The organism is Brevundimonas diminuta (assembly GCF_022654015.1).
Taxonomy (GTDB): Bacteria; Pseudomonadota; Alphaproteobacteria; order Caulobacterales; family Caulobacteraceae; genus Brevundimonas; species Brevundimonas diminuta_C.
The window spans coordinates 1567208-2013409 of record NZ_CP073063.1 but is presented as its reverse complement, the minus strand read 5'-3'; the positions used below and the strand labels follow the sequence as shown (position 1 = coordinate 2013409).

Sequence of the window (446202 nt, the reverse complement as noted above, 5' to 3'; positions counted from 1 at the left end):
GATGGCGCGATCGCCAATGTCGCCTTGCCGTCGATCGCACGGGATCTGCAGGCGTCCTCGGCCGCCTCCATCTGGATCGTCAACGCCTATCAGATCGCCATCGTGGTCGCCCTTTTGCCACTGGCGTCGCTGGGCGAGATGGTCGGTTATCGCCGTGTGTCGCAGGCCGGTCTGGCCGTCTTCACCCTGGCCTCCATCGCCTGTGTGTTCGCCAACTCTATCGAGACGCTCAGCCTCGCGCGCGTTGTTCAGGGCTTCGGAGCGGCAGGCATCATGAGCGTCAACGGAGCCTTGGTCCGGTACACCTATCCGCAGCGACTGCTGGGTCGTGCGGTCGGGATCAACGCGGTGATCGTTTCGTTGGCGGCAGCCGCGGGGCCGACCATCGCCAGCGCCATCTTGGCTGTCGGACACTGGCGCTGGCTGTTCGCGCTGAATGTGCCGATCGGCCTGCTGGCGGTGTCGCTGGCGGGTTTCACCCTGCCACACAACCAACTTCAGCCGCGAAAGCTGAACTGGGTCGGAGCCGCGCTGAACGCTGCGGCGTTCGGCCTGCTGATCACCGGCCTTCAATCGCTGGCGCACGGTGAGGCGGCCGTTCTTGGCTTCGGTCTGACAGGGGCAGGGCTCGCAGCCGGGATTTTGCTGATTCGGCACGAGCGCTCGCGGACCTCGCCGTTGATCCCGCTGGACCTGCTGGCGCGACCGATGTTCAGCCTGTCGGTCGCCACATCGATCATATCCTTCACCGCTCAGATGATGGCGTTCGTGGCCTTGCCCTTCTTTCTCCAGGGATCATTGGGACTTACAGCGGTCGAGACCGGCCTGCTGATGACGCCTTGGCCACTGGCGACCATGATTGCTGCGCCGTTGGCTGGCTATCTTTCCGATCGCTATTCGGCGGGCGTGCTGGGGGCCATCGGCCTGAGCCTGTTCGCCTGCGGCCTGATGGCGCTGAGTTTCCTCAAGGCCGATTCGACCCATTTCGACATCGTGTGGCGCATGGCGCTTTGCGGCGCGGGCTTCGGATTTTTCCAGTCGCCCAACAATCGCGCCATGTTGTCGGAGGCTCCGAAAGATCGCGCCGGCGCAGCGGGTGGAACCCTGGGCATGGCGCGTGTCGTGGGGCAATCCCTGGGCGCCGTGGTGGTAGCCTTTTTGCTGTCGGCCGCGCCGATCAACGGGGTCGGTCATGGGTTCCAGATCGCGGCCGTTACAGCCCTGTTTGGCGCGGTGATGAGCGGATCGCGCGTCCGCCGACGTCCAGCCGAGCCGGATAAGGAGGTCGAGGCGGTCTAGCGCCGGGGTAGTTCCGCGACACCGCGATTCGCCAGTTGGTCGGCGCGTTCGTTCAGTTCGTGGCCGGCATGACCCTTTACCCATCGCCATTTCACGTCGTGACGCAGGCGCGCCGCGTCCAGCCGCTGCCATAGATCGGCGTTCTTGACCGGCTTCTTGTCGGCCGTCAGCCAGCCGCGCGCCTTCCAGCCGCGCATCCATTCAGTGATTCCCTGCATGACGTATTTGCTGTCGGTATGCAGTTCGACCTTACACGGCCGTTTCAGGGCTTCCAGCGCCATGATCGCGGCCATCAGCTCCATGCGGTTGTTGGTCGTGTTGGGCTCGCCGCCCCACAACTCCTTCTCGTGACCGCCGCCGGCCTGAAGCACGGCGCCCCAGCCGCCGGGGCCGGGATTGCCCTTGCAGGCGCCGTCGGTGTGGATGATGACGTGATCGGAGGGACTCATGGTCGCGCAGACCTACAGCCTCCCTTGGCGCGGGGCCATCACTGCGCCTATATGCAGGTCGAATAAGAGTGGATGGGACTGGATGACCGGTCCCCGCGAGGAGATTAGCCATGGGCTCCATGAGCATCTGGCACTGGGCCATCGTCATCGTCGTCATCGCGCTGCTGTTCGGCGGCCGGGGCAAGCTGTCGGGCATCATGGGTGACGCCGCCAAGGGCATCCGCGCCTTCAAGGATGGCCTGAAGGACGAGGACAAGAAGGACGGTCCGCACGACGGCGTCAGCTCGCTGCCGCGCACCGAGGCGGAAAAGGAAGAGCTGAAGCGCTAGTCGTCGTCTGTAAGGGCTGACGCATGGGCGGGCTCGGCCCCGGTATCGGGGGTTTCGAATTGGTTGTGATCGGTCTGGTGGCCCTGCTTGTCGTGGGGCCAAAGGATTTGCCTGTCCTGATGCGGCGCGTCGGTCAGATGGTGGCCAAGGCGCGCGCCATGGCCAACGAGTTCCGATCCAGTTTCGACGAGATGGCGCGTCAGTCCGAATTGGACGACCTGCGCAAGGAGGTCGAGGCGCTGCGGACGGGGCAGGGGGCCATGTATCCCTTGGGGGCCGAGGCGGACGCCGCGTTCAAGGACATCAACGCCGGATTGACCGGGCCGACTGCTGCGGCTGCCCTGCCTGCCCCCGAGCCGGAGGCTCCGGTCATGACGCCTGCGGCCAACGAATGGCCGGACACGCCGTCGCCTGTTGAGCCTGTCACGGCGACGAAACCCAAACGAACGGCCCCCAAGGCAAAGACGGGGGCGGGTGCTTCCGGATCGGCGACGGCCAAACCTCGCTCAGCCACCATACCGAAAACCGCCGCGCCTGCCGCCAAGACCAAGCCTGTAGCCGCCAAGCCCAAGACCTCGCGCAAGAAAGCCGTTGACCTGTGACGCCTTCCGATCGTGACGAGGCCGAGATCGAGGCGTCGCGCGCGCCCCTGATGGATCACTTGATCGAGCTGCGCGGGCGGCTGCTGATCTGCGTCGTGGCCTTCTTCTTGGCCTTCATCCTCTGCTTCGCCTTCGCCAATCAGATCCAGATTGCGCTGATCAAGCCGTATCAGGCCGCCGTCGCTATTCATGCCGCCGCTCTGGCGACAGGCGGTCACGCCAATCCCATCGAACTGATCGCGGTGATGACGGGGATCAAACCCTATCCGCCAGGCAGCGCCGCCGTTGTGCAGCTGATCGCCACGGCCCCGCTGGAACAGTTATTCACCAAGATGAAGATCGCCGCCTTCGGCGCGGCGGTCCTGACCTTCCCGGTCATGGCGTGGCAGATGTACCGGTTCGTCGCGCCGGGCCTCTATCGCAACGAACGCGGAGCGTTTCTGCCGTTCCTGATCGCCGCGCCTGTGATGTTCTGCCTAGGCGGGGCGCTGGTCTATTACGTCATGCTGCCGTTCGTGATGCTGTTCTCGCTGAGCCAGCAGGTCGCCACCGACGGCATATCCGTGGCGCAGACGACGAAGATTTCCGACTATCTCAGCCTTGTCACCTCGCTACTGCTCGCCTTCGGCCTTTGCTTCCAACTGCCTGTCGTGACCACGCTGCTGGGCCTCGCCGGTCTGATCAGTTCCAAGGTCATGGCCGCCGGTCGTCGCTACGCCATCGTGGCTGTGGTCGTAGTCGCGGCGGTCGTCACGCCGCCCGATCCGATCAGCCAACTGATGTTGGCCGTGCCGTTGGTCATTCTCTACGAGATTTCAATCTGGTGCGTGCGACTGATCGAGCTGCGCCGTAAGAAGGCGGACGATATGGAAGCCGAGATCGCTTAGCCCGCGTCGGTGTGTCGATCGCTGCTCGAAGCAGTCAAGCCACGCAAAAAAGGGCCGGGGAGCGATCCCCGGCCCTTTGTCTTGGCTGCGATCAGATGATCAGCAGCTGTAGTACATGTCGAACTCGACCGGGTGTGGATGCAGTTGCAGACGCATCACCTCTTCCATCTTCAGCTCGATATAGCTGTCGATGAAGTCGTCATCCATGACGCCGCCCTTCTTGAGGAAGGCGCGGTCCTTATCTAGGTTCTCCAGCGCTTCACGCAGCGAGCCGCAGACCTCGGGGATCGAGCCGCGCTCTTCCGGCGGCAGATCGTACAGGTTCTTGTCGGCGGGCGCGCCCGGATCGATACGGTTCTCGATGCCGTCCAGACCGGCCATGAGCAGGGCGACGAAGGTCAGATAGGGGTTGCCCATCGGATCGGGGAAGCGAGCTTCCAGACGCTTCGCCTTGGGCGAGGAGACGTGCGGGATACGGATCGAGGCCGAGCGGTTGCGGGCCGAATAGGCCAGCTTCACCGGGGCTTCATATCCGGGAACCAGACGCTTGTAACTGTTGGTGGTCGAGTTGGCGAAGGCGTTGATGGCCTTGGCGTGTTTGATGATGCCGCCGATGTACCACAGACATTCCTGCGACAGACCGGCGTACTGGTCGCCGGCGAACTGAGGCTTGCCGTCCTTCCAGATCGACATGTGGACGTGCATGCCCGAGCCATTGTCGGCGAACATGGGCTTGGCCATGAAGGTCGCCGACTTGCCGTAGGCGTGGGCCACATTGTGGATCACGTACTTATAAAGCTGCAGGCGGTCGGCCATGGTCAGCAGGTCCGAGAACTTCAGGCCCAGCTCGTGCTGAGCCGGAGCCACCTCATGGTGGTGCTTCTCGGGCTGAAGGCCCAGATCGCGCATGACGCCCAGCATTTCGCCGCGTAGATCCTGGCCGGAATCGACTGGATTGACGGGGAAATAGCCGCCCTTGGGCCCAGGGCGATGGCCCATATTGCCCTCGGAATATTCGGCGCCGGTGTTGGCGGGCAGCTCGGTCGAATCGTAGCTGTAGCCGGTGTCGTGCGGTTGGGTAGACCAGCGCACGTCGTCGAAGATGAAGAACTCGGCTTCCGGTCCGAAGAAGACTTGGTCGCCCACGCCCGACGACTGGACATAGGACAGCGCCTTCTTGGCCATCGAGCGGCTGTCGCGGTTGTAGGGCTCGCCGGTGTCCGGGTTCAGCACGTCGCAGAACAGGAACATCGTCTTCTGCTGATAGAAGGGATCGATATAGGCCGTGGTCAGGTCCGGCTTCAGCAGCATGTCGGACTCGTTGATGGCCTTCCAGCCGGCGATGGACGAGCCGTCGAACATCGTGCCTTCGTTCAGGAAGTCCTCGTCGACCAGATCGACGTCGAAGGTGACGTGCTGCAGACGGCCGCGCGTGTCGGTGAAGCGGACGTCCACATATTGGACCTCCTCATCCTTGATCTCTTTGAGGATCTTGCTGGCGCTCATTCTCGAAAAGTCCTGTTCTTGTCGTTTGGGGAGGAGACCGGACAGCGACCCGAGGGCCGAGGGCCGGGGAGGGTAGTCAGGTCAGACGGCTTGGGCTCCGGTTTCGCCGGTGCGGATGCGGATCACCTCGGCGACGTCGGACACGAAGATCTTGCCGTCGCCGATCTTGCCTGTGCGGGCCGAGCTCTGAATGGCCTCGACAACTGCGGGTGCGAGGTCGTCGGCGACGACCACCTCGATCTTGATCTTGGGCAGGAAGTCGATGACGTATTCCGCGCCGCGATACAGTTCGGAATGACCCTTCTGGCGACCATATCCCTTGGCCTCCAGCACAGTCATGCCTTGCACGCCCACGTCCTGGAGCGCCTCTTTGACGTCATCCAGCTTGAAGGGCTTGATGATGGCTTCGATTTTCTTCATGGCGACCCCGGAGCGGCGCACGGAATGCAGCGGCGCTCGGGCGCGAATGGGACACAGCAGGGCTGCTCAAAGCAAGCGATTTTCGCAGGCTGGCGAAGGATAATCGGAACGCGGATGATAGAAACCAACGACCCGGCGATCTGGCGCAATTTTCTGCCTTGGCCGAGCGCGGAAACGCACAAGCATGCGCGTGGTCGTTTGGCGGTCGTTTCCGGAAAGGCGCATCACACCGGCGCCGCGCGGCTTGCAGCCCATGCGGGTCTCAGGATGGGCGCTGGGGTCGTGCGAATCCTTTGTCCGCCCGACGCGGCGTCGGTGATCGCGCCGGCTGTGCAGGCGGTTATGCTGACGCCTTTTTCTTCACCCGAAAACTTAAGTCGGGAAGCCGCCGGCAGCGACGCCGTCGTGATCGGGCCGGCCGCAGGCCTGGACGATGCGACGATCGCAAATATTCAGGCGCTGGGTTCCACCGGCGCCGTTCTGGTGATCGACGCCGATGGTCTGTCGGTCTTCAAAGGTCGAACGGCCGAACTGTTCGCCGTATTGGATCGCGACGATATCCTGACGCCCCACGAAGGCGAGTTTGAACGACTGTTCCCAGGCCTCCTTGCGCAAGGCCGCGAAACGGCTGTTCAAGATGCGGCGCGAGCGGCCCAGGCGACGATCGTTTTGAAGGGCGCCCAGACGCTGATCGCATCGCCTGACGGCCGTATCCGCCGAAACGAGAACGGCTCGCCTTGGCTGGCGACGGCCGGAACCGGCGACGTCCTGGCCGGCATGATCGGCGGATTGGCCGCCCAGCGCATGGACAGCTTCGATGCCGCTTGCGCCGCGGTCTGGCTCCATTCCGACGCCGCAGAACGCTTTGGTCCCGGACTGACCTCGGACGACCTCTATGACGTTTTGCCAAAGGCCTTGTTCGAGCAATGGAAGGCCTTGGCGACCTAGCTCGTCCTACCTCAGCCTAACCATCATATTTCGCAGATGGGACAAGTTCGGCGACTGTTGCGCCCCTAAAACACTGTATATAGTGAATTTATTTTCGATCAGCGACCAGAAGGCTGTTGCAGGTTCTGATCCAAGCAATGTTGCAACGGCATACGTTGCCAGAGCTGTGGCATCGTCAAATTTTCCTTCCGCCGCGTTCCTGTGGATAAGATTCGGGGGCGGCAGTTTGTCCGTTACTGACTCATGGCGGAAGTTCGCATGTCCGCTCTAAGAATGGACACTGCACAATCGCTTCAGCCTGAGTTCGGCTGAGTCTTCTCTCGGTCAGCCACACCGCACGGAGCATATCGGCACCCGCGTGCACACACCATGATCGTGAGGGCGAGGGTCGGGCGGATTTCTGGGACAGGAGTACAACTGGGCGGCCAGCGCCGCACGCCGCACCGGCATGCCGTGCGTGGCTTTGGTTTCGCCGTAGTTGCTCAATGCTGTCAGCGCCATCCACACAACGCTGGGCACTGCGCATCGGCACCTCTTTACATGCCCCAGCTTCCGAATGTTGTATTTTGACGGAAACGCCACTGCCGCGCATCGTGACCAATGGGGGAAGTGGATTTGGCTCAAGACGGTGGGAAATCAGAACAAGAACGGGTTCGCTGGTTGGGGCGTGAAATCCTGCCCCACGAGCAGGACGTTCGCGCTTGGCTTCGACGATCGCTTGTGACCTCCAACGATGTCGATGATGTAATTCAGGAATCGTATTGCCGATTGGCCAACCTGAAGGCGGTCGAGCAGATCGAGAGTCCTCGCGCCTATTTCTTCCAGACCGCGCGGTCCGTCGTGCTTGAGCAGATGCGCCGCGCCCGGATTGTCCGGATCGACGCCGTGACGGAAATCGACGCCCTGCGCATCGAGTGGGACGAACCGTCGCCCGAGCGTATCGCCGGGGGACGCAAGGAACTCGAACGCGTAATGAAGATCGTCGCCACATTGCCCGAACGCAGCCGACGCATCTTCGAGATGCGCCGCGTGATGGGGCTGTCGCAAAAGGAGATCGCGCGCCAGTTGGGCGTAACGGAGAACGTGGTCGAGAACGAAGCGGCGCGCGGGCTGAAAGCCGTGCTGGCAGGCTTGGCCAAGGCTGACGCCACTGTCGCCCCATCATCGACCGGGGAGCGGCGGGCATGAGCCGTGAAGCCTCCACAGAGATCGACGCGGTGGCGGCCGATTGGGCCGCTCGACTGGACGCAAACGTGATGAGCGCGTCCGACCAGGCGGCTTTGGACGACTGGCTCGCTGGCGACAGCCGTCGTGAGGGCGCTTTATGGCGGGCGCGAGCGGTCATGGCCTTGATGGTCGAGCCTATGCCTCAGACCCAAACGCACCGCGCGCCGGCGAAGCCCAACCGCCGCGTGCTTCTCGGGGGAATGGGATTGGCGGCGGCCGTCGCGGCCGGGGTCGTCCTGACGCCGATCTTGTCGCGCCAGCGCTATCGCACCCTGGTGGGAGAAATCCGCCGCGTACCTCTGGCCGACGGGTCTATGGCGGCGATTAACACCGACACGACTTTGGACATCCGCTTTCAGAAGGCCGAACGCGCCGTGACCCTTGACCAGGGAGAGGCCTGGTTTCAGGTCGCAAAAGATCGAGCGCGGCCTTTCGTTGTGGCGGCGGGCGATGTCCGCGTCCAAGCGGTCGGCACTGCCTTCTCCGTTCGCCGCAAGTCCGGCGGGGCCGAAGTTCGCGTAACGGAAGGCGTCGTGGAGGTCTGGAGCGACAAGGGCGCTGGAAAAATGCGCCGCCGCGTCGCCGCCGGTGAACAGGTGTTCGTCAGCGACCAGGCCGGCGCGTCCAGTCCGGTGAAGCGTCCGCTGGAAATGGACCGGGCTCTGTCTTGGCGAGAGGGGCAGATTGTTCTGGATGGCGACACGATTGGCGCGGCGGCAGCTGAGTTCAACCGCTACAACAACCGCAAGATCGTGATCGTCGATCCGGATCTGGAAGGCCGCACCGTGGTCGGATGGTTCCGCACCAACGAACCGGAAAGCTTCGCCCAGGCGGTGGGCGTTGCCCATGACGCGAGCGTGAAGGTGGGCGCAGATGTCATCATGTTGGGTGGCGCGGGATAAATCTTTTTTCGTCCGGCGACGGAAAGTCGATCGTCGAACATCGAGACTCTCGGAACCCTCGAAGAAGGGTCCGGGAACCAGGAAACAGAAAAAGGGAGGGCCGACGCATGGCCATGTCGCGAAACCAAGGCGCGAAGGCGTCGCTGATGATTGCCGTCAGCACGATGGCGCTGGCCGGCGCCGGGTCAGTTCAGGCCCAGGCCAGACAATTCAATGTCCCCGCGCAGCCTGCCTCGACCGGCGTGCCGGCCTTCGCACGCCAAGCGGATCTGCAAATCCTGGCGTCGACCGACGCGGTCGCAGGACAGCGAACCGCCGCTGTGCAAGGCGTCTATTCGGTTGATCAGGGCCTGGGTCGGCTCCTGCAGGGCAGCAACTTGGTGGTGGCCTCCAACAACGGCCGAACGGCAGTGCTCGCCGGCGCGAGCGTCGCGCCCCAGACCGTGGCCCAGGGGAGCGAGGTCGAAGACCAGGCGGACGAAGTTGAAACTATCGTGGTAACCGGTTTCCGTGCGTCATTAGGCAGCGCGCTGACGGCCAAGCGACGAGCCAATGGCGTCGTGGATGTGATCAAGGCCGAGGACATGGCCGATTTTCCGGACGCCAACCTTGCGGAGTCCATTCAGCGGGTGCCTGGCGTCTCTATCGCACGCGACGCCGGCGAAGGCCGTCAGATCACGGTGCGCGGCCTTGGTCCGCAGTTCACGCGCGTCCGCATCAACGGCGTGGAGGGACAGAGCACTGCGTCGGGCACCGACAGCTCAGGCGGCGCCAACCGCAACCGAGCCTTCGACTTCAACGTCTTCGCATCCGAGCTTTTCAACAGCATTACGGTCCGCAAGACCGCTTCGGCCGAAACGGAAGAGGGGTCGTTGGGCGCTACGGTCGATCTGCAGACCGGTCGTCCGTTCGATTACGCCGGGGCCAACCTCGTCGTGTCGGGCCAATACGGCTACAATGATCTGTCCCAGGAATGGGACCCGCGGTTCGCGGCACTCGCCAGCAATACCTGGATGGATGGGCGTCTCGGAGCCCTCGTCTCAATGGCCTACACCAAGCGTCGCCTACTTGAGGAGGGGCATGGCTCCGGCGGCTGGCTGAACGGAACCGAGGCCGGCGGCTATAATCCCGCATCGCCCTTTGCCGATGCGAGGCGGGCCGACGTCTATACGCCCCGGTTTCCGCGTTACGGCCGACTGACGCACGATCAGGAGCGGCTGGGCCTGACGGGATCGCTACAGTTCCGCCCGCAGGAACAGACGCTGATCAATCTTGACCTGCTCTACTCCGACTTCAAAGCCACGCGTCAGGAAAACTGGCTGGAAGCCCTGTCCTTCGCGCGCAACGCGTCGCAGGGCGGCCGACCAGAAATCATCGTGCGCGACGGCGTCATCGATGCCAACGGCGACATGGTCTACGGCCTGTTCGACGACGTCGATGTGGAGACGGAAACCCGCTACGACGAGCTCGACACCGAATACACACAAGGCACGCTGAGCCTGGAGCACGCGTTCAGCGACCGGTTCAGGATCAAGGGCTTGGTGGGCTATTCCAAGTCTGATTTTGACAATCCGATCCAGACGACCGTCATTCTGAACCGAGAAAATTCGGACAACTACTCATACGACTATCGCGAAAACCGCAACGCGCCATTGATCCGGTTCGGCTATGACGTGACCGACCCGCTGGCCTACAACTTCGGGGCGGCGCGCTCGGAAATCCGCCTGCGACCGCAGGGCGTCACTAACACGATAAAGACCGCGCAACTTGACGGCGGCTACGATCTGACGCCGTCACTGACGTTGAAGGCCGGGGTGAACTACAAGGAATATGAGTTCGACTCCTGGGCGCTGGCGCGGGTCAACGAGGGCGTGGTGCCGCAACTGCCCGCCGGCGTGACCCTGGCCAGCCTGACCGAGTTGGTCAGTGGTTTTGGTCGCAATCTCGGTGCGCCAAACGGCACGGTCACGAACTGGATCGCGCCGAACCTCAACGCCTTTGCCGACCTGTTCAACATCTACAGCGGCACGGGACTGTTCGAACTCAGCGGCGCCTCCAACGCCAATGCCCGCGGCAACATCCGCAATGTTACCGAGAAAGACTCGGCGGTCTACCTGCAGCTCGACTTCGACACCGAACTCGGCGCCGTGCCGGTACGCGGCGACATTGGTGTGCGCTACGTCAAGACGAAGCAGAGCTCGACCGGCTATCAACTGGTTGCCGGCGCCGCGCAGCAGACGACCGTCGATCGCGACTATGACGACGTTTTGCCGGCACTGAATCTGACGGCGGAGGTTACGCCGGACTTCCTGGTGCGGTTCGGCGCCGCCAAGGTCATGACCCGTCCAAACCTGGGCAGTGTAACGCCGGGCGGCAGCCTCAGCACGGTCGGCGTGTTCAGCGTCAGTTCGGGCAATCCGTATCTGGATCCCATTCGCGCCACGACCTACGACTTGTCGGCGGAATGGTATTTCGCGCCTGACGCCCTGCTGTCCGTCGGCCTGTTCTACAAGGACATCGAAAGCTACATTCAAACCTCTCGGACGTCTCAGCCCTTCAACCAATCCGGCTTGCCGCTGGAGTTGCTGAACGGCTTGGGAGTTTCGCCCAGCGACGTCTTCCTGTTCAGCCAGCCAGTGAACACCGAGGGCGGTCCGCTGAAGGGGATCGAGGTCAGCTACCAACAGCCCTTCACCTTCCTGCCCGGACCGTTCGACAATCTCGGCGCCATCTTCAACGTCACGCTGGTGGACTCCAAGATCAGCTATATTTCCTCGCGATCACCGACGGGCTTCGTTGAAAACGATCTGCTCGGCCTTTCGAAGACCGCCTACAACGCCACCCTCTATTACGAAGACGATCGGTTCAGCGCCCGCGTCTCGGCTGCCTATCGCGATCGATATCTGACCGCGGTCCCTAGCGGCACCAGCACCAATGACATCGATGGCGTGCGCGACATCGTGACGGTGGACGCCTCGGCCTCCTATGCTTTGACGGACCGCATCAAGGTGACGTTCGAAGGCCTGAACCTGACCGACGCCTTTAACGAGCAGTACACCGATAGCCGTCGCGACAGCATCTACGTCTATTCGCACACCGGAAGGCAGTACAACTTCGGCGTCCGCTACACCTTCTAAGACACTCCCAACTCCTCCGGGAGACTGGGCGCTGGCCGACCTGTCGGCCGGCGCCCTCTTTTTCATCAGGGGCTCTCATGCGTTTGTCATTCTCGCGCCGTCAGGCGCTTGTCGCCGCCGCAGCTTTGCCGATGATGGCGCCGGCGTCTTCTTGGGCCGCTGTGGCGCCCTACGATGCTGTGCTAGGGACCAGCGACGCCGGTCGCCGTATCGGCGCGCCTTCCTATTCCACGCTTTCCGCGGCCATCGCCGCCGCACCGGCGGACGGGCGAAAGCCTTTTCGCATCCTCATCACGCGCGGCATCTGGACCGAGCAGGTCATCGTCGACAAACCCTTCATTCATCTGATTGGCGAAGATCGCTCGGCCTCGGTCATCAATCATTTGGCGGCGTCGGGACTTGCGGCGCCGGATGGCCGGATGTGGGGCACGTTCCGCACCCCGACCCTGTTCGTGCGGGCGCCCGACTTTCACGCCGAGCGCCTGACGATCAACAACGCCTTCGACGGTCTGGCGGAAATGACCAAGCCCAACGGCCTGCACTCGCACAATGGCGCGGGTCCCCAGGCCGTGGCCCTGATGATGGACAAAGGGTCGGATCGCGCCGTGGTCCGCGACTGCGACATCCTCAGCTACCAGGACACCCTGTTCCCCGACGCGGGCGCGACGTTGTTCGAAAACTGCCTGATCACCGGCAGCTATGACTTCATCTTCGGCGCGGGGCGTGCCTGGTTCGAACGTTGCGAAATCCGATCGCGACTGCGTCCCGCTGATCCGGTCGAAGGCTATATCGTCGCTCCAAGCACGCCGATTGAGCAAGACTACGGCTTTGTCTTCCACGATTGCCGTCTCACCAGGGACGCCGGTGTTCCGCGCCATTCCGTGTTTCTGGGACGCCCCTGGCGACCGTCCAGCACCTTCCCTGATGGTCGGTACGGCGATCCGAAGTTTGTCGGCGCAGCGACCTTCCTCGACTGCTGGATGGACGACCATATCGCGTCGGCGGGCTGGACCGAGATGTGGTACACCGGCCGCGACGGCAATCCCCGCACAATGCTTCAGCCCGAAGACGCCCGTTTCGCCACCTTCGGCTCGCGCGGTCCTGGTCGCGCCGACTTTTCGCGGGGCAAACGTCTGACGCTTCAGCAGGCGAGGCGGCTCGATAGAGCCGCCGTCATAGGACGACGTTAGCCGCTATGCACCGTGCTCAATTTTCCGAACCGGCATCCAGACGAACTGGACGTTACCATTCCAATCAAACCGACCGAAGAACCGGCGCCGGGCGACGCGACAGGGCGTGCAGGGCCGCCACACCCCCGCCCAGAGCCGCGACGCCCGTGGCGCTGGTGAGAACCGGCAGCAACGGCAATCCCCGCACCATGCTTCAGCCGAAAGAAGCCCGTTTCGCCACCTTCGGCTCGCGGGGGCCTGGCCGCGCAGAGTTCTCGCGTGGCAAGCGTTTGACGCTCCAGCAGGCGAGGCGGATCGATAGAGCCGCCGTCATAGGACGACGTTAGCCGCTATGCACCGTGCTCAATTTTCCGAACCGGCATCCAGACGAACTGGACGTTACCATTCCAATCAAACCGACCGAAGAACCGGCGCCGGGCGACGCGACAGGGCGTGTAGAGCCGCCACACCCCCGCCAAGAGCCGCGACGCCCGTGGCGCTGGTGAGAAGAAGAACGACGCCGGTCCAGTCCACGCTCCAGGTCGCCTTGAACGCGAGCGTCACGACCGGCCAGGCGCCGGCGGCGCCGAGAAGAAGGCCGGCGAGACCGGCGATGGCGCCGACCAGGCTGTATTCAACGAGGTAGGCGGTCAGGATCTGGGCGTGAGAACCGCCCAGCACCTTGAGGACGGCGGCCTCACGCGCCCGCTCGCGCACGCCCGCCGCAATGGCCCCGATGAGGACGAGCAGGCCCGCAAGGCCGGCGACGGCCGCGGCCCCGCGAATGGCCAGGGCGAGACGGTCGAACAGGGTGGCGGCGGCCTCGAGCTGCTCGCGCACGCTGATGATGTTCACCTCTCGGAAGTCTGCGCCCAGCGCCTGTGTCAGGGCGCGTTCTTCGGCGGGTGAGGCGCGGGCGATGGCGACGCTGCGCGGATTGGCGCCTTCGATGGCGGCGGCGTTGAGGACTAGCAGGAAGTTGGTCCCGAACCCGCCCGGCTCGGTCCGACGAAGGGCGGCGATGCGCACCTCCATCTCGCGGCCCAGCAGCTGCAGGGTCAGGCTGTCGCCCACCTTGAGATCGGCGGCCTTGGCCAGATCCTGCGAGAGCGCGATCTGAGGCGGACCGGCATAGTCGGCGGCCCACCATTTGCCGGACACGACATTCGCATCGTCCGGCGAGCCGGCCAGGGCGGTCAGGAGAATATCCTGATCGAAGGCCCAGCGTTCGCCTTGAGGCAGGGCATCTACGTTGACCGGCGCGCCCTTCAACCGCACGATACGCCCGGTCAGCAGGGGCAGGCGCCGATAGCGATCCGGTCCGGGCGTCGCCATCACCTTCGCCACCGCCGCATCGAACGCCGCGCCGCGATCAGCGGGGATTTCGGTGAAGACGACGGATGGGGCTGATCGTGGCGCGACCTCGGTGATCTGGCCCAGCAGGCTGGACTGGATCAGGACCACCATGGCCAAAAGCGCAACACCCAGGCCGATGGCGGGGGAGGCGGTGCGCGCCGCCGAGCGCGGGCCGGCGAGATTGGCCAACCCCAGCCGCACCGCTCCGCCGGCGTGTCGTCTCAAACGCCCGGCCAGGAAGGCCGCCGCACGGCCGAGCGCCCACAGAAGGGCGAAGGCGACGACCGTGCCGCCGATCAGGGCGGCCGCTGCAAGTTTGGACGGCGCTGTCCAAAAGGCCAGACCCGCCAGGCCGATGGCGGCCAGGACAGCGAAGGCCAGTTCGACGCCGAGAATAGGTCGGTCGGTAAGCTGGCGACGGAACAAGGCGGAAGGCGGCGTGGCGCGGGCGCGGGCCAAGGGCGCGAGCGCGAAGGCTGCGGCCGCCAGAAGGCCGAACGCTCCGGCCTTGACCAGTGGCGCCGGATAGACCGCGAAGAGGGCGGGGATGGGCAGGCTGTCCTTCGCCAGCACGCCGATGACGAGCGGCGCGACGGCCCCGATCACGAGCCCGATGGCGACCCCGACGGCGGCCAGCACGCCGATCTGGATCAGATAGATGTCGCGGATCAGCCCGCCCTCGGCGCCGAGCGCCTTCAGCGTCGCGATCGATGGTTTGCGCCCCTCCAGATAGGCCGAGACGGCGCCCCCGACGCCGAGTCCGCCGGCCACCAGGGAGGCCAGACCGATGAAGCCCAGGAAATACTCCAGCTGATCGATCAGCCGTCCGGCGCCGGCGGCGGCCTCCGATCGGTCTCGCGCCTCGAGCCGGCTTTGCGGAAACCGTTTTTCGATACCCGCGATGGCGGCCTTGGGGTCGACGTCGGCAGGAAGGGCGATACGCACCGCCTCGCCGAACAGGCCGCCGGGGGCGAGCAGGCCGGCCTGTTCGACGGCGGGGACGGTCGTCACCACGCGCGGCCCGAGCGCAAAGCCCCGACCCAGGCGGTCGGGTTCGGCCAGAAGGACGGCGCGGGCGACGAACCGCGCGCCGCCGACGGTGAAGGTGTCGCCGAGCTTGAGATTCAATCGGTCCAGCAGGGCCTGCTCCACGACGGCACCCGCTAAGCCGTTCTCGACGCGCAAGGCCGTAGCCAGATCAGGGGCGCCCGACAGTTCTACCGCGCCGACCAAGGGGTAGGCGGCGTCGACCCCGCGCATATCGACCAGACGACGCTGACCGGTTCCGGTCTCGGCCATGCCGTTGGCTCGCACCGAATAGGCGGCGGGCCCCAGGGCGGCGAAGGCTGCGCGTTGGTCAGGGCTGAACCGGCCCTGGTCGAGGCTGAAGACGACATCGCCGCCGAGAATCTCCCGCGCCTGACTGGCCAGCCCCTGGCGGAAGGCCTCCGCAGTCGATCCGGAGGCGGCGATCGCCGCCACGCCCAGCGCCAGACAGGCCAGAAAGATTCTAAACCCCGCAATTCCGGAACGGAGTTCGCGGCGGGCAAAGCGGACGGCGAGTCTCATGCAGAGGCTAAGTCCGGGGCGACGACCCGGCCGTCGCGCATCGTCACAATCCGGTCCGCGCGCGCGGCGAGACGGTCGTCATGGGTCACCATGACCAGGGCGGCGCCGCTGTCGCGCACGAGGTCGAACAGCAAGTCGGCGACCAGGGCGCCGTTGGTCCCGTCCAGATTTCCGGTCGGTTCGTCAGCGAACAGCAGTTCGGGCCCGACCGCCAAGGCGCGGGCCAGGGCGACACGCTGCTGCTCACCGCCGGACATCTGGTGCGAATAGTGCGACCGCCGGGCGCCCAAGCCGACCCGCTCCAGCCAACTGCGCGCCAAGGCCACAGCCCCCGGCCTGTGGGCCAACTCCAGCGGCGCGGACACATTCTCCTCGGCCGTCATATTGGGCAGGAGGTGAAAGCTTTGAAAAACCAGAGCGGCGCGCCCCCGACGCAGGCGGGCGCGGCCGTCCTCGCCCAGCGCGGCCATATCCTGACCGAACAGCATGGCTTGGCCCCGGGTCGGGGTTTCCAGCCCTGCGGCGATGGAAATCAGCGAGGATTTGCCCGATCCGGAGGGGCCGACGATGGCGACCGTCTCGCCCGGCGCTACGGCCAGGTCCACGCCGCGAAGGATTTCCACGGGTCCTGCCGCCGAGGGCAGGGTGAGGACGACGCCGTCGAGGACGAGCGGAGCGGCTGAAGCCATCGATATGTCGCCTGCTGGATTGGGAGGAGGAAAGCTGGTCCCTATATGGGGGTGCAGATCATGACTCCAAAGCCCCCTTCGCCCATGCCGTCCATGCGCCGCCGCTCGCTCCTGACCGGAGGGGTGGGGCTCATTCTTGCCGGATGCAGCGCCTCGAAAGAGGACACGTCAAAAGAGCCGACTAAGCCCTCGGTGTCGCCTTCCCCCACGGCTGCACCTTCGGACGGGCCGGAAAAGATCGTGACGCTGCTGGGCGATTCCATCACCGCCGGCTTAGGCCTGCCTTCGGCCGAGGCTCTGCCCGTGCGCCTGGAAGAGGCGTTGAGGGCAAAGGGGCTCAGGGTGAGGGTTCGCGGCGCCGGGGTTTCGGGCGACACGACCGGCGGCGGACTGGCCCGGGTCGGCTACAGCGTCCAGGACGACACCGACCTGTGCATCGTGGCCCTGGGCGGCAATGACATGCTTCAGGGCGTGGATCCCAAAACGGTCCGATCCAATCTGAAGGCCATCATCACCTCGCTGAAGGCGCGCGATATTCCCGTCCTGCTGGCGGGGATGAAGGCGCCGCCCCAATACGGCGCCTATGCCGCCGAGTTCGATCGCATCTTCGCGGACCTGGCGCGCAAGGAAGATGTTCCAACCTATCCCTTCATGCTGGAAGGCGTGGCCCTGGATCGCCGCTACAATCAGCCAGACGGCATCCACCCCAACGCTGAAGGGGTGCGCATCATCGCCGACGGCTTGGCGCCGGTCGTCGCAAAAGCGCTGTCTGTGTAGTCAAGGACGGGGCGACGTTATGAGATCGCACTAAGGCCCCGATTGCTCGTCGCTTTGTGCGACGGAGCTGACTGTTGTTTGAAAAAAAATCTCTGTCTGAGCGTCCTATGCCGAAATCCAACGACACCGTGCATCTGCGCTTCACGCTAAAGGGCGAAACCGGTCCATTCTGGCAGACCAACGCAACAGTGGCCTCGGTCGCCAATGGAACCGCCCTGCTCGACGGCTTGGATCGCCAGATCGCCGCCCGGCTCGCTGATTTTCGCCGAGCCGGTTGGCATCGCGCCTCAAAGCGCACGCCCAACTCACGCCGGGAATGTCGTGTTTCCGGCACGTTCGTCATGACCGTTCATGGCGCATCTGCGTTGTTTGGGGCGTATCGTGCGGAAGGGGCGTTGATCGTGGGAGGTGGCCATGAGCCAGCCCGATCTATTTCGTTTACCCCGCAAACCCTGGAACGCTGGTCGAATGACCGGAGCGAAGGCCCCGCTCAAGCCAAAGCACATCTGGGCGATCCGTCAGCACCTGAAGTCCGTTGGATCGATACGGGATCTCGCGATGTTCAACATCGCATTGGATGCGAAGCTGCGGGGCTGTGATCTAGTAAAACTCCGCCTCGGCGATGTTGCTCAAGGCGGCGTCATTCGGCAGCGGTCGACGATCATCCAGCAGAAGACCGGTCGGCCCGTGCCGTTCGAGATCACGGAGGCCGCTAGAGAAGCTCTAGCTCACTGGTTGGAGCGCCGAGGACTACGGCGTGACGACTGGCTGTTCCCCAGCCGCAGCCGGGATGGAGAGCACATAGGCACCAGGCAGTACGCTCGGCTGGTCGATACCTGGGTGAGAATGATCGACCTGAACCCCAGCGCCTATGGCACCCACAGCCTGAGACGGACCAAGGTGGCCTTGATCTATAAGAAGACCGGAAACCTACGCGCCTGCCAGCTCCTTCTCGGGCACGGAAAGCTCGAGAGCACCGTCAGGTATCTCGGCATCGAAGTGGACGACGCGCTGGAGATTTCAGAGCAGATCGACCTCTGAGCAGGCTTGGGGCGGCCCGCCGGAAAGCGGACTGCCCCTATGTCTCAGAGGGGTGGGGTGCAGACTTATTGATCGCGAGTTGAAGGGTCAGATTCGCCCCATGCGCTCGGTCGCGACGTCGTCCAGCAGGGCTCAAGCGTCGACCTCAACCGATTTGCCCATGCCGCGAGCGGCGTGCCGATATTGGTCGCGTATTCCATTTCGTAAGCGAAGCCGTCCCGCCACGTCGGGTATCTCGCGAACAGTCGATAACCTATGCCGTCAAGGGTCGGCCCCTGTCGATCGTCACGCCCTATCGTCGGCAGATCAACCATTGGAGGGGGCAAGCTTTCCAACTCGAGCAGCACTGCTTCTGCACCAGGGCATTCGGATGCAACTACCCATTCTTCGTTCAATGGAGCGTCTCGACCGCTGATCCCCCGTCTTACCGCGAGAACGCGCTCGTGTCGGTCGCGCGGTCCGGTAAACGGCGCATAGATGCTGAAGACTTCTCCGGTCAGTCTCAGGCTGGGACTGATTTCCAGCACGACCATCGGCACGAACTGCCCCAGCCGTTCCTCGCGATAGTCTCGAGGCTGAGCCTGTAAAGCCAGGCTCGCCAGCATCATAATCACCATACCAGAACCTCACAGAACTCCCTCGAAGGTGCCGCTCAAAAGCGATGTCTGCAATGGGTCGATTCCGGTACTAGGCCTTGTTGCTAGAAGCGGACGCTGGTCTCGAGACCGGTTTCGTAATCAAGCCGAAGCACTAAGGACGCGATTGATTTTCGCGACGACATCGCTGCCCCTGTCCGCCATGAATCCAGTCTGAAAGACTATGGCCTGCCGACCATTTACCGACAGGTGAACGCTATCGCGCATTGGCCCAGAGCGGCCCAGATCGACAGCCTTTTCGATGTCTTTAATCGCAACCGATTGGAAGTATGCCCAGTAGATAAAAAGACGTCCTCCCGAGACATAAAGAGCTGCTGGACTGCGAACGTAATTCCAGACATGCCAAGCACATAGCGGAAGGAAAGCCGTTATGCCGATGGTGGAAATCGTCAGCAGAACCTTGGCGACTTCCGGCGGATATCGACGTCCTTGGTACTCTCCGAAGTTGAGGAGCCAAAACCACATTAGCGCGGCGGCTCCCGCTATAAGCCCGCTAATGCCAAGAACTTTCCAAGTCGAGAATTTTGACAGGACACCGACATCAGCAGGCGTTGTCGTGTTCATCATCTACAATCCAATCTGCTGGCCTCAGTATGCTGGCGCATCCAGACCCAACACTGTGGTGTGTCGAGCACACCATCCGCTAGGCCAGCATATCTTTGACCCGAACGTCTGCAATGGGTCGGAAAGCGAACATCGGCCCCTCAGCCCAAGCGCGAGCGCGCCGAACTGCAGCTAGGGCAATCAGCTGAACCTAGCGCCAGACAGCCCGCCCTTTCCCATAGTTGGGGAAGCGTCGCTCGAACTCATCGAGGAAACTTAGGCGCACCGTATTGAGTTCGAAGATTAGTTCGTGAGGGAAGTTAGCTTGTCCGGCTTCATCCATGAGATCGTACAGGCCCAACATCACCTGCTGCATGCGCTCGGCAGGATCGATTGGCATACCGTAAGGGTCACGTTCAATGTCCATATGGACAAGCTACTCCCAAGCAGTACTTCCGCAATGGGTCGGCCCACGACATCGACACCAGCGCGGAAAGCGGACATCGGCGCCACAGCCAAAAGAGGACCCGCCGAACTGCGGCTAGGGGTGGTTAGCGGACACTAGTTTGGGCTGAACTTAGCGGTTACGTTCAGGCGTCGCCCTCAGGCTTAAGGCGCTAGCATCCACCTCCAACATCGAAGCGAGCCTTTTGATGCTTTCAGTCTCGATCTTGTCTGCCCTGCTGTTGGCCACGCCGCTCCAGTCGGCTCCGGCAACAGAGCCGCAATCGGCCACATTGCCGGATGTTGAAGTCACCGGCGTGCCCGAGCGGGATGCGGTGCATGGTTTCGTCGGACGTGTGGCGGCTCCGGCGACTGGTCGCGGTCTAGCGCGTTGGCGAGGGCCCCTATGTCCAGCGACGGTCAACCTGCGTGCGGAGGCGGCACAGCCGATTCTCGACCGGGTCAGCGACATTTCGGCCGAGTTGCATCTCCGTCCGGGACAGCCCGGTTGCGACCCGAACCTTGTGATCATCTTCACAAACGACGGGTCTGCGCTGGCGCAGAAAATGGTCGAAAACGACGCCAGACTGTTTCGCGTTGGTGTAGGCGGCCTTGATCGAGGGCAGGCACCACTGCAGGCATTCCAGACCTCGGAAAAGCCAGTGCGCTGGTGGTCACTGAGTATGCCGGTCGATAAGTTCGGCTCGAGGGCAGTGCGCGTACCAGGCGACCAACCCGGTTCATCTCTCCGGACATCGCAGAGGCAGCGGGTTGTGGCGGATACGATTGCCCGATTGCCTTCGCGCCCATAGTCGAGGCCACCACGGGTTCTCGTCTGACCGATCAGACGGTAGACGCGCTGTATAAAGTCATCGTCATCGTCGATTTCTCGAAGACCGGGTCGGTCAGCGCTGGGCAACTCGGTGATTACATTGCCATGATCTCCTTGGCCCAGATCGACATGGCGGCCGAAACCAGTTCTTACGAAACCGTGCTCAATCTGTTTGATGATGCCGGCCCCGGGATGACGGACTGGGATAGAGCGTATCTTCACAGCCTCTATTCACAATACGCATCTCCCCGCTCAGCGAATGCGCAAGCTGGCCTGATTGTGAACAACATGCGGCGGAGAGTGCATTCGGTGCCTTGACCTTGGCCCTGTCCGTCTACCGCTGAACTGTCTCCACTGAAGGAGGCAGGAAGGTCATTGGGAACAGCGAGATATGGTTGTCGTCCAAGCGTCATCGGCATAGGCCGGAGTCATTCGACAGGCCATCCGGCTCTATTTCCGCTTCAATCTAAGCATTCGCGATGTCGATTAGATTCTAGGCAAAGAGAAAATAACGTCCGCTACGGGTCGGCCCACGACATCGACACCAGCGCGGAAAGCGGACATCGGCGCCACAGCCAAAAGAGGACCCGCCGAACTGCGGCTAGGGGTGGGAAGCGGCCATTGCTCAGAGGAGCTACACGGCTTTCACTTGAACTGCGCGGATGCCCGCTTCGATAAGCCTCACGCCAATAAGCGACGCAGCCAAGGCTAAGCCCGCCAACGTCACATTAAAAGCAGCATCGCGCAGACCAAAAAGCGCGGCTTCCATAATCGTATAGCGACGCGGTCCATCTGCCTCGACCACATTGAAGAAAGCGCCGTAGCCCAGCGTCGCCCACACCAAAATTCCGGTAGCCATTGCGCCAAGAGCCCCTGCCGCCTCGACAAAATCTCTTCGCTTGCCCCGACCCAACCGGACGACGAGCACTAATCCGGGCAATGCAAAAATCAGATAGTAGAAGACCGAAGCTAGCCAGTGGATGCCAGCTGTTCGTATCCCGGCAGCCTGAGCCCACTGCGCCAAGCCAAAGCCCAGAACTAAAGGGCAAATGAGGAAGATCAAAACTCTGCGGACCATAGTCGCAGTTTAACTGCGGATCGCCCTGCGTCCGCAATGGGTCGATAGCTGACATTGCCTTATTGATTGCGACGGGCCTCGGTACGGAAGCAGCAAACTAGAACTGTGATGTTTGCGTACGCCATTCCCACCAACGGGATCGCCAAGCCAGCGAGAAGGATCCATCTCAGGATGGAGGAGTCCGCATAGCTAAGTGGAGTTGTTTTTCCTGTGTCGAGCAGGAAAGCGCAAGCCACGCCGGGAAGAAGTGCGACCGACCATGGGATCGAAACAGCCGGTGCGATGTAGGCTAGGCGAGCAGGCTCTGTACCAGAGCCAAGTTGGCACAGCCTCTTGTGATATCGACCAGCAAGCGTGATGAGCAAACCAGATCTCCGACCCTGTTACGGACGTTATTATCGATGGACATGACAATGTCCGCAATCGGTGGGAAGGCGACGTTGGCTCAGCGGCAGCAGCAGTGCACAATGACCATATGAACAGCGCCTCTGGTCACAGCGGTTTTCGAACTAACGCAACTGCCTTGGCTGTTGCGATCCTTGCGTTGGCCTTTGTGATCGAGGCGACAGCGGGCTTTCGGCTAGGAGAAGTGCAGGGCAGCATCGCAGAACTGGGCGTTGCCATAGCGATGATCGCGGCCAGCGTGTTGATTTTCGCCCAGTTTGGACGATCCCGACGGCTTATATCCGCCTTGGCCGCTTTCGGCTCTGTGGTGATACTTTGGGCTGTGAATGCTGCATTCAGCACTTCGCTCGACGTGGCACATGGCGGAGCCTACCGGTGGAGTGGAACTCGCGTCATGGTGCTTACGCTGTTCGTCGGCCCCATCATTGGCTTTGTAGCCGCGATATTGACGTTCGGGTTCTCTCACCTGTCTGCGTTTAACTCAGCAGCCCCAAAGCGGTAGCGGAAGAAGTCCGCTTTGGGTCGATTTCAGTCATGGGCTTCACGGCCAATAGCGGACGTTGGCCTTCAGGCCGGGAAACGGTCGCAGTCGATGTCAGCTAAGGGTGGAAAGCGGACCTGAGCTTCGGCTCGCGATCAGCGTTCTGAGGCCGACTCAGGCCAGCATTCACGTGATACTGAGTTCACAAAGTTAAATGGGATTGGGACGGATATCCTCAAGCGGAGACAGGGGAATTCCCTGGGCCAAAAATAAGATTTCAGAACTCGATTACAGGGTTTGAAATCAGAATCGATTTAGAATTGGTTTTGTAAAACGGCGCATGAGGTGGATAACCGGGTGGATAAACGGGAGTCCAGACCATGACCGCAGTGTCGCTTTATGTGGAACTTAAAGCAAAGCCCGGGAAGGAAGAGGCGGTCGCCGCATTCCTAGCCAGCGCGCAGAGCTTGGTTGAAGGCGAACCAGGCACGATCGCTTGGTTCGCGGTCCGCTTCGATCACAGCACGTTCGCGATCTTCGACGCCTTTGATAACGAAGCTGGCCGAGAGGCCCATCTCGGCGGCAAGGTGGCCGAGGCGTTGATGGCGAATGCGGACGAACTCCTCGCCGCTGCGCCACAAATCCGCAAGGCGGATGTCCTGGCCGACAAGTTGCCGGGGTAATAAACTTGCGCGGTTTGCAAGGTGCGGACTCTTGCACCTTCGACCGCCAGCAACTCTACCACGCGCTAGACCATCCGCTGGTCAGTCAGGCCAACCCCGAGCAGGGACAGCGGCCGGCGGTCTAAGTTCCGTCGCTTCGCGCCTTCTAGTCAACCTTCGGACGCATGCGGGGCCGCTCGCCGCTCGACGGCCCCTCCCGCCGGGCTGAAACCAGGCACTTACAGCCCCACATCGGTCTTGTTTGTCGAGACGTCAAAAAGGGACCTTCCGAAGGTCGCAGATGGGTCGATTTAGGTCCTAGATCCAAGCGCTGAAAACTGACCTAGCCTTCGAGCAGAGAGCGGTCCACGCCATGGGCCGCTAGTTGACTCGTCATAGTAAGGAAACTCAAATCGGTGAAAGATGCCCCGCGCTCCTAAATCCGATCGCAGTTTCAAAGAACGCCAGACGCTTTTTGTCGGCGCCTTGCTTCTCGCCTTCACCGTCCTGCTGCCGCTGTGGACATCGCTGATGGCGGCGGTGTTAGCTGCCAACCGGATGTGGTGGCCCTGCACTGTTATGGTCGGCCTGTCTGTTCTCTTTGGCTTGCTGACGCGACTTGCGTTTAAAGCGTATCGGAAGCTCAAAGGGAGATCGCTCTGATTGCCGCCGGACCAAGGCGTTTTGTGCCAAGGACTGTCCGCAATGGGTCGGACCACGACATTGGCATTAGGCCGGAAAGCGGACCTTTGAAGCCCACCTGAATGTCGTGTTTCCGGCGTGCCGCCAATGTCTGTTCCTGGCGCATTGTAGGCTAGCGGTTGGACCGCCGGCGAATCCGTTACTTGTCCACCGGCTGCTCAGGATCCGGGATGTACCGAATGATCAGATCGCCCACGTAGACAAGACCGGCACCCACCAAGAAGCCTATCGCGATCTGATGCTCCATGAAGCGGGCGCCCAAGAGGGCCAGGACCCCGATCATCATGAACGCCACGCCCGCATGGCTGAAGTTGCGCGCCCACATAGTGAGCCAAATCGCTTGTTGATGAGGGGCCAAGGGCATGTGCGACCTTTTAACTTCGAGGTGAAGATTGGGAGTTCCCTGGAGCGCCAAGAGATACCTTTGCCGCCATAGACAGTGCTTCCCTAGAAAGGGGCAAACCAGGCGGCGGATCCCCTCGGCCTAGGCGCTCTGCCAAGGACCTAACGGCCAATTGGAAAATCTCACGCGTAGTGAGGCTCTGACCGGCGAGTGTCTTCAGGAAGGCGTACTGGAAGCCCGTGACTTCGAACTGAATGCCATAAATTCGGCCGTGGCCACGCTCGGTTCTAAGATATCCGGACAGTGGCTCGTCCCGATCTATCATCGCTAACGGGGATGCAAATAGGTTGTCGGCCAGCACGCCAGAGAGCAAGATCTGCTCAGCAACATCTAGCCTGTCTGCTTGCGATCTCAGTTCGTCCAAAGCCGCCCGCGAGATCGTCGCATTCACGGTCCGCCTCGACCGTCGTGGCGGAGGCCAAGTGAGATCTCTCCGCTCTAAGTGCGCCAGAAGGCGGCCCGCGCTTTCCAGTCGTCGCCTGACCGTCGACTGGAGGTCAGGGTCATGCAAGCTCGAACGTTCCTGTTCAAGCCGGGCAACGACGTCCGCGTCAGCGACGATCGCAACGGGGACGTCTGACGATGAGAATGGTGGGGCGATCCCCGGTGCACCGGTCATGAATGCTACTTAACGTCTGTCGACGTAAAGTCATCACCTCTCGACCAGTGGTGGGATGGCAGCGGGTGAAGCGAGACATTTAAGGGACGTCCTGGCGCGAAACGTCCGCATGCTTCGTCAGGAAAGAAAGCTGAGTCAGGAGCAGCTCGCAGATGCTTCGGGGCTCCATCGGACCTATGTGGGATCGATCGAACGTAGCGAACGGAACGTTTCGCTGGACAGCTTGAACGCCTTGGCCACCGGTCTTTCGACCGAGGTCTGGAGCCTGCTTCAGCCAAAGCGAGACTAAAAGTCGCTACCGATTGGGATCCGGCTCTTCGACAGGTGCAATCCGGACGACCTCGGCTTCTGGAAGCGCGCCTAGTTCCTTCAAGTCTTGAAGGGCCTCGCTGTAATCAACGAAGTACTCTCTCCAAGCCTTCATCTCGCCAATCCTCCCTATGGCAAGAATCGCGGCTCGATGGCCTGCTACGAGAAGATCCCTTTGACGCTTTAACGTTTGCACTTCAGCCTGGGCCGCTGCGAGACGTTCGGCGAGAAGGGCAGGGGAACTTTTTGAAAATTTGGCAGCGACCTGTCTTACTGCCTTTTGACGACCTTGAGCCGCCTCGACGGCTGCACGCAGGTCGAGCCTTCGGGTGAAGGTGCTGGCATGAGCAAACCGACCTTCCGAGCGCTCCGCGACACCTCGGAAGGTGAGGTCGATGTCCTGTTCGACCATCGTCTGGAGCAAGTGTTCCAGAAACTCCTGCTCAGACCTAGCGGGCACGACCGACCTCCGCATGGAGACTTGACCCGTCGGGGAACACGGGCCGCCCCGGCGCCTGCGCAAGGGCGGCCTGCACGCCCTCCAGCCTCTCTTCGGCATGGGCAAGTTGAGTGATGTAGTTCGGAGCCCTGCTCGGCTTTGTCCTGAGCCGCTCGATGTGGACCTTGTATCTACGGCTGAGGTCGGTCAGGTTTTTTTGTTCTTCTGGGGCGTCCGTTCGAACGAGATGGTTGCACCGGTTGAAGCACTCAAGGTGTTTCACGCAGGGGCTAGCCGCGAAGCTGTTCAAACAAAACCCATAAGGTGTGAAATGGAGAGCGCCCGCCTCCGCGTTAAGAAACTCAAATGCCGCTTCATCACCTTCTTCTCGTTGAAGGCGCTGAAAGGCACTCACGACCGGGCCGGTAATCTTGCCTCCTCGGATCAAGTCAAAAGCCTGGCGGGCCTTCGGACCAAGCATCGATTTCGCCAACCGCGCCGTGTCGGGCTCCATCTCATCGAGATGCTCGGCCAGCGTCCTGTGATCGTAGACGTAGCTCTGGTCTACGCCCTTGCGATTGTACCTGCGCGAAATGACGGTGTCGGCAACGCCGCGACTGAACAGTTCCGTATTCTGCAAATGTCGGAGTGAGTGGGGATTGATCGTGTGGCAACGTTCCATTTCGGAAGCGCCGTAGCGCTGGAACAAGCGTCCGCCCTCAGTCCCGCCAAGTTGGAGTTCCAGGTCTTGCGCTGAAGCCGACTGGACCGAGAAATAGCGCTCGGTATCTATGATCGCGTCGTGCTTAGCCTCTGCCCGCGCGCGACCGGGAATAAGGAACAGTCGATCCTCAAGCCCAACGTCTCCGCGATCGGAACGGCTCAATCGCTGTTCAGGCAATTTGGTCTTGAGGTGCTCACGGATGTACTCCTCCAGCTCGCCAACGCGTACGAAGGGAGCCCGCCCCGCCAGCCGCTCTTGGTTCGAAAGAACGAGTTCGGAGCCCTCGCTGTCTTTCAGTATGCTCCGACCTCCGCGGTTGTTCTCAACCCTGCGGAAATAATCACGCACCCTTGGGCTCACCGACGACGACATCAGCGCCTGCGCTTGGTGCTGGCGGATCGCATTCAAAGACACAACGTCATAGGCCTCGCGGTATGCGTTCTTCAGCGACTGGGGGATCTCACTGACTGTTACCTGCATCACCCCGGACGCCCGCGTGTAGGCCTCAGTCCAGGAGATCAGCGCCTCAGGTCGGAGATCGGGGAACAATGAACCAGTCTCCCGCTGCGCTTTGGCTTGTCGTCGGAGCGGCTCTGTCGCTCTCAGAACCGTTCCGACGCTCGACATGACGGTCGGCACGAGGAGGGGAGGCACGTGTTGTATCGCGTCGATCAGCTCGAAGCCGCGGCCGGCCGGCATTTGTTTCTCGGCGAAGTTCCTGAACATGACTATCGGCGTCAGAGGGCCGAACAGGCGCGGATTAGTGGGAGCCGGCTGCTCAACGATGAGGCAGTTGCTCGGAAGAGAAACGAGCTCTCCGACACGGAACCCGGTGGCGAGGAGAATTCGTGCCTGATGAAAGCGGATTAGGTCGCTGAACGTGTCAGGCCTGGCGCTGAACACGATGCGGATAAGCTCTGCCAACGCTGCTTCGTTCGGGAGCTTTTCGGCATAATGAACCTGGCTCAGGTCGCTTCGAAGGGCGTCAGGTCGCTTGTTATCGACCTGTCGACGACGAGTGATTTGGATCCTTTCCTCTCGCTCTAGCGAAAAGGCATTGTTCTTGTCCGGGATGCAGTACTGGGCGAGCGGCCGCTGATCGGCGTTTCCAGTTCCATCTAGCCAGTTCGCGATCAGCGCCTTCAGCGTACTGGCGCGCTTCGCGGACGGAGTGGCAATTAAAGCGGCATTGTAAGCGGCTGAGACAATGCTGGCGGAGAGTAGGGGAGGTGGGGTGTCTCCAGCGCATATTGCGAGGATGCGCAGAGAGTCGGAGATATTGGTCGCGAAGTTGCCGGGAGTCCGCCCCTTCACGAACAGGTCATGGACCGCCGTGGCTTTTAAAAAGCTGATCCAGGCCGGCGTCATGACGTCCGCATGATCGCGGCCTGTAAGAGAGCGCACCGCTGCCACTGCCGAAGAGTTTGCAGCAAACGTCGAGATCAGCTTTCGGGATCGCTCGACCTTTCCGGCAGCGGCGCCGAGATCCCACCAATGTGCCTTGGGAATGGCTCCAGTGTGAAGATCGTACGGCACGTCCCACGACAAGCCATGGCGTCCCGCGAGAACCTTGCCGTCTTCAATGAACTGGTCGAAGGAGGACGTCATTCGCTCGATCCGTCGATTTCGGAAAGGACGCTGCCAACAGCTTCTAGGGTGCCGCGCAGCTGCATCATCGCGGGCGAGACGCGGTCGATGCGGGATGGCTGGTCAAAAGAGCGCACCACATGCCGCAGATCCGTGAGAACCTGCTGGTGGATCGAACTGTCGGAGACCGGAAGGAACTTGTGACATGTATAACAACTGAGAACCGGGTTCCGCGTGCAGAGCGACTGGCCCGCAGTGCACGCCCCTATGCCGGAGACCGGAATGCCATGAGGCATTCCACCGATCTGCTGATCGGCAGGTCTTCCCAAGAGGTCAGCGACGGTTATGAGGTCGCCGCGCATGGCTGCAGCGATGGATTGGTAGGTGGGGGACTCACCCAGCGCCGCGTTCACCAGCATGTTCTGGGCAGGCGAGCTCTCGATGTAATGATCTGCGGCGGTCGTGTCCGTATGACTGAGGTAAGCGGAAACCTCTTCGCGAGACGCCCCACTGTCTGCGAGACGCTGCGCTCCTGTGTGCCGGAACATGCCCGTGGCATAACGGCTACCGGTGACACGCTCCGACACGTCACCAACTATCCCAGCAATCTCAATAGGGACCATCCGGAAGAACTTGCCGTTGGACTTGAACTCCAACACGTCCGCCCAGCAACGAAATAACGGCGTCCACTCCGCCTGAATCCTGCGATTGACGCGATTTCCGACCTTTTGTGACCGCTGCTTGATAACAGTTGGACGGATATGGACGATCTGCGCGTCCAAGATGCGGACGTCACTCACGTCCAGCATCGCAATCTGCCTTGATCGTAATCCGTGCTGATAGGCCACAGCGAGAATGGCACCGTCCCGCGCAGCTATTGGAGTACACTGCCCCGACGCTGCAAGTCCGCTGAGCTCATCGAGATAAGCGACGATCTTCGACCTCGCGTCATAAGGGAGGATCGACGACCGATCTCTGACGCCTGCGTATTTCCGATAGGCGTGGCCGGGCAAAGCGCGAACGAGGGCGGCGTCTGCACTTCTCCACTGGCCCACCTCCCAGCGGCAGAGCCAATGGAGTAGGTGCCGGAAGGCGAGTGCTTGATGACGGCTCAGTTGTTCAACAGCCTGCATGGTCCACCAGGACCGAAACTCCACAGGGCTCTGCTGTATCGCATAGACAACTCCCTCATAAAGGCAGTCCGTGGGCGACGCGACCCAGCAGCGCCAATAGTTCGCCGCTGTCGTGGTGGCGTTACCCACGAGCGTCTCAGAAAGCACGCGTTTAACGACGCTTCGGACCGGCTCCGGAATGCCACCAAACGCAAAGCAATCTACCTCACCATTTCGGTGAATATTCCACGTATCTTCATGAAGACTATCCAGCCGCCGATCGATCCGATCGAAATCATCATAGTAGCGGATGATGCTAGGAAGGGGCGGCAACTGCGGAAGAGCGGGCACCGCCTCGAACAGTGGCAGCTGCTCAGTCATTGGCCGGATCCAGCGCGAAGAGCGATCAGGCTCCTCTCAAAGGTCTCATCCCAGACCTTGCTGTGGCGAGGGGCGAAGTACGCGCCAGCGTAGTGGAAAGGCATGTCCGATGACCGCTTCCAGCCGAAGAATGGTCGAAGCCGGTGGAGCGCCTCTTCCAACTCCATGCCGGCGTCCATGAAGCGCTGAATCCGGATGACCGCCGAAGTGTGCCGGAAATCATGCGGCGAAACTTTCGAGATGCCTTCATCCCTGAGCGCCGCAAACGCCTGCGGAGACATTTGCTTCGAAGCGACATCTATGACGCTGCCCAACGAGCTCAGGGCAAGCGGATGGCCCTCGGCCGAGGAGAACAGAAAGGCGTGGCCCACATCAGGTCGGTATTGGCTCACGTAAGTGTCGATCGCGACAGCCAAGACCTGTGGGATGGGCAACTGGCGGACAGCATGACGGTTTTTCAGCGCCGGCTTTCGGGACCGGCTGTCGGCGTTGTGGTCGGGAGGACAGACATCAAGCCAATGGCGCACTTCGCCTAGGCTGGGGTCGAATTGCTGCTTAAGTGAATCCACCGTCAGGCTCAAAGCCTCACCGCGGCGCAGACCAAGTTGCACAAGAACCAGAAAAATTACGAAATTTCGCCACCGGCTGGACGGCGTTCTGAAGGGGTTGCGAGGCGAAGCTGGGTCGAAGATTTCGTAGAGATCTTCGACTGCTAGCCAAGGCAACGCACGGCCCGGGTTGGAGGGCCGCCTGGGGCGAACGCGAAGCTGGGCAAAGCGCTGCCGCATGACCCGCAGACGCTGCTTCATCGCAGGATCATCGATACCAACTAAGTTCTCGAGGATGGAAAACGTGAAGCGGCAAGCGAGCTGCCAGTGCCGGAGATCTTGATCGGCCTGTCGGGCCAGCAGGCTGCTCGAGAGGACGCGTTCGATCTCCGAGAAATCCGGCGCTAGCAACACGGCGTCCAGGTCGACGCTGGGTACCATCGAGGCCGCTTGCAGGTACAGATGATTGGCAGCGCTGGCGTATCGGTTACGAGTCGGTTGAGCGAGATGGCCGTTCAGCACGTCGATCCATATCGTCGAGCAGTATCGAGGTAATCCGCGATAGTCGGCACAGAATGGACCCGTAAGGGTCGCGGGAAGATCGAGATGCATCAACGAAAAGACATGCTGGGAGATAGCCGGCATGTCCCGTAAGGCAGAGTTTGAATCAAGCGAAAAGCGGTGGATGCGGACCGCTTAAAGCCCCGCTGCTGCGCGGTTTTGATAGCTGCGCCGCGGGGCTTTGCGCTCCAGGGCAAGATAGCTCTGCAACACTTTCGAACTTAGGCGGCCTTCACATAATATATCTTAGGCGAAAAGTTGTTTAGCCTGCTCAAGGCTGCAAACGGCTCTCTTGAGCTTGGTGTTGAATGGTCACTGGCGTGTCTGCCGATTCGGGCTGCTGGGTCAGACCGACGCCCTTAAGCCAGAGCTTCAGCGCCTCCCAGTGGATCGCCGCGACAACCTTGAACGTCATCAACGGTATCCCTCCTGTCGCGGCGGCGATATTGCGATCATCCAGGCGTTCCCGCTTCGCCGCCATAGCGGCCGTGATCAGCACGCCTTCGGCATCTAGCCCATCGATAGTCATGTCCAGGCGATCGCCCGGCGTATGGCCACGAAACTGGTAGTCCATTTCCATGCCCATGAAGGGCGACACATAGAGCGCCTTGGCCGCGCCCTGACGAATGACGCCTGTGGCCTGATCTTCGATCGGGATTGGAATGACATAGGCGTGGCGGATGCCGAAGGTGCTGGTCACCTCGTACACCATGGCGGCCAACCGTCCGTCCGGCCAATGGCAATAGTAGATGCTGATCGGGTTGAAGACGTATCCGAGGACGCGCGGCATGGTTAACAGGCGGACAGGTCCACCTGCGAGATCGATGCCGGCTTGAGCCATCCACGCATCCACCTGGGGACGCAGCGCGCCAGAACCGTCTCCGTAATCCTTGTCGTGGAAGGACAAGATATTGAACTTATTGCGTGAAAACAGACGCAGGCGCGCAGCCAAATCATCGATTTCCAACAGGTCGAGCAGAAGCCAGAAGACGCGATAGTTCAGCGCATGAATCTTGGGGCGAAGGCGTCGGTGCATGACCCGGCCGCGATAAAGGGCCGAGCTGAGCGTCATGCGGCGCGTTCCAGCGCAACGCCCATCGGCGTCGTCAAATGAATGCGACCGCTTTCGTTGGGGACCGACCAAGGGCGACGCACGCCGCCAAGTTGCTCGGCCACGGCAAGGCCGGACTGCAAGCCATCCTCGTGGAAGCCCGCGCCGAAATGAGCCCCGCAGAACCAGACGCTCGCCTGCCCTTGTAGGCTCCACAACTGCTTTTGAGCCTGTATGGCTGCGGGATCGAAGATGGGATGCTCGTACAGTTCGCTGCGTAAAATCGTGTCGGCGCGCGGTGGACGCGGTGGATTGAGCGTCACGAACAGGTCGTCGCCCGGCAGACCTTGCAGTCGGTTCATCCAATAGGTGACGCAGAGACCGTCATCTGCTCCGATATAGTTCCAGCTGGCCCACGCGCGACGGCGATGCGGCATCAGGCCGGCGTCGGTATGCAGGACGGTCAGATTTCGGCTGTACCGGAAGGCGCCGAGCAGCGCCTTCTCGCGCGCCGTCGGTTCAGCCAACATCGCCAGAGCCTGGTCGGCATGGGACCCGATCACGACCTGGTCGTAGCGCTCGACGCCCCCGTGGCTGTCGTGAACGAAGACGCCCTGGTCGCTACGCCGCACGGCAGTGACGCCGTGGTCCAACCGGATGTCCTGAATCACGCGGGCGAGATGTTCGACATAGACGCGGCTGCCGCCCTCGACGGTGCGCCACAGCGGGCGTCCCACCAGTTTCAGCAGGCCGTGATTGCCGCAGAAACGGATGAACGACTCGGCCGGATAGTCCATCAGCGTGTGCGCCGGCGATGACCAGATCGCGGCGGCCATGGGCAGCAGGTGGTCGTCGCGGAACGCCTCGCTGAACCCTTCGCGCTTTAGATAGTCGCCGAGCGTCAGCGAAGAATCGGACATCGCCGCCAAATCCTTCGGCGCGTCGCGATAGAAACGCAGGATTTCGCTCAGCATCGACCAGAAACGAGGACGCAGGGCGTTGCGACGCTGAGCAAACAGGCCGGGCGCGGCATATTCGAACCGCCCGTCATCCAGCGAGACGGCGAACGACATATCCGTCGCCCGCGTCGCAATCCCCAAATGCTCAAACAGCGCGATCAGATTGGGATAGGTCGCGTCATTAAAGCAGATGAAGCCGGTGTCGACGGCGATCTCGCCGGAAGGCACGCTGGCCATCACCGTATTAGAATGCCCGCCCAAACGGTCGCCCTTTTCGTAAAGCGTCACGTCATGGCGTTTCGACAGAAGCCAGGCCGAAGACAGGGCGGCGACGCCAGATCCGACTACGGCGATCTTTTGACGTTCGGCAGAAGGCGTCGCGGACGACAGGGGCATGAAAACTCCGAAAGATACACCGCAGCGCAATCGCTAGGGCATGAAACGATTACGGGTCGCCGTCATGTTCGGATCGCGATTGATCCAGACATTTCCGCTGAGCGTATTAGTGTTCATGCATGCCGAGCCATTATCCTTCGCATCAACGCCATGTCGGTCAAACCGCGTGAAGGCGCTCGACAGCTTGCCTGATCCGTTGCTCCACGATCGTCTGATCGAACAGATCGCCCTGAGGCGCGATCGCGACGCCTTCGCTGCGCTCTTCGCCTACTTTGCTCCGCGGCTGAAGGCCTGGCTGATCAAGTCGGGCGCGACGCCCGGCGCGGCCGAGGACTTCGCGCAGGACGCCATGTTGACCGTGTGGCGCAAGGCGGACCTGTTTGATGCGTCCAAGGCGCGCGCCGCCACGTGGATTTTCACCATCGCTCGCAACCGTCGCCTGGACATGCTGCGCCGTGATGCGCGTCCCCTGCCGACGCCCGAAATCGAGCTGGCGGGGGACGATGTCCGCCGACCTGATGAACTGCTGTCGATATCGCAAGACGCGGATCGCGTGCGTGATGCCCTAGCGCGGCTCAGCGCTGATCATGTGGAGGTCCTGCGTTTGGCCTTCTTCATGGACAACTCTCATTCCGAGATCGCCAAACATCTCGGCCTGCCGCTCGGCACCGTCAAATCCCGTATTCGTAACGCCATGACCAAGCTTCGTTTGATCCTCGCGCCGTCTGAGGAGGCTGCGCGATGACATCTCAGCGCAATCCCTCCGAAGAACGTTTGCTGGCCTATGCGGCCGGCACGCTCAGCCCGCCCGAGGCTGTGGTGATGGCGGCGCATCTGGCGATGCGGCCGGCCAATGACGCCTGGGTGCGAGACCTGCAGACCGTGGGCGGGGAGTTTCTGGACGAGACCTCCCCCTCCCCCTTGTCCAATGATGCCCTCGCCTTGGCGATGGCGCGGATCGAGACGGATGCCGGCAAAGCCAGTCACAGCGCGCCCCTGAACGACATGCCCGAGCTGCCCGAGCCGCTGCGCCGCTATGCGCTGGGTCCATGGCGCTGGGTCGGACCCGGCATGCGTGTGCGCGATGTCCATGCGCCGCGGGATGGTGATTGCCGCGTCATTCTTCTGAAGATCGAGTCGGGTCGTGAGACGCCAAAACACACGCATGGCGGCGTCGAGCTGACCTGTGTCATCTCCGGCGCCTATGCGACCGAAACCGAGCGGTTCGATGTGGGGGACTTCGAAGAGGCGGATCCGGAGGTGCTGCACCAACCTCGTGTAGTGTCGGACGAGCCGTGCCTGTGCGTTGTCGCGCTTGACGGTCAGATCCAGCTGGATGGATGGATCGGCAAGCTGATCCAGCCCTTCGTTCGCCTGTGACGGCTCTTGCGACCATTTGGGGTGTCGCCGCCCTGTTTCTCGTTGTTGTCATGTCTATGGCCTGGCTGGTTCAGAAACGAACCGGTCAGGGCGGCTGGGCGGACGCCTTCTGGTCGCTCGGACTGGGAGCAGCCGGCGTCGGCGTCGCGCTGTTTCCGATCGACGGCGCCACTCCGTCGTTGCGCCAGTATCTGGCAGCGCTGCTGATCGGCCTTTGGGGCTTGCGGCTAGGATCTCACATCGCTGTTCGCGCCGCCCACGAGGAGCGCGAAGACGCTCGCTACGCGCGTCTGCGAGAGGACTGGGGCGCCGGTTATCAGATCAAGATGTTCGGCTTCCTTATGTTGCAAGCCGGAGCCGCCGCCTTCCTGGCGCTCAGCGTGATGGCGGCGGCGCGTAATCCGGCGCCGGGCCTGACGCTCCAGGATGCGATAGCGACGCTGATCTTTGTCGGAGCCCTGGTTGGAGAAGCCGTTTCCGATCGCCAGTTGGCGGCCTTCAAACGCAACCCGGCCAACAAGGGTGGTGTCTGCGATGTCGGTCTGTGGGCCTGGTCACGCCACCCGAACTATTTCTTCGAGTGGGTGAGTTGGTGCGCCTGGCCCGTATTCGCCATCAATCTGAGCGGTGAATGGCCTTGGGGTTGGCTGGCGCTGACCGGCCCAGCCTACATGTATTGGCTTCTGACCAAGGTGTCCGGCGTGCCCTTGCTGGAAGAGCATATGCGACAATCAAGACCAAAGGTGTTCGAGGTCTATGCCGCCCGCACCAGCGCCTTCTTCCCTCGCCCGCCCCATCGTTGAGGCGATCTTAGTCTTTCTGAGCTGATCCCAGATGCGTCTCGCCGCGTTCGCGGGCCATTTCCATCTGCCTGTGACGCTCGGCATAGCGCTGCCGCTGGACCGCGTCGCGGGCGTCGTGACAGCGCTCGCAGCACACGCCTTCGACATAGCGCGGCGAAGCGCGACCGGCCTCGTCCACTGGCAGACGACATCCCCGGCACAGGGTGTGGGGACCTTGGCTCAGGCCGTGCCCGACCGAGACGCGTTCGTCGAAAACGAAACAGGACCCACGCCATAGGCTCTGATCCTCATCGACTGTCTCAAGATAGCGGAGGATGCCGCCTTCCAGATGGTGGACGTTCTCCACACCCTCAGCCTTCAGGAAGGCGGTCGATTTTTCGCAGCGAATGCCGCCGGTGCAGTACATGGCCACGCGCTTGGCGCCGGTCTGCTCAATCAGCGCGCGACCTTCGCTGCGGAACCAGTCTGGGAAATCGCGAAAGCTGCGAGTATTGGGTTGAACGGCCCGTTCGAACGCGCCGATCTCGCCCTCATAGTCGTTGCGCGTATCGATCACCAAGGTCTCGGGATCGGTGATCAGCGCGTTCCAGTCCGTAGGTGAAACGTACACACCCGCCTGATTGGCAGGGTCCAGATCTGGCTGTCCCATGGTGACGATCTCGCGTTTGACGCGCACCTTCATCCGGTGGAAAGGCAGGGCGTCTGTCCAGGCGTATTTGAGTTCTAGCGTCTCGAAGCCTGGCATGGCATGGATCGCGGACAGCACCGCTGCGATGGCCGCCTCTGATCCGGCGATGGTGCCGTTCAGACCCTCCGGCGCGACGAGAAGGGTTCCCCTCACCTGCCCATCGTCGCAGACTGCCTGAAGCGTCATGCGTACGGCTTCGGGGTTGGCCACCGGCGCGAACCGGTAGAGTGCAGCGACACGGACGGCTTGATCGGACGAGGTCTGATGGTCGGTCATGGATCAGCCCCTCGAAGGCGCCGGAGATGGCGCGCCCAGCAGGACTCGAACCTGCAACATCCCGCTTAGAAGGCGGGTGCTCTATCCGGTTGAGCTATGGGCGCTCTGGCAAGACGTCAGGCGTCAGTGCGTCCAGGACTGCTTGCGGTTGGTGGCGAAGTTGTCGGCATAGGCCTTGATGATCACCGGCGGATCGTTCGGCTCGTGCAAGCGGAAGGCGATGCCGTGACGCTCGGCGTATTCGATCGCCTCTTCCTTCGATTCGAAGCTAAGACGAACCTGGCCGTTCATGTCGGTGGAGCTGGTCCAGCCCATCAGCGGATCGATGGTCCGCGCCGACGCCGGTTCGAATTCCAGCCGCCAGTCGCGGCTCTTGGCCTTGCCCGACTGCATCGCAGTTTTGGCCGGGCGGTAGATGCGAGCCAACATGGCGAAATCCTCAGTGACGGCGGGGTCTGTGACCCTGCCATAACGCGCGCTGGACATATGATCCAGCGGCCTTCCGTTGGTCGGGGCGAGAGGATTCGAACCTCCGACCCTCTGGTCCCAAACCAGATGCGCTACCAGGCTGCGCTACACCCCGGACCGAACGGAGCGCTCTATTGGCACTTCGCGACGCGATCCGCAATCAAGGCTTGAAATAAGGATGTAAAACTTTGTCGCCCGGCTTCGCGTTGATTTCGGCCGCCCGCCCTGCCCGCAGTTCCAGGACGCCGTTGGCGGCGCCATTGGAAGGGATCGGCGCCTCGGAGAAGGGCGTGGCGTGCGAAGCGATGGAGACGATCCGGCCCTGCGGATCGATATACAGAATGTCCAGCGAACTGGGCGTATTGCGCATCCAGAAGCTTTGCTCGCGCGGCGATTCGCCCGGCCACTGGAACAGCATGCCACGGTCCGCCTCAAGCGGCGGACGGAACATCAGCCCCCGTTGACGTTCGGGCTCTTCGTCGGCGATTTCGACCCAGAACTGATGCTCGCCCGACGTGGTCACCACGGCCAGCTTCTGCAGCGGCTCGCCATTGGGACCGACCGGCGCCTTGGCCGCGCATCCGGCGAGCGCGAGCATAATAAGCCCCGCCATCGCAAAACGTCTCGTCGCCTTGATCATACGCCTCTCCTGGGCGCTGGATCAGTCGCCCGTTCTGATGTCCGCCACAACCAGACCTTTGGGCCCGTTGGCGAATCGCACCCGCACCGCATCGCCAGGAATCAGATCATCCAGGCCGCAGCGACGCAGGGTTTCGATGTGGACGAAGATATCGCCCGGCTCGCGATCACGCACGACGAATCCGTAGCCCTTGGTGCGATTGAACCATTTGACCAGAGCGGTCTCCAGCTGTTCGTCACTTTCGGCGACCGGCCGCGGCGGCGGCGAAGTCACGGGGCGACGCACGGCCGGCGTCGCTTCGCCCTCGCCCAGGTCATGGATCTCGATCGTCTGCCAACCCTTGGCGCGCTTGACGCAATCGCACGTTATGGTCGCGCCTTCGTCAGCCGCGTCGCGGCCGAGATCGCGCAGGCTGCTGATATGCAGCAGAACATCTCTCGTTTCGGTCAGGGTCGGATCGTCAGGGACGATGAACCCATAGCCCTTGACGGCGTCGAACCACTTCACGCGCCCAGTGACGCGAACGGTCTGCGCCGTTTCCGTCTCTCTAAAGTCAGACACTTAAAAACCCCCGTCCGCGCCTCCAGCGGACTCGTTTTATATTTAACACCGTTCCGCGAAATTTTGAAAAGCGGAAAATGCGCGTCTATGCAGAAGCTTGCGTTTGGGGGAGTGCAGACGCGCATCGCAGGCGCTGGCGAAGACCGCCAGTCTCTCGTGCTATCTGAGCTAGGCTGCTTGCCGGGAGCCTCAAAGGCTCAACCATAGTCCTGCCCGCGTGGCAGTCCCTAGGGGAGTCGAACCCCTCTTTTCAGGTTGAAAACCTGACGTCCTAACCGATAGACGAAGGGACCGCTGCGCGGGAGAGCCGGCGATATAGCCGCGCCCTCGGGGCGGTGCAAGCGTGGATTTTCAGTTTTTTGAAGCCGTCGTCAGATCATTCGAGGATCGGCGACATCCTCAATCTCGAACTGCACGCCCTTGCGGCCATTCCAGTCGTCAGCCTTCAGCCGGCCCACGACGCTCAGTCCGCCCTGCCCCGACAGCAAGGCCTGGCCCGTCGGCAGATCGGCGCAGCGCCAAGCGATGGCCTTGACCGAAGCGCCATCCGGACCGACCAGACGGCACCGCACATGACCGCCATTCATGGCGACGGGTTCGCGAGCTTGAACGCCGCTCAGGGCGAAGCTGGGTTCGGGGTTGGCGGGGCCGAATGGGGCCAAACGCTCGAACGATTCGAACAGATCGCGCGTCGCTGCCGCCGGGTCGATCAAGGCGTCGATCTCCAGCACGTCCTGAGCGACAGCTTCGACCCTTTCGGTGGCTAGTTTTTCGTTCAGGAAGGCGATCAGCTCGGACACGCGCGCACTGTCCATCGTCAGGCCTGCCGCCATGGCATGACCGCCGCCAGCGAGCAGGATCCCGCTCTCCCAGGCCGCCTGGATCGCGCGTCCCAAGTTCATGCCTGGCTGTGACCGGCCCGAGCCCTTCCCGAGACCAGTGACGGGATCGACGCCAATGACGATCACCGGCTTGCGCCAGCGCTCGCGCAAACGGCCGGCGACGATCCCGACGACGCCGGGGTGCCAGTCCTCGCCCGCGACCACGACGACGGCGCTTTCGTCGGCATGGGCGCCGGTCGCCTCGACCCGACGAACGGCGGCGTCGGTGACGGCCCGCTCGACATCGCGGCGCGACAGGTTCAGTGCATCGAGTTCGATCGCCAGGGCCTCCGCCTCGGCCGCGTCGTCCGTCGACAGCAGCCGTGCGCCGAGGTCGGAGCGACCGATGCGTCCTCCCGCATTGATGCGCGGCCCCAAGATGAAGCCAGCATGATTGCTCTTGGCCGGTCCCGGTTCGGCGCCGGCCGCCGCCAACAGCGCGCGCAGACCCGGATTGCGCCAGTCGCTCATGACCTTCAGACCAAGGCCGGTCAGCGCGCGATTGAAGCCGGTTAGCCCGGTCACGTCGCAGATGGCGCCCAGGGCCGCCAGATCCAGCCACTGACGAATGTCCGGCTCGATCCTCTCGGCGAACAGGCCCCGACGCCGCCCCTCCCGGTTCAGCGCCGCCAGAAGCACGAACACGACGCCTGCCGCCGCCAGATTCCCCTGACCCGAGTTGCAGCCCGGCCGGTTCGGATTGACGACCGCCAACGCCGTCGGCGGCTCGCTGCGCATCAGGTGGTGATCGATAACGACGACGTTCAGGGCGATGGCGGCCGCATGGGCCAGGGCTTCGTTCGCCGCCGCCCCGCAATCGACCGTAATGACCAGGTCCGCGCCCGAGGCCTTCAGCGTGTCGAAGGCCTTGGCGCTGGGGCCGTAACCTTCGGTCATGCGGTCCGGAACATAGATCGAAAGCGGATGGCCCATCGCCCGAAACCAACGCACCAGCAGCGCCGCGCTGGAGGCGCCGTCCACGTCGTAGTCGGCGAACACATGAATGTTCGCCTTGGCCTGAAGCGCGTTCAGGATCGCATCAGCCGCTGCGTCCATATCCATAAAGCTGGACGGATCGGGAAACAGGGCGCGCAGGGTCGGGGTAAGGAAATCCTGGCCCTGGTCTGGACGTACGCCCCGAGAGGCCAAGGCCCGGGCCAACGGTTCTTCCAGATTCAGGGTCTGCATGTGTGCGCGCGTCGTTGCGGCGTCGGCCGGACGTTGACGCCAGGCGCGCCCGGACAGGGATCGAGACACGCCGAGGAATGCGTTCAGTGTCTTTGCGCCGCCGTCGTCTGCCATCAGCACATTATCGCGGGATTCTGCCTCCCGCGCGACCGGTCATCGCGTCGGGCGGCGGTCGAGCGGCGGAGGAGCCTTGGCCTTGTCACGCAGGCTTTGGGCGAAGGCCTCGATATCCGCCTGGGTTCGGACGGCGTCAGGCGACACCGGAACGGCGTTCACGGCCGCGCGTGTTTCGGCGGCGAGCGCCTCGGCGTCGCCGAGCGTCCAGTCGATCCGTGCGATCTCACTGGTCAGCGTCGCGCTGTCGCCTTGGAGACGCTGCACATTCGATGCGACCTGAGTGACCGGCGGCAGATCGGTCGGCGCTGCCGGAAAATCTTCCCAGCGCGGATAGCGCCGATTGGCGTCGACCAGTTCCTGAATACGCGGCGCCAGCGGCGAGACAGCCTCCGTCCTGGAGGCGGATGCGCCGACACAGCCGCTCAATGGCGTCGTGATCGCGGCTGCGGCGATCAGGATCATCTTTTTCGAGTGCGACGCGTTCATTTCCTTGATGGTCTTATGCCATCATCGCGGTGCGCGGAAGGGCGGATGAACCGCCCTCTGGCGCAGGACGCGCGAAGGACGATCATGGCCAAGACTCCCAGAACGCCGACAGACGCCCCCGACCGCCCTGTGCGCAAGGCCGGACGTCCAACGTCCGCCAAGCCCCGCCCGCCTCGCCAGCCCAAGTCGAAACCTGCCGACACGCGGGAAGCCAACTCTGAAACCCATGCACACCCGACCCCTGAACCGACTGCTGCGACGCCCAACCAAGCCGAGTTGATCGAAACCCTGTCGATGAACCTGGCCAAGGCGGCCATGATGGCCCAGAGCGCGATCGCCGAGGCGGCGCTGACCCAGGCCGATCGCCCGGCCGCTCTTTCGGCCGATCCCTTCAACGTCGCGCCGGCCATGACGTCGGTCATGACCAGCCTCGCGGCCCAGCCCGACAAGATGATTCAGGCCCAGGCCGACCTGTTTGGCCGCTATATGCAGCTCTGGTCGTCGACGGCGCGCCAAGCGGCTGGCGAGGCGCCCGATCCCGCACCGGTCGACAAGCGCTTCAAGGACCCGGCCTGGTCCGCAAACCCGATGTTCGACATGATGCGGCGATCCTATCTGCTGACGTCGGACTGGATGAACGGCCTTATCGCCGGGGTCGAAGACGTCGATCCGACGCTGAAACGTCGTGCCCAGTTCTTCACTCGCCTGCTGACCGACGCCTTCTCGCCGTCCAACTTCTTGGCTTCCAATCCCGTCGCGCTGAAAGCCTTGGCGGAGACCAGCGGCGAATCGCTGGTGAAGGGCATGCAGAACTTCGCCGCCGATCTGGAACGTGGCGGCGGATCGCTGCGTATCAGCCAGGCCGACTATGGCAAGTTCGTCGTGGGCGAGAACGTCGCCACAGCGCCGGGCCAGGTCGTGTGGCGCGATGAGCTGTTAGAACTGATCCAGTACGCGCCGACGACCGAGACCCAGCACGACATCCCGTTGCTGATTTTCCCGCCCTGGATCAACAAATTCTACATCATGGACCTGCAGCCGGCGAACTCGCTGATCCGCTGGCTGTCGGCGCAGGGCTTCACGGTCTTCGTCTGTTCCTGGGTCAATCCGGACAAGGACAAGGCCGGCATCGGCTTCGACGACTATCTGGACAAGGGCATCTATCGCGCGGTCGAGAAGACGCTGGAGCAGACGGGAACCAAGCATCTGAACGCCGTGGGCTATTGCATCGGCGGCACCCTGCTTGGCGCTGGTCTGGCGCACATGGCGGCCAAGGGCGACAAGCGCATCGCCGCCGCCACCTTCTTCGCCGCTCAACATGATTTCGCCGAGGCCGGCGATCTGCTGCTGTTCACCGACGAACACTGGATCGCCGAGATCGAGCGTCAGATGGATGCGGCGGGCGGCGTCCTGCCGGGCGCGGCTATGGCGGAAACGTTCAACGCCCTGCGGTCCAACGACCTGATCTGGTCCTTCTTCATCAGCAACTATCTGCTGGGCAAGGATCCGCCCGCCTTCGACCTGCTGTTCTGGAACGCCGACCAGACCCGCATGCCCAAGACGCTGCATCTCGACTATCTGCGTCAGATGTATGGAGCCAACGCCCTGGCCAAGGGGCAGTTCGAGATCGGCGGCTTGACGGCGGACCTGTCGAAAGTCGAGATCCCGCTCTATTTCCAGGCTAGTCGCGAGGATCACATCGCGCCGATGAACTCGGTTTATCGGTCCGCCAAATTGTTTGGCGGCAAGGACGTGACCTTCACCCTGGCCGGGTCAGGTCACATCGCCGGCGTCATCAACGCCCCGGCCGCAAAGAAGTATCAGCACTGGACCAACCCTGCCCTGCCCGCGACCTTGGCCGAATGGCAGGCTGACGCCGTCGAACATCCCGGCAGCTGGTGGGAGCATTGGTCGGCCTGGCTCGGCGCGCGATCCGGTAAGCAAATCCCCGCCCGCCACCCGGCCATGGGCCCGCTCAAGCCCATCGAGCCGGCGCCGGGCAGCTATGTGAAAGTGAAGTCTTGAACCGTCTCGAACCCAACGCCCTGCTCGCCGTCAGCACAGGCGTCGCCTTGATCCTGCTGATCATGACAGCCAGCCTGTTCGGAGAACCGGGCAACACGGTCAAATATGTGATCTCAGCCGTCATCTGCGCGGCCGCCTTCGTCCTGCTCAACGAACGGATGGCGCGCGCGATGAAACGACCGGTCGCTCAGCCGCTGATCCACATCAGCACGCCGGGTACGGCGGTCTGGGCCGGGCTGTTTCCATTGATCGTCATCGCCATGGCCTGCGCGCCCGTTGTCTTCGCCGGTCACGACTATGGGCTGCTGGTGATCATCGCCTCGGTCATCTTCGGCCTGACCGTCGATTCAGCCGTGCGCGCCCTTCGCGCCTAGGCCGATATGAACTTCAGCGCCACGCCGTTGTTGCAGTAGCGCAGCCCCGTCGGACGCGGACCGTCGTCGAACACATGCCCTTGGTGTCCCAGGCAGCGGGCGCAATGGTATTCGGTGCGTGGAATGCCGATGGCCAGGTCACGCTTCTTGCCGATATTGGCGGCGATCACGTCATAGAAGCTGGGCCAGCCGGTGTGGGAATCGAACTTCCACTGCGATCGAAACAGCGGCAGATCGCAGCCCTTGCAGACGAACGTCCCGCGCGCGTGCTGATCGTTCAACGGGCTGAAATAGGGACGCTCCGTCCCCTCGTGCCGCATCACGCGCCAGGAGGCGTCGCCTAAGCGTCGTCGCCAATCCGCATCGGACACCCGACGATAGGGCGAGGCTGCGTACTGCCCCTCCCCGGCTTCGGACGTCTCTGGCGAACAGGCGGACAGGGCGAGCGCGCCGGCGCCCAACAAGAGGCCCCGGCGATGCAGGATCAGGGACTGGGTCATGTCCCTGATACGACGGATGCCGCCGAATGGTTTCAGACCTCAGATCAGGCCGGTCGCCTCATCCAGGCCTAGCATGATGTTCAGGTTCTGCACGGCCGCGCCCGAAGCGCCCTTGCCCAGATTGTCGAGCAAGGCGACCAGCCGCGCCTGCTCGCCATTGCGGTCGCCGAAGACGTGCAAACGCAGGCGGTTGGTGCCGTTCAGGCCTTCGGGCTCGATGCCTGTCATGGCCTCGGTCTCCTCCAGGTCGGCGACCTCGACGAACCGCTGGCCGTCATAGGCCTCGACCAGCGCGCCGTGCAGCCGCTCGACCGAGGGGGTTTCCGGCAGAGCCGTCAGATGCAGCGGAACCTCGACCAGCATGCCCTGGCGGTAGTTGCCAACCGCCGGCGTGAACAGCACGTCTCGGTTCAGACCTGTGTGTTTGGTCATTTCAGGCACATGCTTATGCCTCAGCGTCAGACCATAGGCCCGGTAGGCGGTCGTGGCGCCCCCGCTGTCTTTTGGGGCCGTCTCAAACTCGGCGATCATGGCCTTGCCGCCGCCGGAATAGCCCGAGACCGCATTGACCGTGACCGGATAGTTGGCGGGCAACAGACCCGCCTTCACCAGCGGCCGCATCAGGCCGATGAAGCCCGTGGGATAGCAGCCGGGGTTCGACACGAACTGAGCGCGCGCGATCAGCGCACGCTGCCCGGCATCCATTTCAGGAAAGCCATAGGCCCAGCCCGGCGCGACCCGATAGGCGGTTGAGGCGTCGATCACCTTGACCGACGGGTTTTCGATCATGGACACGGCTTCCCGCGCCGCATCGTCGGGCAGACACAGGATCACCGCGTCGGCGCCGTTCAGGGCCTCACGCCGCGCATCCGCATCCCGACGACGCTCGCCCAGCAACAGCAGTTCCAGATCCGGGCGCGCTTCCAGCCGCTCGCGGATTTCCAGCCCCGTGGTGCCGGCCTCGCCGTCGATGAAGATGGTGTGGGTCATGGGGCGTTCAACAACTCGTTTTCCCAAGCAGTAAAATTTTCGGGTCCGTGCAGATAGGAAGTTGGAGTGTCCCGAAGATCTGCTCCTGAGAGCGTGATTAGCATTTCCCAGACGGGCCAATCGGTTATGCGAGGTTCAAGACCCCTCTGCCAATCAGCGCTCACAAAATCTCCGGCCCACTTTGCAATCTGTTCATTTGAAAGTGAACCATCTCGAAGCTCACGGATCCGGCACAGAACTTCTTCCCGAGACGGGAGATCAATCTCTCCGGTTGTCTCCATCGCCAATCTCCAAGGAAAAAGGGCGCTCCGGGTCTCCCCGAAGCGCCCCAAATCCAAACCGCGTGAACGCGATTAGCGCTTCGAGAACTGGAAGCTGCGGCGAGCCTTGGCGCGGCCGTACTTCTTGCGCTCGACGACGCGGCTGTCGCGGGTCAGGAAGCCGTGCGGCTTCAGGACCTTGCGCAGTTCCGGTTCGAAGTGCGTCAGGGCGTGCGACAGGCCGTGGCGAATGGCGCCGGCCTGACCCGACAGACCCGAACCTTCGACGGTGCAGATCACGTCATACTGCGTGGCGCGGTCCGAGACGGTCAGCGGCTGAGCGATCATCATGCGCAGCACGGGACGAGCGAAATACTGCTCTTGGTCCTTGCCGTTGATGGTGATCTTGCCGGTGCCGGGCTTCACCCAGACGCGAGCGATGGCGTTCTTGCGCTTGCCGGTCGAATAGGCGCGGCCTTGGGCGTCCAGCTTCTGGACATAGACGGGCGCGTCGTTCTCGACCGAAGAGCTCAGGCCCTTCAGGGCGTCGAAGCCGGTGGCGGTTTCGGTGTTGGTCACGTCGGTCATGCTCAGACGCTCCGGGTGTTCTTGGGCGACGCCGACTTGAAGTCGATCGTTTCCGGTTGCTGGGCTTCGTGGTCGTGCGCGGCGCCGGCGAACAGGCGCAGGTGCGTCATCTGCTTGCGGGCCAAGGGGCTTTCCTTGGGCAGCATGCGCTCGACGGCCTTTTCAAGCACGCGCTCGGGGAAGCGGCCGCCCAGAACCTTCTCAGGCGTGGTTGACTTGACGCCGCCCGGGTGACCGGTGTGGCGATAGTAGATCTTGTCGGTGTTCTTCTTGCCGGTGAACACCACCTTGTCGACGTTGGTGACCACGACATAGTCGCCGCAATCGACGTGCGGGGTGTAGTCGCCGCGGTGCTTGCCGCGCAGACGGTTGGCGATGAAGGTCGCGAGGCGGCCCACCACGACGCCTTCGGCGTCGATGTGGATCCACTTCTTCTCGACCTCGGCCGGCTTCAACGAAGCCGTAGTGCTCTTCAGCATGAGGGGGTTCCTGGAGACGAAAATCGGGTCCGGCCCCCGAGGGAACCGAATGAAGGCGCGCTGATACAGGAGACGATTGGTCGCGTCAACGCACACGACAACACCACATTTGCCACAACGCCTTGTTTAAAGGCGGTTTTTCAAATGCGGTATTAAAATACCTGATGCGAAAAGGTCATGCAGCGTTACGGCGTAACATAAAACGTCGTCAAACCATGATTATAGGCGGGCATCGCAACGGCGACAGCTCTGGAGCCCCTTCATGATCTTTCATCGTCGCGGCCTGATCGCCACGGGCGCCGCCGCCGCCTTCTCGGGACTGGCGCGTCACGCCGCCGCTCAGACGGCGGGTGAAGAGACCTACGTCAACGATGTCCATGGCTACGGCCCGCTGCTGCGCGATCCCAATCGCTTGCTCGATCTGCCCGAAGGCTTTTCCTATCAGGTCGTGGCCCAGAGCGGCGACACGATGGACGACGGCCTGTTCGCTCCCGGACAGCCCGACGGAATGGCCTGTTTCCCGCTGGAAGGGTCTCGCGTGGCCCTGGTCGTCAATCACGAGCTGAAAGGCTCCAGCGGCCTGCATCGCAACCTCGGTCCCGGCGGATTTCGTGAGGAACGGCTTCACCTGCTGGACGCCACCAAAGGCTACGACACCTACAAAAATGGCCGCCCCCTGCCCGGCGGCTGTTCCACCATCATCTATGATCTGGCGACCTGCCGGATGGTCAGCCGACATCTGACGCTGGCCGGAACCTCCACCAACTGCTGCGGCGGCCCGACGCCGTGGGGCAGTTGGCTGACCTGCGAGGAAACGCTGGAGATGCCGGCCGACGCCGATGTGACCAAGGCCCACGGGTGGGTCTTCGAAGTGCCGGCGACCGCGACCGGCCTGGTCGATCCCGTGCCGCTCAAGGCCATGGGTCGCTTCGATCACGAGGCCGTCTGCGTCGACCCCCGCACCGGCATCGTCTATCTGACCGAAGACGACAACGCCGGCCTGTTCTATCGCTTCATTCCCAATGCGCCCGGCAAGCTGACCGAGGGCGGCCGGCTTCAGGCGATGGCCTGGAAGGGCGCGCCGTCGGCCGACACCCGCAATCAGGATGGGCGCACCTGGGCTGTCGGAGACTGGAAGGAGATCGAATGGATCGATCTGGACGACGTCGAATCTCCCAATGGCGACCTGGCTAAGCGCGGTCATGCGGCCGGCGCGGCCTGGGTGGCGCGGGGCGAAGGCGTCTGGTGGGGCGACGACGAACTGTATTTCACCGCAACCTCGGGCGGACCGATCCGCCGCGGCCAGGTCATGCGACTGGTTCCCGGCCTGAACGGCGCGCCGGACCGGCTTCAGTTGTTCGTGGAAAGCACGGACCCGAAGACGATGAACATGGCCGACAACATCACCGTCGCGCCTTGGGGACACCTGATCCTGTGCGAGGACAACTATTCCTCGGACGTCCGCAACCACCTGAAAGGCGTCACGCCAGAGGGCAAGGTCTATACGATCGGCCGCAACGTCTTCACCGGCAATTCCGAGTTCGCCGGCGCCTGCTTCTCGCCGGATGGCGAAGTGCTGTTCGTCAACATCATGTACCCCGGCATGACCCTGGCGATCAGAGGCCCATGGTCCTCGGTCCGGACATGAATATGCGCGGCTGAGCCCGCAGCACCAACCACAGGTTCACGGTGGCCGTCGCCAGCACGATCGCGGCGCCTGCCTGGTGCAGCACACCCAGCCACACCGGAACCGCGTGCACCAGCGTCACGATCCCAAGCAGAGCCTGGAACCAGACCACACCCGCAAGCGTGAAGGCGCCGAAGCCCATCCCCTCCGCCACGCGCCAGCGCCAGGCCTGGAAGGCATAGATGCTGACGGCGATCAGCAGACCATAGGCGACCAGACGGTGATTGAACTGCGTCAGCGCCTGATCGTGCAGGAAGGCGGCCGCGCCCAGGCTCCAGTCGGCCGGCGGCAAAACGGCGCCGTTCATCAGTGGCCAGTCGGTATAGACCAGCCCCGCATGACCGCCCGCAACCAGGGCGCCCAGCAGACATTGCAGGAAGACCGCGCCCAGCAGCAGGCCGGCGCCCCTCGCCCAGCCCGACGGCGGGCGGCCGTGATCTTCACCGTTCCAGGCCTCCAGCCCCGTCCAGATCAGGGCCGCGAAAAGGACGAACGCCAGGCCCAGGTGCGTCGCCAGACGCTCCGGCGCCACGCTGACACGCTCGGATAGGCCGCTGGACACCATCCACCATCCGATCAGACCCTGAAGGCCGCCCAGGGCCAGAAGCAGGACACAACGCCAGATCAGGCGATCAGGCATCGCCCACTGGTGGAAGACCGACCGGGCCGGCGCCAGACGGCATAGCAGGAAGACGATCAGCGGCAGGGCGAACACCATACCCACCAGACGCCCGATCAGCCGGTGCAGCCATTCCCACCAGAAGATGCCCTGAAACTCGCCCAGGCTCATGCCGGCGTTGACCTGCGCATACTGCGGGATCTGCTTGTACTTCTCGAATGCCTCGGCCCACTGCGCGTCGTTCAGAGGCGGAATCGCGCCCATGATGGGCTTCCACTCCGTGATCGACAGGCCCGAGCCCGTCAGCCGCGTGATGCCGCCGATCACCACCATCAGGAAGACGACGGCGGCCGTGGCGAACAGCCATACGGCGACGGCGCGGTTACGATCTGGATTTCCGAAACGGTTCATTCGACGCCTGACACTGACCCGGATATGGTGTCGCGTCGAACGAAGACCAGACGCGACCGGTGCGGTATGCCCGCCCCAAGCGACAAGATCGAGTCGGATTGAGTTAACGGCGCTGTCGCCGCAGGAGATCAGGGTTGCAATACGCCGATATCGCCGCCGCCGTCGCAGGCGGCCTGCTGCTGGCCTGGATCGCGGACCTTCTGACGGGCCGGCGCGGCTTCGGCGGCACAAGCCTTGTGTCCGGGATCGGCCTGGCCTGCGGGTGGTTTCTGGCGGTGCGGGTCTTCGCGGTCAGCACGATGAACAGCTGGGTCTGGGTGCCGTGGGCGTTCGTGGGATCGGGCATCTGTCTCGTGGCCTTCTTCCTGTTCCGGAACAAGCGCTGATGCCGCCGCGTCTGCGTCGCTTCGTCGCCGCGATCGGCGTGCTGCTCTTTCTCGTTTTCTGGGTCTGGGGCCTGATCGCCCTGCGCGGAATGCTGCCGCCGTCTCAGGGGATCGACTTCCTGTTCTTCGGCATCGGCGGCACCGCCTGGGGCCTGCCGCTCATCCCGTTGCTGCGATGGGCCGAGCGCGGCTGAGCGCCGAACCTGCCCCCAGATACGGCGATGGGGCCGCCCGCAAGGACGACCCCACCATCATCATTCTTTTTCAAGAATGGTCGGAGCGACAGGATTCGAACCTGCGACCCCTTGACCCCCAGTCAAGTGCGCTACCAGGCTGCGCCACGCTCCGAAGGCGCTCCCTATAGACGGGGGGACCGCTGTCCGCAAACGCTAAAACGACTTTTCCACCTACCGTGAAAGAACGGCGTCCAGACGCGCTTTGGCCTGCTCCAGATCGGCCAGAACCTGATGCAATTTCGAGGTTTCCGCGCGCGTGGCATCTGACGTCGGCGCAGACATCGTGACATCGCCGTCGTCGATCAGTGCGGCGGCCTCCGCCCCGATCAGCTTTTTCAGCCCCTGTTCCTTGTGCAGACGCTGGACGCCGCGAATCGTCAGCCCGTCATCGTGCAGCAGGCGTTTGACCGCCTTCAGCACCGCGATGTCCTGAGGCCGATAAAAGCGCCGACCGCCGGCCCGCTTCACAGGCGTGACGAAATCGAACTTCGTTTCCCAGAACCGCAAAACATGCTGCGGTGCACCGACCTCTTCGGCCGCTTCAGAAATGGTTCGGAAGGCGTCGGCGCTCTTGGCCACCGCGATCAGGCCTCGACGACGGCGTCGTGAACCCGGCTTTTCATGATTTGCGAGGCGCGGAAGCTGATGACCCGGCGCGGATTGATCGCCGCCGGTTCGCCCGTCTTGGGATTGCGGCCCATGCGCGCGCGCTTCTCGCGAACCTGGAAGACGCCGAACCCGGACAGTTTCACCGTCTCGCCGCGCTCGAGCGATTCGACGATCAGTTCCAGGGTGCGTTCGACCAGGCTGGAGCATTCCTGACGCGACAGGCCGACCTCTTCATGCACGGCTTCGCACAAGTCGGCGCGCGTCACGGTCTGTTGGCCTGCCATCATATCCCCGCTGTCATGCGATCCGCTCGCATCCATAGGGGCGCAAAGCCCCCGAAAAATCAATGCCTCGATGTCGATTAGAGCCGAAGCGCGCAGGCGCCCCAGGTCAGGCCGCCGCCCATCGCTTCAAGCAGCACCATATCGCCCTTCTTGATTCGGCCATCCTGGATCGCGGCGTCCAGCGCCAGCGGGATGGAGGCGGCCGAGGTGTTGGCGTGGGTGGCGACGGTGGAGATCACCTTGTTCTCGTCCAAACCCAACCGGTCGCCGACGCCCTTGATGATTCTCTGGTTGGCCTGGTGCGGCACGAACCAATCGACATCCGCGATCTGAATGTCAGCGGCGGCGCAGGCGGCCGTGATGCCTTCTGCGATGTTCACGACGGCATGACGGAAGACCTGGTTTCCGGCCATGCGCAGGTGGCCAACGGTGCCGGTCGTCGCCGGGCCGCCATCGACGTAGAGCAGATCGGTCTTGGACCCGTCGGCCCGTAAGGCGAATCCCAGCATGCCCTGGTCGTCCGATGTCCCCTGCCCTTCGCGCGGTTCCAGCACCACAGCGCCGGCCCCGTCGCCGAACAGGACGCAGGTGGTCCGGTCGGTCCAGTCCATCAGCCGCGTCATCTCCTCGGCCCCGATCACCAGGGCGCATTTCGACAGGCCGCGCGCCACGAATCCGTCGGCGACGCTCAGCGCATAGACGAAACCGGAGCAGACGGCTTGCACGTCAAAAGCGATGCCGACGCCCGCGCCCAGCTTGGCCTGGACGATCGACGCGACCGCCGGGAAGGTCATGTCGGGCGTGGTGGTGGCCACGATAATCAGGTCGACATCGGCCGCCGCCTTGCCCGCGTCGGCGAGCGCCTTCTTGGCGGCCTCGACCGCGAGATCGCTGGTCGGCTGGTCATCGCGCGCCTTATGACGCTGCTTGATGCCGGTCCGCTCCTGAATCCATTCGTCGGACGTGTCGACGAACTTGGCCAGGTCGGCGTTGGTGACGATCTCGTCCGGCAGATAAGAGCCGACGCCGGTCACGGCGCTGCGGGTAACGGTCACTGCAGGGATTCTCCCACGGCTGCGGCGGGCTTGGCGGCATGGTCGAACACCGCGTCCAGCTTGCCCAGGTTGTCCCCCACCTTGCTCATATAGTCGCTGCGGGCCAGATCGACAGCGATGCGGATGGCGTTGCCGAAGCCCTTGGCGTCGGCGCCGCCATGGCTCTTCACCACAATACCGTTCAGGCCCAACAGGGGTCCGCCGTTGATGGCGCTGGGGTCGATCTTCTGGCGCATCTTCTTCAGCGCGGGCATGGCGATGACGGCGCCCAGCTTGGATTGCAGGTTCGAGGTCAGGGCCTCTTTCAGCAGAGCGGAAATGTAGCGCGCTGTGCCTTCGGCGGTTTTCAGCGCGATGTTCCCGGTGAAGCCGTCGGTCACCACCACGTCCACCGTGCCCTTGGCGATATCGTCGCCCTCGACGAAGCCGTGATAGTTCAGGTCGAACGGTCCATCGCGCAGGATGGCGTGCGCCTCCTTGACCTGTTCGTTGCCCTTCATGTCTTCCGAGCCGACGTTCAACAGGCCGATGGTCGGGCGCGCGATGCCGCGCACGGCCGACTGGAAGGCTTCGCCCATGATGGCGAACTCGATTAGCTGCTCCGCATCGCTGCCGATGTTGGCGCCGACGTCCAGAACCGCCGTGTGGCCCTTGAAGGTGGGCCAACTGGCGACGATGGCCGGACGCTCAAGCCCGGGCGCAGACATCCGAAGAATCAGTTTCGAGATCGCCATCAGGGCGCCGGTGTTGCCGGCCGAGACGACGCCGCCCGCCTGACCCGTCTTCACCGCCTCGATGGCGTTCCACAGGCTGGAGCCCTTGCCGCGGCGCATGGCCTGGGCCGGCTTTTCATCCATGGCCACGACCTTGTCGGTGTGACGGATTTCGCAGATGTCCGCCGCCAGCCCGCAACGCGCCAGCTCCGGCGCGATCTTGGCCTCGTCGCCATGAAGCAGGAAGCGAGCCCCCTCGCCGTCATGGGTGCGGATATAGCTGCGGATGCCGGGAACGACGACGGAGGGCCCGTGATCGCCGCCCATGGCGTCAAGCGAGATCGTAACTGGGGCTGGCAAATGGACCTCTCGTGGCCGCGTCGTCTTGTCGCGCGACGCTTGGCAGGATGCGCTGAACGATAGCGCCGAAGCCGGGGGATGCAACCACCCGGCCCTTACGTCAACCTCAGCCTTGGTCGTCTTTGGTTTTGAGCGCCTTCAGGGCCGCGAACGGAGAAATTTCCGTCGGCTCCTCCGGTTGCACGAACTCCGCGCCCGGCTTGCGCGGGAACGGATCAAGCGACAGCACCAACTGCTCGACCGCATACTGGCCCAAGTCGATCTTGCCGTCCTCGATCACGTCGGCGTCTTCTTCATCCAGCGTGACTTCGATCTCATCGGTTTCCTCGGGCTTGGCCTCGACAAGCTGAATGGAAAACCGGCGATCCACATCGACCGGCAATGGCTCCAGCGTCAGGCCGCAGGTCTGCACCGCATGCGCGGTCACTCTGCCCTTCATCGTCCATTCGCTGGTCGACGGCGTCGGCTTGATCTCCAGATCGACGGCGAAATCGTCCAGCCCCTGAAGATCCAGGCTGCGGGCGATTCGCTTGCGGGTGTCCACATCCGGTTCCAGCCGGCGGCTCAGGCCCGCGCCGATCTGATTGACCCGCACCGTTTCGCTGTAGGGAAGCGTCGCGCTCATCTCTTTCAAACTTCCGCCCAGGCCGGCGTCGCCAGCACCTTGTTGAAATCCTGCGCCGCCAGGGCTGCGCGTGTCGTCAGCGCATAGCGCGCCAATGTGTTCGCATGGGGCGCTTGCGGGTTCGCATAGACATTCTTCGCCATCGCCTCGGCCAGAGCCGCCGCATCGCCGGCGCGCAGCGGCTGCTCGTAGGCGTTCATCCGGCCGTAGAGAGCCTCGCCCAACTTACGCATCTTCTTGCCGACGGCGACGTCGCCTACGCCTTCCTCTCGCAAGACGTGATCTAACGCCGAGACATAGACGTCGAACACCGCCTGAGCCGCATCCTGGCCTTGAGCCGTGTTCTCATCGCGCAGCCGCAGCACCAGCAACAGCACATGCAGCGTGTAGAGTTCGAATCGCGCGTCAATGCGGTCATCGACCGCCAGGCGCGTGTAGAAGGCCGGATTGCGGGCCTGGCTGACGGCCTTGGCGTAGAGATCGTCGCCGAGACGGACGCCGGATCGGGGTTTGAACAGGTTTTTCAGCATGGGTTCCAACGGCCCCTTTTCCGCCGCGCCGTTGAACTAGGACGCAGGTCCGTCTAGGTCAAAGACCTTGTTCTCTCGCAGGCGCCCGACCATGTCCCGTTTCGTCCCGCTTTTCGTCGCTGTTTCGCTGGCCGGCCTGTCCGCCGCCTGCGCTCCGACCATCGGCTCCAACGGCTTCCAGGCCATCGACGCCAAGCCGCAGGACGTGGTCGCCGGCACGGATACCAAGGAGACCGTCCTCGCCAAGCTGGGTTCGCCTTCGACCACTTCGACGTTCGAGCCGGATCACGTCTGGTACTACATCAGCCAGACGACCGAGAAATACACCTACAACCTACCCAAGGTTTCGACGCGCACGGTGACCGAGATCACCTTCGTCCCGCAGGGCGATCAGGTGGCGTCGGTGCGGACTCTCGGCCTGACGGACGGCGAGCAGATCGCCATGAACCGCAACGAGACGCCGACGCGCGGTCGTGAGCTGACCGTTCTGGAACAACTGCTGGGCAACGTCGGCCGTGGCCAACTGCCGCGCACCGAGGACGACACCCCTGGCCAACGTCGCCCCGACTAAGGCGGCTCATCTCCCCAAACAAAGGCGCCCCGGAGATCGCTCTCCGGGGCGTTTTCGTAAGGGCTGTATAATTCGCCTAGCCGATGGTCCCGCTCGCCAGGACCGCCAGCAGCAGCAGGGCGACAATGTTGGTGATCTTGATCATCGGGTTCACCGCCGGACCGGACGTGTCCTTGTAAGGATCGCCGACGGTATCGCCGGTCACGGCCGCCTTGTGGGCTTCCGAGCCCTTGCCGTGGACGACGCCGTTCTTGTCGGTGAAGCCTTCCTCGATCACCTTCTTGGCGTTGTCCCAGGCGCCGCCGCCCGAGGTCATCGAAATGGCGACGAACAGGCCGGTGACGATCACCCCCATCAGCATGGCGCCGAGAGCAGCGAAGGCGTTTGCCTTGTCCGAAATACCCAGCACCGCGACGAACAGGACGATCGGCGACAGCACCGGCAACAGCGACGGCACGATCATCTCGCGGATCGCCGCCTTGGTCAGGATATCGACGGCCCGGCCGTATTCCGGCTTCACTTGATAGGTCATGATGCCGGGGTTCTCGCGGAACTGGCGCCGCACTTCCGCGACGACCGATTCGGCCGCCCGTCCTACCGCCATCATCGACATGCCGCCGAACAGGAAGGGCAGCAATCCCCCGAACAGCAGACCGACGACGACGTAGGGATTGGTCAGATCGAAGGCGATCTCTCCCATACCTGCAAAGAAGGGGTAGTCCGCCGGGTTGGCCGAGAAATACTGCAGGTCCGACGTGTAGGCGGCGAACAGCACCAGCGCGCCGAGGCCTGCCGAACCGATGGCGTAGCCCTTGGTCACGGCCTTGGTCGTGTTGCCCACGGCGTCCAGGGCGTCCGTCGAATGCCGCACATCGCTGGGCAGACCCGCCATCTCGGCGATTCCGCCGGCGTTGTCGGTCACAGGTCCGAAGGCGTCGAGCGCCACGATCATTCCCGCCACGCCCAGCATTGTGGTGGTGGCGATGGCGATGCCAAACAGGCCCGCCAACTGGAAGCTGGCCACGATGCCGACGATGATCGTCAGCGCCGGCAGCGCCGTCGCCTCCAGCGAGACGGCCAGGCCTTGAATGACGTTGGTGCCGTGCCCGGACACCGACGCGTTGGCCACCGATCGCACCGGACGGAAGCCGGATCCGGTATAGTATTCGGTCACGACCACGATCGCCGCTGTGACAGCCAAGCCAACCATGCCGGACCAGAACAGCGCCATCGGCTGGATCTCCAGACCGCTGGCCGTCACGATCGGGCCTGTCACCATCTCCTCGATCACCCACCAGACCGCGCCGATTGACAGGACGCCGGTGACGATCAGTCCCTGATAGAGGGCACCCATGATGTTGTTGGACTTGCCCAACCGCACGAAGAAGCTGCCGACGATGGAGGTGACGATGCACACCGCGCAGATCGCCAGCGGCAGCACCATCATCAGATCCACATAGGGCTGCCCCCTGAAGAAGATCGCGGCCAGCACCATGGTCGCGACGGTCGTCACGGCATAGGTCTCGAACAGGTCGGCCGCCATGCCGGCGCAGTCGCCGACGTTGTCGCCCACGTTGTCGGCGATGGTGGCGGCGTTGCGAGGATCGTCCTCGGGAATGCCCGCCTCCACCTTGCCCACCATGTCGCCGCCGACATCGGCGCCCTTGGTGAAGATGCCACCGCCCAGGCGCGCGAAGATCGAGATCAGCGAGGCGCCGAAGCCCAGCGCCACGAGCCCGTCGATCACCTCGCGGCCCGTCGAAGCCAATCCCAGATGCTGGGTCAGCACGATGTAGTAGCCTGACACCCCGATCAGAGCACCGCCCGCTACGAACATGCCCGTGATGGCGCCCGAGCGGAACGCCAGGTTCAACCCCTTGGACAGGCTTTCGGACGCCGCCTGAGCCGTGCGCACATTGGCCCGCACTGAGATCAGCATCCCGGCATAACCGGCCGCACCGGACAGGACAGCGCCGATCAGGAAGCCGATGGCGGCGTAAGCGCCGATCAAGAAGTAGGCGGCGATCAGGATCACGATCCCGACGATGCCGATGGTCAGATATTGCCGCTTTAGATAGGCCGAGGCCCCTTCCTGAATCGCGGCGGCGATCTCTCGCATCTTGTCGTTGCCGGTGCTCGCCTTCATCAGCACGGCGGTCTGAGCGGCGCCATACAGCACCGCCAGCACACCGGCCGCGAAGACCAGCGTAAGTGAGTTCGTCATTGGCGTTTCCATGCCCTTGCAAACAGGCGCGCAGGCCTTGGCGCGGTCGGGCGTTATCGCCTCTGTCCGCCTTCCGGTCCCCCCGCACGCGGCGAACGCGTCAGTGCGTTCTTTGGGATTTGCAAAGGGAGCCTGTCATGGCAGGCGGAGTGACGCAACAGCGGTCGGTCAGGCCGTTCAGCGGGCGGTTTGCATGCCCGTGCGGCGGCGCGGCGACTGGCTGACCACCTCGACGCGCCGGACGGAGCCACGACCCGAGATCGCCGAAGACGCGGCCACCAGCGAGGCGGACAGGGCCCGCTCGTCCAGCCGCGTAAAGTCGCCGGGCACGGTGAAGGGCGTCTTGTGCGCCGCGCGGACGACGGCGTCGCGGAAGAAGGCCTCCTTGGGCTTCATCTGCTCGACGGTCTTGCCGGCGCCCAGTTCGAGCCGGAGGGCGACGAACACATAGTTCCGCAAACGCCCGCCCTCGATGACGGGCAGGCCGAGGCCCGCGATGCTCAGGGCTGCAGGCGCAGACTCCGTTTCGCTGCCGGAGGCGTGAGCGCGACTCGCCACGGCGCCGGTCAGGGCGGCGGTTCCGGCGGCGATCAGTGTTCTACGGTCCATGACGACATCCTGCCGGACGGGCGTTAGGATTCCCTTGCCGTCTCAGCCGTGAGTCCAGCCGCTTCTTGCCATCGGCACGGGCTGACCGTCGTAAAGAACCGTCAGGCCCTGAGCTGCGGTGACTTCGCCGATGCGGGTCAGGCGAATCAGCCGGCGCTCGGCCTCGCGACGCAGGGCGTCCTCGTGGCGCGGATGAGCGGTGAAGGCGATCTCATAGTCGTCGCCGCCGCTGGCCAGATCTTCTAGCGATAGCTGCGGATCGACCCGGTCGTCGAACCATGCTTGGGCCGCTGCGGACAGGGGCAGGACGTTCAGATTGAGCGCCACACCGACCCTGCTGGCTTGCGCAACGTGGGCGAGGTCGGCGGCCAGGCCGTCCGACACATCGACGGATGCGGTGGCGTACTCGCGCACCACGTCGGCGAAGTCGGTCCGGGGCGTGGGCATCCGGTAGTGGCTGACCAAGGCTTGCATCCGCTCGGGCGCCAGAGCCAGTTGTCCTTGCGCCGCCTTCAGGCCCAGAAGGCCGTCCCCGATGACGCCGGTGACGAAGACGAGGTCGCCGACCTGCGCGCCTTCGCGAGAAACGGTCTTGCCTGTCGGCGTCCAACCCAGGGCCGTCAGAGAGAAGGACAGCGGGCCGGGCGTCCTGACCGTGTCGCCGCCGAGCAAATGAACGCCGAACCGCGCCTGATCTTCAGCCAGTCCGGCGGCGAAGGCTTCGCGCTCGGGCCAGCCGCAGCGCTCGGACCAGAAGCAGGACAGCAGATAGCCGAACGGCTCTGAGCCCTTGGCGGCCAGGTCCGACAGATTGACCCGCAGCAGCTTCCTGGCGACCGTGTCCAGCGGATCGTCAGGCAGGAAATGCACGCCCTCGACGATGGCGTCCTTGGTCAGGACGAGGTCATAGCCGGGACGTGACGGCAGCGCCGCCACATCGTCGGCCAGCCCCCTGCCCCACTCGGGATGGGCCAGGGGCTTGAACAGCCGCTCGATCGTCTCGAACTCGCCCGCGACGTCGAGCGCCGGCATTACTTGCGGGTGTCTTTGGCCACGCCGTCCAGCGCCGCGTTGACGAAGCGCGCCTCGGCGTCGTCGAAGAAGGCCTTGGCCAGTTCGACATATTCGTCGATCACGACCTCGCGCGGCGTCTCGGGATGCTTGATCAGCTCCCAGGCGCCCGAACGCAGCAGGGCGCGCAGGGTGGCGTCGATCCGCTCCAGCTTCCAGTTGGAGGCCAGGCGGGCCTTGATGGCCGTGTCGATGTCGCGCTGGCTTTCGATCACGCCGCGCACGATGTCGGCGAAATAGGCCTCGTCGGCCTCGGCCAGGGCTTCGCCCTCGATGTCGGCGTCGAAGCGGAAGTTGGAGAATTCGGTGATCACCGTCTCCACGCCCTCGCCGGCCAGTTCCATCTGATACAGGGCCTGGACGGCGGCGAGACGCGAGACGGTGCGGGCACGACGCTGTTTGGAGCTCAGATTGGGCTCGGCGCGCTGCTTTTCGGCTTCGGCGAGTTGTTCGAGGACGGCTTTGACGCTGTTCGGTTCAGTCATGCGCCGACGCCATGACGCAACCGCTTCTTCAATGCAATGAGGTCCAGGCATGCCTTGGCCGCGCCGCCGCCCTTATCCCCTTCCGAAAGACGGGCCCGATACCAGGCCTGGTCCTCGTCCTCGGTCGTCAGGATGCCGTTGCCGATGATGACGCCCTTGACGCCGAGAGCCATGATGCCGGCCGCCGACTGATCGGAGACGATCTCGAAATGATAGGTCTCGCCACGGATGACCGTGCCCAGGGCGACATAGCCGTCATAGCGGGGGGCGGTCGGAAAGCGGCCCGCCTCCTCGGCCAGGGCGATGGCTGGCGGCACCTCCAGCGCGCCGGGCACGGTGATGACGTCGAAGTCGGCGCCGCGCGCCTTCAGCGTCTCCTTGGCCCCTTCCAGCAGGGCGTCGGCCAGGTCGTCGTAGAAGCGCGCCTCAACGATCAGAATACGGGGGGCTTCGGTCACGCCTTGGTTTCTCCATCCATGTCGCGCCAGCCGACGATGCGCAGGCCGTAGCCTTCCAGCGCCGTCGGCTCGGGTCGCGTCGAACTCATCACGATCATATCCCTGACACCCAGATCCAGCAGGATCTGAGCTCCCACGCCATAGGCGCGCAGCGAGCGATCCATCGCCGCGGGCTTGTCCGCGCCCGCCAGCCGTTCGGCCAGCGAGTTCAGCGACGGATCGCGCAGGAAGACGACGACGCCGGGGCCGTCATGCTCAGTGATCTGTTTCAGGGCGCTGGGCACATAGTCCTGGCGCGCCTCGACATGGCCCAACAGGTCGCAGGCGAAGTCCACCTGATGCATCCGCACCAGTGTCGGTTTGGCCGGATCGATGCGCCCTTTGACCAGGGCCACATGCTCGGCGCCCTCGATGGTGTTCTTGTACAGCATCAGGCGGAACGGGCCGCCGTGAACGCTCTCGAACGGCGTATCCATGATCCGCTCGACGAAGCGTTCGGTGCGGCGGCGATAGGCGATCAGGTCGGCGATGGTGCCGATCTTCAGCCCGTGCAACTGGGCGAAGGCGACCAGATCGGGCATCCGCGCCATCTCGCCGTCGTCCTTGATGATCTCGCAGATCACGCCGGCGGGCGTCAGGCCGGCCATGCGACTGATATCCACAGCCGCTTCGGTGTGGCCGGCGCGGACCAGAACGCCGCCGTCGCGGGCCACCAGGGGGAAGATGTGGCCGGGCGAGACGATGTCATCCATCCCCTTGGACGCATCGGTCGCCACATGAATGGTGCGCGAGCGGTCGGCGGCCGAGATTCCCGTCGTGACGCCGTCCTTGGCCTCAATCGAGACGGTGAAGGCGGTCTTCATGCTCTCGCGGTTGTCGGCGGCCATCGGCGGCAAACGCAGTTGCTGGGCGCGCTCGGCGGTCAGGGCCAGGCACACCAGCCCGCGCGCCTGGCGGATCATGAAGTTGATCTGGTCCGGCGTCGCAAACTGGGCGGGGATGATGATGTCCCCTTCGTTCTCGCGATCCTCGGCGTCCACCAGGATGTAGGGACGGCCGTTGCGGGCGTCCTCAAGGATGTCCTCGATAGGACTGATGGGGCTGTCGTTCATGTTGGCGGCCTGGGCTTGCATCACGCGGTCTCCTGCCACCGCGCGAGGTATCGCGCCAGCATGTCGATCTCCAGATTGACCGGATCGCCCACTTCCAAGCGGCCCAGGGTCGTTACGTCCCAGGTGTGCGGGATGATGTTCAGCGAGAAGACCTGACCCTCGACGGCGTTTACGGTCAGCGACACGCCGTCGACCGTGATCGACCCCTTGGCGGCGATATAACGATGCAGAGGCGCGGGGGCCTCGACCTCGATCCGGTGCGATCCGCCCTCGGGCGTGATCGAAACCACCCGCCCCAGACCGTCGATGTGGCCGGACACTACATGGCCGCCCATCTCGTCGCCCAGCTTGGCGGCCCGCTCCAGATTGACGCCGTCGCCGGTCTTCCAGGCGCCTAGGGTGGTCTTGGACAGGGTCTCGTTCGACACCTCGACGGCGAACCAATCGGCGCCCTTTTCGGTCACCGTCAAGCAGCAGCCCGCGTGGCTGATGGAGGCGCCCAAGTCGATGCCGTCAGTGTTCCATGCGGTCTCGATCTCGTAACGGCGGTCGCGATCGGTCTCGCGGACCTCGCGGACGCGGCCGATGTCGGTGACGATGCCGGTGAACATTTGGACTCTGGACCCCTTGGGAGAAAAAATACCGTCTAATTCGTCTAATCGTCTAAATTGGACGGCGTCAGAGACGGGCGTAGCGTTCCCACAGATCGTCCCCGACGGGCTCGACGCCCAGGCGACGGAACTTGGGGGCGTCAGCCAGCTTTGCAAGAGCCAGGGCCGCGACGCAGGGCCGCCCCTCCCCGCCCAGCAGGACCGGGGCGCGAAACCACTCCAGCGCATCGACGGCGTTTGCGCGCAGGAAGGACGCCGCGACCTGACCGCCGCCTTCGATCAGAACCGATGTGGCGCCGGCGGCTTCCAAGGCTTTCAGCACGGCGGTGATGGTTGGACGACCGTCCTCGGCGGCGACCTGCACGACCTTGGCGGCGCCGATCGTGCGCGGTGCTGTGGCGGTCAGGATCAGGGTGTTTTCGCCCGCGACCTTCGCCGCCTGCGGCGTGCGAAGCCGGCTGTCCAGCACGACGCGCAAGGGTTGATCGACGCTGCGTCCCGGCAGGCGGGCGGTCAATTCGGGATCGTCGTGCAGAACCGTCTCGATGCCGACCAGGATGGCGTCGTGGGCGGCGCGCAGGCGGTGACCCTCAAGCCGCGCCGCCTCGCCGGTGATCCACTGGCTCTCGCCCGAGGCCGTGGCGATCCGCCCGTCCAGGGACGTCGCCAGTTTCAGCGTGACCCGCATCAGGCCTTGCCGGACGGTTCGTCGAACCCTTCGTCGCCCAGGAACTTGGCAAAGTCGCCGGTGTGGCGGAAATCCTTATAGACCGAGGCGTAGCGGACATAGGCCACCTCATCGACGCCCTTCAGCGCCTTCATGATGAAGTCGCCGACTGTGCTGGACGGGATTTCGGTCTCGCCCAGGCTTTCCAGCTGGCGGACGATCCGGTTGACCATCTGCTCGACCTGATCGGCCTGAACCGGGCGTTTGCGCAGGGCCACGCCCAGCGAGCGTTCCAGCTTGTCGCGGTCGAAGGGCGTGCGTCGCCCGTTGCGCTTCAGGATGACCAGTTCACGCAGTTGTACGCGTTCGAACGTCGTGAAGCGCCCGTTGCAGTTCGGGCAGGACCGGCGGCGTCGGATGGCCGAGCCGTCGTCCGACGGCCGGCTGTCCTTCACCTGGGTGTCCTGATGACCGCAAAAAGGGCACTTCATCAGGCGGTTATCCGTAGATCGGGAAGCGGTGCGTCAACTCTCGCACCTGGGCCGCTACGCCTGCGACTACGGCCGGATCGGCTTCGTCGCCGCCGTTCATCGACGAGACGACATCGGCGATCCAGTGCCCGATCTGCTTGAACTCTTCCTCGCCGAAGCCGCGCGTGGTGCCGGCCGGAGTGCCCAGGCGGACGCCCGAGGTGACGGTGAAGGGGGCGGTGTCGAACGGCACGCCGTTCTTGTTGCAGGTCATCAGCGCCTTTTCGAGCTCATGCTCGGTGGCCTTGCCGGTCACGCCCTTGGGCCGAAGGTCGACCAAGGCCAGGTGGCTGTCGGTGCCGCCCGAGACGATAGCCAGGCCGCGCTCGATCAGGACGCCGGACAGGGCCTGGGCGTTCTTGACCACCTGTTGCGCATAGCCCTTGAACTCGGGCTTCAGCGCCTCGCCGAAGGCCACGGCCTTGGCGGCGATGACGTGTTCCAGCGGGCCGCCTTGCAGGCCGGGGAAGACGGCGGAGTTGATCTTCTTGCCCAGATCGACGTCGTTGGAAAGGATCATGCCGCCGCGCGGACCGCGCAGGGTCTTGTGGGTCGTCGTGGTGACGACGTGGGCGTGCGGGATCGGATCCGGATAGGCGCCGCCGGCGATCAGGCCGGCGTAGTGGGCCATATCCACCATGAGATAGGCGCCGACGCTGTCGGCGATCTCGCGGAAGCGCTTGAAGTCGATGTGGCGGCTGTAGGCCGAGGCGCCGGCCAGGATCAGCTTGGGCTTCTCACGCTCGGCCATTTCGGCGACGTGGTCGTAGTCGATCAGATGGGTATCTTCGCGCACCTTGTAGGTCACGGGGCGGAACCACTTGCCCGACTGGTTCGCCGGCGAACCGTGCGTCAGGTGTCCGCCACAGGCCAGATCCATGCCCAGGAAGGTGTCGCCGGGCTGCAGCAGGGTGAAGAAGACCGCCTGGTTCGCCTGGGCGCCCGAGTGCGGCTGGACGTTGGCGAAGGCCGCGCCGAACAGTTGCTTGGCCCGCTCGCGCGCCAGATCCTCGGTCACGTCGACAAACTCGCAGCCGCCGTAGTAGCGACGACCGGGATAGCCTTCGGCATATTTGTTGGTCAGGACCGACCCCTGCGCATCCAGAACCGCCTGGGAGACGATATTCTCGGACGCGATCAGCTCGATCTGCTCGCGTTGACGGCCCAGTTCGCCTTGAATGCCCTTGAAGACATCCGGATCGGCGTCAGCGAGCGTCTTGGTGAAATAGGCGTCGTGGGTGAAGGCCGTCACGCTGGAATCCCCGGAAATCAGAAGCTGGCCTATCTATCCCCAGCCGGGCCCGACCACAACATCTTGTGGTCAGCCTTTGCCTAGAGCCCGCCTCAGCTTGGCGATCGCCACCCGTTCGACGGACTTGGGTTCATTCACCGGCCCCATGGCGCTGACCTCCCGGCCCGTCGCAACGTGGATGGCCGAGCATTTGAGGTAGGGGCCGTTGCGGGTGAACTCGACGATGACCTCTCCGAGGTCGTCGCCCATGGTCATGCGGCGACGGGTCGGCGCGCCACGTTGCAGTGGGCGAACAGCTTGTCCATCGCCTGGACCAGATGGTCCATCATGGCGTCGGTGTGGTTCGGCGAGGGCGTGAAGCGCAGGCGCTCGGTTCCCTTGGGCACGGTCGGATAGTTGATCGGCTGAACATAGACGCCGTACTCGTCCAGCAGCATGTCCGAGATCATCTTGCAGTGGATCGGATCGCCGACGTGCACCGGCACGATATGGCTCTCGCTTTCCATCACCGGGATGCCGGCGGCGGCGAAGCGGGCCTTCAGGGTCGCGGCGCGCTCCTGATGCTGGACGCGCAGTTCGGGATGGGCCTTCAGATGACGCACCGAGGCCAGGGCGCCGGCGGTCAGGGCCGGCGGCAGCGAGGTGGTGAAGATGAAGCCCGAGGCCCAGCTGCGCACCGCATCGATGATCCTGGCGTCGGCGGCGATATAGCCCCCCATCACGCCGATCGCCTTGCCCAGGGTGCATTCGATGATGTCGATCTGGTCCAGCACGCCGTCGCGCTCGGCGACGCCCGCGCCGGTTTCGCCATACAGGCCGACCGCGTGGACCTCGTCCAGATAGGTCAGGGCGCCGTATTTCTTGGCGAGCGCAATCGTGCCGGTCAGATCGGCGATGTCGCCGTCCATCGAGTAGACGCTCTCGAACGCGATCAGCTTGGGCGCATCGGCCGGCGCCGCCGCCAGCAGGGCCTCCAGATGCGCCAGGTCGTTGTGCATGAACACATGACGCTCGCCGCCGCCGTGGCGAATGCCGGCGATCATCGAGGCATGGTTCAGCGAATCGGAGAAGGTGATCAGGCCCGGCAGGATCTTCTGCAGGGTCGACAGCGTCGCCTCGTTGCCGACATAGCCCGAGGTGAACAGCAGGGCTGCTTCCTTCTGGTGCCAGTGGGCCAGTTCGGCTTCCAAATCGACGGCGGAGCGGGTCGTGCCGGAGATGTTGCGCGTGCCGCCGGCGCCGGCGCCTACCGCGTCGATCTCATTATGCATGGCGTCCAGCACGACGGGGTGCTGGCCCATGCCGAGGTAGTCGTTGGAGCACCAGATGACGACGTCCTGTTTGGAGCCATCCTCGCGGCGACGCACAGCCTGCGGAAACTGACCGCGCACGCGCTTCAGATCGGCGAAGACGCGATAGCGCCCTTCGCTGCGAACCTGCTCCACGGAGCTATTAAAGGCGGCCTTATAGTCGAACAAACTACGCGTTCTTTCGCTTATGGCGATGTCTTTGCGTTGTTTGCTCTCCCGAAGCGGGCTTGTCCATGTCCGCCGCATGGACAAAACGCCCCAAACCCTTAATTGATAACGGTTCTCAGTATCGAGATCGATCAGCTCGGCTTGCGGAAGCGATAGACGAACTGGTCCGTCTTGCCGCGGATCTTCTCGTCGAAGACGTTCAGGCTGTGGTCGTCTGCGGGATTGGCGACGGCCTGGCTCGCGCCCTCGAAGACGAAGCCCGCCGCCTCGACCTCGCGCTTCAGATAGTCGCCTTCGATGCGGTGCAGGGTCTGAACCGCCGAGATGCCTGTGCCGGGCGCCGCCTCATGGTCGATCAGGATGTAGCGGCCGCCGGGCTTCAGCGCCGCGAACACCGCCGCGTTCATCCTGGCCACGTCGGTGTTGAAGCCGGGGATGTGGAAGTCGTGGTATTCCTGGCTCATGAAGATCATGTCCAGCGGCTCGGCGAAGGTCATGGAGTCCAGCAGGCCGTTGACGCGCGTCACGTTCGAATAGGCCGCGACAAGCGCATCGGCCCCGGCGTTCTCGCGCGCCATCGTCCGCTCGGGCACGAAGGCGTAGACGCGGCCGGTCGGGCCGACCACGTCGGAAAACAGGCGCGTGAAATAGCCGGCGCCGGGGCGAATGTCGGCGACCTTGTCGCCCGGCTCGAGTTGGGCGAAGGCGAGAATGTCGGCCGGATGACGCAGCGGATCGCGCGCGACCTCTTCGGCTGGACGCTTGGGATCGGCGACCGCATCGGCATAGAGACTGGAATAGCCCGCCGGTTGCGCATCGGCCGCTGCTTGATCGACCATCACGGCATAATCCGAAGCCGGGCTGACCACGGTCCGCTCGCCGCCGTCCGAGTCGATGATGATGCAGCCGGACAGACCTGCCGCCAGAACCAGTGCCGTTGCACCCGCCGCCAATTTCTCGATCATCACCGTCTCCATCGATTTGTCGCGATAGGCTCGCATTTCGCCGATCCGCGCAAGCCGTCATCACGCACGAAACGATCCGACGCATCACGCGATTTGCGCACCGGTCGTTGCGGCGCTAGTCCGACGCTGGATTTTCCAAGGTCTCGCCATGCTTCCCTATCAGCCCGCCCCCTTCCCGCTCGCCCGTCCGCGCCGCCTGCGGTCCAGTCCGTGGGTGCGCAGGCTGGTGGCGGAAACGACCCTGACGCCGGCCGATCTGATCTGGCCGTTGATCGTCCATGACGGCGCCGAGGATCGCGTCCCGGTCGCCTCCATGCCCGGCGTGTTTCGGCTTTCTCCCAAGGCCGCGGCGGCGGCGGCGGTCGAGGCGCGCGACCTCGGCATTCCGATGGTGGCCCTGTTTCCCAATGTCGACGGCGCGATCAAGGATGCGGTCGGCACCGGCGCGACCGACCCCGACGGCCTGATCCCCGACTGCATCAAGGCAATCAAGGACGCCGCGCCCGAGATCGGCGTCATGACCGACGTCGCCTTGGATTGCTATACCGACCATGGCCATGACGGAGTGATGGAGGGCGACCGGATCGCCAACGACGCCTCGCTGGATCGTCTGGCCGAACAGGCCTTCATCCACGCCCACGCCGGCGCCGATGTCGTGGCCCCGTCGGACATGATGGATGGCCGTATCCAGGCGGTGCGAGAGGCGCTGGAGGCCAACGGGTTTCAAGACACGCTGATCCTGTCCTACGCCGCCAAGTTCGCCTCGGCCTTCTACGGTCCCTATCGCGACGCCGTGGGCTCCTCAGCGATGCTTAAGGGCGACAAGAAGACCTATCAGATGGATTACGCCAACTCCGACGAGGCGCTGAAGGAGGTGGCGATGGACCTGTCGGAAGGCGCCGATGCGGTGATGGTCAAGCCGGGCATGCCGTATCTGGATATCGTCCGGCGCGTGTCCGAGACCTTCCGCGTGCCGACCTTCGCCTATCAGGTGTCGGGCGAATATTCGATGATGCAGGCCTCCATCGCCAATGGCTGTCTGGACCAGGACCGAGCGATCCTTGAGACCCTGCACGGGTTCAAGCGCGCGGGTTGCGCGGGGGTGCTGACCTATTTCGCACCGCAGGCCGCACGGCTGCTGGGCTGATGGGCGTTGAGATCCGGCCGATCACGGAGGCCGACTGGCCGGGTCTTTGGCCGATCATCGAGACCGTCACGCGCGCAGGCGAGACCTATACCTATCCGTTGGACATGACCGAGGATCAGGCGCGCCTCCTGTGGACGCCGCCCGCGCCGGGCGCAACTTTGGTGGCTGTCGAGGACGGTCAGGTGCTGGGCGCCGCCAAGATCATTGCAAACCAGCAGGGCAACGGCGCCCACGTCGCGAACGGCAGCTTCATGGTCGCGCCCGAGGCGCGCGGGCGCGGCGTGGCCCGCACTTTGGGCGAGGCTGCGCTGGCTTTCGCGCGGGATGCCGGCTTCCGGTCCATGCAGTTCAACGCCGTGGTCGAGACCAATACCGTCGCCGTGGCGTTGTGGAAGAAGCTGGGCTTCGAGATCGTGGGCACGGTTCCCGAGGCCTTCGATCACCCGACGCACGGGTTGGTCGGCCTGCACATCATGCACCGCCGGCTTTAGGCGTCAGTCGCGGGGTTGCAGTCGCGCCGCCAGGCTGGACGTGTCCCAGCGGTTTCCGCCCAGGCCTTGAACCTCGGCGTAGAACTGATCGACCAGGGCTGTCAGGGACAGGCGCGCGCCGTTCGTGCGCGCCTCGTCCAGCACCAGGCCCAGGTCCTTGCGCATCCAGTCCACGGCGAAGCCGAAGTCGAACTCGCCCTTGGCCGCCGTCTTCCAGCGATTGTCCATCTGCCAGCTTTGCGCGGCGCCCTTGGACACGGCCTCATAGGCGGCGTCGGTGTCCAGTCCCGCGACCTGGGCGAAGTGAACCGCTTCGGCCAGGCCCTGAACGACGCCGGCGATGGCGATCTGGTTGACCATCTTGGTCAGTTGGCCCGAGCCGGCCGGTCCCATATGTTTGATGGCCTTGGAATAGGCCTTCAACACAGGCTCGACCTTCGCAAGGGCGGCAACATCCCCGCCGGCCATGACGCTGAGCTGTCCGTTCTCGGCGCCTGCCTGGCCGCCCGACACGGGCGCGTCGATGAACGCCCGACCCTGCCCATTCGCCAGTTCGGCCATCTCGCGCGCCACCTTGGCCGATGTCGTGGTGTGATCGACGATCACGGCGGCCTCTGACAGATGCGGCAAGGCCTCGGTCACCACGGCCCGCACGTCGTCGTCGTTGCCGACGCACAGGATGAACAGATCGACGCCCCGTGCTGCCTCAGCCACCGTCGCCGCCGCCTTGCCGCCCGTCGCCGCCGCCCAGGCCTCGGCTTTTGAGACAGTGCGATTGAAACCGGTCACGTCGTGGCCCGCCTCGATCAGATGACGGGCCATCGGGGCGCCCATGACGCCCAAGCCGGCGAATGCGATCTTCATGACAGGCTCCTTGATCCTGCCATCGGACTAGGCCGCGCCGCGCCGGGGTTCAAGGTCAACGCCCGGTTAACCTTGGCCAGCCCACAATGGGACACCATTCGTCGGGGTGCGCGTCCATGTCCGTGAGCGATCGTCCGATCCTCATCAAGAAGGTCAAGAAGGTCTCCGGCGGAGGCCACCACGGCGGTGCGTGGAAGGTGGCCTATGCGGACTTCGTGACCGCCATGATGGCCTTCTTCCTGCTGATGTGGCTGATCAACACGACCGACCCGGAGCAGAAGCGCGGCATCGCCGAATATTTCGCACCGGCCAGCGTGTCTGAGACGACGTCGGGTTCAGGCGGCATTCTGGGCGGCACATCGCTGGGCGACGATGGCGTCAAGAGCGCCGGCTCGCAGTCCGTGCTGGAAGAACTGGCGCCCGAGGCGCCTGCAACCGATCAGACAGGCTCCAGCCTGTCGTCCGCCAGCGACGCCGCCCTCCAGGCCGAAATCCAGAAGCGCGAGGCCGCCGAGTTCGCCAGCGCCGCCGAATCGCTGCGTCAGGCCATGCAGTCGATGCCGGAGCTGGCCGAACTGTCGAAACAGCTGATCGTGGACCAGACGCCCGAGGGGCTGCGCATCCAGCTGGTCGATCAGGAAGGCCGGTCGATGTTCGACAACAACTCTGCGCGGCCCAACGCCCGCGCCCAGGTGCTGCTGCGCGCCGTGGCCAAGGTGATCAATCAGTTGCCGAACCGTATCTCCATCACCGGACATACCAGCGCCGCGCCCGGCTCCAGCCGCGCCAGCGCCCCTGCGGACTGGAGCCTGTCGTCCGAGCGCGCCAACGGCTCGCGTCTGGTGCTGCAAGGTTCGGGCGTCGATCCCGACCGGGTCTATTCGGTGGCGGGCAAGGCGGGGTCCGACCCGCTCTATCCGGACGATCCGACCCTGGCCGGCAACCGCCGCATCGCCATCGTGCTGTTGCGCGAGGCGCCGGTCCTGCCATCGGACACCTCGCTGTGACCCGGCTCGGCTGCAACGCGAACAGGCTTGCAGCCGGAACGCGGATGACGCCAAATCGCGCGATGAGCGTTGTATCGTCGCAATATTGGCAAGATCGGATGCGGACCTGAGGCCGTGACCCAGCACGTACCGACCCGACAACTGCGCTTCTTCATGACTTCGGTCGCGCCCTGCCCGTATCTTCCGGGCAAGACGGAGCGGAAAGTCTTCGCCAATCTGCCCTTCTCGGACGGCGCGCACGTCAATGACGAACTGACGCTGGCCGGCTTTCGCCGCAGCCAGAACATCGCCTATCGCCCGGCGTGCGAGGCGTGTGACGCCTGTGTCTCGGTGCGGCTGCCAGTGCCAGAGTTCGCCTTCAGCCGTTCGCAGCGCAAGGTTCTGGCCCGCAACGCCGACCTTTCGCGCGACCTGGTCGAAGCGGAGGCGACGACCGAACAGTTTCAGCTTCTGCGCCGCTATCTGACCACACGCCATCCGACCGGCGGCATGAGCGACATGGGTTGGCTGGATTACGTCGCCATGGTCGAGGATACGGCCGTGCGAACCCATCTGATCGAATACCGCCTACCCTCGACCGACGGCGGGCCGGGCGATCTGGTCGCCGTGACCCTGACGGACCTGCTGAAAGACGGCCTGTCGATGGTCTACAGCTTTTATGATCCGACGATGGAGCGACGCAGCCTGGGCCGGTTCGCTATCCTGGATCACGTGCGCCAGGCCGCCATCGTCGGTCTGCCGTTCGTCTACCTCGGCTATTGGGTCCAGGGCTCGGCCAAGATGGACTACAAGGCCGACTTCCGACCGATGGAAACCCTCGGCAAGCTCGGCTGGTCACGGCGCGACGCCTGAGGCGCCCTTCGTCGCAGCCGGTTCAAATCGTCATCGAAGCATCCTATGTGGGCGGCGACATTACGGAGCCGCGTCTTGCTGATTGTTCTTTCCCCGGCCAAGCGCCTCGATTTCACCGAAGCCGATGCGGCCATTCCGGGTACAAACCGGCGGTTCTTCGAAGATACAGCCAGCCTGTCCAAGACCGCCAAGCGTCAGACCAAGGCGGACCTGCGTCGGCTGATGGGGATTTCCGACGATCTGGCGACCCTGAACGCCGCGCGCTTTAAGGCTTTCGATCCGGAATCGACCGAGGGCGTTCAGGCCGCCTTCGCCTTTGCCGGCGATGTGTATGAGGGCTTGCGAGCGCGCGAACTTGACGCCGAGGCCCTGGCGTTCGCGCAGGATCATTTGCGCATCCTGTCTGGCTTTTACGGCCTGCTGCGTCCGTTGGACCGGATCCAGCCCTATCGCCTGGAGATGGGCACGCGGCTGAAGACGCGTCGTGGGGCCAGCCTGTACGACTTCTGGGGCGACCGGATTTCCAAACAACTGAACGAGGACGCCGAGGGCCAGTCGGATCCGACGCTGGTGAACCTGGCCAGCCAGGAATATTTCGGCGCCGTCGATGCAAAGGCTCTGAAACTGCCTGTCGTCACGCCCCAGTTCCGGGAAGAGAAGAACGGCGAGAGCCGCATCGTCTCTTTCTTCGCCAAGAAGGCGCGCGGGGCCATGTCGCGTTTCGCGATCGACGAGCGCGTGGAACGGGTCGCAGACCTGAAGGCTTTCGACCGGGACGGTTATGCGTTCGACAAGGCCGCCTCGACCGACACCGAGTGGATATTCATCAGATCGGGAAATTCTTGATCCCGGCATCGACCTCCCGCTAATCTCGCCAAAACAATCGAAGGGGCGGATTCATGTCGCAAGAGCCTAACTCTACGGGCGCTGACAGTCGGGCGGCACGCGGTATCGGCGATCTGAAAGGGCAGGTCGCGGCCATCACGGGCTCGACCTCCGGCATCGGACTGGCTCTTGCGCGCGCCGTGGCGGCAGGCGGCGGCGACGTCGTGCTGAACGGTTTGGGCGACAGGGTGGAGATCGAGCATACTCGCGCCGATCTGGAGGCCTCATCCGGCGTTCGCGTCCTCTATCATCCAGCCGATATGACGCGCGGCGAAGAGATCGCCGACATGATCGCCTTCGCTGAACGCGAACTGGGACGCCTGGATATTCTGGTCAACAACGCCGGCATCCAGCACGTCGAATCCGTCGAGAACTTCCCCACCGACCAGTGGGAGAAGATCATCGCGATCAACCTGTCATCGGCCTTTTACGCCACGCGCGCGGCGATCCCGGTCATGAAAGCGCAGGGGCGCGGCCGGATCGTCAACATGGCCTCGGCGCACGGTCTGGTAGCCAGCCCGTTCAAGTCCGCCTATGTCGCGGCGAAGCATGGCGTCATCGGCTTCACCAAGACCACAGCGCTGGAACTGGCGCGCGACAACATCACCTGCAACGCCATCTGCCCCGGCTTCGTCGAGACGCCGATCGTGACCAAACAGATCGCGGATCAGGCGCGCACGCGAAACATGACCGAGGAGCAGGTGCTGACGGACGTGATCCTGGCGGCCCAGCCGACAAAGCGGTTCGTCACGACGGAGGAGCTGACCGGCCTCTTCCTCTACCTGGTCAGCGACCTCGGCGCCTCGGCCAATGGGGCCAGCTTCTCCATCGACGGCGGTTGGACCGCTCAGTAGCAAAGGAAGGCGGCGGTCATGGCGATTTTCAAGCGCAAGACCGCCGAGGCGGCGGACAGCGTTCCCGCCCCTCCCGCCCGACGTCCCATCTGCCTTGCGCTTCAGGGCGGCGGCGCACACGGGGCGTTCCAATGGGGCGTGCTGGATCGCCTGTTGGAAGACGATCGTCTGGATATTCGCGCGGTGTCCGGCGTTTCAGCAGGCGCAATGAACGGCACCGCGTTGGTGTCAGGTCTCGCGTCAGGGGATGGCCGCGCTGCCTTGGATAAGCTCTGGCGAGAGGTGAACCAGTCCGGCGGTCGCAACGTCTTCGGCGACAGCGCGATCTGGAATGCGGCGCGGACGCCTGACTGGATCAAGGACAATCCATTCTGGCGCGCGGGCGAGACGCTGGCGATGTCGATGAGCCCGTATGAATTCAACCCTTTGAACCATAATCCTCTGAAACGGGTTTTGCAGGCCTCGGTCGATTTCGGCGCGGTCCAGGCCTCGGACATCCGGCTTTTCGTCGCCGCCACCGCCGTGCGCCAAGCGAAAGCGCGCATCTTCGAGACGAATGAGATCAACGCCGATGTCCTAATGGCGTCGGCGTGCCTGCCCCATCTGTTTCAAGCCGTGGAGATCGACGGCGAGCCCTATTGGGACGGCGGCTATCTGACCAATCCGCCGCTGTGGCCTTTGACCGGATACGACACGCCGGACGACGTCCTGCTGATCACACTCAATCCGATGGTGCGCGACGAGACGCCGAAAAGCGCAGGCGATATCGTCGATCGGCTGAACGAGATCGTCTTCAACGCCCCGCTGGTCGCCGAACTGCGCGCCATCGCCCTGGCGGGTGACCTGATCGAACACGGGCAGTTGAAAGGCGGCGGCGCGGGACCTTATCGGCACGTCCGGTTGCACGCGATCGAGGCGGATGGCTGGCTCTCGGACCTGTCGCTGCGGTCCAAGTTCAACACCGAATGGAGCTTCCTCAACGACCTGAAGGCGCGGGGCCGTGCGGCCGCCGACGATTGGTTGAACGCGTGCCTGGGCAGCGTCGGACGCCAATCCAGCGTCGATCTTCAGGCCCGTTTCGGCTAGCCGATGAAGCCTGCGGCGCGGCGCAGACGGTCGTTGATGGCTTCACCCAATCCCGTCGTCGGAATCGGCGACACGGCGATACCTGTCGGCCGTGTGCGGTCGGCTTCGCGCAGCAGTCGGAACAAATTGGCGGCGGCTTCGCGCAGGTCGCCCGACGGGCTCAGGCTCCAGCGCGGCTCGCCAGCTTCTGGGCCAAAGCCGAGCAGGATCTCGCCATCACGCGCCTGCTTCGCCTCGATCCGAACCGGCGCATCCGGCGCATAGTGCAGGGTCAGTCGCCCGGGCGAACGATGCCCCTCCCCGCTCTCATGAATGGGACCGACGACCGCCTCGATCTCGGATCGAGTGATGGCGCCGGGACGCAGCAGGGCGACCCCGCCGCCCAACACCGACACGACCGTGCTTTCCAGACCGACCTCACAAGGCCCGCCATCGACCGCCGCTGCGACTGCAAAGCCCGTTTCCTCGACAGCATCCGTGAAGGTCGTCGGGCTCGGGCGGCCGGAACGATTGGCCGAGGGGGCCACGACCGGGCCGCCGAACGCCGCCAACACTTCCCTAGCCACGGAATGCGCCGGAACGCGGATCGCGACGCTGTCCAGCCCCGCGCGCGCCAAGTCGCAAACCCGACGGGCATCCAGGATTGGCGTGATCAGGGTGAAGGGCCCGGGCCAGAAGGCGTCCGCCAAGGCCCGTCCGAGCGGGCCCAACTCGCCGATTTCGGCGGCCGCATCGACATCCACGACATGCGAAATCAGCGGATTAAATTTCGGCCGTCCTTTTGCGGCGAAGATGGCGGCGACCGCTTCGGCATTGCTGGCGTCGGCGCCCAGTCCATAGACAGTCTCGGTCGGCAGCAGGATCAGATCGCCGTTCGCCAGCGCCTGTCCGGCTTGCAGCGGCGTTTGGCTCACGGTCGGCGCGGGATGATCGGGATCATTCGGTGCAGCACATTGTCCCGATCGATGAACTGGTGCTTCAGCGCCGCGATCACATGCAGGGCGATCAAGACGTAGAGACCCTTCACCGCCAGTTCGTGCAGACCCATCAGGCTTCGCGCCGTTTCGCGCCCGCCGCCGACGGGCAGCAAGGGCCAGGAGAAAAGACCGAACCACTCGATCGCGCGCCCGCCCGCAGATGATGCGAGCCAACCAGTCATCGGAATAACGATCAGGGCCAGGTAGAACAGAACGTGCGTCGCGCGCGCCGCCACCTTCTGCCAGCGCGGCAAGGCCGACGGCAAGGGAATCGCCGGATGCGCCAGGCGCCATCCGATCCGCGCAAGGGTCAGCACCAGGATCGTCAGACCCAGCGACTTGTGCAGCATGACGAACTGGCCCGAAATCGGCCCTTCCGTATTCTCATGCGCGGTGATCAGCAGCACCTGCGCCAGGACTGCAGCGGCGATACCCCAGTGCATCAGCAGGGAAACGACCGAATATCGATTGCGGGGCTCGCCCATGTCTTCCCTTCCGCGACGGCACGGCGTCACCATGCATTCAGCCACTTTGCACTGAGACGGGGCGCGTCGCCAAGACGCTTGCAGCGACAGACCCCGACGCGGCACTTAGGCCGCAAAGACGATTGAGGAAACCCATGACCTATCGCGCGCCCGTTCGAGACCTGGCCTTCACTCTGGAATCCGTCGCCGGCATGGCCGACGTGGCTGCAACCGGCGCCTTTCCCGACTATGACGCCGACGTCGCCGGGGCCGTTCTGGAGGCGGCAGGACAATTCTCCGAAGAGGTGCTGGCGCCGCTGAACAGGATTGGGGATCAGAAGGGCTCGACCTACGCTAATGGCGCCGTCACCGCCGCTCCCGGCTTCGCCGACGCCTATCGCCAGTTCGCGGCCGGCGGCTGGACCGGGCTGTCGGCCTCGACCGAAGCGGGCGGACAGGCCCTGCCCAAGGCGCTGGAACTTGCGGCCTACGAGACCGTCCATGCCGCAAACATGGCGTTCGGCCTGTGCCCTATGCTGTCACTGGCCTCGATCGAGGCGCTGGAGCAGGTCGGGACGGAAGAGCAAAAGGCCAAATATCTGACCAAGCTGGTCAGCGGCGAATGGACCGGCGCCATGGTGCTGACCGAGCCGGGCGCCGGATCGGACCTGGGTTCGCTGATCACCACGGCGACGCCCAACGGCGACGGGACCTATGCGCTGAACGGGCAGAAGATCTACATCACTTGGGGCGACCACGACGCGACCGACAACATCGTCCATCTGGTGCTGGCCCGCCTGCCGGACGCCCCCAAGGGGCCCAAGGGCATCAGTCTATTCCTGGCGTCGAAGTTTGCGGTGAAGGAAGACGGCACGCTGGGCGATCGCAACGCCTTCCGCCCCGTCGGCGTCGAGCACAAGCTGGGCATCCACGCCTCGCCGACCTGCGTCATGAGCTATGAGGGGGCGACCGCCGAACTGGTCGGTCAGCCGAACCAGGGCCTGGCCCATATGTTCGTGATGATGAACGCGGCGCGTCTGGCCGTCGGCGTCGAGGGCGTCGGCATCGCCGAACGCGCCTATCAGCACGCCCTCGCCTATGCCCTGGACCGTCGTCAGGGGCGCTCGGTCTGGACTGGCGAGGCCAACGCCCCGATCTTCGACCACCCCGACGTGCGCCGTATGCTCAGCGTCATGAAGGCCAAGATTTCGGCGGCGCGCGCCGTGTGCCTGTCGACCGGCGTCGCCGCCGATCTGGCCCGCCACGCCGGGACCGAAGAGGAACGCCGCCGCTGGAAGGGACGCGAAGACCTGTTCACCCCGATCGCCAAGGCCTGGTCCACCGATGTCGGCTGTGAGGTCGCCTCGATGGGCGTCCAGATCCACGGCGGCATGGGCTTCATCGAGGAGACCGGCGCGGCGCAATACTATCGCGACGCCCGCATCGCCCCGATCTACGAAGGCACCAACGGCATTCAGGCCATGGACCTGGTGGGTCGCAAACTGTCGATGGACGGCGGCGATGCAGCCAAGGCGCTGATCGCGGACATAAAGGCGACGCTGGTCGATCTTGGAAAGCTCTACAGCGGCAAGCCCGTCGAACGGTTAGCCACCGCCATCGAGGCGGTCGAGGACGCGACCCTGTGGCTGCTGGATCAGAAGACCGATCCGAATGCGGCGGCCGACGTGCTGGCGGCGGCCGACGCCTATCTGAAACTGCTGGGCGATGTGGCCGGCGGATGGATGCTGGCCAAGGGCGCGCTGGCGGCCAAGGCGAAGCTGGACGCCAATCACGGTGATCCGGTTTGGCTGCAGGGCAAGCTGGACCTCTACGAAGTCTATGCTGCCAATGTGCTGGGCCACGTCTCCAGCCGTTTGGCGGCCGTGGGTCAGGGCGGCGACCTGCTGCGACGCATGACGGTGGACGCGCTGGCCGGATGATCGGCTCGGCGTTTTTCTTCGTTTGACGTCGATGGGGCCGGACCTTCAAGGTCCGCCCTTCAAACAAGCAGGGAGCGTCCGATGAATCGTCGGCAACTGATCATGTCCACGGCGGCGACCGCCCTCGCCGTTTCGGCCTCCCCCGCGCTCGCCCGTCAGTCCCCCGGATCCCCCATGCCTCAACCGCCCGTCGCCAAGAAAATCCCCGTCGTCATCGAACAGCTGGGCCGCACCCGCACCGACGACTATCAGTGGATGAAGGACGACAATTGGCAGGCGGTCCTGCGCGATCCGACCCTGATCAAGGCCGAGGTCAAGGAACACCTGACCGCCGAGAACGCCTACCGCGAGGCCATGATGGCCTCCACCCTGCCCTTGCAGGAGACGATGTTCGCCGAGATGCGCGGCCGCATCAAGGAAGACGACAGCTCGGTTCCGGCGCCGGACGGCGGCTGGAACTACTATGTCGAATACCAGACCGGAGATCAGCACCCCCGCTACATGCGCGTCGAGCGTCAGGGCACGTGGATGGTCGAGGGTCAGCCGGTGACGAAAAACTTTGTCATGGCCCCGACGCCCCAGCTGCTGCTGGACGCCAATGAACTGGCCAAGGGCAAGGCCTATTCGGAAGTTTCGGCCGCAAGCCACAGCCCGGATCACAGCCTGTTCGCCTATGCCGAGGACGCCCAGGGTTCCGAGGTGCACAAAATCTACGTCAAGGATCTGGCGACCGGCGAGGTGCTGCCCGAGGTGATCGACAGCGCCACCGGAGACTTCGTCTTCTCGCCGGACAGCCAGTGGATCTTCTGGACCAATCGCGACGACAACGGCCGTCCGGATAAGATCTTCCGTCGTCCCGCCCGCGGCGGCGAGACCAGCCTAGTCTATGAGGAAACCGACGACGGCATGTTCATTGGCGTGGGCCGCACGGCCGACGACCAGTTCATCGTCATCGGCATCCAGAACCAGGAAACTTCCGAGGCGCGCTATATCCCCGCTGCGACTCCAACAGCCGAACCCGTTGTGCTGGAGCCGCGCGTGGTGGCGACCCGCTATGACGTCGATCACTGGGGCGACCGCTGGGTGATCCGCACCAATGCGGACGACGCCATCGACTTCAAGATCGTCCAGACCCCGACCGCGACGCCGGCCAAGGCGAACTGGACCGATCTGGTGCCGCACACGCCGGGCCGCTTCATTGAAGGCTTGGACCTGACCAACGCCCATCTGGCGCGTCAGGAACGCGCAGACGCCAACACCCGCATCATCATCCGCGACCGGGCCGGCGCCGAGCATGAGATCGCGGTGGACGAACCGGCCTTCGCCCTGTCGCTGGCCGGCGCCTCCGAATACGAAACGACGACCACACGCTACACCTACAACTCGCCGTCCACGCCGACGCAGACGTTCAACTACGACATGGCGTCGCGCGAGCGGACCCTGCGCAAGACGCAGCAGATTCCGTCCGGTCACAATATCGAAGACTATGTGGTCGAGCGGCTGAACGCCCCGGCAGCCGATGGTCAGCTGGTGCCGGTAACGGTGCTGCGTCGCAAATCGACGCCGGTCGATGGTTCGGCGCCCCTGCTGCTCTACGGATACGGCTCCTACGGCATTCCCATGCCGGCCAGCTTCTCGACCAATCGGCTGTCGCTGGTGGACCGTGGCTGGATCTACGCGATCGCCCACATTCGCGGCGGTTCGGACAAGGGCTGGGGCTGGTTCCTCGACGCCCGGAAGATGACGAAGAAGAACACCTTCACCGACTTCATCGCCTCCGCCGAACACTTGATCGACAAGAAATACGCAAAGGCCGGAAACATCGTGGCCCAAGGCGGATCGGCGGGCGGTCTATTGATGGGCGCGGTCAACAATATGCGGCCCGATCTTTGGGCCGGGATCATCGGTCAGGTGCCGTTCGTGGACGTGATCAACACCATGTCGGACACCTCCCTGCCGCTGACGCCGCCCGAATGGCCCGAGTGGGGCAATCCGATCGAGGACCCGGCCGCCTACGACTATATGATGAGCTATAGCCCCTACGATCAGGTCGAGCCCAAAGACTATCCGGCGGTGTTGGCGACGGGCGGTCTGTCCGATCCGCGCGTCACCTACTGGGAGCCGGAGAAGTGGGTCGCCAAGCTGCGACCCGCGACCACCTCGGGCAAGCCGGTGCTGCTGAAGATCAATATGGAGGCCGGTCACGGCGGCGCGGCCGGGCGGTTCGACTACCTGAAAGAAGTCGCCCACGATTACGCCTTCGCCGTCTGGGCCATCGACAAGGGCTGGGAGCAGGCGTGAGCGGACTGACGGTTCGCGACGCCCGTCCCGACGACATCGCCGCGATCACGGCCATCTATGCCGAGAGCGTCGCCAATGGGCGCGGCACCTTCGAGCTGGAGGCGCCTGACGAGACCGAGATGGCGTCGCGTCTTGCCGCCGTCGCGGCCCTGGGCCTGCCGCGCCTTGTGGTCGAGATCGACGGCGCGGTCGCCGGATACGCCTATGCCGGGCCGTTTCGCACGCGTCAGGCCTATCGCTACATGGTCGAGGACTCCATCTACGTCGCGCCCTGGGCCAGGGCGCGCGGCGTCGCCGGCGCCCTGCTCGATGTGCTGATCGTCCGGTGCGAAGCGCTGGGTCTTCGTAAGATGGTCGCGGTCATCGGTGATGCGGAGAACGTCGGCTCGATCGCCCTGCACCGCACGCGCGGCTTCACCGACGCCGGCGTGTTCAAGGCGGCCGGCTGGAAGCACGACGACTGGCGCGACGTGGTGTTCATGCAGAGGGCGCTTGGCGACGGCGGCGCCACAGCGCCCGACGCGCCGGGTCTGCCCCTTGTCGACAAGAAGCCGCTGCGCTGACGCATTGCGACGCCATGACCCGACGCCTATCCTGACGCCGTGAAGATGGTTCAATCCCTGTTGTTGCTGATCGGCGCCCTGTCGGTGCTGGCGCTTGGCGCGGTCGGCGCCTCGGCGTCGCCGGCGACCGCCGCGCCTTGCCATCAGACGGGCCATGAGACAGGCCAGTCTTCGCCCGACCAGACCCCGAACCATGCGCCCAAGGCCATGAAGGCGATGATCTGCTGCGTCGCCTGCGTGGCGACGCCCACGCTGGACCCCGCGCCGGTTTCCCGTCCGACCCTGTCGCCGTCGCGCGTCGTCGCCGTTTCGGCCGCTCTGCCGGCCGGTCGCCTGCTGTCGCCCGAACCCGGACCGCCCCGCCTCCTGATCGTCTGACACAGCTCGCGCCTCTCGCCGAGGCGCACTCCGTCACGATCATCAGAGGAGGTCTTGAATGGCTATCCGTACTCTCGTCGGCGCCTGCGCCGGCGCTTCCCTGCTCGCCCTGGCTCAGGTCGCCGCGGCGCAGGATCACGCTCACCACGCGCCGCCGACCACGCCCGCCGCCGATCCGCACGCGGGCCACGACATGCCCATGTCATCGGCTGAGCCGATGACCGATCACGCCAGCATGGGTCACACGATGACCAGCCCCTACGGACCCTGGCCCATGAGTCGTGACGCCTCCGGCACAGGCTGGCAACCCGACGCCGGCGAACACGGCGGCATCCACACTATCCGTGGCGACTGGATGGTGATGACCCACGCCCTGCTGAACCTGGTCTATGACAGCCAGTCCGGTCCGCGTGGCGGCGACAAGACCTTCGTCGCCGGCATGCTGATGACCTCGGCGCGGCGCGACTTCGACGACGGTTCTGCGCTGAACCTGCGCGGCATGCTCAGCCCCGATCCGCTGATGGGCAAATCCGGCTATCCGCTGCTTCTGGCGGCGGGCGAGACGGCGGACGGGGTCAATCCTCTGGTCGATCGCCAGCATCCGCACGATCTCTTCATGGAGCTGTCGGCCAGCTATTCGAAACGCCTGTCCGACAAGGACAGCGTCTATGGCTACATTGGCCTGCCCGGCGAGCCCGCCTTCGGCCCGCCCGCCTTCATGCACCGGATGAGCGCGATGGACAGCCCGGAGGCGCCGATCACCCACCACTGGCTGGATTCGACCCATATCGTCTTCGGCGTGACGACGCTGGGTTGGGCGCACGACCGGTTCAAGATCGAGACCTCGGCCTTTAAGGGTCGTGAGCCGGACGAGGAACGCTGGGGCATCGATCCGCCACGGCTGGACAGCTGGTCCGTTCGCGCAGTCTGAAATCCGAGCGACGAATGGTCGCTGCAGGCCTCCTACGCCGATGTTTCCGCTCCGGAACAGCTGGAACCCGACGAGGACGAGACGAAATGGTCGGCCAGCGCCATACATACGCGGCTACTGGGCGATGACGGCTGGTGGTCCTCGACCATGGCCTGGGGTCGAAAGACTAACGACCACGGCGAATCGAAGGACGGCTGGTTGCTGGAATCCGCCGTCCACCCCAACGACCGCTGGACCGTCTTCGCCCGCGCCGAGCGGATCGAGACGGATGAACTGGTTCCCGGCGTCGGCGGCGGCCACGGCCCGCTCTATACGGTCGGAAAGGCCTCGGTCGGCGTGGTCCGCGACTGGCGGATCGCCGAGCACGTCCGGTTCGGCTTCGGCGGTCTCTATGCCATCAATCGCGTACCGACGGCGTTGGAGCCGCTGTACGGCGGCGATCCCGACGGGGCGATGCTCTTCGTACGGCTGAAGATCGACTAACCTAGCTCAAGGCCTGCCCGGCTTCAGCCGGGCGGGCCGGCGGCTGGTCCAGAAGCCGTAGCGCTTCATAGCCGACCAAAACCACGCCGAGCACGAGCATCAGCGCTCCGGCGATCAGCACCAGGCGTACGTGCCGGTGCAGGTGATAAAGCAACTCGCCGATCATCGACGGTCCCGCCGCATTCGGATCGTGCCAATTCGATCCGTTCCGGACAGTTTACTGCAAAACGCGGACCCGATGGAGTCTGTGAGAACCGCGTTCCGTCAGACCAAGCGGCTTTGCACCACGGCCGCGCCGATGAAGCTGGCGAACAGCGGGTGCGGCGCGAACGGACGGCTCTTCAGCTCGGGGTGATACTGAACGCCGATGAACCAGGGATGGTCCGGGCGTTCGACGGTTTCGGGCAGAACGCCGTCAGGCGACAGGCCGGCGAAGACCAGGCCACCCTTCTGCTCAATCGCCTCGCGATAGTTGATGTTGACCTCGTAGCGATGGCGGTGACGCTCACTGATCGCGGTCGAACCGTAAATCTCGGCGATCTTGGATCCGGCCGTCAGGGTCGAATCATAGGCGCCGAGCCGCATGGTGCCGCCCAAGTCGCCGCCCTGCTGACGCAGGACGCGTTGGTTGCCCTGGGTCCATTCGGTCATCAGGCCGACGACCGGTTCGGCGGTCGGGCCGAACTCGGTGGACGAGGCCTTGGGATAGCCGGCCAGGTTCCGCGCCGCCTCGATCACCGCCATCTGCATGCCGAAGCAGATCCCGAAATAGGGGATGTTTCGCTCACGGGCGAAGCGGGCCGCCTCGATCTTGCCTTCCGAGCCGCGCTCGCCGAAGCCGCCCGGCACCAGGACGGCGTGCGCGCCCTGAAGACGCTCCTCACAGGCCTCCGGATCGCCTTCGAAGGTGTCGGCCTCGACCCAGTCGATGTTGACCTTGACGTTGTTGGCCACGCCGCCGTGATGCAGGGCCTCGATCAGCGACTTATAGGCGTCCTTGAGGACGGTGTATTTCCCGACCACGGCGATGGTGACCTCGCCGTCGGGCTGCAGGCGGCGGCGTGCGATCTCTTGCCAGCCGGTCAGATCCGGCTCGGGCGCATCGTTGATGCCGAAATGCGCCAGCACTTCGCGGTCCAGACCCTCGCGGTGATAGTCCAGCGGCACGGCATAGATGTCAGCGGAGTCCATTGCTTGAATGACGCCGCTTTCGCGCACGTTGCAGAACTGGCCGATCTTGCGCTTTTCCTCGGCCGGGATCGGCTGCTCGCAGCGGCACAGCAGGATGTCCGGCTGGATGCCGATGGAGCGTAGTTCCTTGACCGAGTGCTGGGTCGGCTTGGTCTTCATCTCCCCAGCCGTCTTGATGAACGGCAGCAGCGTCAGGTGAACGAAGCAGCTTTGGCCGCGCGGCAGGTCCTGCCCCAACTGGCGGATCGCCTCGAAGAACGGCAGCCCCTCAATGTCGCCGACCGTGCCGCCGATCTCGACCAGAACGAAGTCGACGTCTTCGCCCGCGTCGGTCAGGGCGGGCGTCAGGCAAAAGGATTTGATCTGGTCGGTCACGTGCGGAATGACCTGCACCGTCGCGCCCAGATAGTCCCCGCGACGCTCCTTCTCCAGAATGGTCGAATAAATCCGGCCGGTCGTGATGTTGTCGGACTTGGCCGCCGAAACGCCGGTGAACCGCTCGTAGTGGCCCAGGTCCAGGTCGGTCTCGGCGCCATCGTCGGTCACGAAGACCTCGCCGTGCTGATACGGGCTCATCGTGCCCGGATCGACGTTCAGATAGGGATCGAGTTTGCGCAGGCGGACCTTGTAGCCGCGCGCCTGCAAAAGAGCGCCGAGAGCGGCGGAGGCGAGGCCTTTTCCTAGCGAGGAAACCACGCCGCCGGTGATGAACACATAGCGAGCCATGGGGGGACACCTTACTCCATGATTCGCGGCTCGGTCATGCCGCCGTCGAATCGAACTGTTGATCAAAAGAAGAAAGCGCGCCCTGCGGCGCGCTTTCGGAAACTCGGGTCTCTGTCGGAGCCTTACTGGGCGGGCTGTTGGGCCGGCGCCGGAGCGGTGGAGGCCGACGGCAGGCTGGCTTCCAGATCATCCAGCGAAGGCGTCGCCGGCTTGGCCGGCGCAGCGGGTTGTTGCTGGGCGGGCTGTTGCGTCTGGGTCTGCGGCGTCGTGGCCAGCGAACCCACAGCGTCGGCGTCGATGCCGGACACCGACGCGCGGTCCATGTTGCCGACGACCGTGAGAATGATCGTCAGGGCGAACAGCGCGGCCGCCAGCCACCAGGTGGTGACGGTCAGAAGATTGCCGGCGCCGCGTGCGGTCATGAAGCCCGACGGACCGCCGCCCATGCCCAGGGCGCCGCCCTCGGACTTCTGAAGCAGGACGATGCCCGTCAGCGCAATGGCGACGATGATGATGGCGACGAGCAGGATGGTCTGGAGCATGGCGTCATTCATGTGGGCGCGGATCTGCGCCGATCAAGCGGCGGCCTCTATCATCGAAGCGCGCCAGGGGCAAACGTCACGCGGCGGCGTTGACGATCGGCATGAAGTCCTCGGCCTTCAAGGACGCGCCGCCGACCAGGGCGCCGCCGACTTCCGGCGTAGCCAGAATGTCGCGCGCATTCTCCGGTTTGACCGAACCGCCATACAGAATGGGCGCGGTGCGAGCGCCGTCTCCCAGCTTTGCGACGATGGCGGCGCGCACGGCCGCATGGACCTCGGCGATCTGATCCAGCGTGGGGGTCAGGCCCGTCCCGATAGCCCAGACGGGTTCATAGGCCACCGCGAAGTCGCGCTCGGCCAGGCTTAAAGGCAGCGAGCCCGCGACCTGACCCGACACGACGGCGATGGCATCGCCCGCTTCCCGCTGCTTCAGGGTTTCACCAACGCACACGATGGGCTCCAGACCAGCGGCGACGGCGGCCTCGACCTTGGCGGCGACGTCCGCATCGGTCTCGCCGAAAGCGGAGCGGCGTTCGGAATGTCCGAGAATCACGACGGTCGCGCCAGCGTCGACCAACATTTCGGCCGACACCGAGCCGGTGAAGGCGCCGGCGGGCTTCTCATGGCAATCCTGACCGCCCACGGCCACGCCGCTGCCCGCCAGGGCGGACTGCATGCGGTCGATCAGCGTCGCCGGCGGGCACAACACCACGCGGCAGCCCTGCCTCGTCGTGCCGACGGCGTCGCTGATGGCTTCAGCCTGCGCCAGGGCGGCCGAGACGCCGTTCATCTTCCAATTGCCGACGATCATCTTCACGGATTGTTTCATGGCCGCCTGTCTAGAAGGCGAAAACCGCCAAGCCAAGAGGCGCCGCCGCAATCCGAACACGAAGCCATCCTTGCAGCGGCGGCCCCGCCCCGACTATACGCGACGATTGACGCCAACATCGGCCAGTCCCGGGTTTTCGAATGCTCACCGCCTTCCGCGCCTTCTCTCGATCCAAATGGGCGGCCGCCCTGCTTGTCCTGATCGCGATCAGCTTCGTGATCGTCGGCGCGCGGATGGATGTCTTCTCCAACCTGGGACCGAAGCACGTCATCGACGCAGGCGACCGCTCGATGAACGAGGCCGAGTTCCGCACCGCCTTCGATCAGGTGCGTGAACGGCTGCAGCAGCAGGTCGGCCGTCCCCTGACGAACCAGGAGCTGGTCGCGGAAAACATCCACGTCCGCTTCCTGACCGAGCAGACGCAGCAGTTGGGCTTCCTGAACTGGGCCTACAAGGCGGGCATCCGCCCGGGCAAGGAACTGATCGTCAAGCAGATCCGCCAGATCCCGGCCTTCTTCAACTCGGTCACCGGACAGTTCGACCAGCAGGCCTATGAGGCGGCTCTTGCGCAGCAGAACCTGACGCCCGCCATGCTGGAGCAGGACCTGCGCGACCAATACGCCACGGAGCATTTCGGCGCCGCCGTCTTCGCCGGCGCCCGCGTGCCGCGCATCTATGGCGCGCTGCTGGCCGGTTCCGCCTTCGAAAGCCGCGACGGTCGTTGGTTCGAGGTCACCCCGGCGATGGCCGGTCAGATCCCCGCCCCGACCGACGCCCAGTTGAACGCCTTCATCCAGGAAAACGCCGACCGCTTGCGCGCGCCCGAGTTCCGCATGGTGTCGGTGGTTCTGTTCACGCCTGAGTCTTCGGCCAATGCGCCGATCTCGGAAGACCGCATCCGCGAGCGCTTCGAGTTCAAGAAAGACACGCTGAGCAAGCCCGAGACGCGCTCCTTCGTCACCCTGACCGCGCCGAACCACGAGACGGCCCAGAAGATCGCCGCCGCCCTGCGTGCGGGCCAATCGCCCGCCGACGTCGGTCGCGCCAACAACATCACGCCGGCCGCCTTCAACGAGACCCCTCGCTCGGCCATCGGCGACGCTGCGACCGCAGCCGCCGTCTTCGGCCTGCAAGCCAATCAGGTGTCCAACCCGGTCCAGGCCGGTGTCGGCTTCGCCGTCGCCAAGGTTACGGCCGTTCAGCCGGCCGCGCCCGCCACGCTCGACAGCGCTCGCGAGGAACTAATCCAGGAACTGCGCGCCGAGGACGTGAAGACCCAGACCTACGCCAAGGTCGAGAAGTACGAAGCCGCCCGCACGGCCGGCAAGAACCTGGCTGACGCCGCGCGCGAAGCCGGCGGTCGCATCGTCGATCTGCCGCCCTTCACCAAGGACGGCAAGCTGCCGAACGGTCAGGCCCTGAACGCTCCGCCGCAAATCTTCGAGACGGCCTGGAGCCTGACCAAGGGCGGCGAGAGCGACGTCATCGACGCCGGTCAGGGCCAGTATTTCGCCGTGCGCGTCAACGACATCCGCCCGTCGGCCCTCCCGACCCTGGCCGAGGTTCGCGAGCCCCTGGCCGCCCAATGGATCCAGCGGGAGACCATGCGTCGCCTGTCGGCCAAGGCTGAAGAGCTGACGACCCGCGTGCGCAATGGCGAGGACATCGCCGCGGTCGCCCGCTCGGTCAATGCGCCGCTGACCGTGCGCACCGGCGTCATCCGCAATCAACAGACCCAGGAAGCCCTGGGTCAGGGTGTGCTTCAAGGTCTGTTCGGCCAGTCGAAGGGCCAGGCCTTCTCGCAGCCGGCGTCGCAGACCGCCTATGTGGTCGGTCGCGTCGACAATGTCCGCGCCGCCAATCCGGCCGTAGCCGGACCGCTGGCCGAGCAGGTCCGCCCGCGCCTGACTCAGGAGTTGGTGCAGGCCATGGTCGAATCGTCGGTCTCGGCGGGCGCCCAGCGCTCCAAGGCCAAGAACGACCCGGCCCAAGCGCTATCGGCCCTGGGTCTGTCGGGTGGCGCAACGCCCGCCGCACCGGCGCAATGACCGACGACGTTTCGCGCGACGTCACGTTCGACGCCTTCGCCGCCGGCCTTTCGGCCGGTCGGCCGCAGGTCCTGGTTCGCCGGGTCATCGACGACCTGGAAACCCCGGTCTCGGCCTATCTGAAGCTGGGGCGCGATCGGCCGTACGCCTGCCTGCTGGAATCGGTCGAGGGCGGCGCGGTCAAGGGACGCTATTCCATCCTGACGCTCGATCCCGATGTGGTCTGGCGTTGTCGATCCAACGCGGCGGAACTGTCGCGCGGCTCGGCCCTAGCGGAGGGTCGCTTTACGGCCGAAGCCCTGCCGGCGCTGCAATCCCTGCGCGCGCTGATCGCGGCGTCGAAGTTCGATCTCCCGGAGGGATTGCCGCCGATGGCCGCCGGCCTGTTCGGCGTCTTCGGCTACGACATGGTGCGCCTGCTGGAACCGCTGGGTGCGCCAAACCCCGATCCGCTAGATCTGCCCGACGCCGTGCTGACGCGGCCGTCGCTGGTGGCCATCTTCGATTCGGTCCGCCACGAGATTGTTCTGGTGTCGGCCGCCTATCCCGACGCCGGCATCGCCGCGCAAGAGGCGTTCGACGCCGCGACGGCGCGCCTGGACGCGTTCGAGACGGCCTTGCGCGAACCCCTGCCCGTCCGCGCCGCTCCGCAGCACACGCCGCCTCCCGTCTTCACTTCGCCGGTTGACGAGCCGGCCTTCGGCGAGATGGTCGCCAGGGCCAAGGACTACATCGGCGCCGGCGACATCTTCCAGGTCGTTCTCAGCCACCGCTTTTCAGCCCCGTGGACGGACGATCCCTTCGCCTTCTATCGCTCGCTGCGTCGCCAGAACCCGTCGCCCTATCTGTTCTATCTGAACTTCGAAGGCTTCCAGCTCGCCGGCTCCAGCCCCGAGATCCTGGTTCGGCTGAAGGACGGCGAAGTGACGATCCGTCCGCTCGCCGGCACCCGCATGCGCGGCGCGACGCCTGAGGTGGACAAGGCGCTGGAAGCCGAACTGCTGGCCGATCCGAAAGAGCTGGCCGAGCACCTGATGCTGCTGGACCTGGGCCGCAACGATGTGGGCCGCGTCGCGGCGCCCGGCACGGTCGAGGTCACCGAGAGCTTCGTCGTCGAACGCTACAGCCAGGTCATGCACATCGTCTCCAACGTGCGCGGCAAGGCCGACCCAAGGCTGGACGCCGTGGACACGCTGCTGGCCGCCCTGCCCGCCGGCACCCTGTCGGGCGCGCCCAAGGTGCGCGCGATGGAGATTATCGACGAACTGGAAAGCGAAAAGCGCGGCGTCGGTTACGGCGGCGGCGTCGGATATATTTCGGCCGGCGGCGAGGCGGACATCTGCATCACCCTGCGCACCGCCCTGTTCGCAGACGACCGGATTTTTGTTCAGGCCGGGGCCGGCGTCGTCGCCGACAGCGACCCCGCGGCCGAATATGCCGAAACCCAGCACAAGGCGCGCGCGCCGATGCGGGCGGCGGAAGACGCCTGGCGCTTTAGGACCGGCAATCGCTAGCGCGAAATCGTCATCGTCGGGTCGTTGAATTGCACGCCCGGCCCGATGATGACGACGCCCGCCATCAAAACCGCCGCAGTCGCCGCGAGCGCAGCTGCGCCAAGCGCGGCGACGGGATTGGGCTTGGTTTCGACCACGACCAGCTTCGCCTTGGCGGCGGCGATCTTGGCGGCGATGTCTTTTTCAGCGGCGAGTTTCACCCGCCCAGTCCTAGTGCCGTCGAGTTAAAATGCGCTTTAAGGCCGCGCCCGCTTGGCGCGGACGCGCGTCACGCTTAGAAGCCAAGCCATGATCCTCGTCGTCGATAACTACGACAGCTTCACCTACAATCTCGTCCACTACCTCGCGGAGTTGGGCGCGCCGACGCATGTGGTGCGCAACGACGACCTGACGGTGGACGAGGCGTGGGCGCTGAACCCCGCCGCCGTTCTGCTGTCGCCCGGCCCGTGCGCGCCCGATCAGGCGGGCATCTGCCTGCCGTTGATCACGACCGCGCCAGAATCGATGCCGATCCTGGGCGTGTGCCTGGGTCATCAGGCCATCGGCCAGGCCTTCGGCGGCGACGTCATTCGCGCCAAGACCCTGATGCACGGCAAGACCTCGCCGATCCTGCACGAGGGCCAGAGCGTCTTCGCCGGCCTGCCCTCGCCCTTCACCGCCACACGCTATCACTCGCTGGCGGTCAAGCGCGAAACCCTGCCCGATTGCCTGGAGGTCACCGCCTGGACCGCCGACGGCGAGATCATGGGTCTGCAGCATCTCAGCCGCCCAATCCACGGCGTGCAGTTCCACCCGGAATCCATCGCCACGGAACACGGTCACGACATGCTGGCCAACTTCCTCGAGATCGCCGGCGTAAAGCGCCTCGCGGCCGCCTGACCATGGGCGACGGGTTCAAGCCGATCCTCGCCCGACTGGTCGAGGGCCATCCCCTGACGTCCCAGCAGGCGCACGACTTCTTTGCCGCCTGCCTGCGCGGCGAGCCGACCCCATCACAGGTCGCCGCCGCAGTCACCGCCATGCGGATGCGCGGCGAGACCGTGGATGAGATCGCCGCCTTCGCGAGCGCTATGCGCGAGGCCGCCCTGACGCTGGATCACCCCTATGAGGTGATCGACACCTGCGGCACCGGGGGCGACGGTCAGCACACCTACAATATCTCGACCGCCGCGGCCCTGGTTCTGGCCGGCGCCGGTCTGAAGGTCGCCAAGCATGGGAATCGGGCGATGTCATCGAAATCAGGCTCTTCCGACGTCCTGTCGATCCTGGGCGTGAACCTGATGGCGTCGCAGGCGCAGCAGAAGAAGGCGCTGGACGAGGCCGGGATCTGCTTCCTGTTTGCGCCTGCCTATCACGGGGCGATGCGTCATGTCGGGCCGGTGCGAGCGGAAATCGGTTTTCGCACCGTCTTCAACCTGTTGGGACCGCTTTCGAACCCGGCGTCTGCACGACGACAGGTCATGGGCGTCTATGATCCGCGCCTGCTGGAGCCGCTGGCCGAGGTGCTGGGCCGGCTGGGCGCCACCCGGGCCTGGACCGTTCACGGCCAAGGCTTGGACGAATTGGCGACTTCCGGTCCTACGGACGTCGCCGAATGGAAGGATGGCGCGGTTCGCCGCTTCCAGGTCACGCCCGAGGACGCCGGCCTGCCGCGCGCCTCCATCGCAGACATCCGTGGCGGTGACGCCGAGGAGAACGCCGTGGCCTTGCGCGCGCTTCTGGCCGGCGCGGCCGGACCCTACCGCGACATCGTCCTGCTAAACGCCGCCGCCGCCCTCGTGGTGTCGGATCGCGCGGCCGATCTGGCCGAGGGCGCCGCGCTCGCCGCTGCCGCGATCGATGACGGTCGAGCCGCCGAGGCGCTGGATCGCCTGGCCCGCATCACCTCCACGCCGCTGGAAAGCGAAGAGCCCGCATGACCGACGTTCTGGACCGTATCGCCGCCTACAAGCGCGAGGACGTCGCCGCCCGCAAAACGGCGACCTCACAGGACGCGATTGAAGCCCTGGCCCGCGCCGCATCGGCCCCGCGCGGCTTTCGCGCCGCCTTGGAACGTGTAGGCGAGGAAACCGGTCGTCCCGCCCTGATCGCCGAGATCAAGAAGGCCAGCCCCTCCAAGGGCCTGATCCGGCCCGATTTCGATCCGCCGGCCCTGGCCCGCGCCTATGAGGCCGGCGGCGCGGCCTGTCTGTCGGTCCTGACCGATGGCCCCAGCTTCCAGGGCGACGACGCCTATCTGGCCCAGGCCCACGAGGCCGTCGCCCTGCCCTGCCTGCGCAAGGATTTCCTGGTGGATCCCTGGCAGGTCGCCGAAAGCCGCGCCCTTGGCGCCGACTGCATCCTGATCATCCTCGCCATGATCGATGACAGCCTGGCCGCTGAACTGCTGTCGGAAGCCGAACGCTTTGGCATGGACGCGCTCATCGAGACCCACGACGAGGAAGAAATGGCGCGCGCCTGTGCGCTCGGCGGCGATCTGGTGGGGGTCAATAATCGCTCGCTGCGCACGTTCGAGGTCGATCTGGAAACCACGGAGCGGCTGTCCATGCTCAGCCCCGTGCGCGCTCTGCTGGTCGCAGAGAGCGGCATCTTTACGCCCGACGACGTGGCGCGCGTCTCGGCTGCCCATGCCCAGGCGATTCTGGTCGGCGAGAGCCTGATGCGTCAGGCCGATGTCGAGGCCGCCACCCGTCAGCTGCTGGCGGTCTGAGCCGCGGCGCGGCGGCAAGCCTCGCCCTTAAGTTGACATTAGCAAGGAACACTTACAGAACATCGACAAATGTTCACGGCCCGTTCCGATTCGTCGGCGGGCGCATGAGGGCCTGGCGATGCTCACGCGCAAACAGCACGAACTGCTGATGTTCATCCACGAACGCATCCAGGAGACCGGCGTCTCCCCGTCGTTCGACGAGATGAAGGAGGCGCTCGATCTGGCCTCCAAGTCCGGCATTCACCGGCTGATCACGGCGCTGGAGGAACGCGGCTTCATCCGACGTCTCGCTCACCGCGCACGCGCCCTGGAAGTCACGAAACTGCCCGAACAGGCGACGGCCGGCGCGCCGCGCGGTCGCGCCGGGTTCAAGCCCGACGTCATCGAGGGCGGCGGCGGTGTCAGACCTGCGGCTCCGATGGCGGCCAACGACACCCGCGAACTGCCGCTGATGGGCAAGATCGCCGCCGGCACGCCGATCGACGCGATCGAGCATGAAACCGCCCGCTATCCGGTTCCGGAATCGATGCTGGGTTCTGGCGAGCACTACCTGCTGGAGATCGAAGGCGACTCCATGATCGAAGCCGGTATCCTGAACGGCGACATGGTGGTGATCAAATCGACCGACAACGCCGCCTCCGGCGAGATCGTGGTGGCTCTGGTCGAGGGCGAGCAGGCGACGCTGAAGCGCCTTCGCAAGAAGGGGGCGTCGATCGCGCTGGAACCCGCCAACCGCAACTACGAGACCAAGATCTACGGCTCCGATCAAGTCGCCGTTCAGGGCAAGCTGGTCGGCCTCATGCGCCGTTATCACTGACGTCCGGATCGGACTGACGCGTCCAGGGGCGGTCGCCGCGAACGTCGGCCGTCCACACCGCGCGCCATCGATCCGGCTCACCCGAACTGACGCGCCACAACTCCACCGCCCCGCCTCGCGCAAAGTCGACGCCGTCCAAAACAAGGCGATCCTGACAGGCGCTTGGAATTGAGGTGACGACGGCGCGGACGCTGACGACGGGCGCTGCGCGGCATAACATCTCCATCTGATCGGAGCTCGGCGACTTTCGCCCCCACCAGATCGCCACGGGCCCCGCCTCATGGGTGTCCGGTCGACAGGAGAAGCGGTCGCAGACCCAGCCCGTCTCAGACCGATCCATCATGGTCAGCCCCCGTCGTCGCGACCAGAGATCGACCGCAAATTCGCGGACGCCAGGCCGGACGACGACGGCCGCCTGATCACGGTCAAAGGCGGCGTTCGTCCCGCCATCGCCAATCCAGAGGGCCGGCGTGGGCGCACGCGGCCAGATCAGGACCGCCGCTGCGAACGGCAATCCCAACCAGCGCAGGCGGCCCTGCCACAGACAGACGAACAGCACGCCCAGAAAGGCGATAGGCAGGACATAGTTCGGAGCGCTGGCGACGGTTCTGACCGCGCCGGGCAACCCCGCTGTCCACGCGCCGATCGCCAGCATCAGATCCACACCCCATCCCGCGACCGCCAGAAACGGTCCCCCCAGCCCCAAGGGCTCGAGCGCTGCGCCCAGAGCCAGCGCCGGCATCAGGATGAAGTCCGCCACGGGCGACGTGCCGAGATTGGCTAGTAGTCCGTACATGGCGGTGCGGTTAAAATGCTGCATCGCGAACGGTCCCGTCGCCAATCCTGCGACGACGCTGGCTGCCACAGCCGCCGTCAACCAACCGCCCAGCCGTTGGACTGCCAGGATCGGCCGGGGCGCGGATATTTCGCGCGGGCGCTTCGGCCAGGCCTCGACCAGGGCGACCAAGGCCGCCGTCGCCGCGAACGACATCTGAAAGCCCGGCGTGACGATGGCTTCAGGCTGAATAGCCAAAACGATGAAGGCCGCGACCGCCAGGCCGTGCATCGTCACAGCTTGCCGATCCAGCAGGATGGCCAGAAACGCGATGGAGGCGGTGATGGCGGCCCGCTCGGCCGGAGGCGGTGCGCCCGACACCACCAGATAGACCCCGACCGCCGTCAGGCCCGCCAGTGCCGCGACCTTCTTGCCGTGAACCCGCAGGGCCAACCAGGGCCAGGACGCGACGCCCAGCCGCACGGCGAAGAAGACGAAACCGCCGACGATGGCCATATGCAGCCCTGACACCGACAGAATGTGCGCCAGGCCGGAATCGCGCATCACATCCATGTCCTCCCGACTGATCCAGGTTTCGTGACTGGTGGTCATGGCGGCTGCGATCCCGCCGGTTCGTTCGCCAAGCCGCGCCACGATCCTCTCGGCCAATGCGAAGCGGGCGCCGTTGATCGCCACATCAAGTCGAAGCCGCCACGGCGGCGGGGCCAGATCGGCCGTCCGCGTGTCGCCCAAGGCGAACGCCACGCCGCCCATCCCCTGAAAGAAGGCGTTGCGCCCGAAATCGTAGGCGCCGGGGCTGGCCGGCGCCGGCGGCGGATTCAGAATGCCGAACAGGCGGATCGCTTCGCCGGGCCGCGGCGGCTCGCCCCGCACCGTCGCCCGCAAGCGGACCGGCGTCTGATCCGGCGTCAGTCCGCGGATCCAGACCGGCGCGATCACGACGCGCGCGCCTCGCTCACCCGGGCTGTCGACATCGACGACCCAGGCTTCGATCACGGTCGGTTCGCTGAGGGCAGGCGCGATCGGTGCGGCGACGGCTTCGGTGCGCACCTTGGCTGCCGCCAGCCCGCCTGAAACGCAGGCCAACATCAAGAGCAGCCAGGTCAGGCGCCGCGACCCGCCACGCCGGCGCGCCACGACCCACAGCCCAAAGGCCAAGGCGGCGCCCAGCAGCAAGGGCCACAAGACCGGCTCGACGCGCAGGGCGAAGTAAACGCCGCCGCCCGCGCCGAATGCGACCGGCGCCCATAGGCGCCATCTCAGGGTCTGGGCGGCGACCTCGGCGTCCAGCCAGGCGTGCAATCGCGCAGCGGGGGTAGGTTTTGCCGCATCGGGGCGTATAAGGGCCTCGCTTACGGACCCCTCCCCCATGACCTCACCTTCCTCGACTGTCGTCACCCGCTTCGCCCCCTCGCCGACAGGCTATCTGCATATCGGCGGAGCGAGAACCGCTTTATTCAACTGGCTGTACGCCAAGAGACACGCAGGGCGTTTCCTGATCCGGATCGAGGATACCGACCGCGAACGTTCGACCGACGAGGCGGTGAAAGCCATTTTCGACGGTCTGAGCTGGCTGGAACTGTTCGCCGACGAAGAGCCGGTGTTCCAGTACAGCCGCGCCGACCGCCACCGCGAGGTGGTCGATCAACTGCTCGAAACTGGCCACGCCTACCGCGACTTCACCTCGGCCGAGGAGACCGGTCGTCTGCGTGACGAGGCCAAGGCTGAAAAGCGCACCTTCGAATCGCCTTGGCGCGACCGTGAGCCGACCGTGGACGACCTGGCGCTGCCGCACGTCGTGCGCTTCCGTCGGCCAAAGGCGACGATGGTCACTGTGGCCGATGAGGTCCAAGGCGACGTGAACTGGTCGACCGACGACCTGGACGATCTGGTGCTGCTGCGTTCGGACGGCGCGCCGACCTATAATCTCGCCGTCGTCGTGGACGACCACGACATGGGAGTGACCCACGTCATTCGCGGCGACGATCATCTGAACAACGCCGCGCGCCAGAGCCTGATCTACGATGCGCTGGGCTGGACGCGCCCGACCTTCGCCCACATCCCCCTGATCCACGGACCGGACGGCGCCAAACTGTCGAAGCGTCACGGCGCCCAGGCGGTGCATGAATACGCCGAGATGGGCTACTTGCCCGAGGGCATGCGCAACTATTTGGCCCGCCTGGGCTGGGCGCACGGCGACGACGAACTGTTCAGCGACGCCCAGGCCATCGAATGGTTCGATCTCGCCGGCATCGGCAAGGCGCCGGCCCGTCTGGACTTCGACAAACTGGCCCACGTCAATTCCCACTGGCTGCGTCTCGCCGACGATGAACGGCTCGCCAAGCTGACGCTGGATGCGCATCTGCAGAAGGGCCACGCCCTGGCGGAGGCGGACGAAGCCCGCCTCCATCGCGCCATGCCGTTCGTCAAGGACCGCGCCAAGACGATCCTCGATCTGGCCGACCAAACCGCCTTCGTACTGAAATCGCGGCCGCTGACCTTGGACGACAAGGCGAAGGCGCTGCTGTCGGGGGAAACCTTGGATCGCCTCGCCCGCCTGCGCGAGCGGCTATCCCTGTTTCAGTCCTGGGATGTCTTCGCGCTGGAAGCCGAGCTCAAGGCCTTTGCGGAATCCGAGGGCGTCGGGTTCGGAAAAATCGGCCCGCCGATGCGCGCAGCGCTTACCGCAGGGTCAACATCACCTGATATTGCACGAACTTTGTCGGCTCTTGGGCGCGACGAAAGTCTCGGGCGCTTGGATGATGCGCTGCAACAGACTAAGTGATCACCCACAAACCAAAAAGCGGCCGACGCCTCCCCGCGCCTGGACGTGTGATGCAAAGGGGCATTCATGACTGAACAAGCCAAACCCGCCGGCTCGGCGACCCTGTCCTTCGAGGACAAGACGATCGAGTTGCCGGTCCTTTCGGGCTCCACCGGCCCGGACGTCATCGACATCCGCAAACTCTATGCGGGAACGGGCGCCTTCACCTTCGATCCCGGCTTCACCTCGACGGCGGCCTGTGAATCGGCCCTGACCTATATCGACGGCGACGCCGGCGTGCTGCTGCACCGCGGCTATCCGATCGACCAGCTGGCGTCGAAGTCGAACTTCGTGGAGGTCTGCCACCTGCTGCTGCACGGCGAACTGCCGACCGCCGCTCAGTTCGAGAAGTTCGAAAACAGCATCACCACCCACACGATGCTGCACAGCCAGTTCGATCGCTTCTTCGAAGGCTTCCGCCGCGACGCCCACCCGATGGCGATCATGGTCGGCACCGTCGGTGCCCTGTCGGCCTTCTATCACGACAGCCTGGACATCCACGATCCGATCCAGCGCGACATCTCGGCCATTCGCCTGATCGCCAAGATGCCCACGATCGCGGCCCGCGCCTACAAATACCATATCGGCCAGCCGTTCGTTTCGCCGCGCAACGACCTGTCCTACGCCGAAAACTTCCTGCGCATGTGCTTCGCCGTGCCGGCCGAGGACTATCACGTCGATCCGGCCCTGGTTCGCGCCATGGACCGCATCTTCACCCTGCACGCCGACCACGAACAAAACGCCTCGACCTCGACCGTGCGTCTGGCCGGTTCGTCGGGCGCCAATCCGTTCGCCTGTATCGCCGCCGGCATCGCCTGCCTGTGGGGCCCGTCGCACGGCGGCGCCAACGAAGAAGCGCTCACGATGCTCAAGGAAATCGGCACCCCGGACAAGATCCCGGAGTTCATTCAGGGCGTGAAGGATCGCAAGTACAAGCTGATGGGCTTCGGCCACCGCGTGTACAAGAACTACGACCCGCGTGCGAAGGTCATGCAGCAGTCGGCCTATGAAGTGCTGGCCGCCACGGGCCGCGAAAACGATCCGCTGTTCCTGGTCGCCAAGGAGTTGGAGAAGGTAGCCCTGTCGGACGAATACTTCACCTCGCGCAAGCTGTTCCCGAACGTCGACTTCTATTCGGGCATCACCCTGTCGGCGATGGGCTTCCCGACCACCATGTTCACCGTCCTGTTCGCCCTGGCCCGCACCGTGGGCTGGATCTCGCAGTGGCAGGAAATGATGGCCGATCCGTCGCAGAAGATCGGTCGCCCGCGTCAGCTCTACACGGGCCCGACCCAGCGCGATTATGTGCCGATCGAACAGCGCGGCTGAGACGAAGGCGAGAATGCAGAACGCCGGGGAGACATCCCCGGCGTTTTTCTTTGTCGTCAGACCAGCTTCAAATCCGCGAAACGCGCGGCCAGGTCATCCAGATCACGGTGCATATGGGCCACGCCGATTGCAGCAGCGCCCAGAGCCACATCGTCCCCTTCGACGGCCATGGACAAGGCCAGGCTTTGGTCGATCGCGCCCATGGGCTGGGCGACCCTGCCCTGAGACAGAGCCTCGAGTTGCTCCACCGCTCGCTCCGCATCCTGCGACCAGGGATCCAGCCGTGCGCCGGCACCCTCGGCCTGGAAGCCACGCCCCAGGATGACGATGTCGCTGCGCACGCGCCAGAAGGCGCGCACGAGCGCAGCCCGGTCGGCGGTCTCACGTTGCGGACCGGGCAGATCGATGACGTTCTTGGCGGCCTGACCCAACGCATCCAGCCGCCGCTTCAGATCGGCATGACGGCGCGAAATCTCGGACGCATCCTCCGGGTCGGCCTTAGACACCAGAGCCAGCAGCGCCGCCGCCTCGCCCGCCGCCTCGCGCGCCTGAAGTTTGAAGGATTGCCTGGCATGGCGAGGGAACAGGGCCAGGATCGCCAGCACGCCCACGCCGCTGCCGACCAGGATTTCCATCACCCGATCCAGCGCGAGGGACGCCGGTCCTTCCGCGCCCGTCCCACCGGCGATGACGATGGTCGCCGTCACGGGCGCGACCTTCAGCCAAGGCCGCCCGGCTGCCAAGAAGGCCAGCAGGCCCGCCGAGACGGCGATGCTCAGGGCCATGCTTTCCAGGCCCGGCGGACGAAGGAAGGCGAAGACCGCCCCCGCCAGCGCTCCGGTCGCCGTACCGATGGCCCGGTCGCGCGCAACGGTCAGGACGCCGCCGCCGACGCTCGCCTGAATGACGACGATGGCGGAAATCACGCTCCAATACGGGTGCGGCAGGTTCAGCCAGGTCGCGAGATAGAGCGCGGCCATCGCGCCCACCGCCATCTGCAGCGCGGCGCGGACCTCGGCCGCACGTCGCGGACTGAGCGCCCGCGCCATCGTCAGCGCGCCGACTTGTTGGCGATGACCCTGAGCACGGCGTCGGCAGCCAGTGCGGAGGGGTCTGCACCTCCGCGCCCCATCAGGTCCAATGCCGCCGTCTGGCGACGCGCCTGTTCGGCCGCCAGCACTGGGTCGGCCAGCAGCCGCCCGACCCCCGCCGTCAGGATGGCCGGGGTCGCCTCGTGCTGGATAAACTCGGGTGCGATCCGGTCGTCGGCCGCGACATTGAACAGGGTGATGTGTTTGGCGGTCACGAACCGCTTCATCAGCTGATAGCTGAGCCCGTCGATCTTGTAGGCGATGACCATCGGCGCGCCCGCAAGCGCCAGTTCGGTCGACACGGTGCCGCTGGTGGCCAGGGCGACGGTCGCGGCGCGCATGGCGTCATATTTTTCGGCTTCATCCACCAGGTGAACGCGGAAGGGCCAGGCGGCGACGCGGCCCGCAACATCGTGAGCGACGGTTCCCGCGGCGACTACGGCGACTTCCAGCCCGGGATTCGTGGTCTTCAGTTTTCTGACCGTCGCCTCATAGACGGGGGCCATTCGGGTGATCTCGCTGGGCCGGCTGCCGGGCAGCACCAAGAGAAGCTGCGCATCGGCCGCGATCCCACGGCGCGCGCGAAACGCTGCGCCGTCCGCAGCGTCGACATTCACATGGAGCGCCGACGATCCGACCACGGTTGTCGGCAGGCCCTCGCGCTCGAACCAGGGCGCATCAAAGCCATAGAGGGCCAGCAGGTGATCGACGGCGCCTGCCAAGGTCTTGGCCCGGCCCGGCCGTGAGGCCCAGACCTGAGGCCCGACGTATTTGATCAGCGGCAGGTCCGGTCGCGCGGCCCGGATCGCCTTGGCCACACGGATGGTGAAGCCCCAACTGTCGATCAGCACAACGGCGTCGGGCTTTTCCCGCTCGGCCAGCGCCGCCGTCTGCTCGACGCGCCGCTTGACCTTGCCATAGGCGCGCAAGCCCTCGATCCAGCCCAGGATCGACAGTTCGGCGATGTCGAACGGGCTGACCACGCCCTCGGCCGCCATCTTGGGCCCGCCGACGCCGACAAAGGCCACATCGTCCCCCAACCGCACCTTCAACGCCTTGGCTAGACCCGCGCCCAGCGCATCGCCCGAAGCCTCAGCCGCCACCAGCATGATCTTCAGCGGGCGGCTCACCGATCCTCGCCCCAGACGAACAGGCCCAGACGGTTCGCCGTCTCGACGATGGCCGCGCGATCGATCAGGATCAAACGTCCCGCCAAGCCGCCGATGCCCGCCAGACCCGCCGCCGCCGCGATTTCGACCGTGCGCGGCCCGATCACGGGCATATCGACGCGGAGATCCTGAATAGGCTTGGGCGCCTTGCCGAGCACACCCCTGGGGCTATCGACCGCTCCACGCAAGTCGGCGGGCAGGCCAGCGACGCGGGTCAGCATGGCGTCCGTCCCTTCCTGCGCCTCGACCGCAAGAACCAAGCCGTCACAGACCACGGCGCCCTGACCGATATCGAGTTCGCCTGACTTTTCGGCGACATGCAGCGCCTTTTTCAGATCGCCTAACTGCTGCTCGGTCGGCGATACGACGCCCAGCGCGCCTGCGCCAAGCGTGTCGCCGCCCAGTATGTCGTCGGCGCCCTCGACGGCGAAGCCTTCGGCCTCGAACACTGACAGGATTTTGCGCAGCAGGGCGTCATCGCCCTTGGAGGCGGCGGCGACGATGCCCGGCAAGAGGGTCGCCCCTTTGAAGTCAGGCTTGAGCGTCTTGAAATCCGGCCGATTGACAATGCCTGCCAGACACACGGTCGTGCAGCCCTCGGCCTTCAACGCCTTCAGGATCGCGCCGATCTGCGCCATCCCGAACTCGGCGCCGGGCCAACGCGCCAGATGCTCATCGGCAAACCCCGCCAGACGGATCACGAAAAGCGGCCGCCCAAGCGCGTCGCAACGCGTCGCGACGGCCGCCGGCAGATCACCGCCGCCTGCGATCAGCCCCAGTTTTCCAGATGCGCTCATTCCGCGTTGGGCAGGCACAGCGGACGCCGCCCGCCGTCGCGGATGAAGGCGATGATCTCCATGATCTCGGGCAGGTCGGCATAGCGTTCCGCCACGCCATCGATCCGACCGGCGAACTCGCCCTCGCCCTCGAACAGATCGCGGTAGGCCGTGAGCAGACGCCGCACCTGATCCTTGCCGTAGCCCTTGCGCTTCAGCCCGATCAAGTTCAGCCCACGCAGCCGCGCATGATTGCCCCAGGCCGAGCCATAGGGGATGACGTCGCGCGTCACCGCCGCCAGACCGCCGATGATCGCGCCCTGCCCCACTCGGCCGTTCTGGTGCACCGCGCACAGTCCGCCCAGGAACACCTTGTCCCCGACTTGAGCATGACCGCCGAGAGTCGCGTTGTTGGCCATGACCACATTGTCGCCGACGACGCAGTCGTGACCGACATGGGCGCCGGTCATGAACAGGTTGTTCGAACCCACGATCGTCACGCCCGTCCCCTGCGGCGTGCCCCGATTGAAGGTGCAGTGCTCGCGGATCAGGTTGTTCTCGCCGATCTCCAGCCGAACCGTTTCGCCCTTGTAGCCATTGTGCTGCGGGTCGCCGCCAATGACGGCGAAGGGGTGGATGACCGTCCCGGCCCCGACTGTCGTGTCCTGCTGGACCACGACATGGCTGACCAGACGCACATTGTCGCCCAGCACCACATTCGGCCCGACCGTGCACCAGGGGCCGACCTCGACACCCTCGCCCAGGGTCGCCGTCGCGTCGATCAGAGCCGTGGGGTGAACGGTCATCAGGCCGCCGGCCCAGGCGCCGGAGCAGGTACAGTCACGACCATCGCCATGAACTCAGCTTCGGCCGCCAGCTTGCCGTCAATGAAGGTCTCGCCCCGGAACTTGTAGGCGTCGCCTCGGGCGCGGATCACCTTGACCTCCATACGGAGCTGGTCGCCGGGCCGCGCGGGCTTTCTGAAGCGAACTCCGTCGATCGACATGAACATGATGACCTTGTCGGCCACGGCGACATCCAGCGTCTTGGACATCAGCAGGGCGCCGGTCTGGGCCATGGCCTCGACGATCAGCACGCCGGGCATGACGGGATCGATCGGGAAGTGACCGGGGAAGAAGGGCTCGTTGTGGGTGACGTTCTTGATGCCGACGATCGACGTCGCGGGCACGAAGTCTTCGGCCTTGTCCACCAGCAGGAAGGGATAACGGTGCGGCAGCCGCCGCATCACCTCGGCGTAATCGATCTTGCCTTCGACGGCAGTCGTGTCGCTCATCCCTATGATTCCTTCGGAGCCTTCTTCGATGAGGCCTGTTTGGCGAGCCAGACCGTCTCGCGCAAGAACTGTCGGATCGGACGCGCCGGATAACCCGACCAGGTTTCGCCGGCAGGAACATCAGCCAGCACGCCGGCGCCGGCCGCGACACGCGCGCCCTCTCCGATCGTGATGTGGTCGCCGATCCCCGCCTTGCCGCCGAAGATGACATTGTCGCCCACGGTCACCGAGCCCGAGATACCGGTATTGGCGACCAGCAGACAGTTACGGCCGATGACGCAGTTGTGGCCGACCATGACCAGATTATCGATCTTGGTGTTCTCGCCGATGACGGTGTCGTCATAGGCGCCGCGGTCGATGCAGGAGTTGGCGCCCACCGTCACGCCGTCCTGAAGGATGACGCGGCCCAGTTGCGGAATATCCATGACCCCCGCCGCTGTCCCCGTGGCGCCGAAGCCCGCTTCGCCGATCCGGGCGCCGGCATACAGCTTCACCCGGTCGCCGATCAGCGCAAAGGCCACGCTGACGTTGGCGCCGATCACGCAATCCCGGCCGATCTGCACGCCCGGCGCGATGACGCTGTTGGCGCCGATGCGAGACCCGCGACCGATACGGACGCCCTGCCCCAGGATCGCGCCGGGTTCGACCACGACGCTGTCGTCCTCGGCCGCCTCGTCGCGGCTGATCGCTTTGTCTAGGAGTATAGGCCGATGCAGCGCCAGCGACGCCTTGGCCCAGGCGGCTTGCGGCGTGCGCGAGACGATGACAGCGGCGGACGACGGCGCGGCGTCCTTGGCCTCAGCCGGCACGATGACACAGCCGGCCTGTGTCGTCGCCAGCGCAGCGGCGAACTTGCGGTCACCCAAAAACGCGATCGCGCCCCCGTCCGCAGAGGACAAGGGCGCGACGGAGGCGATCATGCGATCCCCGCCCCGCTCGACCTCGCCGCCGATCTGCGCCGCCAGATCGGAGACGCTAAGGGGCGACAGGGTTTCGAAAAAGCGGGAATCGGGCATCGACGACTTAGTTGGCGGCGGCCGGTTGAGCCTGCGTCTGAGCCGGCACGGCCATACGGTTGAAGCTCAGCGTCGGCAGGGCCGTGTTCAGGCGCTGGATCGCCAGGTCCGTGACGTCCATGGCCGGGTTCATCATGAAGACGCTCTCGCGGTCCAGCAGCAAGCCGCAGCCTTTTTCTTGATACAGGGCGGTCAGGATCGGCGAAACGGCCTCGGTGATGGCCTGACGCTGCATGCCCAGGGTGTAGCGCAGCTCGTTTTCACGGGTGGCTTCCAGCTGCTGGGCTTCTTGAGCGCGCTGCTGCAGGGCCTGACGGCGCTGTTGCAGTTGGTCGGCCGGCAGGCTGGAGCCCGCCGATTGCAACTGCTGGGCTTCGGTTTGGATCTGGGTTGCATAAGGTTGCAGCTCGCCCTGAACTTCTTGGGCCAGCTGCTGCATGCGGGCTTCGACGGCCTGGCCGGCCGACGACTGGGCCAGAAGACGCGCATTGTAATAGACGCAGACGCCGGGAATGACCGGGCCGGGGTTGGCGGGCGCGCCGGCCTGTTGCGCCGAGGCGGCGGTGGCGATGAGCGAAGCAGCGGCGGTCGCCGCGATGATCAGAGCTTTCATGGTGTTTCCTCGTGCGGTCGAAAAAGCCGCGATTAGAACTGAGTGGAGGTCGAGAAGCGGAAGGATTCCGTCTTGTCGTAATCTTCCTTGGAAAGGACCTTGGAGATGTCGAAGCGGATCGGACCCATCGGCGACTTCCAGTGAATGCTGACGCCAGCCGACGCGCGCAGCGACAGCTCATCGGCGATGTTGGTGTTCACCGTTCCGGTGGACGTCAGCTTGTAGCGGTCATCCAGAACGCCCAACGTACCGACATCGGCGAACAGCGAGGTCTTGATGCCATATTGCTCCGGCAGATAGTTCGGCACGGTGAGCTCGACCGTGCCGATGGCGTAGAAGTTGCCGCCCAGGGCGTCGGTCGTATTCAGATCTCGCGGTCCCATACCGGCCGTCTCGAAGCCGCGGAAGCTGTTGCCGCCCTTGAAGAAGCGATCGTTGATGCGGATCGGGTCGCCGTTCCAGCCGCTGACGTAGCCGGTCGAGCCCTGAACACTGACGACCCAGGCTGGGGTGATGCCATAGTACCAGCTCGCATCAGCCTCGGTCTTCACATAGTTCACGTCGCCGCCCAGACCCGCGAGGTCCTGACGCAGCGACCCGGCCCAGCCGCGCGTCGGACGGATCGGATCGTTGGTGTAGTTAACCTGCAGCGTATAGCCGGCCGACGAGTTGATGAAGCTGCCGATCTGGTCGCACAGTGCCGAAGACCCTTGGCCCACGCCCGAGCAGAAGCCGGTCGGCACGATGATCTCGTCGGACTTCAGGAAATAGCGCGTGCTGAGCAGCATATTGCCGTTCAGCGGATAGGACAGACGCAGGCCCGCGCCGGTCGAACGATAGTCGTACGACGAGTACTGGCTCAGGTCGTAGCGCGAGTGGAACAGGTCGAAGCCGGCGCGCAGATCACGTCCCAGGAACTTCGGCTCGGTGAAACGGAAGTCGACCTGCTGGCGCAGCGAGCCCCACTCCAGACGGGCGACCACGTTCTGCCCGCGTCCACGGAAGTTCCGCTCCGAGATGCCCAGGTTGACCGTGAAGGAATCGACGGAGCTGAAGCCCGCGCCGACGGACAGTTCGCCGGTCGGCTGTTCCTGGACGTTGACGTTGATGACCGAGCGGTCCGGCGCGCTGCCGCGCGTTTCCTCGACCGTCACGTCCTTGAAGAAGCCCAAGGCGCGCAGATTGTTGCGCGAGCGCTCCATCAGGGCGCGGTTGAAGGCGTCGCCCTCGGTCAGCAGCAGTTCGCGGCGAATGACCGGGTCGATCGTGCGGGTGTTGCCGACCACATTGATGCGATCGATATAGACCCGCTGGCCCTCGGACACGTTGAAGGTCACATCGACCGTGTCCGTCTCGGGATTGGCCTTGTAGGTCGGATTGATCTCGACGAAGGCGTAACCGGCCGAACCGGCCGCGAACGTCAGGGCGTCGACCGCCTGTTCGATCTTGTCGCTCTCGTACAGCTGGCCTTCCCGGATCGGCACCAGAGCCTTCAGGAAGTCGGCGTTCAGCCGGTCGTTCTGGGTGACGACCTTGATCTCACCGAAGTTATACTTGTCGCCTTCGTTCAGCGTCAAAGTCAGCTGGAACGCCTGATCGTCGGGCTGCAGCTCGGCGACCGAGGACACCACGCGGAAGTCGTAATAGCCGCGGTTGGTGTAGAACTTCCGCAGCTGCTCCTGATCGTATTCCAGGCGGTTAGGATCGTAGTTGTCGTTGTTTGAGAAAAACTTCCACCAGGTCGATTTCTCGGTGACCATCACGCCGCGCACGTCGCGATCCGAAAACGCCTCGTTGCCCAAGACGTTGATGGCGCTGATGCCGGTCTGCGGGCCTTCGTTGATTTCGAAGATCACATCGACGCGGTTCTGTTCCAGCTGGACCAGTTTGGGCGTCACGGTCGCAGAGATGCGGCCCTGCAAGCGATACAGTTCGACGATGGCGCCGACGTCCTCCTGAACCTTGGCGCGGGTATAGATGCCGCGCGGCGCCAGCGTCACTTCCTTGGTCAGCTTGTCCTTCGACAGCGCCTTGTTTCCCTCGAACACCACCTGGTTGATGATGGGGTTCTCGACGATCTGGACGATCAGATCTCCGTTCTGGATGCCCAGTTGCACATCGGCGAACAGGCCCGTGCGCGACAGAGTGCGCACCGCGACGTCCAGCACTGAGGCGTCGACAGCGTCACCGGGGCGGATCGGCAGATAGGACAGTACCGTCGTCTGGTCGATCCGCTGCGCGCCCTGCACGATGATGCGATTGATCGTGATCGTCTGCGGCGCAGCGATCTCGACACGCGGTTCGGCAGCGCTCGCCGGGGCCGTCTGGGCTGGCGTTTGAGCCGGCGCAGCAGGCGTCGTCGTCGCCGGCGCGGTCTGGGCCGACGCAGTCTGCGCCAGCGCAGGCGCGCCCAGCCCAGCAGCGACCGCCAGAGCCAGCAGGCTGGAGCGGGCGCTCAGTCGAACGGCGGCGCGAGAGGTCATGTCATTCATTCGGGAAACCGTCGGGGGCTGGCGTCGGCTCACGAGACGAGCCCGCCGAGGAATTGGAAGATATTGAGCTTCTGTAGGTCGTTCCACGTTGCGAACAACATAAATCCCGCCAAAAGCGCAAGGCCTGCACGATAGCCCATCTCCTGGAACCGCGCCGACACAGGCTGTTTCGCCACAGCCTCATAGCCGTAGAAAAGCAGGTGCCCGCCGTCGAGGACCGGAATGGGAAGCAGATTTAGAAAGCCGATTCCGATCGAAAGTATGGCGGCCAAGGTTGTCAGCGTCAGGATCAGGTTGATCGCCATGGCGCCAGGCGCTGGATTGGCTTCGACCGCAGCCGTGGTCAGTGAGCCCGTCGCCTTGGCCATGCCTAGCGGGCCGCTGAACTGATCGCCCGACTCGCGACCCGTCGCCAGGCGTCCGAGGTAGGTCAGAGTCGAGCCGATAATGTCGGCCGTCTGGCGCGCACCCTCCACCACGGCGTCGACAGGGCCGTAACGCACGTGGCGGACATCCCCGGCCGACGAGCCCAGCCCCAGGCCGATACGGCCGACCTTGACCCGTCCGGCGATGGGGTCGTTTTCCTCGCGGCGTTCCGGCGTCGCGACCAGTTCGACCGGACGCCCGGCGCGCTCGACCGTGAAACGCACGGGATCGCCGGTCGAGAGCATGACGGTGCGGGTGACCGCGCTGCCGTCCTTGATGGCCTTGCCATTCACCTCGGTGACCAGGTCGCCGACCTGGAATCCGGCGGCGGCGGCGGGCGATCCCGCCTGGACCTGCGCGACGCGCGCGGGGCGCAAGGACACGCCGACTGCCATGAAGACGACGGCGAAGATAGTGATGGCCAGGATGAAGTTGGCCATGGGCCCGGCCGCGACGATCAGGGCCCGCTGCCAGACCGGCTTGAAGTGGAAATAATCGCGCTCGGCGCCCGGTCCACACTCGGCGACCACGCGGCGACGCAGTTCGTCCAGCCCGGCCCGATCAGGCACGCTGGACGCATCCAGATCTCCCGAGAACTTCACATAGCCGCCCAGGGGCAGCCAGCCGAGACGCCATTCGATGCCGTGACGGTCCGTGCGGCTGGCCACGGCCTTGCCGAAGCCGACCGCGAACCGGTCCACCTTCACGCCAAAGGCGCGCGCAACAAGGAAGTGACCCAGTTCGTGGATGGTGACGATGAAGGTCAGCACCAGCAGGAACGAGGCGATGGAGATCAGGACCTGACCCAGGACGCCCAGCATTCGAAAATCGTCTCCCCTGGCCTGCTGTCAGGCCGCATTCGCAAGGCCGGCGATGACGGTCTCGGCCATTCGACGCGTCTCGGCGTCGACCGAGAGGGCCGCGCCGCAGGCATCTCCAGAACCGAAAGCCATCCCCGCTTTCGTCGCACGCTCAAGGGTTTCGGCGACGACTGCGGCAATATTGAGAAACGCCAGCTTGCGGTCAAGGAAGGCGAAGGCGGCGACCTCGTTGGCGGCGTTGAACACAGCCGGCGTCGCGCCCCCCGCCTTCAGGGCCTGACGCGCCAGATCGAGGGCGGGAAAGCGCGTCAGATCGGGCGCTTCGAACGTCAGCCGACCTAGCTCAGCCAGATCCAGCTTGGGCGCCGGCCACGCGATCCGGTCCGGCCAGGCCAGCGCGCAGGCGATCGGCGTGCGCATATCCGGCGGTCCCATCTGAGCCAGGGTCGAACCGTCCACATATTCCACAAGGCTGTGGATGATCGATTCGGGGTGCACCACGACGTCGATCCGATCCTGCGGCATATCGAACAGATAGGCCGCCTCAATCATCTCTAGGCCCTTGTTGGCCATGGTGGCGCTATCGACCGAAATCTTGGCCCCCATGCTCCAGTTGGGGTGGGCGACGGCCTGTTCGGGCGTGATGCCGACCATCTGCTCGCGCGAAGTCTGGCGGAACGGTCCGCCCGATGCCGTCAGGATCAGCTTGGCCACGCGCTCAGGCGCTTCGGCCGGAAACACCTGGAAGATGGCGGAGTGTTCGGAATCGACGGGGATCAAGCGCCCCCCTGCCCGCTTGACCCGTTCGATCAACGCTGGGCCGCAGCAGACCAGGCTTTCCTTATTGGCCAAGGCCAGGGTCGCGCCCGTTCCCGCCGCCGCCCAGGCGGACTTCAGACCCGCCGCTCCGACGATGGACGCCATGATCCAATCGACAGGTCGCGTCGCCGCCTCGACGATGGCCGCGTCGCCGGCGGCGACAGCGACATCCGTGCCGGACAAGGCGTCGCGGAGCTCTTCCAACCGAGCCGGATCGGCGGTCACGGCCAGCTTGGGCCGCCAGCGCCTGGCTTGCTCGGCCAGTTTAGCGATATTGGCGCCGCCCGTCAGGGCCTCGACCTCGAACGCGCCCGTGCCCGTCGCCTCGGCTTGAGCCATCAGGTCCAGTGTGGAGGCGCCGACCGATCCGGTCGCGCCAAGCACAGTGATGCGACGCCGGATCACGCCCCACGCTCCAGCATCAGGACGATCAATCGGCCAGCCGCGACGACCACGACCGCGAACATCAGGCCATCGACGCGGTCCAGCAGGCCGCCGTGGCCCGGAATGGTGTTGCCCGCATCCTTGACCCCGAACCGTCGCTTCAGCGCCGATTCCCACAGGTCCCCCGCCATGGTCGCCAAGGCCGCGGCCAAGCCCAGCACCGCCCCCCAGACGACGCTCAGGGCGCCCATATTGACCCAGGCCGTCATGACGGCGCCCGCAACCGCGCCGGCCGCAACGCCGCCGATGAACCCGGACCAGGTCTTGTTCGGCGAGAAGCGCGGCCACAGCTTGGGTCCGCCAAAAGTGGATCCCGCCAGATAGGCCACGATGTCGGCCGACCAGGCGACGGCGAAGACCAGCACGGTCCAGTGCAGCCCGATCAAACTGTCGACGTCGCGCAGCCAGATCAGCAGAACTGAAGGCCAGCCGAGATAGAGCACGCCATAGGCGGCATCCAGCGCCTCCTGCCCTCGGCTGCGGGCATAGACCCCGGCCGCGACCGCGCCGAACACCAGCATGATGAAGGCCACGGACATGGCGCCGAAATGGGCGCTGATCACCGCCGCCACGACGCCGAAGCTGACCGCGCCGCCCATGACGCGGCGCGCATGGGGCGCACTCATCGCTGCCCATTCGAACGCCAGGACGACGCTGGCGACGATCATCAGCGCCAGGAACCACACGCCGCCGCCCCACGTCGCAGCGACGGCGGCGGGCGCCAGCACGACGGCGGACGCAGCCCTGAGGGCGATATCCCGACCCTTGACCGCCATCAGGCCGTCGCGCGCTCAGGCGCGATCACGCGTCCGCCGAAACGGCGGTCGCGCTGACCAAAGGCCGAAATCGCTTCAGCCAAGGCCTTTGGGCCGTAGTCGGGCCACAGAATGTCCTGGAAGACCAGCTCGGCGTAGGCGGCCTCCCACAACAGGAAGTTCGACAGCCGCTGCTCGCCCGATGTGCGCACGATCAGATCAAGCGGCGGCGAGCCCGCCGTGGCCAGCCCGGCCGTCAGGATCGCCTCGTTGAAAGGCTCGACCGTCTCGCCCGCCAGCACCCGCTCCATATGGCGACGCGCCGCGTCCACCAGATCCGCGCGACCGCCGTAGTTGAAGGCGACCTGCAGCAGGAACCGGTCGTTATGTGCGGTCTGGGCCTCGGCCCTTTCGATGATGGCGGCGATGTCGGCCGGCAGTCCCTGGCGTCGCCCCAGGATCTTCAGCCGCACGCCGGCCTTGGTCAGCCGGGCCAGATCGCTGGCGACGTAGGACCGCACCAGCCCCATCAGGTCCGACACCTCGTCTTCGGGACGGCTCCAGTTTTCGGTCGAGAAGCCAAACACCGTCAGACAATCGATGCCCAGATCCGGCGCCGCCTGGATCGTGCGCTTCAGCGCCTGGACGCCTTCGCGATGGCCAAGGGCGCGCGGCAGACCGCGCGCCTTCGCCCAGCGTCCATTGCCGTCCATGATGATGGCGACGTGGCGCGGGCCGTCCTGACCCTGCTTTTCTGGGCTTTGGCCTGAAGGCGCGGCGCGGTCTGCCGTCATCTGTCTTGCGATCCCTTCCGGACCCAGCCGTTTCGCCTCAGACCTGCATGATCTCTTGTTCCTTGGTCTTCAAGGTCTCGTCGATGCGCTTGATGGCCGCGTCGGTGTCCTTCTGGACTTCGGTCTCCATCTTCTTTTGCTCGTCCTGGCTGATCTCGCCGGCTTTCTCGGCCTTCTTCAGGTCGTCGTTGGCGTCGCGGCGGACGTTGCGAACCGAGATCTTCTGCTGCTCGGCGTATTTGCCGGCCAGCTTGACCAGATCCTTGCGGCGTTCCTCGGTCAGGGGCGGCACCGGAATGCGCAGGGTCTGGCCGTCCACGATCGGGTTCAGCCCCAGGTTGGCGTTGCGGATCGCCTTTTCGACGGCGACCACCATGCCCTTGTCCCAGACGTTGACGCTCAGCATCCGGGGCTCGGGCACGCTGATGGCGGCGACGGCCGTCAAGGGCGAGGCCGAGCCGTAGGCTTCGACCCGCACGGGCTCCAGCAGGCCGGCGTTGGCGCGGCCGGTGCGCAGACCGCTGAACTCTTCCTTCAGAGCGGCGACGGAGCGATCCATGCGGTCGCGATAGGTCTTGAGGTCAGGCTTTGCCATGGTCTTGGTCTCTCTTGTCTTTCCTGGTCAGGCGAACGTTCAGGCGACGTCCTGAATGACCGTGAACGTGCCTTCGCCGGTCAGGGTCCGGCGCAGCGAATTGTCTTCCCGAATGGAGAAGACCACGATCGGTATGCCCGTGTCGCGCATCATGGCGATGGCCGAGGCGTCCATGACCCGCAGATCCTTGGCCAGCACGTCCTGATAGGACAGGGTCTCGTAACGCGTCGCGTCGGGATCCTTCTTCGGGTCGGCGGTGTACACCCCATCCACGCTGGTGCCCTTCAGCAGGGCGTCGCAGCCCATTTCGGCCGCACGCAACGCCGCGCCCGAGTCCGTGGTGAAGAACGGTGCGCCCACGCCGGCGGCGAAGATCACGACCCGGCCCTTTTCCAGATGCCGCAGAGCGCGACGGCGGATGTAGGGTTCGGCGATGGCCGCCATCGGAATGGCGCTCTGCACGCGGGTCGAGACGCCGATCTTTTCCAGCGCGGACTGCATGGCCAGGGCGTTCATGATTGTCGCCAGCATGCCCATATAGTCGGCCTGGGCGCGCTCCATGCCGGCCGCCGCCTTGGACAGGCCGCGGAAGATGTTGCCGCCGCCGATGACCAGGCAGATTTCGACGCCCTCGGCCGCGACATCCGCGACGGCCTTGGCCACCGCATCGACGGTCTTCATGTCGACGCCGAACGACTGGTCGCCCATCAGCACCTCGCCCGACACCTTCAGCAGGACGCGTTTGTAGCGGAAGGTCGAGGGGGCGTCGGGCATGCGGGAAGGTCCGTTTGACTGCGGCGCCATTGAATCAGGCGGCTTCTTATAGACGAAAGGCGCGCCGGCCATCAAAGCCGAACGCGCCCTTCTGATACAAAACCCTCACGAATGAGGGGAATGTTTTTTAGTTGCCGCCCATCATGGAGGCGACTTCCGACGCGAAGTCGGGGCCTTCGACCTTCTCGACGCCTTCACCCAGCGCCAGGCGGACGAAGCCGGCCAGGTGCAGGTTGGAGGAGCCCAGTTCCTTGGCCGAGTTGGCGACCAGTTGCTCGATGGTCACGTCCGGATCCATGACGAACGGCTGCTTGGACAGCACCACGTCCTTCTGGAACTTGTTGATCTGACCTTCCACAATCTTTTCGATCATGGCTTCCGGGCGGCCTTCTTCCTTGGCCTTTTCGATCAGAACGGCGCGTTCCTTCTCGATGGCGGCGGGGTCCAGGTCGTCGGTGTTCAGCGACAGCGGCGCGGTGGCGGCGACGTGCATGGCGATCTTGCGGCCCAGTTCGCGAAGCGCGGTCTTGTCGCCCTCGCCTTCCAGGGCCACCAGCACGCCGATACGGCCGACACCCGGCGAAACCGCGTTGTGGACGTAGGTCGAGACGACGCCTTCCGACACCGACAGGCGGGCGGCGCGGCGCAGTTGCATGTTCTCGCCGATCGTGGCGATCATGTTGGTCACTTCGTCCTGGACCGTCTTGCCGGCTTCCAGTTCGGCGCCGTGCAGGGCCTCGACCGAGTGGTGCTCCAGACCCAGTTGGGCGAACGACTTGGCGGCGTTCTGGAACAGCTCGTTACGGGCGACGAAGTCGGTTTCGGCGTTGAACTCGATGGCGGCGGCGACTTCGCCCTTGCCGTCTTCCTTCGACGCGACGGCGACCAGACCTTCGGCGGCGACGCGGTCGGCCTTCTTGGCGGCCTTGGACAGGCCCTTGGCGCGCAGCCAGTCGATTGCTGCTTCGATGTTGCCGTCGTTTTCGACCAGCGCCTTCTTGCAGTCCATCATGCCGACGCCCGAACGCTCGCGAAGCTCCTTCACGAGGGCGGCAGTGATCTCGGCCATGTTCTTCTCCTTGGGGGATTTCGTATGTGGGAACGGCCGGACTGATTTAGCCCGGCCGTGTGTCAGTTCGTCAGGCGGCGCTCAAGAACGCGAACGCCGCCCGGCGGGCGATCAGCCCTCGGCCTTCTCGGTTTCGGCAGCCGGCTCAGCAGCGGCTTCCAGTTCGGCGGCGGCACCTTCCGTGCCGGCCGGCGCGGCTTCGGCTTCAGCCTTGGGGGCCGAGGCTTCACGCAGCATCGGCTCGACCGGAGCTTCCGAAGCGCCCAGGTCGATGCCCGAGGCCGAAGCGCCGGCGGCCAGGCCGTCCAAGACGGCGTCGGCGATCAGGTCGCAGTAGGTCTGGATGGCGCGAGCGGCGTCGTCGTTGCCGGGGACCGGATAGGTAATGCCGTCCGGGTCCGAGTTGGTGTCCAGGATGGCGATGATCGGGATGTTCAGCTTGCGGGCTTCCTGGATCGCGATCGCTTCCTTGTTGGTGTCGATCACGAACATGATGTCCGGGATCGAACCCATGTCCTTGATGCCGCCCAGCGACAGCTCAAGCTTGTCCTTCTCGCGCTGCAGGTTCAGCAGCTCTTTCTTGACGCGGCCTTCGCCCCCGTTTTCCAGAATGCCTTCCAGCTCACGCAGACGAGCGATCGAGCCCGAAACGGTGCGCCAGTTGGTCAGCGTGCCGCCAAGCCAACGGTTGTTCATGTAGTACTGGGCGCAGCGCTTCGCGGCCTCGGCGACCGGCTCTGCGGCCTGGCGCTTGGTGCCGACGAACAGAACGCGACCGCCCTTGGCGGCGACTTCGCGCACGGCCACCAGAGCCTGGTGGAACAGCGGCATCGTCTGCGACAGATCGATGATGTGGATGTTCGAGCGCGAGCCGAAGATGTAGCGGTCCATCTTCGGGTTCCAGCGGTGCGTCTGGTGGCCGAAGTGGGCGCCGGCTTCAAGCAGGGTGCGCATCGAGAATTCAGGCAGAGCCATGATCGTTCAGTCCTTTTTCCGATCAAACGTGGCGCGGGGGATTAAAGGTCTAAAAGACCCTCGGAATGGTGCGGATCGGGATGTCTCCCCGAAGCGCGCCTCTCCCGCGTTGCGAAATGCGGGGGCCATGTAGGCCGGATGGGCCGCAATAGCAAGCGCAGCCCTGCAAATGCGAAAAGGCGGCCCCTTTCGGGACCGCCTTTGGTCAGCAACGCGACGACTGCCTTTACTTCATCGCGTCCAGCAGGGTCCGCGCGCGGTCGCGATGCGCGGTGACGGGCGTCACCAACTCGCGCGCGAGAGTGGCCAGAGCGGGCGCCTCGGTGTTGTCGGCAAAGCCGTTCAGCAGCGTCAGCGTCTCGTTGTGGGCGGCGACCTGCTGGTCCAGATAGACCTTGTCGAAGTCGTCCGGCGTCGCAGCGTTCAGATTGTCGATGAGGCCCTTGCGGCGTTCGTCCAGCGTCGTGGGGATGGCGACGTTCGGCGCGGCGGTCGCTTGGGCGGCGGCCAGCTTCTCGCCAGCGGCGGTGTGATCCTTGGTGATCATGGCGGCCAGGGCCTTCACGTCGGCATTCTTGGACTTGGCGGCGGCGATCTTGGCGGCTTCCAGCTCATACATGTTGCCGGTGCCCAGACCCGTGACGAAACCGTCGACGGTGTTGGCGCCCATGGTCATGGCCGAGGTCTGGCCCACGACGCCGGACGTGGCGTCCTGGGTGGCGTTGACCGCTTCGCTGGTGTTCTGGGCGGCGCTGTCGCCACCTTGGTTGCAGGCGGCGAGGAGGGCCAGCGAGGCGACACTGGCGATGGCGAGATATTTCATTGGAACAGTCTCCCTATGGACTGACCAAACCCATCACGCGTCCGTGAGGTTCCGGAAAATCAAAAGCTTGACCATATCCGCGAAGGCTTAGGCGTCCTCCAGCATGACGACGCCCGGCGCTGACTTCAACGCGCCACGCAAGGCGCCGTCCAGACGGTAGCGGCCGGGAATCTTGACCTCGACCTCGCGCCCCTGATCGAGGCCCGCGATCATCAACGACACCTCTCCCCCCTTGCCGATCGCGCCTGATCGCGCGCGTTCAAGCCGCGCCTTCAGGGCCTCAGCGTCCGCGCTGCGGGCCGAGACATGGATGCGCAGGCCGATGTTGGCGTCGTCCAGCAGATTGTCCATTTGCGAAGCGTCGTCGCCGAAGAAGCGCACCTCCCCTTCCGACGACTTGGCGCGCACCCGCACCATGACCGAGGCGCCGGGCTCCAGCACCTCACGGCATTTGCGCAGTTGTTCGGGCGGAAACAGGCATTCGAACTCGCCAGTCGGATCCGAGAAGGTCACGAAGGCGAACTTCTCGCCCGTCCGCGCGCTGGCCCGCTCCTGTTTGCGACGCACGACGCCCGCCATCTGGAACGCCTCGTGGCCGGACTCCGCCAGCGGGATCGCTTCGGCGACGAAGGTGACGCGCTTGCGCTTCAGGGCTGAGGTCATCTCATCCAGCGGGTGGCCCGACAGATAGAAGCCGACCGCCGACAGTTCATGATCCAGCCGCTCTGGCCCAACCCAGGGCTCGACGCTCTTCAGACGCGGGCGCGCGGCATGGGCTTGGTCGCCGCCGAACAGCGATACCTGCGACGAGGCGCGCTCGGCCGCCACGCTCTGACAATAGGCCATCAGAACGTCGGCCTGTTCCAGCAACTGACGCCGGTTGGGGTGAATGCTGTCGAAGGCGCCGGCCTTGGCCAGGCCTTCCAGCGCGCGCTTGTTGACGCTGCGCGGATCGACGCGCTCAAGGAAGTCGAAGATGTCGGCGAACCGCCCGCCCGTCTCGCGTACCTCGATGACGTGTTTCATCGCCTCAAGACCCACGTTTCGGATCGCCCCCAGGGCGTAGAGCACCGCCCCCTTGTCATCGTCCCAGGCCACGTCGAAGTCGGCGGACGAGCGATTGATGTCGGGCGCCAGCACCGGCACGTCGAACCGTTTGGCGTCCTGATAGAAGACCGCCAGCTTGTCGGTGTTCGACAAGTCCAGGCTCATGGAGGCCGCGAAGAACTCGACCGGCTGATTGGCCTTCAGCCAACCCGTCTGGAACGAGATCAGCGCATAGGCGGCGGCGTGGGACTTGTTGAAGCCGTATCCGGCGAATTTGGCGACTAGGTCGAAAATGGAGCCGGACTGCGCCTCCGGCACGGCCTTTTCGGCCGCGCCCTTGACGAAGCGAAGGCGCTGGAAATCCATCTCCTCCTTCTTCTTCTTGCCCATGGCCCGGCGCAGCAGGTCGGCCTCGCCCAGGCTGTAGCCCGCCAGGATCTGGGCGATCTTCATCACCTGCTCCTGGTAGATGATGACGCCGTAGGTCTCGGTCAGCACCTCTTTCAGGCTGGGGTGTAGGTAATCGACCTCGGCGCGCCCGAACTTACGGTCGATATAGGTGTCGATCATCTCCATCGGCCCCGGCCGATAAAGCGAGATCAGGGCGGTGATCTCTTCGATGGAGCCGCAGCGCATCTTGCGCAGGGTGTCGCGCATGCCTTGGGATTCCAGCTGGAACACCCCGACCGTCTGGCCAGAAGCCATCAGCTCATAGGTGCGCGCATCGTCCAGCGGCAGGCTGTTCCAGTCCTTGGCTGCGCCGCGCCGTTCCAGATAGCCCCGCGCCCGATCCAGCACCGTCAGCGTCTTCAGGCCCAGGAAGTCGAACTTCACCAGCCCCGCCGGCTCGACCCATTTCATGTTGAACTGGGACGCCGGAATGGTTGAGCGCGGATCCTGATACAGCGGCACCAGTTCGGTCAGCGGCCGGTCGCCGATGACGATGCCGGCGGCGTGGGTCGAGGCGTTACGGTATAGCCCCTCCAGCTCCAGCGCGGTTTCCAGCAGGGTCTTCACCGCCGGCTCGGCATCGCGCGCCTCCTTCAGACGCGGCTCGATGTCGATGGCCTGCGCCAGGGTGACGGGCGCGGCCGGGTTGTTCGGCACCATCTTGCAAAGCCGGTCCACCTGGCCCAGCGGCATCTGCAGCACCCGGCCCACGTCGCGCAGCACGGCCCGCGCCTGCAAGGTGCCGAAGGTGATGATCTGAGCCACCCGGTCCTTGCCGTAGCGGTCCTGCACATAGTCGATCACCTCTTCGCGCCGCTCCTGGCAGAAGTCGATGTCGAAGTCGGGCATGGAGACCCGTTCGGGGTTCAGGAACCGCTCGAACAGCAGGCCGAACCGCAAGGGATCCAGATCGGTGATGGTCAGGGACCAGGCGACCAGCGAGCCGGCGCCGGAGCCGCGCCCCGGTCCCACGGGAATGCCGTGGGTCTTGGCCCATTTGATGAAGTCCGACACGATGAGGAAGTAGCCGGGGAATCCCATCTGCTGGATGATCCCGACCTCCCATTCCAGGCGGGTCCAATATTCCTCTTCCGGCACGGCCGGCGTGACCTCGGCCAGGCGGACCTTCAGCCCCTCTCGCGCCTGGTGGGCCAGTTCATCGGCCTCGGAGCGACCTGCCCCGGTATCGAAACGCGGCAGAATGGGCGCGTGCGTATTGACCAGGAAGGCGCAGCGCCGCGCGATGTCGATGGTGTTGTCGCAGGCCTCGGGCAGGTCGGCGAACAACTCGCGCATGACGGCGGCGGGCTTGAACCAGTGTTCGCCGGTGATGCGGCGGCGATCCTCCTGGCCGGTGAATGCGCCGTCGGCGATGCACAGCAGGGCGTCGTGAGACTTCGCCTGCGCCGCCTTGGCGTAATAGACGTCGTTGGTGGCGACCAGCGGCACGTCGTTGGCGTAGGCCCATTCGACCAGTCCCGGCTCGGCGCGCTTTTCGTCCTCAAGCCCGTGGCGTTGCAGTTCGACGTAGAAGCGGTCGCCGAACGCCGCCTTCATCGCCGACAGGGCGGCGGCGCCTTCGGTCTTCTTGCCTTGGGCGAACAGCGGATCGATCGGTCCGTCCGGGCCGCCGGACAGCAGGATCAGGCCTTCGCAGCGGGCGATCACCTGCTCCCAGGCCACGCCCGGCTCGGCCATTTCTCCGGCGTCCAGATAGGCCGATGACGACAGGGCGCACAGGTTCAGCCACCCGGCCGTATCCTGGGCCAGCAGCACCACGGTCGGAACCTTGGCCCAGCGGGCGTTGATCTGGCCGCCGATGCCGAAGACCGGCAGGGCGCAGGCCACGAGCGGCTGAACACCTGCATCCTTCGCCGTCTGGCTGAACTCCAGCGCGCCGAACAGATTGGCCCGGTCCGCCACCCCAACCGCCGGCATTCCGCCGTCGGCCGCCAGCTTACCGACCTTGGCCGCCTTGATCGCGCCTTCCAGCAGCGAATAGGCCGAACGGACCCGCAGATGGACAAAACCCTGACTGTTCACCGGCTCGTTCACGCCTTCTTCGACCCTGACCCGCTGCCGAGCCCTACCCTATCCTGAGTCTCATATCGGGCGTCGCGCGGCCATTGCAAACCGGTCGCCCCACGGATCGGCTGTGGATCGCTGGCTTCGGACGGTCCTCGAAAAAACACCGTCTAAAGTGTCTAATTCGTCTGATCTCAGGCGGTGACGCTGATCGCCACGGTCCAGACCATCCAGACGAAACCGCCGCACGACGCCAGCGACAGCATATCTCTCATCAAACGCGGCATGACCTTGGCTCCGAGACATCCGATATGTTCTGCTAATGTTCTATGTTGGCGTTTTGTTCCGGTCAAGTCGTTCTCAGTGAAACCGTTTGCGCGTCGCCGTCGTAGTCACTGCAACAGGAGATGAGACCATGTCCCTTCGCACGACCGCCCTCGCCGCCGTTGCATCCTTGACCGTCGCTGCGCTGGCGATCGGCGCGCCCTCGGCCCGTCGGGCCGAGGCGCAGACGGCGTTTCAGACCGCGATCTTCGCCGGCGGCTGCTTCTGGTCGGAGGAGAAGGCCTTCGACGACGTGCAGGGGGTGCGCTCGGCCGTGTCCGGCTTTGTCGGCGGCCATACCGCCAACCCGACCTATGAGCAGGTGGTGCGCGGCGGCACCGGCCATATGGAGGCGGTGCAGGTGACCTTCGATCCGCGCGTCGTCAGCTATCGCACCTTGGTCGATCGCTACTGGCGCACCATCGACCCGACCGATCCTAATGGTCAATTCTGCGACCAGGGCCCGTCCTATCGATCCGCCGTCTTTGCAACAGCGGCCCAACGCGCGGACGCCGTCGCCTCGCGCGATGCGGCCATGCGGGTGCTGAGAAAGAGCTTCACGACGCCAGTCGTCGGCGCCCAGCGGTTCTGGCCAGCCGGCGAGGAGCATCAGAACTACGCCAAGCGCCACGCCGCCAGCTATCAGGCTTACCGGATCGGATGCCGCCGCCCCGAACGTCTGCGAGCGATCTGGGGCGACGCCGCCGTCAGCTGAGCGATACGCATGACTCAGTAGGCGTGGCTCTGGGCCTCGCGCTGCTCCAAATGACCGTCCTTCAGGGCGAAGACGCGGTCCATATGGCCGGCCAACTCCATATTGTGGGTGGCGATCAGGGCGGCGACGCCCGTCGTCTTGGCCAGGTTGCGCAGGGATTCGAACACCGACTGGCTGGTGGTCGGATCCAGATTGCCGGTCGGCTCGTCGGCCAGCAGCAGGCGAGGGCCGTTGGCCAGCGCGCGGCCGATGGCGACGCGCTGCTGTTCACCGCCGGACAGCTGGGCCGGCTGGTGCGTCAGGCGTTCGCCCAGCCCCAGGGCCGTCAGCGTGACCTCGGCGCGTTTGCGCGCCTCGTCCTGGGCCACCCCGGCGATCCGCATCGGCAGGGCGACATTGTCGCGCGCGTCGAACTCGGGCAGCAGGTGGTGAAATTGATAGACGAAGCCGATCCGGCCTAGGCGCAGACGCGTGCGGGCGCGCTCGTCCAGATCACCGACCTGTTCGCCGTCGATGGCGACCGTGCCGCTGGTGGGTTTCTCCAACAGGCCGGCGGCGTGCAGCAGGGACGACTTGCCCGAGCCCGACGGCCCGATCAGCCCGACCAGTTCGCCGGGATAGACATCCAAATCGACGCCCCTCAGCACAGTCAGACCGCCTTGGGCGGTGTCGTAGGTGCGGGTCAGGCCGCGCACCGAAAGGATGGGAGCCTTACTCATAGCGCAGCGCCTCCACGGGATCGATGCGAGACGCGTTCCAAGACGGCGGCAGGCTGGCGATACAGCTCATCAACAGGGACCAGAAGGCCACCCACGTCACGTCCACCGGATCGACCAGGGCCGGGATGGCGTCCAGCATATAGACGTCGGAATCGAAGAGCTTGGTCTGCAGCACGAACTCCAGGAAATGCTGGATCGAGCCGATGTTCCAGCAGAACAGCAGACCCAGGATCAACCCCGCGATGGTGCCCGCGACCCCGATCATGGCGCCGGCCATGAAGAAGACGCGCAGGATCGCCGAGGGGCTGGCGCCGATGGTGCGCAGGATGGCGATGTCGCGGCCCTTGTTTTTCACCAGCATGACGATGCCGGAGATGATGTTCATGGCGGCGATGGCGACGACTAGGCCCAGGATGATGCTCATGGCCACGCGTTCGACCTTCAGCGCGCCGTAGAAGGCGGCGAGCCGCTCGCGCCAGTCGCTGACGACCGAGCCGGGACCGGCCGCGTCGCGGATGGCGGCGGTCAGGGCGCCGACCTGATCGGGATCGTTGACCTTGATCTCGATCGCATCCCAGACCCCTTCCTTGCCGAAGAAGAGCTGCTGCTGCTCCAGCGGCATGAAGATGAAGGCGCGGTCGTAGTCGGCGGCGCCCGAACGGAACAGGCCGCCGACGAAATAGGTCTTCTCAAGTCCGCCGAGGTTGCCGAAGGCGCTGTCGGCCCCGGTCGGCGAATACAGGGTCACCGGATCGCCGACGCGCAGGCCCATGGAATTGGCCAGGGCCGCGCCGACCAGAATGCGGTCGCCGCCATAGGGTCCCTTGCCGAAGCTGGCGCGTTCCTGCGGGCTTAAGCTGTCGAAGACATACTGGGTCTTGGCCAGATCCTCAGGGCGGATGCCCTTGGCGATGGCGCCGGTCGTATAGCTGCCGACGCGGATCAGGCTTTGCGCCTCGTTCAGCGGACTGGCGCTGGCGACGCCGGGCACGGCCTGGATGCGTTTCAGCGCGGCTTCGCGATCCGGCGAGGTCAGGACCTGACCCTGCACATACATGTGGCCGTTGAACGCAAGCATGCGGCCCAGCAGTTCGCTGCGGAAGCCTGACATGATGCTCATCACGCTAATCAGGACGGCCACGGCCAGCATGATGCCGATGAAGCTGATGACCGCGATGGTGGCGACGCCGCCTTCCTTGCGCTTGGCGCGCAGGTAGCGCAGGGCCAGGCCGATCTCCCACGAGGAGAAGGCGCCGGACGGACGAGACGGCAGGCTCAAGCGGTCAGCCTTTCGATAGCTTCGGCGAGCGTTACGGAGACCTTCTCGCCAGTGGCGCGACGTTTCAGTTCGACCACGCCGTCCGCCAATCCCTTCGGACCGATGGTCAGCTGCCACGGCACGCCGATCAGGTCGGCGGTTGCGAACTTGCCGCCGGGACGTTCGTCGGTGTCGTCGTAGAGGACGTCCTTGCCGAGCTTTTCAAGCTGGGCCACCGCGTCTTCGCAGGCGGCCGAGACAGCCTCATCATTGGCGCGCAGATTGATCACGACCACGTCGAACGGCGCGACCGCGTCGGGCCAGATGATGCCGCCGGAGTCGTGGCTTGCTTCGATGATGGCCCCCAGCAGGCGCGACACGCCGACGCCATAGCTGCCCATGTGCACCTCGGTGTCCTGACCGTCGGGCCCGGCGACCTTGGCCTTCATCGGGGCGGAGTATTTGGTGCCGAAATAGAAGATGTGGCCGATCTCGATGCCGCGCGCCGACAGGCGGTCGCCCTCGGCGGTCTTGGCCTCGAACTGCGACGGATCGTGCATCTCTTCGGTGGCGGCGTAGAGGGCGGTGCGTTCGTCGAAGACGGCCTGGACGGCTTCCGGGCTGAAGTCGTCGCCGGGCGCGGGCATCTCGACCAGTTTGCGGTCGCAGAAGACCTCGCTCTCGCCGGTTTCAGCCAGGACGATGAACTCGTGGCTCAGATCGCCGCCGATGGGGCCGGTGTCGGCGCGCATCGGCACGGCCTTCAAGCCCATGCGGGCGAAGGTGTTCAGATAGGCGACGAACATGCGGTTGTAGGCGACGCGGGCCGCGGCCTCGTCCACGTCGAAGGAATAGGCGTCCTTCATCAGGAACTCGCGGCCGCGCATCACGCCAAAGCGCGGACGGCGCTCGTCGCGGAACTTCCACTGGATGTGAAACAGGTTCAGCGGCAGCGACTTGTAGGACTTCACATAGGCCCGGAAGATGTCGGTGATCATCTCCTCGTTGGTCGGTCCGTACAGCAGCTCGCGCTCATGCCGGTCGGTGATGCGGAGCATCTCGGGGCCGTAGGCGTCATAGCGGCCGCTCTCGCGCCACAGGTCGGCCAGTTGCAGCGTCGGCATCAGCAATTCGACGGCCCCTGCCCGCATCTGCTCCTCGCGCACGATCTGCTCGATCTTGCGCAGCACCTTCAGACCCAGCGGCAGCCAGGCGTAGATACCGGCGGCCTCCTGCTTGATCATGCCGGCGCGCAGCATCAGCTGGTGCGAGACGATCTGGGCGTCCGAAGGAGCTTCCTTCAGCGTGGGCAGGAAAAAGCGCGACAGGCGCATGGTCGGGAATCCTAGGCGTAGAGACGGAACAAGGCTTTAGCCGCTCGGACGGGGCGAAAGCTAGGCCGATGCGTCGTTTAGACAGCCGGGCCGCTGGCGAAGTTCGGCAGGGGCAGCCAGCCCGTGAAGATCAGCACCATCACGAACACCCAGACCAAGGCCGAGACCCAGGTGGTCGTCAGGAACTTCTTCTTCAGATTGGGCGTCTTGGGCGCGCCCCATTGTGAGCCGTCGGTCGGCGGCTCGTGCGTCTCGCTGGCCGTGCCCAGCGGCAGCACGGCGAACAGCACCGTCCACCAGGCGATGATGTAGATGCCGACCATGGTGAAGACGCCGATGGGCATGACGGACCTCTAGGGATGGGGCCGGCCGACGCCGTAGCGGGCCGCCAGATAGGGAGCGATGGCGTGATCCTGAAGAAATGGCCGGCCGGTCGTTTCGCTGACCTCGGCCTCGGGCCAATCCAGTTCGCCGTCCAGGATCAGGATGGGGCAGCTCTGATGGGCCTCGCCGACCTGGTCGATGACCGGCTGACGTGGGCGCGGATGGTCCAGATAGACGACGTCCAGCGCGTCGCGAAGCTTCGGATAGAAGGCCAGGACACCCTCGATATAGGCCCCGGGCGGGCAGAACCACGGACCGCCCTGGTCGTCGTGCCAGTCGGGGTTCAGCAGGAAGAGTCGCTCGGTCATGGGCGTGGATATATCCGAGTTGAGGCCGTCGGCGCGACCGCTATTCGCATGATGCGCCAAACCCCGGCGCCCGTAGCGCCAGAAGGATCGAAGAGCGCGCCTGCTGCGTGATCGCCCCGGCGCCTTGCAGCACGCAGCCGACCGCCGTGTTCGAGTTGGGCGCCAGAAGGCCGTAGGTCAGACCTTCCTGCGCAAGCCGCGCCTGGGCGCCCTTCAACGTTTCGACGGCCGTCGCCACTTGCGCCGGGTCATTGGTGATGCGCGTCATCTCGTGCAGCGCCTCGCCCGAGCTTGGAAAGTCATAGGCGTTCGGATCGAACGGCGCGATCTCCGCCGATAGGCGTTTGGGATGAATGTCGATGCCGAACTTGGCGTTCTGACTGGCGGAGAAGGCGATGGCCGGCCCGCTCTCAGGCACGACGAGAATATAGGCATGGCGCGGAAACAGCAGATATTGCGCCATGAACTTGGTCACTGGCACCAAAGGCATCCCGTCCGGTCCCAAAGCGTGGGCGCCGACATAGACGCCCGACGGCACGCTGCGCGCATCGATCCGGCCATTCAGCTTCAGGATGCGATCGACAATGACGTGGTCGAGCAGAAAGACGCCGTCCTCTGCCTCGCGCTCCAGATAGGCATGGATGGCGGCGGTGTCGGGCGCCGGGCCGAGATCGCGACCATAGACGGTCGGAAAGGCGGTCGGCGACATCGGCTGACCGTCAGGCGGGCTGAACCACAGCACGCGCAGTTCGTGAACCGTCCGCGCCAGGGGATCTTCGCCCCGGAAGGTCGACAGGCTGAGCACCAGATTGACCACGGCGAACAGGGCGACGAAGCCAACCAGCCCCTGCCCCGCAATCACCGCCCATCGCCGCCACCCACGCAAAGGATGGCGCGCGTGCCGAATCCGCTCCAGCAGGCGGCGCGCACGGGCAGGCTTTTTCGACATGCGTTTCCCCGACCGTTCAGGCGCACGACCAATGCGCCCGAACGGTCAAGGTTGCATCAGACGCGCAGGACGACCGTCTCGACGATGGGACGACGATCCCAGATCTGCTGGCTGGCCTTTTTCAGCACGCGGGCCACGGCCTGTTCGATGACCATTTCGTCATCCAGCGCATCGCCTTTCAGGCCCTTGACCACCTGTTCGACGCGCTCGGCCAGCTTGTCCAGCGCATCACCGAGCGGCGTGGCGGTGTCGCCGGGCAGGCCGACGCTGCGGATGTCGATGTCGCTGGCGATGCGACCGCGCTTGTCCAGGGCGAAGCTGACGATCAGCACGCCGTTGGTCGAGGCGTGACGACGTTCCTTCAGAGCCTCACCCTGCTCGGTCACCAGCATGCCGCCGTCGACGTACAGGCGACCGTTCGGCACCTCGTCAATGATCTTGGCCGGGCCAGGGGCCAGGCGGACCATGTCGCCGTTGCGCGGCGTCACCGTTTCGGGAACGCCCATGTCCTTGGCCAGGTTGGCGTGTTCCAGCAGGAAGCGACGCACGCCATGGGTCGGCACCGCGATCTGCGGCCGTGCCCATTCGTACATCTGCTTCAGCTCGTCACGGCAGGGGTGGCCGGAGACGTGGATGCCGGGGTGATCCTTCTCGGTGTAGAGGCGCACGCCGCGGTCCGCGAGCCGGTCCTGCAGATTGCCGATCGCCAGTTCGTTGCCGGGGATCTGGCGCGACGAGAAGATGCAGTGGTCGCCCAGACCCAGTTTCACGACGGGATGCGTGCCGTCGGCGACGCGCGACAGGGCCGCCCTCGCCTCACCCTGGCTGCCGGTGCACAGATACAGGATTTCATCGGCGGGCCAGACGCGGGCCTCTTCGTCCGACAGGAAGGGCTTCACGTCCTTCAGCATGCCGACGTGTTTGGCCGCCGCCGTGATCCGGTGCATCGACCGGCCGGCCAAAGCCACGCGACGCCCGCAAGCCTCGGCCGCGCGGATCACACTGTCCATCCGGGCGACGTTGGAGGCGAAACAGCCAACCGCGACGCGCCCCTTCAGGCTAGCGATCAGCTTGGAGATGGCGACGGCGACATCGCCCTCGGACCCGGCGACGCCCGGCACGAAGACATTGGTCGAATCGCAGACCATGGCCAGCACGCCTTCGTCGCCCAGGGCGCGGATGACGGGGGCGTCGGTCTTGGTTCCGATCACCGGCTGGTCGTCGATCTTCCAGTCGCCGGTGTGGAACACCATGCCCAGCGGCGTATCGATGGCCAGGCCGCTGGGCTCGGCGATCGAGTGGGTCATGTTGACGAAGGTCACGCCGAACGTGCCGATATCGACGGTCCCGCCTAGCGGCACCTCGATCAGTTCAACCTCGTCCAAAATGCCGCGCTCGCGCAGCTTGTCGCGGATCAAATAGGCGGTGAAGGGCGTGGCGTAGATCGGCGCCTTGATGCGCGGCCACAGCCAGCCCAGGGCCCCGATGTGATCTTCGTGCGCGTGGGTCAGCACGATGCCCTTGATGGTCTCACCCTCCAGGAAGGTGGGATCGGGCACGATCACGTCCACGCCGGGCGTGGACAGGTCGCCGAAGGTGACGCCGACATCGACGATCAGCCATTCACGGTTCGCCTCTGGGCCGAAGCCATAGGCGTTCAGGTTCATACCGACCTCGTCCGAGCCGCCCAGCGGCAGGAAAACGAGTTCGTCTTGGGTTTGCTTTTTCATTCAATCAGTCAAATGGGCGTTACGACGCCAGATTTCGAGGAGGCCGCGAATAGTCAGGTCGGGATCGAAGTGATCGATGCTGTCGGTCGCGCCTTCGAACAGGCTGGCGACCCCGCCGGTGCCGACGACGGTCATGGGCTTGCCCCACTCCGCCTTGATGCGTCCGATCAGGCCTTCGATCAACGAGATATAGCCCCAGAAGACGCCGGACTGCATGGCCTCGACCGTGCCCTTGCCGATGACGTTCTCGGGTTTCTGGATGGCGATGCGCGGCAGTTTGGCCGCCGCTTCGTGCAGGGCCTGAAGCGACAGATTGATGCCGGGCGCGATAAGACCGCCCTCGAAGGCGCCGTCGCCCGACACGATGTCAAAGGTCGTAGCCGTGCCGCTGTCGATCAACAGAAGGTCGCCGGGATACGTCAGCGAGGCGCCCACAGCGTTCACAAGCCGATCGGCGCCAGCCTCGCTGGGCTTGGCGATCCGCACCTCGATGCCCAGTTCGGCGTTCTCGCCGATGACCAGGGGTTCGATGTTCAGATAGCGCCGCGCCAGGTTGCGCAGGTTGAAGATCGACTGCGGCACGACGCTGGAGATGATGCAGCCGCCGAGGGCGTCGAACTTGAGTCCCTTCATCACCATCAGCTGGTTCAGCCAGACGGCGTATTCGTCGGCCGTGCGACTGGCCTCGGTCGCGGCGCGCCATTGGGCGATCCAATCCGTGCCGTCGTGGACCGCGAACAGCGTATTGGTGTTGCCCTGCTCGATGGCGAGAAGCATCAGGCGGCTTTCCCGAAAAAGACATCGCCGGCGGAGATCAACCGCACCGAGCCGTCGGCAAGGCGCAGGCGCAGGGCGCCGTCCGCCTCCACGCCCTCGGCCAAACCTTCCAGCGTCTCATTGTCCAGACGCGCGACGCACGGTCCGTTCAGCCCGATCAGGCGGCTGGTCCAGGCGTCGAGCACGGGCTCGAAGCCCATCGTCTGCCAGCGCCCCCACCAGACGGCGAAAGTCTCGGCCAGGATTTCGGCGGCAGCTTCGATCGGCGGGACATAGGCCAGGTCGGCGCGCAGACGTTCGGCAACCGAGGTCGCCCCCCGCTCGGTGCCCTCGGGCGCATGGGCCAGATTCACGCCGATCCCGACCGCAAGCCAGAGGTCGCCGTTCGCGTGCCGGCCGGATTCGACCAGTATGCCCGACACCTTGACCCCGTCCAGCAGGACGTCGTTGGGCCATTTGATCGAAACGAGCGCAGGCGAGACGAAGACGTCCAGCAGATCCGCGACCGCCAGGGCGGCGATGAAGGTGGCCTGAGCCGCCTCCGCCGCTGACTTGGGCGTGGTGATCAGAAGGGTGGCGGCCAGATTGCCCTGATCGGTGTCCCACTTGCGACCCCGCCGACCGCGGCCGGCAGTCTGGCGGCGCGCCACGATCCAGCGCGGCCCCGCCTCTCCGGCCTCGGCGAGGCGGCGCGCCTCGGCGTTGGTCGAGTCGATCTCATCGAGGATGACCAGTGGGACGGGCGCCAACGCCCTACCCGTTCCCGAAGCCGGCGCTCGCAGCCTTGGTCAGCGGCTCCAGCCAGGTCAGACCGACGATCACCAAGGGGAAGGCGAAGGCGGCGCACGCCCAGCCGATCCACTTGGCCTCGACCGGCGCGGCGTCGGTGGCGATGTCGTCCACCGGCGCATCGAACCACATCAACTTCAAGATGCGCAGATAGTAGAAGGCGGCGACGACCGACGCGACCAGACCGGCGGCCGCGACGGGCCAAAGCCCTGCATCGGCGGCGGCGCCGAACACATAGTATTTGCCCCAGAAACCCGAGAACGGCGGCATGCCTAGGACCGACAACGACAGGATGGTCAGGGCCACGGCGGTCAGCGGACGATCCTTCTTCAATCCGGCCAGATCGGCGATGCGGCGGATCGGACGGCCCGACTTGGACAGGCTGAGCAGGATGGCGAAGAAGCCCAACTGGTCGATGACATACAGCGTCATGAACATCAGCATGGCCTGCAGGCCCTCGGCCGTGCCCGCCGCAATGCCCAGCAGGGCGTAACCGATGTTGGCGATCGAGGAATAGGCCAGCAGGCGCTGGATGTCCTTCTGCGCCAGGCCGCCAAAGGCGCCGACGACGAAGCTGATCAGCGAGATGGCGATCAGGACCTGCGACCACTGGGCGTGGGCGTCGCCGAAACCGTTTTCCAGCGCGCGGGCGATCAGCACCATGGCCGCGACCTTGGGCGCCGTGGCGAACAGGGCCACGACCGGCGTCGGCGCGCCCTCATAGACGTCGGGCGTCCACATGTGGAATGGCGCGGCCGAAACCTTGAACGCCAGGCCGCAGATCAGGAAGACCAGGCCGAAGACCAGGCCCGGGCCGGGATTGTCGGAGGCGACGGCGGCGATGTCCTCGAACCGCATCGAACCGGCGAAGCCGTAGATCAGGCTGGCGCCATACAGCAGCAGACCCGACGACAGGGCGCCCAGGACGAAATACTTCAGACCCGCTTCCGACGCCTTGACGTCATTGCGGTGGAAGGCGGCCAGCACATACAGGGCCAGCGAGTGCAGCTCAATCCCGACATACATGGAGATCAGGTCGCCCGAGGACGCCATCATCCCCATGCCGGCCGAGGCCAGCACGATCAGGACCGGATATTCGAACTTGGCGATGCGCGTACGCTTCATCCAGCCGTCGCCCAGCACGACCGCAACGGCGGCCGACAGATAGATCAGGCTCTTGGCGTAGATGGCCAGCGGATCGGCGACATAAGCGCCGTTGAAGGCGACGCCCCACGGTCCGACGATCGAGATGACCGATGCGGCGATCAGCAGCAGGACCGACAGAATCGAGACCAGACGGGCGCTTTTGTCGCCGATGAAGGCGCCGACCATCAGCAGGACCAGGGCGCCGACCGCGAGGGTGACTTCCGAGGCGGAGAGATGCAGGGCGGAGGATAGATCAGGCATCTGTAAGTCTCACCCGCCGATCGCGGCGCGATACGCGCTGGTTAGGGCCTCGACGGCAGGCCCGGTGTAATCGAGGACGGAGGCCGGATGGACCCCCAGCCAGATGGTGCCGACGATCAGGGGCACGAACAGCAGAAGTTCGCGCTTGTCGATGTCGGTGATGGTCTCAAGCTTCGGATTGGTGATCTCGCCGAACATGACCGCGCGGTACAGGGTCAAGGCATAGACCGCCGAGAAGATGACGCCCGAGGCCGCGACCAGCGCCGCCCAGGTCGAGGCGTTGTAGGCGCCGGTCATGGTCAGCACTTCGCCGATGAAACCCGAGGTGCCCGGCAGGCCGACGTTGGCCATCGTGAACATGAGGAAGATCGCGGCGTACCACGGCATCTTGGAGGTCAGGCCGCCGTAGAAGGCGATCTCGCGGGTGTGCATCCGGTCGTAGACGACGCCGACGCACAGGAACAAGGCGCCCGAGATTAGGCCGTGGCTGATCATCTGGAAGATGGCGCCCTGCATGCCGATGTCGTTGCCGGCGAAGATGCCCAGGGTCACAAAGCCCATGTGGGCCACCGACGAATAGGCGATCAGCTTCTTGATGTCCGTCTGACGCCAGGCGACCAGCGACGTATAGACGATGGCGATCACCGACAGGGTGAAGACCAGCGGCCGGAACATCTCCGACGCCATCGGGAACATCGGCACGTTGAACAGGATGAAGCCGTAGCCGCCCAGCTTCAGCAGAATGCCTGCCAGGATGACCGAACCAGCCGTCGGCGCCTGGACGTGGGCGTCGGGCAGCCAGGTGTGGACCGGCCACATCGGCATCTTGACCGCGAATGAGGCGAAGAAGGCCAGCCACAGGATCGGCTGGACGGCCGGATCGAAGGCGAAACGCTTCAGCTCGGGAATGCTGGTGGTGCCCGCCTCATGCGCCATCCACAGCATGGCCAGCAGCATCAGAACGGACCCCAGCAGGGTGTAGAGGAAGAACTTGTAGGCCGCATAGATGCGGTTCTGACCGCCCCAGATGCCGATGATCAGGAACATCGGAACCAGGGTGCCTTCGAAGAAGATGTAGAAGAGGAACAGGTCCAGCGAGGTGAACACCCCGATGACCAGCGTCTCCAGCACCAGGAAGGCGATCATATATTCGACGACGCGCGTCTCGACCGACTTCCAGCTGGCCAGGATGCAGATCGGCATCAGGAAGGCCGTCAGCAGCACGAACAGGATCGAGATCCCGTCGACACCCAGGTGATAGCTGGCGCCCGCGAACCACGGGACCATCTCCACGAACTGATAGTTGGTGTTGGCCGGATCGAAGCCGGCGACCAGCACGACCGACACCGCCAGGGTCACCAGGGTGGTGATCAAGGCGATCCAGCGCGCGGCCGGCGCGGTCGCATCGGCCGACTTTGACGTCAGCCGGGCGGCGACGATCGCCAGTGCCCCGACCAGGGGCAGGAATGTAACGAGGCTCAGGATGTAGGGCACGAGATCAGGCTCCCCACGCGAGGATGGCGAAGGTGAGCAGACCAGCCACCCCGAGCAGCATCACGAAGGCGTAGTGATAGACATAGCCGGACTGGATCTTGCCCAGTCGAGCGGCGGATTTCAGCGACACCCAGGCGGCGCCGTTCGGGCCCAGACCGTCGATGATCTTCACGTCGCAGATCTTCCAGAAGAAGTTCCCGATGGCGCGGAAGCCGCGCACGAAGACGAAGTCATACAGCTCGTCGAAATACCACTTGTTGTAGAGGAAGCGGTAGATGACGCCGTTCCGCTCGGCCATGCGACGGCCCATGCCCTCGCGAGCGACGTAGATCCAATAGGCGAAGGCGGTGCCGATCAGCGTCAGGATCAGCGGCGACCATTTCACCCAGGTCGGGACGTCGTGGCTTTCGTGCAGGACGTGGTTGTTCGCGCCGGTGAAGATCGCGCCGCGCCAGAACTCGCCCTCGTGGTGGCCGATGAAGTGCGGCGCGAAGACGAAGCCGGCCGCAACGGCGCCGACCGACAGCAGGATCAGCGGAACCAGCATGACCAGCGGGCTCTCATGCGGCTTCAGCGGGCCATGATGACCGTGATCGTCATGCGCATGATCGTCCTGATGATCGCCGACAGGCTCGGAGTGGGTTTCCAGCTGGGCGTGGGAAGCGTGGTCGTCAGCATGATGCGCGTCGCCCTCTTCCTTCCATACCGGCTTGTTGTGGAAGGTCATGAAGACCAGGCGCCACGAATAGTAGGCCGTCAGACCGGCGGCGATGATGCCGACGAAGAAGGCGAACAGGCCGATAGCCGAATGACCCGAGGCCGCCGAGGCATAGGCGCTCTCGATGATCGAATCCTTGGAGTAGAAGCCGGCGAAGCCGCCGACGCCGGGGATGCCCAGGCCGGTGATGGCGATGGTGCCGATGGTCATCACGGCATAGGTGACCGGCAGCAGCTTCCACAGGCCGCCCATCTTCCGCATGTCCTGCTCGTGGTGCATGCCGTGGATCACCGAGCCGGCGCCCAGGAACAGCAGGGCCTTGAAGAAGGCGTGCGTGAACAGGTGGAACATGGCCGCCTGATAGGCGCCGACGCCCGCCGCGAAGAACATATAGCCCAGCTGCGAACAGGTCGAATAGGCGATGACCCGCTTGATGTCGTTCTGGGTCAGGCCGACCGTGGCGGCGAACAGGGCCGTGATCGCGCCGATGATGGCGATGATCTGCGACGCGCCCGGCGCATACTCATAGATCGGGCTCAGCAGGCAGACCATATAGACGCCGGCGGTGACCATGGTCGCGGCGTGGATCAGCGCCGACACCGGGGTCGGGCCTTCCATCGCGTCCGGCAACCAGGTGTGCAGGAAGAACTGGGCCGACTTGCCCATGGCGCCGATGAACAGCAGGAAGCCGGCCAGATCCAGCGCGGACCACTGGACGCCCAGGAACTCCCACGTCGTGCCGGCCTTTGTGGCGATCAGCGGGAACAGCTCTGCGAAGTTGATGGTGCCGTACATCCAGAAGATCGTCATGATCCCCAGCACGAAACCGAAGTCGCCGACGCGGTTGACGACGAAGGCCTTGATGGCGGCGGCGCTGGCCGTCGGCTTCTTGAACCAGAAGCCGATCAGCAGATAGGACGCCAGGCCGACGCCTTCCCAGCCGAAGAAGATCTGCATGAAGTCGGCCGCCGTCACCAGCGCCAGCATCATGAAGGTGAACAGCGACAGATAGGCGAAGAAGCGCGGCCGGCTGTCGTCCTCGGCCATGTAGCCCCAGGAATACAGATGAACCAGCGAGGACACGCTGGTGACCACGATCAGCATGGTCGCCGACAGGGCGTCGATGCGGATCGACCAGGCCGACTGGAAGTCGCCGACGTTAATGAAGGGCGCCAGGCGGATGGTGAAGGGCTCCAGATGGCCCCAGGTCCACTGGCCGAACACCGTCCAGGCCACGGCGCACGAGAAGAACAGCAGGCCGGTCGTAACGGCCTGCGACGGGATGTTGCCGATCCGGCGTCCGAAGAAGCCGGCGATGGCCGCGCCCAGCAGCGGGGCGAAGATCCCGAGAATGACGAGGGTATGGAAGGTCACGCTCAGCCCTTCATCACGGAGGCGTCGTCCACGGCGATGTCGCCGCGGTTACGGAAGAAGGTCACCAGGATCGCCAGGCCGACGGCGGCCTCGGCCGCGGCGACGGTCAGGACGAACATCGCCATGATCTGCCCGCTGATCTCGTTCAGATAGGCCGAGAAGGCGACGAAGTTGATGTTCACGGCCAGCAGGATCAGCTCGATCGACATCAGGATGATGATGACGTTCTTGCGGTTCACGAAGATGCCGAACACCCCGATGGTGAACAGGATTGCAGCGACCGTCAGATAGTGGGTCAGACCGATCATCAGAGAAGCTCCTCGGCGCTGACGCCTTCGCCCGTGGCGGCGGACTTGATCTCGACCGACTTGCGACGGTCGCGGTTCACCTGGTCGCCGGGGTTCTGGCGTTTGATGTGCGGCTTGTGGCGCAGGGTCAGGGTGATGGCGCCGATCATCGCGATCAGCAGCACGATCCCGGCCGCTTGGAAGAAGTAGACATAGTCTGTGTAGAGCACGCGGCCGATGGCCTCGACATTGGTGACGCTAGCGTCCGGCGCGCCCGGCGCCGGCAGGCCCGCAGCGGCGCCGCCCTGAACCACGGCGACCGAGACGATGATCATCTCGACCAGCAGCACGGCGGCGATGATGGCGCCCAGCGGCAGATAGCGCGCGTAGCCTTCGCGCAGCTTCAGGAAGTCCACGTCCAGCATCATGACGACGAACAGGAACAGCACCGCGACCGCGCCCACATAGACGACGACCAGCAGCATCGCCAGGAACTCGGCGCCCAGCAGGACGAACAGACCCGCCGACGAGAAGAAGGCCAGGATCAACCACAGCACGCTGTGCACCGGGTTGCGCGCGGTCACGACCAGAAGGCCGGAAACCGTGGCGACCGCCGCCAGCAGATAGAAGGCTATGCCTTGCAGCATGTCGGGACGAAGCCCCTTTCGTATCGGCCGCGACCCCCTTTCAGGAATCGCCGACCCGTTTAGCGAGATGCGCCTTAGCGGTAAGGCGCGTCGAGTTCCAGATTCTTGGCGATCTGCCGTTCCCAGCGGTCGCCGTTATCGAGCAGGCGTTGCTTGTCGTAGAGCAGCTCTTCGCGCGTCTCGACGGCGAACTCCGAGTTCGGGCCTTCCACGATGGCGTCCACCGGGCAGGCCTCCTGGCACAGGCCGCAGTAGATGCATTTGACCATGTCGATGTCGTATCGGGTCGTGCGGCGGCTGCCGTCCGCGCGCGGCTCGGCCTCGATGGTGATGGCCTGGGCCGGGCAGATGGCCTCGCACAGCTTGCAGGCGATGCAGCGTTCCTCGCCATTGGCATAGCGGCGCAGGGCATGCTCGCCCCGGAAACGCGGCGACTGCGGATTGCGCTCGAACGGATAGTTCACCGTCATCTTGGGACGGGCCATATATTTCAGCGACAGACCGATGGCGCCGATGACGTCCAGCATCATCGCGCCCTTGGTCGCCTGGACGATACGGGTGAACATCAGGGCTTATCCTTGGGGGCGGGCGTCGTCTGGGGTGCGGTCTGGCTGGCGCGCCAGTCCTGTTCGATGCGGTCTTGGCGTTGCTGCCATTGATAGCTCGACTCGGGCATGCGCGACGGGTCGGGCGCGCAGGCGGCGGTCATCGCCACAAGACCGAGGCCGATGATAGGGCCGCGCATCACGACCCCACCACGAAGACACGCCAAGCGGAAACGATCACGACCGCGACCAGCGACGTCGGCAGGAAGATCTTCCAGCCCAGACGCATCAGTTGGTCGTAGCGATAGCGCGGCACGAAGGCCTTCACCATCGAGATCATGATGAACCAGAAGACCGTCTTGGCCATGAAGGTCAGCAGATAGATCGTGTAGGCGATCCAGGCCGGCAGCCCATCCATCCAGGCCTGCGGCACGCCGGGGTTCCAGCCGCCGAAGAACAGCAGGCTGATCATCGCCGACATGAAGACGATGTTGACGTACTCGCCCATCATGAACAGCAGATACGGCGTCGAGCTGTATTCGACCTGATAACCGGCGACCAGTTCAGACTCGGCCTCGGGCAGGTCGAACGGCGGGCGGTTGGTTTCGGCCAGGGCCGAGATGAAGAAGATGATCGACATCGGGAACAGGATCACCACCAGCGGCCAGGTGTCGGCGCCGCCGCCGAAGCCGTACCAGTTCCAGAACATGCCCTTCTGGCTGTCGACGATCGCCGACAGGTTCATGGTGCCGGCCAGCAGGATCACATTGATGATGATCAGGCCCAGCGAGACTTCATAGGACACCATCTGCGCCGCCGAACGCAGCGAGCCCAGGAACGGATACTTCGAGTTGGAAGCCCAACCGCCCATGATGATGCCGTAAACGCCCAGCGACGACACGGCGAAGATATACAGGATGCCGACGTTCAGGTCCGAAACCACCCAGCCGGGGGCGAACGGAATGACCGCCCAGGCCATGAAGGCCAGGATGACGGTGATGATCGGGGCGATGATGAAGACCGCCTTGTCCGCGCCGGCCGGGATCACGACCTCCTTCAGCACGAACTTGATCATGTCGGCGAAGGATTGAAGCAGGCCGAAGGGACCGACGACGTTCGGGCCCTTGCGCATCTGCACCCCAGCCCAGACCTTGCGGTCGGCCAGCAGCAGGAAAGCGACGGCGATCAGCACGCCGACCGTGATCAGCAGGACCTGGCCGACCGTGATCAGCGTCCAGCCCAGAGGCGTGGCCCAGAAGGAAACGGGGTCCATGGCTTACTCCGCCGCCATTGCGACCGGCCGGGTCCGCAGGGCGGACAGCTCGGCCATCGTCGCGCTGGCGCGCGCTATCGGATTGGAAAGATACGGGTCGGTCACGACCGAGACGAAGGCGCGGTCGCCCAGATCACCCTTGGCGCCCAGGGCCGCCACGTCGAACGTCGCCGGCGCGGGCAGATAATCGATCCGGCCGAAGGTCGGATGATCGCCCATCAGCTTGGCGCGCAGTTGCTCCAGCGTGTCGTAAGGCAGGGTCTGATCGACGCGCGCCGACAGGGCGCGGATGATGGCCCAGTCTTCCTTGGCCTCGCCCTTGGGGAAGACGGCGCGTTCGGCCATCTGCACCCGGCCCTCGGTGTTGACGTACAGGCCGGACTTCTCGGTATAGGCCGCGCCCGGCAGGATGACGTCGGCGCCGTGCGCGCCGCGGTCGCCATGGCTGCCCAGATAGACGCGGAAGGCGTTCGAACCGGTCGGATCGACCTCGTCGGCGCCCAGCAGGAACAGCACGTCCAGCGCATCCGGCTTCAGCATTTCGGCGACGGTCAGGCCGCCCTCAGCCGGCACGAAGCCCATGTCCAGACCAGCGACGCGCGACGCGGCGTGGTGCAGCACGTTGAAGCCGTTCCAGCCTTCAGCGACGACGCCGACCTTCTTGGCCAGGGCGCCGAGCGCGTTCAGGACGGCCGGACCGCCCTCCCCGCCCAGCGCGCCGGAGCCGACGATGATCGCCGGACGCTCGGCCTTGGTCAGGAAGTCCAGCGCCGACTTCGGCAGCTTGGCCAGGGTCTGCGTGCCTGCGCCCAGATAGGCGTAGTCGAACGTCAGGTCCGCCTGTTCGCCGATCAGACCGATCTCCATGTCGCCCTTCAGCCAGGCCTTGCGCAGGCGGGCGTTGAGCAGCGGCGCCTCGGTGCGCGGATTGGCGCCGACGATCAGAACGGCGTCAGCCTTTTCAATGCCTTCCAGGCCGGAGTTGAACAGCCATCCCTCACGTGGACCATACCCAACGGCGGCGCCGTCCTGGCGGCAGTCGGTGTTGTTGGAGCCGAGCGCGCGGAACAGATCCAGCGTCGCCTTCATCGACTCGGCGTCCTGCAGATCGCCGGCGATCACGCCGATACGGTCGGCCGGCGCGGCCTTCAGCTTGGCGGCGACGGCGTCCAGCGCCTCGTTCCACGAGGCGGCGCGCAGCTTGCCGTTCTCACGGATCCACGGACGGTCCAGACGACGCGCGGTCAGGCCGTCGACGACGTAGCGGCTCTTGTCCGACAGCCACTCCTCGTTGATGCCCTCATTGACGCGCGGCAGCACGCGCATGACTTCAGATCCGCGATAGTCGGCGCGGATGTTCGAGCCCAGGGCGTCCATGACGTCGATGGTCTCGGTCTTCTTCAGTTCCCACGGACGATAGTGGTACTGCCACGGACGGTGCGTCAGGGCGCCGACCGGGCACAGGTCGTTGACGTTGCCCGACAGTTCCGAGGCGACCGACTTCTCCAGATAGGTCGTGATCTCGGCGTCCTCGCCGCGCGAGATCATGCCGATGTCCGGCACGCCGGCGACTTCGGTGATGAAGCGGACGCAACGCGTGCACTGGATGCAGCGCGTCATGAAGGTCTTGATGGTCGGACCCATCGCCTTTTCTTCGACCGCGCGCTTGTTCTCCGAGTAGCGCGAGCCGTCGCGGCCATAGCCGACCGACTGGTCCTGCAGGTCGCACTCACCGCCCTGGTCGCAGATCGGGCAATCCAGCGGGTGGTTGATGAGCAGGAACTCCATCACCCCTTCGCGAGCCTTCTTGACCATCGGCGTGTCAGTGAAGATTTCCTGACCGTCGGCGGCCGGAAGCGCGCACGAAGCCTGCGGCTTCGGCGGTCCAGGCTTCACTTCAACCAGGCACATGCGGCAGTTGCCGGCGATGGACAGGCGCTCGTGATAGCAGAAGCGCGGAATCTCTTGTCCGGCGCGTTCGGCGACCTGGAGCACGGTCATGCCGGGCTCGAACTCGGTTTCGACGCCGTTGACCTTGGCGATAGGCATCAGCGGGCCTCTTGCTTGGCGGCGGGAGCCGCCATTTGTACATCCACGGACATCGGCTGACCGTCGCGGAACAGGCCCGCGCCGTCGGCTTCCGCCCGGCATTCGAATTCCAGCCTGCCGCCATCGACCGGCGCGCGCCACGACACCTGGGCCGTGCGTTCGCCGGTGGCGGTGAAGGCGACGGCGTCGCCTTCCTGGCCATACATGCGGTTCACCACGTCGCGGCAGGCCGCTTCGAGGTTCGCCGGAGCTGCCGCCATCGCGACAGGCGCCACCTCAGCAGGAGCCGCCGTCGCGGGCGCGGTCGACGCTTCAGGCGCAGCCTTTTCCCCCTCGCCGCAAGCGGCGAGGCTCGGAAGCGTCAGCAACAGGGCGACGGCGAGGCGCATCTCTACTCCGCCGCGATCGCGTGGCCGGCGAAGTTCGCGCGGCGGCTGCGATAGTTGGCGATCCGCTCTTCGATCTCGTGACGGAAGTGACGGATCAGGCCCTGAACCGGCCAGGCGGCGGCGTCGCCCAGGGCGCAGATGGTGTGGCCCTCGACCTGTCCGGCGACGTCCAGCAGCAGATCGATTTCCGACGGATCGGCCTCGCCCACGGCCATCCGCTCAAGCACGCGCCACATCCAGCCGGTGCCTTCGCGGCACGGCGTGCACTGGCCGCAGCTCTCGTGTTTGAAGAAGTAGCTGATGCGGGCGATCGCCCTCACGATGTCGGTCGACTCGTCCATCACGGTCACGCCGGCGGTGCCCAGCGACGAGCGAACCTCGCGCATGGAATCGAAGTCCATCAAGACCGTCTCGGCCTGCTCGCGCGTGATGACCGGGCAGGACGCGCCGCCGGGGATGATGGCCTTCAGATTGCTCCAGCCGCCACGCACGCCGCCGCCGTGATCCTCGATCAGCTGACGCAGCGGGATCGACATGGCCTCCTCGACCACGCAGGGCGTGTTCACATGGCCGGACAGGGACATCAGCTTTGTGCCGGTGTTGTTCGGACGGCCGAAGCTGGCGAACCAGTCGGCGCCGCGACGCAGGATCGTGCCGACGACGGCGATCGACTCGACGTTGTTCACCGTGGTCGGGCAGCCGTACAGGCCCGCGCCGGCCGGGAACGGCGGCTTAAGACGGGGCTGACCCTTTTTGCCCTCCAGCGATTCCAGCAGGGCCGTCTCTTCGCCGCAGATGTAGGCGCCGGCGCCGTGGTGGATATAGACGTGGAAGTCCCAGCCGTGGACGTTGCCGTCGCCGATCAGCTTGGCCTCATAGGCCTGCTTGACGGCGGCTTCCATCCGCTCGCGCTCCAGCACGTATTCGCCGCGCAGATAGATGTAGCAGGCATGGGCCTGCATCGCGAAGCTGGCGATCAGCGCGCCTTCGATCAGCAGGTGCGGATCATGGCGCATGATCTCGCGGTCCTTGCAGGTCGCGGGCTCGGATTCGTCGGCGTTGATGACCAGGTAGTGAGGACGATCCTTCACTTCCTTGGGCATGAACGACCACTTCAGACCGGTCGAGAAGCCCGCGCCGCCCCGGCCGCGCAGACCCGAGGCCTTGACGTTGTTGATGATCCAGTCGCGGCCAAGGTCCAGCATGTCCTTGGTGGCGTTCCAGGCGCCGCGGTTCTTCGCCCCGTCCAGCGTCCAGTCGTGGAAGCCGTACAGGTTGGTGAAGATGCGATCCTTATCTTCGAGAATGCCCACCATCTTCAGTTCCGATCTCCGCGCGTGTCCGCGCGCTTCATCATGCTACGGCCCCACAGCGCGATCCCGACGCCCATGACGGCTATCAGCGCGCCAACGGGTATCATGACCTCCAGATCGACCGGGATGACACCCATCAGCGTCAGTACGATTAGCCCCAACCCCATGACCACATCGGCGAGGCCGAGGAGATAAAAGGTTTTGAAATCAACAGGCTTGGCTTGCTTCGCCATCACAGCCCCTCCGCCAGACGGCGCTTGTGGTGGCGCGTGCGTATCCAGATGGCCGCGATGACCATCATCCAGCCCGCCGCCAGCATGAAGTAGGAGAGATTGACTGCCCACGGTCCGACTGCGCCCTGACGCGAGATCAGAATCAGAACGGCCGCGCCGACGACCATGGCCAGGCCGCCCGCGCGCAGCGGACGCCCGACGTTGCGTAGTTCCTTGCGGTAGGCTGCGCGGCCCTCCTCGGTGTTCAGATCCGGCGGCGACATCAGGCCGGCGCCTTCTCGACCGGCGCGGGGTCGCTGTTCGGCAGCTTCTTGATCGGCTTGGCGGCCGAACCGTCATACAGCGTCGCGTCGAGCAGGGTCTTGGGCCCGCCCTCAGGCGCCGCATTGGTGCGACCGATGTAGGAGCCCGGCTCGGGCGTCTTGCCGGCGGCGAAGTCGTCGATGATCCGGCCGATCGTCTCGGGCGTCAGATCCTCGAAATAGTAGTCGTTGATCTGGGCCATCGGCGCGTTGGAGCAGGCGCCCAGGCACTCGACTTCCTGCCAGGTGAAGCGGCCGTCGGCGGACAGATGATCCTTGGGACCAATCTTCTCCTTGCAGACGCGCATCAGCTCATTGGCGCCGCGCAGCATGCACGGCGTGGTGCCGCACACCTGGATCAGCGCCGTCTTGCCGACCGGCTCCAGCATGAACATGGTGTAGAAGGTCGCGACCTCCAGCACCCGGATGTAGGCCATATCCAGCAGCTCGGCGATCGCGCGGATGGCGGGTTCGGACACCCAGCCTTCCTGCTTCTGCACCAACCACAGGATCGGGATCACCGCCGACTGACGACGCCCTTCCGGATACTTCTTGATCCACCATTCGGCCTTGGCCGTCGTATCGGCCGAGAAGGCGAACGAGGCCGGCTGTTCCTTGGCGAGACGACGAACGCTCATCGGTCCACTTCTCCGAAAACGATGTCGAGCGAGCCCAGGATGGCGGACACGTCGGCCAGTTGGTGGCCGCGGTTCATCCAGTCCATCGCCTGCAGTGAGCGGAAGCCCGGCGCCGAGATCTTCACGCGATAGGGTTTGTTGGTGCCGTCCGACACCAGATAGATGCCGAACTCGCCCTTGGGCGCCTCGACAGAGGCATAGACCTCGCCCTCGGGCGTCTTGAAGCCTTCGGTGTAGAGCTTGAAGTGGTGGATCAGCGACTCCATCGAGCGCTTCATCTCGCCACGGCGCGGCGGGACGATCTTGTTGTCCTCGACCATCACCGGCTCGCCGGGGCAGTTGCGCAACTTGTGGATGCACTGCTCCATGATCCGCACCGACTGCTTCATCTCCTCGATGCGCACCAGATAGCGATCCCAGCAGTCGCCGTTCTTGCCGACGACCACGTCGAAGTCGAGCTCGGCATAGCACTCATAGGGCTGCGACTTGCGCAGGTCCCAAGCGATGTTCGAGCCGCGCAGCATCACGCCGGTGAAGCCCCATTCCAGGGCTTCCTGCTTGGACACCACGCCGATGTCCACGTTGCGCTGCTTGAAGATGCGGTTCTCGGTGACCAGGCTTTCGATGTCCTTCAGCGCTGGCGGGAACTCGTGGCACCAGCGGCCGATGTCGTCGATCAGGTCCATCGGCAGGTCCTGGTGGACGCCGCCGGGCCGGAAATAGTTGGCGTGCAGACGGGCGCCGCAGGCGCGCTCGTAGAACACCATCAGCTTTTCGCGTTCCTCAAAGCCCCAGAGCGGCGGCGTCAGGGCGCCGACGTCCATGGCCTGGGTCGTCACGTTCAGCATGTGCGACAGGATGCGGCCGATCTCCGAGTACAGGACACGGATCAGCTGCGCCCGGTACGGAACTTCGATGCCCAGCAGCTTCTCGATGGCCAGGCAGAAGGCGTGCTCCTGGTTCATCGGCGAGACGTAGTCCAACCGGTCCAGATACGGCACGTTCTGAAGGTAGGTGCGCGCCTCCATCAGCTTTTCGGTGCCGCGGTGCAGCAGGCCGATGTGCGGATCGACGCGCTCGACGATCTCGCCGTCCAGCTCCAGCACCAGGCGCAGCACGCCGTGCGCGGCCGGGTGTTGCGGACCGAAGTTGATGGTGAACTTGCGGTCTTCCATCTCGCGCGCGTGCGCGGTGCGGGTGTCGAGGTCGTCCTCGAACACATCGACGCCCAGCGGCGGCAGAGTGGGGTTTCCGTCAGCCATTACGCCTGGCCTCCCGCCTTCTCGTCGCCGGGCAGGACCGGCGCGGGGTATTCGGCGCCCTCCCAGGGCGACAGGAAATCGAAGGTGCGGAACTCTTGGGTCAGCTTGACCGGCTCATAGACCACGCGGCGCTGTTCCTCGTCGTAGCGGACCTCGACATAGCCCGTCATCGGGAAGTCCTTGCGCAGCGGATGGCCTTCGAAGCCATAGTCCGTCAGCAGGCGACGCATGTCCGGGTGGCCCGAGAACAGCATGCCGTACATGTCGTAGGCTTCACGCTCGAACCAGTTGGCGGCCGGATAGGCCGAGATGACCGAAGGCACCGGCTGGGTCTCGTCGGTCGAGACCTTGACGCGCAAGCGCGCGTTCCGCGTCATCGACAGCAGGTGATAGACCACCTCGAACCGCTCCTTGCGATCCGGATAGTCCACGCCGCACAGATCGAGCAGCTGCTGGAAGCCGAACTGATCGCGCAGCGTCGTCAGCACCTCGACGATCCGCTCGCGCGGCGCGACCAGCGTCAACTCGCCGAACGCCACCTGGGCCTCGACACCCAACGCCCCGACCATCTCGGCGCCCAGCGGCGTCAGGGCGGCTTCGTGTTGCGCTTGAACAGCCAGAGAGGTCATCGGTCGATGGTCCCCGTGCGACGGATCTTCTTCTGCAGTTGCAGCAGGCCGTAGAGTAGCGCCTCGGCCGTCGGCGGGCAGCCGGGCACATAGACGTCCACCGGCACCACGCGGTCGCAACCGCGCACGACGCTGTAACTATAGTGGTAGTAGCCGCCGCCGTTGGCGCAGCTGCCCATCGACACGACGTAACGCGGATCGGGCATCTGGTCGTAGACCTTGCGGATGGCCGGGGCCATCTTGTTGGTCAGGGTGCCGGCGACGATCATCAGGTCCGACTGGCGCGGGCTGGCGCGCGGCGCCATGCCGAAGCGCTCGACATCGAAGCGCGGCATCGACATCTGGATCATCTCGACCGCGCAGCAGGCCAGGCCGAACGTCATCCACATCAGCGAGCCCGTGCGGGCCCAGTTGATGACGTCGTCGGCAGCGGCGACCAGATAGCCGCGCTCGCCGAGCTCCATGTTCACGGCCTCGAAGAACTTGTCGTGGACCTTGGGATCATAACCCTCGACGGTCGAACGCGCGCCGGCGCCGGCCGGAACCAGCGGCGCGCCCGATGCGGATACCAGGCCCGCGGGCTTGGAAGCGGCGACTACTCCCATTCCAGGGCTCCCTTCTTCCATTCGTAGATGAAGCCGATGGTCAGCACGCCCAGGAAGACCATCATCGACCAGAAGGCGAAGACCATGCCGGCGTGCGACAGATCGAACATCGACACCGCCCACGGGAACAGGAAGGCGACTTCCAGGTCGAAGATGATGAAGAGGATCGACACCAGATAGAAGCGGATGTCGAACTTCATCCGGGCATCGTCGAAGGCGTTGAAGCCGCACTCATAGGCCGACAGCTTCTCGCTATCGGGGCTTTTCGGTGCCAGCAGCAGCGGCAGCACGATGAAAAGAATGCCGATGAAGGCGGCTACGCCGGCGAAGATCAGGACCGGAAGATATTCGAGAAGGAATGCGTTCATTCGAAGAACCTCGTCCGCCGGGGAGAGGCGGGATTCGGCGCTTCTTAGACCCAAGACCGCCGCCGTTCAAACCCCTGCGGCCATTGGATTTTCATTGAGAATGGCTCGCAACTTTGCGCGCCATATGTCGCAGGGCCGACGCTTGCGCGTCGCAGGGCTGCAAAGGCCTATTGGCGAGCCGATCGCGTAACCGAAAGTCATCCGAATGAGCCTAGCCAGCCGCGCCCTGAACGCTGTCGAACGGATCGGCAATCGGCTGCCCGATCCCGTCTTCCTATTCCTGTGGCTGATCGGCGGTCTGATCGTCCTCAGCATGGTCGGCGCCGGCCTGGGCTGGTCCGCCGTCAATCCGGTCACCGGCGATCAACTGGTCGCCAAGAGCCTGCTGTCGGCCGAGAATCTGGAACAGTTGATCATCGGCATGCCGCGCACCCTGGCGGACTTTCCGCCCCTCGGCATCGTCATCACCATCATCTATGGCGCTTCGGTCGCCGAACGCACCGGGATGTTCGCGACCGCCATTCGCGGCGCTTTGCTGAACGCCCCGCGTTCCATACTGACACCCGTCGTCGTGATCACCGGCATGGTGTCCCATCACGCGTCGGACGCCTCCTATGTCGTGGTCATCCCGCTAGCGGCCGTCATCTTCGCCGCAGCGGGCCGACATCCGTTGGCGGGTCTGGCCGCGGGCTTCGCCGCCGTGTCGGGCGGATACGCCGGCAACCTGTTTCCCGGCGCTAGTGACGCCCTGATCCTGGGCATCACCGAGCCGGCCGCCCGCCTGATCGATCCGTCCTATTCCGTGAACATCGCGGGCAACTGGTTCTTTATCGTCGGCGTCGTCTTCGTCTTCACCCCCATCGTCTGGTTCCTGACCGACCGGGTGATCGAGCCGCGCCTCGGCGTCTGGAAGCCGTCAGAGGGGGTCGCCGCCCCGAACGCTTCGGAAAAACAGCCCCTGACCGCCTCCGAAAAGCGCGGCCTGAAGTTCGCCGGCCTGGCGCTTCTGGGCATGATCGCGCTCTGGGCCCTGCTGACCTTCATACCGGGCTCGCCGTTCGTCGATCCCGAGGTGGACCCGGAGCAGAAGTTCAATCCGCTCTACAAGTCCCTGGTCGCCTTCTTCGCCATCACCTTCTTCGTCACCGGCGGGGCATACGGTGCCGGAGCCGGCACGATCCAGTCGCACCGCGACATGGTCACGATGATGCGCGACGGCATCGCCCAGTTGGCGCCCTATATCGTGCTGGCCTTCTTCGCCGCGCACTTCGTGGCCATGTTCAACTGGTCGGGGCTGGGGCCGATCCTGGCGGTCAATGCGGCGGCGGGTCTGAAGACCCTGGCCCTGCCCGCCCCTCTGCTGCTGATCTGCGTCGTCTTCGTCTCGTGCTTCTTCGATCTGTTCATCGGTTCGGCCTCGGCCAAGTGGTCGGCCCTGGCGCCCATCGTGGTGCCGATGTTCATGCTGCTGGGCATTTCACCAGAGATGACGACCGCCGCCTATCGCATGGGTGATTCCGTCACGAACATCGCCACGCCGTTGATGAGCTACTTCCCCCTGATCCTGACCTTCGCCCAGCGCTGGGATCCGCGATTCGGCCTCGGTTCCTTGATGGCGACCATGCTGCCCTACGCCGGGGCCTTCCTGGTCGCTGGTCTGGTCATGGTGGCGGCCTGGGTCGCCTTCGACCTGCCGCTGGGGCCGGGCGTCGGCGTCCACTATGAGCCGCCGCCTCCCGCCGTGGCGGCCCATGAGCCTGCGGACGGCGGCGTAGCGGGCCCGCACAGCCCGCCCCAGGCGGCGATCGTCACGCCGTCCACAGCCCCTTCGCGTTGAGGGGCGCGTTTCTCCGAAAAGGTCGCTTGACGCGATGTGTCAGCCCGCCTAAACGACGCCCCTCGCCGGGGCGCACAGCCGCTTCGGCCGGGAAACGCGGGTGTAGCTCAGTTGGTTAGAGTGCCGGCCTGTCACGCCGGAGGTCGCGGGTTCGAGCCCCGTCACTCGCGCCACTCTTTCTAGAAATAGAAGAGTGGCGCACACCGCCTTCCCAAAAAGCTTTCGAAACAGCTCAAAAGTTTCGACCTGATACGCGGGTGTAGCTCAGTTGGTTAGAGTGCCGGCCTGTCACGCCGGAGGTCGCGGGTTCGAGCCCCGTCACTCGCGCCACTTCTTTTCAAGACATCGATAAAAGAAGTGGCGCGCTCCCGTTTTTGGAAACGCGCCATTCGAACGAGTCACAGCCCTGGCCGCTTCAGTGCAGCGGCAGTGCAACATCCGGGTTCACGAACGCCGCTTCCCCCGTCAGCTCGCCATAGACCATGCACAAATCCTCGAAGACGCGGTTCCAGGCGAACTGGCTGACAGCCTTCTCACGCGCTGCCCGGCCGATCGCTTCGATGTCGCGCGCGAACAGGGCCTCGACCGCCTGGGCGTAATCGTCGGCGTCCGCGCTGGCGGCCAGTTGCCCCACGCTCTCGTCGACCGTCTCGGCGACGCCGCCCGCATTGACCCCGACCACGGGGCGACCGCAGGCCATGGCCTCCAGCACGATCAGCCCAAACGGTTCTTTATCATTGGCGTGCACGAACGCGTCGCAGCTGGCGATGATCTTGGCGACCGCCTTGGGATCGCTTTCGTAAGGCATGGAGATGACACGGTCCTCTTCCGGCATCCCCGCGCCTGCGCCGACCAGCACCAGATGATAGGGCGCGCCCAGCTTCTGGACCGCCTCGATCAGCACGTCCACGTTCTTCTCCTTGGCCGGACGACCTGCGAAGCACAGCAGCCGCGCGTCCTCGCCCAGACCCAGCTGTTTCAGCAGCCACTGCCGGTCACGACGGTCCGGACGGAAGGTGTCGATCTCCACGCCCAGGGGCCGGATGACGATGTTGTTCACACCGGCCTCTTCCAGGCGCCGCGCGATAAAGCGACTGGGCGACACAACCCGGTCGAACTGCGAAAACAGCTTCGCCCAACGCTTCTCCACCGGCTTCTTGGCCCACTCGCCGAAATGCAGCGCCGCCAGCCCGGCCGGATCGGAATGGCAAAAACCGACGACCGGGCAGCCGACCCGCTGCCCGGCCTCCAACGCCCCCTGCCCCGGCGTGTAAGGGTCTCCGGCCTCGATGATCGACGGCTTCATCGCCGCCACCCAGGCGCTCCAGCGCTTCACCGAACTGGGCCAGCGATAGCCGTCGCCGAACGGCAGCTTGGTCGCCCGAAGTTGCACGATGCCGTCGGCTCTCGCCTTGTGACGCGCGCCGGGCACGATCAGCGAGTGACTGACCCCTGGCCGATTGGCCTCGATCCACGCCTTCTTGGACAGGATATAGCGCTTCACCCCGCCCGAGCGCGGCGCATAAAGCATCGTGGTGTCCACCAGGCGGGGCCGTTCGTCCATCGCCGCCGCCTTTAAGGCCCGCAGCGTATCGGCGACTTCCACGTCCAGCCCTGGAATCAGTCGGAGTTCGCTTTCCTGGACGTCGAGGTCTGTCATGCTCATGGAGTGTTCTCGCCTGGTCTGGGCTGTCGAACGCCGGAGGGGTTCGATGGATGCGTCCACGGGACGCGGCCTTTAGGACCGTTCGACGCCCGTAGACCCGGGCGCGGCAAAGCTCAAGTGCGCGCCGTCGCGATTCCCTCCGCATTCGGCCTATCGGGCATCGACGAACGAACGCGGGTCGCCTTACGGTATCGCCCCAGGACCATCACGGCCTTGCATTCGCCTCAAATTCGATAAACTTGGAACGCTGGCGCGGACCCTGCTATGGGGTCTCCCGTAACGTGACGCGTGACCACCAGGGGTTTCTACCGAATGCGTATTTTGCTCGCGACCGCCGTGGCGATCGCCCCCTTGATGGTCGCCACCGGATCCCAGGCCGAGATCGTCATCTCGAACGCCCGGACCACGCCGATCCAGACGTCCAATGCGACGGGCACCGCCGCCGACAACATCCGCATCGCCAGCGGCGGCAGCGTCGCCGTCGCCTCGGGCGCGGCGGTGACCCTGAACAGCAACAACACGGTCGATCTGGACAGCGGCGGCTCGATCACGATGGACAAGTCGGCTGACGGCTCGACGGGTCTTCTGGTCAACGGCGGCAACACCGGTTCGGTGATCGTCGGCGGCTCCATCACTGTCAACGACACGCTGGAAACAGCGGACATAAAAGACACGGACGGCGACGGCGATCTGGACGGGCCGTTCGCCACCGGAACCGGCCGCTACGGCGTGCGAGTCACCGGCGCCTCGCCCTTCACCGGCAACATCCTGGTCGAGAGCACGGGCGCCATCGCCGTCGAAGGCAACAACTCCTACGGCCTGTCCGTCGAATCCGCGCTGAATGGCAAACTCCAAAGCCTGGGCGCCGTCCGTGTAACCGGCAACGACAGCGCCGCCATTCGCAGCACGGGACCGATTTCCGGCAATGTCGATCTCGCCGGCTCCATCTCGGCGCTGGGCGCCAATGCGACGGGCGTTTCCATCGAAGGCGATGTCGGCGGGGCGCTCAAGATCCATTCCTCCGTGGTGGCCACCGGCTATCGCTACACCACCCCGCCGCCCGCGCGTCCGACGACCGGCACCTTCGACAACGCGACGACTCTGTTCCTCGACGAACTCGATGCAGACGATTTGCTGCAAGGTGGACCGGCCGTGCGCGTCGGCGCCAATGTCGCCGGCGGCGTGCTGTTGGACAAGGCGCTCGCCTATTCCGAGGCCGGGATCGAGGGTGACGACGACAAGGACGGCGTCAAGAACGGCGACGAGGACGATGACGGCGACGGCATCAAGAACCGCGACGATCCGGACCGTGACGGCGACGGCATCCCGGACGCCAGCGAGACAGCCGCCTCCATCACGTCGCTGGGCGGCGCGCCTGCGCTGCTGATCGGCTCGACGACGAACACCGTGACCCTCGGCGCTGTCGGAACAGGCGATGCGGCCTATGGTCTGATCAACCGCGGCACCATTGTCGGCTCCGGCCTCTATTCCGGCGTGGAGTCCCGCGCCGTGCAACTCGGCGTGACCGGCGGCCAGGCCGTCAACGTCGTCGGCGGCGTGCGCAACGAGGGCGGCATCTCATCGACCGCTGTCGACGCCAACGCCACGGGTCTCTGGATCGGCTCGGGCGTGACCGCTCCGACGATCAACAACTCGGGCGCCATTCAGGCCGTCGCCTCGGGCAAGCAGACCCAGAGCGCGACCGGCATTCTGATTGGTGCAGGCGCCAACGTCGGCTCGCTGACCAACACCGGCAACCTCGTCGCTTCTTTCGGCGGCAATCAGGGTTCGGCAACCGTTATTCGTGACCAGTCCGGCAGCCTGACCCAGCTGAACAACGCCGGTTCGATCATCGGCTCGCTCACCCCTAACACCGACGATACAAATCCTGTCACCGGCAAGGTGACCGCCATCGACGTCTCGGCCAACACGACCGGCGTCACCCTGCGGCAGTACGGCATTCCCGCCGCTGCCGGCAGCACGGCGACGGATACGGACAAGGACGGTGTGCCGGACGCGAACGAACCGGCCATCGTCGGCGCGATCAAGCTGGGCTCTGGCGCCGACACCCTCAATATCGAGAACGGCGTCGTCAACGGCGACATCGATTTCGGCGCCGGCGCCGACCGGCTGAACATCAGCGGCGGCGCGGTTGTGACCGGCGCCATCGCCAACAGCGACGGCCTGCTGGACATCAACGTGTCGAAGGGCACTCTGGCCGCCACCCAGACGGGCGCCACGGCGATCTCCAACCTGAACATCGGCGCCGAAGGGACATTGCTGGTCAATCTTGACCCCGCCAACGACCGCGCCGGCGGCTTCAACGTCAGCGGCAATGCGACCCTGGCGACAGGCTCCACCCTGGGCGTCCGCTTCTCGTCGCTGATCGATCAGCCCGAGCGGTTCAACGTCATCACGGCGGGCACGCTGAATGTGGGTCAGATCAACCAGACCCTGCTGTCGGAAAACTCGCCGTATCTGTACGTCGTGCAGGGCGGCGTCGCCGGCAACACTGTCTATGTCGACGCGCGTCGCCGCACGGCCTCCGAGGCCGGTCTGATCCCGGTCGAGGCGTCCGCCTACGACGCCGTCTATGGCGCGCTGGGGTCCAATGAGGCCCTACGCAACCTGTTCCTGTCGCAGACGTCGCGCGACGGCTTCATCGACGCCTACGAGCAGATGCTGCCCGACCACTCCGGCGGGCCGCTGATGTCGCTGTCGGCCGGCGTCGATGCGGTCACCCGCGCGCTGACCGGCCGCAACGCCGCCGCTGCGCCGGGTGAAACCAGCGCATGGGTCCAGGAGATCAACTTCTACGCCGACAAGGACAAGACCGACTCCTACGGTTTCCGGTCCGAAGGCTTCGGCGTCGCCGGCGGCGTCGAAAAGGGCACCAGCCTGGGCGCCGTCGGCATCTCGGCCGCCTTCACTTCGTCCGACATCAAGGACCCCGAGGCCGAAGCCGAAGAGGTCCTGTCCGCCAATCTGCTGGAGTTGGGCCTCTACTGGCGCGCTCAGGGTCAATACTGGACGACCTGGGCCCGTGCGGCGGGGGGCTACGCCTCCTTCAGCGCCGATCGCTCGCTGGTCGCCACCGGCGTCTATCTGAACAACAAGTCCGACTGGCATGGCTGGACGGCGGCGGTCGCCGGCGGCGCCTCGTATGAGCGCAACTTCGGCCGTCTGAACATCCGCCCCGAAATCTACGGCGAGTATTTCAGCCTGTCGGAAGGCTCGCGCAGCGAGAAGGGCGGCGGCGACGGCTTCGATCTCGACATCGATTCGCGCGACAGCCACATCTTCTCGGCGGTGGCGGCGATGAACGTCGGCTATGGCTTCGGCCGCAACGGCTGGATCCGTCCGGAACTGCGCGTCGGCTATCGTCAGAACATCTCGGTCGACGCCGGCGAAACCATCGCGCGCTTCGCCAGCGGCGGCCCGGACTTCATCCTGTCGCCGGACGCCATCGAAGGCGGCGGACCGATCCTGGGCTTCCGCCTGAACTTCGGCAACGAACTGGGCATGCTGTCGCTGACCGGCGACGCCGAGCTGCTGGAAGACTACGTCCGCTACTCGCTGCTGCTGCGGGCCAGCTTCCGCTTCTGATCGCAGCCTGATCCAGACAAACGAAAGGCCGCCGGAGCGATCCGGCGGCCTTTTTGTTTGGTAGGCGGCGACGGGCAACCTACCCTTCTAAACAAGACGTTGTTTTTCTACGTCTTTTTACCACGACCTCGGCAATATTCCACCAGGAATCCACCAGGTCGCATTACACTGTCACACATCTGCGAGAAGCATTTTCGCTTTCTTTATCGTCGCCTGATGCCTGGCTGGACCGTTGTACAGCTTCTCTAGCAGGCCCTCGATGATGCTCATGCCTGCAACGAGTTCGCTCGCGCTCATACCACGGGCCTCATGAGCGCCTGCATTCCCACGCTTACGTATTTGATGGAGCATGTCTTTTTGATCGTCGTCGATCAGCCCCTTCGCTCTTAAATCGTCTATTTTCTTTACCAGCGTTGAACCAGCGCATTTATTGTCCCGCACAATAAACTCAACAGCCATTCTCAACCCAGTGGTTGCCAAGATCATCTTCGAACCAGCTAGCGAATAAAGCATTTCGTTGAGTATCACTGTAAGCTTATGCGGAGTGGATTCCGTGTTGAAACTAAAGTGCTCGGAAACTGGTGCAGGATATTGGAGAAACGTCTCTACGGCCTGAATATCTCCGTTCTCATCGTGATAGTATGTCTCGGAGTCCCACTGCATTGTTTCGTAGCAGACGGTATCACAGGCACCACAACGCAGTATCGCATACGTCTCACCGCCGTCCATATGGAACTCTTCGTCGTGCCAATAACCTCTATACTTTGCCTCTACGCGATGGATTGTTTTCCGACGACACGAAACACAGTGCAGTCTTTTGCGTTCATTGAGATTTTCGACGGGCTCAAAGGTATTCAGCATTGCAAGTCTCACTGATGCACTTCAGACCAAGCCAAAAGTTGTTTAGAATGTCAACTGCAGATAGACATCTCGACTCGTTGCCAGCCGAACAAACGCCCCGTTAAGGCTTGCCCATTGGTGCTATAGACCAGCCGACCTCCGCCGCTGATAGGTTTTGCCATGTTCGAAGACATGAACGTCGGTGAAGAGGAAGCTAGAGATCAGCGAGACGCCAGCCGAAAGGCCAGTGACGAATGGCTTTCACGCATTCTCCTCGCCATGCTCGCAGGCAACGGTGCTGGCCTAATCGCACTCGCGAATGCCGAAACGATCGTGCAGGGAAATGTCTGGCACAAGGTGATTGGTGCGGCCATTGCCCTGAGCCTGCTCTATGGGATCGCGACCGCATTTCTCGGGCTGGTATCTCGACGCCACCACCACTTGGTACGAGAACTCGCCTACGCGAAACGGCTCCACCAAATAAAAACGCAGGGCCGTTTGACGGAGGCTGGCGAATACAACTTCATGACGTTGCAGTCTGAAGAGGTTCGCCAGACAGCCAAGACTGCCGACGAGGCGGGCCTCGCGACCGACCGGTATCTGATCCACGCGTTGCGCGGCACGGTGGTCGCGATCGGCATTATGATGATCACCCTGATCCTGACGCCGGAACGCGTTGATCCAAACCGTCCACAGCCTGCGACCATACCGGCCAAATCTGAGGACACCCCGGCCAAGCGATAAGACACGGCTTGCCATGTTCTTGTTTTGTGCTCATTCCTCGACGAATGGGCGTGAGGGCATATCAGGGCGACGAGACCACCGGCTTCCAATCGCCGGCGCAAGATCACGTCGAGGCCGTGCCCGACCTGGCTGAACTTCTCGAACTGCGCCGCCCTCAGCGTTACGCCGTCCGTGTGAAGGGTAATGGTCTAAAGGCGCGCGGCATCCACTCTGGCGACATCCTGGTCGTGAACACAGACGGCGAGCCCCGCACCGGCAAGGTCTGCGTCGCCTTCATACATGGCGATGTCGTTCTGGCCGTTCTGACAGAAAAAGACGGCATCTGGTGGCTGGAGCCGGCTAATCAGCCCGCGCAGCCGATCACGGAAGAGACAGAAGTCTGGGCCATGATTGCCGCCCTGGTCAGGACCGATGTGTGATGTTCGGGCTGATCGACGGCAATAACTTCTACGTCTCGTGCGAGCGCGCCTTCGATCCAACCCTGATCGGCAAGCCGGTGATCGTCCTGTCGAACAACGACGGCTGCGCGATCGCCAGGTCGGCCGAGGCGAAGGCACTGGGTATCAAGATGGGCGAAGTCTGGCACCTATCGAAGCGCCGGCCTGAGTTCCGCAACGTCATCGCCAAATCGTCGAACTACGCCCTTTATGGCGACATGAGCCGCCGGGTATTCGAGGTGCTGAGCATCCATTTCAGGCGCGTCGAGCCCTACTCGATCGACGAAATGTCCCTCGATCTGACTGCCTTCGGCCGCGTCGATTACTGCCGCCGGGTCCGCGACCAGGTGCGCCAAATCACCAAGATTCCAACATGCCTTGGCATCGGACCGACGAAGACGCTGGCGAAGCTGGGCAACAAATACGCCAAGACCACCGTCGCCTTGGGCGGCGTGGCTGACCTCTCCGACGACGCTCTGCGCCGCAAGGCGTTCGACGACATGCCGATCGATGAGATTTGGGGCGTTGGCGGCGCCAGCCAGACGAAGCTGAACAACCTCGGCATCCACACGGTGGCCCAGTTCGCCGCCCTCCCCTCGGCCTCGGTCCGCAAGCTGATGACCGTCACCGGTCAGCGCACCCACGCCGAACTGAACGGCGTGTCGTGCATGCCCCTGACCTTGGCGCCCAGCCAGCGCAAGACGATCAGCGTGACCAGAATGTTCGGCCGACCGGTCGAGACGTGGGACGATATGCGCGAGGCGCTGACGGCATATTCAAGCCGGGCCGCCGAGAAGGCGCGCCAGCACGGACTGGAAGCAACCGCGCTTCAGGTCTTCTTCCACACCAGTCCGCATGCCCCTGAGCCCTTCTACAATGCGCAGCGGTCATTCGAGATCGAGCCCACCGCCGACAGCCGCGCCCTGATCCGACACACCGTCAACGCCGGCCGCTCGATGTGGCGGCCCGGGCTGCGATACGCGAAGGCTGGCGTGATCTTGCCGGACCTGGTGCTGGCCTCTGAGGCGCCCCGCGATCTGCTGCCGACGGTGGACCCCGTGAAATCCGAGAAGCTGATGACGGCGCTGGACACCCTAAACGCGCGGTTCGGTCGAGGCACGGTGCGCCCAGGCGGTCTGCCGAAGGTGACGACGTGGAGCACGCGAGCGAACAATCGGTCGCCCCGCTACACGACCCGGCTTAGCGATCTGATGGAAGTGCACGCGTGAACTGCACCCTCATTCCCCTAGCGGAGACTCCGGTTCGGCGGAGGACGTAGTACACAAGCCAGACATCAGAAACCGACCGTGCAGCGCGCCACTCAACCAAACACCCGAGGCAACCAAGGCGTTATAATATAACACTCAATTCTATCCGGGAACGGCAGGCGATGCGCATTTGGTTTGATGGGAGGGGGCGGCCCAGGGTCCCTCCCGATGACCAAATTCAACCCCCCGCCAGCGCGGTTAGAAGCAAAGCGTAATCAGAATGAGGGCAGAGATCAGCGAAGAAAGTCGAATCAAGCGACTTCCTTCAAAACTCGGTACACCGACGCACGACCAATTTTGAGCCGTCGGGCGATCTCAGTCGGTCCATGGCCCTCGCTTTTGAGAGCGGCGATCTGGTCGCGCTCAATCGCAGGCTTTCGCCCCCGATACCGTCCCTCAGCCTTGGCCCTCTGAATTCCAGCCGTTTGACGCTCCTTTCGAAGAGCAGTCTCAAACTCGGCGAATACGCCAAGCATCGAGAGAAACGCCCGTCCGGCAGCAGTTTTGGTCTCAACAGGCTGATCAATGACGTGCAGGGTAACGCCCTTCTTTTCGAGGTCGTGGACTATGTCGGCCAGGTCTCGAATTGAACGTGCAAGGCGGTCGATCTTCGTGACCATCAAGGTGTCGCCCGCTTGCATGAAATCCAACAGACCCTCGAGTTCCGTTCGACCTGCCATCTTGGTTGCGGACTTCTTCTCAGACCGAACCACCGTGCACCCAGCTAATTTCAGAGCGTCGATCTGGATGGTGCAGTCCTGATCCTCAGTCGACACGCGTGCGTAACCGTAGGTAGCCATCGATGAACCCGTCTCATTAGCTTCTAGACCCTAGGAGCATACCGTCCCATAAATCAGAGTTCAACCCTATTGAGACGCCGAAAACGTCTCGCGAGATTGTGTTGGTTGGGTTTACTCAATCAAGACGCGCGCGCGCCGCACTCCATATCCTGCGCGCAGGGCAGCCATGCTCGAAAGAGCCGCAGGCTCAATCATCATCGTCCCCGTCTTCGTCGCGAAAACCGGGCGGCGGGTCACTGACAAGCCGCTTCCGGACACTGGGCTGGATAGGGAATGGCTCATCCGACGCAATACGAAGAGCCGTCCAACGGCTACCGACGTCCGCAGGGTCCTGAACGCCAAATCGCTGGGCGATATTGTTGGCGTAAGTGCGCTTGTGCGTGACGAGATTGTGGTCCTTCAGAAACTTGAGAAGGGTATGAACGTTCGGTCGCTCCAACCCCATAAACTGAGCCAGATCGCGGGTGTGCAGCGGATCAGCCTCATGGTCCAAGATGTGCTTGTAGAGCCGCCAAGCTGGATTCCACTCAGTCCGGCCAATGTCTTTCCGCAGCGCCACACGCACTCCTATCATGAGATAGCGCAACAGAAGTTGTCGCGCCCCTAATAGATATGGCGGTTTGCGATGGTCGCAATGGCTGAGCACGGCCGATCTAGACGGACTGCAGCAGGACACGGTTTCAATGTGCTGCTATTGGCGTAGGGCTACAACCGGAGCAGAGGCATCACTACAGCCCTCTTCCTATACCCCCCGCATTGCAATCTTGGGATAGAATTTAGGGAACTATAAGGAAACACACCACCGCCCCTCCGCCGCTATCCTATACTTCCCTAAATTCTATCCCATAATAGAAATTGTATTAGCGGGGGGTCCGCATGGCGACCATCCCATCCCCTTACCCCCCGCATTGCAATCTTGGGATTGAATCCAGGAATTTTAACAGATTCAATCCAAATGCTCATTTCTGTTAAAATCCCTGGATTCAGTCCCAAGAAATATAATTAGTAGGGGCCGAGATCGTCCACCCTCTATTTGTTCGAATTCTTGTGAATAGGTCCCTCAGGTGGTAACATTCGATGATGACCTATCACCACGATGATTGCCATAGTGGCAGCGCAGCAGTATCGATCGCAATCCGTGATGAGATCGGGGCGCTTGTTCCGTCAGTCAACTTAGCTAAGGGGGCCTTTCGCGATATTGTTAGTCGCATCTTCAGCAAGGGATGCCGATTAGATATGCGCAACAAAGTTGTGGTTGGCTATAATCAGTCCGTTGCAGAAGCTGTTGACGATCTGTTGCACGACACCACCGCTGCCCACCTATTTCACCAGCAGTGACTGACCAGAGCACGCCTCTGCGAAAGCGCCTATTTTGACGCATCATCCGCCAACCCTGATCGAGCAGCCCTCTGGCTGATGACCCGTTAGTTTTCCGGGTGTACTATGAAACCCGGAAGGGGCTTCACGTGCTGCAAGAGATCGCTCTCTCAATTATCTGCGTCGGAACAGGATCGGCGTACACGTCGGACACTGCTCAGACCTGGGTTAACGGACAAATGATCACGTCGACCAGCGGCCCGTATCGAGTTAGCCGCGAGGATCGCGCCTACTTAGAGATTGCCGGCACGTCGGCCCGGATCAGAGCACCCGAAAGCATTGTGCCCTCTGTTGCCGGACGAGGCGATGACGGCTGGAGGGACATGACCGACCTGACGATCACTGACCGTGAAATCAGGGGCAAATTTTCGCTCAACTGGATCAACAAGCCGATTGTGGTCGTAAATCGCATGACAGGCGAGATGACAATCACGGGCGGCGACGCTCTGGCAGGAAGGGCGAACTTCGTTGGCCAATGCGAACGAGCGCCTGATCGCCCCATGTTTTAGCGAGACGGCCTGCTGGCGCTGAGATTAGCCCCCGCCCCAGCGCTTATGCGGGCAACTTGAAGCCGCCCATTGTCAGTTTCGACATGTGCTCTGCGTTGCTGATGACCTCCTCCAGTCCCGCGCGCGAGCCGTAATTCTCGCCCTCACCCTTGCCGGCCCAGCCGCCCAGGCCGTCCGCGATCTCCGTAGGCAAGCTGGCCGCACGGCACGCGTTTCTGAAGCCGTGGCGGAGGCCGTGAAGCACGAGGCTCGGCTCAGGCAGGCCCACACGATCAAGATGCTGTCCGAACCGGCGGCTGACCTCGTGACTGTATCGGCCGAAGGCGTTCTGGGTGAGTTCAGGGAACAGGCGTTCTTCACCTGCCGCACGCCGCCGCTCCACGAACTCCAGGAAGCCGGCACGGACCAGTTCCTGGTGGACCGGAACGGCCCGAGCCGAGGACTCGTTCTTCAGTCGCTTTCCACCGACGCGCACGCCGTCCTTGCCGAAAAGGGTCAGGTCGATGAAGTCGATCCCTTCCGCGCGGTCCACGTCCTCGACCCGCAACTGGCATATCTCGTTCGCCCGACATCCCGTGAACGTCAGAAGTGCTGGCACCCAGTAATGAGCGGAATCGGCTTCGCGGTCCTGCTGAAGTCCGCCGAAGATCAGGTCGAGTTCGTCCTTTCGGAAGGCGCGACGCTCCACTTGCTTCTGTCGTTTAGGAATCAAGCCATCGACGGGGTTCTGGTCGATGACACCCAACTTCTTCCACGCGAAGTTCATCACCGCTGACAGGTTCACCATGTAGCTGCGCAGCGTGTTAGGCGCGAGGCGCGGCTTGTCTTCGTCAGCCCCACGCTCAATGGCGTCGATCAGGTCGACGTCCTTACCGTAAAGCTTCGTCATGTTTTTCGGTATCTGCGCGAGCGCCCGCTTAATAGTCAGGACGTCGTCACGCGTGACCGCGCGGATCGGCTTGTCCTCGCCGACCAGTTGCTTCAGTGCTCGGAAGATATGGCCGTATTGCTTCTGAGTGTCGTCGCCGTCGCGCTCGGCCTGATATTTCGCGATCACCTGCCCGATTGTTAGGTCGCCAACGCGAGCCTGGAATGCGGGACGCCCCACCTGATCCCTCAAAACGCTGTCGGAAGCGCGCGCCGCCAGTGACATTGCCGCACGCCGCCGCTCCGCTTCTTCGGCCTCAATGACTTCAAGCCAGGCATTGGCGAACACCGTCCGCAAAGCCTGGCGTGTTGTGCTCGGCAGCACCCCTGCCCCGCCGCCGTCGCTGATCGCCTGGTCCATCGCCCCGTCGAACTCAGGAAGCTGCGCATACGCTTCTGGATCACGCAGCGAGGGCACCAAGCGGGCTACCAGCATCTGAACTGAGATTGGCGTCTCAACCGCGCGCGAGGCGCTTGGGTGCTGTTCGAAATAGTAGTCGGCCGCGTCGATGCCCTCACCAGGCAGATCGACCGAGAGATCGGCACTGATTCCTGCTCCAGGCGCCGCCATATAGGCGGCCACGCCCTGGCGGATCAGGTGGTCCAGAAAACCGCCCCCCGACGCCGCTCGGCATCGCATTCGACGCCACTGCTCTACAGCGGCCGTGGCGTTTGCAAGCGACATGACTGGACCCGCCCCCAGCGCCCGCGCTTGTGCGATCTGGTCTGACCACCCACGCCACCTGGCCTCGGCGATCTTCAGCGCGACCTTCAGGTCTGTCGTTCCGGTCGTCTCATTCCACACCCGCCGACCCAACCGCTCTCGCACGTCCGCAGGCACGTCACGGCGGACGAACCAAGTCTGACCGAGGCGCCCCGTCTTAGGGTCTTTGATGCGATAGACGCCCCACAAGCGATCTTTTGCCATCGGCTATTTCCACCAGGTTTCCACCAGGGTTATGGGCACGAAAAACCCCGCTCTGCAAGGATTGCAGGCGGGGCTTGGGTTCCTTTCGGTTTTGGTAGGCGGCGACGGGTTCGAACCGCCGACCCTCTCGGTGTAAACGAGATGCTCTGACCAGCTGAGCTAGCCGCCCCCAAGGGCAGAGACGGGCTTATGCCCGTCGCGCCTCAACCGTTCAAGGCGCTTTTCAAACCTTCGCCCGGGCGAAAGCGCGCGGTGCGCGACGCCGGACGCGCGACGGCCGCGCCGGTCTGCGGATTGCGCGCAACCCCAGCCTTGCGGTCTACGGCGACGAAACTGCCGAAACCGATCAGCTTCACGTCCGCGCCCCGCGTCAGCGACTCGGTCACGCCGTCGGTAAACGCTTCCAGCGCTGTCTTGGCCTGGTCGCGGCTGATATTCGCCGCGCTGGCCATCCGGCCGATCAGTTCCGCCTTGGTCATCCGTCCCCCTCCAGAACGAATCACTAAAGGACAGATCGGCGGTTGCGTCAAAAACGAAAACGCCGCCGGTGGGATCACCGGCGGCGCTCGCTGTTCAACTCGGCGTTAGTGGCTGACAGCCGCCGCCGGTCCTTCCGGAGCCGCGACCGGAGCTGGCAGGGGTTCGGCCGCCTCGTCCCACTCCACCGGCGTCAGGGTGCCGACAAGCGCCCACTTCAACGCCTCGTCCGCCGTGGAGATCGGCACGATCTCCAGCGCCGACTTCACATTATCCGGCACGTCGGCGAGATCCTTCTCGTTCTCCTGCGGGATCAGCACCGTCTTCACGCCGGAGCGCAGGGCCGCGAGCAGCTTCTCCTTCAGACCGCCGATGGCGGTGACCCGGCCGCGAAGGGTGATCTCGCCGGTCATGGCGATATCCTTACGGATCGGGATGCCGGTCAGGACCGAGACCATCGCCACCGTCATGGCCACGCCGGCGGACGGGCCATCCTTGGGCGTCGCGCCGTCCGGCACGTGGACGTGGATGTCGGTCTTCTCGAACACCGGGGGCTTGACGCCGAAGGCCAGGGCGCGCGACCGCACATAGGACGCCGCAGCCGAGATCGACTCCTTCATCACGTCCTTCAGATTGCCGGTCACGGTCATGCGCCCGCGGCCCGGCATCTTGATGGCTTCTATGGTCAGGATGTCGCCGCCGAACTCGGTCCAGGCCAGACCGGTGACGATGCCGACCTGATCCTCCTCATCCGTCTCGCCATAGCGGAACTTCTTCACCCCCGCATAGTCGGCCAGCTTGGCCTCATCGACCGTGATCGACTTGGCGCCCGTCTTGGCCATCTCGCGCACGGCCTTGCGCGCCAGACCGCCCAGAGCCCGCTCCAGCGAACGCACGCCGGCCTCGCGGGTGTAATAGCGGATCAGGTCGCGGATCGTGTCTTCCGGCACGATCAGCTCGCCGTCCTTCAGACCGTGGTCCGCCAACTGCTTAGGCAGGACGTGGCGCTTGGCGATCTCGACCTTTTCATCCTCGGTGTAGCCAGACACCCGGATGATCTCCATCCGGTCCATCAGCGGCTGCGGCATGTTCAGGCTGTTCGCGGTCGTCACGAACATCACCTGCGACAGGTCGTAATCAACCTCCAGATAGTGGTCGCCGAAAGTCGAATTCTGGGCCGGGTCCAGCACCTCAAGCAGGGCCGACGACGGATCGCCGCGCCAGTCCGATCCCAGCTTGTCGATCTCGTCCAGCAGGACGAAGGCGTTGGTGGTCTTGGCCTTCTTCATCGACTGGATGATCTTGCCGGGCATGGAGCCGATGTAAGTCCGGCGGTGACCGCGGATCTCGCTCTCGTCGCGCACGCCGCCCAGCGACATGCGGACGTATTCACGGCCAGTCGCCTTGGCGATGGACTTCGCCAGCGAAGTCTTGCCGACGCCGGGAGGGCCGACCAGGCAGAGGATCGGACCCTTCAGGCTGCCGGTGCGGGCCTGGACCGCCAGATACTCGATGATCCGTTCCTTGACCTTCTCCAGGCCGAAGTGATCCTCTTCCAGGATGTCCTCGGCCTTGGCCAGATCGATCGGCTTCTGCTTGGCCTTACCCCACGGCACAGACAGCAGCCAGTCGAGATAGTTCCGGACGACCGTCGACTCAGCCGACATCGGGCTCATGTTGCGCAGTTTCTTGACCTCGGCCTCGGCCTTGGTGCGCGCCTCCTTGGACAGGCGCGTCTTCCGGATGCGCTTCTCCAGATCCATGATCTCGTCGCGCGCGTCGTCGGTCTCGCCCAGCTCGCGCTGGATCGCCTTCATCTGCTCGTTCAAATAATATTCGCGTTGGGTCTTCTCCATCTGGCGCTTCACGCGCGAGCGGATCTTCTTTTCGACCTGAAGGACCGAAATCTCGCCTTCCATCAGCCCATAGACCTGCTCCAGCCGCTTGGGCACGTCGAAGGTTTCCAGCAGGCCCTGCTTGTCGGCGATCTTGACCGACAGATGGGCGGCGACCGAGTCGGCCAGCTTGGAGGCGTCGGTGATCTGGGGAATGGAGCTGAGGGCCTCGGGCGGGACCTTCTTGTTCAGCTTCACATAGTTTTCGAACTGCTCGACCACGGCGCGTAGCATGGCCTCGGCCTGCGATGCGTCGCCGGCCTCGTCCTCGATCTCGACGGCCTCGGCCTCGAAATACTCCTCACGGTCGGTGAAGCGGGTCAGGCGCGCGCGGCCCTTGCCCTCGACCAGCACCTTGACCGTGCCGTCGGGCAGTTTCAGCAGTTGCAGCACCGAGGCCAGCACGCCGATGGGATAGATGGCGTCCGGCGACGGATCGTCGTCGACGCTGTTCTTCTGGGTCGCCAGCAGAATCTGCTTTTCGCCCTTCATGATCTCGTCCAGCGCCTTCACCGACTTCTCGCGTCCGACGAAGAGCGGCACGACCATGTGCGGGAAGACGACGATGTCTCTCAGCGGCAGGACGGGCAGGATTTTTGGTTCAGTCATGATGCGTACTCCTGGGCCATTGATCATCTCCGGCCCGCCGCCAGGGTCCGCCGGGCAAGAGGCCCGACCGGCGCATGACGGCCCGTCGATTCCGACGGCGTTCGGATGAGTATGTGGTTTGAAAGACCCGCGGTTCAAGCGTGACCGCGGAACGGCCCACATCTGCGTGGCCACAAGGTCTTCCGATCGCGTCGCTTTAGGTCCGCATTACGCCCGGCGACGCTTTCGACATGGCCGCTTTACGGGGATCGGGCGTTTTCTGGCGCTCCAAGGAGATGACCATGAGCCGTTCCCACCTGCTGGCCGAGACCCTGAAACGTCCCGCCCCGGCGCCGACAACCCTTCAGATGGCAATGACCTTCATCGGCGCCCTGTTCGGCGCCCCGATCCGCAAGGGCCGCGCACGATGATGCAGGGCCATGTCGAGGGCGGCGTGACACGCGCAGCCCCTCCCCGACGATACAGAGTCGTGCCTCGCGCCAGCGGTTGGGCCGTGGCGGTCAACAACGCCTGCACTCGCCCCCTGCCCGATCGCATCTCGGCCGAACGTCTCGCCGCCCGACTTCAGGCCGAGGCCGACCGCCTGAACCGCGACCAACATCGCCAAACCCAATGATTACTACCCTAGCCTCGCCACCCGCCTTCGAAGTCCTGACCATCCAACCTGTCGGCGATCGCTGGCGCATTACCTCAAGCGACGGCCTGTTCGAAGGCGTCTTCACCGACGCCATAAGCGCCGTCCGTTGCGCCAAGGCCGAGGCCGACGCCCATCCGGGCCATGTCCTGATGCTGGCCGAACCCGCCTGATCGCCCCAGGTCAAGAAAAAGGCCGGAGCGAGATCGCTCCGGCCTTCATCATTTCGGGACTTTTCGCCAGTTCAGGCGGCGCCGTCGGCCTTCTTCTTGGAGGCTTCCGAGTAGATCAGCAGGGGCTGGGCCTTGCCGTCGATGACCTCGGCGTTGACCACAACCTCTTCGACGCCTTCGAAGGTCGGCAGTTCGAACATGGTCTCCAGCAGGATGCCTTCCAGGATCGAGCGCAGGCCGCGCGCGCCGGTCTTGCGGGTGATGGCTTTCTTGGCGACGGCGATCAGTGCGTCGTCGGTGAAGGTCAGTTCGACATTCTCCATCTCGAACAGACGTTTGTACTGTTTGACCAGGGCGTTCTTCGGCTCGGTCAGAATGGTGACGAGCGCCGTCTCGTCCAGGTCTTCCAGCGTCGCCAGAACAGGCAGGCGGCCGATGAATTCGGGGATAAGGCCGAACCGCATCAGATCATCAGGCTCGACACCCTTCAGGATATCGCCCGTGCGGCGTTCGTCGATCTCCTTGACCTTGGCGCCAAAGCCGATCGAGGCGCCGGCTCCACGCGCCGAAATCACCTTTTCCAGGCCGGCGAAGGCGCCGCCGACGATGAACAGGATGTTGGCGGTGTCCACCTGCAGGAATTCCTGCTGCGGATGCTTGCGGCCGCCCTGCGGCGGCACGGAGGCGACGGTGCCTTCCATGATCTTCAGCAGGGCCTGCTGCACGCCTTCGCCCGACACGTCGCGGGTGATCGACGGGTTGTCCGACTTGCGCGAAATCTTGTCGATCTCGTCGATGTAGACGATGCCGCGCTGGGCCCGCTCGACGTTGTAGTCGGACGCCTGGAGCAGCTTCAGGATGATGTTCTCGACATCCTCACCCACGTAACCGGCCTCGGTCAGGGTCGTGGCGTCGGCCATGGTGAAGGGCACATCGATGATGCGCGCCAGCGTCTGGGCCAGCAGCGTCTTGCCCGAGCCCGTCGGCCCGATGAGCATGATGTTCGACTTGGCCAGTTCGACGTCGTTGTTCTTCGTCGCGTGATTCAGGCGCTTGTAGTGATTGTGGACGGCGACCGAGAGCACCTTCTTGGCGTGCGCCTGGCCGATGACATAGTCGTCCAGCACGTCGCGGATTTCCTTGGGCGTGGGCACGCCGTCGGTCGTCTTCTTGAAGCCGATCTTGTGCTCTTCGCGGATGATGTCCATGCACAGTTCGACGCATTCATCGCAGATGAAGACGGTCGGGCCCGCGATGAGCTTGCGGACCTCGTGCTGGCTCTTTCCGCAGAACGAGCAGTAGAGGGTGCTTTTGGCGTCGGTGCCGGCTGCTTTGGTCATAGACCCTTATCTCACTCCCGCGGGGCGGACCGAAATGGCCCGAAACGCGCTTCCCTCACATTGATTCCAGCACTCTGGATGCGAAGGTCTTCAAAAAATGACAATCACCCATCACACGTTCCGGAACAACCCCGAAGGCGGCAGGGGATTGTTGCAGTGCGTGGATGGATCAGTGTCGACGGGGATCAAGGCGAATGTCTGACATGGGTATCGTGCAGGATTTACGCCAGTCCACGGCAAATGGACGTGTCATCGTCGCTTTCGATTTCGATGGCACGCTGACGATTCGCGACAGCTTCACCGAGTTCCTGCGCTGGCGCGCTGGTCCGGGCGCCTGGGCGCTGGGACTGGTCAAGCTGGCTCCGGCGCTGGCCGCCTACGCCAAGGATCGCGACCGGGGACGGATTAAGGCGGCCTCCGTAAAGGAATTCCTGCTTGGCGTGAGCCGCCAGACGCTGGAAGCGGAAGCCGCAGCCTTCGCCGAAGCGATCTGGCCCCGCTTCATGCGCCCCGATGCGCTTGAGGTTTGGAACGACTGGGGCCGACGCGGCGCGCATCGCGTCATCGTGACCGCGTCGCCCACGACGACCGTCGCGCCATTCGCCCGAAAGCTGGGGGCCGAGGCCCTGCTGGGCACCGAGTTCGTCTTCGACGCCGATGACCGGATAACCGGCGACTTCGCCGGTCCGAATTGTCGGGGTCAGGAAAAGGTGCGGCGGCTGAAGGCGGCCTATGGCGAAGACATGACCCTGACGGCCGCCTATGGCGACACCTCGGGCGATACCGAAATGCTGGCGATGGCCCAGCAGCCAGGTTTTCGGGTCTTCCGTCAGAAGCCCTGACGTTCAGTTCCCGTCGGCGTCCACGTCGAACACCATCGCCTTGCCGCGTGACGTGGGGTCCCAACCCGCCTCGATCGCCGAGGCGACGGCTGTGCGGACGGCGTCGACATTGACGCGCTGCTTTTCCACGTCCGGCCGCCCGTTGGGCCGAAGCGGCGGCGGAAACTGGACGATCGCTTCGCGCTTGAAGTCCGCGTGGCGAAGGGAAACGGCCATGCCCTCCCAGACGTTGCCGCCCTTGGGCTGAGGTTGGCGACGAAGCTCCCAGACGTAGCTTTCGCCATCGACATCGACCGTGCCGCTTTGATCTCGTGTGAACTGCATGACGGCTCCGATAGCACAAAATGAAAAGGGCGCGCCGCAGTGGGCGCGCCCTCTTGTCTTTCGACAGCCGTCTTAGTTGCCGGGCGTCTTCACGCCGTCGGCGTCGGCCTGTTCGCGGCGATCGTAGACATGATCCACGATGCCCCAGGCCTTGGCTTCCTCGGCCGACATGAAGTGGTCGCGATCCAGGGTCTTCTCGACCTCTTCATACGTGCGGCCGGTGTGATGGACGTAGATCTCGTTCAGACGCCGCTTGGTGTAGCGGATGTCTGCAGCGTGCAGTTCGATGTCCGACGCCTGGCCGCGGAAACCACCCGACGGCTGGTGCACCATGACCCGCGCATTCGGCAGGGCGATGCGCTGGCCTGCCTCACCGGCCGTCAGGATCAGCGAACCGGCCGAGGCCGCCATGCCCATCACCACGGTCGAAACCGGGCTCTTGATGTACTGCATGGTGTCGTAGATCGCGAGCGCCGAGGTCACCTGACCGCCGGGGCTGTTGATATACATGCTGATTTCCTTCTTCGGGTTCTCCGATTCAAGGAACAGCAGCTGGGCGCAGATCAGCGACGCCATACCGTCCTCGAACGGTCCCGTCAGGAAGATGATCCGCTCGCGCAGCAGACGCGAGAAGATGTCGAAGGAGCGCTCGCCGCGGCTGGATTGCTCCACCACCATCGGCACAAGGTTCATGTTCATCAGTTCGATCGGATCGCGCATTTAGCCTTCTCGGATGCAGTGGCGACGATTCAGCGTCGTCAGCCGGTTATGGTGCATATCGCGTTCGATGACACCCTGCGCAAGACGCCCGGCTCATTCGGACTGCGGGTCTTGCTGGTTCGCTGCTTCACGACGGCCTTTTTGCAGCCGTTCCGCCACGGCGGCCTCCTGTGCAGCGGCGGATGCGCGATCAGGCTCCGATTCATAAAGAGCTTGCAGATAGGCGCGATCCCAGTCCGTGAGGCCGGTCACGTTCTGGGAATCACCGAATAAATTCAGCACCGTGGGCTGATCGGAGTAGTCGGCGCGGGGATCGACCTGGGCCAGGACGACCATCGCGGCGTAGTCCATCAAAGCCGGCAAAAGCACGCCATTGGCCTTGGTCATATCGATGACGACGGTCGCAGAGTTCAGGTCGTACCGCAGTGGCGACCTCATGCGGCTGACGTTGCGCGATCTAATCCAAGGGGGCTCTCCACCGGAGACACGGGCCGCCAGTTGACCCGTGTCTGCTGAGACTGGCAGGGAAATGTGCCACCATCGCACCGGCGCATTACTGGTTTTGAACCGTTCCAGCGCCGCCAAACCCATGTTGGTGTTGTCGATCGGAGGACGGAAGCGAAGACGCCAACCTTCCACCAGCGCCGATGCGACGCTGGGACCATCCTCCGTGGCGATGATGAGCACATTGGCCGAGCAGCCAGGCTCGCCCACTCGAATTTCAAGGTCATGCGCGATCTGGCCGATGCGATCGGCAAGCATCTGACCGTAGGGCGCCTTCAATCCGGCGACGCTGACGCACAGCGGCGTATTCCACCGTCCAAGCCGCGCACCGGCGGGTGCGGTCGCGACCCGCTGAACAAACTGGCGCGCGGCCTGCCGCGGCGACTGCCCCTCGACCGTTATCTCCTCCAGATCTGTCGGAGACGGCTGTCTCGGATCCTGCGCCTGCGCGCCTGCGGTGATGAGGGCGGCCAGAGCGACAGCGGAAAAAGACATTGACGGCATACCTGAAAAGCAAAATGGGCCCGCACTGCGGACCCATTCGACTTACAACTCAGACACCACAACCGCCAGTTACGGTCGTGTAATCGAGCGAAAAATCAGCCCTCGTCTTCTTCCTTCAGCAGCTCTTCCTTCGTGATCGGCTTGTCGGTCACGTCGGCGACGCCCACGATCAGGTCGACGACCTTCTCTTCGTAGATGGGCGCGCGCATCTGGGCGGCGGCGTTGGGGTTCTGGCGGTAGAAGTTCAGGACGGCCTGTTCCTGGCCCGGATAGTTGCGCGCTTCCTGCAGGATGGCGGCGTTCAGTTCCTGGTCGGTCACCTGGACGTTGTTGGCGCGACCGATCTCGGCCAGCACCAGGCCCAGACGCACGCGGCGTTCGGCGATCTTGCGGTATTCGGCCTTCAGGTCCTCGTCCGACTTGGCGGCGTCTTCTTCCGGCAGACGACCAGCGGTCTTGTCAGCTTCGACCTGCTGCCAGATGCCGTCGAACTCGGCGTCCACCATCTTCGGCGGCAGCGGGAAGTCGTGGGCCTCGTCCAGTTGGTCCAGCAGAGCGCGCTTCAGCTTGAAACGGGCGGCGCCGGCGTACTGCTGGTCCAGGTTGGACTTCAGCAGTTCCTTCAGCTTGTCCAGCGACTCCAGACCGATGCGGGTGGCGAAATCGTCGTCGATCTTGGATTCGGCTTCCGCCTTGATGGCCTTCACCTTGATGTCGAAGGTGGCCTTCTTGCCGGCCAGATGGGCGGCTTGATAGTTCTCGGGGAAGGTGACCTCGATGGTCTTCTCTTCGCCGACCTTGGCGCCCGTCAGTTGCTCTTCGAAACCGGGGATGAAGCGGCCCGAGCCGATCACCAGGTCCGCGTCCTCGGCGGCGCCGCCTTCGAAGGGCTCGCCGTCCAGCTTGCCCAGGAAGTCGATCGTCAGCTGGTCGCCCTCGGCGGCCTTGACGGTCTTGCCCTTCTTGTCTTCGTAGGTCTTGGCCTGACCGGCCAGTTCCGTCAGGGCCTCGTCCAGATCGGCGTCCGACGCTTCATAGGTCGGGCGTTCCAGCTTCAGGGTCTTGGGATCGACCGGCTCGAAGTCCGGCATGATTTCCAGCGACATTTCGTAGGCCAGGTCTTCCTGACCGGCGATGACCTTGTCCATGTCCGACGTCAGCTTCATCTCGGCCGGCGCGGCCGGGCGGATCTTGGCTTCGTCGAGGGCCTTCTGGCTGGTTTCGTTCAGCTCGGCGTTGATGATCTCGCCCATGAACTCACGGCCGAAGGTCTTCTTGACGTGGGCGACCGGCACCTTGCCCGGACGGAAGCCCTTCAGCTTCACCTGCGGGGCGACTTCCTTGACGCGGGCTTCGAGCTTTTCGTTCAGCTCCGCGACGGGAATGGTGACCGCGATCACGCGGCTGAGGCCTTCGTTCGACTTTTCGACGACTTGCATGGTCGGGATTCTGACGCTCTGGGGCGCATGAGCCATCGAGACGGCCGGCGCGGAATGGATAAAGCAAGAAGGCCGCCCCGTGTGGAGCGGCGCCTCGAAGCCCGCCCTTATGTCGAGAAGGGCCCGAAAGGTCAACGCGGGCGTGGTCAGAGCCGGTGGTTTCGCGGCCTTTGCGTGGCTATGTTGACCAAATGAGCCAACCCGCCTCCCCCATCGGCGTCTTCGTCACGCCCGTCACCCCGCTTCAACAGAACTGCACGACCGTCTGGTGCACCGCCACCAACAAGGCCGCCGTGATCGATCCCGGCGGTTCGGTCGACGTAGTCCTGGGTGAGGTCACGCGGCGCGGCCTGACGCTGGATCAGATCTGGATCACCCACGGCCATCTGGATCACGCGGGCGGCGCAGCAGAAATGCAGGAAAAGACCGGCGCCCAGATCACCGGCCCTCAGAAGGCCGACCAGTTCTGGATCGACCGAATCGTGGAAAGCGGCCGGATGTACGGCCTGCCCGACGCTCGCCCCTTCACGCCTGACCGCTGGTTGGAAGATGGCGACACCGTCACGCTGGGCGAAACGACCTGGGACGTGCGTCACTGCCCCGGCCATACGCCCGGGCACGTCATCTTCTTCAATCGCGCGGCGCGATTCGCTCAGGTCGGCGACGTTCTGTTCAAGGGTTCGGTCGGTCGCACCGACTTCCCGATGAGCGATCCGCCCGCATTGATCCGCTCGGTGATCGAAAAGCTCTGGCCCTTGGGCGACGACGTCACCTTTGTGCCGGGCCACGGGCCGATCTCCACCTTTGGTGAAGAGCGACGGACCAACCCGTTCGTGTCTGACGCCGCAATGCGACAGGCCCCGATCCAGCGTGAGCCGTCGGGGCCTGCCTGAGCCTGCTGATCGTGTGGCTTAGCGCCGCAGGATCATGCCGATGATGACGCCGATGCCCAATGCGTAGAGCGTCGCCTTCATGGGATTGTCCTGAATGTCTTCCTGCACGCGATGAACGCGGCCGGAAATCTTCTCACGCACCAGGCCTGCATCTTCTCTGACGGCCTGACGGACCGACGTGGTCTTGCCAAAGCTACGGCCTTCGCCTTGGGCGAGGATTGCGTCCGCCTGTCGGTCCAGACGTTGGGTCAGATCATCGTCCTCTAGGACGATGTCGTCGGGTGATGTCGCGCTTATCGGGGTGTTGGTCATGTCGATCTCCGTGGTTCGCTGAACAAACCGGCGTTGCGACCCATGGTTCCTTTTTGAACGCGGGCGATCGGGGTGCGTTGGTTGATCGCACAAGGACCCGCTCATGACCTATATCGAACCCACTCCGACCACGCCGCAACCCGAGATCCAGCCTGAGCCGGCGCAGCAGCCGGAAATACAGCCTTCAGACACCCCCGATGAAGTTCCGCCGATGGAACCGGATGATGGCGGCGAAGGTGATTCGCGGCCTTACGGCGCTGGCTGAAGTCAAACTCACGCGCGCTTGAGGATCGCGACAGTAAAACCGAGTTCCCTACGGAACCGTCACCGAGTCACTGGGTTCACTTCAGCAAGCGCAACGGCAGCACTGAAAGGAACACGATGGACAGCCAACCCACACGCCCCTCCGGCGTTTCCAAGCGAGGTTTCGCCTCCATGGATCCCGAGCGTCAGCGCGAAATCGCGCGCAAAGGGGGCGCCAGCGTCCCCAGCGAAAAACGCAGCTTCTCCCAAGACCGCAGCCTCGCCGCACAGGCCGGCCGCAAGGGTGGCGAAGCGTCGCACGGGACCAAGAAAGATACGGACGCAGCCGACGGACAATAGTCGGCGAAACTCGATACAAACAGGGCGGCCCATCGAACGATGCGCCGCCCTTTTTCTTGTCCGCGATCAGCCGCGCATTCGGCTCAGGCGCGCAGGACCGCCAAGGCCACGCTCGGCGCCGGAGAGGTGTCGATGCGGACGACCGTCCAGCCGGCGGCGGCCGCCATGGTCTGGATCGACTCAGGCGTGAACTTGCGCGAGCTTTCGGTGTGGATCGTCTCGCCGCTCATGAAGCGGAATGTCCGATCTCCGATGCGCGCGGTCGTCGGCGCAATCGCTTGCAGATGCATTTCCATGCGCGAGGCGTCCGGGTTCCACACGGCGCGGTGAACAAAGGCGTCCACGTCGAAATCAGCATCCAGCTCAATGTTGGCGCGGATCAGAACATTGCGATTGAAGGCCGCCGTCACGCCCTGGCTGTCGTCATAGGCGGCGACCAGGATCGCCGGATCCTTGACCAGATCGACGCCCAGAATGAACAACGCCCCCTCGCCCAGCATCCGACGCGCCGCGGCCAGGAATGCTTCGGCCTCGTCCGGTTGCAGATTGCCGATGGTCGAGCCGGGGAAGAAGCCGATCCGTCGCCCCGACGGCAGGTCATCGGGCAGCGGCGCTAAATGCTCGAAGTCCCCCAGAACCGGCTGCACGCGCAGGTTTGGATAATCAGCGCGGACGCGAATGGCGGCGTCCATCAAGGCGCTCTCGCTGATGTCGAGGGGGACGTAGGCGCCGAGATCGACAGCGGCGTCCAACAAGATCCGCGTCTTCTCGCTGGCGCCGGATCCAAATTCGACCAGCACCGCGTCGGGGCCGAAGTCGGCCGTCAATTCCGCCGCGCGATCGCGCAACAGCGCCATTTCTTGCCGGGTCGGATAGTATTCGGGCAGCACGGTGATGTCTTCGAACAGGCGCGATCCATCCGCGTCATAGAACCACTTCGGCGGCACGGCCTTTTGCGCGCGCGACAGCCCTTCGATCATATCCTTTCGAAAGGCGGCGGTTTGGGCGTCGTCCGCGGCGGCGTCTCGCGCCACGGTCCGGTCTTCAGCCAGTCTCAAACCCATGAAGGCCCACCTCTGTTGGGGATAGAAGAAGTTGCGATAGGTGATGCGGTCATGCCCCGGCGGCGTGGCGAACGATCCGCCCCGCAGAACCATCTGATTGGCCATGAACTTGCCGTTGTATTCGGCGGCGGTGCCCGGCGTCGGCTGGAAGCCGGGATAGGGCGCATAGGCGCTGGACGTCCACTGCCACACTTCGCCAGCCAGGTTCGAGAACGCATCAGGCGAAGAGGCGGCGGCATGTTCCCATTCCGCCTCGGACGGCAGACGCTTGCCCGCCCAGCGGGCGTAGGCGTCAGCCTCATAAAAGCTGATGTGGCGAACCGGCGCGGCAGGATCAACAAGTGTACGCCCCGTCAAACCCATCACGGTCCAATCGCCATCGTCGCGACGCCAGTACAGCGGCGCGATCCAGCCCTCAGCCTTGATCGTCGCCCAGCCGTCCGACAGCCACAGGTCGGAACGCGAATAGCCGCCATCCTGGATGAAGGCGATCCACTCGCCGTTCGTCACCAGATCCGCAGCCAGAGCGAACGGCTCCAGCCAGACACGGTGCGCAGGCCCCTCATTGTCGAAGGCGAAGCCCGATTGGTCATGGCCGATCGTCACCAGACCGCCGTCGAACGCCACCGCTCCGCCGCGCCTGATCTGAAGCGTCTCGGCTCTGGGCTCGATCTCATAGGCTCCGGGGTCGAGCGGAGAGCGCGACATCAGGTTCAGCATATCCATCAGGAAAAGCTCCTGATGCTGCTGGTCGTGGTGCAAACCCAGCTCGAACAGATAGCGTTGATGGCCGCTGGTCTCGCCCTGCGCCAACCACGCGATCATGCGGCGGTCGATCTCGCGTCGATAAGCCAGGACCTCGTCCACCGACGGCCGGGTCATCAGCCCACGCTGGTCCCGCATGACCCGCTCGCCCAAGGCCTCATAGTAGGAGTTGAACAGCTGCTGAAACCGCGGATCGACAGGCTGGTATTCAGGATCGGACGACAGGATCATCGCCTCGAAAAACCAGCTGGTGTGCGCCAGATGCCATTTGCCGGGGCTGCAATCCGCCATCGACTGGGCCGACAGATCCTCGGCAGACAAACCTTCAGCCAGATCGATCATGCGTGAACGCACGGCCTTGAACCGCGCCACGTCAGACGTAAGCCGCGGGTCGGGCTCGGAGCGCGCATTCATGTCAGCTGTCCCGTCCGACACCAGCCCCAGCGCCTTGTCAGTGCCCAACAAACGCACCAACAAGGCCAAGGTTCCCAGACACTTGCCGTTCGAGATCACCCATCAGCGCATCGGTCTGCCGCCATGTTTAGCGTATTCCAACCGAGCGATGGTGCGATTGTGGACCTCATCCGGGCCGTCGGCGATGCGCAAGGTGCGGACACCCGCGTAAAGCTCGGCCAGAGGCGTGTCGCCTGACACACCGGCGCCGCCGAACGCCTGAATGGCGTCGTCGATGATCTGCAAGGCCATCCTCGGCGCAGCGACCTTGATCTGCGCGATCTCGGAGCGGGCGTTCTTGGCCCCCGCCTGATCCATCATCCAGGCGGCCTTCAGCACCAGCAGGCGGCACATCTCGATGTTGGTGCGGGCTTCGGCGACGCGCTGTTCCCAAACCGAGTGTTCCGCCAACTGCTTGTTGAACGCCGTTCGGTTCAGCAGCCGCGTCACCATCAGCTCCAGCGCCCGCTCGGCCGCACCGATGGTGCGCATGCAGTGGTGAATACGGCCCGGGCCAAGCCGTCCCTGGGCGATTTCGAAGCCCCTGCCCTCGCCGGCGATCAGGTTCTCGACCGGCACGCGGACGTTCTCCAGCACGACCTCGGCATGACCGATCGGCTTTTCGTCATAGCCGAACACCGACAGCATCCGCTCGACGCGGAATCCCGGCGTGTCGGCCGGCACGATGATCTGCGACTGCTGGGCGTGGGATGCGGCGTCGGGGTCGGTCTTGCCCATGACGATGGTCACGGCCAGGTTCGGATGGCCCATATTGGTCGACCACCATTTACGGCCATTGATGACATAGTGGTCGCCGTCTCGCTCGATCCGGGTCTGGATGTTGGTGGCGTCGGACGAGGCGACCTCAGGCTCGGTCATCAGGAAGGCCGAACGGATTTCGCCCGCCATCAGGGGCTTCAGCCAGCGCGCCTGTTGCTCGGCGTTCCCGTACATATGGAGCACCTCCATATTGCCGGTGTCGGGGGCGTTGCAGTTGAACACCTCGGCCGACCACAGATGCCGCCCCATCATCTCGGCCAGCGGCGCGTATTCCAGATTGGTCAGACCCGCTCCGTGGTCGCCCGGCAGGAACATGTTCCACAGTCCGGCTTCCTTCGCGGCCGCCTTCATCGTCTCCATAACCGGCGGCTGACGGTTCGAATCCTCGCGCACCTGGGCGAAATATTCGGCTTCGCGCGGGATGACCTGCTCGTCCAGGAAGCGACGGACGCGGGCGTGCCAATCCAGGGCGCGGTCGGAATGTTTGAAGTCCATGTCGTTTCCTCTTTCCCGTTCGCGCTTCTGTCGAGCGCTCGATACGAAAACGGCGCGGCCCCTGGTCGGGAGCCGCGCCGCCATAACTGGTCGTTCAGACCGGCATCAGCGCTTCAGCAGCGGAGCCAGCTTCTGGGCGATCATCATGTCGCCGGCGATCTTCAGCTTGCCCTGCATGAAGGCCATCATCGGGTCCAGCTTGCCTTCCGACAGAGCCATGAAGTCATCCCACTTCATCGAGACGGTGGCGTCGGCGGGCTTATCCTCGTTCGTCACCGTATTCGGCGTGGAGGTGCCGTCGATGAAGATCTTGCCCTCGTCGCCGAGGTCGAGCTTGACGGTCTTGCCGAGGCCGGAGTTGTCGCCGACGGCGCCGCGGATGTGTTCGGTGACTTGTGCGAGATCGGGCATTGGGGGCGTCTCCCTGTTGGACGTTGTGGACTACGGGTTAGCCCGCATCGGCGGGGGCGCCAAGATCACGTCGGGGAAAGGTCTGATCACTTCTCCGGATCGCCGTCACGGAACCGCCACTTCATCACCAGCACGCCGGACGCCATCACCAGGGCGCAGGCGTTGGCGACCGTAACAGGCCAGGCCTGCGTCATGACGCCATAGACGACCCACAGCACGAAGCAGGTCACCGTCAGGGAGTAGGTCTTCAAGCTGACCGACGACGCGTCGCGCTCCTTCCAGATCTTGACCGCCTGCGGCGCGAAGCTGGTGATCGAGCAGATCGCAGCCGCTGAGCCGACTATATTGGCGATCAGGTCGCTCATGCCGCGATCGTCGACGTGACGTTCAGGCTAAATCTGCACATGCCGCACTCTCGGCGGCCGCCCCAAAGGATGTCAGCGTCGAACGCCAGGCGGCGGCCGTCTGGCCTGGGTCACCTGTTCGAAGGCGTAACCCAGCGAAAGGATGCGCGCATCGTCCCACTTCCCGCCGAGGAAGCTGATTCCCACGGGCATTCCCCGATCAAAGCCCATCGGCACGGTCAGGTGCGGATAGCCGGCGACGGCGGCCAGCTGGCTGGCCGATCCCTGCATGTCGTCGTCGTCCTTGGGATCGTTGGTCCAGGCGCGCGACGTGGTGGGCGCGATCAGGGCGATCACGCCATTGTCCCTCATCAGTCGATCGATGCCCTCCGGCCCCGCCAGTCTAAGCGAGGTCGCGCGCGCCTCCAGATAGTCAGCATCGGTCAAATCGCCCATCGACTGGGCGCGCTCGAAGATGTCCTGACCGAACAGCACCGTCTCGCGTGGTTCGGCGGCGTTGAAGGCGATGACGTCGGCCAGAGTGCGGGTGCGGACCTGCTGCGGGTTGGTGGAGGCCAGATAGGCGTTCAGATCGTGCTTCAGCTCATAGAGCAGCACCTTGAATTCGGCCGCGCCTATGACCCGGCCATCCGGGCCGTCTGGCAGGTCGACCAGCACGGCGCCGGCATCGCGCAGGGCCTTCAGGTTCTGCTCGAACACCGCCTGGGTTTCGGGCGAGTAGCCTTTCAGGAACCGCATCACCCCGATCCGCGCGCCGCGCAGCCCATTGGCGTCCAGCCCGGCCGCGAAGTCGACCTTGCGCGCATCGGCCTCGACCGTCGCCGGATCGGCCGGATCGGACCCCGCGATGACCGTCAGCACCCTGGCCGCATCCCTGACGGTCGTCGCCATCGGCCCGGCCGTGTCCTGCGAATGGCTGATCGGCACAATGTGGGTGCGCGAGACCAGGCCAACGGTCGGTTTGAACCCGACCACGCCGTTGACCGACGCCGGGCAGGTGATCGACCCGTCCGTCTCCGTTCCAATGGCGACGGGCGTCAGCCCCAACGCCACCGCCGCCCCGCTGCCGGACGACGACCCACAAGGCGTGCGCGCGGGATCATAGGGGTTCAGCGTCTGGCCGCCGACGGCGCTCCAGCCGCTGATCGAGTCCGAGGACCGGATATTGGCCCATTCCGACAGGTTGGTCTTGCCGACGATTATGGCCCCGGCGGCGCGCAGTCGCCCGACCAGCGGCGCGTCCCGTCCCGGCGCATTGTTCGCCAGCGCCAACGATCCGGCGGTGGTCGGCATGTCCGCCGTCTCGATATTGTCCTTCAGCAGGATCGGCATGCCGGAAATCGCCGACACGCCCCGGCTGGGTGATGTCGCGTTCCAGACCAGCACCGAATGGGCGCTGTCGTTCGCCCGCCCCGCCGCAACCACTGCGGATGCAGTCGGATAGGCGCCCTGCCCGGTCACGCAGCCCGCGAGGGCCAGCGCGACCGCAGCCGCCAGACTCAGTCGGCCTTGGGTTCGGCCCGCTTTCCGATCGTGCGGTCTAGGAAGTCCAGATAGGTGCGCCATTGTTGCAGTTGCCTCGGATCGCCGCGGACGCCATGCCGCTGGCCGGGATAGAGCATCATCTCGAACGGCACGCTCTTGGCCTGCAAGGCGTCGATGACGCGCGTCGCATTGCCGAAGATGACGTTGTCGTCGGCCATGCCGTGCAGCAGCAGCAGCCGCCCCGTCATGTCATCCAGCCGCGGCAGGACGTCGGTGGCGGCATAGCCCTCCGGATTGGCCTGGGGCGTGGACATATACCGTTCGGTATAGTGGGTGTCGTACAGGCTCCACTCCGTCGGCGCCGCGCCCGCCAGGGCCGAGGCCAGGCTGGCGTCCTTGTCCGTCAGTGTCAGCAGGCTGAGGAAGCCGCCGAAGCTCCAGCCCATCACCGCGATATGGTCGGCATCGACGTAAGGCAGGGTCTTCAGCCATTGCGCGGCCTGGGCCTGATCCTCGACCGCCGGAATGCCCAGACGGCGATAGATGCTGGTCTCGAACGCTTGCGACCGGTCACCTTCGCCGCGATTGTCGACGCGGAAGACGATGTAGCCCGCCTCTGTCAGCAACTGGTTGGTCAGCGGCTGCCAGCTCTTCTGCACGCCCGCCCCGGTGCCGGGGCCGCCATAGACCTGCATCACCACCGGGTATTTCTTCGCCGGATCGAAGTCGGGCGGCGTGGTCATGCGCCACACCAGGGTCTGGCCGTGGCTCTGCATCGTGCCGAACTCGGGCGTGCGCAGGCGCGAGACATACGGCGCGAACGGATGGCTGGCGTCGAGCTTGTTCTCTTCGATCCAGCGCACGCGCGTGCCGTCGATACGGTACAGGGCCGATTGCGTCGGCGTCGCCGGGTCGGAATAGTTGCCGACATAGGCCGTCGCCGGGCCGTTGACCGACACGGTCCACCAGCCGCCGCCGGGCGTCACCGCGACCGGATCGACCGTGCGGTTCAGATTGGCGCGGAACATCTGCTGCTCGATCGGCAGCTCCTTGCCGTCGCGCATCGAGGCGGTGAAATAGACATCGCCAGTCTGTTCGTTGACGCCGTCCAGATGTTTGACCGGAAAGTCGCCGCGCGTGATGGCCCGCAGCCGTCGCCCGTTGCGGTCATACAGGTACAGGTGCCGCCAGCCCGAATCCTCATTGGACCAGATGAACCGGCCGTCCGACAGGACGCGGAAATCGTCGTTCAAATCGACCCAGGCCTGCGCCTTCTGGCTCAGGATCACCCGTGATGCGCCGGTCGTCGGATCGACGCTCAGCAGGTCTAAAGTCTTCTGGTCGCGCGACTGGCGCTGGACATACAGGGTCTTGCCGTCGCCGGACCAGTTCACCCGCGCCAGATAGATGTCGGTGTTGGATCCCAGGTCCACCTTGACCCGTCCCCCGCCCTGCAGGTCGCGCACATACAGTTCGACCACCGCATTGGGCCGGCCCGCGCGCGGATAGCGTTGCTCCACCATCGTCGCGCCGCCGCCGGTGATTTCGAAGCGCGGCACGATGTCGACCGGGCTCTCGTCCACGCGCGTCATCGCGATGTAGCGCTCGTCGGGGCTCCACCAGTATCCGGTGTCGCGATCCATCTCCTCCTGGGCGATGAACTCGGCCGTGGCCCAGGTGATCAGGCCCGCGCCGTCATCGGTGATCGGCGTCTCCTTGCCGCTCGCCAGATCATAGACGACCAGATTCTGATCGCGGACATAGGAGACATAGCTGCCCTTCGGCGACACCTTGGCGTCGATCTCGTCAGCCGGCGTCTCGGTCAGGCGGCGCACCTTGCCGTCCGCCCGGTTCGCCAGGAAGATGTCGCCTTCCAGCGGCGCCAGGATGTAGCGGCCCTGTTGGTCCCACGAATATTCGACCACGCCGCGCGCGCTGATCCGCATCCGCTCGCGCCGGGCCTTTTCGGCCTCCGACAGTTCGCCGGCGTCGGGCACCAGCGCCCGTGCGTCGATCAGCTTGTAGGGTTCGCCCTCGCCCGTCGGCGCGGCCCACAGATCCTGCACATCCACATTGTCCTCGCGCGAGCGCAGGAAGGCGACCAGCTGCCCATCCGGCGACAGGCTGACCCCCTTGGCCACCGGCCCGTTAAGGCTGGGGCTGGAAAACACCCGCTCGGGCGTCAGGATGTTGGAGGGCGTCTCCTGCGCAAGCGCCGAACTGGCGGACAGGAGGATGGTCGAGGCGAGAAGAAGGGTGCGCATGGGTCGGGACGCTAGCGGTGCTTCTGCAAGCCGTCACGAGGAAATGTCGTCGCCGGCTGAAAGGCTTGTCCTTCCCTGCGAGGGGTTCTCAGATTAGAGAGACGCACGATGACAGACGCCGCCCTCTCCCCCGCCCCCGTGAAAACCAGTCCGTTTAACGAGCTGGAGGTTCTGTGGGTGCGCCACTGGACCGACAGCCTGTTCAGCTTCGGCGTCAAACGACCCGATGACTTCCGCTTCCGCTCGGGCGAGTTCGTGATGATCGGTCTGCCCGGCGAAGCCAAAGACGGTGTACCGGGAAAGCCTGTCCTGCGCGCCTATTCCATCGCCAGCCCTTGCTGGGCCGAGGAGCTGGAGTTCTTCTCGATCAAGGTCGCCGACGGCCCCCTGACCTCGCGCCTGCAGAAGATACAGCCCGGCGACACCGTCCTGATGGGCAAGAAGCCGACCGGCACTCTGGTGCTGGACGCCCTGACCGGCGGCGAGCGCCTGTTCCTGATCGGCACCGGCACGGGTCTGGCGCCCTGGCTCAGCGTCGCACGCGACCCAGAGACCTATTCCCGCTTCGGCCATGTCTATGTGATCCACACGGTCCGCAGCGTCGCCGACCTCGCCTACCGCGACTTCTTCACCCGCGAGATCCACGACGACCCCCTGATTGGGGAAGAGGCGCAGGCGCAACTGACCTACTACCCCACCGTCACCCGTGAGGACTTCGAGACGCCCGGCCGCATCACCGACCGCATCAAGTCCGGCGACTTCTTCCGCGATTTGGGCCTGCCCGAAGGGTTCGACCCCGCCCGCGACCGCGCCATGCTGTGCGGCTCCATGGCCATGATCAAGGAAGCCGGCGAACTGCTGGAGACCTATGGCCTGAAGGAAGGCTCCAACGCCGAACCGGCGGACTATGTGCTGGAGCGGGCCTTCGTCGGCTGACGACTTGGCTTGGGCGGCCTGACCCGCTAACCCCACGCCCATGTCAAAGCCTGCACTTGTCGCCGTCGATCCCCGCGTCGATCCGTCCGAATGCCAGTCCATGGCCGAGGTCCGCCAAGGCGTCGACGCTCTGGACCGCGCTCTGGTCGCCCTGCTGGCCGAGCGCCAGCGCTACATGGACGCCGCCGCCCGCATCAAGCCCGACCGCGACGCCGTCTTCGACCAGGCCCGCATCGACGACGTGGTCGCCAAGGTTCTAATCTCGGCCGAAGCCCACGATCTGTCACCCGACATCGCCGAACCCGTCTGGCGCCTGCTTATCGACCGCTGCATCGCCCACGAGTTCGCCACCTACGACCGGACTCGCAGCTAGGACGGCGCACGCCTGCCATCCTATCCGCGAAAAAAGTTCGGCCTAGTTTCAACCGATTAGGTCGCAGCAGCGTCAATCACCCCGCCGCTCTTTCAGGGCGCCGTATAATGGGCGTCCGGTCTTTGACATCGCGACGCGCCTCGCCTGCCGAAATTGCACTTTCTTGTATTTTGCACGCGTTTTCGGAGTGCAGTGCAATTTCATCCGCTTCGCCTCAGCCCTTGAGACCGCGCAGCATCAGTTCGTACCGATAGGCCGCGACATCGGCCAGCGCCGCTTGCAGAGCATCGCGCACCCGCTCGACCGCCGGCGCGGCCAGTTTCTGATCCACCGCTTCCGCCTCGGCGCAAATCGCCGCCAGGTCTCGCGCGCCGACGCCCGCCGCCGCGCCTCGGATCGTATGGACCCCGTCGCGCCAGCCCTCGACCTTGGGATCCAGCATGACGGACCACAGACCGGCCTGATTGACGAACAGGCCCAACACCTCCTCGTTGATGGCGTCGTCCCCGCCCGTCATGCCGTTCAGCACGGCGAAATCGACCGCGCCCGTCAGATCCCGCAGCGCCATCAGGCCGCCGTCTCCTCGCCCTTGGCCAGGCGCGAGTTTCGCGACGACCACAGCAGATAGATCGCCACGCCGACCACGTTCCAGACCACGAAGCCGATCTGCGTCACCGGCTTCAGGCTCAAGAAGAAGACCAGGCAGCCGATCACGCTGATGGCTCCGACCACCGGCCACAGCGGCGCCTTGAACACCCGCTTGCGACCCGGCTCGCGGATACGCAGCACGATCAGGCAAACCCCGACCGAGCAGAAGGCCGCCAGCGTCCCGGCGTTGGCCAGCGACGCCAATTCGTCCAGCGGCAACAGCCCTGCCAGAATCGCCACGACGATGGCGGTGAACACCGTCACCACCGCCGGCACGCCTCGGCTCGACACCTTGGCGAGGCGGCGCGGCAACAGGCCGTCGCGCGCCATGCCCAGGAAGATGCGGCTCTGGCCGAACAGGAAGGCCAGCAGGACGGTCGGAAGCGCGATCACCGCCGCAGCGGCGATCCACTGGGCCGCCGTCCCCTGCCCCATCTGACGCAGAATCAGGGCCAGAGGCTCGGGGCTGCTGGCGAAGGTCGCGACCGGCCGCGCACCGATGGCCGCGGCCGCGACCACCAGATACAATGCCGTGCAGACCAACATGGACCCGACGATGCCGATGGCCAGGTCACGCTCGGGCTTCTTGGTCTCCTCCGCCGCCGTCGAAATGGCGTCGAACCCGTAGAAGGCGAAGAAGATGATCGCCGCCGCCGCCATCACCCCGGTCTGGACGAAGGGCGCGCCGAATCCGTTGGGCATGAAGGGCGTGAAATGCTCGGGCTTGAACGCCGGCAGGGCGATGGCGACGAACACCACCAGCGCCGCGATCTTGATCAGGACCAGCACCGCGTTCAGCGTCGCGCTCTCCTTGGTGCCCAGCAGAAGCAGGCCCGTGACCACCCCGATGATGGCCACGGCCGGCAGGTTGATGATCCCCCCGGCATGCGGCCCGGCGACCAGCGCCGTCGGCAGATCGATCCCCAGCCCGCTCAGGAAACCGACCGCATAGCCGGACCAGCCTACCGCCACGGCGCTGACGACCAGCGAATATTCCAGGATCAGGCTCCACCCCACGATCCAGGCGATCAACTCGCCCAGCACGGCATAGGAATAGGTGTAGGCGCTGCCCGCCGCCGGCATCATGGTCGACAGCTCGGCATAGGCCAGGGCCGCGCAGGCGCAGACCAGTCCCGCAAGGCCGAAGCTGATCAACACGGCCGGGCCCGCCAGGCCCGCCCCCACGCCGATCAGCGTCAGGATGCCGGTGCCGACGATGGCCCCAACGCCCAGGGCCAGCAGGTGCGGCCAGCTCAACGTCGGCTTCAGCCGCGGTCCGTCGTGCGGCGCCATCATCGCGTCGATCGATCGACGCCGGTTCCAGAAGGCCATGCTGTTCGCTCCCCCGCCGCTTGCCGCGGCTGATTCCACGCGGACCATACTCCGTCGCAGAAAGTTTGCGAAAGCGCTTGCCAACCCCCGAACCGCTGGGTAGTAGGAGCGCCCTTCGGCGATGGCGTTGGCCCCGCTGAAGACACGACGATCGGTGTGGGTGATTAGCTCAGTCGGTAGAGCAGCTGACTCTTAATCAGCGGGTCGTAGGTTCGAACCCTACATCACCCACCATCGTCTTCTCATTGCAATCGCAGAGGTTTTCGCTCCGGCGACAGCGGAACAGATGGTGAAGAACTGTCTGTATTTTGCAGCTCATTTTGCAGTTTTGTTCTCGTTTCGAGCTTTTCGATCGCCGAGAGCGCCAGACCGTAGTCGCGATTCAAATAGTTTGAATCGAGAATTGCACCGACGTCCCTCAGGCTGTGACCTGTGATGGTCGCGATTTCGGGCACGGAGCAACCGGCAAGCGCCAACCGCGTCACAGCCGTTCCCCGCAGATCGTGAAACGTCAGATCGACGATACCTGCTTTCTCGCACGCCCGTCCCCACGAGGTTCGAAATCCATCCGACGTCCAAGTCATGCCGTTGGCCGTCGTGAGAATGGTCACCGCTGTCGATGTCGCGCGCTGTGCATCAAGCATCATTTTGAGCGGGCCGCCGACAGGAATAAGCACCCGCGCCCCGGTCTTGTTTTGAGCGAGGCGTATCTTCTCGCCGTCGTAGGCAGACCAGGTCAGTCGCAGAAGGTCGCCTTGTCTCTGCCCCGTCCACAGCGCCAAGATCAGCGCGAGATGCATGTGTTTAGGCGCTTTGGACAAGAACGCCGCCTCATCCTCAGCAGTCCACACATTCCCCTTGCGCGCCGCGCGATAGAGACGACCTGGTCGTTCAAGCGGATTAAGGGGCGACAGACCGCGGTTGACGGCCCAGGACAGCACGCGCGCGAAAACCGAAAATCGGTAGTCAGCGTTGCGTCGCGACGTCAGCGCGATGCGATCGCGCCAGGCCAAAAGTTCGCCGCGCGTACGCCGATCCTTCAAGAGCTCTGTCGGTAAGTCACCGAACTCGGCGGCGATTGCTCGCAGGTGCGCGCGATAACCACGCTTCGTTGCGTCCGCGAGATTTTTGAAATCAGCGGAGTCCTCGTAGGCATCTAAGAGACCTGTGAGCGTATCGACTGCGCGCTTCGACTCACGCTGCTGCGCGATGGCGTCGTGGTAGCTTTTGATGAACTCTGGATCGCCCGGCTTACCGGTCAAACGTGGCCCACCCCGCCAAGCGTACCAATAGGTGACCTGTCGACCATCAGCGAGTCGAGCGGTGACGCGATTGATCCCCTTCAGCTTAACGCGCATCACGTCTCGCCCTCCAAGCCTCAAAGGGATCGATCGGCACGGTAGAAGCAGACGGTTGAGTTTGACGCATGATCTGCATCACACCATCAGGACGGATCTCAATCGCGCCAACGTCAAAGCCAGCGTCCTGCGCGCCTTTCAGCGCGCGCCTGACGTCTGCTTGCGTGAACTTAGCGGCGGCGCGCGACATCAGAGCGCCCCGACTTTGCGAGCGAGCGTTTTGAGAGAGCGATCGACGAGGCCTTCACGATCGGCGTTGGCAAGCAGTTCGCGCATGGTCTCAGTCGCGTTGACAAAGGTGTGCGCTATGATTGGCTCGCCGCTTGAAACCAAATCTCTCAAGCGCGCCATTTCGCTCGGCAATTCAGACCAGGGCGCGGCGACGGCAAGATGGGTTCGCACCGCTTCGTCTTCGGATTTGAGGCGGGTGAGGAAAACGCCGAAGAAGAGGTCTTCGCCGACCTTACCGCGACGTTTGCTCACGAGCTCGTAGTTGACGCGAACCAGGTTCGTTGCATCGTCATAGCCCTGCCCCATCCCAACCAGCGCCCAAGTGATCGCCAATCGAAAGGCGTCATCAGTGCTGAACTCCGCCCAGCCTCGGCTGGCCTCGCGCTTCGGCCATGGAAGTTGGTCGCGGTGGAGCATGGCGTCGAACTGGCGCGCGCCGATGCCGACGAGGCGGAGCATTTCGGAGCGACGGATCACAGGATTACTCATAACGGGTAAATACGCGATGCTGATTTATTTCGCAAGTCGCGTATTTTTATCCGACCAAATGTCCGCTATAGCATTGTAACGACGCTATTTTTTGGTTGACATGAGCGCCGTTTCGTGACATCGTGTCAGTGCGCATCATCTTAAACATAGCGCAAATTTTCCGAAAACTTTGTCGAGCTAACTGTTCGGGCAATACCGCCCGCGCAGCTCTGACTCATGTCCTGAAGGGAGGTCATTCATGGCAGGACGGCAGGCCAAACTCATATCTGAAACCATGTTGCGTCGCGCGCTCAGACGTCTCAGCCGAAGGGAGACCGCGAACCGTGACCGCGTGATGCTCCTGCTCTCAGTCCGCGCCGGTCTTCGAGCATGCGAAATCGCAGGGCTAGACTGGTCGATGGTGCTTCAACCGAACGGTCGTGTTGGTCGTGTCCTCAACATCCACGACCGAATAGCCAAAAAGGGCGGCGGCCGACGTATCCCTGTGCATGACGATCTTCTCTGCGCCTTGCGCGCCTATGCGGGCACCACAGACATCTCTGGGCCGTTGTTGCCGTCGCTCAGAACCGGCAAGCATCTGCGTGCCAACAGCGTCGTGAACTGGTTCGCAACGCTCTATGCAGAAATCGGCGCGACGGGATGCTCCTCACACAGCGGCCGACGAACGTTCATTACTGCGGCGGCCCGCAATGCGCACCGCACAGGCGCGAGCTTGCGAGATGTTCAACTGCTTGCAGGGCACCGATCAATCGAGGTGACGCAGGGATACATCGATGGCGACAGCGACGCTCAGCGTCGCCTGATCGGTGTGATGGGCCGGTGACCGATCTTTCACTCGCGCCCGTCGTGATCGCGATTCAGAGCATCAAGCTCGCCAAACGATCTGACGACCTCAAACTACGCGGCGTAGACCTCGAAAGCGGTCAGCTGGTGCTCATTTCCGTTCGGTATCTCATGCCCACCACCGAACCCAGAGACCCGATATCGGGCTTGCTGTTGAAGCTATCGCTCCACACGCGCTGACGCGCGACATCTTCATTTAAACCTAGGTACATTCACATGTCTGACGACAGACGTGCGCGCATCTGCGCGCTCAACGACCAGCTTCGTTGCAATCACATCGGCGGCCGCATCGTTCTGACGCCTGGCGTGGTTGATCGCGGCCAAGCGTTTCTGCTGACGGCGCTCGACGCGATCAGGCGGTTCGACGAGTTCAACGAGGGGTGTGACCCGTATGGTGAGCGCGACTTCGGTGCGATCACAATCGGTTCTGACCGACTATTCTGGAAGATCGACTACTACGACCAATCGTTGACCTCCGCCGCTGTCGATCCGGCGGAGGAGACCGGTTGCGTGCGTGTCATGACCGTCATGCTCGCTGCGGAGTACTGACTATGCGCGCGCAGAAGCAGGGAGATCTCGACGGGCTTTGCGGTCTATATGCAATCGTCAATGCGATCGAGTTGACTGGGGTGGTCGGGCCCAAGTCGACGTTTCATCGGCGACTGTTCAAGCGATTGCTGAACGGTTTGGCAGAAGGTGAACTGCATCGGGCGATGATCGACGGTTTATCGCGAGATCAGCTCATCGACGTCGGCGCGAGGGCGTTTCGCAGCGTACGCCGATCGTATGGCGTTCGGTTCGAGATCGAGGCGCTAGACGACATTTGGTCACCACATGACTTTGCGGGTTTTCTAGAAGCGATTGGCGAACTCTCTCGACAACCGCAGACAGCGGTCATTCTAAATGTCGTAATGCCGTGGGTGAACCATTGGTCCGTCGTTCTTCGCTGCAACCAAGACCTCCTCGAGCTGCGCGACAGCGGACGCCTCCGGCGCTTAGCACTTCAACGGTTCGCGCTCAGCGCGAGCAGCTATCGGCTTGGGGGGCGCTACACTTTAATCGTACGGCGCGTTGGAGGGGCGGCTCGGATCCGCGCGGTGGACTTACGTTGAAGGACGCACAGGCGGCACCTGCTCCAGGATTGAACTTGGTTGGACACCGATCGCCGCGACAACACGCAAAAATTCGATGACGTCGAGCCGTCTGCGGCAACTCTCATACTTCGAGACATAGCTCTGGTCGACGCTCAAGAGATCGGCCAGTTGATACTGAGACAAGCCGGCAGCCTGGCGCGCCTCGGTCAGAGCGACCATCAATCTTCGGTTCTCCTCTGTATGGAGTCCAGTCAAACCGCGCCGCGCAATCGCCATGACGAAACGGCTAGAGCGCGCGGCTAATGATGCTAAACTGGCATCACATTTAGGATCTCAATGATGAAAAATCTTGCGCAGGTAGCAGCGCCGATTCTGCTCTTAGCGACTGCTGCCTGCGATCAAACACAGAGGGGAGCAGAGCTCTCAAATTTGGTCGAGCTGACAGGGAGACAGGAGGTGACTCAGCTTGTCGAGCGCGGCGAAGGTCGTGCTTGCGCTCATGACGTTGTTCTCAATGACATTCGAAAGGTCGCGACCCATAACCTGATTTTCTCCGAAGAAGAGACTTGGAACGGAGGATGGAGCAGAACTTCAGTCGAGAAGTTCAATAACTCCTTCAAAAGCCAGCTTGATCGGATCGTTTTGAATGCACACGATCCAAATGCATCGCTAGTCTCATGCAGCGCGGAACACACCGCTTCTATTGACGGAAAATCTTTCAGCACATCGATCGACTACACGGTTCGTCTGACGGTTGATAGAGAACCTTTTATCGAACTGACTGACACACAGCAATTGAAGAACTCAGCTTGGAGCGCACAGCATTTATTCTACTGCGAACAAATTTATCCGGATCAGGTACAGAGGCACGGCACGCCGTATGCGCTCGTCTGCACTCTCCATGAACTTGAACGCGTCCCACATGCAAACATGCGTCTTTCTGCAACACAAAATGCAAAAGGGACGATGATTGATCAACAAGTCAGAGACTTTGATCGCTCTCTAGTTGAGCTACCACCTAACTCTTCTGGAACCGCCTCGATCGCCTCTTCGTCCAACGGCCCCGTCTCTAGCGGTGAACATCGCATTTCACCTCGACAAGACGCTCCCACAAACCGACCCATTAACGGAAACTGAGATGTCGATCCTCGTTACAGCCGCCGCGCTATTTGCCGTATCATCCGCGAATGGGTCTGCGGTTCATATCTCACCGACTGCGGTGCAGACAGCGACGCTCTCGCCGAGTGTAGACCAACTCGCCGAACGGAAATGTGCTGAGATCAGCAGCGGTGGCGCTTTTGACCACTCATCGGGGGATGATGTCGTGCGCTGGCTGGCCAGGGAACTGCCGAGCCCCAAAGACGACTATGATACGGAAGAAAGCTTTCGTAGACGGCTTAACGACAGCCTAAGAGAGCTAACATCTGAAACGCCTGTGTTCGTCGTATCGATCAAGTTGAGCGTCCAACGTTACAATAGCACATACGATCCATTTACGGAGGCGCTCCACTTTCAAACTGGCGAAAATATCGAATGCAACCGTGTTCGCGTTAGCTACTGTCTAAGGCCCGGATATTCGGATTCGTCTAAGGAAACTTTGTTCGCAGTTCATGCAGAAGAAGACAGTATCGCGCAATCGTTTGGAATGCCGTCAGACACGGCTCGCTTTCTAAGAGAGAACGGAGGTGCCATAACGGTTTACATCGTTGCCAGCCTTGAAGAACCCTATCGGACGAGAATGCGCTTCGGATTGGAGACGATGACTATGTACCACCTACACGCCCACTGTTTGAACTACGACTGGCCAGATGCCATTCAGCCGCGATAATCTCTGCTCGGCCATAACGTCAGTCGCGGGGGCTAACCTGTTTTCGACGTGGGCAGCTCGCCAAGGTACTCCGCTTTCAGTAAGGCGAGCCAAGCAGCTCCATATTGGTTTCTGGAGCCCAGTGTAGGAGAAGGCCCTAAGAAGTTTTGGTCGCATCTACTTTTTTAGGCCGCTTAAGGCCTTTCTCGACCAATCGCGCTCCGACACCCTCCATGATACCCGACCACGCTTCGTCTTTGAAGGTAGTACCGGTGATCTGGTGACAGTCCCGAATAGTCAAGGTTTTCCCGCGATCGTCCACGTAGACACGCAAGATGACCTCTCGGCCATGAAACCTGGCGGACTGGAGCTTACGCCGAAGCACCTTCGACCACCTCCACCTCCACCCACTCAGCGATCTCAGCAAGAACTTGGGGGCCTTTTCGGCTACCGAGTCCTCGGCTTTCGCAATCACGCCCGAAATACCCTTAAGCGAAACAGCGCGTGGCGTTATCGGTTTGATGGCCTTGAGCCCCTCCTCTTCGCGACGTGCGGAAATATCCGCCCGATAGAGTGCGTCTAACCCCGCGATTCCAGAAGCAGACCGGTGCACAAACGCGTCAGGCGTAAGTTCCAGCCGGGAGGCTTGCCTGAGAGCGCCAGCATCGCGAGTTCTCAATCGCTGCTCAGCTCGAGCGTCGCCAGAATACGAAATCATATACCGCAATAGAATGTGGAGGTCGGTGCCACGGCTGGTTCGACGCGCAGGCTCGTCGCCGTTCGCGGCTTCGGGCTCGTTGAGACCAAGGTAGAATCGCTGCCGAACTGGAGCGGGCCATGACAGACTTTGGATCCAGATTTTGTATACTTTGGCGAGAGCACCATAATAGTACTCGTTAGCTTGACGGTATGCTCGATCTGGGCCGCGGTATGCCTTCAGTTCTTCGATCGCTTCGTTGATAGTGTCTTCAGTCGCCTCGTCAGCGATCACGCCAAACTTCTCAGCTACGGCGCGAGAGATCGACGGCTTTGTCAGCCGATCTCTTCTCGCCTTGCGCCGTGCCGCCGCGTCTTTTTCGCTCTTGGTTCGTTTGACCATTCGGTAAAGTCCTCCAGCATCCAAAAATCAGATGCGGTTATTCCATTAGTCTGTTTAACAGACTTATGTGTATCGATCGAGGAGATTCGAAATGTGGATCCGGAACGAAGTGCGTGGGGCGTGGCGGAAGCTAGTGCTTGATATCCAACCGACTATGGCCATCACGCTTGGAATGGGCTTGCAGACAACAGCTGAACGGCTCAATCGGGATGCGGAGCTGTTGTTCAACCGCGTTCAGCGACGGGCTTATGGGCCTCGCTGGTTCAAACAGCCGGCTAGCGAACGTATCTCGGCGATTGGCTTCCACGAGCACCCTGACAGCAACCGCCACATGCATGTGGCTCTCGCCGGTGGCTACCGCGTGTGCGAACGCCTAATGCTCGATGGCTCGCGGTTTTGGAAAGACATACGCACCGCAGGCGACTTTTACGTCGAGCCAATCGGCAACGTGGAAGGCTACGCCGACTACATCACAAAGGACGCGCGCTCCGAACGGTCTTGGGAGACTGTTTATGTCTATCGACCGGCCGATTGGCGAGAACTGTAAAGTGGTAATTTGAAATGCGAGACGACCAAGGACCTTCGGAGAGGCGATGCCCCCGGAGCGAGGTCGTAAGCTTCTCGGATAGAGAGCGTCGCCGGAGGTCTGTCTAAATCGGGTCGCTGTCGATTATGCGCTGGCATGATTGCCGATCGATGAAGCGCTGGCCAGATAACGGAAATCCAACGGTTGGCCCAGCTTTTAGAGACACAAGGCGTTTGGATTAACGCTCGTAACAGAGCCGGCTCAACCTCGATCATAGTGGATTTGTCTGGATCTACACTGAGGGTTATGCGGACTGGGAATTAGTTCCGGCCTCGCAGCGATCGAAAGGTCGATGAATATGGCGTCGCTCTAACGCTCGCCGATTTAACGGACCGGCACTAAGGTGAGGTTTGCGCCGCGCTGAAGTCGCGCCGTGAAGCGAGATCGCCATCTATGAGCACGCCTTTGACGACGCGACTGCTGGACACAACGGTGGGCGCCGGTCCGGGTCTGCGGTCGCGTATCGCCGAACGACCGGGTCTGGCGTTGGCGCCGGCCGATCTCGCTGCGCTGGTCGAGGATGTGAGGTCCATCGCTCGCAGCGTTTTAAGCGATGGTGACCTAACTTATGGCATCTTCTCTGGCGATCCGGAGACGCTTTCCCGCACCGTGCTGACGGTGGTCTACGAAAAGAAGAGCGGCCGCCCCGTCGCCTTCAACGCCCTGGCTATTCTTGACGCCGATCTGGGCGGACGCTCGGTGGAGATCCTGCACCTAGGCCTGGTCATGGTGCGTCCCGATGTTCGTGGAACCGGGCTGTCTGCAACCCTCTATGGTCTGACCTGCGTTCTGCTGTTTGTGCGTCGCCAATGTCGGGCTGTCTGGGTGTCCAGCGTAACGCAGGTTCCGGCCGTCGTCGGCATGGTCGCTGAGACGTTTTCCGACGTCTATCCCGGCAGACCTGGAGCGAGACGGTCCTTTCAGCACGAGCGACTGGCTCGGCAGATTATGGGGCGGTGGCGTCATGCGTTCGGCGTCGGCGACGAGGCCGGTTTCGATGCGGATCGTTTCGTAATCACCGACGCCTATACCGGCGGGTCCGACGAGCTCAAGAAGACCTTCGAGAGCGCCGCCAAACATCGCACCGACATCTACAACGACCTGTGCGCTGCTGAGCTTGATTATGGCCGGGGTGATGATCTGCTGCAGATCGGTCAGATCGATATGCGCGCCGCCAGCCGATATCTGGGCAAGGTGGCCCCGCCCGACACCGTGCCCGGTCTGCTCGGCCGGTTCGCCCTGCTGATGATCCAGGCGGGCCTGCTGCCGCTTGTGCATTGGCTCGACCACACTCAACCCTGGGGAAGTTTGCGCGCATGGAAGACGTGACGGCCTTCGATTACGCCGAGTTCACCACCCGCAATCTGGGGTTCGTCACCCAAGCGGAGCAGGCCGCTCTCAAAGGCAGCGCAGTCTTCGTCGCGGGCGTGGGCGGCATGGGCGGTGCCTGTTTTCTGGCGCTGGTCCGCGCCGGCGTCGGGCGGTTCGCCGTCTGCGACATCGACGTGTTTGAGACTTCAAACCTGAACCGTCAGGTCTTCGCCTTCACCGACACGGTCGGCCAGGACAAGGCCGAGGTCGCCTGCGCCGCGGCACGGCGGATCAACCCCGATGTCGAGATCGAACGTCTCGGGGCAGAATGGGTTGATCGGGTTGCGAACCTCGCCGCGCGCTATCCGGTCATCGTCAACGGAACCGACGACATCGCAGCCGGGATCGCCCTGTATCGCGCGGCCAAGGCGGCCGGCGCGACGGTGATCGACGCCTACGCCTCGCCCTTGCCCTCGGTGATCGTGGTGCGCCCCGACGATCCTCGTCCGGAGGAAAGGCTGAAGTATCCGACTCGCAACAAGGCCTTGGATGCGATCCAGCCCGAAGACCTGCGCGCCGGCTTCATGAAGGAGTTGGAGTACGTCATGGTGCATTCGTCGTCGGCCAATCACGTCGATCTGGAGGCAGCGGCGGCCCTTGCTGCGGGAACCGCCAAACGAATGTCGTTCGCCCCAATGGTGATCTCGACCGGGTGTCTGATGGCTTACGAGGCGCTGTGGCTGCTGATGGGGCGTCGATCTGGGACCGACTGCCGGGGTTGGTTCCTGAATGCCTTTGCGGGACGGACCGAGCGGCCGTTGTGGGCGCCCTTCGCCGCGATAAAGGGCCTGATCGTGCGGGCCGTCGTCGCTCGACTGTTGAAAGACGCCACATGATCCGCGTCGAAACCCAGGCCCTGCTCGACGGCTTCGCGGCGGCGGGTCTGGCGGCCTATGTCGCCGCTCTGCTCGTGCGCCGGGCCGGCGGTCCGGTGACTCCGCGATTGGTCTTCCTGTTCGGGGTCATGTCGGTGTTTTACGGCGTGCGTAGCCTGGCGGTCAGAACGGGCTTGCCGGTCTTCGAGGCCGCGACCTATGCCGCCATATCGCTAGCTCCCCTTGCAGCCCTGCTGCTGGCGGAAGGGCTGCTTCGCCGCCATGCGCCGCGCCCGATGAAGATCGCCGTCTTCGCCGCATCGGCCCTGGCTCTGGGGTTCGCCTTGTTCACGACCAGCCGTGTCGCCTTCGGCTCTCGCAGCGCGCTGGCCGTCATCATCCTGTCGTCTCTGGTCGCCATCCTGATCCTGCTGTGGGCGAGAGACCGCAAGTCTCTGTCGCGCGCGGAAAACGGCGCCGTTCGTCGGCTGGCTGTGGGGCTGGCCATTGTCATTCCGCTGATCGGCACAGATTTTTCGGAACTCGTAGCCTCGCCGATCGGGTTCAGCCCCATCGCCGCGCTCGTGATTGTTCTACTGGCCTTATCGAACGGGGTCAGCGACGCACGTGACGTCTGGATCGATGTCGCCGTGATCGGGGCGACAACCCTGGCCCTGACTTGCGGCCTGATCGAACAACTCGGCATCGGCGCCTCTGATGATCGGGTGCGCCTGTTCGCCCTGATCGGCGCAGCCCTCATCACCATGACGCTGGTGGTGCGTATCCAGCCGTTCGGAGCCGCCGGACGACGCACCAGTCTGCGCCAGCGCATGGCCTCGGCCGACACCCGGTCTCTCAACGGCTTTCTGAGCGACATGACCAGGGAGCCGATCCTGAAGGACCTGTCCGTCCTGTCCGACCAAGATTTCGCCGATTATCGTCCCGAAACCCTGGCGCAGACGCTGAATCGTCGCCCGCTCTGGAGCGCCGCTGCCCTGCAGGCCGAGACGGACCAACTCAACGAAGCCGAACGCGAGCCGCTGCTGGATCTTCTGGCCCGATCAGACGCCACCCACGTCGGGCTGTTGAGCGACTCGCCGCTTCGGGTCGGCCTGGTTCGTTTGCCGGATTTGTCGCACAACACTGAGGCCGAGATCGATCTCGGCCTCGCCTTTCGGATGGCGCGGCTGACAGCGGAGAACCGCACGTGACCACGACCGGCTTGACGCTTCGTGAAGGTGATCTGGACGGCTTCTTCCAGGTTCCTTTTGAAATCTATCGCGCCGACAGCCCCTATGTGACGCCGATGCGAGCCGATCTGAAGCGGTATCTGGATCCGACGCACAACCCCCTGATGCGCGACGACGGCGGGCACCTGACCTTTTTCACCGCCTGGCGCGACGGTCGCCCGGTCGGACGGCTGACGGCCCACACCCATCCGTCCTCGAATGCGCGTCATGACACGCGACGCTGTCAGTTCGGCTATTTTGACTGCGAGGACCGTGTGGAAACCGCGCGGCTTCTGTTCAATGCTGCCGAGACCTTCGCCCGAGCCGAAGGCTGTGACGAGCTCGTCGGCGCCTTCAACCTGACGGCCATGCAGCAGGCCGGCATCCTGACTGAGGGATTCGAGAACCAACCCTATACCGACATGATCTGGGGAGCCCCTCATCTGCCGCGCCTACTTGAGGCCTGCGGCTATGCGCCGGTGTTTCCGATGTCGACGTTCGAGTTTGATATCGGGCCAAGCACCGCCGATGCCCTTTTGGGCGACAAGCAGCGCGCGGTGCTATCGAACCCCGACTGGACCTGGAAAACCATCAGCCGCAGCGCCTTCAAGGTCCGCTTCGAAGAAGCTCGACAATGTCTCAACGACGGGTTCAGCCAAAATCCGATGTTTGTGCCTCTCACCCCGGCCGAGTTCGACTTTCAGGCCGGCGAGATGATGTGGATCGTCGATCCGCGCATCGCCTGCGTCGTCCACTATAGAGGCGAGCCGGCCGGGGTTGCGATCTGCATTCCGGACCTGAACCCGTTCCAGAAGGCGACGCGCGGACGGATGGGGCCGATGACCCTGGTTCATTTCATCCGCCAGCGGCTTAGGCGTCGACGCGCGGTGATCATCTTCTACTCGGTGAAGCGCGCCCTGCACGGACAGGGGCTGAATGGCGCCATGCTGCACCAAGTGATCAAGGCCTTATTCGCAGGCGGCTACAAACAATGCGGAGTGACCTGGATCGCCGACGAGAACACCGCCTCGCTGCGCCAGATGGAGAAGCTGAATGCGCGGCGTCTTCAGCGGCTGAACCTGTTTCGGAAAGAACTGCGATGACGCTGGATGCGCAGATCTTTCGGGCGCTGGTGGCCGAGGCCGCCTTGTCGCCCAGCGTCCACAATACCCAGCCCACACGATGGCAGCTGACGCCCGGCGGCCGGGTGCTAGTCCTCGAGGACGAAGGCCGCAGGCTGCCCGTCGGCGATCCCGAAGGCCGTGACCTGAACGTCAGCCATGGCTCGGCGGTGGAGGGGTTCTCTCTCGCTGCTGGACGGCTTGGTCTGGGCATCGATGTCGGACACAACGGGGTTCACGTCGCGGAACTGACGATCCGCCCTGAAGCAGCGTCCGACCCGCTAGCAGAGTATCTAAACCAGCGGCGCACCTATCGCGGAAAGTTTGAAAGCGGTCAGGCCGCTCACGCCGCACTGGACCGATTGGAGCGCAGCGGAGACGTAGTTGTCGTCCAGGATGTAGAAGCGATCGCTGATTTGGCGCGGCTCTACGATGAGGCCAGCTTGCGCTGGTTTCGAAACGTCCCCTATCGCGCCGAGTTGGTGTCGTGGATGCGGCTGTCGCGACGCCATCCTTTCTGGTCGCTGGACGGGCTGAACGCAGAGGCCATGGAAATGTCCGGCATCGAGGCCGCTGCGGCCGGAATCGTTCTTAAGCCGGGTGTGTTCGAGACCTTAGACCGGGTCGGCTTGACCGGCGCACTGGTCGCTGAGGCAGCGGTGGTGCGCAGCGCCTCGGCCATCGCCCTGTTCCATCGCCCCGCGAACGAGGCGCCGTTCGATACAGGGCGACGGTTTCATCGCGCTTGGCTTGGCTTCACCCAGGCCGGAATGTCGGCTGCGTCGATGGCGGTTCTGGCCGACGATGTCGAGGCGCGCACACGCGTCAAAGCGGAATTCGGCATCGGCGACGACCGGCGTCTGATTACCGCCTTTCGTTTGGGGATCGCGCCGGCTCGCACATTGCCGCCCAAGCCCCGCCTTGGGCTAGACGCTCTGATCGTCTAGCTTACAGACCCTTCAGATATTCGATCAGGTCCCGACGCTCGGCGACCGTCAGCCCTTCGACCTGGGCTTCATGACCGCGATTGGATCGACCAGGTTGGCGGGTGTCATACACGACCGGCTTCGACCAAGGGGTATAGCCAACCGGATAGACACGGACCCCGCCCTGTTCTCGCCCCGCTATGCCGACAGCTTTGAAATCCAGCCGATGACCACCGACTAGAAACCGCTCCGATCGTGGTTGGAGCAAAAGAAACTGCTCCAGCGTCGGGACCGAACCGTTGTGCATATAGGGCGCAGTCGCCCAAAGGCCGGACAGCAGGGTGGCGGCGTACTCGCCAGTTGGTCGAGCGTCTAGGATCTGGTCATACCCGTCGCTGCCGGCGTATCGCGTCAGGTCGTCGGTAAAGGCCGCTGCCCGCGAGGGGTCGGACCCCACTTGACCATGCCAGTTGGGAAACCGATCAAGCCGTGGACGCTCAACAGGACCTGAATAGACACCATGACAAGACGCGCAGGCCCGATCATAAATGACCGCTCCTCTGGCAGCAGCCGCCCGATCGATCGGCCCTGGAAAGCTTTGAGGCCGACGCGTCTCCAGCCAAGCCAAAGCGCGTTGCGCAGCGGGGATTTGACGATGAGCGCCGCGTGGGGACTGCCCCATGCTGGGCACAGTGAAGAAGCTGGTGATGGCCGCTAGGTTGTCGCGGTGGGCCACCTTCAATTCCTCGCGGGCGATCGGGCGCCAGCGCGGCTGGTCCTGCGGCGCATAGGCGCCGTCATACAAAAGGGTTGAACGGAAGCTGCGATCGGCAAGATCAGGGATGGAAGTGAAGCCGGCTTCTTCGGCATCGGACAGCGCATGTCCCTGCAGCTTCAAGGCAGCGATTCCGTTTGTCAGGCCCGGCGAGCCGTTCGAGAACGGCAGCGGACTTACACCGTCCGGGATCTCAGCCAGTCGTCGGCGCGCGATTGGGAGGACGGCCCAACGCAAGCTGGCCATTTCCCACGCATCGGTGTCGGGAAAGAGTGTCCGCACCGCCTCGAGGAGTGCGGGCGTATCACCGCTCTGACGTTTAAGGGCCTGCGTCACTGCGCGGGTATAGGCTTCCAGATCCAAGCTGGTGTTTGGTGATCCCAACCAGGCGGTCGTCGGGTTAGGCGAGCCGTCTGCGGCATAGGCAGGACCGGCATGACACGAGGCGCAACCTAGGTTGGCGACTGTCACCTTGACCGGCGGCAAACCGGGCGTAACGGCGCCGACGCTGATCCCTAGCGGATGATCGCGGCTCGGCCCGATCGGCATGTCGGCCCCTTCGATCCGCTCGGGCCAAAGGAAGCCGAACGTCTGAAGGCGCGCCTTGAGATGCGTCTGGCTGACGTCGCCACCTTGCGGATCATCAAGCACCAAGGCCGCGGCGACCAGCTTCCAAGGCACAGCCACCGTATTCAAGGCCTTGAAGTTCAAAGCTCCGAAATCATGCTGAGCAAAGACTTCTGCGTCGGTTTGAGGCCCCTCGTCGCGCGAGGCGCACCCGGTCAAAACCGTGAGGCACAGAGAGAGGGTGAGGTGGGCTCTCATCGACTATCACCCTGGCTGAGGAGCAGGCCGACCGCCATCCCAAAAACTGCTCATCGTATGTCGACGACTGCCACTCCCCTCTTAATCGGGCTCCTGCGCTCCTTCGTATTTTGGTCTACCCCTCGTCGCGGATGCGAACTGCAACCGCTGCTCCCTCGCCTACTCGAAAGCCTCAATCATCGAGGTCACCGCATCTCGCTGATGCGCATTCAGTCTCGACCACGCCCTGATCAATCGGGCAGTTCCAGGAAGATCCTCACGCTCTTCCCCAACCAGCTCGGCGACGTCACACTTCAACGCTTTCGCTGCGAGCACTAGCTTCGACGCAGCGACGCGGTTTTTGCCAACCTCGTATTTCTGAACCTGCTGGAACGTCACGCCCATCGCTTCACCCAACCGGCGCTGTGTCATTCCGACAGCCTCACGGCGATCGGTTATGGCCTTGCCGATGGCGGCATCTAGTCGTTTTTCGTAGTCGCTCATGAACACGGATAGTCGCCGAATACGGAACATCCGCAAGCGTCGTTTTCGACCGAACGCCCCTTGAGCCGCCCACGACCTGGCAAGATCGGGCAAGATCTCCCCCCACCTATCTCAGTGCCATTTTCTACATCCGCACTGAGAGGGACGTCAGAGGGTTGATTTAAGAAGGTTCCAAGGCACTGAACAAACTCGTTTCGAGCACACCGGTGGATGTGCATGAAACCCATGTTGGAACGTTGAATCTTGCGAACTTCGAATCAACCACTACGGCTGTTTCTGTGCCTTGCTCAACCACCACGATATTGAGGCGCACGAGACCGTGTCGCGGCGTAGCAATTTTGCTTGGCGCACAGTCCGCCCAATCCTTGATGCCATAGCTGGGTCGGCACAAGAATCCAGCAACTCGAACACAAGGCGGCGTGCCGGTGTTCTGGTTGAACTGGATAGTCCCGCCCTCAAAGTCACTCTCTGCGGCAGAAAAACCATTATCGAGCGCCCAACGGCTAAGGGCAGTCCACGCTTCCCGTTTCGATAGTGATGTCGTCCGTTCAGTCAGACTCGGGATCGTCGCAGCTTGCGAGCCACTGACCGACAGCGAAACTTCCAACGCAGCTACGACACCCGCAAAGGCTAAGCTAATCATTTAAATCCCGCCCAAATCGAGTTGTAACTTCAGTAACTTAGAAGCTTGAACGTAAGTGCATATAGGCGTTTTGGTCAATCTTGTTCGAGACAAACGTCATAGCTGCGCACTCACTCATCCGCAGATTTAGCCTCGATCAGCGGAAGCTCTAGCGCGTCGATCTCCAGCATCGATCGACCCGCTATACCTTGTAGATCTCCGTATAGTCCCGCCGTCGAGTCCAGCACCGTATGCAGCTGCCGCTCGCGCTTAGCCCATCGTTTCATCGTCGCTTTGCGTTCGCTAGCGAGGTCATCCTGCATCTCTGAGAACTTCTCGACGACCGCTTCGATACGATGACGAAAACGCGGGCCGGTCAGATAGTCATACATCAGCGCAGACTTGGTCTGTTGCCCCTCCCCGGCCGCCCGCACCCCATTCATGAGCACGAGACTTTCGCGCAAGCTCATCGCGACGGGCATGGCGCACTTCGGCCCGGTGATCCAGACCCCCTCCATCTGCCCAAAGGTCTCGATATCCTTCGGCAACGCATGAGAGACGATCAGCGCGAGGTCGGCTTTCGCCGCCCGCAGGTCTCCCTTCAATTTGCTGAGCCAGCCATCGCTCCACGTGCGCGTGCGCTTGGTTTCCCAAAGGATGGATCCGCAAACCTGGCCGGCTGGATTGACCACCCTCTGAAGGACATCGCCCCCGAACTCGCCCTTTCCGACCGGTTCGATCTGATCGAACGGAAAGCGTGCGCGCAGCATGTCCTCGAGCATCAGTTCCTGCGCTTCCCCCTGAAGCTGCTGAGACCCCTGCTCTGCCTTCTTTTTAAGCTCTTCGATCTTCTGCTGCATCGACGCGATCTGCGTGTCGCGCTCTTTGACCTTCAGCGAAAGCACGTCTTCGGCTTCCTGTTTGGCCGTCGCTCGAACGGCCTCTAGCCCCTCGTTGACCTGGCGTTGCACAGCGAGGTCCACTTCTCGCAGCTTGTCATCGAGCTCGCGCTGCTTCTTCAGCATCTCAGCCTCGGCGGCCTGTGACAGCCTCAGCTTCTCTTCGCGGCTGGCGAGAGTCTCCTGCAGCTCAGCGAACTTGCGATCGCGTTCCTCCATATCGGCGGCGACCACGCGCTTTGCCCGCTCAGCCTCATCGACGGCGATCTGCTTTCGCGCTTCATCCATCCTGGCGCTGAGCGTCGCATCGATCGCTTGGCGCTCGAGTTCGATGCGCTTCTTTTCAGCGGCGACCTCGGCATGAGCCTGCGCTACCAGCTGATCCTTAGCCGACAGCTGCTCAACGAAGGCGAGACGGGTTTGCTCGACGAGCGGCCCGGCCAGAGACTCGGTCAGCTTGATGTCTGACTTGCAGTTCGGGCACGTGATCGTGGGTTCGTTCATCGTCGTCTTCCTCCCGTCGGCCTTCGACCGTTAACGTTTCGAATCGAGGGCTAGCGCGACGATACGTCAGAAGCGGTCGGAGTGGTTGTGCTGTTCGCGCGATCTAATGGGCGGTTCCGCAGAGCATTTCACACGGTTCGCCGTCACTGTTTCCGTCCAGCGATACCACCCCGCACTGTGTGAGATAGAAGTGCGCTTCCGCGCACGAGCTCATCTGGCGACAATAGCGTTTGCCAGAGCAGCTAAACCTGCCGTTTTCCGGTTCGGTCACCACGCTCTGGTGAGGGGCGACGAGTGATCGAACCCCACGGGCGCCGTCGATTGGGATGTTACCGTCACCCTCGCGCTTTCCCTTTCGCCATTCCCATGGCTCAACCGTCTCGGCATCGCTAAGCGACCACAGCCCCAGCCGTTCCTGGCGAGCCCTCGCTTCGACAGCGATCAGGGTCTGATCCGTCAGATATCGTCTGTACGCCCACGCGGCTCCCTGCCCGACCATCGCACGATTGACGTCTTCACCGTCGGCAAAGACGCGCGCCACGATACGATCATAGCGATCAGTGTCGATCTGCTGCAGCGAAACCGTTTTGCCGAAGGCGAGCGATGATAGCGTCTGCTTGGCGCGCGCGCCCCATGGCTGTCCACGTTCGGGCGCGTCGATTTCGGCAAGCCTGATCGTGTGCTGCTGATTGCTCTCATCAAGCACAGTCAGCGTGTCGCCGTCGGTTACGCCGACAACGCGGGCGCGAAAGGCAACTGCGGGCTCTGAACGCGGACCGATGCCGATGAGGTCGGTGGTCTTCTGCGCCGCGACGCCGATCTGGTCGCAAGCGGAGACCGCGAATGACGCCAGCGCGAGCAGGAGCATCGGCAGTCGCGAAAAAGGCCTCAGGGTGTTTGTCGTGATCTGCACTGACCAGTTCCTACTGGTCGGGCCCCGCGGGTACGGCTTCTTCACCCGACGATCTGCGCCAATATATCGAACACCTGCTCGCGGTAACGCACCACCTGATCTCGGTCGGTCGCCTCACGCAACGGCTGCGGAATTGCTTCGAGAAAATCTTCGTTGTCCGTCGGGCGCTTACGCAGCAGCTCATCAAGCATCGATTTGCGAAGGAACCCCCTCGTAGGATCGACGTCAGGGAAAGCACTTCTGATCGTCCTTTCCCTGAGATCGATGAGTTGTGCTCGCGCCTGCTCGACAGATATTCCCTTTACCACTCGCGCGTTTTTTGCCGCGACCGCGGGCGCCTTCGAACTCGGCTGCTGTTCCAATCTGGCTGCCGGCAAGCCGCGCACCTCTTTCTCTGCCGGCTTTTGAGCAGCTGACGCGGCAAGCAACTGACGTTGATGCTCTCGCCGGTCGATCAGGCGCTTCAGCTCCGAGACAACGCGATCCAGCTCGCGCGCAGGGTCACGGAACCAATCCGTGGACCATACCCGAATGACATTCCATCCTAGCCCCTCGAGTATCTCCTGACGAAGACGGTCGCGGTCGCGCGCCGACTTCGACGAGTGATAGGCCGCGCCATCACACTCGATCGCAGCAATGAACTCATGCGTGGCATTAGGGTCGCGCACGCCGACATCGAGGAAGAAGTTGGCAACGCCGAGCTGAGGCGAGCACTCGAAACCAAGCTCCCGAAGTCCCTCGAGAACAGCATCTTCGAAATCGCTGTCTGTCGGGCGTCCAACGTCGCGGGGTTCGACGCCAAGTCGCCCCGTCTCGGCGTATTCCAGGAATAGCTTCAGCGACCGCGGTCCAAGGTCACCGCCCTCTTTTGGAACGATGTCAGTAGAGCGCATTGTGCTAAAGATCTCCATTCGCTCCTTCGCGCGAGTGAAGAGCACGTTCAGACGGCGCCATCCGGTCCCCTGGTTGATAGGGCCGAAGTTTTGCGGCGTTCGGCCGCCCACGTCGGCAGGCCCGTAAGTCATCGAGATCATGATGACATCGCGCTCATCTCCCTGCACATTTTCTAGGTTTTTAATGAAGAAGGGCTCGCCCGCATCGGCCTCGGCCTTCCCAAGCGCATCAGACAAGCGAGCGTCGGCGTTGGCCAGAGCGGCGAGCTCGTCGGCGATACGCTGGGCCTGTTTCACGTTCATGGCCACGACGCCAAGACTGCGACCAGGGTGTTCAACGAGGAAGCTCCCGGCGGCCTTGGCGACACGGCGGGCTTCTGCCCCGTTCACGCCGTTCTGCGTGGCGCCATCTGAAACAAAATTCCAGCCCACACCAAAGCGATCGCTTTGGCCGCTGGGCGACGGAAACACGATCAATTCGTTCTTGTAGAACTGCTTGTTTGAGAACGCGATCAACGCCTCATGACGCGAGCGGTAATGCCACTTCAGCATCCGCTCGTCGAATATCGACGAGGCGAGCTCAAGGATGCTCTTGCTGTCCTCTGCAAGGGTTAGGTCCTCGTCCTCAACATCGTCATCACGCGCATCCGCAATCCGGTCAAAGAACGAGGTCGGCGGTAGTTGCCTGGTGTCGCCGACGATCACAGCTTGCTTGCCGCGCGCAAGCGCACCAATCGCGTCTTCGGGCCTCATCTGGGAGGCCTCGTCCATAATCACCAGGTCGAACTTGAGCTTGCCGGGAGCGACGTATTGGGCGACCGACAGCGGGCCCATCATGAAGCACGGCTTGAGCGCTTGGAGCGCCTTCCCCGCCCGAAGCACCAGTTGGCGGATTGGGATATGACGCCTCTGCTTGCTCAGTTCATTTCGAATGAGGGCCATCTCCGAGAGTTCGGACTTTAGGCCTGATTGTCGCCCGGCTGGTGGTTGCGCGTTGAAGAGCTCGGCAGCGATCTTTGCGCGCCGTAACTCCATCACCTGCGCATCGAGCGCGGCATATTCGGAACGGACCACATCGAGAGATTTGCCCGAAATGGACAGCAAGGCTGGTGCCTCGCGGAACGCCGTGCGAGCGAGCGAATCGAACACCACGAAGTCTAGCCCCAGCAACAGTTGCTGCGAATCGACCTTTCCTCGAAGCGCCAAATCCACCAGCGGCTCTTCTAGTTGACCTACGGCAGCGGCTCTTGCGCGGTCGAAGTCGAGCCATGCAGGCAGACCTTCCGCATGCTGCGACGCGTAGCGCGCTCGGCTGACGACCCCCTCAAGAGTTGGCGAGTCGCCTGAGAACCAAAGCTTGTGGTCAAGCATCGTCGCCTTTGCGAAGACGTCCTCAGCCGAGGACAGCGCCATGGCAGCCTCAGCACAAGCATGGCTGCGCACGACGGCCTTGCCCCACTCCTCGTCTGTGCTGATGGCATGGAGAATAGGCTGAAGTTCTTCAGGTGCCGCAACCTTCAGCACCGATTCCCACAGACTATCCGCCTGTGGCGAAGGCTCGAAAGCGCCGAAAGAAGCCAAGGCTGTGAGATTGTCGTCGGTTGCCAACTCGGTGAGAGCGCCCAGCACCTCCGTCGGAAGCGAGACGAGTTGATCAACACAGTCGGGAAGCTGTTCGCGCGCAGCTGCGGCCCATCTCGCAAGATCGAGCAAGTGCTCTGTGCGCGTGTTCAGACCTTCTGCGTTTGCCCCAAGACGTATGTTGACCGACGCGTCGTTCAGCAGCGCCGTCTTGCCAAGTAAGAAGTTGCGGAGGGCAGCGAACGCCTCGCTCTTTGCCGACGCGGATTCCTTGAGGTGAGCCGGCCGACAACGCGCACTCCAAGCCTTACTGGCCGCCCGCCAGCGACGACCAAACCTCGCAAACAGGCCGGTCTGCCCTAGGGCTGCCGACCATTCCTCCAGATCATAGGGGTCAGCCTCAAAGGCCGCATCTCGGAACACACTCTGGGTTCGCGCATGATCCCGTCTCAGCTCGTTAACTCTCAAGTCAAGCTCTTCAGCCCAATCGACGAGGTCGATTGCCACTAACTGCGGGCTGCGAAGGTCAAGCGCTTCAATCGGAGCTGCGCTCGCCAGTTTCAGCAGCGCACGTACTTCGCCTACACCTGCTGGAGAGCGAGAGATCGAGCGATTTAGAAGCTCCTCTGCCCGACCTAAAATCGGTTCGACGCTGGAGCATAGTTCTCGCAGCGGCCGCAGTTCCTCGAGTGTAGATGGTGCTGTTTCCCAAGCAGGTACCGGCACGGCGCGATAGGATGCCTCCGAAGTGAGCTTCAACAGGCGATCGCCTGCATCGGCCCATTCTTCAGCTAGGCGCGCCACGCGCTCGGCGTCGTTGGGCATTGCGGCCGACGCTGCGACACCCGCCCAGGGATGGGCGAACGCACCATCTGAGGAGCCGAGCTCTACGAACGCCTTTCTTAAGACATCAAGCCTGCTCTTGGCGTCCGCCAGCGTCGCCCAGGTCGTTTCCGCACTCCGCACCTTGGCAGCCACGGATTCGAAGGATGCAACCTCAGCTCCAAGCTTTCGACGAGCCTGACCAGCGCGCATCAGGGCGTCACTGACGGTTAGTCCGATCATATTGCCGGCGGGCGAACCGATGATCGTGACATAGGCAGACAACTGATCGCGCCTTCGCGCAAGACGCTCTCGCGCAGTGTCGTAGTCCTTCACAGTTCGCGGTCGCGATCCGGCGAGAATGCGATCGCCAATGTCTTCTAACGCTTCCGTCTTCCGCGTCTTATGGCTGTGCAATTCGAGACAAAATTCGCCTAGGCCAAGCTCACGGAGGCGACGGCGCACCACCTCAAGCGCAGCGAGCTTTTCCGCCACAAAGAGTACGGTTTTTCCGCGCGCCATCGCTGCGGCGATCAGATTGGTGATGGTTTGCGACTTGCCGGTCCCAGGAGGTCCTTGAACCACTAAGTTACGGCCACCAAGCGCCACTTGAAGCGCTTCGCACTGAGAGCTGTCAGCCCGATCGACGACCTCAAGCTCGAGATCTCGCAATAGGGCGGCGCTGTCTGTCTCCTCGAAAGCAGCGGAGCCGCTCTCGGACGCTTCATCGTCGTCGCTCGATAGTACGCGTCGCACCAGAGCATGCTCTGTGATCGGGGCGAAGCTTGGCCAGCGTTCCGGATCCAGATCGAGGTAGAGCAGGATCTTGCCAAACTCGAATAGGCCGAGCGTCACATAGCGCCGGATGAGCCAGTCGGGCTTACTGCGGACCGCGCGGGAAACATCGGTGAGGTAGTCCTCAAGCGATTGCTCGTCCTTCAGGACGGGCAGAACGATTCCGAACTCCTCGAGCTTCTCCCGCAGCGAAAGGTTTGTTTGAAGTTCTTCGCCGGTCCATCGGATGAGGGTTCGGTACCCACCTCTGCGCGCCTCACGTTCAAGCTCGACTGGTAAGAGCACCAGCGGTGCCTGGTGTGCTTTCGAGGCGCTCTGATCCTTCCACTCTAGGAAGCCGAACGCCAGATAGAGCATGTTGGCGCCGCTCTCCTCGATCGCGGTACGACCAGCAGCGCGTACCTTGCGAAGGCGGGCGTCGAGGGCGTCTGGATAGTCCAGGGCTTGGATTTTCCTATCGCGGTGGCGCTCCTCGCGTTCGAACTCATCGGTCTCGATCGTGAGGTCATAGTTGACGCGAATCCCCAAGTGCTTCGCCCAAGCTACGACATCCGGCTTCGCACGGGCCGCCCCCTCTCCCGCGCGCGGGACCTGATTTGCGTCGGGGGCGTGGTAAGCCTCAAGCTCACGGAGCGTCGGCTCTGGAACGGGGTCGAACACAAACGTCTCACCGTCGATCAGACTGCTGAACAACTGGCCAGGCAACTCATCAACGACACGCAAGCACGAAGCCCTCGGGTGCCTGTAGCTAAGCATTCGATTTGTTGTGGTGAGATCGAGCAGCTTTGTGCGCAGTCGCTGCAAGCGCTGCTCTATCGCATCGTCGTAGGCCACCGTGCCCCTCCCGCAGAACGTGTAGTCGTCAGTACGCTGGAGGGGACTAGAGACTCAAGACGTACAACTCTAAATGTGCCGCACCTCTAGCGGTGCGTTGGACCGCTTCCACAGGGAGATTTTGCACAGCAGCCGGCGAGGCGTCATCAGGATGCGGAATCGCTGAAGGCTGCCTGCGCCGTTGAACGGTTCGGCGCGTAGATAAGTGCGCTTGTCTTCATCTGCACTGACGCACCTGCCAATGCTCCGACCTCCCCATTTTGAAGCGGCGAGTGCAACATCCGGGCAAGCCGTCTATAGCCACGCTACCAATGATGGCATGGATCGCGACCGCTGAATCGCGTACGAATCGTTGAAGTCGGGGAGCGTGCTTTTGGAATTAGCGATTTCGAGACAGGCAGTCGCCGAATGGCGCGACCGTCAGATTCTTTTTGCTGCCGCACTAATTAATCAAAAGGCCATGGACGCCCACGCCGCCTTTGATCGGGAGATCGAGACCGCGACGGCGGCCGAAACAATCTTCAACCCTGCGGCGATCGCTAATGCGCGTATGGACGCGCTGTTGAGCACCTTGCTGGGCGAGAGCTTGCCGGATTTTCTAGATTTGGCAGCCGATGAACTGACATCCGTCGATCAGCGCCTCAGCGAGGTCGCTGACGCGCTACGCCGACCCGACACGCTTGTATTGCCGCAAACGACGTCCCTGCCCCCTCATCTCGCTGCGGCTGAGCAGCCTACAGATGTCCCTGACGACATCGACCAGACGCAGAAAGGCAAGCGCCGTCTTCTCAGCGTTCCCGCGATGCTTGCTAAACGTGCCTCATCCCTGGCGGACGGCGCCGGCTCAGCTGCGGACGAGTTGCTGCAGGAAAAGCTGGGCCTCAAAAACCGGCTTCGAGCTGCAGCAGCGCAACGTGTCGCGGACAGTTGGATGGGCGGTGCAGGAGAGCCTAAATCACCCTTGGCCCAGCTTGTCTCGCTAATCGACGAGACAACGTATGCCGCACGAATGACTCTGTCATGATCGTTGCAGCGACGGGTCAGATCTTCCTACGCAGCATTCCTGAACATCTCATCCAAGGGGTCGACAGCGGCGCGTATAGGATCTTTGGATCAGTGATCAGGGACGTCGCCACCGGCAAAGGCGTCGGCTTCCTTCAAGAGGCAGCCCCGCTGGCTTCGATGGCGCTCAATGGAACGTCATCCCTAGGGCCGGTTGGCATGGTGGCTGAAGTGGCGCTCGGGGTTGTTCAGGTCGCACAGAACGAAGCCATCAGGGCCGGTGTCGCGCGTATCGAACAGGCGGTCAGCGTTTTGCAGGGTCTCGGAATTGCAAACCTGGCGCTTGGGGCGACCGGGATCGGGGTTTCAGTTGCGGGCTTTGCGGTGATGTCGGCCAAGATCGACGGCGTGAAGCGCGCTGTGCACGGACTTGCTGATCAGATTGAGACGGTCAGCGCCAAGATCGACGCCCTGCAGCAGGACGCTATTGACGTTGATTTCGCTGAGTTGAAGTCGCTGTCGAAAAGCTTCGACGAGGCATGGCAGCTCGGCAACGAGGCGGCGGTGCGTCGTTGGCACGACGTCGCTCGCGCCGCTCTAAGTCAACAGTCGCGGTTTGAGCTGCGCGCGGATCGGGTACTCAGTGGGAACCCCCAGAACTATCTTTCCGCCGATCCCTTTATCGACGCGATCAGTTTGGCAAGCGCGCTGCGCGTCGCCGCGCTAGCGGCATGCGACGAGTCCGTAGCCGCTCGAGAAGCCGCTTCTGATGGCGCACGAACCATAGAGCGACTTACTGGCGGCCTCGGCCTTGCCGACCTCTCTCAAACCGTGCAGCTCAAGACCACCGCCCAGGCGGGCACGTTAGACTGGGCCCTCGCTCAAGCCGCCGCTACTCAGTCAATGCGTCCGATCGCTCTGAAGATCAGGCAACGCGAGGCGGCTGCAGTCACGCGAGCCGCCCCTCTGACCGCTCTCGAAAGCCGTAACATCCAGCCCCGCAAATGGCTCGAGGAAGCGCGCGCCGAAAGCGCTTCCCCGATCCTTTTCATGCCGGCTGTAGCTTAGTCTACGCAGTTTGGTACGGAGGGAAAGGATGCAGGCCGATCCCGCTTCGAAAGTCGCTTAGTGCACTTTTCGCAATCCACACTGAGCGACGGCTTTGCGCCAGAAGCGGTCATTCGCCGGCTGCCGCAAACACGACATTCAGTGTGATCGAAAGTCGTAATTCCAGCTGACAGCCCATGACGGTTCCCGACCCAGAGGCGACATTTGGCAATTCCCGTGTCATTGCGCGCTGCAAGAAACCTATGCCATCATTCAAGCATGAAGAAGATTTCGCCGTTCAGCCCATCTATGACGACGAGCCAGAAGCGCCTTTTTTTTAAAGAGCGCTATCACCTGATGGTTGGGCCACTGGTCCTTGTTCTAGGCGTCAGCCTTTCGGATCCGTCGTCAGGGCTACTGGGATGGGTGACCGGCATCAGTCTTGCCGCTTTAACGATCAACCGTATCCTCCCCTAAGCAAGGGTGAGGTCTCCTTCCCACCCCTAGCCGCGGTTCGGCGCGTCCGTTTTCCGGCCCGGAGGCCAACGCCCGTTTTCGGCGGTGAAGCCCAGGACTGAAATCGACCCTTAGCTGCCATCCGAATGACCAATCGCATTGCCGCCGAGCTGGCTGTCGCCTAGGTTGTGCGAGGGGGGCAATGGATGTGATTTTCATGAACGGCTTGGGATTGAACGGACGGATGGGCCGACGGGCTTATGGGCTCTTCACTTTGGCCCTGATAGCGGCAGTCTATGGGTTAGCCAGCATTGATGCTGGCGAGACCTCAGCACGTCTCATCAACGAGCCTTGGACGATTATGGGTCGCGCGCTAGACAAATGGATTCAAGTTGGTGGTCCGGGTTCTTCAGTGCCTGATACACTCGTTTCTCTAGCAATTGCAGCTAGTGCGATGTGGGCGGTCTTGGTGATCAACGTTCGTCGCTTGCGGGACATTGGCCAATCACCAGCGTGGGCTGCGCTGCTGATCGTTTCCGGCGTGATGATCCCGGTGATGATCTTCCTCAGCTTCGTCCCATCAGATCTCGAGGGTCAGCCTACACAATCGGCTAGGCCGTTGCCGGCACCTTAAGTTCAGTATCAGCCGGATTGGGCGAAACTAACCCTGGAAGCTAGGACTCTAATCGACCGGGCGTGGACCTATTCAGCAGCCGGATATTTCCGGCGCAGCAACCTGAGTCGCGCTCGTTGAACTGGCGGCGACAGAGAAACCGCAGCCGACACAACACAGGCCGAGCCGCCAATGATGCCAGAGATAATCAGGTCGTGGGTGATGGCGATTGCTAACCCGAACGCTACAACAGATGGAAGCGCGGCTGCTACTACGATAACGCGGTCTCTTGTGATCATCGCAGCATTTTGCGGCGCATGTCTGAACGGGCGGCTAATGACCGCTCACCACCCCTAGCTGACATCGACCGCGAGCGCTTTCCGGCCTGGGGGCCAACGTCCGCTTTCGGCCTCGAAGACAGGACTGAAATCGACCCGTTGCGGACGTTCGAGGGCTGCTTCAAGCTGGGCGAATGAGGACGATGGTTCCAGGCGCATTCAGCCTTGCCTTCACAGGGCTGGAAGGCAGGTACGAAATCCAGTTTGAGCCGACTGGCGAGCAGGACGGCGTGATCCACGTATCCATCAGCAGCGTGGCGATGCGCTGGCACGTGGTGGATGCCGACCGGGAAGATGGCGGCGCGATTGTGCTCGGCGGCATGACGAACGGGAGTGAAGTGTTATGGGGCGACCAGTTCTGGTTCGAACTCCGGTTCAGCGGGACGCCACCTCTCATCCGGTATTGGGGCAATCAGGTGATCTGGCGTGAAGATCGCGCCGCCTGACCTCGAGTAGCCCCCAACCACCACTAGCGAACGGCGGAGACGACCGCTTTCCGACCCAACCGCAGAAGACTGTCTTCGGCACCAAAAGCTCAGGGCTGAAATCGACCCATTGCGGACCCCACCCCTAAGTCACGGGTTTGCCGGATGGCCTGAGGAGGGACGATCGCCGGGTTTTTGGGGAAGCAGCAGGATCAAGGCCAGGATGACCACGGCAAGAAGCCCGGACGCGAGCGGGCGACTGAACGCCAGACCCCCGTGGTCCAGAGGTTTGTCCAGGAAGTCGCCCACCACGGCCCCGAGCGGTCGCGTCAGGATGAAGGCAGCCCAGAACAACAGAACCCGGTTGATGCGCGTCCAAACTGCCAGGGCAGCCACAATGGCCAAGAGACTGCCGAAAAGAACGGCGGCGCCGAGATATCCGAACCCGCCGGTGTCTGCTGTCCAGTCGCCAAGCGCGGTGCCGAGAGTCTGCGACAGCGTGATGGTCAGCCAATAGAAGAGCTCGACCTTTGGCTCCGAGACATGATCGGAGGACACGGATCCCAACGTCAGCTTCCAAGCCAACAGCGAAGCCAGAACCGCCGACAGCAGCAACGCTGAGCCGCCAGTGTAGCCGATCCCCAACGAGCGAGTGGCGTAATCCGCCAGGGTGGTTCCCGCCGTCGTCGAAGCGATTATCGTCGCCCAGTAGAGGAAAGGATGAAACCGCTTTGCGCGCACCTGAAGAATGACGAGCGCGATCAGGACCGCTGCGAAGATTGCGGTGCCCGTCAAATATCCCAGCTTCATCGTCATACTGACGGTGTCGCCGCCGGTTTCACCGAGGGTGGTCGCAAGGATTTTGATGACCCAAAAGCCCAGGGTGACGGCGGGCACCTTCGAAAGGGCGTCGCTGGGCGTGGTGAGCTTGCCGGCATCAGTCATCGTTACGCTCCATCGATCAGCGGACGATTTACCCAGATGTCGGCGACATTACGTCGCACCTAGGGAAGCGTGAACATCGCATGGACCCAGCCGACGTCCTGCGCATGCTCGAGGGCTTCGAACAAAGGTATCACGAGAAGGAAGGCCAAGCCGTCCCTAAGGGTTGTCAGGAAGAGGGTCGGTCGGATTTCCAGGGTGTCCTGGTCGCGCCACCTGCTGAAGTTTGGCAAGAAGCGAGGCGTCCTCACCATATAGGCTTCGTATTCGTTTCCGAAGGTGGCCCTCAACCAATCCTCCTCACGTCTCACCGTCGCATAAAAGACGACGAACGCGATGATCACGAACAAGCACGCCATCAGGACGGAACCGGTCTGCGCCCCCATGCCGAAGGCGCCGATGAAGCTGAAGACGTAGAGCGGATTCCGACTGATCGAATAAGGTCCTCGGTCCACGATCTCCGCCTTCTTTCGCCCACCGATATAAAGCGAGCACCAGGACCGTCCGACGATACAGATGAGGATGAGAGCCAGACCGAAGGCTTCGAACCCTTCATGAAAGCCCTCGGCGTCGCTTGCCGTATGTGTGATCGCAGCGAAAGCGCAGACACCGATTATGCAGGCTGTAAGCACAGCCTTGCGTATCAACTGGACACGTCGGAGATGATCTGGATCGGCGGCCATATTGATACCCTCAAGGCTGATGATCCGCGTTACGCGGGCTTCAAGCTGGGGTCTAGAGGCCGCGTGGCGCAACGTCCGCTAACCACCCTAAGCAGACTTTTGGGCAGTCCGCTCTCCAAAGAACTGCCCGAAAGCCGGCTTAAAGGTCGATCTGTTCCGATATCTCCAAAGCGTCATCGACTTCGATGCCGAGGTATCTAACGGTGCTTTCCAGCTTTCCGTGACCGAGCAGAAGCTGACACGCGCGCAGATTTCCGGTCTTTTTGTAAATCAACGCTACCTTTGTCCGTCGCAGGCTGTGGGTCCCATACGCACTTGGGTTTAGGTCGATCATTCTTACCCAAGTATCGACCAGCCGAGCATACTGGCGCGTGCCTATGTGCGCGCCCTCTTTGCTACGGCTGGGAAACAGCCAGTCGTCGCGTCGGCGCCCCCGGCGCTCCAGCCAATGCGCTAGCGCCTCCCTCGCGGCCTCAGTTATCTCGAACGGGACCGGGCGACCTGTCTTTTGCTGAATGATGGTCGAGCGCTGGCGAATGGCTCCGCCTTGAGCGATATCCGCTAGCCGAAGCTTCACCAGATCACAGCCTCGGAGCTTCGCGTCCAGCGCGATGTTGAACATCGCCAGATCCCGGACCGATCCAACCGATTTAAGATGCTGTCGGATTGCCCAGATGTGCTTAGGCTTGAGTGGGACCTTGGCTCCAGTCATCCGACCAGCATTCCAGGGCTTACGAGGTAGACAAAAAAGATCGGGCTGGCTCATGGCCACCTCCCACGATCAACGCCCCCTCCTCACCATACGCTTCAGACAGCGCTGATGCGCCAGTAGCGGACATTGACGTCTGGCTGGATAGCAGACCTTCAGCTTCATCGATGGCGGAGCGCATCCATCACGATCTGAAAGGCGGCGAGGTTCTGTCGGCGGCTGGGATAGTAGAGGAAATAGCCGTCGAACCTTGGGGACCAGTCGTCCAAAACCAGTTCCAACGCGCCTGACGCCAGATTCGCCGCGACGATGTCCTCCGGCACATAGGCGATTCCCAGCCCGCTGACGGCCGCGTCGATCATGGCGTAGGAGTTGTTGAAGGTGACTTGGCCGTCGACCCGGACGCGCAGGGCCTGACCGTCCTTCTCGAACTCCCAGGCATAGAGGCTGCCCGCCGACTCGTGGCGCATGTTGATGCACGCGTGGGCCACTAGGTCCTTGGGGTGCTGCGGCCTCCCGCGTTCGGCCAGATAGGCGGGTGACGCGACGGCGACGAGACGCCAGTCGGGACCGATGCGCACGGCGATCATGTCCTTCTCGACGCTTTCGCCGAGTCGAACGCCGGCGTCGAACCGCTCTTCGACGATGTTGCGGAAGGTGCTGTCGAGGATCAGTTCGACCTTGATGTCGGGATAGGCGGCGAGGACCGGCTTGAGTTTGGGCCAGACCACGCTGTCCAAAGCGTGGTCGGACAGGGTCAGTCGGATGGAGCCTGCCGGCCTGTCCCGCACGCTGGTCAGACTTTCGATCTCCTGTTCGATCTCGGCCAGGCGCGGGGTGATCGTCTGAAGCAGACGCTCGCCGGCTGCCGTGGGCGCCACGCTGCGCGTCGTGCGGGTCAGCAACCGGATGCCCAGACGCGCCTCAAGCTGACGGATGGCATGGCTGAGCGTGGATTGCGCTACGCCGATCCGGGCGGCGGCCTTGGTGAAGCTGCGCTCCTCCGCGACGATCTGGAACCAGGTCAACTGGTTCAGGTCCGGTCCGCCCATGGTTGGCCTCTCGATTAATCGTCTACATCGATTAGTTCATGCCGATCTCCATGGCTAATCGCTTTGAAGGCCAGCGCCTAGTTTGTCCCTCGACGAAAGAGGGAGACCACCATGCTCGCCGCCGCGGCACCCACATCCGAAGCCACGACGCCGACCGCCGCCTGGGGCGCAGTGCTATCGATGGCGCTGTGCGTGGCGCTGCTGATCGCGTCGGAGTTCATGCCGGTCAGCCTGCTGACGCCTATGGCCGAGGGCCTCGACGCCTCCGTCGGGCAGACCGGCCAAGCCGTGTCGATCAGCGGCCTGTTCGCTGTCATCGCCAGCCTAGCCGTGAGCACGGTCGCAGGGCGGCTGAATCGCAAGTGGGTTCTCATCGGTCTGACCGGCCTGATGGGTGTGTCACTGGTCCTGGTCGCAGCCGCCCCGAACTTCGAGGTCCTGATGGGCGGCCGTGCCGTGCTCGGCCTGTGCATCGGCGGCTTCTGGGCGCTGGCGACCTCCGTCATCATGCGACTGGTCCCGGCGTCGGATGTGCCGCGCGCCCTTGCCCTGATGTATGGCGGGCAAGCGATCGCCGCCGCCTTCGCCGCGCCGATCGGCAGCTATTTCGGCGGCCTGTTCGGCTGGCGCGAGGTCTTCTGGGCGCTGACGCCGCTCGTGGCCGCCAATCTGGTCTGGCACCTCGTCGCCCTACCGTCGCTGCCGGCCCGTGGACAGCGGGGGATCGGCGATACGCTGGACCTGCTGCGTCGGCGGTATTTCCTGATCGGCCTTATCTCCTCGATGCTGTCGTGGGGCTCGGCCTTCACCCTTTTCACATACCTGCGGCCCTTCCTCGAACAGGTAACCGGCGTGGGCGTCACCGGCCTGTCGATCCTGCTGCTCACGCTCGGTTGCGCCGGCTTCGTGGGCACCTGGGCCTCGGGCCGCTTCATCACAGGTGACGTCTCCAGGCTACTGCGTCTGCCGGCCCTGACCATGGGCGCGGTCACCGCCGGCCTGCTGGTCGTCGGCGGCTGGCCGATCGCAGCAGGGGTTCTTCTAGTCGTCTGGGGCGCCATGAACACCGCCATGTCGGTGATCTGGATGACCTGGATGTCGCAGAACGCCGAAGACGCGCCTGAAGCCGCAGGCGGTCTGATGGTCGCCGCCGTCCAGGCCTCGATCCTTCTGGGCGCCGTCGTCGGTGGCCTGCTCCTCGACCACCTCTCGATCCACGCCGTCCTGATCGCCAGCATCGCCCTCGCCGCCGTGGCGGTGCTGATCGTCCGCGATGGACGCACCCTGCTGAAACCCCGCTGAACCCAAACCCAGGGAGCCCGACATGACGCAGACTTCCCCCGACCTTCAGACCTGGCCAGCCTCCGCGATGGACCGTCGCGGCCTGATGAAACTGACCGGCGCCGGCGTGACCGCCCTGGCCGCCGCGTCGCTCCTCCCCACCTCCAATGCAAAGGCGCAGACCATGATCAGCGACTGGGACAAGGTGTTCCCCCGCAACGACACGGTCGACCACCAGAAGGTCACCTTCACCAACCGATACGGCATTACGCTGACGGGCGACCTCTATCGACCCAAGGGCCGCGACGGCCAGCGCCTGGCGGCTCTCGCGGTCGGCGGTCCGTTCGGTGCAGTCAAGGAGCAGTCGTCGGGCCTGTACGCCCAGACCATGGCGGCGCGGGGATTCGTGGCCCTGGCGTTCGATCCCTCCTTCACAGGTGAGAGCGGCGGAGAGCCGCGCAACGTCGCCTCGCCCGACATCAACACCGAAGACTTCATGGCGGCGGTCGACTTCCTCGGCCTGCACCCATCGGTCGACCAAGAGCGGATCGGCGTCATCGGCATCTGCGGCTGGGGCGGCATGGCGCTGAACGCCGTCGCCACGGACAAGCGGGTCAAGGCGGTCGCGACCAGCACAATGTATGACATGTCCCGCGTCATGTCGCGCGGCTACAACGACAGCGTCACGCCTGAGCAGCGGGCCCAATCACTGGAGCAGATGAGCCGCCAGCGCTGGGTCGATGCCCGCAACGGCGGCCCTGCCTACGGTCCTGCCGCCAACGAGCTGAAGGGCGGCGAACCTCAGTTTCTGGTCGACTACCACGCCTACTATATGACGCCGCGCGGCTATCACGCGCGGGCGGTGAACTCCGGCAACGCCTGGTCGGTCACGACGCCGCTGTCGTTCATGACCTTCCCGCTGATGACCTATATCGCCGAGATTTCGCCCCGGCCGATCTTGCTGATCCACGGCGAGAACGCCCACTCGCGCTACTTTAGCGAGGCCGCCTTCGCGGCGGCGACCGAGCCCAAGGAACTGGTGATCGTCCCGGGCGCCAGCCACGTCGATCTCTACGACCGCGTCGATCTGATCCCCTTCGATCGCCTGACCCAGTTCTTCGAAGAGCATCTGTCGTGATCGGCTCGATTGTTTCAGCCACAGCCGCCTTGTTGGGCGGAGAGCTCCCCATGCAGACGCAAGGAGACGCACCCGTCATGGACATCACACGCAAGGCCGACCAGACCACAAGCGTAGGTTCGCCTGACTTCTTCACCGGCCGCGTGACCATTAGCGGCCAGTTCCAGCGCGAGGCGCCCTCCCGCGTCGGCGGCGCCATCGTCCACTTCGAGCCCGGCGCCCGCACCGCCTGGCACGTCCACCCGCTGGGCCAGACCCTGATCGTCACCGAAGGCGTCGGCTGGACCCAGATCGAGGGCGGACCGAAGCTGGAATTCCACGCCGGCGACATCCTGTGGTGCCCGCCCGAGCACAAACACTGGCACGGCGCGACGCCGCACGAGGCCATGACCCACATCGCCATCCAGGAAAGCCAGAACGGCTCTCCCGTCACCTGGATGGAGCATGTGACCGACGAACAGTATCTCGCCGACACGTCGGCCACAGAAGCAAAGGCCGATCAATGACCGACAACATCACAGGCAAGACCGTCGTCATCACAGGCGCATCGAGCGGCATGGGCGCGGCGGCAGCCCGTCACCTGGCCGCAAAGGGCGCGGCCGTCGTCCTCGGCGCGCGCCGCACCGACCGCATCGACGCCCTCGTGGCTGAGATCACCGAAGCAGGGGGCAAGGCCATCGCCGTGGCGACGGACGTAACGAAGCGGGACGACCTCCAACGACTGGTCGCGGCCGCCGTCGAGACCTATGGCCGCATCGACGTGCTGATCAACAACGCCGGCGTCATGCCCCTGTCGCCGCTAGAGCGGGTCAAGGTCGACGAATGGGATCAGATGATCGACGTCAATCTGAAGGGCGTCCTCCACGGCGTCGCCGCCGCGCTGCCGCACATGATCGCCCAGAAGTCCGGCCACATCATCAACGTCTCGTCCGTCGCGGGCCACAAGCTGTTCGGCGGTTCGGCGGTCTATTCCGCGACCAAGTTCGCGGTGCGCGCCCTTTCGGAAGGCCTGCGTCAGGAGATGGCGCCCCATAATATCCGGACCACGACCATCTCCCCTGGCGCGGTCAAGACTGAACTCCTCGATCACATCAGCGAGACGGACGTCCAAAAGGCCAACCAGGATTATGTGGGTCAGATCGGCGTACCTGCCGAAACCCTGGCCCGGCTGGTCGCCTTCGCCATCAACGAACCCGAGGACGTTGGGATCAACGAGATCCTGTTTCGGCCGACGGCTCAGGAACTCTAAGTTCAGCAGCCGCTTGCCGGGTGATCGCCAGATCGCCCGGCAATTCCGGACAGAAGGAGGCTGGAAAATCCTATGGGTTCGGTAGCGCCTACCTTCTCAGAAGCGCCATGAGGGGCGGTCGAACCTCAATTTCTCAGAAGCGCCAACAGCGGACATTGGTTTGTAGCCCAGAAGTGGACGTTCGGACAAAACGGGCTTCAACATCCGCCGCCGATCCTTCGCAGCCCTTTTAGCTTGCGGCCCGGAATGCCGACATATTCGTCAATCGATCGGTGTGGTTGAGCTGCGCACAAACCCCGGAGCCTGCTCCGGAATCGTCACCTCAACACGAAGCCCCCCATCTGCTGACCGGAGAAACTGCACCTCGCCCCTATGGGCCCTCACAGTGGCGAGGACGATAGAGAGGCCCAGTCCGCTTCCCCCTAAAGGCGCATTCGACGCGCGGAAGAAGCGCCTACCCAACCGATGTAGATCCGAGAAGGCCACCCCCGGTCCGTCGTCCTCGACGATCAAGCGTCCGGAAGTCGGGTCGTAGCTAATTAGGATTGAAGACTCTGCGTGCGCCTGTGCGTTGGCGAGGAGATTTGCGGCCGCCGCCCCGAAGCGATCCGGATCCACGTTCAGCAGGGCGTCACCTTCGACGATCGACACCCGGGAATCGCCTTCCGCTCCCGCAAACAGTGATCGGAGCGTCACCCAGCGACGATTTTCATCGCTAACCGGCATCTCGTCCGCTCGCGCTAGGGCGAGAAGCCCCGTGACGAGGCGGGCGGTGCGATCGACGGAAGTCTGGATCTGCTCCAGAGCGTGGCTTCGAACGGCAGGTTCCGAAGACGACGCCGCAATCTGCGCCTGGACACGCAGGCCCGCCAGAGGGGTACGCAACTCGTGTGCGGCGGCGGCCGTGAACTCGGCCTCGCGACGCCGCGCCGCACCAAGGCGTGACATCAGGTCGTTCAGCGCCAGGGCAAAGGGACGGAGTTCGCGGGCGTCCGGGGAGACGTCCAACGCCGTCAGATCTTCCGCATCCCGTACCGCAAGGCTGCGTGTCATTTGTCGAATAGGGGCCAGCCCCCGCCCAACCGACCACCAGATCAGCACGCCCAGCACCAGCAGACCGAGGACCGCCGGACCGATCAAGGCGGTGACGACATTGCCGACCAGATGTTCGCGAACGGCCAGATTGTCCCCGACCATGACCCGGAAACCGGCGTCACGATCATGCACAGCATAGACGCGCCAGCGCTCGCCCCGGATCGTGCGCTCAGAAAATCCGTCGCCCCTTTCCGACAACCGCTCGGCAGGCGCGCTTTGCGACCGACCGATCAGATCGCCTTCAAGCGACCAGATCTGGCAGGAGAGCTGACGGTCGTAGACATCGGCGGCCCCGGTGTCCGGAGCCTGGATCGCCGGGCGCACGCTGCCGGCCTGCATCAATGACGAAACCATGCGGGCCGATTCCATCAGGCGCCGGTCCAGCACCCGTTGCACTTCGGACCGGGTCTGGATTTCGACCCAGACGACCGCGCCGCCCCAGACCAGGGCGGTCACGAGCGCGAGGGTGGCGAACAGACGCAGGCGAATGGAGCTCATTGCAGGGTGTATCCCACGCCGCGCACGGTGCGGATGAAGCCGGCTCCCAACTTGGCCCGCAGATAGTGGATATGCACTTCCACGGCGTTGGAGCCGATCTCCTCCTGCCAGCCGTACAGGCGTTCTTCCAGCTGGCTGCGCGAGAGGACCTGTGCGGGCCTTTCCATCAGCGCCTCTAGGATGGCGAACTCACGTCTCGAAAGGGGCAGGTCCCCCTCTTCACGCCAGGCCAGACGCGACTTGGGATCGAGGGTCACCCCGCCGTGGCGCAAGGCGGGGGTCGAACGTCCGAGCAGGCGACGCCGCACCGCGCGCAATCGCGCGGCCAGCTCGTCGAGATCGAACGGTTTGCCGACATAATCGTCCGCGCCGGCGTCCAGACCCGCGATTCGGTCCCGACTGTCGTCGCGCGCCGACAAGACCACCACGCCGACGTCCATGTCGCGCTCTCGAACGAAACGCAGCACCGATAGGCCGTCGCCGTCCGGAAGACCCAGGTCCAGCACGACCGCATCGAACGCCGAGCTTTCCAGCGCCGCGAGGGCGTCCTCGACCCGCCCGACGACCTCGACCGTCCAGCCGCAGGCGCTGAGCCCGACCTGGAGGCCGTCGGCGAGGACGGGATCGTCTTCTATGGCGAGCAATCTCATGCGGTGTGACGTGCAAGCTCCGGCTTAAGCCTGACTTAAGCTCGCTTGCCGACGAGATGGCCATGAGGTTTTTCCGCCGACTGCTGCCCGCCGCTCTCGCAATCCTGTCCTTCGCCCTGCCGGGTTCGGCTCTGGGTCAGGCTCCGCTTTCGCCCGACAAGGCCTTCGCTCTGACGGTGACGCGTGAGGCTGACGGCGACCTGGCCTTCGCCTGGGACATTGCGCCTGGCCATTATCTCTACCGTGACCACACCGTCGCCAGCACGCCGGGCGGGAAGGAGTCGCTGCCGCTGGAGCTGGCCGCTGGCGAAACCAAGGACGATCCGGGCTTCGGCGTCGTCGACGTCTGGCATGACGCGGGTCGCGCGACCCTGTCGGCGCGGACGTTGACGCAGGCGGGCGAGCCGACGTCGGTCAACATCACCTATCAGGGCTGCCTTGAGGACTCGATCTGCTACCCGCCGATGACGCGCACCATCGACGTGCCGACCCGGCCGCAGGCGGACGTGGCCGCGCGGGAGACCGATGCGCAGACCGCACAGGCTGCGGCCATGCTGGCGATCCACGCGCCGGACGCTGCACCCGCGCCCGCGAGTGAGGAAGGCGCGTCGGCGCCTTCGCCAGTCGCGTCATCGCCGGCGGTCACTCTGGACGCCAACCCGGGCTTCGTCGATCGCCTGGCGCTACAGGGCGGGGCGACCTGGGTCCTGCTCGCCTTCTTCGGTTTCGGCGTGCTGCTGGCCTTCACGCCCTGCGTCTTTCCCATGTATCCGATCCTGGCCGGCGTCATCGGACGCGGGGTGGACGGGCGCGGTACGCGCCGAGGCCTGATGCTCTCGGTCGCCTATGTGCTGGGCCTTTCCATCGCCTTCGCCCTCCTGGGCGTCGCGGCCGCCTGGTCCGGACAGAACCTGCAGATGGCGCTCCAGTCGGTTTGGGCCGTGGGCGCTCTGGCTGTCGTCTTCGTCATCCTCGCCGCCTCCATGTTCGGGGGCTTCGAGTTGCAACTGCCCTCGACCTGGACCAGCCGCCTCTCCCGCGACGGCGGCGACGGCCGGCGGTCCCTGCCCTCAGCCGCAGGTCTGGGCTTCGTCTCCGCCCTTATCGTGGGCCCTTGCGTGACCGCGCCCCTGGCGGGCGCCCTGCTCTATATCGCCCAGACCGGCGACGTTGGGCTGGGCGCGGCGGCCCTGTTCTTCCTGGGCCTGGGCAAGGGGGCGCCCTTGATCGTGTTCGGCACGGTCGGCGCGCGCTTCCTGCCCAAGGCCGGGCCGTGGATGGACCGGGTGAAGATGCTGTTCGGCTTCATCTTCCTGGGCATGGCCTGGTGGCTGGCCAGCCGCATCCTGCCGCCGACCGCGACGCTGGCTCTCGGCGCGGCGCTGGCGCTCGGTCTGGCGGCGGCCCTCGGCCTGTTCCAGCCGCTGAGCCCGAACCTGAGAAACGGCGTCGCCCGTGTCGCCGGCCTGGCGGCCGCGACCTGGGGCCTGTTGCTGCTCGTCGGACTCAGTCTCGGGGCGGACGACCCGTGGCGCCCGCTTGAGCCTCTGGCGCGTCCCGCCGGAGTCGCAGCCGCCGCGCCGGTCGAAACCGCGGCGGTCGTGCTGGATCAGACGGCGCTGGACCGCGCCGTCGCCGATGCCGGCGCGCGCGAACGTCCCGCCCTGGTCTATTTCACCGCTGATTGGTGCGTCAGCTGCAGGGTGATTGAGCGGACGGCGTTCGAGGACCCCGCCGTCATCGCCGGCCTGTCGAACACCGATCTGATCAAGGTCGACGTCACGCGCAGCACGCCCGAGGCGCGCGCGCTTCTTGAGCGGTACGGGGTGGTCGGGCCGCCGACAATGATCTTCCTGTCGCCCTCGGCCACCGAGGCGCCGGGCAGCCGACTGATCGGAGAGATGTCGGCCCAAGACGTCGCCTCCGCCCTGCAGAGCGCCGGAGCCGCCGCATGAACGCCATCACCCTGGGCCCGCTCGTCCTGTCGGGAGAGCGGTTCGCCATAATCGCCGGCGTGTTCGTCTTCATGATCGGCGCCGGACTGCTCGCCAGCCGGGTCAGCCCGCGCTTCAACCTGTGGAGCACGGTTCTGGTCTTCGGCGGTCTGGCCGCCGCCCGCCTCGGTCACGTGGCGACGCACTGGGAGTATTTGGGGGCCGACCCGTGGCGAGCGCTCGCGATCTGGCAGGGCGGGTTCAGCTGGATCTGGGTCGCGCCGGTCGTGATCCTGACCACGATCCTGCTGTTGCGCACGACGCGCGAACGCGCCTGGGCCATTGCGCCTGTGCTGGCCAGCGCCCTGGTTTGGACCACCGCCCATCAGTTGGCCTCGGCGACGCAGCCCATGGCGCCGCCCGCCCTGACGCTGGCCGCGATGGACGCCCCGCCCGTCAATCTATCCGCTCCGGGCGACCGGCCCACGGTGATCAATCTCTGGGCCACCTGGTGCCCGCCCTGCCGGCGCGAGATGCCGGCTTTGGCCCAGGCCGAAAAAGCCCATCCGAATGTGCGCTTCCTCTTCGTCAACCAGGGCGAGGGCGAAGCCGGCGTTCGGGCCTTTCTTCAGAGCCAGGGGCTGGCCCTCGACCATGTGCTGTTCGACGAGGCCATGGCGGTGCCGCGCCACTACGGCACGGCCGGCATTCCGGTGACCCTGTTCCTCCACGCCGACGGCCGTCTAGCCAAGGCCCACATGGGGGAAATCGCCCCCGAACAGATCGCGACGGAAATCGCGCGTCTGCACTGACCCCTCGCCTCACGGAGCTTCCATGAACCGCACCTTCGCCCCTGCCCTCGCCGCCGTCCTGGCGCTCGCCGCCTGCGGCCCCGCCGACGCCGACAACGGCGCGGCGCCCGCCAGCCCTTCCGCCGCCTCTGGACAAGACATGCCGGCCATCGCCCAGGTCGGCTTTAACGACCTGCTTCGCGATCCCGCCGCGCCCTTCATAGGCGCCGAGAATGCCGATGTGACCATCATCGGCTTCGTCGATTACAACTGCCCCTACTGCAAGAAGATGCAGCCGGAGATCGACGGCCTGCTGAAGGCGGACCCCAAGGTGCGCGTCCTGTACAAGGACTGGCCGATCTTCGGCGACGTCTCGGAGACCGCCGCCCGGACCGCCCTCGCCGCCGGTTACCAAGGCAAGTACGAGGCCGTCCATAACGCCTTCATGCTGTCGCCGTCGCGCATCGGCGACCAGGCGGACATCACCCGTCTGGTCCAGTCGGCCGGCGTGGACATGGCGCGCCTGAATCAGGACCTGGCCGATCACCGCGCTGACATCGACGCGGTGCTGGACCGAAACGGCCGAGAAGCGGCGGCCTTGGCCCTGCAGGGCACGCCCGCCTTCATCATCAACGGCAATCTGATCCCCGGCGGCATGCCCCAGGCGCAACTCGAAGCGGTGATCGGTCGTATCCGCTCCGGACAACCGCTGCGCTGAGGCCGACCATGACCACCCTGACCCTGCTCCAGCTGAACGACCTGCACGGCTATCTCGAGCCGCATCCCGAACTGGTGCGCACCGAAGGCGGCTGGCGGTTCGAACGGCTGGGCGGGGTCGCCCGCATCGCGCGCCTCTTCGAAGAGGCGCGCGCCGAAGGTCCATGCCTGACCCTGGACAACGGCGACACCTTCCATGGCACGCGGGTCGCCGTGGGCAGCCGGGGCGAGGCGCTGGTTCCGATCATGAACGCCCTGAAGATCGACGCCATGACGGCGCACTGGGAGTTCGCCTATGGCCCGGCGGGGTTCAAGGCGTTGGCGGCGGGACTGGATTATCCCGTCCTGGCCGCCAATGTCTTCCGCAAGGATGACGGCGCGCCGGTGTTCGACGGGCGATGGGTGTTCGAGCGCGGCGGTCTGAAAATCGGCGTGATCGGCCTGGCCTGCCCCATCGTCGACAAGACCATGCCCCCCGCCTTCTCCGAAGGCGTGCGGTTTGAAATGGGTGTGGCCGAAGCCCGCGAGCAACTGCACCAGCTCCGCGAGGAAAAGGTCGATCTGGTCGTCCTGCTGTCGCACCTGGGCTTTCCGCAGGATCTCAAGCTGGCCGCCGAAACGCCGGGCATCGACGTGATCCTGAGCGGTCATACCCATAACCGCCTGCACGAACCGGCCCGCGTCGGCGACACCCTGATCATCCAGTCCGGCTGCCACGGCGCCTATATCGGCCGGCTGGATCTGGAGATTGCAGAGGGCCGCGTGTCCCTGCGTCGCCATCGGCTCGTAGCCGTGGACGCTGGCCCCCAAGACGATCAAGTCGCCGGCCTGGTGGAGACGGCCCTGGCACCCGAGCGCGAGCGTCTGGCGCGCATCGTCGGCCGCACCGCCATTCCTCTCCACCGCTACGCCATGGCCAGCGCGCCGATGGACGACGTCCTGCTGGCGGCGGCAGCGCAGGCGGCGGGCGTGGACATCGCCTTCTCGAACGGCTGGCGCTACGGCGCGCCGGTCGCGCCGGGTCCGGTCACTCTGGGCGACCTCTACAATATGGCGCCGATGAATCCGCCGATCTCGCGCACGACGCTGACCGGGGCCGAGTTGAAAGCGATGCTGGAAGAGAATCTGGAGCGCACCTTCGCCGCCGACCCCTACGCGCAGATGGGCGGCTACATCAAGCGCTGCCGGGGTCTGACGGCCTTCGTGAAGCTCGAGAATCCGAAGGGACAGCGCCTTGATCGTCTGCTGGTCGGGGACCGCCCTGTCGAGCCGGAGGCGGACTATCCGGTGGCCTTCGTCACCGCCCAGGGCGTGCCCGAACATTACGGGCGGGACCGCCGGACGCTCGACATCGACGCTGTGGGCGCGCTTGAATCCTGGTTCGCCGAGCATACGCCTGGCGAGACCGAACTGCCCGCCAGCGTCCTTATCATCTGAAGGAACACCTTATGGACTCCGTCGCCGCCCGCGACTTCTGGAACAGCCGCTACGATCGCCAGGACTATCTGTTCGGCGAGGCGCCCAACGCCTTCCTGGCTGCTCAGGTCGCGCGACTCCAGCCCGGCATGACCGCTCTGGCGGTCGCCGACGGCGAGGGACGAAACGGCGTATGGCTGGCCGAACAGGGCCTGACTGTCACCACCACGGACATAGCCCCACGCGCGATCGAGAAGGCGTGCGCCCTGGCCGAGCGACGCGGCGTCACACTGGACGCCCAGTTGGCGGACCTCGAGACCTGCGCCTGGCCGCAAGATGCGTTCGACGTCGTGGTCGCCGTCTTCATTCAGTTCGCCCCGCCTGCCCGACGCGACCGAATTTTCGAGCGTATGAAGGCGGCGGTGAAGCCTGGCGGCCTGATCCTGATGCAGGGCTATCGGCCAGAACAGATCCCCTATGGAACGGGCGGTCCGGGGCAGGTCGAGAACCTCTACACCGAGGCGCTGCTCCGCGACGCCTTCGCCGACTTCGACATCCTGCATCTGAAAAGCCACGACAGCGACGTCTCCGAAGGCGCCGGCCACAGCGGCCGGTCCGCCCTGATCGATCTCGTCGCCCGCCGTTCCTGACCCCCAGCGCCCGCACACCGGAACCCGCCATGAAAACCCTCCTCCTCGCCCTGTCCCTGGCCGCCTCCCTGGCGGCCTCCCCAAGCTTCGCCCAGGCTGTTTCAGGCTTCGGCGGCTTCAAGCCCCTGCCCGAGGCCGGCGAACAGCCGGATCCGTCGCGCGTCTATCGGGTCATCTTCGACGTGTCCCAGGGCGGTCCGGACGACAGGCCGCTGAAGGGACTGGATCGCGTTGCGCGGCTGGCGAATATGCTGGCGGCGGGCGGCGTGGACGCCGACCATCGTCAGATCGTGGTCGTCCTGCACGGCGCCGCCACCCCTGCGGTCCTGTCCGACGCCGCCTGGGCCGCGCGTGGCAAGGGCGACGCCAATCCCAACAGCGCCCTGATCCGCAGCCTCATCGCCGCCGGCGTCCAGGTTCGGCTGTGCGGCCAGGCCATGGCGGGGAACGGCATCGCGCAAGCCGACCTCGCACCGGGCGTGAGCGTTGATCTCGCCGCCCTGATGACGGTCATCCACCTTCAACAGGCCGGATATGCCCTGGTTGTGAACTGACGGCTCGGCATAGGCGGAACCTTCCCTCGCCATAAGAACTATTAGTTTGTGTAAGTGTGTATGTAAGTGTTCAATGGGGCGTCTGAAGGAGACATCGACATGACCGGACTGCCCCGCCTCAACGAACCCGCCCCCGACTTTCACGCCCGCACCACGCACGGGGATCGCAGCCTGGCCGATTACCGCGGCAAATGGCTGATCCTCTTCTCCCACCCGTCGGACTTCACCCCGGTCTGCACGACCGAGTTCATCGGCTTCGCCAAGCACGCGGATGAATTCGCTGCGATGAACTGCGAGCTCCTGGGGCTCTCGATCGACAGCATCTTCTCGCACCTGGCCTGGACCCGGAACATCAAGGAGAAGTTCGGCGTCGAAATCCCCTTCCCCATCATCGAGGATCTGAAGATGGAGGTGGCCCAGGCCTACGGGATGATCCACTCCGGGGCGGCCGACACCTCGGCTGTTCGCGCCACCTTCCTGATCGATCCGGAAGGCAAGCTGCGCGCCATGGTCTACTATCCCATGAGCAATGGCCGCAGCATCGAAGAGTTCGTTCGGCTGCTCACCGCGCTCCAGGCGTCCGACGCCAACGGGGTCGCGACGCCTGAGAACTGGCGCCCTGGCCAACCGGCCATTGTCCCCCCACCCAAGACCGCCGAGGCGGCTGAGGCCCGCGCCTCCGAGGGTTACGTCTACACCGACTGGTATTTCTCGACGCGCGACCTCCCCGACGCCCCGAAAGCCGCCTGATCGGACGCTGGCCGGGCCGCGCAAGCGGTCCGGCCCTTTTCTTCGCAAACCAAACGGAGCCTTCATGCAGATCATCGACCACGGCGGAGCGCGCATCGCGGCGCTCCACGACAAGAAGACCGGCAGTTGGCAATATGTCGTCTCCGACCCGGTCAGCCGCAAATGCGCGATCATCGATCCGGTCTGGGATTTCGACGAGAAGGCGGCGGCGACCTCGACCCGCAACGCCGACGCCATCCTGGACTACGTCAAGGCGGAAGGCCTGACCGTCGAATGGCTGCTGGACACCCATCCCCACGCCGACCACTTCTCCGCCGCGCCCTACCTCAACGAGAAGCTGGAGGCCCCCACTGCGATCGGCGAAAAAGTCATCGGCGTCCAAAAGCTGTGGAAGGACATCTACGGCCTGGACAACGACTTCCCGGCCGACGGGCGCCAGTGGGACCGCCTCTTCAAGGCCGGTGATACGTTTGCTGTCGGCGACCTGCCGGGGCGGGTCATCTTCTCCCCAGGCCACACCCTGGCGTCCATCACCTATGTGATCGGCGGCAACGCGTTCGTCCACGACACCCTGATGATGCCCTATGCCGGCACTTCGCGCGCCGACTTTCCGGGCGGCGACTCCAAGGCCCTCTATCGAAGCATCCAGGACATCCTGGCCCTGCCCCAGGAGACCGGCGTCTTCGTCGGCCACGACTACGGTCCCGATGGCCGCGAGCCCGCCTGCTTCAGCACCGTGAGAGAGCAGAAGGCGGACAACATCCATGTCGGCGGCGGACGCGGAGAGGCGGATTTCGTGCGGCTTCGCGACGGCCGGGACGCCACCCTGCCCTTGCCGAACCTGATGCTCTACGCACTTCAGGTGAACATCCGCGGCGGGGTGCTGCCGCCGGCCGCGCCGGACGGGCGGGTATATTTCAAGATCCCCGCCAATCACTTCGCTACGCCCCAGGAGAACTCTTGATGCGTCTGTCCACACTGGCGTTGGCCGCCCTATTGAGCGCAACGGCCCTGGCCACCCACGCCCAGACGCCCGCCGATCCTCTTCATGTCTACGGTCCCGGCGGCCCCGCCCCCGCCATGCGCGAAGCGGCGAAGGCCTATGAGGCGCGCACCGGTCGCGCTGTGGCCGTGGTCGCCGGACCCACACCCCAATGGCTGGACCAGGCCAAGGCGGACGGCGACCTGATCTTCTCCGGCTCCGAGACGATGATGACCGACTTCGTCAGCGCTCTGGAGGGCCGCATCCGCGCCGAGGCGGTCGAGCCGCTCTATCTGCGAACGTCCTCTATCCTCGTGCGGCCGGGAAATCCGAACGGCATCGGCGGCCTGGAGGATCTTTTCCAGCCGGGTCGCCGAGTCCTGGTCGTCAACGGCGCGGGCCAGAACGGCCTGTGGGAAGATATGGCCGGTCGCACCGGCGACATCGCCAAGGTGCGCGCCCTGCGTCGCAACATCGTCGTCTACGCCCGCAACAGCGCCGAGGCCCGACAAGCCTGGATCGACGACCCGACGCTGGACGCCTGGATCATCTGGGGCATCTGGCAGGTCGCCAATCCGGACCTCGCTGATGTGGTCGAGGTCGAAGAGCCCTACCGCATCTACCGCGACGCTGGTGCCGTTGTGACCGAGACCGGCCGCCAGGACGCCGACGCCCAGCCCTTCCTCGACTTTTTGAAGTCCGACGAGGGGGCCGCCATCTTCGCGCGTTGGGGCTGGCGGACCGGCCAACCTTAAGCCTGCCTTAAGGTGTACCCTGCGGTGTCGGCGGCATGGCCAACCGTCGCTCCTTCACCCTGAACCGCCGACACCTGCTCGCGGCGGCCGCGGCGCCGCTTTGGGTTTCGACGGCGGCGCGAGCAGTACCCGCGCCCGCCGCCTTTGACATCACTGCCCTGACCATAGCCTTCTACGCCGCCCGCGGCGGACGCCCCGCCTGGGCGGGGCCAGCCCGCCGGCAAGCCATGGACGCCCTGGCTCTGGCGGACCGCCACGGGCTGTCGGCGCCCGACGGTCTCGCCCTGAGCGAAGCCGAACTGACCCAGGCCGTCCTGACCCTGGCCGAGGCGCTCGCTCATGGCCGGGTCGACCCGGCATCCGTCGAGACCCTTTGGGAGATGGGTCGCAACCAGGTCGATACGCCGCCGCTGCTGGCGACGGCGGTCGACGACGGAACGTTGGCCGAGACGATGGCGGGCCTTGCGCCTCAGGACCGCGGCTATCAGGGCCTGTGCGACGGCTTCCTTCGCTATCGCGCCATCGCCGACCGCGGCGGTTGGCCGCCCTTTGCCCTGGGCGCGACGATCGAACCGTTTGCGTCCGATCCCCGCCTTCCCGCCCTCCTGCCGCGCCTTCGGGTGGAAGGCGATCTGAGCGACGCCGCCGCCGCGATGGTCGGCCCGTCTGGCGGTGAATACGGCTCCGTTCTGCAAGAGGCCGTTCGGGCGTTCCAGGTGCGCCACGGCCTGGAAGCGGACGCCCGCATCGGCCCGGCGACCCAGCGGGCGCTGTCGATTTCGGCCGAGGCCCGCGCGCGCCAGATCGCGCTCAATCTGGAACGCCGCCGTTGGCTGAAGCGGGACGTCGCCCCGGAGCGGATCGAGGTGAACACCGCCGCCTCCATCATGGTCTACTGGAAGGACGGTCGGCCCGTGCATTCGATGCGGGTCGTGACGGGAGACGCGGACAATGCGACGCCCAGCCTCGAACGGCCCTTCGCCTCGGTCGTCGCCAATCCGCCCTGGACGGTCCCGACCTCCATCGCCCAGCGCGAGATCCTGCCGCGCGGCGCCGCCTATATGCGGGCGAACAACATGACGATCCAGAACGGCATGGTGGTTCAGCGCGCCGGCCCGAACGCCGCCCTGGGCCAGGTCAAGTTCGAGCTTCAGGACAGCTACGCCATCTTCCTGCACGACACCCCGTCGCGGGGCGCGTTCAATCAAAGCTTCCGCCATCTCAGCCACGGCTGCGTGCGGGTGCAGGACGCGGTCGGCTTCGCCCGCCTTCTGCTGGCGCCGGACCCCGAAAGGCTCGCCCGCTTCGACGCCGCGCTGGACAGCGGCCAGACCGTCCGGGTGGCGACCGGTCGGCCGATCGACGTGCGCCTGCTGTACTGGACCGCCTTCCTGGACGGCCAGGGCCGCGTCGCCTTTCGCGATGACATCTATCGTCGCGACACCCGTCTGGCGGAAGCGTTGGGTATCGCCCTGCACCTGCCGCGGCCCGACGACCGGCGCGCCGATGCGGACGACGTCGGCCCCTGACGGTTATTCGGTCGTGTGGCCGTCGAAGTGCTCGTGGTCGGCGGAGGCCTCTTCCACCGTGGCGTGAACCGTCCCGTCGAGATGCTCCGGCGGGCCATAGAGGGTGTAGAGCCGAAGCGGCTGGGAACCCGTGCTGACCACATTGTGCCGGGCGCCTTGGGGGACGATGACGCCGTCGTCCGCCTTCACGGGGTGACGAACGCCATCGATCCAGATTTCGCCCTCGCCCGCCTCGATGCGGAAGAACTGGTCGCGGTCGTCGTGGACCTCTTCGCCGATCTCCTGACCGGACGGAATGGCCATGAGCACGAGCTGCAGATTGTGGCCGGTGTAGAGAACACGGCGAAAGTCTGTGTTTTCTTCCGTCAGACGTTCGATATTGTCGATGAAGCCCTTCACGAGAGTCTCCTGTACGGGTTGGCCGTCAGCGACGTGCGACAGCGGTGATGCGCGCGAACTGAGCCGTGTCGCCGCGAGCCGGGGTCGATGGGCGGGGCGCCGGGGCGGCGACGCGCGCGCCGACCGCCTTCGCATCGCCGCAGAAGATTTCGTAGAGCATGCCCATCACCGCCTGGGCCCGGTCGTCGGCGATCGAATAGAAGATCGAGCGGGACTGACGGCGGGTCTTGACCAGGCCATACTGGCGCAGCTCAGCCAGCTGCTGGGACAGGGCCGGCTGTTTGATGCCCAGGTCCGCCTCGAGCTGCCCCACCGAGCGCTCCTCCTCGGCGATATGGCACAGGATCAGCAGCCGGTTGGCGTTGGCCAGCTGGCGCAACAGCTCTGCGGCCTCCGGCGCCTTTTCCTTCAACCGCTCCGTGGCGGCCGCTTGATCGTCGGTCATGCGCGGCGCTCGCGATAGTACCAGGGCGCATCGCCGTCACCATCGGCGATGGCGGCGTCCAGGGTGGTGGCGGCCGGCTCCAGCAGGGCGTCGCCGGGCGTCCAGCCTGCTGGCGTGGAGGCCGCCTCACGGTCAGACGTCTGCAAGGCGGTGACGAGGCGAAGCAGTTCATCAACCGAGCGGCCGATGTTCATCGGATACCAGCTGATGGCGCGCACCACGCCGTCGGGGTCGATCACGAAGGTGGCGCGCACCGTCGCGCTGTCGCTCGAGCCGGCGTCGACCATGCCAAAGGCTTGGCCGATGGCCATGGAGGGATCCTCGATGATCGGGAACGGCACCTTCACGCCGAAGCGGCGGTAAATGTCCTTCAGCCAGGCCAGGTGCGAATACAGACTGTCCACCGACAGGGCCATCAGATCGCAGTTGATCGCCGCGAAGGCCTCGGCCTGCCGGGCCAGGGCCACGAACTCGCTGGTGCAGACCGGCGTGAAATCCGCCGGATGCGAGAACAGCACCAGCCAGCGGCCACGGTAGTCGCTCAGGCGCTTTTCGCCCTGGGTCGTGCGCGCGCTGAAATCCGGCGCCGTGTCGTTGATGCGCAGGGCGCGCATTGCGGGGGGATAGACGGCTGGCCCGGTGTCGATCGTTTCCATAGCCGCAAGCTAAGCGCTTCCCACCGTTTCCGCTACATTAAAATACATACTTGCACGAACTATGAATGGGTATATGTGTTGGGTCACCGAAACGGAGACACGCCATGTCCTCGCCCATCCTCGATCCCGCCCGGGACCACGCCGCCGACATCGTGCGCGCCGCGCTGGGCGATCCTCGCCAGCGCCCCGTCGTCAGGTCATTCTTCGACGAGGCCACCTTCACCGTCAGCCATGTCGTGCGCGACCCTGGTTCAGAAGTGTGCGCCATCATCGACAGCGTGCTGGACTACGATCCGGCGTCCGGCCGCACCTCTCACGCCTCGGCCGACGCCCTCATTGATTACGTAAAATCCGAAGGTCTCACGGTTCAGTGGCTGCTCGAGACGCACGCCCATGCCGATCACCTGTCGGCGGCGCCCTATCTCCAGGAAAACCTCGGAGGTCAGCTGGCGATTGGCCATGAGATCCTCACCGTCCAGGCCGTCTTCGGCAAGATCTTCAACGAGGGGACCGACTTCCGCCGCGACGGCAGCCAGTTCGACCAGTTGTTCAACGACGGCGACCAGTTCGAGATCGGCGGGCTAAAGGCCACGGTGCTGCATGTGCCCGGCCATACCCCGGCCTGTCTGGCCTATGTCATCGGCGACGCTGTCTTTCCCGGCGACACCATGTTCATGCCCGACTACGGCACGGCGCGCTGCGACTTCCCCGGCGGCGACGCCGGGACCCTGTATCGCTCGATCCATCGCCTGACCTCCCTGCCGGACGAGGCGCGGGTCTTCCTGTGCCACGACTACAAGGCGCCGCCGGGCCGGACCGAGTTCGCCTGGGAGACCACCATCGGCGCCCAGCGCACCGGCAACATCCATATCCGCGATGGCGTCAGCGAGGATGAGTTCGTGGCCATGCGCACCCAGCGCGACGCCACCCTGCCCATGCCCAAGTTGATCCTGCCGTCGGTGCAGGTGAACATGAACGGCGGCCGCCCGCCCGAGCCCGAGGACAATGGGGTGCGCTACCTCAAGGTCCCGCTGAACGCGCTGTGAGGCGAGGCCCCGATGCTTGAGCCCCTCCCCTTCATCTGGCCGCTGGCCGGCGGCCTGCTGGTCGGCCTGTCCGCCGGTCTCTACCTATTGCTGAATGGGCGCGTGGCCGGGATCTCCGGCCTGACCGCCGCTGCGACCGGCCTTTCGAAAGGCGCGCCGCGCACCCTGGGCCTGCTTTTCATCGCCGGCCTGCTGGGCGGCGCGGCCCTGGCCTCGGCGCTGATCCGCAGGCCCGAGGTGCAGATCACTTCGGAGGTCTGGCTGCTGGTGCTCGGCGGCCTGATCGTCGGCTTCGGCACCCGCTGGGGCTCGGGCTGCACCAGCGGCCACGGCGTCTGCGGCCTGGCCCGCCTGTCACCCCGCTCCATCGTCGCCACCGGCGTCTTCATGGCGGTTGCGGCCCTGACCGTCTTCGTCACCCGCCACCTGTTGGGAGGCTTGGCGTGAACCGGCTGATCGTCGCCGTCCTGTGCGGCCTGCTGTTCGGCGCTGGCATGGTGGTGTCGGATATGATCAACCCGGCCCGCGTCCTGGCCTTCCTGGATGTGACGGGCGCCTGGGACCCCTCGCTAGCGTTCGTCATGGGCGGGGCGCTGATCCCCTCCGCCATCGCCTATCTGATCCGCCGGCGCATGGATGCTCCGGTCGCGGCCGACACCTTCCATGTGCCCGAGGGCCGGACCATCGACACCCCTCTAGTCGGCGGGGCCGTCCTGTTCGGCCTGGGCTGGGGGCTGGTCGGCCTGTGCCCCGGCCCGGCGCTGGCGGCCCTGACGACCGGCGCCTGGCAGGCCTTCGTCTTCGTCGGCGCCCTCGTGGCCGGCATGGCGCTGTTCCGCCTGACGCTCGACCGAAACGCCTGAACCAGAAAAGACTCTAGGGAGACAACGCCATGGATATCCGCCCCCTGGACGAGGCCCTATCCGCCTCGCCCCAGATCGCCCCGGAAGACCTGCCCGCCATCGCGGCCCAGGGTTTCCGGTCGGTGATCTCGAACCGACCCGACGGCGAGGAGCCCGGCCAACCCAGCGCCGAAGATCTGCGCCAGGCCGCCGAGGCCGCCGGCCTGGCCTTCACCCACGTTCCCGTGGTCGGCGGCGCCATCTCCGACCAGGACGTGGCGGATTTCCGCGAGGCTCTGGCCAACCTGCCCCAGCCCGTGTTCGGATTCTGCCGCACCGGCACGCGCACCACCACCCTGTGGGCGCTGGCGAACGCCGCCGCCGAAACCCCCGATCATCTGATCGCCCGCGCCAAGAGCGCCGGCTACGACCTCGGCGCCCTGCGTTCTCGTCTTGAAGGAGCCGCGTCATGAGCGCCCAGTACGCCCCCCTGGACTCCTGCGACGTCCTGATCGTCGGCGGCGGATCCGCCGGCATCGCCACAGCCGCCAGCCTCCTGCGCCGTCGCCCGGGTCTCGACGTCCGCATCGTCGAGCCATCCGAACATCACTACTATCAGCCCGGCTGGACCATGGTCGGCGCCGGCGTCTTCACGCCCGAGCGGACCCGGCGCCGCACCGAGGACCTGATCCCCCAAGGCGCCCAGTGGGTGCGGGGTTCGGTCGCGGCTTTCGACCCCATCCATGATCGCGTCGAACTGACCGACGGCCGCTGGATCGGCTATCGCATGCTGGTCGCGGCGCCGGGACTGAAGCTGGACTGGGGCGCCATTCCGGGCCTGGCGGAAACGCTCGGGCGCAACAACGTCACCTCCAACTACGGCTATGAGACCGCGCCCTACACCTGGAAGCTGGTGCAGGCGATGCAGAGCGGCCGGGCGATCTTCACCCAGCCGCCCATGCCGATCAAATGCGCCGGCGCCCCGCAGAAGGCCATGTATCTGTCGGCCGATCACTGGCGCGACCACGGCCGAAACGACATCGAGATCGAATTCCACAACGCCGGGCCCGTGCTGTTCGGGGTCAAGGACTACGTCCCGGCCCTGATGGAATATGTCCGCAAATACCGCATCGACCTGAACTTCGGATCGAAACTGGTCGCGGTAGATGGTCCTGCCAGGACGGCGACCTTCGCCGTGACGAACGCGGACGGCGAGGTCAGTCAGGTTCGACGAGAGTTCGACTTCCTGCACGTCTGCCCGCCGCAGACCGCGCCGGACTTCATTCGCGAAAGTCCGCTGGCCGCCGAAAGCGGCTGGATCGAGGTGGACGACGCCACCTTGCGTCACAAGCGGTTCGAAAACGTCTTCGGTCTGGGCGACGCCTGTTCGGCGCCCAACGCCAAGACCGCTGCGGCCGCCCGCAAACAGGCGCCCGTGGTGGCCGAGAACGTGCTGTCGCTGCTGGACGGCCAGCCGATGCGGGCGGTCTATGACGGCTATGGCTCATGTCCGCTCACGGTCGAGCGCGGCAAGATCGTGCTGGCCGAGTTCGGCTATGGGGGCAAGCTCCTGCCCAGCTTCCCGAAATGGATGCTCGACGGCACGAAGCCGACCCGTCTGGCCTGGCATCTGAAGGCCCAGGCCCTGCCCGAGATCTACTGGCTTGGGATGTTGCGCGGTCGCGAATGGCTGGCCGGACCCCACCACATCGAACTCGCCCCCCAACTTCGCCCTGCTGTCGCCTGAGCCTGATCATGGACCTGTCTCCGCTGCAATACGGCCTCGGCGCCGGCGCCGGCTCGCTCGTCGGCTTCACCCTGGGCCTGGTCGGCGGCGGCGGGTCCATCCTGGCCGTGCCGCTGATCGTCTATCTGGTCGGGGTCAAGGAGCCGCATCTGGCGATCGGCACCAGCGCCTTCGCCGTGGCCGCCAACGCCTTCGCCAATGTGATCAATCATGCCCGCCACGGCACGGTGAAATGGAAGATCGCCAGTCTGTTCGCGGTCGCCGGGGTGCTCGGGGCCTTTCTGGGTTCGAGCCTGGGCAAGGCCGTGGACGGTCAGAAGCTGCTGGCCCTGTTCGCCGTCCTGATGCTGATCGTGGGCGTACTGATGTTGCGGGGCCGTTCCGCCGGCGGCGACCCGAACGTTCAGCTTGATCGCCGCAATGCACCCAAGCTCGTCGGCACAGGCCTGGCCACGGGCGTGATGTCGGGCTTCTTCGGCATCGGCGGCGGCTTCCTGATCGTGCCCAGCCTGATAGTCTCGACCCGGATGCCGATCTACTATGCCGTCGGCTCGTCGCTGGTCGGCGTCACCGCCTTCGGCCTGACCACGGCCTTCAACTACGCCCTGGACGGCTGGGTCGACTGGCCCCTGGCGGCGGTGTTCATTGGCGGCGGCGTACTGGGCGGTTTGGTCGGCGCGCGACTGGCCAAAGCCCTGTCAGGACAAAAAGGCCTATTGAACACAGTGTTCGCCGGGCTGATCTTCGTCGTCGCCTTCTATATGCTTTACCGCAGCGCCGACGCGCTCGGCCTGATCGGGTGAGACCACACCATGGAACTTGACGCCCTGATCCTGGCGCGGATGCAGTTCGCCTTCACCGTCGCCTTCCACATCGTCTTCCCGGCCTTCTCCATCGGCCTGGCCAGCTATCTGGCTGTACTGGAGGCCCTGTGGCTGAAGACAGGGCGCGAGCTCTATCTGAACCTGTTCAAATACTGGCTGAAGATCTTCGCCGTCGCCTTCGGCATGGGCGTCGTCTCGGGTCTGGTGATGTCCTATCAGTTCGGCACCAACTGGTCGGTCTTCTCCGACAAGGCCGGGCCGGTCATCGGCCCCCTGATGGCCTATGAGGTGCTCAGCGCCTTCTTCCTTGAGGCCGGTTTCCTGGGCGTGATGCTGTTCGGCCTGAACCGCGTCGGCAAGAAGCTGCACTTCCTGGCCACCCTGATGGTCGCCATCGGCACCTTCGCCTCGGCCTTCTGGATCCTGTCGGTCAACAGCTGGATGCAGACGCCGCAAGGCTACGCCATCAATGAGGTCGGCCAGTTCATCCCGGCCGACTGGTTCAAGATCGTCTTCAACCCGTCCTTCCCCTATCGCCTCGCCCATATGCTGCTGGCGGCCTATCTGACGACCGGTCTGGTGGTCGGCGCGGTCGGCGCCTGGCACCTGATGAAGGAGCGGACCAACAAGGGCGCGCGCAAGATGTTCGCCATGGCCATGGGCATGATCCTGGTCGCCGCCCCGGTTCAGATCTTCATCGGCGACGCGCACGGACTGAACACCCTGGAGCATCAGCCCGCCAAGGTCATGGCGATGGAAGGCCACTTCGAAAGCCACCCGGACGGGGCGCCGCTGATCCTGTTCGGCCTGCCCGATCGCGAGGCCGCCACCGTCCATGGCGCGGTCGAGGTTCCGAAGCTGTCGTCCCTGATCCTAAAGCATGATCCAAACGCGCCCTTGGCCGGTCTCGACACCATCGCCCGCGCCGACTGGCCGCCGGTGGAGATCGTCTTCTGGTCCTTCCGCGTCATGGTGGGACTGGGCATGGCCATGCTGCTGCTGGGGCTATGGGGGTTGTACGCCCGCCTGCGCAGCCGCCTCTATGACGCCCCCTGGCTGCACCGCTTCGCCCTGATCATGGGACCGATGGGGTTCGTCGCCGTGCTGGCGGGCTGGATCACCACGGAGGTCGGCCGCCAGCCCTGGACCGTCTATGGCCTGCTGCGCACCGCCGACAGCGCCGCGCCTCTGGCGGCGCCTGCCGTCGCGAGCTCCCTGGCCGCCTTCGCCGTGGTCTATTTCACCGTCTTCGGCGCCGGGGTCTTCTACATCCTGCGTCTGATGAGCCATGCGCCTCATCGCGGCGAGCCGGGCGTGGCGGAAACGCCGATCCGCACGGCGGGCATCACGCCTGCCCCCGCCATCGACCCCGACCGTCCCATCACGACCGGCGAGGAGACCGATCATGAGCGTTGATCTGACCCTAGTCTGGGCCGGTCTGCTGGCCTTCGCGGTCTTCGCCTACATCGTCATGGACGGGTTCGACCTGGGTGTCGGCATCCTGTTCCCGACACTGAAGGCCGGCGATCAGCGCGACAAGGCGATGAACTCGATCGCCCCGGTGTGGGACGGCAACGAGACCTGGCTGATCCTGGGCGGTGGCGGCCTGTTCGCGGCCTTCCCCCTCGCCTATGCGGTCCTGATGCCGGCGGTCTACACGCCGATCATCGCCATGCTGCTGGGGCTGGTCTTCCGGGGCGTCGCCTTTGAATACCGCTGGCGCACGGTGCGGGCCAAGCCCGTCTGGGATGTCGCCTTCTTCAGCGGCTCCCTCCTGGCCGCCTTCTCGCAGGGCGTCACCCTGGGGGCCATCCTGCAGGGGGTCGAAGTGTCCGGTCGCGCCTATGGCGGCGGCTGGTGGGACTGGCTCAGCCCCTTCAGCCTGCTGACCGGCGCCGCCGTTGTCGTCGGCTACGCCCTTCTCGGCGCCACCTGGCTGAACATGAAGACGGATGGCGCGCTTCAGGCTCACGCCCGCACCCAGGCCTGGAAGCTGGGTCCGGCGACCCTGCTGATGATTGGCGCGGTCAGCCTGGCCACCCCGTTCCTCGACGGCGAATACGCCCGGCGCTGGTTCGACTGGCCCGGCGTGCTTCTGACGGCGCAGGTGCCGTTGCTCGTTCTGATCGTCGCGGCCGCCTTCTTCTGGACCATGCGTCAGAAGCGTGAGGTCTGGCCCTTCCTGCTGTCGCTCGGCCTGTTCGCCGTGACCTTCGCAGGGCTGGGTGTGAGCGTCTTCCCCTACGCCGTGCCCGACGAGATCACCCTCTGGCAGGCCGCCGCCCCAGCCTCCAGCCAGATGTTCATGCTGGTCGGCGCCCTGATCCTGATCCCGATCATCCTCGCCTACACCGCCTATGCCTACTGGGTGTTCCGCGGCAAGGTCGGCGACGACGGTTACCACTGATGCGTCGCGGCCCCACAAACGGACTCCGGCAGGCCCTCTGGTTCGTCGCGCTCTGGGGGCTGGGCGTGGGCGTCCTGGGCGTGGTCGCCTATCTTCTGCGCGGCGTTCTCAAGCTGGCCGGGGGGTGAGACCGCAGGCGCCGAACCGCTGGCCCTGGCCGCCGCTCATCACGGGCGGCGCCATCCTTGTCGCGCTCACCATGGCGCGTCTATGGGCCCCGCCCGCCCTCTTCCCCGGCGCCTTCGCCGCTGGCGGCCTCCTGGTAGGGCTCGCCCTTGGTCTGGACCTCTGGGCCATGCTGGAGATGCGGCGGCGGCGCGCCAACATCCTGCCGCACCGGGCGGCGACCGCTCTGGTCACGACCGGTCCGTTCGCCTGGAGCCGCAACCCGATCTATCTCGCCAACTGTTTGCTGCTGCTCGGCCTCGGCGGCCTGTTCGACAACGCCTGGTTCTTCGTGGCCGCCCCCGTCGCCGCCTTCGCCACCGACCGCCTCGCCATCCGGCGCGAGGAACGACACCTGGCGGCCCTCTTCGGCGCGGCTTGGTCCGTGTACAGGAGTCGGGTGCGCCGCTGGTTTGGGCGTCGAATGAGGTCGTGATCACACGAAGGCAGGCTATGTATTAGCGCAGTCCGAAGGCAGACCTTTTAAAGGTCCGCTTTGAGTCAGAAGCGGACGCCCCTCCCCTGCCCTTCAGTGCATTTCTCTTAATGTGCACTAAGAGCGGCGCCATCAATTGAATCGCGCTTATACTTCTGACACCTAACGTATAATTTTCGCATTAGGATAGCTAAGATATACATCACACCCGGAACCTGCGGAGCAAACATTTCTACCTAGTAGATATGCGCCCCTATAAAATCTGACGGACCTGGAATACTGTATTAGCTGAGGCAATTTTATTCAAACTACGCAAATTTCTCGCATAGTGCTGCTGTAATTCGTTGACTGAGACACCTCTCAGGGTGAACTTGCTCTCAGCGTGAGGGCCGCCCTCTCCCCTTTGGGGAAACCATCGGCGGCCAATCCGGGGAAGGCTAATCCTCGGAAAATGAAGACAGGCAAAAGCCGACCGCCGCGCTCCCAGCCACTTTCAACAAGCGATGAGTCACGCCCAGAATCTGGCCGTGCTCGTCTAGCAGGAGCAACTACGACATTGACGCACGAAACAGAAAAGTCTGAGGCACGAGCCCTCTACATATTGATGGAAGCGCGAGACTCCCTTGGCGGTTTCTTCGACGTTAGGTCTGACATCGCAAAAATAGGAGGTGACGAAGGGTGGGCTCCAATCGTCTCTGTTGCTTACCGAGCAATCGATCATGCGATTACCCGCCTTGGTGAACCTCCAATCGAGGCAATCTACGAACTGCAGAACACCACCTGGCGAAAATCCCTCCGGCTTTCGACGAAATCGGCCCAGAAATCGCAGCCGCGATCTTTCGGCACTGATCTCTCGTCGTTTGCCGTTGAGTAACCCAGTCAACAGCCCCGGGCAGCCACGACAACCATATTAATAAGCCGAAAGACGCATCATGACACGCACAACCAAGCCGCCGAAACTTCCACCTCGCGCCACTATCCACTCGACCCCAGACCAAGTCCGAGCCAGCCCTACGATCAACTTCAAAGCCAAGAAGGGCTCAACAAAGGGAGGCAATAGGGCAACGATTGAAAGGCTACACGTTGAGCGCAAACCCAGAAAGCATCCGAACCGCATGCGGCATAACGCGAAGGATGACTTACTCGATCTCTCCAGCAGTTTGGTGAAGACTTTAAGGCACGCGGTAGCAGTTTCCGCTGACGCGCATGGGCAGGAAAAACATTGGACTGACGAATACGAGGCAATCCGCGCCATGTTGAACGATGAAATCGAGCGCACCTATGGGCCGCTGCCGGCTCAAGTCCGCGAGTTGACGAAATTAGTCGATGACTGGCGCGAGAAGCATGGCATCGTCTCGGAATGGACGGTATACGCGTTGCTGCATCTCTCCATCCGCTACGCGTGTGCTGCACCGACGGCGGTAGAGGCGCTCATTCCATTCAATGTTGCTATCAGCAAACTGACGCGCCGCATTAAGCGCGCTAAAGAGCGCATAGATGATCATTGGAGCAATGCCGCCGGAGTCACAACACCGCTGCCATGGTGTTGAATTCTCCTACGATAGACTGAGCGATATCCGCCGCAGGGGTGTCTGCCTCAGCGGCGGGTTGGCTGCGTCACGGTCAGTGCATTTGTCTCAATCTGCACTGAGCGTTGGACCGGTGTTCAAGAACGACGCATCCAACGCCCCCTGATGCCTGTCGAGCCAACCCTTCGGGCGATCATAGTCAGGCATCAGCGTCGCCATGTGCGCCCAGAAGTCGGGGCCGTGTGAGCGCACGGTCAGGTGCGCCAGTTCATGGGCGACTACGTATTCCAGCACCGCCTTCGGCGCGAACACGAGGGTCCAGTTGATCAGGACGGAGCCGGTCGGGCCACAGGCGCCCCAGCCGGTCTTCATGTCTGCGACGCGGATCGTGCGCGGCTTCAAATCGAACCGGCGGTGATAGGCAGCGGCGATGTCCATGACGTCCCGACGCACGCGACGCTTCAGCCACAGCTTGATCTCGGTGGCGACGATGGCGTCCTGATCCGCTTCGCGGACCCATGATGGAAGATCGACCAGAAAGCCGTTGCGGTAGTCGATCTCGATGTGCGCGCCGTCGTGTCGGCGCACGGTCAGCCGAGCCATCCGTCCGCGATAGGGAATCTTGGAACCGGTCATGAACACGGGCACAACCGCGCGCTTCGATGTCTTGGTCTCAAGCTCTCGCAGGGTGTTGAACAGCCACTGCCGTTTGCGGTCGAGGAAGGCGTCGATCTCGGCGTCGTCGTCGGTCGTCAGGGCCAGCACTTCGACGTGGCCGGGCGTGACCGTGATCCGCCGTTCAGAGGCGGCGGCGGATCGACGAAGCTCGTAGGGGACTTCGGTCTGACCGATGCGGACGACGCCCATCAATGACCCTCGGCGTAAGCGTGGACGGCGTAGTCCTCGATCTCGTCACGGACGGCATTGGCGTCATCCAGTTCGAGCGGACGCAGCAGTTTGCGGACCTCGCGTCGTAGCTCCTTTTTATAGCCATCCATGAAAAACCACGACGGCTGGCTGGCCTGCGTCCCGGCGTAAAGATGGCCAACCTTAACTGCGACGCCCTGAAGCACCGTATGCTCCGCATCCGGCGCATGCGGCTCGATGATCCGCAGGATCGCGAAGGCGCGTTCGTCCATACCCAGTTCGTCATGGGCACTCGCCTCGGCGGCGATGCCGCCGGTCAGGTCTTCGAAATCCTTCAGGCCATCGGCGGCGGCGATCTGGCCTTCCTCGAAGCGACGGATGATCTCCAGCACGCGCTCGGAGAAGCGGCCGTATTGGGCCGGGTTCTTATCGACCAGTTCGCGGGTCACGCGCTTCAGTTCGGCGGCCTTGCGCACGAACGCCTCGTGAAGCTCCTCCTCGGATTTCTCCTCGGTCTGGAAGTCATCCTTGAAGTCGGGATCGGTGATGTTGCGGAGGCGGACGGTCGTGGTCAGGCCGGTGGCGCGAACATGCTCCTCCAGCATTTCCCTGATCTTGCCCGAGTAGGTCAGGTGATCGAGGCTCTGGTCCTTGGTGATCGCTTGTTGCGCCAGCCGCAGGAAGGTCGCGGCCCACTTCACGTCCTCGGTGAAGTCGAGGATGGCCGGGTCGGGCGACAGGTCGCCATAGGTCCGCACGAAGTGGCGCCCTAGCCGCTGAAGCTCGAACCAGTCGTCTTCACGGCCATCGCTCACCAGCTTCTCTATGGCGTAGGCGGCCGCCTTCTCGTCCATGCCGTCGAGGCCCAGCAGCCGAAGCTGACGCTTGAACTCGGCGTGGGTCTTCCGCAGGTCACGACGCAGCAGGTCGAGGTCGCGCAGCGCGTTCTGAACATCGTCGGCGCGGTAGGAAGATAGGGCGTCGTCGAGGTGCTGGGTGACGCCGATGTAGTCCACGATCCGGCCGTGCGGCTTATCGACAGTCGAGCCGTCCGGTCTCTTGATCGAGCAGGTCCGATTGGTCCGCGCGATGGCCTGAAGCAGCCCGTGCTCACGCAGAGGCTTATCCAGATACATGACGTGCTCGTTCGGCGCATCGAAGCCAGTCAGCAGCTTGTCGCAGACAATCAGGAAGCTCGGCTCATCGCCGCTGCCCTTGAACGCCTTCTTGGCTGTCTTCTCTCCGTCCGCGTCGAGGTAATGGGCAACCAGTTCTGCGCGGACGGCTTGGACTTCCGGGTCTTCGCTCGGCTTGTCGTCCTCTTGGCTCTTGGAGAGGACGCACTTGATCATCCGCTCGGCCTTGGCCGCCGCGTCTGCCTCGGCCATGCCATCCCTCACCAGATCGGCGGCTATCACCTCGGCTAATGCCAGCCGGTAGAGCACGACTGACTCACGGTCGATGGCGACGATCTGGGCCTTGAACCCGTCCGGGCGACAGGTCTGTTTGAAGTGCTCCCAGATGTCTCGCGCGATCAGCCGGATGCGCTCCGGGTGCTTGGCGATCAGCGCGAGGCTGACACCCTTCTGCTTCAGCTTCTCGCGCTTCTCATCGGACAGATCGACGAACCAGCGGTCGAATAGGATGTCGATCTCGGCCTCGTTGATCGACCATTCGGTCTTCCGGCCTTCGTAGAGGATCGGCACGGTCGCGCCGTCGCGCACGGCGTCGTCGATCCCGTATTTGTCCAAGTATGTCTCACCCGGCTCGCTGAACCGGGCATAGGTGTCCTTGTCGGCTTTCTTGATGGGCGTGCCGGTGAAGCCGAAGTAGCGAGCGTCGGGCAGTGTTGCCTGTAGGAAGGCGCCGAGGTCTTTCTCCTGCGTGCGATGGCACTCGTCCACCAGCACTATCCAATCCTCCGAATTCGGGATTGGCTCTTTCGATCCTTGGAACTTGAAGATGGTCGAGAGCAGGATTTGGCCAGAGCCACCGCGCGCCACAGCCTCGCGCAACGCCTTCACGTCTGCCGCCTGTTTCGGATTGGGCAGACCACAGGCGACGAAGGTCTTGGATATCTGATCGTCCAAGTCGATGCGGTCGGTCAGGACGAGGATGTTGGGATTCTGGAGCGTCGGCGCATCCAGCGTCAGGTGGGTCTTCAGCTTCAGGGCGAGGAACACCATCGTCAGGCTCTTGCCCGAACCTTGGGTATGCCAGATCAGACCCTTCTTCTTGGTCCCCTCGGCGACGCGGTTCACCGCCTTGTTGACCGCCCCGAACTGCTGATAGCGACAGACCTTCTTGATCCGCCGCCTGGTGTCAGGGTCGCTCTCGAAGAGGATGAAATGAGCCAGTAGGTCCAGCAGTCGCGACGGCTCCAGCAGACACCACAGGTCTTTGGTCAGTTCGTCGGCGAACTCGTTGCGCGTGCGCGGCCACGGGTCGGGCCAAGGGGCGTAGAACTTCGCTGGGGCGCCGGCCGCACCATATAGAGTCGCCATACCATCCGTGACGATGTTAAAGGCGTTGGGGTAGAACAAGCGCGGGATGTCGCGCTCATACTGCTTGATCTGCTCGAACGCCTGACCCGAACGATCCGCCGCCTTCAGCGGGCATTTTGCCTCGATCACGACCAGCGGAATGCCGTTCACGAACACCACCAGATCGGCGATGCGCGACCGCTGCGCTTCAACCTTGAACTGGCGCACGACGTGGTAGCGGTTTCTATCGGGCCGCTTGAAGTCGATCAGCGCGACCGGCCTGTCCTTGGCCTCGCCCTTCAGCCGCCGGGAGTAGGCGCCGCGCAGACGACGCTGCCATTCCTCGTTGTCGGACAAGGTAGAAAGGTCGCTGTAGATCGCCTCGGCGTCCTCGCCGCCCATTCCTTCGTTCAGAGCCTGAAGGGCCTCGATCAGCACCGGCTTCAGCAGGACGCGGTTTGCCTCCTGCCGCATCACCATCGCCGCGTCGTCATGAAGCGCGACGTAGCCCATGGCCGTCATGGCATCGAGCGCGGGCTTCTCGGCGAGGCGGTATTCGCTCATGCGGGCACCCTCACACGGCCGGTTAGGAGGTCGTCAGCAGTGGAGATGCGAAGCTGACGGAGTTGGCGAAGGGACTGTTCAGCCAACTCAACGGCCGCTGAACATTTTGCCACCTGATCAGCTATTTTTGTCTGCTCCGCAAATGACGGCACAGAAACCGGCATGGCCCCGAGCTTGGTGATGTAGATGTGTTTGACGCTGCCGCCGCCAGAGTCGGCTAGCATCCGAGTCTGTCCAATCTCGGACTGGAGAAGGTAGCTCAAGAACAGCGGGTTCAAGACCCCTTTGCGAGGCTCCAAGACGGCCACCGATTGGTTCACGCAGACGTCTGGCTGATCAACAACAGCGACCCGCCCAAGGGTGCCATCCTTCGTTACCAACACCGCGCCGATAGGAGGCCGACTCTTTTCCGTGAGCGCGTCATAGGCTGATGCGCTCGTGTGTCGCGCTGTTGCGTAGTCGATCTTGCCGTTCTTAACGTTTAAGGCAGTGACCATCCACGGGCCGTTGTCCGTTGTGGGCATCGGATTGGTGAACCCGTAGGTTACCCGCTGGCAAAAGTCCGCAAGCGGAGCCGTCTCTGCATTTGGCGCACCCGATGCGGCCGCATACGGGCCAAGCACCGAGGCAATCACACTGTCGAACGTGCGCGCGGCTTGTCGAGCAGCTTCAGAAGCGGCCGCGATGGCGTCATCTGCCGACCGCAACACCTCTGCGATCTTCCGCTGCTCGTCGAGCGTAGGGAGGGAAATGGGCAAAAGCTTTGCCGTGCCTCTGCTCAACTCCTTGAAGGTGCTCCCACCTGCTGCCGCCGTTAGCAGCCCCCGGTTGGCGTTGAGCCAGTGGCACAAGAACCGTGGGTCGCAGTCGTCGAAACAGGTGAAGTTCAGGAAACCCTGATTTGTCGCCATTGGCACATCGTTGATCACAGCGAAGCCGATGGTCGCACGAGATGTCATAAGCACAGTGCCGGTCGGGTTGAGCTTGAGCGAACACTCCTTCAGCGCAAGCTCGGCGACATGCGCTTCAGTGGCGGCAATGCGAGCCTGTCCGAGCGGCAACGAAGTGATGTCCGATGGAGTCGCCCAAGGAACATCGCCTTGCATCCAGTAGGCGTTGTTGGACTTCGGCGGCGTAGTCCCTCCAGACAAAACGGCTATCTCTCCGAGTTTGGCGACGCGCCAACCCTCCGGCGTCTCACCCGACATAGCCGAGCCTCTTTAGGTGGCCGAGCATCACTGCTTCGGCCTCATCGCGCTTGGCGATCAGGTCTGTGAGCTTGGCGACCTCGGCGGCGACATCCACCGCCTCGCTGTCCGCACCGGTCTGAACGTAGCGGCTGATGTTCAGGTTGAAGCCGTTGGTTTCGATCTCACCGACCGGCACGACGCGCGCCAGCTTCTCGATGTCGGTGAAGCCATGGAAGGCGTCGGCCAGAGTCCGCACGTTGGCTTCGGTGAGATGGTTCTGCGCTTTGCCCGGCGTGAAGGTGGCGTCGCCGTTGACGACCAAGACCTTGCCCTTCCTCTCGGCGGACTTGACCTTGCGGATAATCAGGATCGCCGCCGGAATGCCCGCGCCATAGAACAGGTTGGGTGCCAGTCCGATCGCCGCCTCGATGACGTCGGCCTTCAGCATCGCCTCGCGGATACGGCCCTCGGCGCCGCCCCGGAACAGCACGCCGTGCGGCACGACCACACCAAGCATGCCGGCGTCGTTCAGCGAGGCGACCATGTGCTGGACGAAGGCGAGATCGCCATAGCCCTTGGGCGGCACGCCATAGACGTCGCGGCCGAACGGATCGCCGTTGGTCCAGACCTCGTGACCCCAGACCTTTTGTGAGAAGGGCGGATTGGCCAGCACCCGGTCATAGGCGCCGATGCCGGGCGTGAACTCATGCGCGCGCGGATCGTATCGCTTTGGATCGAGGATTGTGTCGCCCTTGGCGATGAAGGCGTCGTCGATGTCGTGGAGGAACAGGTTGATCTGGGCGATGGCCCAAGTGTCCAGTTCCTTCTCCTGCCCGTAGAGGGACAGGCTGCGCGGGTCTTGGCCCCTGCCCTTCAGGTGCTGGGCCGCCTCCAACAGCATGCCGCCCGAACCGCAGGTAGGGTCGTAGATCGACATTCCCGGCTGGGGATCGAGGCATTCGACGATCAGCTTTACGACCTGCCGAGGCGTGTAGAACTCGCCGCCTTTTTTCCCCGCGCCCTCGGCGAACTGCTCGATCAGATACATGTAGGCGTCGCCCAGCATGTCGGGCGGCACGTCGCTGTTCCGCAGCCGGTGCTTCTCGAAGTGGGCGAGCAGCTTCTCCAGCCGCGCATCAGGGAAGCGTTCCTGATTGGCGAAGTCCACATCGCCGAAGACGCCGCGCAGACGCAGGTTGGCGTCTTCGATGGCGGCGAAGGCGTTGTTCAGATGCTGGCCGATCTGGGTGGCGTGCTTCCTGACCGCATTCCAGTGATGCTGCGGCGGAACGTGGAAGCGGTGCTCATCAGGATCGGCCGCCTCTTCCCGGTCGCCGGTCTCGGCCAGCAGAACCGCGAACTCTTCGTCCCACACGTCGCAGAGGCGCCGGTAGAACAGCAGGGCGAAGATGTAGTCCTTGAACTTCCCCGCATCGACGTGGCCCCGCAGGATGTCCGCCGCTTGCCAGAGATGCCGTTCAAGTTCCGACTGCGTAAGCGTAGCCACTGATGCCCCCGAGATTAAACCGGTTGGAGCCTGCTCTTCCGTCATTGGTCAAGACGCGCCAAACCGCTAAGCTCAGTTTTCCGGATAGACACCCAGACGCCACCTTGGCTAGTACGGCGCTCGTAGGCACCAAGGCTTTAGTTCAGTCTCGGGCTATCATATTGCGTCCAGCGCACTAACGAGCATGCCGGCTAGCTCTGACAAGTCGCCCTCGCCGGTTGTCAGCGCTTTGATCCCTTTGAGCGCCGCATCGAACGTCGCTGAAGCTCCCTTGGAAACGACCTCATTGGCACCGGTCGTGAGCACGGCATTTAGAGCGGTACGGAGCTCGCCTTGAGTGAGTACCCCTTTCTTCTGGAGATGCTTTGCCAGCTGCTCCGCGCGTGATGCCGGCAGAAGGCTGTTCAACACCTCGGCAAAATGGCCGGGGTCAATCTTCAGAATGTCGCCACTCAAAGTGACATTGGCAAAGACGCCACGATCCTGCATCTTGCCAGTGATCGCTGCCTTGATAAGCGGCGACGTTACGCCGAAACTTACGTTGGAACCATCCTTCCAATATTTGGAGGTGGTTAGCGCCATCATCACAGCGTGATCAGTGTCGGCCTCAGACACGTTCCGAAGCTGGTGCTCGAAGAGCAAAGAACGAGCTCGCGCTGGCGTCAGGTTGAGAGCCCTGGCGAGCCGATACATTGAGCCGTCGGCATCAACGACATCGTTTTCAATGAGGAACGAGAAGATCACCAAATCGATCTCTCTTTTGGGTAGGACCCCAAATGCGCTCGATGCGTAGGCTTCCATGAAGCGACGTCCAAAAGTAGCCGCCAGTTTGTCGTCCTTAAACGCCGCCCGGACCTCATCGAGACTTTTCGCTACCATCACGTCCTCGCGTTCCGCCCAATAGCCGACGCCCTAGGCTTAGCCTTCTCAGTACATTTTTCCAGTTGTACACCCAGACAGCTACGTTCGACGGGAATGGGGCCGTCGTCCGCGATAGAGTACGGCCCACCCCAGCTCGGTGAGCTTGTAACCGACCTCATATCCTATGCCGACGTATCGCTCAGAGACGTCGCCTTTTTCCGCGAGCGTCATAGCCACGAGCCTGTCTGCAATAACCGGCCCCAAGCGCGCTCGCTTGGCCAGCGGCTCAAACTCGCTCATCGCGTTCGACAGCTGCTTCAGTCCACGCCACTCGTTGTGATCGAGAACCAGCGTCTCAAGCGTTTTTGCGTCGTCCATTTGAGCTCTCGTCCTGTGCGAACTCAATCTGCAGCATGCCCACGACAGGATCGGTCGTACGTCCGCTGGAGCTAGCATCCAGCGACGAAACGCTCAGTGTGTTCTTCCCGATCTACCCTGAGCGACCGGGATGCCTCTTTTTCGCCGCTCCATCGCATCGATTTCCGCGGGTCTGATCGTCGCCGACCGCGTCCCGTCGACAAAGACTTTGATCGTATCGCCGTCGGTGACGCCGAAGACTCGTCCCCAAAACGCGCCTGCCCTCTGATCGGTGGACGGCGATGAAATCGCCTCGGTGGGATCCGTCATGGCTGACTTGCGCGGGCTTCAGCAGCGCGACGACCGCGGCCGCCAAGCCAATTGTAAAGATGCTGGCGAGACGCCTCCGGAACCAGGGAATAGCCTTCGTGCTCCAGACGCGTCCGCCACGAGCGTGCTTTAGGCCATCAATAGAGGTCGTCTAGAGAATCCGACGCGCTGGCTTCAGCGGCTTGCTCCCGCTCAGAAGGCGAATTTGGATTGTCGACGGGCTTTGTTAGGATCGGCTCAGGGGCGGCTGGCTCCGCAGGTGCCAGGACCTCCTCATAGGTCGCCTCTACCGGCACAGTCTCCGGCACCGGACTCGGGGAAGCGTCTTCCACCCGTTCTGACCTAGGCAAATCGTCAGCTGCACGCGAGGCGGCGGGCACAGCCGTCGGGTCACTCGAGCGGAAAGCTCCGCCAACGACGTAGACGATGCCTGCCAACAGCAGACCGTAGAATAGAAGCGTATAAAGCAGGTGCCAAACCACTGAGCGCCGGCGCCGGCCCGAAAGGAACAGCCGCCCATTGCCCGCAAGATGGAATTCCAATTCCGCCCACCAGCGCCCAGGCGTCAGAAATATCCAGATCGGCATGTTGGTCTTACCGTAATACCAGCCGTATCGATTTGAATCCATTTACGTCCCCCCTGCACGCCGGATATCGCGGTGTGCTTTTCACGCTGATGTCCGGGTCGAGCCCATCTTTTAGCAACTCGTCAGCGACCCTAGGTCTTAAGGTTGGTCGCCCCGATTCAGTCCTACGCGTCGCTTCCCGACGTGATGAGCGCGATCGCCTTATACACCGAGCTAGTTGCCATCAATTCAACCAGAACGCCACGCTCATTTGCCAAATGCAATAGGGGCTTGAGGGCAGAGTCCTCATGATCGGAGATCAGCAATCGTTCGGGGACACGACGCAACACGGCGCGCGTCGACTCCGCTATACCTGGCTTCAGGCGATTAAGGTCACTCACTTGATAGCGGTTAGCGATGCCCTCGATCAACATCCGGCTCTGGTCGCGAAGGTCAGATGCCAGCTCGGTTGACCATCGCCGGGTCATCTGCGGACCGACCTCGCGCGCCAAGCCATCGATCTGCTCGACAAAATCGCGCGTCACGTCAGAGTCAATCAGATGCGTTAGCAGTTTGCATCCGTGGAAATCGCCGTCTCCGATTTGGTCATTCAGGATCGAGCGGCTGACAAGCCCCGAGACGATGCCGTTGAGGATGCCGGACGGGATTAGATAGTCCTCGCCCGTCGCAGCGAGATCGGCACACCCGGCGGGGTCGGCCACGACGGTGAGGAACGGTTCGACGCCAGCCGCGATCGCGCCGCGGGAGCTGCGGAGCTCCCCCGCGATTGCGCCCTTGCCCGTCCAGCCATCTACGAAGATCACGTCGGAGGGTGCGTGATCCCGAAGGATCGAACGCATGGCGTTCAGATCGATACCTCGCCCCCTAATTATGCTGACCGAATAATGGGTCGCGGCCCTGCCGCGCCGTCGCAGGGCGCGGTTTAGCAAAACCCCGATGGGCGTTCCGGCGCGAACGAGAGATACGATTGCCAGCCTAGCGCCAGAAGCCGACCGCTGCGCCAGCTCGTCAGCCAGCGTGTTGATATGCTGAGCAAGCTTCGGACCATTCTCCAGAAGCGCATGCCGGTAGATGTCCATATAGGTTTGGTCAGGCGCAAACTCGGGAGAGATCATCTCGGAGTAGTGTTTCGCTCGCGTCTGGATCAAGCGCTCCTTCTCGGCTACTGGCGTGAAGGAGATATCGAGCGGCTTCAGCAGAAACAGAACGTCGTTTGCGTCGTAGCTGCCGTGCAGTCCTGCGGGGTTCATGAAGAGCCGGCCCCCGCGAGTTTCGCCCAGAGCTGCGATGCGGTCGGGGTAATTGCGAGATCGCATAGGGACATGAAGGGCGCGTCCGTTAGACTGTCGCCGATGCCCAGGATCGGCAAGTCGGCGAGTTCATCACGGAGCTGCGGCAACAACCATTCCACAGCGAGCGCCTTGCCCAAGCCGGGGGGTAGGAATGCGATATTGTTGCCGTTGGAATGGACGGTCCAGCCCGGCGGACAGTCGGCGACCAAAGGGGCGCACGCCGCCTGAAGCTCCAGATCGTTCCCATCGGCAAGCGCATGTTTTGCGACAACGTAAAGCGCTACGCCGTCTTCAGAAATCACACGAACGCGCACCCCAACGCCAATCCGCTCAGCTTCGCTCTGGATACGGACGACCATCTGGTCGAGATCGGCTTCGAAATTCAGGGTCTCGCACATCCGCCGCCGCCAGGCCGCGCGAAAGCGACGATCGGGAGCCGTCAGACCGGGATGATGATCCACGATACCCCCGCCATGGGCGACGACGGCTCTTCTGTATCGAATGCGGGTTCGGGTCAGGGCGTCGGTGCTGCGCGCCGTCACGACTATCAAATAGGTATGGTTCTCTAGCCACCGGATTAAGGAGACCTGCTTCGGAGTAGCGAAGCTGATGGCCTCACCTTCTGCCGTATAGCTAAACGGCGTCAACGATTCCGCTGGCAAGCCCACAGGGCACTTACGCCGTGTCTGAAACAACGTGTCGTCGAGATCAACCAGCGCGACGGCGGTAATCATGCCGGGTCTCCAAAATACAAGCACTCGCCGTGGAGGGCTCTAACCAACCGCTCGTCGATCGAACCCGGAGGAGTCTCATGGCATATTAGTACCCTTCGGCCGGCAGAGGCCTCGATATTGTATAGGTAGTTGGGAACGCCCGTCTGATAGTTGTCCCGAAACATCAGCGAAGACGTTATCGGTCCGCCGACCCTGATCGGGCTTCGGGTCGTCGCCTGCATGATAACGTCTTGGCCCAACCGCTCCAGGGCTAGCCCGAGCAGGTAAGGTGTGTGGGCGAACTCGCCCGTGCCCACGATGAAGAATTTCTCTGGTACCGGTCCCGAGAGTGCGCGAGCAAGCGTGGATAGATCTGGTGTCGGCCCTTGCGTACCCAACCGTCCAAAGTTTTTGTGTGACGTTAGGTGGCCGAGCGCGCTACGCGCTGCCTCGGGCGTAACCGAGTGAGCTTCGCGAAACGCTGCATCCGGGCGCCAGGACAAGGAACCACTTAATAGACTGATCGACCGCGTGGGAACGGGCATCCGGTTGAGATTTGCGGTGTCGCCAGACCAATCCGTGAACGAAAGCATGAAGATCTTTTCGATCGCGGGACTGACCTTCAACACCTCCAGCGCCAGGTTGCGCAGCGTCGCTCCGGTTGTGATCTCGTCGTCTACGAGAACGAGCGTGCGGGCGGAGCGCGCTAAGGCTTGATGGGCGGGATCGTCAGGTAAGTAGATCAGGTGCGCGGAGGCGTGGCTATGCGGCTCCTCAAACCGCGCCATCACATCCGCATCGATCCGCTGCCGGGTCGAATGGCTGAAAAGTGCGTCGGCGCGGCCGGTGTGATCGACGAAGGTGTGAAAAACCGACTGCCCAAGACAGACGGCGGTCTCAGCAAGACCGACGAACAGGAGCGGCCCATCTAACCGAGGTTCAGCGTTAACAAGCGCTCTGGCGAGCTGCGACGAAGCCGCCTCCATGTCGCTCGGCCGCGACGGCAGATGCCGCCCCAAAACGTGTGAGAGGATAAGAAAACCGCGCTTCGTGTTCCGTCTGGCGGCGAAATCACACAGGTCCGATAGCGGCCTGTCAGAACAGTCCACCCGACCGGACAAAACACCACCCGTCATCGGCACGCTGAAGCTGGCGTCAGCCGCTCTGACGCCCGACGGCGGGACAAGATCGTACTCAGAGACTGAAATCACGGCTGACCTTTATGGGTCGAAAAACACCCGCCGCGGTTACAAGAATGCGGGGCTCAAAGCGCTTCAGCGCTTGTTCAGGATCAAGATCTACGAGGTTCCGAAAATCGATTTCCGCCCAGCGCGACCGATCGACGGCAATCTCCGCGATCCATACGTCTTCCCTGCGGGCGGTGGAGGGCGCGGTTCGTTGGCAATAGGCCCCTACCCTCACCTGGGAGAACGCACCGTGAGCCGCCATCGCTTCACCAATGACGCGGAAAAGCAGACCGTGGACGTGAGATACGTAAAGACGGTTCAGGGCCCTCCCGCTGAGTGCAGTCTGTTTCAGGGTCAGTGACCTGGCGACCACCGCATACTCCTCACGCGGCATGTCTTCAGGTTCGGGCAAATCGACCGCGAGCAGCAGAATCTGCCCCGTCGGATCCAGGTCGACGGAAATATTGGTTTCTCGTGGCCAGGTGATCGCCCCAAGGCGAGCTAGGACTGGCTCGGCGATGGCTTCCAGATCGACCTCGTTCGGCTCGCCTGTATGGGCCGCTTGCGCAATCCGCCAATCGCTCAGGCGCGTGGGGTAGTCGCGAGGGTCATTGGGGTCGACAGACGGTTGCGGCTTGGGGACAGCGAAGGGCGATCCATTCGACATCGGAAACGGTCCGGGGGGCGATGGGGCGGGTGTAGCGCAATAGAAACCCTGCAGCAGGTCAATCGGCGCGTTCAGATCGGCGGCGCGTCCGTCCAGCGCCGACCTAATCTGATCGCGGAAGGCAGATTTGGCCATCTGGATGACAGCCCCATCGAGAGGCATGCCGTGCTCATCTCGATATTTGAGTTCCGCTCCAACAAAGCTGAGTTGAATCCGCTCGGGTGCGCGGGATCGCGTGTCAGAGACAGGTCCTGAAACCGCTGCAACTTCGCGGCGGCCTGCCACTTTCCGACTTGGCGGCGCGTCTAGGCGGGTACGGTAGCTCAGCCCGGTGCCCGGCAGCCCAACGTTGCCGTGGACGCCCCTGGGGCCCACCGTGACGGATGCTCCACGAGGTCCTGCGGAAACTGAGAGACCGCGGAGGCCCACATTGAGCCGAACGCCTGGCATAAGGCGGATTCTTTTGGAAAACCGGAAACCCATCGTCTTCCTCCGCCGTCAGAATTCGACGTTGACGAGATAAAGATAGGCGCGCGCATCCTTCGCGACTTCCGCGCGAGAACGGGTGAGATGCTCGGCGGTCATCGACGGACTGGCGCCGCCAGCGTGGAGGAAGCTGCGCAATAGGCCGGCTTTCACGCCGAAGTTTATGTTTTGGGCGATCGGTGCGTGCTCGAGATCATTCCGCAGCACGGCCTTCACTAAGCCGACAACGGCGCCCGACGCGTCTAGAATGGGCCCGCCGCTGCTCCCCGAGCCGATCGGTGCTGTGAATTGGAGAACCCCGCTATTATTCGCGATACCCGTCAAAGCCGAGACATTGCCGCCGGATACCTGTGGACCAGTGCCCAGCAAGCCCTGAAGTGGAAAACCGGCAACGATGATGTCCTCGCCAAGGTCTACATCGCCCGAGGATCGGAATCGGGCAAAGGCGGCTGCGTCGTGATGGATGCGGAGCAATGCGATATCGTTGACGGGGTCCGCCAGCAGCAGATCCGCCCGTCCGCCACCAGCCACGCCGGCGACCGAGATGTGAGAGGCGCTTTCTATCACGTGGTGATTAGTGAGTAGTAGCCTTGGCCCGATGGCGAAGGCTGATCCGCTCGCCGCGCCCCGGAGACGCGGCCCGATCCGCTCGTTTTGGTCGCGCACAGGGTCGGAGACGCGGGCCCCGGAATAGGCGTCATCAAGCGGCAGTTGGGCGTTGAGTGCGCGAGCGATAGCCGAGAGCCCGAAAGCGAAACCTTGACCATTCGCGTACACCCGCCAGGTCGCGCCTCTCCGATAGACTTCGATAAGAATGGTCGCCGCATCGTCCCGCCGGTCCATTGCGAGGCTGAAAGTGGCGAAGTTCCCGATCCGGGCGCGTAGGGCCCCATCTGACGCACTGCTGAGGGTAGTCCCGGGCGACGCACGATTGTTCAAGTACAGAACGACGAGGAGACGGTGGACGTCAGGGGGCATCGAAGCCAGATCGAGATGGATCAAGCCCGCCTCGTCAAACCTAGCGCCGGGCCGCTGCTCTCGATCCTTGAAGCATAGCGGTGGGAACTGTGGGGCAAGGCCGCCCATGTCGCTGAGAGCAACGAGCTGCGCCGAGATGTCCGATCCCAGGGCGCTTTTTCCCGAGCTAACCTTGAGCTCGAGCATCCCACGCTGAAGATCAAGACGCTCGCCAACCTCCAAAGCACGCATTGATTATTCCTGCGGGCAATCCCCGCCCCAATACCGTCGGGGGTCGATCAACGACCGCCCCCGTCGGATGTCACAGCCTAGATCGACACGCCGTAGCTTTTGGCGAGCGGACCGAGGCCGCCTGCGAAGCCCGACCCGATGGCCTTCAGTTTAAACTCAGTGCCGTTGCGATAGATTTCACCGAAGACCATCGCGGTCTCGGTTGAGGCGTCTTCCGACAGGTCGAAGCGCGCCAGCTCCTTGTTGTCGGCGTCATTCACCACGCGGATGAAAGCCTTCTGGACCATTCCGAAGTTTTGCTTGCGCGATTCGAAATCGTGGATCGTCACTGCAAAGACCAGCTTGTCGACGTTCGCAGGCAGCGAGCCGAGATTGACCTTGACCTGTTCGTCGTCGCCTTCGCCCTCACCCGTGGTGTTGTCGCCCTGGTGGACCACCGAACCGTCGGCCGAAGTCTTGTTGTTGTAGAAGATGAAGCCCGCGTCGCTGATGACCTTGCCGGAAGAATCCAGCATGAAGACGCTGGCGTCCAAGTCGAAGGCCGCACCGTCAGTGACCCGAGGATCCCAGCCAAGACCGACGGTAACGTTGGTCAGGCCCGGGGCTTCTTTGGTAAGGCTAACGTTGCCGCCCTTCGAGAGTGAAACTGCCATTTTTTACTATTCCTTGTAGATGCCCTTCGCGGGGCGGTTGAAACTGCGGCCGCGGAGCAGCGCGCAGATTTGGTCGCCGCCGGGGCCTCAGCGCAGCGGCGTCGATGTCACGGTCGTATCCACCGGCGTCTCCACCGCGGTGTCCGGCGGAGATTTCCGATTGTGCTGGATCGAGGACCACAGCGCCCAACCGATCAGGACGGCACCGATTAGGCCGGTCACGGTCTCAGGGATGTGAACGATCACGGACGACATCATGATCAGCGCAAGCGCCAGGATCGCCCAAAACGCCCCATGCTCGAGATACCGGAACTCGGAAAGTGTTCCGCCCTTCACCAAAGCGATGGTCATCGACCTGACGAACATGGCCCCGATGCCCAGACCGAGCGCGATGATGATGAGGTTGTTGCTCAAGGCAAACGCGCCGATGACACCGTCGAAGGAGAAGGATGCGTCCAGAACCTCGAGATAGAGGAAGGCACCCAGTCCGGCGCGTTGAACACCCGCTACGGTTTCGTCCGGCGCGTCCAGCGCATCGCCAACCCAATCGACTGCGAAATAGGTCGCGATCCCAAAAACGCCGCTGGTGAGGAAGGTGTAGGCATCCGGCCCAGGCAGCTGCGTGGAGACGCCGTAGAGCAGGCCCAGCGTGATCATGATCTCGATCGCCGTCAGGTCGGCAAACTTTTGAAGGGGCCGCTCGAATATGGCGATCCAGTGATGCTCTTTGTCTGAGTCGAAGAAGAACTTCAGACCGACCAGCATCAGGAAGGCGCCGCCGAACCCCATGATTCCGGTGTGGGCGCCCGAGACGATCGCAGCGTACTGCTCAGGTTCGCTGAGGGACAACCTAATCGCCTCGATCGGACCCAGCTTGCCGGCGATCGCCACGATCGCGATCGGGAAAACGACACGCATGCCAAATACGGCGATGATAATCCCCCAAGTCAGGAACCGCTGCTGCCATTTCGGGTCCATATCCTTGAGCACCGAAGCGTTCACGACAGCATTGTCGAAAGACAGGGAGGTCTCGAGAATGCCGAGGATAACGCAGATCCAGAGGGCAGCGAGCGCTGCAGCGGCGGTTCCGCCCGACGAATAACCGTAGAGTGCACCGAGCGCGAGGCAGACCACCGTGAAGGCGATCGAACCGTAGAACTGTTTTAGTTGCATGTGTCTGCTGATCCGAGGGAAGGCGAAAAACGCGTCCCTAGTTTGCTTAATTCTTGGAGCCGGCCTGCCAACGCATGCCCCAGCCGACGCGGCGATCGAAATCTTGGTGCCCGTTGAAGTACTCGATGAGACGCGTGAACTTCATCGTTCCGCCGGCGTTTTCGATTACGGCCAGACCGCAGAAGCCGCGGCCATTCTGACCTTCGGTCATCCTGATCTCGATCGGAGGCTGGCCGGGCATAGTGATGGTCACCACTCCGTCCGTCGCCTGCCAGTTCGGCACGCCCTCATAGATGTAGGCGAACAGGGCGATGCGTTTGATTTCGGACCATTTACGCCCGTTCACCCGCAGCGTCTCGCCGGCCGAGACAGCACCCGTTCGGTCGTCGCCCGACAGGGCGATGTATGGTTCGTTGTTTAAGTCGCCAAAGGTGTCCCCTAGCGCCTGGACTATCCCCTTGAACCCGTCCTGCAGCTCGTAGAGACAGCCAAGGTCTAGATCGATGGATTTCGGACGGCCGCCAAAAAGGCCTCCGCCCCCCTGTTTCGCCGCCGACCAGTTGAGATTGATCGACAGTTCGCCAAACGTCTCTCCCGTCTTCTGGAGGCTGATCGTTGGCTTGGCCTTGTCCAGCGTGATCTTGGACAGGTTAATCGGCGCCGACGGGGGTGTTACTGGCGGCGCAGGAGAGGGGCTAAGGCTCGGTGCTGGGTTGGGCTGCGGCGGGGGTGCCGCCTCTGCGTCCGACACGTCGATCCCGAAAGAGCGCGCGAGCGGGGCCAGCCCGCCATTGAAGCCCTGGCCAACGGCGCGCAGCTTCCATTGACCGTTGCGGAGATAGAGTTCGGCCATCATCATCGCCGCTTCCGTCGCTGAACCCAGCTCGGGCCTGAAAGCCCCCAGCACGACGCCGTTCACAGCCGAAGCGCTCAGACCAGCGCCAGTGAAGGCGGACATGGTCTTGGCGGCTTGGCCGGCGTCAACCGTAAGACAAAAGACGATGCGCTCAATCACGGCCGGCATCTTCGAGAAGTCGACGCCGAAGGTGATGTGGCCCGCGTTGTGAGATGCAACCGTCACTGCCCCGTCTGCGCCGGAAGGCTGGTTGTAGAACACCATATCGGAGTCCATGCGGACCTTGCCCGACGCCGTCAGCAGGTATGCTGATCCATCGAGAGAGCCGGCGCCCGTAGGCCATGTCATGGAAACGCTGACCTGCGCAGCGTTGAGAGCGACGTTCGCGCCCTGTGTGAGTTCAGTCATTACAATCCGATCGATATTGTCTGGGGCACGACGAAAAGGCCTCCCGTGGGCCGCGCGTCACTGCTTCATTCGGTCAGGCGCCCGCGCCCCTAGAGCCGCGCTCTGATGGCAGGCATCAGGTCATGCATCGTACGACCGCTGGTGCGCTCGCCGATTGCCGTCATCTGCCACGCACCGCTGGCGCGGCTGATCTTGGCCATGATCTGAGCTGTATGGCCCCCGCTGCCGGACAGCTCGTAGCGCGCCAGTTCCTCATTATTATCCTGATCCACGATCCGGCAGGTGGCGTTCTCGATCTTTTCGAAAGTGATGCCCGTGAAGCTGTTCACCGTGAAAACTAGGGTCGAGACCGACGCGGGCAGCTGATTCAGGTCAACTAGGATCTGTTCGTCGTCACCATCGCCGTCGCCGGTGCGGTTGTCGCCGGTGTGGACCACGCTGCCGTCGCGGCTTTTGAGCTGGCCGAACCAGATGGTGTCGATCAGCTCGCCCTGACGGTCAAACATCGCACAGGATGCGTCCAGATCGACTGGCGGACCCGGCCGGGTTCCGAAGAGACCTTTCTTCATGGCCACGTCCCAACCCAAGCCCATGACGACTCGATTGAGTCCTGCGCCCCCGTTCTTGGTTAAATTGACCGTTTGCCCCTTGGTAAGGCTAACCATTCCCGTTCCCCCGCTATGAGCCGCACACACGCTCAAGCTGCCTGTCTTGAACCTAGCCGGGAACGTCTCCGATAATCACCCCTAAATTTCATCCACGGATTGAAAAAAATAAAATCTGCACCATTTACAACGGCAACCGAAACGTGCAGCCGATTCGACCTACGACCCCTACCGGAGCGATTTTGGTATCTCCGCAGTCAGGCGCGCTTGGCCTATGCACGAACGTACTGCTTGCGTTTTCCAGATCGAGATCCCCGCGGCTCGAGGCCGGAGGTGCCGGTCGTTCATGTCGCGGTTTCGAGCTGGTGGCTGTGGCTCGCCGCGCTCTCTATCCCCACAAGCGAGCATAAAGTGCAGCTACTCAGCGACAGCATCGATTGTGCTGGTCCGCTGCCACGGCGGACGCTTAGAACGTCCGCTATAAGTCAGACAAAGCCTTGGGCGCCTTAACCCTTCATGGCATTTTGATCTTGTCATCCGCTGGGTCATACAGATCAGAAGGCCTAAATGAGGTCGCGTCCGTGAGTCTCTGCCGCGCACAAAACAACGGTTTGCTAGTTCCGACGCCGCAGGGGTTCACCGGCGTTTCGGGGTTTGCCGAGCGTGCTCGCGATCGTCTCAACGAGCTCAAAAGCGGACAATCAAGCCGCCAGCGTCGGAAGGAGATTGGGATGAAAACGCACAATCAATCGATCCTCCCTGGGCTAGCTCTCACGCTGGCATTGTGCGCACCCACTCTAGCCAGCGCGCAGGATCAGGAGTGCGGGGACGTCGTCCAGCTTGTGCGTCAAGCCTATCCGGGCGCTGTGGTGGAAGGCGAGCGTAGCCTACGGACAGGTAATCGCACCCTCACCCTTCCCTCTCCGTCATCGATCGACCCTCACGCCATGGTCTGCCGACGCTGGCGGGGTCCGCCAGGGCTGGTGCTGGTCGCCGTTCCGCTGATCGCCGAGGTGCGCGTGGATGGAACGTCGGGCGATCTGGATGTGCTCATTGTCGACGAAGCCACGGGGACGCCCCGCCAACGGCTTCGTCTTCCCCATGCCATGAATGACGACGCCATTCGGCTCTCTGCCGTTTCGTTTGACACCGCCCCTTACCGCCTCGGCCCGGATCGACTGGCTTTCGGCGTCAAACGTGACTGGGCGGGGAGTTCGCGCCCCAATCCTTTTTCTGAGACGACACTGTCCCTCTATGAAGTGCGCAAGGGTGCAATCTCGCCCGTCCTTGAGAATCTGGTTGTCTATCGTCGTGTTGGGGAATGGAATTTGTCCTGCGTCGGAAACACCGACGCGACAGAGCGAATTCTACGAATGGTTCCCGGCCCGCACGGGCAAGACATTTCGGTTCTTGAGCGCACGACCCGCAGCATCTCCAAAGAGGGAAAGAACGGGGAATGCGAAACCACGGATCGGCCCGAGCCGCCCCGTACGATCCGCCTACCCTTCGACGGCAGACGATACGACGTTCCCCGATTGATAAGGCGGGACTGACAGGGGTGCTGCGGAGCGCCGATGATCGACCGCCGAGCGTCACTTCCCCACACGCTCAGTGCACTTCTCCACATCTACCCTGAGACAGCATTTTGGCAGTTCAGCAGGTCAGCAGCTCGGGCAGATTGACGGGGTCATAGCTCTCGCCGACCTTGGCGTAGACGACCGTCGCATCTACGTCGCCCGTATAGCGAACCCGCATCGACTTGCCCTTCTGGCCGGGCAACAAGACCCCCTCCATGCTCTTGGTCTCCCCCTCTTCACGCGCGCCGCCGTCGCTGTAGGAGGTCGGAATCTGATCGATCCGCACGACGGGCTTATCCGGGGTCAGTTCAATCACGTGTGCCCAGGTGCAGGTATAGCCCTGCCAGGTGCCGCCAGCGTCTGCGACCAGAGTCGGCGATGGCGTCAGGTCAGTTCTTATCTTCCACGTCGGCGGGGCTCCCCACGTCCCCGAAACAAGAAACTCAGGCCAGCTGCCGATGCGCGTGAAGCTGTCTCCGGTGCGCTGCAAATAGTGGATGGAGAGTGAGCCTGAATTGACGTGGCCCTCCCCACCCTGCCCGTCCGAGATGAGAGCGTATCGGCCGGCCTCCAGCGCAATCAGCTTGCCGGACCGATAGGTCCGCGTGTCGGTCTGGTTACCTGTCCCTTCCTCACGCTCAATCGGGGGCGGCCCGCCCCACGCGGTTCTGAACGCGAGCGCAGTGAGCTGATCAGAGGTAAGCGGATCCGCCGTTGGCGCGACGGCAGCAGCTGCTGGTCTAGCTTGAGCGCCAGCGGGGTCCGCGGGCGCTTTTGGTTTCGGCGATCGGTCGCAGCTGACCAGCAGAAGGCAACCGAGCGCGATGAAGGGGATGGGTTTCATGAGCTGATCCTGGGCTGGATGACTGTGTAGAGCTAGACGAGCAGCGTCCTATGCACCGCGCTCTAACCATCTTTGTAGACGGGATATTCGTCGGCTGACCACAACCTGCAATGTACTCAAAGCATGTGAGGAACGAAAATGACGGCGTGGCGCGAGATAGCAATCTTCGGAGGCGGGACGTTTCTCGCCGTGAGCGCATTCGCCGTCATGGCTATGCCCAGACCAGCCGAACACCCGCCGGTGATCACGCCGACGCCCGAGGTTACGGTCCAACTCAGTGAGATTGTACGGGACCCCCAACTTGTTGAGATTGGCCAAGAGCCACCTCCTGGCGTCATTCCCGATAGCGCATACACAAAGCATCAGATCGAAGCGTTTCTATCGAAGCGAAACGGAATGCCGCTTGAGGTGACGGAAGCCGTCGATATTTCTGGCAGCCAAGCGACCACCTACTGCGGCACAGCCATCTCGAGGGATGGCAGCGCCCACTCGTTCTCCATCGTGGTTTGGTCAACTGCCCCGATCGAACACACCCTATCCAATGAGCCTGCAAGCTGCACAGATGGTCTTACTCTGGTGAGAGACGGACAGCCGATCGCACGGGAAAACGCTCCACAAGACGGAAACGCAGCTTACTCGCCGATCCACGCCAACTCAGCCGCTCGCGACCCGATGTACGACCATATCGACAAAGTCAGCACCTATGCCGTTCTTATTGGCCGCGGCGCAGCCTGTGGCGTCGATACTTCCGCCCCTGCCGCTAAAGTTGGGGCTTGGTTGGAGCGCGTCGCCCCCCGCGGATCACAGGCGCAGGTGACCCTGCTTCCCATGCTTATGGAGCAGAGCCACTACCACGCCCAGCAACAGAAGAACGGCCAGTCTCCAGACAATTGCGCCACAGTCGCCCGCGCGATCGCTCGCTTCCCCTGGCCTTCATAACCAACCTTCGACACGGGTTGTTTGCTGAGCCTGGCCAGGGTTATCCGAACCAGCGTTATGACTGAGCTTGATATTTTCAATGTCCGCCTCGGTGCTGCCGTCCGCGACTAACGCGAGATGGTGGGCATAACTCTGCTCTCGAGGCGCGGATCGGAGTGACGGTCCAACAGATCAGAATGACGAGCAGGGTCGCAATCTCATCTCTGCATGCCGCCAAGCGCAATTCGCTGATGTGCTGGAGACGTCAGCAAGCGAGCGACCGGGCGAGTGATCTGCCGCCGATAAGCTCGTGAGCAGCCGCTGTGCTGCGCGCGTGGAGCAAGCGTGACGACGAGGTTCAACGGCGGGCTGTGCAGCAGGTCGCAAAGGCTATGTCGATACGATCTGACTAAGGGACGCCATACATCCTGGTTAGTCGACTAGATGGCAGTTCGCACGAAGGCTCAGAGGCCGCCTCGGCTTGGGTTTAAGATGGCAGGCGTCACAACTGCAGAGCATCTCGAATGTAGTCGGCAGCCGCACGAATAGATTCATCGCTGTTCAATCCATGCGGCCCGCCGGTGAAGTGCGGGACGGTGGCGACAGGTACGATTCCCGATATGCCAATATGTAGCCGCTTGCCGTGCCCGTTTACTTCAAAGCGCTGAGCCGGGGGCGACTTTGAGGTTCCTGTAATATCCAAGAAGTCCTGGAGATGTGTCAGACCTGCCCCGATCACTAGCTTCGGCCGACAATGCTTTATCCACCCGCGCAACACAGCAAAGCGGGCTTTTCGAAGCCAGGACCGATAATCAGCCTTGTCCGAGAACCCCGTGGCATCGCTGGCGGCCTCATCCCACTCCCCCACATTGTTGAAGGGCTCCGGAAACAAATTGGCTTTCAAATAGCCCTTCGATCCCCGTTCGAACGGCCGAGCGCGTTCAGCGAACTCTACATAGCCCTCCACGGACGATCCCTCGATCGCCGATAGCAGCTTGAACACCCCTCGGTTAAATCTCCACCGCATCTGAAGATCGACGCCATACTGCTTCATTTGGGCCTCCCTTTCGGGATCCCCCTGCTCGTCAGCTAGCGCATCCGCCAAACTCCAACCCGGCTCTATCCCAAGCACCCAGATTGAGGGCTGCTCAGGCGTGCCAGGGTCGCCCCCTTCACAGGTCTCGAGGAAACGCGCTTCATCCTCGACTCTAAGCCGAAAATCTAGGGCGGCAGCTGATATCCTGTTCAACGTCTTCTCCTGACTAAGCCTCGACAACTGCGCATAGAGATACGTCAGTAGCGGTCACCCATCGGCTTGCTTATGATCTGTTCCGAGGTCGATCTGCTCGCTGTCGGAAGGTGGCGTTATGCCAACCCTGGCCGTCCCAGTTGGGCTGACAGGCTCGGACGGATTTCCGTCTTCAGTGCGATTTTCCGAATGTGCACTGAAAGGCCCTCTCGCGGGGCCAGGGTCGTGCAAGATAGCTGATCCAGACCAAGTTCGGCGATTAGCGCAGCAAGCGCTCTACCTGCCGCTATGCCAAATCTTACTAAATTCGGCCAACGTTAGAGGTGCGACGGGACGTGTTCGTCCCGTCGCTTTCGCCCGCACTCAGAGCTCTACCGGTCTTGGTTCTGCAGTATGTGCATCAGCTGGCACTTCGACGCCGCCCCTGCTCAACAACGCTCTCAGCGGTCCAGCCATAGACCGTGCGAGTTGAGCTTGTTGAGTGAGCAATCCGCCAGCGGTTCGAATGCTCCCGACACGACGCAAGAGCATGGGATTGGATTGCATGCTGCTAACGAGCTGCGGTGCTTGTTGGGCGAGCTGAACGTTGCGAGCCATGCCCAGCGCGAAGTTGTAGGCTGCAGATAGCATCTGCTGTTGCTGGTCACGCGTCAAAGAGTCGTACTGCGCCTGCGCTGCCTGAGCATCACCCATGTTGAGCGAGACAGCCTCTGCGTTGGCAGCAAACGAAGCGCGTTGTGCATTGAGTTCACCGATGTCGCTTGCACCCTGAATGGCTGCGATTTCAGCCCGGCGAGCATCGCGCTCTGCATCCGTGTCCGCGGCACTCGCCAAAACCGAAGCTGCGACCATCATGAACTTTGTGGTTTCGATCGTCTCCGCAAGAAACGCGTCCGGATCGACCGACGCCGCCCCAGATGTGCGCGCACCACCAGGCAACATGCCGCGCATCTGCGCAAGCTGCGCCGATGCAGGCATAGAAGCGGCCAACACTGACGTCCCGAGCAGTAGCGCAATGGCCAGATTTGTTTTCTTCATTAGATAGTCCCCTCTTATTAGTCTGTGTTCGCCTACTGCGGCGGAACGAGTTGGCGCGCCGCATCACGCGTGAGCTTTGTGATTTCGTCAGCGAGGTCGATTTGGAGCGACCGGTCGCGGTACTCGGCGGTCGCGTCAGCCGGTACGCCAGTGGCCGTCAGCGCCGCTTGTAGGCCGCCTCCGCCAACACGCGCGCCACCTGCTCGCAGAGTGTAACCTGCGGTAAGATCGTAACCGCCAACAACGCTGCCCGCTCGGGCAGGCCGGTCCCCACTGAACGTGACCTGGTGAACGGGTTCGAAGCACACATCAGCTTGGGGGAGTGCGACGGCACCTAACTCTGAGACGCCTGCGAACTGCCTCTCTAGCTGGAAACGCTGCAGTTCTTGATCGAAGGTCGCGATATGCACCGCGCCTTTGAACTCTCCCGCAAAGCTGTTCACAGCGATGAGCTCGAACATCGGCTGTGTAACCGTCCCCCTCACACTGAAGCTCGGTTTGCCGTCAGTCATGCACTGAGAGAATATGCGACGAGACTGAGATCCTCTCCCAGCCGCTTCGTAAGCGACTTGATCTCCATCTTGTATTCTCGGGGTATCCACTCCCGAATAGCGCGCCACAGCATCAGCACCATCGCTAGAAACCACTTCGAGAGTGGTCACCGGGACCCACACGTCTCCGTCGATTTCGGAAACGCGCCCAACGCGACGAATAACATCAAGTGAGACACCAGGGCTCAGCACACCGCCAGGATCTGAGATGCGCACGTCACTGCCGGTTTGCCTCGTGTCCAAGCGCAATGGTGACGGTCGGAATGTCGTCGATAGCTGCTCAGCCGCTCTGACAATGGCGTTGTTGACCGCCGCATCACGTCGTTGAGCGCTAGACGGTGCCATCCCTCCAACGATTTCATCGATCTGCTGATCAACCCCCTGAGCGGCAAAAACCACCCTGCCTTCGTGGTTGATCACTTCGACGAACGCCCGCGCCTCCTGAACGCGCCGACGAATGTCGCGTACATTTGTGTCTGTCTCTATCGGCTCTAGCGCTGAAACAGACAGCCGTAGAAAATAGTCAGGCAGGCTGCGTAGCCGACCTGAGACACTAGCTTCTGTTAGTGCTGGCTCGCGTATTTGGAGAAGGCTCGAGTTCACAGGCATGACGGCAAAACCTGCTGAGCTGCCTAATGCGTCTTCCATTCGGGTCGTCAGGTAGTCAGGTGCCAAGCCTTCCGTCGTTTCCGCGACGACGACCATCATAGATGGGCGAGCGAGGTTTTCGACAGGCTGCGCCACCTGTCGGACCAAGGTCTGGCCAACTGTCAGCTCGCCGAGAGCTGGTTTGACGATCGAGTAATTTGCATCGGCGAAGACGACAGTAGCGTCAGGTCCAATCTGATCGCCTTCTTTAAGTCCGCCACGACGGCCTACATCGAGCACATAGTGATCGCCGACCCGTCTACGCACCACACCGCTGATTGCATTCGGTCTAAATCGAGCGGCAGCGGCGTCGACTAGGGTTGAGATGGCGCGATTGAAATGATCGGGAAACTCCGCGGCAGCCCGCGCCTCAAACCCCACCGCTGTCGTTTCGCCTTGCACATTCGTGGTCAGATTTTCGACCATCATCACTTCGCCAGTCAGCACGTTGGTCAACAACAGACTGATGGTAATTGGCATGTGCACATCGAGAACGCTGCGCTTAGGCACCGTCCATAAATCAGCTCTCGACAGATGAAATGATGCGACGACCGTTTGGGACAGCATCGCTTCGCGTGTCAGGCCGGCTGGTAGTGGTTCGTCCAAACGTAGGCGAATGGCTTCGCCAAACCGCGAGATCATCAGTGACTGGAACTGCCTGCCCCAGGCCGCGCGTTGCTCGACGCTTTGAAACTGATCGCACAAGGCGGGGGCGATACGAACAGTTGGTGTTGTAGGGTCAACGGCTGAAGCTGCAGCTTCGACATCACACGCAGAGTGTTCCGGACCATACAAGCCCGCGATTGGATGGATTCGAAGAAGTGCGTCTTGAGCTTTAGCAGGCCCCGCGATGACAGCGTTGAGCGCTAAGACACTGATCGCGCAAGCTTGAAGCCTCAGCACCCCGAAAGACACACGATCACTTGTTGGCCAACGGACTCGGTTTCCATTGCGGAAAAGGCAGGATTGTTGCGAAGACGCTGGTAGAGCGCGAGGTGCAATGGCGTGGAGCCGCCGTATCGAACCTGCATATCCATTTGGCCATCGGCTTGACCGAGGAACGCTTGGCTTTCGACACCTGGCAGGCCTGTCAGGGCATCCAAGAAATCGGCTTGTGCGGCCATCGTGAGTTCAGCAGCGCGAACTGTAAGCGTGTAATCGGATGCGCCAGTGGCTGCCGCAACGCGTTGGACCTGATTTCTAGATTGGCGGCGCCAATAGTTCTGAATGCGCGGGCCCATTTCTTCGGCAGCCTGTCTCGCCAATGTCGAAGACAGTTGGCTCGCGCAGAGCTCGTAGCTGCTCGCTGACATTGGTGCAGAGACATTAGCGGACGCGACGTCTGCCATATCGGCCGTGGCGAATGTCGTTGCGGTCAGCATACCGCTGCAGTTGGCGGCACCAGTCGCGGGGTTTCGTCCCTCGTAGCGGACGGAAAGTTCCCCACCCATGAAGAACGGCGCGTCGGCGCTACGTGAAGCGTGTGCGAAGAACTCCCGAAGGCGGCCTGACTGGCGAAGGTCGCCGTAAAGAGGCGTCGGCCCTGGCGAGAATTCAGCGAGCGTGCCGACAGCATTGCTGGTCGCCACTCCGTACCTTTGCAGACTTCCTGTCAGCGACGCCATCGCAGCAGCGCCTGTTTGGCTCGACGCTGCCGACTGGTAGGTAACACGCTGACGATATCTTACATCATCGTGCGTGCTCGCCTGGACGTCGGTTCGATCAATCAACGAACTCGATGCCGAAGAGGCCGACGAACTACGTGATCGTGACGCGCTTGCCCCACTCGCCGAACCTCTAACAGCAGCCGACCCATATCCGTCGCTGTAACCCGCGGCAGAAGACCCTCTGTATGTACTCCCACTTGCCGCGCTCGCGCTCGATGCCGACTGCCGTCGCTCCGAAGCAGCCAGCACTGATGTGTCGTTAAACGATGAACCGGTGCTGCGATCATATTCGGTCACCACCTCGACAGGGCGCTCAAAATCTTGCGCCGTCCCGATCGATTCATCGAGAAGCACAATAATGCGCTGCTCCTGTCCACCCGCACGGTCGAGCGAGGACTGGATCCCTTCGTCGTCGAGCAGCTGTTGGAACCACGCTCGATCGACGCGAGCAGAAAGCGTCGTCCTAAACTCCTGCCCCACTCTCACCGACGATCGATCGACGATCATATCGGGTCTTATCTGCGCGGCGAGACGGCGAAGCACGTCAGGCGACAGCTCTGCAATGCGTTCATCGCCGAGAACTTGTCTCGCAATCGCGCGCACAAGCTCGACCTTCGCACTGTCTTCGGCATGCATGCGAACCGCATCTAGGTCACGAGTAACCGGTGCTGATCCAATACCGCTTATGACATTGTCTTGGGCGATCAGGGGGGTAGCGATCAGACCAGCAGCCACGAGGCATGCTGTGAAGCAGGTGTTACGCATTGGACCTCAGATCTATTGGAGTTCGAGCACGACGTCGCCGGCGCGGACGTAGCCACCCGAGGAATCTTCTACGATCTCGACGTCACCGGCGCGGATGCTTTCACGCGCGTTGTTTGCTCCGCGGTAGTTCGTTCGCGCAGCTGTTGGCTGGAGCTTCGAGCGAAGGTCTGCAAAGGCGTCGCTGGTGCGAACGCTCACAAACGCCGAGCTCGCCAGTGCAACGCCGGGCTCGGACAGACCATTGTCGATTGCGCGCTGAAACGCCGCCGCCGCATTGCCCGAGTTGCCGAGATACCCCTCCGCCTGCGCGGCAAGAAGGTGGATGTCTGGAGACGCTGGAAACGTGACTTGCGCGCTCTTGGCGAGCGTTGACGCCTCGCCATAGTTTTTCTCTGCGAGCGACGTTCGAATGTTCGAGATGGTACGCTCGAGATCGGCTTCTGGCTGCTCGACGGCTTGCGGCTCCGAAGCCTCATTCTCTCTCGAACAACCGACAACCGCAGCCAAGACCGCAACCGCGACCAGCATGGCCACCGACCGCCCACGCACAACCTTTGATGACATGCTCGCCCCTCAAGCGATTCCCCCGAACCGCCGTTCTCTATGTCTAAGTTGAAAGCAGCGACATGCGCAAGCGCGAAAAGGGCTACAATGCGAACGGCACTGAGCTTCGCTTTGAACATCCTAAAGCTGGTACTAGAAACACAAACATAAAGTCAGAAATTGCGCGTCTGATGATGTTTTGTTTGTGATTTTTTAAGCTCAAGCTGCAGCGTGTCGACTGTTCGGCAATGTGGTGTTGTTGCTGCAAATCATACCGCAGAACCGCGACTGTCCAATCGAACGCGCCCACCGTACCAACGTTTGCCGACATCACGGGGCGGACGACACGCCTCCTGAACTCCATTTTAACTTGTATGCCGTTGATTTCAGGCACTGGAGACTGGGAGGGGCGGCTGGTCGCCGCTCTGGTCATGAGGCGGGACAATCAATGATCCTGAGACTGGTAATCGTCGCTGCGACGCTCCTCTTTGCAAACGGCGCGCATGCGCAGACCTTTCCCGAAGATGACGAGTACATCAGTCACGGACGGTGGGCTGCCTCTGAGGAGGGGCTTGGCGGCAGTGCGCGCACTGACAGTGAAGGCGGTTGGGCAGGTCTAACGGTTGGACGCATGTCATCGCCGACGATGAACGCGATCGAGTTTGTCTATGAGTTCGGCACTTATGATGCTGAGTACGTCGCTGCGCATCGACGCTTTTTCGGACGTAACATTGCGGCTCAGGTGAGCTTGAACGTCGACGACCAATCATTTCGCCCAATGAGTGCGATCATGGAGGCTGCCGACGATGGTGGCCTATTCGTGAGAATGACCTTCTACGACCCCTCGGACGAGACTTCGCCCGACGTTTGGGAAAACTCGTGTCCAGTTGTGGCAGCTATTAGCAACGCGCGTACGATCAGCGTCACGGTACCGCCAGAAACAGAGGGCTGGCTGCCACTTACAGGCCGAGGATCTAGCGCGGCACTTGCCGACGTCTGCTGACACCGCTGAGCGTCGGTCATCCGATTTTGGAACGCTCTGTCTGCTTCTCTTTCCAAAACAGACAGTGCGTTCCAACGATGGGCTGGGCCAGGTGACCTCTCAGTGCGATTGTCTAGATGTGCACTATCAGGCGCGCCGGCACTCTTCGGCGGTTATCGACTCAGCTGGTGATACGTCGATCGCCGGCCGCGTGATGCTCAGAAGCTGCCCGTCGAGAGTGATCTCGAACGTCTGCGCGCTGATACGCACGTCGACCTGACCAAAGTGCAGCTGACGGTGATGGTTGGCGCAGACGGTCAAGATGTTCGATGCCGCGAGCGAACCTATCTCACCCTTCGATACCGGCATGACGTGGTGCGCCTCGACATAAGGTTCACCTGAGCGCTTCCGAAACCCGATCGGATCGAGTTGCAGCGCTTCACAAACCTGACAGCGATAACCGTTTGCTCTCTTCACCCAATCGCCCACCGGTCCGCGCTCGATGTAGCGACTGACCTTCTCTCTCACCTCGGGAGCCGCCGCTCCGTACTTGGTCTCCAACTCAGCCAACAGGTCGCCTGAGAGTGTTGAAGACGGAGGTAGCTGCAGATCGTCGTTGGCGGGGGAATCCGCGGCCGCTCCCTGGTGATCCGCGGAGGCCGCGCTTAGACGAACCTCTTCAAGCACCACGGCGCGTCCTTGGTCGAGGTCGTCCTTCAACGAGGCCCGTGTCGCCGTATTGCGCCACAACTTCGGTGCGCTCAGGTTGCCGTCATTGATGACATCGCCGGCCGCCGACGGGCTATCGAACCGATGATCGCGACTGAAGATGTAGAGATCAGCATCCGTCGGATGAGGTGCCAGGACGCCTTGGCTGACGAGGGTGTCTCGCTTCTCCCTGCCGCGCTTTACGTTCGCTGGCCCGTCTCGCAGAGCAGTCGAACCAGCAGTGACCACGAAGTCTGGTCGAAGATCATCCGAGAGCGGATAACCGAATGCTTCTGCCTTGCCTCGACGTAGAACGTACGCGGTCATACTCACCTCTCTCAAGCGCCCACCCCTTCGGCACGAAGGCGCACACGGGCACCTCGGTAGCGAGCCGAATCGGGACCGGCACACGCTGCTGCAAAGCGGAGCTTCCTACTAGGTTCAGTGGCGTACCGGGTGGGCGGCGAGTTCGGGTGCTAGGAAGGGCAGCGACACGGTGCGGTCGAAGAGATCGAACGGAACCACGTGCAGTCTGAGCTCGGATGAGAAATGAAAGGGCTCGAGAGTCGCCGGGAAGCTGGCCGTGCGCGGGTAGACGAGGAACATTTCTCCCCGACCCTCTAGGTACGCATGGCCGTAGGCGAACAGCTGGTAGAAGTCGTCTTGGCTCAGCTGATAGTTTTTCGCCTGGACGTCCAAAAGCTTCCACTTAGCGTCGATGACCCAAGTCTCCTGGCCATCGGAGGCGAGGATATCTGGCTTGAGCCTGAACTGACCTCTCGCCTTGTGCTCGCACAGATGACGATCTGCTTTTTGCGACTCGATCAGAATGCCTGGCGGCGCCCCCTTTCGCAGCGATGCCAGCACGTAGTTCTCGAACAGCCGTTCCATCGGAAACAGCATGCTGAACCCTTCGTGGCGTCCTGATACCGCAAACGGCGTCTGTCTGAGCAAGATGAGCTCGCACAGCGGTTTGATCCCCGCATAGTCCGCCATCAATCGGTCCGGCGACCAGGCGCTAAGATCTGCAGAGACTGACCGGCTCACGGACACATCGCTAAGCAGAATCGAGAGCTCATGCGCCCGACGCCAATTGTCGCTGACACGCGTCGAACGCAGCACATGTTCTACCGCTGACCGGATCAGACGATTTTCGGGCCGATCGAACGAATAGACGTCGTGTCTATGCGCGACGAGGTGCGCACCCGCTGGTCCAGCTCGAATTTGTCTCGGCACGTCCAACGCGCCGCGCAGGAATGGCCCTCGGTCGTCGACGCGATAGTAGCTCTGCCTCAGCCCCCGCTTGATCAACAACGATGCTTCATCGAGAAATCGCGACGCCAGCCATTCGGGCAGAGGCACGCTGAAGGTCTCGATCTCGGCGAGCGAACCGATCCGCGGCGTCAACTTGAGCGCCTCGGCGATCATGCGCACCATCAAACGGCGCGCCTCCGCAGTATCCTCCTCATCAACCGCGTACTTCGGCAGTATCTCCAGCCGTGTTCCGCAAGGGGTGTCGATCACACCTACGTAGTTGGCGACCTTCAGAGTTCGTGCGCTGTCGAAGCTCACCAGGCCGGCGCCCTCAGCGCCCTGCGTCGCATGGTCTGCAAGCCAACAGAACGCAGACTGGCTTATCGTGACGTGATCGAGCGTAGGCGCAACGACATCGGTCGTCAGTCGAGCAAACTCACGAACTGTCGGCATGGGGGTGCAACTAGCCGATGATGGACTGATAGGCGGACGGGCGGTCGAACGCTTCGGGGTTGACCCGCCACGAACGAGCCGTCGGCACTTCAAGGTTGCCGTCTCCGAACAGCTCGGCCGCACTTCCCTCCTGTTCGATTATGAAGCGATCCGACGTCGCCGCCTTACGATGGTCGTTCAGAACCAGTCGAATGCGCTGCCAATCATCGAAGAAGTATTCTTGCAGCAGCGGGATGATCTGGGTCGCGAACACCTGCTTTAGCTGCCGAACATCATCGTCCGCCGTCAGCCCGATGAAATATGCGTGGCCGAGGCGATGATCGCGATCGAGCAGCGCCTCGATCCGTGCGTTCATGACGTCCAAAAGCTTGCTGACATCTACGCCAGCTATCTCCACACCCTCTAAGCTGCGCGAGTCTGGCTCAACCTCGACGAACACAAAGCGTCGGCGAAGAGCGATGTCGACGGTCGCCAACGAGCGATCCGCGGTGTTCATCGTGCCGATGATATGGAGACCGCTCGGGAGGCTAAACGGCTGTTTCGAATAGGGCAGCACGGCGCTCAGTGCCTCGCTCGCGCCAGCGCGCTTCGAGTGTTCAACGAGCGTGATCAGCTCGCCGAAGATTTTCGAAACATTTCCTCTATTGATCTCATCGATGATGAGCACGCCAGGCCGGTGTGGTCCCGCCGCCGTCTTCGACTGAATGGCTTCGAGGATGTGGGGGAGAACGTTGTTGTAGCCGTTGACGATGTACTTCTCCAGCCGGCTATCCTCGACGCGAGAGAACACCGTCTTCTCTCTCACGTCTGCGAGCGTGATCGTCCCCTCGTCCACCAGCGATTTTAGCTCGTCGATGATGGCCCAAGGCAGCGGCAAGCTCGAGCCATTCGGCTTCTCAAGCCAGAGGATTTCGTCCGTTGAACGAGTTACGACATATCCGCTGGCGAACTTCGTGCCGGTCTCGATCTTGGGGACATCCTCGAGCGCTCTGCAGAACGACTTCAGCACCCCATCAGCGACGACGTAATTAATCGAACCGTCGGCGCGCACTTCAGCTCGTAGGCCTTCAACGAAATCCTCGTAGCTGAAGCTCTGATGAAAGGTCACGAAACGGATGCGGCCGGCTGAGGTGAGGTCATCAAAGCGCGCTTTGAGCGCCTCACGATCACTCTCGTTGGCGCTAGCGAATGCTGGATCGAGGATCTGAAGCGCGTGGTCGATCGTCTGGTAGGTCTTTCCGGTCCCAGGCGGTCCATACAGAATCTGGTTCAGAGGCGTGCGGTGGTCCGAAACAGTATCCGGCGCAGCCCACTCCACCTTCCGGGACTCCGCCTTTAGCTCAGGCAGCGCCTCCGCCGGCGACCAGACCTGACGATAGACTTCCTCGTAAAAGTCTATGGGCGTCCCAGCGGTGGTCTCAAGCTTCTGGCGGAGCTCGAGCATGGCACGGTCCAATTCCACTTTGGACAGCTGCTTGAGCGCCCGACGATCATGTCCGCCAAGGCCGGTCAGAATCCGGCGAATGTCGCCTGGGCTGGCGATACGCTCGAACTCATCAGGGAAGAGCAAGAATGGCAAAATATGCTTCAGCTGCCGGTAGCCTTCATCCGGTACGCCATCGAGCCATTCGGCAAAACGCCAAGCGTCTGCCAGCAACTCACGCTGGTCGGTCTCGGAGAGCGCCTTAAAGGCCAGCATCGCGTTGATGAAGAACCTGAGCTCCCGCGGCCTATGCGCAAGGAACCCCGGCCCTGCCGAACCGATCCCCTTCAGCAAGCTCCGATCCAGCATTGGATGGTCATCCGCCAGCGTCTCACCCGACCACCCCCAAGCATCCATGATCGCAGCGCGCTTCGACTCGGGACCGATGTTGCTAGGGAACAAGTTCATGACCCACAGCATCTCAGCGACGAGTTGACAGGCGTCAGGCGAAGCGTCTGCGAACTGCCGCTGAAGCTTGGTCTGAAAGCGGTCCTTGGTCGCATCCGGTCGCCCATTGAAGTGCGCGTCGACCTCGACCAATAGCTCATGAGTCCACAAGCGGCGTTCCGCCAACACCGAGATGTCGGAAAGCAGACTGCGGTCGCGCCAGCGGCGAGCGGCGTCGAGGGTTGCGGGGGCGTTCTGATGATAGGGATTGTGCCGAGACAAATGTGCCCCCTTAACCTACGGTCTGAATGCGATTCGAACGTGAGCTTAGAATGGGTCCAACGGCTCGTAACGCCGGAGGTCCACTGCCCATACTGGGCGGAACTGCGCTCACAAAGGTGTTGAGCTTCTCATGGTATGCGCCAAGGCCGGCACCGTGGGCCCTCTCGGCTGAACGATCGAGCATCATTAGAGCGACGCTTTGCCGACGATCGACCACGCCTGCAGCGCAGATCCATCCGGCTCCAGGGCTGGCTTAGTCGGGAAGATCGCTTCTTTGCCGAGCAGCACGACGTCGATGATGTAGAGCAGCAGGTGGTGATCGAATGCCGTGTCCGTTTCGCCGTACTGCGATGGATCGCGGTTCACCCTCGCTCGGCTGAGCCTAAGCTGCGCGCCTCGCCACTCCGCTTCCACTTCATAAATCACAATGCCAGTCCAACTCCGTCGAAACGTAAGCACCCCTTCGGCGAGATAGATGAACCATTTCTCTTCCATCGCAGTCGGTGTGAACCCCCGCCCGATGAACCAGGAATCTAGCTCGTCGTAAGTGCGGTTTAGGTCGAAGTTCTCACACTGCGACGGCAACGTCGGCTCGTTGGCAGGGAAACTCGTGGGTGTCGCCCCCGCCAGGACGGCCTCAGGCGAAGCGCCGAATACGCGCATAAAATGCTCTTCCGCGCTTTGCTCCACCGGAGCTTGGTCTTCGATGATAAGTTGGGGCCCTTGGACCGGTCTGCGGCGCAGGTGTTCACCGCAGTAGCTCCCCATCCAATCAAGCGTGACCTCGCAGATCACGACCGCCACCGATTGGCCGTTGGTCGACCAGCGCGCGACAAGGTGGTCAGCTTCACGTTGCATCACCTGCAAAACCAGGTTGGTTCGGACGGCACCGCCGGGGTTGACAGGTTTGATGAGCGTCAGCTCAAGTAAGCCGTTCCCGGTCTTCAGTGGCTTGATCTCAATTAGAAGAATCGGCCCTACCGGCCAACGAGACGCATGCGCTGGCACCTCGATCCATCCGTACCAACACCCGCTTTTCAGTTCGAACGTGTCGGTCTTCATGCGCGTCGCTCGGCGACTGTAAGTTCGCCCGATGGTGCTGAGGGGCGTCCAAGTCCAAAGTACGCACGCTCAACGTCGACCGCGCGCCAGCTGCGTTCTGAACCATCCCAATCCAGCCAGAGGCGCCCGTCTCGATTGAGATCGCTCGCTTTGGAAGCGCAGAGTTGAGCCCACCCTGCATAGGCCGACGCTTTTTCGGCGAGCCTATGCTTGCCGGCAGTGGAGACATGCAGGGCCCTTAGCCGGTTGTCGTCCGAAGCGCCGAGACGCAGCGAGATCACCTCGTCGTAGACGCACGCCGTCTCAGGAGACGCGAACGCGAGCAATTTCGAAGCAAACGCTAAACCATGATGCTGCAGCGACATCGCCTCGTTGATGGCCGCCTGTCGGTCTCCTCGGTCGAGATGAGCTGAGAAGATGCGCACTTTTTCGACGATGGTGCTCGCCTCGTCGGCCTTACGCTGGCCGAGACCAGCGATGTTTTTTGCACGGGCGAGCGCCCGCGCGGTCGTGAGCCGACCGCCCCTCCCCTGCGCAAACCCCCAGAAGGTGACAGACGCCACGCCAAGCAGCACGTCATCATCATTCTGCGATCGCAACAGCCCAGCGTGGTGCTGATCCAGGTCCCACGACGGCCACGAGGCGAACGCCGACGCCTGGCACTCGAGCGGCCCTGCGAACTGGACCGGCATGTCCCAGAGAGCCGCCTGAGCGCCTGCAATTTCGGAGCGAACGAGCCGCAGCGGCGCGTACGCATAGGCATTTCGCGCGCGCGTCAGCGCTTCATGATCATCGAACATACCCTTATATCCCCCTGCTCGGTCGCCAAGCGACGGTCGCACTCTAAATCAGAGATACGTCAGAATCGGACGTATCGTTGCGCTGCGGTCGAGTGCGTTTGACTGAATGTACCCTGAGCGCTGGTTTCGGCGCTCACAGCTCGAGCGGTTGACCGTCGACCAGTCGCGTGATCGGGGGAAACCCCTTCGCGTCGGTGTCCCACGCCACCCCGTGTATCGGCACCATCGTCTTCGGTTTCATCGCGTTGGCGAATGCCCGCAAATCAGACGGTGACGCATGACCACTGGTGTGCAGATGCTTGGCGGTCGCACCGCCCTGGTCGAACCAGTTTTGCAGCCGTTGGCCATCCTCGTTCTTGAGATAGCCGCGCCACATCGCGTAGCTCCACGCCTCGTCAGCCGTCGGCGTGACGCCTGCCGCTTCGTAGTCTTTGATGAGCGACGGTCGCGTCATGATCACCCATTTCTCGGGCGACTGCGCCAGAGCCTTGGCCGAGATCCCGTTGGCCGCCATGCGCGTCACGAACGCCTCGTCGCCCTTGCGCTTGTACAGACGCGAGAACGCACTGGTGATCACGACCTTGATCGACGCCCAATCCGGTTGCGGTAGTCGCCCATGCGCCGCCAACGCATCGAGCACTTCAGCCGTATAGAGATCGATCACCAGCGTGCGCTTGGTCTTCAGGCACGCGCGATAGAGCGTTACCGTGCGGTCGATGTTTTGTGCCGACCACGCGACAAACACTCTCCCCTTGGTCGCACGAAACAGAGCGACGTAGTCGTCTTCGAGATCGGACTCGGTCATGCATGGTTTGTCGCTGCCGAGGTTGGTCCCCTCCATCAGCAGCACGTCGAGATCCGCTGGCGGCGACGCCATAAGACGCTCGACCAGCTTCGACTTGCGACCGTGTGTTCGGAAATCCCCTGAGTAGAGCACCCGCTTGCCCGCTGCCTCGATCAGCAGCATGTGCGCGTCGAATGCAGAGTGGTCGGTCAGGTACGGCGTGACCTTGAACGGTCCAATCTGATTAGCCTGACCGGTCGTCCACGACCGAAAGTCGCGCTGCATCGGTTGGCCGAAGATCCCCGCCGTCAGCTGCATCAACCGCTCGGTCGCCGCCCCGCTGTAAATCGGCCAGTGCGCCGGCGTCTCCTCGAGCAGACCGTAGTGATCCTGGTGAGGGTGAGAGATCAGCACGCCGTCCAGCGGTCGCTCGCGATCGAGCGTCGCGGGTAGCAAGCCAACCGCATCGTTGGGCGCGTCGAGCGGTCGGCCGACGTCGAGAATGATCCGTCCCTCGTCGGTCGAGAGCTCAATGCAGTTGCCGCCGATTTGGTCGGTGGCGCGGTGAACGGTGAGACGAATTGTCAAACAAGAACTCCGAGGTTCATTGGACCTGGTGCTCCCAGCTCGACCATCCGCAGATCGACCTCTGCCTTCAGTACCTGCCGATGCAGGTCCCAACGAGTCTCGCTGAAATCTCCGCAGCTCATCACGATGAGTATGGCATGCTGAGGGACAGCGAGATGGTCGCTCACCGACGCCTCCACTATCGCCGACCCAAGAGGCATCGCGGCGCGTAGCGTGCCTGCCATCTTGTTCAGTTCAACAAGCGTCTTGGCGGTGTTCAAATAGGCTTGGCTGATCGCCTCGCGGTGCGCCGGTTTCGCTAGATATGCTTGGTATTGAGAGAGCTGCTTAATCACTTCCGGCTTGACCGTCAGGTTCTGTCCCGAGCAACGCACCCGAGGATCTCCAACGACTTTGACTTCGCCAAAAACGAGCTCGAGCCCGTCTGCGGATCCCTCTATGGCGACTAGATCCATTCGCGGGGCGGACTTATTTTCTTCCCATGCCGGCAGTGCCATCTCGAGATCGATCACGCCGCTGTTTTCGGAAACGCTTAGCAGCTGATCTACGAGCGATTTCTCGTCACCCTCTTTAGTGAAGTGGGCGTCGACCACCTTGATCCAGGCCTTCAGGGAATCGATCCCGTCGTAATTTCGCGAAGGCGATTTCGCGTGCGTGATTTCGGTCGTCTTCAGACGCGCATACCGCAGGTTCGGTAGGCTGCGCTCAGCGTCGCTGACGACATATTTGGCGTGTACCGAGAGATGCGGCTCACCACCCTTGCTGAACGCAACGCGCGCGACCGACTGCCCCCTTCGGTAGAAGTTCAGATACCCGTCGCGAACGGCAAGCCTCAGCCCGTAGTCGCCCGTCTCATGACCGCTTGGCCGCCACAGATAGAGTAGATCCCTCCACCAGTGCCGCTGCAACTCCATCGCACGCGCGAGTCCGGCCATCTGAACCTCGGAGAGACCGCGCGCGAACGGTTTTGGCTTCGACTGACTCATGCGGCTCGTTCCGGTCTTAATGCTACGAAGTTGAAATACGGGCGCATTAGTTGCTCGTGGCGACGACGCGACAGCATGTTGGATCGATCACGAACCGTTGGCGCACGGCGAGCAGCGTAGCTTCGTCGTCTACAAGTTCGGCAGGCACCGACATGAACCAGGTTCGAAGACGAGGCACGTACTCGACGTAGCCGCGCGGCCAATAGTTGCTTCGCGCGCTTTCAACGCAGCTACGCTGATGCGGCGTGAGGTGCTGCTCGTCGTCGCCCAACATTTCCCAGCAACGGTCGAACGACATGTAGGGGTCTAGGGCGAGAAACTCGTTGTCGAGAAGCTCAGCATCCTTAAAGGCCCGGCGAAAACTCACGATTTCGGGCTGGCCGTGACGAGGGCGAACGACCCAGAAGCGCCCGACATAGTGTTGGCTAGACGTCCAGTGGAGATCGCTCTCAGTGGGTATGGCGGTGCGGCCGCTCGCGACTTCGAGCAGTTTGTAGTGATCATCCGGGTCCAACACAGCACCGGCGTCCTCGACGAACGCGTCGTCGATCGCCGAGTCGTCATAAACTTGCATCTCGCCCCCTCTCCCGCTGCCACACGTATTCACTTCAGCCATCGAGAAGTTTCCAACTTCAACCAAGCGATGTGCACAAGCGCTGAATCGCGCTTGTCTGTCATCTGCTGATTGCGACGGTCGTCGGGCTTGCGACAGTGTTTGACATAGCGCGGCTAGAAAATGCGGCGTTGCTCGGGTTTGGGGGGAAACGAAATGAGTTGGATCAATCGCGTGCTCGGCGGCAACCGCTCCGAGCCATCTCAACGCGCCGCGACGACGCGCGAGCAGGCGCAGTCCGCCCCTGATTTCGTCGTCATCGACGTCGAAACGTCATGCTCTCGCACCAGCAGCATCTGCCAGATCGGCGTCGTAGGCTTTACGGCGGGCGCTGTCAGTTTTGAATACGAGACGTTGGTCGATCCCCGCGACGACTTTTACCACTTTAACGTCGGCATTCACGGCATTGACCGCCACCACGTCCGCGGAAAACCGCACTTCGGCTCGCTGCACGACACGCTGGCGAGCCATCTCGACGGGCGCATCACCGTCGCGCATTCGGCATTTGACCGCGGCGCGTTATCGGTAGCTTGCGCCTTACATCGCAAGCGGGACCTCGAAGCGCGCTGGCTCGACAGCGTGAAGGTCGCGCGACGCGCTTGGCCCGAGCTTCCCAGCCATCGCCTTAACGTTCTCGCCTCGCATTTGGGCCTTGAGCTCAAGCACCACGACGCGCTCAGCGACGCGCGAGCGGCAGGCATGGTCATTGTCAAAGCGATCGACCACACAGGAATTCAGCTCAACGATTGGTTCAGCGAGCTTGATCGACGGTCCCTCGTGCCGAGCGCTTCAGTCAAGAGAGACCGCACCGGTGTCGGCGTGCTTGCCGGCGAGTGCATCACCATCACGGGCGACTTGTCGGTGTCTCGCGGCGAAATGGCCGATCGCATCGCCGCGGCCGGCGGCGCCGTGTCGCCGTCACCTAATCGACGCACGACGATGTTGGTATTGGGCGCTCAGGAGCCATCGACGTTCGCGGGAAAGCTCAAGAGCTCGAAACACCTGAAAGCCGAAGAACTCATCGCGAATGGACAGGCCATAGCCATCTTGACGGAAGCCGAGCTGCTCGACCGAATGGCGAGCGCGGTCTGATCATGACTAGAGTGGAGACGCCGATGGATGCCGAGCGCATTCAACTTGAGTACGAGCGCAGACAGCTCATCGCGCCAGCTCAGCGTTGGGGATGGTCATTCATGTACGTGCCGGCAGCTCGAATGACGTCGGCCAAGGTCGTTCTGATTGGCTTGAACCCCGGCGGCAGCCAGCTCGATCCGCCAAATGAGTGGGACTATCAAAACGGCGAAAACGCTTACGTCGATGAGAGTTGGCGTGGTCTCGAAGCTGGCGAGCACCATCTGCAGGTCGAGGTGCGGTCCTTGTTCGAAGCGCTCGGTGTGTCGGCGAGCGATGTCTTCGCCGCCAACCTGGTGCCTTTTCGGAGCCCGTCTTGGGACCGGTTGCCCGACCGGCGGGGCGCGCTCGCGTTTGGCCGAGAGCTATGGCGGTGGGTTCTGTCGCAGTCGCGGGCACGCGTATTCGTGTCGCTCGGCAAGCGAGCTGGGGAAGAAATCGCTCAGCTGATCGGCGCGACGTTAGAGAGCTCGACCGCCGCAGGCTGGGGGCCGCAGACAATCGACACCTACCGAAACAACGCTGGTCAGGTCGTACTGTCGTTGCCGCACCTCAGCCGATTCAAGATTTTCGGAAATGGTCGAACGATCGCACGCGACCACGTGGCCGAAACAGCTCGGCGCGTGCTCTAGGGCCGCCGCCGACAGAGTCTGCCGCCGATTAGGTGGGTTTGATCTACAGACAGAACGTTTTTCGCTCAGTGTCTTTGTCTTGATGTGCACTGACCGCCCAATGCGGACCTTAAGTACCAATGAGGAAGCCGCGCTCACGGCGACCTGCACAGGGGAAATCAGCGAGGGGAACCTTCGGAACCACCTGTGAGTGACAGATGCGGATCTCCTATCCATAATCTGATCCTAGCTCTGGGAAGCGGCAGCCCACTCCTCATCAAAATACTTGCCGCAGTCTGGGCAAATCACGTTCGTGATCTGATCCGCTGCTGTTCGGTGATAAGTATATTCGAGAGAGTTCTTAAATAGAACGGCCGAACAACCGTAACAGTGAGTGCGCTTGGTTTGAAACCCACAGGCCTCACAGCTGAAGGTCCAATAGCGCTGCCCTGCTGAGGTGCATGTCGCGGTGATGCGACCGACCGCGTGCTTCTCGCCGCATGCAAGGCAGAAGCTCGCGCTTGACCATCCAGTCTGTCTGCACGAGCAGGCGTCTTCGGACGCCTGGGCGCGACCGGAGCCGCGGGTTCTTGGACAGCTCTCGGAGCGGTCGGTGGCCGCGATTTCGAACTCCAGCCTTGGACTGACGTCCCAAGCGACTGGCTCTGGTTTAGGAAACCGCGCCTGAAGCTCTAACCCGATCAATCGACGAAGGTGCTTGCGCGCATCGCCTTCACCAGCGGCCGGCGCGAGGAGAACCGTGCCGCTGCGATGGTTCTCTCCCCGATTATGTCCATAGTCGCAGTGCGGTCCCCAATCGAGCGGAGATGTAGGCCGCGACATTGCGGTGGGCACGGGATGAAGCACGAAAACGCGATCGCCTTCCTGGTCGTAGCGCTTCTCCCTGACCAGCGCCGCGGCGATGTCTGAAAGCTCCCCGGCGCGCCACCGAGTGCGAAACTTGGCGTCAGCAACCAGCCCCGTAACCCCATCGAATAAGCAAAGGTCGAACTCAGCGCGAGCACCATCATCCGCTCCCAGCGCGTCGCGTGCGACGTGTGCAAACCGAAGACGAAAGTCCGGCCGTCGCCCATTTTTCAACAGCGGCTGGATTTCAAGGACCGCGCCTAGTTCGATATCGGGTCGGTAAAGCCTAAGCGCGAACGGTTCCGGCGCACCCGTCACCGCGGAAATGAGCCGCTCCTTCCAGTCGCGCTCAGCCTCGAACCGATAGTCGTCCACGAGGACGGCGAGGATTTTTACAAGGCACCACCGTTCGTAAAGCGCACTTGCGTGCAGCGTGCCGACCCGATCGACCGCATCCAGAGCGCTCGTCCCCAACCCGTCGCCGCGCGCAAGCGTTTCCACCATTCGAAAGGCCGACAGACAGGACGCATAGCCGGGGTGCATGCTGTAGCGTACGCCCGTGGGCATCTGCGCATCACGCCCAACCCCGCGCCTGGCCAGTTCGGCCTCGGTTCGGACAAGTGTAGAAGCGCAGCGATCCAGCGCCGCAGCGAGCCGATTTGTCCGGTCCGCCATGGTTTTCAGCACGGCACCACGACGCTCGGCGGTACGCGACGCTGCCAAAGCTTCAAGTCGTTCTCTTGAGCTGAGCGGCGCCAACCATCCGTTTCGCGCCAGCCCGTCGCGCTTGAGACGCTTGTTATCAACGGCCGTTGTATCCGGCTCGACTTTGGCTATCCGACTAAGGTCGAGAAAGCGGTAGGGCCGATCGTTGCTAGTCTTTTTGACGCTCGATTCTGCGGAGCCGGAAAAAGTGAAATCCCGACAGAAGTGCCTGACGGCTAAAATTGCGCTTTCCACCGCCGGAGGAATGCACATGACTCGAAAATCCACGCCACCGGATGGCTGATCGCCTAGGCGGTCGTAGAAGTAGTGGCCGGGCTTTTTACCGAAGCCGTTTCCGATGCGGATCGGAAACCGTCCCTCCGGTGCATTGGTCACGCTCTGAACTTCGCCCACTGAGCGCCGTACATCTGCAAGACCCGTTTCCAGTTCGGCTAACTGATTGTCGAACACGCCCGGGTCGACACGTCTTGGCTCAAGCCGGCTGAAGGCTGCCGCGCGTAGGGATTCAGTGACAGCGCGCCTTTCAAGAACATTGGCTTGGCGTCCGGCGGTCCCGCCGAGGCCACGGGCGAGGCTGAGACAGACTCCCGCCATATATCTCAAGAACCGATTATCTGGTGTGTCGGCGCACTCTTCCGCCAATCGGCCCGGCAGGCGAGAAGCCTCCGGATCACGGGCGTGCCGGCGAAAGGTCGCGGCGTTGGGGCGAAGGCGACCGGCCCGTGCCTCCGCTATGCGCTCCCGGACTACGGTCGCTGGAGATCTGGCTATGCCAGCCGCCGCAGCGGCGAAGGCATCAAGCGCGGCGACAAGTGGCTTGTCCGGAGCGTCGACGGCACCCGCACCGTCGAAGCCGAGCGCGAGCCACAGGAGGTCGTCCTGAAAGTCGCGTAGATAATCTTCAAGTACAACCCGTCCGCGCTCATGAAGCACAACGACGACGTCCAGCACGACACCGCTGCCCTCTATTCGGAACGATCCAAGACTTCGACTTAGTAGATTATGGTGTCGCTTCGCCTCGACATCCCAGTCCGTAGCTGCGACCCACCAGCGTGTGCCGTCGTCACAGACGGAGAGCAGCGGAACATCTTTTCCGTCAATCGTCTTCCAGACCGGAGCGGCGTCTTCCAACCCGCCATTGAACTGCAGACCAAGCCAGACGTGGTCGTGCGGGAATATGTCAACCTCCAGGCGCAGACCATCGTCCAACCCGATGTCGATCTCCACTGGTTCCGGTGCACACTCGACAGTTCGCGCGCGGCCGGGCCCCTGCCACTCAATGCGAAGGTATCGGGCCGCAATGCCGTTGCGCTTCAACGAAGCCAATAGCTGGCGATCCCATTATTGCCTTCCGCGGCGGCGATCAGACGATCCAACATCGCCACGCAGTCATCAGCACCAGGCGAGAGCTTTGCGCGGTCAATACCAGTATCCAGGTAGTCTCTCAGGCTGACTAGGATCTCTCGCCGAGAAAGTCCGTTCGCGCCGATGCGGGATGTATCCATTGTCAGCTTCGGGAGCACCTTGTGAAGCATGACATTGTTGCGAGCGGTCTGTGGGTCGATGCCCGCGAGCGTGGCCGCCTCCAAATAGCCAAGCGACTGGCGAAGTGCACGCAAGCCAAACTCGACACCGAGAGGATCGAGATAGTCGCGAACAAGTTTCAGCAGAAACGCCGTTTCCGGCTTCCTGCGGTCGAAGGCTGGGTAGTCTGAGCGAACTCCGAGCTGTTCGGGCTCGAGGCGCAACGACGGAGAGCGCTCGGCCTCTGGGTAGGCATCTGCTTCGGCTTCTAGTGCGTCCCAGTCGGTTAGTGACGGATTGGTGAACCGCATCACGTGCACTCGGTCTAGGACTTTGGCCGATAGATAATGCGTGGTCTCATCCACGTTGATCGCACCAAAAATCCTGACGTTTTCTGGGAACTTCAACTCCGTCGGCGTTCTGATGCTCGCGGTCAGTGCCCGTCGCAGACGCCCGTGATGAGAAAGAACCGATTCCGCATCCGTGAATCCACCCAGCTGGTGCAGTATGCGGTTCGCAGTCTCATCCCGGAGCAGGTCTTCCAGCGTCGCATTGTCGGCCAGGCCCGCACGACGCCGCGCTTCCGCTTCAAGCACCAGGAAAAGGCCGTTGTCGACTAGGGTATGTCTTTCCTCATCTGCGGTATGGATCGGGATGATCGGAAGCTCTGAACGCTTCTCGAGCAGGCTCAAAAAGTCTGCGAAATAGTATTCCACCCGCGCAAGGTTCATCTCGTCGAGGCAGATGAAATGCAGCCTGTCCGGTTCGGCCTCCGCCCGCTGCAGTGCCTGCAAGAAGGGCGTTGAGTGGTAGCTTCGCTGCAGAGGGTTGTAATAGCCCAGCAAGTCCTCAGGTCCCGACCAATTAGGTTTAACCGGAATAATTGAGCAGCGAGCGCCGATGGCCGCAGCAACCGTTCGTACGAGGCTGGTTTTGCCTGTGCCGGAGTCACCCGCCAGTACGACCAGGTCGTGGGTTCGGAGGAGGGCTACAAAGTCGCGGAGCTGAGCCTGGGCAAACAGCATCCCGTCGTCTCGAAGCTTAGCCTGAAGCAGCGGAGCAAGCTCGGAATAGTCGCCGGAAAACCTAGATTCGCTGCTGACGACTGCCGGAACTGTCCCTGGCTGTAACGCCTCAAGATCGTCCTGGTCGATCAGACCGAGCGCCACCAGCCGATCCCCCCTCCTACTTAAAAGGTCAGACAGACGCCCAAAACGTTCTTCCATTGTGCGGGTCTCTAGGGCGATTGTTTCGTGGAGGTCGTCAAGTTGCTCATCTTTTTCGGAAATCGTATCTGCCAGCGACGCAAGCGCACGTGTTCCCTCTTCAAGTAATCTCTGCTGGTTGTCGCGTGCAGCGCGGACCGCAGCCAGCGCCTCATCGGCTTCTGCCAGCCGGCTGAGTGCATGTCGTTCAAGCGCCTCTCGGGCGGAGGCCGCGAGCAGTCGAATGGGCTCGCCGCTCCCGACGTTTGCTCCCCAGTCCGGCGGGATCTCCTCGAGCAGGCGCAGCGTGCCCGGCCGCACCATGCACCCATGAGGGTTACGACGCTTCCTGCGCTCTTCTGCTGGCGACAGCACCAGTTCGGCTAGGGCCCACACAGTCTCGCCATGTCGGTCCGTCTGCTCGAGAACACGTTTTGCAGTGGTTGGAGCAACATACGCTGACGCAGGAGACTCTTGAGTCGGATAGGCCAGGCCAACGCCGCTAACGGGATGCTCCAGGTCTTCGAGGAGGTAGAACGAGGCGTTATGTGCTTCGCGCCTGAGCAAGCGGCCAACGACCACGATCGGGGCCCCAGCAGCGACTCCCCAGGCGGCGCGCAGCTCTCCAAGACGTCCACTGTCGTCAGCGAGGTGCGCATCTTCGGCAGCAGCCGCAGAAGGTTCGATGGTCATAGGAGTTAGGTGATCGGACTAAGACGACACACCGCGGAAAGGCACCGTATGAATGCGGAAGTCGGACCAGTCTGCCCATTGTCAAGGTACATCAAATCAACGCTCGCCAGACTCATTACAAAGCACAACCTTAGCCTACAGTTTGGTCGAGCAGTACCGGCGAAGCGGCCATCGTCACACGGACCAGCGAGGCTGCACGACGTTGCAGGTGCAGACCTTTCTGCCTCCCTCCCAGGTTGGCATGCTATCGCGAGCCAAGCGTGACCTTAGAGCACCGCGACCGCCTGCCACGGCGCGAATGCGCAATCCCCTTCGCCCAGTATCAGCACCGTTCAGAAAAGCGATCGAAGGCGTCGATCTTGATCGGCCGAAGGTCGACCTCGCGCTGATAGATCTCGGTCTGTAGAAAGCGCAGCTCTTCGTCGCGGACGGCATCGCTGACGTCGATGAACCAGGCGCGCGGCGCGCCGGTCGAACCGTCGTCCCAACGATAGCCCCTCGCCTTCAGAACATCTTTGAGATCGAACGGCGCGCCTTCGGCTCGGACACGCCAGGTCGGGCGACGCGCCGCCTCGAGCAGCAGCGACAGTGCTGGCGTCTTGCTGTTAGGCAACGGCAGCGACAGCAGCTCGATGGCTGCGGCGCAATCGTTCACCGCGCGATGCTTGTCGTAGAAGAACCCCGCTGAGCTGGCCAAATACGCAAGCTTGACGCCCTCATACCCCTCCCCTGCCCAATCGACCTGCGACATTGAGCAAGCCCAAGGCTTGGTTCTGAACACGTCGCAGAACCGCTCGAGAAAGCGCCGATCAAACGACGCGTTGTGCGCAGCGACGAAGGCCGCACCTGATGCGAAGGCCGCCACTTCCGCCGGATCAATGGCGTGGCCAGCGACCATCGCGTCGGTCAGACCGGTGATAGCGGTCACTTCGGCGGGGATAGGTTTCGAGGGCTCGCGAAATGCTTGAAAGCTCTCGCCGACGCCATGGACCCGACCGTCGGCGCTGTAGAAGAAGCGCGTCATCGCGAGCTCAATTATCTCGTCGTCGCGCGCGTTCAGGCCTGTCGTCTCAACGTCAACGAAGAGGCCCGTTCTAAGGCCTTCGGCGCTGGCTAGGTCGATCGCCGGTCGCGGTCGCAGCTTGCGCAGAATTCGGTACTCGCCGCTCGCTTCAAGGGTGGTGGCCATCTCTTCTAGATCCATGCACTCCCCGATCTGCGCACTCACGGCGCGCTGCAGCGTGAACTTAAGGTGCGTCAGAATCGGGCGCGTGGCGATCGCCGGACAGCGCCGTCAGTGCACTTTTGGTACTCTGCACTAAGGAGGACCGGCAGCTTTGCGCCATAAGCGGACATTCAGTCATGGCCGGAAACTGGATATTTGCGTTCGGTCGTTCGCAGCCGAAAAGGAACACCGTCCACATCGAAAAGCCCTCCCGTGAGAGCGGAACGGGAGGGCTAGACGCGGTTGGCTTAGGTCAGGCGGCTGCTTTCCAGGTCGGCTCCAACGCCGCATGCGGCGGGCATGGGGCTACAGCTTGGATCGGCAGTCCGCTGAGCTCGTTGGCATAGCCGTGGTTGACGTCGCGGTGATGCGCTTCGTCGGCGCGGACCACCAGCACTACGTCCCGCAGCGTCGCGTCGTCCGGCAAGCCCCAGTAGCGCTTGGCGATCTCCGGGGCCGGCACGTTCGGGCTGCGGCCCTCATCGATCTCGGCCAGATAGTGAGTGTAGCTGATCACCGCCTCTTCCTCGAAATAGCCGACCACCCGGTGGGCCGTCTTCGAGGAAACGAGGTAGAGGCCGAAGAAGAACAGATAGAATACCCACTGCACCGACACGATGACGAAGCGCTCGAACAGGGTCGGCTTCGAGATCTCGATGAAGGTCATCAGGTGCATGCGCTCGTTTTCGGCCTCGTCCATCAGGGTTTTGATCCAGCCCTTGTCGTCGCACATCCGGCGCAGGCAGCTGAGGTGGTTGATGGTTGCGCCGACCATGCCCGGCACCGCCGCGACGGTCTCCAGCACCACGGCGCGGTGGCCGTAGCGCTTGGCGAAGAAGGTGTCGGCGCAGAAGCGCAGCAGTTTGGTGAAGCCAAAGGCGACCCGGTCCGACAGTCCCTTGGGCTGATGATGGATCGAAAGATCGACGAGGGGGGCGGTCATGGCCTTGGCTCCTGGTGATCCGGAGAGCGCTCCGGGCCGCTGCGGCGGCGTCTTGAAGATGCGACAGGTGTAGAAGCGACCGCCCGACGCCGGTATTCGGGTCTTCGCCCTAAGGGAAATCCCGGAGGCGCGGGCGCCCGCTGGACGGGGCAAGGAGCATCGATGCGAGCCTTTCAGTCCCCGGAGACCGCGCCCTCGGCCCTCATCCGACCGGCCTCGCCATGGGTGGCGGTCGCGGCGGCGGCGGTCGTCGCCCTTGCCGGCGCGGGGCTGCGCGCCGCCCTCGGCGAGCGCATCGGTGACCACGGCGCGTTTCTGGTTTTCGTCCCGGCGGTCGTGGTCGGTGCGGCCCTGGGCGGTTGGATGTCCGGAACCGCAGCGGCCCTGATCGGTCTCGGCGCCGGGCTACTGCTTTCGCCCCTCAACCCGGCCCTCGGGTTAGAGGCTGCCTTGTTCCTAGGAGTGGCGGCGGCGGTCACTCTCGGAGGTGAGTGGTTCCAGCGCGCCCATCGTGACCTCTCGGCCCGGGAGACCCATCTCAGGCTGATCCTGAACACCATTCCCGACGCCATGATCCTGATCGACGACGCCGGTCTCATCCGCGCCTTCAGCCCGACAGCGGAGCGCCTGTTCGGCTGGTCCGTCGGCGATGCGATCGGCCAGAATGTCAGTGTTCTGATGCCGGCGCCCCACCGTGAGGCGCATGACGGGTATCTGCAGCGCTACTACAGAACGGGCGAGCGACGCATCATCGGTCTCGGACGGATCGTTGTCGGCCAACGCAAGGACGGCTCTACCTTCCCCATGGAGCTCGCCGTCGGCGAGATGCGCACCGCCGAGGGCCGCTTCTTCACCGGCTTCGTCCGCGACCTGACCGAACGTCAGCAGGCCGAGGCCCGGATGCAGGAGTTGCAGAGCGACCTCGTGCGGGTCTCCCGGCTCACCGCCCTCGGCGAGATGGCCTCGGCGCTGGCGCACGAACTGAACCAGCCGCTTACCGCCATCTCGAACTATCTGAAGGGCTCAAGGAGACTCCTGGATTCGAGGGACCTCGGCGAGGATCGCATCGCCAGCGCTCTTGATCTGGCGGCCGATCAGGCCTTGCGGGCGGGTGTCATCATCCGGCGGCTGCGCGAATTCGTGTCCCGCGGCGAAACGGAGCGACGCATCGAGGACTTGCCGAAGCTCGTCGAGGAGGCCAGCGCGCTGGCGCTCGTCGGCGCGCGTGAACACGGCGTGCGGGTGCGGTTCGACATCGAATCCTCCGCCGATCGCGTTCTGGCTGACAAGGTTCAGATCCAACAGGTTCTGCTCAACCTGATCCGCAACGGCATGGACGCGATGGAGGAGTCACCGACGCGGGAGCTCCTCATCGCCGCGGGTCCGGTCGACACCGAACTGTTGCGGATCTCGGTCGCGGACACGGGAGCGGGCGTCAGCCAGGACCTCGCGGAGCAATTGTTCCAGCCCTTCGTGACCAGCAAGCGGAGCGGGATGGGCGTGGGACTATCTATTTCCCGAACCATCATCGAGACCCATGGCGGACGAATCTGGTTCGAACCGAACCCGGGCGGCGGGACGGTCTTCCATTTCACGCTTCAGCGCGCCCGTATCGAGGAGGAGGCTGCCGATGACGACTGACACCATTATTCACATCGTCGACGACGATGCGGCCGTGCGCGATTCTATCGCCTTTCTGCTGGAGACAGCCGACCTGACAGCGCGGACCCATGAGTCCGCTGTCGCCTTGCTCGCGGAGAACGATCGTCCGGCCGGTTGCATCGTGACCGACGTCCGCATGCCGGACATGACCGGACTCGAACTCGCCCGCAGGCTCCGCGACACCGGTTCGGTTGAACCGGTCATCGTGATCACCGGACACGCCGATGTCCCCCTCGCAATCGAGGCGATGCGCGCCGGCGTCGTCGATTTCATCGAAAAGCCTTTTGATGACGAGGTTCTCCTCAGCTCAATCCATCGCGTGCTGGAGCAGGCTAAGAGGGCGACCTCTGCGGACGCCGATCGCCGCGAGTTCGTCGCCAGGCTGGAATCGCTGTCGCCCCGCGAGCGCGATGTGGTCGATGGCCTGGTCAAGGGACACGCCAACAAGGTTATCGCCTTCGATCTCGGCATCAGCCCACGCACCGTCGAGGTCTACCGCGCGAACGCGATGACCAAGATGCAGGCGGGCAGCCTTTCGGAACTCGTCAGGATTGTCATGACTGCCGGCTAGCGCCATCACCGGTCATTCGCTCGCTGGACGGGTCGTGGACCCGCGCGACCGGTCGGCCGCGCCTTCCCCCCGCCGACAATCCGGTCATTGGGGCTTTGGCGGCGGAACGTCCGCTTCCGCCCCAAGAGAATATCAGTGGACGATAGGATCTTGTTCCCCACAGGAGAGCGGGGCAAACCGGCCGCTCTCCCACGATATGCGTGCGCTGGGTATCGCCAGTTTCCACCGTTCTGGAAGATCAGTGTCCACCGGGACGCCCCCCCCCGTTCGATCTGCGTGACCCGCCGCTGGATCAGGCCGCGGAACAAGCCGCGGCCTACGCGCCATGAGCGGATATCGCCCTGTTCGGCGCCTTCGATCCGGCCCGGGCAGTCCATTTAGGACGGCGTGGCCGTGAGTGCCCTGGCTGACGAGACGGGGATAGCCTCGTGATCGGTCGGCCAAGAGAGGAGGTTTGGAAAGGCAACAAGGACCGTTTTCGCCGCTGGCATCAGCTTACCCGCCGGGGGTCCGACTCCGCCGCGCGTGTCAGAACGAAAAATGCATTGATCGATCACTGGCTCAGGTCGCTATGTCGAAACTGTCCGCCCGTGCAAGTCGCCACGCCGCGCCATAGAAATCCCGCTGGGAGTTGCCTGCCAACAGCTCACCCCTCTCAAGAAAAATGTGCAGCTGTGAGAATAGTCTGATCTCGGTCAGGCTGACGCGACGGACGAGATGGTGCGGCCCAAGTCGGCTCGGATGGTGCAGGCCGGCGGCGGCGATCATTTCGGACAGGGCCAGCAAGGTATTCCGATGGAAGTTGTGCACGCGCTCGGCCTTGTCGCTGACCACGAGCGCTCGCTGGCGCATCGGATCCTGAGTGGCGACGCCGGTGGGGCACTGATTCGTGTGGCAGGAGAGGGACTGGATGCAGCCGATGGCGAACATGAAGCCGCGCCCCGCATTGGTCCAGTCCGCGCCGAGCGCCATGACCGTCGCAAGATCGAAAGCGCTGACGATCTTGCCCGCTGCGCCAATCTTGATCTGGTCGCGCAAGCCCGCGCCCACGAGGGTGTTGTGGACGAAGAGCAGACTCTCGCGAAGCGGCATGCCCAGATGGTCTGCAAACTCGAGAGGCGCAGCCCCCGTCCCTCCCTCGGCGCCGTCGACGACGATGTAGTCAGGAAGAATGCCCGTCTCAAGCATCGCCTTGACAATGCCCATGAATTCCCAAGGCTGACCTACGCAAAGCTTGAATCCCACCGGCTTGCCGCCGGACAACTCGCGCAGGCGGGCGATGAACCGAACGAGTTCCAGGGGCGTGCTGAATGCCGAATGCCCTGGCGGAGAGATACAATCGCGGCCGACGGGAATGCCGCGGGTGAGCGCGATCTCGGGGGTGACCTTCTCGCCAGGCAGAATCCCGCCCTTGCCGGGCTTGGCGCCTTGGCTGATCTTCAACTCAATCATCCGAACCTGGGGATCGGCCGACTGCTCGGTGAACCGGTTGGGATCGAACCGTCCCTGGTTGTCGCGGCATCCGAAGTAGCCGCTGCCGATCTCCCAGATGAGGTCGCCGCCGTGCTCGCGGTGATAGGGACTGATGGAGCCTTCGCCCGTGTCATGTGCGAACCCCCCGAGTTTGGCGCCCTTGTTGAGCGCGCGAATGGCGTTGGCGCTCAGTGCGCCAAAGCTCATGGCGGAGATATTGAAGATTGAGGCGGAATAAGGCTGCTGACAGGCTTCGCCCCCGATCGAAACACGGAAAGAGCCGGGATCCGCTGCGGGGACAGGCCTGGTGGAGTGGGCGATGAATTCGTAGCCGTTCGCGTACACGTCCAGAAGAGTTCCGAACGGACGGTCGCTGACCTCATTTTTGGCGCGCGCATACACCAGCGAGCGCTGGCTGCGGGAAAACGGCGTCTCCTCGTGCTCGTCTTCGAAGAGATACTGCCTGATGCCGGGACGAATATCCTCAAAGAACCAGCGAAGCCGGCCCACGATTGGGTAGTTGCGTCGGACCGAATGCGCCGGTTGGACCAGGTCTAATAGTCCGAGCGCAGACAGGACCGCCGCCAGGGCGAGTACAGGCCACGCCCAGCGGGCGGGCAGCGCCGGGATGGCCAGCAGCATAGAGGCCAGGCTTGCCGCGAGAGGGGCGAAGCGGATGAATGACACGATAAACTCCGAACTCGGTGCAGAGACGTTCTGTGGACCTCGCCAAGACGACGTCCACACGGGCTAGAGAAGCGGGCAGGTCTTTCGGGATCGTCGCCGCCATGGCGCGCGTCCAGCCAGCGGACAGGTCTTGAGTGCCGGCGGTTCGATGCGTCGGCTCAGGTCAGTCGAGTGGCGACAATCAGGCCGAGCAAGCCCGCAGCCAGCAATAAAATGACGATCCAGCGCCTTGTCGACGGAGGCCTCGTGACCTGGAGCTTCGAAAGATTGCTTGCATAGAATGGCGGTCTTGGACGGCCGACCTCTGTGCCGACAATGTTGTGTCGTCCTCTCATGATGCGCCTCTTCCGACGAAGGGAGCGACCCATCGGGTCAAGAGCCGCCAAGGCCGATCGCCCGAGAGCGCCTCAACGCGTTCAAGCAGTTTTGGGACCGAGCAGAGCATCCCCAGGCGGATGTCGTCGCCAGCAGGAATGGCGGGATGATTCCACAGGATCTCCTGCAGAGCGGCCTCCTGACGCATTCGTTGCGGGAGGAGGTCGTAGCGAGTGTCACGGCCGAGCCGCCGCGCAATGCGTTCCTCGATCCTAACGACCAGAGCCTCGGTTTCCGAAGTGCGGTGCGGCGCATGCTGGAAAACACGCTTCGCAATCACTGCCCGCTCCACAGGCAGCGCGGATGTCTCCAGCAGAGGTTCGGCGCTGCCGGCATCTAGGACACCCTTCTCCAGCGCTAGGGACATCAGCTGGTCCCGGCCTATGGGAGAGAACGCGAGTTCGGCCGCCTTGCCCAAGATCAGGTCTGCGTGAATCTCGCCGGGGCGGCGGGCTTCCAGATCGACCCTTTCCCACCACGCCGCGCTTATTGCTTCTGACGCGGCGGCTTCCAGCAACATCGTGTCACTAGCACGCATGCGCGTCATGAGAATTCACCACGTCCAGAACCTTCAACCGGTGCGGTCGGCCCTTGTCGTCGATCCAGCCGAACTCGGCCCCGACAGCTAGGCCGAGCAGGGAAGCGCCGACCAAGCTGAGGATCGAAACCCAGCGCTTGTCGATATCGGCCTCCGCCGGCAGGACCAGCCGAATTTCACGGATTTGACCGCTGCTGTGATCCTCGTATGTGACCCAGCTGCCGATCCGGCAGAAGGGTCGCGTGTCCGACGTCTCGTCGACCATCACAGCCCGGTCGAGCTCATCCTCGAGTAGCATCGCCGCGGCCGAGGTCGGCGCGCTGCCGATCATCGCAGCGAGGATTGCGTGGTCTTGGGTGGTGATCAGGAGCCGGGGCTTTCTGATCGCTTTTGACCGAATCTTTGTCATGGCGAACGTCCTTGTCGCGTACGGCCGGAACACGGCACGGCACGGCCGCACCGAGCGGCGCATGGGCTGACTGAATGTGAGAAAGAATTCGCAGGCGCGACACCACGCCGCCAGCGTCAACAAGCCGGCGTTTACTATAAAGCCTGCGCGAGAAAGTAATCCCCAAACCCTGAGCGTTCGCTCAATACGAGTTTGGGGCTAGACGCCTCCGACGAAACGTCCTGCGTGAAGCGTATTCCGCGTGTGTACGGCGCATTTCCACATTACGGGACCGATAGTGCGCTTCCGCGCATGTTCGGTCAACTCTTCACGCAGCGCTGAACATTTGACCGTTAAATCACGTCGCATGAAGGGGTGTCTTGAGGTAATGCGCATGCGGCCCAGCAACCTAGTTTCCCCTACCGCGTCTGCCAGTCTTCGTGCTGACGCATGGGATGAGCGAAGCCCGAGCATGCGGCACATGGGCCAGACCAAGATAAGAGAGCGGACTCAATCAGGGTCCGCTTAGAGTCAAAAGACCTCCTTGCTCACCACCCACTCATAGCGATCGGCTAGCTACGCAAAAATACCCGCTCGCTCAGTGCGTTTTTCCCGATCTACCCTGACATGTCGTCAGCACTGCAACCTGTTGACGAACTGGTGGTGAGGACCTGTCCTACTTGCTATCAACGAGCTCTACTTGCCCACTTACCCCGTCATAGACCAAGCGATAGGGGCGTAGAAAACCTCGCCCGAGAATGACTTGATGCCACTGCTCGCCCTGTCTCAGCTTGACCCCTGTGAAGGGTTGGAAGAGCAGACGGTCGAGATGAGGCACCCAAATTCGCGCGGTGTAGATGTATGCGTGGTGACGACCGCCGACCCCGCTAATCTCGCCTTCATCAGTCACAGGAAGCCCAAGAGACTGCGCGAGATCGTCATCGATACAATCGCCCCCTGCCCCTGTATCGATGAGCGCACGAACGCCTTTCATCGGCAAATCGGGCCGACCGTCAGCCGTTTGTCGACCCTTCAGTCCAATATCCACTTTTAGGGTTGGACCAAGCCTGACGAGAAGATCAGCGGGGGTTTCGTCCCCCGTGCCCTTCTTAAACCCGGCTTGAGGCAAGGAAATGCGCTGGCGTGAAGATCATACCACCCGGCAGTTGGACGGAGGGCGCGTTTACCTGACGAATGAGATAGGGGCCGGCTTCGAACTTATCGACTGCAGCAGCTGCGGCGGTTTCGAAGTCGGCGAACGCATCAACAAAGACGCCCGCGTGGAAAACTACCCATTGATTATGGTGCTTCGCCTCGAGCTCATCTCGCATTCGATCGAACGCGGCAATGTCGTCTCTCAGCACAGCCATCATGTAATTCCCTATTCCGATGAGTTGATCACAACGCAACAGATGCCCAAAGGCCGATGTGAAGGTCGCACGAGTCGGCAGTGGATAGGTTAACGGAGACCAATGGGGAGCGGAAGGAGCCGTTGTCCCACCACAGACCGCTCCCGCCAAAGGCGCTCAGTGCATTTCTCCACATCTACCCTGAGACAGCATTTTGGCAGTTCAGCAGGTCAGCAGCTCGGGCAGATTGACGGGGTCATAGCTCTCGCCGACCTTGGCGTAGACGACCGTCGCATCCACGTCGCCCGTGTAGCGAACCCGTATCGACTTACCCTTCTGGCCGGGGATCAAGACCCCCTCCATGCTCTTGGTCTCCCCCTCTTCGCGCGCGCCGCCGTCGTTGTAGGAGGTTGGAATCTGATCGATCCGCACGACGGGCTTATCCGGGGTCAGTTCAATCACGTGTGCCCAGGAGCAAGTATAGCCCTGCCATGTGCCGCCAGCCTCTGAGACCAGGGTCGGTGACGGGGTAAGATCAGTCCGAGCGGCGCGGTTCACCGGTTCGTAAACGTCGCGGATGAACCGCTCCATCCACGGATCGACGTGGAAGCGTTGACCAGCAGCCGGGCCATCCACGATGGGGAGGCAGTTCAGGAAGGCGATGATCTTGTCTGCAAGCGCGGGATCGCGGCCGGGTGTCATGCCAGCAGTCCGCCGATCTCACCCGCGTCATCGTCAGCCGGTTGGCCGCTCTGAGCCTTGCGGCTGGTCGGATCGATAGCCAGCCGTTGGCTGGTCTGGTTGATCAGGCGGATCGCATCATTCTGAATGCGAGCGGCCGGATGAATGATCAGTTGGCCTTGCGAGCCGACCGAATACATCGAGCCGTTTCTTCAAGGGTTCGGTTGGCGTCGCGAAGACTACAGATCGCCGTGACCAGCGCTTCCAGAGAAGGGCCGTCAGCGGGGGTGAAGTAGCCTTCCGGTTGAGCCTTAACTTGCTCGGACCAAACCTTCTTCGCTTGTTTGGATAGTTGTGCGGGCGCCTTCAGATACCCGGCGTTGTTGATCGTCATCCATTATTTAGGAGACGGGCAAAAAAAACTTTCGCCGACGATACTTTCTGCACGGAGGGGGTCATGTGGTGTGGCGGGAAAGGCCGTTTTCGTCTTCGACCTACCCCCCTCACGGCTCGACACGACTGCGCGTTGTCAATCATCGTTCGCTTGACGTGTGGGCGGCTCTCCTTCACCGCTCTCGGTTCATGGAGAGGGAAAACAATGACTGAAGAGACTATCGCACCGGCCGAGCGCCCCAAGTTCGAGATGGTGGAGAACAACGTGCTGAAGGCAGGGACCGGCACGGCTTTGATCTGGATCGGATTGTTCGTGACGATGTTGGGATTGTTCTACAGCCCAACCGTGGACACGGCGGGCTACGGGCTCGCAGTCGATGAGGTGGTCAACTTCGGTAAGGCAGTCACCAAGCTGATGATCTTCAACGCCGGGATTGGATTGGTCCTGATCGGGATGGTGTTACGAGGGACCGCGCTGATCCTTGACTACGTGCACGAGACGACGCTGCGTCAGCGCTACCAGATGGAAGCCGATCAGTGATTGTGTGTCAGAGCCTACGTCGGATCGAGATGCAGCAGGGCGGGCGCAACAATGAAAAATGACTTCACCGCTTTGATCGTGTTCGCAATCATCGCCATCATCTTCGTGGGCTTCGGAACGAATATGTTGGGCACAGAAGGCTTTGTCGTCTTCGCGATAGGGTTGGTGATCGGGTTTGTTTTCATCTTCAAATCCCTGTCGGCAAAATCCGATCTGATGAAAATATCGGGCTTCGCGATCATGGCGCTATCGCTGGTCGCCGCTATCGGTGTGAGACAATACACAGGTTCGCGCGTAGACGATTCAGCCTCGTCATCAGACAGCTACGTTGCGGGTGGGTCTGACCGGGACCGCACTCTTGAAGGCATGGATGCGGACAGCCGGAGGCGTTACGACTCGCTCAACTCCGATGGGCAAGCCTACGTTGATGAGCAGATGAGAAAGTATGACGACGCCTGCTCTCGATCATCGCGCTGCTAATAGGCTGGATTTGCCACGCCGATTGAACGGATGGTTGGGGTCTGAGGGGAAGCCGCTGGCGTCACCGCAGTTGTGATAGCCACGGCTTTCGATCTGTTTCTTCAGACTGTCGTGACACTGCTTGCATAAGGCCTGCCAGTTGTCTGGATCGTGAAATAGATCAGTGTCGCCTTTGTGCGGCTGGATATGGTCTACGACTTCAGCAAGCCGTCCGCACATCGCGCAAAGCGGGTGCTCGATCAGGAAGGCGTTGCGGTTCCGACGCCAGCGCGTTGATGAATAGAGATGTTTATAGACCCGTGATCGCACCCATTATTTACACGCCCGGCGTGACTGGCGGCTCAGCTTGGCTTACACAGGCCGCGCAACGGAGGGGTGTGCGAGTGAAGATCGTGAAGTTCATAGCCAGCGCGGCGGTGGCGCTGACGCTGGCGGCTGGCTCTGCTGAAGCGGGCGAATGGTTCGTTGTCAGTGCCGGTAGTGATTTGATTGTAGGAGTGGATCGCGCAAGCATTCGACCGGACCCAATCCTTACGCGGTCCCGGAAATCTGTTTGGGCCGTTTTTGTTTACCGCGACCGCACAACGGTCGGGCCATACCAGTTCGATTATTCCGTAGTAAGATATTCAATTGATTGTAATCGAATGGCAACAGCCATTGGAACTCTGGCCTACTACCAAATAGGTAATGATCGGCCGGTCAATAGCGTAAGCGGTGCAGGTGAGATTTTCGAGGACTCATTACCTGATAGTCACGCCTATAATATCTCCGACGCCGCTTGTAACAACAACATTCCGGGCGACATCGCGCCTATAACGACTGTAAATGATTTCACCGAAATGACTCATAGCATTCTCCAAGACACGCGTAGCCGTTGATCGCACCGTCTGTAAAAAAGAGGGAGAGGCCGTCCGCGCCTCTCCCTTATTTCTTATTTCTTGCGGCTAAGATCGGCCGACCGGTGCATTTGGGAACACCGGTCAGCCTTCTGACACGTCTTGGGGAGAAACCCTCGACAAACCTATTTATCTCGCAATCTTCACAATCTTCCCGGCGACGACATGAAAATGATCTCCCGGAATAAAAGCGCGCTTACGACCATCCTTGTCTTCAAGGATCGCCACATCACCAGCCATTGTGAGACCCCATGTATGGGTCGCCTGCGACCACACAGGTTTAGGCTCAGGACCCATTGATGTGAGGCGAACGATCTGATTCAGGCTCCTGAGGAGTCTGGATATGAGCGATCTGTATTGGCTGACGGGCGAGCAGATGGCTCGGCTGGAGCCCTTCTTCCCCAAGAGCCACGGCAAGCCGCGGGCGGATGACCGCCGGGTGCTGAGCGGGATCATCTTCGTCAACCGCAACGGCCTGCGCTGGCGAGATGCGCCGGCGGCCTACGGGCCGCACAAGACCCTCTACAACCGCTGGAAGCGATGGAGTGAGGCTGGCGTCTTCATCCGGATGATGGAAGGCCTGTCCGGGGCTCAGACCGAACGCCGCACGGTCATGATCGACGCGACCTATCTGAAGGCGCACCGCACGGCTTCGAGCCTGCGGGTAAAAAAGGGGGTCTCGGGCGACTGATCGGACGCACGAAAGGCGGCATGAACACCAAGCTTCACGCCGTGACCGATGCGAACGGAAGGCCCATCAGCCTCTTCATGACAGCGGGTCAGGTCAGCGACTACATCGGCGCTGCCGCTCTCCTGGACAGCCTGCCCCGCGCCCAGTGGCTTCTGGGAGACCGAGGCTACGACGCCGACTGGTTCCGGGACGCCTTGCAGGCCAAGGGGATCACGCCGTGCATCCCAGGCCGCAAAACCCGCACCGAACCCATCCGCTACGACAAGCGACGCTACAAGCGGCGAAACCGGATCGAAATCATGTTTGGACGCCTGAGAGACTGGCGCCGGGTCGCCACCCGCTACGATCGCTGTCCGACCGTCTTCCTGTCCGCCATAGCCCTCGCCGCTACCGTGCTGTTCTGGCTATGAGTCCTGAGCCTAGCAAGCTCAGGATTGCCATTCCTCGGCTCGACGAGCCAGAACCGGCCGACGAAGTGCTTGGCTGACCTAAAATGCTCGTCGTCGTCGTTGATCGCAACCTGACCGCTCGCTACCTGTTGCATCACATAGTGGTCGTTTGGATCGTGCCGCCTGGCAGCGTCCTCAACGAAGTCCGCCAGATGCTCGTTTTCGTTGTGATCCATCGCTACTCCCCCAGCTCATTCAACCGTATTGATTCACTTGAGCAAGCGAGAAGTTTCTGATGATCAACCAGGTGGTGTGACCTACGACCGATTGTGACGTACCTCGCGCGCAGTATCCCGACATGATGGAGCGCAGTCTGTTGTCGGCGATCGCAGGTCCCTGCGAGGGTTGGGCGGTCGCATTCTTCGGTGGTCGTGCCGAAGCTGAGCTCGCGTTGATCTCAGCTGAGCGACGACAACTTTGGTGCGCAATCTGGGCCCAAATGTCTGCGCGTGCTGAGCGCGTGGATTGTCCGACCGACGTCGATCTTTGGCGCGAACGGTTCAGAGCATCCTCGTTAAGATCGCTGATCGCGCTGTCGGGATTCAAGCAGGCGGCAGGTTTCGAGCGCGCTCTGAAGCGACTGGGCTGGAAGGCTCTGAAGTGCACGAGCTCATACCTCAAGCTCGCGGACGTGTTGGAGGCTGGTCGCGGACCAGCGAAGGTCCTTCGACATCTCGACGCGATCGACGAGCGCGTGATCGATTTGCTCGCCGCAATACCTGACCACGCCTGCTCGCCCAAGAACGTGCAACGCCTCAAAAGCAATCGGCGCGTCACCGCGATCTTGCTGCGCAGACAGCAATGGCGCTTGGATCGCTTAGGTCAGTTAGACACCGCTGCAGCTGCTGTTTTCGAGCGTGACTTCGTCGCGTCGGTCATTTCTGAAGCCGACGGCGACACGTACGCTGGCCTGCCATTGCCGCCGCCGCCTTGGCCCGGCAACGAACACCTCACGCCGCTCGATACGGAGGCGAAAATGGAGGTCGCTGGACGCCTGTTCCGAAACTGTCTCGGGAGTCGCGTCAGCCAAGTCAGGATGGGGTTCTCCTACTATTACCAACTCGGCGAGGTTGGCGTGGTTGAGATGGAGCGTGTCTCCAATCTCGGTTGGGAGATCACCGAGGCCGCCGGTCGACGCAATGCAACGCTTGCGCCCGACGCGCTCGTGCTTTTGCAATCCGCGCTAACCAATCTACCGGCCCATATCTCTCCGGTCCTCTCTGACCAGATCGCGAATTAGGTTCATGAGCTCCAACACGCCCTTCTCGAAAGCCGCCATCGCTGAGCTTTACGCCAACCACTTTAAAGACGCGCCTGAGACCGCGATGGGCTGGACATTTATGTACTGCCGAGAGGACCGCTTGAGCACTGCCAAAGTCGGCATCATCGGTCTCAACCCGGGTGCGGATCGCGAAGATAGCGACACGCAAACGCAGCAAGCCGATTGGGACTGGCCTAAGGGCGGCATGGCCTACACCGACCAAAAGTGGGGGCCCGCGGACTCACACAATCCGCTTCAGCAGCAGATCGTTCGAATGCTCGAAACGCTTGAGGTCGACAGCAGGGACGTATTCGCCGCTCAGCTTGTTCCATTTAGGAGCCGGAGCTGGTCCAAGCTGCCAACCCCTGGCGTCGCCCTCGCAGCGGTGAGACCGTTGTGGCAAGAGGTCGCGAAGAAGTCGCCGACGATCAGGCTTTGGATCTCGCTCGGTAAGCAGGCAGGTCGAGAGCTCGCCGCGATCTTGGAAGCCGGCACGCCGCGACGTTTGAACGTCGGCTGGAATCGGCAGTTCGCCGAACTCTATCAAGCGCCCGATGGTCGCGTGGTGCTTGCCCTGCCTCACCTTAGCCGTTTCAAACTGATGACCACGGCGGACCGCTCGGAGGTCGAAGCTTGTTTGGCTGCAGGAAAGCGATTGAGCGGGTTGGCGTAGGTCCGAGCGCGACACGCGTCAGTGTCTTTGTGCTATCGTCCCTAAGCGACGAGAACGCGGCTTCAGCCCCCCTGCGTTTGTCGCGATCTAAACTCAGCTCTGTTGAGCCCTCTGCGCTGCGAACTTACCGCGCCACCCAGAACGCCGCAGTCTGCGCCACCGACACTTCGGGCATCTTCTTCTGACTTCCGATTTTAAAGCCCTTGCTCAGCATGAGCTCGCCGACGATCGAGCCTGCTGTGACTGTCGTCATGCTGATCTGACCGTATCTGCTGCCCATCCGCTCAACGATCATCGGCTCGATCCCAGCGAGTGCCGGCAACCCGTCGGCTGTGGCCTTCAGACAGGCTGCCTGTCCCTCAGGTGACTCGATGACGGCGCATCTCGAGCACGCGAAGATCAGACATGCTGATGCCGCCGGTCGGCGCATAGTTCAACCCAGACCTTTCGATAAACTGCGCGAGCTCGTCCGCCTCGAGTGTACCCTTGGCCCGCGCGTTCGACCACACATAGAAGCGCTCTTCAGGTGTCTTGGCCTCGAGCTTTTCGAGCGTCCATCCGCCAGCGAGTTGCGTCATCCTGGTCCCCCTCGATCCAGACTCATCATATTGGTTTCCGCGATCAGTGCGGTTTTTTGAATGTACGCTGAGACGCCAAATCGATCTCAGTCGAGCGTGACTGTCTTCGAGTTTGGCACCATTTCGCGACGGCGGGTCGGCCCGCCGGACCGACCCTAGATGGGCAGATGACGCCCATCCTAGCGGGCTCCGAACGGGATCGCCGTCATCCCCGCCACCACCCTTGATCCGCCTCCGCCGACGGCTTCTCCGGTGGTCCCGGCGCTTGAAGGGTCCCGGTCCCCTTAGGCGTGCTCAAGCCGCTTGGGCGGGAGGGTCTAACGAGGTTGCTGCGACAACGGATCGGAAGGTCTCCAGCATCTCGCGATGCGAGTTTGCGAGAAAGGTTTCGATCGACCGTTTGGTGAGCAACCGCTCCAAAAAGCCTGCCGCGATGACCAGCAGCAGCGTGTCGTCGCCAAACGCTGTCTCCAACTCGTGAAAGTCTTCAGACACCGCAGCGAGCTCCCGCTCAAGCCGCTCGATCTGTTCCGGGCTGACGCCGCGTATCGCCTTCGCTTCGGGCTTCACGAGATCGGCGGGTTTGGTCGTGACCAGAAGCGCCCTCGCATATGTGGCGCTGTAGTTGTTTGCCGAGATCATCAGCTCCGCAACTTCGAGCTGACGCATAGCTTTCATCTTGCGCAGCTTCTGAAAGGCATTGATGCCCACGGGCTTGTCCTTGAGCAGCTCAGCGACGTCGTCATGAATCCCGTTGAGCATGTGACGTCTGGCTCGAATTGAGCCGACATCGACATTGAGCGCCCGCGCGAGTTTGGCTTCGGATACCCCTCGCTCAATGGCGCGAACAATCATGTAGTGCTCTTGAATCGGTTGAAGCCGATTGACGCGCTTGTTGTAGGTAAAGGCCTCATCGTCCTTAGCGACGATGCATCGCGCTTCCACTGCGCCCTGCTCCTTCAACACGGCCAATCGCACGTGGCCGTCGAGAAGAGTGAAGGCATCGCCTGACCGGGCTTGGGCGAGGATCAGCGGCTCGACCAAACCCACTTCTAAGATCGATGCGGCGATGCGCTTGTACTTTGCGCTTTCGGTGACCGCCGCCGACAGCATCTTGGAGGGCAGAATGCGGTCGAAAGAGATAGATCGAACGCGTTGCTGGAAGGCGATTTTGACGGAGGCCATCACGGATGCTCCAAACCGACGCGCGCCGCGAGCGCGGACGGAAGATTGGTGATCCCTTCAGCGCGCATAAGCGCAGCGAAATGATCATCGGCAAGCAGATGCTTCAGTGCGTTGACGACAAAAACGAGACGCGTGCGCGTCAGAGAGGCCCGTCTGACAAAGGTCTCGCGACGTTCCGTCTCGCGTTGTAGCGACCGAACAAGCGTGTCGGCCGTGATCGGTTTTTGATTGCGGACGCCACGATTGCGATTGTGGATCCCTTTGCCGCTTGTGCTGCGTCGCTCGATAATGTGGCGAATGGCCAAAACCTGATTGCCCGGAATGGCCTTTTCTTCGAAGGCCTGAGCCAGAGCACGCTGCACCTCCCCTTCCTTGGAATGCGCGATCTCCATAGCGACAGTGTGAGGGATCACGCCGCGCTCGACCGCTGAGATCAGTTTTTCTTCGCCGTTCTCCAAAAGATGGCAGATCGCCCCAACATATTCCGTACTGTAGTCAACCTTCGCAGCGATTTCGCTATGGCTGTACCCACGCTCTCGAAGCGATCCGATGGCTCGGACCAGCTCGAGCGGTGTGTGCTGTCGACGAGCGAGGTTTTCGACCAAGCTCATCACAAAACAGTCTTCCTCGGCGGCATCGATCAACACCGCCGGGATCTGCTCTTGCCCAAGCGCGATGAACGCCTCTAGCCGCCCTTGACCGCAGACCAGATCGTATCGCGATCGACCGGGCCGCTGACTGACGGTGATCGGCTTTTTCAGCCCGAGATGCTCGATGCTGGTCACCAGCTCTTGAAACACTCTCTTGTTTCGAGCGCGAGGGTTCAGCACCGTGATGTCATTGACCGGGATGAGACGAATTTCAGCGACGTCGGTCATGCTGCATGAACCTCCACCCGCTGCGTGAGATCGAAGAACGCGTCGAGTGTGTCGAAGCGAAACGAGTCCAGCAGCACGCCATTGTCGGGTGCCAACCTCATGCTTGGATCCGCGCCACACTCGAACCAGGGGAGCAGGTAGTAGTCGCGGATTTCAGCGTTCCCGACCTCCATTCGCACTGCAATGGTTATGTCGGGGCGTAGCCCCTGATCCAAACGGATTTTCCACCGCAGTCCGCCCGCCGGCGTTTCGAGGCAGCGGACGATGACCACCGATGCGGTGAACTCATCATTGATGGTCAGCAGTCCATGTGACGGATCTTCTGCCACAACAGCCCCGCCCCGTGCGATCCCAGCAACAACCTGCGCAATGACATCCGGATGGATCGCTCTAAGCGCCTGATTGATTTCGATGTAGCGATAGTCGCGAGCTGGCGAATATCCGATCAGTTGGTAAGCACGAACGAGGCTCCCGAACCGGTGGCGAAATGCCGAGCTTGACGGCATGTCATCGACTTCGTCGATCACGAGTCCCGATAGCCATCCCTTTTTCGCCAGCAGGTCAGACAACCGAGCCAGCAGCTCTTCGTCACTGTATCGCACGCACCTGGCCTGGATGATGCGCTGTGCAGCCTCGAAAAAGTCCGGCTCAACGATCCCTTCGAACGCACCGTCGCGACGTACCCAGTTGTCTGGATCGTTCACAACGCGCTTTGCCTTCAACTTGAAGGAAGAGCGATTGTACACATTGTTGCCGATGTACTTTTCGTTCGTAAGAACCTGGTGGACCGTGCCGCGGGTCCAGGGACGTCCCAAATCCGTAAGCCGGCCCTCCCCGTTCAGCACCGTAGCAATTTCGCTTTCTGAGCGACGCTGAACGACGAACATCCGATAGAGACGTCGAACGACTTCGACTTCCTCGGGCGGCCCGGGGGTGAGCACCACACGATCGGTTTGAATGCTCTTTTGCTCGCCTCGCTCAAGCAGACCTTTCGGCGACAAATGCTCATCAACCAGTTGCCGACGCAGACCATATCCAGCCGCACCACCTTGCCGAAAACCCAGCGTGATGAGGCGACACTGACCAGCAAAGACCTTGGCCGAGAGTTCGCGACTATACTCCCCCGCCATCGCGCGCTTCATGCTCTTGATGATCGTCGCGCTTAGGCTCCCGTCGTTCTCAAACTGCTCAGCACAGTAATGCACCGACAGCCCAGCCTCACGGCAGATGAACTCGTAATAAGCGCTCTCGTCAGCATCCTGGAAACGCCCCCAACGGCTGACATCATAAACGAGGATAGCCTCAAATCCCGGAGCGCCGTTGCGAACGTCGGCGATCAGCTCCTGTAAAGCCGCTCGCCCATCAAGCCTCAGTCCGCTCTTTCCCGCGTCTGTGTAGGTCCGAACGACATCAAACCCACGTCGAGCCGCGTAGGCCGCGATCGCCTCAGACTGGTTTTCGGTTGAGTATTTTTGGTGCTCCGTCGACATACGGACGTACTGAGCCGCCCGCACTGATGTCGCGGCCCCCATCTCGTGCTGAACGGCCATTGGGTCCATAATGCACGCCAGTTACACCCGTCCGAATGGCGGTGAGAATCGAGCCGTAACGGCAGTCCGACCGGATGTCGTTTCAAAAGATGGTCTGAAAACTTCAGCCCAAAATCGGAAAACTTCTCCATCAGGAGGCGTCGATGCAGGCCTTCCCGCAGTTGATTGCTGGAGCACTTCGCGAGGAATGGGGCGAGAGTCCCTCTGCGCGCAAGGCGGTCGGCCTCATCACCAATGCAAATGAACGTGCTGTGCGAAACTGGTTTGATGGCCGTAACGGGCCCAGCGGCGAAAATCTGGTGCGCCTGATCCAGCACTCAGACGCCGTATTATCAGCGGTGCTACGAGCTTCGCGACGAGATCAGCTCCTACCTGCCGTGGCGCTGATGCGCCTTAAAGCTTCGCTTCAAATGGCAATCGATAGTCTCGACGAAGCCTTTCCTAGCCGGTGACCAAACCACGCGAGCTGGACGCGCGCAAAAGTTGCGAGCTATGAAGCCCTGGCACGGGGCACCGACATGAAGTTCATTATTGCGTTCGTCGTCATTGCGGCCTCGGCGGTACCGATAGCTGTAGCTGCGCATTCCGGCGGACTGAACGCAGAGGGGTGCCACAACGATCGCAAGCGAGGCGGTTACCACTGCCATCGTGCGGGCGGAGGCTCTTCGTCGCCCTCTCGTCCACGGGGCTTGAGGTCGTCGCCCCCGTCTAGCGGCGCGTTTGCGAACTGCACTGCGGCCCGTGCGGCAGGTGCGGCTCCCGTGCGTAGGGGCGATCCCGGTTATGGACGGCACTTAGATCGAGATGGTGACGGCGTCGGCTACGAATGAGCATGCCCAAACTGAGTGGTTTCAATGAGTTATCAAACCGGCAGCAACGCGGATTCCATTTGGAAAACCCGCTGTAACCCATTGAATTTGCTCGTATCAGCTTGATCCTGTTTGGAGGCTTTCGTCTTTCATTTCAATGTACTTACAGCGTCTCTTAATCAGCGGGTCCACAGTTCGAACCTGTGATCACCCACCATCGTCGCCTCCTTTTATAGACAGCTTGAGCCTCTTGGATTTCGCGCGGCGCGGCTTAAATGCCGATGCCTGCCGCTGAACGGAATCCGACCTATGGCCGACTACGACTACGACCTTTTCGTCATCGGCGCCGGTTCGGGCGGGGTGCGGGCGGCGCGGCTGACGGCGCTGGATGGCAAGAAGGTCGCGGTCGCCGAGGAATATCGGGTCGGCGGCACTTGCGTCATCCGTGGCTGCGTGCCCAAGAAGTTCATGGTCATGGCCTCCGAGGTCAGCCACGCGCTCGAGATCGCCGAGGGCTACGGCTGGTCGTTCGACAACGCCAGGTTCGACTGGCCCACCTTCCTCGAAGCCAAGGACGTCGAGATCGCGCGCCTGTCCGGCATCTACGCCGCCAACCTGGGCAAGGCCGGGGTCGAACTGGTCCACGGGCGGGCGGTCCTGAAAGACGCCCACACGGTCGAGATTGTCGGCAAGGATCGCACCATCACCGCCGAGAAGATCCTGATCGCCACGGGCGGCCGCCCCTGGAAGCCGGACGAACTGCCGGGGATCGAGCACGCCATCACGTCCGAAGAAGCCTTCCACCTTACGGAACTGCCCAAGCGCATCCTGATCGCGGGCGGCGGCTATATCGCGGTGGAGTTCGCCGGCATCTTCGCGGGCCTGGGCGTGGAGACGACCCTGATCTATCGCGGCCCCAACATCCTGCGCGGCTTCGACGACGATGTCCGCGCGCACCTGGCCGGAGAGATCGAAAAGCGCGGCATAAAGGTCATTCTGGGCTGCCAGCACGAGAAGATCGAAAAGACCGAGACCGGCCTCATCAACCACCTCGAAAACGGCATGAAGCTGGAGACGGACGTGGTCATGTTCGCCACCGGCCGCATCCCTTACGTCAAGGATCTGGGGCTGGAGCACGCAGGCGTCGAGCTGAATGAAGCGGGCGCCATCAAGGTCGATCCCTATTCAAGGACGACGGCGGACAACATCTGGGCCATCGGCGACGTCACCGACCGGATGAACCTGACGCCCGTCGCCATCCGCGAGGCCGTCGCCTTCCACCAGACCGTCTATCGCGACAATCCCCAGCACTTCGACTACGAGGCCGTGGCCACCGCCGTCTTCAGCCAGCCGCCGGTCGGGGTCGTGGGCCTCAGCGAGGCGGAGGCCCGCCGCTCCTGCTCGAACGGCGTCGATGTCTACGTCACCCGGTTCCGGCCGATGAAATACGCCTTCACCGGCTCGGACGAGCGGGTGCTGATGAAGCTGGTGGTCGATGCAGACAGCCAGCGCGTGGTCGGCGTCCATATCGTCGGACCCGACAGCCCGGAGATGATCCAGTTGGCCGCCATCGCGGTGAAGGCTGGCCTGACCAAGGCGCAGTGGGACGCCACCTGCGCCGTTCACCCAACCATGGCCGAAGAGCTGGTCACGCTGAAGGAGAAGCAGTCGGGCGCGACCTCCGCCGGCTGACGCTTGCTCTCAGGGCCTGGGCCGCTCGCGGAACCGCTCGAGCAGGTCCAGCCGGGCGCTGAACGGCACGGGCGTCACGGTCGGTCCCGGATTGACGAAGTTCATCAGCCGGGTGTCTCTCAGCGTCGTCGTGGGCCAGCGGGGCCGCCCGACGCCATTCGGATCGCCCGATCGCGCGAAGGCGGTCCAGTAGCCCATCATGGCCTCCGACGCCTTCCGGTCCCGATCTTCGACCGGATACGGCAGGGTGTTTAAGGTGCCGAACACATAGGGCCGTTCGATTGCATGAGTCGCGCCGCCATGCGGCTCCGGATTCTGCGGCGACGAGATATCGAACCGATAGAGCCAGGCCGGATGGCCCGCCTTGGCATGCAGCCGCGCCAGCATCCGGGCCGGCTCGGAAAACACCAGATCCGTGATCGCCAGCTTGTCGAACGCTTCCAGCCCGCCATAGGCCTGAACGGCGTCGGCGCGCTCGAGCCAGGTCATGTCGTCGTCGATCTGACCATAGCCGTTGCGATCCGTCGGCCGCATCCACCAGAACTCGGCGCTGTTGCTGCCGATGATGAAGGGCACCGGGGCCTGCCGCCCCGCCTTGAACGCCGCCTCAACCGTGGACGGCACGACCCGCCCGTCGATCAGCGTCAGGTCGCCGTTGGCGAAGACCGGCGGCGGCGTCAGGAACAGATCGGCTGGCGCCGCACGCAAATCCGCCGCCGTTCGCAATCCCGCGCCATAGGCCCAGACCTCGCCGCGCTCCCGCGCTGAAGGCGCGCCATAGGCGCCTTTGCGGTCCAGTGGCGTCTGCAACTCCCGGCCCAGGCCGGATTGAACGATCGCCCGGTCGAACAGACCGCGCGCCGGCGGCGAGATCATCAGCCGCGTGACGATCGCCCCGCCCGCCGATTCACCGAGGATGGTCACGTTCTTGGGGTCGCCGCCAAAGGCCGCGATATTGGCCCGCACCCATTTCAGCGCCGCCGTCACGTCCATCAGACCGTAGTTGCCCGCCGCCTCGCCCGCCGGCCGCTCGGCCGCCAGCGCCGGATGATCGAAGAAGCCCAGCCGCCCCAGTCGATAGTTCAGCGTCACCACGACCATGCCGCGCTTGGCCAGGTTCGTTCCGTCATACAGCGGCGCGGTTCCCGACCCGTTCACCAGCCCGCCGCCGTGGATCCAGACCATGACCGGCGCGGGCTGAGCCGCGCTGATGGGCCGCCAGACGTTCAGGTTCAGGCAATCCTCGCTCATCGGCAAGGGACCGACGCCAGGGTCGCCGTTCGGGGGCGCCTGCATGCACAGCGGGCCATAGGCCGAGGCGTCCCGCTGGCCCTGCCAGGTCGGCGCGGGACCGGGTGGTCGCCAACGTCGCTCGGCCGTCGGCGGCGCGGCATAGGGAATGTTCTTGAACGCCGCCACATCGGCATCCGCGCGTCCGTTCAGGACGCCCTGCGAAATGCGGACGGTGGGCTGGTCGGCTGCGGGCGCCATCATGAGCGAGAGGGTGGCGAAAACGCCGGCGATTGTCATGCGCGCTGATTAGCAAATTCCGGCGGCCCGCCAATAAACTTGCGATCACAGTTCACGACACGCGACCAGAGAACCGATTTCGATGTGGCGCGTTATCGCCAAGCTGTGCGGGGTAGGCGTTGAACGAAACAGTGAAATCAAGCGACCTGACCGTCGATCTGGGCGCGGCCTTTGAGGCTTCGCCCAATCCGTATGTGCTGCTCACGCCTGACCTGCGCATCGCAGAAGTCAACCAGGCCTATATGGATGTGACCGGAGCCAAGCGCAGCGATGTGCTGGGTCAGCCGCTCTTTGCCGCCTTTGACTCCGGCCCCGGATCCGATGCCCCTGAGAATGTTCGACAGGTCCGCGCCTCGCTTGAAAAGGCGCGAGACACACGACAACGCGATCATCTCGCCGTGGTGCGCTTTTCGATGCCTCGAGTGCTGGCTGACGGCACCGAGGGTTTTGAGGAACGTCTGTGGAGCGCCACCCATACGCCCATCCTGAACGGCGACGGCGAAGTGGTCATGCTGCTTCAACACACCACGGATGTGACGGACCTGGCGCCCGTGATCCGCCCGGATGAGCCGACCACCGCGCTGGACGCCATCGTCGGCGGCTCGGTCCTGCGCCGGGCTCAATCCGTCCAGGAGGACAATCGTCGCCTGGAGACCGAGCGCAATCGCCTCGTCGAAATGTTCATGCAGGCCCCTGGCTTCGTCGCCATCCTGTCCGGGCCGGATCACCGGTTTCAGATGCATAACGACGCCTACAGCCAACTCATCGGTCACAGGGATATTGCCGGAAAGCCCGTCAGGCAGGCCCTGCCGGAACTGGAAGGCCAAGGCTTCTACGAGTTTCTCGATAGCGTCTTCGCCACAGGCGAACCCTATGAAGGCCGCGAAAGCGCGGCCCAACTGCAGCGCAAGCCGGACGGGCTGCTCGAAACCGTCTATCTCAACTTCATCTATCAACCGATCCGAGACGATGCGGGCGCGGTCGTGGGTATCTTCGTTCAGGGCCACGACATCACCGAAAACGTCTTGGCCGCCCAGCGTCAGAAGTTGATGATCGACGAACTGAACCACCGCGTGAAGAACACCCTGGCCACGGTCCAATCCATCGCGATCCAGACGGCCCGTTCCAACACCGACCCCGCCAGCTTCGCCGAGACCTTCCAGTCCCGGATCATGGCGCTGTCGCACACCCACAATCTGCTGACGCAAAGCCATTGGGAGGGCGCCGACCTGCGCGCCATCCTGGAACATGAAACTGAAGCTTACGGGCCGACCCGCATAAGCCTGAATGGACCGCCGGTGTCGCTGGAGCCGGCCGTCGTCCTGTCTTTGGGCATGATCTTCCATGAGCTCGCGACGAATGCCGCCAAATATGGCGCGCTTCATACCCCGGACGGTCGCATCCTCATCGACTGGGGCCTAGCGGATCAGCGCGACCGGAAACTGAAGCTGAGCTGGCGAGAGATCGGCGGCCCGAAGGTTACGGCTCCGGAAAGAAGAGGCTTCGGTAGCCGCTTGATTGAACGAAACATTCGACATGATCTGGCGGGCGAGATCGATCTGGTCTACGCCACCGATGGATTGATCGCGGAACTGACGGTTCCACTGGACAGGACGGCCGCACAATGACTCAACCTCTGACCGGTCGCCGTGTCCTCGTGGTCGAGGACGAATCCCTAGTGGCCATGCTTCTGGAAACCATTCTGGAAGACATGGAATGCGTGCCGATCGGTCCCGCCTCCAATGTTGACGACGGCCAAAAACTGGCTCGAGAGACGGACAATCTCGACGCCGCCCTGCTGGACGTGAACGTCGCCGGTCGTCAGGTCTTTCCCGTAGCGGAGGCGCTGAAGGAACGCGGCGTGCCGTTCGTCTTTTCAACCGGCTACGGCGAAGGCGGTTTGCCCGACGAATGGCGCGGCCAACCCACGATCCAGAAGCCTTTCACCGAAGCCGCCATCCGCGACGCCCTGATGAAGGCCATGGGCGTCGCCGAGATCTAAAAAAAACTCGCCCTAGTGCTGAAGTAAAGCATGGACTTGCCTATCCAGTAGCAAAGCTCGGCCGGCCGCGAGATGTCCCAGACGGCGAGGTCGGCAGCCTTGCCCAGTTCCAAAGTGCCGATTTCGTCAAGCAGACCCAGCGCCCTCGCCGCCTCCCGCGTTGCGCCGGCCAAGGCCTCTTCCGGTGTCAGGCGAAACTGGACGCACGCCAGATTGAGCGCGGCGGTCATGGAGGCCAATGGCGATGTTCCGGGATTGCAGTCGGTGGCGACGGCCATGCGCACGCCGTGGCGGCGCAGGAGATCGATGGGCGGCGGCTGGGTCTCGCGCAGCATCAGATAGGCGCCGGGCAAAAGGACGGCGACCACACCCGCGGCGGCCATGGCGGCGACGCCCTCCTCGGTCGCATGTTCGATGTGATCGGCCGACAGGGCCTGATAGCGCGCCGCAAGGGCAGCACCACCGCCGTTCGATAACTGGTCGGCGTGCAGTTTGACCGGTAGCCCCAGCGCGCGCGCCTTGTCGAACAGGCGCGACACTTCTGCGGTCGAGAAGGCGATGGGCTCGCAATAGGCGTCGACCGCATCGATCAGACCTTCGGCATGGGCGGCGGGCAGGATGTCTTCGATGGCCAAATCAACATAGGCCGCCCGGTCGTCGCGATATTCAGGCGGCACGGCATGCAGGCCCAGGTAGCTAGTGCGGACACGCACCCCGCCCTCGCGCCCTATCCGACGCGCAACACGCAGCATCTTCAACTCGGTCTCAAGGTCCAGACCATAGCCGGACTTGATCTCGACGGTGGTGACCCCGGTGGCCTTCAGCCCCGCCAGACGTGTCATGGCGGAGGCGAACAGGTCATCCTCCGACGCGGCGCGCGTGGCCTTCACGGACGAGACGATGCCTCCGCCGGCCCGCGCGATCTCCTCATAGGTCGCGCCGCCCAGCCGCTGTTCGAACTCGGCCGAACGGTCGCCGCCGAACACCAAATGGGTGTGGCAGTCGATCAGGCCAGGCGTGACCCATCCCCCCTCCAGACGCTGGGTTTCAACCGCCTCTACAGCCGGCAGGTCAGCGCGCGGTCCCACCCAGGCGATGCGGCCATCGGCGACGACCACGGCGGCGTCCTGGATGGCGCCATAAGGAACCGGTCCCTCGACCATGGTGGCGACATGACAGTCGATCAGCAGACGGTCGGCCTTCATCGGCGAGGCTCCTTGGCCAGAACGGGTGAATGGGCTGACGAGAAGCGCGCCACCAGATCGTAGCGGTCGCCGGGGAAGGTCTGCCACACCCGCGTCACCCCCTGTCCGTCCCGCCATGTCCGCCGCTCGACGCATAGACAGGCGGCGCCCGGCTTGAGTTCCAGTAGGCGGGCAGCGCGGGCGTCCGCCGCGATCGCTGAAATGCGGTTCTCAGCCTCAGTCCATGGCGCCGAGTCCAGCAGCCAGCTTCCCGGTGGAATCACATGAAAGTCCACGTCTATGGCTTGAGGCGCCGCGCCGAGCGCGATGAGCCGATGTTCCAAGGCCAGGGGCGCGCCGTCGGCGCTGTGCAGACAGGTCAGATCGAGCAGAAGACCACCCGACGCCAGTTCGATTTCGTCCTCACCGTCCGGCTCACGTTCTATCCGCTCAAGGAGGACGTAGCCGTAAGCCTGCCCGCGCTCGATCACCTCTGCCCGCAGGTCGGGAATAGCCAGGACGGCGGCGTGGGCCTTGGGCTGGGCGACGAAGGTGCCGGCGCGACGTCGGCGCATCAACAGCCCCCGCCCCGCCAGTTCCGAAATGGCTTTGGACACCGTCATGCGTGAACAGCCGTAGCGTTCGGTTAGCTCATGCTCGAACGGAATGCGATCGCCGGGCGATAGCTCGCCGGACAGGATAAGCCCCTCCAGATCGGCGTAGATGCGGCGATGCAGGCTCACCCCAACACCGCCGACAAGGCCTTGCGATAGCGCGCCTCAATGTTGTCTCGGGCGATATGGCGGCCGTTTTTCACGACCTCCCGCCCTGCGCACCAAACCGAACGGATTGAGCCCGTCGGCGCGCCGAAGATCCAGCTGTCGAGCACCGCATCGCCCGACCGTCCCGCAAACGCGACGCCGCTTGTATCCAGCGATACGATGTCCGCCGACGCCCCGACGCTCAGCCCCGATGCCGCGCCCGTCGCCTGGACGCCGCCCGCCAGCGCGCGATCAAACAAGGCGCGGCCCGTCGAGCGTTCAGGGTCCGCCATCACCGCGCGACCGCGAAGCGCCAGCCGCTGACTGTATTCCAGCATTTGCAGTTCCTCTGCGACGCCGATCTGCACGTTGGAATCGGTTCCGATGCCGAACCGCCCGCCGGCGCGCGTGAAATCGACCGCCGGGAAGACGCCGTCGCCCAGATTAGCCTCCGTGATCGGGCACAGGCCGACGACGGCGCCGCGCGCCACGACGCCGCGCCACTCGGCTTCAGTCACATGGGTGGAGTGGATCAGGCACCAGCGAGAATCGACCGGCGCATTGGCCAGGAGCCATTCTACCGGCCGCGCGCCAGACCAGGCCAGGCAGTCCGCGACCTCCTTGGTCTGTTCGGCGACATGGATATGGATCGGACCGTCGCCCGCCAGCGCAGGTATGGCCGTCAGTTCATCAGGGCTGACGGCGCGCAGGCTGTGCGGCGCGACCCCGACCACGGCGTCGGGCAGATCGGCGGCCAGGGCCCGGCATCGCGTGACCAGATCGGCGAAACCGTCCAGGTCGTTCATGAAGCGCCGCTGTCCATGCGCCGACGGCTGTCCCCCAAACCCGGCATGGGCGTAGAAGACCGGCAGCAGGGTCAGGGCGATGCCCGTCGCCTGCGCCGCCGTCATGATCCGCGCTGCGATCTCGGCCCGGTCCGAATAGACCACTCCCGACGGGTCGTTGTGCAGATAATGGAACTCGGCGACGCGGGTGAAGCCGCCCTCCAGCATTTCCATGAAGGCCAGGGCGGTGATGGCCTCGATCTCTTCCGGCCCGCCCCGATCCAGGAAGCGGTACATCAGCTCGCGCCACGTCCAGAAGTCGTCGTCCGAAGGCCCGCGCGCCTCGGTCAGACCCGCCATGGCGCGCTGAAAGGCGTGGCTGTGCACGTTGGCTACGCCGGGCAGGGCGACACCGCCCCCTTCGTCCGCCGGGCTACGCGCCACGGCGGTTTCCAGACTGACAATCCGCCCGCCCGCGATGCCGATGCGGACGTCGCGCGCCCAGCCGTCCGGCAATAGGGCCGCTTCGAACCAGAGGGTGCGATCCACAGGCTGCGGCTGAAGGGTCACTGGACAGGTCCGTGTCGTTCCGATCAATATGTCTAGACATACCACGATGGATCGATTTGGCGAGGGAGGCCGAACGGATGCAGGACTGGCTGACCATCCACGAAGGTTCGGCGCCGATGGTGATCGGCCTGCCGCACACAGGCACCGACATTCCGGCCGCCATCGAGGCGCGGATGACTTCATCCTGGCTGGCCCGCAAGGACGCGGACTGGTGGGTGGATCGGCTGTACGACTTCGCGATCGATATGGGCGCCACCTTGGTGCGAACGGGCGTGTCGCGCAGTGTCATCGACGTGAATCGCGATCCGTCGGGCGTCTCTCTCTACCCCGGCATGACCACGACCGGCCTGTGCCCGACCGAGACCTTCGACGGCGAGCCGCTGTATCAGGCAGGTCAGGAACCCGACGCGGCCGAGATCGCCGAGCGACGCGCGATCTGGTTCGATCCCTATCACGCCGCCCTGCAAGCCCAACTGGAGCGACTGCGCAACCGAGGTCCGGTCGTCCTCTACGACGCCCATTCGATCCGGTCCGTCGTGCCGCGCCTGTTCGAGGGCGAACTGCCTCAGTTCAATATCGGCGACAACGACGGCGCCACCTGCGCCGGCGACCTGACCCAGGCTGTCGAAAAAGCCTGTGCGATCAGCGGCGACAGCGTCGTCGTCAACGGCCGATTCAAGGGCGGCTGGACCACGCGCCATTACGGCCAATCCGACGCAGACGTTCACGCCATCCAGATGGAGCTGGCGGACCGTGGCTACATCCTTGATCCCACCGGCCCGGTGTCGCCCGACAACTGGCCCAGCCCCTACCAGCCGGACCGCGCCGAGCCGATGCGCGCCCATCTGCGCCGCGTCCTGACCGCCTGCATCGCCTTCGCCGAGAGCCAACGATGAACACGTCCAACGCCCGGATCGTCCGCAGCCCGCGTGGACCCGAAAAGACCGCCAAGACCTGGGCCGCGGAGGCGGCCATGCGGATGCTGATGAACAACCTGGATCCCGAGGTGGCCGAGCGGCCCCAGGACCTCGTCGTCTATGGCGGCATTGGCAAGGCGGCGCGGGATTGGGCGGCGTTCGACAGGATCGTGGAAACCCTGCAAGCGCTGGAGGCCGACGAAACCCTGCTGGTTCAATCCGGCAAGCCGGTCGGAGTCTTCCGCACCCATGCCGAAGCCCCGCGCGTGCTGATCGCCAATTCCAACCTGGTGCCGAAATGGGCGACCTGGGAGCATTTCAACGAACTGGATCGCAAGGGCCTGGCCATGTACGGCCAGATGACCGCCGGGTCGTGGATTTACATCGGCACCCAGGGTATCGTCCAAGGCACCTACGAGACCTTCATGGAGGCCGGCCGCCAGCACTACGGCGGCGACTGGTCGGGCAAGTGGATCCTGACCGCAGGCCTCGGCGGCATGGGCGGGGCCCAGCCTCTGGCCGCGACCATGGCCGGCGCATCCTGCATCACGATCGAATGCCAACGCAGCCGCATCGAGTTCCGTCTGCGCACGCGCTACGTCGATGTCATGGCCGAAACCCTGGACGAGGCCTTGGCGCTGCTGGAGCAATCGTTCCGCGACAAGAAACCCTTGTCGATCGGCCTGTTGGGCAACGCAGCCAATCTGTTGCCTGAAATGGTCCGACGCAGCATCCGGCCAGATCTGGTCACCGACCAGACCAGCGCGCACGATCTGATCAACGGCTATCTCCCCTCCGGCTGGACCGTCGCGGAGTGGGAAGACAAGCGCGTCAGTGATCCGAACAGCGTCGCCGCCGCCGCGCGCATCTCCATCGTCGCCCATGTGAAGGCCATGCTGGACTTCCAGGCGATGGGCGTGCCGACCACCGACTACGGCAACAACATTCGTCAGGTCGCCTTCGACGCGGGGGTGACGAACGCGTTCGACTTCCCCGGCTTCGTGCCCGCCTACATCCGCCCGCTGTTCTGTCGAGGCATCGGCCCGTTCCGCTGGGCGGCCCTGACCGGCGATCCGGAAGATATCAGAAAGACAGACGCGGCGATGAAGCGGCTGTTCCCCGACAACGCGGGTCTGCATCGCTGGCTCGACATGGCGGGTGAACGCATTGCCTTTCAAGGACTTCCTGCCCGCATCTGCTGGATCGGATTGGGTGACCGCCACCGCGCCGGTCTGATGTTCAACGACATGGTGGCGTCGGGCGAACTGTCCGGCCCCATCGTCATCGGCCGCGATCACCTGGACAGCGGGTCGGTCGCCAGCCCGAACCGAGAGACCGAGGCCATGATGGACGGATCGGACGCCATCTCCGACTGGCCTCTGCTGAACGCCCTTCTGAACACGGCCTCGGGCGCCAGCTGGGTGTCGCTGCACCACGGCGGCGGTGTCGGTATGGGCTATTCACAGCACTCGGGCGTTGTCATCGTCGCGGACGGGACCCCGGAGGCCGCCCAACGGCTTGAGCGGGTGCTGTGGAATGACCCCGCCACCGGCGTCATGCGTCACGCCGACGCCGGCTATGAGATCGCCCGTGCGGCCGCGCGCGAGCACGAACTGAACCTTCCGAGCCTGAAGGCCTGAACCATGACCGCGATCACTCTCGGCCAGTCGTCTCTCACGCTTACTCAGCTTCGTGCGGTGCTGGAGGGCCCCGCTACCGTTTCACTGACGCCGGCCGCTTGGGCCGATGTGGACAAGGGCGCAGCGACCATCGCCGCCATCGTGGCCGAGGGGCGCACCGTCTATGGCGTCAACACCGGCTTCGGCCTGCTGGCCAACACCTCCATCGCGCCTGAAGATCTGGAGACGCTGCAGCGTAATCTGGTTCTCAGCCACGCCTGCGGGGTCGGGCCGCTGCTGCCGGATGCGGTGACCCGTCTTATGATGGTGCTGAAGATCGCCAGTCTGTCGCGCGGCGCCTCGGGTGTTCGGCGCGAAACGCTGGAGGCCCTGATCGCCCTGGTCAACGCGGACGTCCTGCCCTGCATTCCATCCAAGGGATCGGTCGGCGCCTCGGGCGACCTGGCGCCGCTGGCCCATATGTCCTGCGTCCTGATGGGCGTGGGCGAGGCGCGGCTGAACGGCGAGACGTTGAAGGCCGAAACGGCTCTGGCGAAGGTCGGCCTCACTCCCCTGACGCTCGGCCCGAAGGAAGGCTTGGCCCTGCTGAACGGCACCCAGTGTTCGACAGCGCTGGCCTTGGCGGGTCTGTTCGCGGCAGAGGCGGCGTTCGCCGCCGGGATCGCCGCCGGGGCCTTGTCGGTCGATGCGCTGAAAGGGTCCGACTCGCCGTTCGATCATCGCATCCACGCGCTGCGCGGCCAACCGGGCCAGATCGCCGTCGCCGCCCGCCTGCGCGAGTTGATGGCCGGCTCCGCCATCCGCGACAGTCACCGCGACGACTGCTCCAAGGTCCAGGACCCCTACTCCCTGCGCTGCCAGCCCCAGGTCATGGGCGCGATCCTCGATGTGCTGACCAGCGCCGCCGCTGCGCTAGCGCGCGAGGCCAACGCCGTGACCGACAATCCACTGGTCTTCATCCAGGATGGTGACGTCGTTTCGAGCGGCAACTTCCACGCCGAACCCGTTGCTTTCGCTGCCGATCAGATCGCCATGGCTCTGTGCGAGATCGGCAATATCTCCGAACGCCGCACCTCGATCCTGGTCGATCCCAAGATGAGCGAACTGCCGGCCTTTCTGGTCAAGGAGAGCGGCCTGAACTCCGGCTTCATGATCGCCCAGGTGACGGCCGCCGCCCTGATCGCCGAGAATCGCATGGTCGCCCACCCATGCAGCGTGGACACCGTGCCGACCAGCGCCAATCAGGAAGACCATGTCAGCATGGCCACCCACGGCGCCCGCCGCCTGCTGGACATGGCGGAGAATACGGCGACGGTGGTCGGCATCGAGCTTCTCGCTGCAGCGCAGGGACTGGAGTTCCATCGGCCGCTCACTAGCTCGCCGGCGCTGGAACAGGTCTTCGCCATCGTCCGCGAGGCTGCCGCCCCCTACGCCAGCGACCACTATTTCGCCCCGGACATCGCTCGCGCGACCGACGCCGTGCGCGCCGGTCGTTATCGACCCTTCGCGGCGGACCTGCTGCCCTCGGCCTGATCCGGCTCAGCCGCCAAGAACGCCCAGGTGTTCCATCAGGATGGCCGAGCCCAGACCGATCAGGGCGATGCCGCCGATGATCTCGGCCGTCTTGCCGAAGCGCGTGCCCACGGCCTTGCCGATCAGCATGCCGATCGTAGTCAGGATAAAGGTGGTGAAACCGATCGAGGCGGCGATCACCCAGATATTGGCCCCGATGAAGGCCAGCCCCACGCCCACGGCCGCGGCGTCGATGCTGGTTCCGACCGCCGTCGCAACCAGCGCCCAAGGGCCGGACCGGCGCGGCCCCTCATCCTCGTCCGCGCCCCGCAGCTGGACGCCTTCCCAGATCATCTTACCGCCGACGATCAGCAGCAGGGTGAAGGCGATCCAGTGATCCACCTTTTCGACCAGGCCGGCGGCGATGATGCCCAATCCCCAGCCGATCAGGGGCGTAATCGCCTCGATGACGCCGAAGACTAGGCCGGCCTTTACCGCGTCCTTGATGACAGGTCGATGCGACGCCCCGCGTCCGACGGCGGCCGCAAAGGCGTCCGTGGACATGCTGAGCGAGAGAATGGCAATGGCGCCTGGGGTCATGAAACAACACTCGACCGGACGCGTGACAGCGGTCCTGCACCGGCCGGTCGCGGCGTCAGGACACGCTGGTCTCGCTAGGCGGTGGTTCCGCTGATCGCGCCACGCGCCCAAGCGCGAGTATGTTGACGCGATCCCGACGACGAACGCCGGAAGCTACTCCCCAACAGGAGGCGGCTCTCTACACGCCGGTTCCCGCGCTTGGCAACCTCACAGGTCGATCAGCCGCCCGATTTGGGCGCCACGACGACGGGCGCATCATCGCGCGCCGAGGTCGATGCGCCGGCCGGTTGGCGCTCGACCGTCAGGGCATAGGCGCCGATCTGATTGGGTCCATAGGCGCGGGCGCGCACGACGTACCAGCCGTCGTCCGGCGTGGTCCAATCCAGCTTGGCGTGGGCGTCGGACAGGCTGTCGTCATCGGTGGCCAGGCTGGTGAAATCGCCGTCTTCGTCTTCCTTGCCCAGGTCGATGAAGGAGTCGAAGGCGTTCGACACCATCGTCAGACGCAGCTTCTCGTCCTCCTTGGCCTGGAAGCGGTAGGCGTTGAAGAAGGCGCCTTCGTCGCTGAGCGCGGCGCTGTTCGACAGGGTCCCGCGCACGGTCGACCCGATCAGCAGGCTGCCGGGCTTGGGCTCTGGCCCGCGATCCAGCAGCTCCAGCGAATAGAGGCCCTTGCCCTCCGCATCCAGCGGCATGGCGCGAACCACATAATTCCCGTCCGACGGCAGGGTGAAGTTCAGCCTTGAGTCCGTGCCCTCGGCCAGGCCGTCGTCATCGCTGGCCAGGGCCTCGAACTCACCCTCGGCCTTGCCGATCTCCAGATAGGCGTCGAAGTCGCCGGACCGCAGGATCGCCTGGACACGCTGACCTTCCGTTCCGGCAAAGGCATAGGCGTCGTAGCGTTTGCCGTCGTCGCCCTGGGGATCCTCGTCGGTGATCTCGCCTTGCACGGTTTGACCCAGGGTCGCCGTGGTCGGCGGCGGCGGCGGTGCGGTTTCGGTCAGCTTCAGCGTATAGTCGCCCTCGGCCTCGTCGCTGAACCCGCGCGCCTCGATGATGTAGTCGCCGTCGGCGTCCAAGGTGCGCGCAATGCGGGCGTCGGTGCCCGAGCCGGCGCCGTCGTCGTCCTCGGCCAGAACGGTATCGTCCGATGCGCGGCGAAGCGTCAGATAGGCGTCGAAGTCGCTCGACTTCATTTCGATCGCGACGCGCTGACCGTTCGTTCCGGTGAAGCGATAGGTCTCCGCGCGCTGGCCGCCGTCGTTCGTAGCGCTGTCCGAGCCCAGCTCACCCTTGATCTCGTCACCGATCGCGACGGGCTTTGACGGCGGCGCGGGCGGCGCCTCGGCTAGGCCCAGTTCGTAACGACCCAGCCCGTCTTCCAGCGACGTGGCCCGGATCACATATTCGCCGTCCGTCGGCGCCGAGAAGGTCAGCCGCGAATTCAGCCCGCCGCCGGGCGCGTCGTCGTTCGAACTGATCTCCACGAAATCGGGACCGTTCATCCGCCCCACCCGCACCAGGGGATCGAAAGCCTCGGAATCCAGCGTCACCACGAACCGATCGCCGGCGTTGGCGCGGAAGGCGTAGGCGTCATAGCGGCCGCCGTCTTCCTGCTCAGGATCGCGAGCCGTCAGTTCGCCGCTCTGTGTCGACCCGACGCGGACACCGCCGGGTCGCGGCGCACGCGGTGCGGCCGGGCGTTCCTGCAACGACAGACGATAGTCGCCGCCGTCCAGTCCGCTCAGCGTCCGGGCTCTGAGAACATAGGTCCCCGCCTGTTCCGGCGTGAAGCGCAGCCGCGCATTGGTGCCGTCGCCCAATCCGTCGTCGTCGGACGTCAGCGGCTCGCCCGCCGCGCCGTCGGCATAGATTTCCAGATAGGCGTCGAAAGCGTCCGACCTCAGCGTGGCTTCCAGCCGCTGCCCCGCTCGCGCCTCGAACCGATAGTCGTCATAGCGATATTCATCATCCGCCGCCTTGGCGTCGCCGTCCGTCAGGGCGCCGTTCACATCGGCCCCGATACGCAACGGCTGCGCGTCCTGGGCCACGGCCGGCGCGACCGTCCACAAAAGGGCCAGGGTGCTGACAGCGGCGGCGAGCGACGGACGGTTCATGAATTCCTCCAGCATAGGCTGCGGATCATAGACGCCGAACCGTGACGGCTGTAAATCGCCGCCATCCTGATTTCCCGCCAGACGGAGCTGCCATGTCGGCCCAATCCACGCCTGCGACCCTGATCGACGGCAAGGCCTTCTCGGCCGCACTGGTGGAACGCGTCGGGGCGGCCGTCGCCCGGCTGGAAGCCGCGCACGGCGTCAAACCCGGTCTGGCCGTCGTCATCGTCGGCGAGGACCCGGCCAGCCAGATCTACGTCCGCAACAAGGGCGAGACGACGCTGCGCGCCGGCATGCGCTCCGACACCCACCGCCTGGCCGAATCGACCCGCCAGGACGAACTGCTGGCCCTGATCGCCAAGTTGAATGCGGATGCCGGCATTCACGGCATCCTGGTGCAACTGCCCCTGCCCGCCCACATCGACGCGACGGTGGTTCTGGACGCCATTTCACCGGACAAGGATGTGGACGGCTTTCACGTCGTGAACGCCGGTCGTCTGGCCGTCGGCCTGCCGGGTCTGGTCCCCTGCACCCCCTTGGGCTGTCTGATGCTTTTGAAGGATCAGCTCGGCGATCTGTCGGGCCTGAACGCTGTCATCGTCGGCCGCTCCAACATCGTCGGCAAACCGATGGCTCAACTGCTGCTGGGCGAAAACTGCACGGTCACCGTCGCCCATTCGCGCACGCGCGACCTGCCCGACGTCTGCCGTCGCGCCGACATTCTGGTCGCCGCCGTCGGTCGGCCCGAGATCATCAAGGGCGACTGGATCAAACCAGGCGCGACCGTCATCGACGTGGGCATCAACCGCGTCCCCTCGGCCGATCCCGTCAAGGCCGCCGAGGGCAAGACCCGCGTCGTCGGCGATGTCGCTTTCAAAGAGGCGGTCGAGGCCGCGGGCCGCATCACCCCGGTGCCGGGGGGCGTCGGCCCGATGACCATCGCCTGTTTGTTGGCCAACACCTATTCTGCCGCCTGCCGCCTCAACAATCTCCAACCGGAGCCATTGGACGCTTGATGCATTTATTGGGCCGGTGAATAGTCCCGTTCAACGGCGCTATCGCCGAACGGGAGATGTCATGGTCCGCTTTAACGCTCGCGCCGTCGCTCTGACCGGTGCTCTGATGATCGTCCCCGCCGTGGCGGGCTGCGGTTACAACACCATTCCAACCAAGCAGGAACGCGCCGAGGCGGCCTGGGCCGATGTGCAGAGCCAGTATCAGCGCCGCGCCGACCTGATCCCCAATCTGGTCGCGACGGTTCAAGGCGCCGCGATCCAGGAACGCACCACCCTGACGGACGTCATCAACGCCCGCGCCCGCGCCACTTCGGTCAACGTCTCGGCCGACGACCTCGATAATCCGCAGGCCTTCCAGCAGTATCAGGAGGCCCAGAGCCAGCTGTCCGGCGCCCTGTCACGCCTGCTGGTCACGGTCGAGGCCTATCCGCAACTTCAGGCCAATCAGAACTTCCTGACCCTGCAGTCCCAACTGGAAGGCACCGAAAACCGCATCCAGATCGCGCGCCGCGACTACAATGAGGCCGTTCGCGACTACAACACGACGCTTCGCACGTTCCCGCAGGTGATCTGGGCCAAGACCCTGCATGGCGGGTCGCAGCCGATGCAGTTGTTCACCGCCACCGCCGCCGCCCAGTCGGCGCCCCAGGTCAACTTCAATCTGAACGCCCCGCCCGCCAACGCTTCGGCGCCCGGCGGCGGCGCACCGGCCGTGGCGCCGGGCGCGACCCCGCCCGCCCAGTGACAAACCTTCAAGCGGCGGCGCGGCGTTCGCCGGGCGTCGCTGCCCTCCTTTTCAGCCTTGTCATCGCCTTGCTGCTGGTCCTGCCGGCGGCGGCTCAGAGAAAGATCGACTTCCCGCCCCTGACCGGCCGCGTGGTCGATCAGGCCAATCTGCTCGACCCGGCGACGGAACAGGCCCTGACCGAGAAGCTCGCGGCGCTTGAAGCCAGTTCGACCGACCAGTTGGTCGTCGTGACGGTCAACAGCCTTCAGGATCAGGAGATCGAGGACTACGGCTATCAGTTGGGTCGCGCCTGGGGCATCGGCCAGAAGGAAAACGACAACGGCGCCCTGCTGATCGTCGCGCCGAATGAACGCAAGGTCCGCGTCGAGGTCGGCTATGGGTTGGAGCCCATTCTGACCGACGCCTTCTCGTCCCAGGTCATCCGCAACGACATCCTCCCGTCGTTTCGAGACGGCGATTACCAGGCCGGCGTGATCAAGGGCGTAGACGCCCTGATCGCCCAGCTTTCGCTCGACCCGGCGGAGGCGCAGGCGCGCGCCCAGGCCGCCGCAGCCGAGCAAGCCGACACCAAGGGCGACTCCATCATTCCGCTGGTCATAATCGCCGCGCTCTTCCTGTTCATCTTCCTGATCGCCATGCGGTCCGGGCGCGGACGACGCAGCAATGTCAGCTCGGTTCTGCTGTGGGCGGCGTCAGAGGCGCTGCGGAACTCCGGCAGAGGCGGCGGCGGTTGGGGCGGCGGCGGCGGCTTCGGCGGTGGCGGGTTCGGCGGCGGAGGCGGCAGTTTCGGTGGCGGCGGCGCCTCGGGGGGATGGTGATGCAGATCACGGACAACGACCGCACCCGCATCGCCGAAGCCATAGCGGCGTCCGAGCGTCAGACATCGGGTGAAATCTTCTGCGTCGTCTCGCGTCGGGTCTCGACCTATGTGGACGTCAGCCTGGCCTGGGCGGCGGCGATGGCGCTTTTGGCCCCGATCGTCTTCGTTCCGTTCGTGCTGGATCTTCGCTGGCCCAGCGATGGCTGGGAGGCAGCGCACCAGGCCGCGCAGGACGCCACGACGGCGCAGGCTCTGGGCCTTTACGCGCTGTCGCAGGCCGTCGTTTTCGTCGGCGTCTTTCTGATGACCCGTATCCCGGCCGTGCGCCGTCTCGTGACGCCCGCCGGCGTCAGGCGCGGCCGCGTCAGGGAGGCGGCCTTGCAGCAATTTCTGGCTCAAGGCGTCCATGTCACGCAGGAGCGCACGGGCGTTCTGATCTTCGCGGCCCTGGACGAACATCAGGTCGAACTGATCGCCGATGAAGGCATCTACGCCAAGGTCGATGAGGACGCCTGGGCTCAGGCCGTCGCCGTACTGACCCGCGAGCTGCGCGCCGACCGCCCCGTCGATGGCTTTGCCGCCGCCATCGGTTTGTGCGGCGAGGTTCTGGCCCGCCACTTTCCGCCGCGCGCCGACAATCGCAACGAGTTGCCCGATCATCTGATCCTGCTCTGATCGTCGCATCGGGGTCGCATTCGCGCGCCAGAAGGCCTAGCCCACGGTCAACGTTCAACCAGTCGCCAGTTCATGCCTCGCCTTCTCACCTACAACGTCCACCGCTGCGTCGGCACGGATCGTCGCCTGGATGTCGGCCGGATCGTCGCCGTCATCGCCGAGTTCGAGCCGGACATCGTCTGCCTGCAGGAACTGGACGTGGGCCGCGCGCGCACAGGCGGGGTCGATCAGGCCGAGGCGATCGCCGACGGTCTGGCCATGACCTCACGCTTTCACCCGGCGATGCGGGTCGAGGCCGAACAGTACGGCGACGCCATCCTGACCCCGCATCCCGAACGGCTGATCCGCGCCGGCGCCCTGCCGACCGTGAGCGGCATTCCGGGCCTGGAACCGCGCGGGGCGATCTGGTCGGAAATCGAGATCGACGGCACGGGCGTGAACGTCATGAACACCCACCTGGGCCTGGTCCCACGCGAGCAGCGGCTTCAGGCCGCCGCTCTGGCCGGGTCCGGCTGGGTCGGCGCATGCGAGGGACCGATCCTGTTGGCCGGCGATTTCAACGCCACTTCGATCACCCGCCCCTATCAGACCCTGTGCCGCAGCCTACAGGACTGCCAGCGTCAGTTGGGCCAGAAGCCCAGCGTGAAGACCTTCCCGTCGGCTTTCCCCGCCATTCGCATCGACCACTGTTTCGTCAGCCCACATATCCGCATCCGCGCGGTGCAATCCGCCTTCTCGCCCCTAGCGCGCGTGGCCTCGGACCACCTGCCGCTGATCGTCGATTTCGAGGTCATTCAGCCCGGCGCGTGACCGCCCTCGGACGCGGGGCGGGTGCGCTGCGAACGGTTCAGCCGCTTCCACGGCCGCCAGGCATCGCTGGACGACGTCGGGTCGCCCAACTGCCATTCCGCAAACATCCGCTGGATGCGCGTTGGGGGCTCTGAACCCAGCGGCTTAAGCCGATCGGTTTCGAAGTTGCAGATCGCCTGCCCCACCGAGCCGAATACGCCCTCGACCGCCGAATAGTCCTCCGTCGCAACGCCCAGCCAATGGGCGATCGTCCGGTGACGATGCGCCGTAATGAAGGCCCGACCCGCCGCATCGACAGGCTCGGCGGCGATGTCGCATTCGGTATCCAGGCCCATCGACCGGTTATTCAGATTGGTGGACCCAATCCGCAGCAGCCGATCATCGATGATGGTCACCTTGGCATGGACGATAATCCGGTCGCCGTCGGCGGTCAGTGGGGCGAAGGCGAAGAAGCGGTTGTATTTGTCCGCCTGCTCCAGCCGGTGCAGCACCTCGGCCCGGGCCGTGTCCATGGTCATGCTGTCGAACCAACTCGGGCTCTTGGCGGTCGAGATGACGATGACCTGCGGCCCATCCACCTCGGCCAGACGTTCGGCCAATGCGGCGGCGATGACCGGCGAGGTGAAATACTGGTTCTCAATATAGATCAGCCGCTTGGCGCGCCGAATTGATTCCAGATGCAAGGCTTCGCTCTCGCGTACCTCCTGACGCCCAGACCATTTCGGCTCTGTGCGGGCGATGCCGACGGGCACGTCGGTCATCTGCACCGGCACCCCGTCGGGCCAAGGATCGTCCTCGACCTCATCAGGTATGGTGCGCTCCCACGTCGCCTTGAACCAGCGTTCGCGCGCCAGATCGCCCAGCGCCCGCGCCGCAGGACCGTCCATCACGCTCATCACCTCGTGACGCGCCTTGCAGATCAGGCCGCTCGGTAGGGCGCGGCGCGGGTCGCCGTCCAGATGTTCGTCGGAATCCCAGCGATCGGTCGAGATGTCGCCGCCGCCGCAGAAGGCCACCTTGTCGTCGATAACCACCACCTTCTGGTGATGGCAGGCGCCGATAGGACCGGGGGAATCGAGCCGAAACTCCACCATCCGCTTACGGAACCAGCGCTGCGCCTTGTGCGGATAGAAGCCCTGCGACGCGGCGATCAGCAGCGGCGATTTCCAGATGAGCAGTCGCACATCCAGGTCCGGCTTTTTCTTGACCAGCATCCGCAGCTGGCGACCGATTTCCGCCGACTTGTCGCCGGGCCGCGTTTCCGGATCCAGATGGGTGCGTGGATCGAACTGCCATCCCAGCAGCACGATGGAGCGTTGAGCCTTGTGGATCGCCGAAGACAGGGCGTCGAAATAGGCCTCGTTTTCCATCAGCACCGAAAAGCGGTGCGCGACGGCGGACGTCCACAGGGCTGGCCCCGGCTCCAGCAGACTGCCTTCGTAACTGTCGCCGGCTAGAGTCATGCGACCTATCTGTTTGATTCGCGTGACATGGTGTCGAAGCGCCTGCATCCTCCGTTTCACGCGCGTGTCTCTCGGTCAATCTTTCAGGGCGGGATTGTGACGTTCGCCGATTTGGCGCATAAGGAGCGTAGCCATACAGGCTGCGAGGGAGGGTAGAATGCAGGCGCTTGTCGAACTGATCGCTGGCTTCATCGCCCTGCTGGCCGCCGCCGTCCTGACGCAGTTCGGCGTCGACACCCACAACCCCAACCACGGCGACCGCGAAGTGCGCCGTGTGGTGGAGTGCCGTGACACCGGCTCCAACGCCACGCTGCTTTCCGAATCCAAGCGCGACTGCTGAACGCTGCGGCGCTTTGCGCGCTGCATGACGCGGTTCATCGACAGGTTGCGGGCTTGAGTCGGTTTCGTCCGCATCGATCATGCTCTAGGGTTTCCTCGGCGCTGTCGGACGCCCGCGTAGAGATCGAGTTTTTGAGCTTATGAAGTCTCCCAAACGGCCGCCGCTGAAGCTGACCGACGACGAGGCCGTTGCGCCGGTCGATCTTTCGGCCTCCGATGAAATGCCGGTCCAGGAGGCGACACCGTCGCTCGACCCGATTCCCGAGCCTGATTTCGAGATCGTGCAGCCGACGTTCGAGCCGCCAATGTCCGAGCGCCGCCGCCGTCGCCTGCTGGAAGAGCAGCGGCAGGCCGAAGAACGCGCCCTTGCCGCCGAAAGCGGCGTCGCCCCTGTCAATGGGGAAGCGACGCCAGAGGCTCCTGTCGATATGGCGGTCACCGCCGGTCAGCCGCCCGCGCCGTTCGAACTGTCCAAACCGCCGGCTGTGAAAACCGTTCAAGCCAAGCCCCAGGGCGAGCCGTCCGGGCGCCACGCCTATGTGATCGCAGGCGTTGCCTCCGCCCTGTGGATCGGCGGTGTCGCCTCCTGGGCCGCTTACGAGTTCGGCGCCGGCGGGGCAGAACTGGACCCGCTGCGGATCGCCATCTACGCCCTGATCGCCCTGGCCCCTGCGGGTTTGGCCATCATGTTGGCCCATGCCGTCCGACAGGGTGCCGGTCTGGCCGCAGAGACGCGCCGCGCCCGGCAGCTGGCCGAGGCCCTCGTGGCTCCGACCGCCCTGGCCGCCCAGCAAACCGGCGAGGTGCTTCAGTCGCTGCGTTCCGACATCGATCACGCCACCCTGGCGGCGGAACGCGCCCGCAACGACATGGCCCTGCTCCGAGTGGCGTTGGCCCAAGAGACAACGCGCCTGAACGAGGCGGCCGAGAACGCCGGCCGCACCGCACGACGTCTCACCGAAAACCTCGGCCGCGAGCGCGACCAGATGCAGACCCTGGGCATCCACCTGGATACGCAGGCGTCGGGCGTCATCGACGCGGTCGAGCGGCAGTCGCGCATGGTCGCGGACGCCTCCGATCTGGCTCAGGCGCAACTGCGTGAGGCCGAGGCCGCCCTCGCCGCGCGCGCCGCCGACCTCGCCGCCGCCGCTGGTGAAGCCCAAGACGCCGCACGCGTGGCCTCCGACGATCTGGCGCGCCAGACCATTCGACTTGAGAACGCCGGTTCGGGCGTCGCCGAGCAGATCCAATCCGTCGAGGAAGGCCTCAGCCAGCAACGCGCCGCCCTGGTCACCGCCGCCTACGCCCTGCGCACCGATCAGGAGGACTTCTCCGCCCAGGTCGAAAGCCAGCGCGCCCAATTGATCGAACATCTGTCCGCCACGCGCAGCGCCGCGGGCGATCTGGATCGCACCACCCAGACCTCGGTCGAGTCCATGCGCGATCTGGTCGAGGCCGCCACCGACCAGTTCCGCGCTCTCGTCGACATGTCGCAACGCGAGGCCGACGGCTTCGATTCCGCCACCAAGGTCGCCTTGGATCGCTTCGAAGCCTTGGCGGCCGAGGCGCGCGACGCTCTGATGGAAGAGACGCGCCGCGCCCTGGAGCAGATGCGCGCCACGGCCGAGGATTCCCGCGCCGCCGCCGCCGACGCCGCCGAACAGGCCCGTCTCCGCACCGACCGACTGGGTGAATCCCTGTTTGAAGCCGCCCAGAAGGCCGACACGGCCGCCGACGCTCGCATCGCCGACGCCCGCCGCATCGTCACCGAAACGTCCGGCTTGGTCGAAGAAACCGGCGAACGGATGGTCAGCCGCCTGGAAACCCTGGTTGCACGTCTCAACAGCGCCTTGTCGGAAATCGACACCGCCGTCGCCGACATCGACGAACGCGCCGCGCGCCTGCCTCAAGAAGCCCGCTCACGGGCTGACGCCGTGCGCGCCACGGTCGAGGAAGGCCTGGCCTCCCTTTCCGCCGCTTCGCGCAAGGCGGCGGAAGACACCGAGGCCCTGGATGTCGGGTTCCAGGATCGCGTGCGCCGAAACTACGACATGCTGACCGAGGCCGTGCGTCTGATGGGCGTGGTGTCGGGCGATACGACGCCGGCGCGTCGTCGCGAGCCGGCCGCAGAGATCGAAGCCCGGCCCGAACCTCGTACGGAGCGCCGGATCGATCGCCCCACGCCTCCCGCCTCGCCGCCCGCCGAAGAGCGCCGGTTCGGCCTGCGCAGCCGCCTGCGCCTCGAGCCCGCAGAGACGCCGCCGCCGTCCACCGACAAGGGCCTGGACTGGAGCGATCTGATCGACGGCGACGACGACAGCGAGGCCCCGCTGGAGCTGGACACGCCCTCCCCTTCGCCTGCCGAGGCCGAAGCCCTGTCCGACAGGGTCGCCGCCGCCATCCGGCGCATGGGAGTCGATCCCAACGCCCTCCTGCCCCGCTCGCGCGTCGAAGAGGCCGCGCGCGCCTTCAGCAACGGCGACCCCGACGCCGCGCGTCAGATCGTGCGTCGCGTCGCCCCGGCCGCCGTCCGCAGCGTGTCTCGCCGCGTCCTCAGCGACGCCGAACTGCGCGCTGACGCCGAACGCTATGTCCGCAACTTCGCGGTCATGCTGAACGCTTCGGCTCGCGCCGGAGACAGCGCGGCGGTGCAGTCCAGCCTGGCGTCCGACAGCGGTCGCGCCTTCATGTTGCTGGATGCGGCGGTCGGCGACCTGGGCTAAGACTTTTGCGCACTTGACGGCGTCGGGAAGTTACAGCCACTTGCACGTCACCGAACTGTCATGGATGGGGCTATGACTGGCACGATGAACGAAATCGACAGTCGGACGAGCGGCGATCGCCGCCCTGGCATCATCATATGCGCCTATGACGGCGACGATGACGGGTGGGATCTGGTCGAGGATCTGTCGGGCGAAATCTGGAGCCCCAGCGGGGCCCGCGCCGTGCCCATCGCCGCCGCCGATCCCGACGAACTCGCCTCCACCCTGGCCGCCCGTCTCGGGAGCGGGGAATGCCGGGCTGTCCTCCTGGTCGGACGCACGCAAAAGGGCGCAGGCTTCCGGGTCCAGATGCGCGCTGAAAACCGCACTCTCGACTACAAGCACCGCCTGTCCAGCACCGGGCCGGGCGTGGCCCGCACCACGGCGCCCGTCGCCGACATGGTTCGCGCCCTGACCGCCGCCGGGCTGCAGGCCGACGCCTCGTCCGACATCGAGGAAGACGCCGGCTCCTATATTCTCTACCGCGTGCTCTCGGACCTGCCGGATGGCCCTCTGACGCCGTCGATCGGCCTGCTGAGGGCGCCCGCCCCCGCCAATGAGGCGGCGGTGCGCAAGGGCGTCAAGGCCGCCGCCTCGGCCATGGCCAGCCACCTGACGCCGCTGCCGCGTGTCGGATAACCTTCCTGCGTCGCAGACATCGGCGCACTGGCGGTCTAGGGTTTCGAAATGACAGTGAGTCGCAACCTGATCGTTTTCGCCGCCCTGAATGGAGCCCTGGCCGTGGCGCTGGGCGCCTTCGCCGCGCATGGCGCCGGGCCGCAGATCAAGACCCTGCTGACCACCGGCGCACAGTATCAGATCGTCCACGCCGTCTTCGCCTTCGCCTGCGCCCAATGGACAGGGGGCGGTGGGATGGCGCGGCTTGCGGGCTGGCTCGGATCGATCGGCGGCCTGATCTTCTGCCTCGCCCTGGCGGCGATCGCCTTTCTTGGCGTGCCGGCGTTCGGCGCCGTGGCCCCGATCGGCGGCCTGTTGATGATCGCCGGCTGGCTCTGCCTGGCCTTTGCGGCCTTGCGTTCTCGCCCCTGATTCCCTTTAGAAAGACCAAGCATCCATGGCCTTCCCCACGCCCGCCGAGCCGCGTCGTGTGCTCCACCCCGAGATCGAGGCCTATGCCTCGGGTTGGATGCCGACCGAAGGCGTGCATGAAATCTATTACGAGGAATCCGGCAATCCGCACGGCTTGCCGGTCCTGGTTCTGCACGGCGGGCCTGGCGGCGCGGTCAATCCGGGCATGCGCCGCTTCTTCGATCCCGCCGTCTATCGCATCATCATGTTCGACCAGCGCGGCTGCGGTCAGTCGCGGCCCCACGCCTCGCTGGAAGACAACACGACCTGGACCCTGATCGACGACATCGAGCGGCTGCGCGCCCTGTGCGGCGTCGACCAATGGGTAGTGTTCGGCGGCTCCTGGGGTTCGACCCTGTCGATGGCCTACGCCATCACCCATCCTGAAAAAGTCATCGCGCTCTTGCTACGCGGCATCTTCCTGCTGACGAAGAAGGAGTTGCACTGGTTCTATCAGGACGGCGCCTCGATGATCTTCCCGGACGCCTGGGAGCGCTTCGTCGCCCCCATCCCCGAGGCCGAGCGCGGCGACCTGATGGCAGCCTATTACAAGCGGCTGATCGGCGATGACGTGGCCGAGCGCGAACGCTGCGCCGTCGCCTGGTCCAGCTGGGAGGGCGAAACCGTCAGCGTCGAGGGCCCCAACGCCCGGCCGGACAAGTTCGCCGAGCCCGACTTCGCCGTCGCCTTCGCCCGGATCGAGAACTGGTTCTTCACCAACGCCGGCTTCTTCGAGGAGGACGGCTGGCTGCTGAAGAATGTGAACCGGATGCGGCATATCCCGTGCTGGATCGCGCAGGGCCGGTTCGACGTGGTGACGCCGATTTCTGGCGCCTGGGCGCTGCACCGCGCCTGGCCCGAGGCCCATCTGGACATCGTCGGCGACGCCGGCCACGCATCGTCGGAACCCGGCATCGTCGACAGCCTGGTCCGCGCCGCCGATTGGGCCGCAAGCCTTAAGGCATGAAAAAGCCGCCGCGCAGGATAGCGCGGCGGCCTTTCCATTTCCACAAATCAGAACCGTTTTGCGGTTCGATTGTCGATGCTCCACGCGCCCGGACCGGCGGTGAAGATGTACAGAAAAATGAAGCAATACAGGATGGCCGCGTCGCCGCCGTTCACGGCCGGATAAGGGCTGCTGGGGAAGTGGAACATCCAGTAGGCGACCGCCATCTGGCCCGAGGCGATGAAGGCGGCCGGACGCGTGAACAGGCCAAGGATCAGCAACAGGCCCGTGATCAGTTCGATCACGCCGCCGATGCCGAACAACGACAGCAGCTCCTGCTGACCGGGTTCGGCCCCGGCCGGAAAGCCGAAGACCTTGATGACGCCATGCGCCAGGAACAACAGACCGGCGACGATCCTGAGCGCCGCCAGGGCGCGGGAAGACCAGCCATTCGCTTGATTGAACATTCTCTTTCCTCGCCTTTTTGATGCGGTTGTTCACGGTCGGATCGGGTCCGACCGTGAAGCTTGTTCCGAAAATCAGGCGGCGTCCACCAGCACGACCTCGGCGTCGGACAGCGCCTTGACCGTCACGACATCCTCCTGGGCGATGGCCGCGCCGTCACGGGCGTTCAGTCGGACGCCATTGACCTCGACCTCGCCCTTCGCCGGGACCAGATAGGCCCGCCGCGCGCCGCCCAGCGGATAGTCGGCGCTGTCGCCCGCCTTCAGCGTCGCCGCCACGATCCGCGCATCGGTGCGGATCGGCAGGGCGTCCCCACCGCTTTCAAGCGTATCGCCCTCAAAGCCCGACGCCAGGACCACGAACTGACCTGACCGCTCGCCCTTGGGGAAGGGCTTGGTGCCCCAACTCGGCGCGTCGCCGCGACGGGTCGGCTCGATCCAGATCTGGAAGATCCGTGTCAGGTCCGGCTCGGCGTTGTATTCGGCGTGCCGTATGCCGGTTCCAGCGCTCATCACCTGCACATCGCCCGCGACCGTTCGGCCCTTGTTGCCCAGACTGTCCTCGTGGGTGATGGCCCCGTCGCGGACATAGGTGATGATTTCCATGTCGGCGTGGGGATGCGGCGGGAAGCCCGTGCCGGCGGCGATCTCGTCGTCGTTCCAGACCCGCAGATTGCCCCAGCTCATCCGCTTGGGATCATAGTAGTTGGCGAAGGAGAAATGGTGTTTGGCGTTCAGCCAGCCATGGTTGGCGCCGCCGAGGGATTCAAATGGTCTGCGCTCGATCATCGCACTCGTCCTTTCGCGTCGGAACCGTCCGACGCCTTTGCTTGACGCCAAGATAGAGATCGGCGACCGATCAGAAATAGAAACAACCGAAACTCATCGTTTCAGGACGCAAGGCCGCCCATGTCCCGCCTGCCCGATCTGGAAGCACTGGCCATCTTCGCCAAGGTCGCCGACAGCCAGTCCTTCTCCGGTGCCGCCGAGACGCTGGGCCTGTCCAAGGCGACCGTGTCCAAGGCGGTCACGCGGCTGGAACAGCAGCTGAAGACCACATTGCTCCACCGCACCTCACGGCGCTTCGCCCTGACCGATGCAGGCCGAACCCTGGCCGCCCGCGCCGCCCACATGCTGGCCGAGGCCGAGGGTGCTGTGTCGGAGGCTCTGGATATGTCCGTCACGCCGCGCGGCTTGGTGCGACTGGCGGCGCCCATGTCGTTCGGCATGGCCTATGTGGCCCCGGCCCTGCCCGAGTTCCTCGCCACTCACCCGGACGTGTCGGTCGATCTGCACCTGTCGGACGAGGTCATCGATCTGGTCGGCGGCGGCTTCGATTGCGCGCTGAGGATCGCCGCCCTGGCCGATTCCTCGCTGACGGCGCGCAAGCTGCGGCCTGTGGCCCGCGCCCTGGTGGCCTCGCCGTCCTATCTGGATCAGCGGGGTCGCCCCACCCATCCCGACGATCTGGCCCGTCATGCCTGTCTCGGCTACGCCTACATGCCCAGCCCGGACACCTGGCGGTTCAGCAATGCGGCGGGCGAAGAAGTGGTCGTGCATCCGCGCGGGCCGCTGCGGGCCAACAACTCCGACGCCCTGACGGCGTCGTTGTGCGCGGGTCTGGGGCTCTTTCCCCAGCCGGACTTCATCTACTGGAAGGACGTCGCCGACGGCCATCTCGAGACGGTGATGACCGACTGGCGGCTGCCGCCCATCGCCCTGCATCTGGTGGCGCCCAGCGGCGGACCGCGTCCGGCCAGGGTCACGGCTTTCATGGACTATCTGGCGGCGAAATTCAGCGGACCGCTGTGGCCGGGCGATACGGTGGGGCGGTAAAACTCAGCCGCACTTCACTTCGCGCACGATGTTCGTCGCCTCGTCATAGACGAAGTTCACCCGGTTCTCGCGATAATCCATGGTCGCGGCGCAGGTGGTGCACAGCACGCGGAACGTCTGGCCGGCAGGCGCGGTCGGGATGGCCGAACGGTTGCGCCCCACATAGCTCTGATAATCCGAAACCTTGCACGCCTTGAAGGCGGTGTCCGATCCCGACGCAGGCTCGGCGGTCTGGACCGGCGCACAGGCCGACACGGCCAAGGCGCCGGCGGCCATCAGGGTGCTCACGATGATCTTCATGGTCTTCTCCTTGCGTCGGGCTCAGCCGCAGCGGACCTGTTCGATGATGCCGGTCTGTTCGTTGTAGAAGATGTTCAGACGATAGGCGGAGAAGTCCTGCGTCACCGGACAGGTGGTGCAGGTCACGCGCCGATTGACGACGTCCACCGGCACCGGGATTTCGGTGCGGGACTTGCCGACCAGATACTGCATCTCGCCGGCCTTGCAGACGTCCTCGGTCTGGGCGGTCGGCATTCGGCTGCCGACGGGCGGGTTGAGCTGAGCCTGCTCGACCGCACGCGGCGCAGGCGCCTCGGAAACCGGCGTCGAACAACCGGCCAGCAGAACCAGTCCGATCAGGCCGCCTTTTCCCAGCGCCCTTCGTCCGTTTGACGCCAATAGGCCAGGTTCGCGCCTTGCCCCTTCAGCGCCTTCCAACGTCCCCGCGCGTGTTGCAAAGCCGGCTCGTCGCGACCGTCGAAAATAATGAAGCATCGTTCGAACCCTTCCGTCCCGCCCAGTTCTGCGTCGTCGACTATGAACAGCGCCTGAGCGCCGTTCAGGTTCTCGCCCGTCTCGCTCAACAGCACAGGCTGGCGCTCGGCATGGGGCTGGTCGGCCCGGCCGTGCGGCAAAAAACTGTCATCGCGAAACGTCCACAGCGTCTCGTCGACCTCGTCCAGACGATGCGAATGCGACGATTTGATAATGGCCCGCCAACCCCGCTCGATCGTCTTTTCGAGCAGAGTTGGCAGCACCTGATCCAGCGATGAACGCTCCAGGTGATAGAACCAGATTTCGGGCTTGTCGCTCACCCGGCTCTACCTCCCAACCGATCAGCCTTCGTAGGAATCCGCGACCATCCGGTCCAGCGTGCGCACGGCGAAGCCGACGCCGCCTTCCGGCACGGTGGGGCTGGGGCTCTTGTTGGCCCAGGCCGTCGGGGCGATGTCCAGGTGCGCCCACGGCACGCCGTTGGTGAAGCGTTGCAGGAACAGGGCGGCGGTGATCGAGCCGCCGGCGCGGCCGTTGCCGGTGTTCTTCACATCGGCGATCTTGGAATCGATGTGCTGCTCGTAAATGGCCGGGATCGGCATGCGCCAGAAGTTCTCGCCGACCTTCTTGGCCGCCGCCAGGATCGGATCGGCGACATCGTCGGAGTTCGAGAAGACGCCCGCGTAATCCAGGCCAAGGGCCACGATCATGGCGCCCGTCAGGGTGGCCAGGTCGATCATGAACTTCGGCTTGAAGCGCTCCTGCGTATACCAGAGGGCGTCGGCCAGAACGAGGCGACCTTCGGCGTCGGTGTTGATGACCTCAACCGTCTGACCCGACATGGACACGACCACATCGCCCGGACGCTGGGCGTTGCCGTCCGGCATGTTCTCGACCAGGCCCAGCACCCCGATGACATTGGCCTTGGCCTTGCGGCTGGCCAGGGCGATCATGGTTCCGGTCACGGCGGCCGCGCCGCCCATGTCCCACTTCATGTCTTCCATGCCGTCCGCCGGCTTGATCGAGATGCCGCCGGTGTCGAAGCAGACGCCCTTGCCGACGAAGGCCAGGGGCTGAGCGCCGGCTTCGCCGCCGTTCCACTTCATGATCGCCAGCTGGCTTTCGCGACGGCTGCCCTGGCCCACGCCCAACAGGGTGCGCATGCCCAGCTTCTCCATCTCGGCCTCGCCGAGGATTTCGACTTCAAGGCCCAGGCTCTCCAGCGCCTTCACCCGCTTGGCGAACTCGGCCGGATACAGGACGTTGGCAGGCTCGGACACCAGATCGCGCGCGAAGATCACGCCGTCGGCGACGGCCGACAGCGGCTCCAGCGCGGCTTCGGCGCCCCGCAGGTCGGTCGTGACCACGCGGATGGTGGTGATGGACGGAATCTTGTCGGCCTTTTGCGTCGTGCGATACTTGTCGAAGCGATAGGCGGCCAGACGCGCGGCAAAACCGACGCGGGCGGCCTGCTCGGGCGACAGGTCCGATGCGTCGATCGTCAGCACCTCGGCGCCCGACAGCTTGACCGCCGCATAGGCGTTGCCGCCGAAGGCCTCGACCGCCAGATCGTCCAGCTTGTCCTTGGCGCCCGCGCCGACCAGCAGCACGGCGTCCGCCTCGACACCCGACGGCGCGGCGATGCTCAGGCTCTGCCCGGCCTTGCCGGTGAAACGACCCTTGCCCGCCGCCTTGGTCAGGGCGCCGTTGGCCTTACCGTCCAGCACGGTCCCGGCGGGGGTGAAGGTGCGATCTTCAAAAACCGGAACGGCCAGGATTTCGGCGGCGTCCACGGCGGCGACGAATTCGATCTTCATTCAATCAACTCCAGCCAGGCCCCACCCGGCGTCTGCAAACAGCAAAATGACAACGGCGCGTCTGCTTGTCGCGGACGCGCCCTGATGTGCTACTAGATGCGCCTCAATGTCGCCGCCTGCAACCGGGCGAAGTCCATCCGCCCATGACCCTGATTCAAAGATACCTTTTTCGCCAGATCCTGTTCCCTGTGATCGCCGCGTGCGCAGCGCTGGCGGGAATCGGGATTCTGAGCCAGAGCCTCGACCAACTCCAGGTCATCGTGGAGCGGGGCCAGAGCGTGTGGATCATGGTCAAGCTGACCCTGCTCGCCCTGCCGCAACTGCTTTCGGTGATTCTGCCGATTGGCCTTTTCGTCGGCGCCCTGATCGCCCTGACGCGTCTGCAACGCGAGCAGGAGCTGACGGCGGCCTTCGCGGGCGGCATGACCCGGTGGCAGGTCATATCGCCGGCCGCACGTATCGCCGTGCTGGTCGCCCTGGTCACGCTGCTGGTCAATGTTTTCATTCTGCCTTGGGCGCAGCAGGAGGCGCGGCGTCAGGCGTTCGACATCCGTACCGACCTCGCCGCCCTGCTGGTCGAGGAAGGCCAGTTCGTTCAGGGGCCTGATGGCCTGACCGTCTATGTGCAGCAGATTGAGCAGAACGGACTGCTGAAGAACCTGTTCGTCTATCTGGACGACAAGGACAAGGTTACGACCTGGAACGCGTCCGAGGCGCGCTTCAGCCGCGACGCCGGCGGCATTCCGATCCTGACCATGATCGACGGCTCGGCCCAACGCTATTCGTCGGACGGCGTGCTCGAGACGCTGTCGTTCGGGCGGTACGATTTCTCTCTCGCGCCCTTCGTCGGGGTGACCGACACCATTCGCTACAAGCCGACCGACCTCTATCTGCGCCAGCTGCTGAACCCGACGGCCAAGGTGCTTGAGGTCGCAGGCTCGCGTGGCGAGCTGCTGGCCGAGGCGCATTCGCGGCTGGCCTCGCCCCTCTACGCCATGGTCGCCATGGCCCTGGCGCTTTCGGCCATCCTGGGCGGCGCCTTCAGCCGCACCGGCTATACCTTGCGCATCGCCAAGGCGGCGGGCCTGTTCCTGGTCCTGCGCGTCATCGGCTACGGCCTTGTGGCCGCCAGCGCCTGGAACGGCTGGATGAACGTGCTCCAGTACGTCGTGCCGATCGTGGCTATCGTCGTCGCCCTGCGTGTTCTGTTCCGCGCGCTGAAGCCGCGTCGCAGCCGGACCACCGCCGCCCTGCGCGATCTGAAGGCCAAGTTCGCATGACCGCCGTCGCCGCCTCCGCCCGTCGTTCGCCGCATATCCCCCGTCTGGGTGGGATCGAACGCTATGTGCTGGTCCAGCAGCTGAAGTCGCTGGGCGTGGCCCTGGCCGTAATCTCGGCCCTCGTCATGCTGATCGACTTTGTCGAGGTCTCGCGGGGCGTTGGCTCGGCCCAAGATCTGTCGGCTGTCCGCATCTTCGGCCTGGTGCTGCTGAAGTCGCCGTCGGTCATCGTGCAGTTGATGCCGTTCGTTTTCCTGTTCGGCACCCTGTCGGCCTTCATCAGCCTGAACCGCCGCAGCGAACTGATCGCCATGCGCGCGGCGGGCGTCTCCGCCTGGCGTTTCGTCCTGCCGGCGGCCGGCATGGCCTTCGTGCTGGGCGTTCTGACCGTCACGGTCTTGGGTCCGATGGCCTCGGCCGGCGACGGTCTGTGGCAACGCGAGCGCGCGCGGATTTCCGGCACGGCGCCCGGCGGCGACCCCAAGGAGGCGATCTGGCTGCGCGAGGGCGACGATCAGCGCCAGATGATCATCCGCGCCGGCCAGCAGGACCGCGCCAACGCCCGACTGCTGAACGTCAGCTTCTTCATCTACACGACCGCCCCCGGCGGTGGTCGCACCTTCTCCGAGCGGATCGACGCCAAGTCGGCCTCTCTGAACGCCGGCAGCTGGCGCCTGACCGATGCGGTCGGCGCCCAGATCGGCCAGCGCGCGGTCACCTATTCCAGCCTGACACTTGTCTCCAGCCTGGCGGACGACGAGGCCTTCGATCGTTTCGCCCGACCGCAGGCCACGCCCTTCTGGTCGCTGCCGAACCAGATCAGCCGAATCGAGAACGCCGGCTTCACCTCGACCGCCTATCGCCTGCGCTTCCAGCAACTTTTGGCCACGCCGCTCGTGTTCGCCGCCATGTCCATCCTGGCCGCCGCCTTCTCGCTGCGGCTGATGCGTTTGGGCGACCTGGCGCGCATGAGCGTGGCGGCCGTGGTGCTGGGCTTCGCCTTCTTCTTCCTGAACCAGTTTTCGTCGGCGATGGGATCGGCCGAGGTCGTGGCGCCCTTCGTCTCCGCCTGGCTGCCGCCTGTTCTTACGGCGCTCGCAGCCTTGACCTTGCTGTTCTATACCGAAGACGGCTAATCGGGCGCTCGCTTCTCAGACTACGGATGGCCTATGCAGGGTGATCGGCGCTTCGACGCTTTCAAAGCAAGGCTTCTCGCCGGTGCGGCCCTGGTCGCCTGCGCGCCCTTGGCGACGCCCGCATGGGCGCAAACCACCCCCCCAGCCGCAGCCGCGCCTTCCGACGGCCTGCCGCCCGAAGCGGTCTATGTCGACGCCGACAATGCGCGTCGCGAAGGCGACAACATCATCGTCAGCGGCACGCCCGAGAACCGCGCCAATGTCCGCACGCGCGGCCATGTGCTGCGCGGCGAGAACCTGTCCTATGATTTGAACGCCGGCTCGGCGACGGCCGAAGGCCGCGTCGAGGCCATCGCGCCCGACGGCACGGTGGTCTACGCCAGCCGTCTCGAGCTGGATGAAAACCTGGAGACCGGCGTCGCCGTGGATTTCGCCACGCGTCTGGCCAACGGCGCCAGTCTGATGGCCGCAACGGCTGTGCGCCGCAGCGAGAACGTCAGCGAACTGAACTACGCCCGCTTCACCCCCTGCCCGATCTGCGACGATGGCGGTCCAAAGACGCCGACCATCTCCATCCAGGCGGAGAAGGTGACGCAGGACGAGCAGTTGCGCGCGATCCTGTATCGCAACGCCGTCTTCTACATCGGTCCGGTGCCCGTCTTCTACACGCCCTTCTTCGCCCACCCCGATCCCTCGGTCGAGCGGGCCTCGGGCTTCCTGGTGCCGATCGTCAACTATGACGAGGGTCGCGGCGTCTCCGTCGAGGTTCCCTATCTGCATGTCCTATCGCCGTCCGAGGACTGGCTGATCAGCCCGCAGATCAACACCAGGGTCGCCCCGCTGCTGAACCTGCAATGGCGCCGACGGTTCGCCAACGGCATGATCGTGGCGCGCGGCGGCTATACTTACGAGCGCGAGTTCGGCGACTTCGATCTGAACGGCGACGGCGACTTCGACAACAACGTCAAGTTCGGCGATCGCGAACACCGCAGCTATCTGTTGTCGCACGGCGAGTTCGATCCGGATGGCCCATGGCGGTTCGGCTTCACGGCCGAGCGCACCTCGGACAAGACGCTGTTCGACCGCTATGACGTGCGCTCTCCGTATCAGGACAACGGCCTCTACTACGGCGACCGCCGTCGTCTGATCAGCCAGATCTACGCCGAACATCAGACCGATCGGTCCTATGTTTCGGTCGCAGCCTTCTCGATCCAGAGCCTGCGCTTGAACCCGGCCTTCGCCGCGACGGACTTCCGCGACGCCAACGGCTTCAAGGTGTTCGAGGACGACGACACCCTGCCCTTGGTCGCTCCGCTGATTGACGTCCGCTGGGAGCCACGAGAACTGGTCTTCGGCGGGCGGCTGCGCCTGAAGGGTTCGGCCGTTTCGCTCTACCGCGACGCTTTCGTCGGCGCGCCGATCCTGAACCCGGAGATCGTCCCCCCCGTCACCACAGGTCTGGCCGGCGTCGACAGCCGCCGCATCACGGGTCAGGTGGAATGGCGACGGGCGATCATCCTGCCGGTCGGCATGCGCGTGGAGCCGTTCGTCGACACGCGGGTCGATCTCTATTCCATGTCCGACCTGCCGCCGATGATGGGCGTCGACAGCGACGAGACGATCAGTCGGTCCAGGTTCAGCGCGGGCGTGGATGTCGCCTATCCGCTGATCAAACGCATCGCCGACGCCGACATCATCCTGGAGCCGATGGGTCAGGTCTCGGTTTCCAACAAGGTCAGCCTGGACCGCCGCATCCCCATCGAGGACTCCCAGGTTCTGGAACTGGACGAGTCGTCGCTGTTCCGCATGGATCGCTTCTCCGGCTACGATCTGCTGGAAGGCGGCGCGCGCGTGACGGCGGGCGGTCGCGCCACGATCCGCTGGGCTGAAGGTCGCAAGGCCAGCCTGTTCGTGGGACGCAGCTATCGTTTCGACCAGCAGGACGACTTCAAAACGTCGATTCCCGATGACCCCGCGCGGCTCTATGACCCCACGGGCCTGGCCTCCGAGACCTCGGATTGGGTGGTCCTGGGCGACTTCTCGCCGTCGGATCGCATCCGCAGTTGGTTCCACGCCACCGTGGACGGTTCGGGCGAGGTGCGCCGCGCCGAAGCGGCGCTGGACGGCCGCTGGGGTCGCCGTAACCTGGCCACCGTCAGCTACATTCTGGATCAGTCGAACCCCGTCGACGGGCCGCTGAACCGCAACTACGAATTTGTCCAGCTGGCGGGTCAGCAGTTCGTTTTCCAGAACTGGGGCTTTACCGTCGCCGGCATCGCCGATCTGGACCAGAACGAGATCACGCGATCCGAAGTCGGCGTGCTGTTCGACGACGACTGCCTGCGGTTCGAGCTGGGTTATCGGCGCGACAACACCCGCGCACGGCCCGGCGGCCCGTCGGAAGGCATCTATGTGCGCCTAAACCTCGCCACTTTCGGAGGTTCAGGTTATGGACAGGGCGATATGCGTTGAGCATGACGCTTTACGGGGCGCGACCGCCTGCCGGCCTGGCTGGCGGACCGCTGTGAGGAATCAGGACGACCAATGGGTTTGATGCGTTATTCGACGGGGGCTGCGCTCGCGGCAGTCCTCCTCGCCGGTTCGGCCTATGCCCAGACGGCGCCCGCTCCGGTACAGACCCCCACGCCCGCGCAGGGCCCTGCGGCCGGCGCCCCGAATCCTGCGGCTGAAGAGGCGCCGACGACGGCGCGCGCCGAGCCTCAGTTTGAAATGGCCGACGGCATCGTCGCCACGGTCAACGACAAGATCATCACCGGCTTTGATCTGCGTCAGCGCATGCTGATGCTGATCGCCTCGTCCCAGGTCCAGCCGACCGAGCAGAACCTGCCCGCCATTCAGCAAGCCGCCCTGAACGCCCTGATCGAGGATCGCCTCAAGGATCAGGAGATGGCCAAGTTCGAGAGCCTGAAAGTCACGGACGAGGAAGTCGACGGCGAGATCGCCGAAATGGCCCGTGCCGCCGGCACGACGCCGCAGGCCTATATGCAGTTCCTGCAACAGGGCGGCATCCAGCCCGCCGCCTTCCGCGACAACCTGCGCACCCAGATCGGCTGGAGCCAGCTGATCCCGGGTCGCTTCAACAGCCGCGCCCGCGCCAGCACCCTTCAGGTCGATCAGGAAGTCCGCCGTCTGAACGAGGCGGCCTCCAAGCCCCAGTTCCTGCTCGGCGAAATCTACATCGACGCCGCTCGCGTCGGCGGCGCGCAGGCGGCCCTGAACGGCGCCCGTCAGTTGGTGCAGCAGATCATCCAGGGCGCGCCGTTCCAGGCCGTCGCCCAGCAGTTCTCAGCCGCCCCCTCGGCCAGCGCCCGCGTGCCGGGCGATGCGGGCTGGGTGGTCAAGGATTCGCTCCAACCAGCGGTGCAATCGGTCCTGGAACAGCTCCAACCGGGGCAGCTGTCGAATCCCATCGTCGTCGATGGCGGCGTCTATATTCTCTACCTCCGCGACAAGCGTGACGGCGCCTCCACCAGCCTGGTTTCGCTGAAGCAGGTCATGGTCGAACTGCCTGAAACCGCGTCGGAAGCTGACGTGGCCGCCGCGACCGCCAAGCTGGAAGGTCTGCGTAACGGCTTGACCTGCGACAACATCATCTCCCAGGCGCGCGCGACCCAGGGTGTCCTGGGCGCCGACCTCGGCGAATCCGACGTCGCCAACCTGGCGCCCCAGTTCCAGCAGTTCGCCCGCACCGGTGAAATCGGTTCGGTCTCGACGCCGATCCGCACCCCGCTAGGTCTGCACCTGGTCGCCGTCTGCGGTCGTCGCGTCGGCGGGCCGGAAGCGCCGAACCGTCAGCAGGTCGAAAACCGTCTGCGCGCCCAGAACCTGGCCGTGCTGGAGCGCCGGTATCTGCGCGATCTGCGCAGCGACGCCCTGATCGAGTTCAAATGACCCCAGCGGTCGCGCCTTTGGTTCTGACGCTGGGCGAACCCGCCGGCGTCGGGCCGGAGATCGTGGCCGCCGCCTGGAAAGCGTTGCGCGCCGACCAGACGGCCTTCGTCGTCATCGGCGACGCCGCGCTGCTGCGCGCACAAGGCGTCCCCGTGGCCGAAGTCGGGACTCCCGGTGACGCTCGCGATCTGTCCGGCTCCGCCCTTCCCGTCCTTCATCGCCCCCTGCCCGCGCCGGTCCTGGTCGGATCGCCCGATCCGGCCAATGCCTCGGCCGTCGCGGACGGGATCGAGGAGGCGGTAAGCTTCGCCCTGTCCGGCGAGGCGTCCGGCGTCGTCACCGCCCCGATCGCCAAGGCGCCGATGTACGCCTCAGGCTTCCGCTTTCCCGGCCATACCGAGTTCATCGCCGAACTGACCGCCGATGCACCCTATGCCGGCACGCGCGGTCCGGTGATGATGCTGACGGCCCAAGACCTGCGCGCCTGCCTCGTCACCATTCACGTCGCCCTGGACCAAGTGCCGGAACTGGTCACGGCCGAGCGCGTCGCCCGCACTGCCCGCGTCGTCCACGAAAGCCTGAAACGCGACTTCGCCATCGCCCGGCCGCGCCTGGCCATGGCGGCCCTGAACCCCCACGCAGGCGAAGGCGGCGCCTTGGGTCTGCAGGAACGCGACATCCTGATTCCCGTCGCCGAACAGCTTCGCGCCGAGGGGATCGACATCACCGACCCCCGACCCGCCGACACCCTGTTCCATGACGAGGCGCGCGCGACCTATGATGCGGCCATCTGCATGTATCACGACCAGGCTCTGATCCCGGTCAAGACCCTGGACTTCTGGGGCGGGGTCAACGTCTCGCTGGGCCTGCCGATCATCCGCACCTCGCCCGATCACGGCACCGGCTTCGACATCGCCGGCAAGGGCGTCGCGCGCGCAGACAGCCTGATCGCCGCCATTCGCCTCGCATCGGAGATGGCGGCGGCCCGCGCCGCGCGCTAACAGGGCGTGTGACCGACCTTCCCTCCCTCCGCGAAACCCTCGACGCCCACGGCCTTTCGGCCAAGAAGAGCTTCGGACAGCATTTCCTGCTGGACCTGAACGTCACTCGCAAGATCGTGCGTCTGGCCGGTCCGTTCGAGGGCCGCGCGGTGATCGAGGTCGGCCCCGGCCCAGGCGGCCTGACGCGCGCCCTGCTGGAATCCGACGCCGGCGCCGTGGTCCTGGTGGAAAAGGATCCGCGCTTCATTCCCTTGCTGACCGAACTGGACGATGGCTCCGGCCGCCTGACTATCGTCCAAGCCGATGCGCTGAAGGTGAAGGAGGCCGATCTGGTCTCCGGTCCGACCCATCTGGTGTCCAACCTGCCCTATAATGTCGGCACCGCCCTGCTGATCAAATGGCTAACCGGCCCGTGGCTGCCCCACAGCCTGACCCTGATGTTCCAGAAGGAGGTCGCCGAGCGCGTCGCCGCAGGGCCGAGCGAGGACGCGTACGGCCGTCTGGCGGTCATCGCCCAGGCCGTCTGTACCGCCCGCATCGTCATGCATCTGCCCGCCGCCGCCTTTACCCCGCCGCCCAAGGTGGCCTCGGCCGTTGTCCATCTGGTTCCGCTGGACGAACGCCCGTCGCCGGAACGCTTGAAGAAGCTGGAACGCGTCACCGCCGCCGCCTTCGGACAGCGCCGCAAAATGCTGCGGTCCAGCCTGAAACAGCTGGGCGGCGCCGCCCTGTGCGAGGCCGCCGGCATTGAGCCCGACGCCCGCGCCGAAACCATCGATGTCGCGGGCTTTCTGCGACTGGCGGATGCCCTTCAATGACCGTCGAACCGTTCCGCGCCATCTCCGTCAGCCGCCTGGCGCATCAGCTCAAGAGCGAAGGCCGGTCGATCATCCATATGGAGTTCGGCCAGCCCTCGACCGGCGCGCCCGCCGCCGCGATTGCGCGAGCGCATCAGGTGCTGGACGTCGACGCCATGGGCTATTGGGAAAGTCCCGATCTGCGCAATCGGATCGCGCGCCTCTACGACGAGCGATACGGCGTCGCCGTCGATCCCAACCGCATCCTGCTGACCTGCGGGGCCTCGCCGGCCCTGGTTCTGGCGCTGAGCACGCTATTCAAGCCCGGCGACCGGATCGCCCTGGCCCGGCCCGGTTACGTCGCCTATCGCAACACCCTGCGGGCCCTGCATCTTGACCCGGTCGAAATCGCCTGCGGTCCCGAGACCGGGTTCCAGCTCACCGCCGCCCAACTCCAGACGCTGGATCCCGCCCCCGCCGGCGTCATCATCGCCAGCCCCGCCAATCCGACCGGCACCATCATCCCGGACGCCGAGCTGGCCGCCATCGCCGAGATCTGCCGCGCGCGCAACATCGCCATCGTGTCGGACGAGATTTACCACGGTCTCAGCTACGTCGGCCCGACGCCCTCGATGCTGCAGTTTGCGCCGGACGCCGTGGTCATCAACAGCTTCTCCAAATACTGGAGCATGGCGGGCTGGCGCCTGGGTTGGCTCCTGGTCCCGGAGGCGCGGATCGACGCCGCCCGCGCCTATATCGGCAACATGTTCCTGACCCCGCCCAGCCTCAGCCAGCATGCCGGTCTGGTCGCCATGGACGCGATCGATGAGCTGGAAGGGCATATCCAGACCTACGCCCGCAACCGCCAGCTGATGCTGGAGGCGTTGCCCGCGCTGGGTCTGCGCAAGATCGCGCCCCCCGACGGCGCCTTCTACATCTGGGCCGACATCGGCCATCTGACGAACGACAGCGTGGCCTTCTGCGAGCAGTTGTTGCGCGACACCGGCGTCGCCACCGCGCCCGGCGTCGACTTCGACCCTGTCGAAGGCTGCCATTTCATCCGTTTCAGCTTCGCCGTCTCGACGCCGGAGATCGAAGACGCCTTGAGCCGCCTGCGTCCGTGGTTCGCAGCCCTGGCTTAAGCGGCCTTCACCTGCGCCGCCGTCGATGTCGCGCGGTGCAAGGCGTCGTAGAGCTTCTTCGGCTCCAGCGGCTTGGCCAGCCAGTCCGTCATGCCGGCCGCATAGCAGGCCTGCACCTGTTCGGCTTCCGTGCCCGCGCTGAACCCGATCACAGGAGCGTCCGCATTGGGCCCGTCCGATGCGCGCAAGCGGCGTGTCGTCTCATTGCCGTCGATGCCGGGCATGTTCACATCCATCAGCACCACGTCGAACGCCTTTTCCGACAACAGCGCCAGCGCCAGATGGCCGTCCGAGGCCGTGGTTAGATCGACATCCAGCGGCTGAAGCACAAGCGAGATCGTGCGGCGATTGATCTCATGATCGTCCACGGCCAGGATGCGAAGCCGCCGGGCCAGCACGGGCGCCTCCGCCTCGTGTCCGTCCAAAGCCTGCGTCGGCTGACCCGCTGGCAGATCGACGCAAAGGGTAAAGGCGGCGCCCTGCCCCGGCGTGCTCTTGACTGTCAGATCGCCACCCATCAACCGCGCCAACTCCCGGCTGACGGTCAGGCCCAAGCCTGTCCCGCCATAGGTGCGCGCCACCTCGGCGGACCCCTGGGCGAAGGGGGTGAACAGCCGACTCATCGCCTCCGGCGCGATGCCGGCCCCCTGGTCAGTGACGGTGAGGGTCAGACAATGTTTTCCATCGCTACGCGGCGCCGAGGCTTCGAGCCGGATCGCGCCCGTCGGCGTGAACTTGATCGCGTTGGATACAAGGTTGTTGATGATCTGGCGCAGACGATAGGGGTCTCCGCGCAGCCACACCGCCTCGCTGTCCACGCCCGACATGTCCAGCGCCAGTCCCTTGTCCGCCGCTGGCGCGGTCCAGAACCGCACGGTATCGCGCATCAGATCGCCCAGTTCGAAGTCGCGGCTTTCCATCGTCATCGCGCCCGCTTCCATCTTCGAATGGTCCAGCAGGTCGTTCAGCATGCCGGTCATCAATCGTCCGGCGTCGATGATTAGATCGGCCGTCTCCTCGCGGTGGTCTGGCGACTTGCCGTCACGAATGACATGGGCGCCGGCCAGGATGGCGCTGACGGGCGTGCGCAGTTCGTGGCTGACGATCGCCGCCATCGCCGCGCGGTCGGCCATGGCCGCCTGCGCCTGTTCCAACCGTGTTTCCGCCTCCGCCCTGGATTTCACCTCGGCTTCGCGCGATCCGTGCACCCGCCAGTAGATGTTCAGCACCATGCCGACGAACAGGATGGCGGACAGGGTCATGACCACGACCCCGCGGGTGTCGCCCTGGATCACCTTGATCGCCGGCATAAGGGCCAGCGCCGCCAGATAGGGACTGCCGCCGATGAAGAAAATCGTTCGTGAAGCGATGCCGGATGCGACGTTGGTCAACAGACCGCCCGCCATCGTCAGGGCGGCGAGCGTGACAAGCGCTGGATGGTTGGTGGACCAGATCATCAAGGCCATGACGGCATAGGTCGTCGCCATCACGGTGGTGGACGCCAAGGCGACGAACACGGACAGCGGGCTTTGTGACGGCTCGGCGCGCCTGAACGGCGCCATGGCCCACAGTTCGAATGCCTGAACCAGAACCGCGACCGCCAGCCACAGCGGGACCCATCGCAGCATCCCGGCTTCGGTCATCGCCCAACCGACCAAGGCGGCAAGCAGCAGCCTGACCGGGACCTGCTTGACCCTCTCCCTGGCGCTGCTGGCCAGAAGAGGCGCGATCGAATGAAGAAAGCCCATGATACCCCCGTTCACCGCCTGACGTTAGGTCAAGAGGGAGAACAGGTCGTAAACCTGCGATATCGAGCCGCTACGGAACATTCCCTATGGCCGCGTTTACCTTCGAAATCTTCTGTGCGGCAAAACAGCGTCAGTAGCGTAGCGTTGAGTACCCCGCAGCGCCGCAGGTCCCCACGGCCTGTGGCGCTGTTCTTTTTAGACGGCTTCGTTCAGAAGGGCGGCCTTGTAGTCGCCGACCCACAGGTTCCTGAACCGGCGCGAACGCTCGGCGTGATAGATATGGGCCAGTTCGGCGTAGGACCGGTCGAAGTCCTCGTTCACCAGCACATAGTCGAAGGCGTCGCAGTGTTCGATCTCGCCCTTGGCGTTGGCCACGCGGCGCTCGATCACGTCGTCGGCGTCCTGTGAGCGAGTAACGAGACGACGACGCAGCTCTTCCAGGCTAGGCGGCAGGATGAAGACGCGCACGGCGTCCTCCGGGCATTTTTCGGCGACGTCGCGGGCGCCCTGCCAGTCGATGTCGAACAGCACGTCGCGTCCCTCGGCCAGCGCCTTGTCCACCGGCCCGCGCGGGCTGCCGTAGCGATTGCCGTGAACGTCCGCCCATTCCAGGAAGGCGTCCTCGTCGATCAGGCGCTGAAACTCGTCATGGCCGACGAAGTTGTAGTCGCGCCCATGCACCTCACCCGGCCGGATGCCGCGCGTGGTCATGGAGACGGACAGCTCCAGCCCGCCATGATCGGCCATCAACCGGCGGCACAGCGAGGTCTTGCCGGCGCCCGAGGGACTGGCGACAATCAGGAGGACGCCCCGGCGGGGACTGCGTTCATTCGACATTCTGGACCTGCTCACGCAACTGTTCGATGACGGCCTTGAGCTCCAGGCCGATTCCGGTGAGCGCGGTCGTAGCGGATTTCGAGCACAGCGTGTTGGCCTCACGCATGAATTCTTGCATCAGAAAGTCGAGTTTCCGCCCGGCGGGCGCCGAGGCCACAAGCTGACGCGCCGAAGCGACATGGGCGGTCAGCCGATCCAGCTCCTCGCGCACGTCCGCCTTGGTCGCCAGAGCGGCCGCTTCCAGGAAGATTCGGTCCTCAAGCCCCGGCGTATCGGGCGCCAGTTCGGAAATTCGGCGGGTGAAGCGATCGCGAATGGCCTCGACCTGCGCGGTCGCCTCGCCTTCCGCCTGGGCGACCAACGCCTCGATCTGAGCAATGAATTCGTCCAGCACCGGCGTCAGTTGCGCGCCCTCGTTCTGGCGTGACGCCTTCAGCGCATCCAGCGCCTCTTCGACCGTGCGGGTCATGGCCGCCTCGACCGCCGCCCGCGCCTCAGGATCGTCCGCCTCTTCGGGCGCCTCGATCACGCCGCGCAGGGCCAGAAGGCCGTCGGCGGACGGCGGCGTTGCGCCGTCTTCGGCCAGTTCGTTCGCCAGCGTCAGATAGCGCGCCAGCACGGCGGCGTTGATCGTGACCGCCGCCTCGCCGGCCTCGGCTCGCTTGGCCTGAACGCCGATGGTGACCTGGCCCCGCGCAAACCGCGCCTGGCCGGCTGCCTTGGCCGCGCGCTCCAGCCCGTCGAAACCGTTCGGCCCCCGAAACCGGACCTCCAGATTGCGCCCGTTGACCGAGCGCGCCTCGACCGACCAGGTCCAGCCTTCGCCGGCCCCGTCGGCCCGGCCGAAGCCGGTCATGCCAGATAGGGTGCTCATCGGGGCCCCTGCGTCGCGCCGGCCGGAAGGGTGATCGTCGCCTGACCGTTCTCGACCGACGCGGCGGCCGGCTCGCTCGTCATCGGCGCCGCACTGGTTCCCGGCGTAACGGGCGGCGTCGCTTCCGGCGGCAAGCCCGCCTTCTGGCGCTCGATCTGACGCCACCGCGCGACGTTCTGCAGATGCTCGTCATAGGTCAGGGCGAAGGCGTGTCCGCCGGACCCATCGGCCACGAAGAACAGGGCCGGATCGGCCGGCGGGTTCAACACCGCCTTGACCGCCTCCTTGCCCGGATTGGCGATGGGCGTCGGCGGCAGTCCGTTGATCTGGTAGGTGTTCCACGGCGTCGGGGCCATCAACTCCGAGCGCCGGATGCCCCGTCCCAGCGGCCGACCCTTGGTCACGCCGTAGACGATGGTCGGATCGCTCTCCAGCCGCATCCCGGCCCGCAGACGATTGGAGAACACCGCCGCCACGCGGGGCCGCTCCGCCGCCAGCGCCGTTTCCTTCTCCACGATGGAGGCCAGTATCACCGCCTCCTCCGGCGTGCGCGCCACGGTCGCGGGCGACCTCTGGCTCCACAGAAGACGCAGGTTCTCGGTCGCCGCGCGCTGCATCCGGTCGATCACCGACTGGCGCGTGTCCCCGCGCGAAACCTCATAGGTATCAGGCCACAAGCTGCCTTCCTCGGGCGTCTCGGCGACCGTCCCGGTCAGCACGGCCTCCTTGTTCAGGATGTCCACCGCCTGCAACGACGACCAACCCTCCGGCAGGGTCACGAAATGGCGCACCACCCGCCCCTCGACCAGCAGGTTCAGCACCCCGGCCAGCGACGTGCCGGACGGCACCTCGTATTCGCCGGCTCTCAGCCGCCGATCCGCGCCCGTCAAGGTGGCCGCCGCACGGAACAGGTCCGTCGAACGGATCACCCCCGCCGCCTTCATCCGCGCCGCGATGGCCGAGACGCCGGACCCGCTGGGCAAGGTGACGACCGTCGTCTGACCCTGCCGCGCGGACGGTCCCGGCGCATAATAGACCGCCCAAACGGCGATCAGCGCCACCAGCAGGAACAGGCCGAAGGTCGCCGACGCGGTCAGCAACGAGACCGTAAAGCCCGACCGCCCGCTGGATTTGTCGACCCGCCCGCGCCCAAACATCTCAGTCGACCTTCTTGAAGATCACCGAGGCGTTGGTGCCCCCGAAGCCGAAGCTGTTGGACATGGCCACAGCGATCTTCATCGGCTTGGCGGTGTTGGGGACCAGGTCGATGGGCGTTTCCATCTCGGGGTCGTCCAGATTGATCGTCGGCGGCGCGATCTGATCGCGTATCGCCAGCACGCAGAAGGCCGCCTCGATGGCGCCCGCCGCGCCCAGCAGGTGGCCAGTCATCGACTTGGTCGAAGAGACGGTCAGGTTCTGCGCGTGATCGCCGACCAGCCCCTCGATCCCCTTCAACTCGATCCAGTCGGCCATGGTCGAGGTGCCGTGGGCGTTGACGTAGTCCAGGTCCGACGGCTGCAGACCGGCCCGCTTCAGCGCCGCCTTCATGGCCCGCACCCCGCCTTCGCCGTCCTCGGACGGCGCGGTGATGTGATAGGCGTCGCCGCTCATGCCGTAACCCACGACCTCGGCATAGATTTTAGCCCCGCGCGCCTTGGCGTGTTCGTATTCTTCCAGCACCAGGATGCCGGCGCCCTCGCCCATGACGAAGCCTGCATGGCCCCGATCATAGGGACGCGACGCCTTCTCAGGCGTGTCGTTATAGGCGGTGCACAGCGCCTTGCAGGCCAGGAAGCCCGCGATGCCGATCGGCACGACCGAGCTTTCGGCCCCGCCCGCCACCATCACGTCCGCGTCGTCCAGCGCGATCATCCGGGCCGCGTCGCCGATGGCGTGGGCGCCGGTGGCGCAGGCGGTGACGGCCGCATGGTTCGGCCCCTTCAGGCCGTGGCGGATCGAGATCTGGCCGCCGGCCAGATTGATCAGGGCGCTGGGGATGAAGAAGGGGCTGACGCGACGCACGCCCTGTTCCTTCAGGACGATGGCCGTGTCGGCGATGGGGCCCAGGCCGCCGATGCCGGAGCCCACCATCACGCCGGTGCGCTCCTTGTCCTCGTCTGTTTCAGGCTTCCAGTTCGCATCCGCCAAGGCCTCGTCCGCCGCCGCGATGGCGTACAGGATGAAGTCGTCGACACGCTTGCGGTCCTTGGCGGACATGATCTTGTCGGGGTCGAAGTCGCCCTCGCCGCCGCCGCCGCGTCCATCCACGCTCGGCACTTCGCCGGCAATGGTGCAGCCATAGCCCTCGGTGTCGAAGGCCGTGATCGGACCGATGCCCGATCGTCCCTCGACAATGCCCTTCCAGCTCTTCTCGACGCCCCAACCCAGGGGGGTCAGCAGACCGATGCCCGTAACGACGACGCGGCGCATGGTGCGTGCTCCCTTATCTCCAGCCCGACCCTTCGGAATCATCGCGGATTCGCGCGGGTCAGAAACAGTAAAGGCCGCCGGGCGTCTCCGCTAGGAGCGCCGGGCGGCCCTGTGAACCGTCAGCCTGTTCGGCCGATATCGGCGACTGAGATCAGCCGGCCGACTTTTCGTCGATGAACTTGACCGCATCGCCGACCGTCTGGATGTGCTCGGCGGCGTCATCCGGGATCTCGATGTCGAATTCTTCTTCGAAGGCCATCACCAGCTCGACGTTGTCGAGCGAGTCGGCGCCCAGGTCGTCGATGAAGCTGGCCTTTTCGGTGACCTTGTCCGGATCGGCGTCCAGATGGTCGATGACGATCTTGCGAACGCGCTCGAGGGTGTCGGACATGAGTGTCTCTCTGCCTGTTTGAAATCGCCGTAGAGGCGGGGGTAGCTCAGAAATCGCCGTCTCACGGCAGCGTTGGCGACGCAAGCCCGAAGGCTGTGATCGACAATGCATCCCTGCCCTTTAGCACAGCCTTTCGGGCAGGAAATAGTCTGTTGCGTGACGTGATGACGATCAGATCATCGCCATCCCGCCGTTCACGTGCAGTGTCTGGCCCGTCACATAGGCGGCTTCGTCGGACGACAGATAGACGGCGGCGGCGGCGATCTCGTCGCCCGAACCCAGCCGGCCCGCCGGAATCTTGGTCAGAATGGTCTCGCGCTGCTGATCGTTCAGCACGTCGGTCATGGGCGAGGCGATGAAGCCCGGCGCGATGCAGTTGACGGTGATGCCGCGCGACCCGACCTCCTGCGCCAGCGACTTGGAAAAGCCGATCATCCCGGCCTTGGACGCCGAATAGTTGGTCTGGCCCGGGTTGCCGGTCACGCCGACGACCGAGGTGACGCCGATGATTCGCCCCGAACGGCGCTTCATCATGCCCTTCACCGCCGCGCGGGTCAGGCGGAAATAGCTTTCCAGATTGACGGTCAGGACGGACTGAAAGTCCTCATCCTTCATCCGCATCAGCAGGCCGTCCTTGGTGATACCGGCGTTGGCGACCATGATGTCCAACGACGCGCCCGCCGCCGTCTCGGCCGCAGCGACCAGATTGTCGACCGACTCGGGATCCGACAGGTTCGCCGTGGCGAAATGCGCCCGCTCCCCCAGTTCCTTGGCCAGATCCGCCAGCACCGCCTCGCGCGTGCCTGACAACACCACGGTCGCGCCCTGAGCATGCAGCGCCCGCGCCACTGCCCCGCCGATCCCTCCCGTCGCGCCGGTCACCAGCGCGGTCTTGCCTGCAAGATTGAACATTTATGTCTCTCCGAAGTGGCGAGTGATTAGTGTCGAGTGACGAGGAAAAGCAAAGTCGCGTGACGAAGCCGTCGCCACGCGCCCCGCGTCACCCCCTGGCGAAGGCTTCGAGCTCTTCCGGCGTATTTAGCGGCAGGGCCTCGGCGTCCGGGGCGATCCGCTTGGCCATACCGGTCAGCACCTTGCCCGAGCCAATCTCAACGAAGCGCGTGACACCGCCTTCACCGGCCATCCACTCCATGCTTTCGCGCCAGCGTACCCGGCCGGTGACTTGCTCGACCAGAAGGCGGCGGATGACTTCCGGATCGCTCTCCGGTCGCGCCAGAACGTTGGCGACGACGGGCACGACCGGCGCTGTGATGGTCGCCGAAGCCAGGGCCGCCGCCATCTCGTCCGCCGCCGGCTGCATCAGCGGGCAGTGGAAGGGCGCCGAGACGTTCAGCGGGATCGCCCGCGCGCCCAGTTCCTTGGCCTTCTCTATGGCCCGGTCCACAGCGGCCTTCTCGCCCGAGATGACGATGTTGCCGTTGTTGTTGTCATTCGCGACCACACAGACGCCGACCTCCGACCCGGCCGCCGCGGCCGCTTCCGCCAGCGCGAGGTCGGTCTTGGGTCCGATCAGCGAGGCCATCGCCCCCTGCCCCACCGGCACGGCGCGCTGCATGGCCTGGCCGCGCAGCTTCAGCAGCCGCGCCGTATCCGACAGCGAGATCGCGCCCGCCGCCGCCAGCGCCGAATATTCGCCAAGCGAGTGACCGGCGACATAGGCGGCCGTCGCCACGTCGAAACCGAACTCGGCCTTCAACGCCCGGATCGCCGCCACGGACACCGCCATCAGGGCGGGCTGGGCGTTCTCCGTCAGGGTCAGTTGGTCCTCGGGCCCTTCGCGCATCAGCACCGACAGTTTCTGGCCCAGCGCCTCATCCACCTCGGCGAAGACGTCGCGAGCGGATTGGAAGGCGTCCGCCAGTTGCGCGCCCATGCCGACGGCCTGGCTGCCCTGTCCCGGAAACAGAAGTGCGAGGGTCATCGACCGCTCCCTGAATCATTGATCAAGAGCGCGGACCCGTAAGCCCAGACTTACCCGAGGGCAAGCGGAGGTGGTGGGTGCTTGTGCGTCGGACCAACTCCACGACCGCAGGGATGCTGTCCTGAGAGCGCTTAGCGGCGCCGGTATTTTGCGAGCAGTCGATCGCGCGCGGCGTTGACGCGCGTCGCCAGCCCCTCCGTGCCGCCCTGATCGGGATGGGCGCGGGCCATGGCGCGTTTCCAGGCCGAACGGATTTCGGCCTCGGTCGCGGCTGGCCCGACGCCCAGCACGGCGCGGGCGTCCGCTTCGCTGATGGGTTCGGATCGGATGATCGATCGCTGCCGGGACGACCAGGCCAGATAGAGCCCTGACACGGCCAGAGCCGCCGCCGTCAGCCATGATCCCCGAAACGCCGCTAGCGCGCCGCCGGCCAACAGAACCGCACCCAGCAGGGTCGCCGTCACGCGCCAGTGAGCGCGCCCGCGTCGCTCGGTCTGTCGGCCCAGCCGCACCAGCGCCCAAACGGCGATCGCCGCCAAGGCCAGCCAGATCAAACCCATCAGGCGATCAGGCCGCCACGTCCAAAGGGCTGAGAACCTGCTCCAGACCCATGGCCATCATCAGATTGCGCATTTCCTGACGCGCAGCGACGTGGGCCAGGGACACCGCGACCGGCCGGATGTCGTTCGACAGGTCCGCCACCGTCAGGCCGAAGGGGAACAACTCGCGATAGATGACCCGGTCCCGCAGGCCCGGACCGACGCGGAAGCCGACGCGTTTGGCCAGCTTGGTCATCCGTTCTTCCAGACGCTTGCGGTTGCGGGCCTCTGCGACGGCGAGGCGATTGGTGACCACCAGCCAGTCGATCGTCGCGTGGCGACCCTGGGCGATAGCGCGCTGCTTGCGCGCCTCCCAGACGCTCTCGGAATAGATGGAGGGTTTCAGCAGTTCCAGGGTGACCGGATCGACGTCGCCCAGCAGGTCGAAATCGACGAAGCTGTCGTTCATCGGCGTCACGATCTGATCGGCGCGGGCGTGGGCGGCGTTCGAGACCGCCGTATCGCCGCCGGGCGTGTCGATCAGGATGCAATCGACGCCCCGCGCCGCCGCCTCGTCGAAAGCGCGCTCGAAGGTGGCGATCTGGTCGGCGACGTCCGCCTTGGCCAGGGCCTTGCCGTCGCCCATGTCAGGCACGAAGGGTTGGGGAAGCTCGTGACCGTTCGCGGCCAGCCAGGCGGCGCGGTTCTGGAAGAAGCGCTGCATCGAGCGCTGGCGCAGGTCCAGATCGATGATCGCCACCGAGCGCCCGGCGTGCAGCAGGCCGGTGACGATGTGGATGGCCAGGGTGGACTTGCCCGCCCCGCCCTTTTCGTTGCCGAGGACGATCACATGCGGCTGCGTCATTCGAGGGAATCCTCTGTGCCGACCGCGCGACTCAGACTGCGCGGTTCTAGGTCAGGCGAGACTCGGCCTCAAAGCGCCAAACGTCAACGGAACCTTAACGCAGACCTGTGGACGGCGAACCGGGGTCGGTCAGCTGTTACGCGCGCACCAGGCGTCGCCGACAGCGGCGGAGCGGCAGACCGCAGCGGCGGTTTCGGTGGAGACCGGCCCGACCTTCAGCCGCGTCAGCCGACGGCCGCCCACCTCGACCTCCTGATAGATCGGCGACAATCCCGACAGGTCTGACGTGGCCTTCATCCGATCCCAGGCCTGACGCGCGCCGGCCGCACTGGAATAGGCGCCCAGTTGGATCGTTCGCCCGGTTTCGGGCGTCTTGAGGCTGGCGGGACGCAAGACGGGGGCCTGCGCCCGCGAGATCGCCTCATCCGCCACGGCTTTGAGAACCGCGGGCGAGGCAGCCCGGACAATTGCGTCCCGCAGGCCTGCATCTTCACCGACGGGGCGAAGGCCTGCCTGGACGTCTCGGGCGTCCCACATGGCGTGGGGATCCATGACCGCCACCTTGGCCGGCGTGAAGCGCACGGGCCGCAGTCCGGCCTTTTCAGCCACGGCATGCCGGGTTTCGCGATCGCGGGCCGAGAGCGGAATGTCGATCGCCGCGACGTTCTCGGCCATCGTGCTGAATCGATGGGGATCGCTGTCCACCGCGCCGCAGCCGGCGACGGCGAGGCTGCTGGCGAAGGCCAGGGCGATCAGAACTGGACGGGTCGCTTCTGCGGGCGTCATAAGCACGACCCTAGAGCCCAGAATTTGCGGTCTGGTGCATCAACAGGCTTAAGCGGAAAGGTTAATCGCTTCATCATGATAGACGCCGCACCCCCGTTCCCTTCTTTGGCCGTCGTCCGCGCCGTCGCCGACCTGCGGGCGATCGTCCGGGACTGGAAACGTCAAGGCCTGAGCGTCGGCATGGTTCCGACCATGGGCGCCCTGCATGAGGGCCACCTGACCCTGGTGCGCGAGGCCGCGCGCCGCGCCGACCGCGTCGTCGCCTCCAACTTCGTCAATCCGACCCAGTTCGCGGCGCATGAGGATTTGGGCAAATATCCCCGCCAGCAGGAGGAAGACGCCCGTCTGCTGTCCGGCGCCGGCTGCCACCTGATGTTCGCGCCCTCAGCCGACGCGATGTATCCGGAAGGCTTTGCGACCAGCGTCGCCGTCGCCGGGCCGGCGCTGGGTCTCGAGGGTGATTTCCGGCCTCAGATGTTCGGTGGGGTCGCCCTGGTCGTCACCAAGCTGTTCAACCAGGTGCAGCCTGATGTCGCCGTTTTCGGCGAGAAGGACTACCAACAGCTGATGGTCGTTCGTCGGTTCGTGCGCGACCTGGACCTGCCGGTCGAGATCGTCGGGGCGCCGACGGAGCGGGACGGCTGGGGCCTGGCCCTGTCGTCACGCAACGCCTATCTGTCGGAGGCTGAGCTTGAGACCGCGCGCCGTCTGAACGGCATTCTGGCGGAGGCTGGCGTCCATGCCTCGAGCGGCCGCCCCCTGCCCGGCGTCGAGCGTGAAGCCTATGCCGCCCTTTTGAAAGCCGGGTTTGATCGGGTCGATTACGTCGCCATTCGCCACGCCGAGGACCTGACGCCGTTCCGCAACGACATCGTCGACGCCCCCGCCCGCATCCTGGCCGCCGCCTGGCTGGGCAAGACGCGCTTGATCGACAATATGGCGGTCTGAAAAGAAGGGCCGCATCCGTTTCTGGACATAAGCCGGCGAATTGCACGTGTGAAAAGTGGTGCAATGGCGTGCAATTGACGCGGCGCATCGTTGTTTTCGTTGAGGAAAACAACAGAGCCCGAATTGCACTGTGCAACGAAGTGCAGTTCGGGCCTGAAGGCTGGACTCGGGAAAACAGTGGAACGAGCCGGAGTCTCGTCGAGGAATGGCGCTGTCAAAGACCGAGCCGGCATCATAACCGCGTTTAACGTCGGGCTCAGCAAAAAGCCGATACCGTCCGTCAAGCCGTTGAAAAGATGCGATTTCGCTTAGACGAAATGAATGGCTGGCGGCGATTGCATAGCAGCCGCCAGTCAAGAACTCGGGTTTGCCTCAAACGCGGACGGGGCTAACCGATCGCGCCGACACAACCCTCTGCGTCGCCCGGCGCCAGATCGGCGTCGGTCAGGGCAATGGTCCAGCCGTGATGCGTGTTCAGGCCCCAGCGCCGCGCGCCGCCGCCGTCGCCGGCGTCCCCACCCGCAGTGACCACCACGCGCCGGCCCTTGGGCAGAGCCGGCGGATCGATCTTGCCCACCGCCAAAGACGTCGGCGTCTCGCCGCCGTAGCCGTCGAACACGCTCAGCATCGACCACTCGCGACGCAGGCCCATCCACCAGGCGTCTTCTGTGTTGATCGCCAGCACGGCGATCCCGTGGCCTTCGGCGGCGAAGGCCAGGGCCTTCTGCGGATCGCGCACCATCTTGATGTCGGCGGCGGCCCCGAAACGCAGGCGCGCGCCGTCATAGGCGCGGGTCGGTTCGATCGGGGCCCAGACCTGGACCTGAAGCCGGCCCTGGCGCGCCAGGCCCCATCCGACGATCTCGCGCCACAGATGTTCGACCGCCTCGGCGTTCTCCGGCTTGGCCTGCTTAAGCATGCGCGAGAGGACGGTCTGCTCGCGATCGGGACGCAGCTTGGTGTGCGGGCCGGTGGGCGCGTCCTTGGCCCGGCCGACGGTGGCGGCGATGGCCAGGCGTTGCTCGAACAGCGCCAGAATATGGTCGTCGATGCCGTCGATCTCGGCGCGCAGGGCGGCCAGCGCCTGCTGTTCGGGGGTCAGGTCGGCCATGTCAGGCCAGACTTGCTGAAGGTGGGAATGGGGCATGGAAAAGGGCTTTCGGCATTCTGGGATTCGATATGTGCAGGAGCGAACAGCCGCTCTGGTCCAGAGCGGTCGCCGGTGAAGCAGTCAGGGACGAAGTGCGCCCGACGCCTCAGCCGGCGTATCGAAAGCCGTAAAAGCCGTAGCCGAAATAGAGGCCGGAAACCGCGCGCGAACGGTCGAAAGAAACAGAAAGAGCGCGCAGGCGGGACATGGTCCGGTTCCGGGTTATGCGGATCGTGTTGCGACCCGTGGGTGTCTTAAGGACGCAAAGACCGTGCGCCGTCAACCCTCAGGGAAGCTCAACAGGACAAAACGCGTCTGATTATCGCCGGAATCCTGCAAGTCGTTGCGCAGGATCGACAGGCCGTACACCTCGGCGGCGCCGACCGGGGCGATGGCCGCCCGTGTGGGATCACCCGCTTTAGCGACATCGCGCGCCGCGCCTGCGGTATCGAAATGCTCGACAACCTCGACATTCAAACCAGCCAGCGTGTCCTTGCACTGAGCCAAGGCGATCGGGTGGCTTTCCACCGTTCGGATATCGGACAGACGCGCGCCGTCGATCGCCATCAGCGCATGACGGATCGGCCGCCAGACCTGAGCGACCGGCTCCACGCCAAGCGCACCGACCAGCGTCGCCGCCGGCTCGACCACGCCGATGGTCGAGTTCTCGACAGGGATCAGGGCGCACCCGCAGTCGCCGGCGCGCAGCGCATCCAGGGCCTGGGCGAAGGTTTCGAACGCCACAGCCTCGTCCCACGGACGCAGGGCCAGACAAGCCTCATGGCTGAACGATCCGGGCGCGCCCTGATAGGCGACCCGTCCAGGCTTCTCCTCACTTGGAGTCGCTACTTGCATCGATCACTCCCTCGGTCTCGGATCGATCTGGCGCTGCCCCGGTGGCGTCACCATGACCGGATCGGCCCGCATTTGGGGCGCTGACGAAAGCTAGGCCGCCACCGACTGCGCCACCCGTCCGGCCTTCAGCCGCTCAGCCACCAGGAAGGCCAGCTCCAGCGCCTGATCGGCGTTCAGGCGCGGGTCGCAGTGGGTGTGATAGCGGTTGGACAAGTCGTCCTCGGTCACCGCCTGGGCGCCGCCGATGCATTCGGTGACGTTCTGGCCGGTCATTTCCAGATGGACGCCGCCGGGGTGGACGCCTTCCGCCTCGGCCACATCGATGAAGGTCCGGACTTCGCCGAGGATACGGTCGAACGGCCGGGTCTTGTAGCCGTTGCCGGCCTTCAGCGTATTGCCGTGCATCGGGTCGATGGACCAGATGACCTTGCGGCCCGAGGCCTTCACTTCGCGCATCAGCTTGGGCAGGCGCTCGCCCACCTTGTCGTGACCGAAGCGTCCGATCAGCGTGAGACGACCGGAGACATTGTCCGGGTTCAAGGCGTCGATCAGGGGCAGCAGGTCGTCGGCGGTCATGGTCGGCCCGCACTTCACGCCGATGGGGTTCTTGATCCCCTTCATGAACTCGACGTGGGCGCCGTCCAGCTGACGCGTGCGCTCGCCGATCCACAGCATGTGGGCCGAGGTGTCGAACCATTCGCCGGAACCGCCGTCCAGACGCGTCAGGGCGCTTTCGACGTTCAGCAGCAGGGCCTCGTGGCTGGTGAAGACCTCGACCCGGCTGAGGTCCGGATGCGTCTCGGGCGTGACGCCGACCGCCTCCATGAAGGCTAGGGCCTCGGTGATCTTGTCGGCCAGCTCGCGGTACTGGGCGCCGGCGGCGTTGTCGCCGGCAAAGCCCAGGGTCCAGCGATGGATATTGTACAGATCGGCATAGCCGCCGCCGGCGAAGGCCCGCAGCAGGTTCAGCGTCGAGGCCGACTGGTTATAGGCGCGGATCAGACGCTGCGGATCGGGTGCACGCTCTTCCGGCGTGAAGCCCATGCCGTTGATGATGTCGCCGCGATAGCTGGGCAGTTCGACGCCGTCGATCTCCTCCAGCGGCGACGAGCGAGGCTTGGCGAACTGGCCCGCGATCCGCCCCACCTTCACCACCGGCTTACGTCCGGCGAAGGTCAGGACGACCGCCATCTGAAGGATCAGGCGGAAGGTGTCGCGGATATTGTCGGTCGAGAACTCCTTGAAGCTCTCGGCGCAGTCGCCGCCCTGAAGCAGGAAGGCGTCACCCCGCTCCACCTGCGCCAGCTTCGACGTCAGGCGCCGCGCTTCGCCGGCGAAGACCAGCGGCGGCAAGGCGCGCAGCTCGTCTTCCACCCGCGCGAGGGCGGTTGGATCCGGATAGTCCGCCGGCATATGCAGGGCGGTCTTGGTTCTCCAGCTTTCGGGGGTCCAGCGTGTCATCGCGCAAGAATAGGACTTCGCGCCTATTCAAACAACGAAAAGCCAGGCGGATTTTGCCGCGAAATGTCAGTCTTCCGAAGAAGGCGACTTTTCCGCCGCAGCTTCAGCCTTGCGTTCAGCCTTCGCCGCCGCCTTTTCGGCCGCCTTCAGCGCTGCGGCGCGCTCGCGTTCCTGGCGCTCGAAGCTATAGTTGGGTTTGCGAGCCATCGGCGTCCTCGTCTCATCTCGTGTTCTGGCGGTGAAGGTGGCGATGCAGGGAGCCGGACGCAATCGCCAAATCCAGTACCCTGCAAAAGCGGCTCACAGCAGCCTCTCCTTGCGCGTCAGAATCTTGGCGGCGGCGTCGAAGGCGATGAACAGGCGGGCTAGAAGGGTCATGGGCTCTAAACGCTTGGCCCTATTCGATGTTCAGTCCCGCGAACCTTCGTCGCACCCGAAAGGCAGGCGCCCATGTCGACCCAATCCATCCTCCTCGCCGGTGTCGAAGCCGGCGGCACCAAGTTTATCTGCGGCGTCGCCGCCGCCGACGGCGTGATCATCGACCAGATCCGTATCCCGACGACGTCGCCCGACGAGACGCTGGATGCGGTTGCGGCCTTCTTCGTCGACGCACAGTCGAAACACGGCCGGCTTTCTGCGCTGGCGATCGTCAGTTTCGGCCCCCTGTCGTTGAAGCCCGACGCGCCGGATTTCGGCGCCATCACCAGCACGCCCAAGCCCGGCTGGAGCGACGTCAACCTGTTGGCCCGCCTGCGCCGCCGCCTCGATGTTCCAATGACGCTGGACACCGATGTGAACGGCGCGGCTGTCGGCGAACGCCTGTTCGGCAGCGGCCAAGGACTGGAGAGCTTCTGCTACGTCACGGTCGGCACGGGCGTGGGGGTCGGGGTGATGATCGACGGCGCGCCGCATGGCGGGGCGAACCATCCCGAAGCCGGTCATATCCGGCTGCCCCGCGCCAAGGGCGACGAGACGTTCTCGGGCGTCTGTCCCTTCCATGGCGACTGCCTGGAAGGCCTGGCGAGCGGGCCGGCGCTGAAGGCGCGCTGGGGCGCGGCCGCCGAGACGTTTTCTCACGATCATCCGGCTTGGCCGATGGCGGCGGATTATATCGCCGGTCTGTGCACCAACCTGACCTACACGCTGCGGCCAGAACGAATCATCATCGGCGGCGGCGTGATGCAGCCGCACATGTACGATCTGGTCAGACAGGCGCTGGTGAGACAACTCGGCGGCTATGACGCGAGCCTGCGGGGTCTGGATATGAAAACCTACATCGCAGCGCCGAGCGCGGGCGTGGCCGCCGGCCTGATCGGTGCATTGGCCCTCGCCTACCGTTCCGTCACGGGCGCGTGGCCCAAGGACTGGGGCACGCAAGGCCGGGATTAGATCGAAGTGGAGATGGTGGACGCGACAGGGATTGAACCTGTGACCCCCTCGGTGTGAACGAGGTTGGCGACCCCGCAAAAGGCGAGATCATTGGCTGTCACTGGATCATTCTCCGCAATCTAACCATGAACAGGACAAGAACATCACGCTATCACGGTTCAGCGGAACCAGAGAGCAAATAACTACCAGTCGAGGGCTTTTGCGGCCCGGCGAAGGTGGGTCGGTGACAGCTTGGCGTATCGCCTCTCTGTGACCCTGGTGTCGGAGTGGCCGAGGTATCGGCTTATGTCGAACATGGGTACGTCGGCCTCGGCCATCCACGACGCGGCGGTATGGCGCAGGATGTGCGGCGTGATCCCATCCAAGTTCGCGCGCTTAGCCGCAGCAGCGAATCCTTTCTTGATCGACAGCACCCTATGGCCGCCCCACTCAATGACGTGGTTACAGGTTCGGCCGGCGTGCAGGACACGGAGATAGCGATAGGCGCGCCCGGTCATTGGCACGGTCGCACGCTTCTTCCGCTGCTCATCCTGGGCATCGTTCAGCGCCAACGAGATCGTACGCCGCCGAAAATCGACCCGATCCCATGTCAGTTCCAGCAAGGCGCTCTGACGCGCTCCGGTCGCCAGTGACAGGGCAATGAAGGCGCGGACATGCGAAAAGCGGCGCGCCGCTCTGAGCAGAGCCCTTGCCTCTTCCTTATCCAGAAAGCGGTCCTTTGCAGGCGGCTGTGGCGGAAGCTCGAATACGGCGGCCGCGCCCTTCTTAAAGAAGTTCAGTCCAGCCCTGACGACCTCCAGTTCCTTGCGCACCGTCGCCGGCTTACGACCGGCCGCGTATCTCATGTCGCGGTAGGCTCGGCACACATCGCGCGTGACCTGGTCGGGCCGCAGGTGCGCGAACGTCCCTTTGGCCTGCTTCCAGGATCCGCGCAGATCGACCGCCCGGATCGCCGTCTTGTCCTTGTCGTCGAGGTAGGCCTCCACGATCTCGCCAACGGTCTCGCCGGTCGGCTGAGTGGAATGGTCGGCTAGCCGCCGTTTCGCCTCTGATAGATCGGCCGTGCGGAGTGAGAAGCGCTCGGTCTGCCCTCCGACGCTGCGGACGGCGGCGTATTTGCCTCGATAGAGCTTGAGCCTCCACTCTGACACTGACGATCCTCATATTCTGAAGCGGCCTCAGGCCGGATGCGTATTTGACGGCCGATGCGGAAGGCCCGCAGCTCGCCGCGGTTGACCAGGTTGCGAACCGTGGCGGACGACATGGCCCGCAAGCGCGATCGGGTCACCGGACGCCGTGCGATCCGTCCCTATCGCTCCGACCGTGACGGCCGCGAGTGGTTCGTCCTGTTCGTCCCGACGCAGGCCTTCAATAAGATCAAGGCCGATCCGGACATCAAGGCGTTCAACAAGGACAGCATCGATCGCAGCGTCGAGTCCAACCCCTACTTCCAGGGCGGCGACCTGATCTGGGACGGCGTCATCATCCGCGAAATCACCGATCTGCCTGTCCTGGGCGCGGTCGGCACGGCGGGTGCGAACGTGGCGGCCGGCTATCTCTGCGGGGCTCAGGCCCTCGTGGTCGCTTGGGGTCAGGATCCCAAGTCCACGGAACGCAAGGACGACGACTACCAGTTCATCAAGGGCGTCGGCACCGAGGAGCTGCGCTCCATCGACAAGACGTTCTTCAAGGAGACGGGCGCCGTTGGCCCGGGCACGCAGCACGGCATCGTGACCGTGTTCGCCGCGTACTAAGGAGCACGCACCATGGCGAAAGCTTTCCCCACCCAGGCCGTGGGTTCTGGCAGCGCGCCTGCCAAGACCTCGACCGACTCCAACCAGCTGACCTACGCCGGCGGCCGCATCCCGGTCACCGCTGGTCAGCAGACGGTTGGCGCGCTCTTCGGGACCATTGTGGTTCCGAAGGGTGCTGAGATCGCCCGCGTCACCGTTTCCGCCCCAACGGGCGTGACGGTCGAAGTGGGTGACGCCGGCGACACCGATCGCCTGCTGGCCGCCACCGCCGCCGCCACGGCGCCCGTATCGGGCATCGCGACGACCGGCTTCGGCTATCAGTACCCGGCCGAGACCCTGATCAGCGTCCGCATCGCCACGGCGACGGCGGCGGTGAACGGGACCATCGTCTATTCCGTCGAATACGTCAGCCAGTAAGGGAGGCCTGAAAATGACCACCCAAGCCCGCGTGATTGGCCCAGCCTCCGAGCTGGGCCACTTCGACACCCTCAACTTCTTCGGCAACGAGATCGGCCGCGAGTTCACCGACGTGACGCTCACGCCCGATCAGCTGCGCAAAGCTGAGGGCAACCCCTACATCGAGATCAAGGGCGCCGACGACGCCCTGACCGATGAGGAACTGTGCAAGGCCAAGGAAGACGAAGCGGAGGCGGACAAGATCCGCGCTCGCCTCGCCGAGCTGGATGTGACCGTTGACGGTCGCGCCTCGCTCAAGACCCTGCGCGGTAAGCTGGACGCGGCCGAAAAGGCCGAGGCCAAGCGCCTGGAAGACGAAGCGGAAGCGGCTCGCAAGGCCGCCGAAGGCTCCGAGGACTGATCCTGACCGCCCCCGGCTTCGGCTGGGGGCGTCTCTTCGGAGGCGACCATGACCATCCGTGAGATCATCGCAGCCGCCATGCGCCGCGGCAAAATCCTTGCATCCGGCGAGACACCATCCGCAGATGAAGAGCGAGACATCCTCGCCCGCCTGCAATCCCTAATTCTGGAACACCCCGGCCTGACTGGCGCGCGCTGGCGCGACGTTTACGCCGCCTCTTCCGCCACGATCACCGCCCGCGACGGCGACCGCATCACCGTCAGCGTCTTCACTCCCACGATCGTCAAGCCGACAATCGAGACCTGGTGCGTCACGCGCCGGAATATGCCGCCCTTGTCTCGCATCCATGTGCTGGATGGCGCTGACGCCGGGCTGTTCCTGTTCTCGACCGAATGGCGCCGCGCCGACGCGTTGACGCTGGACGATTTGAACCCCTTCGGCGCCGACACCGACAACGGCTTTGTCGCGCAGCTCGCCGTCACCATCGCTGACGACTTCGGCGGCGAGATCGGCGCCAAGACCGTGCTGGAGGCCCAGCGCTCCGAGCGCACCATCCGGGGCCGTCTCTACCGCGACCGCGACTGCCGCCGCGAACTGCCTTGCGATTACGTCTGATGCAGCTCCCTTTCGGCCTGTCAGCCTATTCCCGCGCGAATGGGCGGCTTCCGCCTGTCCGGCTGGTCAATCTCTATCACGAGCAGGCCCCGACCTCGACAACCGGCGCCGTTCTGTTGCCGCGCCCGGGTCTCCAGCTTGAGTACGATCTTGGCGCGCCGATCCGGGGCCTTCGACGTGATGACGGCGTGTTCAACGGTGACCTGTTCGCCGTCGCTGGAAACAAGCTTTTCCGTGGGGAAGACCTTGTCGGATTAATCGAAGATGATACCTTCTCTGTCGAGTGGGCTTACACGGTCGATGGCCTGTGGATCGCCTCGGGCGGCATCGTCTATCAGTACGACGGCACGACCCTAACCCCCACAGCGTTTCCCGATAGCGCGCCGGTCATTTCGGTCTGCGACATCGACAACTTCCTGTTCGCAGTGCGTCAGGACACGGGAACGGTATATTTCCGCGTTCCCGGCGATACGACCTGGAACGCCTTGGACTTCTTCTCGGCCGAACGCGAGCCGGACCCCGCCATCGCCGTGCGCGCCTTGGCGGATGCCCTTTATGTGTTCGGCACGTCATCGATCGAGGCGTTCGGCATCACCGGCGATGTCGATCAGCCAGCCGTTCGCATCGAGGGCCTGGCGATCTCGCGCGGGTGCAAGGACCGCGACAGCATCTCGAAGCTGGACAATACCCTGTTTTTCACGGGTGAGGACAACATCGACTACCGCATAGACGGCGTGCCGCAGCGGATTTCCGATCACGGCATCGAGGAGCGGATTGAAGCCTCGGACATCGTCCAGGCCTTTTCGTATGCGCTCTCGGGCCACACGTTCCGGGTGATCCGCCTGGATAGCGAAGTGCTCGGCTATGACGTGGCGACGGGCCAGTGGCACCAACTGGATTGGCCAGTCCGTTCCGGCATCTATGACGGCAAACGGACATACGTCTCGGCCGGCACCGCCATTCATACGCTGCGGGACCGACCGGACGACAACGGCGCGACCTTCGAGCGCATCTTCACCGCTGTGGCGGCCACCGAAACCGTGGGGGCGTGCGACGCCATCGAGGTCACACTTTCGCCCGGCACGTCACCGATCGGCAGCGAGCCGGCGATCCTGCAAATGCGCTGGTCAGACGATCAGTCGCGCACGTGGTCCGACTGGAAGGAAGCGCAGACCGGGTTCGGCGGTCAGTATCGCAAGCGCGTTCGCTATCGCCGGCTGGGGATGATCGACGCGCCCGGCCGGGTCTTTGAGTTTCGCATGACCGATCCGGTTGAGATCCGGTTCTCGGGTGTCGAGATGAACCCGGCCGGCGGGGGCCGGTCGCGTGGCTGACGGGTTCAAGCTGCCGCGCATTCGGGCGGCGGACACGATCTCCGATAAGGCGGGCAAGGCGGCGAACGCTTTCGTGCGCTTCTGGGACACGGTGATGAAAGCGATCGAGCGTCAGGAGAACGCTCAAGATGGTGTTTTGAAACAGTTGGCGGAACAACTGGCGCTCATCCAGCAAGCCCAAGCGGCGGCCGCCGCTGCGCAGGAACGATCGGATGAGGCCTACGCGCGTGCCGATCTGGCGAACGGGGGGCGCTATATAGACCTCACCTCTCTCGCCGGCGGGTCCTCGGCGGGGTCGTCGCCACAGAATATCGCAACAGAGATGCTTTTGTCGCTGTCTGGTGTTCTGAGTGGTGGCTCGTTGAGCGCTAACGCCGAATGGACCGGGACAGCCACGCTGACCGAAACCAACTCGGGCGCCACACGCCCAATCGGCTCTCCCGTTCCCGTCACAGTTTCCAGCGCGGGTCTGCAAAACCCCGATGGATCATGGCAGGCGGAAGACAGTCTGCCGATCATCATTGATGGAAAAGGTGAGTTGACGGGAGTCGTCACTTACGCGCTCAGCGTCGCTAGAACTGGCGGACCAGCCTACGTCTCGGGCGCTGTGATCAGTGCGACGGCGGTGCTCACGCCGAAGGCCGCATGATCGCCACCGAAGCCGACATTCCCCTGATCCTGGATCTTTGCCGTGAAGCCCATGTCGGCTCTGTCTGGGAGGATGTGAAGGCTGGGTTCGACCCGATCAGCACAGAGACCTCCATTCGCGCGCTGATGGACAATCCTGACGCCCTGGTCTTGGTCTGTGACCGAGGCACGCTTTGGCTGGCTCGGTTTCCGCTCTGGTTCAATCATGCCGAGACCATCACCCGCGAGGTCTTCTTTTACGCCGCCAAGGGCGGGGACGCCTTGAGGCGCGAGGGCGAGCGATGGGCCGGGCCCGGCCTGACTGTGCTGAGCCGACACGACCGGACGGACCCCCGTCTCGACATCTATTACCGACGGGCCGGCTATCAGCCCATCGAGCATGATTTCATCCGGAGGGCCTGATGGGCGGAATCCTCGACATCTTCGGCGCGTCCAAGACCGCCAAGGCCCAGAAGCAGGCGGCTGACAAGTCGGCGGCTGCATCGCAATACGCCACCGATCAGTCGATGGCGCTACAGCGCGAGCAGTTCAACCGTATCTGGGAGGCCACGGCGCCCAGCCGCAAACTGGGCGACACAGCGACGGGCCAACTGCAAGGTCTGGCCGACGGCACGATCGACCCCACCAAATGGCTAGAGGCCAATCCCGGCTATCAGACCAACCTCCAGGCAGGCCAACGACAAATCAACGCCTCGGCGGCAGCGAAGGGTGGCTTACTCTCGGGCGACGCGGCGAAGGCCGGGCTAAAGTTCGGCGCCGACTATGCGACGGGCGTCTATAACCAAGAGCGCAACGCCCTGCTGGCGATGGCCGGGCTGGGTCAAACGGCGGTCAACACCGGCGCCCAAACGGGCCAGGCCACCGCCAACTCTAGCCAGAACGCGCTGCAACAGAACGCCCAGAACCTCGCCACGTCTTACGGGCAGAAAGCCGATGCGACAGCCGGCCTGTGGGGAACGATCACCGGCACGTTCGGCAACAACGCCTTGGCGAAATACGCCAAAATGTTCGCGGGAGGCTTCTGATGTCGGCTTTCGACACCTATCGCCAGATGCGCGACAGCACGCTTCAGAACAACCGGCTGGCTGAGCAAGATTTGCTTCGCGAGCAGGACCGGAACGCCCTGCGCATGGCCGGAACGCAATATGCCACCGGCGACGCCACCGGCGCCCGCAACGCCTTGCTGTCCAACGGCATGATCGACGAGGGTCTGCAGCTCGGTCGCTACGATCAGCAGGCGTCCCGTCAGGCCACACAGGACGCCCAGGCCCAGCGCGATCGGCATTTCGCGACACTGGTAGCCGGCGCCCAAGGTCTTCGACGTCTCCCGGCCGAGCAGCGCTGGCAGGCCTATCAGAGCCGCGTTCTGCCGATCCTTCAGCAGGACGGCGTGGATCAGTCGGTGATTTCCATGATCACCCCGGAGAGCCTGAGCGACATGGATCTCGACAGCCTGATCACGGCGGCGGGCGGCGAAGTCGAGCAACCCCGATACCTGCAAGGCCAGCGCGGCGCTCTGGATCGGATCGACCCCTACACCGGCGACCTGACCAATGTACGTCAGGCCACACGGGAAGACGCCCCGAACGGCTATCGCTGGACGGCTGACGGCGCGCTTGAGCCGATCGCAGGCGGGCCAGCCGACCCGCGCACCGCTGGCGCCCTCGCCGCCTCCCGCCGCGCGCCGAAAACCGGTCGCTCGGGTGGGCGCTCGTCCTCGGGTTCGGCCCGTTCATCCTCACCCGCCGCCGCGCCGGCTGGTCGTCCTTGGGAGCGCAGCTGGTAATGGCGGGTCCGACGCAAGGAGAGGTCTATGACGGCTATCGCTTCCTCGGGGGCGATCCGAAAGACCAGAACAACTGGGAGCAAGCTGCGCCTGTCGCTGCGCCGGAATACGGCAACGGCGCCCAGAAGCTCCCGAATGGCGACATCGTCCGCTATGGACCGCGCGGCGGCCTAACTGTGCTGCAGCAGGGTGGCGGCGACGGCGTCGGCAAGCTGACAGAAGGCCAAGGCAAGTCGATCCAGTATGGGCTGATGATGCGCGGCGCTGAGCAGGACTATCAGCAGGCCCGTCAGGAAGGCTACGACCCGGCCAGCCTGCGCAATCAGGCGGCGGCTGTCGCCGGCCTCATTCCGTTCGATGGCGACTATTTCGGCCGGCTGATCCGTGACGACGTGTCTGACCGGGGACGCCAGGCCGAGCTGCGCTGGGCGGAAGGTAATCTGCGCCAGTTGACCGGCGCTGCCGCGACAAACCCGGAAATCGCCCGCGTGGCCGCGATCAACTTCGACCGCGGCAACGATCAGCTAGCTGACCAGCGCTACCGCACCCGTTCCGAGACCTACAAGGGAACGCGCTTCGCGGCTGGCCCCGGCGCCTCGGCACTGGGCGACTATCCCGATGCGCCTGGCCGCCTCGCGGTAAATGAGAAAACCGGCCTGCCTGATTACGCCGGCATCGCCTCGACCGTTCAGGGCGTCGAGGGCGGCTATGAAATTGGCCCCGACGGCAGGCCTGTCGCCCCTGCCCCACAGGTTCCGACGCCTGGATCTTCGCCGCAAACCGCCATCGACATCGAAAGCGGCATCTCGCCCGACGAGATCCTCGCGCTGCTCCAGAATGGCGGCTGGGTCCGTCGTGGCGATGGAGAGCCGTTTGAAGCCACCGCCAGCCGGGGCGCACCCGAACAGGGCGCGCAATCCCTTCGGCCCGGCCTGAACCTCAATCCCGAGCCAACCGCAGAGCAAGGCGTCGAGCGCTATCGCCAAGAAGAAGGTGACGGCTTGGGTCGCAAAGCGACGGCATTCGGCCGTGGCGCCCTCGACACCATTACCTTCGGCCTATCCGATGAGATTGCAGCCGGGATCAACAGCGTCCTGCCTGCGCCGGATTCTGCTGGGACGCGCACCGGCTGGGGTGGTAATTTCGGAGATGCTTACCGACACAACGTGGCGCTAGAGCGCGGTCTCGCTAAGGCGGACTCCGAAGACACCCCCGTCAGTCGAGTAGCTGGACAAGTCGCCGGGGCTTTGGTTCCGGGTGGCGCGGTCTTGCGTGGGCTTGGTATTAGCGGCCGCGCCCTGGCCACGGCCCCGAACGCCTTGCGCGCTGCGGCGGCAGGCGGCGCTTATGGTGGGGCCTATGGCTTCGGCTCGGCGGAAGGAAACGCCCTTCAGCGGCTACCGGAGGCCGCGATCGGCGGCGGTGTCGGCGCGGCCGCTGGCGCTGTCGGCGCGCCCGTCGCCGGATTCATCGGTCGCCGCGTCGCCGCACCGGTCGGCAATGCCCTGCAAGCGGGCAATCGCTTCATCGGTCGGCAGGTCGGTCGCGCCGGCGAAGCCCTGAATGTTCCGGGCGCCGCCGCACTGACTGAGCGAGCTCAGCCGAACGCCTTACGCTCGGGGCTGAACCGTTTCGCCGATCGCATGGGGCCGCAGCGGGTCAACGCCTTGTCGGGCCGCGTGGATGAGCAGGCGGGCCTTGGCATCGACGCCACCGCCGTCGACGCGCTGGACGACGCCAGCCTGGGCCGCGTCCGTGCGCTGGCCACCCGCGACACCCCAGCCCGAGATCTCGCCGTCCGGTTCGCCGAAGGGCGCCGGGAACGTCTGCCCTCGCGCGTCCGTCGCATCGCCAGCGAGGAAGTGTCGTCAGACGCTCGCCCGACGCAGGCCGTCATGGACGATCTGGCCAAGACCCGTCGGGCCAACGCCGGCGCAATCAACGATTTTGGCGGCGACATGGTCGCGCTGGACGACAACGCCATCCAGGCGTTGCGCAGCGATCTGGCGCAAGGGGCTGTTCAGGCCGCCATTCGCCGCGCGCAAGGCTCCATCGACCCGGCCGAACGCGACGCCGCCAACCGGCTCGCCTCCTTGGCAGACACGGTACGGGACAACCCGGCCAGCGCCCGTCTGACGGTGCGCGAAGTTCAGGACATCTCGGCCGCCCTCCGCAACGCCGCCGACGGCGCGTTCCGCTCCAACGCCCCGGCCGACGGCCCGGTCCTCGCCAACCTCGGCAAGGCTGTCCGCGACGCCGGCCGCAACAGCTCCGAGGGCTATCGGAAGTGGCTGGGGCAGTATGCGGACGACAGCGATCTGCTGGAAGCCGCAACGACCGGCCGGAACTTCGTCTCCGTCAGCACCGATCCCGTTAGCGCCCGTTCGACCGACGCTTTCGTGGGCCGCGCCGCCGGCGGCACGCCCGGCGAGCTGACGGTCCAGCGCCAGGCGGCGGGGCAAGCCATGCAGGCGGCCGGGTCAAACCCGACCACGGCGCGCGGCGTGCTGTCCAATCTGGCCTATGACGATGATCAATATCGCCGGGCCGCGTCGATTGGCCTGGATGCCGACCGGCTCAAGGCTCGCGCCGGCGCTGAACTGCGCGCCGTGACCCAGGCCCAGCGCGCCAGCCCGCGCGTCGGCTCTGAAACCAGCACCAACGCTCAGGACGCAGGGGCGGCGGCCGGTCTATCCATTGGCGATCTGGCCAACCCGATCCGGGCGGCGGCGGGCGTCGCGCTCAACCGCATCCGCTCGCGCGGCTTCAACGATCAGGAAGCCCAAGCCATTGTCGAGGCGGTGATTGATCCGGCGCGGACCCAAGAGGTGATCGGCTTCCTGGCCCAGCGGATGACGAAGCGCGAGGCTCGAAACCTTCAGCGCGTGCTTCGCAAGCAGGTCACCACAGGCCTTCTGTCAGGCCAACAACCGTCAGCATGACGACCCAGAGCCAGAAGGCGGGCTGACGCACGAGCCACCCGGCCGCCCGCCCCCAAAGGCCTGCCATCGGCTTTGGCTTAACCGGCTCTCCGCCCTCGGAGACGAACCGGAACTCCCCCTCGATCACCTTCATGGGTCGATCTGTACCACAAAATCTGTGAGGTCCACATGGCCGCTGGCTTGCTCGCCATCAGCGCATACACGCCTGCGCGCGATCGCCTGGGACGCTTGGCCCCCGGCGCGCGGATGGATGTCTACGCCAACCGAACCACAACCCGCGTCACAGTTTATGCCGACGCCGGGCTAAGCACGCCCTTGACCAATCCGGTAATCGCCAACGCGTCGGGCCAGTTTCCGGCCGTTTGGGCGGATAGTGGCTCGGAAGAGTCCCCCGCACTCTACACCGTTGGGTACTCGCTTTCGACCGGGGCGAGCATTGGCAATCCCAGCGTCTTCGACGATGTCCAGCCGAGCGTCTCTCTGGACCTAGTCTCCGCTGAAACCCGAACCGATCTGACGGCGGGCAATGTCGTCGATCAGGCGGCGTTTCGGTCCAATATTGGATTGGCGCGCGCCTCAGCCAGCGAGGCTAAAGCCGGCACATCCGACATCCGCTCCATGACACCACTGGCGTCGAAGCTTCAGCTTCGTACCGTGGTCGAGCAGATTAATCCGCGCGAACCCCAGTTTGCTGGCGGCGCCACGGTTGATGGAGAGACGGACGCGCGAGCCGCCGTGCAGGCGGCGATCGACTACGCCAAGACGCTGGGGTCGAAGTTCAGCGGCGGTTGCATCAAGGTCAAGCTTCCAGCGGGCGTGACCTTCTTCGGATCGAAGCATCCAACCAAGGCCGATCGGGTCCTCGACCTGACCGGCTGCGACAACGTCGTGATTGAGGGCGAGGGCATTGGCGCGACCACGCTGAAGTTCAACCAGAACGTCCCCTTGTTCAAAAATGACGAGAACAAGGAGGCGCCGCTTTTCCAGACGATCCTGGCGCACTTCACCATCCTGGGGCCCTACCTCAAGGCGTCGAACCCGACCGCCAATCAGCTGGCGGACGGCATCATGCTGGGCGCCACAAACAGCTGCTTCATCGACAACGTGCGCGTTTATGCCTGTTCGAAGGCCATGCGCTGGCGCGACTCCTTCCACACCGAGATCTTCAATGCTCGGATCAATGGTCAGGGCGATCTGGCTTGCCGAGACGGCTTCTACGCCGATGAAGGTGATCCGGCCCTTGCCGAGAACGCGGTTGGCATCCACGGGGGCCGCATCTTCGGTTGCGGACGATATGGGTTCCGAGGTCTCTGCATCACGGGATCTAGCGTCTTCGGGCTGGAGGTGCTGGGTTGCGGCACGGCCGGCGTGTATTTCGGCGAAGGCGCGCTGGGCAAAGAGCTCAAGTGGTTCAGCTGGGTCGGCGGCCTGATCGACACCTGTCCGGACCTCTTGATCGTCAAAAGGGGGTCGGCGGCCCTCGCCCACTATCTGCACTTCAGCGGCCTGTGGATGGGGTACGCCTCCGAGGCGGCCCCGGGCCTAGGGACCGGCGTGGATTTTGAGGGCCTGGAGGACTGCACCTTCGCAGCCGACATGCTGGTGAACACCGATTATGCGGCGACGATCACCAACTGCAATCGCATCTATTTCGGCGCGCGAACGCTGGCCCAATACGACAAGCAGCACCTGGGCGCGCCCGCGATCGTTTGCAACAACACCGTCCGGTCGCGTTTCGACATCGGCACTGCCGTGCGCGACACTGGCTCGCCTTCGGCGACGACCTTCGTTGAGCAAGGCACGTCAAACCGCAACCTGATCACCGGCATCTTCGACCAAGCCGTGACGACTATCGGCGCGCAATCCAACAAGACCGGAACCATCATCGGCTGACAGTTGCGCCGTCGTCCGGTTGTGGCCATAATTCGTGATGGCCCAAGCTTTGATCGACTGCTCTGAAAATCTGCTCGGTCGTTACCGGGCGCCGATGCGTGACCTCACGCCGAGGCCCGGTTTCTTCACAAACTTCTTGGGGCTGCGCACACAGACAAGCTTGTTCCCGCACGCCGCGCCATTTGACGGCCAGGTGATTGGAGGCCTGCCTCGCCCGTCCGATCAGGTCTATGGTGGCGAGATCGAGTATGCCGCCCTCCTGTCAGCGATTGAGGATGGCGACGGGGAAACTTTCACTGCCATCGAACTGGGCGCGGCGTGGGGGCCATGGGTGTCTGCGGCCGGCGTCGTGTGCCGCCGCTCTGGTTACAAAGCCATCAATCTGATCGCCGTCGAGGCGTGCCGCATCAAGGTTCAGACCCTTAGAGATCATTTCGCGGCAAACGATCTGGACGTGCTTGAGCCGACGATCATCCACGGCGCGGCTTGGAAAGAAAATGGGACGCTTCGTTTCCCCAGCGCACTCGCCGTTGATGATTACGGCGCCCGCGCGGAAGAGCACGAAGGCATCGACTATCGCGGACATGCGCTCGCAACCGAGGCCGTCCCAGCCTTCTCGCTTCAGGCGATCTGCGGGAACCACCAGCGTATCGACTATATCCATTGGGACATTCAGGGCGCCGAATATGATGTCGCTGCATCAGCCGTCGACCTCATGCAGGAGCGCGTAGCTCGCGTCTGCATCGGAACTCATAGTCGGAAGATCGAGGGCGATCTGTTCCAGCTTTTCCACGGCATGGGATGGGATCTGCTTTGGGAACGCCCGTGTGGCTTCACCTACGATGCGACCAAGCCAACGCTAGAGGGAATGACCCATAGCGATGGTGAGCAGGTCTGGGCGAACCCTCACCTTCTATAGTGCGAGCCGCCGATTAAGGCTGTTCCGTCACAGTCTTAAGTCGGAGTGGCGGATGATTGACCCACGCGAACTTCCCGCGTTCTGGGGCCTGTGCGGCGGATTGCTGTCGGGGGCTGTGGGGCTGGTGACGGCCTATTCCGCAAAGGCGGGCAACCCGGTCGCTCAGCGCCGCGCCTGGCTCAATCTGGCCCTTGGCATTGTCGCGGGCCCCATCGTTGCCGAAGCCCTGACCCACGGCGTCATCTTGGCCCTAGTCCCCGTGCTCGACATGCGCGGCGTCGCCCTTGCCTTGGGCTGGATGGTGGCGAACGACCCTCGCTCGCTCTTTGACATGCTGACCCGCGTGGTGCGGGCGGTCTTCAACCAGGAGCCTCAGAAATGACCGCTCAAGTCCCCCACCTGCTGATGGTGCTCTACACGGGTATCGTGTTTCTCGCCTCTGGCGTCTGCCTGCTGGAGGTCTGCCGTCTGCTCGGAAAGGCCTATGAAAAGAAAGTTTCGGCGCCTTGGCCCTGGCGTCTGGCCCATTTGGTCGGAGCGGCCATCCTGTTCGGCTATGGCTGCGTAATCCTGTTTCCCGGCCAAGCGCTGAAGGTCCAGCACATGAGCCTGGGCCTTCCCCTCGTCGGCACGGTCGGGATCGTTGCCGCCCTCGCCTATCTGGATCACGTCATGGGTGAGCGGGAGCCGCCTCGCTGGACCGTCCAGATGATCCGGGTGTTGGCCCTGCTCGGCATGGAGGGATTGTCGCGCCGCGCCGCCTTTCTTCTGCCGGCCGCGCCGCTGGACGCTGCTGCGCCAGAAGATGAGGAAGACCCAAGGTCAAGAGCGGCGCGCATCGCCGTGCTGATGGGGTCGATTGCTGTCATTGCCGTAGTCGCCGGCTTCATACTGACCAACAGCGCCGGCGCTTAAGCAGCCATCTCACCACAATCTGGAGACTGACCATGCTCGACGCCCGTCGAATGCAGACGAACCTTCGCGTGCCCGTTGATGGGATTGTTGGGGCTGGAACTCTGACCGCTCTGTTCGCCAGAATGGGCGCCGCACCGACGATCGCCGCTGAGCTTGGCCTCGCCGCCAACGTCCACTTCCGCACCTACGGCATCCTCGACACTGGCCTGCGCCTGGCGCACTTCATGGGTCAGTGCTCGCATGAGAGCGGCGGCTTCCGGTACATGGAAGAGATCGCCAGTGGAGCCGCCTATGAGGGCCGTGTCGACCTCGGAAACACCCAGACAGGCGACGGCCGGCGCTACAAGGGGCGCGGCCCGATCCAGCTCACCGGCAGGGCCAACTATCGCCGCGTCGGTCGCCAGATCGGCATCGACCTCGAAAGCCGTCCCGAGATGGTCGCCTACCCGTCGATCGGTCTGCTGGTCGGCTGCGTCTATTGGGACAGCCGCAAGCTCAACGCCAAGGCCGATGCTGACGACCTGGAAGGACTGACTCGCGCCATAAACGGCGGCACGAACGGCTTGGCTGATCGCCGGGCCCAGACTGCGAAGGCCAAAGGGCTGATCCTGTGATCGCCGCCCTCGCCTTTCTCCGCTCTATCCCCCGCTTGCTTAGCCCGACGGCTTGGCTGATCGTCACCATCATCGCCGCCTTCGTCATGACCGGCGCCTATTGCTCCTACAGGGGCGCACAGGGCGAACGGGACCGTCAGGCGGTCCAGACACAGAAGACCGAGGCGAAGGCCTCCAGCGCGCGGGAAACCGCAGCCGGCGAGGCCTCCGTCGAAACCCCCATCATCAACGCCCGCGAAAAGGATCTCTCCGATGCGGTCAACTCGCTCCCTGATGCTGCCCCTAGCGCTCGCCGCGTCCGTCTTGCCTGCGAGCGGTTGCGCCACCAAGGCGCCGCAGAGCGCCTTCTACCCGAGCCCTGCCGATCTGCAGGTTGAGCCGAAGCCGATCCTGTCGCCCGAGGCGATCTATTCGGAGGCCGCGCTTGACGCCTACGACATCGCCATCGAGGCACGGGGCGACCGGCTGGCGGCCCAAGTTGGCCGCTTGTGCCGGTTCTTCGACACCATGGGGATGCGAGGGCTGGACTGTCCGCCACCTCCGCGACCGGGCTAGAACATCTCGTTGACCTCACCGAAATGATCCAGCGTCGAGCTTTGGCTCCGCTATCGAGGCCCGCTCTCTTCGGAGGGCGGGCTTTCGTTGTTTCAGCACTCTGCGAGAAACTCCGCCTCGGCCTCGGTGCCGATCCGCGTCCGGCCGCTGATCCAAACGTCCAGACCGCGATAATTCAGTCCGCCGTTGTTGCGGGTCTTCAGGTGCCGCCCAGCCTCTTGGACCATGAACCAGGTCCAATGCGCCACGATGAGGATCTTCGGCGCGGTCGCCTCGTCGATCAGCGCGTCGATCTCCTCCAGCGTCAGGTCCGGTTCGCCGGCGGCCATCGCCAGAACTCCTTCAGATGCCCGCCCGTCCCTTGGTGGCCAGATATGATGATGACCGGGCGGCGGTTGCCGCATCGCTTGCAGACCATCTTCGCGCGCATGTCGCGCAGCGGTGTGAAGCGCTGGCCTTGTGGCAGTTTTGCCCAAGCCGGGATGACGCGACTGCCGCACTGGCAGACCAGGGCGCATTGATCACCGCGGCGTATGTCATCGGGCGTCGTGTCGTCTCGATAGTGGGTCATCGCGCCTCAAAGCGACCGAGGCCCAGCACCATGGCTTGGCGAACAAGCCGATCGTTCTCTTCTTTCAGCACATAGGCGACGTTCGATCCCGGCCCCGGCGTCGCCGGAAGGCTGGGATGTGGCGCCGGGTTACGCACGACGCGGGCGGCAAGCTCAGCGTCCAGGCGCATCAGTTCTTCGGGTGAAAGGGGCTGGCCCATGATGTCCTCCGTCGCGCCACCGACGAAGGAGCCATACCTCACCGTGAACAGAATGAGAACATTCGATGTTTACGGAATCGCGCGACGGCCCAAGACGGCGTTGATGGAAGCCTGCGCGTCTCTGATCTGTCGAGGCCGCCGATGCTCATAGGCAAAGTCCATCAGATCGTCGGCGGGCGCGAACCACTCGCCGTGACGCCTGACCTCCCGGAAGCGAAGATGGAGCTCGGCCTCAAGACCGGCTGCGTTATCCGATCGAATGAGTGCGATCACGTTCAGCCGATCAGGACAGCCGCCTTGCAAAGCTCGCAGACGAGAAGATGGCTTAGCGGCCATGCCGATCTTCACCAGCCCGGTTGCTTCTGCCTGAATGATGTAGATGTAGCCGCTGCCAGGCCAGAGCCTGCGAATGGTGGACGCGGTAGGGATTGAACCTACGACCCCGCCCGTGTGAAGGGCGTGCTCTCCCGCTGAGCTACGCGTCCCCGGTTCATTCGCACCGGATGCAAGACCATAAGACGCTGACTTCGTGGAAGCCACCCCATCCGTGTGAACGAGGTGCTCTCCCGCTGAGCTACGCGTCCTTGCCTTGCGGAGGCGGCGACATAGCCCGGTCGCCGGCCCCGCGCAAGCGCCTGTTTCAGATTCCGGCGGCGCGGACGCCTTCGGGCGTATCGGCTTCCGGGTCGCCCGGCAGCCAGGCGACGTGACCGTTGTAGATGTCCTGGTTGAGGATGCCCTCTTCCTTGGCGACTAGAACCGGGACAAGCATCTGTCCGGTGACGTTGGTCGCGGTCCGCATCATGTCGATGATCCGATCGATCGCGACGATATAGCCGATGCCCTCGAGCGGGAGGCCGGCGGTCGACAGGGTCAGGGTCAGCATGACGATGCTGGTCCCCGGCACGCCGGCCGTTCCCAGCGACCCGAGCACCGCCGTCAGACCGATCAGGACGTATTGGGTCAGCGTCAAATCGATCTTGAAATACTGGGCGATGAAGATCGAGGCGATGGCCGGATAGATGGCCCCGCACCCGTCCATCTTCACATTGGCCCCCAACGGCACGGCGAAGGCGGCGTAGGCCTGGGGCACGCCCAGCCGTTCGACCGTCTGGCGAAGAGTGATCGGCAACGTGCCCAGCGAGGATGAGGTGGCAAATGCGGTCTGCTGGGCCGCGAAGGCGCCGCGGAAGAAGCTTGTCACCTTCAGCCCATGCACCTTCAGCAGGCCCGAATAGACGATCAGGATGTGGAACAGGCAGGCGGCGTAGATGGCCAGGATGAACTTCACCAGAGGCAGCAGCGCCTCCCAGCCGTAGCCGCCGACGACCGATCCGATCAGGCCGAACACGCCGATAGGCGTCAGCTGGATCACCCAGCGGGTGATGCGGAAGATGGTAGCCGCGCCCTCATCCACCAGACGCCGAACGCCCTGCGCCCGGTCGCCCAGCGCCACCAGGGCCATGCCGACCAGGGCCGAGAAGAAGATGATCTGCAACACCTTGCCTTCGGCCAGGGCGGCGAACGGATTGGTCGGCACGACGCCGATCAAGACTTCCAACGGGGTCGGGATTACGCGCTCTTTAACCTCGCCCAGCGGTAGGTTGGACAGGCCGACGCCCGGATTGATGATGTGACCGAAGGCGAAACCGACCAGCACAGCAAGCAGCGACGTGATGGCGAACCAGAGGATGGTCCGCACCCCCAACCGCACGGCCCCCGCCCCTTCCCCCAGCTTGGCGATGGAGCTGGCGATGGTGAACAGCACCAGCGGCGCCACCACCATGCGGATCAGGTTCAGATAGACGTCGCCGATCGGCTGAAGCCAGGTCTCGGCCCGCTCGCACAGGATCAGCCCGGCGATGATACCGAGGATGAAGCCGGCGGCGGTCCGCTGCCACAGCGGGATCTTGAAAAAGCGAGCGAGCATGACGGCACTTTCAACAGGGGTGCGCCAATCTGTCCATCGCCATGCCGATCCGCAACCGCAGCAGCGATCATTCAGCCGACAGATTTCCTGTCGGCTGGCTTCAGAATTTCAGCGCCCGCCGCACGTAGAAGTCGGAGAGAATGCCGTCGATCGCCTCTTCGACGTCCTCGAAAGCGTCGATCAGCACATCCCCGCCCAGGTCTTCGACGGGCGTCGGCGTAAAGCCGAAGGTCGTTAGAATGCAGGGCATACCGGCGTCTCTGGCGGCATCCGCGTCCGGCGCGGCGTCTCCCACCATGATGGCCCGTTCGGGATCGCCGCCCGCGATGGCGACGGCCTCCTTCAGATGGGCGCCTGAGGGCTTGCGCGCGCTGACCCGATCCGGCCCGACGATGGCGGCGAAATGTCGGGTCAGGTCCAGCTTGCCCAACAACAGCTCCGACAGGTCCGAACGCTTGTTGGTGGCCACGACCAGGATTGCGCCCCGCTCGCTGAGCCGCTCCAGCGTCTCGACCACGCCCTCGAAAGGCTGCGAGCCGTCGGCGATATGGGCGGCGTAATCGACCAGGAACCGCTCGAACAGTTCGTCGGACTTGGCCCGCTCGACCGGCGCGCCGGCGGCTTCGAAGCCGTGCACCAGCAGCGCCCGCGCGCCCGATCCGATCAGGGTCGAGGCGGACTCCATCGGCACGGGCGGCAACCTCTCCTCGACCAACATCCGGTTCAGCGTGCCGATCAGGTCCGGGGCGGAATCGACCAGCGTCCCATCCAGGTCGAAGGCGATGGTCCAGCCTTCCAGGTCGCGATCGCTCATCCACATCTCCCGCTGGCCCGCATGATGGGCTAGATCGCAGGACGACTAGACTGCGAGACGATTCATGACCAGCCAGACGCGCGCCCGCGCCGCCATCATTCTCGCCGCCGGCCAGGGTACGCGGATGAAGTCGCCGCTGCCCAAGGTGCTGCACCCCGTCGCCCACCGCGCCATGCTGGACCACGCCATCGATGCGGCGGAAGGCCTGGGGTGCGAACGCATCGTCGTCGTGGTCGGCAATCACTCGCCAGAGGTCCGGGCCCATGTGGTCAAACGGCTGGGCGAGGCCGCCATTGCGGTCCAGGACCCGCCGCTCGGCACCGGCCACGCCGTGCGCGCCGCCGAACAGGCGCTGGGCGGCTTCGACGGCGAGGTGGTCGTCACCTATGGCGACGTGCCCCTGCTGAAAGCCGCCGACATCGAGCCCGTGTTCAATGCGGACGGCGTGACCGTCATCGGGTTCGAGGCTCGCGATCCGGGCGCCTATGGCCGTCTGATCGTTGAAGGCGACACCCTGACCGCCATCACCGAGGCCAAGGAGGCGTCGCCAGACGTTCTCGCCATCACCGCCTGCAACTCCGGCGTCATGGCCGCGCCCGCGGCCTTGCTTTTCTCGCTGCTGGCCGAGGTGAAGAACGAAAACGCCAAGGGCGAATACTATCTGACGGATGTCGTCGCTCTGGCGCGGAAGGGCGGCCACCCGACCCGCGCCGTCTTCGCCGCAGAGGACGCGGTGATGGGCGTCAACTCCCAGGCCGAACTGGCTCAGGCCGAAGCCCTGTTCCAGAGCGTGCAGCGCGACACCTTCCTGGCGGCCGGCGTGACGATGGCGGCGCCCGACACCGTTCATTTCGCCTGGGACACCCGGATCGGCGGCGGGACTGTCGTCGAACCCTTCGTCGTCTTCGGCCCTGGTGCGGTCATCGAGGGCGGCGCGCGCATTCGCAGCTTCAGCCATGTCGAGGGGGCGCGGGTCGCGGCCGGGGCCGAAGTCGGTCCTTACGCGCGCCTGCGTTCCGGCGCGGACCTGGCGACCGGGGTCAAGGTCGGCAACTTCGTCGAGGTCAAGAACGTGAAGATGGCGGAAGGCGCCAAGGCCAATCACCTGGCCTATCTGGGCGACGGGTCGGTCGGCGCGGGCGCCAACGTCGGCGCAGGGACCATCTTCTGCAACTACGACGGCTTCAACAAGGCGCAGACCCAGGTCGGCGCCGGCGCCTTCGTCGGATCGAACTCCAGCCTGGTGGCGCCTGTCGTCATCGGCGACGGCGCCCTGATCGCTTCCGGCTCTGTCATCACCGAGGACGTGCCCGCCGAGGCCATGGCCTTCGGCCGCGCGCGCCAGACTGTCAAACCCGAAGCGGCCGCGGCTTTCCGTGTCGAAGCCAAGGCGAAGAAGGCTGCGAAATCCAAATGAGCGACCTCCAGAAGAAGAACGCCGGCCAGGCCGCCGCCGCCCACGTCGAGGCGGGCATGATCGTCGGCCTGGGCACGGGCTCGACGGCCGCCTGGTTCGTCAAGGCGCTGGCGGCGCGCAACCTGCCCGGCCTGCGCTGCGTGCCGACCTCGGAGAAGACTGCAGATCTCGCGCGCGAACTTGGGCTGACGTTGTCGACGCTGAAGGACACGCCGCGCATTGACCTGACCGTGGACGGCGCCGACGAGATCGGGCCGGGCCTGGCGCTGATCAAGGGCGGCGGCGCGGCCCTGCTGCGCGAGAAGCTGGTGTGGGAGGCCTCGGCCCGCTGCATCGTCATCGCCGACGCGGCCAAGGTGGTGCCTGTGCTGGGAACCTTCCCCCTACCGATCGAGGTCGTCGCCTTTGGTCACAAGACGACGGCCAACCGCATCGCCGATGTCCTGATCGACCACGACATCAACCAGCCGGCGCGCGTGCGCCAGGCGGATCGCGGCCTGGTCCGCACCGACGGCGGCAATCTGATCTATGACGCGGGCTGCAAGGCGATCCACGATCCGGTGCGCTTGGCCGACGATCTGAAACTGATCACCGGCGTGGTGGAGCACGGGCTGTTCCTGGACCTGGCGGACCTCGCCATCATCGGCACGGACGACGGCTTTGAGGAGCGTCTTCCCTAGGACACGCCCCGGCGGCTCAGCACCGCAGGAACCGTGCGCGCCAGGATCGCCAGATAGACGCCGATGCTCCGGTTTCTGACCAGCCAGACATCCATCGCAACCCGGCGTGGATAGGGCACAGCGTTGCGCCCCGAGACCTGCCACAGCCCCGTCAGGCCCGGGCGGACCGCGCAGTAGTCGGCCAGTCGCCGCCCGTATCGCGTCGCCTCGTCGATCACGATCGGTCGGGGGCCGACCAACGACATCTCGCCTCTCAACACATTGATCAGCTGCGGCAGTTCATCCAGGCTGAACCGTCGCAACAGGCGGCCCAACGACGTGACGCGCGGATCGTGTGTCAGCTTTCGCATCGCCTGCCATTCCGGATCAGAGGTTGACGGTAAGGCTTGCTCAGCCCCCATCCTCATGGAGCGAAACTTGAGACAGTCGAATAGTCGGCCGTCGCGCCCGATCCGCTGCTGACGAAAGATCGCGAAACCGCCGTCCTGCGCCCTGACGCCCAGAGCGATGACAACGAAGAGCGGCCAGGTCAGCAGCAGACCTGTCAGGGCGAAGACGACATCCATGGCGCGGGTCGAGTCGAGACGAACACGGCGCCGAGACGCACCGACGCCGCGTGTCGACGTCACATCGCAGCCGGCCAATTCCGATGTCGACATTCAGCGCCCCCAAGCGTCACCATGACCTGGGATTGCGAGATTGGCAATGTTGGCGCGTCGTCAGCATAGATTGCTCAGATCAGTCGCCGCCCCACCAGCTTAGTGTGAACGGCGTGCGACGACCGTTGACCGAAACCGTCCCGGTGACGACAGGCGTCTGATCTCCGAGATTGCGCCGCGCTGTCGCCAATGCGCCCTGATCAATCCGCGCCGACAACTCCACCGGGCCCATGCCGGGCGCGGAGCCGCGCATTTGGATCCGATCGTCGGTGACGACATAGACGTCCGGCAGAACCCTTGCCTCGCCCTGCGGCCCGGTCAGCGACAGGATCAGCGGCGGCGAAGCGCGAGAGCCACCTTCCCAGGCGGCGAAGGCCTCATCCTGCCCGATGAACAGCGATGCGACGGGCTGAATGGATTCGTCACCTGTCGGGCGATAGTCGCCCGAGATATCATTGCTCAGACGATGCTGGAACGTCGCTTCAGGCGTCGACGTCGGTGTCGCAGCGTCGCGCCGCTCGCATGCCGCCAGGCTCAACAAGCCCGCGACCGCAACGACCCCCCATGAAGACTTCATCGATCAAGCGCCCGGTCCAAGGCGCGGAACCCGGCGATGGCGATCTCGGTCGCGCTGGTGAAGATCGACGGCGTGATCCGGTCGAAGGTGTCGCTCGGTCGATGATAGTCGGGGTGATAGTCGACGCCCATGTACAGGAAGGGGACGCCCGCCTCGTGGAAGGCGCCATGATCGGAAGCGTCGACCCAGTTGTTCTCACCCGTATCCTGCGGGGTGTCCTTGCCGAAGGCGAAGGACACGGCCCCGTTCGACGTCACAGCCTCCAGCACGGGGCGCAGATTGGGGTGCTGATAGGTCCCGGTGACCCACAGATGGCCGTCCGTTTCCGCCCGCGCCGTCATGTCGAAGTTCAGGTTGAGGCTCAGTGACGACAGGGGCACCGGAGGCGCCTTGACGAACTCGCGAGCGCCCAACAGCCCCCGCTCCTCGCCGTCCAGCGCAAGGATCAGCACGCTGTGTTCTGGCGGTTGGGCCTTCAGTCGCGCCGCCAGTTCCAGCATCGTCGCTACGCCCGAGGCGTTGTCGTCGGCGCCATGGAAGATCTGACCGTCATTGACGCCGACATGGTCGTAGTGGGCCGTCACCACGATATAGCGGTCGGCGACGCGCGTTCCGGGAATCAGGCCGACGATGTTGACGCCGCTGAAAATCTTCACGCCCTCGCGCGTACGGCCCGGCGTCTCGAACCCCTGCAAACGCCCGAACGGCGGCGGCTGAACGCCCAAAGCCTCCAATCGCGAGACGATGTAGGCGCGCGCCCGCTCGCCGCCTTCCGAGCCGGTGTCGCGGCCCTGCATGTCGTCGGCGGACAGGATGCGAACGTCCTCCAGCAGTTGGCTGGAAACCGGCGCGACGGCGCCCGGAGCAGTCGGCGCTGTTGCGGGAACGGCGGCGCAGCCGCTGACGATCAGGGCGGCGCCAGCGACGAAGAGGCAGAGGGTCGAACGAGTCATACAGGCTCCGATAGGGACGCGCGAACCTAGCGAAGAGCGGACGGCGCGTCAGCCTACGGTTCTGTCATCATCGGCTTTGCGCGATGCACGCCCGGCGCGTCAGATGATATGACGACGGCCATGGCCAACGCGATTCCTCTCGAAGTCCCCATCGAAGACCTCACCGCCGAGACGGCCGCCGAGGCCCTGGCTTGGCTGGCCGCCGAAATGGCCCGTCACGACGCGCTGTACAACGAGGCGACGCCCGAGATTTCCGACGCCGAGTACGACGCTCTGCGCGCGCGCAACCTGGCGATCGAAACCGCCTTCCCTGATCTGGTCCGCCCCGACTCGCCGTCGAACAAGGTTGGAGCCGCCGCCTCAACCCAGTTCGCCGAGGTGCGCCACGGCGTGCCCATGCTGTCGCTGGACAACGCCTTCGACGAGGGCGAGGTGCGCGACTTCGTCGCCCGGATCGCCCGCTTCCTGAAACTGCCCGCCGACGAACCAATCGCCTTTGTCGCCGAGCCCAAGATCGACGGCCTGTCCGCCAATCTGCTCTATGTCGATGGCATGCTGACGATCGGCGCCACGCGGGGCGATGGCCGCGCGGGCGAGGACGTCACCGCCAATCTGAACACCATCACCGATGTGCAACAGACTTTGGCCGGCGACGACTGGCCCGACCGGATCGAGGTGCGTGGCGAAGTCTATGCGCCAAACGACGCCTTCGCCGCCTTTAACGCGGCCGCCGAGGCCGAAGGCCGCCGCACCTACGCCAACCCTCGCAACTTCGCCGCCGGCTCCCTGCGCCAGAAGGACGCCCGGATCACCGCCAAACGTCCGCTGAACTTCTTCGCTTACGCCTGGGGCGAACACTCCAGCGACTTCGCCGAGACCCAATGGGACGCCCTGCAAAAGCTCAAGGCCTGGGGGTTTCCCGTCAACGCCCGCTCGCGCCGGGTCGAGGGGGCCGAGGGCCTGATCGCCGCCTATCGCGAACTGGAACGCGACCGCGCGACCCTGGGCTATGACATCGACGGCGTGGTCTACAAGGTGGATCGCATCGACTGGCAACGCCGGCTGGGCTTCGTCGCCCGCAGCCCCCGCTGGGCCATCGCCCACAAATTCCCGGCACAGCAGGCGACCACTGTGCTGGAGGGCATCGACATCCAGGTCGGCCGCACCGGCTCCCTGACCCCCGTCGCCCGGCTGCATCCCGTCACCGTCGGCGGCGTGGTGGTTCGCAACGCCACCCTGCACAATGAAGACGAGATCGAGCGTCTGGACGTCCGCATCGGCGATACCGTCCGCCTGCAACGCGCCGGCGACGTCATCCCACAGATCCTGGGCGTGGTCCCCGAGTTACGCCCCGCAGACGCCGTGCCCTATGTCTTCCCTGAACACTGCCCCGTCTGCGGCTCGGAAGCCGTGCGCGACGGCGACGAGGTCAAACGTCGCTGCACCGGCGGCCTGATCTGCGACGCCCAGATCGTCGAACGGCTGAAGCATTTCGTCGGCCGTCGCGCCTTTGACATCGAGGGATTGGGCGAAAAGCAGCTGGTCGCCTTCCATGCGCGGGGCTGGATCAAGGAGCCCGCCGACATCTTCCGCCTGGCGCGCGACGAGGCGCGGCTGAAGGAGTTGGAGCGTGACGACGGCTATGGCGAGACCAGCATCCGCAACCTGGTCGCCGGCATCGACGCCCGCCGCGTCATTTCGCTGGACAGGTTCCTGTTCGGCCTGGGAATCCGCGACATCGGCGAACAGACGTCCATCGTCCTGGCCCGCGCCTTCGAGAGCTGGTCCGCGCTGAAGGCCGCCTGCCTCCAGGCCGCTTCGGGTGTGCCGTCCGACGCCTGGACCGCCCTGGCCGCCGCCCACGCCATATCACCCCGCGTCCTGACCCTGATGGCCGAGGCCGCGCCCCCCGCCGCCGATCCTTGGCCTGAGGCGACGATGGACATGAAGATCAGCCAGGCCTTCCCCGGCATGGCCGCCCCGGCCCGCCGGTCGCTGGCGACGATGACGGAAGATTGGTCCGGCCTGGTCGAACTGGCTCGGGTGGCGCGCGAGGACGCCCCGTCCGAAATCCTGAACCAGATCGCCGGCGTCACCGGGGTCGGCCCCGTCGCGGCGGAGGCCTTGGCCCACTTCTTCCACGAGCCGCACAATCTAAGGGTCGTGGAGGCTCTGGAAGCCGAACTGACCCAGATCCTCGACGCCGAACGCCCCAAGTCCGACACGGCGGTCGCCGGCAAGACCGTCGTCTTCACCGGCGCCCTGGAGCGCTTCACCCGCGACGAGGCCAAGGCCCGCGCTGAAAGCCTGGGCGCCAAGGTGTCGGGTTCGGTGTCGAAAAAGACCGACTACCTCGTCGCCGGCCCCGGCGCCGGCTCTAAGCTCAAGGACGCCGAGAAGCATAGCGTCCAAGTGCTGACCGAGGACGAATGGCTGGCGCTGATCGGCGGTTGAAGTTGACCTAAGGGTCGGTTTTCGTTGGTGATCGCCGGGGTTTTGGCCTTGTTTTCAACCGAAACCGCGATCAACGTCCGCTTCAACGGGCGGTGCGACCGACCCGACGAAAGGGAACGACTATGAAGATCAAGATCATGCTGGCCGCGGCGACCCTGGCGGGCGCCCTCGCCTCTCCCGCCCTGGCAGGCGACCCGACCGGCCTGTGGCAGACGCCGACCAATGGCGGTCAGGTGCGGATCGCGCGCTGCGGACAGGCGCTGTGCGGCACGCTGGTGACCTCGGACCACATTCGCCGCGACGCCAATGCGCGCGACGCCAACAATCGCGACGCCTCGCTGCGGAACCGCACCCTGCGCAATCTGCCGATGCTGACCGGCTTCACCGGCGGTCCGACGGAATGGCGCAACGGCTCGGTCTATAACCCGGCCGACGGCGGCACCTATCGCGGCACCATTACCATGACGAACGACAACAGCCTGCGTCTGCGCGGCTGCATCGTGGCTCCGCTCTGCAAAACCCAGACCTGGACCCGCATCCAGTAGGATCAGGGACGCCCCACATACGAAAGGCCCGGTCGGAGCGATCCGACCGGGCCTTTTTCATGTCTGCCTTAGATTAACGGTTCAGCGCCGCCCGCGCCGCCTCGGCGTAGCGATGCCCTGTCGCTGCGCCCTTGGGGAAGACGGCCTCGATCTGGGCGAGGTCGTCAGGCGTCAGAACGACGTCCACGGCCGCCACATTCTGCTCAAGAGTCGCGATCCGACGTGTGCCGGGGATCGGCATCAGATCCTCGCCTTGCGCCAGCACCCAGGCCAGCGCCAGTTGAGCGGCGGTTATGCCCTTATCCGACGCAATGGCCTTCACGGCCTCAACCAGATCCAGGTTCTTCTGGAAGTTCTCGCCCATGAAGCGCGGATTGGTGCGGCGGAAGTCGTCCGCGTCCAGGTCATCGATCGAGGTGATGTCGCCCGACAGGAAGCCGCGGCCCAGCGGGCTGTAGGCCACGAAGCCGATGCCCAGTTCGCGCACGACTGCGAACAGTTCGTCTTCGGGCTCGCGGCTCCACAGCGAATATTCCGTTTGCAGCGCCGTGATCGGATGGGTCGCATGCGCCTTGCGCAGGGTGTCGGGCGCGGCCTCGGACAGACCCAGGAAGCGGACCTTGCCCTCCTTGACCAGTTCCGCCATCGCCCCGACCGTGTCCTCGATCGGCGTGTCCGGATCGACGCGGTGCAGATAGTAGAGATCGACGTGGTCGACGCCGAGGCGTTGCAGGCTGCCCTCGATAGCGCGACGCACATTGGCCGGGCTGCCGTCGGTCATAAGCCTGGTGCGGTCGGCATTGTAGTTGATGCCGAATTTGGTGGCGATGAAGGCCTGGTCGCGCCGGTCCTTCAGCGCCTTGCCGACCAGTACCTCGTTGGTGTGAGGACCGTACATCTCGGCGGTGTCGAACAGGGTGATGCCCAAATCGAGCGCGCGATGAATGACGGAAATGGACTGGGCCTCGTCGGCGCCGCCGTAGAAGGCGCTCATGCCCATGCAGCCCAGGCCAATGGCCGAAACCTCGGGGCCGTTCGCACCCAACTTGCGCGTATTCATGGGGGCCTTCTCCTGTCGATGTGGGGATCGGCCTAAAAACGGATAGGACGGCCGACGATCAGGAGATGGTCGCGGCGACGGCGGGCTGCAAGCCCGGCCGCGCTTTGCGATGGTACCGCCTCTCAGGCTTGAACTGAGGACCTCCGGTTCCACAAACCGGCGCTCTAACCAACTGAGCTAAGGCGGCCCGCTCATCGCGAGGCGCGTTCTCTACCGGGCCTGCGGCAGGCGATCAAGCGCCTTCCTCATATTTCGTCAGGAGATTTCGCAGGTGACAGCCCAAACAAAAACACCCCGGAGATTGCTCTCCGAGGCGTCTTGTCTGTTGCCGTGGCCATCACCCGAGGGTGAAGGGCACCCGGACGCGGAAAGTCGCGTCTTGAGCGGCGCCGTCGACGGTCCGCGGGGACAGCTGTCCACGTTGAACCACCCGAATGGCGGCGCGGCCGAAGCCCATGCCTGCAGGCTCTTCCGAGATCACGCGGCAGTTCGCCGGAGCACCGTTGGAGCGCGCGGTGCACTCCACCGTAGCCGAACCGCTGATTTCACGCTCCAGCGCACGCGCCGGGAAGTCATCAGCCGTCGGACGCGGTTGGCGCGACCACTGAACGTTCGTGATCGTCGACGGACGCGGCGGAGCCGGAGGAGCGGGCGGCGGCGGAGGTCCAGGAATATTGACGGGCGGACCCGTGTATTCAACCCGATCTTCCTTCTTCGTCGGCGTGATGTTGACCGGCGGAGGGGGGACGATGTTCGGGACCGGAGCCGGCACGCGCACCTGAAGCTTTGGTGGCGGAGGCGTATCCGTCGGCGGAGGCGGCGGGGGCGGAGGCGGCGGAGGCGGCGGAACCGGCTCGACCAACTCGACCTCGACGGACTCGTCGACGTAGTTGAACTCCTTCAGCTTGAACTTGGACTGCTGAACAAAGAAAATCAGCAACGCAAACAAGATGCTGACCACCATCAGGCAGACGATCAGCACGGGGTAGGAAACCCCCATGAAGCCCTTCTTCTTGGGTACGTCGTAGCGACTGCGATGATATTCGACGTCTGTCATACTATCTCCGCATCCTAACTCGTCGCCTGGTCTTCGCCGACCAGCGCAACGCTATAGAAGCCGTTATCCTGCAGCGCATTCATGAGCTGCATAAAGTCGCCGTAACGGGTGTTCTGGTCGCCCCGAATGAAGATCCGCTCATCGGCCGGGTTCCGGGATCCGATCTGTTTTTTCAGATCTTCACCCAGGGCTCCGACGTCGGTCCGGAAATCGCCCACATAGACGTCGCCGTCATTCTGGATCGAAATATAGACCGGCTTGGGCGGGTTCGGGGCCGCCTTGGCGACGGCGATTGGCAACTCAACAGGCACCGACACGGAGGCTAGCGGAGCCGCCACCATGAAGATGATGAGCAGAACCAGCATGATATCAACGAAAGGCGTAACGTTGATATCACTGTTGGCCTGAGGCAGGTTGCCAGCGCCGCCCGATTTAATCTTGGCGGCCATCCGTCTTACGCCCCCTTGTCGAGCTGACGCGAGATGCCGTTCAGCAGCTCAGCGGCGAAGCCGTCGGCGCGCGTGCCGTAAGCAGCGATGCGGGTGTTGAAGTAGTTGTAGAACACAACGGCCGGGATAGCGGCGAACAGACCGATACCGGTGGCCAGCAGAGCTTCAGCGATACCCGGAGCCACGACGGCCAGGTTGGTCGTGTTGGACTGCGCAATGCCGATGAAGGAGTTCATGATGCCGTACACGGTGCCGAACAGACCGACGAACGGACCGATCGAGCCGACCGACGCCAGGAACTGCTGACCGCCCGAAAGGCGCAGAGCCAGACCGGATTGCACGGCGGCGACGGCCGATTGCGCGCGACCCAGGGCCGAGTCCAGGTGATCGCCGGTGACCGACAGACCCGATTGACGCGACAGTTCGATTTCCTCGGTGGCGGCCGCGGCCATGTCGGCCAGCGGGTTGCCGTCGAACTCTTCCTGGGTCGAGACAGCGCGCATATCAGCGATGGTGCGGGCGCCACGGAAGTTTTCGAGGAAGTTGTCGGTCTTGCGGTTCAGAGCGCCGAACTCGAACAGCTTGATGAGCAGCAGGGTCCACGACAGGATCGAGGCCAGCAGCAGGCCGGCCATGACGACCTTAACGACGACCGTGGCTTCCATGAACATGGAGATCGGGGTGATGTCGCCGTGACCGCCGCCGACGGCGTCGTTCACCGTTGCGGGATCAGCTTCGCCGGCAGCCGGAGCGGCGGCTGCGGGAGCCGCAGTCGAGGCGGCCGGGGTGGGCTCGGCCGGGGCCTGGGCCAGGACCGGCGAGCTCGCCATCAGCGCGGCGGCGCCGGCCATGGCGAGAAGGATATTCGTCTTTTTGCTGTTCAGCATAATTCGCCAGTTCCTGCTTGGTCTGACTCGTGGAACCAAAGGTGCGGCCATAGTCAGCGACCGCCCCCCAACCTGAAATGTTTCCTTCAACGTGCCCGTCCTTTCGAGGATCAGAGCCCGCTGAAATCTTCGGTGGAGATCGAACCGGTCGCCCGCCTCGTCTCCGCTGGTCGAACCTTCGGAGACACGTCTCCGGCGATCCGCATTAACGTCTTCTTGCGAAGGCGCCTCAACCCTTTGACGAACCCTTACCGGAGCGTCAAGGGACAAGAGGGGCTTTTAACCCGTCGAGAGACATGGAGAAAAGTTCCACCAACCGGCGCATTAGAGTGCAGCGACGCGACATTTTGATGATGATCAGACGTCAGATGAAGCAAGTTTGTTCAAAACGGCCATCCTGAGCGCGATCATTTCCCTATATGGCAAATTGTAGGGCTGATCGCTGCAAGCCGGCTTAAACCCAAGGGCGGCGCAAAGGCCGCAGCGCAGGAGCATGCGCTCAAAACAATCGATTTTCACGGTGTGGGAAAAGATGGTGCCTGGAGGCGGGTTCGAACCACCGACACGCGGATTTTCAATCCGCTGCTCTACCAGCTGAGCTATCCAGGCGCCGACGCGGCGTCGCGAGAGGCGGGTCTATAGGGGAGGCTTTTCCGCCTGTCCAGCGCCCAATCCGTCCTTTTCGTCATCATCTTGCGCACCCTCGTCCAGGGCGACCGGAATGGCATAGGCGCCGGTGAACCAGCGCTGAAGATCGACGTCGGAACAGCGGCGTGAGCAGAAGGGCTTGTACTTGGGATCGGCGTCGGCCTTGCGGCAGATGGGACAGGTAGCCACGGCTCAACCCTCTTCTATTCGTCCGCGCCCTGGCGGGATCGCGGCATCGGCCTGGATCAATGCTCGCGGTCCCAGACGAGCCGCCAGCGGATAAGCGATCAGGGCTTCGTCCGGTGCGCAGCGCGCGATGATGCGTGGCGACAAGGTATCCGCCAGCAGCTGCCGTCGCAAAGCGCGCACGACAGATATGGCCCGCGTCTGAACCGAGGGGCGCCCTCCGGCGTCGAGCAGAATCTCCTCGATCGGCGTGCGACGCCAGGGAAGCGACATCTGCAACAGGCCGAATCGACTGACGGGTCCGAAGACGGCCTGAGGTTCTTGGGTGAACGCGGCCCGCGCGACCTTGGACTGCGCCTCGGCGTCCTGACCGTCCCCGACCATGTCGATGACGACTAGACCACCCCAGTTCCGCAGGCCGATCAGCCGCGCCGCCTGCTTCAACCCCTCGCGATTCGCAGCCGCCCTTGCCTGGTTCGGATCACGACCGGGCGTGGAGGCGAAGTCGATGTCCACAGCCACCAGGGCGCGGGTGCGCTCTATGGCGAGATCGATCCCGTGCGAGGCGAAACCGATCGATTGAACCAGAGCCTCCTCCTCCGCCTCGACCACGGCGTCGATGGCGGCGATGCCGGTGACTGATTCCGCGCCGGGCGCGAGGTCGCGCAACTGTTCGGCGATGCTGGGTGCGGGTTGGATCAGGCGAGGCGTCCCCTCCCCCGCCCCCAGACGGCGAACCACCGCCCCTTTCCCGGCACGAGGTTCGGCGGTGACGACGACTTCCAGCCGTTGGCCTTGGGTAATCCGGTCGTTTCTCGGGAAGGGCAGAAAGGCGGCGGTCGGTGCGGCGATATCGACGAAGGCGCCGCGCAAGCCGGGGTTCACCTCGATGATACGCCCCACCGAGAGGGCGCCGATCCGGGTCTGCGCCGCATCATCCTGGCGGTGGATTAGAAGATGAGTATAGCGGCCGTCGCGCATGACCGCGCCACGCGTCTCGCCAGGCGTCTCGTCGAGGAAGACCTCGACTGCGCCGCTCATGAACGCCAGCCGACGCCGTGCAAGAGCTGGACGGCCTCATAGACGGGCAGGCCCATCACGGACGGATGGCTGCCGACGATTCGCTGGATGAAGGCGGCCGCTGGGCCTTGGATGCCATAGCCGCCGGCTTTGCCGCGCCAATCGCCCGTGGCGACGTAGGTTGCGATCTCTTGGTCCGACAAAGGTTTGAAGGTCACGCGGGTTTCGTTGACGCGCGACGATAGTCTTCCGTCGCGCCACACGGCGACGCCGGTGAAGACGCGGTGATTGCGGCCGGACAGCAGTTTCAGAAAACGCGTCGCCTCGGCCTCGTCCGCCGCCTTCTCCAGAAAACGACGCCCGACAGCGACAACCGTATCGGCGGCGATGACCACCGCGTCGGGGCGGCGCTCTGCGACGACCTGCGCCTTCGAGGTGGCGAGCCGTTCGGCCAGACGCGGCGGGGTCTCACCCTTCAGAGGCGTCTCGTCGATGTCGGCGGGATCGATATGGTCGGGCGTGATCCCGACCTGCGCCAGCAGTTCGATGCGGCGCGGGCTGGCCGAAGCCAGCACCAGTTCGGGGCGACCCGCAGCCACTTACTTGAAGCGATAGGTGATGCGACCCTTGGTCAGGTCGTAGGGGGTCATTTCGACCAGCACCTTGTCGCCGGCCAGGACGCGGATGCGGTTCTTGCGCATCTTGCCGGCGGTGTGGGCGATGATCTCGTGGTCGTTCTCGAGCGTCACGCGGAAGGTGGCGTTCGGCAGCAGTTCGCTGACGGTGCCGGGAAACTCGAGCAGTTCTTCCTTAGCCATGCGGCCTCTCACGCCCGTTGAATATGCGTTCGACCCCACGCCGGGCGGGCGCGAGGGGCGGAATGGACGGGCCTAATGCCCGAAATCACAGAGATAGTCGAGGTCAGCCGCGACGGTAGAGGGCGCAGAGCAATGTGAACAGGCGCCGCGACGTCTCGTGATCGACCACGATCTTGCCGTCCAGCCGCGTCTTCAGCTGCTCGGCTCCTTCGTTGTGAAGGCCGCGCCGGCCCATGTCGACCGATTCGATCTGGCTGGCCGAGGATCCGCGCAGCGCCTCGTAGTAGCTGTCGCAAATCATAAGATAGTCTTTGATCACACCCTTCAGCGGCGTCAGGCTGATGGCGTAGGTGCGCGTGAAGTTTTCGCCGTCGATGTCGAACACCAGACGATTGTCCTGAAGCGAAAGCTTCAGCCTGTAGGGTCCGCCTTCGGCACCGACGGGCTCGAAGCTGTTCTTCTCGACCAGATCAAAGATGGCGACGCGACGCTCGTGCTCGATCTCGGCCGTCGCCGCCGGCAGGGTCGCGGCGTCCAGTTCGACCGAGGCCAGCTTGTGATCGGCGCTCATGCCGCATTTCCTTCGTCCAGTTCGGGCGTGTCCAGGTGGGTCGGCGCGATCCGTGCGGGCCAGCGGTCGGAGATGTCCGTGACCACGGCGTCCAGACATTCCACGTCGATTCGCAGATCACCGCCGCCGGCGAACATCAGGATGACGCGCCCGCTCAGGTCCTCGGTCGGAATGAAGTCGAGCGCGAGCAGTTCGAGCGAGGCGTCGGGACTGCGCGACAGACGACGGCTCTTGACCGCCAGAACGTCGCCGAACTGCATGGCGCACATCACCCGCGTCCCGCCGCACTCCCAGCAGAAGCGGCTGAAGGCGATGGTCAGGGTCCGGGCCGCCTTTTCCCAGACGATATCCACGGGACGCAGGATGGCGTCCTGGAGCGCGGCGGAGATGATCTGAAGATCGTCGGCGTCCTCGGCCAGCAGACGCAGCGGTTCGACCGGCGCCTTGGCTTCGGGGATGATGCCGTCGATCTCAGTGCTCATCACCTGTTCCCTTTATGCGGCGGATGTCGGCTCCGCACGCGCCGAGCTTTTCTTCCAAACGCTCGAAACCGCGATCCAGATGATAGACGCGTCCGACCGTCGTTTCGCCCTCGGCGACAAGGCCCGCGATGACCAGGCACATCGAGGCTCGGAGATCCGTCGCCATCACCTGGGCGCCGTGCAGAACCTCGACGCCGGTAACGTGCGCCTCTCCGGCATGAACCGAAATGTCGGCACCCAGTCGCGCCAACTCCGGCACATGCATGAAGCGGTTTTCGAAGATCGTCTCGCGAACCGTGCTGACGCCCTCCGCCGTCGTCATCAGCGCCATGAACTGGGCCTGAAGATCGGTGGCGAAGCCCGGATAGATGGCCGTCTCGACATCCACGGCCTTCAGTCGCTGCTTCGGGTCGCGCTTGATAAGCACGCCGTCGGCGGTCGGCGACACCTCGACGCCCGCCTCGACCATCTTGTCGGTCAGCGAACCGATCAATTCGGCCCGCGCCTTGGTCAGGCGCACCTCGCCGCCCGCCATGGCGGCGGCGACGGCGTAGGAGCCCATCTCGATTCGGTCGGGAATCACCGACCAGGTCGTCCCGTTCAGCGACGAGGCGCCGGTGATGGTCAGGACGTCGGTGTCGATTCCCTCGATCCTGGCGCCCATGGCCGTCAGACAGTGGGCCAGATCGCCGATCTCGGGTTCGCGCGCCGCACGGCGAAGGACGGTCGTGCCTTCAGCCAGCACGGCGGCCAGAAGCGCATGTTCGGTGGCGCCGACCGAAACGAAGGGAAACTCGATCTCGGCGCCCTTCAAGCCCTTGGGCGCGCGAGCGGTGACATAGCCTTCGTCCAGCTCGATCTCGGCGCCCAGCGCCGTCAGCGCCTGCAGGTGCAGATCGACCGGACGCGCGCCGATGGTGCAGCCGCCCGGCAGGGAGACCTTGGCCTCGCCGGTGCGCGCCAGCAAAGGCCCCAGCACGTTGAACGAGGCCCGCATCTGACGCACCAGATCATAGGGGGCGAAGGTCGAGGTCAGGTCCTTGGCGTGGAACAGGCTCTCCTGCCCGTCCGCCCCGTCCCGCTCGGTCACTTCGATGCCGAACTGGCGCAGCAACTGACCCAGGAACCGGGTGTCGGCCAGGCGCGGCATATTGGTCAGCAGCAAGGGCTGATCCGTCAGGATCGAGGCGGCCATCAGCTTGATGGCGGAATTCTTGGCGCCGCTGACGGGAATGTCCCCGAAAAGCTGGGCGCCGCCCTGAATGGCGATGCTGTCCATGACGTCCTTAAGCGCGCCCGATGCCAACGCCTCGGGGGGAAGGTTCTCTAGCAAGCCGGCGGGCGCTTGCCAAAGGGCTGCGTGATCGCGAGCCGATGACTTTCAGTTGCTGTCGCGTGGCACGGCCGGCGTCCGCGCCGGCGCCTTGCGCCGCCGCAGATTGGCCCGGAGCGCCGAGGCCAGCCGCATGGCCTTTTCCGCCTTCGCCCGCGCTTTCTCAAAATCGGGGCCCGATTCGACGATCGGCGTCGCCTGCACGGCGGCGGAGGGCGTATCGGCGTCATTCGGCGTGCGAGTCATGGCGCGATGATGCCGTGATCACGGGCCATGTCCAAACTTTCTTTCAGATCGTCAAAAAGCCGCTTCCCTCCCCGGAAGGGTTTGGCTATACGGCCGCTTCCTCAGTCGGGGCCGCCGTAGCTCAGTGGTAGAGCGCATCCTTGGTAAGGCTGAGGTCGTGGGTTCGATTCCCCCCGGCGGCACCATCTGAGACTTGAAAAGGCCCGGCTTTCGCCGGGCCTTTTTGATTTTCCAGATCGGACGAAAAAGCTTTCAGTCGTAGCCGTACAGGCCACGGCGATAGGGATCGCGGTCATCCGCATCGCCGTCCTTGCTCCAGCTGAACCCCATCGACATCGACTTGGTCGTGGTGTCGGCCCCATAGCCTCGACCGCGCCAGCCGCCGCCATAAGGCGAATAGAAGCTTGGTCCGCGCAGACCATAGCCGCCATAGCCGTATCCCCAAGGCTCGTTGCGGCCTTCGCGGTAGGCGAGGTCCAGGCGACCGTTCTCGCCGACCGGCAAGGAAACGGCCGCGCCATAGCTGCGATAGCCGCCGGTGCCGATCCCGGCCTCGACCATGCCATGCATCTTGCGCTCGGCCGGGGCGCCCGGCTCTGCGCTTTCGTCGAAGGTTGCGCCCGGCGTGCGCGCGCTGATCCAGTTCTGGATCTGCTGTTCGGTGGTCATGCCGTGCGGGGCGGCGTCCTGAGCCGTCGGCGCAGTCAACGACGCCTCAGGCGCTGCCGCCAGGGCCTGAGCCAGGGTGGGCGCGTTTGTCGGCGCCGTCGTGACCACGCCGTCCGGATCACCGTCCGACGCCGCCAAAGCCACACCCGCCAAGAGACTTGCGATCAGCATAGGCCACCTCCGTTCGACATCATCCTAGCACAGCGATTGAGGCCAAGGTCAGGCGATGCCGTCGCCGCGGTTGAGGGGGTCCGGCAGAGCCTCACCCTCGGCTACGAAACTGAGCGCGACCGAGTTGATGCAATAGCGGTTTCCGGTCGGCGGCGGGCCATCGGGGAAGACGTGACCCTGGTGGCTGCCGCAGCGGGCGCATTGGGTCTCGATCCGGATCATGCCATAGCTGGTGTCGCGGATCGCGTGGACGTGCGCTTCATCAACCGGTTGGGTGAAGCTGGGCCAGCCGGTGCCGCTTTCGAACTTGGTTCCGCTCTTGAACAGCGGCAAGCCGCATTCGCGGCAGCAGAAGACGCCCGCCCGCTTCTCGCCCAGCAGAGTGCCGCAGAAGGGCGCCTCCGTGCCATGGGACAGCAGGACGCGCTTTTCCTCTGGGTTCAGGTCGGCTTCGAGCCGGGCGCGTTCTTCGGCGTTCGGCGGGGTCAGGTCATAGCCCGACGGCGAACGGAGGGATTCGGAGGTTTGGGCGAGATCGGTCATGGACTGCAAATAAGAAGGGCGGGCCAAGGGTTCCACCCCTGCCCGCCCCTCGTTCATTCGACCGACCGTTCCTTATTGGAACAGCGTGCCCACCCAGGCGCGCACGGCCGCTTCGTCCGTCGCGGAACCGGTGTAGGCAAGGCCCTGCGCCGGCGTGAAGGGCGCGTCATTGCCGCGTTGACGCGTGGTCCAGGCCTTATGACCATAGGTCAGCTCGGCATAGTTCGACGGCAGGCGCAGAACGGTCGGCTCGATGAAGATCGAATCCTCGGCCGTCACCGATCCGGCCAGGCGCACGTTCGGCAGGCGCGTCAGCAGGTCCAGCGTATCCAGGCAGCCGCTGGTGCAGCCGCTGTCGACCAGGACCACGACCGGACCCGCCACGGGGTTTGCTGCGCCCGTGTCCGCCACCGAAGGACGGCCCGGCATGGTGAAGGTCGGCTGATTGGCGGCCAGGGCCGAATCGAAGGCGGCGACGATGGCCTGGGTCTGTTCGATCACCGGGCCGGATTCGGCGACGAAGCGCGGGTCGGCCTGCATGCGGGCCAGGGTGTCGGCGAACCACTGACGGTTCGCGGGCGTGGCGCGGTAGGTGATCGAGCCGGCGTCAGGCTGACGGCTGACGGTGAACTCCGGCGTCCAGATGCGGTTGGCCAGACCATAGCCCTTGCCCGTCGCATTCAGCGAAGCGCCGTTTGCACCGCGCAGATCGATGACCAGCCCCTGCGCGCCGCGAATGGCGGGCAGTTGGGCTTCGACCGCGGCGTAGAAGGCGTCCCATCCGGCGTCGTCAGCCAGGGTATGGACATTGATCCACGGACGGCCGTCGACCGTCTCAACCGACAGCGGATTGGCGCCCGGCGTATAGACGGTGGCGCGATAGGCCGCTTCCAGGCTGGCGGCGTCGGCCGGCTGGGGCTGCATCTGGAAGTCGCGATCACGACGGCCAACCTTGAAGGTGCACAGCGAGGGCACGCCGCCGGTGAAGGGATTGTTGCGGTTCCACAGCAGATAGGGCGCGGTGCGGACACGCCCGGCTTCCGTCGTCAGATCGCCTTCCCACCGGTCCAGCCGCTCTTCGGCCAACTGAGCGGCGGTCTTGTCGCCGCATTTGACCAGTGTCGCGCCGAGCGGCGGCACGTTGCGAACACCGGGCTTCACATAGGAGACGACATATTCGCCGTTACGCCACGCCGTGGTCACGCCCGGCCAGCTGGTCGCGAAGAAGGGGCCGAGGCCTTCGTAGGTCGGGCGAATCGCGATGTTCGAATCGCGGAAGCCATTGGCGTAGTAGCGCATCAGATAGGCGTGGCTGTCGCCGCTGTTCACGCGGCCAACCTTGCCTTGCGCATCCGTCAGGCCGGCATCGATCCAGCTGCGAAACGCTTCGCTGGGCGCGCCGGGAATCACGGCGGCGGGGTGGTTGGCGGCCAGGGCGTCATGCGCGGCCTGAAGGTCCTGTTGCGCCAGAGCGCGAAAATCCTGCGCGACAGCGGCGCCGGCGGCGACGGTCAGCGATAGAACGGCGGCCGAAGCGGCGGCGATCATTCGGTTCATGGGGTTTCCTGCGGCCTTTGATTTCAAGCTCGTGGGAAAGGTTAAACCCCATGCGTCCGGCGCTTGCCAACCCCGCCGCGCGGGATTTCGCCCGATTGTCACATGGGCTGCGGCGATGCGGCGCGCATCAAAGCGGCGCCGACGCCTCGACCGCTGCGCCGAAGATCCGATCGAAGCTGCGCCTCAAGGCCTCGTCCGCCTCGTCCATCGTCGCCAGAACGCCGAGATCGACCAGGCTGGTGACGCCGTGTTCCTGAATGCCGCAGGGAACGATGCCGCCGAAATGATCCAGATCCGGCTCCACGTTCAGGCTGATGCCGTGGAAGCTGACCCATTTGCGGACCTTGACGCCGATGGCGGCGATCTTGTCCTCGCGCGACCAGCCCGCCCCCTTGCGCTCGACCCACACGCCGACGCGTCCAGGCCGGATGTCGGCTGTAACCCCGAACCGATCCAGCGCCCCGATCAGCCACAGCTCAAGCCCGCGCACGAAACACCGGACGTCCTTGCCTCGCCGGTTCAGGTCCAGCATCACATAGGCCACGCGCTGTCCCGGCCCGTGATAGGTGAACTGCCCGCCCCGCCCTGTGCGATGCACCGGAAACCGGCCGGCATCGAGAAGGTCGTCGTCCTTGGCCGAGACGCCGGCGGTGTAGAGCGGCGGATGCTCCAGCAACCAGACCATCTCATTCGCTTCGCCCGCCGCAATGGCGGCGACGCGCGCCTCCATGAAGGCCTCTGCGGCCACATAATCGACGTAGCCTTTCGACACGGCCCATTCGACCGGTCGGTCATCGTCGAGACGCAGTTTCTGAAGGGATGGGCTTAACGGCTCAGCAAGCATGACGCTTCAATGTGATCGACAGGGCGTTTCTGCAAGAGAAGGCCCTCCAGTGAAGAGAGCTTTACGTGACCCAGATCAACGCCGTCGATGTCGAAATCTCAGTGGTTCTGGGTCGCTCGGTGCTGCCGATGTCGCAACTGCTGCGCATGGGTCGCGGCGCGGTGATTCCCCTGGACGCTGCCGAGGGCGACGAGGTCTGGATTCTGGCCAACAACTATCCGGTCGCGCGCGGCGAAATCGAGATCCGAGACGACCGTATCGCCATCACCGTTACTCGCCAAGCGGACGTGTATGACTTCATGGCCGGGTCGGCCTGAGGCTTTGATCCGCGACGTTTTTGCCTCGTTCATTTCGCCCTTTCCTTTTCCAACGGCTTCGTCTATTCGCCGCCGCTCCGATGCGAGCGGTCGTGGCGGAATTGGTAGACGCGCAGCGTTGAGGTCGCTGTGGGGCAACCCGTGGAAGTTCGAGTCTTCTCGACCGCACCATCTGGCTAAACAGGGCGATTCATCGGCTAAGTACGGCTGGACATTCTACCAAGGGAGGCGACCACGTGAGCACCACGGACACCGCCTTTGCTCCAGACGAGACGCTCGATAACGAAGACCACGCCGCCCTGGACGAGGACTATGTCCTCACCCCTCAATTCGTCGAGAAAGTCGTGGACGCCGCCGACGACGGCGACGGGATGCGGCTGCGCTCTCTGTTGGAAGACCTTCACCCGGCCGACGTCGCCGACCTGATGGGCTTTCTGACGGCGGAACACCGCGCCGTCGTGGTCCTTTGGTTGCCGCCCGAGCTTCTGGCCGAAACCCTGCCCGAGCTGGACGACAATATCCGCGAGGAAGTGCTGGAGCGGGTTCCGCACGGCACCTTGGCCGAGGCGCTGCAGGAACTGGATTCCGACGATGCCGCCGCCGTCGTCGAAGACCTGGAAGACGACCAGCGCGAACGCGTTCTGGCCGCCATGCCCGAAGTCGATCGCGCCGCCATCGAAAGCAGCCTGGGCTATGCGGAAGAATCCGCCGGGCGCCTGATGCAGCGCGAGGTGATGGCCGCGCCCCAGTTCTGGAGCGTGGGCGACACCATCGACCACATCCGCAAACAGGGCGACGACCTGCCCGAGCTGTTCTTCGACATCTATGTTGTCGATCCGCTGAACCGCCCGGTCGGCGGCGTGCCGATCAGCGGCCTTCTTCGCGCCGCCCGCACCGTCGCCCTGACCGATCTGATGGAGCCGATCAACGAGATCGCCGTCGATCAGGATCAGGAAGAAGTCGCCTACATCTTCGAGAAATACCACCTGATCTCGGCGCCCGTCGTGGACGCGGCCGGTCGGCTGGTGGGTCAGATCACCGTCGATGACATCGTCAACATCATTCAGGAAGAGAACCGCGAGGACATCCTGCGTCTGGCCGGTGTCGCCGACGAGGACCGCGGTTCGTCCGTGCCCGAGATCGTGCGCGGTCGCGTGCCTTGGCTGGCGATCAACCTGGCGACGGCGGCCCTGGGCGCCAGCGTCATCGGCCTGTTCGAAGCCACCATCCAGCAGATCGTGGCTCTCGCCGTCCTGATGCCCATCGTCTCGGCCATCGGCGGCAACGCCGGCACACAAGCCCTGACCGTGACCGTGCGCGCCCTGGCGACGCGCGAGCTGAACAGTTCGAACGCCCCGCGCACCTTCTGGCGCGAGATGGTGGTGGGCCTGGCCAACGGCCTGATCCTGGCGCCCCTGATCGGCATCGCGGCCGGCTTCTGGTTCCGGGACGAAGACTGGAAGATCGGCCTGGTGATCGGCGCGGCCATGATCCTGAATCTGCTGGTCGCCGCCTCGATCGGCGTCCTGACGCCCCTGACCCTTTCCAAGCTCAAGTTCGACCCGGCCGTGTCGTCCGCCGTGTTCGTTACGGCGACCACCGACTTCTTCGGCTTCCTGATCTTCCTTGGTCTGGCCACACTGGTGCTGCTCTAGACACGACGCGGACGATCCGGCGCGGCCCTTGCTGGGAGCGGTGTGAGCGCCGCGCGCCTGTTTCCAATTGGGTCAACTGTGTCTGACGTCCTCCCCAAACCCAGCAAGGTGTCCCGCGAGGGCGTCCTGCTGATCAAGAGTTTCGAAGGCTTCCGGCCTCGGGCCATGCAGCGCAGCGACGGTCGCTGGGTCATCGGCTATGGCCACACCCAGTCGGCCCGCGAGGGCGCGAGGGTGTCTGAGCCCGAGGCCGAACTGCTGATGCAATACGACCTGATCCCGGTCGTGAAGGCCGTGACCGATCATGTCCGCGTTCCTCTCAACCAACATCAGTTCGACGCCCTGGCCAGTTTCGCCTTTTCCATCGGCGCAGACAGGTTCGCCGCCTCCGATGTGGTCGAGCAGTTGAACGCGGGGTCTGCGCGTCAGGCGTCCGCCTCCATGAGCGCCTGGGCCGATGAAGCCGCCGCAGAGACGCCAACCCGCCGGCGCTCGGCTGAACACGCGCTGTTCAATGCCGCGCCCGGCGCGCCGGTCACCTTGACGGATCTTCTGGCCGCGCCCCTGCCGTCTCCTTTCGAGACGGACGAGCCGACCCTGCCCGCCGTCGACGGCGCCCTGGACGAAGCCGTCGCCCCCTTCCCGGCCCAGGACGGCGCAGCGCTGGCTCAAGCGACCACCGCGCCCCAGCCGCACGCCATCTATGCCGCGACGGCTGTCGGCCCGGTCCCGGACGTTATGCCGCTGACCGGACAATCGGAGAGCGTCTCCGTCGCTGCGCCGATCATCGCCGCCAACGACATCCACGCGCCGGTTGAGGCCAAGCAGCCGGAGACGCCGTCGGGCTTCGCCGATGCGCAGAAGACCAGCGTGGTGCTGACCGCGCCAGGCCTGGCCGAAGCCGCGCCAGCCGACAGCCCCGTCGAACCGGCCATCGAGGGCGACGCAGCATCCGCTGAGGACGTGCTGAGCACGCGCGAGGTCGTGGCCCGCGCTCGGGCCAAGCGGCGCTCGGGGCTGGGAGAAACCCTGACCTTCGTCATCATGGGCGGCCTGGGCGCCCTGTGTCTCGGCGTCGCCATGGCCGCCTTTCGCCGCGCGTCGCTATTGAACAGCAGCGACACCGCCACGGTCGCCTGGGTCCTGATCCTGGTCGCCGCCGCCTGCCTCGGCGTGTCGGGCTACAACTGCTATCGGCGCTGGGGACGGGCTGACCGCGCCTGACAGCGCTTGGCGAAAGGCCGTGCGCGATGCTACGCCCTAGCGCATGAGCATTCCCTTCGCGCCCCAATCCATGGAATTCGGCCTTGGCGATAACGCCGACGCCATCCGCGACACCACCGCCCGCTGGGCCGCCGATCGTCTGGCCCCGCTGGCCGCCGAGATCGACGAAGAGAACGCGTTCAAACGCGAACTCTGGCCCGAGATGGGCGAACTGGGCCTGCACGGAATCACCGTCGAAGAAGAGTTCGGCGGCCTCGGCCTGGGCTATCTCGAACACGTCGTCGCGATGGAGGAAGTGTCGCGCGCCTCGGCCTCGATCGGCCTCAGCTACGGCGCGCACTCCAACCTTTGCGTCAATCAGATTCGCCGCTGGGGCACGGCCGAGCAGAAGCAGAAATATCTGCCCAAGCTGATCAGCGGTGAACACGTCGGTTCGCTGGCCATGTCCGAGGCGGGATCGGGCTCCGACGTCATGTCGATGCGCACCCGCGCCGACAAGAAGGGCGATCGCTACGTCCTGAACGGCACCAAATTCTGGATCACCAACGCGCCGCATGCCAACACCCTGGTCGTCTACGCGAAGACCGATCCGGACGCCGGATCAAAGGGTTGCACCGCCTTCCTGATCGAAAAGGGCATGAAGGGTTTCAGCGTCTCCAAGAAGCTGGACAAGATGGGCATGCGCGGCTCGGACACCGCCGAACTGGTGTTCGAGGACTGCGAAGTGCCAGAAGAGAACATCATGGGCCCGCTGGGCGGCGGCGCCGGCGTGCTGATGAGCGGTCTGGACTATGAGCGCGCCGTTCTGGCCGCCGGTCCGCTCGGCATCATGCAGGCCGCGCTGGATGTGGTTCTGCCCTACGTCCGCGACCGCAAGCAGTTCGGCAAGCCGATCGGCTCGTTCCAGCTGATGCAGGGCAAGATCGCCGACATGTATGTCGCCCTGAACAGCGCCCGCGCCTATGTCTATTCGGTCGCTCGCGCCTGCGACGCCGGCCTGACCACGCGCTACGACGCGGCGGGTGCGATCCTGCTGGCGTCCGAAAATGCGGTGAAGGTGACGATGGAGGCCGTTCAGGCCCTGGGCGGCGCCGGCTACACCAAGGAATGGCCGGTCGAACGCCTGGTCCGCGACGCCAAACTTTATGACATCGGCGCCGGCACTAACGAGATCCGCCGCTTCCTGATCGGACGGGAACTGCTGGGCGGCTGACGGCTTGTCTCCGAACAAGGAGACAGACCATGCCCGCAAAATCCGCCGCTCAGCAAAAGGCCGCCGGCGCCGCCCTGTCGGCCAAGCGTGGAGACACGCCGAAGTCGAAGCTGAAGGGCGCGTCCAAGTCCATGGTCGAGTCCATGACGGAAAAGCAGCTGGAAGACCTGGCCGAGACCAAGCGTAAGGGCAAACCCGAGCACGTGCAGGACTGAGACACAGTCGATTTATCTGATCGCCTGTCCGTTCTGTAAGTGGCGATCCGCGCGCCGACCGCCTAGATGGGCGCAATCTCCAGCCGAGCGCCCCGCCTGATGCCCGCCCAACCGCCTCCGAACGACGACCTGCGGCGGTTTTCCGACGTCCTTGAAGACCTCGGCCACGCCCCCGAACCCAAGCTGACCATGGCCGAACTTGTCGCTTCGTTCGGCGAGCGCGGCTTCGGGGCCATGATCCTGATCCTGTCGCTGCTGGCGCTCCTGCCCTGGCCGCCCGGCGGCAAGGCGGTCTTCGCCGTGCCGATCATCCTGATGTCGCTGGAACTGGCCTTCCAGAGACAGAGCGTCTGGCTGCCGCGCTGGATGTTGAAGGCCTCAGTGTCCCGCGCCGCCTACACGTCCTTGATCGCCACTCCGTTCGCAGCCCCGGCCTGGCTGCGTCGCTGGGTGCTATCGGCGAATGTGCGGATCGCCGGGCGCCGTTACATCTTTTCCGACGGCGTGAGGCGCGCCGTTCGCAGACGGCCGAACGGCCTGAGCGTCCTGAAGATGGTCCGCGCCATCGAACGTTTGACCCGCCCACGCCTGCCGCTGCTGACCGGCGATGTCGCCGACACCTTCACCGGCCTGGTCTGCGTCGTGCTGGCCCTGATCATGGCCTTGCCCATCCCGTTTGGAGACGCCCTGCCGGGTATCGCACTGGTTCTGTTCGCCCTGGGCATGATGCAGCGCGACGGGGTCGCGATCCTGCTCGGGGTCGTCGCGACCGCAGCCAGCGCCCTCTATCTGTTTCTGATCTGGGCGACGGTGGTCGAGGTGGCGCAGCACTTGACCGGCTGGTTCGCCAAGCTCCTGCACTGACGGCGACAAAAAGGGCCGCCGGGTTTCCCCGACGACCCTTCATTGCCTGACCGCGAACGGTCCGGCCGCAACTCAGTCTGAAAGGCTCAGACCAGACCCTCTCCGAGGGCCAGGGTCGCGGTCGCCGCTCGCGATTGATGACAATGAGACACTGGATCACCTCCTTTCAGCTACACGTCACACTCTGACGCAGAAGCAGAACATGGGAGCGGGAATCGGCGTCGGCAAGTCACGGAATCGGGAGGCGAAATGCTTGACGCCCTTCGACTCCATGAGAGGCTAAAGCGTCCGAAACCGCTCGTGGAGCCTCATGACCGTCACGCCCTGCATCATCTACGTCCGCTTTTCCTCGATCCAGCAGGAGAAAGGCGCGTCGATTGAACGTCAGCTTGAACTCGCTCGCGCACATATCGCGCGAGAGGGTTGGGTCGAGGCCGAACCTCCGGTCATCGACAAGGGACGCTCGGCATGGAAGGGCGACCACCTCTCAAAGGGAAACCTTGGCATCCTGAATAAGAGGATCATGGCGGGCGAGATCGCGCCGGGAACCGTCCTTCTTGCGGAGAAGCTGGATCGGTTCAGCCGTCAGGAGCGGAAGATCACCCGGCGTTGGTTGGAAGATGTCACCGACCTCGGCATCGGCATCGCCACCGTGGACGGCGGGCGGGTCTACACGGCCCAAACCCTGCAAGCGAATATGGTCGAGGACATCGAAATCCTGATTCGCGCTGAACTGGCGTGGAAGGAAAGTCAGCAGAAGTCCGAACGAATCATGGACGCCCAAGCTCGCAACCGCACCAAGGCGGCGGCGACGGGCCGCGTCATGTCCGCGCGTTGCCCCGGCTGGCTCAAGGTCGTCGCTGGCAAATTCGAGATCGTCGAGGAACGCGCCGAACTCGTTCGCCAGATTTACCAGTGGACGGCCGAAGGCGTTGGCGCCCGAACGGTTGGCAAGCGGCTGAACGACGCCGACGTGCCGACGTGGGGGAAGGCAAGCCACGGATGGGAACCGACCTTCATCAGCGAGATCATCGCCTCCCCTGCCGTCGAGGGAGATCATCAGCCGACGCGCCTTATCAAGGGCCGCAAGACCGCGACGTTCGAGAAGATCGAGAACTACTATCCCCGGATCGTAGACGCTGACCTCGTGACCGCCGCCCGCTCGGCCCGCAAGATGCGCCAGCGTTCCGGCGGTGGACACCGCATGAACTTTCGCAATCTCTTCCAGTCCGTGGCCCGCTGCGCTGGCTGTGGGGGCCGGATGACCTTGAGAAACGGCCCTACCCCCCGCGCCAATCTGATTTGCTCTCACGTCTTCCGGGGCCGCAAGTGCGATCAGGCCACGTCGATTCGCTACCGGGCGTTTGAAGACGCCGCCCTTACCCAGATGCTGCATCTGGCCTTGGATGATCGGTTTTTCTCCAAGGCCGACGAGACCCGCCCGCTCGTGACGAAGGTCGCTGAACTCGACAAGCTGATCGCCGACCAGACCGCCAAGTCGAAACGTCTCTTGAAGATGATTCTTGGCGCGGACGACCCCGATCAGACGATGTTGGACATGCGCTCCGAGATTGAGCGAACCATGGTCGCGACCAAGGCACGGCGAGAGGAAGCGATTCTCGCCCTCGACGCCGCCCGTGGTGCTGTCAGTCAGGCCGCTCACATGCGCCGGGTCTGGGAAGTGCGCGAGGCGATCAACCACGAGGACGAATCAATCAGCACCGCCGCCCGGATGAAGGTGGCTCAAGCCATTCAGACCGTCGTCGAGAGGGTCGAGATCGACACCAAGGACGAGTTCGAAGGCAAGGAGCAGAAGACCTTCACGATGACGCTCGTCGGGAATGTGCGCGGCTTCAAGTTCGACGACAGGGGAAACCTGCTCGCAGAGTTCGACTTGGGCGCCCACATCCTCAACCCGGAGACCGGCGTCGGCTATCTTCATGGTTCGCTTGGTGTCCAGCCCGACCCGCAGAAGATCGCGACTCTCCACGAGTATTTCCGACGCCGGAGCCAAGCCGCTTAAGGATTCTCGCCGCCCTTAAGGGCAGGCCCTGCCTCGATAAATATCGAGGTGAACACCGAAACATATCGACAGAAGGTCGCTCGTCAGATCGACCTTGAGAACGAGTCACGCGCGCTCGGCGCAAGCCGCTATCGTGCGAGCCGACCCATGCCGTGGCGCAACGAGACCCGCGCCGCTGACGAAGAGGCGGACCTTCCACCCGGCCGTCAACTTCTCAAGCTGGCGACCGAGCCGACCGCCGCTGCGATCCGTGAGTTTTGCGAGCGCGTGGATCATGGCGGCGCGGCGCGCGGCGTGGACGCCCACCTGATCCTGTCGCAGATCGGAGCCGACGAGGCCGCTTATCTGACAGGGCGGGTCGCACTCGACGCCGCCGCAAGCGGCATGAAGTTCACCGCCACCTGCATCGCGGTCGCCAACGCCATTATCGAACACATCCAGATGGACGGCCTTCGCCAGAACCGGAAGGATGTCTTCAAGGGGCTGCTCAAGTCCCAGCAGAACGCTTCCTCTCTGGTCACGAGCAAGAAGCGCAAGGCCATCAAGGACATCATGATCGAACACGGGGTGGACCGCACGTTCACCCTGCAACAGCGCGTTCGCGCGGGGGCCAAGGCCCTCGAACTGTTCTGCGATGTGACCGGCCTGTTCGTTATCGAGAGCATCGCGCGCGGCACGAAGGTCATTCGACCGACCGAGGCCGTTCACCGTTGGCTCGAACAACAGCACGCCCGCTGCGAACTGTTGGAGCCGATGCATCTTCCGATGATCGTCCCGCCGCGCCGATGGACCACGCCGTTCCGTGGCGGCTACGTCACCAAGACGCCGGGTGCGCGCCTCGTGAAGCAGACGAACCCCGCCTATCACGAACATCTCCGCAAAGTCGAAATGTCCGCCGTTTACTCGGCCGTGAACGCGATCCAATCGACGGCTTGGCGAATCAACCGGCCGATCCTCGATGTCATCCGTGAGGTTTGGGACGGGGGCGGCGTTTTGGGTGGTCTACCCAATCGACAACCGCTCGATCTCCCGCCTCGCCCGCCCGAGTTCGCTCACGACGAACAGGTGAAAGCCCGCTGGAAGCGCGAGGCCGCCGACATCCACGACCTGAACTCGGCCAACCTATCGAAGCGACTGGCGATCAGTCAGCGTCTATGGGTCGCGGAAAAGTTCGCGGACGAAGAGGCGATCTTCTTCCCGCACAGCGTGGACTTCCGAGGCCGCGTCTATCCGATCCCGTCCGCCGGTCCCAATCCGCAGGGCGACGACATCTGCAAGGCTCTGCTGACCTTCGCCGAAGGCCATCCGATCACCGACGCCGGAGCGGGTGCGCTCGCCATCCACATCGCCGGATTGTTCGGGGTCGATAAGGTCTCGCACGACGAACGCATGGCTTGGTTCTGGGCGAACGAGCATCTGGTTCTGGACAGCGCGAACAACCCTCTCGACGGCGCCCGCTTCTGGGCCGAAGCGGACAGCCCCTTCATGGCTCTGGCCGCTTGCATCGAATGGGCGGGCTACATCCGCGAGGGCGCCGACTTCATCAGCCACCTGCCGGTCAGCCTCGACGGTTCGAACAGCGGTTTGCAGCATTTTAGTGCGATGCTCCGCGATCCTGTAGGGGCGAAGGCCGTCAACCTTGTGCCGGATGACCGGCCGCAGGACATCTATTCGGACGTGGCGGCGAAGGCTCAAGCCCTCGTCGATCAGGATGCCGACGAAAGGGCAGTCGCATGGCGAGGCGGACTGGTCACGCGCAAGGTCGCCAAGCGTCCCTGCATGACCTTCACCTACAGCGCGACCCGGTTCGGCATGACGGACATGATCTATCAGACGCTCCGCGAACTGGACGCCAACGGTCAGCCCCACCTTGGGACGGCCGACAACTACGCCTCGTCGCTCTACCTTTCCTACACCCTCTGGGATGCGATCTCGGACACGGTAGTCGCCGCCTCGACCGCCATGGCGTGGCTGCGCGAAGCGGCCAAGGTGATGACCGCCGCTGGTCAGCCGATTTGGTGGACGACGCCGACCGGCCTTCCGGTCCTGCAAACCTATCCCCGCCGTCGCAAGGACCGGATGACGGTCTTTCACAAGAACAAGCGGCTTCAGATCAACCTTCAGCACAGTGCGCCGGGCATCGACGGTCAGCGTCAGGTCAACGGTATCAGCCCGAACTTCATCCACTCCATGGATGCGGCCCACCTCATGGCCGTCGCCAACGCCTGTCATGACGCGGGCATCTATGACCTGTCCGTGGTCCATGACAGTTTCGGGGTTCACGCCTGTCGTGTCTTCGAACTGCGCTCGATTCTGCGAGAGACGTTCGCCGATCAATACAGCGTGGACAGGCTGGCCATGCTGCGTGACGAACTGATCGCACAGCTACCGGAAGCTTACGCCGACAAGCTCCCGCCACTTCCGGCAATGGGCGACTTCGACATCAACGAGGTCCGCCGGTCGGATTACCTTTTCCACTAAATGCCTTGAGCCAATGAATGCATCCTAACTCCCTATTGAGAGACCGAAACATCCCATGATTTTTTCAGACCCTAATCTCGGCGACCGAGTTCGAAGCGCATCGACCGTCGCCGTCCTGCGTGAACCCGCCTTCCTCGTTCTGGACCGTGTGTCGAACCTCGACCCGGCGGATCAGATTCGCGCCACGTTCCTCGCCGCTGTCGCTATGGCGTTGGGCGCCGGGATCAATCCACACGAAGAGGTCACGCGCTCGCTCCGCATGATGTCGGATGCCGAAGCAGACCATACCGTCCACGTTCAGGCGATCCGCGACTATGCGGAAAATGAACTGCGCCGTTTCGTTTGATCCCGGATGTCGGTGTGATCGTCGGATTTGTGCGGCTGTTGCAGTCGCCGGTCTCGCACTTCCTCATGCCGACTGACTTGGCGGACGAAGCGTCGGCTTGGCTGCTATCGCAAGAGATCGAGCATGAATGGAATGACCTCTACGTCATGGGCCTTCAACCCACCGGCGGGACAGTAATCTCTATCGCCGACGACTTCGGCGCCTTCGCATTCAGGATGTGGGGCGACGATACGGTTATCGGACCCGTGATTTTTTCCACGCCTTTGCCCGGCAAGTGGCCCCGCAATATTTCGGCGGACGACCCGCCTTGTTGACGGTGATAGCCCCCTGACATTGGCCGCAGTGCACGGGCGTCGGCTTCACCTCTGCTCGCACCGCTCGGTATCGAGCCTTTTCACGACAAAGCTGCGAGCAGAATTTCTTCGATGATCGGATGATCTGAAACGCTGTCCCGCAGACAGGACATGCGCCTTCCGCCTTGGCCAACTCTTTACGGGGCCGTGGCGTAGCAAACCCTCTGGATGCGTCACTCGCTGCCAGCAGTTCTTCGATCCTCTCGGCCCAACGGCCCTCACATTTCAACATCGCGTATTTACCGCGAACGCTCCCCAACCTCATTTCGAAAGGGCCTCGCATGAGCCGACCGAAGCCCTCTGCCTACGCGCAGACCCGACCGTTCCCCACCAACGTCGCCGAGTTCCTTGAATACCTCGACTTCAAGTTCCCCGAGCAGGAGCCACGGGCTGGCGACACCCTCGACACCATCATGTTCAAGGCGGGCCAACGCGCCGTCGCCCTCCAGATGCGCCGGGAGTTTGAAGCCTCCCTCAAACGCAAGGAGGTCTGACCATGTGCCTCGTCAAAAAGCCGAAGGTTGTCGCCGCACCGGCTGACAAAGAACCGGCCATCATCACCAACCCTTACCTCGACGGTCTGCCCGCGATTGAACGCGCCCGTGCTGGCGGCGTCCGCTCGCTGACGATCCCCCGTGGGGCATCGGGATCAGCGTCGGTCGCGCCGACGACGCCGCGTTCGCCGACCATCCCCGCGCCTTCGACAGGTGGCGGATCGCCCACGGTTGATCCCGGCATGACTCTTTTGGCCAAGCTGCCCGGCACAGTCGGATCGCTCGCCCGCAAAGCCCTTTCGAAAGCGAAATAATCCCGCATGAAAACCGCAGCAGCGCGTTTCAGCGCGCTGTCTGCATCCCGTTCGACCGTCTTGGAGAACGCTCGCACCGCATCGCGCGTGACGATCCCCGGTCTGATCCCACTTGAGGGTCAGAACGAACACTACACCCCGACCCAACCCTATCAGAGCGTCGGCGCCGATGGCGTCCGCAGCCTTTCGGCTCGGCTCCTGATGACGCTGTTCCCGACCAACGTCGGGTTCTTCCGCCTGAACGTGGACGCCGCCGTGGCGCAGTTCACCGGCGAGGAAAAGAACGCGGTCGATGTCCAACTGGCGCAGTTCGCACAGTCGGCGAACAACCTTCTGGATGACCGCCGCGCCCGCGCTGTGTTGGCCGAAGTGCTTCGCCACCTCGTGATCGCTGGCAATGTCCTCCTGCACATTCCGCTGAAGGATACGCCGCGCATCTATCGCCTCGACCAGTATGTGGTGAAGCGCGATAGCCGTGGCGTCCCGACCCTCATCATCGCTCGCGAAAGCATCCACGTCTCGAACCTGTCGGTTGAGACCCGGACGGCTGTCGGGCTGACCCTCGACCCGGACAAGCAAGACCAGACGGTCGATGTCTACACGGTCATCGAGAAGCGCGGCGAGAACCACGCCCAATACCAAGAGATCAACGGCAAGCGCGTCCCCGGTTCGGAGAGCGAGACCCCGATTGAAAAGTCGGGCTGGCTGGCTCTGCGCTGGCTGGCGATCCCGGCCAACGACTACGGTCGCTCGCACGTCACAGAATACATCGGCGACCTTCTGGCCCTTGAGGAACTGAACGAGTCGATGATCGCCTACACCGCGATCTCGTCGGACATTAAGTTCTTCGTCCAACCCAACTCGGTCATCGACCTCGATGTGGTTGTGGGTTCGGAGCGCGGCTCCTTCCACACCGGCGACGCCGGTGACATCACGGTCTTGAGCCTCGACAAACAGGCAGACTTTGTGATCGCCGAGCGTCTGGCGTCCGCAATCGAAGCGCGCGTCGCCAAGGCATTCCTGATCCAGCAGTTCCGCAACGCCGAGCGCGTGACGGCCGAAGAGATTCGGATGTCGTCAGAGGAATTGGAGAACACGCTGGGCGGCACCTACTCGGTGCTGTCGGCCGAACTGCAATACGCCGTCGCGACCCGCTACCTCTACATCGCAGAGCGCGAGAAGCTGATCCCGAGCCTACCGGCTGGGATTAAGCCGAAGGTCGTCACCGGCCTCGCCGCGCTGGGTGCCGCAGCCGAAGTGAACCGCGTTCGGACGTGGGCTTCGGATGTCATGGGATTGCTGGGCCAAGCCGAGTTCATCGCCAAGGTCGATACGACCGCGCTGATGAACAAGCTGGGCGTCGAGCATGGCGTGACAGACCTGCAAAGCCTTCTGAAATCACCAGAACAAATCGAAGCCGAGCAGCAACAGGCGATGATGGCGCAAGCCACTCAAGCCGCTGCACCGGGCTTCATGGACGCCGCGATGAAAGCCGCGTCGCAAGACCCTAACCAAGGAACTGAATGAGCCTCGAACTCCCGGTCAATGAGACCGCTTCGGAAACTCCGAACGACTATTCCAACCTTCCGGCTTCGGCCTTCCCGGCGGGCGTTGACCCCGCCACCTACGCTCAATCGCTCAACAAGGCCGAGCCGGAAACCCCTTCGAAACCTGAACGCCCTGCACACGTCCCCGAGAAATTCTGGGACGCCGACAAGGGCGAGGCCCGCTGGGAAGACATGGCCAAATCCTACGCCGAGCTTGAAGCCAAGCAGCGCGGGAAAGCCGAAGACCCGGCCAAGACCGACAGCCTGAAGATCGAACAGACCGAAGGCGAGACCTCGGCCGAAGACGCACCGAACCCGATCACATCGGCGTTCGAAGGCTTCGCCAAGGTCTATGAAGAATCGCGAGGCCAACCCGGAGCCGACGACATCCAGAAGATTGTCGATCTCGGCGTCCCGCAAGGCATCGTGGACAACTATCTGGCTGGGCTTGAAGCCCTCGCCCGTGAGCAGTTTTCGAACGCCTACGCCGCCGCTGGCGGTGAGGATCAGTTCAACGCCGCGATTGATTGGGCCAAGACCGGCCTGACCCCTGCGGAACAGGACAGCTACAACACTCTCGTCGAAAGCCAAGCGACCGCCCGTCAGGGTGTCGAATGGCTGATGTCGAAGTTCAACGCCGCGCGCCCTGCCGAAGGCTCTCTGATCGAGGCCGAAGCAAGCCCGGCATCTGGCGATGTCTTCCGCTCCAAGGCGGAAATGACAGCCGCTATCCAAGACCCTCGCTACAAGACGGACCCGGCGTATCGAAACGACGTGGCCCAGAAACTGTGGCGTTCGAACGCAGCGGGTTCCCTGCTGTAATCCAACCGTAAGACCACACCCGCTCGTCCTATCGGGACTTGCTTGGCGGGGCCGCACAGTTCCCCGCGCACACAGGGAACTGACCGCCTTCGGGCGGGCGGCCGGTGAAAGCCCGGCCTAACTCTTTCTCCCAAATCAAAGCGGAAACATCCGGCTGCGAAGAGGCCGGTTTCGACCGCACAACCTCATGCGCCAGCGGACTCCGATTGATCGACGGGAGCCAAAAACTCTCTCTCAATCAAGGAGCCTAATGGCTAACTCCATCCCCTCGCGTCCCGGTTTCAAGACCGGCGGCGCCGCTGGCAATCTCGACCTCTTCCTCGACCTGTTCGCGGGCGAAGTCCTCTCCACCTACGAAGCCAAGACGATCATGCGCGGTCTGCACCGCATCGTGAATCTGAACGGCGGCAAGTCGTATCGCTACCCGGTCATGGGTCAGGCGACCGGCGGCTACCACACCCCCGGCGTCGAGATCACCGGCGACCAGATCGCACACGACGAGATCGTCGTGACCCCGGACGACAAGCTCGTCTCGTCGGTCTTCATCGCCGACATCGACGAAGCTCTGAACCACTACGAAGTTCGCTCGGCCTACGCTGACGAAATCGGTGGCTTCCTCGCCCGTCACTTCGACGCCAACGCAATCCGCGCCCTCATCAAGGCCGCTCGCGACGCGGGCAAGCTGGGCCAAGGCGGCGGCAACGTCACCGGCTCCACGCTCCTGACGGACGTGACGAAGCTGTTCGACGCTTTCTCGGAAGCGAAGAAGGTCATGGACCTGAAGAACGTCGATGTGGACACCAAGCCGATCTACGGCATGGTCGCGACTCCGCAATGGTATGCCCTCAAGCAGTCCGACAAGAACCTGAACCGCGACTACAACGGCGGTTCGGCTGACGTTCGCAACATGGCTCTGACGACCATCGACGGCGTTCAGATCATGAAGTCGAACCTCGCTCCGTTCGGCGTCAACCAATCCGCCACCCCCGGCGTGCTGGCTCGCTATCAGGGCGACTATTCGAAGACTGTCGGCGTCGTCTGGACCCCGGACGCTCTCGTCACCGCACAGGTGCAAGACGTGTCGATCCAGCACGAAGAGCAGATCAGCAAGCAAGGCCACCTGATCGTCGGTCGCTACATGAGCGGCACGAACGTCCTGCGCGCCACCGATGCGGTCGAACTCCGCACCGGCGCCCCGACCTAATCCCGGTCATGCACACACCGAACCAATGAAAGGGTCGCCCTCCGAAAGGGGGCGGCCCTTTTTTTCATCCTCGTTCCGAAAGGAGGCCGCGCCATGATGGCTGCGCCGCTCACGGAACTTGAGGCCGTGAACTCCATGCTGGCCGCTACCGGCCAAGCACCAGTCAACAGCTTCTCCGGCACGATCAGCGATCAAAACATCGCTCGTGGCCATCTGGCCAACGTCGTCCGCGAGGTCTGCTCGCACGGCTTCTCGTTCAATACCGACGAGAACTACGTTCTCACGCCCGACTTCGAAGGCGTCATCGCCATTCCGGCCGGGGCCATGTCCGTCAATCCGATGGACCCGCGCCAAAACCTCGTGCAGCGGCGTCACCCGACCCGCGAGACAATGTGCCTTTGGGACAAGGCGAACCTGACTTGGACGATCACCGACCCGGTGAAGGTCCGCGTCCGTTGGTCCTATACCTACGAAGCTCTCCCCGAACTGGCGCGCGTCTTCGCCGCCGTTAAGGCCGGTCGCCTCTTCCTTGCAGACTACGTTGGCGACGCTCAACGCGAACGCTTCGCCCAAGAAGACGAGCAGCGCGCGTGGATCAACCTGCGCCGCGACCAGACCGCAATCTCCGACATCAACATCTTCGACAATCCGCGCGTCGGCCGAAAGCTGATCCGTGGCCGTCGTGTCTGGGGGTCTGAATGAGCCTGATGACCGGGGCTATCCCGGCTCTCATCGGCGGCGTCTCCCAGCAATCCGACCTTGTTCGTTCGACCGATCAACTGGAAAGCCAACTCAACGGCTTCTCGTCTATCGCTGACGGTCTCGGCAAACGTCCGCCGACCGAGCGTGTCGCCCGGCTGATGGAGACGGCGCCGAACAACGTCTTCGTTCACACCATCAACCGCAACACCGAAGAGCAATACGTCGTCACGATCACCGACGAACGCATCCGTGTCTTCGATAGTCAGACCGGCCAAGAGCGTCAGGTGAACGCTCCCGGCGGTTGGGGCTATCTGGAAGGGATCGCCGATTATGCGGGCGACCTGTCTATGTTCACCGTGGCTGACTACAGCTTCCTCGTGAACCGCAAGAAGGTCTGCGCCATGGGCGCGGTTGGCGACGACCAACAGCCCGATCAAGCCTACCAAATCTGGGTCAATCGCCACTACGGCACGGACTCGAACGGCGTCGATTTCGGACCCGGCGTCCCTTACCAGTATCAGCCTAACCCGTCTGGCGGCGTTCTGACTGGCACGGTTCAGCGTTCCGACAAGCTCCCCGAGACTGCACCGGAAGGCGCGATCTATCGCGTCCAAGGCGACGAAAGCTCCGGCTTCGTCAGCTACTATCTGCGCCGCAGCGGCGGCGTCTGGAAACAGTGCGTTATGCCGGGTCTGGTCAACGCCATCGACTACCGCACCATGCCCCACGCCCTGATCTCGGAAGCGGACGGCACGTTCACATTCGCTCCCTTCTCGTGGGCGCCGCGTCGTCTCGGCGACGAGGCGACCAACCCTACGCCGGGCTTCATCGGCCGCACGATCCAGAAGGTTTTCTTCTATCAGAACCGCCTGTCGTTCCTGTTCGACGAGGCCGTGGTCATGTCGGAATCCGGCATGTTCGGAAACTTCTGGCGAATGGATCAACTCGACTATCTGGACACCGACCGGATCGAAGTCGGGGCGACCTCGACGAAGGTGGCCAAGCTCTTCGACGCCGTGGCCCACAACGACGGCATCTTCCTGACTTCGGATCAAACACAGTTCTCGTTGACCAACGGCGAGATGGGTTTGACGACCGCCTCAATCGCGATGCGCCCGACCACGAACTACACCGTCAACACGGCGGCTGGCCTCGCGGCTCTCGGCTCCGAAATCTACTTCGCAGTCGAACGCTCCGGCTTCGCCAGCATCCGCGAATATACCCGCCTGTCTGGCACTGACGCGACTTCGGCCGCCGACGTGACAGCGCACTGCCCGACCTACATCCCTGCCGGTGTGCATGGTCTGATCGCAGCCGACGACCTGAACTCATTGTTCGTTCTAACGCATGGATCGGCTCAAAGCATTTTCGTCTACCAGTTCTATTGGAACTCATCGGACGAGAAGGCGCAGTCGGCTTGGCATCGCTGGGACTTCGGGACTGGGACGAATATCGTATCGGGGGCCTACCTCAAGGGCGTCCTGTTCCTCGTCATGCAGCGGGCCGATGGCCTGTGGCTTGAGAAGATCAACCTTCAGTCGGGCGCGATCCCGGCCGAGACCTCCGCGCAAATCCACCTCGACCGTCGAACCGCCATCACTGGCGAGTTCAACACGACCGAGAACCGGACCTACTTCACGCTCCCGTTCCGCCCCGCGAAAGACCGTTTCCAAATGGTCCGCACCGCAGGGTTCGGCGGGCGTCGCGAAACGCTGATCGACCCTTCGACCTACCAATGGCTCACGGACAACATCGTCAGTGTGCCGGGTTCGGAGATCATCGCGCCCGTCCTCGCGGGCGAGGGCTACACTTTCGCCTTCCAGTTCTCGAAACAGTTCGTCCGCCGATCCGATGGCGTCGCCGTCACGACGGGCCGACAGGTCATGCGGTCCTTCACGGTGAACTATGCCGACACGGCCTATTTCAAAACGCTCGTCGCGCCCTATGGGTCAGACGATACCGTCGATGAAGTCGTGCCGACCAAGCTGACGGACATGACAGGGCGAACCATCGGCGCCGGGCATTTCAAGCTGAACACGCCGACCTACGGGACAGGCCGATACCGCTTCATGGTGTTCGGTCAGAACCAATTGGCCCGCATCCGCATCGAGAACGACACGCCGTTCGCCTCCACCTTCATCAGCGCAGAGTGGGAAGCGACCTACAACAATCGCGCACGAGTCTGACCTTTCGGGGTCAGACTCACTCCGCGCTTAAACGGCTCACGGCCATGCGGTGGAAGGCACTTGGGGTCTGGTGGCGGGCCGACGAAAAGAAGGTATCGGCTTCGCAGCCCGCTTTCATGAGGGTCGCTCCGGTCGAGTCGGGATAGACGATCTCGGTCCTTCCTCGACGATGGTCCGACATCACGACGCCACCGCCGTTATTGAACTCGGTATAGGTTAGCGAAGTCAGCGTTTCATTGCGACAATCCACTTCCATCCGGGTCACACGGTAGCCCTCCCGCGAAGACTGGATCGCCCAAACCGTGGCCAAGTTGCCGGTGCGGCGTATTTGGCTTTGGTCAACGCCGAGGATGTATTCGTCGCTATTGCCGATTTCGCGCCACTCGCCCGCGAATGCTGGGCCAGCAAACGCCGCCAGCGCGGCAACCAAAACCATCAAACGCATAAGCCCCTCCCGTTTCCGGTTTCATGCCATCACGGGGGCGCAGCAAGCAACTCATGATCGAATTTCACGACCTCGCCGACGTATCGGCCGAGCAAACCATCGCATGGCTGGAAGACATCTGCGCCGACCTTCGCCCCGGCGATTGGGACGAGATGAAAGCCACCAATCCCATGCTCAAGATGGGAGACCCTGACCCGCTGCATCTGCTCACGGTCAGCGTCATGCAGTCCGTTGACGGGTGGATCATCACCGATAGCGGCAAGGCCATCTGCGTCTTTGGCGCGGCTGACGGCGGGATCGTCTGGATGATCGGCGCGAATGGCATGGAAAGGCCGCGAGCAAAGCTGGCCATTGGCCGGGCCACCCCGAACTTCGTGGATCGCTGGCACCTCTTCTGGCCCCACCTTTCCAACTACATCGACGCCCGCAATCACCAGTCCATCCACTGGCTGCTCTGGGCCGGGTTCGAGATTGAACAAGTCGATCTCACCCACGGGCGCGAACGCCGCCCCTTCTACCTCATGTCTCATACAAGGGAGGGACCAACCCATCTGTGATCCGATCACGGTCATGACGACCCTCGCCGTCGTCTCCACCGCCACTCAAGTCATCGGCGAGATTCAGGCCGCCAAGACCCAGACCCGCTCCATCGACCAGCAGCTTGCACAACAACAGCAGCAAATCGCCACGCAGCAGGTCGCCGAACTCAACGACCGCCAACGTCAGGCCCGTCGCGAACAGGCCCGCATCAAGGTCGCCGCCGGTCAGGCGGGGCTAAATATCAGCGGAAGCGTGACCGATCTTCTGAACGATTCCGTCATGCAAAACGCGCTCGCCGCCGAGCGAACCAACCTCAATGCTGACAATCAGCAGAAAGCGGCCGCAGCCGAAGCGAACTCCATGTATTCCCGCATTTCTCGCCCCACCATTCTCGGTGCTGGACTCCGCATCGCCCAAGCTGGCGTCGGCGGCTACTACCAAGGCAAGGGTATCAAGCTGTCTCAAGACGCGGCTTCGAAAGGTCCGTCTCTGAATGGCTGATCTTTCCCGCAACAGCATCCGCCGCACCGCACAGGACCGCATCACGAACAACCGTGACGCCATCCTCCCGGTAAACCGCGAGACCCGTTCCGCAGACGTGCGCGTCACCACCGATCTTCGTTCCGCCTTCCGTGGCGACGGCGGTCAGGCAGACGCCCTCCGCGATTTCTTCGGCCTCGCTCGACAGAACGCAGCAGCCTTCTACGAAAACGACATCGCCGAACGCCGCGTTCAGGCAGAAGACGACTTCGCACAGGGCCAGACCGACGCCGCATCGGGCGGTGTCATGGACCCAGCCATGGCGCAGTCGGTCGCCTATGAGCGCGCCTATCACTCGACCACAGCAGCGGCTCGCCAAACCAAGTTTGAGACCGAGACCGCACAGGAAGTCGAACGCCGCATCAACAGCGGGGCAACACCCGACGACATCGACGAATTCATGATGGAGCGGAACCGCGAGTTCATCGCCGAATCTGGCGACCTCTTCACCCAGCCCGATGTTCAGCGTCAGGTGGCGGGACGTTTGATCCGATGGACCGGCGATCTCGACACCCGCGCTAACGCGATGATGAAAGAGAAGACTGACAAGGAACTGCTGGACCTCACGGTCGGCAATGCGGTTTCCGGTCTACAGCGTGGCGAAGGTTTCGACCTCGCGGCCGAGCGCAACCGTCTGACCGAAGCGGGTCTGAACGGCGACGCAGTGCAAGAGGCACTGGTGAACGGCGTCGTCGCTTACGCTCAAGAGACGGGCGACACGACCGTCCTGCAAAACCTCTTGGACGCTCGCGATCCGAACGACCCGGATGTGGTCGCCTTCAACACTACGATTGAAGGTCAGCCGCTCCCTCCGGTGGAAACGCCGACGCCCGCTGCTCCGGCTGCGGCTCCGGCTCCCGCCCGTCAAACCTATGCAGCCCCTTTGGCTGACATGGGTCGCGTGACCTCCGGCATGGGCGCACGTCGCGCACCGCTACCCGGCGCCTCAACCAACCACGGCGGCATCGACATCGCAGTGCCGGTCGGGACGCCTGTCTCGGCTCCGGCCGATGGCGTCGTCGAAGTCGCTGGCGTTCGGGGACGGGGCGGCAAAACCCTCATCATCCGACATGCAGACGGTTCAACGACCGGCTTCGCACACCTCGACAACATCTCGGTCGAACCGGGCGACACCGTGACCCAAGGTCAGCAGGTGGCCGCATCTGGCAACAGCGGCAACAGCACCGGCCCGCACCTGCACTGGACCTACCGCGACGCCAAAGGCGAGAGGAAAGACCCGCGCTCAATGGTCGGCTCCGAGACCCAAGCGATGGCTGCGGCTCCGGCTGAAACTGTCGAGACAGCATCGGCGGAAGTCGAACCGGCTCGTCGTCCGCGACTGCCCGGCCGCTCGCTTCTGAACCCGGCACAACAGGTCCGCATCCTCAACGCTATCGACAGCATCGAGGGCGACACCGAACGTAAGACCGAACAGGCGCGTCAGGCGACCAAGGACGAACTGACGATGGACCTGTGGTCCCGCGCCAGCCGTGGCGAAGACGTGTCGGACGCCATCGAACAGAACGTCCGCTCGAACGTGCTGGAACCCGGTGAAGGCATGACCATGAACAACGCCTTCCGCTCGCTTCGCGACACCACGCTCGACGGTGAAGCCGACGATGATTTGGTGCTGCGCTACGGCGAACGCTTTGCTGCGAACAACCCGAACTATGCGTCGATCACAGAACAAGCCGACCGCGACTATCGCGCCGGTCGTTTCGGAACTGGCCGCGCCGCTACCCGCGCCTACATCGAGGTTCGCACCCGTGCGGCCAGCGGTTCACGCGGCGATGCTGGTCGCGATCCGGCCCAACAGCAGATCGTCGGCAACGCCCGTGGCTACGTCTCTGGGTCTCTGCGATCCATGGTGACGCAAGGCGTCGGCGGCGCCGTTCCACCGCACATGCTGCGGCTCGTGATCCAAGGGGAAAATGAGTTCGAACGCCGTCTCGCCAATGGGGAAGACCCCATGCAAGCCGCTGACGCCATCGTCCGAAACTATGGCGGCTTCCTCCGAAATGGCGGCGGCACAACCACTATCGCTGCGGTTCCACCTCCGGGTGGAACGGGCAATGCGCGCGTCCCCGGCCAGACCGGGACAACCACGCAAGCCCCCGCACAACTTCAATACATCCCCGGCCAAGGACTCGTCCCGGCCCGATGAAAGGACTGAATGAGCATCACTGTTAGAGGCCCTGATGGGGCTGTCATCACTTTCCCTGACAACACCCCGCACAGCGTCATCGAACGTGAAATGGCCCGCCATTACGGGCAAGCTCAAGAACAACAACGGGACCGTCGCTCGGCGGCGGTCTCGCTGTCCGCGCCCAAGGACAAACGCTCGCTGGGCGAACGTCTTGGCGACGTGTTCTCGGACACATGGAATACCAACTTCATCGCCGAAGGTTGGCGAGCGGGTCTCGACGACACCGCCGATTACATCGACGCTTCGCAACGGGGCGACACGCGAGCGGCTACCGACATCGCAGGTCGCCAAACCCTGAACCCAATCCGCCTCGTCTCAAGACTCTATAACTCGGTCGGCGTCCTGACCGACATGGCGGACAAGACCCGAGACACCCGCCGTGCCGCCGACACTGCGATCTCCAACGAGCGTCAACGCCGTCAGGAGTTCGCACAAGAGTCTGCCGCCGATCCCTTCTGGGAAGCTGAAGGCGGCTTGGTCGGCAAAGGTCTGCATGGCGGCGCCGCACTACTCGGCGTTCTCGGTGGCTCGGCCGTCGATCCAACGTCATACATTACCGGCGGCTCTTCGCTCTGGATGAAGGTAGGCGTTCAAGGTCTGGTCGCCGGAGCGACGGATGTCCTATCGCAGACCGACGCCCTGTCGGCTGGCGTCCAAGATAACTACAGCGGCCTCCGCACCCTCGCGAGTGCTGGCGCGGGCGCGGCTTTCACAGGCGCCTTTGAAGGCGCCGGATCGTTGATCCGCCGCATCCGCAACAATGAGCCTCGCCCTTCCATGGTCGAACTCGACCAAGCGATGCGCGATGAACTCGACCTTTCTGACAGCGTAAACCTGCCGATGTTGTCCCTCGACGACATGACCATCCGCCCGGTGCAGAAGGGGCCGGTGTCGGCACTGCCGATGCGTGTCGAAGAGCCTCGCGCCAAGGGTCCGTCGTTCGAAGACCTTGAAGCCGATGCCCGAACCGCTGGAGCCGACGCCAAGACCAAGGCAGACGAACGCTGGAACGGCGTCGATTGGGGACTGGCCGGTTCGCCGGAGCGCGCCAAAGCGGCGATGGCTCACCTCGACAGTCTGAAAAAGTTCGTCAAACCCGAGCAGGTGGACGCCTTTGTCCGCTGGCTCGGCAAGCAGGGCGACGAGATCGCGGACGGCCCCAGCCACTGGAACGCCGACGTGTTCGACTTCGACGAGTTGGTGAATGACCCGGACAGCTTCGAAGAACTGGCGAACGTCATGGGGCAAATCTTCAAGCCCCTCTACGACGCGGCCGGTGACGCGCCGAAGTCGTGGAAGTCGGTTCAGGATCGCCAGCAGACCTTCGGTCTGACGACCTCCGATGTCGTGAAGGCTCACGCCGACATCACGTCAGAGTTCGGCGTCTCGTCCAAAATCCATGCGCTCGAAACGCTCGCTATGCAGCACGTCGATCACCTCGTGACGAAGGTCGCCGATGTCCGCGCCAAGATGGCCAACGGCAAGGCGACCGCGAACGACGTGTCCGATCTGGCCGCCCACCTACAGGCGACACAGATGTTCGACGCGATGGCGGGCGGCGCGAAGTCGGAAGTGGCTCGTGCGCTGAACATCATGAAGGCGACCAAGCACCGCGCGCGAACCTTCAACGACCTTCAGCAGTCCATCAACGACCTGTCCGACGCCATGGGCGGCGGGATGAAGGGCGATGAAATGGGCGATGCGCTGGACGCGCTGATGAAGGCGAACAAGACCGGCGGGGCCAAAGGCTTCAAGGACGAAGTTCGCAAGATGCGGGCGATGGGCTGGGAGGATTACCTCTCATATTACGTCGTCATGGGCTACCTCACGACGCCCGCGACTGCCGTCCGCAACGCCGTGGGTTCGGTGCTTCACGCCGGGCTATCGGTCGGCGAACGCTACGTCGCCGCCGGTGTGACGACACCTCTGCGCCGGGCCTTCTCCGGTTCGAAGGCTTCGGTCGAGGGCGTCACCTTCCGCGAGGCCAACGCCTATGTGGCGGGCATCTACCAATCCTTCGCCGACGCCAGCCGTGCGGGCTTCCAAGCCTTCAAGACGGCGGCTCCTGTTCGAGACGGTGCATCGTCGCTCGGCGATGCGGCCTTCAATCAGCCGTTCCTCATCAACCCCCAACGAAAGGCGCGCTGGAAACAGAACCCTGTCCAGTCGATCCCTGACATGGCGGGCGCCGCGATCTTCTCGACCATCCGAACGCTGGGCCACCGCCCGTCTATCGCGATGGACGAGTTCGCCAAGGCGATGACCTACAAGATGCAGTTGAACGCTCTATCGGTGCGTGAGGCTTCGTATCGCTCGGCTCGCCTCAAGGGCGCCGATCAGGCCAAGGAGTTCAGCCGCGTCATGGACGCAGTTGCCAACCGCCCGTCGTCGGCTGCGATCTACCGCGCCAAGTCGGTCTTCGAACTGTCTGGCGAGACCTACGATCCGGCCAAAAACTACGGCAAGGATCAGACCCTCTACCAAGCGGCCGATGTGCTGGCGGCTGTCGATCTCCATGCGATGGCCGACGACTACGCCCGACTGATGACCTTCCAGAACAGCGGCCCCACCCTCAAAAAGTGGGAACAGGCTTTGGGCCAACACCGTCTGTTCCGAGCTTTGTTTGTCCCGTTCCTGCGAACCCCGATCAATCTTGTTCGGGCTGGCATGTTCGACCGCAACCCGATCCTGTTCGCCGCCCTCGGCGAGAACCGGACGAAGTTCAAGAACTACACTGCCGCTCTTCGTGGGCTGGATCAGTCACTTGAACGCGGCGGGGCTGAAGCCGACTTGGCAATGGCTCGCCTCGTGACCGGCATGGGCTTCATGGCGACGGCGGGCCTCCTGTTTGCGAACGGCGATCTCGTCGGCAAGCGATCAGCAGCGGAGGAAGAAGACGGCGTGAAGTCGTATTCGATCCGGCTCGGCGGTCGCTGGTTCCAGTATCAGCAACTCTCGCCGGTGGCCGAAATGCTCGGCATCGTCGCGGACATGAGCCGCATCTTCAGGGACCACGACATCAACGACGACGACATGCTGCAAGGCATCGGCGGCGGCGTTCTCGCAGCCATCGTGAACAACATCGTCAACAAGGCGGCATTGCAGGGCGTTGGTGATTTCTGGGACATGATCGACCCGTCATTCACGGCGGGTGACACTGACCGGGGCGAACGCTTCGGCAAGGAAGTCATGAAGAAAATCGGCTCGTCCGCTATCCCGGCTGTCGTCCGAAACCTCGCCCAAACCCAAGACCCGGTGATGCGCGAGGCGAGCGGTCTGCTCGAACATCTCGCGGCCAATATCCCGACCCTCTCGCAATCCCTGCCCGAGCGTCGTGACTGGCTCGGTCTCCCCGTCATCCGCAAGGATAAGGACGACGGCCTGTTCGAGGGATTGGTCCAGCCGACGCGCGTCAGCCAAACCGTTGACGACATCGTGCGCCGCGAGGTCTCGGCTCTCTCGACTGCCGACCCGGAACTCCGAATGGCGCAACGCCCACCGGAGCGGTTCAACGAGCAGAAGATCACGAAGCGCGAACACGCCTCGGTTCTGGAATATCAGGGCCAAGGCTATCGCCATCCCTACACCGGCCAGAACATGCACGAGGCTTTGGGATCGCTGATCCAGTCACGCGAATACGCCCTCATGGGCGATCCGCAACGAGCCGCCAGCATCAAGGAAACGGTCTCGCAATATCGCCGCTTGGCAAACGCCTCGATCCGCAACGGCGCCGTTCCCGAACTGCGGGAAATGGTGAACCGAACAGGCGGGGCAAAAGCCAACGAGCGGGCTGCTCAAGAGGGCTGGAATAACTGGCAGACCCAAGCCAACGCCCGACGCTACGGCGTCAGCCAAGGCGACATGTCCGCCATCATGAACTTCCAGCCCGGCCAATAACACCAACCACAATCCACCCGGATCGCCCGGTCGCTCACGCGGCCGGGCCTTTCGTCGTGGGTGAACGAAAGGATCAATGTCTCACCAGACCCGCGCCCAATACATCGTGACGGGAGGCCAGCAAGAGTTCGATCTTGCAGTCCCCTTCCTCGACCGGACCCACATTCGGGTCACGCTCAACGGCTCCATCCCGTTCTTCGAATGGGTCTCTGACAGCCGCATCCGCCTTCGTCAGCCTCCGGCCGAAAACAGCGTCCTGCAAATCCGTCGTGAGACGCCGATCAGCACGGCCCTCGTGGACTTCAAAAACGGGGCGAACCTGACCGCTGAAGAACTGAACCGGGCAAACCTTCAGAACCTCTACCGGCTTCAGGAACTGGACGACCTCTACACCGGCTCACTCGACCGGGCGCAGGTTCGGCTTGGCGATCACCTCGGCGTCGTCACCACGCCTGACGCCATCATGGACGAACTGATCCTGACCTCGGAAATGGGAGACGGTGCGCTCAACCGTTTCCGCGACGCACTGGCCAGCATCGACCTCTCGGCCGAACGCATCCTCGACCAATCATTTGCCCTCGCCGATCAAGCGTTCCGAACCGACACCCTCGACGGCATCGTGGCCAACACCACAGCCCGGACGACGGGCCTCGAACTCCGCGTCGATACGATCACCGATCTGGTGGACTCCCTCGTCAACTTCGAAGACGGGACAGGGATTGCCACCGTCATCCAGAACGAGGCGCAAGAGCGCGTCGCTGGCGATACGGCTCTGGCAACGACCCTCGCGCTCATCGGGGCACGGAACGCTGCGAACAACGCCTTCGTGCTGGACCTCAACACCGTCCGCGTCTCCGGCACAGAGAGCCTTGGCCAACGCCTCTCGGCGATCACGGTCAAGGCCAACGACAACGCGGCGAAGATCATCTCCGAAGCAACGGCGCGAGCCGATGCCGTGTCAGCGCAAGCTGACCGCATCGACCTTCTTGTAGCTCGGGCAAATGGTTTCGACGCCAGCATCACCGCCGAGCAGACCGCCCGATCAAACGCGGATGGTGCGCTCGCTCAAACCCTCTCGTTGCTGGGCGCCAAGAACGCCAACAACACCGCCTTCCTGCTGGACCTCAACAAGGTTCTCGTCGGTCCCACGGAGTCCTTCACCCAACGCCTGAACCAGATGGTGGCGACCGCCGGGACTAATGCACAGGCCCTCGTCACGAGCGAGGCGACCACGCGGGCCAGCCAAGACCAATCTTTGTCTCAACGCATTGATAGCGTCGGGGCGAAAACTGACGACAACACCGCCGCTATCGCAACAGAAGTCACGGCCCGAACCAACGCGGTGTCAGCAGAAGCGGCGCAGCGGACGGCTCTGGCGACGAAGATCGCCGGTGACATCGCAGCGGCGGTCCTGACCGAAACGAACGCTCGTGTTGCAGCCGATCAGGCAGAAGCTCAAGCCCGGCAATCTCTGGCCGTGCAGGTCGGGACTAACTCGACAGCCATCCAGAACGAGGCGACCGCACGGGCTAACGCTGACGGCGCCATCGCCCAGCAGTTCGCCGTCCTCGGCGCCTTCCGCAACAACCAGTCGGTCTTCACGCTGGACCTCAATCGGGTCGAAGTCGGGCCGGGCTGGACGCTTGGCACCCGTCTGTCGGGGATCGACACATCCATCGGCAATGTCTCAGCTTCTGTGGTCGATGAGCGCACTGCTCGGATCAACGCCGACAGTGCGCTCTCACAGACCATCCAGAATGTGCAGAACACGGTAGGCGGCAACACCGCGTCGATCACCACCCTGACGCAGGTGACGAACGGCCTGAACGCCCGGTGGAGCATCGCCCTCAACTCCAACGGCCACATCACCGGCATCACGGCGAACAACAACGGCTCCTATGGGACACTCGCCTTTGTCGCCGATGAGATGTCGTTCGTGGCTCCGGGCGGGGGTGCGCCGGTCAAGATCATGTCGCTGGTCAACGGCCGGGTCCGCTTCAACTCGAACGTCGAAATCTACGGCGACCTTCTCGTCAGTGGCTCGATCAATCACACCCGACTGGTCAACAACACCGTCAGCAATACCGAAGTCGCCTACAACGCGGCGACGATCACGCTCAACAACACCACCCCGACCCGTATTCATGGCCTTTGGATCGGCGTCGAAAAGGCGGACAGCCCAATCGACATCGACTTTAACGCCTATGGGACTTTCACCCACAACGCGGGCGGATCATTCGTGGCCGTCGTGCAGCTTATTCGCTCGCGCGGAAACGACGGCGGCACGGTCCTTCAGACCGTTCAACTGAACGGCTCCGGCATGGCGAACGACACATGGCAAGGCTCCCTTCCCATGAAGTTCCTCGACCGTCCGGGTGAAGGCGGGAACTGGCACTACTACGTCCAAGTCTACTTCACCTCGAACATGTCCACCCAGACTGTGACCGCCCGCTACGGCAAGGTCACAGAGATGAAGAACAACACCTCGACACTCGGCGGCGGCACTGGTTCCGGCGGCGGCGTCGGATCAGGTGGCGGTTCGTCAGGTGGTGGCGGCGGTGGCGGCTACGACCCCTACGATCCGGGCGGCGGCGGTGGCGGCGGCGACCAACCCATCATCACGGCATGACCATGAGACCGGCCTTAACGGGCCGGTCGCACGGCTAAATATCACTACCCCACAAACCTTTTCAGGAGACGCATGTCCCAGACCCCTACCGCTGCGGAGCAGTATCAAACCCTCGTCAAGCAAGAAGCTGAACTTCTGACCGGCAAGGCCCGCGCCCTCGAACAACTTGAGGGAATCAACTCCCAACTGACCGCCGTCCGGGCCGCGCTGCAAGGCGCACAACTCGGCTTCACGGTCGCGCAGCAGTCGCTCGAAAAAGACACCTCCTCCGAGGCCGAACCGGCTTCCGATAAGGAGTAAGGTCGAATGAGCGGGCTGACGATCACCACTCTCGCCCAGCAGATTGAAGACCTCATCGGAAAATCAGAGCAGCAGACGAAAGCCGTCACTGCTTGGCTGGGTGGGTCCGCCGATGGTGGACCCAACAATGACGGCCGCTATCCCTTCGTGGATTTGGGCGGCCGTGAAATCCTCGTTCCTTCGCCCGCATCGTTCAGCGACATGACCTCCGGCCCGGCGGCGCAAGCCTCCGTTGCCAAGGTCGCGGCCGAACTGGCGCGCGATCTGGCGAAGGGTCACGCCGACCGCTCCGACGCCCAGCGCATCCTTTCGGAAGCGGCTCGCGGCGCGGCGGTCGATGCGCGAAACCTCGCGCAGGAACATCGCAATCACGCTGGCAACCATGAGGCCAACGCGCGCTATTGGGCCGAACTCGCTCAAGGCTCCGGGCAGTCCACATCGGAAGATCGCGAGATCGTCGAGCAGCTTGCCGAAGAGGTAGCCGACAACGCCGCCCTTGTGGCTCAAGACGCTCTGGATGCAGCAGCGTCAGCAGCTTTGGCCGCGACGTTCGATCCGAACCTATTCGACAAGAAATCGGACACGCTCGCCTCGTCCCGACTGGAAGGCATGATCGACCCGGCGCGCATCCCGGTTCTCGTCGGTCAAACGCCCGTCGTCTCGACTGGCGGCATCACCAATCTGACGACCGTCCAACAGAACGGCATCCGACCCGGAACACTGGTCGCGACCATGGACGGTCGCCGCTGGGTCTACAGCGGATCGGGCGCCAAGAATGTCGAAGCCAACTACATCGAGCAAGGCGACGTGACGCCGGTTTGGTCCGTAATCGCGGACAAGCCGTCGTTCTTCCCCTCGAACATCGTCAACGTCGCGGGGCTGCAATCAGCCTTGGACGGCAAATCGAACGTCGGCCATGGCCATGTCATCGCTGATGTTGCGAACTTGCAAGCGGCCCTCGACGCGCGGTCGCTAACTGGTCACGTCCATGCTTGGACGACCATCACGGATCGTCCGACGATCTTCCCTTCCGACATCGCCAACGTCAGCGGCCTACAGGCTGCGCTTGATGGCCGGGCGGCGGCGGGTCACGTCCATGCTTGGGACACGATCACTGGCAAGCCTTCGACCTACCCGGCAACGGCTCACCTGCACAACATCACCGATGTTAACGGTCTGCTGGACGCCCTCAACGGGAAGATCGCCAGCGGTTCAGCGGCGACGGTGACCAACCTGAAATTCAATACCGGCCTTCTTTACCCAGACGGCAACCATTCGGTTCTCAAGACGGGCGCGGCTGGCTCGGAACGCTATTGGCGGTTCGACCAGAACGGTTGGTTTTATGGTTTGAGCGGTGGCCTCTACATCGCGACGAACGCTCATATTGCGGGCGATCAACTGCGTGTTGGCCCGGCCGACAGCGGATCACGAACCGACGTGAACCGTGGTTGGGTCGAACTACGAAACGACAGCAACGGCTACGGCCCATACATTGACCTGTCTGCCGATAGCACGACTGACTATCACGCCCGTCTGGCATGGGCTGGCGGTCGCTTCGATCTCCAATCCACGACCTCTCTTCACCTTACCGCACGGGGAACGAACAACCACGTTCGCGCCTACAGCGAGACCGGCAAACAGAACGGCGACGTTTTGACAGAGGGCGGCGCCGAGCAGACCCTTTCAAAGCAACTGACGTTTTCTTCGACCCAGAACCCCCAAGACGCGGCGGCATTCGCTACGCTCGAAGTTCGGGGGTCGGGCGGCGGCTATGGCGCGTGGATGAAGTTCCACCGTCCGGGCGCCTACGGAACCTACTTCGGCATGTTCGAAGATGGGAAGTGGGGCTTCGGCGGGTGGTCTACCGGCGCGACGATCTACGAGTTCTGGACCTCAAAAAACCTCGATGCCAACGGCCTGATGCGTCGCTACTGCGATGGCTGGAACACCACCACAGACGGAAACGAACGCTTCTACTTCGCCAGCAATGGACGGTCGTATTACCGCTCGCGCGGCGGCCACGAGTTCCGAAACGCGGACGATCAGAGGGTCGTGTCCATCGACAATGGCGGCTTCCTTGAAGCGACCAGCGGGCTTTCAACTCTGGGAAACTACCTCAAGATCAGAGGCGGTTCGCCGACCATCTACTTCAAGGATACCGACAGCCGTTCGGCGATGATCCACGTCAACTCCAACGTCATGCATTTCCTGCGTGGCTCTGGCAACGACTCGGAGGCATGGGAGACCGTCAATGGCCGCTGGCCTTTGACGATCAATCTGGAAAACAACGAAGCCACGATGGGCGGCAGCATCAATGCCGAGAATGGCAACGTCTATACCCAGAGCTTCTATGCGACCTCACAGGTCTACTCGGGGTTCGGACACTGGTTTCGTGTCAGAGGCACCGGCTCGGGCATCTATTGGGAACAGCACGGCGGCGGCTTCCACATGTCCGACAATGACTGGGTTCGCGTCTACAACGGCAAGAACTTCTATTGCTCGGCACAAGTCCGCGCCAACACCGTCGTCGGGGAATCCGATAGGCGCCTTAAGACAAACATCGCTCCGATCACCGATGCCATGTCCAAGGTCCGCGCCCTTGAAGGCGTGACGTTTGATTGGATCGCGTCGGGCATGGCCTCGCTGGGCTTCATCGCCCAAGACCTTGAGACCGTTCTGCCGACCCTCGTCACCGAGGACGCGGACGGTATCAAGGGTGTCCAATACGGTCCCGTCGTGGCCTTGCTTGTCGAGGCTTTGAAAGACGCCGATGCCCGGATCGGTCGGCTGGAAGGGAGGGTCTAATGACTCTCCCAACTTCCGGGCCAATCAGCATCGACCAGATCAAAGCCGAACTCGGGATCACCGGCGAACTCTCGCTAACCGATCAGCGTGTGCGGGATTTGGCTGGCATCCAGTCCGGGTCGCTGATGATGCCGAACGATTTCTGGGGCAAATCCTCCCGCACCGTCCGCCTCATCATCACCAGCTACGAGCAGGTGCAGATGGGGTTCGGCGACTGGAACCGTCAGCAATACGACCGGATCACGTTCGGAATTTCGGTGACGCCCTATCTCGCCCCCACCTCATACTCGTGGGGCGGGGATGCTTACGGGAGCGGTGCTTCGGCAACTTTCGAAGGCCCAGCCTATCAGCCCACGGGCTTCACCTACCAAGCCTTCGGGCAAGCCTACTGTTCGGTCGTCGTTGGCGGTCGCAGCTACGAACTCACGCTCGACTTCCAATACACGGCTGGCGACGCGATCTAACCCTCATACCCACAATCGAAAGGTCTAATGGACCCCACTCCAAATACATCGAACTCCGACCCAGCCTTGGTGCTGATCCTCGGGGAAATCAAAGGCCAGCTTGCCACCTACATCAGGTTCATGGAGACCTTGCAGGGTCGGCACGACACGCTCGAAACCCGAACGCGCTCGCTTGAGAACGCCAAGTTCTGGGTCATGGGCGCCGCAGCAGCAATCGGCGGTCTGGCCGGTTTCCTTGTCGATCTGGTGAAGCCATGATCGATCAAATCAAAACCCACGTCCGCGCGTCGGAAGGCGAACTCGACACCATGCACCGCCTCGTCGCGCTGCTGCTGTCGAACGAACTGGACCGTGCCAACCTCCGCGCAGAGATGAATCCGAACGACCCGTCGTATGCGATCTCGCCACAGCTAATCAGTCAGGCCCTAAAGTTCCTCAAGGACAACGGCGTCAGCGCACCGGCTGGCTCCAAGGTCGTCGAAGACCTCGCGGCTCAACTGACCGATCTCGACCTCGACGCCGAGATTCTTTCGGGCATGACCCCGAACTAAAACCCAAGACCCCTCGCTTGCCGCCGCTCGCCTTCACCGGCGGGCGGCTGGGCGGCGCACCCCTTGTTTGATCTCATCCAATCTGACGCTCGCCGACGTTCTTCGGCAGTCCTTCATCGCGTTCGTCCGCTACGTCTGGAAACACGTTCTCGGCCTCCCCAAGCCGACGCGCATCCAAGAGGACATCGCCCGCTTCCTCGAAAGCGGCTCCACCCGCCGGGCCATCCAAGCCCTTCGCGGTATCGGCAAGTCCTTCCTGACATGCGCCTACGTCGTCTGGCGTCTTTGGAAGGACAACAACAAGACAGTCCTAATCGTCTCTGCTGGCGAGACAGGCGCGGCTGACAACGCCTCACTCATCAAAGGCATCATCTACCACGAGGCGGGTGACAAGCTGTGGGGTTCGCTGCGTCCCGGCCGCGACCAAAAATCCTCGACGCTCGCGTTCGACGTGGGCGGCAAGGGCGCCGACAAACAGCCCTCCGTGAAATGCATCGGCATCACGGGCCAGCTACCGGGCAACCGCGCCGACATCATCATCGGCGACGACGTTGAGAACCCACGAAACTCATGGACCGAGGATCAGCGCGACAAGCTCCGGCACCTGTTCGGCGAGTTCTCGAACATCATCAAGCCGCTCGACACGTCCGAGATCATCGTCCTCGGCACCCCTCAAACGGCAGAGTCGATTTACAACGGCCTTCCGCAGCGCGGCTACACCGTCCGCATCTGGACCGCCCGCTATCCACTCGCCGACAAGCTGGCGAACTATGGGGCCGCACTGGCTCCGATGCTGCTCGCTGACATTGAGCGTGACCCCAAGCTTTGTGAGCCTGTCGGCCTGTCGAAGCTCGGAGGGGCGCCGACCGATCCCGACCGCTTCACCGACGCCAAGCTGATCGAAAACGAACTGGACGGCACCGCCGCCGAGTTCATGCTTCAGATGATGCTCGACGTGACGTTGAGCGACGCGGAACGCTACCCGCTTAAGACCTCCGACCTCATCGTCATGGACGTTGACCCACGACGCGGGCCGGTCTCCATGGCGTGGACCTCCGCGCCCGAATACCAGATCAAGGATGTCGAGAACGTCGGATGGTCAGGCGACCGTCTCTACCGGCCGTTCAATGTCTCGGAGCTTTGGTCCGACTTCACCGGCTCGGTGATGCACATCGACCCCTCCGGTTCCGGCAAGGATGAGACGGCCTACGTCGTCACCAAGTTCCTCGGGACACGCATCTACATTCGGAAGTGGGGCGGGTTCGTGGACGGCACGTCTACCGAGACCCTGACCAAGCTGGCCGAGATCGCACGGGACGAGAAGGTCAATCTGGTAATGGTCGAAGACAACTTCGGCGACGGCATGTTCCGACAACTCCTGTCGCCGATCCTCGCCCGCAAGCACCCCTGCAAGCTGGAAGGCCACAAGGTTTCCAGCATGAAGGAGAAGCGGATCGTCGGCGCGCTTGAGCCGGTCATGAAGCAACACCGTCTGGTCATCGACCTTGCCGTGGTGCGTGAAGACCTCAAGGCAGACAGCCTACGCCGGGGCCTGTTCCAAATGACCAACATGACCGTCGTTCGCGGCGCCCTTCGCCATGACGACCGCATCGACGTGCTGGCCCAAGCCGCCGAATACTGGCGTCCATACCTCAACGCGGATGAGGAAAAGCACGAGCGTCAGCACCTCGACAGACTGGACCGGGAGTTCGAAAAGAAGTTCTTCGCCGGGACGAATGTCGGCTCTCTATTGAATAAGGGCAGGGTCCGCGCCCGTGGAAGACGGATGCGTTAGGCGGCGGTCTTCGCCGCCTTCTCGCGCTCCTTGAATGCGCGATATTCGGCGCGCTTGCGCTCCATCACTTCGGCCAACAACGACGTGGTGGAACGCTCGATAGGGGCCGCGCCAACGCGGATGTCAAAGTCTGCATCAGGTGCAGCAGCACGAAGGCGCGCTTCCGTGTTCTCGAAGAACCGAGGGCTGATCTCAATGCCGATGAAGTGACGGCCAGCTTGCAGGGCGGCGACGCCCGTCGTGCCGCTCCCCATGGTGCAATCCAGCACCGTGTCGCCTTCGTTCGAAAAGGTGCGGATCAAGTAGTCCATAAGGGCGACGGGCTTTTGGGTCTGGGGCGCATTGCCCTTGCCCTTCACCTTTTCCTTTGCGCCGACACTCGGGAAGAACAGGATGCTCGTCGGCCAGTTCGTGTGGGTTTGATTGCGACCCCGCTGCGCGGACGGCCCGCTCAACTTGTAGAACGTATCCTTGTTAAGGCTGTTTCGGGACGTGACCGGCTTGTCCAATTCAGTCAGACCCTGCGGGTTATACGTCGGGTGGACCTTGGCGTTGTTCCCCATCCCGCCCTTGGCAAAGACCAAGACATCCTCATGCTGGGCGAGGACGCGATAGTCTTTATGCAGATGCTGCGTCTTGCGCGTCTTCGCCCAGATCATCGAGTAGCAGTAGAGGTCAGGAGCCGCCGCGATCAGCGCGGCCGAGAACCGGCCTTGTGCCGTCATGACGATGTTGCCAGTGGGGGAGAGGATGCGGCGGAACTCTCCGAACATCTTGTCCATCGGGATGATCTTATCCCACGCCTCGACCGACACTCCATACGGCAGGTCCACAGCGATCAGGTCCACGGACTCGTCGGCCAGCTTCGTCATGGCGACGAGGCAGTCAGCGTTGAAAAGGCGGGCAGTCAGCTTCAAAGGGCGTCTCCATAGCGGCGATAGATGTCTATCAAACTGCCACAGGCCGCCGACTTGTCGAGCATATTTGACCAACATATTCAGTATCTTATGATACTCACATCAAACCGCGGCGCCGCCCTCACTCATGATCGCACGAGATCGGGAGGCGTCAACCAAATCGGCCTAAATTACTTCTTCGCGGGAGCCTTGCGAGCCTTCACTTCCGACAGCTTCGCAGCCGTCAGGGCGTCGATCTTCACGGACAGACCGGCGACGGTCGTGGTCAGATGAGCGAGGGCGGATGCTGACGCCAGACCGTTCAGTCGGTCGGACAGAGACAGGTCGCCCGCCAGCATCGAATAGGTGCCTTCAACCTCGGCAGTCACTCGCTCCAGCTTAAGGCGAAGCGTCTCGACATCTTCGGCGAGAGCGCGACTGGCGACGCGGTTTTCCAGCCGTCGATCCGACAGCGCAGCCAATAGATGACGTCTGCGACAGTCGCCGTTGGACCCAGATGGGGACGGCATTTTTGTGCAGCGTGGACGTTTGCTCTGCGAAGATCAGCGACGTCCGCAGCAAGTTTCGGCAGGTCGATGCCGGGTTAGAAGGGAAAGGATCATGCTGATATTTGGTCAGCGGCAATCCATGAGCCTCGAACTCCGACATCAGAACGGTAGAACCACAGCCCGCTCATAGCCGTTTGAGCCATTACTCGTCGGCAAAATCACAAACTCGCTTGGGAACCGACTAACGAGGTCGCGGACGAGGATCGTAAATTCGTCCGCATGACCCTCGCGACAAATAAGGACGAAGCCGCCCTCACCTGTCGGCTCCACGGTGTAAGCGGTCGAACCCGCCTTGAGGCGATCCAGCAGACATCCCATAACGTCGGTATTCAAACGCCATCATTCAACGAAAGTCCAGCCTAACGCCTCATTGAAAGCTCGACCACCATCCTACGCACTGCGAACCTATGGCGTCATGGACAGTTTGCCCGCGCCAACAAACACGGACGATCTAACGCAGCGGCAATCTAAACTGCCGGATCGAAGCAGGTCACCGCAACTTCTAAAACGCAGCTTCACAGTAGCAAAAATGGTCGTATATCGGAGATATGAGTCGAATCATCATTTCTCCAATCGATGGCCAAATCGGCAAAACGATACGCGAACGTCGAGTTGCTCTCGGACTTTCGCAAGCGGAGCTTGGAGCCGCGCTTGGTGTGACTTTTCAGCAAATCCAGAAATATGAAAAAGGTGCGAATCGCATTTCGGCTTCGACCCTCCTACGAGCTGCTCAGGCCCTTCAATGCAGTGTGGCTGATCTCTATTGCGATCCAGACCCCACCGGCCATTCCCCGTCTGAACGGGCGATCTTGAAGCTGTGGGCGCAACTCGGTGAGCCTGAACGGAACGCAGTTGCGGCGATGATCCGGGAGTTCATCAAACGATAAAAAGCACCACATAGCAGTTGAAACTAAAGCCAATGCCCCCGTCTGACTTTAACAGTCAGCCATGGCTTGGCTTATTGGAACGGTCATTTCGCTTTATCTTTCATAAACAAAATGCATTTCACGCGCAGGAGCGAAGGTGTGAACTGTAAATCGTCCGAGCTTAAAATCCAGTATAATGCGAAAGTAAATGGATTTCTCCGCGAGGCACTCGGAGAAGAAAACCTTTTCCGAAAATCGAAATTACTCGGTAAGGCCGTCTACTGGAACATGATGGCAATGAAGTCCGATCCCGACATCAAACTAAAGCGGGGAAAACCAATGCCACCGAATGATGGTTTTGATCAGATGGGGCCTGATCAAGGTGCACACCCGCCGATCTCTGGCATTATACCTGAACGTCAGAACCCATGATTACCGCCCGAACAAATGCGCCCCGTTCGTCACTCACCGGGAGGACCACGACGGTTGATAGGTGCCCGAACGTCAGATCGCTAACCAACCTATCGAACGCCGTTTCCTGACCAGCCCTCGGGGAGATTACCCAGCTATCGCCGAGGCGTTGAGTGTCAAATATCGCGGACCCGTTTTCAATGCTGGCGAATATCTCTTCCATACCGCTACCAAATGCCGTCACGCTCTACGCTCTTGAAAACTGCGGACTGTTCGGTGGCTTTGGTTCACAACCTAAGTGCGGACCCGCTCGCCGTCCTTAACTGTTTTGATAAGTATCGAAGCGGCGGTGGCTATGCCATGCGGAATGCACAATCGCAGTATGCCGCGATACTGCACCTAACGATTTGTCCAGCTTCAAACTCTAATGCAGTTCAGTTTGTCTCATCCGCTCACCGGATCGCACAAAATCAGAACGGCATCACGGTCGCTCGCGAGTAGCCTACTTTCCCATCGGTAATCGGGAATATCGCGAACTCGTCGTTCGATTGGAAGGACAGTTCGTCAATCATTTTGGCAAATGCCGCTTCCTGTCCGGGTTTCGGGATAATTACGAACCCGTCGCCTACGGTTTCAACGCTGAAAATAGGCGACCCTGCACGGATATCAGCAAGTAAGTTTTTCATAAGCGTGACTATAGATTTTCAGGCGCAGACGTGTCGAGACCGGGACCGGACATAGAGGGAAAGCTGGGGCATTTAAATTTGGATCACTTGGGGGAAGAGGGGAATATACGCGCGCCCGCTGGTTCTACCCCCCCGTGGGGGTCCATCGTCGGGCGACCCTTGGCCAGCACCCTGCACCCATGAGGGTCTAATAGGGATGCGCCGGGCGGTCGAAAGCGATGTTTACATCGCCGATGCTCGCTAACGTCCTGACATCGTTGGCAAACATTCCCACTATAACCGGCAATCGACTGTCTGACGCATCGCGCGCGTGACGTTCAGATAGGACGTGTGCGGACGATTGCGCGCGCCCGCGTTCGCCGCGACGTTTAGGCCCTGCCTTTTTTCGAAATAGATGCTTTGAACGAAAGAACGCGCTTGACAGGCTAACGGATAGAGATTCTAACGCCGGTTATTAGATGCTTTGGAGCAAAGGATTTTGACCATGCCTCAAGAGTTCACCCGCCTAATCGACCTGACCGCCGGTCACTGTGACCTGACTGTTTGGGTCCGCCCGGACACTGACCTCGATAGCCGCTTTGAAGCGGTCTGCGACATCAGCGGCGAACGCCTCGCGATCAACGGCTGGATGTTCCTGATCGTCGAATGATCCGCGCCTAACCGTCCTCAATAGATGCTTTAACTCAATCAATAGGTAAGCGACATGAAAGCTGACATCTACCAAACCGTCACGGATTCCATCATCGCCATGCTTGAGGCTGGCGTCCGCCCTTGGGCGCCCGGTCACAACGCGAAGGCTTGCGGTCTGCCGGTCATCCCGACGCGGGCGAACGGCGAGGCGTATCGCGGCCTGAACGTCGCCTTGCTGTGGGGCGCGGCCGAAATGAAAGGCTATCGTCACCACACTTGGATGACGTTCAATCAGGCGAAGGCGTTAGGCGGATGCGTCCGCAAAGGCGAGAAGTCATCGCCTGTCGTCTATTGGGGAACCTTCAAGGCTCAAGCCGATGATGCGGACGAAGGCGACGACGGCAAGGCCCGTCTGTTCGCGAAGGGCTATGCGGTTTTCAACGTCGAACAAATCGACGGCTTGCCCGCCTCGTTCTATGAACCGGCGACGGTCGAACCTTCCGAGACCCGGATCGCGAAGGCCGATGCATGGGCGGTCGCGACGGGCGCCGACATTCGCCACGGCGGTTCCCAAGCCTTCTATTCGCCCAAGGGTGACTTTGTGCAGGTTCCGCCGTTCGCGGCGTATGGCGAGCCGGAACGCTACTATTCGACCTTGTGCCATGAACTGACGCATTGGAGCGGCGCGAAGGCCCGGCTTGATCGCCAGTTTGGAAAGCGGTTCGGCGATAAGGCTTATGCGTTCGAGGAATTGGTCGCCGAAATGGGCGCGGCCTTCTCTTGCGCCCGCCTTGGGATCGAGAACGAAACCCGCGAGGATCACGCCTCTTATTTGGCGTCATGGCTGAACGTCCTGAAAGCCGATAAGCGCGCGATTTTCACGGCGGCGAGCAAGGCTCAAGCCGCTTGTGACTACCTTTTCGAACTGGCCAGCAAGGCCGAAATTAAGCCCGTGGAGCGGCCTTCCGTCCCGACTGGCGTTATCTGCCTTCCTGACCTGTCTGGCCTATCCAGCGAGCCGGTTTCGGCCCATGCGAGCGATGACGGCGACGATGATCCGACGCCGCCTGTCGCGCCTTCGCCCGCGCCTGTCTCGACTGGCGTTGCGGCCGGTTTCCTGTCGCGTCTGTCGGCGTTCAAGGGAGGGCGTGTCCGCGCGCCTTCCCGCGTCGCGGCTTGCAAGGTCCGCACGGTCGATGACATCGTGCAGGACATCACCGCGCCCGCCGAACCTGTCGCCAAGCCCGCCCGCCCGTTCCATCCGCGCCGTGATCCGTCGCTATGCGAGTTCCTGTCTATCCGGGGCATCTGCGACGATGGCGGCGAACTTCGCGGGCGTGACCTCGACCGCTGGCATCGCGAGGCGCCGTTCCGTCGCAAGCTTGTTCGGGCGGATGGCGTGTCCCTTGAGACGGCTGCACGTCAGGCATGGGAGGCGGGCTATTTCGATGATGTCGCCGTCCCGACGATGGATAGCACCGACAACATGCACCCGGTCACGCCAGAGATGTTGATCGCGGCGATGGATCGCGAACTGCGCGACGACTACGCCCATGTCTGGGGCGACCATGATGCGGAGTTCTTCGCTTAGGTTTACCATGCTTCTTTCGTGGTAAGGATTTTTGATGTTCAAGAAGCCAACGACATTTGTGATCGGTGCCGGGTGCAGCCGCGAATACGGCTTTCCGCTTGGTAATGACCTACGCGATCAAATCGCGACGTTGCTGGAAAATGTGAAGCCAGAGCGTCCGCGCCGTTCAGATCGAATGGTCTTTACAATGGAGGGGACCGACAAAGACGTCGAATTCAACGCCGCGATTGTTCAACACGCGGGCCAGCATAAATGGCAGGAGTGGTTCGCCACAGCACAGTCAATGGCTAAGGGGTTGCGTCAGGGATCGTCAATCGACCGCTATCTCGACTTCCACAACGAAGACCCGGTTCGGGTTCAACTCGGAAAGATGGCCATCGGGCGTCTCATATTGAGGGCTGAATCTCAAAGCTCGTTATCTATGGAGACTGGCTCAATCTTTGACATGACCGAGGTCGCGAAAAAGAACGGAGGCGAGCCGCACTGGCTCAATGAACTTTTCCTCAGATTACAAGAGGGTGTTCGTCGCAGCAACGTCGAAGAGTTTCTAAACAACGTCACATTTATTTGCTTCAACTACGATAGAGTTATTGAGCATTACCTTTTCAACGCCATCAAGGCGTTTGGCAACTTGACGGATGAAGAGGCAACGGCAGCTATGCAGGGGCTTAAAATTTACCACCCCTATGGACGTCTTGGCCATCTTTTCTGGGAAACCGCGACGACGCCCAAAGGAGTTCAATACGGGGCGCGGCTTGACGATTTTGGGTCTATCGTGGGGCATAGCGAACATGTGCGAATCTTCACGGAAAGCTTCGAAGAGAACGAAGAAATACGCTGCATCCGACACGCGATGGAAAACGCAGAGAAAGTAGTGTTCCTTGGCTTCAGCTTCCTCCAGCAAAACCTCGACCTCATTCGACCCGACAACCGATCAAAGGCCAGTCAGGTTTGGGCCACGACGTATGGGATGTCTCAATATGATGTTGATGCAGCGGAGAACGCTATTTCGGCGATGCTAAATGGATCAAAGTCCGCCGATTATAGAAGTTTCAGAGTGAACGTCGTCGATAGTAAGGCTGGCAAGTTCATGGCTGATGTTGGAAATCTCCTCCGCTCATAAAGAAAGATATGGCTTCACCCTGCCCTCCCCGACTAAATAGGTCCATAACCTGTTCCGTTGTGTGGAAGCACGGCAACAGGGCCATTTAGATATTGGATAAATAAGGTCTGGATCGTATACTCGGTTCTGTCATCAAATCCGAAAAACTTAAGGCCCTGCGATCTTCCACTCGCGGGGCCTTTTGTTTTCGGATTACATGATTCCTTTCAACACTATTCAGGATGTCGTCGAACATCTCGACATGATCGGAAACGATCAAGCCCTTCTCTTTGCCTTCATGCACAAGAACCCCGATTTCGTGCGGTGGTGCGAGAGGATCGCTGACACACAGTATCGCAGCGTCGCGACGGTCATGACGCCCCTGCCCGCGTTCGACATCGTGACCGCGCTTCAAACGACTGTCTTCGACAACTGGACCAACAACCCCGACAAGCGCGGCCCCTATCAGTATGGGGTCGAGGTCAAAGCCTACACTGCCGACACAATCACGAACTGGAAGCGTCCGAACTGGAAGGCCAGCGCGAAGATGTGGCCCGCCGCCGATGCGGTGAAGATCGCCAAGAAATCCAAGGTGAAGTTCAGCGACATCACCATGCAGAAGATCGAGGGACTTTCTGCCGAAGGTCGCGGCTTCGTCGGCGTCATGAAGCACGTCAAACCCGGCGAGGGTTCGCCCTACAACGATGAACACGTCGTCTGGCTGGACCTTGAGGGCGATCCTGCCTGTCTGATCCACACACCCTCATTCCAAGCGTTCACGGCGCCGTTCGACGCTCGCGACGCCAAGGGGAAGGGTCTGGTCGGAAACGCCGTCCTGCAATCCCGCTCTGCTACGTCGGCGGGCCTTGTCGGCTGGTCCACCGGCACCGCTTCGCCTTTGTAGTCGCCGGGAGCAGACCGCTCCCTCTATTATACTCTTCAATACCTACTATATTAATAGAGGGCGATCCCCTCCTGAAATACGGGCCTTTGGCCGTTCTCTCTATAATAGAGGGAGCCCCCTCAAATACGGTTTTTCAGACAGTTTTTGCCTCCCTCTATAATACAGGGCGTCATGCGCTCGCATCCTGCTCGGCGCCTGACCTTCCTGAACTACGGGGGAGCGGGGTTGCGGCGGCGCAGCACAAGCAGCGGACAAACCTGCCGACATTTTACACCGATGAAACCAGTGGAACCCCTGCGGAAAATGCCGCAAAAAAAGAGCGGTGACCTCGATCACCGCCCCACAGAGTTGCTTCGCGCTCTCTCAACACTGCCTGAAAGAGCGGGTTCCTAAAACTTATGCAGATTTCATCATAGCGTCAGCGTTCACAGCGGCGTCGGCAATGCTCGTGAGGTCTTCGTCGGTTTGCGACTCTTCGTTCAAAGTCTCTTCGAGCAGCGCGGCAGCATCGTTTAGGCCCAGCACGTTCGCCCAACGTCGCAGAGTGCCGTAGCGCGTAATCTCGTAATGTTCGACGGCTTGGGCTGCGGCCAGCAGACCGGCATCCAGAGCGGGATTATCCTTATATTCCTCCATGATCTCATCACCCTCGGCAAGAATGCCCTCGATGGCGTCGCACGTCTTGCCTCGCGGGGCCTTCCCGATAATCTCGAAGACCTGTTGCAGCCGTTCGATTTGCCCTTCAGTCTGCTCTTTGTGCTTTTCAAACGCAGCCTTCAGTTCGGGTGATTGAGCGGCGCGCGCCATTTTAGGCAGCGATTTCAGGATTTTCCGTTCTGCATAATAGATATCCTTAAGGGTGTCGTGGAACAGGGTTTCGAGTGTTTTCTCGGCCATAACGATATCTCCGTTGGGTGAGACACATAAAAGCACAGCTACACAGGTCGGTTCCTTCCCCAAAAGGTCTGAACCGGCGACAGGACGCGACTGATTTTCCACCGCGTTTTAAGCGTCGCTGACTAAATACATCATAACCGTTCCGGCGAGAGCAAGTCGCGGATCGGGCCGATGTTTGAAACGCGCGCATAGTCTGAACAGCTTGTTCGTTTCCAGAAAGAGGCCCTGCCGATCTTGCTCATCGGTGGGGCCTTTTTCGTTTGGAAATCGAAATGGAGAAATGTCGAAAATGCGCTGATGCGTTGACGCCGGGAGTGAACTGGTCAGCGTCACGAGTGAGAAAGCCCGACCGGATTTGTAGCCCCTGCAACTCGGCCGCCGCTGCGGTCTGGAACCGAGCGCACCCCGAAGCGAGGCAAGGCACACAGAAAGCGTATCGCAAGAACAACCTCAATAAGCTTGCCTCTGATAACAACCGCCGTCGCGCGGTGAAGCTGGCTGCTCTGTCCCCTGATCGGGACGAAGCCAAGATCGCGGCTGTATATGCGCTGGCCAATCGCCTGACCGCGCGGTTCGGCCGCCCGTATCACGTCGATCACATCGTTCCGCTCGCCAAAGGCGGGCTGCATCACGAGAACAACCTCGTGGCCATGCGAGGCGACTATAATTCGGCGAAGAAAGACAAGATCGTTCCAACGCTTATTTCGTTTTTCGCGGGGCGTAGCTTGATGTCGCCCTTTCACTACCACGGTCAACCCGTGTCTGCGGCTGACGCAATCGCCATGCTCAAGAACCGCAAGGACCATGCTCGCTATCGTCTGAACGCAAAGCGCGGGCGCGACGAACGCGACGGCACGATCCTTCGTCAACTCTGGGCGATGGTCCGGGGCGAGCTATGATCTACTCCCCCGAGGAACTAACACCGCAGCGTCTCGCGATAATGTGGGACATGTGGAAGCGCGCAGAAGCGAGCGCATTGAAGACCCGCGGTGACATCAGCCAAGCGCGGACCCGTCTCCACGAACTGGAAAACCATCTGGTGAAGGTGGAAGCGGATCGCGAAGAAGCTGCCGCCTTCCTTGAAACCTATCTGCTCAATAAAGGCGTCGATTAGGTGGTTTCTTTCGGTCCGAGATCGAACGCCAAGACCGAAATCGTGACGTGTCGGTCGGGGTCGTTTGGAAGCCTGAACGTAAACTCGTTGCTTGTATCGTCGAGGTGCCGGGGACCGGAAATATATTGAGAGTGCCGCTTCGGAAGTTCAGCAAGTTGTTCAACCACGCCGCTAAATCCGACATTCCTGTTGAAGATAATGATTGCACACTTAGTGTCTCGCCAAGTCAGATAGCCCAGCAGTTGGTCGATGGTTACCGCAAACTGCGCTGCCCCACCCCAGAACTTGCATTCAGCGACGAAAAGATTGCCGCCGCGCTCTTTGATCAAAATGTCGGTCTTCCCGGTAAAGTTAAATGCTTCGCCGGTAGCTGTGCCGAAGTGAGCGTTTAAGGGAACAAGGAACATGTCGCGAAGCCCTTCTTCGTCGAGGCTCCGTGTCCGAGATGAACTCTGCTCGATACTCCGACCCGCGCCCCGAACGAGACCGAGAATGCGGGCGTATGACTCTTTGTCGAGGGTTGGGTCTGCCGGTCGCGATGGCGTCATGGGCGGCATCTGCGGCACGATCCGAGTTTTGATAGGAGGTGGGGTATAAGCGTTGGGATCGGCGGGTTTCTCTTTCAGCTTGATGCCGAGGTTCGCGAGTGCGGATTTCTGTGCATTGGAAGCGAGGAGCTTTGCTTCGCGGTCCCGTAGCCCAAGCTGCGCGGTCTGCCTGACCTTAGTGTCAAAACCGGCCCAAAATGATCGCGACCAATCCAGATGTTGAGCAATGTTTCCCGTGGTTTCCTTGATCGTTCTCTGAACCTGCTCCGCGCTTATCTCGCGCCCTGCGATGTTAAAGACGACCATATTCTGAATGACTTCCGCACGCGGCGGGCTGCTCGACATATTCGACGACCAATGGAACACCTCCTCGCGCCCATCAAAGGGAATCTCGATCCGATAGTTGTCGCCGCTCACCATGTAAGTGCCACCGTCGTAGTAGCGATCATTCACCTCAATCTGACGCTCGCTATGCTCGGCAGTGAGTTCATCCAATCTGAGCCTTGGGACGTCGATGTGGTTCGACGCGACATAGTAGTCGATCAGCGCGTCGATATCGGTGTTGAGTATGCGTTCAGCCGGAAGGTTGGCGATTTGTGACTGAAGGTTTTGAATCCGCTCATGCTGGATTGCGAACCCGTCGTATCGCGAGAACAGGCAGTTGTCAGAAAAGCCGCGACTCATATGCTGATCCATCAGATGTAATAGCGTCAGGCTATCACCGGTTGCGGACGGTTATAGGCGCGCAGTCGCATTTTTTCGCGCTGGCTCTTGCAGCCGCAAAGCTCGCTAACCATCTCCCACCCAAGGCGCGCAATCGCCAACGATATAGTCGGAGCGTGTAAGGGGTCACCAGAACCGGACCAAACACAGGCCAAACAAACCCCAGCCTACGCTGGCCTAAAGCATCCCCCGACTACCCCAAGGGACCGGGATGCAGGAGGTAGAGGAGACAGGACTTGAACCTGTTATTCGCTATCGAGGTCAGCCAGCCGAGTGGGGCAATGTTCCGCATGGTTTTGGGATGCAATCTGCATCCTCTGATCTCGTGGTTCGGCGCCGTATCCCGGTTGTTCTGAACAAAGAAGGCCGTCTCGGAAACGAGGCGGTCTTTCTTTTTGACACGATTGACCAAAAGAGTCATCGGCGCCATCATGATTCCAAAGCACATAACAGGTTGTCATGATGGAAGCGAATAGGGCGGCTCGGGGCTGGGCCAAGGTGATTATCGCGGGGTTCTTCGCGACGATCCTCGAACTTCAACTGCGACAGTCGGGTGGATCGTTGCTGTGGCTGCTTCATGCCGCGTCCATGATCCTCAAGGGCATGGGCGATTGGTTTAGCGAGCTTGGCGCAATCGCGCCGGTCGCAGCCCTTATCACCCTGTTCTGCCTCGATGGCTTCTTCTCGGGTTTTCGCAAATGAGGTCTGCCGCCCTGTCGTGCGACGACACGCTCGATATGTTCATTGAGCTTAAGGCCAAGCCGACGCATCCTTTGCGCCTCGTGCAAAAGGATTCGGCCATGGCCTCGATCAAACCCCACGTCTGGACGTTCATGACGTTCGCTGCTGCCCTTCAAACCCTCGCGAAGGAACTACCGACCCGTGTGACGGTGCGCCAACTGCTGACGTTCGCGATGATCGTCGAACAGGTCAGCCTTGGTCACAACATCACCATCGCGACCATCCGTGAGAAGGCTGGGAGCGATAAGCACGGTGATGAACTGCTCGGTCAGTCCATCGGCCGCAGCTACCAACTTTTCCTCAAGCCCACCAAGAAGGAGCCTGACGCTCTGGGCTGGGCCTACGTCGAGGAAAACGAGGACGACCGACGCGAGAAATTCCTGCGCCTAACCCCGGAGGGCGAAGAGGTCGCCCTCAAGATCGCCAAGCTGCTGAAAGAGAAACCGTGAAGGTCCGCGAACTCCTGCGCTACTGCGAAGTGCACGAATGGCGTGGCGCCCGATCCAAGGCCACCCTCCGCACCAACATCAAGCAGCTTGCCGCTCTGATCGGCGAAGAGGACATCGCTGATCTGCATTACACCCGGCTCAAGAAACTGGCGTCAGACCTTGAGACTTACGGCCGGAAGGCGGCGGCGCCCGCGACCGTCAAACGTAAGCTGGACACCCTGTCCAACGCCCTGACCATCGCCACGCGGATGACGAACGACGATGGCTCGCCGGTCCTGAAAGCCAAGCCGACTTTCCCGACGTTCGACATCAACAACATCCAAGAACGCACGATCTCCGACGCCGAACTGGCGGACATGTTCGAGGTCATCGCCGCCCGGCGCGAGGCCGAGCCGCACCGCGATTGGAGCCGGTTCGACGCCTTCATGAGGTTCTTGCTGGCCACGGCCTGTCGGCGAGGCGAGGCGTTGCGGGTCTGGCCGGGACACATCGAGCAGCGCGACGCCCGGCACTTCGTGATCTTCGAACGCTACACGACCAAGAGCAAAAAGCCCCGGATCGTCCCGCTGTCGGCCGAGATTGTCAGGCTGCTTCCGGCACTGCGCCTACAGGCGGGAAATGGCCCGCTCTTTCCTTTCACCGCATCGGTTCTCTGGGGAATGTGGAAGGCGGTCAGGCAGGACATGGCCGGGCGCGGCCATGACTTCTCGTTGGTCCGCTACCACTCCACCCGCCACACCACGCTGACCAAGGCGATGAAGCGACATCCAATCGCGCTCGTGTCCAAGCTGGCCGGTCACGCCAGCATCCAGATTACGGCAGATCGCTACGGCCACCTGTCGGCTGATGACCTCGTGGGTATGGTGGACGAGATCGCGGCTTGACGTTCGGTCGAACGCTTCGCAAATCTGGTTGATGATACCGGCACAATGTGAAGTCGATTGGGGTGCGTGGGCGACGCTGTTCACAGGCTGCGCCGCTGTTTTGGCGGCGTTGATCGTCGGCTTGAAGCAGTCCCGTATCCAAGAACTGCAAGCCAAAATCGCGGATCGCGTGGCCTCAACCGAAGAGGCCCGCATTCGCCTTGAGCTTTTCGAGAAGCGATATGCCTTCGTCGTGGTGCTCAACAGATTCGTGAGCCGCGTCCGATCCAAAAAGGATTTTTGGACGGAAGAGGATACGGCGTTTCTCGAAGAGTCGAAGCGCGCCCAATATCTCTTTCCACGCGAAATGAAGGCGATCATCGACCGCCTCTGGTATCTCGCAGCGGACTATCAGGGCACATCAGATATGCTGACCAGTCGGATACCCGGCGAAAGAGATGAAGCTATCAAGCAGAGGCCGAAACTCCGCAATGATCTGAACAAAATCGTCGAGGACTTTTACGAAGTTTGCGACCGCGAAATGCGGCCTTTCCAACATTAAGCCGACCCCTTCCCTGCCCCGCCAAACCCCGCGCCTCGTATGAGACATGTGTGGGTTTGACTTCCTTTCGACTGTTGAACAGGGAGGTGAAACATAAGACGGCTCAACGCCTTGCGCCAATGGGCTTCGCGCTTTCGTGAACGCGTGGCGATCTACTGCGTCGGCGACGCCCCGCCGGACAGGCCCTGCATGATCATGCGATTGATATCGATCAGATCCTGAAAGCTCTCTTCACCCCGCATGATCGCCGAGGAATGGCGATTGATGAACAGGCTCAGGGAAATGATCTGCGCGCGCATCGGAGCGCCCAGAGCATTGCCTGCATCGCTGCATTCGCCGGCCAGCGTCGACCAGAGACGCCGGTTCCAGTCCAGCGCGTCGATACGGGTGGCGATGTCGGATTCGTCGACGGTCGAGGCGTGAACCAGAGCGCGCGTGACCTGACCGAACAGACGGTACTCCAGGTCGCGCGGGCTCTCAGCCCTCGCTGTCGCCGCTGTGTAGGCCTGAAGCGACATTCAGCACTCTCTCTTCATACTCGACAATCTTACGCGCCGACATCAGGGCCTTGTAATATTCGCGCGCCAGCACATGACGCGAGGCCGAGACGCATTCGGCCAGAATGTCCGGGTTGTGCGTCGCGCCCATGAATTCGGTGATCCGCAGAGCGAGTTCGTCAAAAAACTTCGAGGCCGAACTCTCGTCCAGATACATCATCATGATCGGGAAATAGATGCGGCGTGCGGGCGTGGTGACGTCCTCGGCCTGCATGATGTCCTTCTCGCGCAGGACGCTGGCGCGGTTTTGAAGGATCAACACGCCGCGACGATCGCCGTTCTGGACCACGGCGCCATTCAAAACGAACTTCTCGCCGGGTTTTAGCGACAGCTTCAAGGCCATTGAGGACCGTACTCCAGTCATGGTCGAGCCGGTCGCGCACGACGGCTCCGAGTGAATCGCACTCTACGCCTGCATCGGTTAACCATCCCTTGTGAGATCGATCCGCTGGAACGCGTATCGTCGCCGTTGCGTTGGCTTGTCGAAGAGGAGACGACCATGCCGGACAACGACTACCAGGACGATCAGGAACAGTCTGAGACGTTCGACGAAACCCATCTGGACGACGAGGGCGACGGCGAATTCCTGCTGGATGAGGCCGACCAGGTGCTGGACGTGACCCAGGCCGATGGCGACGCCGACGACGAGGATTTCGACGAGGACGCCGAGATCGATCTCAATGACCAGTTGGCGCTCGACGGTATCGAACGCGAAGCCGACGCCCTGTTGGGCGTGGATGGCGAAAACCGCAATCAGATCGACGCCCAAGGCGAACCTGCGTCGGCGCCGGATGAAGTCGAGCTCGTCTATTCGGGCCTGATGGAAAACGAACGCGGCGCGCAGGCCAGCGCCGCCCACTGGGAGGCCAAACGGCTCTCGGACGACGACATCACGGACCTGGGATACGGCCCGGACGGCGATCAAGACGCTCCGGCGCGATAAGGAGACAATGATATGAACGACGACAAAGCCCGTCACGACGCATCGACCGACGCCCCGCACGCCAAGCGCACGCCCTCGCAGGACGGCGTGCCGGACCAACTCGACAAGATCGAAAAGTCCGAAAGCCGCCAGGAGGCGCTGGTGGATGAGGGTCTGGAAGAAACCTTCCCCGCCAGCGATCCGGTCTCGGCCAAGCGCATCACCTGATCGCTGTTCACGACGCGGACGATCCGCTAACCCACTCCGTGGAAACACGGAGTGGGTTTTTTTTATGAGCCGTTTCGAAGGCACGGACCGTTATATCGCCACGACCGACCTCAAGGTCGCGGTGAATGCTGCGGTCGCGTTAGAGCGTCCCCTGCTGATCAAGGGCGAGCCTGGAACAGGCAAGACGGTCCTGGCCTATGAGATCGCCAAGGCCTTCGACGCGCCGCTGATCACCTGGCACGTCAAATCCACGACCAAGGCCCATAATGGCCTGTATGAATATGACGCCGTCAGCCGACTGCGCGACAGCCAGCTGGGCGAGGAGCGCGTCCATGACGTCCGCAACTATCTGAAGAAGGGCAAGCTGTGGGAGGCCTTTACCGCCCCTGCCCGCCCCGTCCTGCTGATCGACGAGATCGACAAGGCCGACATCGAGTTTCCGAACGACCTACTGCAAGAACTCGACCGAATGGAGTTCTACGTCCAGGAAACGGGCGAGACGATCCGCGCCGAGGTGCGCCCCATCGTCATCATCACCTCCAACAATGAAAAGGAACTGCCCGACGCCTTCCTGCGGCGCTGCTTCTTCCACTTCATTCGCTTCCCCGACGCCGATACCCTGTCGGCTATCGTCGACGTGCACTTCCCCGGCATCAAACCGCGCCTCGTTTCCGAGGCTTTGAAGACCTTCTACGAAATCCGCGACACGCCGGGCCTGAAGAAGAAGCCGTCCACCTCGGAGCTTCTGGATTGGCTGAAGCTGCTGCTGGTCGAGGATATCGACGCCGAGACCCTGCGTGAGAAGACACCGAACAAGCTGATCCCGCCGCTGCATGGCGCGCTGCTGAAGAACGAACAGGACGTCCATCTGTTCGAACGCCTGGCCTTCCTGAACCGCCGCGAAGGCTCGCGCCCCGGCGGCTGATCCGGTGATTACCGCGATTTCACTGGATCACGCGGCCGCAGCGGGCAGAATGGAGGCCAAGAGAGGTTCGACCATGCGTCATATCCTGCTTTATCTAGCCCTCAGCGCCAGCCTTGCCGCCTGCGACGGCGACAACTCGGTCCGCATCACCACCACCTCCTCCAGCGACGATCAGGGCGCGGGCGTATTGAAGGTGATCGACGCCCTGCAATGCCCCGACAGTCTTGGCGTCCTGACGCGAAAGGGCCTGGCGGCGGCGGGCGGCGCGAACTGCGTCTATGGCGGCCCCAAGGGCGCCGACGTCGTGCTGCATCTGGTCAAGCTGGATGGTCGCTCCGTCGATGACGTGCTGCGGGACTTCGAAGCGCGCGCCAGCGCCGATCTGCCCCATACGGTCGCGCGCCTTGCTCCCGGAGCCGGAGATGCGCCGCCGCCAGCGATCGAGGCAGGCGATACGACTTCCGTCCAAGCGCCTGGGGTCGACATCAAGACGCGCGGCGAGGACGCCTCGGTCCGCCTGCCCGGCCTGAAGATCGAAACCCAGGGCGATAACGCCAGCGTCCGCATCGGCGGCATAAACATCCAGTCCAAGGACGGACAAAACGTCCGCACCGAAACCTCGACGGTCAGCGTGGACGCCAACGACAACTCCACGCGCGTGCGCACCCGTGCGCCGGGTGCGGCGACGCGCATGACCTATATCCTGGCTGATGATCAGCCCGGCGATGCGGGCTGGCGCCAGGTCGGCTTCGAGGCGCGCGGCCCCAGCGGCGGCCCGATCGTCATCGCCGTGGTCAGGTCCAAGGATCGCCGAAACGACGGCATTTTCGACGACGCTAAGGAACTGGTTACGCTGA

General features: G+C 63.7%; 460 protein-coding genes, 13 tRNA genes, 2 pseudogenes and 1 riboswitch (2 of these 476 only partly in view). Of the genes and pseudogenes, 216 read left to right on the top strand and 259 right to left on the bottom strand.

Going from position 1 to position 446202, the window contains the following annotated elements; translation table 11 throughout:
- On the top strand, window positions 1-1299 hold the 3' portion of the coding sequence (locus KAK88_RS10005) for an MFS transporter (RefSeq protein WP_242076535.1). 90 nt of this gene lie to the left of the window's left edge; 1299 of the gene's 1389 nt are visible here — the last part of the coding sequence; its start codon lies beyond the left edge, outside the window; its stop codon occupies window positions 1297-1299.
- Here KAK88_RS10005 and rnhA read toward each other — a convergent pair.
- Window positions 1296-1748 (bottom strand): ribonuclease HI, encoded by a 453-nt coding sequence (rnhA, locus tag KAK88_RS10000; protein WP_066628408.1) that lies wholly within the window; start codon window positions 1746-1748, stop codon window positions 1296-1298. The two genes, KAK88_RS10005 and rnhA, sit on opposite strands and share 4 nt — an antisense overlap.
- A 110-nt stretch (window positions 1749-1858) precedes the next feature.
- On the opposite strand from rnhA, the gene KAK88_RS09995 reads away from it, so the two are divergent.
- The 3 genes from KAK88_RS09995 to tatC are packed head-to-tail and all read left to right on the top strand — an operon-like array spanning window position 1859 to window position 3566.
- Window positions 1859-2077: a twin-arginine translocase TatA/TatE family subunit gene (locus KAK88_RS09995; protein ID WP_159851310.1), complete on the top strand. Its 219-nt coding sequence runs from the start codon at window positions 1859-1861 to the stop codon at window positions 2075-2077.
- A gap of 23 nt (window positions 2078-2100) precedes the next feature.
- Complete coding sequence (tatB, locus tag KAK88_RS09990) at window positions 2101-2679, top strand: Sec-independent protein translocase protein TatB (protein WP_242076534.1); 579 nt, start codon at window positions 2101-2103, stop codon at window positions 2677-2679.
- Complete coding sequence (gene tatC, locus KAK88_RS09985; RefSeq protein ID WP_242076533.1) at window positions 2676-3566, top strand: twin-arginine translocase subunit TatC; 891 nt, start codon at window positions 2676-2678, stop codon at window positions 3564-3566. Before tatB ends, tatC begins: the two co-directional genes overlap by 4 nt.
- Before the next feature lie 99 nt (window positions 3567-3665).
- On the opposite strand, the gene glnA is transcribed toward tatC, so the two are convergent.
- Both glnA and KAK88_RS09975 read right to left on the bottom strand, forming a co-directional pair.
- A complete protein-coding gene (gene glnA, locus KAK88_RS09980; RefSeq protein ID WP_066551526.1) occupies window positions 3666-5072 on the bottom strand; it encodes a type I glutamate--ammonia ligase in 1407 nt (468 codons plus the stop codon).
- 81 nt (window positions 5073-5153) lie between these two features.
- Window positions 5154-5492: a P-II family nitrogen regulator gene (locus KAK88_RS09975; RefSeq protein WP_153921793.1), complete on the bottom strand. Its 339-nt coding sequence runs from the start codon at window positions 5490-5492 to the stop codon at window positions 5154-5156.
- Between KAK88_RS09975 and KAK88_RS09970 the strand changes: the two genes are divergently transcribed.
- The 5 genes from KAK88_RS09970 to KAK88_RS09950 all read left to right on the top strand — a co-directional run bounded on the left by KAK88_RS09970 (window position 5376) and on the right by KAK88_RS09950 (window position 12896).
- Window positions 5376-6440, top strand: a complete 1065-nt coding sequence (locus tag KAK88_RS09970) for an NAD(P)H-hydrate dehydratase (protein WP_242078581.1) — start codon at window positions 5376-5378, stop codon at window positions 6438-6440. The two genes, KAK88_RS09975 and KAK88_RS09970, sit on opposite strands and share 117 nt — an antisense overlap.
- A 720-nt stretch (window positions 6441-7160) precedes the next feature.
- Window positions 7161-7628, top strand: a complete 468-nt coding sequence (locus tag KAK88_RS09965) for an RNA polymerase sigma factor (protein ID WP_242076532.1) — start codon at window positions 7161-7163, stop codon at window positions 7626-7628.
- Window positions 7625-8569, top strand: coding sequence for a FecR family protein (locus KAK88_RS09960; protein WP_242076531.1), 945 nt, complete (start codon window positions 7625-7627; stop codon window positions 8567-8569). Before KAK88_RS09965 ends, KAK88_RS09960 begins: the two co-directional genes overlap by 4 nt.
- 107 nt (window positions 8570-8676) lie before the next feature.
- Window positions 8677-11706, top strand: coding sequence for a TonB-dependent receptor (locus KAK88_RS09955; protein ID WP_242076530.1), 3030 nt, complete (start codon window positions 8677-8679; stop codon window positions 11704-11706).
- Window positions 11707-11783: 77 nt separating this feature from the next.
- A complete protein-coding gene (locus KAK88_RS09950) occupies window positions 11784-12896 on the top strand; it encodes a pectinesterase family protein (RefSeq protein ID WP_242076529.1) in 1113 nt (370 codons plus the stop codon).
- Between the two features lie 390 nt (window positions 12897-13286).
- On the opposite strand, the gene KAK88_RS09945 is transcribed toward KAK88_RS09950, so the two are convergent.
- A complete protein-coding gene (locus tag KAK88_RS09945; protein WP_242076528.1) occupies window positions 13287-15800 on the bottom strand; it encodes an ABC transporter permease in 2514 nt (837 codons plus the stop codon).
- Entirely contained in the window at window positions 15797-16489 is a 693-nt protein-coding gene (locus KAK88_RS09940) for an ABC transporter ATP-binding protein (RefSeq protein ID WP_242076527.1), read from the bottom strand. Before KAK88_RS09940 ends, KAK88_RS09945 begins: the two co-directional genes overlap by 4 nt.
- Before the next feature lie 192 nt (window positions 16490-16681).
- On the opposite strand from KAK88_RS09940, the gene KAK88_RS09935 reads away from it, so the two are divergent.
- The gene (locus tag KAK88_RS09935) at window positions 16682-17266 is read left to right on the top strand and encodes an arylesterase (RefSeq protein ID WP_242076526.1); all 585 of its coding nucleotides are present in this window, start codon (window positions 16682-16684) and stop codon (window positions 17264-17266) included.
- Between the two features lie 414 nt (window positions 17267-17680).
- A complete protein-coding gene (locus KAK88_RS09930; RefSeq protein WP_242076525.1) occupies window positions 17681-18307 on the top strand; it encodes a tyrosine-type recombinase/integrase in 627 nt (208 codons plus the stop codon).
- Window positions 18308-18372: 65 nt separating this feature from the next.
- Here the strand turns inward: KAK88_RS09930 and KAK88_RS09925 are convergent, their stop codons facing one another.
- From KAK88_RS09925 to KAK88_RS09915, 3 genes are all read right to left on the bottom strand, one after another.
- On the bottom strand, window positions 18373-18924 hold the full coding sequence (locus KAK88_RS09925; protein ID WP_242076524.1) for a hypothetical protein: 552 nt from the start codon (window positions 18922-18924) through the stop codon (window positions 18373-18375).
- A 120-nt stretch (window positions 18925-19044) separates the two neighbouring features.
- Window positions 19045-19530: a hypothetical protein gene (locus KAK88_RS09920; RefSeq protein WP_242076523.1), complete on the bottom strand. Its 486-nt coding sequence runs from the start codon at window positions 19528-19530 to the stop codon at window positions 19045-19047.
- Between the two features lie 187 nt (window positions 19531-19717).
- Window positions 19718-19933, bottom strand: coding sequence for a hypothetical protein (locus KAK88_RS09915; protein ID WP_242076522.1), 216 nt, complete (start codon window positions 19931-19933; stop codon window positions 19718-19720).
- Window positions 19934-20896: 963 nt separating this feature from the next.
- On the opposite strand from KAK88_RS09915, the gene KAK88_RS09910 reads away from it, so the two are divergent.
- Window positions 20897-21100: a hypothetical protein gene (locus KAK88_RS09910; protein WP_242076521.1), complete on the top strand. Its 204-nt coding sequence runs from the start codon at window positions 20897-20899 to the stop codon at window positions 21098-21100.
- A 316-nt stretch (window positions 21101-21416) separates the two neighbouring features.
- On the opposite strand, the gene KAK88_RS09905 is transcribed toward KAK88_RS09910, so the two are convergent.
- On the bottom strand, window positions 21417-21860 hold the full coding sequence (locus KAK88_RS09905; protein ID WP_242076520.1) for a hypothetical protein: 444 nt from the start codon (window positions 21858-21860) through the stop codon (window positions 21417-21419).
- Between the two features lie 523 nt (window positions 21861-22383).
- Here KAK88_RS09905 and KAK88_RS09900 point away from each other — a divergent pair.
- From KAK88_RS09900 to KAK88_RS09890, 3 genes are all read left to right on the top strand, one after another.
- Window positions 22384-22767: a hypothetical protein gene (locus KAK88_RS09900; protein WP_242076519.1), complete on the top strand. Its 384-nt coding sequence runs from the start codon at window positions 22384-22386 to the stop codon at window positions 22765-22767.
- Window positions 22768-23126: 359 nt separating this feature from the next.
- On the top strand, window positions 23127-23429 hold the full coding sequence (locus tag KAK88_RS09895) for a putative quinol monooxygenase (RefSeq protein ID WP_242076518.1): 303 nt from the start codon (window positions 23127-23129) through the stop codon (window positions 23427-23429).
- Between the two features lie 402 nt (window positions 23430-23831).
- Complete coding sequence (locus KAK88_RS09890; protein ID WP_242076517.1) at window positions 23832-24071, top strand: hypothetical protein; 240 nt, start codon at window positions 23832-23834, stop codon at window positions 24069-24071.
- A 178-nt stretch (window positions 24072-24249) separates the two neighbouring features.
- On the opposite strand, the gene KAK88_RS09885 is transcribed toward KAK88_RS09890, so the two are convergent.
- Window positions 24250-24435 (bottom strand): hypothetical protein, encoded by a 186-nt coding sequence (locus tag KAK88_RS09885; RefSeq protein WP_242076516.1) that lies wholly within the window; start codon window positions 24433-24435, stop codon window positions 24250-24252.
- Between the two features lie 752 nt (window positions 24436-25187).
- Between KAK88_RS09885 and KAK88_RS09880 the strand changes: the two genes are divergently transcribed.
- Window positions 25188-25421 (top strand): helix-turn-helix domain-containing protein, encoded by a 234-nt coding sequence (locus KAK88_RS09880; protein WP_313010032.1) that lies wholly within the window; start codon window positions 25188-25190, stop codon window positions 25419-25421.
- A 6-nt stretch (window positions 25422-25427) separates the two neighbouring features.
- Here the strand turns inward: KAK88_RS09880 and KAK88_RS09875 are convergent, their stop codons facing one another.
- From KAK88_RS09875 to KAK88_RS09850, 6 genes are all read right to left on the bottom strand, one after another.
- A complete protein-coding gene (locus KAK88_RS09875; protein WP_242076514.1) occupies window positions 25428-25865 on the bottom strand; it encodes a hypothetical protein in 438 nt (145 codons plus the stop codon).
- A 25-nt stretch (window positions 25866-25890) separates the two neighbouring features.
- Window positions 25891-28212, bottom strand: a complete 2322-nt coding sequence (locus tag KAK88_RS09870) for a hypothetical protein (RefSeq protein WP_242076513.1) — start codon at window positions 28210-28212, stop codon at window positions 25891-25893.
- Entirely contained in the window at window positions 28209-29684 is a 1476-nt protein-coding gene (locus KAK88_RS09865) for a site-specific integrase (RefSeq protein ID WP_242076512.1), read from the bottom strand. Before KAK88_RS09865 ends, KAK88_RS09870 begins: the two co-directional genes overlap by 4 nt.
- Window positions 29681-30877, bottom strand: coding sequence for a site-specific integrase (locus KAK88_RS09860; RefSeq protein ID WP_242076511.1), 1197 nt, complete (start codon window positions 30875-30877; stop codon window positions 29681-29683). Before KAK88_RS09860 ends, KAK88_RS09865 begins: the two co-directional genes overlap by 4 nt.
- Window positions 30878-31064: 187 nt before the next feature.
- Window positions 31065-31865, bottom strand: a complete 801-nt coding sequence (locus tag KAK88_RS09855; RefSeq protein ID WP_242076510.1) for a DUF1365 domain-containing protein — start codon at window positions 31863-31865, stop codon at window positions 31065-31067.
- A complete protein-coding gene (locus KAK88_RS09850; RefSeq protein WP_242076509.1) occupies window positions 31862-33199 on the bottom strand; it encodes an NAD(P)/FAD-dependent oxidoreductase in 1338 nt (445 codons plus the stop codon). The genes KAK88_RS09855 and KAK88_RS09850 overlap by 4 nt, the downstream gene beginning before the upstream one ends.
- 166 nt (window positions 33200-33365) lie before the next feature.
- Between KAK88_RS09850 and KAK88_RS09845 the strand changes: the two genes are divergently transcribed.
- Genes KAK88_RS09845 through KAK88_RS09835 form a run of 3 tightly spaced genes read left to right on the top strand, consistent with a single transcriptional unit; the run spans window position 33366 to window position 35382 of the window.
- Window positions 33366-33944, top strand: coding sequence for a sigma-70 family RNA polymerase sigma factor (locus KAK88_RS09845; protein ID WP_242076508.1), 579 nt, complete (start codon window positions 33366-33368; stop codon window positions 33942-33944).
- On the top strand, window positions 33941-34579 hold the full coding sequence (locus KAK88_RS09840) for a ChrR family anti-sigma-E factor (RefSeq protein ID WP_242076507.1): 639 nt from the start codon (window positions 33941-33943) through the stop codon (window positions 34577-34579). The genes KAK88_RS09845 and KAK88_RS09840 overlap by 4 nt, the downstream gene beginning before the upstream one ends.
- Window positions 34580-34629: 50 nt before the next feature.
- The gene (locus KAK88_RS09835) at window positions 34630-35382 is read left to right on the top strand and encodes a DUF1295 domain-containing protein (RefSeq protein ID WP_242076506.1); all 753 of its coding nucleotides are present in this window, start codon (window positions 34630-34632) and stop codon (window positions 35380-35382) included.
- Window positions 35383-35389: 7 nt separating this feature from the next.
- Here KAK88_RS09835 and KAK88_RS09830 read toward each other — a convergent pair whose 3' ends face one another.
- The 9 genes from KAK88_RS09830 to KAK88_RS09790 all read right to left on the bottom strand — a co-directional run bounded on the left by KAK88_RS09830 (window position 35390) and on the right by KAK88_RS09790 (window position 40663).
- Window positions 35390-36346, bottom strand: coding sequence for a rhodanese-related sulfurtransferase (locus KAK88_RS09830; protein ID WP_242076505.1), 957 nt, complete (start codon window positions 36344-36346; stop codon window positions 35390-35392).
- A 27-nt stretch (window positions 36347-36373) separates the two neighbouring features.
- Window positions 36374-36450, bottom strand: a tRNA-Arg gene (locus KAK88_RS09825).
- Window positions 36451-36469: 19 nt separating this feature from the next.
- Window positions 36470-36775, bottom strand: a complete 306-nt coding sequence (locus tag KAK88_RS09820) for an ETC complex I subunit (RefSeq protein ID WP_039245189.1) — start codon at window positions 36773-36775, stop codon at window positions 36470-36472.
- Window positions 36776-36852: 77 nt separating this feature from the next.
- Window positions 36853-36929: transfer RNA gene (locus tag KAK88_RS09815), tRNA-Pro, on the bottom strand.
- A gap of 45 nt (window positions 36930-36974) precedes the next feature.
- Window positions 36975-37454, bottom strand: a complete 480-nt coding sequence (locus tag KAK88_RS09810) for a DUF192 domain-containing protein (protein ID WP_242076504.1) — start codon at window positions 37452-37454, stop codon at window positions 36975-36977.
- 21 nt (window positions 37455-37475) lie between these two features.
- Window positions 37476-38015, bottom strand: coding sequence for a cold-shock protein (locus tag KAK88_RS09805; protein WP_045811719.1), 540 nt, complete (start codon window positions 38013-38015; stop codon window positions 37476-37478).
- Window positions 38016-38233: 218 nt separating this feature from the next.
- A tRNA-Glu gene (locus KAK88_RS09800) sits at window positions 38234-38308 on the bottom strand.
- Between the two features lie 78 nt (window positions 38309-38386).
- Window positions 38387-40198 (bottom strand): single-stranded-DNA-specific exonuclease RecJ, encoded by a 1812-nt coding sequence (gene recJ / locus KAK88_RS09795; protein WP_242076503.1) that lies wholly within the window; start codon window positions 40196-40198, stop codon window positions 38387-38389.
- A 39-nt stretch (window positions 40199-40237) separates the two neighbouring features.
- Window positions 40238-40663, bottom strand: coding sequence for a hypothetical protein (locus tag KAK88_RS09790; RefSeq protein ID WP_242076502.1), 426 nt, complete (start codon window positions 40661-40663; stop codon window positions 40238-40240).
- Window positions 40664-40771: 108 nt separating this feature from the next.
- On the opposite strand from KAK88_RS09790, the gene phaC reads away from it, so the two are divergent.
- Together phaC and KAK88_RS09780 are read left to right on the top strand one after the other, a co-directional pair.
- Window positions 40772-42712, top strand: coding sequence for a class I poly(R)-hydroxyalkanoic acid synthase (phaC, locus tag KAK88_RS09785; protein WP_242076501.1), 1941 nt, complete (start codon window positions 40772-40774; stop codon window positions 42710-42712).
- On the top strand, window positions 42709-43086 hold the full coding sequence (locus KAK88_RS09780; RefSeq protein WP_242076500.1) for a hypothetical protein: 378 nt from the start codon (window positions 42709-42711) through the stop codon (window positions 43084-43086). The genes phaC and KAK88_RS09780 overlap by 4 nt, the downstream gene beginning before the upstream one ends.
- Here the strand turns inward: KAK88_RS09780 and msrB (KAK88_RS09775) are convergent.
- From msrB (KAK88_RS09775) to rplM, 4 genes are all read right to left on the bottom strand, one after another.
- On the bottom strand, window positions 43083-43586 hold the full coding sequence (gene msrB / locus KAK88_RS09775) for a peptide-methionine (R)-S-oxide reductase MsrB (protein WP_242076499.1): 504 nt from the start codon (window positions 43584-43586) through the stop codon (window positions 43083-43085). The genes KAK88_RS09780 and msrB (KAK88_RS09775) overlap by 4 nt on opposite strands.
- A gap of 39 nt (window positions 43587-43625) precedes the next feature.
- Entirely contained in the window at window positions 43626-44576 is a 951-nt protein-coding gene (argC, locus tag KAK88_RS09770; protein WP_242076498.1) for an N-acetyl-gamma-glutamyl-phosphate reductase, read from the bottom strand.
- A 353-nt stretch (window positions 44577-44929) separates the two neighbouring features.
- Window positions 44930-45424, bottom strand: coding sequence for a 30S ribosomal protein S9 (rpsI, locus tag KAK88_RS09765; protein WP_017503896.1), 495 nt, complete (start codon window positions 45422-45424; stop codon window positions 44930-44932).
- A 2-nt stretch (window positions 45425-45426) separates the two neighbouring features.
- The gene (gene rplM / locus KAK88_RS09760) at window positions 45427-45903 is read right to left on the bottom strand and encodes a 50S ribosomal protein L13 (RefSeq protein ID WP_017503897.1); all 477 of its coding nucleotides are present in this window, start codon (window positions 45901-45903) and stop codon (window positions 45427-45429) included.
- Window positions 45904-46165: 262 nt separating this feature from the next.
- On the opposite strand from rplM, the gene KAK88_RS09755 reads away from it, so the two are divergent.
- Window positions 46166-47551 (top strand): alkaline phosphatase PhoX, encoded by a 1386-nt coding sequence (locus KAK88_RS09755; RefSeq protein ID WP_242076497.1) that lies wholly within the window; start codon window positions 46166-46168, stop codon window positions 47549-47551.
- Here KAK88_RS09755 and KAK88_RS09750 read toward each other — a convergent pair.
- On the bottom strand, window positions 47520-48620 hold the full coding sequence (locus KAK88_RS09750) for a COX15/CtaA family protein (protein WP_242076496.1): 1101 nt from the start codon (window positions 48618-48620) through the stop codon (window positions 47520-47522). The two genes, KAK88_RS09755 and KAK88_RS09750, sit on opposite strands and share 32 nt — an antisense overlap.
- A gap of 134 nt (window positions 48621-48754) precedes the next feature.
- Between KAK88_RS09750 and KAK88_RS09745 the strand changes: the two genes are divergently transcribed.
- Both KAK88_RS09745 and KAK88_RS09740 read left to right on the top strand, forming a co-directional pair.
- Window positions 48755-49006 (top strand): transglycosylase, encoded by a 252-nt coding sequence (locus KAK88_RS09745; RefSeq protein WP_242076495.1) that lies wholly within the window; start codon window positions 48755-48757, stop codon window positions 49004-49006.
- Window positions 49006-49200, top strand: coding sequence for a DUF2842 domain-containing protein (locus tag KAK88_RS09740; protein WP_242076494.1), 195 nt, complete (start codon window positions 49006-49008; stop codon window positions 49198-49200). The genes KAK88_RS09745 and KAK88_RS09740 overlap by 1 nt, the downstream gene beginning before the upstream one ends.
- A 77-nt stretch (window positions 49201-49277) precedes the next feature.
- Here the strand turns inward: KAK88_RS09740 and KAK88_RS09735 are convergent.
- The 7 genes from KAK88_RS09735 to KAK88_RS09705 all read right to left on the bottom strand — a co-directional run bounded on the left by KAK88_RS09735 (window position 49278) and on the right by KAK88_RS09705 (window position 53418).
- Window positions 49278-49354, bottom strand: a tRNA-Pro gene (locus KAK88_RS09735).
- Window positions 49355-49413: 59 nt separating this feature from the next.
- Entirely contained in the window at window positions 49414-49821 is a 408-nt protein-coding gene (locus tag KAK88_RS09730) for a MerR family transcriptional regulator (RefSeq protein WP_242076493.1), read from the bottom strand.
- 5 nt (window positions 49822-49826) lie between these two features.
- Window positions 49827-50135, bottom strand: a complete 309-nt coding sequence (locus KAK88_RS09725; protein WP_026108237.1) for an integration host factor subunit alpha — start codon at window positions 50133-50135, stop codon at window positions 49827-49829.
- A 77-nt stretch (window positions 50136-50212) separates the two neighbouring features.
- Complete coding sequence (locus tag KAK88_RS09720; RefSeq protein ID WP_242076492.1) at window positions 50213-51190, bottom strand: beta-ketoacyl-ACP synthase III; 978 nt, start codon at window positions 51188-51190, stop codon at window positions 50213-50215.
- Window positions 51187-52230, bottom strand: coding sequence for a phosphate acyltransferase PlsX (gene plsX / locus KAK88_RS09715; protein ID WP_242076491.1), 1044 nt, complete (start codon window positions 52228-52230; stop codon window positions 51187-51189). The genes KAK88_RS09720 and plsX overlap by 4 nt, the downstream gene beginning before the upstream one ends.
- Before the next feature lie 139 nt (window positions 52231-52369).
- Window positions 52370-52888, bottom strand: coding sequence for a YceD family protein (locus tag KAK88_RS09710; RefSeq protein ID WP_242076490.1), 519 nt, complete (start codon window positions 52886-52888; stop codon window positions 52370-52372).
- A 5-nt stretch (window positions 52889-52893) separates the two neighbouring features.
- Window positions 52894-53418, bottom strand: a complete 525-nt coding sequence (locus KAK88_RS09705; RefSeq protein ID WP_242076489.1) for a ubiquinol-cytochrome C chaperone family protein — start codon at window positions 53416-53418, stop codon at window positions 52894-52896.
- Between the two features lie 91 nt (window positions 53419-53509).
- Here KAK88_RS09705 and KAK88_RS09700 point away from each other — a divergent pair, with 91 nt between their 5' ends.
- On the top strand, window positions 53510-53989 hold the full coding sequence (locus KAK88_RS09700; RefSeq protein WP_242076488.1) for an outer membrane protein assembly factor BamE: 480 nt from the start codon (window positions 53510-53512) through the stop codon (window positions 53987-53989).
- A gap of 76 nt (window positions 53990-54065) precedes the next feature.
- Here the strand turns inward: KAK88_RS09700 and KAK88_RS09695 are convergent, their stop codons facing one another.
- The 13 genes from KAK88_RS09695 to KAK88_RS09635 form a co-directional block, all read right to left on the bottom strand.
- Window positions 54066-56213 (bottom strand): sodium-translocating pyrophosphatase, encoded by a 2148-nt coding sequence (locus KAK88_RS09695; protein WP_242076487.1) that lies wholly within the window; start codon window positions 56211-56213, stop codon window positions 54066-54068.
- 177 nt (window positions 56214-56390) lie between these two features.
- Window positions 56391-56822, bottom strand: coding sequence for a hypothetical protein (locus KAK88_RS09690; protein WP_242076486.1), 432 nt, complete (start codon window positions 56820-56822; stop codon window positions 56391-56393).
- Window positions 56823-56864: 42 nt separating this feature from the next.
- A complete protein-coding gene (thiL, locus tag KAK88_RS09685) occupies window positions 56865-57854 on the bottom strand; it encodes a thiamine-phosphate kinase (protein WP_242076485.1) in 990 nt (329 codons plus the stop codon).
- Window positions 57854-58378 (bottom strand): transcription antitermination factor NusB, encoded by a 525-nt coding sequence (nusB, locus tag KAK88_RS09680; protein ID WP_017503912.1) that lies wholly within the window; start codon window positions 58376-58378, stop codon window positions 57854-57856. The genes thiL and nusB overlap by 1 nt, the downstream gene beginning before the upstream one ends.
- On the bottom strand, window positions 58375-58836 hold the full coding sequence (gene ribH, locus KAK88_RS09675) for a 6,7-dimethyl-8-ribityllumazine synthase (protein WP_017503913.1): 462 nt from the start codon (window positions 58834-58836) through the stop codon (window positions 58375-58377). The genes nusB and ribH overlap by 4 nt, the downstream gene beginning before the upstream one ends.
- Complete coding sequence (gene ribB / locus KAK88_RS09670) at window positions 58833-59969, bottom strand: 3,4-dihydroxy-2-butanone-4-phosphate synthase (RefSeq protein WP_055753613.1); 1137 nt, start codon at window positions 59967-59969, stop codon at window positions 58833-58835. The genes ribH and ribB overlap by 4 nt, the downstream gene beginning before the upstream one ends.
- A complete protein-coding gene (locus tag KAK88_RS09665; protein WP_242076484.1) occupies window positions 59969-60559 on the bottom strand; it encodes a riboflavin synthase in 591 nt (196 codons plus the stop codon). Before KAK88_RS09665 ends, ribB begins: the two co-directional genes overlap by 1 nt.
- Before the next feature lie 67 nt (window positions 60560-60626).
- On the bottom strand, window positions 60627-61247 hold the full coding sequence (locus tag KAK88_RS09660; protein WP_242076483.1) for a RibD family protein: 621 nt from the start codon (window positions 61245-61247) through the stop codon (window positions 60627-60629).
- Window positions 61247-61717 carry a transcriptional regulator NrdR gene (nrdR, locus tag KAK88_RS09655; RefSeq protein ID WP_039245113.1) on the bottom strand — a complete coding sequence of 157 codons (471 nt, stop codon included), beginning with the start codon at window positions 61715-61717 and terminating at the stop codon, window positions 61247-61249. Before nrdR ends, KAK88_RS09660 begins: the two co-directional genes overlap by 1 nt.
- A 7-nt stretch (window positions 61718-61724) precedes the next feature.
- Window positions 61725-63008: a serine hydroxymethyltransferase gene (gene glyA, locus KAK88_RS09650; protein ID WP_174085132.1), complete on the bottom strand. Its 1284-nt coding sequence runs from the start codon at window positions 63006-63008 to the stop codon at window positions 61725-61727.
- A gap of 69 nt (window positions 63009-63077) precedes the next feature.
- A complete protein-coding gene (locus KAK88_RS09645) occupies window positions 63078-63263 on the bottom strand; it encodes a DUF6898 family protein (RefSeq protein ID WP_242076482.1) in 186 nt (61 codons plus the stop codon).
- Window positions 63260-64486, bottom strand: coding sequence for a 5-aminolevulinate synthase (gene hemA / locus KAK88_RS09640; RefSeq protein ID WP_242076481.1), 1227 nt, complete (start codon window positions 64484-64486; stop codon window positions 63260-63262). The genes KAK88_RS09645 and hemA overlap by 4 nt, the downstream gene beginning before the upstream one ends.
- A 131-nt stretch (window positions 64487-64617) precedes the next feature.
- Window positions 64618-65451: a class I SAM-dependent methyltransferase gene (locus KAK88_RS09635; protein ID WP_242076480.1), complete on the bottom strand. Its 834-nt coding sequence runs from the start codon at window positions 65449-65451 to the stop codon at window positions 64618-64620.
- A 148-nt stretch (window positions 65452-65599) separates the two neighbouring features.
- On the opposite strand from KAK88_RS09635, the gene hemB reads away from it, so the two are divergent.
- Both hemB and KAK88_RS09625 read left to right on the top strand, forming a co-directional pair.
- A complete protein-coding gene (hemB, locus tag KAK88_RS09630) occupies window positions 65600-66598 on the top strand; it encodes a porphobilinogen synthase (RefSeq protein WP_242076479.1) in 999 nt (332 codons plus the stop codon).
- Window positions 66598-67089: a GNAT family N-acetyltransferase gene (locus tag KAK88_RS09625; RefSeq protein WP_242076478.1), complete on the top strand. Its 492-nt coding sequence runs from the start codon at window positions 66598-66600 to the stop codon at window positions 67087-67089. The genes hemB and KAK88_RS09625 overlap by 1 nt, the downstream gene beginning before the upstream one ends.
- Before the next feature lie 3 nt (window positions 67090-67092).
- On the opposite strand, the gene KAK88_RS09620 is transcribed toward KAK88_RS09625, so the two are convergent.
- Complete coding sequence (locus KAK88_RS09620) at window positions 67093-67953, bottom strand: NAD(P)-dependent oxidoreductase (RefSeq protein ID WP_242076477.1); 861 nt, start codon at window positions 67951-67953, stop codon at window positions 67093-67095.
- A gap of 116 nt (window positions 67954-68069) precedes the next feature.
- Here KAK88_RS09620 and KAK88_RS09615 point away from each other — a divergent pair, with 116 nt between their 5' ends.
- The 5 genes from KAK88_RS09615 (at window position 68070) to KAK88_RS09595 (ending at window position 72637) form a co-directional block, all read left to right on the top strand.
- The gene (locus KAK88_RS09615; protein ID WP_045811177.1) at window positions 68070-68960 is read left to right on the top strand and encodes a flagellar motor protein MotB; all 891 of its coding nucleotides are present in this window, start codon (window positions 68070-68072) and stop codon (window positions 68958-68960) included.
- Between the two features lie 114 nt (window positions 68961-69074).
- Entirely contained in the window at window positions 69075-69812 is a 738-nt protein-coding gene (locus KAK88_RS09610; RefSeq protein ID WP_242076476.1) for an arginyltransferase, read from the top strand.
- Window positions 69813-69887: 75 nt separating this feature from the next.
- Window positions 69888-70658 (top strand): peroxide stress protein YaaA, encoded by a 771-nt coding sequence (gene yaaA, locus KAK88_RS09605; protein ID WP_242076475.1) that lies wholly within the window; start codon window positions 69888-69890, stop codon window positions 70656-70658.
- 53 nt (window positions 70659-70711) lie between these two features.
- On the top strand, window positions 70712-71551 hold the full coding sequence (locus tag KAK88_RS09600) for a 3-hydroxybutyrate dehydrogenase (protein WP_242076474.1): 840 nt from the start codon (window positions 70712-70714) through the stop codon (window positions 71549-71551).
- Between the two features lie 18 nt (window positions 71552-71569).
- Complete coding sequence (locus KAK88_RS09595) at window positions 71570-72637, top strand: patatin-like phospholipase family protein (RefSeq protein ID WP_242076473.1); 1068 nt, start codon at window positions 71570-71572, stop codon at window positions 72635-72637.
- Here the strand turns inward: KAK88_RS09595 and KAK88_RS09590 are convergent.
- Complete coding sequence (locus KAK88_RS09590) at window positions 72634-73551, bottom strand: L-threonylcarbamoyladenylate synthase (RefSeq protein WP_242076472.1); 918 nt, start codon at window positions 73549-73551, stop codon at window positions 72634-72636. The genes KAK88_RS09595 and KAK88_RS09590 overlap by 4 nt on opposite strands.
- Window positions 73548-74099 (bottom strand): cytochrome b, encoded by a 552-nt coding sequence (locus tag KAK88_RS09585; RefSeq protein WP_137721589.1) that lies wholly within the window; start codon window positions 74097-74099, stop codon window positions 73548-73550. Before KAK88_RS09585 ends, KAK88_RS09590 begins: the two co-directional genes overlap by 4 nt.
- Before the next feature lie 134 nt (window positions 74100-74233).
- Here KAK88_RS09585 and KAK88_RS09580 point away from each other — a divergent pair, with 134 nt between their 5' ends.
- The 6 genes from KAK88_RS09580 to KAK88_RS09555 all read left to right on the top strand — a co-directional run bounded on the left by KAK88_RS09580 (window position 74234) and on the right by KAK88_RS09555 (window position 80674).
- Window positions 74234-76018: an acyl-CoA dehydrogenase gene (locus KAK88_RS09580; protein WP_242076471.1), complete on the top strand. Its 1785-nt coding sequence runs from the start codon at window positions 74234-74236 to the stop codon at window positions 76016-76018.
- A gap of 81 nt (window positions 76019-76099) precedes the next feature.
- Window positions 76100-78319 carry a S9 family peptidase gene (locus KAK88_RS09575; RefSeq protein WP_242076470.1) on the top strand — a complete coding sequence of 740 codons (2220 nt, stop codon included), beginning with the start codon at window positions 76100-76102 and terminating at the stop codon, window positions 78317-78319.
- Window positions 78320-78324: 5 nt separating this feature from the next.
- A complete protein-coding gene (locus tag KAK88_RS09570; RefSeq protein ID WP_431307215.1) occupies window positions 78325-78882 on the top strand; it encodes a GNAT family N-acetyltransferase in 558 nt (185 codons plus the stop codon).
- Between the two features lie 45 nt (window positions 78883-78927).
- Window positions 78928-79260, top strand: coding sequence for a hypothetical protein (locus KAK88_RS09565; RefSeq protein WP_242078579.1), 333 nt, complete (start codon window positions 78928-78930; stop codon window positions 79258-79260).
- Window positions 79261-79318: 58 nt separating this feature from the next.
- A complete protein-coding gene (locus tag KAK88_RS09560) occupies window positions 79319-80191 on the top strand; it encodes a hypothetical protein (RefSeq protein ID WP_242076468.1) in 873 nt (290 codons plus the stop codon).
- A 147-nt stretch (window positions 80192-80338) separates the two neighbouring features.
- The gene (locus KAK88_RS09555; protein ID WP_242076467.1) at window positions 80339-80674 is read left to right on the top strand and encodes a hypothetical protein; all 336 of its coding nucleotides are present in this window, start codon (window positions 80339-80341) and stop codon (window positions 80672-80674) included.
- Window position 80675: 1 nt separating this feature from the next.
- On the opposite strand, the gene KAK88_RS09550 is transcribed toward KAK88_RS09555, so the two are convergent.
- The 4 genes from KAK88_RS09550 to tpiA all read right to left on the bottom strand — a co-directional run bounded on the left by KAK88_RS09550 (window position 80676) and on the right by tpiA (window position 83962).
- The gene (locus tag KAK88_RS09550) at window positions 80676-80840 is read right to left on the bottom strand and encodes a hypothetical protein (protein WP_165116665.1); all 165 of its coding nucleotides are present in this window, start codon (window positions 80838-80840) and stop codon (window positions 80676-80678) included.
- Window positions 80841-80938: 98 nt separating this feature from the next.
- Window positions 80939-82591, bottom strand: coding sequence for a CTP synthase (locus tag KAK88_RS09545; RefSeq protein ID WP_066551592.1), 1653 nt, complete (start codon window positions 82589-82591; stop codon window positions 80939-80941).
- A 122-nt stretch (window positions 82592-82713) separates the two neighbouring features.
- Entirely contained in the window at window positions 82714-83145 is a 432-nt protein-coding gene (gene secG, locus KAK88_RS09540) for a preprotein translocase subunit SecG (protein ID WP_017503940.1), read from the bottom strand.
- 64 nt (window positions 83146-83209) lie between these two features.
- On the bottom strand, window positions 83210-83962 hold the full coding sequence (gene tpiA, locus KAK88_RS09535; RefSeq protein WP_242076466.1) for a triose-phosphate isomerase: 753 nt from the start codon (window positions 83960-83962) through the stop codon (window positions 83210-83212).
- A 140-nt stretch (window positions 83963-84102) separates the two neighbouring features.
- Between tpiA and KAK88_RS09530 the strand changes: the two genes are divergently transcribed.
- Window positions 84103-86010 (top strand): peptidylprolyl isomerase, encoded by a 1908-nt coding sequence (locus KAK88_RS09530; RefSeq protein WP_242076465.1) that lies wholly within the window; start codon window positions 84103-84105, stop codon window positions 86008-86010.
- Window positions 86007-87524, top strand: coding sequence for an anthranilate synthase component I (trpE, locus tag KAK88_RS09525; protein ID WP_242076464.1), 1518 nt, complete (start codon window positions 86007-86009; stop codon window positions 87522-87524). The genes KAK88_RS09530 and trpE overlap by 4 nt, the downstream gene beginning before the upstream one ends.
- Here the strand turns inward: trpE and KAK88_RS09520 are convergent.
- Window positions 87521-87724 (bottom strand): peptidoglycan-binding protein, encoded by a 204-nt coding sequence (locus KAK88_RS09520; protein ID WP_242076463.1) that lies wholly within the window; start codon window positions 87722-87724, stop codon window positions 87521-87523. The genes trpE and KAK88_RS09520 overlap by 4 nt on opposite strands.
- Window positions 87725-87812: 88 nt before the next feature.
- On the opposite strand from KAK88_RS09520, the gene KAK88_RS09515 reads away from it, so the two are divergent.
- The 4 genes from KAK88_RS09515 to lexA all read left to right on the top strand — a co-directional run bounded on the left by KAK88_RS09515 (window position 87813) and on the right by lexA (window position 91051).
- Complete coding sequence (locus KAK88_RS09515) at window positions 87813-88403, top strand: anthranilate synthase component II (protein WP_242076462.1); 591 nt, start codon at window positions 87813-87815, stop codon at window positions 88401-88403.
- A gap of 2 nt (window positions 88404-88405) precedes the next feature.
- Window positions 88406-89443 (top strand): anthranilate phosphoribosyltransferase, encoded by a 1038-nt coding sequence (trpD, locus tag KAK88_RS09510; RefSeq protein ID WP_242076461.1) that lies wholly within the window; start codon window positions 88406-88408, stop codon window positions 89441-89443.
- A complete protein-coding gene (gene trpC, locus KAK88_RS09505) occupies window positions 89440-90234 on the top strand; it encodes an indole-3-glycerol phosphate synthase TrpC (RefSeq protein ID WP_242076460.1) in 795 nt (264 codons plus the stop codon). The genes trpD and trpC overlap by 4 nt, the downstream gene beginning before the upstream one ends.
- A gap of 118 nt (window positions 90235-90352) precedes the next feature.
- Window positions 90353-91051 (top strand): transcriptional repressor LexA, encoded by a 699-nt coding sequence (lexA, locus tag KAK88_RS09500; RefSeq protein ID WP_039247444.1) that lies wholly within the window; start codon window positions 90353-90355, stop codon window positions 91049-91051.
- On the opposite strand, the gene KAK88_RS09495 is transcribed toward lexA, so the two are convergent.
- A complete protein-coding gene (locus KAK88_RS09495; RefSeq protein WP_347264752.1) occupies window positions 91032-93149 on the bottom strand; it encodes a ComEC/Rec2 family competence protein in 2118 nt (705 codons plus the stop codon). The genes lexA and KAK88_RS09495 overlap by 20 nt on opposite strands.
- Window positions 93150-93216: 67 nt before the next feature.
- On the opposite strand from KAK88_RS09495, the gene gltX reads away from it, so the two are divergent.
- Both gltX and gltA read left to right on the top strand, forming a co-directional pair.
- Entirely contained in the window at window positions 93217-94632 is a 1416-nt protein-coding gene (gene gltX / locus KAK88_RS09490) for a glutamate--tRNA ligase (RefSeq protein ID WP_242076458.1), read from the top strand.
- Between the two features lie 66 nt (window positions 94633-94698).
- On the top strand, window positions 94699-96000 hold the full coding sequence (gene gltA / locus KAK88_RS09485) for a citrate synthase (RefSeq protein WP_091746993.1): 1302 nt from the start codon (window positions 94699-94701) through the stop codon (window positions 95998-96000).
- Between the two features lie 56 nt (window positions 96001-96056).
- On the opposite strand, the gene KAK88_RS09480 is transcribed toward gltA, so the two are convergent.
- The 18 genes from KAK88_RS09480 to dnaE form a co-directional block, all read right to left on the bottom strand.
- Window positions 96057-97049, bottom strand: coding sequence for an FUSC family protein (locus tag KAK88_RS09480; protein ID WP_242076457.1), 993 nt, complete (start codon window positions 97047-97049; stop codon window positions 96057-96059).
- 2 nt (window positions 97050-97051) lie between these two features.
- Entirely contained in the window at window positions 97052-98221 is a 1170-nt protein-coding gene (lpxB, locus tag KAK88_RS09475) for a lipid-A-disaccharide synthase (RefSeq protein WP_242076456.1), read from the bottom strand.
- Window positions 98218-99057, bottom strand: coding sequence for a UDP-2,3-diacylglucosamine diphosphatase (lpxI, locus tag KAK88_RS09470; RefSeq protein WP_242076455.1), 840 nt, complete (start codon window positions 99055-99057; stop codon window positions 98218-98220). The genes lpxB and lpxI overlap by 4 nt, the downstream gene beginning before the upstream one ends.
- Window positions 99054-99842: an acyl-ACP--UDP-N-acetylglucosamine O-acyltransferase gene (gene lpxA, locus KAK88_RS09465; protein ID WP_242076454.1), complete on the bottom strand. Its 789-nt coding sequence runs from the start codon at window positions 99840-99842 to the stop codon at window positions 99054-99056. Before lpxA ends, lpxI begins: the two co-directional genes overlap by 4 nt.
- A complete protein-coding gene (fabZ, locus tag KAK88_RS09460) occupies window positions 99842-100336 on the bottom strand; it encodes a 3-hydroxyacyl-ACP dehydratase FabZ (RefSeq protein ID WP_045811203.1) in 495 nt (164 codons plus the stop codon). The genes lpxA and fabZ overlap by 1 nt, the downstream gene beginning before the upstream one ends.
- Window positions 100333-101346, bottom strand: coding sequence for a UDP-3-O-(3-hydroxymyristoyl)glucosamine N-acyltransferase (gene lpxD / locus KAK88_RS09455; RefSeq protein ID WP_242076453.1), 1014 nt, complete (start codon window positions 101344-101346; stop codon window positions 100333-100335). Before lpxD ends, fabZ begins: the two co-directional genes overlap by 4 nt.
- Before the next feature lie 7 nt (window positions 101347-101353).
- Window positions 101354-101959: an OmpH family outer membrane protein gene (locus KAK88_RS09450; RefSeq protein WP_045811205.1), complete on the bottom strand. Its 606-nt coding sequence runs from the start codon at window positions 101957-101959 to the stop codon at window positions 101354-101356.
- A gap of 32 nt (window positions 101960-101991) precedes the next feature.
- Window positions 101992-104451, bottom strand: a complete 2460-nt coding sequence (bamA, locus tag KAK88_RS09445) for an outer membrane protein assembly factor BamA (RefSeq protein WP_242076452.1) — start codon at window positions 104449-104451, stop codon at window positions 101992-101994.
- Window positions 104452-104480: 29 nt separating this feature from the next.
- Complete coding sequence (locus tag KAK88_RS09440) at window positions 104481-105698, bottom strand: M50 family metallopeptidase (protein WP_242076451.1); 1218 nt, start codon at window positions 105696-105698, stop codon at window positions 104481-104483.
- A 27-nt stretch (window positions 105699-105725) separates the two neighbouring features.
- Entirely contained in the window at window positions 105726-106922 is a 1197-nt protein-coding gene (gene dxr, locus KAK88_RS09435) for a 1-deoxy-D-xylulose-5-phosphate reductoisomerase (protein ID WP_242076450.1), read from the bottom strand.
- Window positions 106919-107737 (bottom strand): phosphatidate cytidylyltransferase, encoded by an 819-nt coding sequence (locus KAK88_RS09430; protein WP_112862081.1) that lies wholly within the window; start codon window positions 107735-107737, stop codon window positions 106919-106921. Before KAK88_RS09430 ends, dxr begins: the two co-directional genes overlap by 4 nt.
- The gene (gene uppS / locus KAK88_RS09425; protein WP_233156567.1) at window positions 107737-108429 is read right to left on the bottom strand and encodes a polyprenyl diphosphate synthase; all 693 of its coding nucleotides are present in this window, start codon (window positions 108427-108429) and stop codon (window positions 107737-107739) included. Before uppS ends, KAK88_RS09430 begins: the two co-directional genes overlap by 1 nt.
- Before the next feature lie 118 nt (window positions 108430-108547).
- Window positions 108548-109105, bottom strand: coding sequence for a ribosome recycling factor (gene frr, locus KAK88_RS09420; protein WP_017503964.1), 558 nt, complete (start codon window positions 109103-109105; stop codon window positions 108548-108550).
- A gap of 39 nt (window positions 109106-109144) precedes the next feature.
- The gene (pyrH, locus tag KAK88_RS09415; RefSeq protein ID WP_045811327.1) at window positions 109145-109879 is read right to left on the bottom strand and encodes a UMP kinase; all 735 of its coding nucleotides are present in this window, start codon (window positions 109877-109879) and stop codon (window positions 109145-109147) included.
- 127 nt (window positions 109880-110006) lie between these two features.
- Complete coding sequence (tsf, locus tag KAK88_RS09410; protein ID WP_039247421.1) at window positions 110007-110948, bottom strand: translation elongation factor Ts; 942 nt, start codon at window positions 110946-110948, stop codon at window positions 110007-110009.
- 111 nt (window positions 110949-111059) lie between these two features.
- Window positions 111060-111923 (bottom strand): 30S ribosomal protein S2, encoded by an 864-nt coding sequence (rpsB, locus tag KAK88_RS09405; RefSeq protein ID WP_017503967.1) that lies wholly within the window; start codon window positions 111921-111923, stop codon window positions 111060-111062.
- 226 nt (window positions 111924-112149) lie between these two features.
- The gene (locus KAK88_RS09400) at window positions 112150-112746 is read right to left on the bottom strand and encodes a DUF4142 domain-containing protein (protein WP_242076449.1); all 597 of its coding nucleotides are present in this window, start codon (window positions 112744-112746) and stop codon (window positions 112150-112152) included.
- 87 nt (window positions 112747-112833) lie between these two features.
- Window positions 112834-116298 carry a DNA polymerase III subunit alpha gene (gene dnaE, locus KAK88_RS09395; protein WP_242076448.1) on the bottom strand — a complete coding sequence of 1155 codons (3465 nt, stop codon included), beginning with the start codon at window positions 116296-116298 and terminating at the stop codon, window positions 112834-112836.
- Between the two features lie 385 nt (window positions 116299-116683).
- Here dnaE and msrA point away from each other — a divergent pair, with 385 nt between their 5' ends.
- Window positions 116684-117307, top strand: coding sequence for a peptide-methionine (S)-S-oxide reductase MsrA (gene msrA, locus KAK88_RS09390; RefSeq protein WP_242076447.1), 624 nt, complete (start codon window positions 116684-116686; stop codon window positions 117305-117307).
- Between the two features lie 14 nt (window positions 117308-117321).
- Here msrA and KAK88_RS09385 read toward each other — a convergent pair whose 3' ends face one another.
- The 27 genes from KAK88_RS09385 to KAK88_RS09255 form a co-directional block, all read right to left on the bottom strand.
- Complete coding sequence (locus KAK88_RS09385) at window positions 117322-118026, bottom strand: ABC transporter ATP-binding protein (RefSeq protein ID WP_242076446.1); 705 nt, start codon at window positions 118024-118026, stop codon at window positions 117322-117324.
- Complete coding sequence (locus KAK88_RS09380; RefSeq protein ID WP_242076445.1) at window positions 118019-119305, bottom strand: lipoprotein-releasing ABC transporter permease subunit; 1287 nt, start codon at window positions 119303-119305, stop codon at window positions 118019-118021. Before KAK88_RS09380 ends, KAK88_RS09385 begins: the two co-directional genes overlap by 8 nt.
- Entirely contained in the window at window positions 119302-120618 is a 1317-nt protein-coding gene (gene proS, locus KAK88_RS09375) for a proline--tRNA ligase (RefSeq protein ID WP_242076444.1), read from the bottom strand. The genes KAK88_RS09380 and proS overlap by 4 nt, the downstream gene beginning before the upstream one ends.
- A 77-nt stretch (window positions 120619-120695) precedes the next feature.
- Window positions 120696-120962 carry a DUF1467 family protein gene (locus KAK88_RS09370; protein ID WP_055753501.1) on the bottom strand — a complete coding sequence of 89 codons (267 nt, stop codon included), beginning with the start codon at window positions 120960-120962 and terminating at the stop codon, window positions 120696-120698.
- Between the two features lie 9 nt (window positions 120963-120971).
- The gene (locus KAK88_RS09365; protein WP_242076443.1) at window positions 120972-121310 is read right to left on the bottom strand and encodes a DUF3088 family protein; all 339 of its coding nucleotides are present in this window, start codon (window positions 121308-121310) and stop codon (window positions 120972-120974) included.
- Window positions 121311-121350: 40 nt separating this feature from the next.
- On the bottom strand, window positions 121351-122259 hold the full coding sequence (locus KAK88_RS09360; RefSeq protein ID WP_242076442.1) for a sarcoglycan: 909 nt from the start codon (window positions 122257-122259) through the stop codon (window positions 121351-121353).
- A gap of 56 nt (window positions 122260-122315) precedes the next feature.
- Complete coding sequence (locus tag KAK88_RS09355; protein ID WP_039247415.1) at window positions 122316-123989, bottom strand: ribonuclease J; 1674 nt, start codon at window positions 123987-123989, stop codon at window positions 122316-122318.
- Window positions 123990-124769, bottom strand: a complete 780-nt coding sequence (locus KAK88_RS09350; RefSeq protein ID WP_199061854.1) for a type III pantothenate kinase — start codon at window positions 124767-124769, stop codon at window positions 123990-123992. It abuts the gene before it with no gap.
- On the bottom strand, window positions 124766-125515 hold the full coding sequence (locus KAK88_RS09345; protein WP_242076441.1) for a biotin--[acetyl-CoA-carboxylase] ligase: 750 nt from the start codon (window positions 125513-125515) through the stop codon (window positions 124766-124768). Before KAK88_RS09345 ends, KAK88_RS09350 begins: the two co-directional genes overlap by 4 nt.
- A gap of 4 nt (window positions 125516-125519) precedes the next feature.
- Window positions 125520-126962: an NADH-quinone oxidoreductase subunit NuoN gene (nuoN, locus tag KAK88_RS09340; RefSeq protein WP_242076440.1), complete on the bottom strand. Its 1443-nt coding sequence runs from the start codon at window positions 126960-126962 to the stop codon at window positions 125520-125522.
- A 9-nt stretch (window positions 126963-126971) separates the two neighbouring features.
- Entirely contained in the window at window positions 126972-128456 is a 1485-nt protein-coding gene (locus KAK88_RS09335; RefSeq protein ID WP_242076439.1) for an NADH-quinone oxidoreductase subunit M, read from the bottom strand.
- 4 nt (window positions 128457-128460) lie between these two features.
- Window positions 128461-130548, bottom strand: a complete 2088-nt coding sequence (gene nuoL, locus KAK88_RS09330) for an NADH-quinone oxidoreductase subunit L (protein ID WP_242076438.1) — start codon at window positions 130546-130548, stop codon at window positions 128461-128463.
- A 2-nt stretch (window positions 130549-130550) separates the two neighbouring features.
- A complete protein-coding gene (nuoK, locus tag KAK88_RS09325) occupies window positions 130551-130856 on the bottom strand; it encodes an NADH-quinone oxidoreductase subunit NuoK (RefSeq protein WP_039247409.1) in 306 nt (101 codons plus the stop codon).
- Window positions 130856-131482, bottom strand: a complete 627-nt coding sequence (locus KAK88_RS09320; protein WP_017503986.1) for an NADH-quinone oxidoreductase subunit J — start codon at window positions 131480-131482, stop codon at window positions 130856-130858. The genes nuoK and KAK88_RS09320 overlap by 1 nt, the downstream gene beginning before the upstream one ends.
- Before the next feature lie 74 nt (window positions 131483-131556).
- Window positions 131557-132048 (bottom strand): NADH-quinone oxidoreductase subunit NuoI, encoded by a 492-nt coding sequence (nuoI, locus tag KAK88_RS09315; protein WP_017503987.1) that lies wholly within the window; start codon window positions 132046-132048, stop codon window positions 131557-131559.
- Window positions 132048-132227 (bottom strand): hypothetical protein, encoded by a 180-nt coding sequence (locus KAK88_RS09310; RefSeq protein WP_242076437.1) that lies wholly within the window; start codon window positions 132225-132227, stop codon window positions 132048-132050. Before KAK88_RS09310 ends, nuoI begins: the two co-directional genes overlap by 1 nt.
- Window positions 132227-133300, bottom strand: coding sequence for an NADH-quinone oxidoreductase subunit NuoH (gene nuoH, locus KAK88_RS09305; protein WP_039247406.1), 1074 nt, complete (start codon window positions 133298-133300; stop codon window positions 132227-132229). The genes KAK88_RS09310 and nuoH overlap by 1 nt, the downstream gene beginning before the upstream one ends.
- A 3-nt stretch (window positions 133301-133303) precedes the next feature.
- A complete protein-coding gene (gene nuoG / locus KAK88_RS09300) occupies window positions 133304-135349 on the bottom strand; it encodes an NADH-quinone oxidoreductase subunit NuoG (RefSeq protein ID WP_242076436.1) in 2046 nt (681 codons plus the stop codon).
- Complete coding sequence (locus KAK88_RS09295) at window positions 135349-135738, bottom strand: hypothetical protein (protein ID WP_242076435.1); 390 nt, start codon at window positions 135736-135738, stop codon at window positions 135349-135351. The genes nuoG and KAK88_RS09295 overlap by 1 nt, the downstream gene beginning before the upstream one ends.
- A 2-nt stretch (window positions 135739-135740) precedes the next feature.
- Window positions 135741-137054: an NADH-quinone oxidoreductase subunit NuoF gene (nuoF, locus tag KAK88_RS09290; protein WP_242076434.1), complete on the bottom strand. Its 1314-nt coding sequence runs from the start codon at window positions 137052-137054 to the stop codon at window positions 135741-135743.
- 2 nt (window positions 137055-137056) lie between these two features.
- Window positions 137057-137284 carry a hypothetical protein gene (locus tag KAK88_RS09285; RefSeq protein ID WP_242076433.1) on the bottom strand — a complete coding sequence of 76 codons (228 nt, stop codon included), beginning with the start codon at window positions 137282-137284 and terminating at the stop codon, window positions 137057-137059.
- Entirely contained in the window at window positions 137284-137547 is a 264-nt protein-coding gene (locus KAK88_RS09280) for a hypothetical protein (protein WP_242076432.1), read from the bottom strand. Before KAK88_RS09280 ends, KAK88_RS09285 begins: the two co-directional genes overlap by 1 nt.
- On the bottom strand, window positions 137547-138224 hold the full coding sequence (nuoE, locus tag KAK88_RS09275; protein WP_017503995.1) for an NADH-quinone oxidoreductase subunit NuoE: 678 nt from the start codon (window positions 138222-138224) through the stop codon (window positions 137547-137549). The genes KAK88_RS09280 and nuoE overlap by 1 nt, the downstream gene beginning before the upstream one ends.
- Window positions 138221-139399: an NADH-quinone oxidoreductase subunit D gene (locus KAK88_RS09270; protein ID WP_156355926.1), complete on the bottom strand. Its 1179-nt coding sequence runs from the start codon at window positions 139397-139399 to the stop codon at window positions 138221-138223. Before KAK88_RS09270 ends, nuoE begins: the two co-directional genes overlap by 4 nt.
- 86 nt (window positions 139400-139485) lie before the next feature.
- Entirely contained in the window at window positions 139486-140115 is a 630-nt protein-coding gene (locus KAK88_RS09265) for an NADH-quinone oxidoreductase subunit C (RefSeq protein ID WP_017503997.1), read from the bottom strand.
- Window positions 140112-140741 carry a NuoB/complex I 20 kDa subunit family protein gene (locus KAK88_RS09260; RefSeq protein WP_087119131.1) on the bottom strand — a complete coding sequence of 210 codons (630 nt, stop codon included), beginning with the start codon at window positions 140739-140741 and terminating at the stop codon, window positions 140112-140114. Before KAK88_RS09260 ends, KAK88_RS09265 begins: the two co-directional genes overlap by 4 nt.
- Window positions 140711-141088, bottom strand: coding sequence for an NADH-quinone oxidoreductase subunit A (locus KAK88_RS09255; RefSeq protein ID WP_242076431.1), 378 nt, complete (start codon window positions 141086-141088; stop codon window positions 140711-140713). Before KAK88_RS09255 ends, KAK88_RS09260 begins: the two co-directional genes overlap by 31 nt.
- Window positions 141089-141293: 205 nt before the next feature.
- Between KAK88_RS09255 and KAK88_RS09250 the strand changes: the two genes are divergently transcribed.
- The 3 genes from KAK88_RS09250 (at window position 141294) to KAK88_RS09240 (ending at window position 143255) form a co-directional block, all read left to right on the top strand.
- Window positions 141294-142925, top strand: a complete 1632-nt coding sequence (locus KAK88_RS09250) for an AbgT family transporter (RefSeq protein WP_242076430.1) — start codon at window positions 141294-141296, stop codon at window positions 142923-142925.
- Between the two features lie 96 nt (window positions 142926-143021).
- Window positions 143022-143098, top strand: a tRNA-Asp gene (locus KAK88_RS09245).
- Window positions 143099-143178: 80 nt separating this feature from the next.
- Window positions 143179-143255 (top strand) — tRNA-Asp (locus KAK88_RS09240).
- A gap of 85 nt (window positions 143256-143340) precedes the next feature.
- Here KAK88_RS09240 and KAK88_RS09235 read toward each other — a convergent pair.
- Window positions 143341-144591, bottom strand: a complete 1251-nt coding sequence (locus tag KAK88_RS09235; protein ID WP_242076429.1) for a glycosyltransferase — start codon at window positions 144589-144591, stop codon at window positions 143341-143343.
- A gap of 312 nt (window positions 144592-144903) precedes the next feature.
- On the opposite strand from KAK88_RS09235, the gene KAK88_RS09230 reads away from it, so the two are divergent.
- Window positions 144904-148197: an autotransporter outer membrane beta-barrel domain-containing protein gene (locus KAK88_RS09230; RefSeq protein WP_242076428.1), complete on the top strand. Its 3294-nt coding sequence runs from the start codon at window positions 144904-144906 to the stop codon at window positions 148195-148197.
- Between the two features lie 171 nt (window positions 148198-148368).
- On the opposite strand, the gene KAK88_RS09225 is transcribed toward KAK88_RS09230, so the two are convergent.
- Window positions 148369-149058 carry a DUF4145 domain-containing protein gene (locus tag KAK88_RS09225; RefSeq protein ID WP_242076427.1) on the bottom strand — a complete coding sequence of 230 codons (690 nt, stop codon included), beginning with the start codon at window positions 149056-149058 and terminating at the stop codon, window positions 148369-148371.
- A gap of 159 nt (window positions 149059-149217) precedes the next feature.
- Here KAK88_RS09225 and KAK88_RS09220 point away from each other — a divergent pair, with 159 nt between their 5' ends.
- From KAK88_RS09220 to KAK88_RS09210, 3 genes are read left to right on the top strand one after another with little or no spacing between them, the layout of a single operon-like run.
- On the top strand, window positions 149218-149781 hold the full coding sequence (locus tag KAK88_RS09220; RefSeq protein WP_242076426.1) for a hypothetical protein: 564 nt from the start codon (window positions 149218-149220) through the stop codon (window positions 149779-149781).
- Window positions 149782-149831: 50 nt separating this feature from the next.
- Entirely contained in the window at window positions 149832-150200 is a 369-nt protein-coding gene (locus tag KAK88_RS09215; RefSeq protein WP_242076425.1) for a LexA family protein, read from the top strand.
- The gene (locus KAK88_RS09210; RefSeq protein WP_242076424.1) at window positions 150200-151447 is read left to right on the top strand and encodes a Y-family DNA polymerase; all 1248 of its coding nucleotides are present in this window, start codon (window positions 150200-150202) and stop codon (window positions 151445-151447) included. Before KAK88_RS09215 ends, KAK88_RS09210 begins: the two co-directional genes overlap by 1 nt.
- Before the next feature lie 290 nt (window positions 151448-151737).
- Here the strand turns inward: KAK88_RS09210 and KAK88_RS09205 are convergent, their stop codons facing one another.
- Together KAK88_RS09205 and KAK88_RS09200 are read right to left on the bottom strand one after the other, a co-directional pair.
- Window positions 151738-152286 carry a recombinase family protein gene (locus KAK88_RS09205; RefSeq protein WP_242076423.1) on the bottom strand — a complete coding sequence of 183 codons (549 nt, stop codon included), beginning with the start codon at window positions 152284-152286 and terminating at the stop codon, window positions 151738-151740.
- A gap of 187 nt (window positions 152287-152473) precedes the next feature.
- Complete coding sequence (locus tag KAK88_RS09200; RefSeq protein WP_242076422.1) at window positions 152474-152872, bottom strand: hypothetical protein; 399 nt, start codon at window positions 152870-152872, stop codon at window positions 152474-152476.
- Between the two features lie 491 nt (window positions 152873-153363).
- Here KAK88_RS09200 and KAK88_RS09195 point away from each other — a divergent pair, with 491 nt between their 5' ends.
- Entirely contained in the window at window positions 153364-153624 is a 261-nt protein-coding gene (locus tag KAK88_RS09195) for a hypothetical protein (protein ID WP_242076421.1), read from the top strand.
- 128 nt (window positions 153625-153752) lie between these two features.
- Window positions 153753-154172, top strand: a complete 420-nt coding sequence (locus KAK88_RS09190; RefSeq protein ID WP_242076420.1) for a hypothetical protein — start codon at window positions 153753-153755, stop codon at window positions 154170-154172.
- A 43-nt stretch (window positions 154173-154215) separates the two neighbouring features.
- On the opposite strand, the gene KAK88_RS09185 is transcribed toward KAK88_RS09190, so the two are convergent.
- The 4 genes from KAK88_RS09185 to lon form a co-directional block, all read right to left on the bottom strand.
- The gene (locus KAK88_RS09185; protein ID WP_242076419.1) at window positions 154216-156027 is read right to left on the bottom strand and encodes a site-specific integrase; all 1812 of its coding nucleotides are present in this window, start codon (window positions 156025-156027) and stop codon (window positions 154216-154218) included.
- 92 nt (window positions 156028-156119) lie between these two features.
- Window positions 156120-156196 (bottom strand) — tRNA-Val (locus KAK88_RS09180).
- Between the two features lie 34 nt (window positions 156197-156230).
- Window positions 156231-156506, bottom strand: coding sequence for an HU family DNA-binding protein (locus tag KAK88_RS09175; RefSeq protein ID WP_017504003.1), 276 nt, complete (start codon window positions 156504-156506; stop codon window positions 156231-156233).
- A 105-nt stretch (window positions 156507-156611) separates the two neighbouring features.
- Complete coding sequence (gene lon, locus KAK88_RS09170) at window positions 156612-159008, bottom strand: endopeptidase La (protein ID WP_242076418.1); 2397 nt, start codon at window positions 159006-159008, stop codon at window positions 156612-156614.
- Window positions 159009-159289: 281 nt separating this feature from the next.
- Here lon and KAK88_RS16055 point away from each other — a divergent pair, with 281 nt between their 5' ends.
- Genes KAK88_RS16055 through KAK88_RS09160 form a run of 3 tightly spaced genes read left to right on the top strand, consistent with a single transcriptional unit; the run spans window position 159290 to window position 159815 of the window.
- Window positions 159290-159418: a hypothetical protein gene (locus tag KAK88_RS16055; protein ID WP_255353885.1), complete on the top strand. Its 129-nt coding sequence runs from the start codon at window positions 159290-159292 to the stop codon at window positions 159416-159418.
- Window positions 159419-159477: 59 nt separating this feature from the next.
- Window positions 159478-159624, top strand: coding sequence for a hypothetical protein (locus tag KAK88_RS09165; RefSeq protein ID WP_242076417.1), 147 nt, complete (start codon window positions 159478-159480; stop codon window positions 159622-159624).
- Window positions 159621-159815: a hypothetical protein gene (locus KAK88_RS09160; protein WP_242076416.1), complete on the top strand. Its 195-nt coding sequence runs from the start codon at window positions 159621-159623 to the stop codon at window positions 159813-159815. The genes KAK88_RS09165 and KAK88_RS09160 overlap by 4 nt, the downstream gene beginning before the upstream one ends.
- A 71-nt stretch (window positions 159816-159886) precedes the next feature.
- On the opposite strand, the gene clpX is transcribed toward KAK88_RS09160, so the two are convergent.
- Window positions 159887-161155, bottom strand: coding sequence for an ATP-dependent Clp protease ATP-binding subunit ClpX (gene clpX / locus KAK88_RS09155; RefSeq protein WP_199059441.1), 1269 nt, complete (start codon window positions 161153-161155; stop codon window positions 159887-159889).
- 194 nt (window positions 161156-161349) lie between these two features.
- On the opposite strand from clpX, the gene KAK88_RS09150 reads away from it, so the two are divergent.
- Complete coding sequence (locus KAK88_RS09150; protein ID WP_242076415.1) at window positions 161350-161997, top strand: HAD-IB family hydrolase; 648 nt, start codon at window positions 161350-161352, stop codon at window positions 161995-161997.
- A gap of 3 nt (window positions 161998-162000) precedes the next feature.
- Here KAK88_RS09150 and KAK88_RS09145 read toward each other — a convergent pair whose 3' ends face one another.
- From KAK88_RS09145 to tig, 4 genes are all read right to left on the bottom strand, one after another.
- Window positions 162001-162321, bottom strand: coding sequence for a hypothetical protein (locus KAK88_RS09145; RefSeq protein ID WP_045811236.1), 321 nt, complete (start codon window positions 162319-162321; stop codon window positions 162001-162003).
- 72 nt (window positions 162322-162393) lie between these two features.
- Window positions 162394-163041 (bottom strand): ATP-dependent Clp protease proteolytic subunit, encoded by a 648-nt coding sequence (locus tag KAK88_RS09140; RefSeq protein WP_091747119.1) that lies wholly within the window; start codon window positions 163039-163041, stop codon window positions 162394-162396.
- Between the two features lie 93 nt (window positions 163042-163134).
- A complete protein-coding gene (locus KAK88_RS09135) occupies window positions 163135-164040 on the bottom strand; it encodes a hypothetical protein (protein WP_242076414.1) in 906 nt (301 codons plus the stop codon).
- 104 nt (window positions 164041-164144) lie between these two features.
- Window positions 164145-165488 (bottom strand): trigger factor, encoded by a 1344-nt coding sequence (tig, locus tag KAK88_RS09130; RefSeq protein ID WP_242076413.1) that lies wholly within the window; start codon window positions 165486-165488, stop codon window positions 164145-164147.
- A gap of 191 nt (window positions 165489-165679) precedes the next feature.
- On the opposite strand from tig, the gene KAK88_RS09125 reads away from it, so the two are divergent.
- Window positions 165680-166381, top strand: coding sequence for an MBL fold metallo-hydrolase (locus KAK88_RS09125; protein WP_277928782.1), 702 nt, complete (start codon window positions 165680-165682; stop codon window positions 166379-166381).
- 18 nt (window positions 166382-166399) lie between these two features.
- On the opposite strand, the gene KAK88_RS09120 is transcribed toward KAK88_RS09125, so the two are convergent.
- Window positions 166400-166693, bottom strand: coding sequence for a hypothetical protein (locus KAK88_RS09120; protein WP_052689558.1), 294 nt, complete (start codon window positions 166691-166693; stop codon window positions 166400-166402).
- Between the two features lie 103 nt (window positions 166694-166796).
- Here KAK88_RS09120 and KAK88_RS09115 point away from each other — a divergent pair, with 103 nt between their 5' ends.
- The gene (locus tag KAK88_RS09115; protein WP_242076412.1) at window positions 166797-166958 is read left to right on the top strand and encodes a hypothetical protein; all 162 of its coding nucleotides are present in this window, start codon (window positions 166797-166799) and stop codon (window positions 166956-166958) included.
- 116 nt (window positions 166959-167074) lie between these two features.
- Window positions 167075-167296, top strand: a complete 222-nt coding sequence (locus KAK88_RS09110; protein ID WP_242076411.1) for a general stress protein — start codon at window positions 167075-167077, stop codon at window positions 167294-167296.
- 83 nt (window positions 167297-167379) lie between these two features.
- Here KAK88_RS09110 and egtB read toward each other — a convergent pair whose 3' ends face one another.
- The 6 genes from egtB to KAK88_RS09080 all read right to left on the bottom strand — a co-directional run bounded on the left by egtB (window position 167380) and on the right by KAK88_RS09080 (window position 175378).
- Window positions 167380-169539, bottom strand: a complete 2160-nt coding sequence (egtB, locus tag KAK88_RS09105; RefSeq protein WP_242078577.1) for an ergothioneine biosynthesis protein EgtB — start codon at window positions 169537-169539, stop codon at window positions 167380-167382.
- Window positions 169540-169641: 102 nt separating this feature from the next.
- On the bottom strand, window positions 169642-170853 hold the full coding sequence (locus KAK88_RS09100) for an acyl-CoA dehydrogenase family protein (protein WP_242076410.1): 1212 nt from the start codon (window positions 170851-170853) through the stop codon (window positions 169642-169644).
- Window positions 170854-170958: 105 nt separating this feature from the next.
- Window positions 170959-171264 carry an SCP2 sterol-binding domain-containing protein gene (locus KAK88_RS09095; protein ID WP_242076409.1) on the bottom strand — a complete coding sequence of 102 codons (306 nt, stop codon included), beginning with the start codon at window positions 171262-171264 and terminating at the stop codon, window positions 170959-170961.
- A gap of 86 nt (window positions 171265-171350) precedes the next feature.
- Complete coding sequence (locus KAK88_RS09090) at window positions 171351-171629, bottom strand: SemiSWEET family sugar transporter (RefSeq protein WP_039243605.1); 279 nt, start codon at window positions 171627-171629, stop codon at window positions 171351-171353.
- Window positions 171630-171701: 72 nt separating this feature from the next.
- Window positions 171702-173195: an amidase gene (locus tag KAK88_RS09085; protein WP_242076408.1), complete on the bottom strand. Its 1494-nt coding sequence runs from the start codon at window positions 173193-173195 to the stop codon at window positions 171702-171704.
- Entirely contained in the window at window positions 173129-175378 is a 2250-nt protein-coding gene (locus tag KAK88_RS09080) for a S9 family peptidase (protein WP_242076407.1), read from the bottom strand. The genes KAK88_RS09085 and KAK88_RS09080 overlap by 67 nt, the downstream gene beginning before the upstream one ends.
- A 108-nt stretch (window positions 175379-175486) precedes the next feature.
- On the opposite strand from KAK88_RS09080, the gene KAK88_RS09075 reads away from it, so the two are divergent.
- Both KAK88_RS09075 and KAK88_RS09070 read left to right on the top strand, forming a co-directional pair.
- Window positions 175487-176314 carry a ferredoxin--NADP reductase gene (locus tag KAK88_RS09075; protein WP_242076406.1) on the top strand — a complete coding sequence of 276 codons (828 nt, stop codon included), beginning with the start codon at window positions 175487-175489 and terminating at the stop codon, window positions 176312-176314.
- Window positions 176315-176354: 40 nt separating this feature from the next.
- Window positions 176355-176687 (top strand): chorismate mutase, encoded by a 333-nt coding sequence (locus KAK88_RS09070; protein WP_242076405.1) that lies wholly within the window; start codon window positions 176355-176357, stop codon window positions 176685-176687.
- A 214-nt stretch (window positions 176688-176901) separates the two neighbouring features.
- On the opposite strand, the gene KAK88_RS09065 is transcribed toward KAK88_RS09070, so the two are convergent.
- Together KAK88_RS09065 and KAK88_RS09060 are read right to left on the bottom strand one after the other, a co-directional pair.
- Window positions 176902-177255 (bottom strand): Hpt domain-containing protein, encoded by a 354-nt coding sequence (locus KAK88_RS09065; RefSeq protein ID WP_242076404.1) that lies wholly within the window; start codon window positions 177253-177255, stop codon window positions 176902-176904.
- Entirely contained in the window at window positions 177255-178667 is a 1413-nt protein-coding gene (locus KAK88_RS09060; protein ID WP_242076403.1) for an amino acid permease, read from the bottom strand. Before KAK88_RS09060 ends, KAK88_RS09065 begins: the two co-directional genes overlap by 1 nt.
- Window positions 178668-178825: 158 nt before the next feature.
- Here KAK88_RS09060 and KAK88_RS09055 point away from each other — a divergent pair.
- Window positions 178826-178901: transfer RNA gene (locus tag KAK88_RS09055), tRNA-Lys, on the top strand.
- 8 nt (window positions 178902-178909) lie between these two features.
- Here the strand turns inward: KAK88_RS09055 and KAK88_RS09050 are convergent.
- From KAK88_RS09050 to KAK88_RS09040, 3 genes are read right to left on the bottom strand one after another with little or no spacing between them, the layout of a single operon-like run.
- A complete protein-coding gene (locus KAK88_RS09050) occupies window positions 178910-180025 on the bottom strand; it encodes a tyrosine-type recombinase/integrase (protein WP_242076402.1) in 1116 nt (371 codons plus the stop codon).
- Window positions 180015-180215 (bottom strand): hypothetical protein, encoded by a 201-nt coding sequence (locus tag KAK88_RS09045; RefSeq protein ID WP_242076401.1) that lies wholly within the window; start codon window positions 180213-180215, stop codon window positions 180015-180017. The genes KAK88_RS09050 and KAK88_RS09045 overlap by 11 nt, the downstream gene beginning before the upstream one ends.
- A complete protein-coding gene (locus KAK88_RS09040; protein WP_242076400.1) occupies window positions 180215-180733 on the bottom strand; it encodes a hypothetical protein in 519 nt (172 codons plus the stop codon). The genes KAK88_RS09045 and KAK88_RS09040 overlap by 1 nt, the downstream gene beginning before the upstream one ends.
- Before the next feature lie 250 nt (window positions 180734-180983).
- On the opposite strand from KAK88_RS09040, the gene KAK88_RS09035 reads away from it, so the two are divergent.
- From KAK88_RS09035 to KAK88_RS09020, 4 genes are read left to right on the top strand one after another with little or no spacing between them, the layout of a single operon-like run.
- The gene (locus KAK88_RS09035) at window positions 180984-181568 is read left to right on the top strand and encodes a tyrosine-type recombinase/integrase (RefSeq protein WP_347264726.1); all 585 of its coding nucleotides are present in this window, start codon (window positions 180984-180986) and stop codon (window positions 181566-181568) included.
- A complete protein-coding gene (locus KAK88_RS09030) occupies window positions 181565-181768 on the top strand; it encodes a hypothetical protein (RefSeq protein WP_242076399.1) in 204 nt (67 codons plus the stop codon). Before KAK88_RS09035 ends, KAK88_RS09030 begins: the two co-directional genes overlap by 4 nt.
- Before the next feature lie 36 nt (window positions 181769-181804).
- Window positions 181805-182137 (top strand): DUF3768 domain-containing protein, encoded by a 333-nt coding sequence (locus tag KAK88_RS09025; protein ID WP_039243594.1) that lies wholly within the window; start codon window positions 181805-181807, stop codon window positions 182135-182137.
- A 2-nt stretch (window positions 182138-182139) separates the two neighbouring features.
- Window positions 182140-182700, top strand: coding sequence for a hypothetical protein (locus tag KAK88_RS09020; protein WP_242076398.1), 561 nt, complete (start codon window positions 182140-182142; stop codon window positions 182698-182700).
- On the opposite strand, the gene KAK88_RS09015 is transcribed toward KAK88_RS09020, so the two are convergent.
- On the bottom strand, window positions 182692-182901 hold the full coding sequence (locus KAK88_RS09015; protein ID WP_242076397.1) for a helix-turn-helix domain-containing protein: 210 nt from the start codon (window positions 182899-182901) through the stop codon (window positions 182692-182694). The two genes, KAK88_RS09020 and KAK88_RS09015, sit on opposite strands and share 9 nt — an antisense overlap.
- Window positions 182902-183021: 120 nt before the next feature.
- Here KAK88_RS09015 and KAK88_RS09010 point away from each other — a divergent pair, with 120 nt between their 5' ends.
- Window positions 183022-183819: a hypothetical protein gene (locus KAK88_RS09010; RefSeq protein WP_242076396.1), complete on the top strand. Its 798-nt coding sequence runs from the start codon at window positions 183022-183024 to the stop codon at window positions 183817-183819.
- A gap of 1 nt (window position 183820) precedes the next feature.
- On the top strand, window positions 183821-184510 hold the full coding sequence (locus KAK88_RS09005) for a hypothetical protein (RefSeq protein WP_242076395.1): 690 nt from the start codon (window positions 183821-183823) through the stop codon (window positions 184508-184510).
- Between the two features lie 136 nt (window positions 184511-184646).
- On the opposite strand, the gene KAK88_RS09000 is transcribed toward KAK88_RS09005, so the two are convergent.
- Entirely contained in the window at window positions 184647-185588 is a 942-nt protein-coding gene (locus KAK88_RS09000) for a hypothetical protein (RefSeq protein ID WP_242076394.1), read from the bottom strand.
- Between the two features lie 154 nt (window positions 185589-185742).
- Here KAK88_RS09000 and KAK88_RS08995 point away from each other — a divergent pair, with 154 nt between their 5' ends.
- The 6 genes from KAK88_RS08995 to KAK88_RS08970 all read left to right on the top strand — a co-directional run bounded on the left by KAK88_RS08995 (window position 185743) and on the right by KAK88_RS08970 (window position 191657).
- Complete coding sequence (locus KAK88_RS08995; protein WP_157004390.1) at window positions 185743-186135, top strand: hypothetical protein; 393 nt, start codon at window positions 185743-185745, stop codon at window positions 186133-186135.
- Between the two features lie 432 nt (window positions 186136-186567).
- Complete coding sequence (locus tag KAK88_RS08990) at window positions 186568-187503, top strand: hypothetical protein (protein WP_242076393.1); 936 nt, start codon at window positions 186568-186570, stop codon at window positions 187501-187503.
- Window positions 187491-188381, top strand: a complete 891-nt coding sequence (locus KAK88_RS08985; protein ID WP_242076392.1) for a ThiF family adenylyltransferase — start codon at window positions 187491-187493, stop codon at window positions 188379-188381. The genes KAK88_RS08990 and KAK88_RS08985 overlap by 13 nt, the downstream gene beginning before the upstream one ends.
- The gene (locus tag KAK88_RS08980) at window positions 188378-189571 is read left to right on the top strand and encodes a hypothetical protein (protein WP_242076391.1); all 1194 of its coding nucleotides are present in this window, start codon (window positions 188378-188380) and stop codon (window positions 189569-189571) included. Before KAK88_RS08985 ends, KAK88_RS08980 begins: the two co-directional genes overlap by 4 nt.
- Window positions 189568-190692, top strand: coding sequence for a GNAT family N-acetyltransferase (locus tag KAK88_RS08975; RefSeq protein ID WP_242076390.1), 1125 nt, complete (start codon window positions 189568-189570; stop codon window positions 190690-190692). The genes KAK88_RS08980 and KAK88_RS08975 overlap by 4 nt, the downstream gene beginning before the upstream one ends.
- On the top strand, window positions 190689-191657 hold the full coding sequence (locus KAK88_RS08970; RefSeq protein WP_242076389.1) for a hypothetical protein: 969 nt from the start codon (window positions 190689-190691) through the stop codon (window positions 191655-191657). The genes KAK88_RS08975 and KAK88_RS08970 overlap by 4 nt, the downstream gene beginning before the upstream one ends.
- A gap of 1 nt (window position 191658) precedes the next feature.
- Here KAK88_RS08970 and KAK88_RS08965 read toward each other — a convergent pair whose 3' ends face one another.
- The 6 genes from KAK88_RS08965 to KAK88_RS08940 all read right to left on the bottom strand — a co-directional run bounded on the left by KAK88_RS08965 (window position 191659) and on the right by KAK88_RS08940 (window position 201582).
- Window positions 191659-193236, bottom strand: coding sequence for a c-type cytochrome (locus KAK88_RS08965; RefSeq protein ID WP_242076388.1), 1578 nt, complete (start codon window positions 193234-193236; stop codon window positions 191659-191661).
- Window positions 193237-193395: 159 nt separating this feature from the next.
- Window positions 193396-193719: a helix-turn-helix domain-containing protein gene (locus KAK88_RS08960; protein WP_242076387.1), complete on the bottom strand. Its 324-nt coding sequence runs from the start codon at window positions 193717-193719 to the stop codon at window positions 193396-193398.
- 160 nt (window positions 193720-193879) lie between these two features.
- The gene (locus KAK88_RS08955) at window positions 193880-194362 is read right to left on the bottom strand and encodes a hypothetical protein (RefSeq protein WP_242076386.1); all 483 of its coding nucleotides are present in this window, start codon (window positions 194360-194362) and stop codon (window positions 193880-193882) included.
- Window positions 194363-194472: 110 nt separating this feature from the next.
- The gene (locus KAK88_RS08950) at window positions 194473-195744 is read right to left on the bottom strand and encodes a DUF2130 domain-containing protein (RefSeq protein ID WP_242076385.1); all 1272 of its coding nucleotides are present in this window, start codon (window positions 195742-195744) and stop codon (window positions 194473-194475) included.
- Between the two features lie 103 nt (window positions 195745-195847).
- Window positions 195848-196657, bottom strand: a complete 810-nt coding sequence (locus KAK88_RS08945) for a thermonuclease family protein (RefSeq protein ID WP_242076384.1) — start codon at window positions 196655-196657, stop codon at window positions 195848-195850.
- A gap of 41 nt (window positions 196658-196698) precedes the next feature.
- A complete protein-coding gene (locus tag KAK88_RS08940; protein ID WP_242076383.1) occupies window positions 196699-201582 on the bottom strand; it encodes a DUF4011 domain-containing protein in 4884 nt (1627 codons plus the stop codon).
- A gap of 373 nt (window positions 201583-201955) precedes the next feature.
- Here KAK88_RS08940 and KAK88_RS08935 point away from each other — a divergent pair, with 373 nt between their 5' ends.
- The 5 genes from KAK88_RS08935 (at window position 201956) to KAK88_RS08915 (ending at window position 205484) form a co-directional block, all read left to right on the top strand.
- Entirely contained in the window at window positions 201956-202606 is a 651-nt protein-coding gene (locus tag KAK88_RS08935; RefSeq protein ID WP_242076382.1) for a hypothetical protein, read from the top strand.
- Window positions 202603-203652 (top strand): hypothetical protein, encoded by a 1050-nt coding sequence (locus KAK88_RS08930; protein ID WP_242076381.1) that lies wholly within the window; start codon window positions 202603-202605, stop codon window positions 203650-203652. The genes KAK88_RS08935 and KAK88_RS08930 overlap by 4 nt, the downstream gene beginning before the upstream one ends.
- A gap of 258 nt (window positions 203653-203910) precedes the next feature.
- The gene (locus KAK88_RS08925) at window positions 203911-204108 is read left to right on the top strand and encodes a hypothetical protein (RefSeq protein ID WP_242076380.1); all 198 of its coding nucleotides are present in this window, start codon (window positions 203911-203913) and stop codon (window positions 204106-204108) included.
- Between the two features lie 181 nt (window positions 204109-204289).
- The gene (locus KAK88_RS08920; protein WP_242076379.1) at window positions 204290-204721 is read left to right on the top strand and encodes a DUF805 domain-containing protein; all 432 of its coding nucleotides are present in this window, start codon (window positions 204290-204292) and stop codon (window positions 204719-204721) included.
- A 451-nt stretch (window positions 204722-205172) separates the two neighbouring features.
- Window positions 205173-205484: a hypothetical protein gene (locus KAK88_RS08915; protein WP_242076378.1), complete on the top strand. Its 312-nt coding sequence runs from the start codon at window positions 205173-205175 to the stop codon at window positions 205482-205484.
- Window positions 205485-205613: 129 nt separating this feature from the next.
- Here the strand turns inward: KAK88_RS08915 and KAK88_RS08910 are convergent, their stop codons facing one another.
- The 4 genes from KAK88_RS08910 to KAK88_RS08895 all read right to left on the bottom strand — a co-directional run bounded on the left by KAK88_RS08910 (window position 205614) and on the right by KAK88_RS08895 (window position 208849).
- Window positions 205614-206408 (bottom strand): COG4705 family protein, encoded by a 795-nt coding sequence (locus tag KAK88_RS08910; RefSeq protein WP_242076377.1) that lies wholly within the window; start codon window positions 206406-206408, stop codon window positions 205614-205616.
- Window positions 206409-206467: 59 nt separating this feature from the next.
- A complete protein-coding gene (locus KAK88_RS08905; protein ID WP_242076376.1) occupies window positions 206468-207160 on the bottom strand; it encodes a methyltransferase family protein in 693 nt (230 codons plus the stop codon).
- A 67-nt stretch (window positions 207161-207227) separates the two neighbouring features.
- A complete protein-coding gene (locus KAK88_RS08900; RefSeq protein ID WP_242076375.1) occupies window positions 207228-207854 on the bottom strand; it encodes a tyrosine-type recombinase/integrase in 627 nt (208 codons plus the stop codon).
- A gap of 104 nt (window positions 207855-207958) precedes the next feature.
- On the bottom strand, window positions 207959-208849 hold the full coding sequence (locus KAK88_RS08895; RefSeq protein WP_242076374.1) for a LysR family transcriptional regulator: 891 nt from the start codon (window positions 208847-208849) through the stop codon (window positions 207959-207961).
- A gap of 111 nt (window positions 208850-208960) precedes the next feature.
- Between KAK88_RS08895 and KAK88_RS08890 the strand changes: the two genes are divergently transcribed.
- The 4 genes from KAK88_RS08890 to KAK88_RS08875 are packed head-to-tail and all read left to right on the top strand — an operon-like array spanning window position 208961 to window position 212517.
- The gene (locus KAK88_RS08890) at window positions 208961-210151 is read left to right on the top strand and encodes an MFS transporter (protein WP_242076373.1); all 1191 of its coding nucleotides are present in this window, start codon (window positions 208961-208963) and stop codon (window positions 210149-210151) included.
- 22 nt (window positions 210152-210173) lie between these two features.
- A complete protein-coding gene (locus KAK88_RS08885; RefSeq protein WP_242076372.1) occupies window positions 210174-211268 on the top strand; it encodes an alpha/beta hydrolase in 1095 nt (364 codons plus the stop codon).
- 50 nt (window positions 211269-211318) lie between these two features.
- Window positions 211319-211774 (top strand): (R)-mandelonitrile lyase, encoded by a 456-nt coding sequence (locus tag KAK88_RS08880; RefSeq protein ID WP_242076371.1) that lies wholly within the window; start codon window positions 211319-211321, stop codon window positions 211772-211774.
- A complete protein-coding gene (locus KAK88_RS08875; RefSeq protein ID WP_242076370.1) occupies window positions 211771-212517 on the top strand; it encodes an SDR family oxidoreductase in 747 nt (248 codons plus the stop codon). The genes KAK88_RS08880 and KAK88_RS08875 overlap by 4 nt, the downstream gene beginning before the upstream one ends.
- Before the next feature lie 261 nt (window positions 212518-212778).
- Here KAK88_RS08875 and KAK88_RS08870 read toward each other — a convergent pair whose 3' ends face one another.
- Both KAK88_RS08870 and KAK88_RS08865 read right to left on the bottom strand, forming a co-directional pair.
- The gene (locus KAK88_RS08870) at window positions 212779-214068 is read right to left on the bottom strand and encodes an ATP-binding protein (RefSeq protein ID WP_242076369.1); all 1290 of its coding nucleotides are present in this window, start codon (window positions 214066-214068) and stop codon (window positions 212779-212781) included.
- A gap of 38 nt (window positions 214069-214106) precedes the next feature.
- On the bottom strand, window positions 214107-214760 hold the full coding sequence (locus tag KAK88_RS08865) for a response regulator (protein WP_161638734.1): 654 nt from the start codon (window positions 214758-214760) through the stop codon (window positions 214107-214109).
- Window positions 214761-214822: 62 nt separating this feature from the next.
- On the opposite strand from KAK88_RS08865, the gene dsbD reads away from it, so the two are divergent.
- From dsbD to KAK88_RS08810, 10 genes are all read left to right on the top strand, one after another.
- Entirely contained in the window at window positions 214823-216715 is a 1893-nt protein-coding gene (gene dsbD / locus KAK88_RS08860) for a protein-disulfide reductase DsbD (protein ID WP_242076368.1), read from the top strand.
- Window positions 216712-217506 (top strand): TlpA disulfide reductase family protein, encoded by a 795-nt coding sequence (locus KAK88_RS08855; RefSeq protein ID WP_161638732.1) that lies wholly within the window; start codon window positions 216712-216714, stop codon window positions 217504-217506. Before dsbD ends, KAK88_RS08855 begins: the two co-directional genes overlap by 4 nt.
- Window positions 217507-217528: 22 nt before the next feature.
- Window positions 217529-218203, top strand: a complete 675-nt coding sequence (locus KAK88_RS08850; RefSeq protein ID WP_161638731.1) for a DsbA family protein — start codon at window positions 217529-217531, stop codon at window positions 218201-218203.
- Window positions 218204-218211: 8 nt separating this feature from the next.
- Window positions 218212-219639, top strand: a complete 1428-nt coding sequence (locus KAK88_RS16050) for a bifunctional metallophosphatase/5'-nucleotidase (protein ID WP_161638730.1) — start codon at window positions 218212-218214, stop codon at window positions 219637-219639.
- An 11-nt stretch (window positions 219640-219650) separates the two neighbouring features.
- The gene (locus KAK88_RS08835; RefSeq protein ID WP_242076367.1) at window positions 219651-220268 is read left to right on the top strand and encodes an SAM-dependent methyltransferase; all 618 of its coding nucleotides are present in this window, start codon (window positions 219651-219653) and stop codon (window positions 220266-220268) included.
- Window positions 220269-220297: 29 nt separating this feature from the next.
- Window positions 220298-220822: a DsrE family protein gene (locus tag KAK88_RS08830; RefSeq protein ID WP_128718846.1), complete on the top strand. Its 525-nt coding sequence runs from the start codon at window positions 220298-220300 to the stop codon at window positions 220820-220822.
- 99 nt (window positions 220823-220921) lie between these two features.
- Window positions 220922-221572: a peroxiredoxin gene (locus tag KAK88_RS08825; RefSeq protein ID WP_161638728.1), complete on the top strand. Its 651-nt coding sequence runs from the start codon at window positions 220922-220924 to the stop codon at window positions 221570-221572.
- A 64-nt stretch (window positions 221573-221636) separates the two neighbouring features.
- Window positions 221637-222536, top strand: a complete 900-nt coding sequence (locus KAK88_RS08820; protein ID WP_161638727.1) for an MBL fold metallo-hydrolase — start codon at window positions 221637-221639, stop codon at window positions 222534-222536.
- Window positions 222536-223309 carry a substrate-binding domain-containing protein gene (locus KAK88_RS08815; protein ID WP_161638726.1) on the top strand — a complete coding sequence of 258 codons (774 nt, stop codon included), beginning with the start codon at window positions 222536-222538 and terminating at the stop codon, window positions 223307-223309. Before KAK88_RS08820 ends, KAK88_RS08815 begins: the two co-directional genes overlap by 1 nt.
- Window positions 223310-223344: 35 nt before the next feature.
- Window positions 223345-224838: a L,D-transpeptidase family protein gene (locus KAK88_RS08810; protein WP_161638725.1), complete on the top strand. Its 1494-nt coding sequence runs from the start codon at window positions 223345-223347 to the stop codon at window positions 224836-224838.
- A gap of 3 nt (window positions 224839-224841) precedes the next feature.
- Here the strand turns inward: KAK88_RS08810 and KAK88_RS08805 are convergent, their stop codons facing one another.
- From KAK88_RS08805 to KAK88_RS08795, 3 genes are read right to left on the bottom strand one after another with little or no spacing between them, the layout of a single operon-like run.
- Complete coding sequence (locus tag KAK88_RS08805) at window positions 224842-225237, bottom strand: cupin domain-containing protein (protein WP_242076366.1); 396 nt, start codon at window positions 225235-225237, stop codon at window positions 224842-224844.
- A 25-nt stretch (window positions 225238-225262) separates the two neighbouring features.
- Complete coding sequence (locus KAK88_RS08800; RefSeq protein ID WP_161638723.1) at window positions 225263-225682, bottom strand: ArsR/SmtB family transcription factor; 420 nt, start codon at window positions 225680-225682, stop codon at window positions 225263-225265.
- Window positions 225679-226338 carry a peroxiredoxin gene (locus tag KAK88_RS08795; RefSeq protein WP_242076365.1) on the bottom strand — a complete coding sequence of 220 codons (660 nt, stop codon included), beginning with the start codon at window positions 226336-226338 and terminating at the stop codon, window positions 225679-225681. The genes KAK88_RS08800 and KAK88_RS08795 overlap by 4 nt, the downstream gene beginning before the upstream one ends.
- 104 nt (window positions 226339-226442) lie before the next feature.
- Between KAK88_RS08795 and KAK88_RS08790 the strand changes: the two genes are divergently transcribed.
- The 11 genes from KAK88_RS08790 to KAK88_RS08745 all read left to right on the top strand — a co-directional run bounded on the left by KAK88_RS08790 (window position 226443) and on the right by KAK88_RS08745 (window position 235355).
- The gene (locus KAK88_RS08790; RefSeq protein WP_161638722.1) at window positions 226443-227384 is read left to right on the top strand and encodes an MBL fold metallo-hydrolase; all 942 of its coding nucleotides are present in this window, start codon (window positions 226443-226445) and stop codon (window positions 227382-227384) included.
- A 12-nt stretch (window positions 227385-227396) separates the two neighbouring features.
- Window positions 227397-227831, top strand: a complete 435-nt coding sequence (locus KAK88_RS08785; protein WP_161638721.1) for a YeeE/YedE family protein — start codon at window positions 227397-227399, stop codon at window positions 227829-227831.
- Window positions 227828-228247 carry a DUF6691 family protein gene (locus tag KAK88_RS08780; RefSeq protein WP_242076364.1) on the top strand — a complete coding sequence of 140 codons (420 nt, stop codon included), beginning with the start codon at window positions 227828-227830 and terminating at the stop codon, window positions 228245-228247. Before KAK88_RS08785 ends, KAK88_RS08780 begins: the two co-directional genes overlap by 4 nt.
- Window positions 228248-228276: 29 nt before the next feature.
- Entirely contained in the window at window positions 228277-228699 is a 423-nt protein-coding gene (locus KAK88_RS08775; RefSeq protein ID WP_161638720.1) for a TIGR01244 family sulfur transferase, read from the top strand.
- Entirely contained in the window at window positions 228696-229973 is a 1278-nt protein-coding gene (locus KAK88_RS08770) for an NAD(P)/FAD-dependent oxidoreductase (RefSeq protein WP_161638719.1), read from the top strand. Before KAK88_RS08775 ends, KAK88_RS08770 begins: the two co-directional genes overlap by 4 nt.
- 8 nt (window positions 229974-229981) lie before the next feature.
- Window positions 229982-230776, top strand: coding sequence for a sulfite exporter TauE/SafE family protein (locus tag KAK88_RS08765; RefSeq protein WP_161638718.1), 795 nt, complete (start codon window positions 229982-229984; stop codon window positions 230774-230776).
- Between the two features lie 9 nt (window positions 230777-230785).
- Complete coding sequence (locus KAK88_RS08760) at window positions 230786-232213, top strand: cytochrome ubiquinol oxidase subunit I (protein WP_161638717.1); 1428 nt, start codon at window positions 230786-230788, stop codon at window positions 232211-232213.
- Window positions 232203-233204, top strand: coding sequence for a cytochrome d ubiquinol oxidase subunit II (cydB, locus tag KAK88_RS08755; protein WP_161638716.1), 1002 nt, complete (start codon window positions 232203-232205; stop codon window positions 233202-233204). Before KAK88_RS08760 ends, cydB begins: the two co-directional genes overlap by 11 nt.
- Window positions 233204-233332: a hypothetical protein gene (locus tag KAK88_RS16045; protein ID WP_277928781.1), complete on the top strand. Its 129-nt coding sequence runs from the start codon at window positions 233204-233206 to the stop codon at window positions 233330-233332. Before cydB ends, KAK88_RS16045 begins: the two co-directional genes overlap by 1 nt.
- A 71-nt stretch (window positions 233333-233403) precedes the next feature.
- Window positions 233404-233805 (top strand): methyltransferase family protein, encoded by a 402-nt coding sequence (locus KAK88_RS08750; RefSeq protein ID WP_242076363.1) that lies wholly within the window; start codon window positions 233404-233406, stop codon window positions 233803-233805.
- Between the two features lie 932 nt (window positions 233806-234737).
- Window positions 234738-235355 (top strand): hypothetical protein, encoded by a 618-nt coding sequence (locus KAK88_RS08745; protein ID WP_242076362.1) that lies wholly within the window; start codon window positions 234738-234740, stop codon window positions 235353-235355.
- A gap of 87 nt (window positions 235356-235442) precedes the next feature.
- Here the strand turns inward: KAK88_RS08745 and KAK88_RS08740 are convergent, their stop codons facing one another.
- From KAK88_RS08740 to KAK88_RS08665, 17 genes and pseudogenes are all read right to left on the bottom strand, one after another.
- The gene (locus KAK88_RS08740; RefSeq protein ID WP_242076361.1) at window positions 235443-236201 is read right to left on the bottom strand and encodes a M48 family metallopeptidase; all 759 of its coding nucleotides are present in this window, start codon (window positions 236199-236201) and stop codon (window positions 235443-235445) included.
- Window positions 236201-239248, bottom strand: coding sequence for a type I restriction endonuclease subunit R (locus tag KAK88_RS08735; protein WP_242076360.1), 3048 nt, complete (start codon window positions 239246-239248; stop codon window positions 236201-236203). The genes KAK88_RS08740 and KAK88_RS08735 overlap by 1 nt, the downstream gene beginning before the upstream one ends.
- Window positions 239245-240456: a restriction endonuclease subunit S gene (locus KAK88_RS08730; RefSeq protein ID WP_242076359.1), complete on the bottom strand. Its 1212-nt coding sequence runs from the start codon at window positions 240454-240456 to the stop codon at window positions 239245-239247. Before KAK88_RS08730 ends, KAK88_RS08735 begins: the two co-directional genes overlap by 4 nt.
- On the bottom strand, window positions 240446-241945 hold the full coding sequence (locus KAK88_RS08725) for a type I restriction-modification system subunit M (protein WP_242076358.1): 1500 nt from the start codon (window positions 241943-241945) through the stop codon (window positions 240446-240448). The genes KAK88_RS08730 and KAK88_RS08725 overlap by 11 nt, the downstream gene beginning before the upstream one ends.
- Window positions 241946-242101: 156 nt before the next feature.
- Complete coding sequence (locus KAK88_RS08720) at window positions 242102-242827, bottom strand: hypothetical protein (protein ID WP_242076357.1); 726 nt, start codon at window positions 242825-242827, stop codon at window positions 242102-242104.
- Between the two features lie 78 nt (window positions 242828-242905).
- On the bottom strand, window positions 242906-243184 hold the full coding sequence (locus tag KAK88_RS08715) for a hypothetical protein (protein WP_242076356.1): 279 nt from the start codon (window positions 243182-243184) through the stop codon (window positions 242906-242908).
- Between the two features lie 446 nt (window positions 243185-243630).
- Window positions 243631-244122: a hypothetical protein gene (locus KAK88_RS08710; RefSeq protein WP_242076355.1), complete on the bottom strand. Its 492-nt coding sequence runs from the start codon at window positions 244120-244122 to the stop codon at window positions 243631-243633.
- A 122-nt stretch (window positions 244123-244244) separates the two neighbouring features.
- Complete coding sequence (locus KAK88_RS08705; RefSeq protein WP_242076354.1) at window positions 244245-245330, bottom strand: cysteine protease StiP domain-containing protein; 1086 nt, start codon at window positions 245328-245330, stop codon at window positions 244245-244247.
- Window positions 245327-246106, bottom strand: coding sequence for a hypothetical protein (locus KAK88_RS08700; RefSeq protein ID WP_242076353.1), 780 nt, complete (start codon window positions 246104-246106; stop codon window positions 245327-245329). Before KAK88_RS08700 ends, KAK88_RS08705 begins: the two co-directional genes overlap by 4 nt.
- Window positions 246103-247296 (bottom strand): phosphoribosyltransferase domain-containing protein, encoded by a 1194-nt coding sequence (locus KAK88_RS08695; protein ID WP_242076352.1) that lies wholly within the window; start codon window positions 247294-247296, stop codon window positions 246103-246105. Before KAK88_RS08695 ends, KAK88_RS08700 begins: the two co-directional genes overlap by 4 nt.
- Window positions 247280-248074 carry a hypothetical protein gene (locus KAK88_RS08690; RefSeq protein WP_242076351.1) on the bottom strand — a complete coding sequence of 265 codons (795 nt, stop codon included), beginning with the start codon at window positions 248072-248074 and terminating at the stop codon, window positions 247280-247282. The genes KAK88_RS08695 and KAK88_RS08690 overlap by 17 nt, the downstream gene beginning before the upstream one ends.
- A 240-nt stretch (window positions 248075-248314) precedes the next feature.
- A pseudogene (locus KAK88_RS16150) lies at window positions 248315-248389 on the bottom strand (DUF4236 domain-containing protein); the annotation flags it as partial.
- Window positions 248390-248437: 48 nt separating this feature from the next.
- Entirely contained in the window at window positions 248438-249634 is a 1197-nt protein-coding gene (locus KAK88_RS08685; RefSeq protein ID WP_242076350.1) for a trypsin-like peptidase domain-containing protein, read from the bottom strand.
- A gap of 77 nt (window positions 249635-249711) precedes the next feature.
- Window positions 249712-250287, bottom strand: coding sequence for a TerD family protein (locus KAK88_RS08680; protein WP_242076349.1), 576 nt, complete (start codon window positions 250285-250287; stop codon window positions 249712-249714).
- An 87-nt stretch (window positions 250288-250374) separates the two neighbouring features.
- The gene (locus KAK88_RS08675; RefSeq protein ID WP_242076348.1) at window positions 250375-251460 is read right to left on the bottom strand and encodes a DUF475 domain-containing protein; all 1086 of its coding nucleotides are present in this window, start codon (window positions 251458-251460) and stop codon (window positions 250375-250377) included.
- A gap of 46 nt (window positions 251461-251506) precedes the next feature.
- Window positions 251507-252724 carry a TerD family protein gene (locus KAK88_RS08670; protein ID WP_242076347.1) on the bottom strand — a complete coding sequence of 406 codons (1218 nt, stop codon included), beginning with the start codon at window positions 252722-252724 and terminating at the stop codon, window positions 251507-251509.
- An 89-nt stretch (window positions 252725-252813) separates the two neighbouring features.
- Window positions 252814-253389, bottom strand: a complete 576-nt coding sequence (locus KAK88_RS08665) for a TerD family protein (RefSeq protein WP_242076346.1) — start codon at window positions 253387-253389, stop codon at window positions 252814-252816.
- Between the two features lie 671 nt (window positions 253390-254060).
- Between KAK88_RS08665 and KAK88_RS08660 the strand changes: the two genes are divergently transcribed.
- Window positions 254061-254882, top strand: a complete 822-nt coding sequence (locus KAK88_RS08660) for a hypothetical protein (RefSeq protein ID WP_242076345.1) — start codon at window positions 254061-254063, stop codon at window positions 254880-254882.
- A 100-nt stretch (window positions 254883-254982) separates the two neighbouring features.
- Here KAK88_RS08660 and KAK88_RS08655 read toward each other — a convergent pair whose 3' ends face one another.
- Complete coding sequence (locus tag KAK88_RS08655) at window positions 254983-255750, bottom strand: hypothetical protein (protein ID WP_242076344.1); 768 nt, start codon at window positions 255748-255750, stop codon at window positions 254983-254985.
- 138 nt (window positions 255751-255888) lie between these two features.
- Between KAK88_RS08655 and KAK88_RS08650 the strand changes: the two genes are divergently transcribed.
- On the top strand, window positions 255889-256689 hold the full coding sequence (locus KAK88_RS08650; RefSeq protein WP_242076343.1) for a hypothetical protein: 801 nt from the start codon (window positions 255889-255891) through the stop codon (window positions 256687-256689).
- 481 nt (window positions 256690-257170) lie between these two features.
- Here KAK88_RS08650 and KAK88_RS08645 read toward each other — a convergent pair whose 3' ends face one another.
- From KAK88_RS08645 to KAK88_RS08625, 5 genes are all read right to left on the bottom strand, one after another.
- Window positions 257171-257722 carry a hypothetical protein gene (locus tag KAK88_RS08645; protein ID WP_242076342.1) on the bottom strand — a complete coding sequence of 184 codons (552 nt, stop codon included), beginning with the start codon at window positions 257720-257722 and terminating at the stop codon, window positions 257171-257173.
- Window positions 257723-258280: 558 nt separating this feature from the next.
- The gene (locus KAK88_RS08640; protein ID WP_242076341.1) at window positions 258281-258955 is read right to left on the bottom strand and encodes a hypothetical protein; all 675 of its coding nucleotides are present in this window, start codon (window positions 258953-258955) and stop codon (window positions 258281-258283) included.
- Window positions 258956-258987: 32 nt separating this feature from the next.
- Window positions 258988-260859, bottom strand: a complete 1872-nt coding sequence (locus KAK88_RS08635) for a hypothetical protein (RefSeq protein WP_242076340.1) — start codon at window positions 260857-260859, stop codon at window positions 258988-258990.
- Window positions 260860-261050: 191 nt separating this feature from the next.
- Window positions 261051-262586 carry a hypothetical protein gene (locus tag KAK88_RS08630; protein WP_242076339.1) on the bottom strand — a complete coding sequence of 512 codons (1536 nt, stop codon included), beginning with the start codon at window positions 262584-262586 and terminating at the stop codon, window positions 261051-261053.
- Between the two features lie 12 nt (window positions 262587-262598).
- The gene (locus KAK88_RS08625; RefSeq protein WP_242076338.1) at window positions 262599-263114 is read right to left on the bottom strand and encodes a hypothetical protein; all 516 of its coding nucleotides are present in this window, start codon (window positions 263112-263114) and stop codon (window positions 262599-262601) included.
- Window positions 263115-263577: 463 nt separating this feature from the next.
- Here KAK88_RS08625 and KAK88_RS08620 point away from each other — a divergent pair, with 463 nt between their 5' ends.
- Complete coding sequence (locus KAK88_RS08620; protein ID WP_242076337.1) at window positions 263578-264132, top strand: hypothetical protein; 555 nt, start codon at window positions 263578-263580, stop codon at window positions 264130-264132.
- Between the two features lie 126 nt (window positions 264133-264258).
- Here KAK88_RS08620 and KAK88_RS08615 read toward each other — a convergent pair whose 3' ends face one another.
- From KAK88_RS08615 to KAK88_RS08580, 8 genes are all read right to left on the bottom strand, one after another.
- Complete coding sequence (locus tag KAK88_RS08615; RefSeq protein WP_242076336.1) at window positions 264259-265146, bottom strand: hypothetical protein; 888 nt, start codon at window positions 265144-265146, stop codon at window positions 264259-264261.
- A gap of 114 nt (window positions 265147-265260) precedes the next feature.
- On the bottom strand, window positions 265261-266526 hold the full coding sequence (locus KAK88_RS08610) for an McrC family protein (protein WP_052247838.1): 1266 nt from the start codon (window positions 266524-266526) through the stop codon (window positions 265261-265263).
- Window positions 266527-266536: 10 nt separating this feature from the next.
- Complete coding sequence (locus tag KAK88_RS08605; protein ID WP_242076335.1) at window positions 266537-268678, bottom strand: McrB family protein; 2142 nt, start codon at window positions 268676-268678, stop codon at window positions 266537-266539.
- 186 nt (window positions 268679-268864) lie between these two features.
- Window positions 268865-269740, bottom strand: a complete 876-nt coding sequence (locus KAK88_RS08600) for a hypothetical protein (RefSeq protein ID WP_242076334.1) — start codon at window positions 269738-269740, stop codon at window positions 268865-268867.
- Window positions 269737-270540 carry a hypothetical protein gene (locus KAK88_RS08595; RefSeq protein WP_242076333.1) on the bottom strand — a complete coding sequence of 268 codons (804 nt, stop codon included), beginning with the start codon at window positions 270538-270540 and terminating at the stop codon, window positions 269737-269739. Before KAK88_RS08595 ends, KAK88_RS08600 begins: the two co-directional genes overlap by 4 nt.
- Before the next feature lie 133 nt (window positions 270541-270673).
- Entirely contained in the window at window positions 270674-271912 is a 1239-nt protein-coding gene (locus KAK88_RS08590; protein WP_242076332.1) for an MBL fold metallo-hydrolase, read from the bottom strand.
- Window positions 271909-272898, bottom strand: a complete 990-nt coding sequence (locus KAK88_RS08585) for a hypothetical protein (RefSeq protein WP_242076331.1) — start codon at window positions 272896-272898, stop codon at window positions 271909-271911. The genes KAK88_RS08590 and KAK88_RS08585 overlap by 4 nt, the downstream gene beginning before the upstream one ends.
- Window positions 272899-272944: 46 nt before the next feature.
- Window positions 272945-273514, bottom strand: coding sequence for a hypothetical protein (locus KAK88_RS08580; RefSeq protein WP_242076330.1), 570 nt, complete (start codon window positions 273512-273514; stop codon window positions 272945-272947).
- A gap of 153 nt (window positions 273515-273667) precedes the next feature.
- Here KAK88_RS08580 and KAK88_RS08575 point away from each other — a divergent pair, with 153 nt between their 5' ends.
- Both KAK88_RS08575 and KAK88_RS08570 read left to right on the top strand, forming a co-directional pair.
- On the top strand, window positions 273668-274603 hold the full coding sequence (locus tag KAK88_RS08575; RefSeq protein ID WP_242076329.1) for an exonuclease domain-containing protein: 936 nt from the start codon (window positions 273668-273670) through the stop codon (window positions 274601-274603).
- A 23-nt stretch (window positions 274604-274626) separates the two neighbouring features.
- Window positions 274627-275274, top strand: a complete 648-nt coding sequence (locus KAK88_RS08570; RefSeq protein ID WP_242076328.1) for a uracil-DNA glycosylase family protein — start codon at window positions 274627-274629, stop codon at window positions 275272-275274.
- Between the two features lie 225 nt (window positions 275275-275499).
- Here KAK88_RS08570 and KAK88_RS08565 read toward each other — a convergent pair whose 3' ends face one another.
- The 4 genes from KAK88_RS08565 to KAK88_RS08550 form a co-directional block, all read right to left on the bottom strand.
- A complete protein-coding gene (locus KAK88_RS08565; protein ID WP_242076327.1) occupies window positions 275500-278073 on the bottom strand; it encodes a hypothetical protein in 2574 nt (857 codons plus the stop codon).
- Window positions 278074-278159: 86 nt separating this feature from the next.
- Complete coding sequence (locus KAK88_RS08560; protein ID WP_242076326.1) at window positions 278160-280268, bottom strand: McrB family protein; 2109 nt, start codon at window positions 280266-280268, stop codon at window positions 278160-278162.
- 322 nt (window positions 280269-280590) lie between these two features.
- Entirely contained in the window at window positions 280591-281457 is an 867-nt protein-coding gene (locus tag KAK88_RS08555) for a 3'-5' exonuclease (protein WP_242076325.1), read from the bottom strand.
- A 289-nt stretch (window positions 281458-281746) separates the two neighbouring features.
- Entirely contained in the window at window positions 281747-282436 is a 690-nt protein-coding gene (locus KAK88_RS08550) for an alternative oxidase (protein WP_242076324.1), read from the bottom strand.
- A gap of 162 nt (window positions 282437-282598) precedes the next feature.
- Between KAK88_RS08550 and KAK88_RS08545 the strand changes: the two genes are divergently transcribed.
- Together KAK88_RS08545 and fixJ are read left to right on the top strand one after the other, a co-directional pair.
- Window positions 282599-284077: a two-component system sensor histidine kinase NtrB gene (locus KAK88_RS08545; RefSeq protein ID WP_242076323.1), complete on the top strand. Its 1479-nt coding sequence runs from the start codon at window positions 282599-282601 to the stop codon at window positions 284075-284077.
- Window positions 284067-284669 carry a response regulator FixJ gene (gene fixJ, locus KAK88_RS08540; protein ID WP_242076322.1) on the top strand — a complete coding sequence of 201 codons (603 nt, stop codon included), beginning with the start codon at window positions 284067-284069 and terminating at the stop codon, window positions 284667-284669. The genes KAK88_RS08545 and fixJ overlap by 11 nt, the downstream gene beginning before the upstream one ends.
- A gap of 561 nt (window positions 284670-285230) precedes the next feature.
- On the opposite strand, the gene KAK88_RS08535 is transcribed toward fixJ, so the two are convergent.
- The 7 genes from KAK88_RS08535 to KAK88_RS08505 form a co-directional block, all read right to left on the bottom strand.
- Complete coding sequence (locus tag KAK88_RS08535) at window positions 285231-286784, bottom strand: FMN-binding glutamate synthase family protein (protein WP_242076321.1); 1554 nt, start codon at window positions 286782-286784, stop codon at window positions 285231-285233.
- Between the two features lie 376 nt (window positions 286785-287160).
- Window positions 287161-287724 carry a hypothetical protein gene (locus KAK88_RS08530; RefSeq protein WP_242076320.1) on the bottom strand — a complete coding sequence of 188 codons (564 nt, stop codon included), beginning with the start codon at window positions 287722-287724 and terminating at the stop codon, window positions 287161-287163.
- A 7-nt stretch (window positions 287725-287731) separates the two neighbouring features.
- Window positions 287732-288214: a GreA/GreB family elongation factor gene (locus KAK88_RS08525; RefSeq protein ID WP_122465647.1), complete on the bottom strand. Its 483-nt coding sequence runs from the start codon at window positions 288212-288214 to the stop codon at window positions 287732-287734.
- Between the two features lie 592 nt (window positions 288215-288806).
- Window positions 288807-289124: an aspartyl protease family protein gene (locus KAK88_RS16145; protein WP_431307214.1), complete on the bottom strand. Its 318-nt coding sequence runs from the start codon at window positions 289122-289124 to the stop codon at window positions 288807-288809.
- Between the two features lie 115 nt (window positions 289125-289239).
- Window positions 289240-289503 (bottom strand): hypothetical protein, encoded by a 264-nt coding sequence (locus KAK88_RS08515; protein ID WP_242076318.1) that lies wholly within the window; start codon window positions 289501-289503, stop codon window positions 289240-289242.
- A gap of 198 nt (window positions 289504-289701) precedes the next feature.
- Window positions 289702-290181, bottom strand: a complete 480-nt coding sequence (locus KAK88_RS08510; RefSeq protein ID WP_242076317.1) for a hypothetical protein — start codon at window positions 290179-290181, stop codon at window positions 289702-289704.
- Window positions 290178-290360, bottom strand: a complete 183-nt coding sequence (locus KAK88_RS08505; RefSeq protein WP_242076316.1) for a P27 family phage terminase small subunit — start codon at window positions 290358-290360, stop codon at window positions 290178-290180. Before KAK88_RS08505 ends, KAK88_RS08510 begins: the two co-directional genes overlap by 4 nt.
- Before the next feature lie 398 nt (window positions 290361-290758).
- On the opposite strand from KAK88_RS08505, the gene KAK88_RS08500 reads away from it, so the two are divergent.
- Window positions 290759-291094, top strand: a complete 336-nt coding sequence (locus KAK88_RS08500; RefSeq protein ID WP_242076315.1) for a hypothetical protein — start codon at window positions 290759-290761, stop codon at window positions 291092-291094.
- A 51-nt stretch (window positions 291095-291145) separates the two neighbouring features.
- Entirely contained in the window at window positions 291146-291574 is a 429-nt protein-coding gene (locus KAK88_RS08495; RefSeq protein ID WP_242076314.1) for a hypothetical protein, read from the top strand.
- On the opposite strand, the gene KAK88_RS16115 is transcribed toward KAK88_RS08495, so the two are convergent.
- Window positions 291560-291793, bottom strand: a complete 234-nt coding sequence (locus KAK88_RS16115; RefSeq protein WP_347265478.1) for an HNH endonuclease — start codon at window positions 291791-291793, stop codon at window positions 291560-291562. The genes KAK88_RS08495 and KAK88_RS16115 overlap by 15 nt on opposite strands.
- A gap of 164 nt (window positions 291794-291957) precedes the next feature.
- On the opposite strand from KAK88_RS16115, the gene KAK88_RS08490 reads away from it, so the two are divergent.
- From KAK88_RS08490 to KAK88_RS08470, 5 genes are all read left to right on the top strand, one after another.
- Window positions 291958-292452, top strand: a complete 495-nt coding sequence (locus KAK88_RS08490) for a surface-adhesin E family protein (RefSeq protein WP_174085761.1) — start codon at window positions 291958-291960, stop codon at window positions 292450-292452.
- Between the two features lie 361 nt (window positions 292453-292813).
- Window positions 292814-293571 (top strand): IS5 family transposase gene (locus KAK88_RS08485; RefSeq protein ID WP_242076313.1). Its coding sequence is split into 2 segments (ribosomal slippage): window positions 292814-293135 and window positions 293135-293571, totalling 759 coding nucleotides; the frame shifts between segments, so codons are not numbered across the junction.
- Between the two features lie 83 nt (window positions 293572-293654).
- Window positions 293655-293846: a hypothetical protein gene (locus tag KAK88_RS08480; RefSeq protein ID WP_242076312.1), complete on the top strand. Its 192-nt coding sequence runs from the start codon at window positions 293655-293657 to the stop codon at window positions 293844-293846.
- A 62-nt stretch (window positions 293847-293908) separates the two neighbouring features.
- The gene (locus tag KAK88_RS08475) at window positions 293909-294850 is read left to right on the top strand and encodes a hypothetical protein (protein ID WP_242076311.1); all 942 of its coding nucleotides are present in this window, start codon (window positions 293909-293911) and stop codon (window positions 294848-294850) included.
- Window positions 294851-294854: 4 nt separating this feature from the next.
- Window positions 294855-295544: a uracil-DNA glycosylase family protein gene (locus tag KAK88_RS08470; RefSeq protein WP_165116460.1), complete on the top strand. Its 690-nt coding sequence runs from the start codon at window positions 294855-294857 to the stop codon at window positions 295542-295544.
- Between the two features lie 124 nt (window positions 295545-295668).
- On the opposite strand, the gene KAK88_RS08465 is transcribed toward KAK88_RS08470, so the two are convergent.
- The 5 genes from KAK88_RS08465 to KAK88_RS08445 all read right to left on the bottom strand — a co-directional run bounded on the left by KAK88_RS08465 (window position 295669) and on the right by KAK88_RS08445 (window position 299735).
- Entirely contained in the window at window positions 295669-295839 is a 171-nt protein-coding gene (locus KAK88_RS08465) for a hypothetical protein (protein WP_242076310.1), read from the bottom strand.
- Between the two features lie 64 nt (window positions 295840-295903).
- On the bottom strand, window positions 295904-296122 hold the full coding sequence (locus KAK88_RS08460; RefSeq protein ID WP_242076309.1) for a hypothetical protein: 219 nt from the start codon (window positions 296120-296122) through the stop codon (window positions 295904-295906).
- 294 nt (window positions 296123-296416) lie between these two features.
- Window positions 296417-297307, bottom strand: coding sequence for a plasmid partitioning protein RepB C-terminal domain-containing protein (locus KAK88_RS08455; RefSeq protein WP_240893505.1), 891 nt, complete (start codon window positions 297305-297307; stop codon window positions 296417-296419).
- Window positions 297307-298185: a plasmid partitioning protein RepB C-terminal domain-containing protein gene (locus KAK88_RS08450; RefSeq protein ID WP_242076308.1), complete on the bottom strand. Its 879-nt coding sequence runs from the start codon at window positions 298183-298185 to the stop codon at window positions 297307-297309. Before KAK88_RS08450 ends, KAK88_RS08455 begins: the two co-directional genes overlap by 1 nt.
- On the bottom strand, window positions 298182-299735 hold the full coding sequence (locus KAK88_RS08445) for a recombinase family protein (protein WP_242076307.1): 1554 nt from the start codon (window positions 299733-299735) through the stop codon (window positions 298182-298184). Before KAK88_RS08445 ends, KAK88_RS08450 begins: the two co-directional genes overlap by 4 nt.
- Window positions 299736-299878: 143 nt before the next feature.
- Here KAK88_RS08445 and KAK88_RS08440 point away from each other — a divergent pair, with 143 nt between their 5' ends.
- The 3 genes from KAK88_RS08440 (at window position 299879) to gor (ending at window position 302236) form a co-directional block, all read left to right on the top strand.
- Entirely contained in the window at window positions 299879-300187 is a 309-nt protein-coding gene (locus tag KAK88_RS08440) for a hypothetical protein (RefSeq protein WP_088582789.1), read from the top strand.
- Between the two features lie 66 nt (window positions 300188-300253).
- A complete protein-coding gene (locus KAK88_RS16110; RefSeq protein WP_347264688.1) occupies window positions 300254-300565 on the top strand; it encodes an excalibur calcium-binding domain-containing protein in 312 nt (103 codons plus the stop codon).
- A 288-nt stretch (window positions 300566-300853) separates the two neighbouring features.
- Window positions 300854-302236 carry a glutathione-disulfide reductase gene (gene gor, locus KAK88_RS08435; RefSeq protein WP_242076306.1) on the top strand — a complete coding sequence of 461 codons (1383 nt, stop codon included), beginning with the start codon at window positions 300854-300856 and terminating at the stop codon, window positions 302234-302236.
- A 9-nt stretch (window positions 302237-302245) separates the two neighbouring features.
- Here the strand turns inward: gor and KAK88_RS08430 are convergent, their stop codons facing one another.
- Window positions 302246-303766, bottom strand: coding sequence for a carboxylesterase/lipase family protein (locus tag KAK88_RS08430; RefSeq protein WP_242076305.1), 1521 nt, complete (start codon window positions 303764-303766; stop codon window positions 302246-302248).
- 131 nt (window positions 303767-303897) lie between these two features.
- On the opposite strand from KAK88_RS08430, the gene KAK88_RS08425 reads away from it, so the two are divergent.
- Both KAK88_RS08425 and KAK88_RS08420 read left to right on the top strand, forming a co-directional pair.
- Window positions 303898-305394, top strand: a complete 1497-nt coding sequence (locus KAK88_RS08425; RefSeq protein ID WP_242076304.1) for a sensor histidine kinase — start codon at window positions 303898-303900, stop codon at window positions 305392-305394.
- Window positions 305391-305768, top strand: coding sequence for a response regulator (locus KAK88_RS08420; RefSeq protein ID WP_242076303.1), 378 nt, complete (start codon window positions 305391-305393; stop codon window positions 305766-305768). Before KAK88_RS08425 ends, KAK88_RS08420 begins: the two co-directional genes overlap by 4 nt.
- On the opposite strand, the gene hutI is transcribed toward KAK88_RS08420, so the two are convergent.
- The 3 genes from hutI to KAK88_RS08405 are packed head-to-tail and all read right to left on the bottom strand — an operon-like array spanning window position 305765 to window position 309068.
- Window positions 305765-306973: an imidazolonepropionase gene (hutI, locus tag KAK88_RS08415; RefSeq protein WP_242076302.1), complete on the bottom strand. Its 1209-nt coding sequence runs from the start codon at window positions 306971-306973 to the stop codon at window positions 305765-305767. The two genes, KAK88_RS08420 and hutI, sit on opposite strands and share 4 nt — an antisense overlap.
- Window positions 306970-307695 (bottom strand): histidine utilization repressor, encoded by a 726-nt coding sequence (gene hutC, locus KAK88_RS08410; RefSeq protein ID WP_242076301.1) that lies wholly within the window; start codon window positions 307693-307695, stop codon window positions 306970-306972. Before hutC ends, hutI begins: the two co-directional genes overlap by 4 nt.
- Window positions 307692-309068, bottom strand: a complete 1377-nt coding sequence (locus tag KAK88_RS08405; protein ID WP_242076300.1) for a formimidoylglutamate deiminase — start codon at window positions 309066-309068, stop codon at window positions 307692-307694. Before KAK88_RS08405 ends, hutC begins: the two co-directional genes overlap by 4 nt.
- A gap of 77 nt (window positions 309069-309145) precedes the next feature.
- Between KAK88_RS08405 and hutG the strand changes: the two genes are divergently transcribed.
- From hutG to hutH, 3 genes are read left to right on the top strand one after another with little or no spacing between them, the layout of a single operon-like run.
- Window positions 309146-309964, top strand: a complete 819-nt coding sequence (gene hutG / locus KAK88_RS08400; protein WP_242076299.1) for an N-formylglutamate deformylase — start codon at window positions 309146-309148, stop codon at window positions 309962-309964.
- Entirely contained in the window at window positions 309961-311625 is a 1665-nt protein-coding gene (hutU, locus tag KAK88_RS08395) for a urocanate hydratase (protein WP_242076298.1), read from the top strand. The genes hutG and hutU overlap by 4 nt, the downstream gene beginning before the upstream one ends.
- A 3-nt stretch (window positions 311626-311628) precedes the next feature.
- Complete coding sequence (gene hutH / locus KAK88_RS08390; protein WP_242076297.1) at window positions 311629-313158, top strand: histidine ammonia-lyase; 1530 nt, start codon at window positions 311629-311631, stop codon at window positions 313156-313158.
- Between the two features lie 6 nt (window positions 313159-313164).
- Here hutH and KAK88_RS08385 read toward each other — a convergent pair whose 3' ends face one another.
- Window positions 313165-313737 carry a manganese efflux pump MntP gene (locus KAK88_RS08385; protein ID WP_242076296.1) on the bottom strand — a complete coding sequence of 191 codons (573 nt, stop codon included), beginning with the start codon at window positions 313735-313737 and terminating at the stop codon, window positions 313165-313167.
- A gap of 27 nt (window positions 313738-313764) precedes the next feature.
- A riboswitch (yybP-ykoY riboswitch) is annotated at window positions 313765-313908 on the bottom strand.
- 47 nt (window positions 313909-313955) lie between these two features.
- Window positions 313956-315854, bottom strand: a complete 1899-nt coding sequence (locus KAK88_RS08380) for a PPC domain-containing protein (protein ID WP_242076295.1) — start codon at window positions 315852-315854, stop codon at window positions 313956-313958.
- A gap of 92 nt (window positions 315855-315946) precedes the next feature.
- Between KAK88_RS08380 and folD the strand changes: the two genes are divergently transcribed.
- The 5 genes from folD (at window position 315947) to KAK88_RS08355 (ending at window position 319923) form a co-directional block, all read left to right on the top strand.
- A complete protein-coding gene (gene folD / locus KAK88_RS08375) occupies window positions 315947-316870 on the top strand; it encodes a bifunctional methylenetetrahydrofolate dehydrogenase/methenyltetrahydrofolate cyclohydrolase FolD (protein WP_242076294.1) in 924 nt (307 codons plus the stop codon).
- A gap of 61 nt (window positions 316871-316931) precedes the next feature.
- The gene (locus KAK88_RS08370; RefSeq protein ID WP_242076293.1) at window positions 316932-317615 is read left to right on the top strand and encodes a LemA family protein; all 684 of its coding nucleotides are present in this window, start codon (window positions 316932-316934) and stop codon (window positions 317613-317615) included.
- The gene (locus KAK88_RS08365; protein WP_242076292.1) at window positions 317612-318436 is read left to right on the top strand and encodes a TPM domain-containing protein; all 825 of its coding nucleotides are present in this window, start codon (window positions 317612-317614) and stop codon (window positions 318434-318436) included. The genes KAK88_RS08370 and KAK88_RS08365 overlap by 4 nt, the downstream gene beginning before the upstream one ends.
- A complete protein-coding gene (locus KAK88_RS08360; protein WP_242076291.1) occupies window positions 318436-319113 on the top strand; it encodes a TPM domain-containing protein in 678 nt (225 codons plus the stop codon). Before KAK88_RS08365 ends, KAK88_RS08360 begins: the two co-directional genes overlap by 1 nt.
- 72 nt (window positions 319114-319185) lie before the next feature.
- Complete coding sequence (locus tag KAK88_RS08355; RefSeq protein WP_161639355.1) at window positions 319186-319923, top strand: endonuclease/exonuclease/phosphatase family protein; 738 nt, start codon at window positions 319186-319188, stop codon at window positions 319921-319923.
- Here the strand turns inward: KAK88_RS08355 and KAK88_RS08350 are convergent.
- On the bottom strand, window positions 319908-321386 hold the full coding sequence (locus KAK88_RS08350; protein WP_242076290.1) for a phospholipase D-like domain-containing protein: 1479 nt from the start codon (window positions 321384-321386) through the stop codon (window positions 319908-319910). The genes KAK88_RS08355 and KAK88_RS08350 overlap by 16 nt on opposite strands.
- 157 nt (window positions 321387-321543) lie before the next feature.
- On the opposite strand from KAK88_RS08350, the gene KAK88_RS08345 reads away from it, so the two are divergent.
- The 5 genes from KAK88_RS08345 to pip all read left to right on the top strand — a co-directional run bounded on the left by KAK88_RS08345 (window position 321544) and on the right by pip (window position 326543).
- Window positions 321544-321726: a hypothetical protein gene (locus KAK88_RS08345; RefSeq protein ID WP_039247996.1), complete on the top strand. Its 183-nt coding sequence runs from the start codon at window positions 321544-321546 to the stop codon at window positions 321724-321726.
- A 139-nt stretch (window positions 321727-321865) separates the two neighbouring features.
- Window positions 321866-324448, top strand: a complete 2583-nt coding sequence (locus KAK88_RS08340) for a tipN (RefSeq protein ID WP_242076289.1) — start codon at window positions 321866-321868, stop codon at window positions 324446-324448.
- A gap of 72 nt (window positions 324449-324520) precedes the next feature.
- Window positions 324521-325126: a hypothetical protein gene (locus KAK88_RS08335; protein WP_082064464.1), complete on the top strand. Its 606-nt coding sequence runs from the start codon at window positions 324521-324523 to the stop codon at window positions 325124-325126.
- A gap of 48 nt (window positions 325127-325174) precedes the next feature.
- Complete coding sequence (locus KAK88_RS08330; protein ID WP_242076288.1) at window positions 325175-325537, top strand: DUF423 domain-containing protein; 363 nt, start codon at window positions 325175-325177, stop codon at window positions 325535-325537.
- A 25-nt stretch (window positions 325538-325562) separates the two neighbouring features.
- The gene (gene pip / locus KAK88_RS08325; protein ID WP_242076287.1) at window positions 325563-326543 is read left to right on the top strand and encodes a prolyl aminopeptidase; all 981 of its coding nucleotides are present in this window, start codon (window positions 325563-325565) and stop codon (window positions 326541-326543) included.
- 47 nt (window positions 326544-326590) lie between these two features.
- Here the strand turns inward: pip and KAK88_RS08320 are convergent, their stop codons facing one another.
- Complete coding sequence (locus KAK88_RS08320) at window positions 326591-326989, bottom strand: DoxX family protein (protein WP_039247985.1); 399 nt, start codon at window positions 326987-326989, stop codon at window positions 326591-326593.
- 72 nt (window positions 326990-327061) lie between these two features.
- Complete coding sequence (locus tag KAK88_RS08315) at window positions 327062-327775, bottom strand: pirin family protein (protein WP_045811267.1); 714 nt, start codon at window positions 327773-327775, stop codon at window positions 327062-327064.
- Between the two features lie 120 nt (window positions 327776-327895).
- On the opposite strand from KAK88_RS08315, the gene KAK88_RS08310 reads away from it, so the two are divergent.
- Window positions 327896-328822 carry a LysR family transcriptional regulator gene (locus tag KAK88_RS08310; protein ID WP_066551671.1) on the top strand — a complete coding sequence of 309 codons (927 nt, stop codon included), beginning with the start codon at window positions 327896-327898 and terminating at the stop codon, window positions 328820-328822.
- Window positions 328823-328825: 3 nt separating this feature from the next.
- Here KAK88_RS08310 and KAK88_RS08305 read toward each other — a convergent pair whose 3' ends face one another.
- The 4 genes from KAK88_RS08305 to KAK88_RS08290 are packed head-to-tail and all read right to left on the bottom strand — an operon-like array spanning window position 328826 to window position 331413.
- Window positions 328826-329122, bottom strand: a complete 297-nt coding sequence (locus KAK88_RS08305; protein ID WP_242076286.1) for a hemolysin — start codon at window positions 329120-329122, stop codon at window positions 328826-328828.
- 21 nt (window positions 329123-329143) lie between these two features.
- Entirely contained in the window at window positions 329144-329500 is a 357-nt protein-coding gene (locus KAK88_RS08300; RefSeq protein ID WP_174085785.1) for a hypothetical protein, read from the bottom strand.
- Window positions 329458-329916, bottom strand: coding sequence for a DNA polymerase III subunit chi (locus tag KAK88_RS08295; protein WP_242076285.1), 459 nt, complete (start codon window positions 329914-329916; stop codon window positions 329458-329460). The genes KAK88_RS08300 and KAK88_RS08295 overlap by 43 nt, the downstream gene beginning before the upstream one ends.
- 21 nt (window positions 329917-329937) lie before the next feature.
- Window positions 329938-331413, bottom strand: coding sequence for a leucyl aminopeptidase (locus KAK88_RS08290; protein WP_242076284.1), 1476 nt, complete (start codon window positions 331411-331413; stop codon window positions 329938-329940).
- 143 nt (window positions 331414-331556) lie between these two features.
- Here KAK88_RS08290 and KAK88_RS08285 point away from each other — a divergent pair, with 143 nt between their 5' ends.
- From KAK88_RS08285 to KAK88_RS08255, 7 genes are all read left to right on the top strand, one after another.
- The gene (locus KAK88_RS08285) at window positions 331557-332693 is read left to right on the top strand and encodes an LptF/LptG family permease (protein ID WP_242076283.1); all 1137 of its coding nucleotides are present in this window, start codon (window positions 331557-331559) and stop codon (window positions 332691-332693) included.
- Window positions 332690-333829 carry an LPS export ABC transporter permease LptG gene (gene lptG, locus KAK88_RS08280; protein WP_242076282.1) on the top strand — a complete coding sequence of 380 codons (1140 nt, stop codon included), beginning with the start codon at window positions 332690-332692 and terminating at the stop codon, window positions 333827-333829. The genes KAK88_RS08285 and lptG overlap by 4 nt, the downstream gene beginning before the upstream one ends.
- Before the next feature lie 33 nt (window positions 333830-333862).
- A complete protein-coding gene (locus KAK88_RS08275; RefSeq protein ID WP_242076281.1) occupies window positions 333863-336301 on the top strand; it encodes an LPS-assembly protein LptD in 2439 nt (812 codons plus the stop codon).
- Window positions 336302-336373: 72 nt separating this feature from the next.
- Window positions 336374-337741 carry a peptidylprolyl isomerase gene (locus KAK88_RS08270; RefSeq protein ID WP_242076280.1) on the top strand — a complete coding sequence of 456 codons (1368 nt, stop codon included), beginning with the start codon at window positions 336374-336376 and terminating at the stop codon, window positions 337739-337741.
- Window positions 337738-338742: a 4-hydroxythreonine-4-phosphate dehydrogenase PdxA gene (gene pdxA, locus KAK88_RS08265; protein ID WP_242076279.1), complete on the top strand. Its 1005-nt coding sequence runs from the start codon at window positions 337738-337740 to the stop codon at window positions 338740-338742. The genes KAK88_RS08270 and pdxA overlap by 4 nt, the downstream gene beginning before the upstream one ends.
- An 8-nt stretch (window positions 338743-338750) precedes the next feature.
- Entirely contained in the window at window positions 338751-339560 is an 810-nt protein-coding gene (rsmA, locus tag KAK88_RS08260) for a 16S rRNA (adenine(1518)-N(6)/adenine(1519)-N(6))-dimethyltransferase RsmA (protein ID WP_242076278.1), read from the top strand.
- Window positions 339557-340681, top strand: coding sequence for a pyridoxal phosphate-dependent aminotransferase (locus KAK88_RS08255; protein ID WP_242076277.1), 1125 nt, complete (start codon window positions 339557-339559; stop codon window positions 340679-340681). Before rsmA ends, KAK88_RS08255 begins: the two co-directional genes overlap by 4 nt.
- Here KAK88_RS08255 and KAK88_RS08250 read toward each other — a convergent pair.
- The 11 genes from KAK88_RS08250 to KAK88_RS08200 all read right to left on the bottom strand — a co-directional run bounded on the left by KAK88_RS08250 (window position 340678) and on the right by KAK88_RS08200 (window position 351093).
- The gene (locus tag KAK88_RS08250; RefSeq protein WP_242076276.1) at window positions 340678-342429 is read right to left on the bottom strand and encodes an ATP-binding protein; all 1752 of its coding nucleotides are present in this window, start codon (window positions 342427-342429) and stop codon (window positions 340678-340680) included. The genes KAK88_RS08255 and KAK88_RS08250 overlap by 4 nt on opposite strands.
- A 195-nt stretch (window positions 342430-342624) precedes the next feature.
- Window positions 342625-343266 (bottom strand): guanylate kinase, encoded by a 642-nt coding sequence (gene gmk, locus KAK88_RS08245; protein ID WP_039247959.1) that lies wholly within the window; start codon window positions 343264-343266, stop codon window positions 342625-342627.
- Window positions 343256-344140: a YicC/YloC family endoribonuclease gene (locus tag KAK88_RS08240; protein ID WP_242076275.1), complete on the bottom strand. Its 885-nt coding sequence runs from the start codon at window positions 344138-344140 to the stop codon at window positions 343256-343258. Before KAK88_RS08240 ends, gmk begins: the two co-directional genes overlap by 11 nt.
- On the bottom strand, window positions 344137-345297 hold the full coding sequence (mltG, locus tag KAK88_RS08235) for an endolytic transglycosylase MltG (protein ID WP_431307186.1): 1161 nt from the start codon (window positions 345295-345297) through the stop codon (window positions 344137-344139). The genes KAK88_RS08240 and mltG overlap by 4 nt, the downstream gene beginning before the upstream one ends.
- A gap of 1 nt (window position 345298) precedes the next feature.
- Window positions 345299-346570, bottom strand: coding sequence for a beta-ketoacyl-ACP synthase II (gene fabF / locus KAK88_RS08230; protein WP_242076273.1), 1272 nt, complete (start codon window positions 346568-346570; stop codon window positions 345299-345301).
- A 151-nt stretch (window positions 346571-346721) separates the two neighbouring features.
- Entirely contained in the window at window positions 346722-346961 is a 240-nt protein-coding gene (locus KAK88_RS08225) for an acyl carrier protein (protein ID WP_008264317.1), read from the bottom strand.
- A 171-nt stretch (window positions 346962-347132) separates the two neighbouring features.
- Window positions 347133-347873, bottom strand: coding sequence for a 3-oxoacyl-[acyl-carrier-protein] reductase (fabG, locus tag KAK88_RS08220; protein WP_242076272.1), 741 nt, complete (start codon window positions 347871-347873; stop codon window positions 347133-347135).
- Between the two features lie 88 nt (window positions 347874-347961).
- Entirely contained in the window at window positions 347962-348903 is a 942-nt protein-coding gene (fabD, locus tag KAK88_RS08215; RefSeq protein WP_242076271.1) for an ACP S-malonyltransferase, read from the bottom strand.
- A gap of 131 nt (window positions 348904-349034) precedes the next feature.
- On the bottom strand, window positions 349035-349463 hold the full coding sequence (locus KAK88_RS08210) for a molecular chaperone DnaJ (RefSeq protein ID WP_242076270.1): 429 nt from the start codon (window positions 349461-349463) through the stop codon (window positions 349035-349037).
- A gap of 7 nt (window positions 349464-349470) precedes the next feature.
- Window positions 349471-350307: a division plane positioning ATPase MipZ gene (locus tag KAK88_RS08205; RefSeq protein ID WP_242076269.1), complete on the bottom strand. Its 837-nt coding sequence runs from the start codon at window positions 350305-350307 to the stop codon at window positions 349471-349473.
- Window positions 350308-350436: 129 nt separating this feature from the next.
- On the bottom strand, window positions 350437-351093 hold the full coding sequence (locus tag KAK88_RS08200; RefSeq protein ID WP_242076268.1) for an SPOR domain-containing protein: 657 nt from the start codon (window positions 351091-351093) through the stop codon (window positions 350437-350439).
- A 75-nt stretch (window positions 351094-351168) separates the two neighbouring features.
- Here KAK88_RS08200 and panC point away from each other — a divergent pair, with 75 nt between their 5' ends.
- Window positions 351169-352041: a pantoate--beta-alanine ligase gene (gene panC, locus KAK88_RS08195; protein WP_242076267.1), complete on the top strand. Its 873-nt coding sequence runs from the start codon at window positions 351169-351171 to the stop codon at window positions 352039-352041.
- 388 nt (window positions 352042-352429) lie between these two features.
- Here panC and KAK88_RS08190 read toward each other — a convergent pair whose 3' ends face one another.
- The 4 genes from KAK88_RS08190 to KAK88_RS08175 form a co-directional block, all read right to left on the bottom strand.
- Window positions 352430-353152: a chorismate mutase gene (locus KAK88_RS08190; protein WP_242076266.1), complete on the bottom strand. Its 723-nt coding sequence runs from the start codon at window positions 353150-353152 to the stop codon at window positions 352430-352432.
- A 318-nt stretch (window positions 353153-353470) separates the two neighbouring features.
- Complete coding sequence (locus KAK88_RS08185) at window positions 353471-354046, bottom strand: prephenate dehydratase domain-containing protein (RefSeq protein WP_242076265.1); 576 nt, start codon at window positions 354044-354046, stop codon at window positions 353471-353473.
- A gap of 90 nt (window positions 354047-354136) precedes the next feature.
- Window positions 354137-355507 (bottom strand): class II 3-deoxy-7-phosphoheptulonate synthase, encoded by a 1371-nt coding sequence (locus tag KAK88_RS08180; RefSeq protein ID WP_242076264.1) that lies wholly within the window; start codon window positions 355505-355507, stop codon window positions 354137-354139.
- 66 nt (window positions 355508-355573) lie between these two features.
- Window positions 355574-355714 carry a hypothetical protein gene (locus KAK88_RS08175; protein WP_165116349.1) on the bottom strand — a complete coding sequence of 47 codons (141 nt, stop codon included), beginning with the start codon at window positions 355712-355714 and terminating at the stop codon, window positions 355574-355576.
- A 243-nt stretch (window positions 355715-355957) separates the two neighbouring features.
- Here KAK88_RS08175 and KAK88_RS08170 point away from each other — a divergent pair, with 243 nt between their 5' ends.
- Window positions 355958-356896, top strand: a complete 939-nt coding sequence (locus KAK88_RS08170) for an ROK family protein (protein WP_242076263.1) — start codon at window positions 355958-355960, stop codon at window positions 356894-356896.
- Between the two features lie 182 nt (window positions 356897-357078).
- On the opposite strand, the gene KAK88_RS08165 is transcribed toward KAK88_RS08170, so the two are convergent.
- Window positions 357079-358047: a tyrosine-type recombinase/integrase gene (locus KAK88_RS08165; protein ID WP_242076262.1), complete on the bottom strand. Its 969-nt coding sequence runs from the start codon at window positions 358045-358047 to the stop codon at window positions 357079-357081.
- Window positions 358048-358112: 65 nt separating this feature from the next.
- Window positions 358113-358160: pseudogene (locus KAK88_RS16140) on the bottom strand (hypothetical protein); the annotation flags it as partial.
- On the opposite strand from KAK88_RS16140, the gene KAK88_RS08160 reads away from it, so the two are divergent.
- The 16 genes from KAK88_RS08160 to KAK88_RS08085 all read left to right on the top strand — a co-directional run bounded on the left by KAK88_RS08160 (window position 358159) and on the right by KAK88_RS08085 (window position 371688).
- On the top strand, window positions 358159-358650 hold the full coding sequence (locus KAK88_RS08160) for a DUF4043 family protein (protein ID WP_242076261.1): 492 nt from the start codon (window positions 358159-358161) through the stop codon (window positions 358648-358650). The pseudogene KAK88_RS16140 and the gene KAK88_RS08160 sit on opposite strands and share 2 nt — an antisense overlap.
- 12 nt (window positions 358651-358662) lie before the next feature.
- Entirely contained in the window at window positions 358663-359067 is a 405-nt protein-coding gene (locus KAK88_RS08155) for a hypothetical protein (RefSeq protein ID WP_242076260.1), read from the top strand.
- Window positions 359068-359080: 13 nt separating this feature from the next.
- The gene (locus tag KAK88_RS08150) at window positions 359081-359467 is read left to right on the top strand and encodes a hypothetical protein (protein ID WP_242076259.1); all 387 of its coding nucleotides are present in this window, start codon (window positions 359081-359083) and stop codon (window positions 359465-359467) included.
- Between the two features lie 48 nt (window positions 359468-359515).
- Window positions 359516-360082, top strand: a complete 567-nt coding sequence (locus KAK88_RS08145; protein ID WP_242076258.1) for a hypothetical protein — start codon at window positions 359516-359518, stop codon at window positions 360080-360082.
- Window positions 360082-361416, top strand: coding sequence for a packaged DNA stabilization protein (locus tag KAK88_RS08140; protein WP_242076257.1), 1335 nt, complete (start codon window positions 360082-360084; stop codon window positions 361414-361416). Before KAK88_RS08145 ends, KAK88_RS08140 begins: the two co-directional genes overlap by 1 nt.
- Window positions 361409-362065, top strand: a complete 657-nt coding sequence (locus KAK88_RS08135; RefSeq protein WP_242076256.1) for a hypothetical protein — start codon at window positions 361409-361411, stop codon at window positions 362063-362065. The genes KAK88_RS08140 and KAK88_RS08135 overlap by 8 nt, the downstream gene beginning before the upstream one ends.
- Window positions 362062-362466 (top strand): hypothetical protein, encoded by a 405-nt coding sequence (locus tag KAK88_RS08130; RefSeq protein WP_242076255.1) that lies wholly within the window; start codon window positions 362062-362064, stop codon window positions 362464-362466. The genes KAK88_RS08135 and KAK88_RS08130 overlap by 4 nt, the downstream gene beginning before the upstream one ends.
- Window positions 362466-363089 (top strand): hypothetical protein, encoded by a 624-nt coding sequence (locus KAK88_RS08125; protein WP_242076254.1) that lies wholly within the window; start codon window positions 362466-362468, stop codon window positions 363087-363089. The genes KAK88_RS08130 and KAK88_RS08125 overlap by 1 nt, the downstream gene beginning before the upstream one ends.
- Window positions 363089-363850, top strand: a complete 762-nt coding sequence (locus KAK88_RS08120; RefSeq protein ID WP_242076253.1) for a hypothetical protein — start codon at window positions 363089-363091, stop codon at window positions 363848-363850. Before KAK88_RS08125 ends, KAK88_RS08120 begins: the two co-directional genes overlap by 1 nt.
- A complete protein-coding gene (locus KAK88_RS08115) occupies window positions 363850-366792 on the top strand; it encodes a hypothetical protein (protein WP_242076252.1) in 2943 nt (980 codons plus the stop codon). Before KAK88_RS08120 ends, KAK88_RS08115 begins: the two co-directional genes overlap by 1 nt.
- Before the next feature lie 168 nt (window positions 366793-366960).
- Window positions 366961-368685: a hypothetical protein gene (locus KAK88_RS08110; protein ID WP_242076251.1), complete on the top strand. Its 1725-nt coding sequence runs from the start codon at window positions 366961-366963 to the stop codon at window positions 368683-368685.
- 37 nt (window positions 368686-368722) lie between these two features.
- Window positions 368723-369604 carry an FkbM family methyltransferase gene (locus KAK88_RS08105; RefSeq protein ID WP_242076250.1) on the top strand — a complete coding sequence of 294 codons (882 nt, stop codon included), beginning with the start codon at window positions 368723-368725 and terminating at the stop codon, window positions 369602-369604.
- 52 nt (window positions 369605-369656) lie between these two features.
- The gene (locus KAK88_RS08100) at window positions 369657-369986 is read left to right on the top strand and encodes a hypothetical protein (protein WP_242076249.1); all 330 of its coding nucleotides are present in this window, start codon (window positions 369657-369659) and stop codon (window positions 369984-369986) included.
- Window positions 369983-370519 (top strand): hypothetical protein, encoded by a 537-nt coding sequence (locus KAK88_RS08095; RefSeq protein ID WP_242076248.1) that lies wholly within the window; start codon window positions 369983-369985, stop codon window positions 370517-370519. The genes KAK88_RS08100 and KAK88_RS08095 overlap by 4 nt, the downstream gene beginning before the upstream one ends.
- A 32-nt stretch (window positions 370520-370551) precedes the next feature.
- On the top strand, window positions 370552-371133 hold the full coding sequence (locus KAK88_RS08090; protein ID WP_242076247.1) for a glycoside hydrolase family 19 protein: 582 nt from the start codon (window positions 370552-370554) through the stop codon (window positions 371131-371133).
- 252 nt (window positions 371134-371385) lie between these two features.
- Window positions 371386-371688, top strand: coding sequence for a hypothetical protein (locus tag KAK88_RS08085; RefSeq protein ID WP_242076246.1), 303 nt, complete (start codon window positions 371386-371388; stop codon window positions 371686-371688).
- A 92-nt stretch (window positions 371689-371780) separates the two neighbouring features.
- Here the strand turns inward: KAK88_RS08085 and KAK88_RS08080 are convergent, their stop codons facing one another.
- The 6 genes from KAK88_RS08080 to KAK88_RS08055 form a co-directional block, all read right to left on the bottom strand.
- Entirely contained in the window at window positions 371781-372017 is a 237-nt protein-coding gene (locus KAK88_RS08080; protein WP_242076245.1) for a hypothetical protein, read from the bottom strand.
- A 238-nt stretch (window positions 372018-372255) separates the two neighbouring features.
- Window positions 372256-372459 (bottom strand): hypothetical protein, encoded by a 204-nt coding sequence (locus KAK88_RS08075; RefSeq protein WP_242076244.1) that lies wholly within the window; start codon window positions 372457-372459, stop codon window positions 372256-372258.
- Window positions 372460-372528: 69 nt separating this feature from the next.
- The gene (locus tag KAK88_RS08070) at window positions 372529-372807 is read right to left on the bottom strand and encodes a GIY-YIG nuclease family protein (RefSeq protein ID WP_242076243.1); all 279 of its coding nucleotides are present in this window, start codon (window positions 372805-372807) and stop codon (window positions 372529-372531) included.
- 62 nt (window positions 372808-372869) lie between these two features.
- Window positions 372870-372944: transfer RNA gene (locus KAK88_RS08065), tRNA-Val, on the bottom strand.
- A 155-nt stretch (window positions 372945-373099) separates the two neighbouring features.
- Complete coding sequence (locus KAK88_RS08060) at window positions 373100-374389, bottom strand: dicarboxylate/amino acid:cation symporter (RefSeq protein WP_242076242.1); 1290 nt, start codon at window positions 374387-374389, stop codon at window positions 373100-373102.
- 100 nt (window positions 374390-374489) lie between these two features.
- Window positions 374490-375209, bottom strand: a complete 720-nt coding sequence (locus KAK88_RS08055; protein ID WP_431307185.1) for an HAD-IA family hydrolase — start codon at window positions 375207-375209, stop codon at window positions 374490-374492.
- Between the two features lie 58 nt (window positions 375210-375267).
- Here KAK88_RS08055 and glmU point away from each other — a divergent pair, with 58 nt between their 5' ends.
- On the top strand, window positions 375268-376620 hold the full coding sequence (gene glmU, locus KAK88_RS08050; protein ID WP_242076240.1) for a bifunctional UDP-N-acetylglucosamine diphosphorylase/glucosamine-1-phosphate N-acetyltransferase GlmU: 1353 nt from the start codon (window positions 375268-375270) through the stop codon (window positions 376618-376620).
- A complete protein-coding gene (gene rpiA / locus KAK88_RS08045) occupies window positions 376617-377300 on the top strand; it encodes a ribose-5-phosphate isomerase RpiA (RefSeq protein WP_242076239.1) in 684 nt (227 codons plus the stop codon). Before glmU ends, rpiA begins: the two co-directional genes overlap by 4 nt.
- Here rpiA and KAK88_RS08040 read toward each other — a convergent pair.
- The 3 genes from KAK88_RS08040 to KAK88_RS08030 all read right to left on the bottom strand — a co-directional run bounded on the left by KAK88_RS08040 (window position 377297) and on the right by KAK88_RS08030 (window position 379489).
- Window positions 377297-377866 carry a sugar transferase gene (locus tag KAK88_RS08040; RefSeq protein WP_242076238.1) on the bottom strand — a complete coding sequence of 190 codons (570 nt, stop codon included), beginning with the start codon at window positions 377864-377866 and terminating at the stop codon, window positions 377297-377299. The two genes, rpiA and KAK88_RS08040, sit on opposite strands and share 4 nt — an antisense overlap.
- A gap of 172 nt (window positions 377867-378038) precedes the next feature.
- On the bottom strand, window positions 378039-378536 hold the full coding sequence (locus KAK88_RS08035; protein ID WP_242076237.1) for a hypothetical protein: 498 nt from the start codon (window positions 378534-378536) through the stop codon (window positions 378039-378041).
- Complete coding sequence (locus KAK88_RS08030) at window positions 378533-379489, bottom strand: M28 family peptidase (protein WP_242076236.1); 957 nt, start codon at window positions 379487-379489, stop codon at window positions 378533-378535. Before KAK88_RS08030 ends, KAK88_RS08035 begins: the two co-directional genes overlap by 4 nt.
- Window positions 379490-379609: 120 nt before the next feature.
- On the opposite strand from KAK88_RS08030, the gene ligA reads away from it, so the two are divergent.
- Both ligA and KAK88_RS08020 read left to right on the top strand, forming a co-directional pair.
- Entirely contained in the window at window positions 379610-381943 is a 2334-nt protein-coding gene (gene ligA, locus KAK88_RS08025; RefSeq protein ID WP_242076235.1) for an NAD-dependent DNA ligase LigA, read from the top strand.
- A gap of 122 nt (window positions 381944-382065) precedes the next feature.
- On the top strand, window positions 382066-382488 hold the full coding sequence (locus KAK88_RS08020) for a DUF2147 domain-containing protein (protein ID WP_039247316.1): 423 nt from the start codon (window positions 382066-382068) through the stop codon (window positions 382486-382488).
- Between the two features lie 73 nt (window positions 382489-382561).
- Here KAK88_RS08020 and KAK88_RS08015 read toward each other — a convergent pair whose 3' ends face one another.
- From KAK88_RS08015 to KAK88_RS07950, 14 genes are all read right to left on the bottom strand, one after another.
- A complete protein-coding gene (locus KAK88_RS08015) occupies window positions 382562-383548 on the bottom strand; it encodes an aldo/keto reductase (protein ID WP_242076234.1) in 987 nt (328 codons plus the stop codon).
- 110 nt (window positions 383549-383658) lie between these two features.
- Window positions 383659-383735 (bottom strand) — tRNA-His (locus tag KAK88_RS08010).
- A gap of 150 nt (window positions 383736-383885) precedes the next feature.
- Window positions 383886-384605, bottom strand: coding sequence for an energy transducer TonB (locus KAK88_RS16040; RefSeq protein WP_055754883.1), 720 nt, complete (start codon window positions 384603-384605; stop codon window positions 383886-383888).
- Between the two features lie 14 nt (window positions 384606-384619).
- A complete protein-coding gene (locus tag KAK88_RS08000) occupies window positions 384620-385054 on the bottom strand; it encodes an ExbD/TolR family protein (protein WP_242076233.1) in 435 nt (144 codons plus the stop codon).
- Between the two features lie 5 nt (window positions 385055-385059).
- A complete protein-coding gene (locus KAK88_RS07995; RefSeq protein WP_242076232.1) occupies window positions 385060-385941 on the bottom strand; it encodes a MotA/TolQ/ExbB proton channel family protein in 882 nt (293 codons plus the stop codon).
- Window positions 385942-386474: 533 nt separating this feature from the next.
- Window positions 386475-386550: transfer RNA gene (locus tag KAK88_RS07990), tRNA-Phe, on the bottom strand.
- 27 nt (window positions 386551-386577) lie between these two features.
- Window positions 386578-386778: a DNA gyrase inhibitor YacG gene (locus tag KAK88_RS07985; protein ID WP_242076231.1), complete on the bottom strand. Its 201-nt coding sequence runs from the start codon at window positions 386776-386778 to the stop codon at window positions 386578-386580.
- Between the two features lie 3 nt (window positions 386779-386781).
- Complete coding sequence (locus KAK88_RS07980; protein WP_242076230.1) at window positions 386782-387816, bottom strand: ribonuclease E/G; 1035 nt, start codon at window positions 387814-387816, stop codon at window positions 386782-386784.
- Window positions 387813-388394, bottom strand: coding sequence for a Maf family protein (locus tag KAK88_RS07975; protein WP_242076229.1), 582 nt, complete (start codon window positions 388392-388394; stop codon window positions 387813-387815). The genes KAK88_RS07980 and KAK88_RS07975 overlap by 4 nt, the downstream gene beginning before the upstream one ends.
- Window positions 388395-388613, bottom strand: coding sequence for a translation initiation factor IF-1 (gene infA, locus KAK88_RS07970; RefSeq protein WP_008261544.1), 219 nt, complete (start codon window positions 388611-388613; stop codon window positions 388395-388397).
- A 103-nt stretch (window positions 388614-388716) separates the two neighbouring features.
- Window positions 388717-389184: a UPF0262 family protein gene (locus KAK88_RS07965; RefSeq protein WP_017505201.1), complete on the bottom strand. Its 468-nt coding sequence runs from the start codon at window positions 389182-389184 to the stop codon at window positions 388717-388719.
- Window positions 389181-389666 carry a DUF2948 family protein gene (locus tag KAK88_RS07960; protein WP_242076228.1) on the bottom strand — a complete coding sequence of 162 codons (486 nt, stop codon included), beginning with the start codon at window positions 389664-389666 and terminating at the stop codon, window positions 389181-389183. Before KAK88_RS07960 ends, KAK88_RS07965 begins: the two co-directional genes overlap by 4 nt.
- Window positions 389656-390945, bottom strand: a complete 1290-nt coding sequence (gene murA, locus KAK88_RS07955) for a UDP-N-acetylglucosamine 1-carboxyvinyltransferase (RefSeq protein WP_242076227.1) — start codon at window positions 390943-390945, stop codon at window positions 389656-389658. Before murA ends, KAK88_RS07960 begins: the two co-directional genes overlap by 11 nt.
- Window positions 390946-391047: 102 nt before the next feature.
- Complete coding sequence (locus tag KAK88_RS07950; RefSeq protein ID WP_242076226.1) at window positions 391048-391245, bottom strand: hypothetical protein; 198 nt, start codon at window positions 391243-391245, stop codon at window positions 391048-391050.
- A 110-nt stretch (window positions 391246-391355) separates the two neighbouring features.
- On the opposite strand from KAK88_RS07950, the gene KAK88_RS07945 reads away from it, so the two are divergent.
- Window positions 391356-391430: transfer RNA gene (locus tag KAK88_RS07945), tRNA-Thr, on the top strand.
- Between the two features lie 67 nt (window positions 391431-391497).
- On the opposite strand, the gene KAK88_RS07940 is transcribed toward KAK88_RS07945, so the two are convergent.
- From KAK88_RS07940 to lipB, 4 genes are all read right to left on the bottom strand, one after another.
- The gene (locus KAK88_RS07940) at window positions 391498-392085 is read right to left on the bottom strand and encodes a hypothetical protein (RefSeq protein WP_242076225.1); all 588 of its coding nucleotides are present in this window, start codon (window positions 392083-392085) and stop codon (window positions 391498-391500) included.
- A gap of 48 nt (window positions 392086-392133) precedes the next feature.
- Window positions 392134-392628, bottom strand: a complete 495-nt coding sequence (gene msrB, locus KAK88_RS07935; RefSeq protein ID WP_045811309.1) for a peptide-methionine (R)-S-oxide reductase MsrB — start codon at window positions 392626-392628, stop codon at window positions 392134-392136.
- Window positions 392629-392700: 72 nt separating this feature from the next.
- The gene (locus tag KAK88_RS07930; protein ID WP_242076224.1) at window positions 392701-394185 is read right to left on the bottom strand and encodes a hypothetical protein; all 1485 of its coding nucleotides are present in this window, start codon (window positions 394183-394185) and stop codon (window positions 392701-392703) included.
- Between the two features lie 127 nt (window positions 394186-394312).
- Window positions 394313-395029, bottom strand: a complete 717-nt coding sequence (lipB, locus tag KAK88_RS07925; protein WP_242076223.1) for a lipoyl(octanoyl) transferase LipB — start codon at window positions 395027-395029, stop codon at window positions 394313-394315.
- Between the two features lie 65 nt (window positions 395030-395094).
- Here lipB and KAK88_RS07920 point away from each other — a divergent pair, with 65 nt between their 5' ends.
- The 18 genes from KAK88_RS07920 (at window position 395095) to KAK88_RS07835 (ending at window position 412989) form a co-directional block, all read left to right on the top strand.
- Window positions 395095-395346, top strand: coding sequence for a FliM/FliN family flagellar motor switch protein (locus tag KAK88_RS07920; protein ID WP_017505209.1), 252 nt, complete (start codon window positions 395095-395097; stop codon window positions 395344-395346).
- 86 nt (window positions 395347-395432) lie between these two features.
- Window positions 395433-395517 (top strand) — tRNA-Leu (locus KAK88_RS07915).
- Between the two features lie 65 nt (window positions 395518-395582).
- The gene (gene mgtE, locus KAK88_RS07910; RefSeq protein WP_045811312.1) at window positions 395583-397001 is read left to right on the top strand and encodes a magnesium transporter; all 1419 of its coding nucleotides are present in this window, start codon (window positions 395583-395585) and stop codon (window positions 396999-397001) included.
- A 78-nt stretch (window positions 397002-397079) separates the two neighbouring features.
- The gene (locus KAK88_RS07905) at window positions 397080-398225 is read left to right on the top strand and encodes a glycoside hydrolase family protein (RefSeq protein ID WP_242076222.1); all 1146 of its coding nucleotides are present in this window, start codon (window positions 397080-397082) and stop codon (window positions 398223-398225) included.
- Window positions 398226-398268: 43 nt separating this feature from the next.
- Complete coding sequence (locus KAK88_RS07900; RefSeq protein ID WP_242076221.1) at window positions 398269-399438, top strand: isovaleryl-CoA dehydrogenase; 1170 nt, start codon at window positions 398269-398271, stop codon at window positions 399436-399438.
- A gap of 29 nt (window positions 399439-399467) precedes the next feature.
- Entirely contained in the window at window positions 399468-399653 is a 186-nt protein-coding gene (locus KAK88_RS07895; protein ID WP_039247297.1) for a DUF3008 family protein, read from the top strand.
- Window positions 399654-399752: 99 nt separating this feature from the next.
- The gene (locus KAK88_RS07890) at window positions 399753-400517 is read left to right on the top strand and encodes an exopolysaccharide biosynthesis protein (RefSeq protein ID WP_242076220.1); all 765 of its coding nucleotides are present in this window, start codon (window positions 399753-399755) and stop codon (window positions 400515-400517) included.
- A 310-nt stretch (window positions 400518-400827) separates the two neighbouring features.
- The gene (locus KAK88_RS07885; protein ID WP_242076219.1) at window positions 400828-402540 is read left to right on the top strand and encodes a recombinase family protein; all 1713 of its coding nucleotides are present in this window, start codon (window positions 400828-400830) and stop codon (window positions 402538-402540) included.
- 147 nt (window positions 402541-402687) lie between these two features.
- Window positions 402688-405021: a DNA-directed RNA polymerase gene (locus tag KAK88_RS07880; RefSeq protein WP_242076218.1), complete on the top strand. Its 2334-nt coding sequence runs from the start codon at window positions 402688-402690 to the stop codon at window positions 405019-405021.
- A 148-nt stretch (window positions 405022-405169) separates the two neighbouring features.
- Window positions 405170-405367, top strand: a complete 198-nt coding sequence (locus KAK88_RS07875; protein ID WP_156494662.1) for a hypothetical protein — start codon at window positions 405170-405172, stop codon at window positions 405365-405367.
- Window positions 405364-405681 (top strand): hypothetical protein, encoded by a 318-nt coding sequence (locus KAK88_RS07870; protein WP_066551783.1) that lies wholly within the window; start codon window positions 405364-405366, stop codon window positions 405679-405681. Before KAK88_RS07875 ends, KAK88_RS07870 begins: the two co-directional genes overlap by 4 nt.
- A gap of 320 nt (window positions 405682-406001) precedes the next feature.
- Window positions 406002-406214, top strand: a complete 213-nt coding sequence (locus KAK88_RS07865; protein WP_066551784.1) for a hypothetical protein — start codon at window positions 406002-406004, stop codon at window positions 406212-406214.
- A 2-nt stretch (window positions 406215-406216) separates the two neighbouring features.
- On the top strand, window positions 406217-406528 hold the full coding sequence (locus tag KAK88_RS07860; RefSeq protein WP_066551785.1) for a hypothetical protein: 312 nt from the start codon (window positions 406217-406219) through the stop codon (window positions 406526-406528).
- Between the two features lie 6 nt (window positions 406529-406534).
- The gene (locus KAK88_RS07855; protein WP_066551786.1) at window positions 406535-408055 is read left to right on the top strand and encodes a portal protein; all 1521 of its coding nucleotides are present in this window, start codon (window positions 406535-406537) and stop codon (window positions 408053-408055) included.
- The gene (locus KAK88_RS07850) at window positions 408052-408897 is read left to right on the top strand and encodes a capsid assembly protein (protein ID WP_066551787.1); all 846 of its coding nucleotides are present in this window, start codon (window positions 408052-408054) and stop codon (window positions 408895-408897) included. Before KAK88_RS07855 ends, KAK88_RS07850 begins: the two co-directional genes overlap by 4 nt.
- A gap of 250 nt (window positions 408898-409147) precedes the next feature.
- Window positions 409148-410101 (top strand): hypothetical protein, encoded by a 954-nt coding sequence (locus tag KAK88_RS07845; protein WP_082854101.1) that lies wholly within the window; start codon window positions 409148-409150, stop codon window positions 410099-410101.
- A gap of 93 nt (window positions 410102-410194) precedes the next feature.
- Entirely contained in the window at window positions 410195-410803 is a 609-nt protein-coding gene (locus tag KAK88_RS07840) for a hypothetical protein (protein ID WP_242078529.1), read from the top strand.
- A complete protein-coding gene (locus tag KAK88_RS07835; RefSeq protein ID WP_066551789.1) occupies window positions 410800-412989 on the top strand; it encodes a hypothetical protein in 2190 nt (729 codons plus the stop codon). The genes KAK88_RS07840 and KAK88_RS07835 overlap by 4 nt, the downstream gene beginning before the upstream one ends.
- A 16-nt stretch (window positions 412990-413005) precedes the next feature.
- Here the strand turns inward: KAK88_RS07835 and KAK88_RS07830 are convergent, their stop codons facing one another.
- On the bottom strand, window positions 413006-413434 hold the full coding sequence (locus KAK88_RS07830; RefSeq protein ID WP_066551790.1) for a surface-adhesin E family protein: 429 nt from the start codon (window positions 413432-413434) through the stop codon (window positions 413006-413008).
- A 53-nt stretch (window positions 413435-413487) separates the two neighbouring features.
- Between KAK88_RS07830 and KAK88_RS07825 the strand changes: the two genes are divergently transcribed.
- From KAK88_RS07825 to terL, 11 genes are all read left to right on the top strand, one after another.
- Window positions 413488-413991: a hypothetical protein gene (locus tag KAK88_RS07825; protein ID WP_066551791.1), complete on the top strand. Its 504-nt coding sequence runs from the start codon at window positions 413488-413490 to the stop codon at window positions 413989-413991.
- Between the two features lie 13 nt (window positions 413992-414004).
- Window positions 414005-414475, top strand: coding sequence for a virion core protein, T7 gp14 family (locus KAK88_RS07820; RefSeq protein WP_066551792.1), 471 nt, complete (start codon window positions 414005-414007; stop codon window positions 414473-414475).
- Window positions 414468-416678, top strand: a complete 2211-nt coding sequence (locus KAK88_RS07815) for a M23 family metallopeptidase (RefSeq protein ID WP_066551793.1) — start codon at window positions 414468-414470, stop codon at window positions 416676-416678. The genes KAK88_RS07820 and KAK88_RS07815 overlap by 8 nt, the downstream gene beginning before the upstream one ends.
- A gap of 9 nt (window positions 416679-416687) precedes the next feature.
- The gene (locus tag KAK88_RS07810) at window positions 416688-420617 is read left to right on the top strand and encodes a hypothetical protein (protein WP_242078528.1); all 3930 of its coding nucleotides are present in this window, start codon (window positions 416688-416690) and stop codon (window positions 420615-420617) included.
- A gap of 76 nt (window positions 420618-420693) precedes the next feature.
- Entirely contained in the window at window positions 420694-423246 is a 2553-nt protein-coding gene (locus tag KAK88_RS07805) for a phage tail fiber protein (protein ID WP_066551795.1), read from the top strand.
- Between the two features lie 72 nt (window positions 423247-423318).
- The gene (locus KAK88_RS07800; RefSeq protein WP_066551796.1) at window positions 423319-423546 is read left to right on the top strand and encodes a hypothetical protein; all 228 of its coding nucleotides are present in this window, start codon (window positions 423319-423321) and stop codon (window positions 423544-423546) included.
- Between the two features lie 6 nt (window positions 423547-423552).
- On the top strand, window positions 423553-426351 hold the full coding sequence (locus KAK88_RS07795) for a tail fiber domain-containing protein (RefSeq protein ID WP_066551797.1): 2799 nt from the start codon (window positions 423553-423555) through the stop codon (window positions 426349-426351).
- On the top strand, window positions 426351-426815 hold the full coding sequence (locus KAK88_RS07790) for a hypothetical protein (RefSeq protein ID WP_066551798.1): 465 nt from the start codon (window positions 426351-426353) through the stop codon (window positions 426813-426815). The genes KAK88_RS07795 and KAK88_RS07790 overlap by 1 nt, the downstream gene beginning before the upstream one ends.
- Before the next feature lie 66 nt (window positions 426816-426881).
- Window positions 426882-427073 (top strand): hypothetical protein, encoded by a 192-nt coding sequence (locus KAK88_RS07785; RefSeq protein ID WP_066551799.1) that lies wholly within the window; start codon window positions 426882-426884, stop codon window positions 427071-427073.
- Window positions 427070-427366: a hypothetical protein gene (locus tag KAK88_RS07780; protein ID WP_066551800.1), complete on the top strand. Its 297-nt coding sequence runs from the start codon at window positions 427070-427072 to the stop codon at window positions 427364-427366. The genes KAK88_RS07785 and KAK88_RS07780 overlap by 4 nt, the downstream gene beginning before the upstream one ends.
- A 67-nt stretch (window positions 427367-427433) precedes the next feature.
- On the top strand, window positions 427434-429161 hold the full coding sequence (gene terL, locus KAK88_RS07775; protein WP_082854102.1) for a phage terminase large subunit: 1728 nt from the start codon (window positions 427434-427436) through the stop codon (window positions 429159-429161).
- On the opposite strand, the gene KAK88_RS07770 is transcribed toward terL, so the two are convergent.
- Window positions 429158-430078, bottom strand: a complete 921-nt coding sequence (locus KAK88_RS07770) for a DNA-methyltransferase (protein ID WP_066551801.1) — start codon at window positions 430076-430078, stop codon at window positions 429158-429160. The genes terL and KAK88_RS07770 overlap by 4 nt on opposite strands.
- 170 nt (window positions 430079-430248) lie before the next feature.
- A complete protein-coding gene (locus KAK88_RS07765) occupies window positions 430249-430539 on the bottom strand; it encodes a hypothetical protein (protein WP_066551802.1) in 291 nt (96 codons plus the stop codon).
- 635 nt (window positions 430540-431174) lie between these two features.
- Here KAK88_RS07765 and KAK88_RS07760 point away from each other — a divergent pair.
- Window positions 431175-431513 (top strand): helix-turn-helix domain-containing protein, encoded by a 339-nt coding sequence (locus KAK88_RS07760; RefSeq protein WP_082854104.1) that lies wholly within the window; start codon window positions 431175-431177, stop codon window positions 431511-431513.
- A 111-nt stretch (window positions 431514-431624) separates the two neighbouring features.
- Window positions 431625-431924 carry a hypothetical protein gene (locus tag KAK88_RS07755; RefSeq protein ID WP_242078527.1) on the top strand — a complete coding sequence of 100 codons (300 nt, stop codon included), beginning with the start codon at window positions 431625-431627 and terminating at the stop codon, window positions 431922-431924.
- 449 nt (window positions 431925-432373) lie between these two features.
- Here the strand turns inward: KAK88_RS07755 and KAK88_RS07750 are convergent, their stop codons facing one another.
- Window positions 432374-432589: a hypothetical protein gene (locus tag KAK88_RS07750; RefSeq protein WP_156494665.1), complete on the bottom strand. Its 216-nt coding sequence runs from the start codon at window positions 432587-432589 to the stop codon at window positions 432374-432376.
- 484 nt (window positions 432590-433073) lie between these two features.
- Here KAK88_RS07750 and KAK88_RS07745 point away from each other — a divergent pair, with 484 nt between their 5' ends.
- The 4 genes from KAK88_RS07745 to KAK88_RS07730 all read left to right on the top strand — a co-directional run bounded on the left by KAK88_RS07745 (window position 433074) and on the right by KAK88_RS07730 (window position 436816).
- Complete coding sequence (locus tag KAK88_RS07745; RefSeq protein ID WP_156494666.1) at window positions 433074-433238, top strand: hypothetical protein; 165 nt, start codon at window positions 433074-433076, stop codon at window positions 433236-433238.
- 54 nt (window positions 433239-433292) lie between these two features.
- Window positions 433293-434810 carry an ArdC family protein gene (locus KAK88_RS07740; RefSeq protein WP_066551805.1) on the top strand — a complete coding sequence of 506 codons (1518 nt, stop codon included), beginning with the start codon at window positions 433293-433295 and terminating at the stop codon, window positions 434808-434810.
- 34 nt (window positions 434811-434844) lie between these two features.
- Entirely contained in the window at window positions 434845-435933 is a 1089-nt protein-coding gene (locus KAK88_RS07735; protein WP_242078526.1) for a hypothetical protein, read from the top strand.
- 241 nt (window positions 435934-436174) lie between these two features.
- Window positions 436175-436816 carry a hypothetical protein gene (locus tag KAK88_RS07730; RefSeq protein ID WP_242078525.1) on the top strand — a complete coding sequence of 214 codons (642 nt, stop codon included), beginning with the start codon at window positions 436175-436177 and terminating at the stop codon, window positions 436814-436816.
- A gap of 396 nt (window positions 436817-437212) precedes the next feature.
- Here the strand turns inward: KAK88_RS07730 and KAK88_RS07725 are convergent, their stop codons facing one another.
- The gene (locus KAK88_RS07725) at window positions 437213-437713 is read right to left on the bottom strand and encodes a ferritin-like domain-containing protein (protein WP_066551808.1); all 501 of its coding nucleotides are present in this window, start codon (window positions 437711-437713) and stop codon (window positions 437213-437215) included.
- 260 nt (window positions 437714-437973) lie between these two features.
- On the opposite strand from KAK88_RS07725, the gene KAK88_RS07720 reads away from it, so the two are divergent.
- Window positions 437974-438612: an HNH endonuclease gene (locus KAK88_RS07720; protein ID WP_242078524.1), complete on the top strand. Its 639-nt coding sequence runs from the start codon at window positions 437974-437976 to the stop codon at window positions 438610-438612.
- Window positions 438609-438827 (top strand): hypothetical protein, encoded by a 219-nt coding sequence (locus tag KAK88_RS07715; RefSeq protein WP_242078523.1) that lies wholly within the window; start codon window positions 438609-438611, stop codon window positions 438825-438827. Before KAK88_RS07720 ends, KAK88_RS07715 begins: the two co-directional genes overlap by 4 nt.
- Here the strand turns inward: KAK88_RS07715 and KAK88_RS07710 are convergent.
- On the bottom strand, window positions 438824-440071 hold the full coding sequence (locus KAK88_RS07710; RefSeq protein WP_242078522.1) for a hypothetical protein: 1248 nt from the start codon (window positions 440069-440071) through the stop codon (window positions 438824-438826). The two genes, KAK88_RS07715 and KAK88_RS07710, sit on opposite strands and share 4 nt — an antisense overlap.
- 486 nt (window positions 440072-440557) lie before the next feature.
- Between KAK88_RS07710 and KAK88_RS07705 the strand changes: the two genes are divergently transcribed.
- The 4 genes from KAK88_RS07705 to KAK88_RS07690 are packed head-to-tail and all read left to right on the top strand — an operon-like array spanning window position 440558 to window position 442713.
- Window positions 440558-440800 (top strand): hypothetical protein, encoded by a 243-nt coding sequence (locus KAK88_RS07705; RefSeq protein ID WP_066551811.1) that lies wholly within the window; start codon window positions 440558-440560, stop codon window positions 440798-440800.
- Window positions 440797-441288 (top strand): hypothetical protein, encoded by a 492-nt coding sequence (locus KAK88_RS07700; protein ID WP_156494668.1) that lies wholly within the window; start codon window positions 440797-440799, stop codon window positions 441286-441288. The genes KAK88_RS07705 and KAK88_RS07700 overlap by 4 nt, the downstream gene beginning before the upstream one ends.
- Window positions 441285-442172, top strand: a complete 888-nt coding sequence (locus KAK88_RS07695) for a tyrosine-type recombinase/integrase (RefSeq protein ID WP_242078521.1) — start codon at window positions 441285-441287, stop codon at window positions 442170-442172. The genes KAK88_RS07700 and KAK88_RS07695 overlap by 4 nt, the downstream gene beginning before the upstream one ends.
- A gap of 31 nt (window positions 442173-442203) precedes the next feature.
- Window positions 442204-442713 carry a hypothetical protein gene (locus KAK88_RS07690; RefSeq protein WP_242078520.1) on the top strand — a complete coding sequence of 170 codons (510 nt, stop codon included), beginning with the start codon at window positions 442204-442206 and terminating at the stop codon, window positions 442711-442713.
- A 152-nt stretch (window positions 442714-442865) separates the two neighbouring features.
- On the opposite strand, the gene flaF is transcribed toward KAK88_RS07690, so the two are convergent.
- Window positions 442866-443231 carry a flagellar biosynthesis regulator FlaF gene (gene flaF, locus KAK88_RS07685; RefSeq protein WP_055808591.1) on the bottom strand — a complete coding sequence of 122 codons (366 nt, stop codon included), beginning with the start codon at window positions 443229-443231 and terminating at the stop codon, window positions 442866-442868.
- Window positions 443191-443613, bottom strand: coding sequence for a flagellar biosynthesis repressor FlbT (gene flbT, locus KAK88_RS07680; RefSeq protein WP_242078519.1), 423 nt, complete (start codon window positions 443611-443613; stop codon window positions 443191-443193). The genes flaF and flbT overlap by 41 nt, the downstream gene beginning before the upstream one ends.
- Before the next feature lie 156 nt (window positions 443614-443769).
- Here flbT and KAK88_RS07675 point away from each other — a divergent pair, with 156 nt between their 5' ends.
- The 4 genes from KAK88_RS07675 to KAK88_RS07660 all read left to right on the top strand — a co-directional run.
- Entirely contained in the window at window positions 443770-444213 is a 444-nt protein-coding gene (locus tag KAK88_RS07675) for a hypothetical protein (RefSeq protein WP_242078518.1), read from the top strand.
- Between the two features lie 12 nt (window positions 444214-444225).
- On the top strand, window positions 444226-444420 hold the full coding sequence (locus tag KAK88_RS07670) for a hypothetical protein (RefSeq protein WP_242078517.1): 195 nt from the start codon (window positions 444226-444228) through the stop codon (window positions 444418-444420).
- Window positions 444421-444484: 64 nt separating this feature from the next.
- On the top strand, window positions 444485-445345 hold the full coding sequence (locus tag KAK88_RS07665; protein ID WP_242078516.1) for an AAA family ATPase: 861 nt from the start codon (window positions 444485-444487) through the stop codon (window positions 445343-445345).
- Between the two features lie 73 nt (window positions 445346-445418).
- Window positions 445419-446202, top strand: partial view of a methyltransferase type 11 gene (locus KAK88_RS07660; RefSeq protein ID WP_242078515.1) — the 5' portion only. The gene runs 14 nt beyond the window's last position; 784 of the gene's 798 nt are visible here — the first part of the coding sequence; it begins with the start codon at window positions 445419-445421; its stop codon lies beyond the right edge, outside the window.

Excerpts from the sequence above, each read along its gene's own strand:
- KAK88_RS09955 (WP_242076530.1), top strand. The coding sequence starts at position 8,677 with ATGGCCATGTCGCGAAACCAAGGCGCGAAGGCGTCGCTGATGATTGCC.
- murA (WP_242076227.1), bottom strand. The coding sequence starts at position 390,945 with ATGGACAGCATCGCCATTCAGGGCGGCGCCCAGCTTTTCGGGGACATT.
- KAK88_RS07710 (WP_242078522.1), bottom strand. The coding sequence starts at position 440,071 with ATGGATCAGCATATGAGTCGCGGCTTTTCTGACAACTGCCTGTTCTCG.
- KAK88_RS08270 (WP_242076280.1), top strand. The coding sequence starts at position 336,374 with ATGGGTTTGATGCGTTATTCGACGGGGGCTGCGCTCGCGGCAGTCCTC.
- hemB (WP_242076479.1), top strand. The coding sequence starts at position 65,600 with ATGCTTCCCTATCAGCCCGCCCCCTTCCCGCTCGCCCGTCCGCGCCGC.
- KAK88_RS09450 (WP_045811205.1), bottom strand. The coding sequence starts at position 101,959 with ATGAAAGCTCTGATCATCGCGGCGACCGCCGCTGCTTCGCTCATCGCC.
- KAK88_RS08670 (WP_242076347.1), bottom strand. The coding sequence starts at position 252,724 with ATGACTGAACTCACACAGGGCGCGAACGTCGCTCTCAACGCTGCGCAG.
- KAK88_RS08580 (WP_242076330.1), bottom strand. The coding sequence starts at position 273,514 with ATGGCTGAAGTGAATACGTGTGGCAGCGGGAGAGGGGGCGAGATGCAA.
- KAK88_RS07690 (WP_242078520.1), top strand. The coding sequence starts at position 442,204 with ATGATACCGGCACAATGTGAAGTCGATTGGGGTGCGTGGGCGACGCTG.
- KAK88_RS08690 (WP_242076351.1), bottom strand. The coding sequence starts at position 248,074 with ATGGCCAAATCTGCCTTCCGCGATCAGATTAGGTCGGCGCTGGACGGA.
- KAK88_RS08835 (WP_242076367.1), top strand. The coding sequence starts at position 219,651 with ATGGACTCCGTCGCCGCCCGCGACTTCTGGAACAGCCGCTACGATCGC.
- KAK88_RS09270 (WP_156355926.1), bottom strand. The coding sequence starts at position 139,399 with ATGGAAGACCGCAAGTTCACCATCAACTTCGGTCCGCAACACCCGGCC.
- KAK88_RS09255 (WP_242076431.1), bottom strand. The coding sequence starts at position 141,088 with ATGAACGCATTCCTTCTCGAATATCTTCCGGTCCTGATCTTCGCCGGC.
- KAK88_RS08225 (WP_008264317.1), bottom strand. The coding sequence starts at position 346,961 with ATGTCCGACACCCTCGAGCGCGTTCGCAAGATCGTCATCGACCATCTG.
- KAK88_RS08505 (WP_242076316.1), bottom strand. The coding sequence starts at position 290,360 with ATGTATTCGGTCGGCTCGCAAGGCCAACTGATCATTCATCCGGCCGCT.
- KAK88_RS07730 (WP_242078525.1), top strand. The coding sequence starts at position 436,175 with ATGATCGGAAACGATCAAGCCCTTCTCTTTGCCTTCATGCACAAGAAC.
- KAK88_RS09920 (WP_242076523.1), bottom strand. The coding sequence starts at position 19,530 with ATGATGAACACGACAACGCCTGCTGATGTCGGTGTCCTGTCAAAATTC.
- KAK88_RS08250 (WP_242076276.1), bottom strand. The coding sequence starts at position 342,429 with ATGGGCTTTCTTCATTCGATCGCGCCTCTTCTGGCCAGCAGCGCCAGG.
- lpxI (WP_242076455.1), bottom strand. The coding sequence starts at position 99,057 with ATGAGCGCATCTGGAAAACTGGGGCTGATCGCAGGCGGCGGTGATCTG.
- KAK88_RS09045 (WP_242076401.1), bottom strand. The coding sequence starts at position 180,215 with ATGTCGCGCGCCGCCGCTAAGTTCACGCAAGCAGACGTCAGGCGCGCG.
- pip (WP_242076287.1), top strand. The coding sequence starts at position 325,563 with ATGGCCTTCCCCACGCCCGCCGAGCCGCGTCGTGTGCTCCACCCCGAG.
- KAK88_RS08620 (WP_242076337.1), top strand. The coding sequence starts at position 263,578 with ATGATCCTGAGACTGGTAATCGTCGCTGCGACGCTCCTCTTTGCAAAC.
- cydB (WP_161638716.1), top strand. The coding sequence starts at position 232,203 with ATGAGCGTTGATCTGACCCTAGTCTGGGCCGGTCTGCTGGCCTTCGCG.
- KAK88_RS09705 (WP_242076489.1), bottom strand. The coding sequence starts at position 53,418 with ATGCTGAAAAACCTGTTCAAACCCCGATCCGGCGTCCGTCTCGGCGAC.
- KAK88_RS08775 (WP_161638720.1), top strand. The coding sequence starts at position 228,277 with ATGGATATCCGCCCCCTGGACGAGGCCCTATCCGCCTCGCCCCAGATC.
- trpC (WP_242076460.1), top strand. The coding sequence starts at position 89,440 with ATGACCGACGTTCTGGACCGTATCGCCGCCTACAAGCGCGAGGACGTC.
- KAK88_RS07965 (WP_017505201.1), bottom strand. The coding sequence starts at position 389,184 with ATGAGCGCCGATCACAAGCTGGCCTCGGTCGAACTGGACGCCGCGACC.
- KAK88_RS07670 (WP_242078517.1), top strand. The coding sequence starts at position 444,226 with ATGAACGACGACAAAGCCCGTCACGACGCATCGACCGACGCCCCGCAC.
- KAK88_RS07835 (WP_066551789.1), top strand. The coding sequence starts at position 410,800 with ATGAGCCTGATGACCGGGGCTATCCCGGCTCTCATCGGCGGCGTCTCC.
- KAK88_RS08210 (WP_242076270.1), bottom strand. The coding sequence starts at position 349,463 with ATGGGTTTGATCTGGCTGGCCTTGGCGGCGATCGCCGTTTGGGCGCTG.
- KAK88_RS08675 (WP_242076348.1), bottom strand. The coding sequence starts at position 251,460 with ATGCAACTAAAACAGTTCTACGGTTCGATCGCCTTCACGGTGGTCTGC.
- nuoF (WP_242076434.1), bottom strand. The coding sequence starts at position 137,054 with ATGGTGGGCATTCTCGAAGATAAGGATCGCATCTTCACCAACCTGTAC.
- KAK88_RS08160 (WP_242076261.1), top strand. The coding sequence starts at position 358,159 with ATGGCCCGCAAGCGCGATCGGGTCACCGGACGCCGTGCGATCCGTCCC.
- KAK88_RS07705 (WP_066551811.1), top strand. The coding sequence starts at position 440,558 with ATGATGGAAGCGAATAGGGCGGCTCGGGGCTGGGCCAAGGTGATTATC.
- KAK88_RS08445 (WP_242076307.1), bottom strand. The coding sequence starts at position 299,735 with ATGGCCGTTCAGCACGAGATGGGGGCCGCGACATCAGTGCGGGCGGCT.
- KAK88_RS08910 (WP_242076377.1), bottom strand. The coding sequence starts at position 206,408 with ATGACTGATGCCGGCAAGCTCACCACGCCCAGCGACGCCCTTTCGAAG.
- flbT (WP_242078519.1), bottom strand. The coding sequence starts at position 443,613 with ATGGCCTTGAAGCTGTCGCTAAAACCCGGCGAGAAGTTCGTTTTGAAT.
- KAK88_RS08120 (WP_242076253.1), top strand. The coding sequence starts at position 363,089 with ATGTCGGCTTTCGACACCTATCGCCAGATGCGCGACAGCACGCTTCAG.
- KAK88_RS09550 (WP_165116665.1), bottom strand. The coding sequence starts at position 80,840 with ATGATCGGCGAGTTGCTTTATCACCTGCACCGGCACGTACGCCTGGTG.
- KAK88_RS09230 (WP_242076428.1), top strand. The coding sequence starts at position 144,904 with ATGCGTATTTTGCTCGCGACCGCCGTGGCGATCGCCCCCTTGATGGTC.
- KAK88_RS07880 (WP_242076218.1), top strand. The coding sequence starts at position 402,688 with ATGCCGTGGCGCAACGAGACCCGCGCCGCTGACGAAGAGGCGGACCTT.
- KAK88_RS08920 (WP_242076379.1), top strand. The coding sequence starts at position 204,290 with ATGGATGTGATTTTCATGAACGGCTTGGGATTGAACGGACGGATGGGC.
- nuoE (WP_017503995.1), bottom strand. The coding sequence starts at position 138,224 with ATGAGCGTTCGTCGTCTCGCCAAGGAACAGCCGGCCTCGTTCGCCTTC.
- KAK88_RS08925 (WP_242076380.1), top strand. The coding sequence starts at position 203,911 with ATGAAGAAGATTTCGCCGTTCAGCCCATCTATGACGACGAGCCAGAAG.
- KAK88_RS09010 (WP_242076396.1), top strand. The coding sequence starts at position 183,022 with ATGAAAAATCTTGCGCAGGTAGCAGCGCCGATTCTGCTCTTAGCGACT.
- KAK88_RS09400 (WP_242076449.1), bottom strand. The coding sequence starts at position 112,746 with ATGAAATATCTCGCCATCGCCAGTGTCGCCTCGCTGGCCCTCCTCGCC.
- KAK88_RS07740 (WP_066551805.1), top strand. The coding sequence starts at position 433,293 with ATGAAAGCTGACATCTACCAAACCGTCACGGATTCCATCATCGCCATG.
- KAK88_RS08855 (WP_161638732.1), top strand. The coding sequence starts at position 216,712 with ATGAACGCCATCACCCTGGGCCCGCTCGTCCTGTCGGGAGAGCGGTTC.
- KAK88_RS09700 (WP_242076488.1), top strand. The coding sequence starts at position 53,510 with ATGTCCCGTTTCGTCCCGCTTTTCGTCGCTGTTTCGCTGGCCGGCCTG.
- glnA (WP_066551526.1), bottom strand. The coding sequence starts at position 5,072 with ATGAGCGCCAGCAAGATCCTCAAAGAGATCAAGGATGAGGAGGTCCAA.
- lexA (WP_039247444.1), top strand. The coding sequence starts at position 90,353 with ATGCTCACGCGCAAACAGCACGAACTGCTGATGTTCATCCACGAACGC.
- KAK88_RS09915 (WP_242076522.1), bottom strand. The coding sequence starts at position 19,933 with ATGGACATTGAACGTGACCCTTACGGTATGCCAATCGATCCTGCCGAG.
- argC (WP_242076498.1), bottom strand. The coding sequence starts at position 44,576 with ATGACCCACACCATCTTCATCGACGGCGAGGCCGGCACCACGGGGCTG.
- KAK88_RS08290 (WP_242076284.1), bottom strand. The coding sequence starts at position 331,413 with ATGAAGATCGAATTCGTCGCCGCCGTGGACGCCGCCGAAATCCTGGCC.
- KAK88_RS08595 (WP_242076333.1), bottom strand. The coding sequence starts at position 270,540 with ATGTTCGATGATCATGAAGCGCTGACGCGCGCGCGAAATGCCTATGCG.
- KAK88_RS09385 (WP_242076446.1), bottom strand. The coding sequence starts at position 118,026 with ATGAGTAAGGCTCCCATCCTTTCGGTGCGCGGCCTGACCCGCACCTAC.
- KAK88_RS07750 (WP_156494665.1), bottom strand. The coding sequence starts at position 432,589 with ATGAAAAACTTACTTGCTGATATCCGTGCAGGGTCGCCTATTTTCAGC.
- KAK88_RS08145 (WP_242076258.1), top strand. The coding sequence starts at position 359,516 with ATGACCATCCGTGAGATCATCGCAGCCGCCATGCGCCGCGGCAAAATC.
- secG (WP_017503940.1), bottom strand. The coding sequence starts at position 83,145 with ATGAATGACGCCATGCTCCAGACCATCCTGCTCGTCGCCATCATCATC.
- KAK88_RS07675 (WP_242078518.1), top strand. The coding sequence starts at position 443,770 with ATGCCGGACAACGACTACCAGGACGATCAGGAACAGTCTGAGACGTTC.
- KAK88_RS09205 (WP_242076423.1), bottom strand. The coding sequence starts at position 152,286 with ATGGCTACCTACGGTTACGCACGCGTGTCGACTGAGGATCAGGACTGC.
- KAK88_RS09265 (WP_017503997.1), bottom strand. The coding sequence starts at position 140,115 with ATGACCTCTCTGGCTGTTCAAGCGCAACACGAAGCCGCCCTGACGCCG.
- KAK88_RS08305 (WP_242076286.1), bottom strand. The coding sequence starts at position 329,122 with ATGAAGATCATCGTGAGCACCCTGATGGCCGCCGGCGCCTTGGCCGTG.
- KAK88_RS08075 (WP_242076244.1), bottom strand. The coding sequence starts at position 372,459 with ATGGGCCAGCCCCTTTCACCCGAAGAACTGATGCGCCTGGACGCTGAG.
- KAK88_RS09725 (WP_026108237.1), bottom strand. The coding sequence starts at position 50,135 with ATGGCAGGCCAACAGACCGTGACGCGCGCCGACTTGTGCGAAGCCGTG.
- KAK88_RS09740 (WP_242076494.1), top strand. The coding sequence starts at position 49,006 with ATGCCGCCGCGTCTGCGTCGCTTCGTCGCCGCGATCGGCGTGCTGCTC.
- KAK88_RS08660 (WP_242076345.1), top strand. The coding sequence starts at position 254,061 with ATGAAAACGCACAATCAATCGATCCTCCCTGGGCTAGCTCTCACGCTG.
- KAK88_RS09890 (WP_242076517.1), top strand. The coding sequence starts at position 23,832 with ATGCCCCGCGCTCCTAAATCCGATCGCAGTTTCAAAGAACGCCAGACG.
- KAK88_RS09545 (WP_066551592.1), bottom strand. The coding sequence starts at position 82,591 with ATGGCTCGCTATGTGTTCATCACCGGCGGCGTGGTTTCCTCGCTAGGA.
- KAK88_RS09665 (WP_242076484.1), bottom strand. The coding sequence starts at position 60,559 with ATGTTCACCGGCATCGTCACCGACATCGGCCGCGTCCGCGAGGTCCGC.
- KAK88_RS08890 (WP_242076373.1), top strand. The coding sequence starts at position 208,961 with ATGCTCGCCGCCGCGGCACCCACATCCGAAGCCACGACGCCGACCGCC.
- KAK88_RS08285 (WP_242076283.1), top strand. The coding sequence starts at position 331,557 with ATGACCCTGATTCAAAGATACCTTTTTCGCCAGATCCTGTTCCCTGTG.
- KAK88_RS08960 (WP_242076387.1), bottom strand. The coding sequence starts at position 193,719 with ATGAGCGACTACGAAAAACGACTAGATGCCGCCATCGGCAAGGCCATA.
- KAK88_RS08550 (WP_242076324.1), bottom strand. The coding sequence starts at position 282,436 with ATGACCGCCCCCCTCGTCGATCTTTCGATCCATCATCAGCCCAAGGGA.
- KAK88_RS08645 (WP_242076342.1), bottom strand. The coding sequence starts at position 257,722 with ATGAAGCAGTATGGCGTCGATCTTCAGATGCGGTGGAGATTTAACCGA.
- KAK88_RS08615 (WP_242076336.1), bottom strand. The coding sequence starts at position 265,146 with ATGACCGCGTACGTTCTACGTCGAGGCAAGGCAGAAGCATTCGGTTAT.
- KAK88_RS08100 (WP_242076249.1), top strand. The coding sequence starts at position 369,657 with ATGATTGACCCACGCGAACTTCCCGCGTTCTGGGGCCTGTGCGGCGGA.
- KAK88_RS08080 (WP_242076245.1), bottom strand. The coding sequence starts at position 372,017 with ATGGCCGCCGGCGAACCGGACCTGACGCTGGAGGAGATCGACGCGCTG.
- lptG (WP_242076282.1), top strand. The coding sequence starts at position 332,690 with ATGACCGCCGTCGCCGCCTCCGCCCGTCGTTCGCCGCATATCCCCCGT.
- KAK88_RS09880 (WP_313010032.1), top strand. The coding sequence starts at position 25,188 with ATGGCAGCGGGTGAAGCGAGACATTTAAGGGACGTCCTGGCGCGAAAC.
- KAK88_RS09115 (WP_242076412.1), top strand. The coding sequence starts at position 166,797 with ATGACCTATATCGAACCCACTCCGACCACGCCGCAACCCGAGATCCAG.
- KAK88_RS07890 (WP_242076220.1), top strand. The coding sequence starts at position 399,753 with ATGCCCGCCCAACCGCCTCCGAACGACGACCTGCGGCGGTTTTCCGAC.
- KAK88_RS08650 (WP_242076343.1), top strand. The coding sequence starts at position 255,889 with ATGACGGCGTGGCGCGAGATAGCAATCTTCGGAGGCGGGACGTTTCTC.
- KAK88_RS08895 (WP_242076374.1), bottom strand. The coding sequence starts at position 208,849 with ATGGGCGGACCGGACCTGAACCAGTTGACCTGGTTCCAGATCGTCGCG.
- KAK88_RS09365 (WP_242076443.1), bottom strand. The coding sequence starts at position 121,310 with ATGACCGAGCGACTCTTCCTGCTGAACCCCGACTGGCACGACGACCAG.
- KAK88_RS08125 (WP_242076254.1), top strand. The coding sequence starts at position 362,466 with ATGGGCGGAATCCTCGACATCTTCGGCGCGTCCAAGACCGCCAAGGCC.
- KAK88_RS07885 (WP_242076219.1), top strand. The coding sequence starts at position 400,828 with ATGACCGTCACGCCCTGCATCATCTACGTCCGCTTTTCCTCGATCCAG.
- KAK88_RS09895 (WP_242076518.1), top strand. The coding sequence starts at position 23,127 with ATGACCGCAGTGTCGCTTTATGTGGAACTTAAAGCAAAGCCCGGGAAG.
- phaC (WP_242076501.1), top strand. The coding sequence starts at position 40,772 with ATGGCCAAGACTCCCAGAACGCCGACAGACGCCCCCGACCGCCCTGTG.
- KAK88_RS16040 (WP_055754883.1), bottom strand. The coding sequence starts at position 384,605 with ATGACAGACGTCGAATATCATCGCAGTCGCTACGACGTACCCAAGAAG.
- rpsB (WP_017503967.1), bottom strand. The coding sequence starts at position 111,923 with ATGGCTCTGCCTGAATTCTCGATGCGCACCCTGCTTGAAGCCGGCGCC.
- KAK88_RS08525 (WP_122465647.1), bottom strand. The coding sequence starts at position 288,214 with ATGCGCCGCTCGGTGCGGCCGTGCCGTGCCGTGTTCCGGCCGTACGCG.
- KAK88_RS08350 (WP_242076290.1), bottom strand. The coding sequence starts at position 321,386 with ATGACTCTAGCCGGCGACAGTTACGAAGGCAGTCTGCTGGAGCCGGGG.
- hutH (WP_242076297.1), top strand. The coding sequence starts at position 311,629 with ATGACCGCGATCACTCTCGGCCAGTCGTCTCTCACGCTTACTCAGCTT.
- KAK88_RS08535 (WP_242076321.1), bottom strand. The coding sequence starts at position 286,784 with ATGCTGCTGGCCATCCCGGCGCTGCCCGCCCGCTGGGCGTGGCCTGTA.
- KAK88_RS09080 (WP_242076407.1), bottom strand. The coding sequence starts at position 175,378 with ATGCGCACCCTTCTTCTCGCCTCGACCATCCTCCTGTCCGCCAGTTCG.
- clpX (WP_199059441.1), bottom strand. The coding sequence starts at position 161,155 with ATGACCAAAGCAGCCGGCACCGACGCCAAAAGCACCCTCTACTGCTCG.
- KAK88_RS09840 (WP_242076507.1), top strand. The coding sequence starts at position 33,941 with ATGACATCTCAGCGCAATCCCTCCGAAGAACGTTTGCTGGCCTATGCG.
- KAK88_RS09575 (WP_242076470.1), top strand. The coding sequence starts at position 76,100 with ATGAATCGTCGGCAACTGATCATGTCCACGGCGGCGACCGCCCTCGCC.
- KAK88_RS09145 (WP_045811236.1), bottom strand. The coding sequence starts at position 162,321 with ATGCAGTTCACACGAGATCAAAGCGGCACGGTCGATGTCGATGGCGAA.
- KAK88_RS09195 (WP_242076421.1), top strand. The coding sequence starts at position 153,364 with ATGATGACCTATCACCACGATGATTGCCATAGTGGCAGCGCAGCAGTA.
- dsbD (WP_242076368.1), top strand. The coding sequence starts at position 214,823 with ATGAGGTTTTTCCGCCGACTGCTGCCCGCCGCTCTCGCAATCCTGTCC.
- KAK88_RS07960 (WP_242076228.1), bottom strand. The coding sequence starts at position 389,666 with ATGAGCACTGAGATCGACGGCATCATCCCCGAAGCCAAGGCGCCGGTC.
- KAK88_RS08610 (WP_052247838.1), bottom strand. The coding sequence starts at position 266,526 with ATGCCGACAGTTCGTGAGTTTGCTCGACTGACGACCGATGTCGTTGCG.
- fixJ (WP_242076322.1), top strand. The coding sequence starts at position 284,067 with ATGACGACTGACACCATTATTCACATCGTCGACGACGATGCGGCCGTG.
- KAK88_RS09150 (WP_242076415.1), top strand. The coding sequence starts at position 161,350 with ATGTCTGACATGGGTATCGTGCAGGATTTACGCCAGTCCACGGCAAAT.
- KAK88_RS08625 (WP_242076338.1), bottom strand. The coding sequence starts at position 263,114 with ATGCTGGTCGCGGTTGCGGTCTTGGCTGCGGTTGTCGGTTGTTCGAGA.
- KAK88_RS09220 (WP_242076426.1), top strand. The coding sequence starts at position 149,218 with ATGTTCGAAGACATGAACGTCGGTGAAGAGGAAGCTAGAGATCAGCGA.
- KAK88_RS08965 (WP_242076388.1), bottom strand. The coding sequence starts at position 193,236 with ATGAGAGCCCACCTCACCCTCTCTCTGTGCCTCACGGTTTTGACCGGG.
- KAK88_RS09635 (WP_242076480.1), bottom strand. The coding sequence starts at position 65,451 with ATGATCGAGAAATTGGCGGCGGGTGCAACGGCACTGGTTCTGGCGGCA.
- KAK88_RS07810 (WP_242078528.1), top strand. The coding sequence starts at position 416,688 with ATGAGCATCACTGTTAGAGGCCCTGATGGGGCTGTCATCACTTTCCCT.
- gor (WP_242076306.1), top strand. The coding sequence starts at position 300,854 with ATGGCCGACTACGACTACGACCTTTTCGTCATCGGCGCCGGTTCGGGC.
- KAK88_RS07980 (WP_242076230.1), bottom strand. The coding sequence starts at position 387,816 with ATGAGCGGCGCAGTCGAGGTCTTCCTCGACGAGACGCCTGGCGAGACG.
- KAK88_RS08140 (WP_242076257.1), top strand. The coding sequence starts at position 360,082 with ATGCAGCTCCCTTTCGGCCTGTCAGCCTATTCCCGCGCGAATGGGCGG.
- KAK88_RS09580 (WP_242076471.1), top strand. The coding sequence starts at position 74,234 with ATGACCTATCGCGCGCCCGTTCGAGACCTGGCCTTCACTCTGGAATCC.
- flaF (WP_055808591.1), bottom strand. The coding sequence starts at position 443,231 with ATGTCGCTTCAGGCCTACACAGCGGCGACAGCGAGGGCTGAGAGCCCG.
- KAK88_RS09950 (WP_242076529.1), top strand. The coding sequence starts at position 11,784 with ATGCGTTTGTCATTCTCGCGCCGTCAGGCGCTTGTCGCCGCCGCAGCT.
- KAK88_RS09025 (WP_039243594.1), top strand. The coding sequence starts at position 181,805 with ATGTCTGACGACAGACGTGCGCGCATCTGCGCGCTCAACGACCAGCTT.
- KAK88_RS08630 (WP_242076339.1), bottom strand. The coding sequence starts at position 262,586 with ATGCGTAACACCTGCTTCACAGCATGCCTCGTGGCTGCTGGTCTGATC.
- KAK88_RS07940 (WP_242076225.1), bottom strand. The coding sequence starts at position 392,085 with ATGCTGATCGCAAGTCTCTTGGCGGGTGTGGCTTTGGCGGCGTCGGAC.
- KAK88_RS07805 (WP_066551795.1), top strand. The coding sequence starts at position 420,694 with ATGTCTCACCAGACCCGCGCCCAATACATCGTGACGGGAGGCCAGCAA.
- fabF (WP_242076273.1), bottom strand. The coding sequence starts at position 346,570 with ATGCGCCGCGTCGTCGTTACGGGCATCGGTCTGCTGACCCCCCTGGGT.
- KAK88_RS09625 (WP_242076478.1), top strand. The coding sequence starts at position 66,598 with ATGGGCGTTGAGATCCGGCCGATCACGGAGGCCGACTGGCCGGGTCTT.
- KAK88_RS09555 (WP_242076467.1), top strand. The coding sequence starts at position 80,339 with ATGGCCTGGGGTCGAAAGACTAACGACCACGGCGAATCGAAGGACGGC.
- KAK88_RS08150 (WP_242076259.1), top strand. The coding sequence starts at position 359,081 with ATGACCACCCAAGCCCGCGTGATTGGCCCAGCCTCCGAGCTGGGCCAC.
- KAK88_RS08865 (WP_161638734.1), bottom strand. The coding sequence starts at position 214,760 with ATGAGATTGCTCGCCATAGAAGACGATCCCGTCCTCGCCGACGGCCTC.
- KAK88_RS08185 (WP_242076265.1), bottom strand. The coding sequence starts at position 354,046 with ATGCAAGTAGCGACTCCAAGTGAGGAGAAGCCTGGACGGGTCGCCTAT.
- nuoN (WP_242076440.1), bottom strand. The coding sequence starts at position 126,962 with ATGCCTGATCTATCCTCCGCCCTGCATCTCTCCGCCTCGGAAGTCACC.
- thiL (WP_242076485.1), bottom strand. The coding sequence starts at position 57,854 with ATGCCGGCGCTCGACGTCGCGGGCGAGTTCGAGACGATCGAGCGGCTG.
- KAK88_RS07735 (WP_242078526.1), top strand. The coding sequence starts at position 434,845 with ATGTTCAAGAAGCCAACGACATTTGTGATCGGTGCCGGGTGCAGCCGC.
- KAK88_RS08810 (WP_161638725.1), top strand. The coding sequence starts at position 223,345 with ATGGCCAACCGTCGCTCCTTCACCCTGAACCGCCGACACCTGCTCGCG.
- ribB (WP_055753613.1), bottom strand. The coding sequence starts at position 59,969 with ATGCAAGCCCAGGCCGCCAACATGAACGACAGCCCCATCAGTCCTATC.
- msrB (WP_045811309.1), bottom strand. The coding sequence starts at position 392,628 with ATGACCGATCTCGCCCAAACCTCCGAATCCCTCCGTTCGCCGTCGGGC.
- mltG (WP_431307186.1), bottom strand. The coding sequence starts at position 345,297 with ATGTTTGGGCGCGGGCGGGTCGACAAATCCAGCGGGCGGTCGGGCTTT.
- KAK88_RS09930 (WP_242076525.1), top strand. The coding sequence starts at position 17,681 with ATGAGCCAGCCCGATCTATTTCGTTTACCCCGCAAACCCTGGAACGCT.
- KAK88_RS09140 (WP_091747119.1), bottom strand. The coding sequence starts at position 163,041 with ATGCGCGATCCGATCGAACTGATGAACATGAACCTTGTGCCGATGGTG.
- KAK88_RS07755 (WP_242078527.1), top strand. The coding sequence starts at position 431,625 with ATGCATTTCACGCGCAGGAGCGAAGGTGTGAACTGTAAATCGTCCGAG.
- KAK88_RS08015 (WP_242076234.1), bottom strand. The coding sequence starts at position 383,548 with ATGAATACGCGCAAGTTGGGTGCGAACGGCCCCGAGGTTTCGGCCATT.
- KAK88_RS07840 (WP_242078529.1), top strand. The coding sequence starts at position 410,195 with ATGATGGCTGCGCCGCTCACGGAACTTGAGGCCGTGAACTCCATGCTG.
- KAK88_RS08930 (WP_242076381.1), top strand. The coding sequence starts at position 202,603 with ATGATCGTTGCAGCGACGGGTCAGATCTTCCTACGCAGCATTCCTGAA.
- KAK88_RS07930 (WP_242076224.1), bottom strand. The coding sequence starts at position 394,185 with ATGAACCGAATGATCGCCGCCGCTTCGGCCGCCGTTCTATCGCTGACC.
- KAK88_RS09065 (WP_242076404.1), bottom strand. The coding sequence starts at position 177,255 with ATGGCGCTGCGGGATCTGACGGGCGCGGTCGATTTCGCCGTGCTGAAC.
- KAK88_RS09285 (WP_242076433.1), bottom strand. The coding sequence starts at position 137,284 with ATGGCGAAGCAAGCCAAGCCTGTTGATTTCAAAACCTTTTATCTCCTC.
- KAK88_RS08105 (WP_242076250.1), top strand. The coding sequence starts at position 368,723 with ATGGCCCAAGCTTTGATCGACTGCTCTGAAAATCTGCTCGGTCGTTAC.
- KAK88_RS07950 (WP_242076226.1), bottom strand. The coding sequence starts at position 391,245 with ATGACTCGCACGCCGAATGACGCCGATACGCCCTCCGCCGCCGTGCAG.
- KAK88_RS09020 (WP_242076398.1), top strand. The coding sequence starts at position 182,140 with ATGCGCGCGCAGAAGCAGGGAGATCTCGACGGGCTTTGCGGTCTATAT.
- KAK88_RS08110 (WP_242076251.1), top strand. The coding sequence starts at position 366,961 with ATGGCCGCTGGCTTGCTCGCCATCAGCGCATACACGCCTGCGCGCGAT.
- KAK88_RS08955 (WP_242076386.1), bottom strand. The coding sequence starts at position 194,362 with ATGATTAGCTTAGCCTTTGCGGGTGTCGTAGCTGCGTTGGAAGTTTCG.
- KAK88_RS08555 (WP_242076325.1), bottom strand. The coding sequence starts at position 281,457 with ATGGCCACCACCCTTGAAGCGAGCGGCGAGTACCGAATTCTGCGCAAG.
- KAK88_RS08875 (WP_242076370.1), top strand. The coding sequence starts at position 211,771 with ATGACCGACAACATCACAGGCAAGACCGTCGTCATCACAGGCGCATCG.
- nuoH (WP_039247406.1), bottom strand. The coding sequence starts at position 133,300 with ATGGACCCCGTTTCCTTCTGGGCCACGCCTCTGGGCTGGACGCTGATC.
- recJ (WP_242076503.1), bottom strand. The coding sequence starts at position 40,198 with ATGGCAGACGACGGCGGCGCAAAGACACTGAACGCATTCCTCGGCGTG.
- rplM (WP_017503897.1), bottom strand. The coding sequence starts at position 45,903 with ATGCTGAAGAGCACTACGGCTTCGTTGAAGCCGGCCGAGGTCGAGAAG.
- KAK88_RS09070 (WP_242076405.1), top strand. The coding sequence starts at position 176,355 with ATGTCAAAGCCTGCACTTGTCGCCGTCGATCCCCGCGTCGATCCGTCC.
- KAK88_RS08030 (WP_242076236.1), bottom strand. The coding sequence starts at position 379,489 with ATGACTCGTTCGACCCTCTGCCTCTTCGTCGCTGGCGCCGCCCTGATC.
- KAK88_RS07855 (WP_066551786.1), top strand. The coding sequence starts at position 406,535 with ATGAAAACCGCAGCAGCGCGTTTCAGCGCGCTGTCTGCATCCCGTTCG.
- KAK88_RS08040 (WP_242076238.1), bottom strand. The coding sequence starts at position 377,866 with ATGGATGTCGTCTTCGCCCTGACAGGTCTGCTGCTGACCTGGCCGCTC.
- trpE (WP_242076464.1), top strand. The coding sequence starts at position 86,007 with ATGACCGACGACGTTTCGCGCGACGTCACGTTCGACGCCTTCGCCGCC.
- KAK88_RS08640 (WP_242076341.1), bottom strand. The coding sequence starts at position 258,955 with ATGAAGAAAACAAATCTGGCCATTGCGCTACTGCTCGGGACGTCAGTG.
- KAK88_RS08470 (WP_165116460.1), top strand. The coding sequence starts at position 294,855 with ATGAGCTCCAACACGCCCTTCTCGAAAGCCGCCATCGCTGAGCTTTAC.
- gltA (WP_091746993.1), top strand. The coding sequence starts at position 94,699 with ATGACTGAACAAGCCAAACCCGCCGGCTCGGCGACCCTGTCCTTCGAG.
- KAK88_RS09865 (WP_242076512.1), bottom strand. The coding sequence starts at position 29,684 with ATGACTGAGCAGCTGCCACTGTTCGAGGCGGTGCCCGCTCTTCCGCAG.
- KAK88_RS09160 (WP_242076416.1), top strand. The coding sequence starts at position 159,621 with ATGATTACTACCCTAGCCTCGCCACCCGCCTTCGAAGTCCTGACCATC.
- KAK88_RS07825 (WP_066551791.1), top strand. The coding sequence starts at position 413,488 with ATGATCGAATTTCACGACCTCGCCGACGTATCGGCCGAGCAAACCATC.
- KAK88_RS07800 (WP_066551796.1), top strand. The coding sequence starts at position 423,319 with ATGTCCCAGACCCCTACCGCTGCGGAGCAGTATCAAACCCTCGTCAAG.
- KAK88_RS08455 (WP_240893505.1), bottom strand. The coding sequence starts at position 297,307 with ATGGCCTCCGTCAAAATCGCCTTCCAGCAACGCGTTCGATCTATCTCT.
- KAK88_RS09085 (WP_242076408.1), bottom strand. The coding sequence starts at position 173,195 with ATGGCGCACCTATCTGGACTTCCTAGACCGCACGATCGGAAAGCGGGC.
- fabD (WP_242076271.1), bottom strand. The coding sequence starts at position 348,903 with ATGACCCTCGCACTTCTGTTTCCGGGACAGGGCAGCCAGGCCGTCGGC.
- rpsI (WP_017503896.1), bottom strand. The coding sequence starts at position 45,424 with ATGACCGACGTGACCAACACCGAAACCGCCACCGGCTTCGACGCCCTG.
- KAK88_RS09615 (WP_045811177.1), top strand. The coding sequence starts at position 68,070 with ATGTCCGTGAGCGATCGTCCGATCCTCATCAAGAAGGTCAAGAAGGTC.
- KAK88_RS09480 (WP_242076457.1), bottom strand. The coding sequence starts at position 97,049 with ATGGCGCGGGCGCTCAGTCCGCGACGTGCGGCCGAGGTCCGCGCCGCG.
- gltX (WP_242076458.1), top strand. The coding sequence starts at position 93,217 with ATGACCTCACCTTCCTCGACTGTCGTCACCCGCTTCGCCCCCTCGCCG.
- KAK88_RS09885 (WP_242076516.1), bottom strand. The coding sequence starts at position 24,435 with ATGTGGGCGCGCAACTTCAGCCATGCGGGCGTGGCGTTCATGATGATC.
- trpD (WP_242076461.1), top strand. The coding sequence starts at position 88,406 with ATGGGCGACGGGTTCAAGCCGATCCTCGCCCGACTGGTCGAGGGCCAT.
- KAK88_RS09860 (WP_242076511.1), bottom strand. The coding sequence starts at position 30,877 with ATGCCGGCTATCTCCCAGCATGTCTTTTCGTTGATGCATCTCGATCTT.
- msrA (WP_242076447.1), top strand. The coding sequence starts at position 116,684 with ATGTCCCTTCGCACGACCGCCCTCGCCGCCGTTGCATCCTTGACCGTC.
- KAK88_RS08130 (WP_242076255.1), top strand. The coding sequence starts at position 362,062 with ATGATCGCCACCGAAGCCGACATTCCCCTGATCCTGGATCTTTGCCGT.
- KAK88_RS08175 (WP_165116349.1), bottom strand. The coding sequence starts at position 355,714 with ATGGCTCGCAAACCCAACTATAGCTTCGAGCGCCAGGAACGCGAGCGC.
- KAK88_RS07895 (WP_039247297.1), top strand. The coding sequence starts at position 399,468 with ATGCCCGCAAAATCCGCCGCTCAGCAAAAGGCCGCCGGCGCCGCCCTG.
- KAK88_RS08340 (WP_242076289.1), top strand. The coding sequence starts at position 321,866 with ATGAAGTCTCCCAAACGGCCGCCGCTGAAGCTGACCGACGACGAGGCC.
- KAK88_RS07830 (WP_066551790.1), bottom strand. The coding sequence starts at position 413,434 with ATGCGTTTGATGGTTTTGGTTGCCGCGCTGGCGGCGTTTGCTGGCCCA.
- hutI (WP_242076302.1), bottom strand. The coding sequence starts at position 306,973 with ATGAAGGCCGACCGTCTGCTGATCGACTGTCATGTCGCCACCATGGTC.
- KAK88_RS08815 (WP_161638726.1), top strand. The coding sequence starts at position 222,536 with ATGCGTCTGTCCACACTGGCGTTGGCCGCCCTATTGAGCGCAACGGCC.
- KAK88_RS07790 (WP_066551798.1), top strand. The coding sequence starts at position 426,351 with ATGACTCTCCCAACTTCCGGGCCAATCAGCATCGACCAGATCAAAGCC.
- KAK88_RS09850 (WP_242076509.1), bottom strand. The coding sequence starts at position 33,199 with ATGCCCCTGTCGTCCGCGACGCCTTCTGCCGAACGTCAAAAGATCGCC.
- frr (WP_017503964.1), bottom strand. The coding sequence starts at position 109,105 with ATGGCAAAGCCTGACCTCAAGACCTATCGCGACCGCATGGATCGCTCC.
- KAK88_RS09975 (WP_153921793.1), bottom strand. The coding sequence starts at position 5,492 with ATGAAGAAAATCGAAGCCATCATCAAGCCCTTCAAGCTGGATGACGTC.
- KAK88_RS16145 (WP_431307214.1), bottom strand. The coding sequence starts at position 289,124 with ATGAAAGGCGTTCGTGCGCTCATCGATACAGGGGCAGGGGGCGATTGT.
- KAK88_RS08180 (WP_242076264.1), bottom strand. The coding sequence starts at position 355,507 with ATGACACGCTGGACCCCCGAAAGCTGGAGAACCAAGACCGCCCTGCAT.
- KAK88_RS08020 (WP_039247316.1), top strand. The coding sequence starts at position 382,066 with ATGAAGATCAAGATCATGCTGGCCGCGGCGACCCTGGCGGGCGCCCTC.
- KAK88_RS09565 (WP_242078579.1), top strand. The coding sequence starts at position 78,928 with ATGGTTCAATCCCTGTTGTTGCTGATCGGCGCCCTGTCGGTGCTGGCG.
- hutU (WP_242076298.1), top strand. The coding sequence starts at position 309,961 with ATGAACACGTCCAACGCCCGGATCGTCCGCAGCCCGCGTGGACCCGAA.
- KAK88_RS08680 (WP_242076349.1), bottom strand. The coding sequence starts at position 250,287 with ATGGCAGTTTCACTCTCGAAGGGCGGCAACGTTAGCCTTACCAAAGAA.
- KAK88_RS08790 (WP_161638722.1), top strand. The coding sequence starts at position 226,443 with ATGTCCTCGCCCATCCTCGATCCCGCCCGGGACCACGCCGCCGACATC.
- KAK88_RS08745 (WP_242076362.1), top strand. The coding sequence starts at position 234,738 with ATGACACGCACAACCAAGCCGCCGAAACTTCCACCTCGCGCCACTATC.
- lpxD (WP_242076453.1), bottom strand. The coding sequence starts at position 101,346 with ATGCCCGATTCCCGCTTTTTCGAAACCCTGTCGCCCCTTAGCGTCTCC.
- KAK88_RS08320 (WP_039247985.1), bottom strand. The coding sequence starts at position 326,989 with ATGTTCAATCAAGCGAATGGCTGGTCTTCCCGCGCCCTGGCGGCGCTC.
- tatB (WP_242076534.1), top strand. The coding sequence starts at position 2,101 with ATGGGCGGGCTCGGCCCCGGTATCGGGGGTTTCGAATTGGTTGTGATC.
- KAK88_RS08970 (WP_242076389.1), top strand. The coding sequence starts at position 190,689 with ATGACGCTGGATGCGCAGATCTTTCGGGCGCTGGTGGCCGAGGCCGCC.
- nuoK (WP_039247409.1), bottom strand. The coding sequence starts at position 130,856 with ATGATCGGTCTGACCCACTATCTGACGGTCGCTGCAATCCTGTTCACC.
- KAK88_RS08060 (WP_242076242.1), bottom strand. The coding sequence starts at position 374,389 with ATGCTCGCTCGCTTTTTCAAGATCCCGCTGTGGCAGCGGACCGCCGCC.
- KAK88_RS07900 (WP_242076221.1), top strand. The coding sequence starts at position 398,269 with ATGAGCATTCCCTTCGCGCCCCAATCCATGGAATTCGGCCTTGGCGAT.
- KAK88_RS08750 (WP_242076363.1), top strand. The coding sequence starts at position 233,404 with ATGGCGCGTCTATGGGCCCCGCCCGCCCTCTTCCCCGGCGCCTTCGCC.
- uppS (WP_233156567.1), bottom strand. The coding sequence starts at position 108,429 with ATGGACGGCAATGGACGCTGGGCGAAGGCGCGCGGTCTGCCGCGCGCC.
- KAK88_RS09355 (WP_039247415.1), bottom strand. The coding sequence starts at position 123,989 with ATGAAAAAGCAAACCCAAGACGAACTCGTTTTCCTGCCGCTGGGCGGC.
- KAK88_RS09585 (WP_137721589.1), bottom strand. The coding sequence starts at position 74,099 with ATGGGCGAGCCCCGCAATCGATATTCGGTCGTTTCCCTGCTGATGCAC.
- KAK88_RS08570 (WP_242076328.1), top strand. The coding sequence starts at position 274,627 with ATGGATGCCGAGCGCATTCAACTTGAGTACGAGCGCAGACAGCTCATC.
- KAK88_RS08200 (WP_242076268.1), bottom strand. The coding sequence starts at position 351,093 with ATGACGCCCGCAGAAGCGACCCGTCCAGTTCTGATCGCCCTGGCCTTC.
- KAK88_RS08515 (WP_242076318.1), bottom strand. The coding sequence starts at position 289,503 with ATGATGGCTGTGCTGAGAGACGACATTGCCGCGTTCGATCGAATGCGA.
- nrdR (WP_039245113.1), bottom strand. The coding sequence starts at position 61,717 with ATGAAGTGCCCTTTTTGCGGTCATCAGGACACCCAGGTGAAGGACAGC.
- KAK88_RS09560 (WP_242076468.1), top strand. The coding sequence starts at position 79,319 with ATGGCTATCCGTACTCTCGTCGGCGCCTGCGCCGGCGCTTCCCTGCTC.
- KAK88_RS08530 (WP_242076320.1), bottom strand. The coding sequence starts at position 287,724 with ATGTTGCTGGAAGCCGCCGCGTCAGAAGCAATAAGCGCGGCGTGGTGG.
- KAK88_RS08850 (WP_161638731.1), top strand. The coding sequence starts at position 217,529 with ATGAACCGCACCTTCGCCCCTGCCCTCGCCGCCGTCCTGGCGCTCGCC.
- KAK88_RS09110 (WP_242076411.1), top strand. The coding sequence starts at position 167,075 with ATGGACAGCCAACCCACACGCCCCTCCGGCGTTTCCAAGCGAGGTTTC.
- folD (WP_242076294.1), top strand. The coding sequence starts at position 315,947 with ATGTCGGCCCAATCCACGCCTGCGACCCTGATCGACGGCAAGGCCTTC.
- ligA (WP_242076235.1), top strand. The coding sequence starts at position 379,610 with ATGGCCAACGCGATTCCTCTCGAAGTCCCCATCGAAGACCTCACCGCC.
- KAK88_RS08255 (WP_242076277.1), top strand. The coding sequence starts at position 339,557 with ATGACCGTCGAACCGTTCCGCGCCATCTCCGTCAGCCGCCTGGCGCAT.
- KAK88_RS09855 (WP_242076510.1), bottom strand. The coding sequence starts at position 31,865 with ATGACGCTCAGCTCGGCCCTTTATCGCGGCCGGGTCATGCACCGACGC.
- KAK88_RS08495 (WP_242076314.1), top strand. The coding sequence starts at position 291,146 with ATGAAAAATGACTTCACCGCTTTGATCGTGTTCGCAATCATCGCCATC.
- fabG (WP_242076272.1), bottom strand. The coding sequence starts at position 347,873 with ATGTTCAATCTTGCAGGCAAGACCGCGCTGGTGACCGGCGCGACGGGA.
- KAK88_RS09515 (WP_242076462.1), top strand. The coding sequence starts at position 87,813 with ATGATCCTCGTCGTCGATAACTACGACAGCTTCACCTACAATCTCGTC.
- rnhA (WP_066628408.1), bottom strand. The coding sequence starts at position 1,748 with ATGAGTCCCTCCGATCACGTCATCATCCACACCGACGGCGCCTGCAAG.
- KAK88_RS09100 (WP_242076410.1), bottom strand. The coding sequence starts at position 170,853 with ATGGACTTCAAACATTCCGACCGCGCCCTGGATTGGCACGCCCGCGTC.
- msrB (WP_242076499.1), bottom strand. The coding sequence starts at position 43,586 with ATGACCCAGTCCCTGATCCTGCATCGCCGGGGCCTCTTGTTGGGCGCC.
- KAK88_RS09295 (WP_242076435.1), bottom strand. The coding sequence starts at position 135,738 with ATGCGCCTCGCCGTCGCCCTGTTGCTGACGCTTCCGAGCCTCGCCGCT.
- KAK88_RS08665 (WP_242076346.1), bottom strand. The coding sequence starts at position 253,389 with ATGGTTAGCCTTACCAAGGGGCAAACGGTCAATTTAACCAAGAACGGG.
- KAK88_RS09090 (WP_039243605.1), bottom strand. The coding sequence starts at position 171,629 with ATGAGCGACCTGATCGCCAATATAGTCGGCTCAGCGGCTGCGATCTGC.
- KAK88_RS08990 (WP_242076393.1), top strand. The coding sequence starts at position 186,568 with ATGAGCACGCCTTTGACGACGCGACTGCTGGACACAACGGTGGGCGCC.
- KAK88_RS09820 (WP_039245189.1), bottom strand. The coding sequence starts at position 36,775 with ATGTTGGCTCGCATCTACCGCCCGGCCAAAACTGCGATGCAGTCGGGC.
- KAK88_RS09280 (WP_242076432.1), bottom strand. The coding sequence starts at position 137,547 with ATGTCGCCGCCGGATCTGAACACCGAGGAGGGCCGCGCAGCCTACCGC.
- KAK88_RS09235 (WP_242076429.1), bottom strand. The coding sequence starts at position 144,591 with ATGAGCATGACAGACCTCGACGTCCAGGAAAGCGAACTCCGACTGATT.
- KAK88_RS08460 (WP_242076309.1), bottom strand. The coding sequence starts at position 296,122 with ATGACGCAACTCGCTGGCGGATGGACGCTCGAAAAGCTCGAGGCCAAG.
- KAK88_RS09870 (WP_242076513.1), bottom strand. The coding sequence starts at position 28,212 with ATGACGTCCTCCTTCGACCAGTTCATTGAAGACGGCAAGGTTCTCGCG.
- KAK88_RS07850 (WP_066551787.1), top strand. The coding sequence starts at position 408,052 with ATGAGCCTCGAACTCCCGGTCAATGAGACCGCTTCGGAAACTCCGAAC.
- KAK88_RS09905 (WP_242076520.1), bottom strand. The coding sequence starts at position 21,860 with ATGGTCCGCAGAGTTTTGATCTTCCTCATTTGCCCTTTAGTTCTGGGC.
- KAK88_RS08800 (WP_161638723.1), bottom strand. The coding sequence starts at position 225,682 with ATGACCGACGATCAAGCGGCCGCCACGGAGCGGTTGAAGGAAAAGGCG.
- KAK88_RS09790 (WP_242076502.1), bottom strand. The coding sequence starts at position 40,663 with ATGATCCTGATCGCCGCAGCCGCGATCACGACGCCATTGAGCGGCTGT.
- KAK88_RS09530 (WP_242076465.1), top strand. The coding sequence starts at position 84,103 with ATGCTCACCGCCTTCCGCGCCTTCTCTCGATCCAAATGGGCGGCCGCC.
- KAK88_RS07820 (WP_066551792.1), top strand. The coding sequence starts at position 414,005 with ATGACGACCCTCGCCGTCGTCTCCACCGCCACTCAAGTCATCGGCGAG.
- KAK88_RS07845 (WP_082854101.1), top strand. The coding sequence starts at position 409,148 with ATGGCTAACTCCATCCCCTCGCGTCCCGGTTTCAAGACCGGCGGCGCC.
- KAK88_RS08735 (WP_242076360.1), bottom strand. The coding sequence starts at position 239,248 with ATGAGCGAATACCGCCTCGCCGAGAAGCCCGCGCTCGATGCCATGACG.
- KAK88_RS09120 (WP_052689558.1), bottom strand. The coding sequence starts at position 166,693 with ATGACCAACACCCCGATAAGCGCGACATCACCCGACGACATCGTCCTA.
- KAK88_RS09660 (WP_242076483.1), bottom strand. The coding sequence starts at position 61,247 with ATGCGGGTCACGCTGAAACTGGCGACGTCCCTGGACGGGCGGATCGCC.
- KAK88_RS09810 (WP_242076504.1), bottom strand. The coding sequence starts at position 37,454 with ATGATCAAGGCGACGAGACGTTTTGCGATGGCGGGGCTTATTATGCTC.
- KAK88_RS08685 (WP_242076350.1), bottom strand. The coding sequence starts at position 249,634 with ATGCGTGCTTTGGAGGTTGGCGAGCGTCTTGATCTTCAGCGTGGGATG.
- KAK88_RS08315 (WP_045811267.1), bottom strand. The coding sequence starts at position 327,775 with ATGATCGAGCGCAGACCATTTGAATCCCTCGGCGGCGCCAACCATGGC.
- KAK88_RS09440 (WP_242076451.1), bottom strand. The coding sequence starts at position 105,698 with ATGCTGGGCGTCCTGGGTCAGGTCCTGATCTCCATCGCCTCGTTCCTG.
- KAK88_RS09620 (WP_242076477.1), bottom strand. The coding sequence starts at position 67,953 with ATGAAGATCGCATTCGCCGGCTTGGGCGTCATGGGCGCCCCGATGGCC.
- KAK88_RS08000 (WP_242076233.1), bottom strand. The coding sequence starts at position 385,054 with ATGGCCGCCAAGATTAAATCGGGCGGCGCTGGCAACCTGCCTCAGGCC.
- KAK88_RS08900 (WP_242076375.1), bottom strand. The coding sequence starts at position 207,854 with ATGAGCCAGCCCGATCTTTTTTGTCTACCTCGTAAGCCCTGGAATGCT.
- KAK88_RS09075 (WP_242076406.1), top strand. The coding sequence starts at position 175,487 with ATGACAGACGCCGCCCTCTCCCCCGCCCCCGTGAAAACCAGTCCGTTT.
- KAK88_RS09960 (WP_242076531.1), top strand. The coding sequence starts at position 7,625 with ATGAGCCGTGAAGCCTCCACAGAGATCGACGCGGTGGCGGCCGATTGG.
- tpiA (WP_242076466.1), bottom strand. The coding sequence starts at position 83,962 with ATGAAACAATCCGTGAAGATGATCGTCGGCAATTGGAAGATGAACGGC.
- KAK88_RS09125 (WP_277928782.1), top strand. The coding sequence starts at position 165,680 with ATGAGCCAACCCGCCTCCCCCATCGGCGTCTTCGTCACGCCCGTCACC.
- KAK88_RS07725 (WP_066551808.1), bottom strand. The coding sequence starts at position 437,713 with ATGGCCGAGAAAACACTCGAAACCCTGTTCCACGACACCCTTAAGGAT.
- KAK88_RS08765 (WP_161638718.1), top strand. The coding sequence starts at position 229,982 with ATGGACCTGTCTCCGCTGCAATACGGCCTCGGCGCCGGCGCCGGCTCG.
- KAK88_RS07815 (WP_066551793.1), top strand. The coding sequence starts at position 414,468 with ATGGCTGATCTTTCCCGCAACAGCATCCGCCGCACCGCACAGGACCGC.
- KAK88_RS08420 (WP_242076303.1), top strand. The coding sequence starts at position 305,391 with ATGACTCAACCTCTGACCGGTCGCCGTGTCCTCGTGGTCGAGGACGAA.
- KAK88_RS09320 (WP_017503986.1), bottom strand. The coding sequence starts at position 131,482 with ATGCTGCAAGGCATAGCCTTCTATCTGCTGGCGGCGGTCGCCACGGTT.
- KAK88_RS08355 (WP_161639355.1), top strand. The coding sequence starts at position 319,186 with ATGCCTCGCCTTCTCACCTACAACGTCCACCGCTGCGTCGGCACGGAT.
- KAK88_RS08035 (WP_242076237.1), bottom strand. The coding sequence starts at position 378,536 with ATGAAGTCTTCATGGGGGGTCGTTGCGGTCGCGGGCTTGTTGAGCCTG.
- KAK88_RS09360 (WP_242076442.1), bottom strand. The coding sequence starts at position 122,259 with ATGTCGAAAAAGCCTGCCCGTGCGCGCCGCCTGCTGGAGCGGATTCGG.
- KAK88_RS09005 (WP_242076395.1), top strand. The coding sequence starts at position 183,821 with ATGTCGATCCTCGTTACAGCCGCCGCGCTATTTGCCGTATCATCCGCG.
- KAK88_RS08770 (WP_161638719.1), top strand. The coding sequence starts at position 228,696 with ATGAGCGCCCAGTACGCCCCCCTGGACTCCTGCGACGTCCTGATCGTC.
- KAK88_RS08345 (WP_039247996.1), top strand. The coding sequence starts at position 321,544 with ATGCAGGCGCTTGTCGAACTGATCGCTGGCTTCATCGCCCTGCTGGCC.
- KAK88_RS09925 (WP_242076524.1), bottom strand. The coding sequence starts at position 18,924 with ATGGTGATTATGATGCTGGCGAGCCTGGCTTTACAGGCTCAGCCTCGA.
- KAK88_RS08115 (WP_242076252.1), top strand. The coding sequence starts at position 363,850 with ATGGCGGGTCCGACGCAAGGAGAGGTCTATGACGGCTATCGCTTCCTC.
- KAK88_RS09095 (WP_242076409.1), bottom strand. The coding sequence starts at position 171,264 with ATGCCCGATCTCGCACAAGTCACCGAACACATCCGCGGCGCCGTCGGC.
- plsX (WP_242076491.1), bottom strand. The coding sequence starts at position 52,230 with ATGGGCGGCGATCACGGGCCCTCCGTCGTCGTTCCCGGCATCCGCAGC.
- KAK88_RS09645 (WP_242076482.1), bottom strand. The coding sequence starts at position 63,263 with ATGACCATGGGCGACGACCTCGGAGAGGTCATCGTCGAGTTCACCCGC.
- KAK88_RS08385 (WP_242076296.1), bottom strand. The coding sequence starts at position 313,737 with ATGACCCCAGGCGCCATTGCCATTCTCTCGCTCAGCATGTCCACGGAC.
- KAK88_RS08055 (WP_431307185.1), bottom strand. The coding sequence starts at position 375,209 with ATGTGGATGAGCGATCGCGACCTGGAAGGCTGGACCATCGCCTTCGAC.
- KAK88_RS08760 (WP_161638717.1), top strand. The coding sequence starts at position 230,786 with ATGGAACTTGACGCCCTGATCCTGGCGCGGATGCAGTTCGCCTTCACC.
- KAK88_RS16115 (WP_347265478.1), bottom strand. The coding sequence starts at position 291,793 with ATGTGCGGACGGCTTGCTGAAGTCGTAGACCATATCCAGCCGCACAAA.
- KAK88_RS08585 (WP_242076331.1), bottom strand. The coding sequence starts at position 272,898 with ATGAGTCAGTCGAAGCCAAAACCGTTCGCGCGCGGTCTCTCCGAGGTT.
- KAK88_RS08950 (WP_242076385.1), bottom strand. The coding sequence starts at position 195,744 with ATGAACGAACCCACGATCACGTGCCCGAACTGCAAGTCAGACATCAAG.
- KAK88_RS09015 (WP_242076397.1), bottom strand. The coding sequence starts at position 182,901 with ATGGTCGCTCTGACCGAGGCGCGCCAGGCTGCCGGCTTGTCTCAGTAT.
- KAK88_RS08500 (WP_242076315.1), top strand. The coding sequence starts at position 290,759 with ATGACTGAAGAGACTATCGCACCGGCCGAGCGCCCCAAGTTCGAGATG.
- KAK88_RS07715 (WP_242078523.1), top strand. The coding sequence starts at position 438,609 with ATGATCTACTCCCCCGAGGAACTAACACCGCAGCGTCTCGCGATAATG.
- glmU (WP_242076240.1), top strand. The coding sequence starts at position 375,268 with ATGACCAGCCAGACGCGCGCCCGCGCCGCCATCATTCTCGCCGCCGGC.
- pyrH (WP_045811327.1), bottom strand. The coding sequence starts at position 109,879 with ATGCCCGACGCCCCCTCGACCTTCCGCTACAAACGCGTCCTGCTGAAG.
- KAK88_RS09710 (WP_242076490.1), bottom strand. The coding sequence starts at position 52,888 with ATGAGCGCGACGCTTCCCTACAGCGAAACGGTGCGGGTCAATCAGATC.
- lpxA (WP_242076454.1), bottom strand. The coding sequence starts at position 99,842 with ATGACCGTTCACCCCACGGCTCTGATCGACGCGACGGCGACCCTGGGC.
- KAK88_RS08600 (WP_242076334.1), bottom strand. The coding sequence starts at position 269,740 with ATGAAGACCGACACGTTCGAACTGAAAAGCGGGTGTTGGTACGGATGG.
- KAK88_RS09250 (WP_242076430.1), top strand. The coding sequence starts at position 141,294 with ATGAGCCTAGCCAGCCGCGCCCTGAACGCTGTCGAACGGATCGGCAAT.
- rpiA (WP_242076239.1), top strand. The coding sequence starts at position 376,617 with ATGAGCGACCTCCAGAAGAAGAACGCCGGCCAGGCCGCCGCCGCCCAC.
- KAK88_RS08440 (WP_088582789.1), top strand. The coding sequence starts at position 299,879 with ATGCAGGCCTTCCCGCAGTTGATTGCTGGAGCACTTCGCGAGGAATGG.
- KAK88_RS08380 (WP_242076295.1), bottom strand. The coding sequence starts at position 315,854 with ATGAACCGTCCGTCGCTCGCCGCCGCTGTCAGCACCCTGGCCCTTTTG.
- KAK88_RS08710 (WP_242076355.1), bottom strand. The coding sequence starts at position 244,122 with ATGGATTCAAATCGATACGGCTGGTATTACGGTAAGACCAACATGCCG.
- KAK88_RS09260 (WP_087119131.1), bottom strand. The coding sequence starts at position 140,741 with ATGGAAGAAGGGAGCCCTGGAATGGGAGTAGTCGCCGCTTCCAAGCCC.
- KAK88_RS09595 (WP_242076473.1), top strand. The coding sequence starts at position 71,570 with ATGGCGATTTTCAAGCGCAAGACCGCCGAGGCGGCGGACAGCGTTCCC.
- KAK88_RS08240 (WP_242076275.1), bottom strand. The coding sequence starts at position 344,140 with ATGAGCACCCTATCTGGCATGACCGGCTTCGGCCGGGCCGACGGGGCC.
- KAK88_RS08510 (WP_242076317.1), bottom strand. The coding sequence starts at position 290,181 with ATGACACCCGGCCGCGATCCCGCGCTTGCAGACAAGATCATCGCCTTC.
- KAK88_RS16045 (WP_277928781.1), top strand. The coding sequence starts at position 233,204 with ATGCGTCGCGGCCCCACAAACGGACTCCGGCAGGCCCTCTGGTTCGTC.
- KAK88_RS08190 (WP_242076266.1), bottom strand. The coding sequence starts at position 353,152 with ATGGCCGACCTGACCCCCGAACAGCAGGCGCTGGCCGCCCTGCGCGCC.
- KAK88_RS08795 (WP_242076365.1), bottom strand. The coding sequence starts at position 226,338 with ATGGAAACGATCGACACCGGGCCAGCCGTCTATCCCCCCGCAATGCGC.
- hutG (WP_242076299.1), top strand. The coding sequence starts at position 309,146 with ATGCAGGACTGGCTGACCATCCACGAAGGTTCGGCGCCGATGGTGATC.
- KAK88_RS07865 (WP_066551784.1), top strand. The coding sequence starts at position 406,002 with ATGAGCCGACCGAAGCCCTCTGCCTACGCGCAGACCCGACCGTTCCCC.
- KAK88_RS09995 (WP_159851310.1), top strand. The coding sequence starts at position 1,859 with ATGGGCTCCATGAGCATCTGGCACTGGGCCATCGTCATCGTCGTCATC.
- KAK88_RS08830 (WP_128718846.1), top strand. The coding sequence starts at position 220,298 with ATGAAAACCCTCCTCCTCGCCCTGTCCCTGGCCGCCTCCCTGGCGGCC.
- KAK88_RS09060 (WP_242076403.1), bottom strand. The coding sequence starts at position 178,667 with ATGGCCTTCTGGAACCGGCGTCGATCGATCGACGCGATGATGGCGCCG.
- KAK88_RS09225 (WP_242076427.1), bottom strand. The coding sequence starts at position 149,058 with ATGCTGAATACCTTTGAGCCCGTCGAAAATCTCAATGAACGCAAAAGA.
- KAK88_RS08700 (WP_242076353.1), bottom strand. The coding sequence starts at position 246,106 with ATGATTACCGCCGTCGCGCTGGTTGATCTCGACGACACGTTGTTTCAG.
- KAK88_RS08275 (WP_242076281.1), top strand. The coding sequence starts at position 333,863 with ATGCAGGGTGATCGGCGCTTCGACGCTTTCAAAGCAAGGCTTCTCGCC.
- pdxA (WP_242076279.1), top strand. The coding sequence starts at position 337,738 with ATGACCCCAGCGGTCGCGCCTTTGGTTCTGACGCTGGGCGAACCCGCC.
- nuoI (WP_017503987.1), bottom strand. The coding sequence starts at position 132,048 with ATGTTCACCCGTATCGTCCAGGCGACCAAGGGCGCGATGATGCTGGAC.
- KAK88_RS08205 (WP_242076269.1), bottom strand. The coding sequence starts at position 350,307 with ATGACGCAGCCGCATGTGATCGTCCTCGGCAACGAAAAGGGCGGGGCG.
- KAK88_RS08155 (WP_242076260.1), top strand. The coding sequence starts at position 358,663 with ATGGCGAAAGCTTTCCCCACCCAGGCCGTGGGTTCTGGCAGCGCGCCT.
- KAK88_RS09175 (WP_017504003.1), bottom strand. The coding sequence starts at position 156,506 with ATGACCAAGGCGGAACTGATCGGCCGGATGGCCAGCGCGGCGAATATC.
- KAK88_RS09135 (WP_242076414.1), bottom strand. The coding sequence starts at position 164,040 with ATGTCTTTTTCCGCTGTCGCTCTGGCCGCCCTCATCACCGCAGGCGCG.
- KAK88_RS09690 (WP_242076486.1), bottom strand. The coding sequence starts at position 56,822 with ATGGACCGTAGAACACTGATCGCCGCCGGAACCGCCGCCCTGACCGGC.
- KAK88_RS08825 (WP_161638728.1), top strand. The coding sequence starts at position 220,922 with ATGACCGGACTGCCCCGCCTCAACGAACCCGCCCCCGACTTTCACGCC.
- nuoG (WP_242076436.1), bottom strand. The coding sequence starts at position 135,349 with ATGCCTATCGCCAAGGTCAACGGCGTCGAAACCGAGTTCGAGCCCGGC.
- KAK88_RS07995 (WP_242076232.1), bottom strand. The coding sequence starts at position 385,941 with ATGCTGAACAGCAAAAAGACGAATATCCTTCTCGCCATGGCCGGCGCC.
- KAK88_RS07700 (WP_156494668.1), top strand. The coding sequence starts at position 440,797 with ATGAGGTCTGCCGCCCTGTCGTGCGACGACACGCTCGATATGTTCATT.
- nusB (WP_017503912.1), bottom strand. The coding sequence starts at position 58,378 with ATGACTGAACCGAACAGCGTCAAAGCCGTCCTCGAACAACTCGCCGAA.
- bamA (WP_242076452.1), bottom strand. The coding sequence starts at position 104,451 with ATGAATGACATGACCTCTCGCGCCGCCGTTCGACTGAGCGCCCGCTCC.
- gmk (WP_039247959.1), bottom strand. The coding sequence starts at position 343,266 with ATGTCGAATGAACGCAGTCCCCGCCGGGGCGTCCTCCTGATTGTCGCC.
- KAK88_RS08465 (WP_242076310.1), bottom strand. The coding sequence starts at position 295,839 with ATGATCGTTGAGCGGATGGGCAGCAGATACGGTCAGATCAGCATGACG.
- KAK88_RS09830 (WP_242076505.1), bottom strand. The coding sequence starts at position 36,346 with ATGACCGACCATCAGACCTCGTCCGATCAAGCCGTCCGTGTCGCTGCA.
- KAK88_RS09430 (WP_112862081.1), bottom strand. The coding sequence starts at position 107,737 with ATGGCGGTCAAGGGTCGGGATATCGCCCTCAGGGCTGCGTCCGCCGTC.
- KAK88_RS16050 (WP_161638730.1), top strand. The coding sequence starts at position 218,212 with ATGACCACCCTGACCCTGCTCCAGCTGAACGACCTGCACGGCTATCTC.
- KAK88_RS08370 (WP_242076293.1), top strand. The coding sequence starts at position 316,932 with ATGGTCCGCTTTAACGCTCGCGCCGTCGCTCTGACCGGTGCTCTGATG.
- KAK88_RS08450 (WP_242076308.1), bottom strand. The coding sequence starts at position 298,185 with ATGACCGACGTCGCTGAAATTCGTCTCATCCCGGTCAATGACATCACG.
- KAK88_RS09755 (WP_242076497.1), top strand. The coding sequence starts at position 46,166 with ATGATCTTTCATCGTCGCGGCCTGATCGCCACGGGCGCCGCCGCCGCC.
- KAK88_RS08785 (WP_161638721.1), top strand. The coding sequence starts at position 227,397 with ATGCTTGAGCCCCTCCCCTTCATCTGGCCGCTGGCCGGCGGCCTGCTG.
- KAK88_RS08545 (WP_242076323.1), top strand. The coding sequence starts at position 282,599 with ATGCGAGCCTTTCAGTCCCCGGAGACCGCGCCCTCGGCCCTCATCCGA.
- KAK88_RS08915 (WP_242076378.1), top strand. The coding sequence starts at position 205,173 with ATGAGGACGATGGTTCCAGGCGCATTCAGCCTTGCCTTCACAGGGCTG.
- KAK88_RS08730 (WP_242076359.1), bottom strand. The coding sequence starts at position 240,456 with ATGTCGGGTGAGACGCCGGAGGGTTGGCGCGTCGCCAAACTCGGAGAG.
- KAK88_RS08090 (WP_242076247.1), top strand. The coding sequence starts at position 370,552 with ATGCTCGACGCCCGTCGAATGCAGACGAACCTTCGCGTGCCCGTTGAT.
- KAK88_RS08575 (WP_242076329.1), top strand. The coding sequence starts at position 273,668 with ATGAGTTGGATCAATCGCGTGCTCGGCGGCAACCGCTCCGAGCCATCT.
- lon (WP_242076418.1), bottom strand. The coding sequence starts at position 159,008 with ATGACTGAACCAAAAATCCTGCCCGTCCTGCCGCTGAGAGACATCGTC.
- KAK88_RS09185 (WP_242076419.1), bottom strand. The coding sequence starts at position 156,027 with ATGGCAAAAGATCGCTTGTGGGGCGTCTATCGCATCAAAGACCCTAAG.
- KAK88_RS07780 (WP_066551800.1), top strand. The coding sequence starts at position 427,070 with ATGATCGATCAAATCAAAACCCACGTCCGCGCGTCGGAAGGCGAACTC.
- KAK88_RS08655 (WP_242076344.1), bottom strand. The coding sequence starts at position 255,750 with ATGAAACCCATCCCCTTCATCGCGCTCGGTTGCCTTCTGCTGGTCAGC.
- egtB (WP_242078577.1), bottom strand. The coding sequence starts at position 169,539 with ATGAATGCGCGCTCCGAGCCCGACCCGCGGCTTACGTCTGACGTGGCG.
- KAK88_RS08985 (WP_242076392.1), top strand. The coding sequence starts at position 187,491 with ATGGAAGACGTGACGGCCTTCGATTACGCCGAGTTCACCACCCGCAAT.
- KAK88_RS09035 (WP_347264726.1), top strand. The coding sequence starts at position 180,984 with ATGGCAGGACGGCAGGCCAAACTCATATCTGAAACCATGTTGCGTCGC.
- KAK88_RS09945 (WP_242076528.1), bottom strand. The coding sequence starts at position 15,800 with ATGAGACTCGCCGTCCGCTTTGCCCGCCGCGAACTCCGTTCCGGAATT.
- KAK88_RS07745 (WP_156494666.1), top strand. The coding sequence starts at position 433,074 with ATGCCTCAAGAGTTCACCCGCCTAATCGACCTGACCGCCGGTCACTGT.
- panC (WP_242076267.1), top strand. The coding sequence starts at position 351,169 with ATGATAGACGCCGCACCCCCGTTCCCTTCTTTGGCCGTCGTCCGCGCC.
- KAK88_RS08880 (WP_242076371.1), top strand. The coding sequence starts at position 211,319 with ATGCAGACGCAAGGAGACGCACCCGTCATGGACATCACACGCAAGGCC.
- KAK88_RS08820 (WP_161638727.1), top strand. The coding sequence starts at position 221,637 with ATGCAGATCATCGACCACGGCGGAGCGCGCATCGCGGCGCTCCACGAC.
- KAK88_RS09695 (WP_242076487.1), bottom strand. The coding sequence starts at position 56,213 with ATGACGAACTCACTTACGCTGGTCTTCGCGGCCGGTGTGCTGGCGGTG.
- KAK88_RS08475 (WP_242076311.1), top strand. The coding sequence starts at position 293,909 with ATGATGGAGCGCAGTCTGTTGTCGGCGATCGCAGGTCCCTGCGAGGGT.
- KAK88_RS08705 (WP_242076354.1), bottom strand. The coding sequence starts at position 245,330 with ATGAACCCCGCAGGACTGCACGGCAGCTACGACGCAAACGACGTTCTG.
- KAK88_RS07665 (WP_242078516.1), top strand. The coding sequence starts at position 444,485 with ATGAGCCGTTTCGAAGGCACGGACCGTTATATCGCCACGACCGACCTC.
- KAK88_RS08335 (WP_082064464.1), top strand. The coding sequence starts at position 324,521 with ATGACTGGCACGATGAACGAAATCGACAGTCGGACGAGCGGCGATCGC.
- tsf (WP_039247421.1), bottom strand. The coding sequence starts at position 110,948 with ATGGCCGAGATCACTGCCGCCCTCGTGAAGGAGCTTCGCGAGCGTTCG.
- KAK88_RS09940 (WP_242076527.1), bottom strand. The coding sequence starts at position 16,489 with ATGGCTTCAGCCGCTCCGCTCGTCCTCGACGGCGTCGTCCTCACCCTG.
- infA (WP_008261544.1), bottom strand. The coding sequence starts at position 388,613 with ATGGCTAAGGAAGAACTGCTCGAGTTTCCCGGCACCGTCAGCGAACTG.
- KAK88_RS08085 (WP_242076246.1), top strand. The coding sequence starts at position 371,386 with ATGCGGTCAACTCGCTCCCTGATGCTGCCCCTAGCGCTCGCCGCGTCC.
- KAK88_RS07795 (WP_066551797.1), top strand. The coding sequence starts at position 423,553 with ATGAGCGGGCTGACGATCACCACTCTCGCCCAGCAGATTGAAGACCTC.
- KAK88_RS08715 (WP_242076356.1), bottom strand. The coding sequence starts at position 243,184 with ATGGACGACGCAAAAACGCTTGAGACGCTGGTTCTCGATCACAACGAG.
- KAK88_RS08095 (WP_242076248.1), top strand. The coding sequence starts at position 369,983 with ATGACCGCTCAAGTCCCCCACCTGCTGATGGTGCTCTACACGGGTATC.
- KAK88_RS08995 (WP_157004390.1), top strand. The coding sequence starts at position 185,743 with ATGGCCATCACGCTTGGAATGGGCTTGCAGACAACAGCTGAACGGCTC.
- KAK88_RS16110 (WP_347264688.1), top strand. The coding sequence starts at position 300,254 with ATGAAGTTCATTATTGCGTTCGTCGTCATTGCGGCCTCGGCGGTACCG.
- tig (WP_242076413.1), bottom strand. The coding sequence starts at position 165,488 with ATGCAAGTCGTCGAAAAGTCGAACGAAGGCCTCAGCCGCGTGATCGCG.
- KAK88_RS09600 (WP_242076474.1), top strand. The coding sequence starts at position 70,712 with ATGTCGCAAGAGCCTAACTCTACGGGCGCTGACAGTCGGGCGGCACGC.
- KAK88_RS07760 (WP_082854104.1), top strand. The coding sequence starts at position 431,175 with ATGAGTCGAATCATCATTTCTCCAATCGATGGCCAAATCGGCAAAACG.
- KAK88_RS09210 (WP_242076424.1), top strand. The coding sequence starts at position 150,200 with ATGTTCGGGCTGATCGACGGCAATAACTTCTACGTCTCGTGCGAGCGC.
- KAK88_RS09310 (WP_242076437.1), bottom strand. The coding sequence starts at position 132,227 with ATGCGCGGCCCTATCATCGGCCTCGGTCTTGTGGCGATGACCGCCGCC.
- KAK88_RS09370 (WP_055753501.1), bottom strand. The coding sequence starts at position 120,962 with ATGCCCATCGGCGTCTTCACCATGGTCGGCATCTACATCATCGCCTGG.
- KAK88_RS08310 (WP_066551671.1), top strand. The coding sequence starts at position 327,896 with ATGTCCCGCCTGCCCGATCTGGAAGCACTGGCCATCTTCGCCAAGGTC.
- KAK88_RS16055 (WP_255353885.1), top strand. The coding sequence starts at position 159,290 with ATGAGCCGTTCCCACCTGCTGGCCGAGACCCTGAAACGTCCCGCCCCG.
- KAK88_RS09835 (WP_242076506.1), top strand. The coding sequence starts at position 34,630 with ATGTCTATGGCCTGGCTGGTTCAGAAACGAACCGGTCAGGGCGGCTGG.
- KAK88_RS08170 (WP_242076263.1), top strand. The coding sequence starts at position 355,958 with ATGTCGACCCAATCCATCCTCCTCGCCGGTGTCGAAGCCGGCGGCACC.
- KAK88_RS08430 (WP_242076305.1), bottom strand. The coding sequence starts at position 303,766 with ATGACAATCGCCGGCGTTTTCGCCACCCTCTCGCTCATGATGGCGCCC.
- KAK88_RS08480 (WP_242076312.1), top strand. The coding sequence starts at position 293,655 with ATGCTCGTCGTCGTCGTTGATCGCAACCTGACCGCTCGCTACCTGTTG.
- proS (WP_242076444.1), bottom strand. The coding sequence starts at position 120,618 with ATGCGCCTGTCGCGCTTTTTCCTGCCCACGCTGAAGGAAGCTCCTTCG.
- KAK88_RS09750 (WP_242076496.1), bottom strand. The coding sequence starts at position 48,620 with ATGAACCGTTTCGGAAATCCAGATCGTAACCGCGCCGTCGCCGTATGG.
- KAK88_RS09050 (WP_242076402.1), bottom strand. The coding sequence starts at position 180,025 with ATGCGCGTTAAGCTGAAGGGGATCAATCGCGTCACCGCTCGACTCGCT.
- KAK88_RS07860 (WP_066551785.1), top strand. The coding sequence starts at position 406,217 with ATGTGCCTCGTCAAAAAGCCGAAGGTTGTCGCCGCACCGGCTGACAAA.
- KAK88_RS08330 (WP_242076288.1), top strand. The coding sequence starts at position 325,175 with ATGACAGTGAGTCGCAACCTGATCGTTTTCGCCGCCCTGAATGGAGCC.
- KAK88_RS08360 (WP_242076291.1), top strand. The coding sequence starts at position 318,436 with ATGCAGATCACGGACAACGACCGCACCCGCATCGCCGAAGCCATAGCG.
- lipB (WP_242076223.1), bottom strand. The coding sequence starts at position 395,029 with ATGCTTGCTGAGCCGTTAAGCCCATCCCTTCAGAAACTGCGTCTCGAC.
- KAK88_RS08885 (WP_242076372.1), top strand. The coding sequence starts at position 210,174 with ATGACGCAGACTTCCCCCGACCTTCAGACCTGGCCAGCCTCCGCGATG.
- KAK88_RS09000 (WP_242076394.1), bottom strand. The coding sequence starts at position 185,588 with ATGGTCAAACGAACCAAGAGCGAAAAAGACGCGGCGGCACGGCGCAAG.
- KAK88_RS08740 (WP_242076361.1), bottom strand. The coding sequence starts at position 236,201 with ATGGGCGTCGTCCGCATCGGTCAGACCGAAGTCCCCTACGAGCTTCGT.
- KAK88_RS08980 (WP_242076391.1), top strand. The coding sequence starts at position 188,378 with ATGATCCGCGTCGAAACCCAGGCCCTGCTCGACGGCTTCGCGGCGGCG.
- KAK88_RS08560 (WP_242076326.1), bottom strand. The coding sequence starts at position 280,268 with ATGACCATCGAACCTTCTGCGGCTGCTGCCGAAGATGCGCACCTCGCT.